The organism is Streptomyces sp. NPDC005262, from assembly GCF_042872425.1.
In the GTDB taxonomy this organism is placed as follows: domain Bacteria; phylum Actinomycetota; class Actinomycetes; order Streptomycetales; family Streptomycetaceae; genus Streptomyces.
Window position 1 is genome coordinate 72734 of the sequence record NZ_JBIAKK010000002.1, and the last position, 400000, is coordinate 472733.

The following is a 400000-nucleotide window of genomic DNA, read 5'->3' on the forward strand; positions in this document are numbered from 1 at the left end:
CCCGGGGGGGGGGGGGGGGGGGGGGGGGGGGGGGGGGGGGCCGCGCGCCCCCCCCCGGGGGGGGGGGGGGGGGTGTGGGTGCTCCCCCCCCCCCCCCCCCCGCTCCCCGCCTCCTTGTTTCTCGCCCGTCCGCCTCTACGCCCCGTCGGCCCCCTCTGGCCCGGTCGCGTCAGTCCTGGGCGCGCCTGCGGGCCACGACCATGGCTCCCGCACCCAGCGCCAGCAGCAGGGCCGCGCCGCCTGCGATGTAGGGCGTCGTGGAGCTGCCGCCGGTCTCCGCGAGACTTGTGTCGACCGCCGCCGGGGCGTGCCCGGTCCCGGTCTGGGGCTTCACATCGGTGCCGCCGTCGCCGTTGTCGCCACCGGTGGTGCCGCCGTCGCTGCCGCCCGCCGGCTTCGTGGGCCTGGGTGCCTTCGGGGTCTCGCAGGTCGCCTCGGCGAGCGTGACCTCCCCCTTGACGTCGGCGACGTTCAGCTTGAGCGGGTTGACCGACACCTCCAGGCGGAGCGCGGTGGCCGCCGCGGTACGCGACGTGGTCCGCGTCTTCGACAGGTCGAGCCTCACCTCGCCCACACCCGGCACGTCGACCCGCGTGGTGCCGCCCGAGGTGAGCGTGACCCGCTTGCCGAGGACCGAGACATGGCCCAGCACATTGGATTCGGCGACGGGCTCGCGGCCCACCTCGCAGACCGCCTTCGAGGTGACCTTCTCGACCTCGATGAGCGAGAGCAGCGGCAGTCCGGGCAGATGCACACGGGCCTTCGCCAGGTTGCTGTAACCCTCCGCCCGATGCTTGTCGACGGTCGCGTTCGCCGTGGCCACGTCGGCGCGCAGCACGCTGAACGGGCGCCCGTGGTTCACGCCGTCGAGCCGCACGCGGAGGGCGGTCTGCTCGGCACTCGCCGGGGCGTGCACCTCGTTCAGCGTGGTCTTCAGCGGCACATCGACGGTCTTGCTCAGGAGCGATACATCGAGTGCGGTACGGAGCACGACCGCGCTCGCCTTCCCGCCACCGGTGGTCGTGGTGGCTCCGGTGGCGTGCGCCGGGGCGGCGACCAGCAGAGCGACGGGAGCGGCGGCGACCGCCAGGGCGGCCAGGCGGAAGGTGTTGCTGTTCAAGATGGTGGAACCCCCACAAGAGACATGGAGCCACCGGCGCCGCCCAATGGGGGACATCGCGGGCGCCGGCGGCCTCGACTCCGTGAATCTTTACGCACAGAGGGTGAACTGACAGACAGGCGTGGCGAGTTCACTCCAAAGGGGGGTTTCCGCCCCTGTATTCGAATATCGAGGTACGTCTGTTCCTTCGGTGTTCCTCACCGTCACCCGATTCGCCGAGCGCCTGTGCGGTGTGAGGCAACCGCACCGGAGCATGACCAGAAGTGCTGCAACGAGCGCGAGGGCGGTTCGGTCACCGGCTGTCAACATGCCGGCTTCTCCACCGGGACACGGTTGCGTCAGCCGATCACGCGCCCGTTCAGCACCACCTGGCGCGGCGCCGCCAGCACCCTTACGTCCGCCCGCGGGTCCTCGTCGTACACCACCAGGTCCGCCGGGGCGCCCTCCTCCAGCCCCGGCCGCCCGAGCCACGCGCGGGCACCCCAGGCGGTCGCCGAGAGCGCCTCGCGCGCCGGGATGCCGGCCTTGACCAGTTCGGCGACCTCCTCCGCCACGAGTCCATGGGCCAGCGAGCCGCCCGCGTCGGTGCCGACGTAGACCGGCACCCCTGCGTCGTACGCCGCGCGCACGGTGTCGTAACGACGGTCGTACAGCTGCCGCATATGTGCCGACCAGCGTGGGAACTTGGCCTCGCCGCCCGCCGCGAGGTCCGGGAACGTGGCGATGTTGACCAGCGTCGGGACGATCGCGACGCCGCGCTCGGCGAAGAGCGGAATGGTGTCCTCGGTCAGGCCCGTCGCATGCTCGATACAGTCGATCCCGGCCTCGACGAGATCGACGAGAGCGGCCTCGGCGAAGCAGTGCGCGGTGACCCGTGCGCCGAGCCGGTGCGCCTCGGCGATGGCCGCCTCGACCTCGCCGCGCGGCCAGCAGGCGGTCAGGTCACCGGCGTCCCGGTCGATCCAGTCGCCGACCAGCTTGACCCAGCCGTCGCCGCGCCGAGCCTCCTGCGCGACGTACGCGACGAGATCGCCGGGTTCGATCTCATGGGCGTAGTTCCGGATGTACCTGCGGGTCCTGGCGATATGACGGCCGGCCCGGACGATCTTGGGAAGGTCCTCGCGGTCGTCGATCCACCGGGTGTCGGAGGGTGATCCGGCGTCCCGGATGAGCAGCGTGCCGGCCTCCCGGTCGGTGAGCGCCTGCTTCTCGCTCGTGGCGGCGTCGACCGGGCCGTGGTGATCGAGCCCCACGTGGCAGTGGGCGTCGACGAGACCCGGCAGCACCCAGCCGGTGACGGTCTCCGCCGCGTCCGCGCCCGGCGGCCGCTCGTACGAGATCCGCCCGCCGACCGCCCACAGCTCGTCCCTGACGTCGTCGGGACCGACGAGCACCCGCCCCTTCACGTGCAGCACCGGCTGCGCCTTGTGATCACTCATGGCAGCACTGTACGAGGCGGTGTCCGGGGGGCCCTGGGTACTCTCGACGGAAGCGCTGTTCGCACGCCGAACCGCAGGCCGACCCGATCCGAAGAGAGCACCACCGTGACGCACCCCTTCCTCGACCTCGCCCCGCTCACCGCCGCGCACTTCGCCGCCATCGAGCAGCGGGTGGCCGGCCTCCTCGCCACCGAGCAGGACGTCGTCATCATGCAGGGCGAGGCGTTGCTTCCCCTCGAAGGCTGCATCCGGGGCGGCGCCCGGCCCGGTTCGACCGCGCTGAACGTGGTCACGGGACCGTACGGGCAGACGTTCGGGAACTGGCTGCGGGACTGCGGTGCCAATGTGATCGACCTGGCGGTGCCGTTCCACACGGCGGTCACCGCCGACCAGGTCGCGCAGGCGCTCGCCGCGCACCCGGAGATCGATTTCGTCTCGCTGGTCCACGCTGAGGCGGCGACCGGCAACACCAACCCGGTCGCCGAGATCGGTGAGGTCGTCCGGGCACACGGGGCGCTCTTCATGCTGGACGCCGTCGCGTCCGTGGGCGCCGAGCCGCTGCTGCCGGACGTGTGGGGTGTCGACCTGTGCGTGATCGGCGCACAGAAGGCGATGGGCGGCCCGGCCGGAGTGTCGGCGGTGTCGGTGAGCGAGCGCGCCTGGGAGCGGATCGCCGCCAATCCCGAGGCCCCGCGCCACTCGTACCTCTCCCTCCTGGACTGGAAGGAGCGCTGGATCGACGGCGGCCGCACGGCGCTCCTGCACGCCCCCGCACAGCTGGAGATGCTGGCGCTCGAGGCATGCCTGGAGCGGATCGAGGCGGAGGGCCCGGAGGCGCTGATGGCCCGGCACGCGGCGGCCGCAGCGGCCACGCGGGCGGGGGCGGTGGCGCTCGGCTGCGGCCTGGCGCCTTATGTGCACGAGGCGAAGGATGCGGCGCCGGTCGCCACGACGCTGCGCGCCCCGGCGGGAGTCGACGCCGCCGGGCTGGTCGCCAAGGCGCTCGCGACCGACCCCTCGCTGCCGCTGATCGCGGGCGGCGGGGCCCTGGCCAAGGAGATGATCCGGGTCAATCACTACGGTGTGGACGCGACACGGGGCGTGGTGCAGTCCTCGATCGCGGCTCTGGGATCGGCGCTGGCCGATGAGGGCCGGCAGGTCGACTTCGAAGCTGCCCGCAAGGCCGTTTCGGAAACCTGGCCGAGCGAATAAGAATTCATCAATACGGGGAGCTGCTTTATCGAGAGCAGCTCCCCGTATTCTTGTGCCCGCTCTCCCGGAGCCTAAACGCCAAAGTTTCGACAACGCCGATCGGCACAATTCGGTTGCGTCTCCGGGGAGTTACAACTCTGTGATCGACTCCACAACGCAGTCGATTTGCGGCATTAATAGGGGCCAAAACGGAATAAATCGACGAAGTTTCGCGCCGGGGCGCGCGCCCGCGTGATAACACAGCGGCTCACTTCACCCAACCCCTTACCTCGATGCAATTTTCGAATTTGCTGGGTAAATTCCATTCGCATGACCGCCGCACCAGCAGATCTTGCACGTGCCCGAAGCGAATTCATCACCATCGACACCCCACGAGTGGAGGACGGGGCCGCGATCTGGCGCATCGCCCGCGACTCCGAGGTCCTGGACCTCAATTCCTCCTACAGCTACCTGCTGTGGTGCCGTGACTTCGCGGCGACCTCCGTGGTCGCCCGCGACGCGACCGGCGAGCCGGTCGCCTTCGTGACGGGATACATCCGGCCCGACCGCCCCGAGACGCTCGTCGTCTGGCAGGTGGCCGTCGACCACGGCCATCGCGGCATCGGACTGGCCGCCGAGCTGCTGGACTCGCTGACCGCGCGGGTCGCCGCGGACCAGGGCCTGGCCCGGGTCGAGACGACCATCACCCCCGACAACACGGCTTCCGACCGGCTGTTCACCTCCTACGCGCTCCGCCACGACGCGGCCGTGGAGCGCGAAGTCCTCTTCGACGGCGGGTTGTTCCCCGAGGGAACGCATCTGCCGGAAGTGCTCTACCGCATCGGTCCGTTCCACGTCTGAGGTGCACCCCGGCCGACACGCCCGAGCCCGGCGTCGGCCGAATCACCTCGTCTCACCGCCGCCCGACACACCCCCACAAGCAGGAGATCCCCTGTGACCATCACCCCGCCCGCCCTGAGTGTCTTCGAGACCCTGGAGTCGGAGGTCCGGAGCTACTGCCGCGGTTGGCCCGCCGTGTTCGACCGTGCGCAGGGCGCCCGGCTGACCGACGAGGACGGCCACTCGTACCTCGACTTCTTCGCCGGCGCAGGATCCCTCAACTACGGCCACAACAACCCGGTGCTGAAACGTGCGCTGATCGACTACATCGAGCGCGACGGCATCACCCACGGTCTGGACATGGCGACCACCGCGAAGCGCGCCTTCCTGGAGACCTTCGACAACGTCGTCCTGCGGCCGCGCGACCTGCCGTACAAGGTGATGTTCCCCGGCCCGACCGGCACCAACGCGGTCGAGGCCGCGCTGAAACTGGCCCGCAAGGTGAAGGGACGCGAGTCGATCGTCTCGTTCACCAACGCCTTCCACGGCATGTCGCTCGGCTCGCTCGCCGTCACCGGCAACGCCTTCAAGCGGGCCGGGGCCGGCATCCCGCTGGTGCACGGCACACCGATGCCGTTCGACAACTACCTCGACGGCCGGGTCCCGGACTTCCTCTGGTTCGAGCGGCTTCTCGAGGACCAGGGTTCGGGTCTCAACCAGCCCGCAGCCGTGATCGTCGAGACGGTACAGGGCGAGGGCGGCATCAATGTGGCGCGGCCCGAGTGGCTGCGGGCGCTGGCCGATCTCTGCCGCCGCCGCGACATGCTCCTGATCGTCGACGACATCCAGATGGGCTGCGGCCGCACCGGTGCGTTCTTCTCGTTCGAGGAGGCCGGCATCACCCCGGACATCGTCACCCTGTCGAAGTCCATCAGCGGCTACGGACTTCCCATGTCGCTCTGCCTGTTCAACCCGGAGCTGGACATCTGGGGCCCGGGCGAGCACAACGGCACCTTCCGCGGCAACAACCCGGCGTTCGTCACCGCCGCCGCCGCGCTCGACGCCTACTGGGCGGACGGCCAGATGGAGAAGCAGACGCTGGCCCGCGGTGAGCAGGTCGAGCAGGCGCTGCTCGCGATCTGTGACGAACACGCCCGGCTCGGCGCGCAGTCCCGCGGCCGCGGCCTGGTCCGGGCGCTCGAGTTCACCGATGTCTCGCGCGCCGCCGCGGTGTGTGCGCGCGCATTCGAGCTGGGGCTGCTGGTGGAGACCTCGGGCCCGCGGAGCGAGGTCGTGAAGCTGCTGCCGCCGCTGACCATCACTCCCGAAGAGCTGGACGAGGGCCTGCTCACGCTGGCCCGCGCGGTGCGCGACACCGCCTGACCGCCCGGCCGAGGAACCACGCGACATCCCGACCGTCTGACCGGGTCCACCCCGGGCAGGCCCGTACAGAAGTACCGCTGCAGAGAGAAAGGCTCCGACTCACCGTGATCGTCCGATCGTTCAGCGACATCGAGAACACCGACCGGCATGTGAAGGCCGCTTCCGGCACCTGGGAGAGCAAGCGCATCGTGCTCGCCCAGGAGAAGGTGGGCTTCTCACTCCACGAGACCACGATGTACGCAGGTACCGAGACGTCGATGTGGTACGCGAACCACATCGAGGCCGTCCTGTGTGTCGAGGGCGAGGCCGAGCTCACCGACGACGAGACCGGCGAGACGCACTGGATCACCCCAGGCACGATGTACCTGCTGGACGGCCATGAGCGCCACACCATGCGGCCCAAGACCGACTTCCGCTGCGTCTGCGTCTTCAACCCTCCCGTCACCGGACGGGAGGAGCACGACGAGAACGGTGTCTATCCGGTACTGACCGAGGAGGGCTGAACCATGACCACCGATGTACGCACCGACCTGTATCCCACCCGGCGCACGGCCGAGATGACCACACCCCGCCAGGACCCGGTCATCTGGTCCGCGCCCGGTGCCCCGGGCCCGATCGCCGTAAAGGATCTGCAGGGTTTCGAGCGGGACGGCTTCCTCACCGTCGACGAGCTGATCACACCGGACGAAGTGGCCGTGTACCACGCCGAACTGGACCGGCTGATCGCCGATCCTGCGGTGCGGGCCGATGAGCGGTCGATCATCGAGCCGAAGTCGCAGGACGTACGGTCCGTCTTCGAGGTCCACCGGATCAGCGAGGTCTTCGCCCGGCTGGTGAACGACGAGCGGGTGGTGGGCCGGGCCCGCCAGATCCTCGGTTCGGACGTGTACGTCCACCAGTCGCGTATCAACGTCAAGCCGGGCTTCGGTGCTTCGGGGTTCTACTGGCACTCGGACTTCGAGACCTGGCACGCCGAGGACGGTCTGCCGCACATGCGGGCCGTGTCCGTGTCGATCGCGCTGACCGAGAACCACGACACCAACGGCGGGCTGATGATCATGCCCGGTTCACACAAGTCCTTCCTCGGCTGTGCGGGCGAGACGCCGAAGGACAACTACAAGCAGTCCCTGAAGATGCAGGACGCCGGCACCCCGTCGGACGAGGCGCTGACCAAGCTGGCCGACCGGCACGGCATCAAGCTCTTCACCGGCCGGGCCGGTTCGTCGACCTGGTTCGACTGCAACTGCATGCACGGCTCGGGGGACAACATCACCCCGTACCCGCGCAGCAATGTCTTCATCGTCTTCAACAGCGTGGAGAACACGGCCGAGGAACCGTTCGCGGCGCCGGTGCGGCGCCCGGAGTTCATCGGGGCACGCGATTTCTCGCCGGTGAGGTGAGGCGCTGACGGGCCGAGCCCGGGGTGACAGGGGCCGGGACGACGTTCGTCGTCCCGGCCCCTGTCGAAAGTTGGTGGACCCCGGCGGCCGGCAACGGCGACAGTTGGTCCCATGACCTCACTTGTACGTCACATGACCTTCGACTGCGCCGACGCCTACAAGCTCGGCAGTTTCTGGGCCGAGGTGCTCGGTTCCCGGCTGTCGGACGACGACAGCCCCGGTGATCCCGAGGCGCTCGTCGAGACCCCCGGTGCCGCGCTGCTGTTCGTTTCGGTGCCCGAGCCCAAGAGCGTCAAGAACCGCGTCCACCTGGACATCCAGCCGCAGGACCGCACCCGGGACGAGGAGGTCGAGCGGCTGCTCGCCCTCGGCGCCACGCTCGTCGGCGACCACCGCAGGCCCGACGGCCGGGGCTGGGCGACGCTCGCCGACCCCGAGGGCAATGAGTTCTGTGTGGAGTGCAGCGCCGTCGAGCGGGCCACGCTGACCGCGACCCGGCTGCCGGTCACCGCGCACGATGTGACCACCGCGGTCCATCTCGCGCTCGCCGCGCTCCGCGAGGTTCCGGAGGACCACTGGCGGGCCCCCGCCGGGTCGCTGGAGTGGGACTCCTGGGAGACCGTGGAGCATCTGAACGACGACCTCTTCGCGTACGCCGCCCAGTTGGGCCCGAGGAAGCCGCCGCTGGACCGCGAGGTCCCGTTCCGCTGGGGAGCCGACCGCAAGGGCGGCCCGGCGAACTCGATCTTCGCGAACCCTGACGCAGGACCGGTCGGGCTGCTCCAGACCCTGGAGGCGAGCGGCGCCCTGCTGACGGCGATGGTGCGGACGACCGCGGCGGACGTCCGCTCCTACCACTCCTACGGGGTGTCCGACCCGGAGGGCTTCGCGGCCATGGGAATCGTGGAGACCCTGGTCCATACGCACGATGTCGTCCAGGGCCTGGACATCTCCTGGGCGCCGCCCGCCGGCCTGTGCGACCGCGTGCTGGCCCGGCTGTTCCCGGACGCCCCGGACGACGCCGACCGGTGGACCGTCCTGCTCTGGTCCACCGGCCGCGCCGAACTCCCCGGGCGGGAGCGCGTCACCTCGTGGAAGTGGCGCAGCGCGCCGCTCGATGCCGCCTGAAGGCCGTCCCGTGCTCCCTGGCGGTGGGAGAACCGGCTCGCTGCCGGGAGCGGCGTCGCGTTGTGATCGAACAACGCCTGGTTCTCCCACGCGTTGCCAAACGCCGGGTCTGCCGGGTGCCGTCCGCCGCCGGTGACGGCGGTCCGCGCGGGCTCCCCGTACACGCCGCCGGGACCGCGACCCTCCGGGACTGCCTCGCCGGCGTTCGTGACGTCCCGCAGGGTTCGCCGCCTGACCGGCCGGTGCGGCGGGGTGACCGGTGACCACCGTTGCGCGGGAATTGCGGGGCTCGGGCGACTCAGCCGTCGAGGCGTACAACCCGGACCGCGCCCGCCGGAACGACGAGGCGGCCCACGGTGTGCTCGCCGGTGAGGAGTTCGGTGCCGGGGCCGTCGACCGGCACCTTCACGTCGTCCCCGGTGTGGTTGATCGCGAAGAGGTACGTGCCGCTGTCGCCGGTGCGGCGTACCACCTCGACGTCGTGCGGGAGGCCGGTGCGCGGTGCGATGCGGGCGTCGTCGCAGGCCCGGTCGAGAACGGCGTCGAGGTGGGATCCGGACAGCCGGGTGGAGATGTACCAGGCGGTGCCCCTGCCCAGGCGGTGCCGGGTGACGGCGGGGCGGCCCGCGGGAATTCCGTCGGCGTAGGACCAGACGGTCTCGGCGCCACGCGGGATCACCACGTCCGACCACAGGTCTCCGGTCAGCTCCGGGCCTTCGGCGGCGCCCTCGGGTGTGATCAGGCGGACCGTCCCGCCCTCGCCGAGTGGTGAGAACTCCTCGATCGTCAGCCCGAGTACGTCCCGCAGGGCGCCCGGGTACGGCCCCGGGTGCACGGCGTCCTGGGTGTCGACGATGCCGGAGAAGTACGAGACGACGAGCGTGCCGCCGTCCTCGACGTAGCTCCGGAGGTTACGGCCGGTCTCCTCGGTGGCGAGGTAGAGGGCCGGGACGACGACCAGCGGGTACCCGGACAGGTCGGCGTCCGGGTGGGCGAAGTCGACGGTGAGGTGGCGGTCGTACATCGAGGCGTAGAAGGTGTCGGCACGCTCGCGGGCGTCGTGGTCCTCGCTCGGGCGCCACTCCAGCTTCTGCGCCCACCAGGACTGCCAGTCCCAGAGCATGGCCGCGTCCGCGACGGTCCGGGTGCCGCGGATGCCGCTCAGCAGGCCGAGGCCGGCACCGAGCCCGGAGACCTCGCGCCACACCCGGGAGTCCGTACCGGCGTGCGGCACCATCGCCGAGTGGAACTTCTCGGCGCCGCTGCGGGACTGCCGCCACTGGAAGAACATGGCGCCGTCGGAGCCGCGCGCGACATGGGCGAGGCTGTTGCGGGCCATCTCGCCCGGGCGCTTGGCGGGGTTGCGAGGCTGCCAGTTGACGCCGCTGGTGGAGTGCTCCAGGAGCAGCCAGGGTGCGCCGCCCGCGACGGAGCGGGTGAGGTCGGCGGCCATCGCGAGATTGACATGGGTGCGGCGGCCGTCGGTGATCAGATAGTGGTCGTTGGTGACGAGGTCGGTCTCGCGGCCCCAGGCCCAGTAGTCGACGGAGTCGCACTGGCTGAGGGCGGTCATGAAGTTGGTGGTGACCGGGATACCGGGAGCGAGGCGGTGCAGGATGTCCCGTTCGCTGCAGAAGTTCTCACGCATGGTGGCGTCGGCGAAGCGGGCGTAGTCCAGGCGCTGCGCCGGGTTGGCGACGGTCGGAGTGGCACGGGGCGGGTCGATCTCGTCGAGACTGCGGTAGCGCTGGCCCCAGAAGGCGGTGCCCCAGGCTTCGTTGACGGCGTCGACGCCGCCGTGGCGGCCGGCCAGCCAGCGACGGAAGTGGGCGGCGCAGTTGTCGCAGTAGCAGGCACTGACCGGAACGCCGTACTCGTTGTGGACGTGCCACATCGCGAGCGCCGGGTGGTCCGCGTACCGGCGGGCGAGCTGTTCGGTGATGTTCGCCGCGGCCGACCGGTAGGCGGGGTTGCTGTGGCAGATCGCGCCGCGTGACCCGAAGGCGTAGCGGACACCCTCGCGGCTGACCGGGAGGGCCTCCGGGTGGGCGCGGTAGAACCAGGCGGGCGGGGCGACGGTGGGGGTGCCGAGGTCGACCCGGATGCCGGTCTCGTGCAGCAGATCGAGGACCCGGTCGAGCCAGCCGAAGTCGTAGCCGCCGGGCTCCGGTTCGAGAAGCGCCCAGGAGAAGATCCCGACGCTGACCATGGTCACGCCGGCTTCCCGCATCAGGGCCACGTCCTCGTGCCAGACCTCTTCCGGCCACTGCTCGGGGTTGTAGTCGCCGCCGAAGGCGAGCCGGCGCAGACCGTGCGGGGCAGGCTCGGGCGCGGTGTGCGGCATGGGTGTCTCCTGGGCTCTTTGGTACAACTTCTGGGAACGTGCACACACATTCTCGGTGGCGCAGATCCAACATAACCGCACAGCAACAACCATTGACAAGCATCGGATTCGTTTCTCTACTGTGAACGCTCACAGCGCACCTCGGCGCTGCACCCTCGCTTCTCGTCAGGGGAGAACTCCATGAAGTACCGCATCGTCGCGGTGTCCACGGCCGCTGCACTCGCCGCCACCGGCCTGCTCTCGGGCTGCGGCTCGTCGGACGACGACAGCGGGGACGGCCCGGCCGCATCCGGTCCCGTCTCACTCACCTACTGGGCCTGGGCGCCCGGCCTGGACAAGGTCGCGGACATCTGGAACGCGGGCGAGGGCAAGAAGACCGGCATCAAGGTCACGGTGAAGAAGCAGGCGTCGGGCGACGACCTGGTCACCAAGATCATCACGGCGGCCAAGGCCCACAAGGCCCCCGACCTGGTGCAGGCGGAGTACCAGGCGCTCCCCACTCTGGTCTCCAACGACGTGCTCGCCGACATATCCAAGGAGGCGGGCGACGCAAAGGGCGAGTTCGCCGAGGGCGTCTGGCAGCAGACGACCCTCGGATCGGATGCCCTGTACGCCGTCCCGCAGGACTCCGGCCCGCTGATGTTCTACTACCGCCAGGACCTGTTCAAGCAGTACGGCCTGTCCGTGCCGACCACCTGGGACGAGTTCGCCGGGACGGCCCGCGCGCTGAAGAAGAAGGCGCCGGGCAAGGACCTCACCACGTTCTCCTCGAACGACTCCGGTCTCTTCGCGGGCCTCGCCCAGCAGGCCGGGGCGAAGTGGTGGACCACCGGCGGCGACAAGTGGAAGGTCGCCATCGACGACGCCGCCACGCGGAAGGTCGCCGACTTCTGGGGCGGCCTGGTCAAGGAGGGCGCCGTCGACAACCAGCCGATGTACACCCCGGCCTGGAACAAGGCGCTCAACACCGGCAAGCAGATCGCCTGGGTCAGCGCGGTCTGGGCGCCCGGCACCCTCACCACGGCGGCGCCGGACACCAAGGGCAAGTGGGCCATGGCCCCGCTCCCCCAGTGGACGGCCGGTCAGAACGTCACCGGCAGCTGGGGCGGCTCCTCCACCGCCGTCACCAACGACTCCAAGAACAAGGCCGCCGCCGCGACGTTCGCGAAGTGGCTGAACACGGACTCCGAGGCGCTGGCCGCGCTGGTCAAGGAGAGCGGCATCTACCCCGCCGCCACGGCCGCCCAGACCGGCGGCGCGCTCGCCCAGGCCCCGGACTACTTCTCCAACCAGCCCGACTTCTACACGAAGGCCGCCGAGATCGCGAAGGGCACCGCCCCCGCCGCCTGGGGCCCGAACGTGAACGTCGCGTACACCGCCTTCAAGGACAACTTCGCCGAAGCCGCCAAGAGCAGGTCCGACTTCGGGCCCGCCCTGACCGCGATGCAGGACGCCACCGTCGCCGACCTCAAGAAGCAGGGCTTCGGGGTCTCCGAGTGACACGCGCACGCCGCAGGAGCGCGTACGGGGTCAAGAGCGCCCCGTACGCCTTCCTGGCCCCCGCCACCGTGCTCTTCCTGCTCTTCTTCGCCCTTCCCATCGGGTACGCGCTCTACCTCAGCTTCCGCAGGACCGAGGTCAAGGGGCTCGGTCTGGGCAGGGGCGCCCGCGAGGAGATCTGGGCCGGCTTCGCCAACTACGCCGGTGCGCTCTCCGACTCGGAACTGCTGCACGGCGCGCTGCGCATCCTCGGCTACGGCGCGATCGTCGTCCCCGTGATGCTCGGCCTCGCCCTGCTGTTCGCCCTGCTCCTGGATACCGACCGGCTCCGGCTGCGGGGCTTCTCCCGGCTCGCGATCTTCCTGCCGTACGCGATCCCGGGCGTCGTCGCCGCACTCATGTGGGGCTTCCTCTATCTCCCGGACGTCAGCCCGTTCTACTACCTCCTCGACAGGGCGGGGCTCCCGCAGCCCGGTCTGCTCGACGGCGGCCCGCTGTATCTCGCCCTCGCCAACATCGCGGTCTGGGGCGGCACCGGCTTCAACATGATCGTGATCTACACCTCGCTGCGGGCGATCCCGGCCGAGGTGTTCGAGGCGGCACGGCTGGACGGCTGCTCGCAGCTGCAGATCGCGCTCCGGATCAAGATCCCGATGGTGGCGCCGTCGCTGGTCCTGACGTTCTTCTTCTCGATCATCGCCACGCTCCAGGTGTTCAGCGAGCCGACGACGCTGAAGCCGCTCACCAACTCGCTCTCCACCACCTGGAGTCCGCTGATGAAGGTCTACCAGGACGCCTTCGTCAACAACGACATCTATGCGGCGGCCGCTCAGGCGGTCATCATCGCCGTCGCCACCCTGATCCTGTCCTTCGGCTTCCTCAGGGCGGCCAACTCCCGTACCCAAAAGGGAGATTCCCGATGACCGTGCCGCACCTCGCATCCGCCCCCGCAGGCCCGCGCCGCTTCGCGCTCGTGCCGACCGCCGCGCTGCTCCTCGGCGCGCTCTACTGCCTGCTGCCCGTCGCCTGGGTGCTGGTCGCCTCGACCAAGTCCGGCAGCGAGCTGTTCTCCACCTTCACGTTCCTGCCGGGCACCGGCTTCCGCCGGAACGTCGCCGAACTGTCGGCGTACCGCGACGGCGTGTACTGGAAGTGGATGGCCAACTCGGCCTTCTACGCCGGAGCCGGCGCCCTGCTGTCCACAGCCGTCTCTGCGGTATCGGGGTACGCCCTGGCCGTGTACCGGTTCCGCGGGCAGGAGAGCATCTTCAACATCCTGCTGGCCGGCGTGCTGATGCCGCCGGTGATCCTCGCCGTACCGCAGTACCTGCTGCTGGCCGAGGCCGACCTGACGGACTCCTACCTCTCGGTCCTGCTGCCGGTGATCCTCTCCCCGTACGGTGTGTATCTCGCCCGGATCTACGCGGCCTCCGCCGTACCGGGCGATGTGATCGAGGCGGGACGCATGGACGGCGGCGGCGAGTGGCGGATCTTCCGCACCATCGCTGTGCCGATGATGCTGCCGGGTCTGGTGACCGTCTTCCTGTTCCAGTTCGTCGCGATCTGGAACAACTTCCTGCTCCCGTACATCATGCTCGGTGACGACGAGAAGTTCCCGGTCACCCTGGGCCTCTACACCCTGCTCCAGCAGGGCTCCACCACCCCGGCCCTCTATACCCTGGTGATTACCGGGGCGCTGCTGGCGATCGTCCCGCTGATCGCGCTGTTCCTCGTCATCCAGCGCTTCTGGAGCCTCGACCTGCTCTCCGGCGCCGTAAAGTCCTGACCGGTCCCCGCCAGGGCTTCCATTGATGAAAGATCATGCACCATGAGCCGCACAGAACAGCCCGGACAGCCAGGACGGCACGGACAGTCCGGCACGGGACGCCGCAGGCCGCCGACCATCCATGACGTGGCACGGGAGGCCGGGGTCTCGCGCGGCACGGTCTCGCGGGTACTCAACGGCGGGCACAACGTCAGCGCGGCCGCGCTAGATGCGGTCAACTCCGCGATCCGCAAGACCGGCTACACGGTGAACCGGCACGCCAGGTCACTGATCACCGGCCGCTCCGACTCGGTGGCGTTCCTGCTCACCGAGCCGCAGGAGCGGTTCTTCGAGGACCCGAACTTCAATGTGCTGCTGCGGGGCTGCACCGCCGCGCTCGCCGCGCACGACATCCCGCTGCTCCTGATGATCGCGGGGACCGAGGCGGAACGCCGCCGGAACATGCGGTACATCGCCGGTCATGTGGACGGGGTACTGCTGGTCTCCAGTCACTCCGGCGACCCGGTCGCCGCCCGGCTGCACGAGGCCGGGGTCCCGCTCGTCGCCTGCGGCAAGCCGCTCGGGCAGGGCTCGAAGGTCAGCTACGTGGCGGCCGACGACCGGGACGGCGCCCGGGACATGGTGCGTTATCTGTACGAGTCGGGGCGCCGCCGGATCGGTACGGTCAGCGGCCCACTGGACACCCCCGGCGGCGTCGAACGACTGGCGGGCTACCGCGAGATGCTCGCCGAGTGCGGGCTGCCCGCCGACGACGCGCTGATCGTCCCGGGCGACTACAGCCGGGCGAGCGGCGAGGCGGCCGCCTCGCTGCTGCTGGAGCGGGCCCCCGACCTCGACGCGGTGTTCGTCGCCTCCGACCTGATGGCGCAGGGCGTGCTGGCCGCACTGGAGAAGGCCGGCCGGCGGGTGCCGGAGGATGTCGCGGTCGGCGGCTTCGACGACTCGCCCGCGGCGCTGGCGTCCCGGCCCGAGCTGACCACGATCCGGCAGCCGTGGGACCGGATCAGCGCCGAGATGGTACGGGTGCTGCTGGCCCGGATCGGCGGGGAGGAGCCGGCCGCGGTGATCCTCCCCACCGAACTGGTGCGTCGGGATTCGGCGTAGGTCTTCAGGCTCCCAGCGCGGGGTAGTCGACGTACCCCTTCGCGTCCCCGCCGAAGAAGGTGGACGGGTCCGGGGTGTTGAACGGGCCGCCGGCCTTCAGCCGGGCGGGCAGGTCCGGGTTGGCGATGAACAGCGCACCGTACGAGATGATGTCGGCGATCCCGTCGTCGATCACCGCGTGGTCGTCCGGTCCGGTCGGTCCGTCCGTGAGCACGTTGATGACGAAGGTGCCGGAGAACTGCTTGCGCAGCGCGAGGGTCAGCTCGCGGATCTCCTTCGCCTCCAGGACGTGCAGATAGGCGAGGCCGAGCGGTTCGATCTCCTGCACCAGCGCGGTGTAGGCGGCGTCCGGCGCGGGCTCGTCGATGTCGTTGTACGCGTTTCCGGGCGAGATGCGCAGCCCGGTGCGCTCCGCGCCGATCTCGGCGGCGACGGCCTTGACCACTTCGACGGCGAACCGGATGCGGGCTTCGTCGGAGCCGCCCCACTCGTCGGTGCGCCGGTTGGTGTTGGGCGCGAGGAACTGGTGGATGAGGTAGCCGTTGGCGCCGTGCAGCTCGACTCCGTCGAAGCCCGCGTCGACGGCGTTGCGGGCGGCGGAGGCGAAGTCGGCCACGGTCTGCCGGATCTCGGCGTCGGTCAGCTCACGCGGCTCGATGAAGTCCTTCGGTCCCACGTGGGTGTAGACCTGACCGGCGGCCTTGACCGGGGAGGCGCTGACCGGGGTCAGTCCGTCCGGCAGCAGGACCGGGTGGCCGATGCGGCCCGCGTGCATGAGCTGGGCGAAGATCCGGCCGCCCGCGGCGTGCACCGCGTCGGTGACCTTGCGCCAGGACGCGACCTGCTCCGGGCTGTGCAGCCCCGGGGTGAAGGGGTAGCCCTGGCCGACGACGGACGGCTGGATGCCCTCGGTGATGATGAGACCGGCCGAGGCGCGCTGGGCGTAGTACTCGACGGTGAGTTCGGTGGCGGTACCGCTGTCACCGGCACGGCTGCGGGTCATCGGGGCCATGGCGATGCGGTTGGCGAGCTGGGTGCCGGACAGGTCGATCGGGTCGAATGCGGTGGTCATGAGTACCCCTGAGGAAATTTACATGGTCGGCCAAGTATTTCGTCCTGCGCCACTGTAACGCATTACTTGGCCGACCAAGGTAAAGTTCGTGGAGAGCGCCGGAACCAGCCCCGGGCCAGGGCCCGATCCGCCGGACAGGCCGCAGCCGGAGCATCGCCCCGAGGAGTCCCCCATGAAGGCCGAATCCGCCGACCCCGTCTGTACCGAGCTGCCCAGTGCCGCCCGCGGCGGCCCGGTCAGCCACGCCGTCTCACGGGTCGCCCGGCTGCACCGGATCGCCGCCGGCAAGGCGCTCAGGTGCGCGGGGCTCTATCCCGGCCAGGAGTTCCTGATGATGTACCTGTGGGACGCGGGCGCGGCGCGTCAGTCGGAGCTGATCAAGGCGGTCGACCTCGATCCGTCGACCGTCACCAAGATGCTCCAGCGGCTCGAACAGGCCGGCCATGTCCGCCGCTGCCCCGACCCGGACGACCGGCGGGCCGTCCTGGTCGAGGCCAGCTCGGACAGCTGCGCCCTGCACTCGGATGTCGAGCGGGCCTGGACGAATCTGGAGGAGCGCACGCTCGCCGGCCTGGACGCGACGGAACGCACCGAACTGGCCCGGCTGCTGGCCAGGGTCGAGGAGAACCTCTCCCGCGAGGCCGGTAGCTGCCCGGAAGGCCGCTGACCGCTCAGCCCGCGAGCACCTCCAGCGCGTGGTCCACATCGGCCTGCGTGTTGTAGAGATGGAAGGCCGCCCGCAGATTTCCGGCCCGGGCCGACACCGCGATGCCGGCCCGGGCCAGCGCCGACTCGCGGCTTCCCAGCCCCGGCACGGCGACCACCGCGGACCGGCCGGGCACCGGCTCATGGCCGATCCCGGCCAGCGCGGTACGGAACCGGGCGGCGAGCGCGGTGTTGTGGGCGTGCACGGTGTCGATGCCGATCTCGGCCATCAGCGCGAGGGAGCGCTCGGCGCCGTGGTACGCGAGGAAGGCCGGTGCCTCGTCGAAGCGGCGCGCGGTGGCGGCGAGACGGCCGACGGGCCCGTACGTGCTGTTCCAGCGGTCCTCGCCGGCCACCCAGCTCGCGTACAGCGGCGACAGGGTCTCCTGCGCCTCCTCGGTGACGGTGAGGAACGACGTACCGCGCGGGCAGAGCAGGAACTTGAAGCCGCCCGTGACCGTGTAGTCGTACGCTCCGGCGTCCAGCGGCAGCCAGCCCGCGGACTGGGTGGCGTCGAGGAGGACCCGGGCACCGTGCGCGGCGGCCGCCGCGCGAACCGCGTCGAGGTCGGCGATCCGGCCGTCGGCGGACTGCACGGAGGAGAGGGCGACCAGTGCGGTCGTGGCCCGCACCGCCTCGGCCATGCCGTCCAGCGGGACGTACCGCATCCGCAGATCCCCACGGACCGAGAGGGGGCCGACGACCGAGCTGAACTCCCCCTCGGGAACCAGCACTTCGGCTCCCGGCTCCAGCGAGGCAGCGATCAGACCGACATGGACGGCGACCGAGCTGCCGGTGGCGACCCGCTCGGGACCGACACCGACGAGCCCGGCGAACCGGGTCCGCGCGGCGTCCACGGCGTCGAAGCTGCCCGCGCCCGCACCGGTGCCCGCGGCGTTCTCGTCGGCGAGCGTCTTCACCGCTTCGACGGTGCGACGGGGCAGCAGCCCGCAACTGGCGGTGTTGAGATACGTGGACTTGGGCGCAAACTCGGCGGCTACGGCCTGGGTGAGCGAGGAGATCTCCATGTCTCCAGCCTGAACGCCCCTCAACTCATCGTCAATCACGAAGAGTTGAGGGGTACACCCAAGCAATGCTCATCCATGCGGATGAGCGGTCGGCTGCGACGGCGCAGGATCAGCCCTGGCTGCCGGACTGCGGAACCTCGCAGGCCCCGTCGGCGTCGCAGGCGGCCCCGTCCGAGCCGATGGCGGTCAGCGGACGGTCCTTCCATGCCTGCTCCAGCGCCTGCGCGAAGACCTCGGCGGGCTGGCCGCCGGAGATCCCGTACCGCCGGTCGAGGACGAAGAACGGCACGGCGTTGGCGCCCAGCTCGGACGCCTCCTGCTCGTCGGCCCGCACCTCGGCCGCGTACGCCCGCGGGTCGGCGAGCACGGCGCGCGCCTCGTCGCCGTCGAGACCGGCCTCGACGGCGAGCTCGACCAGCACGCCGTCGTCGAAGACGGACCGCTCCTCGGCGAAGTTCGCCCGGTAGGCGAGCGTCAGCAGCTCGTCCTGGCGTCCGCGGGCCTTGGCGAGGTGGAGCAGCCGGTGGATGTCGAAGGTGTTTCCGTGATCGCGCCCCTCGGTCCGGTAGCCGAGCCCTTCGGCCTGTGCGTTGGCCGCGACGTTGGCCTCCATCGACCGGGCTTCCTCACGGGTACGCCCGTACTTCTGCGCCAGCATGTCGATCACCTGCGCGGTGTCGCCCTTGGCGCGGCCCGGGTCGAGCTCGAAGGACCGGTGCACGACCTCGACCTCGTCGCGATGGGCGAACCCCGCCAGGCCCTTCTCGAAGCGGGCCTTGCCGATGTAGCACCAGGGGCAGGCGATGTCGCTCCAGATCTCGACGCGCATGACTCTTCTTCTCTCCAGGCCGTTGTGCAGATGGATCGTGCGGCTGACCGGCACAGTTGTGTGAGGGCAGCGCGGAGGCACCCTCCGCTCCACCCGTCAACACGAACCCTGACCATGTCATTCCCGACCGGGCCGGACGACCGTCGGCCGCTAGGGCCTGTCCGGCGGATCAGGTCGGAGCGAAGGTTCGGCATCTGCAAAGCGCAGGTGAGCGGGGGTCTGGCGCGCTCAGCTGCGAGGCGGAGGAGGGCGTCGACGCGGAGCGTCGGCAACCGACGACAACGCCGCAGATGGGCGCGCCAGACCCCGCGTCTCCGACATGATCCGCCGGGCAGGCCCTAATCCTCCAGCTCGACGATAGGGCGGTCGCTGACGAGGGCCACGAGGATCATCGGGGCGTCGCCGTCGCACTGGTTGAGGGAGGCCGCGACCCACACGTCCGCGGCTTCGGGACCGGCGGCCACCGGCCCCCACACCGACAGGTCGCCGAGGAGGTCCTGGTCGCACAGCGCCTGGAAGAGTGGCGGCAGGGGCTCGTTCGCGATCTTCCGGAAGATCGGCACCCGCATGCCCACCTTCCGGTGGGCGCCCCACCGACGGTCCAATTCCGCCACGAGCTCGTCCAGATGCCCGCGGGCTGTTTCCTCCGCGTCGTTCCACTCGGGCGCGTACACACCGACAAGGCTTTCGCTCTCCCAGAGCGGAAGGATCCGGAAGCCCTCGCCCGAGGTTGCGGTCCACTCCCCCGTGGCGGGGTCACCCTCGTCGTCCGTCGGGCCGGCTGCGGGTACGGGCCCGGCCAGCAGCGTCTCGATGTCGGACAGCGCGCGATCGATCTCGAACGCCTCGCCCATCCGGGCCGTCACAGCGCGGCCCGCTCCATCGGGCTCGGCAGCGGCTGCAGTGCACCCGCGTCCCGCAGTTGCAGGTAGGTCCGGAGTACGTCCTTGACGTCGCCGCGCGGAGCGACGTCGAGGAGTACGCCCCCACCGCGCAGTTCCTTGCGGGCGACCGCCATGCCGTCCGGCAGCAGAGCCGCGCGCCCTGGGGAGAGATAGCCGATCCAACCGATGGAAGGCTCACCGACAGCGAAGCCGCCGTCGTCCTCCAGGGCGTCGAGCACGTCGTCATCGGTCACATCACCGAAATCCGGCTCCCACACCTCGGCAACCGCAGTGAGGAGCTCGGCGTCGGGGATCTCGGCGGTGTCCGGCGATTTGATGCCGATCACCATCGACTGGAGGAGGAACTCAGAGGTACCGCCCCCGGTCCCACTGACCTCGATCTTCCAGTCCGGCTCGCCCACGAGGACGAGTTGCAGTCCGGAGCCGATACGGGCCGACCAGCCGTCGGCTTCCCGGGCCGCGTGCAGGGCGGCGAGAATGGACTCCTCGTCCTGCAGGAGATCGGTGGCGGGCCCGCCCGAGTGGATCTGCCGCCACGTCCGCGCTTCACCCGCAGCCGAACCGGAGCCGACGACCGGAAGAAGCCCGGCAAGCTGGTCCAGGGTCAGCTTCCACCGTCGGGCCAGCACCTCGGCCGACTCCACCCGAGGCCCCCAGAAGCCCCGCACCACACGTCGCATGTTGCCTCCATCGTCTGCCGTCCCCTGGTCCGGCCCAAGCAAGCACCCCGTCCACGCTAGTCGAAAGCCCCGGGCTTCCTGGTGCTGTCCCCCGTCTTCTGCGCGGTGTAGACGACCTTGACCCGCAGACCCTTCTCCCGGAACGCCTTGCGGGCGGCCTTGGCCACATCCGGGTTGGAGAAGTGCCACTCGACGGGACGGCCGCCGGACGCGTCGATCTGGCGCTGAGCCTCGTCGACGAACTTCTGCTTGCCGGAATCGGTGAGCGTGCTCTTGTCACTCCTGGAGAGGTAGCTCTCGTAACCGTTCTTGGCCTCCAGGAACGTCTGCCGGCCGGAGTCCCAGCCGTCGTACTCCACCTGCGGCACGCCCTCGTCGGGGTGCGCGACGACGTACTCCTTGCCGCGCTTGATGCCGGTGATCTGTTCCTGGTAGCGCAGCCAGGACTCGTTCTCCCAGTTGGGCGGAGGGTTGCGGTCGCGGCTCGCCCAGTAGCCGTCGCCGAGGTCGGCGGACCCCAGCTCCGGGTCCTTGAGATCCTTGGCCCACTCCGGCGGGTTGTAGTTGCGCGGGTCGGAGGTGTCGTTGCGCTTGGGATCGGGATACGGCTTCTTTTCCGCCAGCGCCTTGGCCGCGCGATCCTTCTCCTCGGCGCGCTTCTTGTCCGTCCAGGCGGCCCGTTCCTGCTCCCGGGCCTCCTTCGCCTTGGCCTCGGCCGCCTTGTCGCAGCCGTCGTCGGCGAGGATCACACGGTCCGGGGGCCCCGCGGCGAGCACCCCGGTTCCGGACCCGGAGATACCGCCGTAGCCGCCGTAGCGCACCCGGGAGCCGAGGGCGATGCTGCATCCTGTCTTGCGCGCCGCATCCTCTGCTTCGTCCGCCGCCTCGTCGGCCTCCTTGGCCGCCTTGCGGACACCGTCGATGTCTCCGACTTCAGCGGCCTTACGGGCGCGGCGCGCGGCGTTGCCGGCGTTCTCGGCGGCTTCGGCCACCTTCGCGGCGACCTTGCCGAGCTTGCCGAGCTTGCTGGCCTTGCCGACGACCTTCGCCACGTCGTAGCCGGGGATGAAGAGGGATCCGATGTTCCAGACGACATCGGTGACGGCCCGCGTCTTCTCACCGTTGTTCCAGCGGTCCCGTACCTCGTCGCCGACGAACATGTCGTCGCCGACCTTCACGACGGTGTTGAGCGAGGCCTTGCCCCAGTCGCCGAGCGCACCGAAGTAGTCGCCCTTGTCCCACTTGCTCCCGGCGTCCTTGGAGTCCTGCATCCACGTGCTGCCCAGCTGCTTGCCGTAATCGGCCAGGCCGGACCAGGTCTCGGGCTTGAAGAGGTCGATGATGCCGGTGACATCACCCCAGACACCGTCGACGGCGAGGCCCTTGACGACCTGGGTGGTGCGATCCCACGCACAGCCGAAGAAGCCCCAGCCGCCGCAGTCCTCCTTCTTGTCCCCGTCGTTCCCGGAGTCGCCGGAGTCGTCGGAGTCCGCGTCCGAGACGGGGGTGTCGTACGTGGCCTCGGGCTCGGTGCTGGTCTCGGGGTAGGTGTCGGTGCCGGGACCGTCGGGTCCGCCGGTGCCGCCGCCGGATCCGGTGGTGGAGCCTCCGTCGGCGCCCCCGTTCGCTGTCCCGGCGGTGGAGCCGCCGGTACCGTTCGCCCCGCCCGCACCGGTACCGTTCGCACCGCCCGCGCCCGTACCGTTCGCACCGCCCGCACCGGTACCGTTCGCACCGCCCGCGCCCGTACCGTTCGCACCGCCCGCACCGGTACCGTTCGCACCGCCCGCGCCGCTGCCGTTCGCCCCGCCCGCGCCCGTACCGTTCGCACCGCCGGCGACGGCGCCGCCGTTGTCGGCGCCGCCCGAATCCGAACCCCCGGCGACCGCGCTGCCACCCGCGTCCGAACCGCCCCCGTCCGTACCGCCCGCGGTCTTACCGGCCCCGACCGTGTCGCTGCCGGTGCCCGTCACCTCGCACGACGTGCCCGTGAGCGAGCAGATCGCCGCCTGGAGGCGGTCCGTGATCTGGCCGCCGACCCCGCTCAGCACCAGCGCGCCGATGAGCGCCACGACGATCAGGACCAGGCCCAGGTACTCCAGAGCCGTCTGCCCCCGGTCCCGCCGCCAGGTGATCATGTGGGAGAGCGAGAACTCGGGCTTGTCCTCCCGGGTCCGCGCCGGCAGCCGGAACCACTCGCGGCTCTGCTTCCGGGTGAGGAGCACCAGGATCAGTACCGGCAGGAACACCTGGGTGAAGCCGTGCACCGACCCGTTCGCAATGTTGGCGAGGCCTCCGAGGATCAGCCACACCTGTACGGCGATCAGGCCGCCCCATACGCCCCTGCCGCCGGTCCAGGCGCGTCGCGAGAGCATCCAGCCCACGACTCCGGGAGCGGCCCCGTACAGCGCGAGGCCGATGACCACGCCGCCCATCGCGTCCGCGGCGAGCGCGGAGCCGAACAGCCCGAGGCCGCCCAGCACGGTCGCTCCGAACAGGACATGCAGCAGGATGCGGGCCGCTCCGAGTGCCCGTGGCAGCTCCCGTCGCCCCTCACCCGGCGCCGGAGCGTCACCTCCGTACGCGGGTATGCCACCGATCGCGGACATGCCTTGTCTCCCCCAACCAGACCTGCCACAAGCAGAGTGATGCCCGTTCAGGCTATGGGCACTGCGGGTCGGAGTCTTGGGCCCCCGGGCCCAACTCCGGTCCCAAGGGCGCGTGGTGAGGCTCCGGCGAGGACGGTGGCCGTCAGCTCACCGTCAGGCGCAGGATCAGATGGGTGCCGGCGCGCGGGTGGTCGGGGTCGGGGGTCCAGCCCCGGTCGGCGTAGAAGGACTGGGCACGGGTGTTGTGCACGAAGACTTCCAGCTGGGTGCTGTCCACTCCGGCCTGCCGCCAGGCGTCGACACAGGCGGTGTGGAGTTCGGTGCCGATTCCCGTACGCCAGTGGGACGGGGAGACATGGAGCTGCGTGAGGTGCATGACGCCGTCGCGTACGGCGAAGGCCGCGACGCCGACGAGGGTCCCGTCCCGTTCGGCACAGAGCACGGTGGCGTCCGGGCGGTCTATGGCCCGGGACCAGCCACCTCGGCTGCGGCCGACCTCGGCGGCGCCCGCGTACTCCTCTTCCGGGAGGTGGCCCCGGTAGTAGGTGGCGCGGGCTTCGGTGTGCAGCTGGACGATGGCGTCGAGATCGGCGGGCGTGGCAATTCTGATCATGAGGGGAGGGACGCGACGGGTCGGCCCGCGGTTGCGACGCCGGTCCGCCCGGCCGACCGTCCGGGAAAACGGCCTCGGTCGTACGCGACGAGCGGGAGTCGCTTCGGCGGCCGGGGTGGCCGCGGCGGCACCGGGCACGGTCGCCGCCACACGCTGTCACCCGGTCCAGCCTCGCGTCCGTGCCCGTCCGCTCGACGGACGGGCACGGACGCGAGGCGGCTCAGCTGCCGTCGCGCAGATCGTCGAGCCCGGTCGGGCGGAAGGCGATCCGGTCGAACGACGCCTCGCAGCCCTCGCCGGTCGGCGACTGGACGAGGAAGCCGATCGACGCCGCTGCCGCCCCCTCCGCGTCGCCGAGGGCGAAGACGCGGACGAAGGTCCACGTCTCGCCGTCCCCCGAGGCATGGAAGGCGAACGCGCTGCCGTTGCGGCTGAGCCGCAGCCAGCAGCTTTCGCCGTCCACGACAAAGGCGTTGGCGTCGTCGGAGCGACCCCGGGTGACGACCGTGCAGACGGTTGGGTCGGCCGGGGAGAGTTCCAGACAGAGCTTCGCCCATTCCCGTTCCCCGACGTGCAGATAGAGCACCCCGGCGTCGAAGGCCGCCGCGAAGCCGACGTTCACCCGGGCGATCAGCTGGAAGTCGCCGTCCGGTGCCACGCCGAGCAGTCGCGGTGCGTCGCTCGCCGGGTCGAGGGCGTCGCCGCCGGGCGGTACGAACCGGTCCTGCCGGACACCTGCCCGTCCGGTCAGTACACCGCCCTCGTACGACCACTGCCCCTCCGGGCCGAACGACCGCAGATCGAAGGGGACTTCGGGAAGGCTCAGCGTCATGCGCGGCGTCCGTCCACCCGGCGCGGCAGGCCCAGCGGGTTGTCCTCGCGTAGTTCCGGGGGCAGCAGGGCCTCCGGTGTCGTCTGGTAGCTGACCGGGCGCAGCCAGCGTTCGATCGCGGTGGCACCGACCGAGGTGGAGGTGGAGGTGGTGGCCGGGTAGGGGCCGCCGTGGTGCTGGGCGGGGGCGACCGCGACTCCGGTCGGCCAGCCGTTGACGAGGACCCGTCCGGCCAGCGGGGTGAGGGCCGTGAGGAGTCCGGGGGCGTCTGCGTCGGCACCCTCCTCGGCGATCTGGAGCGTGGCGGTGAGGTTGCCGGGAAGCCGGGACAGGACGGCGGTGATCTCGTCCTCGGAGGCATACCGGGCCACGACGGTGACCGGGCCGAAGCACTCCTCCAGGAGCGCGTCGTGCGGGCCCTCGGTCGCCAGCAGGTGCGCCGGTACGGTCAGGAAGCCCGCGGAGACGGTGTGGTCACCGCTCGCACCGGGGGTGACGGGGGCTTCCACGTCCGGGAGTTCGGCCCTGGCCCGGACACCTGCGACGAAGGCGTCCCGCATCCGGTGGTCGAGCATGACCGCGGCCTCGCTGTCGCTGACCGCGTCGGTCAGCGACTTCAGCAACCGGTCGCCGGTCTCGCCCGTCGGGGCCAGCACGAAGCCGGGCTTGGTGCAGAACTGGCCCGCGCCCATGGTCATCGAGCCCGCGAGCCCGGCACCGATCTGCTCACCGCGCTCGGCGGCGGCCGCCTCGGTGACGACGACGGGGTTGAGGGAGCCGAGCTCGCCGTGGAACGGGATCGGGGTGGGCCGGGCGGCCGCCGCGTCGAACAGGGCCCGCCCGCCGCGGATCGAGCCGGTGAAGCCGGCGGCGGCCACGAGCGGATGCTTGACCAGCTCGACGCCCGCCTCGAAGCCGTGCACCAGGATCAGTACGTCCTCGGGCAGGCCCACCTTGGCGGCGGCCCGGCGCAGCACGGAGGCGCACAGCTCGGAGGTGGCGGGGTGGTCGGGGTGCGCCTTGACGACGACCGGGCAGCCGGCCGCCAGGGCGCTGGCGGTGTCACCGCCGGGTACGGAGAAGGCGAGCGGGAAGTTGCTGGCCGCGTAGACGGCGACGACGCCGAGCGGGATCTTGTAGCGGCGCAGGTCGGGCCAGGGCGGGGTCCGGGTGGCGTCCGCGTGGTCGATGTGGATGTCGAGGAAGGCGCCCTCGTCGACGACGTCGGCGAAGGCCCGCAACTGGGCTGCGGTGCGGGCGAGCTCGCCGGTGAGCCGCGCCGGGCCGAGTGCGGTCTCCGCGTCGGCGGCCTCGATCACGTGCTCACCGGCCTCGGCGAGCAGATCGGCCGCGGTACGCAGGAAGGCGGCGCGTACGGTGCGGTCGGCCAGCGAGTCCCGTACGGCATGTGCCGCCCTGACGGCACGGTCGACCTCCTCCGCTGTAGCCTCCACCGCAACCTGCTCACGCGGGTTCCCGGTGCGGGGGTCGACGCTCCAGACTGGTGCTGCTGCCACCGTGTTTCCTTCCGCTCCACTGCCACACATCAGAAGTTGTTCGGTATTCTGAACAGAGTTCCTGATCGTGAATATGTAGGGACTCTATTTCCGGGCGTTCCGTGTTGGCAAGAAGTCGCAGGGTTTCGCAAGTGGGCTGGAAGGGGCGTAAGGCGATGTCGGTTGCCGAGTCAGGTGGGGCACAGGTCAAGTCCGCGGTACGGACGGTGGAGCTGCTCGAGTACTTCGCCGGGCGGCCCGGCATGCATTCGCTGGCGGCCGTGCAGGAAGCCGTCGGCTATCCCAAGTCGAGCCTCTACATGCTGCTGCGCACCCTCGTCGAGCTGGGCTGGGTGGAGACCGACGCGACGGGGACGCGGTACGGCATCGGCGTGCGGGCCCTGCTGGTCGGCACCTCGTACATCGACGGCGACGAGGTCGTCGCGGCCGCCAGGCCGACGCTGGACCGGCTCTCCGACGACACCACGGAGACCATCCACCTGGCCCGCCTCGACGGTACGAACGTGGTCTATCTCGCCACCCGGCAGTCCCAGCACTATCTGCGTCCCTTCACCCGTGTCGGCCGCCGGCTGCCCGCCCACTCCACCTCGCTCGGCAAGGCGCTGCTGGCCACCCACAGCGACGAGCAGGTCCGCAAGATGCTGCCGGAGACGCTGCCCGCGCTGACCGAGCACACCCTCACCGACCGCGAGAAGCTCATCGAGGAGCTGCACGTCATCCGCGAGCAGGGATATGCGGTCGACCGCGAGGAGAACACCCTGGGGCTGCGGTGCTTCGGCATCGCGATCCCCTACCGGACTCCGGCGCGCGACGCGATCAGCTGCTCGGTGCCGGTCGCCCGGCTCACCCCCGCGCACGAGCAGATGGTCAAGGACGCGCTCTTCGACGCGCGGGACCGGCTGACGCTGGCCACCCGGAGGCTCTGACCGATGAGCGCGGCCGAGGTGACCCTGCGCGAGGTGCGCGGCAGCGATCTGCCGCTGTTCTACGCGTACATGTGCGATCCGGAGGCCGTCCGCACGGCCGCGTTCACCAGCGAGGACCCCACCGACCGGGCCGCGTTCGACGCCCACTGGAGGCGGCTCCTGGCCGACCGGACGATCGTGATGCGGACGGTGCTCGCCGACGGCGCGGTGGTCGGTAACGCCGGGGTGTACGGGCCCGAGGGCGACCGCCAGGTCACCTACTGGATCGACCGGGGGCGCTGGGGCCGCGGACTCGCGACCGCCGCGCTGCGGGCGCTGCTGGACGCCGTACCGGAACGCCCGCTGCACGCCCGGGCGGCGACGGACAACACCGGTTCACGCCGGGTGCTGGAGAAGTGCGGCTTCACCGTCACGGGCGAGGACCGTGGCTTCGCGCACGCCCGCGGCGAGCTGACCGACGAGCTGCTCATCACGCTGGCACCCACGGCCGGCCGGACGCCGGGCGAAGGCCGCTCCACGCCCCGGTGACGGGTCCGCGCCGTGCGGCCGCGGCCGGTCGGACAGTCTGAAAAATCGGTGAGAAGCGACACGGGCGGGAACGTGCCGGACGGCCCCGCTCGTCCCTCCAGTGGGATGAACAGAACGATCAGGCGTGCTTCGGTCTTCTGCCTGCTGCTGGTCCTCGCCCTGCTGGGGCGGGCGACCTGGGTGCAGGCGTACCAGGCCCGAGCCCTCGCAGACGACGACCACAACCGGCGGAAGACCATCGCGCAGTACGCGCAGCCGCTCGGTGACATCATCGTGGCCGGATCACCGGTCACCGGATCGAAGGGGACCCAGGCCGGCGATCTCGCGTACAAGCGCACATACACGAAGGGCGAGCTCTATGCCGCCGTCACCGGGTACAGCTCGCAGGCGTACGGCGCCACCCAGCTCGAAGGGATCTACAGCCATGTGCTCGACGGCACCGACGACCGGCTGAGGAACCCCCTCGACGTGGCGACCGGCAAGCAGGCGGCGCCCGGCGATGTGCTGACGACGATCGACCCGGACGTGCAGAAGGCGGCGTACGAGGCGCTCGGAGACGACAAGGGCGCGGCCGTCGCGATCGACCCCGGGACCGGACGGATTCTGGGGATGGTCTCCACCCCCTCGTACGACCCGTCGAAGATCAGCGGGACAACGGACGGCGACAGCTGGCAGGAGCTGCTCTCCGATCCGGACAAACCGCTGGTCAACCGAGCGCTGCGGCAACCGCTGGCACCCGGTTCGACGTTCAAACTGGTGGTGGCCTCGGCGGCGCTGGAGAACGGCCTCTACAGCTCGGTCGACGAGCGCACGGACAGCCCGGACCCGTACACACTGCCCGGCACCTCCACGGTCCTGAAGAACGAGAGCGCCTCCGCCCCCTGCGAGAACGCCACCCTGCGCACGGCGCTCCAGTACTCCTGCAACAACGTCTTCGCGAAGGTCGCCGCCGATCTCGGCGAGGACAAGGTGAGGGCGATGGCGGAGAAATTCGGCTTCAACGCGGAGAAGCTGGACGTCCCGGTGCGCGCCTCGAAGAGCGTCTATCCGTCCGGCATGGACAGGTCGTCGACGGCGCTGACCGGCATCGGCCAGTTCGAGGTCACCGCCACCCCGATGCAGATGGCGATGGTCTCCGCCGCCCTCGCCAACGGTGGTGAGCTGGCGGCGCCGCACATGGTGTCCGAGGTGACTGACCCGGACGGCGACGCCCTGCAGAAGTTCGCGGACGGTGACACGAAGCGGGTCGTCTCCGCCTCGACCGCCGAGCAGCTGCGCAGCGCGATGGTCACCGTCGTCGAGCGGGGCACCGGCACCAACGCCCGGATCGACGGGGCGGAGGTCGGTGGCAAGACGGGCACCGCGCAGAACGGGGTGGGCAACAGCAACACCCCGTACGCGTGGTTCACCTCGTACGCGAAGGACAGATCCACCGGCAAGGAGGTCGCGGTCGCCGTGGTCGTCGAGGACTCGGGCTCGGCGCGCTCCGAAGTCAGCGGCAACGGACTGGCGGCTCCGATCGCGCAGAAGATGATGAAGGCGGCGCTCGAGAGGTGAGGATGCGTCCGTCCGGCTCGGGTCCGGGGCTCCGTGCCGGACGGACGACGGGCTGTGCGGGGCGGCACCGGCCGCGTTGCGCGCGTTCGGTCCCGACCGGACGGATCGCCCCGTCACAGTCGCTACTTCACGCCGAGCACCTGCTCGATCGGGTCGATCGCGAAGTACACCGCGAACAGCACCGAGGTGCCCCAGAGCAGCCAGTGCACCTCGCGCGCCTTGCCGAGGACGGTCTTGATGACGACGTACGCGAGGAAGCCCGCACCGATGCCGTTGGTGATCGAGTACGTGAAGGGCATGACGGCGATCGTGAGGAAGGCCGGGATGGCGATCTCGTAGCGCTCCCAGTCGATGTGCCGGACCTGCGCCATCAACAGGAAGCCGACGGCGATCAGGGCAGGTGCGGCGGCCTGGGCCGGGACGACCGTGGCGAGCGGGGTGAGGAAGAGGGCGACCGCGAACAGCGCGCCGGTGACCAGGGAGGCGAAGCCGGTGCGGGCGCCCTCGCCGACGCCGGCCGCGGACTCGATGTAGGAGGTGTTGGAGGAGGCGGAGGCCGCGCCGCCCGCCACGGCCGCGACGCCGTCGATGAGCAGGACCCGGCCGAGGTTCGGGACCTTGCCCTGCTCGTCGAGGAGCCCGGCCTCGTTGGAGACGCCGACGACGGTGCCCATCGTGTCGAAGAAGTCGCTGAGGATCAGGGTGAAGACCAGCAGGACGATGGTCACGACGCCGGCCTGCTGGAACGCCCCGAAGAGACTGAAGGAGCCGAGGAGGCCGAAGTCCGGGGCGGCCACGACGTCGCCGGGGACGGACGGAACCGTCAGGCCCCAGGCGGCCGGGGCGATGTCGGCGATCTCGTTGATGACGATCGCGACGGCGGTCATCACGACGATGCTGATGAGGATGGCGCCCTTCACCCTGCGGGCCAGCAGCGCGACGGTCAGCAGCACACCGAGGCAGAAGACCAGGACCGGCCAGCCGGAGAGCTGCCCGGTGGCGCCGAGCTGTACGGGGACGGAACCGGTGTCGCCGGGGATGCGGGTGGTGAAGCCGGCGTCGATGAAGCCGATGAACGCGATGAACAGCCCGATGCCGACGCTGATCGCCTGCTTGAGGGCGGGCGGGATGGCCCGCATGACGGCCTCGCGCAGCCCGGTGACGACCAGGACGCAGATCAGCAGCCCTTCGAGGACGATCAGGCCCATCGCGTCGGGCCAGCTCATCAGTGGTGCGATCTGGAAGGCGACGACGGCGTTGAGTCCGAGTCCGGCGGCGATGGCGAGCGGCAGATTGCCGCCGAGACCCATGATCGCAGTCATCACGGCGGCCACCAGGGCGGTGGCGGTGACGAGTTGGGGACCGGAGAGATGCGCACCGAACTTGTCCTCGGCCGAGCCGAGGATGATCGGGTTGAGGACCAGGATGTAGGCCATGGTGAAGAAGGTGGCGAAGCCGCCGCGTATCTCGCGTCCGAAGGTCGAGCCGCGATCGCTGATGGCGAAGTAGCGGTCGACGGCGTTGCGTTGCACGTTGCTTTCCGGCATGGGCGCTCCTGGGTGCGTGAAGGTCCCTCGGTGGGTAGCTGGATTGTTCCTTCGGACACTGGGTCTTCAGGTTTTCGCTGTGTTACGCCTTACTGGGGTCACGCACCCGAGTCGAAGCGCTTCCGAGGTGCGTTGGTACGCTCGCGCCCCGCCCGCGCCCCGCGGGCGGTACCGGGGAACGTACCCAGCGGGGCAACGCGCGTACAGGGATCGAGTGCACAGAGAGGTACCCGTGGGCACAGTCGTCGACGATGCCGCTGCCGCCGAGTTCCATGAGTTCTTCGAGGCCCATTACGCCGAACTCGCCCGGCTCGCCCATCTGCTGACCGGTGAGGCCGACGCCGCGGACGATCTGGCGGCGGATGCTCTGCTGGCGCTCTGGCACCGCTGGGACCGGGTCAGGAACGCCGACCATCCCGTCGCGTACGCGCGTGGCGTCGTCGCGAACCTCGCCCGGACCCGGATCCGCAGCGCCGTGCGCGAGCGCCGCAGGATCGCCCTGTTCTCGGCGCCGCGCGGGGGCGAGGACGGGTACACGGTCGACGACCCGGATGTGTCGACGGTCGTCGATGTCCAGGGGGCGCTGCGCAGACTGCCGTTCCGCAAGCGGGCGTGCGTGGTGCTGCGGCACGCCTTCGACCTGTCGGAGCGGGACACCTCGCTGGTGCTGGGCATATCGGTGGGCACGGTGAAGAGCCAGACCTCGCGCGCCGTGGCGGAGCTGCAGCGGCTGCTCGGTCCCGATACGCCCGCCGCGCGGGTACAGGTGGCTGTCGCGGCGCAGCGCGGTGGAGGAAGGCAGTGATGGACGACGAGCTGCGTGAGCGGCTGCGCACGGCTGCCGAGGCGCACCGCCCCGACCGGGAGCGGATGCTGGCCCGGCTCGAACGAGGAATGGCGCAGGCGCCTTCCGCCCGTACGCCGCGCGCACCGCGGGGTCCGCTGCCGTGGTTGCGGGTGGCCGGGGCGACGGCGGCGGTCTGCGGCGTGCTGACCGTCGGGGCGTACGCCGTCACTTCGGCCGGCGGCGGGCAGGCACGGGGCGGGCAGGTGGCCGCTTCCCCGGCCCCGTCCGCCTCGGCCACGACGGCGCCGGGTCGCGTGCCCGAGCTGCGTACCGAGGACGGGCCGCTGCGGGCGGACGGCGCCGTCGACCCGCACAGCAACGCCTACTGGGCGCAGAGCAATGTGACGCTCAGGACGACGCAGCCGCTCTCCTCGCTCACCGTCGAGCTGCGCATCGCTCAGACCGGCGGTGTCGACACCACCGGCTCCTGGCGCTCCCTGCCGGAACAGGACTTCACCGCCTCGGCGCAGGAGAAGGGCGGCTTCCTGGTCTACCGGTGGACGCTGAAGCCGGGGCGTACGGTGCCGGTCGGTACGCACATGTTCGCCGGCCAGTACGACCACGCGGAGGGCGACCGGGGCACGGACGGCGACTACTTCACCGCGAGCGCCGACCGCACCACCGGTCAGCAGGTGTCCGTGGGCGACAACTTCACGTCCGACCACTGACCCGAAAGATCCCGGCACCCGGCCCCCCTTCCTCCGGCTGCGACCGGAGAGGTGACGAGCCGACCGAGACGGGCAGCGGCCCGGGGTACGTACTGCCGCTGCTCCGCCCGGGACGTCAGTTACGACCGGCCCGGCTGCCCGGCCGGTCGCGACGGTCGGTCCGTCACTGGCCCGCCCACCGCTTCACGGCCGCCTCCGCATGCGCCCGGTCGGCAGGCTGCAGCTTGGAGATCAGGGCGCCGTGGTTGCTGCCGGGCGCCTCGAAGACCATCGAGTCGTGCTTGCTCGGCTTGAATCGCTCGGCGCTCCACGGGTCGTTCTGGCCGTAGACGAACATCATCCGCTCGCCACGGGTGGCGCCCCAGCGGCCGACGCCCTTGATGGTGCGGCCGTCGTGACCGAGCCGCATGTCGGCGGGCAGCACCGAGTTGGGCTGGTAGATGTCCGGGTAGTGACGGACGTCCGCCAGATGCTTGAACTTCAGCGGCCCAGCCGAGTTGAGCGGCGGCATGCCGGTAATAGGGGCCGTTGCCCTCGGCGCCGTTGCCCTGGTCGGCGTACGGGCTCAGTCCGTGCCCCAGCGACCAGGTGTACAGCTCGTCGTCCGTGGCGGTCTTCGCGTCGGGGATCGTCGGGCAGTCGGTGTACGTACCGCTCTGCCAGAAGTTCCACACCTGGTCCAGCACGGAGAACTCGTAGGCCCGGTCGGCCGATCCGAGGTACTGGAAGGTGAGGCCCTGCTCCTTGGCGGTGGCCTCGAAGCGCGGCAGCATCTGCTCCCGGCGGACCAGCACTGAGCCTCTGCCGGTCAGCAGCCCTTTCCGGCTCCGGCGCCGTGGTCGACGACGGCCGGGACGGCCCGCGGGTTGTCGATCCTGGTGCGCAGGACCGGGGTCCAGCCGGCGCCCGGGGTGAGCCGCTCCGCGGGAACTCCTGCGTTGTGGACGGCGATCAGGTCGGTCCTGCGGCCGTTGACGTAGTTGTCCTCGGCAGTGATCGGGGACTCCTTCCACTTCTTCAGGATGGTCGCCGGGTCGACCTGCGACGCGAGGGTGAAGGCGTTGTGCTCGGCGACGATCCGGGACTCCATGCCCACGCCGTAGCTGTAGCCGTAGGCGGCACCCGCCGTGGCGACGAAGTGGTTGTTGTACGAGTCGACGGCGCCGAAACGCACGCGTGGTGCGCGTTCCTTGAGATCCTTGAAGAGGTTGTGGTGCAGGGTGACACGGAGCTTTCCGCGGTCGATCGCCGCGGTCGCCGCGCTGTCGCTGTTACCGATGAGCATGGTCTTGTCGTGGTTCTTCAGGACGTTCCAGGAGATGGTGACCAGGTCGGAGCCGCGGACGATGTCGAAGAGTCCGTCGTGCTGCTGGAACAGCTCGCCGTAGTAGCGCGGCTGGTCGGCGTCGGGCCGGTCGCCGTCACCGAAGGTGTTGTGGTCGACCCAGACATGACTGGATCCGGTGACGACGAGGTTGTCGTACTCGGAGTTCCAGGCACCGGTCTCCCCGTCGGTGGGGTCCCACTGTGGGAAGCAGTCGTAGGTGTCCTCGAAGGTGATGTTGCGGACGATGACGTTCGAGACGTTGTCCACCTGGAGGCTGGCGCCGATGACGGTGGCGTCCTCACCGACACCGACGAGCGTGGTGTTGGAGGGAACCCGGACCTCGACCGCGGCCTTCTGCAGGGCGGCGGAGGCGGCGCGGGCATCCTCCAGCGGACCGGACGGGAGCACCTTGCCCCAGGTCGCCGGGTCGTAGGCGGCAAGGTACTTGTCCAGGGTGTAGCCGTCGGTCCGGTAGCCCTCGCAACCGATGGGCGTGCCTTCGACGTCGGAGTTGCCGTGGATGGTCCCGGCGATCCTGACGATCTTCGGTGCGTCGCCCGCGTCCTCGAAGGCCGCGATGAGCTCGGCCCGGTCGGTGACGGTGTAGACGTGGTCGGGGGTCGCCAGGGAGCCGCCCGTGGTGGAGCCGTCCGAGGCGGCCCAGCCGTCGCCGGCCGGGAGCACGGCGCGCTCGATGCCCCGGTGACGAGGGGCGGCCTGGGCGGGGCTGGAGACGGTGAGGGCGAGCGAGGCGCAGCCCATCACCAGGGCAATGGCGCGAGCATGACACGTGCGTACGGGCATGGCGATCCTTCGGTCGTAGGCATAGGGCGAAGGTGGCGCGTGCGGAAGAGAGCGCGTGGCAGAGGTGCCGGACGCGCGAGGAGATGCAGGAAGGCGTGCGGAGAGGAGTGCGGGAGAGAAGGACCGGCGGCGGGGCGCGACCCGGACCGCCGCCGGCCCCGGTCATCGGGGGTGTCGGCCGTGACGTGACGCTCGTCCCGTGTCAGCTCTTGCTCTGTTCCTTCCACTCCGCCTGGGCCTTGTTCAGCTCGTCGGCCATCTTGTCCAGGAAGGCCTGCGCCGTGGTCTTGCCGAGCAGCACCTTCTGGAACTCGGGCTCGTTGTCCGCCTTGCTGATGGTGTTCCAGTCGGGCAGGTAGTACGGGAGCTGGACGATGGTGGTGGAACCGTCGGTGAGGGCCTGGGCCGCGAGCTTGGTCGGCTCGGCCTCGGAGATCCAGGCGTCCTTGGAGGCCTCCGTGTTGGCCGGAATGAGGCCCGCCGTCTCGTTGAACTTCGAGTTCGCTTCGTGGGAGGCGGCGAACTCGATGAACTTCCAGGCGGCCTCCTTGTTCTTGGAGGACTTGAACAGGCCGAGGCCGTCGACCGGGTTGGAGACCTGCACCCGCTTGCCGCCGGGACCGATGGGCTGCGGAATACCGCGGAACTTGTCGGTGCTGAGCGCCTTCACGTGGTCCTGGTAGGAGCCCAGGTTGTGGTTCAGCATGCCGATGCTGCCGGAGTCCCACTGGGCGACCATCTTGATGAAGTCGTTGTTGAGGTCGGCGGACGGGGTGACCTTCTTGAAGAGGCCCGTGTACTTCTCCAGCGCAGCGACGTTCTTCGGGTCGTTGAGCGTGGTCTTGTCACCGCTCGCGTCCCAGAAGGACGTGATGCCGGACTGCCCGTACATCGCGTCCATCGCCTGCGCGATGGAGCCGGCGCCGCCGCGGATGGTGTAGCCGAACTCGTTCTTCTCGGCGGCGGTGAGCTTGTCGGCGGCCGCGTAGAACGTGTCCCAGGTGGTCGGCTCCGCCAGGTTCGCCTTCTTGAACAGATCGGTGCGGTAGTACAGGACACCGTTGTTCGCGGAGATCGGGATGTTGTACATGTGCTTGTCGGATCCGCCGGCTGCCTTGACCGACTCGACCATGCCCTCGTTCAGCTTGCCGGCGAGGGAGGACTTGGCGGCCCGGTCCTCCAGCGGCTCCAGCGCGTTCTGGGCGGCGATCCCCGCGAGCATCGCCGCGCCGACGCCGCCCACGTCCGGCAGACCGCCGCCCTGGATGGCGTTGTCGTACTTGGACTGGGCCTCGGGGGCGGCCACTCCGACGTACTGGACATCGATCGTCGGGTACTTCTTCTCGAAGTCGGCGATGATCTCCTTCCAGATGTCGGTGCGGACACCGCCGTTGTTGTCCCAGAAGACGATCTTGCCCTTGCCGCTGCCTTCGGCACCCGCCGCCCCGCTGCCGTCGTCACCGCAGGCGGTGGCGGTGAGGGCGAGCACCGTCGCGAGGGACATCGCTGCCGCGACACGTCCCCGCTGTGTCTTCGAGATGTTCATGGTCGGCTCTTCTCTCTGGGTTCTGTCGGTTCTGGTGCGGTTCGGTCGGTGATGCGGAAACCGGTGAAGCCGGCCGTCCCGGCCGGCCCCTTCCCGGCCGGTGCGGTGGCGAAGAGGCCGAGCAGTGCCCCGACCCAACGCCATGGAGTCGCGGCGAACGGCTGCCCCGAGGCCCGGAACCCGGTCCCGTCGCCGGTGTCGGCGAAGAATCGGCAGCGGGCGCCCGCGGTGACCTCGATCCGGAGCCGGGCCCGTCCGTCGGGAGCCGGGCGGCTGTGCCCGGCGTCCCGTTCGTGCTCGGCGACCGTCTCGGCGTACCGGTGCACGAGGCGGATCCCGCCGTCCTCGGCGCGTTCGAGACCGATCCAGTCGAAGGCGTCGCCGAGCACGGCCAGCCCCGCCTTGGCCCCGGTCTCGTCGCTGCCGAGGGCGACCTCGACCTCGACGGTGAACGTCTCAGCGGGCAGCCGCTGGACCAGGACGTTGGGCAGGGCCCGCAGGTCGTGCGCGTACGCGGTCCGTACGCAGCTGAGCCGCAGCCCGTCCCCGGCGTGCTCGACGGTCCAGCCGGGACGCTGGTTCGCCATCCACTGCCACTGCCTGCCGTACCGCCCGCCCGGGAACTCGTCGCCGGTCGCCGGGGCTTCGACGGGCTGCTCGGGAGCGACCGGCTTGGCGTGTACGCGGACGGGTTCGCCGTCGTCGCCGAGGACCGGCCAGCCGTCCGCTCCCCAGCGCATCGGCTGGAGGTGGACCACCCGCCCGTACGCCCCGCGCTCCTGGAAGTGCAGGAACCAGTCCTGGCCTGCCGCGGTTCGGATCCAGCCGCCCTGGTGCGGTCCGTTGACGTCGGTGCGTCCCTGGGCGAGGACGACCCGTTCCTCGTACGGTCCGAAGAACTCGCGCGACCGGAACGCCCCCTGCCAGCCGGTGGTCACCCCGCCGGCCGGTGCGAAGATCCAGAACTCGCCGTCGTGCCGGTAGAGCTTGGGGCCTTCGAGGGTGAACCAGCCGGGGATCAGATCGGCGTCGATCAGGGTCTTGCCCTCGTCGAGGAGTTCGCGTCCGTCAGGGCTCATCCGGTGGCCGGTGATCCGGTTCTTGATGCCGGAGCGCGACTTCGCCCAGGCGTGCACGAGGTAGGCCTCGCCGGTCTCCTCGTCCCACAGCGGGCAGGGGTCGATCAGTCCCTTTCCCGCCTTGACGAGATGCGGGGCGCTCCACGGGCCGCGCACCGACTCGGCGTTGATCTGCTGGATGCCGTGGTCGGGGTCGCCCCAGAAGATCCAGAACCGGCCGGCGTGGTGCCTGATGGACGGCGCCCACACCCCGCAGTCGTGGCGCGGTACGGCGAAGTCGGCGGCGGGTTCGAGCCGGTCGAGGGCATGACCGACGAGTGACCAGTTGATCAGGTCGCGGGAGTGCAGCAGCGGCAGTCCGGGGACCCGGCCGAAGCTGGACGCGGTGAGGTAGTAGTCGTCGCCGACCCGGATGACGTCGGGGTCCGACCAGTCGGCGTTCAGGACCGGGTTGCGGTAGGTGCCGTCACCGAGGTCGGCGGTCCAGGGACGGTTCACGCGGTCACCGCCCGGCGGACGTACTCGGCCGCCGTCTCCCGGTCGAGCCGGCCGTCGGCGATGACGGTGATCACACGGCGTACGACGGTGGCACCGGCCGGGACCGGCAGCCGCTCGGCGGCGGCGAGGGAGGAACCGACACCCGGGTACTGGGTGGTCCGGACGAACCACGGGTCGCGCCGGGTCTCGTCGGTCGCGCCCGCGAAGACGAGGGTCCAGCCGTCACCCGTCATGGCCAGCCAGTCGGCGGCCCGCCCGTGGACCGTTTCCTCGCCGTCGCCGATTCCGCTGAACACGGCGGGCGCGGCGGGCTCCTTCGGGGCGCGCCAGAAGAAGCCGCCGTATCCGGCGCCGGGGCGGCCGTTGGTGGCGGGGCTGCCGATGGAGAGGTCGTCGATGCCGCGGTTGGTGAGAGAGAAGGAGAAGTCCAGCGCCCAGGCGGTGCCGGAGAGTTCGGCGACGGCGACGGTGCGGTGCTCGCGCAGCAGCTCGGTGTCGTCCGCCACCCAGCTGAGTTCCTCGACGAAGCCGTCGGAGTCACAGAGTTTCCAGCCGAGGTGGCGCTGGATCCCGTGGTTGTCGAGTGCGGTGGGACCCTGGCCGCGAACGAAGGTGCGTCCGCCCCAGAAGTTGTGCCCGGCGACGTCCGGGACGGCGATCGAGGTGCCCAGGTGGTGGAGGTGGTCGGCCGGGCGCTCCTCGGTGACCGGGACGCCGGCGAGGGTGGTGACGGGGTGGAAGTAGGGACGGCCTTCGTTGGCGGGCAGGTAGGTGTAGCGGCCGACGGGGCGTCCTGCGCAGCTCAGGACTGCGGATGATGCGGTCACGATGAACTCACCTCGGTGGGGAGCGCCCAGGGGACGCCGAGTTCGGAGAAGAGCGTGAGGGTGTCGGCGCCCGCCGCGACCAGCGCGTCGATGCCGCGGACCACCCGGCGCGCCCCGGTGGAGGCCGTCGCGGGTTCGGTGTGCCAGACGTCGGAAGGCAGGGCGACGGGCTCCGGGGCGGTCCGTACGGCTTCGACGACCCGCATGAACGCACCGGTGCGCTGGGGCGGTACGAGGAGTGCGGCGCGGCCCGCGAGGTGGTCGACGAGGTTCTCCAGGAGGTCGGTCCGCCCGTGCACGGCCTCCTCGGGGCCGTGTCCGGCGCGCTGGATCAGGACCCGGTCCTGCTTGTACCAGAAGGTGATCCGGCCACGGTCGCCGTGAACGATGACGTAGGGCTCGCCGGCCTCTTCGGCGCACAGGGTGACGGCGGCGGTGACGGGCAGCCCGCGCGTGGTGGTGATGCGCACGCAGGAGGTGTCGTCGGCCTCGATGTCATGGGCGCGGAACAGCTCGGTCTCGATGGACACCACGTCGTCGGCCGTCCCGCTGCCGGCGAGTTCGAGCGCGGTGGCGACGGCGTGGGCGAGGGGGTTGGTGAGGACGCCGTCGACGACGTCGGTCGTGCCGATCCTGCGCCGCCCGGCCCAGGGCGCCCGGTGGTAGTAGGCGTCGTCGCGGACCCAGGCACCCGCGGCGCCGATGCCGTGTACGGCGCCGATGGCACCGGAGTCCACGAGCGCGCGGATGGCGGGCACGGCGTGCGAGCCGAAGGACTGGAAGCCGACCTGGCAGGCGATGCCGGCCGCCCGCACACCGGCGACCATCCGCTCGAAGTCGGCGAATGTCGCGGCGGGCGGCTTCTCCAGCAGGAGGTGGACGGAGCGCGCCGCGGCGGTCAGGGCCAGTTCGGTGTGGGTCTGGATCGGGGTGCAGATGACGGCGACGCGAGCTCCGGTGGCGTCGAGGAGGTCCCCGAAATCGGCTGACTGGTCCGGGAGTTCACCCGCGAAGGGGGCGAGCTCGGTCTCGGTCAGCGGGGTCAGCTCGCAGATGCCGGCAAGACGGACGAGGCCCTGGTCCTGGAGGCGGCGGATGTTGGCGAGATGCCAGCGTCCGTGGCCGCGTGCGCCGGCGAGGACGACCGGGACGGGCGTCTGGACCGTGCTCATCCGGCCCTCCGTATGCGTCCGGCGGGTGTGGGTGGTGTTGCGGTCATCGTGGAGTCCTCCTCGACCGGGCGACGAGCGGGTGGGTGGGGACAGCGCGTCAGGGGGCGGCTGTCAGCCCTTCACGGCACCGGCGCTGAAGCCGGTGATCAGCCACTTCTGGATGAAGGCGAAGACGATCACCACGGGGATCGCGGCGATCACACCGCCCGCGGCCAGCGCCCCCAGGTCGACGCTGTCCGCACCGATGAGGGTGTTCAGGCCGACCGGGATCGTCTGCTTGTCCTGCTCGCTGAGGAACATCAGGGCGAACAGGAAGTGGTTCCAGCTGTGCACGAAGGCGAAGGAGCCGACGGCGATCAGTCCGGGGCGCAGCAGCGGCAGCACCACCGCGCAGAAGGCCCGGAAGCGCGAACAGCCGTCCACCCAGGCGGCCTCTTCCAGGCTGACCGGCACGTTCTTGATGAAGCCGCTGATCAGGATGATGGAGAGCGGCAGCTGGAACACCGTCTCGGCGATGACGACACTCCCGAGAGAGTTGATCATCTGCAGGTTCTTGAAGATCTCGAAGAGCGGCACGAGCATCAGCGCGCCGGGGATGAACTGCGAGCAGAGCAGCGCGAGCATGAAGCCGTTCTTGATCCGGAAGTCGAACCGGGCGAGGGCGTAGCCACCGGACAGGGCGACGAGAGTCGTGGCGACCAGGGTGCAGACGCCGACGATCATGCTGTTCTGGAAGAAGACGGCGAAGCTCCGCTCGGTCCAGACCTTGGAGAAGTGCTCCCCCGTCATCGGCCACGGCAGGAGCGAGGTGGATCCGGTGGGCCGTACGGCGAAGAGGAACATCCAGTAGAACGGGACGAGAGTGAAGAGCAGATAGATGCCGAGTGGTACGTAGATCTGCCAGCGCGGTACGTCGTCGAAGGCGCGTTCACGCCCGCGGCGGCGGTGCTCGGTGGGCGGCTCGCTGTTGCGTACGGTCTCCGGCACGGTTCCGGTGTGCTTCTCGGCGAGTGCGGCAGTCACTTGTGGTCGCCTCCGAACTTGCTCAGGCGCAGATAGACGATCGAGCAGAAGAGGAGGATCACGAAGGCGACGGTGGTGAGTGCGGAGGCGTAGCCGAAGTCGTGGCCCTCGATGCCGGTGTTGGCGACATAGAGCGGCAGGGTGGTCGTCTCGCCGGCCGGTCCGCCACCGGTGAGGGTGTAGAGCAGGTCGACGTTGTTGAACTCCCAGACGCCGCGCAGCAGCGTGGAGAGGATGATCGCGTCCCGCAGGTGCGGAAGTGTGATGTGGAAGAACTGGCGGAGCCGCCCGGCGCCGTCGACCGCTGCCGCCTCGTACAGCTCCTTGGAGACGGACTGCAGGTCGGCGAGGATGAGGATGGCGAAGAAGGGGACCCCGCGCCAGAGTTCGGCGACGGTCGCGGCCCAGAAGACGGTGCCGGTGTCGGAGAGCACGGAGGTGCCGTAGTCGCCGATCCCGGCGTCCGCGAGGTAGCGGCTGAAGCCGGTCGACGAGTTGTAGAGCAGGATCCAGATGGTGCTGGTCAGTACGCCGGAGACGGCCCAGGGCGAGAAGACCATGGCGCGGGAGATGCCCCGGCCGATGAAGGTCTGATTGACGATCAGGGCCAGCGCGAGGCCGAGGGTCAGCTGGAGCGCGACCTGGGTGACGACCCACTGGGCGCTGAAGCCGAGCGTCGACCAGAACTGGTCGTCCTCGGTGAAGATCCGGGTGAAGTTGTCGAAGCCGGCGAAGCCGTTCCGCCACGGCTTGGTGACGTTGTAGTTCTGCAGGCTGTAGTAGAAGACGCTGATCATCGGGTAGGCGATGAAGCCGAGCATCAGCAGCCCCGCGGGGGCGACCAGCAGATACGGCAGCCGACGGGGGTTCGCGGAGCGGCGCCGGGGCACCTTGGGCGGTGTGGCCACAGCGGCGGCTTGGGCCATGACACGTCTCCGTTCTCTGGGAAGTGCGGGTTTCGGTGATGCGAATGCTGGAGGTGCGAGTGCCTGTGGTGCGTGTACTGCGCAAGCGCTTTCCGCATGCCGTTCGGTCTGCCGAACGCGCGGTGCGCCGGAATTCTCGGTGGGCGATCAGCCCGCGTACGGGTCGGGCACCTCGCCCTGCCGGGCCAGGAAGGCGAAGTCGCAGCCCTGGTCCGCCTGGGTGATCTGGTCGTGGTAGAGCGCGCCGTAACCGCGCTCGTACCGGATGGGCGGCGGCGTCCACGCGGCCCGGCGCCTCGCCAACTCCTCGTCCGGCACATCGAGATGAAGAAGTCGCGCCTCGACGTCCAGGGTGATCAGGTCACCGGTGCGGACGAGGGCGAGCGGACCGCCGACGTACGACTCGGGCGCGATGTGCAGCACGCACGCCCCGTAACTGGTGCCGCTCATCCGGGCGTCGGAGAGCCGCACCATGTCCCGGACACCCTGCTTGAGCAGATAGTCGGGGATCGGCAGCATGCCGTACTCGGGCATCCCTGGACCGCCCTTGGGCCCGGCGTTGCGGAGCACCAGCACATGGTCCGGCGTGAGGGCCAGCGCCGGGTCGTTGATGCTGTGCTGCATCTCCCGGTAGTTCTCGAAGACGACCGCGGGCCCGGTGTGCCGCAGCAGTTCCGGTTCGGCGGCGATGTGCTTGATCACCGCGCCGTCCGGGCAGAGGTTGCCGCGCAGGACCGCCACGCCGCCCTCCTCCGCGAGGGGGTTGTCGCGGTCGCGGATGACGTCGGAGTTGTGCACGAGCGCCCCGTCGAGCTGCTCGCGGAGGGTGTCGTACGAGATGGTGGGCCGGTCCATGTGCAGTACGTCGGTCAGCCCGGCCAGGAACCCGGGCAGCCCGCCGGCGAAGTGGAAGTCCTCCATCAGATACTTCCCGCCGGGGCGGAGATTGGCGAGCACGGGGACGGTGCGGGCGATCCGGTCGAAGTCGTCGAGGGTGAGCTCCACTCCCGAGCGGCCCGCCATCGCGATCAGGTGGATGACGGCGTTGGTGGAGCCGCCGAGCGCCAGAACGGTGGCGACCGCGTCCTCGTACGCCTCCGCGGTGAGGATCGACGACAGCTTCCGCTGCTGCCACACCAGCTCGACTATCCGGAGTCCGGACTGCGCCGCCATCCGGTCGTGCCCGGAGTCCACGGCCGGGATCGACGAGGCTCCCGGCACGGTGACACCGAGCGCCTCGGCGGCGGCCGTCAGGGTGGACGCCGTGCCCATCGTCATGCAGTGGCCGGGCGAGCGAGCGAGCCCGTTCTCCAGCTCACCCATCTCGCAGTCGCCGATGAGCCCGGCCCGCTTGTCGTCCCAGTACTTCCACATGTCGGTGCCGGAGCCGAGCACTTCGTTGCGCCAGTGCCCCGGCAGCATCGGCCCGGCCGGCACGAACACGGTCGGCAGGTCGACCGATGCGGCGCCCATCAGCAGCGCGGGCGTCGACTTGTCGCAGCCGCCCAGCAGCACGGCGCCGTCGACCGGGTAGGAGCGCAGCAGCTCCTCCGTCTCCATCGCCAGCATGTTGCGGTAGAGCATCGGGGTCGGCTTCTGGAACGTCTCGGAGAGGGTGGAGACCGGGAATTCGAGCGGGAAGCCGCCCGCCTGCCAGACGCCCCGCTTGACCGCCTGCGCACGGTCCCGCAGATGGACGTGGCACGGGTTGATGTCGGACCAGGTGTTGAGGATCGCGATGACCGGCTTGCCGAGGTGTTCCTCGGGGAGGTAGCCGAGCTGGCGGGTGCGCGCCCGGTGGCTGAACGACCGCAGCCCGTCCGTTCCGTACCACTGGTGACTGCGCAGCTCCTCGGAACCGATCCTTCCGTCCTCGCGCGTCATATCGACCACCCGGCGACCTCGTCGGCGACCTCGGCACGCCGCTCCTCGGGCAGCACCCGGCTGGGCGGGCGGACGTCGCGCCGGCAGAGGCCGAGCGAGGCGAGGGCCTCCTTGACGACCGTCACGTTGTTGGCGGACTGGCGGTCGGCGCGCAGCTCCTCGAAGCGGCGGATCTGCTCCCAGACCTTCATAGCCGACGGGTGGTCGCCGGCCCGCAGGGCCTCCAGCATGGCGAGCGAGACTCCGGGGGCGACGTTGACGAGTCCGGAGGTGAAGCCGGTGGCCCCGGCGGAGAAGTAGGCGGGGGCGTACAGCTCGGCGAGACCGGCGATCCAGACGAACCGGTCCAGGCCCGCGTCCCGGGCGAAGGCAGCGAACCGCGCGGCGTCCGGGACGGCGTACTTCACACCGATGACATTGGGGCAGCTGTCGGCGAGCGCGGCGAGACGCTCGCCGTCGAGCTGCGGGTTGCGGATGTACGGCACGACGCCGAGTCCGGGGACGGCTTCCGCGATCGTCCGGTGGTAGTCGACCCAGCCGTCCTGAGAGACGTACGGGTGCACGGGCTGATGGACCATCACCATCTCGGCGCCGGCATCGCGTGCGTGCTCGGCCGCGGCCACCGCGGTCGGCACGTCGTGCCCGACCCCGACCAGGACCGTGGCGCGTCCGCCCACCTCGTCGATGGTCAGTTCGGTGACGGTGCGCCGCTCCTCGGGGGTGAGCGCGTAGAACTCCCCGGTGTTGCCGTTCGGGGTGAGGATGCGGACGCCGCCGTCGAGGAGCCGCCGCAGCAGTCCGCGGTGAGCCGCCGTGTCGATGGTCCCGTCCGCGGCGAACGGGGTCACCGGGATCGCCACGACATCTGCGAGGGCCGCCTTCAGCGGTGTGAGGTCCATGCGGACAGGCCTTTCGTCGGTGTGCTGGTGGTTCACGCCCCGCCCTCCTCGGTCTGTGCTCCCTCGGGGAAGGCGCGGCGGACGAACGACGCGATGTGGTCGTGCAGGGCGCCGGCCGCGGCGTCCGCGTCGTCGGCGAGCGCGAGCCGCAGGATCTCCCGGTGCTCGGCCGCCTCCCGCTCCCAGGACGGGATGGTCGCCCAGGCGACCGTCGACACGAGTGCGGCCTGGTCGCGGACCTCGTCGAGCATCCGGGCCAGCAGCGGGTTGCCGCAGGGCAGGTAGAGCGCCCGGTGGAAGTCCCGGTTGGCCAGCGACCGGTCGGCCTTGTCACCGGCCGAGTCGGCACGCTCCAGGGCTTCCTGGGCCGCGTCGAGCGAGGCCCTGCGGGTGATGGAGCGACGCAGCGCCTCCGGCTCCAGGAGCAGCCGCACGTCGTACACCTCACGGGCCATCGCCGCGTCGACCAGCCGCACGGTGACGCCCTTGTACTGGCTCATCACGACGAGCCCGGTACCGGCAAGGGTCTTGAGCGCCTCGCGCACCGGAGTCTTGGAGACCCCGAACTGTGCGGCGAGTTCGGTCTCGACGAGGGCCTGCCCCGGTCTCAGCTGCGCCGTGAGGATCGCGTGCTTGATCGCCTCCAGCACGTACTGGGTGCGGGACGGAATCGGGGTGGGCGCAAAGGTCATGAGTGAAGGGCTCTCGCATCTCGCGTATCGCGTATCGCGTCTCATATATGACGTACGAAGTACGACGCGTTGAAGCTAGAGCCGGTGCAAATGTTTCGTCAACGCTTCTGACGAAAGAACTTTCGGCAACTCGATGTAAGGCATCTGCCCGATGTCCGGATACGTCCTCAGTCGCCAGCATGAGTCCCACAACACACGTGCGGGTCAGCAGGGTTCGGAGAACGCTATGGAAGGGTCGGCGGCAGGCAGGGTGCTGCGGGACCGCAACGCCAGGCTGTATCTGGCGGCGGTCGTCATCACAGGGTTCGGGACGTCCGCGATGTGGCTCACGGCGGGGATCTGGGTCAAGTCCCTGACCGGGTCGGACAGCCTGGCGGCGCTTGCCGTGTTCGCCATGTGGCTGCCCTCGCTGATCGGGCCCGCGCTCGGCACACTCGCCGACCGGGTACACCGCAAACCGCTGCTGATCCGGGCGAACCTCACCATGACGGGGCTGCTCACCGTGCTGCTCGCGGTCGATTCGGCGGAACGGATCTGGATCCTCTTCGTCGTCCTCGTGCTCTACGGGGTGAGCGGCGTCGTGATGGACGCGGCCGAGACGGCGCTCGTCGCTCACACCGTCGACGTCCGGCTGCTCGGCGACTTCAACGGACTCCGGATGATCGCGTCCGAGGGTACGAAGCTCCTCGCGCCGCTGACCGGCGCCGGCTTGTACGCCCGGTTCGGGGGCGGCGCGGTGGCGCTGCTCGACGCGGCGTCGTTCGCGCTGGCCGCGGGGGTCTGCGCGCTGCTGCGGGTGAGCGAACCGGCCCGGCCGGTCCGCACGGACCGGCGCGGCGAACTGGCCGCGGGGGTCCGGCAGGTGTGGCGCTCGCCGGTGCTGCGGCCGCTGGTGCTGGCGGGCTCGGCGACGATGCTCTGTGCCGGGCTCAGCGGGGCGGCGGTCTACGCCCTCGTGGACGACGGGCTCGGGCGCTCCCCCACGTACGCGGGGGTGCTGTACGCGGCGCAGGGCGCAGGGTCCGTCGCGATCGGGCTGCTGGCCGGTCCGTTGCTGCGGCGGCTGCCGGAGCGGGTGTTCAGCGCGGCCGGAATCGCGCTGTTCGCAGCGGCGGTGGGGGTGCGCGCGCTGCCGTACGACGCGACGGCGCTGGTCGCGAGCGCCGCGATCGGGGCAGGGCTGCCGTGTGTGCTGATCGCCGCGATGACCGCGCTGCAGCGGGAGACACCGGACGCCGTGCTGGGCCGTACGACGGCGACCGCCAACTCGCTGATGATGGTGCCGAACGCGGTGGCGCTGGCGCTCGGCGCGGGGCTGGTCGCGGTTCTGGACATCCGGGTGCTGCTGCCGCTGATCGGTGCGGCGGGGCTGCTGACCGCGGCCCTGCTGATCACGGATCGGTGGGGACGGCCGACGGCCGCCACCACCGATCCGATGCCGTCATCGACCGAGGCGTGACAGCGCTTCGGCGACGCTCCTCAGATCCGGGTCGGAAGCCAGCCCGGCGTGATACAGGCGCAGTTGGTTCGCGCCGAGCGAGGCCGCGTGCGCGGCGTCACGCTCCAGCGTGGCGGGGCTGCCGCCCATGCCACCGACCACGGTGAAGTTGGCGGCGACCACCCGGTCGGACCGGCCTGCGAAGGGCCCGAGGACCGTCTCGCGCGCCGCGTCACCCCCGGTGCAGGGCAGCACCACCCCGTCGGCCACGGAGAGGATGTGCTGCGGGTCGACACCCACGTTCGCACCGGAGCGGTACGGGGCGGGGTCGGCGTGCAGCAGCACCTGGAAGCCGTCCGCGGCCGCCGCCCGCACAGCGGCGACCGCGGACTCCTGGAGCGTGCGGGCGACCTGGCCGCGGAACTCCAGGGTGGCGGCGGCGAGATCGGCGCCGAGGAGTTTCTCGACGCCGGACCAGCCGGCCTCCGAGGAACCGGGCCCTGCCCAGACCGGTTCCAGGGCCGCGCACACGGCCCGGCTCAACTCATCCGCGTCCAAGCCGTGTTCGCCGTATCCGGTCCGGCAGTCGGGGCAGAAGCAGAGCGACATCAGGTACTGCGCCGCGTCCCCGAGGCCGACGCCCGCGATCTTGTCGTGGGCGTGCAGATGCGCGAAGCCGTACCAGCCGCAGGACTCCAGCTCAGTGCCGCGCGTGCCGCCGCGCACCGCCGCCTCGCCCGCCAGCTCCACCAGGTACGCGCGGACCGCGGGCTGTGCGATGCAGGGTGCCCACGGGTAGCGGTCGCCGTACGCGTTGACCACCGAGGTGTCCGGATGGTCGGCGCCCAGCCGGGAGTTGTGCGCGAGCACCACCCAGCTGTGCACCTCCAGACCGGCGTCCGTCAGCGCCTGCGCGGCCTCGGCGTACGGATCGTCCGACGCCATCCACGACTGCGGGTACGGGCGCAGTTCGCGCCCCGCCCACCGCTCGGCGTCCGCCGGGTACAGCACCGCGGCGTGTTCGGCGGTGACGATCCTGCGGCCGGGGTGACGCGGGGTCAGCGCCCGGGTCGAGTGGTAGGCGGCGGCGAGCGTCACCTGTCCGACGCCGAGGTCCGCCACACGGGCGGCGGCGTCCGGGTCCCCGACGATGTCCCACGGGTACAGGAAGGCGGAGGCCTTCATGCTGCGGGCTTCCCGGGCGCGGTCCTGGCCTGTCCGTACTTCTCCAGCACGGCGCGGCCGCGCTCGATGATCCCGGCCAGTTCATCGATGTGCGCGGCGGGCGGCTCGGTGAGCGGGGTGCGGACCTCGCCGACCGGGTGGCCCTCCAGCCGGACGGCGGCCTTGACCAGCGAGACGGCGTAGCCGCGGCCCTTGGCGCGGAGCTCGACGAGCGGCCGGTAGAAGTGGTCGAGCAGTTCGTTGGCGAGCTCGTCGTCACCGGAGTCCAGGGCCCGGTGGAAGGCGAGGGCGATGTCCGGCGCGAAGGCGAACACGGCGGAGGAGTAGAGCGTGACGCCGATGCCCCGGTAGGCGAGCCCGGTGAGCTCGGCGGTGGGCAGCCCGTTGAAGTACAGGAAGTCCTGGCCGGGCAGCTCGGTACGGACGGCGCTGACGATGCGCTGCATCAGGTCGAGGTCGCCGTAGCCGTCCTTGAGGCCGATGACCCCGGGCGTCCGGGCCAGGGCGACGACGGTCTCCGGGGTGAAGACGGCGTTGTCACGCTGGTAGACGATCGTCTCCAGAGAGGTGGCCGCGGCCAGCGCCGTGTAGTGGGCGAGCAGCCCTTCCTGGTCGGCGAAGACCAGGTACGGCGGCATGGCGAGGAGCCCGTCCGCGCCCGCTTCCTCGGCGAGCTTCGCGTACCGGATCGCGAGGGCCGTGCCGTACCCGGCACCCGCGACGACGGGCACCTCCCCGGCGGTCTCCTCGACCGCCGCCGCGACGACGAGACGGAACTCCTCCGGCGTCAGCGCGTGGAACTCGCCCGTGCCGCAGCAGGCGAAGACGGCGGCCGCACCGGCATCGATACCGGTGCGCACATGCGCTCGGAAGGCATCGAGATCGACAGCGCCGTCCGGCCCGTAGGCGGTGACGGGGAAGAAGAGCGGCCCGGCGACATGGGTGAGTCGGGCGGCAAGGGGGGCTGAGGTCACGGGCGCTCCCTGAGCGGATTCAGGCGTGCACAATTCTGATCGACGTCCATATTCATGAACGCCCCCAAGTTAAGGCAGCCACGCGGGGCAGGTCAAGACGAGAACCCGCGACACGGGCACGACACGGGCGCGGGGTCGAGGCCGAGCCGGCACTCCCGCACCGAGGGCGCCAACCACTTGACGCGCCACACCCTCACTTCTTAGTTTGTCCATGCATGTGAATGTCGTCCATGGATTTGATGTGTCGCGCGTATGTACCGAGGAGATCAGCGAATGCCCGCTCCCCGCACCGTCCTGCTCACCGGCGCCGCCGGCGGCCTCGGCACCCTGATGCGCGGCCTGCTGCCCGCGTACGGCTACGAGCTCCGCCTCTTCGACGTCACCCCCATCGAGGGCGAGCCGGACGCGATCACGGCCGACCTCGGCGACAAGGAGGCGCTGCGTGAGGCCGTGAGCGGCGTCGACGCGATCATCCACCTTGCGGGCATCTCTCTGGAAGCCTCCTTCGACAAGATCCTGCGGGCCAACATCGAGGGGACGTACAACCTGTACGAGGCCGCGCGCGAGGAGGGCGTCCGGCGCATCGTGTTCGCCTCCTCCAACCACGCCATCGGCTACACCCCGCGCCCGCTCCCCGGCGACCCGCTGATCCCGATCGGCACTCCGCGCCGCCCCGACACCTTCTACGGCCTCTCCAAGTCGTTCGGCGAGGATCTCGCGCAGCTCTACTGGGACAAGCACTCCCTGGAGACCGTCTCCGTGCGCATCGGCTCCTGTTTCATGGAACCGACGTCCGTACGGATGCTCTCGGTCTGGATGAGCCCCGGTGACGGCGCCCGGCTCTTCCACGCGGCGCTCACCGCCGACGAGGTCGGGCACACGGTGATCTACGGCTCCTCCGACAACACCCGCCTGTGGTGGGACCTGACCACGGCCCGGTCACTCGGGTACGAGCCGCAGGACGACTCCGAGCAGTACGCGGAGAAGCTCGTCGCGGAACAGGGCGAACTCGACCCGGACAACCCGGACCACGCCCACCTCGGCGGCCACTTCGTCACCCATCCGCCGATCTGGCCGTACTAGTCCGAAAATCGCGCGACGGCGTCCGGCGCGAGCGGGCACCATACGGCCATGCCGAAGCCTTCCGGATTCCAGTACGAGCAACATGGCGACGCGAGCGTCACGATCGCCCATCACGGCCGCCCGGCGGGCACCCTGCGCGGCGGCCGGGCGGAGAAGTTCCTGGCCGAAGTGGTGTCCGGCGACGCCCAACTCGTCATGGCGCGCTGGACGGGCGCGTACAAGCACGGCAACGAGCGCACCGCCCGCGACCACCCCCGCAACCGGGCACACGGCGGGCGCTGATCCGTACGGAGCAAGCCGGCGAAGGTAAGGGAACGGCAAAGCCGGGTCGTTCGTTACCCCGGGCATGACCGCTATGACCCCCGGCTCGAACATCCCTCTCTCCACCGCCCGCGTGGCGGTGGACGTCGCCGCCCCGGTGCGGCTCGACGTCTCGGGCCTGCTGCTCACCGCCGACGGCAAGGTGCGTTCCGACGACGACTTCATCTTCTACAACCAGCCCACCGGCCCGGGCGTGACCTACCGCTCCGGCGGCGGCACGGCGCCGGACGCGATCGTGGTGGACACCGCCGCGGTGCCGCCCGGCATCGAGAAGATCGTCGTCACGGCGAGCCCGGACGCGGCGGGGCAGACCTTCCAGGGCATCGAGCCCACCGCCACCGTGCGCGACGCGGACAACGGCAGTGTGCTCGCCACCTTCACCCCGCCCCGTCTGGGTGCCGAGACGGCGCTCGTGGTCATCGAGGTCTATCTGCGCAACGGCGCCTGGAAGGCCCGAGCGGTCGGCCAGGGCTACGCCAACGGGCTGGCGGGCATCGCCACGGACTTCGGCGTCTCGGTCGAGGAGCCCGCCGCACCGCCCGCCCCGGTCGCACCCCCGATGCCTGCCGTCGCCCCCGTGGACCCGCGGAGCGCCGCCCCCGCGGCCCCGCCCGTCGCCGCTCCGGCGCCCGCCGGCTCCGGCAAGATCAACCTCGACAAGGGCCGGGTCAACCTCCAGAAGAACCAGACGGTGTCCCTGGTCAAGGGCGGCCGCCCGCTGCTCTCGCAGGTCAAGATGGGTCTGGGCTGGGAACCCGCGTTCCGTGGCAAGGACATCGACCTCGATGCCTCGGTGATCGCCTACGGCCCCAACCGGAACCATCTGGACAGCTGCTACTTCGGCAAGCTCTCCATCCTGAACGGCGCGATCAAGCACTCCGGCGACAACCTCACGGGCGAGGGCGCGGGCGACGACGAGGTGATCGTCGTGGACCTGGGCCGGATCCCCCCGGAGGCGACGGGGCTGGTCTTCACGGTCAACTCGTTCACCGGCCAGAAGTTCACCGAGGTCGCCAAGGCCTACTGCCGGCTGATCGACGCGACGTCCGGCGAGGAGCTGGTCCGCTTCGACCTGACCGGCGCCGAGCCGCAGACCGGCGTGATGATGGCGAAGCTGATCAAGCAGTTCTCCGGCGAGTGGGAGATGACGGCGATGGGTGACTTCGTCAAGTCGCGCACGGTCCGCGGCATGGTCAAGCCCGCCGCCCAGGCGCTGTAGAAGGTCGCTGCGCCCACGCCCGGAGCCCGCCTCCTAAATGGCTTCCGGGGCACCTGCTGGATCTGCAGGTGCCCCGGAAGGGGGTGCGGGACGGACGCCTCGTACGCTCGTCGTCCCTCTCAGAGCTTGGTCAGCTTGGAGTACGGGCTCAGGATCCTCCCCTGTCGCCCCGAGAAGTCGATGAGCACTGCGTCGTTGTCGCCCTCGACAGCGAGGACTCGACCGAGTCCGAACTGGTCATGCGACACCCTGTCGCCCACATCGAAGCATTCGACCGGTGGGGCCGCCTGGGCCGGGCGGTTGAAGGGACTGGAAGGCAGGTGACGCCGGGATCCGGCTGACTGTTTCATTACGTTGAGTATGCGCCTCCGGGACGCCCGACGCCATGCCCGACCGCTCCTGAGGGCCCACTGATGCCGTATTCGTAATCAGCGATTCCAGGGCCAGTGGGCGTCCCGCCCCGCCTCCAGCAGGGGCACCATGCGGAATGCGGCGTCCGAAAGACCCCCGAAGGTGTGGCGGTTCTCGCTTCCGGACGGGGCGTGCCCGACCCGGTATCCGGCCAGATTCCAGGTGTACACCGGCACATTTGCCGGGACGGCCTCGGTGGCGTCCCCGTAGTACGTGAACGACGCCTGCTCGTCCGTGACGATCAGCACCCGGTCGTGGCCGCGGTAGTGCCGGCGGACCGCCTCCGCGGTGTTGGTGCCACCGAGATCACCGAACCGGTCCAGGATCTTCAGCACGGACTCACCCCTGCGAAAAGCCACAGGTGCGCTGTTCGTGCCGAATTCCACCAGATCGGCATCGGCGGCCCGCAGGGCGAGCGCCGCACCGAAGACCGCGGCGGCGTCGGCCCGGTTCAGCTGCGAACGGTCCGAGAGCGGCGACCACATCGAGCCAGAGCGGTCGACCAGGATCAGCGTCCGCCCCCGCAGCGCCGGAACATTCGCGAGGGAGTGGCCGAGCGCCTGCTCCAGCGGGTACGCCCAGCGCAGCGACGGAGCGTGCCGGTACGCCGCGAGGTAGCGGAACGGGAACTGCCGCGATGCGGCGACCACAGCCGGGTCGGAGATCCTCGCCGCCACCTGCGCGGCGACCTCGTCCGAGACGCCTGCCTCGTCGAAGTTCCGCAGATTGCGGACGAGCGCCATCGCCCCCATCGACGGAACGACCGCCTCCCATGCCGCGGCGTCCATCGGTCCCTGCAGCCAGCCCGCGAGGGCCTCCCAGGTCATGCCCGCCGCGGCCAGCCGTTCCGCCCCGTCGGGCGCGATGATCACGGCCCGCCGGTCCTCGACCGGCAGCTCCATCAGCGCCCGGTGGGCGGTGAGGGTGCGGTTCGAGGCGGGCGGCACCGCCGCGTCCGGGTGATGCCGGCGGTCGAGGGCATAGCGGAACAGCTCGCCCTGCCATGCCTTCTCCGGGTCGGGCGCCGCATGCACCAGGTTCAGGATGTCGCCGAAGCGGTAGCCCTTGGACGCGGTGTCGTACTTCAGCAGCGACCTGCCGTCGTAGAGGCGGCGTACGGCGTCGGCGATTCCGCGCTTGACGGGCTTGGGCACGGTTCGGCCGTACTGCGAGGTCCAGTACCCCAGCAGTTCACCGGGCTCGTCGGCGCGCAGCAGGACGGAGTCGACGACCTGCCGGTTGGACGGCCCGTCCTCGGCCCCCGCGTCGAGCCGGGCCTTCACGTACTCGGCGGCACCGACGATCGCCGCGGTCCGCATCCCGCCGTCGCGGCGCAGCCATCCCAGCAGTCCGGCGGTCCAGTCGGGGTCGCCCACCGCAAGGATGCGTACCAGCGTGGCGAACCGACTGTCGCGCTGCTCGGCATTCTCGTAGTAGGTCTGCTGCGAGACGAAATTGGCGACGGAAAGAAGGAAAAGTTCGGAACGGTTGTCCCGGAGATGTCCACGGCCACCCTGGTGGGTGGGTGCGGTGCGCCCGGTCGACTTCACGGGCGATACCGCATTCGCCTTGGTGGTACGGGTGTTGAAGCGTGCCATGCCGAATTCCCCCGAATTCGTTGGGGGAAGACACAGCGCATGGATGCCCGAGATCAGGAGTCGGCGACGGGCTTGTCCGATGCTCTGTCCATTGAGCTACCGGCCGCGACCGGGCGGGACTTGAACCCGCAACCGTCAGATCCGAGAAGTATCCGTCACCTGCGCACGGGGCACCCGATGCTGTGCCTCCCGAGATCAAGGTCGGCGACGGCGGAACTTGTTTCGAAGAAGTAGCCGTCGCCTGCGCACCGGGAGGTGCGTGCAATTTCTTGAAGCTGTACGTGCCCAGAGATCACAGTCGGCGGAACCGACGAAGGTGCTCTACCCCCTGAGCTACACCGGCTCGAAAGCCGGTGGCGGGACTCGAACCCGCGACATCCCCATTAAGAGTGGAAGTAGGTCCTGCCTGCGCACCTGGGCACAGACAGGACCTTAGAAGACCGGCCTCCGGACGCGCGACGGGTTTTCCGCGCGTCCGGACGGTGCGTCAGTGCCGGTTCGGCTGGCGCTTCCACGGGCCGGTGATGGCGAGCATGATGCCGGGCGTCTGGATGTTGGCGAACAGCGTCTTCCCGTCGGGCGAGAAGGTGACGCCGGTGAACTCGCTGTACTCCGGCTCCTCGGCCGTGCCCGCGTTCAGGTCGTTGCGCGCGATCGGGTACGTGCGGCCGCTCTCCGTCGCCCCGAAGAGGTGCTGGACGCCCTCGCCGTCCTCGGCGATGACCAGACCGCCGTACGGCGAGACGGTGATGTTGTCCGGGCCGTCGAAGGCGCCGTCCTTCGACGGGTCGGCGTTCACGCCGAGGAGCACCTTCAGCGTCAGCGTGCGGCGCTTCGGGTCGTAGAACCAGACCTGGCCGTCGTGCTGGACGGGGCTCTCCGCGCGGGCGAACGAGGAGACGATGTAGACGCCGCCGTCACCCCACCACATGCCTTCGAGCTTGCGGGCGCGGGTGACGTCCTGGTCGCCGAACTGCTTGCGCACGGAGACGGTCTTGGCGTCGCGGTCGACGACGTCGACCCAGTCCACGCCGTACACCGTGCCGATCTTCGTGGCGCGGGACAGGTCGTCGACGAACTTGCCGCTCTTGTCGAAGCACTTGGTGGCCTGGAGGACACCGGCGCCGTCGGCGAGCATGCGCAGCTTGCCACGGCCGTGCTTGAAGCCGTGCGGCGGAACCCAGCGGTAGAGCAGCCCGTTCGGGCCGGCCGCGTCCTCGGTCAGGTAGGCGTGGCCGAGCTTGGGGTCGATGACCACAGCTTCGTGGGCGTACCGGCCGAACGCCTTGATCGGACGCGGGTCGCGGTTGGCGCGCTCGTCGTACGGGTCGACCTCGAAGACGTAGCCGTGGTCCTTGAGCAGACCGTTCTTGCCGGCCTTGTCCTCGGTCTCCTCGCAGGTGAGCCAGGTGCCCCACGGGGTGGCGCCACCGGCACAGTTGGTGGACGTGCCGGCGATGCCGACCCACTCGGCGGTGCGACCGTCGCGGCGGGTCTCGACGACGGTGCAGCCACCGGCGGCGATCGGGTCGTAGACGAGGCCCTCGGCGAGCGGGACGGGGTGCTCCCAGCCGGCCCGGGTGCCGCTCAGCTCGTGGTTGTTGACGAGCAGGGTGACGCCACGCGGGCCCTCGAAGGCGGCCGTGCCGTCGTGGTTGGAGGGGGTGTACTCGCCGGATTCCAGCTTGGTGACACCGCTGTGGGTGACGATGCGGTACGAGAATCCGGCGGGCAGCGCGAGTATGCCCTTCGGGTCGGAGACCAGCGGCCCGTAGCCGGGCTCGTCGCTGTGGTCTCCGTGGTCATGACCGTGGTGGTCGTCTTGGCCGTGGCCGGACTCCTGCGCGGCGAGGGCACCAGGCGCGGTGGCCAGAGCGGCGACGGTACCGGTCAGGGCGATACCCGCGCCGGTGAGGGCGGACTGCTTGGTGAATTCCCTGCGCGTGAAGGGCATCACGAACTCCTGGAGCTGCTGGGACGGGTGTTTGCGGCCTCACGCTCCCGCCCCTGCACGAACACCAGTTGAACTGAGGGCGTCTTCGAGCGGCATCCTTTCTGTGAACCTTCACAGAGTCCCTACCGCCGTCCGCCGCTCGACTGCCCGGCCCGCCGGCCGCCACTCGACTGCCCGGCCTGCCGGCCCGGCGCCCGGCCGCCCCGCTCAACCGCCCGAACGCGACCGTGCCTTGAACGCCGCCTTCCGCGCTTCCTTCGCCTTCTTCTTGTCGCTGTGCAGCTGCCCCATCGCCTCCAGGACGTCCGCCGTCGCCGGGTGCGCCACCCGCCACGCCTCGTCGAAGAAACCGCTGTGCTGGCCGGAGAGACCCTCGACCAGCTCCTGGAGCTCGTCCAGATCGCCTTCCGCCTCCAGTTGGGCGGCGATCGTGTCGATGGCGAGCCAGAAGATCATCGACTCCGGCGGCGGGGGTACGTCGGCCGCGCCGCGCTCGGCGAGCCAGACCCGGGCGAGGCCGCCCAGCTCCGCGTCGTCGAGCACCGCACGGACCGCGGGCTCCGCCTCCGCGCCGACCAGGGCGAGCGCCTGCTGACAGTGCAGCCTGCGCAGTGGGGCCTGCTGGTCCGCACCGCGTGCCGCGTCCAGCAGTTCGCCCGCGGCCCCGTCCGCGCCGCGGCGGGCGAGCCACTGCTCGACCTCGCTGCGCGCCGCCGCCTCCGGGTAGTACGCGATGCCGCCGAGGAGCGTGTCCGCGCTCGCGTCCACGAGATCGCCGACAGCCGGGGCGTCGATGCCGGCCTCCCGCATCCGGGCCCGGATGCCGTACAGGCCGAGGGGGGTCAGTCGCACCATGCCGTACCGGCTGACGTCCTCGTCGTCGGCGGGCGGCTGGGCCTCCTCGTCCTCCTCGACGAGCAGCGTCTCGTCCACCGGCCGGTAGGCGACGATCCCGATCGGTTCGAGAAGCCGGAACTGGTCGTCGAGGCGCATCATCGCCTCCGACACCTGTTCCAGGATGTCGTCGGTGGGCTCGCTCATCTCGTCGGGCACGATCATCGACGCGGCGAGCGCGGGCAGCGGTACGGGCGCCTCGCCCTCGCTGCCGTCGCCGACCGTGAGCAGATACAGGTTGCCGAGCACGCCGTCGAGGAACTCGGCTTCCGCCTCCGGGTCCCAGTCCAGGGAGTCGAAGTCGATCGAGCCGTCCTCACCGACGAGATCGGCGAAGTCGTCGAAGACGGGTGCGGTGGCGTCGGCGTGCACGGCTTCCAGGCCGTCGAGCCAGATGGCGAGGACGTCCTGCGGGGAGCCGCCGGTCAGCAGCCCCAGGTTCTCGCCCGCGCTGACGGTCCCCTCGGCATCGTCTCCGGCGTCGTCCCCCTCCGGGTCGTGGACGTCGAGGAGCCCGGTGTCGACCGCGAGCCGCCACGCCTCACTGGCCTCCGCGGCACCGTCCTCGTCCGCCGCCAGCCCGAGGTGCTCGGCCGCGGCGGGCAGCTGCGCCTCGACGAGCTCGCCGCCCGCGCCGACCCGGGTCCCGGGTCCTGCCCAGCGGGCGAGCCGGACGGCCCGGGCGAGCAGCGGCGCGGCGAGCGCGTCCCGTGCCAGCTCCGCCTCGGAGTGCAGCCGTACCGGTGGCAGGGTGGGGCGCTCTGCGGACATCAGGTGGTTCTCCTCGGACGTACGGGGGTGCGGGCTCGGACCGACCCGCAGGGGGCGGTGGTCCCAGGCCGACCAAGCGTAGACGCATTTCGCCCCTGCCACTCGGCCTCCATGAGGGACAGCGACCGCGCACCCGTCCGACCTCGACAACTGCCGTGCACGGTGCGGGAATCGACGCGTTCGGACACCCTCTCGTCCGCCGCCCGTGCTCCCCGGAGCCCGTGCCGCATCCCGCTTCGTCCGCCCGGACCACCGCCGGCCCGCAGGCGCCGCGCTCGCGCTCGTGGTCCCCGGTCCTCGCCTTAACCGGCCGCCCGCAGACTGAGCGCGGGCGAGTAGCGGTGCACACCGCCGCCGCTCACCCCCGGGTACGACTGCACCCGCTCCCACTGCGGTGTCTTCGACCCGACGCCGTCGCCGGGAGCGGCGATCGCGTCGATGTGCGCCTGCGCACTCGCCCATTCCGCGTAGTTGAGTGCGCGGGTCCCGTCGACGCTCACATGGAAGTGCCCGGAGATACCGCCGGGCGCGGGCGCCGGATCCGTACCGAGCGCCTCGAACACGGTGTCCACCCAGTCCCGTTGACGCGCCTTGTCCGGCCCGTCGAACTCGACGTCGACGATCACGACGCATCCGGGCTCACGGGCGTCGCCGTCGCTCGGCGCCGTGGAGCGGTAGAGCTCGTACGTGTGCAGTCCGAGCCGGCGTATCCCGGGCACGGAGGCATCGATGTCGGCGTTGCGCGCGTCCCGTCCGCTCGCGAGGAACTCCTGATATGCGCCCTCACCGCTCCACTGCGAGTAGTGGAACAGCGTCTTCCCGTCGTCCCCGGCGTGCACGGTGTACGAGAGCAGCCCCGGGTGCGGCCAGTCCCGGATGCCCCATGCCTCACGGATGGCCTCGACCGCCTGCCGCTGCCGCGCGCGGGTGCCGACGTCCCAGGTACTGGCCTTGACGAGGCCCACATCGCCCCGGGCGACATCGGGACGGGACTCGAACTGCACGCTCATGACGGCCCTCCTCACCGGGGCACCCCTGCGGTGCTCCGCTGACGACCACCCTGATACGTCAAGCACACTCGAGGTCAACCACCGGTTTCACGGGCGGCGGCCGGCCGTGCGGCCGCACCGTATCCGGCTGCTGAGCGCGCAGGTGCCCGTGCCAGACTCCGAGGCGTGATCCTTCGCACCGCCATCCGCGCCGACCTGCCCGCCGTCCTCGCGCTCCTCATGGACGAGAACCGGGTCGTCGACCCGGCCTCGGTCGTGGTAGACGAGGCGTACGAGAAAGCCTTCGCCGACATCGAGAGCGATCCGCGCAACGAGATGCTTGTGCTGGTGGACGGCGACACCGTGCTGGGCTGCCTGCAGGCCACGTACATACCGGGGCTCGGGAAGCGCGGCGAGGAGCGGGCGCTGATCGAGGCGGTACGGATCAGGGCCGACCGGCGGGGCGGCGGGCTGGGGCGGGAGCTGATGAAGCAGGCCGTCGACCGGGCCCGGCTGCGCGGATGCGCGCTGGTGCAGCTGACCAGCAGCAAGCGGCGCGCCGACGCGCACCGGTTCTACGAGTCGCTGGGCTTCGACCGCAGCCACGAAGGTTTCAAGCTCGCCCTCTGAGCCGCCCGGCGGCGCTACTGGGGTGACGCGGTGCGCCAGGCGGTCATGTTCAGCTCGTCGAGCAGCCGTACGTCGCTCCCCTCCAGCGGGAAGGTGCGCGCCTCCAGCCCCGGGGCCGGTGCGATCTCCAGTGCGTCGCCTTCGATGAGGTCGCCGCCGGTCGCGGTGGAGACCCAGGCGAGCAGCGAGTGCAGAGTCCTCCCCGGCTTCAGCGTGATCTCTTTGGGGCCCGGGTCGGTTCCCATGTACGAGGAGCCCGGGTTCACCTTGACCGGCAGCGGTTCACCTTCGTCGTCCAGGACCCGGACGGACGGGTAGCCGTCGACCCGGTACGGCTTCCCGCCGCAGTTGGTGAGGGTGAGCGCCACGGCCCGGTGACCCAGTGCCGCCTGCACCTCGCCCATGTCCACGACGACGCCGGAGGCCGGGCAGCCGGCCCGGGTGGCAGTGCTCGGCGAAGGGGCGGGGCCGGCCACGTCGCCGGTGAGGGGCGGGGCAGTGGACAGGTCACCCGGCTGCAGCTTCTCCGCGTGCACCCGGCCGGGTGTCTGCGAGACGCTCGGCGCCGGCGCAGGCTCCCCCTCGCCCGCCGGCACGAACAATCCGGCGCATCCTGACAGCGACAGGACCGACGCTCCGGCCATGCACGCGGCCGCGACCGCCCTTCGCGTCCGGTTCCCCGTGTTCGCCGTTCCCCGCATGCTCATGCACCCGCCCCCGTATCGGCCTGCCGCATAGGCGTTCGATCATGCCAGAGTGTGGACCGGGCTCCTATGGCCATTGTTCAGCGTTCCTTCCTCTTCACCCCAAGAAGAACTAAGTGGACCTTTACGGTCCCGCCGTCCGACACTTCGGACATGACAGCTTCCGTAGCTCCCTTCGGCCGCGCCCTCTGCGCCATGATCACTCCGTTCACCGCCGACGGCGACCTGGACCTGGACAGGGCCGGGAAGCATGCCGTCGGCCTCGTCGCCGACGGCTGCGACGGCCTGGTGCTCAGCGGAACCACCGGCGAGTCCCCGACCACCACCGACGCAGAGAAGACCGCACTGCTGCGCGCGGTCCGGGAAGCGGTCGGAGACGGCGTACCGCTCGTCACGGGGGTCGGCAGTGCGGACACCCGGCACACCGTGCAGCTGGCGCAGCAAGCCGAACAGGCCGGCGCGGACGGGCTGTTGGTCGTGACGCCGTACTACAGCAGGCCCCCGCAGGCCGCCGTCGAGGCGCACTTCGCTCGCGTCGCCGACGCGAGCGGCATTCCGCTGATGCTGTACGACATCCCCGGCCGCACCGGCACCCGGATCGGGCCGGCGACCCTGTTGCGGCTGGCCGAGCACCCGCGCATCGTGGCGGTGAAGGACTGCGCGTACGACCTGCTCGGGTCGACAAAGGTGATCGGCGCGACCTCGCTCGCGTACTACTCGGGTTGCGAGGAGCTCAACCTGCCGCTGTACGCGGTGGGCGCGGCGGGCTATGTCAGCACGGTCGCCAATGTGGCCCCTCGGCAACTGCGCGCGGTACTCGACGCGTTCGACGCCGGGGACACCGCGGAGGCCGCCCGGCTCAATCGGCTGACTGTGCCGCTCGCCGAGTTGATGATGGCGTCCGGCCTGCCCGGCACCGTGACGGTCAAGGCGCTGCTCGACGCGGGCCCGGTCCGGGAACCACTGCAGCCCGCCGGGCGCGAGGCGGCCGACGGGCTGCGGAAGGCGTACGAGGAACTGCTCGCCGCTACACGTTAGTTGTGGCTGTGCAGGACCTCGTTGAGGCCGTCCCACACCGCGTTGTTCGGGCGGGCCTCGACGGCGCCGGTGACCGAGTTGCGGCGGAAGAGGATGTTCGAGGCACCGGAGAGCTCTCGCGCCTTGACGATCTGGCCGTCCGGCAGCGTGATCCGCGTACCCGCGGTGATGTACAGACCGGCCTCGACGACGCACTCGTCGCCGAGCGCGATCCCGACGCCCGCCTCGGCGCCGATCAGGCAGCGCTCACCGATGACGATGCGCTCCTTGCCGCCGCCGGAGAGGGTGCCCATCGTGGAGGCGCCGCCGCCGATGTCGGAGCCGTTGCCGACGACGACGCCCGCGGAGATGCGGCCCTCGACCATCGACGTGCCGAGCGTGCCGGCGTTGAAGTTGACGAAGCCCTCGTGCATGACGGTCGTACCGGCGGCGAGGTGCGCCCCGAGCCTGACCCGGTCGGCGTCGGCGATCCGGACGCCCTTCGGCGCGACGTAGTCCGTCATCCGGGGGAACTTGTCGACCGAGGTGACCTGGAGGTGCAGGCCGTCGGCGCGGGCGTTCAGCCGCACCTTCTCCAGGTCGTCGACGGCGACCGGACCGAGCGACGTCCAGGCGACGTTGGTGAGGAGACCGAAAAGACCGTCCAGGTTCTGGCCGTGCGGCTGGACGAGGCGGTGCGAGAGGAGGTGCAGGCGCAGGTACGCGTCGTGCGCATCGAGCGGCTTGTCGTCGAGCGAGGCGATGACCGTACGGACGGCGACGACCTCGACACCGCGGCGGGCGTCCACGCCGATGGCCTTGGCCGCGCCCTCGCCGAGCAGGTTCACGGCGAGGTCGGGGGTGAGCCGCTCGGTTCCGGCCGGGCCGGGCTCGGCGGTGAGCGCGGGGGCGGGGTACCAGGTGTCGAGAACGGAACCGTCGCCGGCGATGGTGGCGAGTCCGGCGGCGACGGCGCCGGTGGTGCGAGAAGTCGTGTCGGTCATGACACGAAACCTAACCGGCGAGGCCCCGCCGGAGCCAACCGGTCTCGCCGGACGGTCACCGCGCGGCCCCCGCCGGCCTCGCACGATCCGGTCACCCGGACTGTGCCTGCCGTACGGGTGGCACCTGCCCGGCAGATGCGTCGCGTACCGGCCCCCGCGTGGTTCCCACGCCAGGCCCTCTCAGCCGCCGTGCCGCCAGCACCGCGAGGCCCGCGCCGCCCGCCAGCAGCGCACAGGCCGGCCAGAGCAGCTCGGGCGCGGTGGCGTAGAGCGCGCCGCCGAGCGGTGGCGCCAGCACCTGTCCGCTGATGGAGGCGCCCGCGTACAGACTCTGGAAGCGGCCCTGCGCATGGACGGGTGCCTGGTCGGCGACGTAGGCCGTGGCGGTGGTCTTGTAGAGGATCTCGCCCGCGGTCACCGACGCCATCATGGTGACGGCGAACAGCACCCCGGTCCCCGGGATCAGTGCCGCGAAGCCCAGCCCCACCAGCAACAGACCGGCACCGACGATGCTCAGCGGCGCCCGTCGGCGCAGCGCGTGCGTCACGGGGAGTTCGAGACAGAGGATGACGCCGCCGTTGATGGCGAGCAGCCAGCCGTAGAACTGGGTGCTGCGGCCGTGATCGGCGAGGAAGACCGGCAGGGTCGAGTACTGCTGCCGGTAGACGAGGTCCACGCAGAGGATCGCGGCGAGCAGCACCGGTACCGCGGGCCTTGCCCGCAGCTCCTGCCTGAGCCCTGGCGCGTCGGGGTCGTGGGCCGGCCGGGTGTGTACGGTGCCGCGTGCCGGGAGCACCTTCGATGCGTACACGGCGAAGAGCAGCGTCCCGAGCCCGTCGACGACGAACAGGCAGTCGTACGAGAAGTGGGCGGCGATCAGCGCGCCGAGCGGTGGGCCGACGGTGAAGCCCGCGTTGCCCCCGGCGCGCATCACGGCGAAGCTCTGGCGGCGGCCGCCCTCGGGCACGGAGACGGCGACGAGTGCGGAGTTGGCGGCGCGCACGACGCCGGCCGCGTACTGCGCGAGCGGCAGCACCCCGTACATCGCCGCGATCGGCAGGACCGGCAGGGTGACGAGCGCCGCGCCGCTCACCAGCGCGCCCGCGAGGAGCATCCTGCGGTGGCCGTAGTGGTCGCCGAACCAACCGCCGGTGAAGTTCCCGGCGACCAGGCCGACCCCGCCGATGCCCGCGATCACTCCGGCCTGCGGGACGGTCAGTTCGCGCGGTCCGGTCAGATAGACGAAGAGATAGACGAAGGTGAAGCTGACGACTCCATTGAGGAAGGCGCCGAAGGCCAACAGCCGCACCGTCCGCGGCACGTTCCGCAGCATCCCCATCCCCATCACCCTCCCCAGTGAGTTCCCCTTGGGAACGGACTATGGCAGCATGCTTTCCGCGGGTCAATCCATGGGGAAGAGAACGGAAGAAGACGAAGCAATGCCGCAGCGCACCAGCCTGGCCGACGCCGACTGCGCGATCGCCCAGGCCCTCGATGTCGTCGGCGACTGGTGGACCCTGCTGATCGTGCGGGACACCGCGCGCGGGGTGCACCGCTTCGACGCGCTCCAGCAGGAGCTGGGCATGTCCCGCAAGGTGCTCACCGAGCGACTGCGCCTCCTGGTGGACGCAGAGGTACTGAGCCGGGAGCCGTACCAGGACCGCCCGGCCCGGTACGAGTACCGGCTCACCCCGCGCGGTCGGGCACTGCTGCCTGTGCTGATCGCGCTCCAGGACTGGGGCGACACCTGGGTGACGGGAGACGGAGAGACGATGGCGACGACCACGGAGGCGTCCCGGGAGGCGGCGCGGGTGCACGCACTCGTGGGCACACGCCTGCCCGAGCTGCAACTCCTCGACAGCTACGGCGTGCTGAGCGACCCGGTCGCCGACGCCCCGTACACCGTCCTGTACTGCTTTCCGGGCGCGTACGCCCGCCGGGACGCCTATCCGCCCGGCTGGGCGGAGATCCCGGGCGCGCGCGGCTGCACGCTCGAGTCCTGCACGTACCGCGACCAGTTGGCCGAGTTCACGGCGGCGGGGGCGATCGTGCACGGAGTCTCCACCCAACGCCCGGACGAGCAGCGGTCGTTCGCGGACGCGGAGGGGCTGCGCTTCCCACTGCTGTCCGACGCGGAGCTGGAGCTGGCGGCAGCGCTGCGCCTGCCGACGTTCCGGGTCGCGGGGGTCAGCCGGCTGAAGCGGCTGACGCTGGTGGTGGACCGGGACCGGACGGTCCGCGAGGCGCTGTATCCGATCACGGACATCGAGGCGAGCGTGCGGGCGGCACTGACGGCGGTCGGCGGCTGACCCGGCCGGTCGCGTTCGGCCTGCCGGCGAGCGATGCGCCGACGCCCACCCGGCCCGGAACCGCTCCGCTCCGGCCTGCCCTGGCCGGCCCGGGTCAGCCGATGATCCGGGCCAGCATCTCCCGCGCGTACGCCGCTTCGTACGTCCCGCCCGTCAGCAGCACCTGCAGACAGATCCCGTCCATCAGCGCTGTCAACGCCCGCGCGGTGGCCGGGTCGGTGCGTCCGGCGAGCAGCTCGGCGGTACCGTCCGTCCACTCGGCCGCGACAGGCCGCAGCGTGGGCCGGCGCAGCGCCGCGAGATACAGCTCGTACTCCAGCTCCAGTCGCCCGCGCCCGCCGGAGAACCACTCCCCCAGCAGCCGGGCCAGCTCCTCGGCGAGGTCCGCGTCCGGCGCGAGGAGCGCCTCGCTCTCCCGCATGACGCGGGCGAAGTTCTCGTTCGACCGGCGCAGCGCGGCGATCAGCAGCTCGTCGAGCGAGGCGAAGTGATACGTCGTCGAACCGAGCGGCACATCGGCCTCGGCGGCGACGGAGCGGTGGCTGAGCCCCGCGATGCCCTTGGCGCCCACCACACGGATCGCCGCGTCGATGATGCGGCCGCGGCGCTCGGGGTCGTAACGGCGGGCCATCAGTGGGCTCCGCCCAGATTGAGCACCACCACACCGGCGATGACCAGGGCGATGCCCGCCAGCTTGACCGGGTTGCCGGACTCGCCCATGAACAGGACGCCGATGGTGGCGACCGCGGCCGTGCCGATCCCGGCCCAGATGGCGTACGCGGTACCCATGGACAGCGTCTTGAGGGTCTGCGCGAGCAGCGAGAAGGCCAGCAGATAGCCGGCGACGGTGATGAGCGAGGGCCACAGCCGGGTGAAGCCCTCGCTGTACTTCATGGCCGTCGTCCCGGCCACCTCCGCCGCGATGGCCGCGGCCAGCAGCCCGTATCCCATGCGGGTGAGTGTACGCATCGTTGCGTACATCTGTACACAACGGTGCCGGACCCGGCTCCCCCCCGGCCCGCGGCGGTCGTTGCCGCCGGCCGGGATCCCCTGCCGGGTCCGGACCGCTACGGTGTCCCGACCGGCACACAGCAACGACGACAGACAACGGAGCAGCAGTGGCGCAGGACGCAGGGTGGGGCGGCGGTGTGCCCGGGGGCGGCACACCGTACGGAGGAGCGCCGTACGGGGGGCCTCCCGGGCCACCGGGATGGGGCGGCGGCTGGATGCCGCCGCCGAAGCCCGGGGTGATACCACTCCGGCCCCTCGGCCTCGGGGACATACTCGGTGGAGCCTTCTCCACGATGGGCCGCTACTGGAAGCAGCTGTTCGGCGTGGGCGCGGCCGTGTACGGCGGGGCACTGGTCGTCGTCGGGGCGGCGGTCGCGATCGCGTACTCCGCGGTCAGCGACCCTCTGCACCGGGTCATGGGGCTCTCCTCGCAGCAGAGCCCGCGCACGGAGGACGTCGTGCCGCTGGTGATCGCCCTCGGCGCCGTCTGGCTGGTGGCCGTCCTGGTGCTGATGACCGCCACGGCGATGATGTACGCGACGGTTCCGGCGGTTCTGCAGGACGCGGTTCTGGGCCGGCCGACCACCTTCGGCATCATCTGGCGCCGGGCCTGGGCGCGGGTCCCGGCCGTGATCGGTACGGTGCTCCTGACCTCCCTGGTCGCGGTGGTCCCGGCGGTGCTCATGATGCTCGCCTTCATCGCCATGACGATCACCTTCATCACCCTGGACAGCGGATCCGGCAGCGGGGTGGCGATCGCGGTGGGCATCCTGGGCGCTCTGGCCACCGCCCCGTTGGCGATCTGGCTCTGGGTGAAGTTCTCGCTGGCCCCCGCGGCCGCGGTCTTCGAGGGGCAGCGCCCGATCGCGGCGCTGCGCCGCTCGTCGCAGCTGGTGCGCGGCGACTGGTGGCGGATCTTCGGCATCTCGCTGCTGGCCATGCTCATGGCGGCCGTGGCGAGCTACATCATCCAGCTGCCGTTCTCGATCCTCGGTATGTTCCCCGGCGTGCTCGGCATGGAAAGCCTGGGCTCCGACCCGAATGCGGCAGCGGTCGTTGTCGCCATGAGCGGCTACCTGGTGGTGACGCTGCTGGGACAGCTGGTCAGCCAGCTCGTCTCGGCGACGTTCCCGCAGCTGGTGACCGGTCTGCTGTACGTCGACCGTCGGATGCGCAACGAGAACCTGGGGCCGGTGCTCGCCGAAGCCGCGGCCGTACCCCCGCAGTTCGGCCCGTGAGAACGGGTCGGGCCCGTACACACGGGCCCGACCCGGTACGGGTGCAGGCGGCTCTCAGTCGATGAGCGAGTTCTTCGGGCTCAGCACACAGAATTCGTTCCCCTCGGGGTCTGCCAGCACCACCCAGCTCGCATCGGCGCTCTGGCCGATGTCCGGCCGGGTGGCCCCGAGGCCGATGATCCGCGCGACCTCCACGGCCTGGTCGTCGGGGGCGAGGTCGATGTGCAGACGGTTCTTCACCGTCTTCCCCTCCGGTACGGGGACGAAGGTGATGCCGGGCACGGCGTCCTTGTCGGCGCCGATGACGATTTCGTCATCGGCTTCGAAGAGCAACTTCCAGTCGAGCACCCGGCACCAGAACCGGGCCTGCGACGGCAGATCGTGGGCGTCGACGACGATGGAGTAAAAGGAAACGGCCATGTCCACCAGTCTGCCCGGTGGACATGGCCGTTCGCCATGACAGAACGCGAAGCCGCGCCCGGTCGTCAGCTGCTGACGGTGAACGAGACGGCACGGGACTTCTTCCACTCGGCGTGGTCGAGGTCCTTCGCCTCCGTACCGTCCCCGTACAGGTCGGCAGAGCCGGCATCCGTGATCAGCTGGGCCCGCGCGCCCGGCACCGTCAGGTCCGGCACGTCGACGACGGCCTCCCAGCCGCCCGGGTCGGCGGTCGGCAGATCGGCCCGCTTGACCGGCGCGTGTCCGGCGACGCCGTCCCACGAGTAGAGGGCGTACGGGTCGGAGTTGTCATCGGCCGCCCAGGAACCGGCCACGATCAGATACTGGTCGGCGGCGTTCTTCCGGATGTCCCGGATGCTGAGCCCGCCGAGGTCCAGCTCGATCGGTGTGCCGATGACCGCCTTCGCCCCGCTCCCGGCCACCTTGTCGAAGTTGGTGACGGGCACGACCAGCGCCTTGCCGCCTTCGCTCGGCGGTACGAGCGGGGCACGGAAGCCGAGGTACGCGGTGGTGGTCGAGCCGGGCGCGAACTCCAGTCCCTCGACGTTGAACCCGTCGATCTGCTTGGGCACCTGACCGCTCGCCGTACCCGCGGCGAAGCCGTACCGGTTGCCGTTCGCCTTGTCCCAGGCGACGAGGTCGTCCCGCAGCTTCTTGTACGAGCCGCCGACCGTCAGCTGGGTGGCGGCACCCGATCCGGTCACCGTCGTGGTGAAGACGGTGTTGCGGGCGGATTTGTACTCGCCGTCCTTGTTGTTGCCGAGCGAACCGGTCCAGTAGATGGTGTTCCCGACCCGGGTCGCGCCCTCGATGTCGATCTCCTTGTCCACGCCGAGCGCCGAGCCGACGTCCCAGCTCTTCACGGGTGCACCGGAAGCCGAACGGCTGTACAGCCGCAGCGTGTTGGACTCGTCGTCGGCCACCACCGCATACCCGCCCCCGACATCGACGGCGGCCGAGGCGTCCGAGGACCCGGTGAGGTAGCGCGTGTCGGCGGAGTTCTGCACGGCGGCGGACGCGGCGTAGTGCAGCGTCTTGGTGGCGGTCTTGCCGCCGAGCCCGGTGACCTTGATCGTGAGGTCCGTGTAGCCGCGCGCGTGCGCGGCGACCGTGAGCTGCCGGGTGGCGCCGGTCCCCGTCACGGTCACATCCCCGGTTCCGGCGACGGACGACTTGGAGCTGGCGGACGCCGCCACACCGAGCGCGGTGACATCTGCGCCGCTCTGCGCGACGGTGACGGTGACCACGGGGTCGCCGGTCGCTGCGACGGCGCCGGAAAGGTAGGCGGCCGACAGAGTGATCGTCGGGGTCCCGTAAGTGGCGGCGTGCGCGGGGGAGTTCAGCCCCAGGGTGGCCAGCACAAGAACGCCGGCCGCGGCGGTGGCCGCCCGGCGGTTCTGGAGCGAAAGCTGATGCAGCACAGCGTGCCTCTCGTCGGCGTGATGTCGAGGAGTAGGGTCCGGTTCCCGCGCCAACGGCGGACACACACCTTGCGTACGGCAGACGAACAACGTCGAACGGCCCCCGGCGGAAGCCGGGGGCCGTTCGACGATGCAGGTGTCTCAGACGTTGAAGCCGAGCGCACGCAGCTGCTCGCGCCCGTCATCCGTGATCTTGTCCGGCCCCCACGGCGGCATCCAGACCCAGTTGATCCGCAGCTCACTGACGATGCCGTCGGTCGCGGACTTCGCCTGGTCCTCGATGACATCGGTCAGCGGGCAGGCCGCGGACGTCAGCGTCATGTCGAGGGTGGCGATGTTGGCGTCGTCGATGTGGATGCCGTAGATCAGGCCCAGGTTGACGACGTCGATGCCCAGTTCGGGGTCGACGACGTCGTACAGGGCCTCGCGGACCTCCTCCTCGGAGGCCGGCTTGGTGGTGAGAGTCTCGTTGTCGCTCATGCCGTCTTCCCTTCGGACAGCGCCTGCGCCGTCGCATCCTTCCACGCCATCCAGCTCAGCAGCGCGCACTTGACCCGGGCCGGGTACTTCGAGACACCGGCGAACGCGACCGCGTCCTCCAGCACCTCCTCCATCGCATCGTCCGGCTCCAGCTGGCCCTTCGACTGCATCAGCTCCAGGAAGGTCTCCTGGATCTTCTGCGCCTCGCCCAGCTCCTTGCCGACCAGCAGCTCGTTCAGCACGGAGGCGGAGGCCTGGCTGATGGAGCAGCCCTGACCCTCGTACGACACGTCGGCGATGGTCTCGCCGTCGTACCTCACCCGGAGCGTGATCTCGTCGCCGCACGTCGGGTTGACGTGGTGCACCTCGGCGTCGCCGTCCCGCAGGCCGCGCCCGTGGGGGTGCTTGTAGTGGTCCAGGATCACTTCCTGGTACATCGAATCAAGCTTCACCAGTCAACCCTCAGCCGAAGAAGTTCCGTACGTGTTCCAGACCGTCCACCAGGGCGTCGACCTCGGCAGGCGTGGAGTACAGATAGAACGACGCTCGCGTCGTCGCAGGAATTCCGTACCGCAGGCAGACCGGCCGTGCGCAGTGGTGTCCGACCCGGACCGCGATGCCCTGCTCGTCGAGGACCTGGCCCACGTCGTGCGGGTGGATGTCGCCGAGCGTGAACGAGATCGTGGCGCCGCGGTCCTCCGCGGTGGCCGGACCGATGATCTTGAGGTCCGGGACCTCCAGGAGACGCTTCACCGCGTACTCGGTGATCGCGTGCTCGTGCTGGAAGATCTTGTCCATGCCGATCGCCGAGAGGTAGTCCACGGCCGCGCCGAGGCCGACGGCCTGCGCGATCGGGGGCGTACCCGCCTCGAACTTGTGCGGTGCAGGGGCGTATGTCGACGAGTGCATCGACACGGTCTCGATCATCTCGCCACCACCGAGGAACGGCGGCAGGTCCTCCAGCAGTTCCTGGCGGCCCCAGAGCACACCGATGCCGGTCGGGCCGACCATCTTGTGACCGGTGAAGGCCACGAAGTCGGCCTGCAGCGCCTGCACGTCGAGCACCATGTGCGGGGCGGCCTGCGAGGCGTCGATGCAGACCAGCGCGCCGACCTGCTGGGCACGACGGATGATCTTCTCGACCGGGTTGATCGTGCCCATGATGTTGGAGACCAGCGTGAAGGAGACGATCTTCGTCTTCTCCGTGATGACCTCGTCGATGTCGGACAGGTCGAGACGGCCGTCGTCGGTGATGCCGAACCACTTCAGCTTCGCGCCGGTGCGCTGCGAGAGCAGCTGCCACGGCACGATGTTGGAGTGGTGCTCCATCTCCGTGGTGACGATCTCGGTCTCGTGATCCACCCGGTAGGGCTCGTCGGCCCAGCCGAGCATGTTCGCCACCAGGTTGAGCGACTCCGAGGCGTTCTTGGTGAAGATCACCTCGTTGCGGCTCGGCGCGTTGATGAACGCGGCGACCTTGTCACGAGCGCCTTCGTACAGCGCCGTGGCCTCCTCCGCGATCGTGTACACACCTCGGTGGACGTTGGCGTTGTGCCGCTCGTAGTACTCACTGAGAGCGTCGAGCACCTGGCGCGGCTTCTGCGAAGTCGCCGCGCTGTCCAGGTAGACGATCTTCTTCCCGTCGTGGACCGTACGATCCAGCAGGGGGAAGTCCTTGCGGATCGCCTCGGTGTCGAGGAGGCCCGGCAGCTGTGTCACGCGGAAGCGCCACCCTTCACATATGCCTCGTAGCCCTCGTTCTCCAGCTTGTCGGCGAGCTCGGCGCCGCCGGACTCGGCGATACGGCCGTTGGCGAAGACGTGCACGAAGTCGGGCTTGATGTAACGGAGGATCCGCGTGTAGTGCGTGATCAGCAGCGTGCCGACCTCGCCGGTCTCGCGGACCCGGTTGACACCCTCGGAGACGACGCGCAGGGCGTCGACGTCCAGGCCGGAGTCGGTCTCGTCGAGGATCGCGACCTTCGGCTTGAGAAGCTCCAGCTGAAGGATCTCGTGGCGCTTCTTCTCACCGCCGGAGAAGCCCTCGTTGACGTTGCGCTCGGCGAACGCCGGGTCCATCTGGAGGTCGGCCATCGTCTCCTTGACCTCCTTCACCCAGGTACGCAGCTTGGGCGCCTCGCCGCGGACGGCGGTGGCGGAGGTACGCAGGAAGTTGGAGACCGAGACACCGGGGATCTCGACCGGGTACTGCATGGCCAGGAAGAGGCCGGCGCGGGCGCGCTCGTCGACGGTCATCGCCAGGACGTCCTCGCCGTCCAGGGTCACCGTGCCGCTGGTGATCGTGTACTTGGGGTGACCCGCGAGGGAGTACGCGAGGGTCGACTTGCCGGACCCGTTGGGGCCCATGATGGCGTGGGTCTCGCCCTGCTTCACGATCAGGTCGACGCCCTTGAGGATCTCCTTCGTGGCGTTGTCGGCCTCGACGGAGACGTGCAGGTCGCGGATTTCAAGCGTTGCCATGGGTGACTCAGGACTCCTGGGTGACGGAGACGAGCACATCGTCCCCTTCGATCTTGACGGGGTATACGGGGACGGGGCGCGTCGCGGGAAGACCGGACGGCTTGCCGGTGCGCAGGTCGAAGCTGGAGCCGTGCAGCCAGCACTCGATCATGCAGTCCTCGACCTCTCCCTCGGACAGTGAGACGTTCGCGTGCGAGCAGATGTCGTTGATCGCGAACACCTCGCCCTCGGTGCGGACCAGGGAGACCGGCGTACCGTCGAGCTCCACCCGCTTCGGGGTGTCCTCCTCCAGCTCGCTCAGCGCACAGACTTTGACGAAGGCCATCAGACGGAAGCCTTCAGCTCGGCCTCGATCTTGTCGAGCAGACGGGCCTCGACGTCCGGCAGACCGATCTGCTGGACGAGCTCGGCGAAGAAACCGCGCACGACGAGCCGTCGGGCCTCCTCGGCCGGGATGCCGCGGGACATCAGGTAGAAGAGCTGCTCGTCGTCGAAGCGGCCGGTGGCGGAGGCGTGACCGGCGCCGACGATCTCGCCGGTCTCGATCTCCAGGTTCGGCACGGAGTCGACCCGCGCACCGTCCGTGAGAACCAGGTTGCGGTTCATCTCGTACGTGTCGGTGCCCTCGGCCTTGGCCTGGATGAGGACGTCACCGATCCAGACGGCGTGCGCGTCCTGGCCCTGCAACGCGCCCTTGTAGACGGCGTTGGACTTGCAGTGCGGGGTGTTGTGGTCGACCAGGAGGCGGTGCTCCTGGTGCTGGCCCTTGTCGGTGAAGTACAGACCGAAGAGCTCGGCCTCGCCACCCGTGCCCGCGTAGGCGACCCGCGGGTGGAGCCGGACCAGGTCGCCGCCGAAGGTGACGACGATCGACTTGAAGGTGGCGTCCCGGCCGATCAGCGCGTTGTGCTGGGCGGCGTGGACGGCGGTGTCGTCCCAGTCCTGGACGGAGACGACGGTGAGCTTCGCGCCGTCACCGAGGACGTACTCGACGTTGCCCGCGACGACCGCGTCACCGGTGTGGTCGATGACGACGACGGCCTCGGCGAAGGCTCCGAGCTCGACGACCTGGTGGGCGTAGGCCACACCGCCCTCGCCGTGCACGGCGATCCGGATCGGCTCGGGAAGCACTGCCTCCTTGGCGACCGTGATGACCGAGGCCCGCTCGAAGGACGAGTACGCCTGGGCGGCGACGCGGTCCACCGGGGTGCCGGCCCGGCCGAGCCGGGCGTCGTCACGGCCGACGGTCTCCACGGTGACGCCCTCGGGGGCCTCCACGGCGACCTTGACGGCACCACCGGTCGCGACGGCGGTGCCGTCGTGCAGCCCGCGCAGCCGCTCCAGCGGCGTGAATCGCCACTCCTCCTCGCGGCCGTGCGGGACCGGGAAGTCCGCTACGTCGAAGGACGGGGGCGCACTCGTGCGCGTGGCGACGGTCGACTCGGCGGCCACCGCGATGGACCCGGTGGTGGTGGACCCCGCCGGAATGTTCTGAGCCTCAGCCATGGCTGTCGTAGTGCTCGCTTTCTCTGTCAAAAGTCGGGGGATTCGGTCGTCAGGCTGTGCTAGCCGACCGAACCCTCCATCTGCAGCTCGATCAGCCGGTTGAGCTCGAGCGCGTACTCCATGGGCAGCTCGCGCGCGATCGGCTCGACGAAGCCGCGCACGATCATGGCCATGGCCTCGAACTCGGTCAGACCACGGCTCATCAGGTAGAAGAGCTGGTCCTCGGAGACCTTGGAGACGGTGGCCTCGTGACCCATGGACACGTCGTCCTCGCGGACGTCCACGTACGGGTACGTGTCGGAGCGGGAGATCGTGTCGACCAGGAGCGCGTCGCACAGCACGTTGGACTTGGAGCCCGCGGCGCCCTCGCCGATCTCGACCAGACCGCGGTACGAGGTACGGCCGCCGCCTCGCGCCACCGACTTGGAGACGATGTTGGAGGAGGTGTTCGGCGCCATGTGGACCATCTTGGATCCGGCGTCCTGGTGCTGGCCCTCGCCCGCGAAGGCGATGGAGAGCGTCTCGCCCTTGGCGTGCTCGCCCATCAGGTAGACGGCCGGGTACTTCATGGTGACCTTGGAGCCGATGTTGCCGTCGACCCACTCCATGGTCGCGCCCTCGTACGCCACGGCGCGCTTGGTGACCAGGTTGTAGACGTTGTTCGACCAGTTCTGGATCGTCGTGTAGCGGCAGCGGCCGCCCTTCTTAACGATGATCTCGACAACGGCGGAGTGCAGCGAGTCCGAGGAGTAGATCGGCGCGGTGCAGCCCTCGACGTAGTGGACGTAGGCGTCCTCGTCGACGATGATCAGCGTCCGCTCGAACTGGCCCATGTTCTCCGTGTTGATACGGAAGTAGGCCTGCAGCGGGATGTCGACGTGGACACCCTTCGGCACGTAGATGAACGAGCCACCGGACCACACGGCCGAGTTCAGCGAGGCGAACTTGTTGTCGCCGACCGGGATGACCGTGCCGAAGTACTCCTTGAAGAGCTCCGGGTGCTCCTTCAGTGCGGTGTCCGTGTCGAGGAAGATGACGCCCTGCTCCTCCAGGTCCTCACGGATCTGGTGGTAGACGACCTCGGACTCGTACTGCGCGGCGACACCGGCGACCAGGCGCTGCTTCTCCGCCTCCGGGATGCCGAGCTTGTCGTACGTGTTCTTGATGTCCTCGGGCAGGTCCTCCCAGGACTCCGCCTGCTTCTCGGTGGACCGCACGAAGTACTTGATGTTGTCGAAGTCGATGCCCGACAGGTCCGAGCCCCAGTTCGGCATGGGCTTCTTGTCGAACAGGCGCAGGCCCTTGAGACGGAGCTTCAGCATCCACTCGGGCTCGTTCTTCTTTGCCGAGATGTCGCGTACGACAGCCTCGGAGAGGCCGCGCTTGGCCGCCGCGCCTGCCGCGTCGGAGTCGGCCCAGCCGAATTCGTACGTACCCAGACCCTCGAGCTCAGGGTGGGCAGTCTCCGTGGGGAGCGTCATGCGGGGTTCCTCCCGGCCGTGCTTGCAGATGCGGATGTGGTGGTCTGTGCGCTTGCGGGTCCGCCGCGCGGTACGAACGTCGTGCACACCCCGTCGCCATGGGCGATGGTGGCCAGACGTTGCACATGGGTCCCGAGCAGGCTGGAGAAGATCTCCGTCTCCGCCTCGCACAGCTGCGGGAACTGCTCGGCGACATGTGCGACCGGGCAGTGGTGCTGGCACAGCTGCTCGCCCTGCTGAGGGCCCGGCGCGCTTCGCGCCGTAGCAGCGTACCCGTCGGTGGACAAGGCCTTGGCCAGCGCCTCCGTGCGCTTCTCGGGGGCCGCCGCGTCGATCGTCTTGCGGTAGGCCGCCGACTGGGCGGCGGCCCTCGCGCGGACGAAGGCGACGACCGCTTCGTCGCCCGCGGTCTCGGCGATCCAGCGAAGAGCGTCGGCGGCAAGCTTGTCGTACGACTGGTCGAAGGCGTCCCGGCCGCAGTCGGTCAGGGCGAACACCTTGGCCGGACGGCCGCGGGTCCGCGCCCCGTACACCCGCTGCTCGCGGGCCTCGACGACACGGTCGGAGACGAGGGCGTCCAGATGGCGGCGGACGGCGGCCTGGGTCAGCCCCAGGCGCTTCGCCAGATCGGCGACGGTGGACGGGCCGTGGTCCAGGATGGAGCGCGCGACCCGGTTGCGCGTCGAGCGCTCTCCGGTCGCGAGTTCCTCCTGCGGAGCCTCGCCCTGGTATTTCACAACGCCATTGTTGCGTAATTCCTCCGGCCCTGACAACCACGGTCCGAAACGATCAATGGTGGAGTTCGTCACTTAGGGTCACCTAATTCGGCCCCGGGGGACTCGCCCGCCGGGCCGCTGCCTAGACTTACCGGCCATGAAGAACGAGCCGGTCGTGCAGATCCGTGGCCTGGTGAAGCGATACGGCACCAAGACCGCCGTGGACGGCCTCGACCTGGGCATACGCACCGGTGCGGTCACTGCCGTCCTCGGCCCCAACGGCGCCGGCAAGACCACCACCATCGAGACCTGCGAGGGCTACCGCCGGCCCGACGCGGGCACCGTCCGCGTCCTCGGCCTCGACCCGGTCACCGACGCGGCCGCGCTCCGCCCCCGGATCGGCGTGATGCTGCAGTCGGGTGGTGTCCACTCCGGAGCACGCGCCGACGAGATGCTCCGCCACATGGCGAAACTCCACGCCCACCCGCTGGACGTCGACACCCTGATCGAGCGCCTCGGCCTCGGCAGCTGCGGCCGTACGACCTACCGGCGGCTCTCCGGCGGCCAGCAGCAACGGCTCGCCCTGGCGATGGCCGTCGTCGGCCGCCCCGAGCTGGTGTTCCTGGACGAGCCGACCGCGGGCCTCGATCCGCAGGCCCGCCGCTCCACCTGGGATCTCGTACGGGAACTGCGCGCCGACGGGGTGTCGGTCGTCCTCACCACCCACTTCATGGACGAGGCCGCGGAGCTCGCCGACGATGTCGCCATCGTCGACGCGGGCCGGGTCATCGCCCAGGGCAGCCCGGAGGCGCTCTGCCGCGGCGGCGCCGAGAACACCCTGCGCTTCACCGGCCGCCCCGGACTCGACCTCGGCTCGCTGCTGAAGGCGCTGCCCGACGGCACGCAGGCGGCCGAGCTCACCACCGGCGGGTACCGCATCAGCGGCCAGGTCGACCCGCAGCTGCTGGCCACCGTCACCTCCTGGTGCGCGCAGCACGGCGTGATGCCGGACGGCATCTCCGTCGAGCGCCACACCCTGGAGGACGTCTTCCTGGAACTGACCGGCAAGGAGCTGCGCGCATGAGCGCCGGTACGTACACCCCGCGGCCCGGTGCCGCCCCGCTGCCCCGCATGATCGGTGCGCAGGCCGCGCTGGAGACGCGGATGCTGCTGCGCAACGGCGAGCAGCTGCTCCTGACGGTGATCATCCCGACGCTGCTGCTGGTGCTGTTCAGCGCGGTCGACATCGTGGACACCGGCGCGGGCAGGTCCGTCGACTTCCTGGCGCCCGGCGTTCTCGCGCTCGCCGTCATGTCCACCGCCTTCACCGGCCAGGCGATCGGCACCGGCTTCGAGCGGCGCTACGGCGTGCTCAAGCGGCTCGGTGCCTCACCGCTGCCCCGCTGGGGTCTGATGACCGCCAAGACCCTCTCCGTGCTGGTCACCGAGGTGCTGCAGGTCGTGCTGCTGACGGCGATCGCGTTCGCGCTCGGCTGGTCGCCGCACGGCAGCCCGTTCGCCGTCCTGCTGCTTCTCGTGCTCGGCACCGCGGCCTTCTCCGGGCTCGGGCTGCTGATGGCCGGGACGCTGAAGGCAGAGGCGACGCTCGCCGCCGCCAATCTGGTCTTCCTGCTGCTGCTGGTCGGCGGCGGGGTCATCGTGCCGCTGGACAAGTTCCCGGACGCGGTGCGGTCGGTGCTCGGGCTGCTGCCGATCGCCGCCCTGTCGGACGGCCTGCGGGACGTGCTCCAGCACGGCGCCTCGATGCCGTGGCGGGATCTCGGGATCCTCGCGGTCTGGGCGGTGCTCGGGCTGGGCGCCGCGGCGAAGTTCTTCCGCTGGGAATGACCACGGACGGAACGCTCCGGCCCGACGGTTCGGGGTAACTCGTCCCCCTCGTGAAAGCTTGCACAAGCCGCCGCTTACGATGGTGCGCGTGCCCAAGCTGACCCGAGCCGAAGTCGCTCAAGCCACGCGGAACCCGCTTCTCTGCATCGCCGAACGCTGGACTCCGTCCCCCCGGACGGTCCGCCGGGCGGCGATGTCGGCCGTCGTGATGGCCGTGCTCATCGTGGTGACCGGCGGCGCTGTCCGGCTCACCGGCTCCGGCCTCGGCTGCCCGACCTGGCCCAAGTGCACCGACGAGTCCCTGACCGCGACCAGCGCGATGGGCTTCCACGGCGCCATCGAGTTCGGCAACCGGATGCTCACGTACGTCCTGTGCGCGGCGGTCGGCTGGACGATCATCGCCGCCCGCTCGGCGAAGCCGTGGCGGCGCAGCCTCACCCGGCTCGGCTGGGCACAGTTCTGGGTGGTCATGGGCAATGCGGTGCTCGGTGGCATCGTGGTGCTCGTCGGCCTCAACCCGTACACCGTCGCGGCGCACTTCCTGCTCTCCACCGCGCTGCTCACGGTCGCCGTGGTGACCTGGCAGCGGGTCCGTGAGGGCGACGCCGAGCCCCGTCCGCTGGTGGGCAAGGCGGTCTCACAGCTGACGTGGCTGCTGACGGGCGCGGCCGGTCTGCTGATCGCGGTCGGCACGGTCGTCACGGGGGCCGGACGGCACGCGGGCGACTCCAGCGACGTCCACCGCATCCCGCTCGACTGGAAGATGATCGCGCAGCTGCACGCCGATCTCGCATGGGTCGTGGTGGCGCTGACGGTGGCGCTCTGGTTCGTGCTGAAGGCCGTCGACGCGCCGGCCGGCCCGCAGCGCCGCACCCGTGATCTCTTCCTGGTGCTGATGGCGCAGGGCGTGATCGGTTACGTCCAGTACTTCACCGACACCCCGGAGGTCCTGGTCGGGCTGCACATGCTCGGCTCGTGCCTGGTGTGGATCGCGGTCCTGCGGGTCCTGCTGTCGCTGCGCGAGCGCCCCTCGGCCGTCGCCTCCGTCCCCGGCCCCGCCGCCGAGCAGCCGGAGCCCGCAGCCGCCGGCTGAGCGCAGGGGCCTCGGGCTGCTGATCGTCCTGATCCCGCTCGGGGCCGCGCGCGCCCGCGCCTCGGTCCGGACCGCGGTGCACGAACGTGACGACGCCGCCCGCTTCGCGGATCGGGTGTACGCGACCGGGGATACAGGGACCGGACCTCGAGCACTGCCAGGGGTGCCGATACCTGCCGCCGCACACGGGCACGGGAGAAGGCCCCCGGTCATTTCGCGACGCCCACCCATGTCCGGTCTCCCGGCCGGGCCGGGAAACAGGGCGCCCGCTTCGCTCCGGCGGCCCCATCCCACGGGAAGGCCCCGCAAGGACAAGCGCTGACGCCCTTCACACCAGCCCGTACACCCTGCGCGCATTGCCGGAGGCGATCATCGCGGCGACCCGCGTGGCATCGGTACGCGACCACGCGCCGTCCGCCACCCAGCCGCCCAGCACCCGGCCGAGCGCCTCGCGGAACAGTCGCGCGCCCACCACATGGAGTTCCGGCAGCCCTTGGGCGCCGCTGGAGAAGAGCAGCTTGCCGAAAGGGGCCAGCTCGAGGATCTCCGCGAGGACGGCCGCGGCGCGCGCCCCCGTCCGGCTGAGGGCCGCGCCCACGTCGGCGTACACATGCGGATGGGCGCTCGCGAGCTGCGCGGCGTGCCGGTGGTACGGGTAGCTGTGCAGCAGCACCAGGTCGCTGCCGAGACCGGCCGTGGCGGCGGCGAAGCCCGCCAGCCGCTGCGGGTCGGTGGAGTGCAGATGGAACTGCAGCGGCCGCCCGCAGGCCACGGCGGTCCACAGCAGATGTCGCAGCAGCACCGGGTCGTCGGGGGTCGCGTACGGCGCACCATGGCCGCCACCGCCGGTGCGTGCCGCTCTGCGTTCCGCCTCCCGCCCGGCGAGCCACCGCCCGGCGGCACCGCGCACCGCGCCCGGCCCGGGCGGCCCCGGGTCGGGTTCCAGGCCGTGACGGGCGGCCGCGACGGAGGTGAAGGCGGTGGCGGAGGCGGCGGAGGTGTGCACGGCTTCGGCCAGGTTGACCAGGAAACTCTCGACGGTGCCCGAGGTGTCGGCGATCTGCTCGGCCAGCGACTCCAGGCGGACGAGCTCGCGGGCCTCGGCCCCGGAGGCGACGGCGATCTCGGCGGGGCCTGTCAGATCGCCGCGGAGGCCGGTGTCGACGAGATAGGTGGAGACGCCGGTGGCCCGCAGCAGCCGTCGGCCGGTCTCCAGCACGCCCAGTTCCCGGCGGCGGGCCAGGTAGCCGGCCGGCGGGCAGTGGGGTTCGAGGCCCAGCAGCGGAGGGCACCAGCGGCGCACGGCGAAGCCGGTCTGCGTGTCGAAGAAGGTGGTGCCGGGGGCGGGCTGCCCGCCTGCCGTGGCGGCCGTCGCCAGCCGGGCCTCGAAGGTGCCGAGGCCCAGCTCGGTCCGGAGCACGCCGTGGCAGTGCTGGTCGACCAGATCCGCCACGGGCAGTATGTCGGTCATCCGGGGCTCCCTGCGACGACGTGTGTGTACACGTCCTAACGGGTGAACCCGGTGTCAGGTGTTGCTCCTGCTCCACCGGGGTGCGCCCCGCACTCCGTCGGGTGCCGCCCGGGCGTCCGGTCAGGCCTTTTTGTTGGACGGGCCGCCGACCTGGATCCCGGCCATCCGCGTCCACTCGTAGGGGCCGGTGCGGACCTTGGCGGCGAACTCGCCGTCGAAGGACTCGTGCATCGTGATCCCGGCCTTCGCGGTGGCACTCTCGGCGACCGCGTACGACGGTGCGACGAGGTCGCCCCAGCCGCCGTCCCCGCCGACCAGGACGATGCGGGTGCCCATCTGCCCGATGTACGCAAGCTGCCCCTCGGCGCCGCCGTGCGCCTTGGCGAAGGCGCCGATCTGCTTGGCGAGCCTGGCTGCCCTGCGCTCCGCGCGGGCGGCCTGCTTGCTGTCGTCTACCTGCTGGGTTTCTGCCGTCTCTGCCATGCAACGGATGCTACCGACGGGTAGATCAACTGGCGACGGGCGGGTGACGTGGCATGGGCCACGTCACCCGCCCGTCGGCAGGAGCAGAAGCGGTGTCACCGCAGGAAGGGATCCACCGCGACGGCGACGAACAACAGCGAAACATAGGTGATCGACCAGTGGAACAGTCGCATCTCCTTGAGCTTGGCACCGGACACGCCGGCCTTGGCCCGGTTCTGCAGGCCGTGTGCCTCCCAGAGCCAGAACCCACCGGTCAGCAGCGCCACCGAGGTGTAGAACCACCCGGTGTAGCCGAGCGGGGTCAGCAGCAGCGAGACGGCCACCATCACCCAGCTGTAGATGACGATCTGGCGGGCGACCACCCGGTTGGAGGCAATGACCGGAAGCATCGGAACGCCGACCCGGGCGTAGTCGTCCTTCACCTTCATCGACAGCGGCCAGTAGTGCGGCGGCGTCCAGAAGAAGATGACGGCGAAGAGGATGACGGCGGCCCACGACAGCGAGTTGGTGACGGCGGACCAGCCGATGAGGACCGGCATGCAGCCCGCGATGCCGCCCCAGACGATGTTCTGCGCGGTGCGGCGCTTCAACAACATCGTGTAGACGACGACGTAGAAGAGCAGGGCACCGAGCGACAGCGCCGCCGACAGCCAGTTGACCAGCAGCCCGAACCAGACCGTCGAGATCACCGCGAGGGCGATACCGAAGGCCAGGCACTCGCGCGGGCTCACCATGCCCGTCACCAGTGGGCGCTGCGACGTACGGTCCATCAACGCGTCGATGTCGCGGTCGATGTACATGTTGAGCGCATTGGCACCGCCCGCGGAAAGATATCCGCCGATGGTGGTGGTGAGAACGAGCCACAGGTCGGGCACACCTTGAGCGGCCAGGAACATCACCGGAACAGTGGTGATAAGCAACAGCTCGATGATCCGCGGCTTGGTCAGCGCCACGAATGCCTTGACACGGGCCCCGAACGGGCGATGGCCCCCTGGGCTCGGAGTCAAGGCGACCCCTGCGGGTCGGGACTCGACGGCCGTCACGCACACCCCTGACAGAGAAATCCCAGCAAGCTCCGGGCATGAAGGCCCAGTGAAGACTTGCGCGAACCAGACCACTGTAGACGTTGGGGACAGGCCGTTCTTCGCGGGGGTGGGGTCGTGTTGGAGTGGCACAGAAGTGCTGTGCAGGAGGCGGTGCGGATGCGCCGCGCAGGAGAGGCGCATAAGTAAGGAGTGACGCTCATCGGAGTAGCGCAGAAGTGGCCGGTCGCGCTCATCGGAGTAGCGCAGAAGTGAGCCCTCCCGCTCATACGGGAGGCGAACTTCGCGGGTCGCCTGCACCCTGGAAAGCACCCGGAAATTGCGGCTTCTGTCGGGGGTAGGCTCGACAATGTCCGGTGCGGTCACAGTCACCGGTTTACAACAGTGGAGAGGAGCCCTGACTCAGGGTGAGCACCAAGCCGACCACCACAGACCTCCAGTGGACCGAATTGGACCAGCGGGCCGTGGACACTGTCCGCGTCCTTGCCGCCGACGCCGTACAGAAGGTCGGAAACGGCCACCCGGGTACGGCTATGAGCCTGGCTCCCGCCGCGTACACCCTTTTCCAGAAGGTGATGCGGCACGACCCCGCCGACGCGGACTGGACGGGCCGCGACCGGTTCGTGCTCTCGGCCGGCCACACCAGCCTGACCCTGTACATCCAGCTCTACCTGGCCGGGTACGGCCTGGAGCTCGATGACCTCAAGGCGTTCCGCACCTGGGGTTCGAAGACCCCCGGGCACCCGGAGTACGGCCACACCACCGGTGTCGAGACGACGACCGGCCCGCTGGGCCAGGGTGTCGCCAACGCCGTGGGCATGGCGATGGCCGCCCGCTACGAGCGCGGTCTGTTCGACCCGGAGGCGGCCCCCGGCACCTCCCCGTTCGACCACATGATCTGGGCCATCGCAGGTGACGGCTGCCTGCAGGAGGGCATCTCCGCGGAGGCGTCCTCGCTGGCCGGACACCAGAAGCTCGGCAACCTGGTCCTGCTCTGGGACGACAACCACATCTCCATCGAGGGCGACACGGAGACCGCGGTCTCCGAGGACACCCTGAAGCGGTACGAGGCGTACGGCTGGCACGTCCAGCGCGTCGCCCAGCTGCCCAACGGCGACCTGGACCCGGTCGGTCTGTACAACGCGCTGCAGGCGGCCAAGGCCGAGACCGGGCGTCCGTCGTTCATCGCGGCCCGCTCGATCATCGCCTGGCCGGCTCCGCACGCCCAGAACACCGAGGCCTCGCACGGCTCGGCGCTCGGCGACGACGAGGTCGCCGCGACCAAGAAGGTCCTGGGCTTCGACCCGGAGAAGTCCTTCGAGGTCTCCGACGAGGTCATCTCGCACACCCGTGAGGCGCTGGACCGCGGCCGCGAGGCCAAGGCCGAGTGGGAGAAGGCGTTCGCCGCGTGGCGCACCGCCAACCCGGAGCGCGCCGCCGAGTTCGACCGGATCTCGGCGGGCGAACTGCCCGCGGGCTGGGAGGACAAGCTTCCGGTCTTCGAGCCGGGCAAGGCGATCGCCACCCGCGCCGCCTCCGGCAAGGTGCTCCAGGCGCTCGGCGAGATCATCCCCGAGCTGTGGGGCGGCTCCGCCGACCTCGCCGGCTCGAACAACACCACGATCGACAAGACGTCGTCGTTCCTCCCGGTGGGCAACCCGCTGCCGGGCGCGGATCCGTACGGCCGAACGATCCACTTCGGTATCCGCGAGCACGCCATGGCCGGGGCCATGAACGGCATCGCGCTGCACGGCAACACCCGCATCTACGGCGGCACCTTCCTGGTGTTCTCCGACTACATGCGCAACGCCGTGCGTCTGTCCGCGCTGATGCACCTGCCGGTGACGTACGTGTGGACGCACGACTCGATCGGTCTCGGCGAGGACGGCCCGACCCACCAGCCGGTGGAGCACCTGGCCTCGCTGCGCGCCATCCCGGGCCTGAACATCGTCCGCCCGGCCGACGCCAACGAGACCTCCATCGTCTGGCGCGAGATCCTGCGCCGCTACACCAAGGTGTTCGGCAAGGGCGCCCCGCACGGTCTGGCGCTGACCCGCCAGGGCGTGCCGACCTACGAGGCGAACGAGGACGCGGCCAAGGGCGGCTACGTGCTCTTCGACTCCGAAGGGACCGACGGGCAGAGCGTGGAGCCGCAGGTCCTCCTGATCGGCACCGGTTCCGAGGTGCACCTCGCCGTCGAGGCGCGCGAGGAGCTGCAGGCAGCCGGCATCCCGACCCGGGTCGTGTCGATGCCGTCCGTCGAGTGGTTCGAGGAGCAGGACCAGGCGTACAAGGACAGCGTTCTGCCGCCGTCCGTGAAGGCCCGTGTCGCCGTCGAGGCGGGCATCGGCCTGACCTGGTACCGGTACGTCGGCGACGCCGGCCGGATCGTGTCGCTGGAGCACTTCGGTGCCTCGGCCGACGCCAAGGTCCTCTTCCGCGAGTTCGGCTTCACCGGCGAGCACGTGGCCGCCGCAGCACGGGAATCTCTCGCCGACGTCACGCGCTGACGCCGTTATACGACTAGTAGGAGATGCAATTCTCATGACAGACGCACTCAAGCGCCTCTCCGACGAGGGCGTGGCGATCTGGCTCGATGACCTGTCGCGCAAGCGGATCACGTCCGGCAACCTCGCCGAACTGATCGACCAGCAGCACGTCGTGGGCGTCACCACCAACCCGTCGATCTTCCAGAAGGCCATCTCGCACGGCGACGGTTACGAGCAGCAGCTCACCGACCTCGCGACCCGCAAGGTCACCGTCGACGAGGCCATCCGCATGATCACGACGGCGGACGTCCGGGACGCAGCCGACATCCTGCGGCCGGTCTTCGACGCCACGGACGGCCAGGACGGCCGGGTCTCCATCGAGGTCGACCCGCGGCTGGCCCACCACACCGACGCCACGATCGCCGAGGCCAAGCAGCTGGCCTGGCTGGTGGACCGGCCGAACACGCTTATCAAGATCCCGGCGACGAAGGCCGGCCTGCCGGCCATCACCGAGGTCATCGGCAAGGGCATCAGTGTCAACGTCACGCTGATCTTCTCGCTGGAGCGCTACCGCGAGGTCATGGACGCCTACCTGGCGGGCCTGGAGAAGGCGAAGGCCTCGGGCCTGGACCTCTCCAAGATCCACTCGGTGGCCTCGTTCTTCGTGTCCCGCGTGGACACCGAGATCGACAAGCGGCTCGACGCGGTGGGCACCGACGAGGCCAAGGCGCTGAAGGGCAAGTCGGCACTCGCCAACGCCCGGCTGGCCTACCAGGCGTACGAGGAGGTCTTCTCCTCCGACCGCTGGGCCGCCCTGGACAAGGTGCAGGCCAACAGGCAGCGTCCGCTGTGGGCCTCCACCGGCGTGAAGGACCCCGCGTACAAGGACACGCTGTACGTCGTCGACCTGGTCGCCCCCGGCACGGTGAACACCATGCCCGAGGCCACCCTGAACGCCACGGCCGACCACGGGGAGGTCACCGGCAACACGATCGCCGGCACCTACGCCCAGGCGCGGGCCGAACTCGACGCCGTCGAGAAGCTCGGGATCTCCTACGACGACGTCGTGCAGCTCCTCGAGGACGAGGGCGTCGAGAAGTTCGAGGCGTCGTGGATCGATCTGCTCAACTCCACCGAGGCGGAGCTCAAGCGCCTCGCCCCTTCGGAGGGCTGACCACTTTGTCTGGTGTTCCCGGAGCCAACCCGCTCCGTGACGCCCAGGACCGCCGGCTCCCGCGTATCGCGGGGCCGTCGGGCCTGGTCATCTTTGGCGTCACGGGCGATTTGTCCCGTAAAAAGCTGATGCCCGCCATCTACGACCTGGCCAACCGCGGCCTGCTGCCGCCGGGCTTCTCGCTCATCGGCTTCGCACGCCGTGAGTGGCACGACGAGGACTTCGCGCAGGAGGTCCACGACGCCGTCAAGCAGCACGCGCGTACGCCGTTCCGGGAGGAGGTCTGGCAGCAGCTCATCCAGGGGATGCGCTTCGTCCAGGGCAACTTCGACGACGACGACGCCTTCGAGACGCTCAAGGCCACCATCCAGGAGCTCGACAAGGAACAGGGCACGGGCGGCAACTTCGCCTTCTACCTGTCCGTGCCGCCGAAGTTCTTCCCCAAGGTCGTCCAGCAGCTCAAGAAGCACGGGCTGGCGGAGCAGAAGGAGGGTTCCTGGCGACGCGCTGTCATCGAGAAGCCCTTCGGCCACGATCTCGCCAGCGCGCAGGAGCTCAACCAGCTCGTGCACGATGTGTTCCCGCCCAACGAGGTCTTCCGGATCGACCACTACCTGGGCAAGGAGACGGTCCAGAACATCCTGGCGCTGCGCTTCGCCAACACGATGTTCGAGCCGATCTGGAACCGGTCGTACGTCGACCATGTCCAGATCACGATGGCCGAGGACATCGGCATCGGCGGCCGGGCCGGCTACTACGACGGCATCGGGGCAGCCCGTGACGTCATCCAGAACCACCTGCTCCAGCTGCTGGCGCTGACGGCGATGGAGGAGCCCGGCTCCTTCCACCCGAAGGCCCTGGTGACCGAGAAGCTCAAGGTGCTCACGGCGGTGGAGCTGCCGGCGGACCTGGGCAAGCACACCGTGCGCGGACAGTACGCGCACGCGTGGCAGGGCGGCGAGGAAGTGCTCGGCTACCTCGAGGAGGACGGTATCGACCCCAAGTCGAAGACCGACACCTATGCCGCGATCAAACTGACGATCAACAACCGCCGCTGGGCGGGCGTGCCGTTCTACCTGCGGACCGGAAAGCGGCTCGGCCGCCGGGTCACCGAGATCGCGGTCGTCTTCAAGCGCGCGCCGTACCTGCCCTTCGAGTCCGGTGCGACGGAGGAGCTGGGCGGCAACGCCCTGGTCATCCGGGTGCAGCCGGACGAGGGCATCACCGTGCGCTTCGGCTCCAAGGTCCCCGGCACCTCGATGGAGGTCCGGGACGTCACGATGGACTTCGCCTACGGCGAGTCCTTCACGGAGTCCAGCCCGGAGGCGTACGAGCGGCTCATTCTCGATGTGCTGCTCGGTGACGCCAACCTCTTCCCCCGCCACCAGGAGGTCGAACTCTCCTGGAACATCCTCGACCCGATCGAGGAGTACTGGGACAAGCACGGCAAGCCCGCGCAGTACGCGGCGGGCACCTGGGGTCCGGCCGAGGCGGACGAGATGCTCGCACGAGACGGACGGAGCTGGCGTCGGCCATGAAGATCGATCTCACGGAAACCACTTCCAGCAAGATCAACCAGGCGCTGGTGTCGGCCCGGCGCGCCGCCGGCTCCCCGGCCGTCGGCATGGTGCTGACCCTGGTGGTCGTCACCGACGAGGAGAACGCGTACGACGCCCTGAAGTCGGCCGGCGACTCCTCGCGCGAGCACCCCTCGCGCATCATCGCGGTGATCAAGCGGGTCAGCCGCTCGCCGCGCAGCCGGCGCGACGCACGGCTCGACGCCGAGGTGCGGGTCGGTTCCGACTCGGGCTCCGGCGAGACCATCGTGCTGCGACTGCACGGTGAACTTGCCAACCACGCCCAGTCGGTGGTCCTGCCACTGCTGCTGCCGGACGCCCCGGTCGTGGTGTGGTGGCCCGAGGGCGCGCCCGAGGACCCGGCCAACGATCCGCTGGGCGCACTCGCCCAGCGCCGGATCACGGACGCGTATTCGGCGGAGCACCCGAGCGCCGAACTGGCAGTGCGCGCCAAGTCGTACACCCCGGGCGACACCGATCTGTCCTGGACCCGCATCACGCCGTGGCGCTCGATGCTCGCGGCCGCACTCGACCAGAAGCCCGCCGAAGTCGTCTCGGCGACGGTCGAGGGCGAGTCCGAGAACCCGAGCTGTGAGCTGCTCGCCATGTGGCTCGCGGACCGGCTGGGCGTGCCGGTGGAGCGCACGCACTCCCAGGGTCCCGGTCTGACGGCCGTACGGATGCAGACCAAGGGCGGCACCATCGTCCTGGACCGGCCCGACGGTTCGCTGGCCACGCTCTGCATGGAGGGTCAGCCTGACCGCGCGGTGGCGCTCAAGCGACGGGACACCGCCGAACTGCTCGCCGAGGAACTGCGGCGTCTCGACCCGGACGTCATCTACGCGTCCGCGGTCAAGTTCGGCGTGGACCGGCTCGGCGGCACGGCGGAGCCGAAGCCCGGCGAGCCGGAGCAGCCCGCCTCGGCCGCCGCACCGGCAGCCGCGAAGAAGACTGCGGCGAAGAAGGCGGCAGCGAAGTGAGTGCCCCTCAGCTTGTCGTGCACCGCGACAAGGAGCTGATGGCGCAGGCCGCCGCGGCCCGGCTGATCACGAAGATCGTGGACGCCCAGGCCGCGCGCGGTCACGCCTCGGTGGTACTCACCGGCGGACGCAACGGCAACGGTCTGCTGGCCGCTCTCGCCGAGGCGCCCGCCCGGGACGCGATCGACTGGTCGCGGCTCGAACTGTGGTGGGGCGACGAGCGGTTCCTGCCGGAGGGCGATCCGGAGCGCAATGTCACGCAGGCCCGCCAGGCTCTGCTGGACTCGGTGCCGCTGGACCCGTCACTGGTCCATGCGATGCCCGCGTCGGACGGCCCCTGGGGCAACGACGCCGACGCCGCCGCGGCCGCGTACGCCGACGAACTGGCCGCCGCGGCCCGTCCGGAGGACCACGGCCCGGTGCCGACGTTCGATGTGCTGATGCTGGGCGTGGGCCCGGACACGCATGTCGCGTCGCTCTTCCCGGAGCTGCCCGCGGTACGGGAGACCGAGCGCACCGTCGTCGGTGTGCACGGCGCTCCCAAGCCGCCGCCCACCCGGGTCTCGCTCACGCTGCCCGCGATCCGGGCGGCGCGCGAGGTGTGGCTGCTCGCGGCCGGCGAGGACAAGGCGGAGGCCGCGGAGATCGCGCTGTCGGGCGCCGGGGAGATCCAGGCACCGGCGGCGGGCGCGTACGGACGCAGCCGCACTCTGTGGCTGCTGGACGCTGCGGCGGCCTCCCGGCTGCCGCGCGCACTGTATCCGCCGGCCTCTCCCTAAGCGGTCGTCAGCACCGCTGTACGTCGGGCCCGGTCCGCTCCCAGGGGCGGACCGGGCCTTCGCCGTGAAAGGCTCCGCCCATGGTGCGTATCGGAACCGTGGTGATGGGTGCGACGGACGTCCGCCGGGCGGCCGACTTCTGGACGGCGGCGCTCGGTCATGTGGAGCGTGAGCCGGCGACGGACGACTGGGTGGTGCTGATGCCGGCCGACGGGCAGGGCGTCGGGCTGGCCCTGGGGCTGAGCGAGACCCCCGTGCAGGAGGTCCCCCGGGTCCATCTGGATCTGTACACCGAGGAGCAGGACGCCGAGGTGCAGCGGCTGCTCACGCTCGGGGCGGCCCGGGTCGACTGGCAGCTGTATCCGCAGGACCCGGACTTCGTGGTGCTCGCGGACACCGAGGGCAACCGCTTCTGCGTCATCGACACGACGCACGGCTGACCTGGTCGGGCGGTCGGCGCGGCGCCGCCTTGGAAAAGGTCTCCAGCAGCCCTGGTAAGGCCTCGCAGGCGAAGCCGGTGCCCCCCTTGGGGGCCGCGGCCGCCGTACGAGCCACCCACGGGGAAGAGGACGGCACACGCCGCGCCCGGGACGGCCACGGTCAGCGGCCTCCCGGCCACCACCGGCCGACGGCGCTCGGGCCCGGCGTGCTGTTCGGCGGCCGGGGCCGCCCGCCCTCTCCCCCGGGGTCGTCCGCCTCAGCGACCCCTGCGCGTGCGGTACACGGCGACCAGCGCGGCGGTCGAACTGTCCAGCTGCTCGCCCCCCGCCGCGGCCGATGCCGCCGTCCCGGTCAGCACCGGTTCGATCTTCTTGGCGAGGACCTTGCCGAGCTCGACACCCCACTGGTCGAACGAGTCGATGTTCCAGACGGCACCCTGGACGAAGACCTTGTGCTCGTACAGCGCGATCAGCTGGCCGAGGACGGACGGCGTCAGCCGGTCGGCCAGGATCGTGGTCGTGGGGTGATTCCCCCGGAACGTCTTGTGCGGCACGAGCTCCTCGGCCACGCCCTCCGCACGGACCTCGTCCGGCGTCTTGCCGAAGGCGAGCGCCTGGGTCTGGGCGAAGAAGTTGGCCATCAGCAGATCGTGCTGGGCAACCAGCCCGGGCAGCAGGTCGGCGACCGGCTCGGCGAAGCCGATGAAGTCGGCCGGGATGATCTTGGTGCCCTGGTGGATCAGCTGGTAGTAGGCGTGCTGCCCGTTGGTGCCGGGCGTGCCCCAGACGACCGGCCCGGTCTGCCACTCGACCGGATGGCCGTCCCGGTCCACGGACTTGCCGTTGGACTCCATGTCCAGCTGCTGCAAGTAGGCGGTGAACTTGGACAGATAGTGGCTGTACGGCAGCACGGCGTGCGACTGGGCATCGAAGAACTCGCCGTACCAGACACCCAACAGGCCGAGCAGCAGCGGGGCGTTGGCCTCCGGCGGAGCGGTGCGGAAGTGTTCGTCGACGAGGTGGAAGCCGTCGAGCATCTCGCGGAACCGGTCCGGGCCGATGGCGATCATCAGCGAGAGGCCGATGGCCGAGTCGTACGAGTAGCGGCCGCCGACCCAGTCCCAGAACTCGAACATGTTGGCGGTGTCGATGCCGAACTCCGCGACCTTCTCGGCGTTCGTCGACAGTGCCACGAAGTGCTTCGCGACGGCGTCCTGGTCGGCGCGCAGTCCGGTCAGCAGCCAGTTGCGGGCGGAGGTGGCGTTGGTGATGGTCTCGATCGTGGTGAACGTCTTCGACGCGATGATGAAGAGCGTCTCTGCCGGGTCGAGGTCACGGACGGCCTCGTGCAGGTCGGCGCCGTCGACGTTGGACACGAAGCGGACGGTGAGCGAGCGGTCCGTGAAGGAGCGCAGCACCTCGTACGCCATGGCGGGACCGAGGTCGGAGCCGCCGATGCCGATGTTGACGACGTTCTTGATCCGCTTGCCCGTGTGACCGGTCCACTCCCCCGACCTGATGCGGTCGGAGAAAGCCGCCATCTTGTCGAGCACGGCGTGCACGGCAGGCACCACGTTCTCGCCGTCGACCTCGATCACCGCGTCGCGCGGGGCGCGCAGCGCGGTGTGCAGGACGGCGCGGTCCTCGGTGGTGTTGATCTTCTCGCCACGGAACATGGCATCCCGCAGCCCGGCGACATCGGTGGCGTCGGCGAGCTCGCGCAGCAGCCGGAGCGTCTCGTCGGTGACCAGGTGCTTGGAGTAGTCGAGATACAGATCGCCGACCCGGAGGGTGTATCCGGTGCCGCGCTCGGGATCATCCGCGAACAGCTGCCGCAGATGGGTCTGGCCGAGCTGCTCACGGTGCTTGCCGAGAGCAGTCCATTCGGGCGTCTGATTGAGCTTGGTTCGGCTTTGTGCGTTCATCCCGGATATCAGCCCACTTCTTCTCGTGCCTGCACATGCCCCGCTGCCCCTCCAACTTAATTGATCAGAGGGGTGGACGAGGCGACAGAGAGCTGCGGCGCCGACAAATGCACTCCGGCCGGGCACCCTGGGGGTGACCGGCCGGTGAACAACTCTTAGATTTCGCCCCGGAGTTTTGCGAGGGCCTCGGCGAGGATGGCCTCGCCGTCCGCATCGCTGCGCCGCTCGCGTACATACGCGAGGTGCGTCTTGTACGGTTCGGTGCGCGGCGGGTCCGGCGGGTTGTCCCGGTCCTGTCCGGCCGGGAAACCGCAGCGCGGGCAGTCCCAAGTCTCCGGTGTCTGCGCGTCACTGGCGAAGCTCGGCTGCGTCTCGTGCCCGTTCGAGCACCAGAAGGAGATGCGGAGGCGCGGCGCGGACTCGCCCCGCTCGGCCTCCCCCATCGGCCCCGCTCCGACCCGGCTTCCCCGGATCGCGTTGCCACTTGCCACGGTCGTAACTCCCTGCGTGATGGTGCTCGAAGATGCCCCAGTCTACGTAAGGCCCAACGCGCGTCCAGTGAAAGGAGTTACACCCTCACCGGGAATCGCGGACGACGGGTCAGTTGTCCAGCTTCATCAGCAGACCAAGCACAATAATGCACGCGAACCATCCCAGACCGACCACCACGGTGATCCGGTCGAGGTTTCGCTCGGCGACCGACGAGCCACCGACGGACGACTGCATACCGCCACCGAACATGTCGGAGAGGCCGCCGCCCTTTCCCTTGTGCATCAGCACCAGCAGCATCAGCAGCAGGCTGAAGACGATCAGGGCGATCGAGAACCCCATAACCACGGCTGGTCCCTACTTTCCGGAATTCCCTTGGACTGCTCTAACGGATCTGACGGACAACGGGGGCCGGGAGGACGCACCTCCTCGGCCCCCGCAAGGGTACGACGGATCCGCGCTACCGCATACTCACTGGTCGCGGAAGCGGACGATCTTGACGAATTCGTCCGCGTCGAGAGCGGCGCCACCGATCAGGGCACCGTCGATGTCGGGCTTCGCCATGATCTCCGCGACATTCCCCGACTTCACCGAGCCGCCGTACTGAATGCGGACCGCGTCGGCCAGCTCCTGGGAGTACAGCTCGGCGAGCCGGCCGCGGATGGCCCCGCAGACCTCCTGGGCGTCGTCGGCGCCGCAGACCTTGCCGGTCCCGATGGCCCAGACCGGCTCGTACGCGATCACGATGGACTCGGCCTGCTCGGCCGGAATCTCCTTGAGCGCGCCGTCGACCTGCGCGAGCGTGTGCTCGACGTGGCGGCCCGCCTCGCGGACCGACTCCTCCTCGCCGACGCACAGGATCGGGGTCAGGCCATTCCTGTACGCGGCCTTGATCTTGGCGTTGACGATCTCGTCGGTCTCGTGGTGGTACTGGCGGCGCTCGGAGTGACCGATGGCCACGTAGGTGCACTTCAGCTTGGCCAGCATGGGACCGGAGATCTCGCCGGTGTACGCGCCGGAGTCGTGCGCCGAGAGGTCCTGGGCGCCGTACTTGATCTTCAGTTTGTCGCCGTCGACCAGCGTCTGCACGGAGCGCAGGGCGGTGAAGGGCGGCAGGACGGCGACCTCGACGGCGTCGTAGTCCTTGTCGGCCAAGGCGAAGGCGAGCTTCTGGACGTGTGCGATGGCCTCGAGGTGGTTGAGGTTCATCTTCCAGTTGCCCGCCATCAGCGGGGTACGGGTGCTCATGAAAGGTCAGTCCTCCAGTGCGGCGAGGCCGGGAAGCGTCTTGCCCTCGAGGTATTCGAGGCTGGCGCCGCCACCGGTCGAGATGTGGCCGAATGCGTTCTCGTCGAAGCCCAGGATGCGGACGGCCGCGGCGGAGTCGCCACCGCCGACGACACTGAAGCCCTCGGAGTCGACGAGGGCCTGGGCGACTGCCCGGGTGCCCTCGGCGTAATCGGGGTGCTCGAAGACGCCCATCGGACCGTTCCAGAAGACGGTGACCGCGTCGGCGAGCTTCGAGGCGTACAGCTTGTTGGTCTCGGGTCCGTTGTCCAGACCCATCACACCGGCCGGGATGGCATCCGCGGGCACGGTGGTGTGCGGGCTCGGCGCCTTGGTCTTGAGGTCGGGGAACTGCTCGGAGACCACGACGTCGACGGGGAGCACGAACTCCACGCCCTTCTCCTCGGCCCGCTTCAGATACTCCAGCACCGCCGGGATCTGGTCCTCCTGCAGGAGGGAGCTGCCGACCTCGTGGCCCTGGGCCTTGAGGAAGGTGTACGCCATGCCGCCGCCGATGAGGATGCGGTCGGCCCGCTCCAGGAGGTGGTCGATGACGCCGAGCTTGTCGGAGACCTTGGAGCCGCCGAGCACGACGGCGTACGGGCGTGCGACGTCCTCGGTGAGCTTCTTCAGGACGCCGACCTCGGTGGCGATCAGGTCGCCCGCTGCGTGCGGCAACCGGGCCGGGAGGTCGAAGACCGAGGCGTGCTTGCGGTGGACGGCTCCGAAGCCGTCGCCCACGTACACATCGGCGAGCTCGGCGAGCTGATCGGCGAACGCGCCGCGCTCGACGTCGTCCTTCGACGTCTCGCCGGGGTTGAAGCGGAGATTCTCGATGACGGCGACCTTGCCGTCGGTGAGCGCGGCGACCGTGGCGCGGGCGGACTCGCCGACCGTGTCGGTCGCGAAGGCCACATCGGCGCCGATCAGCTCGCCGAGCCGGGCGGCGGCGGGGGCCAGGGAGAACGCCGGGTCCGGGGCGCCCTTGGGGCGGCCCAGGTGCGAGGCGACGATGACCCGGGCACCGGCCGCGGCCAGCTTCTCCACGGTCGGCTGGACGGCGCGGATGCGGCCGTCGTCGGTGATGGTGGTGCCGCTCAGCGGCACGTTGAGGTCCGCGCGGACGAATACGCGCTTGCCGGTGACCCCTTCGGCGAGAAGTTCGTCGATCGTCTTCATCTTGCTGGACTCCTTGGAGGGCGTTGAAGCATGCAACGGGGCTCGAACGGCGCTGCGCTGCGCTGTCCGAGCCCCTTGCTCACATCGAGGTGCCTGCCGATTCGACGGTCAGAGCTGGCTGCCGACGAAGACGGTCAGGTCGACGAGGCGGTTGGAGTAGCCCCACTCGTTGTCGTACCAGCCGATGACCTTGACCTGCGTGCCCTCTGCCATGGTGAGCAGGGAGTCGAAGGTGCAGGAAGCCGGGTCCGAGACGATGTCCGAGGACACGATCGGGTCCTGGGTGTAGACGAGCTTGCCCTTGAGCGGGCCTTCCTCGGCGGCCTTCTGGAAGGCCGCGTTGACCTCGTCGCGGGTGACCTCGCGCTCCAGCGTGATGACCAGGTCGGTGACGGAGCCGGTCGGGACCGGGACGCGCATCGCGATGCCGTCGAGCTTGCCCCTGAGCTGCGGGAGCACCAGAGCGGTGGCCTTGGCGGCACCGGTCGTGGTCGGGATGATGTTCTCCGCCGCGGCGCGGGCGCGACGCAGGTCGGAGTGCGGGAAGTCCAGGATGCGCTGGTCGTTCGTGTACGCGTGGACCGTCGTCATGAGGCCCTTGACGATGCCGAAGTTCTCGTCCAGAACCTTGGCCATCGGCGCGACGCAGTTGGTGGTGCAGGAGGCGTTGGAGATGACGTGGTGGTTGGCCGCGTCGTACTTCTCCTCGTTGACGCCCATCACGATGGTGATGTCCTCGTCCTTGGCCGGAGCCGAGATGAGGACCTTCTTGGCGCCGCCCGCGATGTGCTTCTCGGCATCGGCCTTCTTGGTGAAGATGCCGGTCGACTCGATGACGATGTCGACGCCCAGCTCACCCCAGGGGATGTCGGCCGGGTTGCGCTCGGAGAGCACCTTGATGGTGTGGCCGTCGACGGTGATGCTGTCGGCGGTGTGGCTGACCTCTGCCTTCAGACGACCCAGAATGGTGTCGTACTTCAGCAGGTGGGCCGTGGTCGCAGTGTCACCCAGGTCGTTGACAGCCACGATCTCGATGTCCGCACCCTGCTCCAGCAGCGCGCGGAAGTAGTTACGACCGATGCGGCCAAAGCCGTTGATGCCTACGCGGATCGTCACGAACCGATCTCCTCGTTAGGTACGCCGGGTTTCGACGCCGGCGAGTTGTATGGGATGTCCCCGACCGCCTCCGACCCTACCTCTCCGTGGGCCCTGGAGTGACATCGTGCGGGGCCGTAAGCGCCGCAAAGGCCCGTACTCCCCAGTAGGAGTACGGGCCTCCGGTTGCTCGGCCTCGCGTGCAGTGACGATTACGGAGTGTCAACATCCCCAGGGGTGGCGGGCGTTCCGCCTTCGGCCGGGATTCACCTCAGCCCACCAGGCCGTCGGCGAGCTCCTCGCTGAGCGTGGACTCCGTCCCCGGGATACCGAGGTCCTGGGCCCGCTTGTCGGCCATGGCCAGCAGGCGTCGGATCCGGCCGGCGACCGCGTCCTTGGTCAGCGGCGGGTCGGCGAGCGCACCCAGCTCCTCCAGGGAGGCCTGCTTGTGCTCCATGCGCAGACGTCCGGCCGCTGCGAGGTGCTCGGGCACCTCTTCACCCAGGATCTCCAGGGCGCGTCCCACCCGGGCGCCTGCGGCCACCGCGGCCCGTGCCGAGCGGCGCAGGTTGGCGTCGTCGAAGTTGGCGAGCCGGTTGGCGGTGGCCCGGACCTCACGGCGCATCCGCCGCTCCTCCCACGCCAGCACCGACTCATGGGCGCCGAGCCGGGTGAGCAGGGCGCCGATCGCGTCGCCGTCGCGGACCACGACCCGGTCCACGCCGCGTACCTCACGGGCCTTCGCCGCGATGGAGAGCCTGCGGGCCGCGCCGACCAGTGCGAGCGCCGCCTCCGGGCCCGGGCAGGTCACCTCCAGCGAGGAGGAACGACCCGGCTCGGTGAGCGAGCCGTGCGCCAGGAAGGCACCGCGCCAGGCCGCCTCGGCGTCGCAGGTGGCCCCCGAGACCACCTGCGGCGGCAGGCCGCGGATGGGCCGGCCGCGACCGTCCACCAGCCCGGTCTGGCGGGCCAGCTGATCGCCGCCCGCCACCACCCGTACGACATAGCGGGAGCCGCGCCGCAGCCCGCCGGGGGCCATCACGATCAGCTCCGAGCTGTGCCCGAAGATTTCGAGAATGTCCCGCTTCAGCCGACGCGCCGCCATTGCGGTGTCCAGCTCCGCCTCGATCACAATCCGGCCGCTCACCAGGTGCAGCCCGCCCGCGAACCGAAGAATCGCCGAAACCTCTGCCTTCCTGCAGCAGGTCCGGGTCACGGGAAGCCGAGAGATTTCGTCCTTCACCGCTGGCGTCATCGCCATGGGCCGATCCTTCCATGCATCCGAAAAATACGGTCGTACGCGGCAGCCAACAGCTCCGGATCATGGATCGGAACGCCGTCGGGTGAGGCCACCGGCGCCAGCTCGACCGCGGCGCCGAGCCGCTTGGCGGCATCGGCGAGGGACTCGCGATCGGGCACGGCGGCTTCGTCGGCCAGCACCACGTCCAGGGCGAGTTTAGGGGCGTGTCGTCCCAAAACCTCCAAATGACGCTGCGGAGAGAAGCCATCAGTTTCGCCGGGCTGCGGTGCCAGGTTGAGCGAGAGGACCTTACGGGCCTTCGTCACGACGAGCGCGTCGAGCAGTTCCGGGACGAGCAGATGCGGGATCACCGAGGAGAACCAGGATCCCGGGCCGAGCACCACCCAGTCCGCGTCGAGGACCGCCTCGACCGCCTCCGGGACGGCCGGCGGGTCGTTCGGGACGAGGTGCACGGACTGCACCTCACCAGGGGTCAGTGCCACCGTCGCCTGGCCGCGCACCGTGTCCACGGCGTCCGGGCGGGCCGGGTCGTGGCCCCGTACGAGCGCCTGGAGCTCCAGCGGCACGGCGGACATGGGCAGCACGCGGCCGTGCGCACCGAGGAGCTTGCCGACCAGGTCCAGGGCCTGGACATGGTCGCCGAGCTGCTCCCAGAGGGCGACGATCAGCAGATTGCCGACCGCGTGCTCGTGCAGATCACCCTTGGACTGGAAGCGGTGCTGGATGACCTGAGCCCAGGTCTGGCCCCAGTCGTCGTCGCCGCAGAGCGCGGCGAGCGCCTTGCGGAGGTCGCCGGGCGGCAGGACGCCGAGCTCCTCACGGAGCCGGCCGCTGGAGCCGCCGTCGTCGGCGACGGTCACCACGGCGGTGAGATCGCCGGTGATCCGGCGCAGCGCGGCGAGCGACGCGGACAGGCCCATGCCGCCGCCGAGTGCGACGACCTTGGGCTGGGCGCCACGCTTGCGGGCGGAGAGCGCGGAGGTGGCTCTGCGCAGCCGCCGCAGGCGCAGATTGCGGCTGGTCACTCGCGCCCCATGTCCCGGTGGACGAGGACGGTCTCGATGCCTTCGGCGGCGAGCCGGGCCGCCAGCTTCTCGGACATCGCGACGGAGCGGTGCTTGCCGCCCGTGCAGCCGACGGCGATCGTCACATAACGCTTGCCCTCACGGCGGTAGCCCGCGGCAACCAGCTGGAGCAGCTCGGTGTACTGGTTGAGGAACTCCTTGGCGCCAGGCTGGTTGAAGACGTACGCCGAGACCTCCTCGTTGAGTCCGGTGAACGGGCGCAGCTCGGGGACCCAGTGCGGGTTGGGCAGGAAGCGGCAGTCGGCCACCAGGTCCGCGTCGACGGGCAGCCCGTACTTGAAGCCGAACGACATCACCGTGGCGCGCAGCTCCGGCTCCTCGTCACCGGCGAACTGGGCGTCCATCTTGGCGCGCAGCTCGTGCACGTTGAGGCTGGAGGTGTCGATCACCAGGTCCGCGTCGCCGCGCAGCTCCCGCAGCAGGTCGCGCTCGGCGGCGATGCCGTCGACGATGCGGCCGTCACCCTGGAGGGGGTGCGGCCGGCGGACCGACTCGAAGCGGCGGACCAGCGCGTCGTCGGAGGACTCCAGGAAGACGATCCGCCGGGTGACGTGCCTGGCCGCGAGGTCGGCGAGGGACTCCCGCAGGTTGTCGAAGAAGCGGCGGCCGCGCACGTCGACGACGACGGCGATCCGGGCCACATTGCCCTGGGACCGGGCGCCGAGCTCCACCATGGTGGGGATCAGGGCGGGCGGCAGGTTGTCGACGACGAACCAGCCGAGGTCCTCCAGACACTTGGCGGCGGTGGATCGCCCGGCGCCCGACATGCCGGAGATGATCACCAGCTCGGGGATGGCCGCGGCGGCATCGCCCGTCTCGGTCGTGGTGCCCGTACTCACGTGTCCTGCTCCGTCTGCTCGGTCCGTGCCGTCGTGCGCGCGGTCTGTGCCGTCGTGCGCGCTCTCCTGCTCGTGCGCGTGTTCCTGCTCGTGCGCGTGTTCCTGCTCGTGTTCGTGCTCAGTCATGACGTACTGCCCCCGTCGTCCTCTTCAATGATCTCTCCTGTCGCCGTATTCACGGCAGGCGCGGCCGGGGTGGTCGAGGCGAGGGCGACAGCCACTGATTCCGCCGTCCTGCGGCCTATCCCCGGAACCTCGCAGATCTCGTCGATTGTCGCCTGCTTCAGCTTCTTCACGGAGCCGAAATGCTTGATCAACGCCTGTTTCCGGGTCTCGCCGAGGCCGGAGACCGCGTCCAGCGGGCTGGAGCGGATGCGCTTGGCCCGCTTGGCGCGCTGATAAGTGATGGCGAACCGGTGGGCCTCGTCGCGGACGCGCTGCAGGAGGTAGAGGCCCTCGCTGGAGCGGGGCAGGACCACGGGGTCGTCGTCATCGGGCAGCCACACCTCTTCGAGGCGCTTGGCGAGGCCGCAGACGGCGATGTCGTCGATCCCCAGCTCGTCGAGGGCCCGCTTGGCCGCGGCGACCTGCGGCTGGCCGCCGTCGACCACGACGAGCTGCGGCGGGTAGGCGAACCTCTTGGGGCGGCCGTCGTCCTCGCGGGGCTCGTTGTCGAAGGGGTCGCCGTCCCCGGCGGCGGCGTCCGGGGCCGGTACGGCTCCGGAGGGCGCCGGGCTCTCCTCCCACTCCCCCGTCCGCTCCTTCTCCTGGAGGTAGCGCCTGAAGCGGCGGCTGATCACCTCGTGCATCGAGCGGACGTCGTCCTGCCCCTCGAAGCCCTTGATCTGGAAGCGGCGGTACTCGCTCTTGCGGGCCAGACCGTCCTCGAAGACGACCATGGACGCGACCACGTCGTCGCCCTGGAGATGGGAGATGTCGAAGCATTCGATGCGCAGCGGCGCCGTATCGAGGCCGAGCGCCTCGGCGATCTCCTCCAGGGCACGGGACCGGGTCGTCAGATCGGAGGCGCGCTTGGTCTTGTGCAGCCCCAGGGCCTGCTGGGCGTTGCGCTGGACCGTCACCATCAGGTTCTTCTTGTCGCCGCGCTGCGGGATGCGCAGGCTGACCTGGGAACCCCGGCGGCCGGCCAGCCACTGGGAGACCGCTTCGGGGTCCTCCGGAAGGGCCGGGACGAGGACCTCCTTGGGGACGGAGTCGCCCGTCTCCTCCCCGTAAAGCTGCTGCAGGGCGTGCTCGACGAGGCCCGCGGTGTCGACCGCCTCGACCTTGTCGGTGACCCAGCCGCGCTGGCCGCGCACCCGGCCGCCGCGGACGTGGAATATCTGCACGGCGGCCTCGAGCTCGTCCTCGGCGACCGCGATCAGGTCGGCGTCGGTGGCGTCGGCCAGGACGACGGCGCTCTTCTCCATGGCCCGCTTGAGGGCCTCCACATCGTCGCGGAGCCGGGCCGCCCGCTCGTACTCCATATCTTCGGCCGCCGCCATCATGTCCTTCTCCAGCCGGCGGATGTACGTGCCCGTGCGGCCGGCCATGAAGTCGCAGAAGTCCTCCGCCAATTCGCGGTGCTCCTCGGGGGAGACCCGGCCGACGCAGGGCGCCGAGCACTTGCCGATGTAACCGAGGAGGCAGGGGCGGCCGGTCCGCGCTGCGTTCTTGAAGACACCGGCGGAGCACGTACGGACGGGAAAGACCCGGAGCATCAGGTCGACGGTCTCGCGGATCGCCCAGGCGTGCCCGTACGGACCGAAGTAGCGCACGCCCTTCTTCTTGGCGCCGCGCATGACCTGGACCCGCGGGTACTCCTCGTTCAGCGTGACCGCGAGATACGGATAGCTCTTGTCGTCGCGGTACTTGACGTTGAACCGGGGGTCGAACTCCTTGATCCAGGAGTACTCCAGCTGCAGCGCCTCGACCTCGGTGGCGACGACGGTCCACTCGACGGAGGCGGCCGTGGTGACCATCGTGCGGGTGCGCGGGTGGAGACCGGCCAGGTCCTGGAAGTAGTTCGCCAGGCGCTGGCGCAGGCTCTTCGCCTTCCCGACGTAGATCACCCGGCGGTGCTCGTCGCGGAATCTGTAGACCCCCGGGGAGTCGGGGATCTGTCCCGGCTTGGGGCGGTAGCTGGAGGGGTCTGCCATGGTGCCCACCCTACTTGCGGGCGGTGACAGTGCGGTGTCCTCCGGGGTGATGCCGTGCTCCGGGGTGCGGGGTGGGGGAGCGCGCCCCGGAGCACGGGTCAGCGGGCGCCGTCACCGTTCAAGGAGCATCAACCGTTGTCGGGAGCAGGTCAACACGCTTCAATGCGGGGGAACAGCGCGGTGTGAACGGTGTGGCGGCATGCGTGAACGGTCCGCCCCCGGCCACCTGCCGTCCCGCTCCCGCCGGCGCGGTCTTCCCGCCCCGTGCCGTGAATGTTCACTGGAGGCACGTCATGCAGCGCACCGAGGCCGAACTGGCGCAGGTGCTGCACACCGGCCCGTTCCATCTGGCGCTGCGCACCGCCTTCTCGGTGCGTGGGCTGCCGCTCCAGCGGGTGCAGCACCACCTCGCACACCGCGGGGTCAAGGTCGGCGTGACCAGCCTGAGTTACTGGCAGCAGGGGGCCCGGCGCCCGCAGCGCGCCGAGTCCCTGCGGGCGGTGAAGGCGCTGGAGGAGGTGCTGGAACTGCCGGGGAACTCGCTCCTCCGGCTGCTCGGCGCCGGGGACGCCCGCGCGGACGCCGAGCGACCGGCCGGCCGTTCGTACCGCTCCCTGATGGAGGCGTCCGGCGCGGTGGAGCGGTTGCTCGACGCGCTGGAGTCACCGGCCGACGGCGGGCTGCACACGGTGGGGCACCAGGAGCGGGTACGGATCGGGTCCGACCGGGAGCTGCGGTTCCGGGAGTCGCAGCACGTCGTGCGCGCGCACCGCGACGGGATCGACCGCTATCTCGCCGTGTACCGCGGTGATCCGGGCTGCGACCCCGCGCGGGTCGACGTGGCGGCCCGGGAGAACTGCCGGACGGGCCGGGTCCGCTGGGACCGGGAGGCGGGGGTGCTCGTCGCCGAGCTGCTCTTCGACACCCGGCTGCGGGCGGGTGAGACGTACCTCTTCGGCTACGGGTTCGACGACGGTACGGGCGGTCCGTGCGGCGAGTACGTGCGCGGCTTCAGCTTCGGCGGCGGACAGTACGTGCTGCAGGTGCACTTCGACGAGGACGCGCTTCCGGTACGGTGCCGGCGGTTCGCCCAGGCCTCGGTGGGGGCTCCGCGCGGCGGCCGTACGGACCTCACACTCACCGGCCGGCACCGGACCGTGCACCTGGTGGAGCAGGGGGTGCGGCCGGGCCTGGTCGGCATCGACTGGGACTGGGAGTGACGACCGCCGGTCCCCGTGTGCCAGGCGTCAGGCGTCAGGCGTCAGGCGTCAGGCGTCAGGACCGGCTATCAGCTTTCCGCTCTCGACCCTGACCGGGACGGAGGGCAGCGGCACCGTCGCCGGGCCGTGCACCGCCTCGCCGGTCGTCGTGTCGAAGCGGCTGCCGTGGCAGGGGCAGTTCCCCTCGTTCTTCTCGACCTTGTCCAGCAGACAGCCCGCGTGGGTGCACTGGGCGCTGAACGCCTTGTACTGGCCCTTGGCCGGGCAGCTGACGACGACCCGCTGCTCGCGGTAGAGCTTGGATCCGCCGACCGGTACCTCGTCCGCGGCACCGAGCTCGACGGGGGCGGTGGGCGTGGGCGTCTGGGCGTGCCCGAGCTTCGACTCGGTCGAACAGGCGGCCACTCCCAGCCCGGCGACACCGGCGAGAGCGGCACCCTTCAGCACGGTACGGCGGGCGGGCTGGCCGGACATGCGGACTCCACTGGGTGTGAGGGGTAGGGCGAGGGTGTCAGGGAAGCGCCGGGTACCGGGGCACCAGAAGGCTTCGGGGATACCAGGGGCACCACAGGAACCACAGGAACCACAGGAACCACAGGCATCGGTGACAGAAGTGACGATACCGGCGGAGAAGGACAGCCTTGCGGCCGGGCCGGTCCTGGACGATCGCACCTGGTCACAGACCCACGCGAGAGGGCGGCTCCCGTCCGGGAACCGCCCTCTCGACGCCGCGCGGATCAGGCCTTGCGCGTGCGGGTCGCCTTCTTCGCCGCGGGCCTCTTCGCCGCAGCCGCCGTCGCCGAAGCCGTCTTCGCCGTCGCCGTCTTCCTCACCGGGGACGACTTGGCGGCCACCGTCTTCGCCGCCGCCTTCCGTACCGGCTTGCGCGCCGCCGGCACCGCCGCCTCGCTCACCCGGACCGGGTCCAGGACGCCCTGCAGGAACTTGCCGGTGTGGCTCGCCGGGACCATGGCGACCTGCTCCGGCGTGCCTTCGGCAACGACCAGACCACCGCCGTTGCCACCCTCCGGACCCATGTCGATGACCCAGTCCGCGGTCTTGATGACATCGAGGTTGTGCTCGATGACGATCACCGAGTTGCCCTTGTCGACCAGCCCGGACAGCACCTTGATGAGCTTGCTGATGTCCTCGAAGTGCAGTCCGGTGGTCGGCTCGTCCAGGACGTAGACCGTGCGGCCGGTGGAGCGCTTCTGCAGCTCGCTCGCGAGCTTCACGCGCTGCGCCTCACCGCCGGAGAGCGTCGGCGCGGACTGGCCGAGCCTGACGTATCCGAGGCCCACCTCGTGGAGCGTACGGAGGTGGCGGGCGATCGTCGGGACGGCCTCGAAGAACTCCAGGCCCTCCTCGATCGGCATGTCCAGCACCTCGGCGATGGACTTGCCCTTGTAGTGGACCTCCAGGGTCTCCCGGTTGTAGCGCGCTCCGTGGCAGACCTCGCACGGGACGTACACGTCCGGCAGGAAGTTCATCTCGATCTTGATCGTGCCGTCGCCGGAACAGTTCTCGCAGCGGCCTCCCTTGACGTTGAAGGAGAAGCGGCCCGGCAGATAACCGCGCACCTTCGCCTCCATCGTCTCGGCGAACAGCTTGCGGACATGGTCGAAGACGCCGGTGTACGTCGCCGGGTTGGACCGGGGCGTCCGGCCGATCGGCGACTGGTCGACGTGCACCACCTTGTCGACCAGGTCGTCTCCGTCGACCCGGGTGTGCCGGCCGGGGACCGACTTGGCGCCGTTCAGCTCGCGCGCCAGGTGGGTGTAGAGGATGTCGTTGACCAGCGTCGACTTACCCGAGCCCGAGACACCGGTGACCGCCGTGAGTACGCCCAGCGGGAACGAGACGTCGATGTCCTGGAGGTTGTTCTCCCGGGCTCCGCGCACCGTGAGCCGACGGGTCGGGTCGGCCGGGCGCCGGATGTCGGGCATCGGAATGGACTTCTTGCCGACCAGATAGTGGCCGGTGATCGACTCGTCGTTGGCCAGCAGTTCCTTGAGCGATCCGGAGTGGACCACCTTGCCACCGTGCTCACCGGCGCCCGGGCCGATGTCGACGACCCAGTCGGCGACCTTGATGGTGTCCTCGTCGTGCTCGACGACGATGAGCGTGTTGCCCATGTCACGGAGGCGGACCAGGGTCTCGATCAGCCGGTGGTTGTCGCGCTGGTGCAGCCCGATCGACGGCTCGTCCAGCACGTACAGCACGCCGACGAGGCCGGAGCCGATCTGGGTGGCGAGCCGGATGCGCTGCGCCTCACCGCCGGACAGGGTGCCTGCCGCGCGGTTGAGCGAGAGGTAGTCGAGGCCGACGTCGACCAGGAACCTCAGCCGCTCGTTGACCTCCTTCAGGACCCGCTCGGCGATCTTCTTGTCGCGGGCGTTCAGCTTCAGCCGGCCGAGGAATTCGGCGCACTCGCTGATCGACATCGCGGAGACCTGGGCAATGGACTTCTCCATCACCGTCACCGCGAGGACGATCGGCTTCAGCCTCGTGCCCTCACAGGTCGGGCACGGCACCTCGCGCATGTAACCCTCGAAGCGCTCCCGGCTGGAGTCGCTCTCGGCCTCGGAGTGCCGCCGCTTGACGAACTGCACCGCACCCTCGAAGGCCGGGGTGGTGTAGGCGCGCTCGCGCCCGTAGCGGTTGCGGTAGCGGACCTCGGTCTGGATCTTGTGGCCGTACAGCAGGGCCTTCTTGGCGCGCTGCGGCAGTCCGGCCCACGGGATGTCCGTACGGAATCCCAAGGCGTCGGCGAGGGCGCCGATGAGCCGCCCGAAGTACTCCTTGGTGTGACCGTGCGACCAGGGGTGGATCGCGCCCTCGTCGAGTGACTTCTCCTCGTCGGGGACGATCAGCTCCGGGTCGACCTCCATCCGCGTACCGATACCCGTGCAGTCGGGGCAGGCACCGAAGGGCGAGTTGAAGGAGAAGGAGCGCGGCTCCAGCTCCTCGAAGGAGAGGTCGTCATAGGGGCAGTAGAGGTGCTCGGAGTACATCCGCTCACGCTCGGGGTCATCCTCGGGGAGGTCGACGAAGTCGAGCACGACCATGCCGCCGGAGAGACCGAGTGCCGTCTCGACCGAGTCGGTCAGCCGGCGCTTGGCGCTGTCCTTCACCGTGAGGCGGTCGATGACCACCTCGATGGTGTGCTTCTCCTGCTTCTTGAGCTTGGGCGGCTCGGCGAGGTGGATGGTCTCACCGTCGACCCTGGCCCTGCTGTAGCCCTTGGTCTGCAGATCGGAGAAGAGGTCGACGAACTCGCCCTTGCGCTCGCGCACCAGCGGCGACAGCACCTGGAAGCGGCTGCCTTCGGGCAGCGCGAGCACCTTGTCGACGATGGCCTGCGGCGACTGGCGGGAGATCGGCCGGCCGCACTCGGGACAGTGCGGCTTGCCGATCCGGGCGAAGAGCAGCCGGAGGTAGTCGTAGACCTCGGTGATCGTGCCGACCGTCGAGCGCGGGTTGCGCGAGGTCGACTTCTGGTCGATCGAGACGGCGGGCGACAGGCCCTCGATGAAATCGACGTCCGGCTTGTCCATCTGGCCGAGGAACTGCCTGGCGTACGAGGAGAGCGACTCCACGTATCGCCGCTGGCCCTCGGCGAAGATCGTGTCGAACGCCAGCGATGACTTGCCCGACCCGGAGAGCCCGGTGAAGACGATGAGGGAGTCGCGGGGGAGGTCGAGCGAGACGTTCTTGAGGTTGTGCTCGCGAGCGCCACGGACGATGAGACGGTCGACCACGCCGGTCCGCACCTTTCTAGAGAGAAGTGGGGGAACTGAGCCCCCGTCCCAGGGTATGGGGGGCGCCACAGCGATGTACGAAGCTTTCGAGTCCGAGCGTATAGCACGCGCATTCGATTTACGGACGGCCGATATCTCCTTCACCCGAATGAGTGGCGACGCTAGGCTCGACCACATGATTGATCATGCGCACGACCTGGAAGCCGTACGTGAAGCGACCGATCGGCTCCTCAGCGCGACGGGCAAATTGGACAACATCACAGTGGCGGGGCCGTCGCGGCTGCCCGGCTGGAGCCGGGGCCATGTTCTTGCGCACCTCTCTCGTAACGCCGACGCGCTCGTAAATGTTCTCCAGAGCCGCCCGATGTACGCAGACAGCGAAACCCGCGACCGTGACATCGAGCGTTACGCACCCCGGCCGCTCGCCGAACAGCTGGCCGATGTGCGCGAGAGCGCGGCCCGCTTCCTGGCCGCGGCCGCCGAGCCGGCGGACTGGTCGCGCACGGTCACGATGCGCAACGGCGTGACGGACTCGGCGTCCCGTATCCCCTTCCGCCGCTGGATCGAGGTCGAGCTGCACCATGTCGACCTGGGCATCGGCTACGAGCTGGAGGACCTGCCGGACGAGTTCGCGGTCCGCGAGATCGACTTCCTCGCGGAGCGGTTCGGCGGACACCCGGAGGTCGTGTCCACGGGTATGGCTGCCGCCGACGGCAGGTCCTGGACCACAGGCGGCGGCGCGGAGGGCGGGCCCGTCGTGGTCCACGGCACGACGCCGGAGCTGCTGGGCTGGCTCTCAGGGCGCCGCGACGGGTCCGCACTCACCGTGGACGGTGGCCACCTCCCCGTACTGCCCCCGCTATAGGCTGAGGCGTATGACGTACAGCGGAGCGGTCAAGGTCGGCGGACCTGCGGATGTGCACGAGTTGACGGATCTGATGATCTCCAAGGTCGCCGTCGGCCCGATGAACAACAACGCCTATCTGCTGCGCTGCCGGGCCACCGGCGAGCAGCTCCTGATCGACGCGGCCAACGAGGCCGGAACCCTGCTGCGGCTGATCGGTGACGACTCCATCGCGTCCGTCGTCACCACCCATCAGCACGGCGACCACTGGCAGGCGCTGGCCGAGGTGGTGGCGGCCACCGGTGCGCGTACCTACGCCGGGCGGTACGACGCCGAGGGCATCCCGGTCCCGACCGATGTCCTCGTCGACGACAACGGCACGATCCGGGTGGGGCAGGTCACGCTGACCGCTCGCCATCTGGTCGGCCACACCCCGGGCTCCATCGCGCTCGTCTACGACGATCCGCACGGCGCTCCGCACCTGTTCACCGGGGACTGCCTCTTCCCCGGCGGGGTCGGCAATACGCACAAGGACCCCGAGGCGTTCGCGAGCCTGCTCCACGACGTGGAGACCAAGCTCTTCGACCAGCTGCCCGACGAGACCTGGGTCTATCCGGGCCACGGCCACGACACCACGCTCGGTGACGAGCGACCGCAGTTGCCCGAGTGGCGCGCACGCGGCTGGTGAGGGAAAGGCAAGGGCGAGCGGCTCTGCCGCCCGCCCTTGGTTCCCCCGCCCGGATCAGGCGTCGATGCTGGAACTCTTCTCCGCCGCCCGGCCGGCCTCCGCGGCCTCCGCCGCCTCCTGCTTCTTGTTGGCGATGAGGCTGGTGATCGTGGTGATCACCAGTACCGCGCAGATGAAGCCGAGCGAGACGGGGATCGAGATCTCGGGGACATGCACCCCGGACTCGTGCAGGGCGTGCAGCACCAGCTTGACGCCGATGAAGCCGAGGATGACCGAGAGCCCGTAGCTGAGGTGCACCAGCTTCTTCAGCAGACCGCCGATCAGGAAGTACAGCTGTCGCAGTCCCATCAGCGCGAAGGCGTTGGCGGTGAAGACGATGTACGGGTCCTGGGTCAGGCCGAAGATCGCGGGGATCGAGTCCAGCGCGAACAGCACATCGGTGGTGCCGATGGCGAGCATGACGACCATCAGCGGGGTCAGGACGCGCTTGCCGTTGTTCCTGATGAAGAGCTTGGTGCCGTGGTACCTGTCGGCGACACCGAAGCGGCGCTCGATCGACTTGAGGAGACGGTTCTCCTCGAACTCGTCCTCCTCCTCGTCGGCCCGCGCCTCCTGGATGAGCTTCCAGGCGGTGTAGATCAGGAACGCGCCGAAGATGTAGAAGACCCACGAGAAGTTCGCGATGACCGCGGCGCCCGCGGCGATGAAGATCGCCCTCAGCACCAGGGCGATCAGCACACCGACGAGCAGCACGCGCTGCTGGAGGTGGGAGGGCACCGAGAACTTGGCCATGATCAGGACGAACACGAAGAGGTTGTCGACACTGAGCGACTTCTCGGTGATGAAGCCGGCGAAGAACTCTCCCGACGCCTGAGTCTCGCCGAAGACCAGCAGGCCGAGCCCGAAGAGGGCGGCCAGCGCGATCCAGACGATCGTCCAGATTCCGGCTTCCTTCGTCGTCACGTCATGTGGTTTGCGCCCGATGAAGAAGTCGATGGCAATAAGGGCTGAAAGACCAAGAATGGTCAGTACCCAGAGGGTTCCTGAAACGTCCACTGCGCCTCCGGCAGTTCGCTACGGCTACTGATCAGCGTCGTCGCTGCCGGAGGTCTCTTCCACCCGGGCGCACGGGATGCGCACCGCGGGCCGACGCCCCGGGACCGGTCACAGTCCGTACTGACGGGCACGTCGCGTATGGGAGTACTCCCCTCCGTCCAAGGAACAGTACAGGGAATACCAAGAAAAGGTAAAGCCCAGGGTAAAGATCACCCAAAAGCCCAGGTCAGGGAGTGCTAGAGAGGCCTTTGCGCTTAAGGTCGCCGGCCCGTGCGCCGGGCAGCGGCCACCTGGGCGAGGACCTGCTCCAGGACCCGGCTGCCGGCCGGCGTCCTCAACGGCTCGTACGTCCAGGCATGGCCGACCCAGGGATCGGCCAGGTGGTCGTCGGCGACCGGGGTGATCCGCAGCAGCGACCGCCACAGCGGATCGAGCACCGGCCCGTAGGCACTCGCGTCCTCCCGGTCCGCGACCATCAGCAGATGAACGCCGACCGAGGGCCCCTCGTCGGCCAGATAGCGCAACTGGGTGACGGCCCGGTCGTCGAAGCCGTGCGGGAAGTCGTTGACGATCAGCAGTTGCTCGGCTGTGTCCAGGTCAGGCGGGAGCGAGTCGGCGGCGCCGGCCCGGATCGCCATCTGCACCAGATCGACCCGCCGGGTGAGACGGGCGAGGACCGATGCCACTCCCCCGGCACCGGCGGCGGGCGGCCCGGCGAGCACACCGGAGTTCACCAGAGGCGCGAGCGCTGCCGCCGCCGAGCCCGCGGCGTCGATGACATGGACGGAGAACTCGCCCGCGGGGTAGACGGCGAGCAGCCTGGCGGCGTGCGCGACCGCGTTGTCCATGGCGAGGCGGCGGAGCCGGTCCGTATCGATCAGAGCCGCGGCTTCGGATGCCGTACGCCCACTGTCGACCCAGATGCCGCGCTCGAGCGGCAGTCGTACGAGCAAGGGGATGTGCAGGCCGGGGTTCTCGGGCAGATGGAGGTCACCGATCCGCAGGGCCATGGGGATCTCCATGGGGACGCGGTAGGCATGCCACACGGGGTTGTCCCAGGCCGCGAACGCGGCGGGGAGCGCGGGCTCGACGACGGCGGACTCCGCGGCGAGCTGCGCGAGATCACGGTCGAGCGCCTCACGGGCCCGGTCGGTCAGCTGGTCACGCTTGGCGCGGGCCTCCTGGCGGGCCCGGTCGCCCGCCCCGCCGATCCTGTTGCGCGGATCGGACAGCGCCCGGTCGAGCTCCTGGTCCATGCGGGACTCGGCGAAGTCGACGGCGCTGCGGTACGCGGCGGTGGTGCGGGCCAGGTCCTCGAACATGCCCCACACCTGGTTGTAGAGGCGCTCCTCCATGGACCAGCCGGTCGCGTCCCCGGCGACGGGCTGCGCGGGCCGGCCAGGTTCGGCGGGGGGTGCGGTGGGCGGGGGCGGCGGGGGCGCGGTCGCCTGGCGGCGTGGGTGCGCGTAGTTGATGGGCCCCGTGGCGGGACCCGCGCCCGGCCCCGCAGCGGGGCCGCCCGCGGGGGAGTCCGTGGTGGGGCCCGTGGGGGCTGTGGGCCGGGTGGGTGCGGGGCCGGCCGGCGGGTCGACGGACGGGGCCGCGTCGCCGATCGCCGCAGTGTGGCGGACCCGGTCCCCCTCCGGGGTGCGAGGTGGGGGCGGCGCCACCGAGCGGGCCATACCCCGGGCGACCGCCTCGTGGATCGACCGGGCCAGCTCCGCCGCTCCCGACACCCCCTGGTCGGCGAGCATCGCCGCCAGGCCGCCCGCATATCCCTGGCCGACCGCGCGGACCTTCCAGTCACCCTGCCGCCGGTAGAGCTCCACGGCGGCGACCGCTGACTCGGCGTCGAGGCCGGTGAGTGTGAAGGTGGCGATCTCGGTGCCTTCGAGGCCGGTGACGGCGACGAAGGGCGCGGCGACCGCGCCGAATCTGACCGGACCGCCGGCCTCCATGGGCAGGGCCAGCAGCACGGTGACGCGGTGCACCGCGGCAGGCACGGCGTCGAGATCCACGGCCAGCCGGTGGTCGGCGGCGGCCTGCTTGGACACTTCGAGCCCGGGCAGCTGGGGCGAGCCAGGGTGGGCGATCCACTCGATGCCGTGCACGGTGCCCCGCTCGTCGCCGAGCGTGGCACCGGCCACGACGGGCGTACCGGCCGATACCCGGATCTCCAGACGGGTCTGGGGCAAGGTGTGGTTCTGCCCCCGGACCAGCTCGGCCGTCATTGCCCTGTCCCCTCGACGAGTTGATGCTGCGCGATCCGCTGCCGCGATCCGCCGTGCCGCGCGATGCCGTGCATGTGGTGCGGTGCATGTGGTGCAGCTCCCGGCGGCCGATGCCTCCGGGAGCTGCGCGTACCGATTCCGGACCCGGTCGGTCCGGCCGTGCCTACAGGTGCGGCAGGATCGCCGGCATCAGGTCCTGGAACGTACGGCCGTTGGCCGGGTTGCCGAGGGCCGTCATCTGCCACCCCGCGCCGATGCGGTGCACCTTGGCCATGATCTGGGCGGTGTACTGACCGCCGCCGTCGAGCGTGTAGCGGGCAAGCTCCTGGCCGTTGGTCTCGTCGACGATGCGGCAGAAGGCGTTCTGCACCTCCTGGAACGTCTGGCCGGTGAAGGAGTTCACCGTGAAGACGATCTGGTCGATGTGGACCGGCACGCGCTGCAGGTCGACGAGGATCGCCTCGTCGTCGCCGCCCGAACCGGCACCCCCGACCAGGTTGTCGCCGGTGTGCTTGACCGACCCGTCGTCGCTGACGAGGTGGCGGAAGAAGACCACGTCGACCGGCTGCTTGTCGGCGAACAGCACCGCCGACGCGTCCAGGTCGATCTCCCGCGTGCGCGAGCCGAACAGACCGCGGCGCGGCGCCGCCTGCCAGCCGAGTCCCATCCGTACCGCAGTCAGGGTCCCCCCGTCGCTCTTCTGCAAGCTGATGGCCTGACCCTTGGTCATGTTGACCGTCACGCGATGTCCCCTCTCCCCTTGCCCCGCATCCGTCCGTGCGCGGTTTCCCAGCACCCTACGCAGTCACGCCGAAGGCGCAGCAGCCTTGGACCGTTTTTGTGTCGGTCCTGCAACACACGCCGGTACGGCAGGTCAGGCCAGGCCCGCCTCGCGCATCTGACGCAGCTCCTTCTTCAGCTCGCCGACCTCGTCGCGCAGTCGGGCGGCCACTTCGAACTGCAGGTCCGCGGCGGCTGCCCGCATCCGGTCGGTCATCTCCTCGATGATCCCGGCGAGTTCGGTCGCGGGCCGGTCGGTGACCACCGCGCCGGCCTTCTTGGCGCCGGCCGCCCGGCCCGCCTTGCCCGCCTTGCCGGCGAGCGCGGGGACCGGCGCCTTGTCGCCCTTCGCCTGGCGGTAGCCGGTGCCGAGCAGCTCCTCGGTGTCGATCTCCTCGCGGGCGATCGTCGCGACGATGTCGTTGATCTTCTTGCGCAGCGGCTGCGGATCGATGCCGCGCTCGGTGTTGTACGCGATCTGCTTCTCCCGGCGACGGTTGGTCTCGTCGATGGCCTTCTCCATCGCCGGGGTGATCTTGTCGGCGTACATATGGACCTGGCCGGACACATTGCGGGCCGCGCGGCCGATGGTCTGGATGAGAGACGTCCCGGAGCGCAGGAAGCCCTCCTTGTCGGCGTCGAGGATGGCCACCAGGGACACCTCGGGCAGGTCGAGCCCCTCGCGCAGGAGATTGATCCCGACCAGCACGTCGTACTCACCGGCGCGCAGTTCGCGCAGCAGCTCGATGCGGCGCAGCGTGTCGACGTCACTGTGCAGATAACGGACCTGGATGCCCAGCTCCAGGAAGTAGTCCGTGAGGTCCTCGGACATCTTCTTGGTGAGGGTGGTGACCAGGACCCGCTCGTCCTTCTCGGTGCGCTTGCGGATCTCGTGCACCAGGTCGTCGATCTGACCCTCGGTGGGCTTGACGACGACCTCCGGGTCGACGAGGCCGGTGGGGCGGATGATCTGCTCCACGAACCCGTCGCCGCGGGACAGCTCGTACTTGCCCGGGGTGGCGGAGAGATAGACGGTCTGGCCGATCCGCTCCACGAACTCCTCCCACCTCAGGGGACGGTTGTCGAGGGCGGACGGCAGCCGGAAGCCGTGGTCGACGAGGCTGCGCTTGCGGGAGGCGTCACCCTCGTACATCGCGCCGATCTGCGGCACCGTGACATGCGACTCGTCGATGACGAGCAGGAAGTCCTCGGGGAAGTAGTCGAGGAGGGTGTTGGGGGCGGTGCCGGGCTCACGGCCGTCCATGTGCATCGAGTAGTTCTCGATACCGGAGCAGGTACCGATCTGGCGCATCATCTCGATGTCGTACGTGGTGCGCATCCGCAGCCGCTGGGCCTCCAGCAGCTTGCCCTGCTTCTCCAGCTCGGCAAGGCGGAGCTCCAGCTCCTGCTCGATGCCGTTGACGGCCTTCTCCATGCGCTCGGGTCCCGCCACGTAGTGGCTGGCGGGGAAGACGTAGAGCTCGTCGTCCTCGCTGATGACCTCGCCGGTGAGTGGATGGAGGGTGGAGAGCGCCTCGATCTCGTCGCCGAACATCTCGATGCGGACGGCGAGCTCCTCGTAGACCGGGAAGATCTCGATGGTGTCGCCGCGCACCCGGAAGGTGCCCCGGGTGAACGCGATGTCGTTGCGGGTGTACTGGATCTCCACGAAGCGGCGCAGCAGCTGGTCGCGGTCGATCTCGTCGCCCACCTTGAGCGGGACCATGCGGTCCACGTACTCCTGCGGCGTACCGAGACCGTAGATGCAGGAGACCGAGGCGACCACGACCACGTCGCGGCGGGTGAGCAGCGAATTCGTCGCGGAGTGGCGCAACCGCTCGACTTCGTCGTTGATCGACGAATCCTTCTCGATGTACGTGTCCGACTGCGGAATGTACGCCTCGGGCTGGTAGTAGTCGTAGTAGGAGACGAAGTACTCGACGGCGTTGTTGGGGAGCAGTTCGCGGAACTCGTTCGCCAGCTGGGCCGCGAGGGTCTTGTTCGGCGCCATCACGAGGGTCGGGCGCTGGAGCTTCTCGATCATCCAGGCGGTGGTCGCCGATTTCCCGGTGCCGGTCGCGCCGAGCAGCACCACATCCTTCTCACCTGCCCGGATGCGCCGTTCCAGCTCGGCGATGGCCGTGGGCTGGTCGCCGCTGGGCTGGTAGGGACTGACGACCTCGAAAGGCGCCACCGAACGTTCGATCTTCGAAACGGGCCGCATGGAACCACCGTACGACCCCCCACTGACAACCGGGGTCCGGTCACCGGTCCCGCGACGGCGGGGTGTGCTGACGCTGCGACTGGAAGGACGCCGGGTCGGCGTAGGTGCCGAACCGCGGGACCTGCCGCTGGACGGGGATGCCGGGGGCCCGGCCGATGCCGTGGGTGCCCTGTCCCGCCAGGTCGGTGCGGTCCGGCTCGCCCATCACCATCAGGGGATCGAACATCACGACCACGGCGGCGAGCAGGAGGAAGCAGCCGGGGCCGATCAGCAGCGGGATCAGGGGTGCGGTCGGCGGGCGGTCGGCCGCGTTGCCGGTGACGGCGGAGTGCAGATGGACACTGAGTGCGGCCATGCCCGTGTAGTGCATCCCGCTCACCGCCACGCCCATCACCACACTGGCACCGAGGCTGGGCAGGAAGCCGCGGATGGAGACGGCCGCCCAGAGTGCGACCGTCGCGGCGACCACGGCGATGACGACGGAGAGCGCGACGGTGAGCGTGTCGTACTCGAACTGCCCCCGGAGGCGCATTCCTGCCATGCCGAGGTAGTGCATGGTGGCCACGCCGAGGCCGGTGATGGTGCCGCCGGTGACCATGGCCATCCAGGTCACGCCCTGGTACCCGACGATGAAGATGCCGATGCCGACCATGACGATCGCGACGGCCAGGCTGGCGAAGGTGATCGGGACGTCGTACTCGATCGGCACCTCGTCGACGCTGAATCCCATCATCGCGATGAAGTGCATGGTCCAGATGCCGGAGCCTATGGACGTCGCCCCGAGAGCCAGCCAGCCGGCCTTGAAGGAATGCTCGGTCCGCAGCGACCGCGTCGTGCAGCGCAACCCCAGGGCCGCGCCGAGGCACGCCATGAGGAAGGCCGCAGCGGGCGTCACCATCCCATAGCTGAAGCCGTCGATTGTGCCCTGCATGCTCGTACGCCCTTCGAGTGAAGCCCGGGTTCGGGGTGACCCTAAGGCGCAATGCCCGGCAAACAAACAGAAGACCTGCATTTTATCGGCAGCTCAATCGGCCAGAGACCCGGTCTCGGCTCTTCCGTTCATGTCGTGGCCATCCTTCGCCGGTCCGTCGTTCGGGGGCGGCTGTCACTCTCGGCCCGGACGGAACTCTGACGCAAGGAGTACACGTGTACGCACGCACCGCCACCGCCTCCCTCGCCGCCGCCGCCCTGCTGGGCGCCGGCGCGCTGCTGCTGATCCCCCACTCGCAGGCCTCGGATTCCGGAACGGACACGGCTGCGGGTGCGCGCATGGACACGAGCACGGAGAAAGTCATCCGGACCGTCGTGAACACGCGGGCCATTCCGACACCCGGTGCCCCGGTCGTCCTCGCCCACCGGGGTGCATCGGCGTATGCGCCGGAGAACACCCTGGCCGCCGTCGACCGGGCCAACCACCTCGGCTTCGACTGGGTGGAGAACGACGTCCAGCTCACCAAGGACGGAGTGCTGGTCGTCATCCACGACACCGACCTGAAGCGGACCACCGACGTCGAGAAGGTCTTCCCGAAGCGCGCACCGTGGGCGGTCAAGGACTTCACGGCCGCGGAGATCGCCCGACTGGACGCGGGCAGCTGGTTCGGCGCCCGGTACGCCGGGACCCGGATCCCCACGCTCACGCAGTACCTGGACCGGATCGAGCGCAACGACCAGAACCTGCTGCTGGAGATCAAGAGCCCGCAGAGCTACCCGGGCATCGAGAAGGAGACGCTGCGGGTGCTGCGCCAGAAGGGGTGGCTGGACGCCCGTCACGTCAGGTACCGGCTGGTGATCCAGAGCTTCAGCGCCGGCAGCATCAAGAAGGTGCATGAGCAGCGTCCCGACGTCACCACCGGTTTCCTGGGCACCCCCGCGGTTGCCGATCTGAAGACGTACGCGGCGTTCACCGACCAGATCAACCCGTCGTACGGGTCGATCAGCTCCCGCTATGTGGCGGCGGCGCACGCGCTGGAGGGCGCGCACGGCAGGAAGCTCCGGGTCAACACATGGACGGTCGACGACGCGGCCACCGCCAGGAAGGTGGACGGGTTCCACGTCGACGGGATCATCACCAACACCCCTGACGTGGTGCGCAGGGCCACCGACTGACAGCCGGCGGAGCATCTCCTCCTGCGCTGTCGGTGGCCGGCCGTACGGTGGTTTCCATGAACAGCAACGGGGATGCCGGCAACGACACCGGTGGGACCGTCGAGTGGACCGTCGTCGGCAGCGACATCGGCCCGCTGCTCCTCGCCGCGACGGGCGCGGGGCTGGTGAGCGTCGTCTTCCACGCCGTCCCGGCGGTGCGGGACAGGGCGGTCGCGCAGCTGCGGGCCCGACTCGGTGCGGAGCCGGTGGAGACACCTGGCTCCGGCCGCCTCACCGAGCCGGTACGCCAGCTCGCGGAGTACTTCACGGGTTCGTTGCGGGAGTTCTCCCTCCCGCTGGACTGGTCGTTGACGTCCGGCTTCAACCGTCAGGTGCTCCGCGAGCTCGCGGCGGGTGTGCCGTACGGAACGGTCGTCGGGTACGGGGATCTCGCCAGACGTGTCGGACAGCCGGGAGCGGCCCAGGCGGTCGGGGCGGCCATGGGGTCCAACCCGCTGCCGGTGGTGGTTCCGTGCCACCGGGTGGTGGAGAGCGACGGCGGGCTGGGCGGCTTCGGCGGCGGCCTGGAGACCAAGCGGCAGCTGCTGGCGCTGGAGGGGGTCCTGCCGCAGCCGCTGTTCTGAGGCCGCTCGCCACGGCCGCCCCCGGACCCGTTTTCGCACCTGCATGCGAGCTGGCACACTCGGTCGGTGACCAACGCCCTCGACGCACCTGACACCCCCGCCGGGCCCGGCTCTCCCGTCACCGCGGCGGAACTCCCCGCCCTGCGGCGCCGGACGTCGGCGGTGCTCATCGCCAGCCAGATACTCGGCGGGCTCGGCGTGCCCATCGGTATCGCGCTGGCCCCGGTACTGGCGACGGAGGTGAGCGGATCGGAGGCGCTGTCCGGTCTCGCCCCGACGGCGTCGGTGACCGGTACGGCGCTGCTCTCGCTGCCGCTGGCCGCGCTGATGACCTCGCGGGGCCGGCGCCCCGGCCTCGTACTGGCCTATCTGATCGGTGCGCTCGGCGCGGCCCTGGTGGTCCTGGCCACCGTCGTGGGCAGTTTCCCGTTGCTGCTGCTCGGCATGGCCGGGTTCGGTGCCGGTTCGTCGGCCAATCTGCAGGCCCGCTTCGCCGCCGCCGACCTGGCCGAGCCGGACCGTCGAGCACGGGCGATCTCCACCGTCATCTGGGCCACCACGATCGGTTCGGTCCTCGGGCCCAACATCGCGGCTCCGGCGGGCCATGTCTTCCGTGGCACATCCATATCCGAGACGGCCGGACCGTTCCTCATGGCGGCGGCGATCTTCCTGCTCGCCGCGGTGGTGGTCGGGGTGCTGCTGCGGCCCGATCCGCTGCTCACCGCACGGGCGCTGGCGCCGCAGGACGGCCGGTCCGCGGGCGGCCGTTCGCTGCGTGCCGGCCTGGCGGCGGTGCGGGCCTCGCCGATGGCCCGGCTTGCGCTGCTGACGGTTGCCGTTTCGCACACCGCGATGGTGTCGATCATGGTGATGACCCCGGTCCACCTGGGCCACCACGGCGCGGACCTCGAGCTGATCGGCCTGGTCATCAGCGGTCATATCGCGGGCATGTACGCGTTCTCGCCGGTGATGGGCTGGCTCGCCGACAGGTTCGGACGGCTCGCCGTGATCGGACTGGCGGCCGGGCTGCTGTCCTGTGCGGCGCTGCTGGCCGGCACCGCCGGCCCCAGCCACGGCCGGACGGCCGCCGGCCTGTTCGTGCTCGGTCTCGGCTGGTCGGCGGGGCTGGTCGCCGGGTCGGCGCTCCTCACCGACTCCGTACCGCAGCCCGCCCGCGCCGCCGTGCAGGGCCTGTCCGACCTCACCATGAACACGGCGGCGGGCATCGGCGGTGCGGTCGCAGGGGTGATCGTCTCCCAGGCGAGCTACGGCTGGCTGAACGCGGTCGGCGCGTGCCTGTTGCTGCCGATGGCGGCACTGACACTTCGCCGCGCGCTGACCCGGCCCGCCGCCGCCTGACCGGGCGGGATCCGCAGGACCGACATCGCGGGACGGGGGCCGCGAGGCAGGACAGCCCCGTCCCGGCCCGGCCAGGGACAGACCTCGGGACTTCAGAGGCTGATGTGGTACGCCTTGCGCAGCGTCTCGTGCACGGTCCAGGTCGTACGGTCGCCCTCGCGCAGGACGCAGGCGTCACCGGGACCGATCTGCAGTGTCGCGCCGTTCTCGACCGCTACGGTCGCGCGCCCGCTGACGACCACGAACAGTTCGTCTGCCTCGGTGTCGGTGACCACGCCCGGCGTGATCTGCCAGATGCCCCGCACCTGCTTGCCGTCGGCGGACTCCCACAGCACCTTGCCGGTCACCACGGGCTCACCCGAGACGATCTGCCCGGGGTCGAGCGGCTCCGGCTCGAGCTCGGCGTCGGGGATGTGCACGGCGAAGGAGGTGGGAGCTTGATCAAATATGGTCATGGCCGGTCACCCTAGCGACCGCTGCAGGACGTCTCGCGACCAGGACCGGCCGCAGGGGCCGGACCCGCCCGACTCGTGCCGCACGGTCCGACGGCCGTTCGGGTCCCGGGGCACGTTTGAGGGAAGCCCGGCCGCGACAGGGATGTGGACATGTCACTGAATGCGCCGGACAGCGCCCACCCGTACGTACCGGTCCTCTCCGCCGAGGTACAGGAGGCCCTCGCAGCGCACCGCCCCGCCGTGGCCCTGGAGTCGACGATCATCGCGCACGGGCTGCCGCGCCCTCGAAATCGGCGGGTCGCGGAAGAGCTGGAGGGGCTCATGCGATCCGCGGGCGCCGTCCCAGCGACCATCGCCGTACTGGACGGACGAGCCCATATCGGCCTGGACAAGGACCAGTTGGAAAGGGTTGCCGACGATCCGGCGATGCGGAAGCTCGGGCACCGCGACCTGGCACCGGCACTGGCGGCCGGTGCGAGCGGGGCGACGACCGTGTCCGCGACCGCGTTCCTCGCGGCCCGCGCGGGCCTGCGCGTCTTCGCGACCGGCGGCCTCGGCGGCGTACACCGGGACTGGACCGCGACCCAGGACGAGTCCGCGGATCTCCGGCTGCTTGCCGGCACCGACATCACGGTGGTGTGCGCCGGCGTGAAGTCGATCCTGGACGTCCCGGCCACGCTGCAGCGCCTGGAGACGCTCGGGGTCGGCGTGCTCGGCTACGGCACGGAGTACTTCCCCGGTTTCTATCTGAGCAGCTCGGGCGAGCCCGTCGACTGGACGGTGCGTACGCCGGAGGAGGTCGTGGAGGTGATGCGGGCCAGGGAGACCCTGGGCGGTCCCGCCGCGGCGCTGATCGTCGCCAACCCCGTGCCGCAGAAGGATCAGCTGGATCCCGCCCTGCACGACCGGGTGCTGACCCAGGCGCTGGACGCGTGCCGGGAGCGCGGCATCGTGGGGCAGGCCGTCACGCCGTTCCTGCTGGACCACCTGATGCAGCAAACGGGAGGGGCTTCGTTGGAGGCCAACCTGGCGGCCGTACGCGGAAACGTATCCCTTGCTGCGCGGATCGCGGTTGCCCGGTCCGCCGCCGGGCACGGAACAGCCGGGCCGATGGCGGCGGCCGCGCAATGACCGACGGCGGTCTCCTCGTCGTCGGGGACGTGGTCACGGATGTGGTGGCGCGGCACGGGGGGCCTCTCGTGCACGGCACGGACACGGTGGCCCGGATCAGCACGCTGCCGGGTGGGGCCGGTGCCAATGTCGCCTGCTGGGCGGTGCGTTCGGGCTGCCGGGACGTACGACTGCTGGCACGGGTGGGCGCCGACTCCGCCGCCTGGCACGAGGATGTGCTGCGCCGGGCGGGGGTACGTCCGCTGCTGGCCGTGGACGACGAGGCGCCGACCGCCACCGTCGTCGCGCTCGTCGACTCCGCCGCCGAGCGCACCTTCCTCACCGACAGCGGCGCCGTGCTGCGTCTGTCCCCCGACAACTGGTCGCCTTCGATGCTCGACGGCATCGCCCATCTTCATGTCTCCGGCTACCTCCTCTTCGCCGCCACGAGTCGCGCGACGGTCCTGCTCGCCCTGCGGGAGGCCCGGCGGCGTTCCATCCCGGCGAGCGTGGACCCCGCCTCCGCGGGCTTCCTCGCCGAGCTCGGTGTCGGCCCGTTCCTGACGGCCGTGGAGGGGACGGAGCTGCTGCTGCCGAACGCGGACGAGGCCCGGCTTCTCACCGGCCTTCCCGAAACAGCCGATGCCGCGGCCAAGTTGAGCCTTCTGATTCCCAAGGTCGTCGTCACCCTGGGCGAGGAGGGAGCCCTGCTGGCCACCGGAGGGACGGTGACCGGGCGTGTTCCGGCCGTCCCGGTGCGCGGAGCGGTGGACTCGACGGGGGCCGGCGACGCCTTCACCGGAGGGTTCCTTGCGGCACGGCTGGCCGGGGCGGACGACGCCACGGCCACGGCGGCGGGCTGCCGGTCGGGGGCCGAGGCGGTCACGACGGTCGGCGGCCGCCCCGGTACGTGACCTCGAGGCCTTTTCCTGACCGGACAGCCTCTAACTCTCCTGGGGCAGACCGGTCCAGGCCGGATGGAGCGGATCGTCGGCCCGGACGACCACGTCCGCGCGCCCGGCGGGCGCCACCTCGTTCTCGTACCGCGCGAAGGCCGGCAGGGTCCACCGCCCGCTCTCCTCGGTACGCCGCCGCAACGCACCGGGCGAGAGCCGCAGGTGGACGCTGGCGTCGAACGGGAACCAGTGCCCGAGCAGCAACGGCCCATGTACCACCAGCACACCGCCCTCCGGGAGCCGCTGGTACGGACTGCGGGTGGCCCGGTCCGTCGCAGGGTCCCAGAGATCGGGCAGCACGCGCCCGCTGCCGCCCGCCTCCAGCGGTCCGAAGACCTCGCGCCACAGCGCACCCGTGTCCAACCAGCTGTCGAAGTACGAGTCGGGGTCCTCCTTGCCGTACTCGTACCGCAGACTCGCCGGGCGCAGGAACCCCTGGGTGGACACGACGAACACCGCACGGCCGCGGATCCGCAGCGCCTCGGCGACACGCTCCGCCAGCTCCCCGGTGCGGGCGGCCGGAGCGCCGTCGACAGCGACCTTGAGCCACGGCCCGCCGTCGGCCGGCCTCAGCCCGTCGGCGTGCGCGGCAAACGCTTCGGCCAGCCGTTCCCAGGTGATCGGTTCAAGTCGCACCCGTCCATCATCGCTCCCGGCGCCGTGCGCCGGCGGCGAGGGGCTGCCCGCAGTTCCGCTCGGGATCCGCAGGGTGGGCGCCGAGCACGCGCAGCGTCCCCGGAGGCGTACGGGGGACGCGGGACGCTCGCCGGCCGACGGCCGGCGACGGCGGTGGGCGAGCGTCCCCCCTCATGTCACCTCTTCGCGCCGCAGTCCACCGCATCGGCGTCGTCGGAGAGCGCACTGCCCTCGGGCAGGAGATAGGTCACCCAGAGCACGACCGGCTCGGTGCCGAGGTTACGTCCGATGTGGCGGTGGTGGGCGCCGGCCGGCTCGATGAACGACGTGCCCGCGGGCGTCACCTCGACCGAGCAGTCGTCCAGTGTGCGCGTCAGCGTCCCCGATTTGACGACCGCGATCAACTGACCGCTGTGGGTGTGCCAGCCTGTGGAGCCGCCCGGCTCCACAGTGATCGTCCGGAAGGTCACATCCGTACGGCCCTTCGGCGTCTTGACCTTCAACTTCCCGGTCGACGTGCCCTTCGCGACCATGGTGCCGCTCACCCCGCTGCCGGGGGTGGCGACGGCCGCCGACGGTGCGAAGCCAAGTGCGGCCACGCAGCCACCGACGACCAGGGCCTTACCGAGTCGCACCTGCTGCCCGCGCTGATCCTGCCGTTCCCGCCGCTCCTGTTGTCTGCCGATCCTCATGCGAACCCTCTCCGCCTCGACGTCCGGGACATCCCAAATGCCCCGACGCTACCCGGAAGTTGACACGCGGAATCATCCGGACACGACGGTCGTGCGACAGTCACACGATGGTCATTCGCCTCGAAGCTCCGCTGCCAGCGGCCCCTCGCCCACGACCTCGATCCGTCCGTCCTTCACGACCTCGGCGAGCGTGCAGTCGCCCCGCCCGAGCGCGAGGCAGAGCTCGACGTCGAGCGTGATCCGGGCATCGGCGTGAGCGGCGGGCCCATCCCCGTACACCCCCTCACCGTCGGCCGGTCCACCCACCCGCACGTGGAACTCCCCCTCGTCGAGGTGGACTTCGACGACTCCTCGGTGAGTCAGACCCTCCAGCACCCGCAACAGCGGAAGCGCGAACCAGTGGGCCCGCACCGCGTCCGTCGGCCGCCGTTCGCCGATCGCGGGCGCGCCCCACTCGGCGAGCGCGGCGAGGACCGGCAGCAACCCGTGGCCGCGCTCGGTCAGTTCGTACACCGAGGCGGCGGCGGGCGGCGGCAGCCGTCGGCGGGTGGCCAGGCCGCTCTGCTCCATGTCCTTGAGGCGGGAGGCGAGGACGTCCGTACTGACGCCGGGAAGGTCCGCGTGCAGATCGGTGTAGCGGCGTGGTCCGGCCAGCAGTTCACGGACTATCAGCAGGGTCCACCGGTCGCCGACGGAGTCGAGGGCCCGGGCGGTGGCGCAGAACTGGTCGTAACTTCGGCGGCGCGCGGAGCGTGCGGGCGGCTGCTGCTGACGTGGCATGCGACGCAGTCTAGACATGTTGTTGGACTTTCCAAGCCCGAGCTTGGTAAAACCAAGTATCGCAATCAGGTCGGGGAGGCCACCGCATGGAGTTCCGGCAGTCCAGCAAGCTCAACGAGGTCTGTTACGAGATCCGGGGCCCGGTCATCGAGCACGCCAACGCCCTGGAGGAGGCGGGCCACAGCGTCCTCCGCCTCAACACGGGCAACCCCGCGCTCTTCGGTTTCGAGGCGCCGGAGGAGATCGTCCAGGACATGATCCGGATGCTCCCGCAGGCCCACGGCTACAGCGATTCGCGCGGCATCCTCTCCGCCCGTCGCGCGGTGGCGCAGCGCTACCAGGCGATGGGCCTGACCGATGTCGGGGTGGACGACATCTTCCTCGGCAACGGGGTGTCCGAGCTGATCTCCATGTCCGTACAGGCACTGCTGGAGGACGGCGACGAGGTGCTGATCCCCTCGCCCGACTATCCGCTGTGGACCGCGGTGGTCACCCTGGCGGGCGGCAAGGCCGTGCACTACACCTGCGACGAGGCGTCGGACTGGAACCCGGACCTCGCCGACATGGCGTCGAAGATCACCGACCGCACCAAGGCCGTCGTGATCATCAACCCGAACAACCCGACCGGCGCCGTCTATCCGCGCGAGATCCTCGAAGGCATCCTCGACCTGGCGCGCAGGCACGGTCTGCTGGTCCTCGCCGACGAGATCTACGACCAGATCCTGTACGACGACGCCGAGCACCACAGTGTGGCGGTCCTCGCCCCCGACCTGGTCTGCCTCACCTTCAGCGGTCTGTCCAAGACGTACCGGGTGGCGGGGTTCCGCTCCGGCTGGATGGTGGTGTCGGGTCCGCAGCAGCACGCCGGCAACTATCTGGAGGGCCTGACCATGCTCGCCTCCATGCGGCTGTGCCCGAACGCGCCCGCCCAGTACGCCATTCAGGCGGCGCTCGGCGGCCGGCAGTCCATCCGTGAGCTGGTGGCGCCGGGCGGCAGGCTGTACGAGCAGCGCAACCGGGCCTGGGAGAAGCTGAACGAGATCCCAGGGGTGTCGTGCGTGAAGCCGAAGGGTGCGCTGTACGCGTTCCCGCGCATCGATCCGAAGGTGCACAACATCGTCGACGACGAGAAGTTCGTCCTCGATCTGCTGCTGCGCGAGAAGATCCAGGTGGTGCAGGGCACCGGCTTCAACTGGCCGCGTCCCGACCACTTCCGGATCCTGACCCTCCCGTACGCTGACGATCTCGACGCGGCGATCAGCCGCATCGGCCGCTTCCTGAACGGATACCGTCAGTGACCTGCCCCACCTGCCGGCTGCCCGTCCACACGCAGTTCGCCTCGCCCGGACTCGTCGGCGCGATCGTCGAGGGCGGACTCGATCCGGCCGACGACCCGGGCTGGGCGGACTCCGGGGCGGACTCCCCCGCCGAGTACGCGCGCTGGGCAGGTCACCTGTGCGGTGCGACCTGTCTGCGTATGGCGCTCGGCTCCGGCGCCCCGAAGCTGTTCGCCCTGCGTGACGGGGCGCTCAAGTACGGGGCGTACACGGAGGATACGGAGGGGGCGATCCGGGGCCTGGTCTACGCGCCCTTCGCGGAGTACGTGCGCGAGGTGCACGGCCTCGAAGCCACGGTCCACCGCCACCTGTCCACTGACGAGATCGTGGCCCTGCTCGACGAGAGACGGACGGTGATGGCGTCGGTGCACTACGGGATCCGGCATCCGGAGCGGCCTGCTCCGGGCCGGGGCGGGCACCTGGTGCTGGTGACGTCCCGTACCCCGGACGGCAACGGCGTCCACTTCCACAACCCGTCGGGCACGACGGCCACGACTCGGGCCGCGGAACTGCCCCTGATGGACTTCGAGCGCTTCTTCGCCGGACGCGGGGTATCGCTCGCGGGCGACACACGGCAGGGGCCGGAAACGGGAGCGGGCCCGGGGGCGTAGCCGGCCCCCGGGCCCTGAGTGATGCCGCCCATTCGGCACGCCGGCACTTTTAAGAGCCCGGGTCAGTCGTAATGTCGCCGCGTCCTTCCTTTAGACGACCGCAGATCGAAGCTCCGCGGGTTGGAGTCGAACCAACATCTCGACGCGCATGGGCCCGAGCCCGTTTGATCCGGCGATCGGCGGCGAATGCTGAGTCTGGAGCAAGAGTCTGAGATTGATCGCGGTCTGCCTCTGCCATTTGGGCCACCCCGGCCCGTGCGGCCGCACCGACCGAATCGGTGCGGCCCGAATGCCGGGGGGAGGACTCGAACCTCCACCGGAACCGCGTCGTCACGACAAGCTTCAGTTTCAGCTTGCGCTCCTCGCGCACCCCGGCCGTGACGATGTGGCCGGGGAATCCATGGTCGGTCACCCGAAGAGGTAACCGAATACCGCATCACCCACCCGCTGGTCGGTGACCTCCACGCCGTTGGCCTCCTCGCGGGCGAACTTCACGGCCTGCTGGAGCTTCTCCACCCGGTCCAGAAGTTCATTGATACGCCGCGCGGGAAGAGACCCGGAGAACTTCACGGTCGTCCAGTAACCGATCGGCACGTCCTCGTAGTACACCTCGACCTGCGCCGGGTGCTTCTCGGTGGCCTCCGCTTTTACATGGTTGCGGGGCACCTTCTTCGTGCGGAGCGTGCGGACCGGCTCGGTCTTCCAGGAGTCCGTCGACGGGTCCTGCGTCCACGCCTCAGCAGCGTCGAGCACCGGCAGCTTGCGCACGAAAGTGTTGATGTCCGTCAGCTGCTTCTCCAGAAAGAGCAGATACGACACCGGGACATCGGCGACGAGCACCCGGCCGTCGACCTTCACATCCGCGCGGGCCGCACAGTTCGCCCAGTCCTTCGTGGCTGTGACATCGAAGAGCCGGGTCAGCGTCGCCGCGGTGTTCCGCAGCACGTCCTCGGCCTTGATCTGCACCAGTGTCGACTCCGGCGGAAGCTGTTCACCCTCTTCGTCCTTCGGCTGATAGGTCCGGGAGATCCCGGCCAGCAGCCCGGCCTTCTGGAGGCCGTGATGCGCCGCCGTCAGGTCCTGGTGAGCCTTGGACTTGACGCCTTTCTCCACTGCGATGATCTGATTGAGTTTTGCCACGTCGAGGAAGTTAGCATCGCCAATCCGCCCCGTACGAAGGGTTTTTGCGGCGGTACTCCGCTTCCCGCGCACCTGCCTTCACCGGTACGGGTGGTTTCCACCCGATGCCCATGTCCTGCCGCTCTCCGGCGGGGGCCGCTTGCCACAGTGAGCCGCGCGCAGTCCGCGCCGCCCCCTCCGAAAGGCCCCTCCGTTGCCGCTCCTCCCCCGCTCGACCGGCCGCCGGTGCAACGAAAGCGCTGACGGCGGTGACAGCCGGCGCCGCCTGAAGGAGCACACCGCGCTGACCGCGGCGGCCGCCGCCCTCGCCGTACTGGCCGTGGGCACACCCGTCGCCTACGCCACACTGGACAGCGGCTCGCCCACCGCCTCGCGGTCCGCTCCCTCGGGCATCGCCGCCCGTGGCAAGGCCTATATCGAGACCAGGCTGTTCTTCGGTACGGAACGCCCGGACGGCGGACCCGATGTGACCGACCAGCAGTTCCTGGCCTTCGTCGACGAGGAGGTCACCCCGCGCTTCCCGAGAGGCCTGACCATCCAGGACGGCCGCGGTCAGTGGCGGGACTCCCACGGGGCGATCGAGCGGGAGCGCAGTTACGAACTGACCCTGCTCTACCCGGCGACCGAGGCACGCCTGCGCGACGAGCAGATCGAGCGGATCCGCAACGCGTACGAGAACGCGTACGCCCAGGACTCGGTGGCCCGGCTCGAAGAGCGCACGACCGCCGACTTCTGACGGGACCGAAGCCGGCGCCACGGGCCGCCTCCCACCTGCACGCCGACTGCTCTCCGGCGGCGAACAGCCCGCGGGCCACTGCACCGGAGCCAGGCGGTGCCGGTGGTCAGCGGCCGAGCAGCGCCGTGAGTGCGCCCACCGGGTCCACGTCCGGCATGGCGCGGGGCCACCAGTCGTCCTTGCCCTGGTCGGATTCGTAGCCGTACCAGCGGCCGTCGTGGCCGAAGCGGAGCTGGAAGGTGCCGACGGGGTGGGTGAGGTGGTTGCGCCAGGGCTGGAAGCGGGGGAAGTCGGCGGCCGCGAGGGCGGGGCGGGCCCGGTCGAAGGGACCGGCCGGGGGGTCCCACGGTGTCTCCAAAACCTGCAGGCCCTCGGCGCCGCCCTGACGCCAGGCGGCGACGGCACGGGCCAGGTCGGTGGTGGTACGGCCGGTGGCGTAGGCCAGTTCCCGGTAGAGGGCGCGGGTGGTGGCGGTGAGTCCGGCGGTGGGACGGGCCGCGGCGAGCCGGACGGCGTCCTGCCAGGGCGTGAGCCCGGAGAGAGGGTCCTGGCCGGTGGTGAGGAGAGCGTGCGCGCGGGCGGCCGCGTCCGTGGCGAGGTGGTCGAGGGAGAGCGGGTCGCGGGCGCCGGGCAGCTGCGGGTACGAGGGTGGCTGGCCGGGCTGCGACGGTACCGCAAGCGGGGCGGGCAGCGGCGGGAGGAAGCGGTCGGCCAGGGCTTCGCGCGCCGGTACGGAAGGAGTGGTGGGGGCCGTGGGGCGCTCCCGGGCACCGTGGGCCGCGCTGCGCCGGCCCAGCTCCTCGACGAGTTCGCGCTCACCGCGTCCGCGCAGCAGCAGGAGGACGAACGGGTCGGTGTCCAGCAGGCGGGCCATCTGGTAGCAGAGGGCTGCGACGTGCTTGCAGGGCCAGCCGTGGTCGGGACAGGAGCAGCTCGGGTCGAGGTCGTTCGCGGCGGGCAGCAGTCCGGTGCCCGTCTCGGCCGCCGTGTCGACGAGGGTGTGCGGCATCTCCTTGGCGAGCAGCGCGGCGAGATGGTCCGGCCGGGCGGCGACGGCGTCGAGGAAGGTGTCCCAGCCGGTGTCGGTGAGGGGGCGCAGCCGCAGCTCGGCTCGGTACGGACGGGGGCGGCTGCCCTGGACGTAGGCGACGACGCGGCCGGGGGTGACGGTGATCGCGGCGACATGGCCGCTGTCGGCGTAGGTACGGCCGCGGGCTAGCCGGCCCTCGTCCATCGACAGGGACTCCAGCGCCGCCACCCAGGAACGCCCCCACCAGGAGTCCGCGAACGGCTCGTCGCGGTGGGACGTGCGGGGCGGAACCGCCTCGAAGGTGCGCCGCAGGTCGTCGGGGCCCGGACGGGCTCTGACGTACGACGGGGACGAGGGCTGGGAGCGGGGGCTCATGAGGGCCTCCGGAGGGAGACGAGATCGGCGAGGTCGCGGTCGCTGAGTTCGGTCAGCGCGGTCTCTCCGGTGCCGAGGACCGCGTCGGCCAGGGCCTGCTTGGCCGCCAGCATCTCGCCGATCCGGTCCTCGACGGTGCCTTCCGCGATCAGCCGGTGCACCTGGACGGGCTGTGTCTGCCCGATGCGGTACGCACGGTCCGTGGCCTGTTCCTCGACGGCCGGGTTCCACCAGCGGTCGTAGTGGATCACGTGTGCGGCGCGGGTGAGGTTCAGCCCGGTGCCGGCGGCCTTGAGGGAGAGCAGGAAGACGGGCACCTCGCCGGACTGGAAGCGGTCCACCATCCGTTCCCGCTCGGCCACCGGCGTTCCACCGTGCAGAAGCTGGGAGGGGACGGCCCGCGACGCGAGGTGCGCGGAGAGGATGCGGGCCATCGTCACGTACTGGGTGAAGATCAGCACGGAGCCGCCCTCGGCGAGGATCGTGTCGAGCAGCTCGTCGAGCAGGGCGAGCTTGCCGGAGCGGCCGATGAGGCGGGTCGGTTCCTCCTTCAGATACTGCGCCGGGTGGTTGCAGATCTGCTTGAGCGAGGCCAGCAGCTTCATGATCAGACCGCGGCGGGCGATTCCTTCCGAGGCCTCGATGAACGCCATGGTCTCGCGCACCGCCGCCTCGTAGAGCGTGGCCTGTTCGCGGGTGAGGAAGACGGGGTGGTCGGTCTCCGTCTTGGGCGGCAGCTCCGGGGCGATGCCCGGGTCGGACTTCTTCCGGCGCAGGAGGAACGGCCTGACCAGCCGGGAAAGGCGCTCGACCGCGTCGTCGTTACCGAGTCCTGCCGCGGTGCCGGTGTTCTCGACGATCCGGGCGTGCCGGGCGCGGAACGCCTTGAGCGGGCCGAGCAGTCCGGGGGTGGTCCAGTCGAGCAGGGCCCAGAGCTCGGAGAGGTTGTTCTCCACGGGGGTGCCGGTGAGGGCGATCCTGGCCGGCGCCGGGATGGTGCGGAGCGCCTTCGCCGTGGAGGAGTGAGGGTTCTTCACATGCTGCGCCTCGTCGGCGACGACAAGTCCCCAGCTGTGGGCGGCGAGTTCGGTCGCGCTGGAGCGCATCGTGCCGTACGTGGTGAGGACGAAACCGCCGTCGGGGTCGTCGAGCGTGCGGCCGGTGCCGTGGAAGCGGCGCACGGGGACACCGGGGGCGAAGCGGTTGATCTCACGGTGCCAGTTGCCGAGGAGGGAGGCGGGGCAGATCACCAGGGTGGGTGCGGGGTGCGCGCGGTGCAGATGGAGGGCGATGACGGTGATGGTCTTGCCGAGTCCCATGTCGTCGGCGAGACAGCCGCCGAGGCCCAGCGATGTCATGCGGTCCAGCCAGGCCAGGCCGCGCAGTTGGTAGTCGCGGAGCGTGGCGTCGAGCCCGGGCGGCGGCGTGATGGCCGTGTCGTCGGCGAGTATGCGGGTACGGAGCTCGGCGAGTGCACCGGCCGGCACCGCCTCGACCTGCCGGCCGTCCACCTCCGCGCTGCCGGTCAGCGCGACGGCGAGGGCGTCCACCGGATCGAGCAGCCCGAGCTCCCGCTTGCGCGCCTTGCGTACGAGCGCGGGGTCGACGACGACCCACTGGTCCCGCAGGCGCACCACCGGCCGGTGGGCCTCCGCGAGGATGTCCATCTCCCGCTCGGTGAGCTGTTCGTCGCCGAGGGACAACTGCCAGTTGAAGGCAAAGAGCTGCTCGGCGTCGAAGAACGAGGTGCCGTCGGTGGCCGAGCCGGGTGCGGGCCGGACCACGGCGGAGGCGGTCAGGGAACGGACGAGCTCGCGCGGCCAGTGGACGCTCACCCCGGCCTGTGCCAGCCGCGCCCCGGCGTCGCTCAGCAGCTCGTACAGTTCGTCCTCGGTCAGGGCGAGCACATCGGGGGCCGGCTGGTCCAGCAGCCGCTCCAACGGCGCCCAGACGCGGGCGGCACGGCGCAGCGCGAGCACGGCGTCGATCCTGGCCCGGGGACCGAACGGCTCTCCACCGCCGCCGTTCCACAGCGCGGCGGCGTCGATGACGTAGGTCGGGTCCGCCAGGCTGTGCACCTGCGTGATCGCCGCGGCGGCGTGCCGGGCGGCGCCCGGGTGGACGTCCGGGGAGCTACCGGAGGCCTCGGGCCCGTCCTTGCCGGCAGCGGTTTCATCGACCGCCTCCCCGGCTTCGGGGTTCCCGTAGGTGTCGGCCGTGTCGAAGAGCTCGTACGCCGACAGGTCGAGGCGGAGCGACACCCGTACCCCCGCGTCCAGACCGGCCGCGACCTCGACGGCCCAGTCGCGGGCCCGGGGCAGATGCTGGGCCTCGCGGGCCGCGAACGGGGCACCCGTCGCGTATGCCGCGGCGGGCGTCCTGGGCAGGGTGTCGGCGACCGCGTCGAGGAAGGCGCCGATCAGCGACTCGGGGTCGGGGAGCCGGAGCGGTGCGCGGTCCGGGAGCGGGACGGCGTAGGCCTCGGGCGGCATGGCGGCGGCGACCGCCCGCAGATGGGCGACGTCCTCGGCGTCGCGCGGTCCGGCCCGCCAGGCGTCGTGATCGTCGGCCGTCAGACCGGGGACCAGCCTGCCGCGCGCCACCAGGTTGAGCGCATGGAGTGCGGCCGCGCCCCAGCAGCGCGCGGCCGGGTGGGCGGACTGCTGCTGCCGGGCGCGGGCCAGCAGGGGCACGGCATCGGCGATGGGCAGCAGCACGGCGGGTACCGTCCGGCGGCGGACGTCGTCCTGCTGTCCGTGGCGTCGCACCACCGTGATCTCGGTGGTCTCGGCCGCGGTCGCTCCGTGGGCTCCGCCGATCACCGGCAGCGGTCCGCCGTCCGGGTCCCAGAAGGCGACGCGTCCCTCTCTGGGCAGTGGAGCGGGCAGGAAGACAGCTGCACAACGCAGGAGGCGGGCAGTTGCCGCGTCCTGCGTCCGCTGCTGTACGTGGGGTGCCGAGGTCATCGCTCCCCTCCCCTCCCATCCCGCCCTTGATCGTCCGACCCTCTCGATCTCTCTTTCTCTGCGAGTCTAGGCGGGGGGTCCGACAACCGGTCACGCACCGGCATTCGCGCAGGTCAGTGCCTGGCCAGCGGCTTGGATCGAGTGACCCGCGCGGGCCCGGACGGGGTGGGCGCAGGAGCGGGCGCAGGCGTCACGGGCGGCGGCGGCTGCGACTGTTGTTGTTGCGACTGTTGTTGCTGAGGCTGAGCTTGAAGCTGCGCCTGCTGCTCCGTCGGTACGGGCTGCTGCGCCCGCTCCAGGAAGCGGAGCAGCTCCACCGGGAACGGCAGCACCAGCGTGGAGTTCTTCTCCGCGGCGACCGCGACCACGGTCTGCAGCAGTCGTAGCTGGAGCGCGGCCGGCTGGGAGGACATCTCCTTCGCCGCTTCTGCCAGCTTCTTCGATGCCTGGAGCTCGGCGTCCGCGTTGATGACACGCGCGCGCCGCTCCCGGTCGGCCTCTGCCTGGCGCGCCATCGAGCGTTTCATCGTCTCCGGCAGCGATACGTCCTTGATCTCCACCCGGTCGATCTGGACGCCCCATCCCACGGCCGGACTGTCGATCATGAGCTCCAGCCCTTGGTTGAGCTTCTCCCGGTTGGACAGCAGATCATCCAGGTCGCTCTTGCCGATGATGGAGCGCAAGGACGTCTGCGCCATCTGCGACACCGCGAACTGGTAGTCCTCCACCTCCACGACCGCGCTGGCCGCGTCGACCACCTTGAAGTAGATGACCGCGTCCACCCGCACCGTCACGTTGTCCCGTGTGATGCCGTCCTGCGCGGGCACCGGCATCGTCACGATCTGCATGTTGACCTTGTGCAACCGCTCGATACCGGGAAGCACCATGGTGAATCCCGGTCCGCGCACATCGCTGCGCAGCCTGCCGAGCCTCAGCACGACGCCCCGTTCGTACTGCTTGACGATCTTCGCAGCCGCTGCCACGTAGACCACACCCGCGGACGCGGCCGCCACCAGGGCGACCACCAGTTCTTGGACCATGACGGCCCCCTGCCAGCCGGATACGTGCACCTCTTGCCGCTATTACCACGGTATGCCCCATATGAACACCGGGCGAACATGGGTCCGCTCCACGGTCACTCGGCAGGCCGCGCACCGGATGCCGGGGCGGCCGGTAACGGGCAGCGTGAACAGCAGTACAGACGAGCCGGACGAGACAGACGAGGACCCGCCCATGCCTGTGATCGATCACCGACGCCGCCGTTTCGGCATCGCTGCCGGGACCGCGCTCCTGACCGTCACCGTCGCGGGCTGTTCGGGCCTCGGCCGCACCGCGGTCGGGCCGGTCACCTACGTCACCGAACGGGACGCCGTGATCATGGTGAACAGCCCCTCCGTGAAGGGGTGCCACCAGCTCGCTCCGGCGGGCGCCAAGGAAGTGCGGAACGGGACCCTGATCGACATCATCCTGTACCGCACACGCGACTGCACGGGTCCGGGGACGACGTACGTCGCCACGACGCTCGCCGACGTCAATCCTGCGAGCGCTCTCCCCTGGCGCAGCTTCAGCACCGTCCACTGACGGGCGCGGGCCACGGACCCGCCGATGCCCCTAAGGGCTGTCCCGTACTGTCCTGCCAGTCCCGGGCGATCAGGACGACCAGCACGATGAGCAGCGCCGGCATGATCGCGTTCACCGGGTCGAGCAGCGTGAGCTGGACGCTCCGGCCAGCAGCCCGACGAAGGCCGTCGCCGCCACCCCGGACAGCAACGGCACCAGCAGGGCGACGGCGCCCGCCATCTCCAGGGCTCCGATGAGGTACATCGCGCCATGGCTCCAGCCCATCCGGTCGAAGGACTCGATCGCGGACTCATGGGCGATCAGCCTGGCGAACGCACTGAAGGCGAAGAACAGGGCGAGCAGGACCCGCGCGACGGTGAGCGCGACCGCACCCCGGCTGCGTGCCGCTGTCGCCCCGGTGGCGGTGTTCGTCGTGGTCTCGGACATCTGGGTCTCCTCGGGAAGCGTCGCGTGGTGTTGCGTACGCAAGGAAAGACCCCACAGCGGTCCGGGACTCATCGCGTCCCGGACGGCCGATCTTCTCGGTTCCCGTCGCCGGGGCGACTACCTGGGCACGGCGCGTACCCACACCCCGTCGTCCGTCAGATAGCGGTCGACGGCGAGTCCGGCCGCCTCCAGGTGCCCCTCGAACTGTTCCTTCGTCAGCTCCCGCGACAGGAACGTCTGGGTCCATCGCGCATCGTCGAAGATGTACTCGGCGTGCACCGAGTTCACCCCGTCGCCGACGGGGTCCGCCGAGACGATCCGCACGGTGTATCCAGCCGGATCGACCCGCTCCCGGGGCAGATCCGTGTGGTAGTCGGCGCCCTCGCGCTGAAGGAGTACGACGCCGCCGTCCCTGACGTATCTCCGGCAGGTCCGCAGCATGGCGTCGCGTACCGGGTGCTCGCTCGTGTGCACCAGGAACGACGCCAGCATCACCACGTCGAACGTCTCGTCGCCGAGCTCGAGCGACTCGATGGGGCTCCGCACCGTGCGCGCGCCCCGAATGTGTTCCAGCATCTGCGCCGACTCGTCCACGGCTGTGACCTCGAAGCCTCGTGCGACCAGCGGATGGGTCACCCGGCCCGCCCCGCAGCCGAGCTCCAGAATGCTCGCACCGGCGGGCACCGCCGCCTCGATCACGTCCGGTTCGGCCCCGACGGACAGCCGCGCGTACAGATCGACCGCGCAGCCGTCCGGCGTGATCGAGCCGGGCCCCGTCCCCGAATACCCCTCACGCACCACTGATCCGCTCATGTGCAGCCGAACGAACGGCCGTTGGGCACCGTTCCCGGTCCCGGCGGGGGGGTCCTGGGAAAGCCCCGTCAGCACACCGGATAACGCTCCTGCGGCCATTCCACCGCCTGCTCGAACTCCAGACACAGATCGTCGGCCAGCTCGGCGATCACTGCCCGGCCCTCCGTCAGCACCAGCCAGGACGAAGGGAGTTGCACATCTGCGTGGCGGGCGCCGAGCAGATTTCCGCAGACCGAACCGGTGGAGTCGCTGTCGCCCGAGTGGTTGACCGAGAGCAGCAGCGCCCGAGCCACCTGGTCGGCGCCCGGCAGCGCCAGGGCGCAGTACACGGCGATGGCGAGGGCCTCCTCGGCCACCCAGCCCGCGCCCAGTGACTCCACCTTCTCGGCGGTCGGCGCGCCCTGTGCGGCCAGGTCGACGGCCGCGCGCAGCGCCACCGTCGTCTCCTCGTGTCCCGGGTGGCGGGCCAGCAGCTCCATGGACCGGAGCACGGCGCCCGCCATCGAGTCGCCCTCCATCAGATGGGCGATGATCGCGGCGAACGCACCGGCCGCGTACGCACCCGTCAGGTGCCCGTGGGTGATCTGCGCGCACCGGTACGCCAGCCCGAAGCCGGTCTCCGCTCCCTCACCGATCAGCCCGAAGGGCGCGGACCGCATCACGGTGCCGCATCCCTTGGACCCGATGTTGACCGGTCCGGGACGGCCGAGCGGACCCGTGGGGTCGGGGATGTGCTCGGCCGTGAGCCCGGTCAGGCAGGCGTTGCCGGGGGCCCGGCGCGCGTACAGGAAGCGCTGCTCCCGCAGCCACCCGGTCCGTACGGGGTCGTCCCCGCCACGGGCCGGTGGTGCGGGGTGGTTCTGGGTGTCGAGCCAGCGCAGATAGGCGTTCCGCACGAGAGCGGTCTCGGAGCCGCCTATGCCCTTCGACATCGCCCGGGAATGCGCCCTGATCAGCCCTTCGGCGGTGAACAGGGTCATCTGCGTGTCATCGGTGATCCGGCCGACGGCCCCGTCCGCGTCCGCGACGAGTCCCCGGACACCGCCTTCTCCGTACGCCCTGCGGATGCCGGAGAGCGAGAGGAACTCCACCGGGTTGCCCAGTGCGTCCCCGATCGCACCGCCCAGCAGCGACCCGCGGACCCGGGCCCTGCGGGCGGCGCTGTTCCGCCATCGTGTGCCGTTCACGGACGGTCCCCCACAATCTGTCTCGATGTGCCTCAAAACCGCAGTCGTGGGTCCATCCTGGTAGGAGAGGCGATCGCCATGCGTACCGGTAACGAACCGATGACTGCACGCAGCCCCTTGCGACTGCGGCTGTGCCTGAGTCTATGGGGCATGGCCTGGGCCGTTTTCGGCCTGACGGCCTTCTCCCTGGTCGACCGTCCGGGCTGGGCCGTGGCCTGCGGGCTGCTGCTCCTGCTGACACTGGTGGATCTTGCGGTGATCGTCCACCACATCCACCAGGGCCCGCACTACCAGCCGGGCCGCAACATCCCCCCGTACGAGCCGGACCACGGCGGACGCGGCCGGTACGGACACTGATGCCCCGGTTCGCTCCCGGCGCGTGCACCCGTCGGTTCCGGCGCAGGTACGTGCGACGGGCCGAGGCCGTCAGGCGCCGGCGTCGAAGCGGGCCGCCCGCAGGTACTCCGGGTTGGGGTCGAGGGCGGCGGCCAGCCGGAAGTGCCGCACGGCCGCCTCCGAGCGGCCGGAGCGCTGAAAGGTGCGGGCCAGCGCGAAGTGTGCGAACGCGTTGTCCGGCTCGCGCTCCAGGACGAGTTCGAATTCGAGCTCGGCGGGGCGCAGTTGGGCGGCGGCGAAGAAGGCCCGGGCCCGCAGCAGGCGGGCGGCCGTGTTCTCCGGATGGGCTGCGATCACCGAATCCAGGAGCTTGACCGCGCCCCGTGGATCGCGCGCGGCCAGCAGGCGTTCGGCCGCGCGGAAGTCGATGACGTGGGTTTCCGGGGTCCTCTCGGGCACGCTCGCATCCTTCCCTTCGCTTCCGGTTTTCCAACGTCCGGCCGGGTACCGGTATTCCGGTCCGGTGGTCAGCCGGCGGCCGCCCGCCGGGACAGCTCCGCCCAGACCTTGCGGACCTGCGGCTCCAGCGCCCCGAGCGGCCCGTCGTTGTCGATGATCAGATCGGCGACGGCGCGTCGCTGCTCGCGGGTGGCCTGCGCGGCCATCCGGGCGCGGGCCTCGGACTCGGTCATTCCGCGCAGCCGTACGAGCCGGTCGAGCTGGGTCTCCGGGGTGGCGTCCACGACCACGACCAGGTCGTAGAGGGGGGCGAGGCCGTTCTCGGTGAGAAGGGGGACGTCATGGACGACGACGGAGTCAGAGTCTGCGGCCCGCTCCAGTTCTGCCGAGCGGGCACCGACCAGCGGGTGGACGATCGCATTGAGTGCGGCGAGCCGGTCGGCGTCGGAGAAGACGATCGAACCGAGCTTCGGCCGGTCCAGGGTGCCGTCGGCGGTGAGGACACCTGCGCCGAACGCGTCCACGACGGCCGCGAGTCCGGGGGTCCCGGGCTCGACGACCTCACGCGCGATCCTGTCGGCGTCGATCAGCACCGCCCCGTACGAAACCAGCAGCCGTGACACTTCGCTCTTGCCGGCGCCGATGCCGCCGGTCAGGCCCACTTTCAGCATGGTCGGCAGCCTAGTGGGCGCCTCCGGCCGGTCATGGCCCGGTCACAGCCCACCCGTCGGCCGGTCACCGCATCGCACACGCCGGTCCGTCAGGCGTCGCCCTCCCGCTCGGCGAGGAACCGCTCGAATTCGAGGCCGATCTCGTCGGCGGACGGCAACTCGACCGATTCCGCGACCAGGTTGCCGCGCGTCTCGGAGCCGGCGATCGCGTCGTACTGGTGCTCGAGCCCCTCGACGAGCGAGACGAGCTCCTCGTCGCCCTGGTCGATCTGGCGGTCGATCTCGGTCTGTGTGCGGTGCGCCTCCGTGCGCAGCGAGTGGGCGATGCTCGGCAGGACCAGTCCGGTCGCGGCCGTGATCGCCTCCAGCGCGGTCAGCGCGGCGTCCGGGTAGGCGGAGCGGGCGATGTAGTGCGGCACGTGGGCGGCGACACCGAGGACGTCATGTCCTGCCTGCATCAGCCGGTACTCCACCAGGGCCTCGGCGGAGCCGGGGACCTGCGCCTCGTCGAACGGGCTGCGGTGGCCCGGCATCAGGTCCGTGCGATTGCCATGGGGGGTGATGCCGACCGGGCGGGTGTGCGGGACTCCCATCGGGATGCCGTGGAAGTTGACGGCGAGGCGGACACCCAGCCGCTCCACGATCTGCTCGACGGCCGCGGCGAACCTCTCCCACTCCACGTCCGGCTCGGGCCCGGACAGCAGCAGGAAGGGCGCCCCGGTGGCGTCCTGGACCACCCGGACGTCCAGCGTCGGGGTCTCGTACGCCGACCAGCGGTCGCGCTTGAACGTCAGCAGCGGGCGCCGTGCGCGGTAGTCGACGAGCCTGTCGTGGTCGAAGCGGGCCACGACCTGGTGCGGCAGCGATTCGAGCAGGCCGTCCACGATCTGCTCGCCCGTCTCACCCGCGTCGATGTATCCCTCGAAGTGGTAGAGCATGACCAGGCCGGCCGACTCCTGCGCGAGCGCCATGTCGACGACGGCCAGGCCCTTCGGCTCCCATTCGTACAAACTCTGCGGATCAGGCACGGTTACCGCTCCTCCTCGTGTTCGTTGGGAAGAACGCCCGCCGGGGCACAGGCATTCCCTGCCTGTGCCCCTTGACGGGGGTGGTTACGCCAGAACCCGCGCGTGCAGTGCGGTGACCGCCTTCCGTGCGGAGGTGAAGGCGCCGTGCTGCCAGGCATCCGCGTAGCTCAGGTAGTCACCGGCGAAGTAGACGCGTCCGGCGGCCTGGTTGAGCGGTGCGAAGGCCGGCGCATCGGGTCCTCCCGACAGGGAGTGCCAGGAGGCCTCGAGGTACGGGGTCTGCCGCCAGTGGTGGGAGAACGACGTGGCGAGTTCCGTACGGTACTTGTCGCCGTGGATCTTCACGCCCTGGGCGATGGCCCGTGCCTCCCTCTCCCGCGGGGTGAGAGCGGCGTACGCATCGGCGTTGGAGCCGGTGTTGTAGTAGCCGATGATGGTGCCGCGCCGGCCCTGGTGGCCGTAGGACGGGTACCAGATGTGGGAGAGGTCCATGTCGGTCTCGGTGATGCCGCCGTAGATCTGGTGGTCGGTCTCCCACCAGCGGCTCCTGTACTCCAGCCCGATCTTGCCGGCCGACGACGGCTTGCAGGCCTCCAGGGCGCTCTGGACGGCCGGGCCGAGGTTGTGGGCCGTCTTGGCGAGGATGTTGGGCGGCAGGGCGGCGATGCAGTAGTCCGCGTCGACCGTGTGGGTGCGTCCGCCCTGGGCGTACGTGACGGTCACGCCATGGGCCGTGTCGGAGATCTTGCTGACGGCGGCGCCGGTACGGATCCTGCGCTCGCCTATCGCCCGGGTGAGCGCCGCGGGGATCCGGTCCATACCACCGACCGGCTGGAACATCAGCATGGCCTGGTCGTACTCGAACTCGAAGGAGAAGTAGCGTCCGACGCCGCTGGCGAAGACGTCGGAGGCGGACGGCACGGAGCCCAGTTCCTCGCCGGGGGTTCCGGCGGCCGCGGGGTCGATGCGGTAGCCGCGGCGGGGGCTGCCGGTGTAGTCGAGCGTGTCGCCGATGTCGCCGAAGTCCTTGAGGAATTCGAGGAGTCGTTCCTGGTCCTCGGCGGTGATCTGACGGTCGAGGGCGCCCTTGTCGGTGGCCTTGGAGAGGAGTTCGGCGACATAGCCGTACACATCGGCCTTGGCGGTGCGGTAGCGCACCGGGGCCTTCATGCCGGCCTTCTCGTTGAAGATATAGGCGTTGGCGTTCACGTTGGTGAACGTCTCGATGGGGACACCGAGTTCGCGGCAGTAGTCGAGGGTGACCATCCACTGCGGGATCCGGCCGGGGCCGCAGTTCATGTACTGGCCCTCGCTGAACCGTGCGGTCTGCGTGTTGCCGTACAGGTCGGTGGTGGAATCGCCGTTGCGTGCGGTGAAGTTGCGGCCGCCCGTACGACTCCGGGCCTCCAGGACCGTACAGTCGTAGCCGGCCTTGCCCAGTTCGTATGCGGCGGCGAGTCCGGCGATACCGCCGCCGACGACGACGACCTTTGCCGCCCCCTTCCCCTTCAGCGCGAAGTCGCCCTTGCTGGGAGCGCGGAAGGCGGGTTCGCGTTGTGCGGCCTGGGCCGTGGGGGCGAGGCCGAGGGCCCCCATGGTCGCGAACATCGCGCCCGCCCCACCGGTGATCCCGACCTGGCGCAGAAAGCTGCGACGGCTCGCGCCCGTCGCCACGGACGAGTGGTTCGAAGTGTGCGTCATGTCCCGGCTCCCGTTCAGATCTTGACGTTGCCGGGATCCTGACAAGCGCGTGTTACGGCCCGTCAGTTACTCGTGTATCCCGCACGTTTCTCTCTGTTCACCGCGCGACGACAGTCGGCGAACAATGGTCCAGACCTTGACAGGGACACGCCCCCTCCCTATCGTCACCGGGCAACACGTTCAGACATGCGCCCCATATTCATGTACGGGAACGTCTTGCACCTCCTTCGACGGGAAGGCACCCCCATGCGCACCCGCACGCTGTTCCCCGCCCTGCTGGCCACGACGCTCGCGGCCGGATGCCTGGCCCTCGCCTCGGCGGGCGCCGCGGACGCCGCGGACGCCGCCACGGTCATCGACGTGAGCACTGCCGCCCAGCTCAAGACGGCCCTGGCCGCCGTGGTCCCCGGCGACACGATCCGGCTCGCCGACGGTACGTACACCGGCAACTTCAAGGCGACCGTCCCCGGCACCGCCTCCGCCAGGATCACCCTCACCGGCTCGGCCGGGGCGGTCCTCACCGCAGGCGGCGGCTACGGCCTCCACCTCAACGGCGCGTCCTACTGGACCGTCCAGGGAGTGACCGTCACCGGTGGCCAGAAGGGCATCATGGCCGACGCCGCCGACGGGGTGGTCATCGACTCGGTGACCGTGCACGACCTGGACATGGAGGGCGTGCACTTCCGCAAGTCCAGCGCGAACGGCGTCGTCAAGAACTCGCGGATCTACGACACCGGGCACGACGGCCGCGGCATGGGCGAGGGTGTCTACGTCGGCACGGCCGGTGATCTCACCGACCGGAGCGACCAGGTGCAGATCCTGAACAACACGATCGGGCCGGGCGTCGGTGGTGAGAACGTCGACATCAAGGAGGGCACCACCGGAGCGAGGATCATCGGCAACACGTTCGACGGCAGCGGGCTGACCGGGGTGCCAACTACGACGACTCCTGGGTCGACGTGAAGGGCAATGACGTCCTGGTCGAGGGCAACACGGGCACCCGTACGACCAACAACGGCTACGAGACCCACACCCAGCAGAGCGGCTGGGGGTGCGGCACCGTGTTCCGCGACAACGCCTCGGACCTGTCCGGCTCCACGGGCGACAAGCGGATCGCCGTCAACGTCACCAACTACGGCGCGAGCTGCCTGACCACTGTCTACAGCACCAACACGGTCACCGGCGGCAACGGCCTGACCAACATCACGGTCACGCCGTAACCCCTGCCGCCGAAACGAAGTGAGGCCCGCTCCCCGAAGGGAGCGGGCCTCACTTGTCAGCTACTGCAGTCGATGACCGACCGGAGGGTCAGAGCGTCAGCTCTGGCCGCCCGCCAGCTTCTCGCGCAGGGCAGCCAGGGCCTCGTCCGACGCCAGGGCGCCGGCGTTGTCCGCGGACTCCGAGGAGTACGAGCCGCCACCGGTGCCACCGGAGGCAGCCGGGGCACCGCCGGCCGGGGCAGCAGCGCCCTCGGCCGCAGCGGCCTCGTCGGCCTCGCGGGACTTGATGACCTGGGCCTGGTGCTGCTCGAAGCGCTGCTGCGCCTCGGCGTACTGCGTCTCCCACGCCTCGCGCTGGGTCTCGTAGCCCTCGAGCCAGTCGTTGGTCTCGGGGTCGAAGCCCTCGGGGTAGATGTAGTTGCCCTGGTCGTCGTAGGACGCGGCCATGCCGTACAGGGTCGGGTCGAACTCGACCGACGCCGGGTCGGCACCGAAGGACTCGTTGGCCTGCTTCAGCGAGAGGCTGATGCGACGACGCTCGAGGTCGATGTCGATGACCTTGACGAAGATCTCGTCGTTGACCTGGACGACCTGCTCCGGGATCTCCACGTGGCGCTCGGCCAGCTCGGAGATGTGGACCAGACCCTCGATGCCCTCGTCGACGCGCACGAACGCACCGAACGGAACGAGCTTCGTGACCTTACCGGGAACGACCTGCCCGATCTGGTGCGTACGGGCGAACTGCTGCCACGGGTCTTCCTGCGTCGCCTTGAGCGACAGCGAGACGCGCTCGCGGTCCATGTCGACGTCGAGAACCTCGACGGTGACCTCCTGGCCGACCTCGACAACCTCGGAGGGGTGGTCGATGTGCTTCCAGGAGAGCTCGGAGACGTGCACGAGACCGTCGACGCCACCGAGGTCCACGAACGCACCGAAGTTGACGATCGAGGAGACGACGCCGGAGCGGACCTGGCCCTTCTGCAGGGTCGTGAGGAAGGTCTGACGGACCTCGCTCTGGGTCTGCTCGAGCCAGGCGCGGCGGGACAGGACCACGTTGTTGCGGTTCTTGTCCAGCTCGATGATCTTCGCCTCGAGCTCCTTGCCCACGTAGGGCTGAAGGTCGCGGACACGACGCATCTCGACGAGCGACGCCGGGAGGAAGCCACGGAGGCCGATGTCGAGGATGAGACCACCCTTGACGACCTCGATGACGGTACCGGTGACGATGCCGTCTTCTTCCTTGATCTTCTCGATGGTGCCCCAGGCACGCTCGTACTGAGCGCGCTTCTTCGAGAGGATCAGGCGGCCTTCCTTGTCCTCCTTCTGGAGAACCAGGGCCTCGATCTCGTCACCGACCTTGACGACCTCGTTCGGGTCGACGTCGTGCTTGATCGAGAGCTCGCGGCTCGGGATGACGCCTTCGGTCTTGTAACCGATGTCGAGGAGAACCTCGTCCCGGTCAACCTTGACGATGACACCGTCAACGATGTCGCCGTCGTTGAAGTACTTGATCGTCTCGTCGATCGCCGCGAGGAACGCGTCCGCGTCGCCGATGTCGTTGACCGCAACCTGCGGAGTGGTGGCGGTGGTCTCGGTGCTGCTCGTCATGTGGGAAAGGGCTCCGGTACGGACAGTGAGTCGTAGGTACTGCTACGCCGAGAGCCCGTATCGCCTCTGCAGAAGCCGGACAGCCTGGGAAGCACCCGACCCGCGAGCGGGAGGCGCCTCGTGAACCGAGGGGACATGCAACAGACGCAAGCGCGGCCTGCTAGGTCTGAGGCGCGCAGGCTCGCAGCGCAACTTGTAGCATACGGGGGCAGCCGGGCAGGGTCAATGCGCGAAGGCGCACACCCGGGGCATAAGGGCCGAAACCCGACACAATTCTTGTTCTCCGAGGCCACATCGGCCCCGGCCGTGTTGCGTGAGTACGGTTCCGTACGCACAGATGCCCCCAAGGTACGTACCGCGTCCGACGGGGTGAAGGCAAACTACAACGACGGACACGATGAGCCAAGAGATCTACACCGCCGAACCGGAAGCGACACGCCGCAGTGCCGGGGAAGCGGAGAGCAGCCGGGCCAGTCGCGGCTGGTGGGACCGGCACGCCGACGAGTACCAGAGCGACCACGGCGCCTTCCTCGGCGACGATCGTTTCGTCTGGGGTCCGGAGGGTCTCGACGAGGCCGATGCCGGTCTGCTCGGGCCCGCCGAGTCGCTGAGCGGCCTGGCCGTCCTCGAAATCGGTGCGGGCGCGGCGCAGTGCTCGCGCTGGCTGGCGGCCCGCGGTGCCCGCCCCGTCGCCCTCGATCTCTCCCACCGCCAGCTCCAGCACGCACTGCGGATCGGCGGCGGGGTGCCGCTCGTGGAGGCGGACGCCGGGACGCTGCCGTTCCGGGACGGCTCCTTCGACCTGGCCTGTTCCGCCTACGGCGCGGTGCCGTTCGTCGCCGACCCGGTCCAGGTCTTCCGCGAGGTGCACCGGGTGCTGCGCCCGGGGGGCCGCTGGGTTTTCTCGGTGACGCACCCGATCCGCTGGGCGTTCCCCGACGAGCCGGGCCCCGAGGGTCTGTCGGTCGCCGCCTCGTACTTCGACCGCACTCCGTACGTGGAGCAGGACGAGCAGGGCGACGCCGTGTACGTCGAGCACCACCGGACGGTGGGCGACCGGGTGCGGGACGTGGTGGCCGGCGGGTTCCGGCTGGTCGACCTGGTCGAGCCGGAGTGGCCGGCCTGGAACGACCAGGAGTGGGGCGGCTGGTCCCCGCTGCGCGGAAACCTGATCCCGGGCACTGCAATTTTCGTCTGCGTACGCGACTGAGCACTCCTGCCGCACGGCGTACGGGACCGTGCGCCGTGCGGGTCCTACGGGACCGGGCGCCCGCCGTGCGGCACCGCGGGCCGGCCGTACGAGACTGGGGGGCGTGATCCGTACCGACGCCCTCGACCGGCTGCCCGTCCGTACCGCCGTGCCCGCGCTCCGGCAGGCGCTCGACGACCGGGGTGTCGCGGTGCTCTGCGCACCGCCCGGCACCGGCAAGACGACGCTGATCCCGCTGGTGCTCGCGGGCCTGGTCGGCGGCGGCCCCGCACGCCGTGTGGTGGTCGCCGAGCCGCGCCGGATCGCGGCCCGGGCGGCGGCGCGGCGGATGGCGTGGCTCCTCGGGGAGCAGACCGGGCGGCGCGTCGGGTTCACCGTGCGCGGGGAGCGTGTCGTGGGGCGCGACACGGTGGTGGAGGTCGTGACCACCGGCGTGCTCCTGCAACGACTCCAGCGCGACCAGGAGATCGCCGGGGTCGATGCGGTGATCATCGACGAGTGCCACGAACGGCATCTGGACGCGGACACGGTCGCCGCGTTCCTCCTCGATGTGCGGGATGCGATCCGGCCCGATCTGCGGCTGGTCGCCGCGTCGGCGACGACGGACGCGCAGGGCTGGGCCAGGCTGCTCGGCGACGCACCGGTGGTCGAGGCGCAGGGCGTGTCGCACCCGGTGGAGGTGGTGTGGGCCCCGCCGGTGAGGCCGGTCAGGCCGCCGCACGGAATGCGGGTCGACCCGGCGCTGCTGACGCATGTCGCCTCGGTGGTGCGCCGGGCGCTCGCCGAGCGGGACGGCGACGTGCTGTGTTTCCTGCCGGGCGTCGGCGAGATCGGCCGCGTCGCGACACAGCTGGCGGGGGTGCCCGCAGAGGTTCTGCAGGTGCACGGGCGGGCTCCGGCGGCCGTGCAGGACGCTGTGCTGGCGGGTTCGTCGGAGGGCCGCCGGGTGGTGCTCGCGACCTCCGTCGCCGAGTCGTCGCTGACGGTGCCGGGGGTGCGGATCGTCGTCGACTCCGGCCTGGCCAGGGAGCCGCGTACCGATCACGCGCGCGGGCTGAGCGCGCTGACGACCGTACGGGCCTCGCAGGCCGCGGGAAGGCAGCGGGCGGGCCGGGCGGGGCGTGAGGCGCCGGGGTCGGTGTACCGGTGCTGGGAGCAGGGGGAGGACGGGCGGCTGGCCCGTTTCCCGTCGCCGGAGATCAAGGTGGCCGATCTGGCGGCGTTCGCTCTGCAGGCGGCGTGCTGGGGCGATCCGGACGCGTCGGGTCTGGCGCTCCTGGATCCGCCGCCGGCCGGCGCGATGGGCGCGGCCCGCGAGACGCTGACGGCGGTCGGCGCGGTGGACGCGGACGGCCGGGTGACCGACCGGGGTGTACGGATGTCACGGCTGGGTCTGCATCCACGGCTGGCGCGGGCACTCCTGGACGGTGCGGCCGAGGTCGGCGGCCGCCGCGCGGCCGAGGTGGTGGCGCTGCTGAGCGAGGAGCCGCCGCGGGAGTACGGGGACGATCTGGCGGCCGCACTGCGTACCGCACGACGGGGCGCGGACGGCTATGCGGCGCGCTGGCGGCAGGAGGTACGGCGGCTGTCGTCGTCCATCGAAGGCAGCGGCGAGGGCTCCGGCCGGGGTGGTTCGGACGATGCGGCCGTCGGCCTGGTGGCGGCGCTGGCGTTTCCGGAACGGGTGGCGCGGGCCCGCGGCGAAGGGGCCTTCCTGATGGCGTCGGGGACGGGCGCGGACCTGCGGGACGGGTCGCGGCTGCGCAGTGCGCCGTGGCTGGCCGTCGCGGTCGCGGACCGGCCGGCGCACGCGGCGTCCGCCCGGGTGCGGCTCGCCGCCGTCATCGACGAGGGCACGGCGCGGCTGGCCGCCGGGCATCTGCGGTTCGCCGGTGAGGAGGTCCGCTGGGTGGACGGCGACGTGGTGGCACGCTCGGTGGAACGGCTGGGCGCCGTCGAACTGTCGGTGCGTGCGCTGAAGCAGCCGCGGCCCGAGCTGGTGCGGGCGGCGCTGGTGGACGGGCTCGGGCGCGAGGGCCTCGGGCTGCTGCGCTGGACCCGGGAGACCGGACAGCTGCGCGAGCGGCTCGCCTTTCTGCACCGGGAGCTGGGCACCCCGTGGCCGGATGTGTCGGACGGTGCGCTGCTGGCCCGTACCGAGGAGTGGCTGGAGCCCGAACTGACCCGGGCCCGCCGCCGCTCCGACCTGGCCAGGATCGACGCGGGGCAGGCGTTGCGGCGGCTGCTGCCGTGGGCGACCGGCGAGGCGGCCCGGCTGGACGAGCTGGCACCGGAGCGCATCGAGGTGCCGAGCGGGTCGCGGGTCCGGGTGGAGTACGGCGGCGAGCAGCCCGTACTCGCGGTGAAGCTCCAGGAACTGTTCGGTCTCACCGAGACACCGAAGGTGGCCGGGGTGCCCGTCCTCGTCCATCTGCTCTCCCCCGCGGGCCGCCCGGCGGCGGTCACCGCGGATCTGGCGTCGTTCTGGCGGGACGGATACCGGGCGGTGCGGGCGGAGCTGCGCGGCCGCTACCCGAAGCACCCGTGGCCGGAGGACCCGACGACGATGGAGGCGACCCGGCACACGGCGGCGCGGCTCAGGCGGGAGTAGGCGCCGGATCCGGCGTGGGTGCGGCGGCCGGCTCCGGCTGCCGGCCGTCCGGCCGCCGGGACCGCGCCTCCAGCCACAGTGCGAGCGCGAGCAGCCCGGCGGCGAGCACCAGGAAGCCCCACGGCAGGTACGAGGTCAGCAGCAGGATCAGCACCCGCTGGGACTTCACCAGGGCGACGGTGTACTCGATGTAGTCCTCGCGCATCTTCACGTGCCCGGCGAACGCGGTGACCGTGTCCTGGGGCATGCCCATCGCCTTCGCGTTGCGCAGCTCCTCCTTGTGGATCTCTTCGCCGTTGACGGGCGCGCCGGTGACCGGGTCGACCCAGAACATCCGCTTGGTGGTGTACCAGCGGGTCATGCCGGTCTTGGCGACCTGCTCGGCGGTGACACCCTTGATCGGCATCTTCTTCGGCATCGGGACCTCGGTCCAGGGGATGGTCTGCTCGAAGTAGTAGACGTCCATGCCGCGGAACTTCCGGGTGCCCTTGTAATGGATGGGCGAGGTGGTGCGGCTCTGGGCGTCGAAGTACTCGTAGTCGCGCTTCTGGGTGAGGAACGGCCACTTGAACTCGATGCCCTGGCGCTCGACCGGGTCGCCGTCGACCATCTCGCCGGTGGCGTGGACGGGGGCCTGGCTGTGCGCGTCGAAGATGTAGCGCTCGGGGATCTCCGAGACCATCTTGCCGTTCGGGTCGACGACGTAGCTGAGTCCGTCCCAGACGACGACGTCACGCCCTGCGCTGCGCTCGATCTTCTCGGACGCCTCCACATTGCCCTTGAGGGTCTGCACGATGGTGACCTTGGGGACCTGCTTGACCTTCATGCCGTCGTTGTAGTCGAGGAGGGTGGCGGGCTTCGCCTCCAGCACCATCTCCTGGTACTGGCTCGGGGGGATCTTCGCCAGCCTCGGGAAGGCGTACCAGCGCAGCAGGGGTGACAGGGCGGCGAAGAACACGGCGAAGGCCAGGAGTACGAGGCCGGCTCGGCGGCGCATGGCGCCCTCCCTCTACTTCTTGGGGCCGGGGACGGTGGTCAGCAGGGGTTGGGGCGAGGTCTCGCCGGGGGGTGCGCCGATCGCGCTGATGGTGAACACGAGGGCGAGGGCCGCGGCCAGCCCGATGGCGGCGGCGATGACGGCACGCATGCTCGGCCTCCCGGAGAACGCTGATCTGATGGGTCGTCAGGATTGGGGCACCGTAGCAACGCGGGCGCGAGATGAGAACACGTGGAGCAGCCCCCGTGCCGGGTGGTGGCACAGGGGCTGCTCGGTGAACGCGGTGCGGGCGCGTCAGGCGGCGGGAGCCTCGACCGTGAGCTCGATGACGACCGTGGCGCCGCCCTCGGTGGTCAGGCGGAGCTTGTACGTGCCCGCGGTGTCGTCCGCGTAGATCTTCGGGAGCCGCAGCGTGCCGTCGGCGTCGGTCTTCAGCTCCGTCAGGGTGCGGACCGTCTTGCCGTCTGCGTCCTTGAAGTACGGGCCCTTGTCGTTCTCGGCCGGAGTGTCCCCGTCGGTGATCATCGTGGCGGTGACGGCGACGCCGGACGCGATCGCGCCCTTGTAGGTGGCCTTGACCTCGACGGCGTCGGCGAACTCGGCGCCGGGCGCCGCGGCCAGTGCCGTGTCGTCGGTCCTGGCGATGGCGTCGGCCTGCCGGGCGGTGACGGTCGCGGTGTAGGCGACGGCCGGCAGCGAGCGGCCGGTGGCGATGGCCCGGACGGTGAACTCGCCCGTCGTCTCGCCCGCCTGCAGCACCGGTGCGGTCACCGTGCCGTCGGATCCGGTGGGCAGCGTGACCGCACTCTTCCCGCCCTCGAAGCGGGCGTCCGTGTCACCGGCGATGGTGAACGTCACGGACACCTTGGCGAGCGGCCCGCCGAGGCTGTTCTTCGCCCGCACCTTGATGCGTTCGGCGAACGCGTCGCCCGCGGTGGCGGTCAGCGCACCGGTGCCCGCGTTCTCCACACCGGCGAGGGTCTGGGACGGCTTGGGGGGCGGGGTGGACGGGGGCGTGGAGGGCTTCGGGCCGGTCGAACCGCCACCCGGTTTCGACGGCCTCGGGCCCGGCCCGGGGCTCGCGGGCGGGGTCGGGGACGGCGAGCTGCCGGGGCCCGCGCTCGGGCCCGGGCTCGGGTCCGTACCACCGTCGAGGGGCGGCGGGACGACGCCGGTGCCGTCGGGGACCTCGTGCGTGCCGCGCTTGTAGTAGTCGAACCAGGAGCGGACCGTACGCAGGTATTCGTTCGAGTGGTTGTAGCTGAGGACCGCCCGGTCGAGATCGGCCGCGAGCGCCAGATCGCGGGAGCCGGCGCAGAGGTAGTGCCCGGCGGCGAGTGCCGCGTCATAGATGTTGTTGGGGTCCTTGCGGCCGTCGTCGTTGCCGTCCTGGCCCCAGGTCGCCCATGTCGACGGGATGAACTGCATCGGGCCGACCGCACGGTCGTGCGTCGAGTCCCCGTCGTACGCCCCGTTGTCGGTGTCCTTGATCATCGCGAAGCCCTGGCCGTCGAGGACCGGGCCGAGGATCGGGGAGAACGTGGTGCCGTTCGCGTCGACCCGGCCGCCACGGGCCTGGCCGGACTCCACCTTGCCGATCGCGGCGAGGAGTTGCCACGGCAGCCGGCAGGCGGCGTCGCTGCTCGCGATGGACTGCTCTGCCTTCTTGTACGCAGCCAGCACCGAGGCCGGTATGCCGGACTCCGCGCTGCCGGTGATCGGCAGATTTGTCGACGTGCCGGGCTTGTTGGGGGTCACCAGCGGCGGCAGGTCCGTGTAGTACGGAGAGTTGCCGGTTGCCGCGCTGTCGTCGGACGGTGCGGACCCGGCTGTGCGCTGGTCACCGCCGCCACCGTCCGGTGCGAGCACCGCGCCGGGACCCTGTGACGCGGAGAGCGCCGCCACAGCAACTGCGGCCACCGCAGTGGTGGTCGCCCCCCGGCGCAGTCGGCGACCGAATTGCGCTGCCATACGTCTGGTCCCTCCCCATCGACGGCTGCCCGCGCTCCCCAGCGCGAGGACTCAGGCGACCCTACGGCAACTTGCGCCGCCCGAACACAGTGGCCTGACCGATTTTTATTGGTATTTCACGTTCCGGACTGCAAGTTGAACAGCAGGCGTCGGGTGTCCATCGGATCCGCACCACAGTGCTCGCGCATACTTGCGGCCATGCCGTTCACCCTCAGCCACGCCGCTGCCGTACTGCCGGTCGTCCGGCGCAACGGCACCGCTCGCGGCCCGTTCTTCGCTTCGGCGCTCGTCGCCGGTTCGTTCGCCCCCGACATGACGTACTACGCGGATACGGCCGTCCCGGGCGCGATGGAGTTCGGTCAGGTCACGCATGCGGTGTGGGGCGTGTTCACGGTGGACGTCCTGATCACCGCGGCCGTGGTGGCGCTGTGGCTGCTGCTGCGCGAACCGCTGGTGGCGCTGCTGCCGCAAGCGTGGCAGGGGCGCGTGCACACCTTCGTACGCGGAGAGCGGCAGGGCCCGTGGAGGGTGCGGGACGGTGCGTGGTTCGTCGTGTCGGCGGTTGTCGGGGCGGGCACCCACGTGGTGTGGGACGCGTTCACCCATCACGACCGGTGGGGTACCCGGCTGGTGCCGGTCCTCAATGAGAACGTCGGCGGCTTTCCGGTGTTCCAGTGCGTGCAGTACGGCAGTTCGGCAGTGGCACTGACCGTGCTCGCCTGGTTCACCGCGTCCGGGCTGCGGCGGACCGGGGCGCGGCCCGCCCCACCGTCCGTACCGGTCCTCGACCGCCGCGCGCGGTGGTGCGCGGGCGTTCTGCTGAGCGTCTGCGTTCTCCTCGGCATCGTCCACCGGTGCGCCCGCTGGTACGCGTACTTCGGGCACGTCGACACACCGCTGGACATCATCCCGACCGCCTGCTTCGGCGCCGGAGCAGGCCTTGCGGTCGGCCTGGTGGTGTACGGAACATGGATACGGCTCCGGGCCCGGCCCCGGGACGAGCCTCCCACCGCCGGCGCACCACGCGGCAACCGGTCAGACCTCATGACCAGCCCGCCGGACAGCCCCTGAGGGTGTCCGGCCGCTCGGGCCGGACACCTCCGGGAACACCTGCGCCGGTGCGGGCGCCGTCAGTGCGCCGCGGACTCCCAGTCCGCGCCGACACCGACCGAGACGTCCAGCGGGGCACGCAACTGCACCGCCGTCGACATCTCGTGGCGCAAGATCTCCTCGACCTGCTCCCGCTCGCCCTTGGCGATCTCCAGCACGATTTCGTCGTGGACCTGGAGCAGCATCCGCGACGTCAGCTTCGCGTCGGTCAGCGCCCGGTCGACGTGGAGCATGGCGACCTTGACGATGTCCGCCGCCGTGCCCTGGATCGGCGCGTTGAGTGCCATCCGCTCGGCCGTCTCACGGCGCTGCCGGTTGTCACTGTTCAGGTCCGGGAGGTAGCGGCGGCGGCCGAACACCGTCTCCGTGTAGCCGGTGGCCCGGGCCTCCTCCACCACCCGGCGCAGGTAGTCACGGACACCGCCGAACCGCTCGAAGTACGTGTCCATCAGGCCGCGCGCCTCGCCCGCCTCGATGTTCAGCTGCTGCGAGAGACCGAACGCGGAGAGCCCGTACGCCAGTCCGTAACTCATGGCCTTGATCTTCCGGCGCATCTCCGGGTCGACGGCGGACTTGTCGACGCCGAAGACCTGCGACGCGACCGTGGTGTGCAGGTCCTCGCCGGACGTGAACGCCTCGATCAGGCCCGCGTCCTCCGACAGGTGGGCCATCACCCGCAGTTCGATCTGGCTGTAGTCGGCCGTCATCAGGGTCTCGAACCCGTCGCCGACGACGAAGCCGCGCCGGATCGCCCGGCCCTCGTCGGTGCGGACCGGGATGTTCTGCAGATTGGGGTCGGTCGACGAGAGCCGGCCGGTCGCCGCCACCGTCTGGTTGAACGTGGTGTGGATACGGCCGTCCGCCGCGATCGTCTTGACCAGGCCCTCGACCGTGACCCGCAGCTTCGCCTGCTCGCGGTGACGCAGCATGATGACCGGCAGCTCGTGCTCCGTCTGCGCGGCCAGCCACGCGAGCGCGTCCGCGTCCGTCGTGTAACCGGTCTTCGTCTTCTTCGTCCTGGGCAGGCCCAGCTCGCCGAAGAGGACCTCCTGGAGCTGCTTGGGCGAGCCCAGGTTGAACTCGCGGCCCACCGCCGCGTGCGCCTCCTTCACCGCCTGCTGCACGGCGCCGGCGAACTGCTGCTCCATCGATTCGAGGTGCTCGCGGTCGGCCGCGATGCCGTGCCGCTCCAGACGGGCCAGCAGCGCGGACGTCGGCAGCTCCATGTCGTGGAGCAGCTCGGCCGCACCGACCTCCTGCAGCCGGGCGGTGAACGCCTCCCCGAGGTCCAGGACCGCGCGGGCCTGCGCCATCAGCGCGTCGGCCTCCGCCTGGTCGTCCGCACCGAACGCCAGCTGCCCGTCCGCCGCCGCGGGGGCCAGCTCCCGGCCCAGGTACTCCACAGCCAGCGCGTCCAGCGCGAACGAACGGCGGCCGGGCTTGACCAGATAGGCGGCCAGCGCCGTGTCCATCGTGACGCCTTCGACCTGCCAGCCGTGCTCGGGGAACACCCGCATCGCGCTCTTCGCGTTGTGCATGACCTTCGGCTGCCCGGCGTCCGCGATCCACGCGGCGAAGGCCCGCTCGTCCGCCTCGTCGAGCCGCGCCGGGTCGAACCACGCCGCCGCCCCGTCGGCCGCGGCCAGCGCGATCTCCGCAACACTGCCGACGCCCAGCGCCCACGTGTCGACCGTGGCGACACCCAGCGGCTGCCCGCCGTGCTCGGCCAGCCACGGCACGAGTTCGCCCGCAGCCAGCACCGCACCGTCCAGTTCGATGCCCGCAGCAGGTGCCGGAGCCTCGTCCTCCGCAGCCCCCGGATCCACGGCGAGCAGCCGCTCACGCAGGCTCGGATTACGGATCTCCAGCACGTCCAGCACACCCGTGACCGCCGAGCGGTCGTACGGCGCGCGCTCCAGGTCCTGCGGAGCCTTCGCCAGCTCCACGTCACGGACCATCTCGGTCAGCCGACGGTTCAGCTTCACGGACTCCAGATGGTCCCGGAAGTTCTGCCCGGCCTTCCCCTTGACCTCGTCCGCACGCGCGACGAGGTCGTCGAACGAACCGAACTGGTTGATCCACTTCGCCGCCGTCTTCTCCCCGACGCCAGGAATACCCGGCAGGTTGTCCGACGGGTCCCCGCGCAGCGCCGCGAAGTCCGGGTACTGCTGCGGTGTCAGCCCGTACTTCTCCTCGACCTTCTCCGGGGTGAACCGCGTCAGCTCCGAGACGCCCTTCGTCGGGTACAGCACCGTGACGTTGTCCGTGATCAACTGGAACGAATCCCGGTCACCGGTGACGATCAGCACCTCGAACCCGGCCGCCTCCGCCTGCGTCGCCAGCGTGGCGATCACATCGTCCGCCTCGAAGCCATCGACCGCGAAACGGTCGGCGTGCATCGCGTCCAGCAGCTCGCCGATCAGCTCGACCTGCCCCTTGAACTCGTCCGGCGTCTTCGAACGATTCGCCTTGTACTCGGGGAACTCCTGCGACCGCCACGTCCGGCGCGAGACGTCGAACGCCACCGCGAAATGCGTGGGCGCCTCGTCACGCAACGTGTTCGCCAGCATCGACGCGAAGCCGTACACCGCGTTCGTCGGCTGCCCCGCCCCCGTCGTGAAATTCTCCGCAGGCAGCGCAAAGAACGCCCGGTACGCCAGGGAGTGCCCGTCCATCAGGAGCAGGCGCGGTCGGTTGTCTGCCGTCTTCTTCGATGCCGTCTCAGCCACGCCCCCGATCCTGCCACGGACCACTGACAATCCGGACCGCAGACCACTCGCCCGGTACCCGCTCCGCGCCGCGTGACACGATCGACGGCAGGAACAACCACAGGAACACATGCAGCGACACCGCGCAGGTTCGCAGCTGGCTCAAAGGGGAGCACAATGGCCACCAAGCCGCCCACCGGTGACCCGGTCCAGGACGCACCGCACGTCGAACCGGCCCAGCACTCCGCTGCCGGAATTCCCGCCGTCGCCCACAGCCTGCGCATCGCCCAGCAGCAGATGGGCCTCCGCCGCACCGCCCGGACCCTCCTCAAGGTCAACCAGAAGGACGGCTTCGACTGCCCCGGCTGCGCCTGGCCCGAGGGCGACAAACGGCACACCGCCGAATTCTGCGAGAACGGCGCCAAGGCCGTCGCCGAAGAAGCCACCCTGCGCCGCGTCACCCCGGACTTCTTCGCCGCACACCCCGTCGCCGACCTCGCCGGCCGCAGCGGGTACTGGCTCGGCCAGCAGGGCCGCATCACCCAGCCGATGTACCTGCCCGAAGGCGCCGACCGGTACGAAGCGGTGACCTGGGAACACGCCTTCGACGTCATCGCCGAGGAACTGCGCGCCCTCGACTCCCCCGACGAAGCGCTCTTCTACACCTCCGGCCGCACCAGCAACGAGGCCGCGTTCCTGCTCCAGCTGTTCGCCCGCGAGTTCGGCACCAACAACCTGCCGGACTGCTCCAACATGTGCCACGAGTCGTCCGGCTCCGCGCTCATGGAAACCATCGGCGTCGGCAAGGGGAGCGTCTCCCTCGAAGACCTCCACGACGCCGACCTGATCATCGTCGCCGGACAGAACCCCGGCACCAACCACCCCCGGATGCTCTCCGCCCTGGAGAAGGCCAAGGCCGCAGGCGCCAGGATCATCTCGGTGAACCCGCTGCCCGAAGCCGGACTCGAGCGGTTCAAGAACCCCCAGACCCCCCAGGGCATGATCAAGGGCACCGCACTCAACGACCTGTTCCTGCAGATCCGCATCGGCGGCGACCAGGCCCTCTTCCGGCTCCTCAACAAGATGATCCTGGAGACCGAAGGCGCCGTCGACGACGCATTCGTGTCCGAACACACCCACGGCTACGAAGAGTTCGCGGCCGCCGCCCGCGCCGCCGACTGGGACGAGACCCTCACCGCCACCGGCCTCGACCGCAGCGCCATCGAGCAGGCCCTCGCCATGATCCTCGCCTCGAAGCGCACCATCGTGTGCTGGGCCATGGGCCTCACCCAGCACAAACACTCCGTGCCCACCATCCGCGAAGTCGTCAACTTCCTTCTGCTGCGCGGAAATATCGGCCGTCCCGGCGCCGGAGTCTGCCCCGTCCGCGGCCACTCCAACGTCCAGGGCGACCGCACCATGGGCATCTTCGAACGCCCCGCACCCGAATTCCTCGACGCCCTCGACAAGGAGTTCGGCATCACCTCGCCGCGCCACCACGGCTACGACGTCGTCCGCTCCATCCAGGCCCTGCGCGACGGCGACGCAAAGATCTTCTTCGCCATGGGCGGCAACTTCGTCGCGGCGACCCCCGACACCCGCGTCACCGAAGCCGCCATGCGCCGCGCCCGCCTCACCGTCCACGTGTCCACGAAGCTCAACCGCTCGCACGCCGTCACCGGCCGCCGCGCCCTGATCCTGCCCACCCTCGGCCGGACCGACAAGGACATCCAGGCGAGCGGCAAGCAGTTCGTCACCGTCGAGGACTCCATGAGCATGGTCCACGCCTCACGCGGCAACCTCACCCCCGCGAGCCCCCACCTGCTCTCCGAACCCGCCATCGTCGCCCGCCTCGCCCGCGCCGTCCTCGGCCCCGGATCCACCACCGACTGGGAAGAGTTCGAGAAGGACTACGCCACGATCCGCGACCGCATCTCCCGCGTCGTCCCCGGCTTCGAGGATTTCAACGCCCGTGTCGCCCGCCCCGGGGGCTTCACCCTCCCGCACCCACCGCGCGACTCCCGCCGCTTCCCCACCACCACCGGCAAGGCGAACTTCACCGCGGCCCCCGTCGAATACCCCCAACTCCCCGAAGGCCGACTGCTGTTGCAGACCCTGCGCTCCCACGACCAGTACAACACCACGATCTACGGTCTCGACGACCGCTACCGCGGCATCAAGGGCGGCCGCCGCGTCGTCATGGTCAACCCCGACGACGCCCGCGCCCTCGGCCTCACCGACGGCGCCTACACCGACCTCGTCAGCGAATGGAAGGACGGCACCGAACGCCGGGCACCCGGTTTCCGCATCGTCCACTACCCCACCGCCCGCGGCTGCGCCGCCGCCTACTACCCCGAGACCAACGTGCTGGTCCCCCTCGACTCCACCGCCGACACCAGCAACACCCCCGCCAGCAAGTCCGTCGTCGTCCGCTTCGAGAACATCCAGAGCCGGAGCGTCCAGGAGCAGGACATAACGCAAGAATCCGCACCCACCTCCCGCTAAGCGTTCGCTCAGTCGTCTGATAAGAACGATGCACACAGCAATAAAGCTATGAACCACCGCAGACGATCGGAGCCGGACCCCATGGGCGAGCACACCGCACCCAAGTTCCCCCAGGAGATCATCGACGAGTACGCCGCACTCGGCGTCGACCTGCCCGCCCTCTTCTCCGCCGGCCACCTCGGCGAACGCATGGGCGTCCAGATCGTCGAAGCCTCCGCGGACCGCGTCGTCGGCACCATGCCCGTCGAAGGCAACACCCAGCCCTACGGACTCCTGCACGGCGGCGCCTCCGCCGTCCTCGCCGAGACCCTCGGCTCCGTCGGCAGCATGCTCCACGGCGGCGCCACCAAGCTCGCCGTCGGCGTCGACCTGAACTGCACCCATCACCGAGGGGTACGGAGCGGACTCGTCACCGGCGTCGCCACCCCCGTACACCGCGGCCGCTCCACCGCCACGTACGAGATCGTCATCACCGACGAACAGGACAAGCGCGTCTGCACCGCACGCCTCACCTGCATGCTCCGCGACGTCCCCAAGCCCGCCGCCGCCTGACGCACCGGCACCGCACCACACCTCTGCCCGGCCCGGATCACAAACCCGGCCGGGCAGAGCCATATCCACCCACAACCACCCGTCCTGACACGGGAGTTGAGCAACATTCGCACCCAACGCCCTTGACCGTGAGACCCGTTGTATGGCCCACTCAACATTCACACACACCCCACGGACACCACGGGGCGTGGACCACATAGCCCCCCGGCGTAACACTGCGTAACAAGCACGCAATACCCGGGCACCACGGGGCGGCACCCCAACCCCGGCCCCCGGCCGCCGGGCACTTCGTCGCGCCCTCACCACCCCCCGCGACGCGACAGCACCAAGATCGCTTCAAGCCCCTTAGCAGAGCTGCGCGTTCTCAGAATGCGGTCACTTCACCGTCCGGTAAAAAGCCGTACATGTCCCCACAGCCACCTCAAGCCTTCCTCAACGTCATAACAAGACAGTCACATCCTCCGCCGACCCGTCCCCGACCCCGCCACCTGCGCCTAGAGTCACGGCCAGTCACCGCGCCGCCGGGCGCGTCTGCTGCACGGCCCTGTACCAACCCAGTACGGCCCGGCGAACGACACGGCACCTCAAGCAGAGGAGGCCGCGCCAGGGAAAGGACTTTTCGTGCGACACCGTTCTTTGCTCATCCTCACCACAGTGCTCACCACCGGAGCACTGACGCTCACCGCCTGCGGGTCGCGCGACGACAGCAAGAACAGCAGCGGCGGCGGCGACACCCAGACCGTCGTCATCGGCGTCGACGCGCCCCTGACCGGAGACCTCTCCGCGCTCGGCCTCGGCATCAAGAACTCCGCCGACCTCGCCGTCAACCTCGCGAACAAGAACAAGACGGTCCCCGGCGTCACGTTCAAGCTTCAGCCCCTCGACGACCAGGCCCAGCCCTCCGTCGGAGGACAGAACGCCCAGAAGTTCATCGACAACAAGGACGTCCTCGGCGTTGTCGGCCCCCTGAACTCCAGCGTCTCGCAGTCGATGCAGAAGCCGCTCAACGACGCCAGCCTCACCCAGATCTCCCCCGCCAACACGGGCACCGAGCTGACCCAGGGCAACGACTGGAAGACCGGCAAGAAGCAGCGCCCGTTCAAGACCTACTTCCGCACCGCCACCACGGACCAGATCCAGGGTGCCTTCGCTGCGAAGTACCTCTTCAACAACGCCAAGATCAACAAGGTCTACCTGATCGACGACCAGAAGACCTACGGAGCCGGCCTGGCCGCCTCCTTCAAGGCGACGTTCACCGAGCTCGGCGGCAAGATCGTCGGCGCCGACCACGTCAACCCCGACGACCGCGACTTCAACGCCGTCGTCACCAAGGTCAAGAAGTCCGGCGCCAAGGCCGTCTACTACGGCGGTGAGTACCCCGCCGGCGCACCCCTGAGCCAGCAGCTCAAGGACAGCGTCCAGATCCCGCTCATGGGCGGCGACGGCATGTACAGCGCCGACTTCATCAAGCTCAACAAGAAGGCCCAGGGCGACATCGCCACCTCCGTCGGCAAGCCCGTCGAGGAGCTCGACTCCGCCAAGAAGTTCATCGCCGACTACAAGACGGCCGGCTACAAGGACGCCTACGAGGCCTACGGCGGCGGCACCTACGACGCCACGATGGCCATCATCGAGGCCGTCAAGGCCGTCGTCGCCGCCAACGACGGCAAGCTCCCCGAGGACGCCCGCGCCAAGGTCCTCGACGCGGTCGGCAAGGTCAACTTCGACGGCGTCACCGGCCCCGTCTCCTTCGACGAGTACGGCGACACCACCAACACCATGATGACCGCCTACCAGGTCGACGGCGGCAAGTGGGTCTCCAAGCTCAGCGAGGCCTACAAGTAGGACTGACCAGGCCCTCCCGGTCACGCAGCAAAGCAACCAGACCGCGCGGGAGCGCTACCAGCGCTCCCGCGCGGTGCCATATCCGAACCACTCCACGGAGGCCCTGCGGTGAACGAACTGCCGCAACAGCTGGCCAATGGACTCATCCTCGGCGCGATGTACGGTCTCATCGCGATCGGTTACACGATGGTCTACGGAATCATCCAGCTCATCAACTTCGCCCACGGCGAGATCTTCATGATCGGAGGCTTCGGAGCTCTCACCGTGTACCTCTGGATGCCGGCCGGCTCCAACCTCCTCGCAATCGTCCCCCTCATGATCATCGGCGGCGTCATATGCTCCGTCGCCGTCAGCGTCGCCGCCGAACGCTTTGCCTACCGGCCGCTGCGCACCGCCCCCAGACTCGCCCCGCTGATCACCGCGATCGGACTCTCCCTCGCACTCCAGCAGGCCATCTGGAAGTGGTATCCCAACGCCACGAAGGACCACCCCTTCCCCCAGTTCAAGGGCGAAGCCTTCGACCTCTTCGGCGCCAACATCCAGCGCGGTGACCTCTTCGTCCTCATCGCCGCACCCGTCTGCATGATCGCCCTCGGCCTCTTCGTCTCCAAGACCCGCTCCGGACGCGGCATGCAGGCAACCTCGCAGGACCCCGACACCGCCAAACTCATGGGCATCAACACCGACCGCATCATCGTCATGGCCTTCGCCATCGGTGCCGCGTTCGCAGCCGTCGCAGCCGTCGCCTACGGGCTCAAGAACGGCCAGATCGGCTTCCGCATGGGCTTCATCATGGGCCTCAAGGCCTTCACCGCAGCCGTACTCGGCGGCATCGGCAACATCTACGGCGCCATGCTCGGCGGAGTCGTACTCGGCGTCGCCGAATCCCTCGCCACCGGCTACATGAGCGACGTCCCCGGCATGGACCTCTTCGGCGGCGGCGCCTGGAAGGACGTATGGGCCTTCGTCCTCCTCATCGTCGTCCTGCTGCTCCGGCCCCAAGGCCTGCTCGGCGAACGCGTCGCGGATCGGGCGTGATACGGATGACCACCCAGAACACACTCATCCCACTGCCCGCACCGATCGCCCGCCTCGCCACCGCCGCAGGCGCCGCCATCGCCCTCGCCGGCACCTTCCTCGCCTGGACCTGGACCACCGACTTCCCCGGCGACCTCACGGTCACCGGCTACCCCGGCGGCCTCCAGATCCTCACCCTCACCGGCGCGGCCCTCACCCTCCTCTTCGTACTCAGCGGATACGACATCCGAGGACTGCGCTGGCTCACCCCCGGCGGCACCAACAGCCCCGTCCGGCTCCTCGCCCTCGGCACCCTCGGCACCACCGGCTACACCATGGGGGCCATCGCCTACGAGCTCGGCGGCATCGTCAACCTCGAACCCGGCGCATGGGTCAGCGGCATCGGCGCACTCATCGCCACCATCGCCGCACTCGCACTCCCCAGCGACGAACCCCTCTCCCAGCACGAACCCCGGCCGGGCGCCTGGCAGCGCTTCCGCAACAGCCTCGCCGCACCCGCCGCAACCCGCGCCAAAACACTCCCCGCCTGGGCCGAAATCCTCATCATCACAGCAGCCTTCGGCACCATGCTGTACGTCTTCACCTACGGCATCGGCATCCCCACCGAAGACTCCGAACAGTTCATCGGCTTCCTCATCACCGCAGCCTTCGCGTTCACCGCCATCACCCGTGCGGGACTCATCTCCCGCATCACCGCGCTGACCACGAAGCACCGCAACGTCGCCCTCACCGCAGCCCTGGTCGCAGCACTCTGCTTCCCCTTCACCCAGGACACCGCGGAATACACGCTCATCGGCGCGAACATCCTCATCTTCGCGACCGTCGCACTCGGCCTCAACGTCGTCGTCGGCCTCGCCGGCCTCCTCGACCTCGGCTACGTCGCCTTCCTCGGCGTCGGGGCCTACACCGCGGCACTCGTCTCCGGCGCCCCCCTCGCCGCCATCGGCGTCCACTTCCCCTTCTGGGCCGCCGTCCTCACCGGAGCCGCAGTCTCACTCGTCTTCGGCGTCCTCATCGGCGCCCCGACCCTCCGACTGCGCGGCGACTACCTCGCCATCGTCACCCTCGGCTTCGGTGAAATCTTCCGCGTCACCGTCAACAACCTCAACGGCAACAGCGGACCCGACCTCACCAACGGCTCCCAAGGCATCCCCAGCATCCCGGACCTCAACCTCTTCGGGATCGACTTCGGACTCAGCCACGACATCGGCCCGTTCACCCTCAGCAGGCCCGCCAACTACTACCTGCTGATGCTCGTCGTCACCGCCGTCGTCGTCCTCGTCTTCCGCCGCTCCGGAGAATCCCGCATCGGCCGCGCCTGGGTCGCCATCCGCGAAGACGAAACCGCCGCCACCGCCATGGGCATCAACGCCTTCCGGCTCAAGCTGCTCGCCTTCGCCCTCGGCGCCACCCTCGCCGGCCTCGCCGGCACCGTCCAGGCACACGTCAACTACACCGTGACGCCCGAGCAGTACCAGTTCGCCGGCTCCGTACCCCCGAACTCCGCCTTCCTCCTCGCCGCCGTCATCCTCGGCGGCATGGGAACCCTCAGCGGACCCTTCGTCGGCGCCGCACTGCTCTACCTCATCCCGGCCAAACTCCAGTTCATGCAGGACTACCAGCTGTTCCTCTTCGGCATCGCGCTCATCCTCCTGATGCGCTTCCGCCCCGAAGGCCTGGTCGCCGACCGCAGGAAACAGCTCGAATTCCACGAGAACGACACCATCGACGTACCCGAACCACGGCAGTCCGAAGAAACCGGCGCCGGCATCGCCAAGGCGGGGGCGTGACCACCATGACCACCACCACACAAACCGCCACCACCGTCCTCGACGCAAGCGGCGTCACCATGCGCTTCGGCGGCCTCACCGCCGTACGCAACGTCGACCTCACCGTCAACGCAGGTGAAATCGTCGGCCTCATCGGACCCAACGGCGCCGGCAAAACCACCTTCTTCAACTGCCTCACCGGGCTCTACGTCCCCACCGAAGGCACAGTCAGCTACAAGGGCACCGTCCTGCCGCCCAAGCCCCACCTCGTCACCCAGGCAGGCATCGCCCGCACCTTCCAGAACATCCGACTCTTCCCGAACATGACCGTTCTGGAAAACGTCCTCGTCGGACGCCACACCCGCACCAAAGAAGGCCTCTGGTCCGCCCTCCTGCGCCTCCCCGGCTTCACCAAAGCCGAGAACGCCAGCCGCGAACGCGCCATGGAACTCCTCGAGTTCATCGGCCTCCGCACCAAGGCCGACCACCTCGCGCGCAACCTCCCCTACGGAGACCAGCGCAAGCTGGAAATCGCCCGCGCCCTCGCCAGCGACCCCGGACTCCTCCTCCTCGACGAGCCCACCGCCGGCATGAACCCCCAGGAAACCCGAGTCACCGAAGAACTCATCTTCGCCATCCGGGACCAAGGCATCGCCGTCCTCGTCATCGAGCACGACATGCGCTTCATCTTCAACCTCTGCGACCGAGTCGCCGTCCTCGTACAGGGCGAAAAACTCGTCGAAGGCACCTCCGACGTCGTCCAGAGCGACGAACGCGTCGTAGCCGCCTACCTCGGCACCCCCTTCGAAGGCGCCCCCGGCTCCGAAGAAGTCGCCGAAGTCGAAGCCGCAGAAGCCGAAGCACACGCCGAAGCCGCAACCACGGAAGCGGAGCCCGCCGAAACGGCAACCGCCACCGACGACGACACAAGCACCACCCGCACCGAAGAGGAGGACACCCGATGACCGCACTGCTCCAGGTCGAAGACCTCCGCGTCGCCTACGGCAAGATCGAAGCCGTCAAAGGCATCTCCTTCACCGTCGAAGCCGGCCAGGTCGTCACCCTCATCGGCACCAACGGCGCAGGAAAGACGACCACCCTGCGCACCCTCTCCGGCCTCCTCAAGCCCATCGGCGGCCAGATCCTCTTCGAAGGCAAACCACTCACCAACGTCCCCGCCCACAAGATCGTCTCCCTGGGCCTCGCCCACTCCCCCGAGGGACGCCACATCTTCCCCCGGCTGACGATCACCGAGAACCTCCTCCTCGGCGCCTACCTCCGAAACGACAAAGCAGGCATCGAAAAGGACATCCAGCGCGCCTACGACCTCTTCCCCATCCTCGGAGAACGAAGGAAGCAGGCCGCCGGTACCCTCTCGGGCGGCGAACAGCAAATGCTCGCCATGGGCCGCGCCCTCATGTCCCAGCCCAAACTGCTCATGCTCGACGAACCCTCCATGGGCCTCTCCCCGATCATGATGCAGAAGATCATGGAGACCATCGTCGAGCTGAAGGCCCAAGGCACCACCATCCTGCTCGTCGAGCAGAACGCCCAGGCCGCACTCTCCCTCGCCGACCACGGCCACGTCATGGAGGTCGGCAAGATCGTCCTCTCCGGCACCGGCCAGAACCTCCTCCACGACGAATCCGTCCGCAAGGCGTACCTCGGCGAGGACTGACCCACCCCTTCACACGGAAGAGGCCCGCCCCCCGATCGATCCGGGGTGCGGGCCTCTTCCGTACGAACCTACGCGACTACTCGCCGTCCTTCGACGCCCGCCGCTTCTCCTCGGCATCCTCGATCAACGCCTCGGCCAGCTGCTGCATCGACAGCCGACGATCCATCGACGTCTTCTGAATCCACCGGAACGCAGCCGGCTCCGACAGCCCGTAATCCGTCTGCAGAATGCTCTTCGCCCGATCCACCAGCTTCCGCGTCTCCAACCGCTGCGCAAGATCCGCGACCTCGGACTCCAGCGCCTTCAGCTCCGCGAACCGCGACACGGCCATCTCGATGGCCGGCACCACGTCGCTCTTGCTGAACGGCTTCACGAGATACGCCATCGCCCCGGCGTCCCGGGCCCGCTCCACGAGGTCGCGCTGCGAGAACGCGGTGAGCATCAGAACAGGCGCAATGGACTCCTCGGAGATGCGCTCGGCGGCGGAGATACCGTCGAGGATCGGCATCTTCACATCGAGAATCACGAGGTCGGGCCGGTGCTCCCGGGCGAGCTCGACCGCCTGCTCGCCGTCTCCGGCCTCGCCGACGACCGCGTAGCCCTCTTCTTCGAGCATCTCTTTGAGGTCGAGGCGGATGAGAGCCTCGTCCTCGGCGATGACGACGCGGGTCGTCAGCGGCGGGACGTGCGACTTGTCGTCGTCGGCGACGGGCTGGGGCGACTCGGGCGTGGTCACGGGGCTCCTCGTTCAAGACAGGGGTACTGCTGCCAAGAGCCTACCTAGCTGCGGTAAGGTGGACGCTCAGCGGGTCGAGGGAAACCTTCGATTCAGCGAGCCCCGGTAGTCCAATTGGTTAGAGACAATGGATTCAAAACCCATCCAGTGTCGGTTCGAGTCCGACTCGGGGCACTTTTCCTTCGATTCCAAGGTCGCAAGGTAACGGCAGGGCTTCACTTGATCGTGTGATCGCCTCACTAAGCCTGCTCGCGAGCTCCATGATCCGCCAGACTCGACCCTGTGTACGACCTTGATACGCGCAAGCGCGCTCTGGATCTCATCGCCCAGGGTTTCAGTCAGAACTCCGTAAGCAAACAGACCGGCATCTCCCGGGCTGCCATCCGTTCGTGGCAAACACGAATAGAACCCCTCGGCTGGAACCGCGCCGCTGATTGTCCAAGGTGCGACGACCCACCGAGCGATCCCGAAGACCCCGCCGCTTATTCCTATTTGCTCGGCCTCTATCTCGGCGACGGCTGCATCACCCACGCGAGAAGGGGCGTGTACTTCCTGCGTATTGCCTGCGCCGATGCCTGGCCCGGCCTCATCGACGCCTGCGCCGAAGCCATGCAGCTCGTGCGCCCTGGCAACAAAGTGTTCCGGGTTCAGCGTCAGGGCTGCCAGAACGTGACCTGCTACAGCAAGCACTGGCCCTGCCTCTTCCCCCAGCACGGCCCAGGCAGGAAGCACAACCGCGAGATCGCTCTCGAGCCCTGGCAACAGAAGATCGTGGACGCTCACCCGTGGGAACTCATCCGCGGCCTGATTCACTCCGACGGATGTCGCATCACCAACTGGACCACCCGACTCATCGCCGGTGAGCGGAAGCGTTACGAATACCCCCGGTACTTCTTCACCAACAAGTCGGACGACATCCGCAAGCTGTTCAGCGACACCCTCACCGCCGTCGGGGTCGAGTGGACGACCCTCTCACGCGGGGGCAACCCGCTCAACATCTCCGTCGCCCGACGGGCGTCCGTCGCTCTCATGGACGCTCACGTCGGGCCGAAGCACTGACGACCGAGCTACTTGGGGCTGTCGTCCTCGCCGATGTGGTGCACGCGTACCAGGTTCGTCGATCCCGCGACGCCGGGCGGGGAGCCGGCCGTGATGACCACGATGTCGCCCTTCTCGCAGCGGCCGATCCGCAGGAGTTCCTCGTCGACCTGGGCGACCATGGCGTCCGTGGACTCGACGTGCGGGCCGAGGAAGGTCTCGACGCCCCACGTGAGGTTCAGCTGGGAGCGGGTGGCCGGGTCCGGGGTGAAGGCCAGCAGCGGGATGGGTGAGCGGTAGCGGGAGAGTCGCTTGACGGTGTCGCCGCTCTGGGTGAAGGCGACGAGGAACTTCGCGCCGAGGAAGTCGCCCATCTCGGCGGCCGCGCGGGCGACCGCGCCGCCTTGGGTGCGGGGCTTGTTGCGGTCGGTGAGCGGGGGCAGGCCCTTGGCGAGGATGTCTTCCTCGGCGGCTTCGACGATGCGGGACATCGTGCGGACCGTTTCGATGGGGTATTTGCCGACGCTGGTCTCGCCGGAGAGCATGACCGCGTCGGTGCCGTCGATGACGGCGTTGGCGACGTCGGAGGCTTCGGCGCGGGTGGGCCGGGAGTTGTCGATCATCGAGTCGAGCATCTGGGTGGCGACGATGACCGGTTTGGCGTTGCGCTTGGCGAGTTTGATGGCGCGCTTCTGGACGATCGGGACTTGTTCGAGGGGCATTTCGACGCCGAGGTCGCCGCGAGCGACCATGATGCCGTCGAATGCGGCGACGATGTCGTCGATGTTCTCGACGGCCTGGGGTTTTTCGACTTTGGCGATGACGGGTAGGCGACGGCCTTCTTCGTCCATGATGCGGTGGACGTCGTCGATGTCTTGTCCGCTGCGTACGAAGGAGAGGGCGATGATGTCGGCGCCGGTGCGCAGGGCCCAGCGGAGGTCTTCGATGTCCTTGTCGGAGAGTGCGGGGACGGAGACGGCGACGCCGGGGAGGTTGAGGCCTTTGTTGTCGGAGACCATGCCTCCTTCGATGACGGTGGTGTGGACGCGGGGGCCGTCGACGTGGGTGACTTCGAGGGTGACGCGGCCGTCGTCGACGAGGATGCGTTCGCCGGTGGTGACGTCGGTGTGGAGGCCTTCGTAGGTGGTGCCGCAGGTGTTGCGGTCGCCTTCGGTGGGTTCGACGGTGATGGTGAAGGTGTCGCCGCGTTCAAGGAGTACGGGGCCTTCGCGGAAGCGGCCGAGGCGGATCTTCGGGCCTTGAAGGTCGGCGAGGATGCCGACGCTGCGTCCGGTTTCGTCGGAGGCTTTGCGTACGTGGCGGTAGCGCTGTTCGTGTTCGGCGTAGGAGCCGTGGCTGAGGTTGAAGCGGGCGATGTCCATTCCGGCTTCGACGAGTGCCTTGATCTGCTCGTATGTGTCGGTGGCGGGGCCCAGGGTGCAGACGATTTTTGCTCGGCGCATGGTTTGAGCCTAGACCTTACCTACGGGTAGCGATTTGGGTCTGCGTGTCGACTCAACAACCTTTGGGTGAAGGCTTTTTGACAAGGGTTGAATTGTGCACGGGGGCGCTCTGATGAGCATTCTGTTCATAGTTTTTGGGGTGTCGTGGTGAGGCGGGGGTTCACCTCGGCGTGGTGGTGGCGGTGCCGGTATCGGGGGTCGGGTTCGAGGTTCGCCGCGGCCGGCGAGGCGTGGGTGGTCGGGGGTGCCGTAGGGGGCTGGTGTGTGGGTCGTGCGGCAGTTGCGGCATCGGGGGTGTGAGCCGTGTGGTCATCAGATAGAAACCTGCGGGGGGTGTTGCCGGGTGCGGCTGGTGGGTCATTATCTACGCGCGTTGTGTACTGCGAGATCTGATCTGTGGGAGACGAGATGCCGCTGAACCGTAGGACGTTCCTGGGCACATCGGCTGCGGCCGGGGCCGGTGTGGCGATGGCTGGGGGTGTGGCTGTGCCTGCCGAGGCTCACGGTCGTGGTCATGGACGTCCGCCGAAGCGGTATTCGTTCACGGTGATGGGTACGACCGATCTGCACGGGAATGTCTTCAACTGGGACTACTTCACGGACAAGGAGTTCGACGACAAGGCGCACAACGACGTGGGTCTGGCGAAGATCTCGACCCTGGTGGACCAGGTCCGTGCGGAGAAGGGCCGGCACAACACCCTGATGATCGATGCGGGTGACACGATCCAGGGAACTCAGTTGTCGTACTACTACGCGAAGATCGATCCGATCACGGCGAAGCGTGGTCCGGTGCATCCCATGGCGCAGGCGATGAACGCGATCGGGTATGACGCGGCAGCGCTGGGCAACCATGAGTTCAACTACGGCATTCCGGTGCTGCGGAAGTTCGAGGAGCAGTGTGATTTTCCGCTGCTGGGTGCGAATGCGCTGGATGCGAAGACGTTGCGGCCGGCGTTCGCTCCGTATGTGATCAAGCGGATGCGTACGCCGCACGGTCCGGATGTGAGGGTGGCGATTCTGGGTCTGACGAACCCGGGGATCGCGATCTGGGACAAGGTGAATGTCAGCGGCAAGATGGTGTTCCCGGGGCTGGAGGAGCAGGCGGCGAAGTTCGTGCCGCGGCTTCGGTCCATGGGGGCGGATGTCGTGATCGTGTCGGCGCACTCGGGGACCAGCGGGACGTCGTCGTACGGCGATCAGGTTCCGTACGTGGAGAACGCGGCGGCTCTGGTGGCGGAGCAGGTGCCGGGTATCGATGCGATTCTGGTCGGCCATGCCCATCTGGAGATCCCCGAGTACTTCGTGGAGAACAAGGAGACGGGCAAGAAGGTGGTGCTCTCCGAGCCGTTGAAGTGGGGGCAGCGGCTGACGCTGTTCGACTTCGATCTGGTGTGGGAGAAGGGTCGCTGGGTGGTGGAGCGTGCCGGTTCGCAGGTGCTGAACTCCAACACGGTGGCCGAGGACCCGAAGATCACTGGCCTGCTGGCCGATGAGCACAAGAAGGTCGTCGCGTACGTCAATCAGGTCATCGGTACGTCGACGGTGGCGATGACGACGGCGGAGGCGGCGTGGAAGGACGAGCCGATCATTGATCTGATCAATGTGGTTCAGGCGGAGACGGTGAAGGCTGCTCTGGCTGGTGGCGAGTACGCGTCGCTTCCGGTGTTGTCGCAGGCGTCGTGTTTCTCGCGTACGGCGCAGATTCCGGCCGGCGACGTGACGATCAAGGATGCGGCGGGGCTGTATCCGTTCGAGAACACGCTTGAGGCCCGGCTGTTGACGGGTGCGCAGATCAGGGACTATCTGGAGTTCTCGGCGCGGTATTACGTGCAGACGGCGGCTGATGCTCCGGTGGATACGGCGAAGTTGACGAATGCGGACAACACGCCGGATTACAACTACGACGCGGTGTCGGGTCTGACGTACGACATCGATATCGCGAAGCCGAACGGTTCGCGGATTGTGAATCTGTCGTTCGAGGGCAAGGCGATCGATCCGGCGGCTCAGTTCGTGCTGGCCGTGAACAACTATCGGGCGAGCGGTGGCGGTAATTTCCCGCATGTGCCGGGTGCGAAGCAGGTGTGGGCGAATTCGGAGGAGATCCGCAACACGATCATTGCGTGGGTGCAGGCGAAGGGTTCGGTGGACGGTTCTCAGTTCGCTTCGGTGGACTGGCGGCTGACGCGGGACGGTAAGCCGGTGTTCTAGCGGTTCTGTGGTTGAGCGGCCGTCTCCTTTCCGGGAGGCGGCCGCTTTTTTGTGCGCTGTGGGTCAGTTGCCGTGGACGAGGGGGATGAGGCCGGGGTGCTGGTGGGGGATTTTGGGGGTGTTCTGGGGGGTGAGGCCGAAGGTGGTGAAGGCGGTGCGTTGTGGGAGGGGGTAGGCGTTGGTGTCGGTGAGGTTGTTGAGGATGGTGGCGCTGCGCCAGGCGGCGAGTCCGAGGTCGGGGGCGCCGACTCCGTGGGTGTGGCGTTCGGCGTTCTGTACGTAGACGTTTCCGGTGACGGTGGGGTCGAGTTCGAGGCGGAAGTGGTCGTCGATGCGGGGGCGTCCGCCGGTGTCGCGGCGGATGTGGGGGGCGAGGCCGGTGAGGATGCGGTCGAGGGGGCGTTCGCGGTAGCCGGTGGCGAGGACGACTGCGTCGGTGGTGAGGCGGGTGCGGGTGCCTTGTTGGGTGTGTTCGAGGTGGAGTTCGACGCGGGTGTTGGCGAGGCGGCCTGCGGTGCGTACGTGGACGCCGGGGGTGAGGGTGGTGTCGGGCCAGCCGCCGTGGAGCGTGCGTCGGTAGAGCTCGTCGTGGATGGCGGCGATCGTGTCGGCGTCGATGCCTTTGTGGAGTTGCCATTGGTGGGGGACGAGTTCGTCGCGTACGTGTTCGGGGAGTGCGTGGAAGTAGCGGCTGTAGTCGGGGGTGAAGTGTTCGAGGCCGAGTTTGGAGTACTCCATGGGGGCGAAGGCGTGGGTGCGGGCGAGCCAGTGGAGTTTTTCGTGTCCGGCGGGGCGTGCGCGGAGGAGGTCGAGGAAGATTTCGGCGCCTGACTGGCCGGAGCCGATGACGGTGATGTGTTCGGCTTCGAGGAGTTGCCGGCGGTGGTGGAGGTAGTCGGCGGAGTGGATGACGGGGACGGTTTCGGCTTCGGCGAGGGGTTTGAGGGGGTCGGGGATGAAGGGTTCGGTGCCGATGCCGAGGGCGATGTGGCGGGTGTAGGCGCGGCCGAGGGCTTCGGCTTCGCCGTGGGTGTCGAGTTGGGTGAAGTCGACTTCGAAGAGTTGGCGTTCGGGGTTCCAGCGGACGGCGTCGACCTGGTGGCTGAAGTGGAGTCCGGGGAGTTGGTCGGTGACCCAGCGGCAGTAGGCGTCGTATTCGGCTCGTTGGATGTGGAATCGCTCGGCGAAATAGAAGGGGAAGAGGCGGTCGCGGCTGCGTAGGTAGTTGAGGAAGGTCCAGGGGCTTGCGGGGTCGGCGAGGGTGACCAGGTCGGCGAGGAAGGGGACTTGGAGGCTGGCGCCGTCGATGAGGAGGCCGGGGTGCCAGTGGAAGGCGGGGCGTTGTTCGTAGAAGGTCGCCGCGAGGGGGTGGGGGTTGCCGGGGATGCCGTGGGCGAGGGCGGCGAGGGAGAGGTTGAAGGGGCCGATGCCGATGCCGACGAGGTCGTGTGGCTGGTCGGGGTCGGGGCTGGGTCGGTCGGTCATCGGGGTGTGCTGCCTTTCTTGAGGTCGTGGGCGAGGTGGGTGATGTGGTCGAGGAGGGTTTGGAGGTCGTCGGAGGTGGTGTGGGGGTTCAGGAGGGTGGCTTTGAGCCAGAGGCCGTTGTGGGTGTGGGCGCGGCCGAGGACGGCTTGGCCGTTGGTGAGGAGGGTGCGGCGGATGGTGGCGACGGTGTGGTCGTCGGTGTGGGTGGGGCGGAAGAGGACGGTGGTGATGGTGGGGCGGTCGTAGAGGTCGAGGGTGGGGGTGTGGGTGATGAGGTCGGCGAGGTGGTGGGCGGTGTCGATGGTGCGGTCGATGAGGTCGGCGAGTCCGGTGCGGCCGAGGGCTTGGAGGGTGACGGCGATTTTGAGGGCGTCGGGTCGGCGGGTGGTGCGTAGGGAGCGGCCGAGGAGGTCGGGGAGGCCGGCTTCGGTGTCGTCGTGGGCGTTGAGGTAGGGGGCTTGGTGGTGGAGGGCTTCGAGGTGGTGGTGGTCGGGGACGGCGAGGATGCCTGCGGGGGCGGGTTGCCAGCCGAGTTTGTGGAGGTCGAGGGTGACGCTGTGGGCGCGGTGGAGGCCGTGGAGTTTGGTGCGGTGGGTGGGGCTGAAGAGGAGGGGGCCGCCGTAGGCGGCGTCGATGTGGAGTTCGGCGCCATAGGTGGTGCAGAGGTCGGCGATGTCGTTCAGGGGGTCGATCTGGCCGGTGTCGGTGGTGCCTGCGGTGGCGGTGACGAGGAGACGTTGGTGGTGGTGTCGGCTGAGGGTGTTTTCGAGTGCGGTGAGGTCCATGACGCCGGTGGGGGCGGGGATGGTGAGGGGTTCGGGGAGGCCGAGGAGCCAGGTGGCGCGGTTGATGCTGTGGTGGGCGTTGGTGGCGCAGATGGTCTGTACGGGGCCGTGGCGTTCGCGGGCGAGGAGGAGGGCGAGTTGGTTGGCTTCGGTGCCGCCGGTGGTGATGAGGGCGTCGGGGTGGGGGTGGTGGGGGTAGATCTCGTGGGCGAGTGCGGTGGTGGTGGCGGCTTCGAGGGCTGAGGCGGCGGGTGCTTGGTCCCAGGAGTCCATGGAGGGGTTGAGGGCGGAGGCGGCGAGGTCGGCTGCGGTGGCGAGGGCGAGGGGTGGGGTGTGGAGGTGGGCTGTGCAGTGGGGGTGTGCGGGGTCCGCGGAGCCTTGGGTGAGTGCGGTGACGAGGGTGCGCAGGGCGTGGTGGGGGCCGGTGCCCTGGTCGGGGATGACGGGGTGGGTGGCGGCGTGTATGCGGGTGGTGGTGGTCGGGGGTCCGCCGGCGGGGATGGGGCCGTTTCTTCGGTGGGCTCCGTCGTGGAGTGCGGTGAGGACGGTGTCGAGGAGGGGGCGCAGGGCGTCGGGTCCGGTGGTGGATCCGGCGAGGGGTGGGGTGGGCATGGGTGGTGGGGCCCTTCGGGTGCGCGCATGGGTGGACATGCCAGCTTGTCCGGGTTTCTGGTGGCGCGGCCGGTGAGCGTGGTGATCTGAACTCGAAAGGGGGACGGGTGGTGGGGGGTGGGGGGTTGTCGCAGGTGCTGGTGGTATGGGTGTGCCCGGCGACTCCCCTTGGGGTGGCGCCGGGCACGGGTGCTGCGGTGTGTGTGGGTGTGGTGGGTCAGCGGGCGTTGCGTACGGCGAGGGCTCGGCGCAGGTCGTCGATCTGGTCGGTGAGTTTGCGGTGGAGGGCGGGGATGAGGGTGGGGTCGTTCAGGGCTTGTTCGCCGTGGTGCAGGTTGTCGGTGTCGATGGCGTAGTGGGGGAAGGCGTAGCGGCCTGCGGCTTCGGCGATGGCGGGGCCGCGGCGGGCGGCGAGTGCGGTGGCTTCGGGGTAGTAGCGGGGGACGTAGTCGTGGACGAGGTCGGCCTGTTCGGGTTGCCAGAAGCCTTGGGCGGTGGCGCTGAAGAGGTAGTTGGAGAGGGTGTCGTCGTTGAACAGGCTGTGCCAGGCGGTGGCTTTGGCTTCGGGGGTGGGGAGGGCGGCGCGGCAGCGGGCGGCGCCTTCCTGGCCGGTGGCGCTGGGGTCGTGCCGGAGCTCGGTGGCGATGGTGGTTTCGTCGGTGGCGCCGAGCACGGCGAGTCGGGTGAGGATGCGCCAGCGGAGTTCGGGGTCGAGTTCGGGGCCGCCGGGGACGCTGCCGTCGGTGAGCCAGTCCTGGATGGTGTCGGGTTGGGTGGCCGCGTCGATGAGGTGGCGTACGGCGGTGAGGCGGAGGCCGGGGTTGGTGCCGTCCTCGGTGCGGCGGATGAGGTCGCGGCAGAGGTCGGTGAGGGTGGCGTGGGCGGCGGGGCGGTTGTCGGGGGTGGTGTAGCGGCGGGTGATCTGGGTGTCGGCGAAGGTGAGGACGCCTTGGACGAGGGCGAGGTCGGTCTCGTGCGGGAGGTGGGTGCGGGCTGTGCGGAGGTAGGTGTCGGGGTGGAGTTCGCCGTCGCGGACCATGTCGCGGGCGGCATTCCAGATGACGGCTCGGGTGAGGGCGTCGGGGATGCCGGAGAGGGTCTGGAGTGCGGTGTTCCAGGATTCGGGGTCGAGGCGGACTTTGGCGTAGGTGAGGTCGTTGTCGTTGGGGACGACGAGGGCGGGGCGGCGCCCGGTGTGGTTCTTGGCGGTGTTGTTGTGGGGGACGTCCAGTTCGAAGCGGTCGCGCAGGATGAGGCGGTCGGGTCCTGGCTGGGTGTCGACGGCGTGGTCATAGGCGCCGACGGCGATGCGGTGGGGGCGGTGGCCGTGCTGGTCGATGGTGATGGACCAGGCGCCGTCGGATTCTTCGACGTGGGGGGTGAGGGTGTCGACGCCGGTGGTGCGGAGCCATTGTTCGGCCCAGGCGTGGACGTCGCGGTCGGTGGCTGAGGCGAGGTTGTCGATGAAGTCGGCGAGGGTGGCGTTGGCGAATTTGTGTCGGGCGAAGTGGGTGTTGATGCCGCTGAGGAAGTCTTTTTCGCCCAGCCAGGTGACGAGTTGACGCAGGGCCGATGCGCCCTTGGCGTAGGAGATGCCGTCGAAGTTGAGCATGGCGGACGCGGTGTCCGGGACGGCGCCGGGGTCGGGGGCGACGGGGTGGGTGGAGGGGCGTTGGTCGGCGTCGTATCCCCATCCCTTGCGGGCTACGCCGAAGTCGACCCAGGTGTCGGTGAAGCGGGTGGCTTCGGTGAGGGTCTGGTAGCCCATGTATTCGGCGAACGACTCGTTGAGCCAGATGTCGTCCCACCAGGCGAGGGTGACGAGGTCGCCGAACCACATGTGGGCCATTTCGTGGGCGATGACCATGGCGCGGGTCTGGCGTTCGGTGTCGGTGACCGCTGAGCGGTAGATGAATTCGTCGCGGAAGGTGACGAGCCCGGGGTTCTCCATGGCGCCGGCGTTGAATTCGGGGACGAAGGCCTGGTCGTAGGAGTCGAAGGGGTAGGGCTCGTCGAATTTCTCGTGGTAGCGGTCGAAGCAGGCGCGGGTGATGTCGAGGATTTCGTCGGCGTCGGCGTCGAGGTGGGGGGCGAGGGAGCGGCGGCAGTGGATGCCGAAGGGCAGTCCGGCGTGCTGGGTGGCGACGGAGTGCCAGGGGCCGGCGGCGACGGCGACGAGGTAGGTGGAGATCAGTGGTGTCGGGGCGATGGTCCACTGGCCGTTGCCGGTGTGTTCGGCGATGCCGTTGCCGAGGACGGTCCAGTCCTCGGGGGCGGTGACGGTGAGGGCGAAGACGGATTTGAGGTCGGGCTGGTCGAATGCGGCGAAGACGCGTTGGACGTCTTCCATGAAGAGCTGGGTGTAGAGGTACGTTTCGCCGTCGGTGGGGTCGGTGAAGCGGTGCATGCCTTCACCGGTGCGGGAGTAGCGCATGGCGGCGTCGATGCGCAGTTCGTGCGGGCCGGCGGTGAGTGCGGTGAGGGGGTACCGGTTCTCGGTGAGGTCGGCGGGGTCGAGGGGGTGTCCGTCGAGGCTGATGGAGCGCAGGGTGGCGGGCTTGAGTTCGACGAAGGTGTCTCCGGCCGCGAGTGCGGTGAACTGGATGACGGTGCGTGAGTCGAAGGTGTCCTCACCCGTGGTCAGATCGAGGTCGATCGTGTACCGGTGTACGTCGAGGAACTGGGCTCGGGTCTGCGCTTCGTTGCGCGTCAGTACGGACATGGATCCATGCTGCCGCATGGCGTAGGGGGTGCGCAGTGGGGTTCTCGCAGGGCTGAGTGCGCGGTGGGCGGGGTGCGGTGGGGGTGGGCGGCTGCGCGGCTGCCGGTGGCCGTTGAGGGCTAAGATTCTTACCCATTGTGTTCCTGCACGGAGGGTGCCCGGGATGGCGAAGAAGACGGCTTCCGCGACGCGGCAGGATGCGGTGGCGTCGATCGTGGAGGACTGGCGGCGGGAGCGGCCGGAACTGGATACGGCTCCGCTGGAGGTGTTCGGCCGGCTGCATCGGGCGTTCTTGCGGTACAGCGCGGCGATTTCGCGGCCGGTGGAGCGCAAGGGCCTGTCGATGGCGGGTTTCGATGTGCTGACCGCGTTGCGCAGGGCGGGTGCGCCGTTTCGTCGTACGGCGGGTGAGCTGGCGGATTCCGGGCTGATCAGTTCGGCCGGTGTGACGTTGCGGATCGACCGGCTGGAGAAGGACGGGCTGATTCTGCGGGAGCGGGATCCGCAGGACCGTCGGGTGGTGCATTCGCGGTTGACGGATGAGGGGCTGTCGACGATCGACGAGTTGTTCTCGGAGCATCTGGAGAACGAGCGGCGGATGCTGGCGGGGCTCACTCCTGCGGAGTGCCGGCAGTTGGCGCGGTTGTTGGAGAAGTTGGAGCGGTCTGTGCTGGCGGCGGAGGAGGGGGCGGGCGAGGAAGGGTAGGGCCGGGGTCGCCTGGTGGCCGCCTTCTCCTCGACAGCCGGATGTGCTCGATCTGCCGGACGGGTTCGGAGTTGCCCGGCCGGGCCGGTGCGTGAACGTCGATCGCCGGGCGGGCTCGGTGCTCGAGCTCGCCCGGCGATCGGACCGTTCTTTGTCTCGGAGGTGGCTCAGCCGGTGGTGTCCGCTTTGGCCTGGGCCTCTGCTTCCGTGCGGTACATGCGGCGGACGCGGACGACGCCCAGGTCGTGCTGGTACAGGTTCTCGGCCTGGTCGGCGTCGCTGCGGAGTTCTTCGAGCATGATCCGGTCCTGTTCGAGGACGTCCCAGTGGCGGTCCTCAAGCACGGTCTTGTAGAGGAAGCGCCAGGTGTCGCGCTGCCAGTCGGTGACGCGGCGGTAGCGCCAGAAGAACACGGCGCAGCGGTCCTCGTCGATGGGGGTGGCCATGCCGACGATGCCGAACGGGCCGCCGGGGCCGGCGGTGGGCGGGTACGGGATGGTCAGGTCGACCCAGTCGATGCCGGTGCGGCAGAGCTCGACCCAGTCGAAGTTCACGCCGCTCTGGTCGGTCTTCTCGAAGAAGAAGCCGCGTTCGGTCTCGCGGATCCGGAAGCGTGCGGTGGTCTGCCCTTCGGACATGCTGTGCGAGTCGCGGTGCAGGAACGATCCGTGCATGGGGTCGAGGAGGTTCTCGACGGCGTAGCGCCAGTTGACGTTCCACTCCGCGTAGCACAGGAAGGCCGAGACGTCGGGGTCGGTGAGCTGTTCCGGCAGGACGAGGGGGGCCGGTTCGGGGTGCTCGTTGTCGCCGAAGTAGGCGAGGATCGCGCCGCCGGCCTCGATGACGTGGGGTGCGGCGACGAGCTGTTTGCCTTCGAGGTTGCAGCCGGGCAGGCCGGGTACGGCGGCGACGGTGCCGGTGCCGTCGACCTGGACGCCGTGGTACCAGCAGGCGATCCGGTCGCCGAGGTGTTTGCCGAGGGAGAGCCGGGCGCCGCGGTGGGGGCAGCGGTCCTCGAGCATGTGGAGGGTGCCGTCGGCTCGGCGGAAGAGGAGCCATTCCTCACCGAGGAGCGTGACGCGCTTCATGCCGCCGGCGGGGACGGAGCCGGAGGGGCAGACGGCGTACCACTGGTTGCGTATGCCGGTGGTGAAGAGGCGGTCGGCGGTGCGGTTGCCGGGGCGGGCGACTTCGGAGGGCCGGGTGGGCTCGCCGGTGTGTGTTGCGGTGTCGGTGGTCATGGTCGTTTCACGCTCCCAGTCGTCGCATCTCGGTGCGGAAGGTGTCCTCGGTCCACGGGTTGCCGTCGGGGGCGGGCAGGTCGCGGGCGTTGAGTCCGGCGACGAGGCCGGGCAGGTCGTGGGTGCCGCTGCCGAAGACGTCCTCGATCACCGCGGCGAGTTTCTTCTCGTACGGGGTGGGGTCGGCGGTGCGTGCCTGGTGGGGGTTGAGGTACTGCGGGGTGGTCATGTCGGCTCCCTTCGGGGGTGGTTCAGAGGTCGAGGACGAGACGCGGGGTGCAGGCGCGGGAGACGCAGAGCATCATCGAGGCGCCGGCGGCCTTCTCGGTGTCGGAGAGCAGGAAGTCCCGGTGGTCGGGGGTGCCTTCGAGGACTTTGGTCTCGCAGGTGCCGCAGATGCCGTCGCGGCAGGAGGAGGGTACGGAGATTCCGGCGCCTTCGAGTGCGTCCAGGACCGTGGTGTCGGGGCCGACCTGGACGGTGGTTCCGGTGCGGGAGCAGACGACGTCGAAGCCGGTGTCCTCTCCGTCGCGGGGGGCTGCCGTCGGGGCGGCGAAGCGTTCCGTGCGGGCGGTGGGGCAGCGTTCCTCGACGGCGGCGAGGAGGGGTTCCGGTCCGCAGCAGTAGACCTGGGTGTCTGCGGGGAGGTCGCCGAGGAGGGTGTCGAGGTCGATGTGGCCCTGTTCGTCCTGGGGGACGAACTCGACCGATCCGCCGGGAAGTTCGGCGAGTGCGGTGAGTTCGGTACCGAAGGCCATGGACGTGCGGGTGCGGCCGCCGTGGACGAGGCGCCATGGGACGGCGCGGCGGGACGCTTCGCGGGCCATGGCGAGGATCGGGGTGATGCCGATGCCGCCTGCGATGAAGAGGAAGCTGCAGGCGTCGTGGTCGGCGTCGAGTTCGAAGTGGTTGCGGGGGCCTTGGACGCGGAGGGTCTGGCCGGGCCGTAGCTGGGTGTGGATGTGGGCGGAGCCGCCGCGGGATGCGGGCTCCTTGAGGATGCCGATGCGCCAGTGGGTGGGGTCGGCGGGGTCGGAGCACAGCGAGTACTGGCGGATGTGGCCGCCGGTGTGTACGTCGATGTGGGCGCCGGGGGTCCAGGCGGGGAGGGGGGTGCCGTCCGGGTGGGTGAGTTCGATGCCGAGGACGCCGTCGGCTTCCCAGGTCATGCGGTGGACGAGCAGGTCGAGCTGGGGTTCTTGTCCGGTGGTGGTCATCGCGGGTCGCCTCCTTGTCCGGTGGCGGTCGAGGGGAGCTTGACGGGCGGGGTGAATGGCGTGTTCATCGGGCCGAGTGCGGCGAGGTCGATCTCGACGAGGGTGGGGCCGTCGGAGGCGGTGGCTGCCTTGATGACGGGGCCCGCGTCGGCTTCGGTGGCGATCCGGGCGTACGGGAGTCCGACGGCGGCGGCGAGCGCCGCGAAGTCGGGGGTGGTGAGGTCCACTCCGGAGCGGCGGGGGAAGTGGGTGTCCTGCATGTTGCGCAGGACGCCGTAGCCTCCGTCGTTGAAGACGAGGAGGGTGAGGCGGGGCTTCTCCTGGGCGAGGGTGAGGAGTTCGCCGAGGTGGACGGCGAGGCCGCCGTCGCCTGCGATGACGACGGTGGGGGTACCGGGGCGGCCGAGTGCGGCGCCGATGCCCATGGCGAGGCCTTGTCCGATGCCTCCGCCGCGGGGGAAGACGTTGGTCGCCGGGTCGGTGATCTCCAGCAGCCGGTTTCCCCAGGTGGAGGAGGGGATGGTGACGTCGCGGGCGATGACGGATGCGGGCGGGCAGGCGTCGCGGATCGCGTCGTTGACTGCGGCCTGCGGGCCGATCGCGTGCCGCTGGGCGCTGCGGGCGTCGTTACGGGCCTTGCGTACGCGGGCCGGCCAGTCCGTCTCCGTGCCGCTGCTGCTGATGCGTTCCAGGAGGGCCGTGAGGACGGCGGCCGCGTCGCCGTGCAGGGCGCAGGTGGCCGGGTAGACGCGGCCGGGAGCGGCCGGGTCGAGGTCCAGCTGGATGTGTGCCGACGGCAGTTCGAGGCTGTAGTCGGCGGTCTCGTTGGAGCGGAAGTGGGTGCCGATGGAGAGCAGCACGTCGGCTTCGGCGAGAAGGGCGCGTCCGGCGGGGGCGGTGGCGTAGTTGCCGAGGACGCGTTCGTCGGACTCGGGCACGGAGCCGCGGCCGGAGTTGGAGGTGACGAGTCCGGCGTTCAGCGCGTCGAGGAGTGCGGCGAGTTCGGGGCGGGCGCTGTTGGCTCCGCCGCCGGCCCAGACGAGGGGGCGGTGTGCGGCGGCGAGGAGGGCCGCGGCCTCGTCGAGGAGTGCCGGGTCGGGCAGGGCCGGGGGTGAGCTGACCGGTACGGGGGTGCCGGTCAGCTGCTGGGGGGCGAACTGCAGGTCGATGGGCCATTCGACGCTGACGGGGCCGTGCGGGGCGGTGAGGGCGCGGGCGGCGGCGTCGCGGAGGATGTCGCCCGCGTCGGCGGCGTCGGTCACGGTGACGGCGTGGGTGGAGACCGCGCGGAGCATGCCGAGCTGGTCCTTGGTCTCGTGGATGAAGCCGCGTCCGGAGCCGAGGTATTCGCTGTCGATCTGGCCGGTGATGTGGAGGACGGGGGTGCCGGAGCTGAGGGACTCGATGAGGGAGCCGGCTGCGTTGCCCGCCCCGGTGCCGGTGCTGGTGAGGGCGCAGCCGAGGCGTCCGGTGGCGCGGGCGTATCCGTCGGCCGCGTTGACCGCGGCGGCTTCGTGGCGCACGGGGACGAAGCGCAGGTCGCGGTCCACGGCTTCGACGAGCGGCAGGTTGTGCACGCTGACGATGCCGAACACCGTGTCGACGCCGAGTCCGCGCAGCGTCTCGACGAGCAGGTCGCCGCCGTTGGGTTGGGTCATGTCGTTGCGCTCCTGAGGTACGTGAACGGGGGGTGGGGGGTGGGTGTTATGCGATGGATCGGTTGACGCCGCCGCACACGTCGACGGTGGTGCCGGTGATGTACGAGGCCCGGGGTGAGAGCAGGGTGGTGACGGCGTACGCGACTTCGTCGGCGTTGCCGAGGCGACCGAGTGCGATGCCCCGGTCGGCGGCGAGTTCGGCCTGCCAGGCGGCGTAGTCGAGGGGGCTGCCGGATGCCGCGTAGCGGCGTTCCCACTGTCCGGTGTCGACGAGGCCGAGGCAGACGGAGTTGACGCGGATGCCGTCGGGGGCGAGCTCCTTCGACAGGGAGGTCGAGAGGTTGAGGATGCCGGCGCGGGCGGCGCTGGTGGTCATCAGCCGCGTCTCGGGCTGTTTGGCGAGTACGGCGTTGATGTTGACGACGGAGGCGTTGCCGGACTTGCGCAGGTGGGGCAGGGCGGCGTGGAGGGGGTTGAGGACGCCGAAGAATTTGAGTTCGAGTTCGTCGCGCCAGTCGTCGGCGGTGGTCTCGGCGAAGGGTTTCATCCGGGAGGCGCCGGCGTTGTTGACGAGTCCGTCGAGGCCGCCGAAGCGGTCGGCGGCTTCTTCGGTGAACGCTTTGACTGCCGCTTCGTCGCGTACGTCGCAGGGGGCGTGGTGGAGCCTGTCCGGTCCGGCGAGTCCGTCGAGGGCGGTGGCGAGGGCGTCGGCGCGGCGGCCGCAGGTGGCGACGCGGGCGCCTTCGGCGAGCAGCATGCGGACCGTGGCGAGGCCGACGCCGGAGCTGCCGCCGGTGACGAGGATGCTGCGGTCGGCGAGGCCGAGGTCCATCTCGTACTCCTTGGTGTGAGGGGGTGTTCCGGGGCGGTCGCCGCACCGGAGCCCCGTGGGGGGGGTGGTCCGGTGCGGCAGGGTGCCCGCGGGGTCAGTGCATGGTGAAGCCGCCGTTGACGGCGAAGGTCTGGCCGGTGATGTAGCCGGACTCGTCGCCGACGAGGAAGGCGATCAGGCCGACCAGGTCCGCCGGTTGCTGGGGCCGGGAGATCGCCCGGTTCAGCCGGTACAGCTCGTGCCGTTCGGCGGGGATGTCGACGGAGGACTCCCCCTCGGTCAGTCCGGGGGCGACCGCGTTGACGGTGATGCCGACGTCTCCGGTCTCGCGGGCCATGGCCCGGGTCAGGGAGATGACGGCGCCCTTGGAGGCGATGTAGTGGGCGAGGCGGGGTGACCCGTACAGCGCCGCGTCCGAGGCGAGGTTGACGATCCGGCCGCCGCCGCCCGCCTTCATGAGCGGCAGGAGGGCGCGGGCGACGAGCCAGGGACCGCGGGCGTTGACCGTCATGATGCGGTCCCACGCCTCCACGTCGATCTCGTGGAACGGTTTCCCGCCGACCGCGTTGGCCAGACCGGCGTTGTTGACCAGGCCGTGGAGCCTGGTGCCGTCGCCGGCGAGGGTGGCGGCGAGGGCGTCGACGGAGTTCGGGTCGGCGACGTCGAGCGGGTGGAAGTCGGCGGTGATGCCGTCGGCGCGCAGGTCGTCGGCGGCCCGCTTGCCGGTCCGTTCGTCGAGTTCGGCGATGACGACGCGGTAGCCGTCGGAGCCGATCCGGCGGGCCGCGGCCAGTCCGAGGCCGCGGCCGGCGCCGGTGACGACGACCGTACGAGAACCGTCCGCTGTGCGGGGGGTGTCGTCGGCGGCCATCAGTCGCGGGTGATGCCGTGCATCGGGGAGTGCTCGGGGTACGTCGGGACCTGCGGCTTCCGGGTGCCGATGATGACGCAGAACAGGGCGTCGGTGTCGCCCTCGTTCTTCAGCGAGCGGGCCACTCCGGCGGGCACGACGATCATGTCGCGGTAGCCGAGGGTGCGGTACTCGACCTCGTCGGCGCCGCGGTGGATGCCGACCCGGACCTGGCCCTCGAGGACGAAGAAGGCTTCCTCGACGTCGTGGTGGGTGTGCTCGGGGCCCTCGGCGCCGGGCGGCAGCAGCATGTTGGAGAAGGTGAAGCCGCCGGACGGGATGATGCGGTTGTCGTTCTCGTGGTTGCCGGTGGCGCCGGAGCCGACGTAGCGGATCTGGGCGCGCTTGTACTGGTCGCCGGCCTTCGCCTGGAAGGAGAGGGTGTTCCAGTCGGGCTCGCGGGAGTCCTTGGTGGCGATGAGCGAGTCGGTGTACTTCGCGAGGTCGCCGTCGGTCTCGTAGGGGGTGTTGTCGATGGGCACGGGTTGCTCCTCGGTTCGTTGGTGCGGGTGGGGGCGGGCCGTCGTCACGCGGGGGTGCGGGCGACGACGTGGAGGTGGGCGCGGACCCAGGCGTTGAAGGCCTCGGGCCGTTCCTGGTTGGAGAGGTGTCCGGCGCCGGAGAGGGTCACGTACACGGACTTGGTGAGACCGCCCGCGATGGCTTGGGACTCCTCGGTTCCGGTGACGGTGTCCTGCTCGCCGCAGAGGACGAGGGCCGGTGCGTTGACGGCGGGCAGGTCGTCGGTGAGGTCGGCCTCGGCCATCGCGTCGGCGGCGTAGCCGTATCCGGGGGTACGGATGGAGGCGGCCATCGTCGCCACGACGCGTTCGACGAGTTCGGCGGGGGCGTCGGCGGAGACGAGGCGCGGGCCGCGGGCCGCGGCGAAGGCGTCCGGGCCCTCGGCGGCGAGCTGTGCCGCGCGGGCGCGCATGGCGGCCGCCTTGTCCGGGTGGATGCCGGAGCCACGGCTGGAGTCGGCGACTATCAGCGACTCGACGAGGTCGGGGTGGCGGGCTGCAAGGCGCAGGGCGATGACGCCGCCCCAGGAGACGCCGAGGACGTGGGCGCGGCCGCCGCGGTCACGGATCAGCGCGGCCGCGGTGTCGGCGTAGCCGTCGAGGCCGGGGGCCCGGCCGGGGTCGGCGGAGGCCGCGTACCCGGGGGCGTCCCAGGCGACGACCCGTACCTGGTCGGAGAGTCCGGCCAGTTGCGGGGCGAAGGCGGCGGAGGAGGAGCCGATGCCGTGCAGGCAGAGCAGCAGCGGTGCGTCGGGGTCCCCGGCCTCCTGGGTGTGGACGGCCGCGGTGGTGAGGGTGGCGGTCACAGGATCTGTCCTGACCGGCCGACGACGGCTGCGAGGCTGCGCAGCACGGCGTGCGGCACGACCTGGCTGGTGGCGGGGTTCGTGGCGTCGGGCCGGTGGGCGACCTCGAAGCGGTAGGTGCCGTGCGGGCCGTCCGCCTCGATGACGTGCCGGGTGAGGGCGGCGGCCGGGTCGGCGACGACGACGACCTCGACGAGGTCGGGGTCGCCGGTCGCGAGGGCCACGGACGCGGCGACGTTGGTGGACTTGGGGAACTTCACCGGAACGTCGCGGGCGGTGCCGCGCATCACCTCGACCGGTCCGGTGGTGGTCCGCAGCCGTTCGGTGAGTTCGGCGTCCATCCACGGCTGATGGAGGGTGGTGGGCAGTTTGGTGGTGGTCAGGCGTACGGAGGTGAGGTTGCCCAGCCCCGTGACGGCCTGTAGGAGGTCGAGTCCGCCGACGGCGCCGCCGGTGAAGTAGACGCGTCCGGGGCCGGCTGTGCGCAGCCGCTCGACGAGTTCGGGGTCGACGAGCGCTCCGGTGGAGGCGATCAGCAGGTCGGTTCCGCTGTCGAGGACCCGCTCGGCCCACTCCCGTACGACGGCCTGGCCTGCGGCTTCGACGATGAGGTCGCAGACGGCGAGGGCGTCTTCGAAGGACAGCTGGGGTGCGGGGGCGTCGACGAGGGGCCGGTTGTCGATGATGCAGGTCAGTTCGGCGCCGGGGATGTGTCCCTCGGCGAGGGCGGTGCCGACGACACGTCCGATGGCGCCCCAGCCGACGAGTCCGATGCGTCGCGCGGGTCGCGTGGGGTGCGCGGTGCGGTCGACGGAGGTGGGTCGGTCGGTGGTGGTGGTCATGCGGACACCTCGTCGGTGGTGGGGGCCAGTGGCCCGGGATCGGGTTCGCCCGCCATGTGGCAGCGGATCTTCTGGGACGGCGGACCTGCTGTCCCCCACAGGTCGGAGAGGTCGGGGGTGCGCCGCCAGACCTTGGCGATCCAGGCGTCCTCGACGATCTGGGCGACCTCGGAGGTGTATTCGCAGACGAGTCCGGCGGGGTCGGTGAAGTACGAGAAGGTGTTGTTGCCGGGTCCGTGCCGGCCGGGCCCCCACTGGGGGTTGATGCCGTGGTGGCGGAGCCGGCCGAGGCCGCGCATGAAGTGGTCCACCGATGTCATCTCGTACGCCACGTGGTTCAGTGACGCCCACGCGGCCTGGTTGAAGGCAATGCAGTGGTGGTCGGCGTTGCAGCGCAGGAAGGCCATCTGGTGCTCGGACCAGTCGGAGACGCGCAGCCCGAGGACCGAGGTGTAGAAGGCGACGGCGGCGTCGATGTCGGCGGTGTTGAGGACGGTGTGGGTGACGCCGACGGGGACGGCGGCGTCCCGGCCGCGCGGGGTGACGGCGTGCGTCTGGGCGCTGAGCTCGATGAGCCGGCCCTCGGGGTCGGTGAAGCGGAGTCCGTATCCGCCGCCGACCTGGTCGAGGGGGCCGGGACCGGCGACGGGGGCGATGCCCCTGGCGAGGAGGCGGCGGGCGGCCTCGTCGATCTCGGCGGGGGTGGCCACGGCGAAGGTGATGCGGCCGAGGCCGTTGCGTTCGCCGCGGGTGAGGGCGAGGACGTGGTGTTCTTCACCGGCGCCGCGCAGCCAGGCGGCGTCGCGGTCCTGCTCGACGGGTTCCAGACCCCACACCTCGGTGTAGAAGTCCGTGGACTCGGTGAAGGCGGGGGTGTGCAGCTCGACGGAGCGCAGGGCGCGCAGCCGGGCGACGGGTTCGAGCGGGACGGCGGCGGGGCGGGCGTGGAGGTTCTCGTACGCCGTGCGGTTCTCGTCGGTCATGTGGTTCTCCGGCTCCTCGTCTGTCGGCATCAGTTGGCGGCCCAGGGCAGCGGGGCGGTGCCGGTGCCCCAGTAGAGGGACTTCTGCCGCTGGTAGCCGCGGATCAGGTCGCGGCCCTTCTCGGTGCCGATGCCGCTGTCCTTCAGCCCGCCGAACGGGGTGGAGATGCTGAACTGCTTGTACGTGTTGATCCAGACCGTTCCGGCGTCGATACGGCGGGCGACCCGCCAGGCCTTGGCGTGGTCCCGGGTCCACAGTCCGCAGGCGAGGCCGTACACGCTGTCGTTGGCCTGGGCGACGAGGTCGTCCTCGTCGTCGAAGGGCAGGGCGACGAGCACGGGTCCGAAGATCTCTTCCTGGCAGACCCTGGCGGTGTTCGGGAGGCCGTCGAGGACGGTGGGGAGGTAGTAGGCGCCGTCGCGGTAGGAGTCGCCTTCGGGGGCCGCTCCCCCGCACCGGACGGTGGCGCCTTCCTCACGGGCCAGGTCGACGTAGGCGGCGACGCTGTCACGGTGCTTGTGGTGCACGAGAGGGGCGACCTGGGTGTCCGGGTCGGTGCCGGGTCCGACGCGCAGCTTCTCGGTGCGGGCGACGAGTTCACCGACGAATTCCTCGTACCGCGAGCGGGCGACGAAGAGCCGCGATCCTGCGATGCAGCTCTGGCCGCTGGAGGAGAAGACGCCGTACATGACGCCCGCCAGGGCCTGCTCCAGGTCGGCGTCGTCGAAGACGATCGTCGGCGACTTGCCGCCGAGTTCCAGCGACACGGGGATCAGCTTGTCGGCGGCGGCGTGCGCGAGAGTGCGGCCGGTGCTCGTGCCACCGGTGAAGGTGATCTTCCCGACGGCCGGGTGGCGGACGATCGCGTCGCCGATGACGCTGCCGCGGCCGGGCAGCACGGAGAGCAGTGCGGCGGGCAGCGCGGCCTCGGTCAGCGCCTGGTGGACGAGGCGGCCGAGGGCGAGGGCGACGAGCGGGGTCCACTCCGCGGGCTTGAGGAGGACCGCGTTGCCCGCGGCGAGCGCGGGGGCGAGCTTCTGGGCGTCGCTGGCGATGGGCGAGTTCCACGGGGTGATCGCGCCGACGACGCCGATGGGCTCGTGGACGCTCATCGTGACGTACGGGCCGCGGGACGGGGTGATCGCGTCCTCCGCGGTCTCCAGTGCGGCGGCGGTGTAGCGGAAGGTGCCCGCGGCGCTCAGTACGAGGGCGCGGGTCTCGGTACGGCACTTGCCGGTGTCGGCGGTCTGCAGGGCGGAGAGCCGGTCGGCGTCGCGCTCGACGAGGTCGGCGATGCGGTGCAGCAGCCGGGCCCGCAGATGGGCGGGCAGCTCACGCCAGGCGGGGTCGTGGGCCGCGTGGACGGCGGCGGTCACGGCGTCCTCGACGTCGTCGAGGGATACGGCGTGCACGGTGGCGATGACCTGGCCGGTGGCCGGGTCGACGGTCTCGATGGGGGCACCGCGGCCCTGCCGCCACTGCCCTGCGACCAACACTTCGTCGGCAAGCATCAGTTGGCCTCCTGCAGTCGATACGGTTACCTCAGAGCTAAAAATCTAAGCGCTTAAATAATTCACCGCAAGACCCCTTCGTAAAAACTCTTTTGCCCTGGAGGTCTTGACGACCTCCACCCCCGGCCCGATAAAACTTAAGCCCTAAGAAGCTAGGTCCCTTAGAGAGCAGCCGACGGCAGTGGTGGGCGGTCTCACAAGCTCACGAGCCCCGCACCGCCATGCCGTCCCCGTACGCTCAGCTCACTCCCGTACACCCCCGCTCTCCCGCACGCCTGGCTCCCCAACCGCTCCGCCCCCACGCGGAGCAGGAGGAACCCTCGATGACCCGGCCCACCGCCGCCACCCGCGAAGCCGTCACCGCCCGTGACGCCATAGCCGCCCGCTTCGAGCGGCTGCCGGCCTCCCGCTGGCACGTCACCGTCCGCCTCGTCGTCGGCGTCGTCACCTTCTTCGAGGCCTTCGACCAGCTGCTGATCGCGTACGCACTGCCCGAGCTCCGGCAGGAGTGGCACCTGACCGACGGCGATGCCACGTCGGTGCTCACCGTCGGCTCGGTCGGCATGCTCATCGGCGCGCTGCTGTCGGGCCGGCTGGCCGACAGGTTCGGCCGGGTCCGGGTGATCGCGTACTGCGTGGCCGCCTCGGGACTGGCCGGCCTCGCCCTCGTGGCCTGCACGTCGCTCACCCCGTTCCTCGCACTGCGCTTCGTTCAGGGGCTCGCGATCGGCGGTGAGGTGCCGGTGGCCGCCGCGTTCATCAGCGAGATCACCCGGAGCTTCAAGCGGGGCCGCTTCGTCCTGCTGTACGAACTCGTCTTCCCGGCCGGACTGACCGTCGGCGCCCTGGCCGCCGCGTGGCTGGTGCCCGCGGCCGGCTGGCGCGTGATGTTCGCGGTCGCGGCCGTCCCCGGGCTGCTCGCGTTCCTCGTCCAGCGCACCGTTCCCGAATCGCCGCGCTGGCTGGCGGACCGTGGGCGGACGGCGGAGGCCGAGGCGGTCATGGACGAGATCGAGGCGAAGGTGTCGGCCGCCACGGGCGAACCGCTGCCGCCGGTCCGGTACTCCCCCGGACCCCCGGCACATCCCGGGTCCCCGACGGCCAAGGCGGCCACCGCCGCGGAGCGCACCGCCACCGGGCTGCGTTCCCTGTTCACCGGCCGCTACCGCCGCCGCACCCTGGTGGTGGGTGCGATCTGGTTCACCGGCTACTTCGTCAACTACGGCGTGACGTCCTGGCTGCCCAGCATCTACAAGGACGGGTACGGCCTCACGCTCTCCGACGCCCTGCTCTACTCCACGGTCACCTCGGTCGCCGGACTGCTCGGCTGCCTGCTGGTCGCACTCACCGTGGACATCCTCGGCCGCCGCAAGATCTTCGCGATCTTCCTGGGGGGCTCCGCCGCGCTCCTGCTGACCCTGGCCGCACTCGGCGCCCACAGCCCCGCCCAGGTCCTGATCTGGACCTCGCTGTCGGCCGTCGGCTTCTTCGGATCCAACATCTGCCTGTACCTGTACACGCCGGAGCTGTACCCGACCCGGATGCGCGCCCTCGGCTGCAGTGTCGGCGGCGCGGTCAATCGCCTCGGCGTGATCCTGGGACCGATCCTGGTCGGCGCGGTCTACGCCGCCGGGAACAACGTCGCCGCGGTCTTCGTGATGCTCGGTGCGGTGGCGCTGGTCGGCGCGGTGGTGGCAGGCGCCCTGGCCGAGGAGACGGCCGACCGGCCGCTGGAGGAGATCTCCCCCTGACCGCCCCGCGCACCGCGCTCGCGACGTCGTCTGCGGGCCGCCCGGTGCCGTTCGGTGCGATCAGCGCCCGCGCCGCGGCGCCGGCGCGCGGTGTGTCCCCGCAGACGGGAGCCCGCGCGGGGGGTCACCGCGCCGCAGCGGACATCTCCTCGGGACGCCGGTGGTGGAGGAGGACGACCCCGTTGCCGAAGCTCCGGGTCCCGACGAGCCGCAGATCGCTCTTCACGTCCGCCGGACCGAACAGCGGCTTGCCCCGGCCGATGAGGACCGGATGGACGTAGACGCGGTACTCGTCGATCAGATCGTGCTTCCTGAAGGCCGCGGCGAGATCGGCGCCACCGAGGGACAGGTCCCCGCCCGGCTGCGCCTTGAGCGCCATGATCTCCTCGGGGACGACGTCCCGCACCACGGTGGTGTTCCAGTCGGCCCGCTCCAGGGTCCTGGAGAACACGAGCTTGGGCATGTCCCGCCAGATACCGGCGAACTCCGCCATCGGCCCGGCATTCGAGGGGTCGGCGTCCGCCGTCGGCCAGAACCCGGCCATCAGCTCGTGGGTGACACGACCGCTCAGAAAGCCGCCCATCGCTGCGAGTTCCTCGTTGAAATGTCTGTGCAACTCGTCGTCGACCAGGTGCCAGCCGATGTCGCGGTCCGGCCCCTCGATGAATCCGTCGAGGGATACCGACATCATCAGGATGACTTTTCTCATCACGGTCCTCGCCGACCATCGGGGTTCGGGGGTCCAACGGCTCGGGCCGGAGGTACGCCGACCGGGCCCTCTCGATCAGGCAGTCGGCCCCGACGGGAAGGTCCCGCTCGACAGCTCCGCGGCCCGTTCCTTGTCGTACGCGACGAACGCCGTCAGCACAAGCCCCGACGGCACCGCCCAACCTGCCCACCGGGACGACGACAACGCGGAACGCCACCCGGTCGGTGGAGGACGGCGGGGAGCGGACGGACGCGAGGGATTCACCCCTCAGCGGCTGCGCCGCCGGCCGGAGGGTCGCCGGCGATCCGCTCATGGTGCCTGATCACTTCAGCGATGATGAAGTTGAGGAGCTTCTCCGCGAAGGCCGGATCCAGCCTCGCGTTCTCCGCGAGGCGCCGCAGACGGGCGATCTGTTCGGCTTCGCGGTCGGGGTCGGCCGGCGGCAGCTTGTGGTTCGCCTTGAGATGGCCGACCTGCTGGGTGCACTTGAAGCGCTCGGCGAGCATGTGGACAACAGCAGCGTCGATGTTGTCGATGCTTTCGCGGAGCCGGTTCAGTTCCGCGCGTACGGACTCGTCGGTGTCGCTGGTGGTCATGGTCGACGAGCTTAGACGGCCGGGGCCGGGGCCCTGCCGCGGGACAGCCCTCAGGGACTGATCATCGGTGGGTGGTCCGGGTCGGGGATCGTGTCGCTCCAGCCGCCCGGTACGGCGCGGCCCTGCTGTTCACGGAAGCGGACCGGGGCGGTGCCGACGCGGCGGGCGAACAGGCGGGAGAAGTAGGCGGGGTCGTCGTAGCCGACGCGGCGGGCGACCGCGGCGACGGGCAGTTCGGTCGCGGCGAGAAGTTCCTTGGCGCGGCCGAGACGGATGCCCAGGAGGTAGTCCTTGGGGCTGCAGCCGGCGCCGCGTCGTACCGCGGTGCGCAGTTCGGCGGGCGTCATGTTGTGCCGGGCGGCGTGTTCGGCGACCGAGAGCGGCTGGAACGCATCGCGGGCGAGAGCCTTCAGGACCGGGTCGCCGTCGGGGCTGACATCGGCGCGGGCCCGGCGCAGGGCGACGAGGAGTTCATGGACGGCGGCGCCGGTCTCGACCTCCAGCAGCGGGTTGCCGCGTCGGGCCGCGCGGACGATCCGGCTCACCGCGGCGCGCGGGCCCGCCGTGTCGGCGAGGGGGACGAGGGGGCGGTCCGGTTCGATGTAGCCGAGTTCGGTGTACGTGGCGGTGGCGGGGCCGGTGAAGTCGACGAAACTCTCGTCCCAGCCGGTGCCCGGGTCGGCGCCGTAGTGGTGCGGGGTGCCGGGGGTCAGCCAGATCAGGCTGGGGGCGGTGACGGGCAGCCGGCGGCCGTCGGGGCTGCCGAACCAGCCGCTGCCCGAGTGGATCACGACGGCCACGTGGTGGTCCAGGGTGCGGGGGCCGACCGTGGGCAGCGCGCCGTGCTGCAGGCCGACCCCCAGGCAGACGAGGCCCAGCCGGTGGTGGAGCGGGCTGGGCGTGAAGAAGCGCATCCAGGTGTGGTACGTCGACATCGGCTTTCCTTCCCCCGCTCCGCTCGGCCGGGGTCGGGTCGGTGATCTGCGCGTTGTGTCCAAACAGCAGCGATCTTTGTCCATGGACCGGCCGCACGCCAGGGGGCGAGGGTGGCTGCAGCATTCCTCCCGGGTCCGCCCGCTCCGTGGTGCGTACCGTCGTGCGGCCTCGGGGCGCGCGGCTTCGGGGGTGGGACCGGCGCAACAGGAGAGTACGAGCACGATGGCTGACTTCACCGTGGGGGACGACCACTTCCGGCTCGACGGGAACCCCGTACGCCTGCTGTCGGGGGCCCTGCACTATTTCCGGGTGCATGAGGCGCAGTGGGATCACCGGCTTTCGATGCTTCGGGCCATGGGCCTGAACTGTGTCGAGACGTACGTTCCGTGGAACGCCCATGAGCCGGAGCCCGGTGTGTTCCGGGACGTGGCGGCGCTGGGCCGGTTCCTGGACGCGGCGCACCGGGCCGGACTGTGGGCGATCGTCCGCCCGGGTCCGTACATCTGCGCCGAGTGGGAGAACGGCGGGCTGCCGGTCTGGGTGACGGGGCGGTTCGGGCGTCGCGTGCGAAGCCGGGAGGCCGGGTATCTGGGGGTGGTCGAGCGGTGGTTCGCACAGCTGCTGCCGCAGGTGGTGGAGCGGCAGATCGACCGCGGCGGCCCGGTGATCATGGTCCAGGTGGAGAACGAGTACGGCAGCTACGGCACCGACGCGGTCTATCTGCGACGACTCGCGGACATGCTGGGCGAGCAGGGGGTGAGCGTTCCGCTGTTCACGTCCGACGGGCCGGAGGACCACATGCTGACGGGCGGATCCGTGCCCGGTCTGCTCGCCACGGCGAACTTCGGGTCGGGGGCGCGTGAGGCGTTCGAGGTGCTGCGCCGGCATCAGCCGAAGGGTCCGCTGATGTGCATGGAGTTCTGGTGCGGCTGGTTCGGGCACTGGGGTGCTCCGCCGGTCGTAGGGGAACCCGTGCAGGCCGCCGCCGCGCTGCGGGAGATCCTGGAGTGCGGGGCGTCCGTGAACATCTACATGGCGCACGGGGGAACGAACTTCGCGGGCTGGGCGGGGGCCAACCGGTCCGGTCCGCTGCAGGACGAGGACTTCCTGCCGACGGTGACGTCGTACGACTACGGCGCCCCGATCGACGAGTACGGGCGGCCCACGGAGAAGTTCTGGCTGTTCCGGGAGGTCCTCGCCGAGTTCGCGGACGGTCCGCTTCCTGATCTGCCGCCGGAGCCGGCCGGGCTCGCGGCGCCGGTGCGGGCGGAGCTGACCGGGTGGGTGCCGCTGTCCGGCGTGCTGGAGGTGCTGGGCGACCCGGAACCGGCGGAATCCGGCGTTCCGCCGACGTTCGAGGAGCTGGGCGTCGACCGGGGTCTGGTGCGCTATCAGGTGGACGTCCCTGGTCCGCGGCAGCCCTACACGCTGGGGGTGACGGGCCTCCGGGACCGGGCTGTGGTGTACGTGAACGGCGTCCGGGAAGGCGTGCTGGGCGACGGGAGCACCACCCTGGACACGCCCGTGGCCGGGCCCGCGTCCGTCGAGCTGTGGGTGGAGTCGCTGGGCCGGGTCAACTACGGGCCGCGGCTGGGTGAGCCGAAGGGCATCACGGGCGGCGTGCTGCACGAGCGGCAGTACCTGCACGGTGTACGGGCCAGGGCGCTGCGGCTGGCCGCTTTCGACGAGCCGGGCGCGGTGGCCGGGGTGCCGTTCGGGGATGTCGTGGAGGGGCGCACCGGGCTGTACCGGGGGTCGTTCGAGCCGACGGAACCGGGACCCGCGGATCATGCCTGCCTCGAACTTCCGGGCTGGACACGCGGATTCGTCTGGGTGAACGGTTTCTGCCTGGGCCGCTACTGGTCGGCGGGTCCGCAGCAGACGCTGTACGTGCCGGGTCCGGTGCTGCGGGAAGGCGCCAATGAGGTGTGGGTGCTGGAGGTGGAGGGTGCGGGGGCCCCGTACGCGGAGCTCGGCCCGGGTGTGCCCGTCCACATGGGCACACCCGGAAGTGATCGGAGCTGATGCCTCGGCGTCAGAGCGTGGCTGCCGCGGAGGCGATACCGGCTGCGAAGGTCGAGACCTCGCTGTACACACCGGGGTAGCCGGGCTCGGCGCAGCCCTGGCCCCAGCTGACGATGCCCACCTGGATCCAGGCTCCGGCGTTGTCCTTGCGGAACATGGGGCCGCCGGAGTCGCCCTGGCAGGTGTCCACACCGCCGGTGTCGACGTATCCGGCGCAGATCTCGTCGCCGGGGACGAGGTCGCTGCCGTACGCGTCCTGGCAGTCGGCGTCGGAGACGAACGGCACGGTGGCCTTCAGCAGGTAGCGCTGCTGGCCACCGCCCTCGGTGGCGGCACCCCAGCCGGCGATGGTGAAGGTGCCGTTGTTGTACGTGGTGTCGGTGGCGATCTTCAGGGTGGGCAGGTCGATGGGCTTGGCGAGCTTGATCAGCGCCCAGTCCTTGCCCATGCCGTTGTAGCCGGGGGCCTGCAGGACCTTGGTGGACTTGACCTTGACGGCGCCGGCGGACTGCAGGTCGACGACGCCGGCCGTGGCGGTGATGGAGGTGTTCTTGCCCGAGCCGTTCACGCAGTGTGCGGCGGTGAGCACGATGCTCTTGGTGTAGAGGGCGCCGCCACAGCCCATGGAGAGCCGGACCATGAAGGGGAACTCGCCCTGTGCGGCACGGGTTCCGCCTACCACCGGCGTCGGGGCGGCGGACGCTCCGGCGGGCTGCAGGCTGACGGCGGCGAGGACCACCGCGGCTATGACGGAACATCTTTTCAGGGTGCGCAGCAGCTGCTTCAACGAAGTGCCTTCTTTCGTGGGGGGTTCGTGGGGGTGCGTTCGTGGGGGGTGGGTCGACACGCGCCCGGCTTCGACATGTACCCGACAAGGGCGTGAGCCGGATTATCGGGAAGCGCTCACCGACCCCACAAGGTCCACTTTTCGGCCAATGTCACGAACGGCCCTCACTCCCGTCCTCACCACCGACCGGCCCGCATCCCCTTACAGTGGAGGCCGGTTGAGCGTCACGGAGGGGGTGCGGGCGTGACAAGCGACAGTCCGGTGGTACATGGCTTCCCTCATCTCGACACCGTCCGGTCCGCGATCACCGCGCTGTACCGGAGGCTGTCCTACGACGGTGTCCGCAGTTACGCCCCGAGCCTCGTGCCCGCCGACGCGGCCTTCTCCGACCAGGACGATCTGCATCTCGGCGCGCAGCGGGTGGCGCGGGCCATGGTCCAGCACCTGCATCTGCCGGACGCCCGCATGATCGTCGCGTTCCGGGCGATGGAACATGCGGGGAGCGTCGAACTCGCGGCGGGCCCCGAGTACTTCATCGAGCTCAACGACCGCTTCCGCACCCACCGCAGGGACATCGGCGCCGCGCTCTCGCACGAGGTCATGCATGTGCTGCTGCACCGGCTCGGCCTGGAGTTTCCCGGTACACGCGACAACGAGATCCTCACCGACACCGCGGCGGCGTACCTGGGCGCGGGCTGGCTGCTGCTCGACGCGTTCCGGGAGGACGGCACGTCCAGCCAGAAACTCGGCTACCTCACCCCGGAGGAGTTCGGGTACGTCCTGGCCAAGCGGGCGTTCGCCTTCGACGAGGATCCCTCACCGTGGTTCACCAGCCCGCAGGCCTACGAGGCGTTCGCGGCGGGGCGGGCGCGGGCGGAGCAGGACGCCCGGCAGCCACCGCTCACGGCGGCGGGGTGGGCGGGTCGGCGGCGCTACGCGAAGGTCCGCCGGTACGCCCAGGACCACCCGGGCACGGCCGCGGCGCCCGCCCCCGGTGTTCCGTACGCCTTCGAAGGCGGTCCGGACGGGCTGCGGGTCTCGTTCGCGTGCCCGACGTGCCTTCAGCGGATCCGGGTCGCGGTGCGGGGGCGGGTGCGGGTGCGGTGCGCGCTCTGCCGCACGGTGCTGGACTGCGACACGTGAGTTTGGGCGGTGGGGTCGGTGCGCCCGCCCGTGGGCGGTGTCCCCTTCCCCCTCTTCCCGAAGCCGGGGTGCACCGCCCCGGACCCCCGCTCGTGATCCGCCGGAGAAGCTGGTTCTCCCGCATTGCCGGCACCTTCCTCCCGTCACCGCACCCCGTACACCGGCCGCACCGTCCCCGCCTCCGCCAGCAGTTTCCGGGCGGCCTCCCCCGCCTCCGCCGGCGCCCACCGCGCACCCCGGTCCACGGAAGGGCCCGGGCGCCAGCCCTCCATCACCGTGATCCGGCCCGCCTCCGCCTCGAAGACCCGTCCGGTCACCCCGTCGCTCGCGGCCGAGCCCAGCCACACCACCAGCGGTGACACGTTCTCGGGCGCCATCGCGTCGAACGCCCCCGCCCCCTCCCCCGGCGCCGCCATCGTCTCCGCGAAGGTCTGCTCGGTCATCCGGGTACGGGCCGCCGGGGCGATCGCGTTGACCTGGACCCCGTAGCGGCCCATCTCCGCCGCGGCGACCAGTGTCAGGCCGACGATCCCGGCTTTCGCGGCGGAGTAGTTGCCCTGGCCGACGCTGCCGAGCAGCCCCGCACCCGAGCTGGTGTTGATCACCCGGGCGACGGGTGTGCGGCCCGCCTTGGCCTCGGCCCGCCAGTGCGCCGCCGCGTGTTTCTGCGTGAGGAAGTGGCCCTTGAGGTGGACGCGCAGCACCGCGTCCCAGTCGTCCTCGTCGAGGTTGACGAGCATCCGGTCCCGCAGGAAGCCCGCGTTGTTGACCAGAGTGTCCAGCCGCCCGTAGGTGTCCAGCGCGGCCCCGATCAGCGAGGCCGCGCCCGCCCCGGTCGCGATGTCACCGTCGTGGGCCACCGCCTCGCCGCCCGCCGCCTCGATCTCGTCGACCACCTGCCGGGCGGGTCCGGGGGACGACCCGCCGGCCCCGTCGAGTCCGACTCCCAGGTCGTTGACCACGACCTTCGCCCCCTCGGCGGCGAACGCGAGAGCGTGGGCCCGGCCGAGCCCACGCCCGGCCCCCGTCACGATCACCACACGGCCCGCGCAGAGCCCCGCACCGTGTCCGTCGCTGCTTGCGGTCATCTCACATCTCCTTGTTGGCGATGCGGGGGCAGGCTGCTACCTTCCACACCTAACAAATGTTTGGTGGAAAGGTAGCTGATCCGCTCATGGGTGTCTCCACCGCAAGCCCCGTCAAGGGCGTATCCGTCGTCACCGTCGACCACCCGCCCGTCAACGCCTTGCCCGTGCGGGGCTGGTACGACCTCGCGGACGCACTCCGCGCGGCGGGCCGCGACCCCGAGGTCCGCTGTGTCGTCCTGGCCGCCACCGGGCGCGGGTTCAACGCGGGCGTCGACATCAAGGAGATGCAGCGCGACTCCGGGCACGACACCCTGATCGGCGCCAACCGCGGCTGCTTCGAGGCGTTCGCCGCGGTGTACGAGTGCGAGGTGCCGGTCGTCGCCGCAGTGCACGGCTTCTGCCTCGGCGGCGGCATCGGTCTGGCCGGCAACGCCGACGCGATCGTGGCGAGCGACGACGCGACGTTCGGCCTGCCCGAGCTGGACCGGGGCGCACTCGGCGCCGCGACGCATCTCGCCCGGCTCGTCCCGCAGCATCTGATGCGCACGCTGTACTACACCTCGCGCACCGCCACGGCTGCCGAGCTGCACGCCCACGGTTCGGTCTGGAAGGTCGTCCCGCGTGCCGAACTCCAGGACGCGGCACTGGAGCTGGCGGGTGAGATCGCCCGTAAGGACGGGTATCTGATCCGGCTCGCCAAGGCCGCCATCAACGGCATCGACCCGGTGGACGTCCGCCGCAGCTACCGCTTCGAGCAGGGCTACACCTTCGAGGCCAACCTCAGCGGAGCGGCCGACCGAGTCCGTAACACCTTCGGCAAGGAGGCATGACGGTGACCGACAAGACCATGACGGCCGACGAGGTCGTCTCCCGGCTCAGCAGCGGCATGACGATCGGCATCGGCGGCTGGGGTTCGCGCCGCAAGCCGATGGCGCTGGTGCGTGCGCTGCTCCGGTCCCGGATCACCGATCTCACCGTGGTCTCGTACGGCGGCCCCGACGTCGGACTGCTCGCCGCCGCCGGCCGGATCCGCAAACTGGTCGCGGCCTTCGCCACTCTCGACTCGATCCCGCTCGAACCGCATTTCAGAGCGGCCCGCCAGCGCGGCGACCTCCAGCTGACGGAGGTGGACGAGGCGATGTTCATGTGGGGACTGCACGCCGCCGCGAACCGGCTGCCGTTCCTGCCCGTCCGGGCCGGTATCGGATCGGACGTCATGCGGGTCAACCCCGGTCTGCGCACGGTGCGTTCGCCGTACGCGGACGGCGAGGAGTTCGTCGCGATGCCGGCCCTGCGGATGGACGCGGCGCTGGTCCACCTGAACCGCGCCGACCGGTCCGGCAACGGCCAGTACCTCGGACCCGACCCGTACTTCGACGACCTGTTCTGCGAGGCCGCCGACACCGCGTACGTCTCCTGCGAACGGCTCGTCGAGACGGCCGAACTGACCGCGCGGGCCGCCCCGCAGACCCTGCTCGTCAAGCGGCACTCGGTCACCGGTGTCGTCGAGACCCCGAACGGCGCGCACTTCACCTCCTGCGTCCCCGACTACCCGCGCGACGAGGCGTTCCAGAGGGCCTACGCCACCGCGGCCGCCGACCCGGCCGCCTGGGCGGCGTTCACCGCCCGCTTCCTGCCCGCCGACGGCAGCGAGAAGAGCTATCAGTCGGCCGTCCAGACCTGGCACGAGGAGCAGAAGTGACGACCGCTGAGACCACGCCCCCCGGCACCCGGCCCGCCACCCGCGCCGAGTACTGCGTGATCGCCTGCGCCGACGCCTGGCGCGACGACGGCGAGGTGCTCGCCAGCCCGATGGGCCTGATCCCGTCCGTCGGCGCCCGCCTCGCCAAGCGCACCTTCTCGCCCGATCTGCTGCTGACCGACGGCGAGGCGATGATCGTCGGCCTCGACGGCACACCCGAGGGCTGGCTGCCTTACCGTCTGCACCTCGCCATGGTCACCGGCGGCAGGCGCCACGTGATGATGGGTGCCGGCCAGATCGACCGGTTCGGCAACCAGAACATCTCCTGCATCGGCGACTGGGAACAGCCCGCCCGCCAGCTGCTCGGCGTGCGCGGCGCCCCCGTCAACACCCTGAACAACCCGGTCAGTTACTGGATCCCCAAGCATTCCACCCGGGTGTTCGTCGAGCGCGTCGACATGATCAGCGGGGTCGGATACGACAGCGCGGCGGCCGCCGGCCCGTCGGCGACCCGCTACCACCGCATCCCGCGTGTCGTCACCGACCTCGGCGTCCTCGACTTCGCGACCGCGGACCGCTCGATGCGCCTCGCCTCGTTGCACCCGGGTGTCACCGCCGACCAGGTCCGCGAGGCCACCGGTTTCACGCTGACGATCGCGGACGACGTCCCCCGCACCCGCGAGCCGACCGCCGAGGAACTCCGGCTGATCCGCGAGGTCATCGACCCGGAGGGCAGCCGTGACCGCGAGGTCAGGGCCTGATGGATCCGATGCGCACGCCCCTCACCGAGCTGGTCGGCGTCCGGTACCCGATCGTGCAGACCGGCATGGGCTGGGTCGCCGGGCCCCGCCTGGTCTCCGCCACCGCCGAAGCCGGTGCGCTGGGCATTCTGGCTTCCGCCACGATGACCGTGGAGCAGCTGCGTGCGGCGGTACGGGAGGTCAAGTCCCGTACGCAGGAGCCGTTCGGGGTCAATCTGCGCGCCGATGCGGGTGATGCGCGCGAACGCGTTCGGATCGTCGTCGACGAGGGTGTGAAGGTGGCGTCGTTCGCGCTGGCCCCGTCGCAGGAGCTGATCGCCGAGCTGAAGGACGCGGGGGTGGTCGTCGTTCCTTCGGTCGGCGCGCGGCGTCACGCCGAGAAGGTCGCGGCGTGGGGCGCGGACGCGGTGATCGTGCAGGGCGGCGAGGGCGGCGGGCACACGGGCGAGGTGGCCACGACGGTGCTGCTGCCGCAGGTGGTGGACGCGGTGGACATCCCGGTGATCGCGGCGGGCGGCTTCCACGACGGCCGCGGGCTCGTCGCGGCACTGGCGTACGGGGCGGCGGGCATCGCGATGGGTACGAGGTTCCTGCTGACGTCGGACTCGACGGTCCCGGACGCGGTGAAGGCCCGCTATCTGGCGGCGGGTGTCATGGACGTCACGGTCACCACGGCCGTGGACGGGCTGCCGCACCGGATGCTGCGTACGGAGATGGTCGCCGCGCTGGAGCATGCGGGCCGCACCAGGGCCCTGGTCCAGGCGGTGCGCCGGGCGGCGGGCTTCAAGCGGATCTCGGGGCTCAGCTGGTCCCGGATGGTGCGCGACGGTCTCGCGATGAGGCATGGCAAGGATCTGTCCTGGAGCCAGGTGCTGCTGGCGGCCAACACCCCGATGCTGCTGAAGGCATCCATGGTCGACGGCCGGACGGACCTGGGGGTGATGGCGTCGGGCCAGGTGGCGGGCGTCATCGAGGACCTGCCGAGCTGTGCGGAGCTGGTGGGCCGGTTGGTGGAGGAGGCACAGCGGACGTTGGAGGCGTTGGCCTCGATCGCCGGACAGGCGGATACGTCAAGCCTGTCCGGCGATTGAGACCGGCGTCCGGGGTGGCGCGCCGGTGCGGTGACCCGGTCCTCGACCTGTCACCGCACCGCGTACGCGGCTAGGCCGCCCTGCGGCCTCGCGCGGCCGCGCCGCCGTTGCTTCGCCCGGAGCCACCCGCACGCCCCGCACCTGCGCCCGCACCGTTGCCACGGCCCGAGCCGCCGGCCCGAACCGCTCCACCGGCCCGAGCCGCACCGCCCGAGCGCATCTCGCCGCCGCCCTGAGCGGAGCCGGATCCGGTGCCGGCACCGGATCCGCCGCGACGGCCACGGCCCCGGCTGCCCGCGCGGAACGTACCGCCGGTTCCGGCACCCGCACCCCCCGGCCGCGTGCGCGGCTTCGGCTGCGTCGGCTGGGGGACCTCGACCACGACCGCGATGCCGGACGGCTCACGGGCCCCGGTGATCCGGGTGAGTTCCTCGTCGCTGGACTTGATCCGGGTGGTCCGCGGAGCGATGCCCGCGTCAGCCATCAGCCGGGTCATCTCCCGCTTCTCCTCGGGCAGCACCAGCGTGACGACGCTGCCGGACTCCCCGGCACGCGCCGTGCGCCCACCGCGGTGGAGGTAGTCCTTGTGGTCCGTCGGCGGGTCCACGTTCACGACCAGGTCGAGGTCGTCGACGTGGATGCCGCGGGCCGCGACATTGGTCGCCACGAGCGCGGTGACCTGGCCGTTCTTGAACTGGTCGAGCGTCCGGTTGCGCTGCGGCTGGGACCGTCCGCCGTGCAGGGCGGCAGCCCGCACACCGCTGGCCAGCAGCCGCTTGGCGAAGCGGTCGGCAGCCCGCTTGGTGTCCACGAACATGATCACCCGGCCCTCGCGGGCGGCGATCCTGGTGGCGACGGCCTTCTTGTCCGTCTCGTCGGCCACATGCAGCACGTGGTGCTCCATGGTGGTGACGGCGCCCGCGGACGGGTCGACCGAGTGCACGACGGGGTCGGTCAGGAACATCTTGACCAGCCGGTCGATGTTCTTGTCCAGGGTCGCGGAGAACAGCATCCGCTGTCCGTCCGGCTCGACCTGCTTGAGCAGCGCGACGACCTGCGGCATGAAGCCCATGTCGGCCATCTGGTCGGCTTCGTCGAGGACGGTGATGGAGACCTGGTCGAGCCGGCAGTCGCCACGCTCGATGAGGTCCTTCAGCCGGCCGGGCGTGGCGACGAGCACCTCGGCGCCGCGTCGCAGCGTGCCGGACTGCTTGGTGATCGACATGCCGCCGACGACGGTGGCGAGGCGCAGGTTCACGGATGTCGCGTACGGCGTCAGCGCGTCGGTGACCTGCTGGGCGAGCTCGCGGGTCGGGACGAGGACGAGCGCCAGCGGGGCGCGCGGCTCGGAGCGCCGGCCGGCGGTGCGGGCGAGGAGCGCGAGACCGAAAGCCAGGGTCTTGCCGGAGCCGGTGCGGCCGCGGCCGAGGATGTCCCGGCCGGCGAGCGAGTTCGGCAGGGTCGCGCCCTGGATCGGGAAGGGGTCGGTGACGCCCTGCGCGGCAAGGGTCTTCAGCAGGGCGGCGGGCATGTCCAGCTCGGCGAACGCCTCGACGGCGGGCAGTGCGGGGGTCATGGATTCGGGCAGGGCGAATTCGCCCTGCGGCGGCGTGGCCCTGCGACGGGGCGACGCCTTGCCGGATCCCTTGCCGGAACCCTTGGCGGTTGCCTGTGCCGGGGCCGTGCCGCGCCCCCTCGACGGGCGAGTGCGGGCGGTTCGGTCCTGGCGTTCGGAGCGGGTCATACGGAATTGCCCTCCTGGGGATTCCTGGGAACTACTGGGGACTGTCCGGGACTTTCGACGCACCCCCGGGACAGCACAAGCCGGGACCCGCACCTTCACGGTGCGGGCCCCGGCTGCGAGGTACGCGTCGCGGCAATTAGGCCGGGACGATGTTCTCCGCCTGCGGGCCCTTCTGGCCCTGCGTGACGTCGAAGGAGACCTTCTGGCCCTCCTGGAGCTCACGGAAGCCCGAGGTGGCGATGTTGGAGTAGTGGGCGAAGACGTCGGCGCCGCCGCCGTCCTGCTCGATGAAGCCGAAGCCCTTTTCCGAGTTGAACCACTTCACGGTTCCAGTAGCCATGTCATTCTCCTAAAGAGGTGCAGTGCCGGAAATCCGCACTTTACGAATTCCAAGTCGCCGCATTGAGCCCCATCCGGAGAAAGCCGGAAAACAATAATGCGCCTGAGGAAGCATTCCCGTCAGGCGCACATAAAGTTCATGGGTACCAAAACTGCAACTCGGCAACCGTAGCACGTTCTGCGGATCCGCGGTGTGATCCGCCCCACCGCCGCGCGGCGCGGTCACCCGGAAGCCTTGGTACGCCCGGCTCAGAGCCTCTCGATGATCGTCACGTTGGCCTGTCCGCCGCCCTCGCACATGGTCTGCAGGCCGTAGCGACCGCCCGTGCGCTCCAGCTCGTGCAGCAGCGTCGTCATCAGCCGGGTGCCGGTGGCTCCGAGTGGGTGACCGAGCGCGATCGCCCCGCCGTTGACGTTGACCTTGTCCGGGTCGGCGCCGGTCTCCTTCAGCCAGGCCAGCACCACCGGTGCGAACGCCTCGTTGATCTCGACCAGGTCGATGTCGTCGATGGTCATGCCGGCCTTCTTCAGCGCGTACGCGGTGGCCGGGATGGGCGCCGACAGCATCCGTATCGGGTCCTCTCCGCGTACCGAGAGGTGATGGATGCGGGCGCGCGGGGTGAGGCCGTGTTCGGCCACGGCGTGTTCGGAGGCGATGAGCATCGCGGCGGCCCCGTCCGAGACCTGGGACGAGCAGGCGGCGGTGATCGTGCCGCCTTCCAGGACCGGCGGGAGTGCGGCCATCTTCTCCAGGGTGGTGTCACGGCGCGGTCCCTCGTCGACGGTGACGTCCGCGTAGGCGACGGTCTCGCGGGCGAAGCGGCCCTCGTCGACGGCGCGGATCGCCCGCCGGTGGGAGCGGAGCGCGAACTCCTCCATGTCGCGGCGGCTGATGCCCCACTTCTCGGCGATCAGCTGGGCGCCGTGGAACTGGTTGACCGGCTGGTCGCCGTACCGGGCGCGCCAGCCCTCACTGCCGGCGTACGGGCCTTCGGTGAGGCCGAGGGGTTCGGCGGCCTGACGCGAGGCGAAGGCGATGGGGATCTGCGTCATGTTCTGGGTGCCGCCCGCGACGACCAGGTCCTGGGTGCCGGAGAGGACGCCCTGGGCGGCGAAGTGGACGGCCTGCTGCGAGGAGCCGCACTGACGGTCGATGGTGACGCCGGGGACCTCTTCGGGCAGTCCGGCGGCCAGCCAGCAGGTCCGGGCGATGTCGCCGGCCTGCGGTCCGACGGTGTCGAGGCAGCCGAAGACGACGTCCTCGACGGCCGCCGGGTCGATGCCGGTGCGCTCGACGAGGGCCCGCAGGACATGGGCGCCGAGGTCGGCGGGGTGGGCGGCCCCGAGGCCACCCTTGCGGCGGCCGACGGGGGTGCGTACCGCTTCGACGATGTAGGCCTCGGCCATGGCTGCTGCTCCTCAGTGAGCTCGGTGGGGTCAGGAGTCGAGGGCGATGCCGTCCAGGACCATCGAGAGGTACTGGCGGGCGATCTCCTCGGGGCTGTGCTGTCCGCCCGGCCGGTACCAGGAGGCCGCGACCCAGACGGTGTCGCGGACGAACCGGTACGTGAGCCGGATGTCGAGGTCGGCACGGAAGACCTCGGCGGCGACGCCGCGTTCGAGCGTGCCGAGCCAGGCCTTCTCGAACTTCTGCTGGGAGTCGGCGAGATAGGCGAAGCGCGGCTGGGTGGCGAGGTGCTTGGACTCCTTCTGGTAGATGGCGACGGCTGCGCGGTGCCGGTCGATCTCCCGGAAGGACTCGGTGACGAGGGCCTCGATCGTCTCGCGGGGGCCGAGGTCTGCGGCGAGCACCGCGTCGTACCCCTCCCAGAGTTCGGTGAGGAAGGTCGAGAGGATCTCGTCGATCATCGATTCCTTGGAATCGAAGTGGTAGTAGAGGCTGCCCGCGAGCATGCCCGCCTCGTCCGCGATCCTGCGGACGGTGGTGGCGTTGTATCCCTGCGCGGCGAAGACCTCGGCGGCGGTGTCGAGCAGTTCGCGGCGCCGCTCGGGCGAGGGGGTCACCTGGGGCTTCTTCTTGGTAGGCACCCGCCCATTCTCCGCCGGTGCGCCGCCCGCTGCGGACGCCCCGGCGGGTGTCCGGTCAGGCATGCCGGCTGCTGACGGGGACCACTTCGCCCGTCATGTACGAGGAGTAGCCGCTGGCCAGGAAGACGATGACGTTGGCGATCTCCCAGGGTTCGGCATACCGGCCGAAGGCCTCCTTGCGGGTCAGTTCATCGAGGAGTTCGGCGGAGGTGACCTTCACCAGGTGCGGGTGCATGGCGAGGCTGGGGGCGACGGCGTTGACCCGCACGCCGTATGCCGCGGCCTCGACGGCGGCGCACCGGGTGAGCGCCATGACGCCTGCCTTCGCGGCCGCGTAGTGGGCCTGGCCGGCCTGGGCGCGCCAGCCGACGACCGAGGCGTTGTTGACGACGACGCCGCCGCGGCCCGCGGACCTGAGGGAGCGCAGGGCTGCGCGGGTGCAACGGAAGGTGCCGTTCAGAGTGACGTCGAGGACCTTGGACCACTGCTCGTCGGTCATCTCGGTGAGCTCGGCGGTCCCGCCGAGTCCGGCGTTGTTGACGACGATGTCGAGGCGGCCGTGGGTCTGTTCGGCGTGGGCGAAGAGGGCCTGGACCTGGGTCTCGTCGGTGACGTCGCAGGGCAGTGAGGTGACGTTCGCGGCACCGAACTCCTCCGCGAGCGCCTGCTCGGTCTCCTTGAGCCGGCGGGCGTGGGCGTCGCCGATGGCGATGCGGGCGCCCTCCTCCAGGAACTTACGGGCGGTGGCGCCACCGATCCCGGCGCCGGCGGCCGCGGTGATGACGGCGGTGCGGCCGGCCAGCAGCTGGTGTCCCGGTATGTACTGCGGTGCGCTCACGCCCTGACTCCTCGGGTGCCCGGTTCCTCGACGGCCTCGTGCCCGTACGTTAACCTACCAAACACTTGTTAGGGAAGATGGGCCCGATGACGACAGAGAGGGCAGGCGGATGGATCTGACCTTCACCCCCGATCAGGACGCGTTCCGGACCGAGGCCCGGCAGTGGCTCCGGGCCCATGTGCCCGCCGGACCGCTGCCCTCCCTGGAGACCGCGGAAGGTTTCGCCGCGCACCGGGAGTGGGAGGCGCGGCTGTACGCGGACCGCTGGTCGGTCGTCTCCTGGCCGTCCGCGTACGGCGGCCGGGGCGTCGACATCTTCAAGTGGCTGATCTTCGAGGAGGAGTACTACGCGGCGGGCGGCCCAGGCCGGGTCTCGCAGAACGGCATCAACCTGCTCGCCCCGACCCTCTTCGACCACGCGACGGACGAGCAGCGGGCCCGGGTCCTGCCGCCGATGGCCAGTGGTGAGGTGATCTGGGCGCAGGCCTGGTCCGAGCCGGAGTCGGGCTCGGACCTGGCGTCGCTGCGGTCGCGCGCGGTGCGCACGGACGGCGGCTGGCTGCTGTCGGGGCAGAAGACCTGGTCGTCGCGGGCCGCGTTCGCGGACCGGGCGTTCGGGATCTTCCGTACGGACCCCGAGGCCGCCAAGCCGCACCACGGGCTGACCTATCTGATGTTCGACCTGTCGGCGCCGGGGGTCGTCGTCCGGCCGATCGGGCGGCTCGACGGCAAGCCGGCCTTCGCCGAACTCTTCCTGGACGAGGTGTTCGTACCCGACGAGGACGTCATCGGCGAGCCGGGCCAGGGCTGGCGCATCGCCATGTCGGCCACGGGCGACGAGCGCGGGCTGACGCTGCGCTCCCCCGGCCGCTTCCTGGCCGCCGCGGACCGGCTGGCCGAGCTGTGGCGTACCCACGGCGACCCGTCGGACACGGCGATGCGGGACCGGGTCGCGGACGCGGTGATCGGGGCGCGTGCGTACCAGCTGTTCACGTATGCCCATGCGTCGCGCTTCGCGGCGGGCGAAGCGTGTCCCCCCGCTCGGACGGAGCCGAGAGCGGGGGGCAGCGGCGCCGAGTCGAGTCTGAACAAGGTGTTCTGGTCGGAGTACGACATCGCGCTGCACGAGACGGCGCTCGATCTGCTCGGCCCGGACGGCGAACTCGCGGAGGGCGAGTGGGCGCAGGGATACGTCTTCTCCCTCGCGGGCCCGATCTACGCCGGTACGAACGAGATCCAGCGGGACATCATCGCCGAGCGGCTGCTCGGCCTGCCGAAGGGACGGCGCTGATGCGATTCCTCCTCGACGACGGGCAGCGGGACTTCGCACGCTCGCTGGACTCGATGCTGGCGGCCGCGAAGACGCCCGCGGCCGTCCGGGCATGGGGCGCCGGGGACCACGGACCGGGGCGGGCCCTGTGGGCGCGGCTCGCGGAGGCGGGGGTGTTCGCGCTCGCGATACCGGAGGCGTACGAGGGTCTCGGACCGCTCCCGGTGGAACTCGCGGTGGCCTTCCTGGAGCTGGGGCGGCACGCGGTGCCGGGGCCGGTGGTGGAGACGGTGGCGGCGGGGATACTGCTGAGCGGGGTGGGGGGCCCGGTGGCGAAGGAGTGGCTGCCCCGGATCGCGTCGGGGGCGGTGTCGGCGACGCTCCTGCTCGACGACGGGGCGTTCGCGCTGGACGCGGACGCCGTGGACGCGGTGTTCGCGGTGTCGGGGGACGAGCTGCGGCTCGCGCCCGGACACGGTCCGCTCCGCGCTTCGTCGGATCCGGCGCGACGGCTGTTCCGGGTCGAGCCCGGCGGCCAGGTGCTGGCCTCGGGACCGCGGGTGGTGGAGGCGGCCGGCGCGGCCGCGGACTGGGCGGCGTTCGCCACGGCGGCGCAGGCGCTCGGGACGGGCGAGGCACTGCTGCGGGCCACGGTCGCGTACGTGAAGCAGCGGACCCAGTTCGGGGTGGCGATCGGATCGTTCCAGGCGGTCAAGCATCGGCTGGCCGACACGCTGATCGGCCTGGAGTTCGCCCGGCCGCTGCTGTACGGGGCCGCGGCGGCGCTCGCCGAACGGGAGCCGCGCGCGGGAGCGGATGTGGCGGCGGCGAAGGTCGTGGCGGGCGAAGCGGCGTACGCGGCGGCGCGGGCGGCGCTGCAGCTGCATGGGGCGGTGGGGTATACGGAGGAGCTGGATCTCTCGGTGTGGGTGCGGAAGGCGGGGCCGTTGCGGGATGCCTGGGGGGCGCGGGGGGATTGCCGGGAGCGGGTGGTGACCGGGGGCGCCCGGTGGCCGCTTCGCACTTGATCTCCCGCCATGGTCCGAAGTCCCAAGCGCATGGGACCCCCCTCGACGGGGCTTGATCCTCCCGCTCGGCGGACTTGACGTGGTCCGGGCGGGCGGAGCCGCCCGGACCCGCCTGCCCGACCCGGCCCGGTCGATTCAGGTCGCCCGGCGCGGGGCGCTGTCGTCATTTCCGCGGACAAGCGTGCGCAGCGGGGTGCCCGGGCGCCAGGTCTGGACGATCAGTTCCTCGCCCTTCAACCCCGTGCGGACCACCTCCGTCAGTTCCGTGCGGAACAGGTGGAACGGCTCCGGCGGCTTGGCCTCCTCGACGAAGCGGGCCAGGACGTCGGCGTCGGTCTCCTCCACCGCGCGGCCGGAGATCCGGACGTCGGCGTCGGCCATCGTGTCGTCCGGTCCCGGGTTGGCCTGCACCGCGAACCGCGGATCTCGCCGCAGGTCGAGTGCCTTGCGCGAGTTCGGCATCATGCCGAGCCACAGCTCACCGAAGCGGAAGTCCACCTCCAGTCCGGTCACACGCGGCGAGCCGTCCTTGCGCAGGGTGGCCAGGACGTGGTGCTTGTACAGCCCGAAGCGGGCCCGCACGGTCTCGGCGAAATCCGGCTCCGCCGACTGGAACGCTGCCCAGGAAGTCGATGTCATGACTCCATCGAACCCTTGAATCCCGACATCTTCTGTCCGGTTTTCCGGGCAGCCACCCGATCGGATGCCGTCCTGGGTCGATCGTGTTCTGCTGTACGGGGCACATGGCCGTCAGCGTGGCGGCGGAGAGGGACTGATCCCGCGAACCCGAGGTGATTGACGATGGCGATCTTCGTGCATGCCACTCTGTCGGGCGTCACGGCCGACCAGTACGACGCTCTCCACAGGGAACTTCAGGCACTGCCCGAAGACCCGTTCGCCGGCTGCCTGTCGCAGGTCTGCACAGTGACCCATTCGGGCGTGGAGCTCTTCGACCTGTGGGAGTCCCCCGAGGCCGCGGAGAGGTTCGGCGCCGTGATGCTGCCGATCGCCGAGAAACTGGGCCTGCCCATGACGTCCGGACCGCCGAAGATGTCGCAGACACACCGGTACCGGGTTCCCGGTGCGTGATCGGGACTATCCGACGGACAGCGTGACCAGGAGCGCCCAGCCCTGGGTCCGGAGCACTCCGGGCGACGCGCTGTCGGCGACCACCGCGTCGTAGCGGTCGAGTTCGATGTCCCGGCCGTCGAGCACCGCACCGTCCTCCAGCGCGACGGCCAGGACCGTACCGCCCTGCGGCGCCGACAGCCGGAGGGTGCCGCGTACGACAGCGACCTCCGCCGTCGTACGTTCTCTGCGGTACATCACATTGAGGTTCACGACCGGGCCGCCGAGCAGCCGTCCGTCCGTCTCCAGGTCTCCGGGGAAGTCGTGCGGCCAGTACTGCTCGTCGACGATGTGGTGTTCGCCGCCCACCATCAGATCCATCCCGGCGCCCTCGACCACGGTCAGCGTGCGGTCGACGCCCGGGAACGAGGAGAACGGCCCGTCCGCGGACACGTCGGCGAGACTGACCCGCCAGTCGAAGGCGTCCAGCGGTGCGCCCTCGGGGGACGCGGCGATCTCCCGGGTGACTCCCCCGCCGTTCTTCCAGGGCACGGCCGGGCGGTCGGCCGCCCTCAGCACTCGTAGCGTCACTTGACGATCCTCTGCGCTCGGGCCGCGGCCAGCCAGTGCGGGAATTCGGCGACGAGCCGGTCGTACAGATCGGCGTCCGGGACCTGCCGCGGGTCGAGTCCGGCGTGGAAGAAGCCTGCGTTGTCGACGGGACGCTGTGCGGGAACGGCCAGTTCGTCGAGCTTGTGCAGGAAGTCGAACTGCGAACTGCGCTTGTTGCCGAAGCCGATGAACTGCCAGAACATCGGCAGTTTCGCCGCCTTGCAGAGATAGCGCTCGGCCGCCGTCTTGTTGATCGGACCGCCGTCGGTCTGGAAGACGACGAGTGCGGGCGCGGTCGAGCCACTGTCGATGTAATGGTCGATGACCGCGTCCATGGCCAGGTGATAGCTCGTCTTCCCCATGTGCCCGAGGCTTGCCACGATCTCGTCGACGCGCCCGCGGTGGTTGTCCAGGGCTATCTCGGTGACCGCGTCGATGTCGGTGGAGAAGAGGACGACGGGCACGCGGCCGTCGTCGTCGAAATGGGCCGACAGACCGAGCACCCGGTCGGCGAGGGCCTGGACGCTGCCGTCCTTGTAGTACTCCTTCATGGAGCCGGAGTAGTCGAGGACGAGATAGACCGCCGCCCTCTCCCCGCTCAGCCCGTGCTTCTGGAGCGAGACCCCCGCACTCCTGTAGAGGCTGACCAGCGCGGGCGCCGTCTCCTCGACCTTGCGCAGGCTGATGGCTGCCATCCGGCACTCCGTTCCTGGTACGGGGGTTACGAGGTTACGTCACCGTGGCCGGCCTGCCCTTGTCCGCTCGTACCCGACTGCGGTGCTCCTGGCGGTGTTCGCTATCTTGATCGCCGCCGCCCCACCGGCCCCTGTGACCGCCCACCAGTGAAGGAGCCGGCCATGGAGGCCGCCGTCACCACGTGCTACCGCCATCCGTCGTACGAGACGTATGTGCGCTGTACCCGCTGCGACCGCTACATCTGCCCCGACTGCATGCGTGAGGCCGCGGTCGGCCACCACTGCGTGGAGTGCGTGAAGGAGGGACAGCGCTCGGTCCGGCAGGCGCGCACGGTCTTCGGCGGCGCGGTGTCGAGGACGGCGGTGCCCGTCGTGACATACGTACTGATAGGCCTGAACGTACTGGCGTATCTGGGCGAGCTGGTCCGTCCGGAGATCGTCGACCGGTTCGGGATGCTCGGCGCGGGCCTGAGCGGTCCCGACGGCAGTCAGTACGTGTACGAGAGCGGGAACATCCCCGGGTTCGACGCGGTCGGTGTGGTCGCCGGCGAGTGGTACCGGCTGCTGACCGGGGCCTTCCTGCATCTCCCGCCGGGCGGCTCGTCGTTCGGTTCCCTCCCGTTCGGGGTGCTGCACATCCTCTTCAACATGTACGGGCTGTGGAATCTGGGCCGGATCGTCGAGGAGCAGCTCGGCCGGGGGCGGTATCTCGCGCTGTATCTGCTGTCCGCGGTGGGCGGTTCGGTGCTGGTGTATCTGATCGCGCCGGGCGACACCGCGGTGGGCGCGTCGGGGGCGATCTTCGGGCTCGCGGCGGCTTTCTACGTCATCAACCGGCGGCTCGGAAGGGACATGCAGGCGGTCAACCGGTTCCTGGCCGGGTTCCTGATCTGGATGCTGATCTCCGCGGGGTTCACCTCGTGGCAGGGGCATCTGGGCGGCCTGCTCACGGGCGGCATCGTCATGGCCGTGCTCGCCTACGCGCCCGCGAAGCGCCGTAGCGCCGTGCAGATCGCCGGGTGTGCGGTGCTGTTCGTGCTGCTGGTCGCCCTGGTGGCGCTCAAGACATCACAACTGACCGGTGGGGCGGTGGCCTGAGCCGTCCGGCCGGCGGGTACGGGACGTCCCCGGACGCGCCACGGCGCCTGCCGAATCGTCCGGTCGGGGACGGGCAGGCGCCGCGTTCAGTTCCGTACGCCGTTGTACGGGACGTCTGTTGGTGGTGCTGGTGGTGCTCAGACCGTCAGGGAACGGTCCGTCGGGCGGATCGGGGCCGGCAGCGCGCTGGCCCCGGTCAGGAAGCGGTCCACGCCGCGCGCCGCGGAGCGGCCCTCGGCGATGGCCCACACGATGAGGGACTGGCCGCGACCCGCGTCACCGGCGACGAAGACACCTTCGACGTTGGTGGCGTAGTCCGCGTCGCGCGCGACGTTGCCACGCTCGTCGAGCTTCACACCGAACTGCTGGACGAGGCCGTTGGCCTGGTCGGTACCGGTGAAGCCCATGGCGAGCGTGACCAGCTGCGCCGGGATCCGCCGCTCGGTGCCGGGCTTCTGCTCCAGCTTGCCGTCCTTGAACTCCACCTCGACGAGGTGCAGTGCCTGGACGTTGCCGTCCTCGTCGCCCTCGAAGTGGGTGGTCGAGACGGAGTAGACCCGCTCGCCGCCCTCCTCGTGCGCCGAGGTGACCTTGTACAGCATCGGGAAGGTCGGCCAGGGCTGGTTGGTGTTCCGCTCCTCGCCCGGCTTCGGCATGATCTCCAGCTGGGTGACGGAGGCCGCGCCCTGCCGGTGAGCGGTACCGACGCAGTCGGCGCCGGTGTCGCCGCCGCCGATGACGACGACGTGCTTGCCCTCGGCGGAGATCGGGGAGACCGTCAGGTCGCCCTCCTGCACCTTGTTGGCGAGCGGCAGGTACTCCATCGCGAAGTGCACGCCGTTCAGCTCGCGGCCCGGGACGGGCAGGTCGCGGGAGACGGTGGCACCGGCCGCGATGACGACCGCGTCGTACCGGCGGCGGAGCTTGGCGGCATCGAGGTCCTTGCCGATCTCCACCTCCGTACGGAACTTGGTGCCCTCCGCGCGCATCTGCTCGATGCGGCGGTTGATGTGCGACTTCTCCATCTTGAACTCGGGGATGCCGTACCGGAGAAGGCCTCCGATGCGGTCCGCACGCTCGTATACGGCGACCGTGTGACCGGCCCGGGTCAGCTGCTGGGCGGCGGCGAGACCCGCCGGGCCCGAGCCGATGACCGCGACGGTCTTGCCGGACAGCCGCTCGGGCGGCTGCGGGGTGACGTCGCCGCTGTCCCACGCCTTGTCGATGATCGAGACTTCGACGTTCTTGATGGTGACGGCCGGCTGGTTGATGCCGAGCACGCACGCCGACTCGCACGGAGCGGGGCACAGGCGGCCCGTGAACTCCGGGAAGTTGTTCGTCGCGTGCAGGCGCTCGGACGCGGCCGTCCAGTCCTCGCGGTACGCGTAGTCGTTCCACTCGGGGATGAGGTTCCCCAGCGGACAGCCGTTGTGGCAGAACGGGATGCCGCAGTCCATGCAGCGGCCGGCCTGCTTGCTGATGATCGGGAGCAGCGAGCCCGGAACGTAGACCTCGTTCCAGTCCTTGACGCGCTCGCCGACGGGACGGGTCCTGGCGGCCTCGCGCCCGGTGGTCAGGAAGCCCTTGGGGTCAGCCATTGGTCGCCGCCTCCATCATCTTCTCGGTGGTCTCCTGCTCGGAGAGACCGGCGAGCTCAGCGGCGTCCTTGGCGGCGAGCACTGCCTTGTAGGTGGACGGGATGATCTTGCTGAAGCGGGCCACCGCGGTGTCCCACTCGGCAAGCAGCTTCTCGGCGACGGTGGAGCCCGTCTCCTCCTGATGGCGGCGCACGACGTCGTGCAGCCACTGCTTGTCGGTGTCGGAGAGTTCCTCGATCGCACCGAGGTTGCCGACGTTGACATTGTCGCGGTCCAGGTCGACGACGTACGCGACACCGCCCGACATACCGGCGGCGAAGTTGCGTCCTGTCTCGCCGAGGACGACGGCGTGACCACCGGTCATGTACTCGCAGCCGTGGTCACCCACGCCTTCCGAGACGACGGTCGCGCCGGAGTTGCGGACGCAGAACCGCTCACCGGTGCGGCCGCGCAGGAACAGCTCGCCGCCGGTCGCACCGTAGGCGATGGTGTTGCCCGCGATGGTGGAGTACTCGGCGAGGTGATCGGCGCCGCGGTCCGGGCGGACGATGACGCGGCCGCCGGAGAGGCCCTTTCCGACGTAGTCGTTGGCGTCGCCCTCCAGGCGCAGCGTCACACCGCTGGGCACGAACGCGCCGAACGACTGGCCGGCGGAGCCGGTGAAGGTGATGTCGATGGTGTCCTGCGGCAGACCGGCACCGCCGAACTTCTTCGTCACCTCGTGGCCGAGCATGGTGCCGACGGTCCGGTTGATGTTCCGGATCGCGATCTGGGCCCGGACCGGCTGGGCGTCCTCGGCGCTGTCCGCGTTGAGGGCGTCGGCGGCGAGCTTGATCAGCTCGTTGTCGAGCGCCTTGGCGAGACCGTGGTCCTGCTCGATCTGCTGGTGGCGGACCGCACCCTCGGGCAGCTCCGGAACGTAGAACAGGGGCTCCAGGTCGAGACCCTGCGTTTTCCAGTGCGTGACCGCACGGTCGGTGTCCAGCAGCTCGGCGTGGCCGACGGCCTCTTCGATCGTACGGAAGCCGAGCTCGGCGAGGAGCTCGCGCACTTCCTGGGCGATGAACTCGAAGAAGTTGACGACGTACTCGGCCTTGCCGGAGAACCGGTCGCGCAGGACCGGGTTCTGGGTGGCGATGCCGACCGGGCAGGTGTCGAGGTGGCAGACCCGCATCATGACGCAGCCCGAGACGACGAGCGGCGCGGTCGCGAAACCGAACTCCTCGGCGCCCAGCAGCGCGGCGATGACGACGTCGCGGCCGGTCTTCAGCTGCCCGTCGGTCTGCACGACGATGCGGTCGCGCAGGCCGTTGAGCAGCAGGGTCTGCTGGGTCTCGGCGAGGCCGAGCTCCCAGGGGCCGCCCGCGTGCTTCAGCGAGGTGAGCGGCGAGGCGCCCGTTCCGCCGTCGTGGCCGGAGATCAGGACGACGTCCGCGTGCGCCTTGGAGACACCCGCGGCGACCGTGCCGACGCCGACCTCGGAGACCAGCTTCACGTGGATGCGGGCCGCGGGGTTGGCGTTCTTGAGGTCGTGGATCAGCTGAGCCAGGTCCTCGATGGAGTAGATGTCGTGGTGCGGAGGCGGGGAGATCAGACCGACACCCGGGGTGGAGTGCCGGGTCTTGGCGACCCACGGGTAGACCTTGTGGCCGGGCAGCTGGCCACCCTCGCCGGGCTTGGCGCCCTGCGCCATCTTGATCTGGATGTCGTCCGCGTTGACCAGGTACTCGCTGGTCACACCGAAGCGGCCGGAGGCGACCTGCTTGATGGACGAGCGGCGCGCCGGGTCGTAGAGCCGGTCGGCGTCCTCGCCGCCCTCACCGGTGTTGGACTTGCCGCCCAGCTGGTTCATGGCGATGGCGAGGGTCTCGTGCGCCTCGCGGGAGATCGAGCCGTACGACATGGCGCCGGTGGAGAACCGCTTGACGATGTCGGAGACGGACTCGACCTCGTCGACCGGGATCGCCTCGCGGTCCGAATTGAAGCCGAACAGGCCGCGGAGCGTCATCAGGCGCTCGGACTGCTCGTTCACCCGGTCCGTGTACTTCTTGAAGATGTCGTACCGGCGGTTGCGGGTGGCGTGCTGGAGGCGGAAGACCGTCTCCGGGTCGAACAGGTGCGGCTCGCCCTCGCGGCGCCACTGGTACTCGCCGCCGATCTCCAGCGCGCGGTGCGAGGCGGAGATGCCGGAGGCGGGGTAGCCCTTGGCGTGCCGGGCGGCGACCTCCTTGGCGACGACGTCGAGTCCGGCGCCGCCGATCTTGGTCGCGGTGCCGTTGAAGTACTTCGCGACGAAGCCCTCGTCGAGGCCGACGGCCTCGAAGACCTGGGCGCCGCGGTAGGAGGCGACGGTCGAGATGCCCATCTTGGACATGACCTTCAGGACGCCCTTGCCGAGCGCGTAGATCAGGTTGCGGATGGCCTGCTCGGGCTCGATGCCCTCGATGAACGTGCCGGCCCGGACCAGGTCCTCGACGGACTCCATCGCCAGGTACGGGTTGACCGCGGCGGCGCCGTAACCGATCAGCAGCGCGACGTGGTGGACCTCGCGGACGTCCCCGGCCTCGACCAGCAGGCCCACCTGGGTGCGCTGCTTGGTACGGATGAGGTGGTGGTGGACGGCCGAGGTGAGCAGCAGCGACGGGATCGGCGCGTGCTCGGCGTCGGAGTGCCGGTCGGACAGGACGATCAGGCGGGCGCCGTCCTCTATGGCGGCGTCGACCTCGCTGCAGATCTGCTCGATCCGGGCGGCGAGGGCCTCACCGCTGCCGCTGACCCGGTAGAGACCGGAGAGCGTGGCGGCCTTCATGCCCGGCATGTCGCCGTCGGCATTGATGTGTATCAGCTTGGCCAGCTCGTCGTTGTCGATCACCGGGAACGGCAGCGTGACGCTGCGGCACGACGCGGCGGTCGGCTCCAGCAGGTTGCCCTGCGGGCCGAGCGTGGAGCGCAGCGAGGTGACGAGCTCCTCGCGGATGGCGTCCAGCGGCGGGTTGGTGACCTGCGCGAACAGCTGGGTGAAGTAGTCGAAGAGCAGCCGGGGGCGCTCGGACAGGGCCGCGATCGGCGAGTCCGTGCCCATGGAGCCGAGCGGCTCGCCGGCGGTGCGGGCCATCGGCGCGAGGATGACGCGGAGTTCTTCCTCGGTGTAGCCGAAGGTCTGCTGGCGGCGGGTGACGGAGGCGTGCGTGTGCACGATGTGCTCGCGCTCGGGGAGATCCTCCAGCTCGATCTCGCCGGTCTCCAGCCACTCCTGGTACGGCTGCTCGGCGGCGAGGCCGGCCTTGATCTCGTCGTCCTCGATGATGCGACCCTCGGCGGTGTCGACGAGGAACATCTTGCCGGGCTGGAGGCGGCCCTTGCGGACGACCTTCTCGGGGGCGATGTCCAGGACGCCGACCTCGGAGGAGAGGACGACGAGGCCGTCGTCGGTGACCCAGTAACGGCCGGGGCGCAGACCGTTGCGGTCGAGGACCGCGCCGACCTGGGTGCCGTCGGTGAAGGTGACGCAGGCCGGGCCGTCCCAGGGCTCCATCATCGTGGAGTGGAACTGGTAGAAGGCGCGCCGGGCCGGGTCCATCGAGTCGTGGTTCTCCCACGCCTCGGGGACCATCATCAGCACCGAGTGCGGCAGCGAGCGGCCGCCCAGGTGCAGCAGCTCCAGGACCTCGTCGAAGGAGGCGGAGTCGGAGGCGTCCGGGGTGCAGACGGGGAAGATCCGGTCCAGCTGCTCCGTACCGAAGAGGCTCGACGCGAGCTGGGACTCGCGGGCCTTCATCCAGTTGCGGTTGCCCTTGACCGTGTTGATCTCGCCGTTGTGCGCGACGAAGCGGTACGGGTGGGCGAGCGGCCAGCTCGGGAACGTGTTCGTGGAGAAGCGCGAGTGGACCAGCGCGACCGTGGTGGCGAGACGGCGGTCGGAGAGGTCCGGGAAGAACGGCTCCAGCTGCCCGGTGGTGAGCATGCCCTTGTAGACGATCGTGCGGGCGGAGAGCGACGGGAAGTACACCCCGGCCTCACGCTCGGCGCGCTTGCGCAGCACGAAGGCCTTGCGGTCGAGCGCGATGCCGGCGCTCTCACCGTCCGCGACGAAGAGCTGACGGAACTCGGGCATGGTGGCGCGGGCGCCGCTGCCGAGGAGGTCGGGACTGACCGGGACCTCACGCCAGCCGAGGACCTTCAGGCCCTCCTCGGCGGCGATCTTCTCGAGCTTCTGGACGGCCTCCGTGGAGTCGTCCGCGGGCAGGAAGGCGATTCCGACGGCGTAGCCACCGGCCTCCGGGAGGTCGAAGGTGGCCTCGGCGCGGAGGAATGCGTCCGGTACCTGGAGCAGGATTCCGGCGCCGTCGCCCGAGTCGGGCTCGGATCCCGTGGCGCCGCGGTGCTCGAGGTTGCGCAGTACGGTCAGCGCCTGCTCGACCAGCTCATGGCTGGCCACACCGGTAAGAGTGGCCACGAACCCGACACCACAGGCGTCGTGCTCGTTACGGGGGTCGTACATCCCCTGCTGGGCGGGGCGACCGTCCATGGGCGACCAGGCGTCGGAACGCATTGGCTCTCCCGTCGTCGTCGTGGCATATGCAGTGCCGAGGGACGACGTTGGCCCTCTGCGAAATTTCGTGCAGGTTACATGATGGGCTGCTTCTCAAGAAGCGGATAGCCCGTTCCAACATGCGGACACCGCGAGGAGCGGTGGAGCGGGTCGCAGTCGGAGGATCGGCGCCCGGGGGACCACAGAGAGCAGGCGTCGTTGCCTGCGGTGTCTACGGCTCATGCCCAGTGGCAAAGGAAACGAAACCGCCGAGTAACGGCTACTTATGTGGAGCCCTGTATAGAGACTCATTTTACGTCCGTTGGGGTGGTCCCGCCCAGGGGCGGAACCCAAGACGTACGTCACACGGATTGCCGGCAGATTGCCTGCAGGCGGATCGCACGGGGCGGCGCGGTCGCGGTCAGCCGCCGACGGCCACGCCGAACAGGGTGCCCAGGCCGTACGTGATCGCAGCGGCCGCCCCGCCGAGCACCAGCTGCCGCAGCCCGCTGAACCACCAGCTGCGGGCCGTCACCCTCGCCACCACCGCCCCGCAGCCGAAGAGGCCGACCAGCGCGAGCAGCACCGCAGGCCACATGGCGCTCGCACCGAGCAGGTACGGCAGTACCGGCAGCAGCGCGCCCATCGCGAAGGCGCCGAACGACGAGACGGCGGCGACGAGCGGCGACGGCAGATCGCCCGGGTCGATGCCCAGCTCCTCGCGGGCGTGTATCTCCAGGGCCTGCTCGGGGTCACGGGACAGCTGCCGGGCGACCTCGCGGGCGAGCCCGGGCTCGACGCCGCGGGACTCGTAGAGCGCGGCGAGCTCTTCCATCTCGTCCGTCGGGTGCTTACGCAACTCGCGCCGCTCGACGTTGAGTTCGGCCTCGACGAGCTCGCGCTGCGAGGCCACGGAGGTGTATTCGCCGGCCGCCATGGAGAACGCACCGGCCGCCAGACCCGCCAGACCGGTGATCACGAGCGTCTGCTGGGAGACCGAGCCACCCGCGACGCCGGTCATCAGCGCCAGGTTCGAGACCAGTCCGTCCATCGCGCCGAAGACCGCGGGACGCAGCCAGCCGCCGTTCACATCACGGTGGGTGTGGTTGTCGCGGTGCGCCTCGTGCAGTACGGCGTCGGTCTCGATGATGGCCACAGCTCTCCCCTTCTCCGGCAGCGGGTCCGCTCGCCCCGCCCCCGCTCAACACCTCCGAAAGTACGCACGAAAGGCATCCCCCGCCAGCAAGCCAGGCCGTACTTACCTGCCCCCTGACCAGGTAAGTACGGCCTGCCTTACGAAGGGGATCCCGTCATCCGAGTGGCCCTTTTGTTGCGTTAATCGGCCTCTGTCGGTGCTCCGCGTGGCACAGATCGGACAGGTACGAGAACTGGCTCGGTACGAGCGAAGGGTCGACACGATGGAGTTGATTGCAGGCAATCCGGCAGAACCGCGCACGGGTGGGGGCACGGCGGAGGCAGCCCGGAACGACGCGCACCGCCTCGACGCGAGCCACGCCGGCGGTCCCGGCCGCCCCGGCCGGGCCGACCGGGCCAGGGGCGCGCTCCTCGGCCTTGCCGTGGGCGATGCGCTGGGCGCACCCGCGGAGAACCTGCGACCCTCCGAGATCCGCCGCCGCTGGGGCCGGATCGAAGGCTTCGTCAGCGACGACCCGGCCGGTACCGACGACACGGAGTACGCGATCTTCTCCGGGCTGCTGCTCGCCCGGCACGGCTCGGCGCTGACCGTCACCCATGTGGAGCGGGCCTGGCATCTGTGGATCGCCGACCTGGACGAGGGGCCGTTCCGCGGCGCCGGGTTCAGCGAGCGCGGCACCCTGGAGAACCTGCGCCGGGGTCTCGCCGCCCCGATCTCCGCCCAGCACCGGCACGCCTGGAGCGACGGACTGGCGATGCGCGCGGCCCCATTCGGAGTCTTCGCCGCAGGCAGGCCCGCGGAGGCCGCGCGCCTGGTCGCGATCGACGGGCAGGTCAGCCACGACGGGGAGGGCATCTACGGCGGCCAGGCTGTGGCGGCCGGGGTGGCCGCCGCGATGGCGGGAGCGGGGGTCACGTCCGTGATCGCGGCCGCCCTGTCCGTCGTACCGATGGATTCCTGGACCGCGCGCTCGCTGAGGCGGGCGGTGACGGCCGCGCAGCACAGGCACCCGGACCGCCTCACGAGAGAACGCGCGGTGCGCTCCGCCGTGGTGGTGGGCGGCTATCCGTGGACGGACCTGGCACCGGAGGCGGTGGGCCTGGCGTTCGGCGCGTTCGCGGCGGCGCGCGGCGACTTCCGTACGGCGGTGCTGACGGCGGTCAACATGGGCCGCGACGCGGACACCACGGCAGCGGTGGCGGGCGCGCTGGCGGGTGCGCTGGGCGGGGTGGCCGCGATCCCCCGGAACTGGGGGCGGGCGATCGGACCGGTCCGAGGCAGCTGCCTGCCGTCGATGCGGGGGCACCACGTCCTGGACATCGCGGAGTTGCTCACCCCCGACGAGACGGACGAGCCGGACGGCGCGGCGAGCTGCGGGGACGGCCGGGACAACGGGACCGGCAACGACAACGGGTCGGGCACAGCGGGCTCAGCCGGCGGGCCCCGCGAGGCCGGCGGCACCCCCGCCGGCGCCCGGCCCCCGGCCGCCCCGGCCCGGCCCACCGACGGCCCCGCCGCCGGGCCGTCGGGGCCGTCCGCCGCGGCCGGACCCGCGGCGGTGGTGTCATGACTACCGCGCGGAACACCGAGCCCCGCCCGGAGAACCGTTCCACCGCGCCCCTGAACCGGCCTCTGCCGGGACGCCGGGCCCGGATCGAGGGGCTGCTGCTCGGGCTGGCCTCGGGGGATGCCGCCGGGTGGCCCGCGGCGCGTCACCGCGCGGCCCGGATGCCTGAATGGACGCGTCGGCTCACCCGGGAGCTCGACACCTTCGCCGAACAGAACGCCACCACCACCCTCCCCGTGCCCATCGCACTCAACCAGCCGCCCGAGCCACTGCGGCTCGGCCCCTCCGACGACGCCGAGTGGGCCGCGTTCGCCGCCGGGACCGTGCTGGCTTCGACGGCCGGTCCGCTGCACGGACTCTCCCCCGACCGCCGGATGCAGGCCGCCATCGACGTCGCGTGGAACGCACTGGCCGCCGAGGTCGCCGCAGCCGCCGCGCGGGCACCCGAGGTCGAGTCGGCGGTCCTCCCGCTGCGTGCCCGGATCTCGGTCCGGGCCGGGCTCGGCAATCTCGCCGCCGGGCTGCGGCCCCCCGCCACCGGCCACGACAACCCGCACTACTTCGACGACGCGGCCTGCGTACGGGCTGCCGTGCTGGCGGTCGTCCATCCCGGCCGGCCCTGGGCCGCCGCCGAACTCGCCGAGTTCGATGCCCGATACACCCAGGACGGCGACGGTGTGCACGGCGCCCGTGCGATGGCCGCCGCGATCGCCGAGGCGCTGGGCGGAGCCGATGTCGACACCGCGGTGAACGCCGCGCTCGTCCAGCTCCCCGAGGGCACCGAGATCGCCCGCAACGCCGCTCACGCCGTCCGGATCGCCCGCGACTTCGTCGGCGAGGCCGCCGGCGCCTTCGCGCTCGTACCCGTGCTGGAGCATCAGATCGTCGACCATGTCTACAGCTACGGGATCGCCGCGGCCGAGACCGTACCGGTCGCCCTGGCACTGACCACGGCGGCCCGCGGCGAGATCGCCCAGGCCGTTCCCGCAGCGGCCTGCCTGTCACGGGTCGCGGACTCGGCGCCCGCCCTGGCCGGCGCGCTGACCGGTGCGCTCGGCGGCGTCGCCGCCGTCCCGGACGGCTGGCGCGAGGCCTGCCGCACCCTCGCGGGATGCGCGCTGCCCCGTCTCGCGGGCACCGATCTCATCGAACTCGCCGGGCTGCTGACAGACACGGAACCAGCCCCTCCGGGTGGACAATTCCGGCATGACGCCGATTCAGAACAAACCACCCACCGCGCTCGGACTGGATGACCGGATCTCCGGCGCCCTCGTCGGCGCCGCCGTCGGCGACGCGCTCGGCGGGCCGGTCGAGGGCCGGCCCCCCGAGCAGATCGTCGAGCGCCACGGCGGCCGGATCACCGGCATCGTGGGCCCGTGGGACGGCGGGGACTGGCGCACCGCCCGCCCCATCGCCCCGTACCACAAGGGCGACGGTCACGTCACCGACGACACCTTGATGACCCATGCGCTGGTACGGGTGTACGGCACCGTACGGGACCATCTCGACGCGTACTGCGTCGCCGACCATCTCGTACCGGAGCTGATCTCGGCCCCCCGCTGGATCCCGGAGCTGGAGGCCGAGGCGCTGCCGCTGCAGCGGATCTTCCTCGCCGAGAAGTGGATCGTCGCCCGATTGCACTACGGCCATGTCGATCCGCGCGAGGCGGGCTCCGGGAACATCGTGAACTGCGGGGCGGCGATGTACATGGCGCCGGTCGGCCTGGTCAACGCCGCCCATCCGCAGGCCGCGTACGCCGAGGCGCTGGATGTCGCGGGCGCCCACCAGTCGTCGTACGGGAGGGAGGCCGCCGGAGTCTTCGCGGCGGCCGTCGCCGCCGCCTGTGCGCCGGGTGCGACACCCGCCACCGTCGTCGACGCCTGTCTGTCGCTCGCCAAGGACGGGACCCGGGCCGCCATCGAAGCGGTCTGCGAAGTGGCCGTACGGTACCGGGACTTCGAGACGGCACTGACACCGCTGCGTACCGCCGTCGCCCCCTTCGACACCGTCGGGCCCGACTACCGGACACCGTCCCTCGGCGCCCGCCGCCCGTCGCGGCTGCACGCCGTCGAGGAGCTGCCGATCGCCCTCGGGATGCTGCTCGTCGCGGACGGCGACTACCGGCACGCGGTGCTCGGCTCGGTCAACTACGGCCGGGACTGCGACTCGATCGCCACGATGAGCGGTGCGCTCGCCGGCGCGCTGCACGGCGAGGCGGCGATCCCCGCCACCTGGGTGAAAACGGTCGCCGAGGCCAGCCGGCTCGATCTGCACGCACCGGCGCGGACCTTGACGGACGTCGCCCGCGAGGTCTTCGTACGGGACAGCGCCCGGCGGCGTACGCACGAGGCTGCGTTCGCGATGCTGGCGGGTACACCGTGACCGTGCGGGTCACCTGGGTGCAGCCGGAGGATCTGATCGGGCATGAACTGCGCCAGGCGGCCGAGGACGGCCGGGACGTGCGGGACATCGAGCGCCGCTGGTACGCGGCGGGCGGCGCCCCCGCCCCGGAGCGCGCGGGCGCGTCGACGCCCCCCGCGCCGCCCGCACTCCGCGCGCTCGCCGAGCGGCTGCTCGACGAACTCGCGCGGCTCGATTCGGCTTCGGCCGTCGACGAACCGACGGATCTGGCCGCGATCCGGGCGGCCTGCCCGCACTGGCCGGCTCCGCGCGCGGAGCTTCCGACGGTCGGCAAGGCCCGGCTGGAGGCGGCCTGGCTGGGCCGCGCCGCCGGCTGCCTGCTCGGCAAGCCCGTCGAGAAACTGCCTCTCGCGGGGATCCGCGCGCTGGCCCGCGCCAGCGGGAACTGGCCGCTCACCACCTGGTTCACCGCCAGGGGCGTGCCCGCCGAGCTGACCACCGCATACCCCTGGAACCGCCGCTCCGCCGCCACCTCGCTCGCCGAGAACATCGACGGGATGCCGGAGGACGACGATCTCAATTACCCACTTCTCACCCTGCTGTTGATCCAGCGGTACGGACCGTCCTTCGCCACTGCCGATCTCGCCCGGCTCTGGCTCGACGAACTCCCCGCCGGCCGGACCTTCACCGCCGAGCGGGTGGCGTACCGCAATCTGCTCGACGGCATCGAGCCGCCGGACACCGCCCGGCACCGCAATCCGTTCCGGGAGTGGATCGGCGCCCAGATCCGCGCCGACGTGCACGGCTGGACACACCCCGGCGACCCGGCGGCCGCCGCCGAGCAGGCCCACCGGGACGCTGTCCTCACGCACACCGGCAACGGCGTGTACGGGGCGATGTTCACCGCTGCCGCGCTCGCCGAGGCGGCCGGCGGGGAGACCGACGTGCACGGCTGTCTCGCGACCGGGCTGCGCGTCGTACCGCCGCGCTCGCGGTTCGCGCACGCGGTCCGCACCGGGATCGACGCGGCCCGCGGGGAGCCGGACTTCGACGCGGTCGCCGACCGGCTGCACGCCGCGTTCGGCGCCTACCACTGGGTCCATGTGCTGCCCAACGCCGCGCTGCTCGCCGCCGCCCTCACCCACGCCGACGGCGACTTCTCCGGCTCCATCTGCCGCGCGGTCTCCGGCGGTTGGGATACGGACTCGAACGGTGCGACCGCCGGTTCGCTGGCCGGTCTGCTGGCCGGCCGGCCCGACGCGCTGCCCGTCCGGTGGACCACCCCGCTCAAGAACCGTCTCGCCACATCCGTCCCGGGTGTCGACTCGGTCGGCTTCGACGCACTCGCTGAACTGACCTATCAGGAGGCACTCCGCCCATGACCGCCATCGCGGTGCTCGGCAGCACCAATATGGACCTTGTCGCCTACGTCGCACGGGCCCCGGAGCGCGGGGAGACCGTCACCGGAAGGGAGTTCCGCACCATCCCCGGCGGCAAGGGCGCCAACCAGGCCGTCGCAGCCGCCCGCGCGGGCGGCGAGGTGCTGATGATCGGCGCGGTCGGCGACGACGCGTACGGCGCACAGCTCCGGGCCGAACTGGAGCACGCGGGCGTCGAGACCGATCTGCTGCACACCGCCGAGGGCCCCAGCGGCACGGCGCACATCGTCGTCGACGACACGGGCGCCAACGCCATCGTGGTGATCCCCGGCGCCAATGGCACCGTCCACACGCTCGGCCACGGCGAGATGGCCGCCATCGGGGAAGCCGATCTGCTGCTCCTCCAGCTGGAACTGCCCCTGCCGGCCGTGGTCGAAGGGGCCCGGATGGCCCACGCCCAGGGGGTGCGGACGATCCTCACCCCCTCCCCCGTACAACCCCTGCCGGACGAGCTCCTGGCCAACGTCGACCTGCTGGTCCCCAATGAGCACGAGGCAGCCGCGCTCTCCGGGAAGAACGAACCCCACGCGGCGGCCGAGATCCTGCTCCGGCACGTCCCCGAGGTCGTCATCACCCTCGGCTCGAAGGGCTGCCTGTACGCGGCCCGGGGCAGCGAAACGGTCCACTTCTCCGCCCCGGAGGTGACCGCCGTCGACACCACCGGCGCCGGGGACACCTTCGTCGGGGCGCTCGCCGTGGCCCTCGGCGAAGGGCGGGCCGTACCGGAGGCCCTGGCCTGGGCGTCGATCGCGGCGGCGCTCTGCGTGCAGAAGCCCGGCGCCTCGACCTCCATGCCGTACCGCAGTGAGATCGACGCCGCATGACCGCGCCCACGGAAGCACCCCTCTCCGCCCTGCGGGTCCTCGACCTCGCCACCCTCTTCGCGGGCCCTCTCGCGGCCACCATGCTCGGCGACTTCGGCGCCGAGGTGGTCAAGGTCGAGCATCCGCGCAAGCCCGACCCGTCGCGTGGCCACGGCCCGACGAAGGACGGCATCGGCCTGTGGTGGAAGCTGCTCGGCCGCAACAAGCGCAATCTCACCCTCGACCTCTCCACGCCTGGCGGGCGCGACGTCCTCCTCCGGCTGGCCGCCTCCAGCGATGTGATCATCGAGAACTTCCGGCCGGGGACGCTGGAGCGGTGGGGCATCGGCTGGGAGGAGTTGCACACCGTCAACCCGCGGCTGGTGCTGACCCGCGTCACCGGCTTCGGCCAGTTCGGCCCGTACGCGAGCCGCCCCGGCTTCGGCACGCTCGCCGAGGCGATGAGCGGTTTCGCCGCGATCACCGGCGAGCCGGACGGGCCGCCGACCCTGCCGCCCTTCGGTCTCGCCGACTCGATCGCGGCACTCGCCACCGCGTACGCCGTGATGGCGGCGCTGGCCGGGCGGGACCGCACCGGGGAGGGTCAGGTCGTCGACCTGGCGATCATCGAGCCGATCCTCACCGTGCTCGGGCCGCAGCCGCTCTGGTACGACCAGCTCGGCTACGTCCAGGAGCGCACCGGCAACCGCTCGCGCAACAACGCCCCGCGCAACACGTACCGCACGTCCGACGGCCAGTGGGTCGCCGTCTCCACCTCCGCCCAGTCCATCGCCGAACGTGTGATGCGCCTGGTCGGCCGGGCGGAGCTGATCGACGAGCCGTGGTTCGCCTCCGGCACCACCCGCGCCGAACACTCCGACGAACTCGACGAGGCGGTCGGCACCTGGATGGCCCGGCACACCCGTGACGACGCGATCTCCGCGTTCGAGAAGGCGGAGGCGGCCATCGCCCCCATCCATGACATCCGGGACGTGATGGAGGATCCGCAGTACCGGGCCCTGGGCTCCGTCGCCGAGGTCCCCGACCCCGAACTGGGCCCGCTCCGGATGCAGAACGTCCTGTTCCGGCTCTCCGGGACCCCGGGCTCGATCCGCTGGGCGGGCCGTCCGCACGGCGCGGACACCGAGGAGATCCTGACCGGGCTCGGCCTGTCAGGACCGGACATTGCCGCGCTACGGGCGGACGGCGTCCTGTGACCGAGGCCGAAGAGGTGCATCTGACGTGGCTGTACGTTCCCGGGGACCGGCCGGACGTGGTGCGCAAGGCGCGCGACTCGGGCGCGGACGTGGTGATCGTCGACCTGGAGGACGCGGTCGCACCGGACCGTAAGGAGTACGCCCGGTCGGCCACCGCCGAACTCCTCACCGAACCGGCCGCCGACACGGCCGTGCCGGTCCATGTCCGGGTCCACACAGAGGCCGACGTCCTGGCCCTGGCCGGGCTGCCGGGCCTCGCCGAACTGCGCCTGCCGAAGATCACGCATGCCGCGACCGTCCACCACATCGCGGCGCTCGCCCCCGGCGTGGCGCTCTGTCCGCTGCTGGAGTCGGCACTCGGCATCGAGCACGCGTACACGGTCGCGGCCTCCCACCCCCAGGTCCGCTCGATCGCCCTCGGCGAGGCCGATCTCCGGGCCGATCTGGGGGTGCGGGACGACCGGGGGCTGGACTGGTCACGCAGCCGGGTGGTGGTCGCCGCCCGCGCGGCAGGCCTCGCCCCGCCGACCCAGTCGGTGTTCCCGGACGTACGGGACCTGGACGGCCTGCGGCACTCCTGCGCGCACGGCCGCGCGCTGGGGTTCATCGGCCGGGCGGCCATCCACCCCCGGCAGCTACCGGTGATCGAGAGGGCGTTCCGGCCCACTTCGGAGGAGATCGACTCGGCCCAGGAAATCGTGGCGGCAGCCCTCACGGAGGCAGGCGCACTGGCACTGCCGGACGGCCGTTTCGTGGACGCGGCGGTAGTGGCGGCGGCCCACCGGACGCTTGCGCTGGCGGAGCGGGTGAGCTGACGGCGAGGACCCCGGTCCCTGCGGCGACCGGGGCGGGGGAAATTCACTCGATCGAGCCCCTCCGGCGGTTGAGCGGTGGGGGCGGGGGCGGCGGAGTTCCCCGGTGGGGGAACGGCGAGGGGCCCGAACCGTCCGGTTCGGGCCCCTCGTACGAGTGGGTGGCGTCAGCCGTTCTTCGCCGCTTCCGCGGTGCCGTTCTTCCCCGGCGCCCGAGCCTCGTCGTCGCGCTCGGCGCCACTGTCGGCCTGCGAGCCCGAGTCCGCGTCCTGCGCGCCCTCGTCCGCAGCCTCGGCGCCCTCGTCCGCAGCCTCCACGCCCTCGGCGGCCTCCGTGGCCCCCGGCTCGACGATCTCCTCGCGCCCCGGCCGCACCTTCGACGAGATCACGATGTAGGTCACCGCCAGGACGAAGACGATCACCGCGGTCCACACGTTCAGGCGCAGGCCCAGAATGTGGTGGGCCTCGTCGACCCGCATGTACTCGATCCACGCCCGCCCCGTGCAGTACGCCGCGACGTACAGCGCGAACGCCCGCCCGTGTCCGAGCTTGAAGCGGCGGTCCGCCCAGATCACCAGCAGCGCGACGCCCACGCACCACAGCGACTCGTACAGGAACGTGGGGTGGTACGTGCCTGCGACCCGGTTGGGGCCTTCGCTGATCTTCAGGGCCCACGGCAGATCCGTCGACTTGCCGTACAGCTCCTGGTTGAACCAGTTGCCCCAGCGGCCGATCGCCTGGGCGAAGGCGATGCCGGGGGCGAGCGCGTCGGCCCAGGCGGGCAGCGGGATCCCGCGGCGGCGGCAGCCGATCCACGCACCGACCGCACCGAGCGCGATCGCACCCCAGATGCCGAGGCCGCCCTGCCAGATCTTGAAGGCGTCGACCCAGTTCTCGCCGTCGCTGAAGTACAGCTGGTAGTCGGTGATGACGTGGTAGAGCCGGCCTCCGACGAGGCCGAAGGGCACGGCCCAGACGGCGATGTCGGCCACTGTGCCGGTTCTGCCGCCCCGGGCGATCCAGCGCTTGTTGCCGAACCAGACGGCGACAAACACACCGATGATGATGCAGAACGCGTAGCCGCGGAGCGGGATCGGTCCGAGATCGATCACGCCGGTCGACGGGCTGGGAATGTAGGCAAGGTCCATGGCAAGGTCGACGCTACCCTGCCGGGCGGGACGTACGGCAACCCGCCCGACAACGTCTGGGTAACGAGCCGGTCATCGGATCCCCGCCCTGGCAGGCCCCGGTCCGGGTCAGGAACCGGTCGGCGAAGGGGTGACCTTCGCCGGCTGCTTCCCCTTGTTCGCCTCGGTGACCCACTTCCTCAGGTTGGCCACGGTGATCGGTTCGTTCCCCTTCTTCGGGAAGATCGATTCGCCGTTGAGCAGTGCGGTCGGCGTGCCCTGGAAGCCGCCGTTCTGGAACGCGGTGTTGGACTTCTTGACCCAGGTGTCGTGCCTGCCGTCCTCCACGCAGCTGCGGAATGCGGGGGTGTCGAGGCCTTCGACCTTGCCCGCCAGCTCGATCAGCTTGCTGCTCTTGCCGAAGGCGTCGTCGGTCTCCGGCGGCTGGTTGCGGTAGAGGACGTCGTGGTACGCGGAGAACTTGCCGACGTTCTGCGCGCAGGCCGCCGCATTGGCCGCGTCCAGCGAGCCGCTGCCGCCGAGATTGCCGTCGATGATCGTGGCCAGGTGGTACTCGACCTTCAGCTGTCCGCTGCTCTCCAGCTGATGGATCGTGTCCCGGAACGCGTTCTCGAACTGCGCGCAGACCGGGCAGCGGAAGTCCTCCCAGACCGTGAGCGTGGACGGGGCATCGCCCGCACCCACCGGGATGGCCAGGTTGTCCTTGCCGGTCGCACCGGACGGCGCGACGACGGGCCCCGCCCCGGTCGCCTTCTCGCCCTTGCCACCCGAATTCGCGGCGATCACGCCGATGACGGCGGCCAGCGCCAGCACACCCACCACGGCGGTGGAGACGATCAGCGTGCGCCGGCGGCGCTCGCGCGCCTTCTCCCGCTCACGCTGCTGCACGAGCCGGTCGCGCGCGGCCCTTTTTCCTTCTTCGTTCTTCTCGCTCACACCCGCAGCAACGAACCGGGGAGGCACGTACGTGCCTCCCCGGTCCCAGGTCCACCCGTTCGGGCGACGCCCGAACTCAGCGCTTTCGAACACCTTCGGCCAGTTCGCCCGCAAGTGAGCGGACTGCGGCCAGTCCGGACTCCTCGTCGGGGGCGTCCAGCATCCGCTTGACGAAGGCCGAGCCGACGATCACTCCGTCGGCGAAGGCGGCGACCTCGGCGGCCTGCTCGGCGTTGGAGACGCCCAGACCGACGCAGACCGGGATCCCGGTGGTGGCACGGGTGCGCCGCACCAGGTCCTGGGCCTGCTCGCCGACCGATTCACGGGTGCCGGTGACGCCCATCAGTGAGGCCGCGTAGACGAAGCCGGAGCCGGCCGCGGTGATGGTGGCGAGGCGCTCGTCCTTGCTGCTCGGCGCGACGACGAAGACGGTCGCGAGACCGTGCTTGTCGGCGTGCTCGCGCCACACGGACGATTCCTGGACCGGCAGGTCGGGCAGGATGCACCCGGCGCCGCCCGCTTCGGCGAGCTCGGCGGTGAAGCGCTCGATGCCGTACCGGTCGATGGGGTTCCAGTACGTCATGACGAGGATCGGGACGCCGGTCGCCTCGTAGGCCTCGCGAACCGTACGCATCACGTCGGCGATCTTCACGCCGCCCCGCAGGGCGATGTCGTCGGCGGTCTGGATGACCGGTCCGTCGAGCACCGGGTCACTGTGCGGCAGGCCCACCTCGACGACGTCGGCGCCACCGGCGACGACGGCCTTGACCGCCTCGATACCGCCGTCGACCGACGGGAACCCGGCCGGCAGGTAGGCGATCAGCGCGGCCCGGTCCTCCGCCTTGGCGGCGGCCAGGGTGGCGCTCAACAGCTCGATGTTGCCGCTCACTTGACGTCCCCCTCGATCTCGGCGCCGTTGTTGTCCGCGTCCGCCTCGACGGTCGCGTCCGTGTCGTACAGCCCGAAGTAACGGGCTGCCGTGTCCATGTCCTTGTCGCCTCGGCCGGACAGGTTGACCAGGAGCAGCGCGTCCTTGCCGAGCTCCTTGCCGACCTCCAGGGCGCCGGCCAGCGCATGGGCGCTCTCGATGGCCGGGATGATCCCCTCGGTACGGGAGAGCAGGCGCAGCGCCTGCATGGCGGCGGCGTCGGTGACCGCGCGGTACTCGCCGCGGCCGATGTCCTTGAGGTACGCGTGCTCCGGGCCGATGCCCGGGTAGTCGAGACCGGCCGAGATGGAGTACGGCTCGGTGATCTGGCCCTCGTCGTCCTGGAGGACGTAGCTGCGCGAGCCGTGCAGGATGCCGGGCTCGCCGGCGGTCAGGGTCGCCGCGTGCTCGCCGGTCTCCACGCCGTGGCCGGCGGGCTCGCAGCCGATCAGCCGGACGTGCGCGTCCGGGATGAACGCGTGGAACAGTCCGATGGCGTTGGAGCCGCCGCCGACACAGGCGATCGCGGCGTCCGGCAGCCGGCCGGTCCGCTCCAGGATCTGCCGGCGGGCCTCGACCCCGATGACACGGTGGAAGTCACGGACCATCGCCGGGAAGGGGTGCGGGCCCGCGACCGTACCGAAGAGGTAGTGCGTGCGGTCGACGTTGGCGACCCAGTCGCGGAACGCCTCGTTGATGGCGTCCTTGAGTGTGCGGGAGCCGGACTTCACGGCGATGACCTCGGCGCCGAGCATCCGCATCCGCGCCACGTTCAGCGCCTGCCGCTCGGTGTCGATCTCGCCCATGTAGATGGTGCATTCGAGACCGAAGAGGGCACAAGCCGTCGCGGTGGCCACACCGTGCTGGCCGGCACCGGTTTCGGCGATGACCCGGGTCTTGCCCATGCGCTTGGTGAGCAGCGCCTGGCCCAGCACATTGTTGATCTTGTGCGAGCCGGTGTGGTTGAGGTCCTCGCGCTTGAGGAAGATCCGGGCACCGCCCGCGTGCTCGGCGAAGCGCGGCACCTCGGTCAGCGCGCTGGGCCGGCCGGTGTAGTTGACCATGAGCTCGTTGAGCTCGGCGGCGAAGGCCGGGTCGGCCTTGGCCTTGTCGTACTCGACGGCGACCTCGTCCACGGCGGCGACGAGCGCCTCCGGGATGAACTTGCCGCCGAACGCACCGAAGTAGCCCTCGGCGCTGGGGATCAGACCCTCGGGGTCCGGAATGAAGAAGTCAGATGACATCCGACGTGCTCCTCGTCATGGCAACGGGTGGGTTCACCGTATGCGTCGTGAGCGAGACGCCGCCGCGACCGAGGGGGTCGGGCGGTGCGGTCGTACGTACGAGAGATGTGGTGCGGGTACGTGGCCGGGGCTCGCTACAGCGCGGTCCCCGGGCGCCATCGCATGCCGTTGACCTGACCGGGCTCGTCTCCGATCACGTACCGCACACGCCGGCCGTGCACCCGGCGCGCGGGGGCGCGGCAGCCACGGGGGCGGCAGCCGCGCGCCAGCGGCGCGTGCGGGTCCCGGGCAGCCGTCACACCGGCGAGGCGCAGGCCTGGCCGGGTGCGGAACACGGGACGGTCGGCGGACACGGTGCGGGTCAGCTCCGTCCGTGCCGCAGGGCCGGGTGGGCGCCCGCGGCGACCAGGTCGGCGACGGCGGCCCGCGGGTCACGGCCGGTGACCAGGGACTCGCCGACGAGCACGGCGTCGGCGCCGGCGTTGGCGTAGGCGATGAGGTCGTGCGGGCCTCGGACGCCGGACTCGGCGACCTTGACGATGGCCGCCGGGATCTCCGGGGCGACGCGCTCGAACGTCGAGCGGTCGACCTTGAGGTCCTTCAGGTTGCGCGCGTTGACACCGATGATCTTCGCTCCGGCGGCCACGGCACGCTCCGCCTCCTCCTCGTCGTGCGCCTCGACCAGCGGCGTCAGACCGATGGACTCGGCGCGCTCGATCAGCGAGACGAGTGCCTCTTGGTCGAGAGCGGCGACGATCAGCAGCGCGAGGTCGGCGCCGTAGGCGCGTGCCTCCCAGAGCTGGTAGGAGGTGACGATGAAGTCCTTGCGCAGGATCGGGATGTCGACCTTGGCGCGAACGGCTTCCAGGTCGGCGAGCGAACCGCCGAAGCGTCGTTCCTCGGTGAGGACGGAGATGACGGACGCGCCACCGGCCTCGTAGTCCGCGGCGAGCGCGGCCGGGTCGGCGATCGCGGCCAGGGCCCCCTTGGAGGGGCTGGAGCGCTTGACCTCGCAGATGACGGTCACGCCCTCGCCACGCAGGGCGGCGACTCCGTCCTTGGCCGCCGGAGCGCGCGCCGCGCGCTCCTTGAGCTCGTCGAGGCTGACGCGCGCCTGCCGCTCTGCGAGGTCGGCGCGAACGCCGTCGATGATCTCGTCGAGCACACTCACGCGAGCGGCCCCCTTCCGGGACGGTGATGAGGGAACAGGATCAGCCATCTCGATGGTATCCGCAGGAGGGCCCCGGACTCACATCCGGCTGACGGATGTCCCACTACCTGGGCATTCACGGCGCCAACATCGATCCGAACGGCAGATTCCGGACGACGGCGAAGATCAGGAGCACGGCGCCGATCCCCCACCAGTAGACCGCCGGCAGATTGATCCGAAGGGGCAGTCCCCTGCTCGCGCGGACCATCCAGACCAGCCACACGACGGCGAAGATCGCGTAACCGACGACAGCAAGGGCGTTGGAGCCCAAGGCCGCGGCGATATCCCCGTGCGCGACGGCGTGGGCGCTGCGCAGTCCGCCGCAGCCCGGGCAGTACAGGCCGGTGAACCGGAGCAACGGGCAGACCGGGTAGTGGCCCGGCTGGTTGGGGTCGACGGCGCCGACGTAGCCGAACGCCGCGACGACGGCGGTCATCACCCCGAGGGGGGTGGCAAGCCGTCGGACGGCCGACCGGGGCACCGGCGCGGGCGGAAAGACCGGCCCGGACGGGTGACCGTGCGGGCCCGGTGCGGCGGCGGGAGAAGGAGAGGCGTCCACGCGGTGATTGTCCCCGGTCACGCGGAAAGGCGCAGCCCGGTCCGGGCTGCGCCTCGCACGATGGGTCCGACCGGGGTCAGGAGGAGACCTGGGCCTGTCCGGCCCGCGCCCTGGCTGCGGCCATCTCGGCCGACTCCTTCGGCATGCCGAGGCCTGCGGCCTTCATCGCGAGACCGACGAGCCCACCGATGAAGATGACCGCGATACCGGCCCAGAAGCCGAGCGGGTTGGCCGCGACCATGAAGACGCCTGCGATGCAGAAGCCGATGAACGAGATGATGACACCGGTCCAGGCGGCCGGGGTGTGTCCGTGGCTGCTGCCCGCCATGAGTTGCTCCTCGTTGGTGTTGCGCTGTTGGTATCGCTGTACGCAAAGCTGGTGCCGCTGTGATGTGCTGCGCTGCCGCTGTGCAGAAAGCTCACCACCATTGTCCCGTACGTGCGGGTACGACGTGAGCTGGGGGTCATACCTCGTGCGTCGGGTCCTCGCCGCGGTCCAGGGCCTTCCACAGGTCCTCGGGCCGGTCCGGGTCCGGAACGGCGCGGGGGGCCTTGCGGGGCCGCGGGGTGCCGTCGCGTTCGTACCGTCCCGACATGGTCGGCCACAGCTTCCCGTACCGCAGGGCGAGCAGCCCGGCGAGGAGTATCAGCAGGCCGCCGACGGCGGTGACGTACGGCCACGCGGTGTGGCTGAGGGCATCGATGGTGGCGGAGGCGTCGCCGGTGGTCTGCGCCGCCTTCTCGTCGAGGGCCGAGCTGTCGGAGGCGCCGAGGTAGGCGCTGACACCGGCCCCGAGACCGCTGAGGGCGAGCAGCCCGGCAACGAGCAGCCGGCCTGCGCTGCGGACGGCGAAGACGGCGACGAGGGCGGCCAGGCCGACGATGGCGAGGGCCGCCGGGAGACCGGTGACGTCCTGGCCGTCGGCGGTCAGCGGAAGGGAGCCGCCGCCGACGGCGGCCTTGCCCTCCGCCCAGGTCTGACCGGAGGCGAGGAGCACGACGGTGGCGCCGACCGCCCCGAGAAGCAGGCCGGCGGCCAGGCTGCGGCGGCTTCCCGTGGCGTCGGGCGCGGTGGCGGCTTGGGCACGGGGCTGGGGTACGGGGACAGCACTCACGTACTCCACTATCCCTTACCTCGTCAGCGTTCGTGGAGGCGGTTGGCGGTATGGACGGCGCGCAGGACCGCGGCGGCCTTGTTGCGGCACTCGGTGTCCTCGGCGACCGGGTCGGAGTCGGCGACGATTCCCGCCCCGGCCTGGACGTATGCCGTGCCGTCCCGCAGCAGCGCCGTACGGATGGCGATGGCGGTGTCCGAGTCCCCGGCGAAGTCCAGGTAGCCGACGCAGCCGCCGTACAGTCCGCGGCGGGTGGGTTCGAGCTCCTCGATGATCTGCATGGCGCGGGGCTTGGGGGCGCCGGAGAGGGTGCCGGCCGGGAAGCAGGCGGTGAGGACGTCGAAGGCGGTACGGCCTTCGGCGACGCGGCCGGTGACGGTGGAGACGATGTGCATGACGTGCGAGTACCGCTCGATCGACATGAAGTCGACGACCTCGACGCTGCCGGGCACACAGACCCGGCCCAGGTCGTTGCGGCCGAGGTCGACGAGCATCAGGTGCTCGGCGCGTTCCTTCGGGTCGGCGAGGAGCTCGTCGGCGAGGGCCTGGTCCTCCTGCGGGGTGAGGCCGCGGGGCCGGGTTCCGGCGATCGGGTGGACCATGGCGCGCCCGTCCTCGACCTTGACGAGGGCTTCCGGGCTGGAGCCCACGACGTCGAAGCCGTCGAACCGGAAGAGGTACATGTACGGCGACGGATTGGTGGCGCGCAGCACCCGGTAGACGTCCAACGCACCGGCCGTGCACGGGGTCTCGAAGCGCTGGGAAGGGACGACCTGGAACGCTTCGCCGGCCCTGATCCGCTCCTTCACGTCCTCGACGGCGTCCTGGAAGGCCTGGCCGCCCCAGAGTGCGCTGTACGGCGGGAGTTCGGACGGCGGGAGGGTGGCGGGGGCGCTCTCGACCGGGCGGGAGAGATCGGCCTCCATCGCGTCGAGGCGGGCGACGGCGTCGGCGTACGCCTCGTCGACGCCGGTCTCCAGATCGTTGTGGTTGATCGCGTTGGCGATCAACAGGACGCTGCCGTCCCAGTGGTCGAGGACGGCGAGGTCCGAGGTGAGCAGCATGGTCAGCTCGGGGAGCTTCAGGTCGTCGCCACCGTGCTCGCCGATCCTCTCCAGCCTGCGCACGATGTCGTAACCCAGATAGCCGACCATGCCGCCGGTGAAGGGCGGCATTCCGGAGTGCAGGTCGCGCGGGGTGTGCAGGGCGTCGATGGTGGCGCGCAGAGCCACCAGCGGGTCGCCGTCGACGGGGACGCCGACGGGCGGGGTGCCGAGCCAGTGGGCCCGGCCGTCGCGGGTGGTGAGGGTGGCGGCGCTGCGTACCCCGATGAAGGAGTAGCGGGACCAGGTGCGGCCGTTCTCCGCGGATTCGAGGAGGAACGTGCCGGTGCGCTCGCCCGCGAGCTTGCGGTAGAGCGCGACCGGGGTGTCGCTGTCCGCGAGGAGCCGGCGGCTGACGGGGATGACACGCCGGTCGGCGGCCAGCTTGCGGAAGGTCTCGAGATCCATGGCGGCTGACCCTACTGCCCGAGCGGGAGTACGTCGGCGTCGAAGCAGGTGCGGTCACCGGTGTGACAGGCGGCACCCGTCTGGTCGACCTTGACGAGGACGGTGTCCGCGTCGCAGTCGAGGGCGACGGACTTGACCAGCTGGATGTGGCCGGAGGTGTCGCCCTTGACCCAGTACTCCTGACGGCTGCGGGACCAGTAGGTGCAGCGGCCGGTCGTCAGGGTGCGGTGCAGCGCCTCGTCGTCCATCCAGCCGAGCATCAGCACCTCACCGGTGTCGTACTGCTGGGCGATGGCCGGAACCAGACCGTCGGCGCCGCGCTTGAGGCGGGCGGCGACGGCGGGGTCCAGGCTGCTGGCGGGCGGGGTACTGGGCGCGGGCGTGCTGGTCATGTGCCCATTGTGCCGTGGCCCCGGAAGCCGTCCGGCAGGACGTCCACTGGGCGGACCGCGGACGCCGGTCGTACCCTGGCCAGCATGTCGACCCATGCAAAGCGTGAACGACTTCTGCTCGCCGACCTGTTGGAGGCGGCGGGCCCCGAAGCCCCGACCCTGTGCCAGGGCTGGACGACCCGCGACCTCGCCGCCCATGTGGTGGTACGCGAGCGCAGGCCCGACGCGGCGGCCGGGGTGGTGCTGAGCCCGCTGAAGAGCCGGCTCGACCGAGTGCAGTCCGAATTCGCCGAGAAGCCGTACGAGGAGCTGATCCAGCTCATCCGTACGGGACCGCCCCGGATGTCACCGTTCGGGCTGAAGCAGCTGGACGAGGCGGCCAACACCGTGGAGTTCTACATCCACGCGGAGGACGTGCGCCGGGCACAGCCCGACTGGTCGCAGCGGGACCTGGACCCGGTCTTCGCCGACGCCCTGTGGTCACGCATGGAGAAGGCCGCGCGGCTGATGGGGCGCAAGGCGCCGGTGGGGCTAGTGCTGCGTCGCCCGGACGGACAGACGGCCGTGGCGCACAAGGGCACTCCGGTGGTGACGGTGACCGGGGAGCCGGGCGAGCTGCTGCTCTTCGCGTCGGGGCGGCAGGATGCGGCGCGGGTGGAAGTGGAGGGCGACAAGGAGGCGGTGGCCCGGGTGAGCACGGCCGAGCTGGGCATGTAGGGCCCCGCGGGGCCGGGTCAGCGCGGGAGTTCCGCGCGGCGCAGCCGGGTGACGATCAGACCGGTCACGGCCCCTGCCCCGCCCAGCGCCGCGCCGGCGGCGAAGACCGGCGCGGTCCCCCAGGTGGCGACGGCCGCGCCGGTCACCGGGTAGCTGAGTGGTGCGATCGCATGGGTGAAGAGCGTCGAGACCGAGGTGACCCGCCCCAGATAGCCGGGATCGGTGGCGGATTGCATCAGCGCCCCGCACAGCGCCCCGCCCAGTCCGGCGAAGAGCCCGACCGCGGCGCCGGTCGCGGCTGCCAGCGGCAACGACGGGACGTACGCGAGGGCCCCGGCGGCGACCGCCCCGACGAGCACGGTCAGGCACATGATCAGCCCGGCGCGGGGCAGCCGCCCGCGGACCGCGAGCAGCAGGGCCGCGGCGCCGGCGCCGATACCGAAGGCGGCTACGATCCAGCCCATGCCGGAGGCGCCCCAGCCGCGTTCTTTCGCGAGCAGGATCAGCCCGAGGTTGAGCGGGCCCGCGAAACCCAGCTCGCTGACGGCGAGGACGAGCACGAGCGGCCCGAGCAGTGGATGGCGCCGGATGTGACGCACCCCGTCGGCCAGTTCGCGCCACGCGGTGCCGGGAGATTCGGCACCCTCCTGGTCGGGCAGGGGCGCGATCCGTACGAGGACGAGCAGAGGCAGTGAGACGGCGAAGAGCACCCCGGCCGCGGCGAATGCGAGCACGGGCCCGCCGAGGGCCACCGCGACCCCGCCCAGCGGTGCGCCGACCACATTGGCGGTACGGGTGGCGAGTCCGCGCAGCCCCTGGATCCGGGCCAGCTGTCCGGCGGTCGTGATCCTGGGCGGCAGAGCTCCCACGGCGGGCAGGAAGAGCGCGTCGACCGCGCCGAAGACGAGCGCGACAGCGATCAGCATCCACAGGCCGGGCGAGGTGAACATCAGCGTGCCGGCCAGGCCCAGGACGACCAGGCAGCGCGCGGCGTCGCTGCCTATGACGAGACGCCGGGGCCCGAACCGGTCTGCCAGGACTCCCCCGCCGAGCATCAGCACGGCCCGGGGCACGGATCCGGCGGCGAGGACGAATCCGGCCTGCGAAGCGGTGCCGGTGCGGGTGGCCGCCCAGGCGAGCGCCATGTAGTAGACGCTGTCGCCGACCATCGACGCGGTGTACGCGCCGAGCCAGCGCAGGACGTTGCCGTCGCGGTGGGCGGGGCGCTCGGGAGCTCTCGTGGCCGTGACGGTGACACTCATGAGGGTCGTCCTCTCGGGTGGCCGGCTCAGGTGCGGAACGGGAATGCGTACAGGTGCATGGCGACGTTCTCGCGCCCTTCGGTGTCCCCCGCCTCGTCGCGGGCCCGGCCGGCCTCCTCGTACCGGTCGATCACCTGGTGCACCTCTCGGTTGAGCGCGGCCAGTTCGTCGGCGGTGAGCCGGGCCAGGTACTCGGAGCTGGAGGCGGCGCTGCGCCATTGCGGCGACCAGCTCTGGGCCGAGTCGAGGTAACGCCGGTACAGCTCGATGTGCTGGTCGAAGGAGAGCCTGCCGACGGCGGCATGCGTGGCGACCTTCTCGGGCGCGTCGCTGAAGTCTTCGTCGTGGAAGTTCAGCCCCTTCGACGCGGGCTGCCACCAGCGCTCGCGGCCGTCCTTGCCCTGCTGCTCGGCCTCCTCGATCAGGCCGTGGTCGGCGAGCTTGCGCAGGTGGTAGCTGACCAGTGAGACCGCTTCGTCGACCAGCTCGGCGAGCTGGGAGGCGGTGGCGGTCCGGGAGATGTAGAGCGCTCGGTACAGCTTCATCCGCAGGGGGTGCCCGAACGCCTTCAAGGTCTCCAGATCCGAGACCCGGCGCGGTTCATTGCTTGCCATGCCCACACCGTAGACAGGAAAGAAAACTTGCACAATATTTATTGCGCAATAAAAGTTGCGCGGTTTCCCGCATGACTGCCGCGATCGGACAGGTGACGGACCGCAGAACGCCGATCGCCGGACGGAACCGCGTATCGGGTCCGTCCGGCGATCGATGACTCCGCGGTCAGCGGACCGGGTGCCCGGCCTCCCGCAGTGCGCCCTTGACCTCGGAGATCCTCAGATCACCGAAGTGGAAGACGGACGCGGCCAGCACCGCGTCGGCGCCCGCCGCGATGGCCGGCGCGAAGTCCGCGAGACGGCCCGCGCCACCGGAGGCGATGACCGGGACGGTCACATGCTCCCGGACCGCCGCGATCATCTCGGTGTCGTAACCGTCCTTCGTGCCGTCCGCGTCCATCGAGTTGAGCAGGATCTCGCCCGCACCCAGCTCGGCGGCGCGGTGCGCCCACTCGACGGCGTCGATGCCGGTGCCCCTGCGGCCGCCGTGCGTGGTGACCTCGAAGGTGCCTTCAGGGGTGCGGCGCGCGTCCACCGACAGCACGAGGACCTGTCGGCCGAACCGCTCGGCGATCTCCCGGATGAGGTCCGGGCGGGCGATGGCCGCGGTGTTCACGCCGACCTTGTCGGCGCCGGCCCGAAGCAACTTGTCGACATCGTCGGCGGTGCGGACGCCGCCGCCCACGGTGAGCGGGATGAAGACCTGCTCGGCGGTGCGGCGCACCACGTCGTAGGTCGTCTCCCGGTCGCCGCTGGACGCGGTGATGTCGAGGAAGGTCAGCTCGTCGGCGCCCTCGGCGTCGTACAGCTTCGCCATCTCGACGGGGTCACCCGCGTCGCGCAGGTTCTGGAAGTTGACGCCCTTGACGACCCGGCCGTTGTCGACGTCCAGACACGGGATGACTCGTACCGCGAGACTCATTGCGCACCTGCCCGGTAGGCCTCGATCTCGACCTCGACGACCAGGCTGGGGTCGACGAAGCCGGACACGATGATCATGGAAGCGGCGGGGCGGACGTCGTCGAACAGCTCCTTGTGGGCGCGGCCGACCTCGTCCACGTCCCGGGCGTGCGTGATGTACATCCGGGTACGGACGACGTCCTCACGGCCGAGTCCCACCTGCTTCAGCGCGTCGAAGGCGACGTTGAAGGAGGCGACGGCCTGCTCGTACGGGCCGCCCGCGGAGATCTGCCCCTTGACCACGGATGTGCAACCGGCCACCAGGACGAGCCCGTTGGACAGCTCCACCGCTCGGGAGTAGCCGAACTTCTCCTCCCAGGGGGCCCCGGAGGAGACACGGCGGACGGAGTCGGTCATGCGGAGACCACCTGCAGCGCCTCCTCCAGGGTGAACGCCTTCGCGTACAGCGCCTTGCCCACGATCGCACCCTCGACCCCGTCGGGCACGAGCGAGGCGATCGCCCGCAGGTCGTCCAGCGAGGAGACACCGCCGGAGGCGACGACGGGCTTGTCGGTGGCGGCGCAGACGTTCTTCAGAAGCTCCAGGTTGGGGCCCTGGAGCGTGCCGTCCTTGGCGATGTCGGTGACGACGTAGCGGGCGCAGCCCTCGGAGTCGAGGCGGGCGAGCGTCTCGTAGAGGTCGCCGCCGTCGCGGGTCCAGCCGCGGCCGCGGAGCGTCGTGCCCCGGACGTCGAGGCCGACGGCGATCTTGTCGCCGTACTCGGCGATGACCTTCGCGACCCACTCCGGGGTCTCCAGTGCGGCGGTGCCGAGGTTGACCCGGGTGCAGCCGGTGGCGAGGGCCGCGGCCAGCGAGGCGTCGTCACGGATGCCACCGGACAGCTCGACCTTGATGTCCATGGAGCGGGCGACCTCGGCGATCTGCGCCCGGTTGTCACCGGTGCCGAACGCGGCGTCCAGGTCGACGAGATGCAGCCATTCGGCGCCGGCCTGCTGCCAGGCGAGGGCGGCCTGCAGGGGGTCGCCGTACGAGGTCTCGGAGCCGGACTCGCCGTGCACGAGGCGGACGGCCTGCCCGTCGCGGACGTCGACGGCGGGGAGGAGCTCAAGCTTGGTGGACATCAGAGTGTTCCGATCCAGTTGGTCAGCAGCTGGGCGCCGGCATCGCCGGACTTCTCGGGGTGGAACTGGGTGGCCCACAGGGCGCCGTTCTCCACTGCGGCGACGAATGGCTCGCCGTGGGTGGCCCAGGTGACCCGCGGAGCCCGGATCCTGGCGTTGGTGACTTCGAGGCTCCAGTCGTGCACGGCGTAGGAGTGCACGAAATAGAACCGTGCCTCGGGGTCGAGACCGGCGAAGAGTTCGGAGTCCTCAGGGGACCGCACGGTGTTCCAGCCCATGTGCGGGACGATCGGGGCCTGCAGCGGGGCGACGGTACCGGGCCACTCGTCGAGGCCCTCCGTCTCCACGCCGTGCTCGATCCCGCGCTCGAAGAGGATCTGCATGCCGACACAGATGCCCATCACGGGCCGGCCACCGGAGAGCCTGCGGCCGATGATCCATTCGCCGCGGGCCTTCTTCAGCCCCTCCATGCAGGCGGAGAACGCGCCGACACCGGGCACCAGCAGCCCGTCGGCATTCATCGCCTTCTCGTAGTCGCGGGTGATCTCGACGTCCGCGCCGACGTGGGCGAGGGCGCGCTCGGCGGAACGGACGTTGCCGAAGCCGTAGTCGAAGACGACGACCTTCTTCTGGTCACTCACAGGTCGCTCCCTCAGTCCCAGAGTCCCTGGATCCGCATGACGCCTGCGACCAGGCACATCACGGAGGCGATCCCGAGCAGCACGATGAGGCCCTTGGGCATCTTCTGCTTCGAGAAGGAGTAGACGCCGCCGGCCAGGAAGAGGCCGACGACGATCAGCACGGTGTTGAGGCCGGTCACAGCGCGCCCTTCGTGGAGGGGAGGATTCCGGCAGCGCGCGGGTCATGCTCACAGGCGTACCGCAGGGCGCGGGCGAGCGCCTTGAACTGGCACTCCACGATGTGGTGGGCGTTGCGGCCGTACGGGACGTGGACGTGCAAGGCGATCTGCGCCTGGGCGACGAACGACTCCAGGATGTGCCGGGTCATCGTCGTGTCGTAGGAGCCGATCATCGGCGCGATGTTCTCCGGCTCGGTGTGCACCAGGTAGGGGCGGCCGGAGAGGTCGACGGTGACCTGGGCGAGCGACTCGTCCAGCGGGACGGTGCAGTTGCCGAAGCGGTAGATGCCGACCTTGTCGCCGAGAGCCTGCTTGAAGGCGGCGCCGAGGGCAAGGGCGGTGTCCTCGATGGTGTGGTGCGTGTCGATGTGCAGGTCGCCTTCGGTCTTCACCGTGAGGTCGAAGAGGCCGTGGCGGCCGAGCTGGTCGAGCATGTGGTCGTAGAAGCCGACCCCGGTCGACACGTCGACCTTGCCGGTGCCGTCGAGGTTGACCTCGACGACTACGGACGTCTCCTTGGTGGTGCGTTCCACGCGGCCTACGCGGGGGCTCATGCGTCGTGCTCCTTCTTGAGTTCGCGTACCGCATCGAGGAACGCGTCGTTCTCTGCCGGGGTTCCTGCGGAGACCCGCAGCCATCCCGGTACGCCGTTGTCCCGGACCAGGACGCCCCGGTCGAGGATCTGCTGCCAGGCGGTGTGGCTGTCGGCGAAGCGGCCGAACTGGACGAAGTTGGCGTCCGAGTCCGTCACGTCGAAGCCGAGGGCGCGCAGTTCGGTGACGATCCGGTCGCGCTCGCTCTTCAGCTGGGCGACGTACCCGAGGAGCGTATCGGTGTGCTCCAGGGCGGCGAGCGCGGTGGCCTGGGTGACGGAGGACAGGTGGTACGGCAGCCGCACCAGCTGCACGGCGTCCACGACCGCCGGGTCGGCGGCGAGGTAGCCGAGCCGCAGTCCGGCGGCACCGAACGCCTTCGACATGGTGCGCGAGAGCACCATGTTGGGCCGGCCCTCGATCAGCGGCAGCAGCGAGGGGTGGTGACTGAATTCGCCGTACGCCTCGTCGACCACGACCATCGAGGGCCTCGCCGCCTGGGCTGCGTCGTACAGCGTGCGCACGGTCTCGGCGTCGACGGCGGTACCGGTGGGGTTGTTGGGCGAGGTGATGAAGACGATGTCGGGGCGTTGCTCGGCGATGGCCTCACAGGCCGCCGCGACATCGATGGTGAAGTCGTCCTTGCGCGGTCCGGAGATCCACCCGGTGCCGGTCCCCCGGGCGATGAGGGCGTGCATCGAATACGAGGGCTCGAAGCCGATCGCGGTGCGTCCGGGGCCGCCGAAGGTCTGCAGCAGCTGCTGCAGCACCTCGTTGGAGCCGTTCGCCGCCCAGACGTTGCCGAGGGCCACTTCGTACCCGGCGGTGCGGGTGAGATAGCGGGCCAGCTCGGTACGGAGCTCGACGGCGTCGCGGTCGGGGTAGCGGTTGAGGTCGCGGGCGGCCTCACGGACGCGCTCGGCGATCCGGTCGACGAGCGCCTCGGGGAGCGGGTAGGGGTTCTCGTTGGTGTTCAGCCGTACCGCAACGTCGAGCTGCGGGGCGCCGTACGGGGACTGGCCGCGGAGCTCGTCCCGGACCGGAAGATCGTCGATCCGGATCGACTTGCTGTTGGTCACTGCTGCGGAACCTTCCGGCCACTGTTCTCGTCCAGCTCGCCTTCGGCGAAACGGGCCTTGATTGCGGCGCCGTGGGCGGGGAGGTCCTCCGCCTCGGCGAGGGTCACGACGTGGTGGGCGACCTCGGCGAGCGCGTCGCGCGTGTAGTCGACGATGTGGATGCCACGCAGGAAGGACTGCACGGACAGGCCCGAGGAGTGGCAGGCGCAGCCACCGGTCGGCAGGACGTGGTTGGAGCCCGCGCAGTAGTCGCCGAGCGAGACCGGGGCCCACGGGCCGACGAAGACCGCTCCGGCGTTACGGACGCGGTCGGCGACGGCGGCGGCGTCGGTGGTCTGGATCTCCAGGTGCTCCGCGGCGTACGCGTTGACGACCTTGAGACCGTCCTCGAGATCGTTGACCAGGACGATCGCGGACTGGCGGCCGGCCAGCGCGGGTTCGATCCGGTCGGTGACGTGCCGGGTCGCGGCGACCTGCGGCTTCAGCTCGGCCTCGGTGGCGGCGGCCAGCTCCTCGGAGTCGGTGACGAGGACCGCGGCGGCCATCGGGTCGTGCTCGGCCTGGCTGATCAGGTCGGCGGCGATGTGCACCGGGTCGGCGGTGGAGTCGGCGAGGATCGCGATCTCGGTGGGCCCGGCCTCGGCGTCGATGCCGATACGGCCCTTGAGGAGGCGCTTGGCGGCGGCGACATAGATGTTGCCCGGGCCGGTGACGAGGTTCACCGGAAGACATTCGGCCGTTCCGTACGCAAACATCGCGATGGCCTGTGCGCCGCCGGCCGCGTACACCTCGTCGACACCGAGCAGGGCACAGGCGGCGAGGATGGTGGGGTGCGGCAGACCGCCGAACTCCTTCTGCGGCGGGGAGGCGACGGCGATGCCCTCGACCCCCGCCTCCTGGGCCGGTACGACGTTCATGACCACGGACGACGGGTAGACGGAGCGCCCGCCCGGCACATACAGACCGACGCGCTCGACGGGCACCCACTTCTCGGTGACCGTGCCGCCGGGGACGACCTGGGTGGTGTGCGTGGTGCGGCGCTGCTCGTGGTGGACGAGGCGGGCGCGGCGGATCGACTCCTCGAGGGCGGCCCGTACGGCGGGATCCAGCCGCTCCAGCGCATCGGCGATCGCCGGGGCCGGGACCCGGACCGAGTCGATCCGTACGCCGTCGAATTTCTCCCCCCACTCGATCACTGCCGCTGAGCCACGATGGCGTACGTCCTCGCAGATGGGGCGCACCGTCTCCAGTGCGGCCTCCACGTCGAACTCGGCTCGGGGCAGCAGGTCGCGCAGGTCGCCGCCCTCGGGGAGGGCACCGCCGCGCAGATCGATTCGAGAGATCACACCGCAATTCTCTCAGACCGCCATCGGCGGCAGTTCGCCCGTATCACTGACTGATACATGTCCCGGCGGTCACAGCCGACTACTCCCGGCCACTGCTGACCACCGGCGTTCACGGCGTCACACAGAGGGAACAGAGAGGGGATAACAACTGCAAGCAGAGGGGGCCCCGGTGGCCGAACCGCAGAACGGCGACATTCCGGACACTCTCACCGCGGCCGAGCTGGGCATGTGGCAGGCCTTCCGAAGCGGCAGCACCTACGATCTGCGCGCCCGCGATCCGCTCCGGGACGATCCGTTCGCGCCGACGGTCTGGGGCGCGGAACGCAGTGTGGACGCACGGGTCGTCGCCCGGCTGCTGCTGAGCGGTCCGCGGGCCCGGCCCGGGCGTGTCGCCGCACTGAAGCTCCGGGGCGTACGGATCACCGGGACGCTGGATCTCGCGGGCGGGCGCGTCGCGCCGTACGTGGAGCTGACGGGCTGCCGTCTGGAGAACGAGGTGGTGCTGCCCGAGTGCCATTTCACGACGTTACGGATGGTCGGCTGCGCGGCGCCCCGGCTGGAGGCGGCCCGGCTGCACACCGAGGGCGATCTGCATCTGCCGCGCTGCCGGATCGAGCGCGGGATCCGGCTCACCGACGCCCACATAGGCACGGATCTGCTGCTCAACCAGATCGAGCTGGGCACCGACCGGCAGGGCCGCGCCCTGGCCGGCGACGGGCTCACGGTCGCACAGGACCTGCAGGCCGAGATGGTGGAGGCACGCGGTGAGCTGAGTCTGCGCGGGGCGAAGGTCGGCGGTTCGATGAGCCTGCGCGGCAGCCGGCTGCGGGCCGGGCGCGGCGGGCGGCGCGCACTGAACGCCCCGCAGCTGACCGTGGAGCGCACGCTGTACATGACCGAGGCCTGGGTGAGCGTCGACACGGGGAACCAGGGCACCACTCCCCCGTACGGCACCGTCATGGCCCCGACCCCGGCGCACGGCACCCGTTCGCAGATCTTCGAGTGCCGCGGCGGGGTGCGGCTGGACGACGGACGGTTCGGTGACGCGGTCGATCTGCACAAGGCGCGGTTCGTGCTGGCGCCCCACGAGGAGCTGTCGCTGCGCCGGATCGTGGCTCCGGAGCTGCGGTTCAACGCGGAGCGGCCGGAGGAGGGCCGGGTCGTGCTGAACGGCGCGAAGGTCGTCACGCTGATCGACGTGTCGACCAGCTGGCCGGGGCCCGGCGGGCTCGCGATGGGCGGCTTCGTGTACGAGAACCTCGTCCCGTACGGGCACTTCCCGCTCTCCCGGCGCCTGGAGTGGGTGGCGGCGGCGACCCCCGAGTACGTTCCGGAGCCTTACGAGCGGCTGGCCGCCGTGCTCCGCAACTGCGGCGAGGACGCGGACGCCCGCGAGGTGCTGCTCGCCAAGCAGCGGCGGCGGCGCGAGACGCTGCCGCCCGCCGCGAAGCTGTGGGGGATCCTGCAGGACTGGACGGTGGCGTACGGCTACCGGCCGGGACGGGCGGCGGTGTGGATGGCGGTGCTCTGGGCGGCGGGGGCGGTGGCCTTCTCGCAGTACGACCCGGCGCCGATCAAGCGGGACGAGCACCCGGAGTGGAACGCGGCGCTGTACGCACTGGATCTGCTGGTACCCGTGATCAACCTCGGGCAGGACGGGTACTGGCGGATGGAGGACGGCTGGCAGTGGGCGTCGGCAGCCCTGGTGCTGCTCGGTTGGATCCTGGCCACCACTGTGGCGGCGGGCGCGTCCCGGCTGCTTCGCCGGGGCTGACCGGCCTCGCCGGATCCGGGCGGCACACCCGCTCCGCCCTGCCGGCCCCGACCCCTTCCGCCGCCCGGCCGGCGCACGTCCCGGCAGCCTTCGCCGGGACGCTCGAACGACCGGCCGACCGACGGCCGAAAAGACGGACACCCACCGCCGGAACAACAGGATCAAGCCAGATTCCATGAATTCCTTTACTTTTTCTTGACCGCCTTCGGGGCAACCCCTGTACTCGGCACCAAAGCTTCACAGCGCCCCTCTGGCGCTGCCCCGACCAGCGCTTTTCAATGGTCTGCACCATGTCATTCCTTCGCGCTCTGCTCCGTACCGCGCGCATGATCCGGCACTCGCCGCGGCTGTCCACGGGACTGCCGGCGGACGATGCGGTGCTGCTCGACGCGCCGGACGAAAGGCTCTCCCCGGCCCTCGTAGCCGCGGCCCTCGGCGAGTACGAGCCGGCCGCCAAACTCCTCGCCACCACACGGGAAGCGGCCGAGTGGGAGAACCGGGACCGCTACCTCAGCCGGCTCGTCACCTTCGCCCGCAACCGTGACGGCTGGCTGAACGACTGGCTCGCCGCCGCTCCGCACGACCCGGACGCCCTGCTCGTCAAGGCCGAGCTGGCGGTCCGCCGGGCCTGGGAGTCGCCCGCCCGCGCGGAGCGGCTGCGCGACGTGGGCCCGCTGATCACCGCGGCGGCGGAGAGCGATCCGCGCGACCCGGTGCCCTGGCGGCTCGCCCTGGACCACGCGCGCGGCACGCATGCCTCGCACACCACCTTCGAGGCGCTGTGGGAGCAGGCGATCCGGCGCTCCTCGCACCACTACGGCTGCCATGTCGCGGCGCTGCAGTACCTCTCCGCCGCCTGGTACGGCTCGCACCGCGAATGCTTCGACTTCGCGGAACGGGCCGCCGAGGACTCGCTGCCCAGCTCGCTGGTGCAGGCGCTGCCGGTGCGGGCCGCGTTCGCGCTGCTGATCGCCGGTCCGGACGTGAAGACGACATCGGTGCTGGAGGAGCGGATCGACACGGCCGCCGATCTGGCGATCACGCTCTCCGCCGCGTTCGAGCCGGGCGATCCCTGGCCGGCCGAGGTCCGCAATCTGCTCGCGTACGTACTGGTCGTGCGGGGCCGGTGGGACGAGGCACTGGAACAATTCCGGCTGATCGGACCCCATGCGACGTCGTTCCCGTGGTCGTCGGTGTCCGACGATCCGCTCGGCCAGTTCCTCGATGCGCGGGACGGGGCGCGGCTCCAGGTGGCCTCCGCGACGCCCTTGTGGAACCGGGCCGGACACAGCCGGTCGCACGGCCATTACGCTTGACCGTTGTGACCACCGCTCGTCTGCCCCTCTTCCCGCTGAACGCAGTGCTGTTCCCCGGCCTTGTGCTGCCGCTCAACGTCTTCGAGGAGCGCTATCGCGCCATGATGCGTGAGCTGCTGAAGACCGATGAGGACGAACCGCGCCGCTTCGCCGTGGTCGCCATCCGCGACGGCCGCGAGACCGCCCCGACAGCCGTCGGCATGCCGGACACCGCCATGGCGCCCGCCGCCACCGAGCGCGGCCCCTCGGACGGCTTCGGCCCCGACCCGGTGCAGACCTTCCACCGGGTCGGCTGTATCGCCGACGCGGCGAAGATCCGGGAGCGGACAGACGGCAGCTTCGAGGTCCTGGCGACCGGCACGACCCGGGTCAAGCTGCTCTCGGTCGACGCGAGCGGCCCGTATCTGACGGCCGAACTCGAAGAGCTCGACGAAGACCCCGGCGAGGAGGCCGGTGCGCTCGCCGAGGGCGTGCTGCGGGCGTTCCGCAGCTACCAGAAGCGGCTGGCCGGAGCGAGCGAACGCTCGCTGACGACGGGCGCGGACCTGCCTGACGATCCGTCGGTCGTCTCCTATCTGGTGGCCGCCGCGGCCGTCCTGGACATCCCCACCAAGCAGCGGCTGCTGCAGGCACCGGACACGGCGACACGGCTACGTGAAGAGCTGACGCTGCTGCGTTCCGAGACGGCGGTCATCCGCCATCTGCCGTCGCTGCCCGCGGTGGACCTGACCAGGGCCCCCACCCACCCCAACTGACCTCCACCACCCGAGGACCCTGCCCCGTGGCGAAGAAGTCGAAGAAGCAGCAGTCCGGCTCCGGCGGTACCCCGGCGACGGTCGCGCTGACCGCGGCGGGCACGCCGTTCACCACCCATGCGTACGACCACGACCCGGCCTCCCCCTCCTACGGCGAGGAGGCCGCCGAGGCGCTCGGTGTGTCCCCGGACCGCGTGTTCAAGACGCTGGTGGCCGACGTTGACGGCAACCTCACCGTGGCGGTCGTCCCGGTGGCCGGCTCCCTGGACCTGAAGGCCCTCGCCTCGGCGGTCGGCGGCAAGCGGGCAGCGATGGCGGACCCGGCGGCGGCGGAACGTACGACGGGCTACGTTCGGGGCGGTATCTCACCCCTGGGCCAGCGCAAGCCGCTGCCCACGGTGCTGGACGCGTCGGCACGGACCCACGAGACGATCTGCGTATCGGCCGGCCGCCGCGGCCTGGAGGTCGAACTGTCCCCGGCCGATCTGGCATCGCTGACGGGGGCGCTGTTCGCGCCGATCGGCCGGTCGTAGGCGCCCTTACGAGCCCGCCCGGCACCGTCGGGCCGGGCGGGAGAAGGCTGCGCGCAGGCGGCCCCTACGGCTTCGTGGGAGGCCCCGGCGTCGCGTTCGTGGGAGGCCCCGGCGTAGCGCCGGGCGTCTGCGCCCCCCAGCTCCCCCACTCCGGCTCCGGATCCCGCGGCCCGAACAACGCCGTCAGCGCCAGGTGCACGACCATCGCCGCCAGCGCCCAGGCCAGCAGCGCCCCCTTCGCATGGAGCTCGAGCGGCGCGTCGAACACCACGCCCTTGCCGACCTCCCGCGCGTGCGCGACCACATCCCGCCCGGGCCCGAACCAGACGCCGACCCCCCAGGCGACCAGCGACCCGAGCAGCCCGCCCAGGGCGAGGCCGGCCACGGGCGCGATCCCGCCCCGCCGGAAGAACCAGAAGACGAGCGCCGCGGCCACCGCACCGAAAGCGAGCGCAAGCAGCACGAACGTGCCGTCGGCCCCGATCGCCTGCTCGCCCTCGCTGTCGCTGAGGAAGACCGCCTGGTTGTCGGAGACCAGCGGGACACGCGGCGCCAGCCACAGCCACAGCAGTCCGAGCGCGACGCCGGCCACCGTCATCAGGACGGTGATCAGGGCTGCCCGCCGCAGGTCCCCCCGAAGGTCGTGCTCCTCCTGCGACTCGAGGAGCATCCCGGGGTGGGAGCCACCGCCCTTCGGCGGAATCTGCCAGGGGTCGTTGGGCGAGGGCCGGTGGGGCGGCGTCAGAGGTGCGGTCACCTTGCCATCGTGCCAGGCGTCCCTGTGTCGTGCCTCACCGGACTGCTGCCCTGCGGTACGCCCAGGTCGCCACGGCCAGCGAGAGAACGCCGACGACCGCGCAGACGCCGAGATCGAGGGCGATGACCGGCCAGTCGGGATGGACGCCGAACGACCGGGACAGGGCCTCCACCCCGTACGTCGAAGGCAGCAGATCGCGGGCCCAGCCGATCGGCGCGGGCATCCGGCCGGCGGGCAGCACCCCGAGCAGCAGCGCCGCCGACATGCCCAGCTGCCCGAGCAGCGTGGCCAGCTCCTGCCGGGGTGCGAGCAGTCCGAGTGCGGCACCGAGCCCGGAGAGCGCGGCCCCGGAGAGCGGGATGACGGCGACCAGCACCCACAGGTGGGTCATCGGCAACTGGAAGAGCACGCTCCCGGTGACCGCGGTGACGATCGTGCCGGGCACGGTGAAGGAGGCGTACGCCCCGGCCGCACCGAGCACCACCGCGGCGGGCGGCACCGGCAGGGTGGCGTAGTGGTCGAGCCCGCCGCTGGCCCGCAGCTGCCCGAAGTACTGGGCGAGCAGGTTGAGCGCGACGAAGGCGACGACGAGGACGCTGGATCCGGCGACCACGGCCCGTGCCTCCGAACCGCCGTCGACGACCCCGCGCATCAGGATCATGATCCCGATGGACTGGAAGGTCGCCACGAAGAGCAGCGGTATCCGGGCGACCCTGGCCCGGGACAGCTGGGCGCGGTAGACGGCGGCGAGGGAGGGGAACAGCTTGGCGCGCGGTGCGAGCCGCGCGACAACGGCGCCCGCGCCGACCCCGGCAGGGGAAACCCCTCCGGTCACCGGCTCGGCACCGGCCACCTCCGCGGGAACGATGCTCGTCACCTGGCGCTGCTCCTGTTCGGTCCTTGCCCGGCCCTGTATCCGTCGCCGATCACGCCGGTCACGCCTTCACCAGCCCCTGTGTCGTGTTCCCGCCGAGCGCCAGATAGACATCTTCCAGGCTCGGCGTCGCCAGCGTGAAGTCGTCCAGTGCGGCGAACGCCGCCCCGCCCGTCACCGCCGCGACCGCCGCCCGCGCCTCGTCCGGCCCGAGCCGCAGCACCCAGCGGCGCCCGGACTCCTGGGCCAGGGCGCGCAGAGCGGCCACTTCGGGTACGTCCAGGGGCGCGCGTTCACGCCAGACGAGCTCGACCCGGACCTCGCCGGCGACGCGCTCCTTGAGCCCGGTCGGGGTGTCGCAGGCGATGACCTTGCCGCGCTCGATGACGGCGACCCGGTCGAGGACGGTCTCCGCCTCGATCACGTTGTGCGTGACCAGCAGCACCGTCACACCGCGCTCGGCGCGCCGCCGGTCGACGGCGGCCCAGACCGCGCGCCGGGCGACGGGGTCCATCCCGGTCGTCGGCTCGTCGAGGACGAGCACCGGGCGCTCCCCGACCAGCGCCGCCGCAAAGCAGGCGAGCCGCCGCTGACCGCCGGAGAGCTTCTTCAGGGGGCGCGTGGCGATGTCGGTGAGGCCGAGTTCGTCGAGCACGGCGTCGCGTGCGGCGCGGGCGTCACGTACCGCGAGTCCGCGCAGCCGGCCGGTGGTCTCGGCGGCGAGCGAGACGGTCAGCTCGTCGAGTGCGGTGGACTCCTGCCCGAGGTAGCCGACCAGCCGGGAGGCCCGCTCGGGGTGGCGTACGAGGTCGTGGCCGAGCATCTCGACGCTGCCGGAATCGGGCCGCATCAGCCCGGTGAGCTGACGGACGAGAGTGGACTTCCCGGCTCCGTTGGGCCCGAGCAGTCCGAAGATCTCGCCGCGCCGGACGTCGAGGCTGATCCCGTCGGTGGCGCGCACCTCAGGGGTGGCGGGTGCGCCGCGGCGGCCGCGGGCGGCGGGATAGGTCTTGACCAGATCACGCACCGCGCACACGGTCCCGGTCGCCGGCTGCGCCTGTGCTGTGCCCGTACTCACGAGGTATGAGGGTACGGGGTCGGATGCCCCGTATTGCGCCCGGGGCTGCCGGACTACTCCGCCGCGGGGGCGTGTTCGGCCGCCGCGCGCACGTCGATCTCGCGCCAGAAACCGGCCCGGATCGCGTACCGGTCGTGTTCGTCGATCTGGTCGTCCTTGTGCGCGAGCAGCCCGAACCGTGCCGCGTACCGCAGCAGCTCGCCGTCGATGCGGTGCGGGATACGTGGGTACATGGTCGACAGTTTCTGCAGATGGACGGTCTCGGGCAGCCGTTCCATCCAGCGCCGGGCAAAGACCTGGCCCACCTCGAAGGGGTCGCCGCCGACGGTGGTGATGTCCTCCTCGCGGTCCGCCCAGCGCTGCTCGGCGGAAGTGAGCTGGGCGAGGGTGGGCAGCGACGCGGTCTCGGCGGGTTCGCCGAGCTGGCCACCGCGCTCCATCCAGCCCTTTTCGGAAGACCAGCGCAGGGTGGCACTCGCCGGGGGCGGGGCGGCGTGGCCCGGCAGGGCGCCGGGGCCGCGGAGGCTGCCCGCCAGGTCCTTCGGGGTGGGGACGCCCCTGCCGCCATGCGCGGCCGGGGCGTGCGCGGCGTCGTTGACGACCGGCTCCGCCGCGCCGTTGCGGGCGGCGGCCGCCTGGGCCTCCGAGGCCCGCTCGGCGGAGGCTGCGAGGGCCGCCTCGGGCAGCGGCGCGGAGAGGATCGCGGCGATCTCGGGACGGGGGGCGGGCGGTGGGGCGCAGCTGCCGCCGTTATCCTTCGCCCGTACGGCCTGGGTGATCCAGGCCCGGTCGAGCACCCGGCGTTCGTCGGCTTCGGCGACCAGGTCCTCGGACTGGTTGTAGTCGCCGTCGGCGGCCTGGACGGCCCACAGATGGACGGCGACGCCGTGTTCCTTGGCGGACATGAGGCCGGGCAGCAGATCGCCGTCGCCGGTCACCAGGACCACATCGGAGCAAGCGCGGTTTCTGGCCAGTTCGGTGAGTTCGGCGTGCATCGCGGCGTCGACGCCCTTCTGCGCCCACCTTCCGTCACTGCGGGTGAGCGCCCCCAGCCTCACGGTCACCCGGGGCATGACCCGCAGCCTGCGATGTTCGGGCTGCGGTACGCGGTCGGGGGCGCCGTCGAACCAGTAGATCCGCAGCAGCGGCTGCGCCGTATCGGCCTCGGCTCGCTCACGCAGGCCCTGGATCAGCGCCGCGTGGTCGACGGTGATGCGGGAACGGGCGGGCTCTCCGGCCAGCAGACTCGCGGCTGCTCCCAGCAGATAGCCGGCGTCCACCAGGACGACGCAACGGTCCACGCGTTCCACCCTCTTCCAGAAATCGGGAACGGGTTCTGCTCAGGGTTTCCTTCGAGTCTGCCCGACGGCAAGAGGCTTGACGGCCGGAACTCGATCATCGGCGTGGCGGATCGGTAAATCCGCGCATGATACCCCCTTTACTACGCACGGTAATGATCCAACATGCGGGCTATATCCTGATATGTGAGTCTGACAGCGGTCCTGGCCCCGAGATTCCGCACAGGAGGAACACCATGGCCAAGAACAAGAACCGCAAGCAGAGCAGCCAGCAGGACCGCGCGTCCGCCGCGGAGCGCGGTGCGGAGGAGGCGAAGTCGACGGCTTACGAGTCGCAGATGAAGCCTCAGTCGCAGGCCCAGGGCAGCCCTGCTGATGTTGCCCGTAAGCACCAGCGGCGATTCGGCCACAACTGACCTGTTTTCTCCCGGCCCGGCCTGCAGCCGGTAACCGGAGAGGGGCGCTCCCGCTCTCGCGGGGCGCCCCTCCTGTGTGTGCAGTGCGTGTGCGGTGGTCGCTCAGCCGGCCAGACAGGACGGGCCGAGCAGCACCTTCAGGTCGCCGAAGAGCGCCGGGTCCGGCTGGACCCGGTGCCGGTCGAGCCGGAGGACGGTGGTCTTCCGGGGGCCCTGGAGCTTGATCCGCACCTCGGTGTTGCCGCGGTGGTTGCTGAGCACCTCGCCGAGGCGGGCGACCATCGGCGGCGTGATCTTGACCGTCGGGATGGTGAGCACCACCGGTGCGTTGGTCCCCGCGGACGAGAGGTCGGGGACCTGCATCTCCATCGCGACCAGCCGCGGGATGTCCTCGCGCTTGTCGAGCCGCCCCTTGACGAAGACGACGGTGTCCTCGACGAGTTGGGTGGAGACCAGCTGGTACGTGGCGGGGAAGAACATGCACTCGATGGAACCGGCGAGGTCCTCGACGGTGGCGATGGCCCAGGCGTTGCCCTGCTTGGTCATCTTGCGCTGCAGCCCGGAGATGATGCCGCCGATGGTGACGATCGCGCCGTCGCCGTGCTCGCCGCCGGTCAGCTGGGAGATCGCCGCGTCGGACTTGTCGGACAGGACGTGCTCGATGCCGAAGAGGGGGTGGTCGGAGACGTACAGCCCGAGCATCTCGCGCTCCTGGGCCAGCAGATACGACTTCTCCCACTCGACGTCGGAGAACTCGACGTCGAGCCCGAAGCCCGGCTCGTCGCTGTCCTCGTCGCCGCCACCGAAGAGGTCGAACTGTCCCTCGGCCTCCTTGCGCTTGACCTGCACCACGTTGTCGATCATCGGCTCGTGGTGGGCGACGAGGCCCTTGCGCGTGTGGCCCATCTCGTCGAAGGCGCCGGCCTTGATCAGTGATTCGACGGTCCGCTTGTTGCAGACGACCGCTTCGACCTTGTCGAGGAAGTCGGGGAAGGTGCTGTACTTCCCCTTCGCCTTGCGGCACCGGATGATCGAGTCGACGACGTTCTGCCCGACGTTACGGATGGCCGTCAGCCCGAAGAGGATGACGTCGTCGCCCTGTGCGGCGAAGTTCGACTCGGACTCGTTGACGTTCGGCGGGAGCACCTTGATGCCCATCCGGCGGCACTCGTTGAGGTAGACCGCGGACTTGTCCTTGTCGTCCTTGACCGAGGTCAGCAGCGCCGCCATGTACTCGGCGGGATAGTTCGCCTTGAGGTACGCCGTCCAGTAGGTGACCAGGCCGTACGCGGAGGAGTGCGCCTTGTTGAACGCGTACCCGGCGAACGGGACCAGCACGTCCCACAGGGCCTGGATCGCCGCGTCGGAGAAGCCGTTCTTCTTCGCGCCCGCCTGGAAGAGCACGAAGTTCTTCGCCAGCTCGTCGGCCTTCTTCTTGCCCATCACGCGGCGCAGGATGTCGGCCTCGCCGAGCGAGTACCCGGCGACGATCTGGGCGGCCTTCTGCACCTGCTCCTGGTAGACGATCAGGCCGTAGGTCAGGCCGAGCGTCTCCTTGAGCGGCTCCTCCAGCTCCGGGTGGATCGGGGTGATCTCCTGGCGGCCGTTCTTGCGCTCGGCGTAGTTCGTGTGCGAGTTCATGCCCATCGGGCCCGGCCGGTACAGGGCCGAGACGGCGGAGATGTCCTCGAAGTTGTCGGGCTGCATCTGGCGCAGCAGGGAGCGCATCGGACCGCCGTCGAACTGGAAGACGCCGAGCGTGTCACCGCGGCACAGCAGCTCGTAGGTCTTGGGGTCGTCCAGCGGGACGGAGAGCAACTCCAGCTTGATGCCCTTGTTGGCCTCCACCATCTTGACGGCGTCATCCATGATGGTGAGGTTGCGCAGGCCGAGGAAGTCCATCTTCAGCAGGCCGAGCGACTCGCACTGCGGGTAGTCCCACTGCGTGATGGTGACGCCGTCGGTGTGCCGCACCCAGACCGGGGCGTGGTCGACGATGGGCTCGCTGGACATGATGACGCCTGCGGCGTGCACGCCCATCTGCCGGACCAGTCCCTCGACGCCCTTCGCGGTGTCGATGACCTTCTTGACGTCCGGCTCGCTCTCGTACATCCCCCGGATCTCGCCCGCCTCGCTGTAGCGAGGGTGCTTGGGGTCGGTGATCCCGGAGAGGTCGATGCCCTTGCCGAGGACGTCGGCGGGCATGGCCTTGGTGAGCCTGTCACCCATCGCGTACGGGTAGCCGAGGACCCGGGCGGAGTCCTTGATCGCGTTCTTGGCCTTGATCTTGCCGTACGTGCCGATCATGGCGACCTTGTCGGCGCCGTACTTCTCCGTCACGTACCTGATCACTTCGACGCGCCGGCGCTCGTCGAAGTCGATGTCGACATCGGGCATGGAGACACGCTCGGGGTTGAGGAACCGCTCGAAGATCAGCCCGTGCTCGATCGGGTCGAGGTCGGTGATCCCCATCGCGTACGCGACGATCGAGCCGGCCGCGGAGCCACGGCCGGGGCCCACCGCGATGCCGTTGTTCTTGGCCCACATGATGAAGTCGGCGACGACGAGGAAGTACCCCGGGAACCCCATCTGGATGATGACGTCCATCTCGTACTCGGCCTGCTTCTGCCGGTCCTCGGGGACACCGCCGGGGTAGCGGCGGTTCATGCCGACCCGGACCTCTTCCTGGAACCAGGTGATCTCGGTGAAGCCGTCCGGGATGTCGAACTTCGGCATCAGGTCGCGCTTCTCGAACATCCCGGTGGTGTCGATCTGCTCGGCGACCAGCAGGGTGTTCGCGCACCCCTGCTGCCAGGCGTCGGAGGAGTCGACGGCGTACATCTCGTCCGTCGTCTTCAGGTAGTAGCCCGTGCCGTCGAACCGGAAGCGGTCCGGGTCGGAGAGGTTCTTGCCGGTCTGGATGCAGAGCAGCGCGTCGTGCGCGGAGGCCTCGCTGGCGTACGTGTAGTGCGAGTCGTTCGTCACGAGCGGCGGGATGTTCAGCTTCTTGCCGATTTCGAGGAGTCCGTCACGGACCCGGCGCTCGATCTCGATGCCGTGGTCCATGAGCTCCAGGAAGTACTTGCCCTCGCCGAAGATGTCCTTGTAGTCGGAGGCCGCCTGGACCGCCTCGTCGAACTGGCCGAGCCGCAGCCGCGTCTGCACCTCGCCGGACGGGCAGCCGGTGGACGCGATCAGGCCCTCGGACCACTGGGAGATGGTCTCCTTGTCCATCCGCGGCCACTTCTGCAGCCAGCCCTCGGCGTACGCGTCCGAGGAGAGCCGGAAGAGATTGTGCAGACCCGTCCTGTTCGACGCCCAGATCGTCTTGTGGGTGTAACCACCGGAACCCGAGACGTCGTCGCGCTTCTGGTGCGGCTGGCCCCACTGGATCTTCCGCTTGTGCTTGCGCGACTCCGGGGCGACGTACGCCTCGATGCCGATGATCGGCGTCACCTCGGCCTTCTTCGCCTGATGGAAGAAGTCGTACGCCCCGTGCAGGTTGCCGTGGTCCGTCATCGCGATGTGCGACATGCCCATTTCGTTGCAGGCAGCGAACATGTCCTTGAGCCGCGCGGCACCGTCCAGCAGCGAGTACTGGGTGTGGACGTGGAGGTGCGTAAAAGGCGGCTTGGTCACGGCGTCGGGCCTCCGGGGAAACAAGCAATGACGGACTGGGGGGACAGCGTGGAAGTCTACGTCTCCGGACTGACAGCCGAGGGGCACTCCCGAGTACCGTCACGCGTTGAGAGGACGGAGACGACCGTCCCATTTGTCATGAACGCCAGGTACCAGGAGGCACCCAGAAATGTCGGAAGCGCAGACCGGCGCAGCGCAGCGCGGGGAGCAGATTCTCGAGGTTTTCGACACCGCTTTCGGCCAGCTCCTGGCCGCGGACCCGGCGGCCTTCCGGGTCAAGTTCCGCAAGATGGCGGGCTCGGCGTTCGCCTTCTACCGGGGCACGGCGTGCCTGTTCTACAACGACCTGGAGCGGGAGCGGCACGGCGGCCCGTACCTGGACGACCGGACCGGCCGGGTGTGGATCCACGGTGATCTGCACGCCGAGAACTTCGGCACGTACATGGATGCCAACGGCCGGCTGATCTTCAACGTGAACGACTTCGACGAGGCGTACGTCGGCCCGTTCACCTGGGACCTCAAGCGGTTCGCCGCCTCCGTCGCCCTGATCGGGTACGCGAAGGCGCTGGGCGACGACCAGATCAGCGAGCTCGTCCGGGTCTACGCGGCGGCCTACCGCGAGCGGATCCACGCGCTCGCAACAGGCGCGAAGAACGACGAGGTACCCCCGTTCACGCTGGACACCGCCGAGGGCCCGCTGCTGGGCGCGCTGCGCGACGCCCGGTCGCTGACCCGGTTCTCGCTGCTCGACTCGATGACGGAGATCCGGGACTTCGAGCGCCGGTTCGCGGCGGGCGGCGGCGCGATCGATCTGGACGCGGCGACGCGCTACAAGGTGCTGGCCGCGTTCGACGGCTATCTGGAGACGCTGCCCGAGTCCAGCCTGACCCGGCCCGACTCGTACCGGGTGAAGGACGTCGTCGGCCGTCGCGGCATCGGAATCGGCTCGGCCGGCCTGCCCTCGTACAACATCCTTCTGGAGGGCAACAGCGACGCCCTGGAGAACGATGTGGTGATCTACATCAAGCAGGCGCAGACGCCGGCGGTCTCCCGGCACATCACCGACGCGGCCGTGCGCGACTACTTCCAGCACGAAGGGCACCGCACGGTCATCTCGCAGCGTGCCCTGCAGGCCCACGCCGACCCGTGGCTCGGCTGGACCGAGCTGGACGGCTCCGGGCAACTGGTCGCCGAGGTCTCGCCGTACGCGGTCGATCTGGACTGGTCCGACATCGACGAGCCGGAGGAGATCGCGGCGGTCATCGCCGACCTCGGCCGGGCGACGGCGACGATGCACTCCGCGGCGGACGACGAGAGCGGCCACTCGCTGGTGCCGTTCTCCACGGAGCGGGCGATCGACGCGGCGATCGCGGCGGACGAGGACGGCTTCGCCGCGCTGCTGGTGGACTTCGCGCACAGCTACGGGGCCCGGGCTCGCGCCGACCACCAGATCTTCGTGGACCTCTTCCGCAACGGCCGCATCCCGGGGCTGTGAGCCTCCTCACCGAGCGGCGCCCCCTTTAGGGGTCGCTTACAGGTTCACATGGCACACTCTCGGGCGATGGACATATCAGGGACGCAGCTCAGAGTCGTTCGCGCGGCGCTTTTCACAGCGCTCGTCGTGACGCTCTCCACTGCGTCCCATGTGCTGCTCTCCCAGGTCCCGCTGCCTCTGACGGTCGTCGGCGCACTGGCCGGCCTGGTCTTCGCCGTGGCGTACGCGCTGGCCGGCCGGGAGCGCGGCTTCGGTGCGATCGCCGGACTGCTGGTGCCGCTGGAGCTGACCGCCGACACCGTCTTCACCACCGGCCAGCACCTCTGTTATGGCGCGGCGGGCGGCCCGATCGCAGGCCCGTTGCGTTCGGTCGGCGTGGACGTCCTGTGCGGTGGCGGCGATGTCGGTACCGGGTCCGCGCAGCTCGGCCGCGTCGGCGCGGTGGGCACCCCGCTGGCCTCGGTGACCGGACCCGGGCACGGGGCGGCCGCCCTGCTGGCCTCCCCGGGTCCCGCCGTGCCGTGGCTTCTGCTGGCCGCCCATGTGACGGTCGGTCTGCTGGCCGCGGCCTGGCTGAGGCGCGGCGAGTCCGCGCTCGCGGGTCTGCTGCGGGCGGTCGCCGCCACGGCGTTCCGTCCGCTGCTGATCGCCGTCGCCGTGGTCGGCACGGCCCGCCGCTCCGTGCGCCGCGCGGCTCGGCCGGCGCCGTACGGCCCGCACCTCCTCGCGCACGCCCGTCTCCTCGTGCACTCCGTGGGACGGAGGGGACCGCCGCGCTCGGCCTACGCCATCGCCTGAGCACGCGAGTCCCTGACGACGTACGCCCCACACACCACGGAGAGAACAACCATGAGCAAGCGCAACAGCCAGGCCAACAAGGCAGCCGCCCGTGAGCGGCTGCGCGCCGAGCGCGAGCGCCAGGCCAAGAAGGACAAGGTCCGCAAGCAGGTCGTCGTCGGCCTCTCGGTCGTCGCCGTGCTGGCGGTGGCCGGCGGCGTCGGCTACGGCGTGATGCAGCTGAACAAGCCCTCCCACTGGGAGGCGGCCAAGGACGCGAAGAACGTCACCGCGCCGAAGAACACGTCGGGTACCGACGGCACGACCGTCGTCGTCGGCAAGTCGACGGCGAAGAAGACCCTCGAACTGTACGAGGACTCCCGCTGCCCGATCTGCGCCCAGTTCGAGCAGACCGTCGGTGAGACGGTCCACAAGGACGTCGACGCCGGCAAGTACAAGATCAAGTACATCGGTGCGACGTTCATCGACAACAGCGACAACGGTGAAGGTTCGAAGAACGCGCTCAGCGCGCTGGGTGCGGCCCTCGACATCAGCCCTCAGGCGTTCCTCGACTACAAGTACGCGCTCTACTCCGCGAAGTACCACCCGGAGGAGGCCGACGACAAGTTCGCCAAGGACTCGTACCTCATCGAGGTCGCGAACACCGTGCCCGAGCTGAAGGACAACAAGGCGTTCCAGAAGGACGTCAACGACGGTACGTACGACAACTGGGCGATGAAGATGTCCCAGACGTTCGACAAGAGCGGCGTCCAGGGCACCCCGACGCTGAAGATGGACGGCAAGACGCTCACCGGCGAGGGCACCAAGAACGCCCCCATGACCGTCGCCGACTTCAACACCGCGATCACCGGCGCCCTGAAGGGCTGAGACCGACCCCCCATGTGCCCGGAGGTCCAACTCCGGGCAGCGGGACCCCGACGGGCAGGCGAACTTCCTTTGTTCGCCTGCCCGTTCGGCGTACTCGTGAGTAGGGTTCTGCTCCGTGACCAGTCGACACCTTTCTTCGTCCCTCTCCGCTCCCAGCCGCCGCACGCTCGTGAAGGCCGCTGCCGCCACCGCCGTCGTCGCCCCCGTGCTCGGCGCCGCCACCAGCGCCCGCGCCGCCGACGGGCCCGCCTTCCTGCACGGCGTCGCCTCCGGCGACCCGCTGCCCGACGGCATCCTCCTGTGGACCCGCGTCACCCCCACCCCCGACGCCGTGCCCGGCTCCGGCCGCGGCGCCGACACGGCGGTGCGGTGGGAGGTCGCCGAGGACAAGGAGTTCACCCGGATCGTCGCGCAGGGCTCCACCCTCGCGAGGGCCGCGTCCGACCACACCGTCAAGGCCGACGTCCGGGGCCTGGCCCCGGCATCCACGTACTGGTTCCGCTTCTCGGCGGGCGACGGCGGGGCTGTACGGTCCCCGGCCGGCCGCACCCGTACGGCTCCGGCGCCCGGAGCGGCCACCCCGGGAGTGCGCTTCGGGGTGGTGTCGTGCGCCAACTGGGAGTCCGGCTACTTCTCCCCGTACCGCCATCTCGCCGCCCGCGCCGATCTCGACGCCGTCCTCCATCTCGGCGACTACATATACGAGTACGCGTCGGGCAGTTACCCGGAAGCGAAGTACGTCGTACGGCCGCACGAGCCGAGGAACGAGATCCTCACCCTCGCCGACTACCGGACCCGGCACGGCCACTACAAGACGGACGCCGATCTGCAGACCCTGCATGCCACGCATCCGGTGATCGCGATCTGGGACGACCACGAGTTCGCCAACGACGCCTGGTCGGGCGGGGCCGAGAACCACACGCCGGGGACGGAGGGCTCCTGGGCCGACCGGGCGGCCGGCGCCAAGCAGGCGTACTTCGAGTGGATGCCGGTCCGCGCATCCACCGAGGGCACCGTCTACCGGCGGCTGCGCTTCGGCAACCTGGCCGATCTCCACCTCCTGGATCTGCGCACCTTCCGCTCCCAGCAGTCGACGATCGGCAACGGTTCGGTCGACGACCCGGAACGCACGATCACCGGCCGGGCGCAACTGGACTGGCTGAAGTCGGGCCTGGCCGGTTCGGACGCCACCTGGAAGCTGGTCGGCACATCGGTGATGATCTCGCCGGTCGCGTTCGGCTCCGTACCCGCGCACCTGCTGGAGCCGCTGGCGGGGTTGCTGGGTCTGCCCAAGGAGGGGCTCGCGGTCAACGTCGATCAGTGGGACGGATACACGGACGACCGCAAGGAGCTGATCACGCATCTGCGGGACCGGTCGATCACCAACACGGTCTTCCTGACCGGCGACATCCACATGGCGTGGGCCAACGACGTACCGGTGAAGGCCGCGACGTACCCGCTCTCGGCGTCGGCCGCCACGGAGTTCGTGGTGACGTCGGTGACCTCGGACAACCTCGACGACATCCTGCATGTCGCACCGCAGACGGTCTCCGTGCTCGCCGCGGCCGCGGTCAGGGCCGCCAACCGCCATGTGAAGTGGGTGGACATGGACTCGCACGGCTACGGCGTCCTCGATGTGACCGCCGAGCGCTCGCAGATGGACTACTACGTGGTCTCCGACAAGACGAGGCAGGACGCGACCGCGGCCTGGACGCGTTCGTACCGGACGCTCAGCGGCACCCAGAAGGTCGAGCGGGTGGACCGCCCGGTGCGCTGAACGTCCATTTCCAGCCATGCCGGACCATGTTGACGGCGCATTACATCGCTACGGCGGGTGGCGCGTTCCCTTGCTTCAATGGGGACACACCACCCGCCGGGGTAACACGCGACGTTACGTCCACATCTCAAACTCTGGAACGCACAGAAATATTTCTTCCCCTATCCCCGGTTTGCCCCACGATTGATTGGGCCTGATCGATCCTCCTCCACATGTGACATGCGCACGTAATCTCCCGTCGGCGGGTGAGGAAAATCCTCCCCCACACATCCGCGAGGAGTTTCTGTGCGCACTCTTGCCCGTATATCGCCGCGTATACGTAACCGTGCGATCGGCACCGTCGTCCTGGCCGGAACCCTGGCCCTGGCACCGCTCTCCGCGCCCACCGGCTCAGCCGCCGCCAAGGTGTCCTCCGCCTCCGCCGAGAAGTGCGCCGGCACCGACGCCACCGCGCGCCAGGCCCGCCCCTCGGGCACCAAGCACGCCGCGGACCCCAACGAACTCACCGCGACCCAGGCCAAGGCCATGGACACGCAGTTGAAGGAGAGACTCGCGGACCGCCGGGTCAGCGGAACCACGCTGGCCGCCGGAGCGACCATCCCGGTCTACTTCCACGTCATCCACTCCGGCACCACCGGCAAGCTCACCGCCGGCGACATCAGCAGCCAGATGAACGTGCTGAACGCGGCCTACAGCGGCCAGGGCACCGGGAACACCGACACCGGTTTCCAGTTCTCGCTGGCCGGCACCGACTACACGGACAACGCCGCCTGGTACAACCTCTCCTCGGGCTCGTCCGCCGAGAGGGCGATGAAGACGGCGCTGCGCAAGGGCGGCAAGAACGCGCTCAACGTCTACACCGCCAACCTCGGTGGCGGGCTGCTCGGCTGGGCCACCTTCCCCAGCTCGTACAACTCCAGCCCGAGCATGGACGGCGTGGTGATCCTCGACGCCTCGCTGCCGGGCGGCTCGGCCGCCAACTACGACGAGGGTGACACCGCCACCCACGAGGTCGGCCACTGGATGGGTCTGTACCACACCTTCCAGGGCGGCTGTAACGGCAACGGCGACTACGTCTCCGACACGCCCGCGGAGAAGAGCGCCGCGTTCGAGTGCCCGACCGGACGCGACACCTGCGCCAACAAGACCGGGGTCGACCCGATCCACAACTTCATGGACTACACCTACGACTCCTGCATGTACCAGTTCACCCCGGGCCAGGTGCAGCGGATGAGCGACAGCTGGGCCGCGTACCGAGCCTGATCCACGGTCGAGGCCACCGGCGCCCCGCACACCGTCACGGTGGCGGGGCCCCGGGTCCCTCTACAGGGTGGCGAGGAAGCCGAGCGCGACCTTCCAGGTCAGCTCGGCCGCCGCCGCGTCGTAGTCCGGCAGATCCGGGTCCGTGAAGAGGTGGCCGGCCCCGGGGTAGCGGTAGACCTCGACATCGGCGCCGGTCCGCTGCATCTGCAGGTACCAGGAGTTCAGCCAGTCGTGCGTCTCGAACGGGTCCGGGTCGGCGACATGCAGCTGTACGGGCAGCTCGTCGACCGACGCGTTCTCGGCGATGTCCGACGTTCCGTGGAGCAACAGCAGTCCGCGCGCCTTCTCGTCACCGAGCGCCAGGGTCTGGGCGGTTGACGCGCCGAAGGAGAAGCCCGCGTAGACCAGGCCACGCTCGGAGTAGGGCGCGGCAGCCAGCACCGCGCGCCGGAGCAGTTCGTCCTTGCCCACCTCGTCCTTGAAGGCCATGCCCTCCTCGACGGTTTCGAACGTGCGCCCGTCGAAGAGGTCGGGCACGTACACCTCGTGCCCGGCTGCGCGAAGCCGGGCGGCGGCCGCGTGCACCGCGGGGCGCAGACCGTACGTCGAGTGGAAAAGCATGATGTTCATGGGAGCAATGGTGCCAGTCGCGGCCGACAGTACGGTGAACGACAACACCGCGGCCGACGGTCCCGGCACGCCGGGCGGCACTGCCGTCAGCGCAGGCTCCGAACGTCCAGCTGACGCAGCACCCGGTCGACCACCTCCGGATCCGTCCCCGTCTCGCTGCGCGCCGACAGCACCGCATGGCGGGCCGCGGACATCATCTCGCGCTGGATCCGGCTGACCGCCCGGAGCCGCTCGGCACGCTGCGCATACGCCTCACGCCGGTCCTCGTCGACCATCTCGGGGCTGATCCGCGCCCCCACGTCGTACGCCACCCGCAGCAGCCGCTCCACGACCTCCTGCGGGAACTCCTCGACCTCCTGGATCTCCCTGAGCCGCTGCCGCGCGGCCTTCGCGGCGCGGATCGCCAGATCCCGTTCCAGTGCCGCCTCGGCATCTGTATCCGCGCGGACGCCGAGCCTGCGCACCAGCCACGGCAGGGTGAGCCCCTGGAAGACCAGGGTCGCCATGATCACGGCGAAGGCGATGAAGACGATCTCGTCGCGACCGGGGAAGGGCTTCCCGTCGTCCGTCTTCAGCGGGATCGCGAGGGCGAGCGCCACCGTGGCCACGCCGCGCATCCCGGCCCACCACATGACGACGGTCTCGCGCCAGCTGGCGGGGAGCTCCTCGCTGTAGTCGCGGCGGGTGTGCAGCCGCTTGGCGAGCCAGGTGGCGGGCAGCAGCCAGAACAGCCGTACGCCGACGACGACCGCGACGATCACCAGACCCCAGCCGGTCATCTGCCAGGCGCGGCCGGCCGACGTGCCGAAGACGTTGCGCAGTTCGAGGCCGATCAGGCCGAACGCGACCCCGGTGACAAGGGTGTCGACGATCTCCCAGAAGGTGCGGCCGGTGAGCCGGCCCAGCACGTCGTCCGCGTCGGCGGCGCGTTCGGCGAGGAAGAGCGCGGTGGTGAGTACGGCGAGCACGCCCGACCCCTGCAGCTCCTCCGCGAGCACGTAACTCACGAACGGCACCAGCAGCGTCAGCCCCACCTGGAGAGTCGCATCACCGAGCAGGCCCATGAGTTTGATGGTCAGCCAGCCGAGTGCGAGACCGACCACCACGGCGACCACCGCGGACAGGACCAGCAGCCCGAAGGCGTGCGGCAGCGAGAAGGTGCCGCTGACCGCTGCGGCGATCGCCACGTGGTAGAGCACGATCGCGGTCACGTCGTTGAACAGCCCCTCGCCCTCCAGGACGGAGACGAGCCGGCGCGGCAGCCCGAGCGATCCCGCGACGGCGGTCGCGGCGACCGGGTCGGGCGGGGCGACGAGCGCGCCTAGCGCCACCGCCGCGGCGATGGGCAGCCCGGGGACGATCGCGTTGGCCACGGCGGCGACGGCGGCCGTCGTCACGAAGACCAGGGCCACGGCCAGCAGAAAGATCGGGCGCCTGTTGGCGGCGAACTGCCGCCAGGAGGTGCGTTGTGCGGAGGCGTAGAGCAGCGGCGGCAGCAAGGCCGGAAGAATGACCTCCGGCGGGATGTCCACGTCCGGCACGAAACCGATGAACGCCATGGCCACTCCGGCGAGCGTCATCAGCACCGGCGCCGGCAGTCCGAGACGCTCCCCCAGCGGCACCGTGACCACGGCTCCGAGCAACAGCAGCAGGAGCAGTGCCATCTGGTCCACGATGTGCCTTCCGGAGCGTTCCTGGTGGACGCGGACCGCGCTGGGGTCTGCCGGGGTGACGCGGACGTGTGCCGGGATGCCGTGCCGCTCCGGTCCGTACGACCGGAGCGGGGCCCGCTGTCAGAGAGTGCGGCGCATCGCCCGGTGGGCGATCCCCGCGTCCGCGAACTCCGGGCCGTACGTCACATAGCCGAGCCGCTCGTAGAAGCCGAGCGCGTGGGTCTGGGCGTGCAGGTCCACGGCGACGAGACCGAGCCCGCGGGCCGCGTCCTCGATGGCCCCGACCAGCGCCACGCCGACCCCGAGGCCGCGGGCCCGCTTGGCCACCGCGAGCCGGCCGAGCGAGCCGACGGTGAGGTCGCCACCCGTCTTGGCGGCCACTCCCGCACCGTGCAGCAGCCGTCCCGTACCGAGCACCGAACCATCCGCCGCGACGGCGACGACATGCACCGCGTCCGCGTCGTACGCGTCGTACTCGATCTCCTCGGGCACGTTCTGCTCGCCGACGAAGACCTCCTTGCGGACCTGGAAGCAGGCCGCGAGGTCGCTCTCGTCGACGGCTATGCGGGTGGTGTACGGGGCCGGGGTGCCGGTGGTCATTCGCTCTCCGCCGCGATCTTGTCCAACGCGTTCTGCAGGTCGTCCGGGTAGCTGCTGGCGAACTCCACCCAGCTGCCGTCCGCCGGGTGCTCGAAGCCGAGCCGGACCGCGTGCAGCCACTGCCGCGTCAGCCCGAGGCGCTTGGCCATCGTCGGGTCGGCGCCGTAGGTCAGGTCGCCGACACAGGGGTGACGGTGGGCGGACATGTGTACGCGGATCTGGTGGGTCCGGCCGGTCTCCAGCTTGATGTCGAGGAGGCTGGCCGCCCGGTACGCCTCGATGAGGTCGTAGTGCGTCACGGAGGGCTTGCCCTCGGCCGTGACCGCCCACTTGTAGTCGAGGTTGGGGTGCCGCCCGATGGGGGCGTCGATGGTGCCGCTCATCGGGTCCGGGTGTCCCTGGACCAGCGCGTGGTACTTCTTCTCGACGACCCGGTCGCGGAACTGGCCCTTCAGCACCGTGTAGGCCCGCTCGGACTTGGCGACGACCATCAGGCCGGAGGTGCCGACGTCGAGACGGTGCACGATGCCCTGGCGCTCGGCGGCGCCGGACGTCGAGATCCGGTAGCCGGCCGCGGCGAGGCCGCCGATCACGGTGGTGCCGGTCCAGCCGGGGCTCGGGTGCGCGGCCACCCCGACGGGTTTCATGATCACGACTATGTCGTCGTCGTCGTGCACGATCTCCATGCCCTCGACGGGCTCGGCGACGATCTGCACCGGAGCGGGCGCCTGCGGCATCTCGACTTCCAGCCAGGCGCCGCCCTGCACGCGCTCGGACTTCCCGACCACCGCTCCGTCCACCTGCACCTTCCCGGCAGCGGCCAGCTCGGCGGCCTTGGTGCGGGAAAAGCCGAACATCCGGGAAATGGCGGCGTCGACACGCTCGCCTTCCAGACCGTCGGGTACGGGCAGGGTGCGGACCTCGGGATACGTACTCACCTGTCGAGTATGCCTTGCCCCCGCTAGTCCTTGTGCACGGTGCCGTCTGGGTCCAGGCCCTTGAAGGAAAGGATCACGATCAGGATGCCGCCGCAGACGATGGCGGAGTCCGCGAGGTTGAAGACGGCGAAATGCGCCGGGGCGATGAAGTCCACCACCGCGCCCTTGAAGACGCCGGGCGAGCGGAAGATCCGGTCGGTGAGGTTGCCGAGCGCTCCGCCGAGCAGCAGACCGAGGGCGACGGCCCACGGCAGGCTGTAGAGCTTGCGGGCGAGCCTGGCGATGACCACGATCACCGTCGCCGCGATGACGGTGAAGATCACCGTGAATGCCTCGCCGATGCCGAACGCGGCGCCGGCGTTCCGGATCGCGTCGAACCGCAGCCAGTCGCCGAGGACCTCGACGGGCTCGTGGTGCTCCAGCTTCGCGACCACGATCATCTTGCTGACCAGGTCGAGCAGATAGGCGAAGACGGCCACGGCGAAGAGCACCATGATCTTCCGTTTGCCCTTGCTCGGGACCTCGCCCTGGACCTTGTCCCCGGCGCCCTCGGTCCCTTCAGCTCCAGGGATGTCCGGCGTACCGATGATGCGCTCCGCCTCTGCCACGTGAGTCCCTCAACCTAGGTTCCTGACCGAAGACGAGAGTACGACACGCCGCCCGCGGATCAGCTGCGGCGCTCCTGCTTCTGTTTGTCCTCGACACAGAGAGTCGCCCGGGGGAACGCCTGCATCCGCGCCTTGCCGATCGGCTTGCCGCAGAGCTCGCACAGTCCGTACGTCCCCGCGTCCAGCCGGGCGAGCGCCCGCTCGGTCTGCTCCAGCATCTCCGTGGCATTGGCGGCGAGCGCCATTTCGTGCTCACGGGTGATGTTCTTCGTGCCGGTGTCCGCCTCGTCGTCACCGGCCCCGTTGCCGGAGTCCCTCATCAACCCGGCGAGCGCGACCCCGGAGGCCTCCAGTTCGCTGCGCAGCCGCATGATCTCGCTGGTCAGCTCGGCCCGCGCCTCCGAGACCTCCTCCGGCGTCCAGGGGTCCTCACCCGGCCGTACGGCCAGCTCCCCGGGTTCTGTCGCGGCGGCCCGGGCGGGCGGTACGGGCGCCGCACCCTTGCCGGCCGCGCGGGTCCGGGCTGCGCTCTTCTTGGCTACCACCGTGTGGGCTCCCGTCTCCTCGGCGGCCTCGGCCGCCCCCGTGTCCGCCGCAGCGGTCTTCTTCGAAGCCTTCTTGACCGCGCTCTTCTTCGCAGTGGCCTTCTTGGCCGGAGCCTTCTTCGCCACGGCCTTCTTCGCTGCCGCCTTCTTGGTCGCCGCGCTCTTCGCCGCGGCCTTCCTCGCACTCGCATCCGCAGCGGTCTGCGAGCCCGCCTCCTCGGTCGTCGCCTCGGCCGCCGCGTCCGTGGATCTCGCTGACGCCGACTTCTGTTCGGCGGTCTTCTTCGCCACCATGGCCGCGGCCCCTTCACATATTGTGATCTTGCACGCGAATCGTGCTGGGACGATAAATCGACCCCAGCCCCGCGGCAACGGGGCACGCCGCCGGATCGCCCCTCCTCGTGCCGGATCACCGCGCGCCTGAAACCGTTGTGCCCAGCTCCCCGCCCGGTAATCCGGCTCCCGGCCCCCGCCAGGACTCCGCACGGCCCGTCGCGCCATTCGGGTCACGGTCACGACCCCTGGATAAACCGGTCGGCCGTCGCCCGTACGGGCCCGTACACTGGCCCCAGCGAGAGGCATGGATGGGACGAGTAGCGTCGTAGGCAGCCAGGAGCGACCCGGGGACGGTGGGAGCCCGGGGGCGAGCGCGTCGTGAAAATCACCCGGAGCCGTCGGAAGAACGCCGCAAGGCAAGTAGAACCGGCATCGCGACCCCAATGAGGGGGCCACGGGCGCACACCCGGGGCCAAGGAGGGTGGTACCGCGGGAGCCGGCACGGTTCTCGTCCCTCCGACGGAAGTGGAAAACGTCCGCCGGAGGAATCTCGCCCATGACATCGCCGCAGTACCGCCAGGTACCCGCCCAGGTCGACCTTCCCGCGCTGGAGCACGCCGTGCTCGACTTCTGGCGCGAGAGCAAGGTCTTCGCCAAGAGCCTCGAACAGTCCGAGGGCCGCCCCGAGTGGGTCTTCTACGAGGGCCCGCCGACCGCCAACGGCATGCCCGGCGCCCACCACATCGAGGCCCGCGTCTTCAAGGACGTCTTCCCCCGCTTCCGCACCATGCAGGGCTACCACGTGGGCCGCAAGGCCGGCTGGGACTGCCACGGACTGCCGGTCGAGCTCGCGGTGGAGAAGGAGCTGGGCTTCAACGGCAAGAAGGACATCGAGGCGTACGGCATCGCCGAGTTCAACGCCAGGTGCCGCGAGTCCGTGACCCGCCACACCGACGCGTTCAGCGAGCTCACGACCCGAATGGGCTACTGGGTCGACCTGGACGACGCGTACCGGACGATGGACCCGTCGTACATCGACTCCGTCTGGTGGTCCCTGAAGGAGATCTTCAACAAGGACCTGCTCGTCCAGGACCACCGCGTCGCCCCGTGGTGCCCGCGCTGCGGCACCGGTCTCTCGGACCACGAGCTGGCGCAGGGTTACGAGACGGTCGTCGATCCCTCGGTCTTCGTACGCTTCCCGCTCACCTCCGGCCCGTTGGCCGGCGAGGCCGCGCTGCTGGTCTGGACGACCACTCCGTGGACGCTGGTCTCCAACACCGCGGTCGCCGCACACCCCGACGTCACCTATGTCGTCGCGACCGACGGCGAGGAGAAGCTCGTCGTCGCCCAGCCCCTCGTGGAGAAGGCACTCGGCGAGGGCTGGGAGCTCACCGGCGAGTCGTTCACCGGCCGCGAGATGGAGCGCTGGACGTACGAGCGCCCGTTCGCCCTCGTGGACTTCCCGAGCGACAGCGAGGGCAGCCCGGTCCCGGCGCACTACGTCGTCAACGCCGAGTACGTGACGACCGAGGACGGTACGGGTCTGGTCCACCAGTCCCCCGCGTTCGGTGAGGACGACCTCAAGGTCTGCCGCGCGTACGGTCTGCCGGTCGTGAACCCGGTCCGCCCCGACGGCACCTTCGAGGAGAACCTGCCGCTGGTCGGCGGCATCTTCTTCAAGAAGGCCGACGAGGCGCTCACCGAGGACCTGGCCGCCCGCGGCAAACTCTTCCGCCACGTCCCGTACGAGCACAGCTACCCGCACTGCTGGCGCTGCCATACCGCGCTGCTCTACTACGCGCAGCCGTCCTGGTACATCCGTACGACCGCCATCAAGGACCGGCTGCTCGCAGAGAACGAGAAGACCAACTGGTTCCCGGACTCGGTCAAGAACGGCCGCTTCGGCGACTGGCTGAACAACAACGTCGACTGGGCCCTGTCCCGCAACCGCTACTGGGGCACCCCGCTGCCCATCTGGCGCTGCGAGGACAACCACCTCACCTGCGTCGGCTCCCGCGCCGAGCTCACCGATCTCACCGGCGCCGACCAGTCGGACCTGGACCCGCACCGTCCGTTCATCGACGCGATCACGTTCACCTGCACGCACGAGAACTGCCAGCTGGAGGCGTACCGCGTCCCGGAGGTCATCGACGCCTGGTACGACTCGGGTTCGATGCCGTTCGCGCAGTGGGGCTACCCGTACAAGAACAAGGAGCTCTTCGAGAGCCGATACCCGGCGCAGTTCATCTCCGAGGCCATCGACCAGACCCGCGGCTGGTTCTACACGCTGATGGCCGTCGGCACGCTGGTCTTCGACAAGTCGTCGTACGAGAACGTGGTCTGCCTGGGCCACATCCTCGCCGAGGACGGCCGGAAGATGTCCAAGCACCTGGGCAACATCCTCCAGCCGATCCCGCTGATGGACCAGCACGGCGCGGACGCGGTCCGTTGGTTCATGGCAGCGGGCGGCTCCCCCTGGGCGGCCCGCCGCGTGGGCCACGGCACGATCCAGGAGGTCGTGCGCAAGACCCTCCTCACGTACTGGAACACGGTTGCCTTCCAGGCCCTGTACGCCCGTACGTCGAACTGGGCGCCTTCCGCGGCCGACCCGGCCCCGGCGGACCGCACGGTCCTGGACCGCTGGCTGCTCAGCGAGCTGAACGCACTGGTGGACCAGGTCACGCAGGCACTGGAGGGCTACGACACCCAGCGTGCCGGCAAGCTCCTCTCCGCGTTCGTGGACGACCTGTCCAACTGGTACGTACGCCGCTCCCGCCGCCGCTTCTGGCAGGGCGACAAGGCGGCGCTGCGCACCCTGCACGAGGTCGTCGAGACGGTCACCCGGCTGATGGCCCCGCTGACCCCGTTCCTCACCGAGCGGGTCTGGCAGGACCTGGTCGTCCCGGTCACCGTGGACGCCCCCGAGTCGGTCCACCTCTCCAGCTGGCCGAAGGCGGACCTCTCGGCGATCGACCCGGCCCTCTCCACCCAGATGGCGCTGGTACGCCGCCTGGTCGAGCTCGGCCGGGCCACCCGTGCGGAGTCGGGCGTCAAGACCCGCCAGCCGCTCTCCCGGGCACTGGTCGCGGCGTCGGGCTTCGACGCGCTCTCCCCCGACCTGCACGCCCAGATCACCGAGGAGCTGAACGTCTCCTCGCTGGCCTCCCTCTCGGAGGTCGGCGGCTCGCTGGTCGACACGACGGCGAAGGCGAACTTCCGGGCGCTGGGCAAGCGGTTCGGCAAGGGCGTCCAGGCGGTCGCAAAGGCCGTGGCGAACGCCGACGCGGCCGCGCTCTCGCTGGCCCTGCGCGAGGGCACGGCGTCGGTCGAGGTGGACGGCGAGCAGGTCACCCTCTCCTCCGACGAGGTGATCATCACCGAGACGCCGCGCGAGGGCTGGTCGGTGGCGTCCGACTCGGGCGCGACGGTCGCTCTGGACCTGGAGATCACCCCGGAGCTGCGGCGCGCGGGGCTGGCCCGTGACGCGATCCGGCTGATCCAGGAGGCCCGCAAGAACAGCGGCCTGGACGTCGCGGACCGCATCGCCGTCCGCTGGGCGTCCACGTCGCCGGCGACGGTGGAGGCACTGACCGAGCATGCACCGCTGATCGCGGACGAGGTACTGGCGCTGGACTACGCGGAGGGCGAGGCGGACGAGGCGTACGGCACCCCGTTCGAGGACGAGGGCCTGTCCCTCACGTTCCGCCTCCGCAAGACCGAGCAGTAACCCGCACCGAAGCAGCAGAAGGCCCGGCCGGAACGATTCCGGCCGGGCCTTCTGCTGCTCGCAGTCACGGGGCCGGCCTTCCGCCTCGTCGGGGACTGGGACGCGGGCTCCGGGGCGGAGTCCCGGTCCGGGAAGAGGGCGACCAGGGCACAGGGACCGCCACGGGCGCCCCCAGCCGATGCACACGGCAAAAGGGCCGGGCCCCGGGGAAAACCCCGGGGCCCGGCCCTCAGCCTGCCGACGGCTACGCGCTCAGCGCGCGCAACCCGCTCAGTTGTCGTCCTCGTCGATCAGGAACCCACGCATCGGCGACGGCGCCTGCTGCATCGGCTGCGGCGCCTGCGGCCGCACCGGTGCCATCGGCTGCGTCATGGCCGGCGACATCTGCTGCTGGCCGCCGTAGGACGGACCGGCACCCATGGACGGGTTGCCGCCCATCTGCGGGCCGCCGTGACCACCGTGGTTGCCACCCATGGTGTGTCCCATGGCACCCGCACCGGCCGGAGCCAGCGAGGGCGACGGCGGCAGCGAAGCGGCAGCCGGGGTCCGCGGCGGGGCCAGCGAGTCGTCGGCCTGGGTCTCCAGCTGACGCAGCTGGCTCTCCAGGTAGGACTTCAGCCTGGTCCGGTACTCGCGCTCGAAGCCACGCAGGTCCTCGACCTTGCGCTCCAGCGTCGCGCGGGCCGACTCCAGCGAGCCCATCGCCACGCGGTGCTTCTCCTGCGCGTCCCGCTCCAGCGCGTCCGCCTTGGCACGCGCGTCGCGCTCCAGGCCCTCGGCACGGCTCCGCGCCTCGCCGACGATCTTGTTGGCCTCGGAACGGGCCTCCGCGATCGCCTGGTCGGCGGTCTGCTGTGCGAGCGAGAGGACGCGGGCGGCGCTGTCGCCACCGGGGCCCTGACCGGGCTGCTGCATCTGCGGCGGCTGCATCTGCTGCATCTGCTGCATCTGCTGCGGCGCGTGACCCATGGGGCCGCCCATGGGGCCGCCCTGCATCGGGCCGGGGCCGTGCTGACCCTGAGGGCCGGGGCCGTGCTGACCCTGAGGGCCGGGGCCGTGCTGACCCTGAGGGCCGGGGCCGTGCTGACCCGGGCCGTGACCGCTGGGACCGGCGGGCAGCTGCGGAGCACCACCGGGCAGCTGGGGGGGACCCATCTGCGGGGGCTGCTGCTGGACCGGCGGACCCGATATGGCGGCGGGCACAGGTGCCCCGGGCCGGTCCTGCGGCTCCGGCTTCCGCATGCCCTGCTGCTGGTTCTGCGCGGCGGCACGCGTGGCGGCGGCCAGCTTGGCGCGCAGGTCCTCGTTCTCACGGAGCAGGCGGGTCAGCTCGGACTCGACCTCGTCCAGGAAGGCATCGACCTCGTCCTCGTCATAGCCTTCTCGGAGACGGACGGTCGTGAACTGCTTGTTCCGCACGTCCTCGGGGGTCAGCGGCATCTCTTCTTCACCTCTACGTAGTCGTCGGCAGTCGGCAAGACCGTATCGTTCACAGCCTGGTCACAATCGCGATCAGGATGTAGACGATGATCATCAGAACGAAGAAGGACAGGTCGAGTGCCACGCCCCCGAGACGCAGCGGCGGAATGAACCGCCGCAGAAGCTTGAGCGGTGGATCGGTGACAGTGTAGGTGGCCTCAAGAAGCACCACCATCGGCTTGCCGGGCTGCCATGAACGTGCGAACTGGAAGACGTAGTCCATGACCAGCCGGAAGATCAGCACGATGAGGAAACACATCAGCGCGATATAGACAACTTGCAGTGCGACGCCCATTTCGCGCTTCCCTCTCCCCTGGCTCTCGTAGCTCCGGCCTCTCGGCCGGGGTCGTTCCCGGTGTCGTGTTCTCAGCTCTGGTTGAAGAATCCGCCCTCAGCGATGCGGGCCTTGTCCTCCGCCGTGACATCGACGTTAGCAGGCGACAACAGGAACACCTTCTGCGTCACCCGTTCAATGCTGCCATGGAGACCGAAGACGAGTCCTGCCGCAAAGTCGACAAGTCGCTTCGCGTCCGTATCGTCCATCTCCGTGAGATTCATGATCACCGGAGTGCCCTCACGGAAGTGTTCCCCGATGGTACGGGCCTCGTTGTAGGTCCGGGGGTGCAGTGTGGTGATCCGGTAGGGCTCCCGCTCGGACACGACCTTGGGCATGATCACCGGTGCGTTCTTCTCCATGTTGGGGCGTTCAGGTGTGATGGATGCCACGGGCGCGATTCGGGCGGGTCGCACGCTCTCCGCCGGGATCTGGACGGGCTCCCGCTGCGCGGGCGGCTGCACCACTCGTACCGGTTCGTCCCGCTCACGGTCCCGCTCCACCTGATGCGCGGGCTGGTGCCGCCGCCGGTCACGCTCCGGCTCCGGCTCGGGTTCGAATTCGTCGTCGGGGTCGAACCCCGGACCGTCGTACCCATCGTCCTCCACGAGGCCGAGGTAGACCGCCATCTTGCGCATCGCGCCGGCCATGCTCTGAGTCCTCCGCTCTGTGGTGGATCGGAACCTGTCACCAAGTGCCCGCGATCCACTCAGGCCTGCCCGCCAAAGGCGGGAATGACCATATTTTCTGCTGTGGTCCGACTTGCTTGGCGACGTTACCCGAGCCCGGGTCGGACTCCGAGTACCGCAGTACCGACGCGCACATGTGTCGCTCCGGCCGCAACCGCTTCCTCGAGGTCCGCGCTCATCCCTGCAGAGACCATGTTCGCAGCCGGATGGTTCCCGCGCAGGCGGGATGAGAATTCCATCAGCCGGTCGAACGCCGCGCGTTGGCGCCCGGCGTACGGTCCGGCGAGCGGGGCCACGGTCATCAGACCGCCGAGCCGGAGCCCCGGAGCGGCGGCCACCGCGTCGGCCAACTCCTCGATCCCGTCCGGCGCGACGCCGCCCCGGTCACCGCGCTCGCCACTCTCCGCGTCGAGGGCGACCTGGATGAGACAGCCGAGTTCGCGCCCACCTCGCACGGCGGCGGCCGAGAGCGCCGTGACCAACTTGGTCCGGTCGACCGACTGCACGACATCGGCATAACTCGCCACAGAACGAACCTTGTTGGTCTGCAGTTGTCCGACAAAGTGCCATGTGAGCGACAGATCCGCACAAGCGCCCGCCTTGGGCGCCGCATCCTGGTCACGATTCTCCGCGACATGACGCACACCGAGTTCATGCAGGATTCGCACATCGCTCGCGGGATAGGTCTTCGTGACCACAATGAGGGTCACTTCTTCCCTTTTGCGACCCGCGGCGGCACAGGCCGAAGCAATACGTTGCTCCACCTGTGCCAGATTTGCGGCGAGTTGAGTCTTACGGTCCGTCATGCCCTATCAGTCCAACCAGACATATCCGGCGAGCCGCCCGGTGGTGCGGTCGCGGCGGTACGAGAAGTGGTCGCCCGATTCCAGGGTGCAGGAGGGCGACTTGTGCCGGTCCCGCACCCCGAGGGCTTCGAGTTGGGCATGGACCCCGGCGGTGACATCCACGGCCGGCGTCCCCCAGCTGGTCTCGGACCACGATCCGGGAACTGCCTCGGCGACCTCGGACCGCATTTCCGCCGGGACTTCGTAACACCGCCCACAGACGGCCGGGCCGGTGTGCGCGGTGATCCGGGAAGGCTCCGCACCGAGCGTCACCATGGCCTCGACCACGGCGGGGACGACTCCGGCGACCAGACCGGGGCGGCCGGCGTGTGCCGCCGCCGCGATCCCGGCGACCGGGTCGGCGAGGAGTACGGGGGTGCAGTCGGCGGTGAGCACGGCGAGCGGGAGTCCGCGTCGCGCGGTCACCACCGCGTCCACCGCGGGAATCTCGGAACCGGCCGGCCAGGGCCCGTCGACCACCGCCACGTCCCGCCCGTGCACCTGGTTCATCCAGACGACCTGCGCCGGGTCGAGACCGAGGCTGCGGGCGGCGCGCTCGCGATTGGCGAGAACGGCGGCGGAGTCGTCCCCGACCGCGCCGCCGAGGTTGAGCTCCCCGTACGGAGCGGCGCTCACCCCGCCCCACCTGTCGGTGAAGGCGAAGTGAGCGCCACCCCCCGAAGACACGGAGGACACTGCGGTCACTGCGTGGTGCCGGCCTATCACTTCAAGAAGTCCGGAACATCCAGCTCTTCGGCCTGGGTGTCCTGGTAGGAGGGACGGGCCGGCGGGACGTGCGGCTGGGTGACCGGCGACATCGAGGTCTCTTTCGCCACCGGTACGGACTCGGCCGGGGCCGGGGTCTCCTCGCGTACGGGCACGGAACCGAGCCCGCCGGACTGGCGCACCGGCTCGGCGGACCGGCTCGGCGGAGCCTGCTCCTCGCGCTTGCCGGCGCCCGCGCCGAGGACGTTCTCGCGACGGGCCGGCGGCTGTCCGCCGTCGAAGCCCGCGGCGATCACGGTGACCCGCACCTCGTCGCCCAGTGCGTCATCGATGACCGCACCGAAGATGATGTTCGCCTCCGGGTGGGCCGCCTCACTCACCAGCTGGGCGGCCTCGTTGATCTCGAAGAGACCGAGGTCGCTGCCGCCGGAGATGGAGAGCAGGACACCACGGGCGCCGTCGATGGACGCCTCCAGCAGCGGCGAGGAGATCGCCATCTCGGCCGCAGCCACCGCGCGGTCATCGCCGCGGGCCGAGCCGATGCCCATGAGCGCCGATCCGGCCTCGGACATGACCGACTTGACGTCGGCGAAGTCGAGGTTGATCAGACCCGGGGTGGTGATGAGGTCGGTGATGCCCTGGACACCCGAGAGCAGTACCTGGTCGGCCGACTTGAACGCGTCGAGCACGCTGACCTGGCGGTCCGAGATGGACAGCAGTCGGTCGTTGGGAATGACGATGAGGGTGTCGACCTCTTCGCGGAGCTCGGCGATGCCGTCCTCCGCCTGGTTCGCGCGGCGCCGGCCCTCGAAGGTGAACGGGCGGGTGACCACACCGATCGTGAGGGCGCCGAGCGAGCGCGCGATGTTGGCCACGACGGGTGCGCCGCCGGTGCCGGTGCCGCCGCCCTCTCCGGCGGTGACGAAGACCATGTCGGCCCCCTTGAGGACCTCCTCGATCTCCTCACGGTGGTCCTCTGCCGCCTTACGACCGACGGCCGGGTTGGCCCCGGCGCCGAGGCCGCGGGTGAGTTCACGGCCGACGTCGAGCTTGACGTCGGCGTCGCTCATCAACAGGGCTTGCGCATCAGTGTTGATCGCGATGAACTCGACACCCTTGAGACCGACCTCGATCATTCGGTTGATGGCATTGACACCACCGCCGCCGACACCGATGACCTTGATGACTGCGAGGTAGTTCTGCGGTGCTGCCACGTCGAAGGCCTCTCGCCTCGAGTTACGTGTCGTCGCTTCGCGGATCTCCCGCGGCGACGACTGATGCCGATTGGGGCGGTCCGAACGCCGACCCAAACCCTAACGTTGAAGTTTAGGGTTACCAGTGTGTCTGCTTCTTGGACTCTTCCGAACAGGACACTAAGTCGACAAGTGGCGCACGTTCAACGAACACGCCGAACCTCCCGTTTTTCTTTTCACCCTATGTGATCACCCGTAGCGCTGACCAACCAGGGTGCTGGCCAGGTCAAATGCCCGTCAATTGCCCGACACCGCAGGAGCGGTGGGTGCACTCACGTCGAAGTGTCCCGCTTTGGGAGCCGCTTTCATGAGAGCGGTGAGGACTCTTGCCTTCACCGGCCCCTCTTCGCCGCTGCCCCAGACCACCGTGCGGTGACCGGTCAGCTCCAGGGAGATCGAATCGTACGAGGTGACCCGCACGACCCGGGTGTCCTCCGCGACTGCCCGGGGGAGTTCACCCGCGACCCGGACCGCTTCCCGCACCAGCCGGCCGCTGCCGAAGCGGCGCAGACTCGCCGACTGATCGGGGGTCAGTTCCAGCAGCGGTACGCGCTTCGGTGCCCTGTTCACCGTGGTGAAACGGACACCTTTCACGTCCACTTCAATGAACTTTGTGTCCTTTTTCATCAACAGAACCGGTTTGCGTTCGGTCACTTTAAGTCCGATGCCGTGCGGCCATGCCCGTACGACATCCACCGAGTCGATACGAGGCAACTTCTGGCGCAACCGGTCCGCGATGGCGTCCGTGTCCACGGAGACCATCGGGGCCCCGATCGGCACCGCAGCGGCGGCCTCCACCTCGGCCGGGGTCAGGACGTCGACACCGGTGGTCGTGACCTGTTCGGCCCGGAACCAGGACGAGCCGTAGAGCGCCCAGACGGAGCCCGAGGCGAGCAGCAGGACGCCGACAGCGATCACGATCAGCAGCCTGCGGTTGGGCACTCTGCGCCTGGTGGGGCGCGGCGGGCGGGCCGGGTCGTCCTGCTGCTGCCCTGCACCGCGCCGGGCGGTCGTCGGTCCGGCCACGCTCGCTCCTTATGCCGGGTCCAGGGGCATCGCCCCCGGACCCGCCCGCCTCACGCGTTGCGGCGTGCGGCAATCGCCTCGTACACCATGCCGACGAGCAGGTCGTCGGCATCCCTGCGGCCGAACTCGGCGGCAGCGCGGGACATCTCATACAAACGGTGCGGATCCGCAAGCACCGGGAGGACACTGCTCTGCACCCACTCGGGGGTGAGCGCCGCGTCGTCCACCAGCAGACCGCCGCCGGCGTTGACCACCGGCTGGGCGTTGAGCCGCTGTTCGCCGTTGCCGATCGGCAGCGGGACGTAGGCCGCGGGAAGCCCGACGGCGGAGAGTTCGGCGACGGTCATCGCGCCCGCGCGGCAGAGCATCATGTCGGCCGCGGCGTACGCGAGATCCATCCGGTCCACGTACGGTACCGGGACGTAGGGCGGCATCCCGGGCATGTTGTCGATGCGCGGCAGTTCGTTCTTCGGGCCGACCACGTGCAGGATCTGGATCCCGGAGCGCTGCAGCAGCGGGGCGACCCGCTGGATCACCTCGTTGAGGTGGCGGGCGCCCTGCGAACCGCCGGAGACCAGCAGCGTCGGCAGGTTGGGGTCGAGGCCGAACGCGTCGCGTGCCTCCGGGCGGACCCGGGCCCGGTCCAGGGTGGCGATGGTGCGGCGCAGCGGGATGCCGATGTAGCGGGCACCGCGCAGCTTGCTGTCCGGGGTGGACACGGCGACCCCGTGCGCGTAGCGGGAACCGATCTTGTTGGCCAGGCCCGGCCGGGCGTTTGCCTCATGGACGACGATCGGCACCCCGACCCGCTTGGCGGCCAGGTAGCCGGGCAGGGCGACATAGCCGCCGAAGCCGACCACACAGTCCGCCTTGGTGCGCTCCAGGATCTGCTCGGCGGCCTTGATGGTGCCGCGCAGCCGCCCCGGGACAGTGATCAGTTCGGGGGTGGGCTTGCGCGGCAGCGGGACCGCCGGGATCAGCGCCAGTTCGTACCCCCGCTCGGGTACGAGCCTGGTCTCGAGTCCGCGCTCCGTGCCCAGGGCAGTGATTCCCACGCTCGGGTCCTGCCTGCGCAGGGCATCCGCGAGGGCAAGCGCGGGCTCGATGTGGCCGGCGGTCCCCCCACCGGCGAGTACGACATGCACCGAAATTCACCGCTCTCCGGACGGACGCTTCTTGACGCGCCGTCTCATCGTCTTCCATCTCACCCCGGGCCTCCGCATGGCCAGGGCCGCCTTCGCGGCGGGTTCCTCTCGCGCGAACGCGATCAGCAGCCCGACAGCGAACATGGTCGGCAGCAGGGCCGATCCTCCGTAGGAGAACAGCGGGAGCGGGACCCCGGCGATCGGCAGCAGGCCGAGCACCGCACCGATATTGATCACGGCCTGGACCGTGATCCAGGTGGTCACACCTCCCGCGGCGTACCTCACGAAGGGGTCCTCCGTGCGTCCGGCCACGCGGATACCCGCATAGCCTAGAGCCGCGAAGAGGGCGAGCACCGACAGCGTCCCCGCCAACCCCAGTTCCTCCCCGGTGATGGCGAAGATGAAGTCGGTGTGCGGTTCGGGTAGTTGGCCCCATTTTTCCACACTTGCACCCAACCCGGATCCGAACCATCCGCCGGACGCCAGAGCATAGATGCCGTGCACGGCCTGCCAGCACGAACCGTCGGGGCCGGGTTCGCTGACCCCCATGCAGCTGAGGCGTGACATCCGGTTCGGGCTGGTCTTGATCAGCAGGAAGGCAAGGACTCCCGCGACGGCGAGCACCCCGGCGAAGAGGCGGGTGGGCGCCCCGGCCAGCCAGAGCAGGCCGAAGAGGATCGCGGTGAGAATGATCGCAGTTCCCATGTCGCCGCCGAGCATGATCAGCCCGAGGAGCATGAAGGCGACCGGGACGAGCGGCACCAGCATGTGCTTCCACTGCGTCAGGAGCCGCTTGTCCTGTTTACGGGCGAGCAGATCGGCGCTCCAGAGGATCAGGGCCAGCTTGCCGAACTCGCTGGGCTGGAGCTGGAAGGGGCCGCCCAGATACAGCCAGTTCTGGTTGCCGTTGACCGACATCCCTATCCCCGGCACCTGGACCAGCACCATCAGGAAGACCGTGCCCATGAGCAGCGGGTAGGCGAGCGCCCGGTGGAGCTTGACGGGCATGCGGGAGGCGATCACCAGCAGCGTGGAGCCGATGACGGCGGCGAGGAACTGCTTACGGAAGAAGTACGTGCCGGGCTTGTCCAGCTCCAGCGCCTTGATCATCGAGGCGGAGTAGACCATCACCAGGCCCAGCGCGGTGATCAGCAGGCCGGCGCCGAGGATCAGGTAGTACGCGGTCAGCGGACGGTCCCAGGCCCGGCGTGCCTGCTCGTACATCCGCCGCACACCGCTGCTGCGGGGGGTGCGCGGGCCGGAGCCGTCGTGGCCCCTGGAGCGTGGCACCGCGGGCCGCCGCCCGGTACCCGCCGCCAGCCTGCCGCGCAGAGCGAGGCCGGCGGGCGCCGGGGGCCCTGCCAGGCGGGCGGAGGCCGGGAGGGGTGGGGCGAGTGCCCGGCTGATCGCCGCGGTCGCCTGTGAGCGGCCTGTGCCGCGCGCGGCGGAGCTCTCGTCGGCCGGCATTGTCGCTGTCCCCTCCACTGCTCGTGCCCGGGGCTGCTGCCGAGGGCCGGGGGCACGCGGCGGAGCCGCCCGTACCCGGTTCTCCGGGACAGTACGGCGCGGCGGCCGGGCCCGTCAGGCGCTCTCGTCGGCGAGTGCGCGGACCGCGTCCGCGAATGCCTCGCCCCGCTTGTTGTAATTGGCGAACATGTCCATCGAGGCACAGGCCGGGGCCATCAGTACGGTGTCTCCCGGCCGGGCGAGCCGTGCCGCTTCGCGGACCGCCTCGGACATCGCCCCAGTGTCGGTCCGGTCGAGGTCGACGACCGGGACCTCGGGGGCGTGTCGCGTGAGGGCTTCGCGGATCAGTGCCCGGTCGCGGCCCATCAGCACGACACCGCGCAGCCGCTTCGCCGCCCCGCTCACCAGCTCGTCGAAGGTGGCGCCCTTGGCGAGGCCGCCGGCGATCCAGACGATCGGGTCGTACGCCGCGAGGGAGGCCTCCGCGGCATGGGTGTTGGTGGCCTTGGAGTCGTCGATGTACGCGACCTCGGCGACGTCCGCGACATGCTCGATGCGGTGCGCGTCGGGGCGGAAGGCCCGCAACCCGTCCCGTACCGCCCTGGGCTCGACGCCGAACGCGCGGGCCAGCGCCGCGGCCGCCAGTGCGTTGGCGATGTTGTGCGGGGCGGGCGGGTTGACGTCCCCGACCTCGGCGAGCTCCTGTGCCTGCTTCTGCCGGTTGGTCACGAAGGCCCGGTCGACGAGGATGCCGTCGACGACGCCCAGCTGGGACGGTCCGGGGGTCCCGAGGGTGAAGCCGATGGCGCGGCAGCCCTCCTCGACGTCCGCCTGCCGGACCAGGTCCTCGGTGGCCTTGTCGGCCGCGTTGTAGACACAGGCGATCCGGTTGCCCTCGTAGATCCGGCCCTTGTCCGCGACGTACGCCTCCATGGAGCCGTGCCAGTCGAGATGGTCGGGCGCCAGGTTGAGGACGACCGCGGAGTGCGCGCGCAGCGACGGCGCCCAGTGCAGCTGGTAGCTGGAGAGCTCGACGGCGAGGACGTCGTATGTCTCGTCGCCGAGCACCGCGTCCAGCAGGGAGACCCCGATGTTGCCGACGGCCGCCGTGCGCAGCCCGGCCGCCTCCAGGATCGAGGCGAGCATCCGTACGGTCGTGGTCTTGCCGTTGGTGCCGGTGACCGCGAGCCAGGGGGCCGGTTCCCTGCCGTCGTGGCCGCGCAGCCGCCAGGCGAGCTCGACGTCGCCCCAGACCGGGACACCCGCCTCGGCGGCTGCTGCGAAGAGCGGTTTGTCCGGCTTCCAGCCAGGGGTGGTGACGATGAGCTCGGTGGACTCGGGCAGGGTCGCCCCGTCGCCGAGGCGCACGGTGATTCCCTGCGCCTCCAGCTCGGCGGCCTGTGCACGGGAACGCTCGTCGTCCCCGTCGTTGACCACGGTGACGACGGCGCCGAGGCCGTTCAGGACACGGGCGGCGGGGATACCGCTGACACCGAGCCCGGCGACGGTGACGTGCTTGCCCTGCCAGTCCTGGTTGCTCACTTGGCGGCTGCCCACCCTGCGTAGAAGAGACCGAGTCCGACGATCACGCACATGCCCTGGATGATCCAGAAACGGACCACGACAAGGACTTCGGACCAGCCCTTGAGCTCGAAGTGGTGCTGGAGCGGCGCCATCCGGAAGACCCGCTTGCCGGTCATCTTGAAGGAGCCGACCTGGATGACCACGGACATGGTGATCATCACGAAGAGGCCGCCGAGGATGGCCATCAGGAACTCGGTGCGGGAGCAGATCGCGAGGCCCGCGAGCGCGCCGCCGAGTGCCAGCGAGCCGGTGTCACCCATGAAGATCTTCGCGGGCGAGGTGTTCCACCACAGGAAGCCGAAGCAGGCACCCATCAGCGCGGAGGCGACGACCGCGAGGTCGAGTGGGTCGCGGACCTCGAAGCAGGCGTTGGGGTTGGTCAGGGAGACCGCGTTGGCGCAGGACTCCTGGAACTGCCACAGCCCGATGAAGGTGTACGCGCCGAAGACCATCACGGAGGCGCCGGTGGCCAGACCGTCCAGACCGTCCGTCAGGTTCACGCCGTTGGACATGGCGAGGATCATGAACAGCGCCCAGACGACGAACAGCACCGGGCCGATCGACCAGCCGAAGTCCGCGACGAACGACAGCTTGGTGGAGGCCGGGGTGTTGCCGCGGCCGTCGGCGAACTGGAGCGACAGCACCGCGAAGGCGATGCCGACGATCAGCTGGCCGGCCATCTTCGCCTTGGCCCGCAGCCCGAGCGAACGCTGCTTGACGATCTTGATGTAGTCGTCGAGGAACCCGACAAGTCCCATGCCGGTCATCAGGAACAGGACCAGCACACCGGAGAAGCGCATCTGCTCGCCGGTGATCACCTTCGCCAGGACGTACGCCATCAGCGTGGCCAGGATGAAGGCGATGCCGCCCATGGTGGGCGTGCCCTTCTTGCTGCCGTGGCTGCGCGGGCCGTCGTCGCGGATGAACTGCCCGTATCCCTTGCGGGCCAGGAGCTTGATCAGCAGCGGGGTACCGACCAGGGTCAGGAAGAGCCCGATGGCCCCTGCGAAGAGGATCTGCCTCATCGGCCGGTGACCTCGCCCTCGGTCGAGTTCTCCAGCAGTGCCTGGACGACCATTTCCAGGCCGGCCGACCGGGACGCCTTCACCAGCACGACGTCTCCCGCGCGCAGTTCACTGCGCAACAGGTCGACGGCAGCCTGTGCGTCGGACACGTGCACCGACTCCTCACCCCACGAACCCTCGTTGTATGCGCCCAGTTGCAGCCAGGAGGCTTCTCTGCCCCCGACCGCGACGAGCTTGCTGACGTTGAGCCGGACGGCGAGCCGTCCGACCGCGTCGTGCTCGGCGAGCGAGGCGTCGCCGAGCTCGGCCATGGGGCCGAGCACCGCCCACGTACGCCGGCCCTTCCCCATGGCGACCAGCGCGCGCAGCGCTGCTCGCATGGATTCGGGGTTCGCGTTGTAGGCGTCATTGACGAACGTCACGCCGTCCGGACGCTCGGTGACCTCCATGCGCCAGCGGGAGAGGGTGCCCGCCTCGGAGAGCGCATCGGCGATCTCGTCTGCGGACAGGCCCAACTCATGGGCGACGGCGGCCGCGGCGAGCGCGTTCGACACGTGGTGCTCACCGTACAGGCGCATGGTCACATCGCTGCACCCGGTGGGTGTGTGGAGCGTGAATGCGGGGCGGCCGTCGTCGGTGAGACGGACCTTCTCTCCCCGTACGTCCGCATCCGCGGCTTCACCGAAGAGCAGCACCCGGGCTTTCGTACGGGAGGACATGGCGCGCACGAGCGGGTCGTCGGCGTTGAGGACGGCGACTCCGTCCTCGGGGAGCGACTCGACCATCTCGCCCTTGGCGATGGCGATCTGCTCGCGGCCGCCGAACTCGCCGATGTGCGCGGTGCCGACGTTGAGGACGAGGCCGATCCGCGGCGGGACCAGGCCGGTGAGGTAGCGGATGTCGCCGATGTAGCGCGCACCCATCTCGAGGACGAGGTGCTCGGTGCTCTCGGTGGCGCGCAGGGCGGTGAGCGGCAGTCCGATCTCGTTGTTGAGGTTGCCCGCGGGGAAGACGGTGGGGCCCTTGCGCTCCAGAAGCTGGGCGATCAGGTCCTTGGTGGAGGTCTTGCCCGCGGAGCCGGTGAGAGCGACGACGGCGGTGCCGAGCCGTTCGACGACTGCCCGGGCGAGGGCGCCGAGCGCGGCGATGACGTCGTCGACGACGATCGCCGGGACGCCGACGGGGCGGGCGGCCAGTACGGCTGCCGCGCCCGCCTCGACGGCGCGCTGCGCATAGTCGTGGCCGTCGACCCGCTCGCCGGCGAAGGCGACGAACAGGCTGCCTTGCTCCACCGCTCGGGAGTCGATGACGACAGGCCCACTGACGGTCGCTGCCGGATCCGGTATGTCGTACGACTGCCCGCCGACGATATCGGCGATCTCGGCGAGGGTAAGGGCGATCACTTGGTCATCCCTGACTGTTGTTCTCGTGGGTGTGGGCGAGGTCCGTGGCGTCCTCGGAGGAGTCGTCGGCGCTCTCTTGCCCCAGGGACCGGGCGATGGCCGCGCGCAGCACCGTACGGTCGTCGAAGGGGCGTACCACTCCGTGGATGTCCTGGCCCTGTTCGTGGCCCTTGCCGGCGATCAGCACGGTGTCGCCGGGCCGGGCGCGGGCGACCGCGGCGGCGATGGCGGCGGCCCGGTCGGCGTCGACCAGGACCTCGCCACGCTCGTGGACGGGCACCTCCGCGGCGCCCGAGAGCATCGCGGCGAGGATGGCCAGGGGGTCCTCGGAGCGGGGGTTGTCGGAGGTCAGCACTGCGGTGTCGGCGAGTCGGGCGGCTGCCGCCCCCATCGGTCCGCGTTTCGTCGTGTCCCGGTCGCCGCCGCAGCCGAGCACGATGTGCAGTTTGCCCTCGGTGACCTTGCGCAGGGAGCGCAGGACGGAATCGACGGCGTCGGTCTTGTGCGCGTAGTCGACGAGCGCGAGGTACGGCTGTCCGGCGTCGACGCGTTCCAGCCGGCCGGGGACTCCGGGGACCGCGGCGACCCCGTCGGCCGCGGTCTGGGGGTCGACGCCCGCGACGGCCAGGGTGACGATCGCGGCGAGGGTGTTGGCGACGTTGAACGGGCCGGGCAGCGGCGCCCTGGCGGTGATCCGCTCGCCCTTGGGGCCGACCACGGTCAAGGTGGAGCCCAGCGGGCCGACTTCGACGTCCTCGGCGCGCCAGTCGGCGTCCAGGTGGCCCTCGGCGGAGAAGGTGACGACCGGAACGGACGCCTCGGTGATCAGCCTGCGGCCGTACTCGTCGTCGAAGTTGACGACGCCTCGCCGGCTGCGCTCCGGGGTGAACAGCTGCGCCTTGGCAGCGAAGTAGTCCTCCATGCCGGAGTGGAACTCCATGTGCTCCGGGCTGAGGTTGTTGAAGACGGCGACGTCGAAGACACAGCCGTCGACCCGGCCGAGCACCAGCGCGTGGCTGGAGACCTCCATGGCGACCGCGTCGACGCCGCGCTCGCGCATGACGGCGAACAGGGCCTGGAGGTCGGTCGCTTCGGGAGTGGTGCGCTCGGACTTGATGCGCTCGTCACCGATCCGAGTCTCGACGGTGCCGATCAGCCCGGTGCTGCGCCCGGCGCCCCGGAAGCCGCCCTCGATGAGATACGCGGTGGTGGTCTTCCCGGACGTTCCGGTGATGCCGATCTGCAGAAGGTCTGCGCCGGGCCGCCCGTAGATCTCCGCGGCGAGTTCGCCCATCCGGCCGCGCGGGTTCTCGGTGACCAGCACCGGCAGTCCGGTGGCAGCGGCGCGCTCGGCGCCCGCCGGGTCGGTGAGGACCGCCGCCGCGCCGAGGCCGGCCGCCTGGGCGACGAAGTCGGCGCCGTGGAGGCGGGCGCCGGGCAGCGCCGCGTACACATCGCCTGGCCGTACCGCCCGCGAGTCATGGGTGATGCCGGTGACCTCGCCGGATCCGGGCGATCCGACTCCCAGCCGGGCTGCCAGCTCGCCGAGGGTGGTCGGCCGTAGCCGATCCGGGCGGGGCGCTCCCGGGTAGTTCACAGGGGCGTCCTTCTGGATGGTTTGGGACTGTTCAGCGTGGGGCACGGCGGTGAGCGTACCGGGCACACCCTGTCTCTCGCGAAGTGAGGGGGCCGCTCCCGGGTGGTTCCCGTTGCGGTTCCCGGGATCGGGGGTGATGGTTGTCACTGGCTGATTACCCCGAGTTCACTCGCCGGGCTGGAAGGACACCGGCAGGCGGGCGGACCTGCTGCCGGACGGTGCGGTCTGGAGCGTCTTCAGCGCGAACTCCATGACCTGTTTGTAGATGGGACCGCAGATCTGGCCGCCGAAGTAGCTGCCCTTCGTCGGGTTCTGGATCGCGCAGTAGACGGTGATCTGCGGGTTGTCGGCGGGCGCGAAGCCCGCGAAGGACGCGGTGTAGCCGTGGTATCCGCCGCGGACCGGGTCGACCCGGTTGGCCGTGCCGGTCTTGCCCGCGACCCGGTAGCCGGGGATACGGGCCTTGGTACCGGTGCCCTCCTCGTCACCGACCACCGACTCCAGCATGCCCGCGAGTGATTTCGCGGTCTTCTTGCTGATCACCCTGGTCTGTTCGGGGGTGCTCGCGGAGGTGAAGCGGCCGTCGGCGCCCTTGGTGCCGCGGACCAGGGTGGGCTGGACCCGGACTCCGCCGTTGGCGATCGTCGAGTAGACCGAGGCGGCCTGCATCGCGTTGAGCGAGAGTCCCTGGCCGAACGGGATCGTGTACTGCTGCGATGTCGACCAGTCCTGCGGCTTGGCGAGGATGCCGGGCGTCTCACCCGGGTAGTCCAGTCCGGTCGGGCTGCCGATGCCGAATTTGCGCAGGTACGAGTAGAGGACCTTGTTGGCCTGTGCCTGCGTCTTGCCGAGCTGTCCGGTGGCCAGGATGGTGCCGATGTTGCTGGACTTGGCGAGTACGCCGTTGAGGGTCAGGTACCACGTGGCGTGGTCGATGTCGTCCTTGAAGAGCCGGTCGCCGCGGTGGAGCCGGTTGGGGACGGTGACATGGGTACCAGGAGTCGCCGCCCCTTCCTCCAGGACGGCGGCCATGGACATGACCTTGCTGGTGGATCCGGGTTCGTACACGTCCTGCACGGCCGCGTTTCCCAGCGACGCCGAGTCGGCCTGCGAGAGGTCGTTGGGGTCGAAGCCCGGGGCGTTGGCCATGGCGAGGACCTCGCCGGTCCTGGTGTTCTGCACGATCACATAGCCGCGGTCCGCCTTGGACTTCTTCACCTGGTCCGAGATGGCCTTCTGGGCGGCCCACTGGATGTCCCTGTCGATGGTCAGCTCGATGTCGGAACCGGCGACGGCCGGGACCTCCTTGGTGCCCGCGGTGGGCACCCGGCGGCCGCCGGACTGGGCGTACTTGATCTTGCCGTCCTCACCCGCGAGCTCCTTGTCCAGCTGCGATTCGAGGCCGCCCGCGCCCTTGCCCTCGGCGTTGACGTAGCCCAGTATCCCGGCGGCCAGCCCACCGTTGGGGTAGACCCGTTTGGTGGTCGACTCCTGGAAGACTCCGGCCAGCACATTGGCTCCGGGGCCGCCGTTCGCCCTGTCCTTCTGGGCCTTCTCGGCGAAGACGGACTTGAGGTCCTTGATCTGCTTCCAGACCTGTGGGGTCTGGCGGCGCGCCAGGACGGCGTACCGGCTCTTCGGCTTCGACAGCTTCTTCGTCAGCTCCTCGGCGTCGACGCCGAGGATGGGGGCGAGGAGGGCCGCGGCCTGCTGCGGTGCGTCCGGGGACTTGCTGTCCTCGGGCGTGAACATCTTGGGGTCGGCGGTGATGTCGTACGCGTCGACGCTGATGGCCAGGGCGATGCCGCTGCGGTCGGTGATCTCGCCGCGCTCGGCGGAGATCGTGTACTCGAGGTAGCGGTTCTCCTCGGCCTTGGCCGCGTAAGCGCTGGCGTCGACGGCCTGGACCTGGAGGAGCCGGACGACGAACGCCAGCATGACGAGCGTCAGTCCCAGGCTGACCAGGCGGAGCCGGGGGCGCGGGCTGCCGAGGCGCAGCGGGCGCGACGGCGGCCTCTGCGGGGCGCGGCCGCGCGGGATCTGCGACGACGGGCGGCGGGCGGCGGGCCGGGGGCGGCCCGAGCCGGCTGCGGCGCTGCGGGGGCGCGCGGGGCCGGGGACCCGGCGGCGCGGCGGTTCCTTCGAGGGCACTGCGTCACCTGCCGGGACTGGTCGAGGACTGGTGTGCCGGGGTGGTCGGTTGCGCCGGCGGAGCTGCCGAGGTGCTGGGCTTCGTGGCGGGCAGGGCCGGGGTGGAAGGTTGCGCGGGCGGAGCTGCCGAGGTGCTCGGCTTCGTGGCGGCGAGCGCCGGGGACGTGGCGGAAGCGGACGGCGAGGCCGGGGGCGGTACGGATTTCGACGGCGAGGCGCCGGCAGGCGGCGCGGCCGCGGGCGCCGAGGTCCGCTGGGCGACGGCCTCGGAGGGGACGCCACGGACCGTTCCGTCCGGGTTGAGGAAGGCGGGACCGCCGCCGGGGACCATGCCGAGCTCGCGGGCGCGCCGCTCCAGTGCGTCCGGCTCGGAGCGGCCGTCGACGTCGCGCTGGAGGGCCTGCTCCTCGTCGGTGAGATCGGTGGTCCGCTTCCTCAGTTCGCTCAGCCTGAACGATCCCTCGTTGAGCGCGGAGTTCAGCAGCAGCAGGGTGATCAGGCCGCCGCCGAGGAGCAGCACGACCAGCAGGACGAAGGGCGTACGGGCCGCGCTGCTGGACCCGGAGGGCATCAGCCGCGCGAGCCGTGCGGCCCGCCCCCTGAGCTGTCCGGCCGGTCCGCTCATCGCGTCACCTCGGCCTTTCCCGGTGCCGTACCGGCCGGGCCGACTGCGCTCATCGCTCCTCCTCGCGGATCCGCTGGGCGCCGCGCAGCCGGGCGGGCGCGGCACGCCGGTTCTCGGCGACCTCCTCCTCCGTGGGCAGCTCCGCACCGCGGGTCAGGAGCTTCAGCCTCGGCTGATAGCGCTCGGGGACGACGGGCAGTCCGGGCGGCGCCGTATTGGCCGCGCCTGCCGCGAAGACCTGCTTGACCAGCCGGTCCTCCAGCGAGTGGTACGAGAGGACGGCGATCCGGCCGCCCACGGCGAGGGCCTCCACGGCGGCCGGGATCGCCCGCTCCAGGACGGAGAGCTCGCCGTTCACCTCGATGCGCAGCGCCTGGAAGGTCCGTTTGGCGGGATTGCCGCCGGTGCGCTTGGCCGCCTGCGGCAGTGAGTCACGGATCAGCTCGACCAGCCGGGCGCTGTTGCTGAACGGTTCCTTCTCGCGCTCGCGCACGATCGCGGAGACGATCCGCTTGGCCTGCTTCTCCTCGCCGTACGCACGCAGGATCCGGACGAGCTCGCCCGGCGGGTACGTGTTGAGGACCTCGGCCGCGCTGATGCCGATCGTCTGGTCCATCCGCATGTCGAGCGGGGCGTCCTGGGCGTACGCGAATCCGCGGTCGGCCTCGTCCAGCTGCATGGAGGAGACACCGAGGTCGAACAGGATGCCCTGGACCTTGGGGACGCCGAGCCGGGCGAGCACCTCGGGCAGTTCGTCGTAGACGGCGTGCACCAGCGTGGCCCGGTCACCGTACGGGGCGAGCCGCTGGCCGGAGAGCCGCAGCGCCTCCTTGTCCCGGTCCAGCGCGATCAGCCGGGCGGACGGGAAGGCGGCGAGGAGGGCCTCGCTGTGGCCACCGAGACCGAGGGTGCAGTCGACGACCACGGGCTCTTGCGGACTCGGCACCTCCAGAGCCGGGGCCAACAGGTCCAGGCATCGCTGGAGCATCACCGGGACGTGTCGGGTCTGGCTCATGCGCCCTCTCAGGCTCAGGTCCCGTGTGGCTGCACGTACGGCCTGGTCCCCGCCCGCTCGGAAGGGGAGGTCCGCCGGCGCCGGGGAAGTGGCGTCGGCCGACCGGCGAGCGGGAGAGGGCCGGGCCGTACGTACGCCGCGCACACAGGGGAAATCTTCGGAATGTGCAAGGTGTCGGTAACTTCCCGTCACTTTAGTCCACCCTGCCATTCGATCGATTCCCGATCAATCAGCCCGGCAGCGCGTCGCCCCCGCCCTCTGTTCACTCGGTCGCGTGACCTGGTCAAAGGCTTGTGGGTTACCTCACAACAAGCCTCGTTGACGTTCTTTGTCCCTTCTCACAGCACGCCAAGGCGATCCGTGGCAGCTAACGTCATATCCATGTCGACTACCGCGCAGTCCCCTGCTGAGTACCCCGCACCCGCTGCCGGCCAGGCCCGCACCGGCGATACGGTCACCGACCACCTGGTCGAGGCGAACATCCGTTACGCGGCCGAGTTCAACGATCCCGGTATGGACGCGAGGCCGGTGCTGCAGGTCGCCGTGGTCGCCTGCATGGACGCCCGGCTCGACCTCCACGACGCGCTCGGCCTCGCGCTCGGCGACTGCCACACCATCCGCAACGCGGGCGGCGTGGTCACCGACGATGTGATCCGCTCCCTGACCATCAGCCAGCGGGCGCTCGGCACCCGCAGCGTCATACTGATCCACCACACCAACTGCGGCCTCGAGTCGATCACCGAGGAGTTCCGCCAGGAGCTGGAGGCGGAGGTCGGCCAGCGGCCGGTCTGGGCGGTGGAGGCGTACAAGGACGCGGATCAGGACGTACGGCAGTCGATGCAGCGCGTCCGCACCTCGCCGTTCCTTCTCCACACCGATGACGTCCGCGGCTTCGTCTTCGACGTGACCAGCGGCTTGCTGCGCGAGATCCACCCCGTCACCTGACGCTCGCGGAATTTTTCCGGGCACCTAAAATGCCCCCGACCCTGACATTTCGCACCCACTTATCCACAGGCGAGTGACACGAAGCGGTAACGGCAACAAGAATGCGGGTGTGACATCCCACCGGACCGTTCCGGCGGGGGTCCGTTTTTCGGGGTGGCCGGGCCAACTACCAGCGCATCGGCCCGTGGATGGGGTATCCCCTGCTCCTTGAGAGCGTGGGGCAGGGCCGAGGAGGGCCGGGTGACGACCTATGACGATCGAGCGAGCCTCACAGATCTGACGACCACAGCGGAGCGGGTGCGCAGGTCGGTGGAGGCTGTGATCGAGGGCAAGCCTGAGGTCGTTCGGCTTTCGCTGACCGTGCTGCTCGCAGAGGGGCATCTCCTCATCGAGGATGTCCCCGGGGTGGGTAAGACCATGCTGGCCAAGGCGCTCGCGCGGTCGATCGACTGCTCCGTGCGGCGCATCCAGTTCACGCCGGACCTGCTGCCTTCCGACATCACCGGTGTGTCCATCTTCGACCAGCAGCGGCGCGACTTCGAATTCAAACCGGGCGCGATCTTCGCCCAGATCGTGATCGGCGACGAGATCAACCGCGCCTCGCCCAAGACCCAGTCCGCGCTGCTGGAGTCGATGGAGGAGCGCCAGGTCACCATCGACGGGCACAGTTACGAACTGCCGGACCCGTTCATGGTGGTGGCCACCCAGAACCCGGTGGAGATGGAGGGCACGTATCCGCTGCCCGAGGCCCAGCGCGACCGGTTCATGGCCCGGGTGTCGATCGGCTATCCCAGCGCGGAGGCCGAGCTGCAGATGCTCGATGTGCACGGCGGGGTCTCGCCGCTCGACGACCTGCAGCCGGTGGCGCACGCCCACGACATCGTGAAGCTGATCGAGGCGGTACGGACGGTCCATGTGGCCGAATCCGTGCGGCGGTACGCGGTGGAGCTGGTCGGGGCCACCCGGACCCATCCGGATCTCAGGCTCGGCGCCTCGCCTCGCGCCACGCTGCATCTGCTCCGCGCGGCAAAGGCGTCGGCGGCGCTGAGCGGGCGGGACTACTGCCTGCCCGACGATGTGCAGGCGCTGGCGGTCGCGGTGCTCGCGCACCGGCTGCTGCCCACCGCCCAGGCCCAGTTGAACCGTCGTACCGCGGAGCAGGTCGTGCTGGAGATCCTGCAGCAGACGCCGGTACCGACCGCGGGTGGCGGTGCGACCGTCCCGGCACCGCCGCAGCACCAGCCGGGCCCCGCGATGTACGGCCGGCAGCAGCCGCCCGGCATGCGGCGGGTGTGATGGCAGCAGGGGGGCCGGCCGCGATGAACGACGGCGACGACAAGGGCGGTCTGCGGGCCGCGCTGGGCGGGCTCACCACACGCGGGCGGTCCTTCCTCGCGGCCGGGATCGCGGCTGCGGTCTGCGCGTACGTGCTGGGCCAGGGCGACCTGCTGCGGGTCGGGCTGCTGCTCGCCACGCTGCCTCTGGTCTGCGTGGTGGTGCTGTTCCGCACCCGTTACCGCGTCGCGGCCACCCGGCGGCTCTCCCCGTCCCGGGTGCCCGCGGGCACCGAGGCGCGGGTGCACCTGCGCATGGAGAACGTCTCGCGGCTGCCTACCGGGCTGCTCATGCTGCAGGACCGGGTGCCCTATGTGCTCGGGCCGCGGCCCCGGTTCGTCCTGGACCGGGTGGAAGCGGGCGGCCGCCGTGAGGTGTCGTACCGGGTGCGGTCGGATCTGCGCGGGCGGTATCCGCTCGGACCGCTGCAGCTGCAGCTGAGCGATCCGTTCGGGATGTGCGAGCTGACCCGCTCGTTCAGCGCGTACGACACCCTGGTCGTCATCCCGCGGACCGAGCCGCTGCCGCCGGTCCGGCTGGCGGGGGAGGCCTCCGGGTACGGCGAGGGGCGACAGCGCGCGCTGGCACTGGCCGGTGAGGACGACGTGATTCCGCGCGGCTACCGGCACGGCGACGATCTGCGCCGGGTCCACTGGCGCTCCACCGCGCGCTACGGCGAGCTGATGGTGCGCCGCGAGGAGCAGCCCCAGCGGGCCAGATGCACGGTGCTGCTGGACACCCGGCGGATCGCCTACCAGGGGACCGGGCCCGACTCGGCCTTCGAATGGGCGGTGTCGGGGGCGGCATCCGCGCTGGTGCACATGCTGGAGCGGGGCTTCGCGGTGCGGCTGCTGACCGACGACGGCAGTTCGGTGCCGGCCGAGGGCGGGGGCGGCTTCGCCGGCTCGACGCACGAATCCGCCGACTCGGCGGGACTGATGATGGACACGCTCGCGGTCGTCGACTACTCCGACGGGGGCGGTCTTTCGCGTGCGTACGACGTGCTGCGCGGCGGCAACCAAGGGCTGCTGGTCGCCTTCTTCGGTGATCTGGACGAGGAGCAGGCGGCGGTGGCGGCCCGGATGCGGCAGCGCAGCGGCGGCGCCGTCGCGTTCGTGCTGGACAGCGACACCTGGGTGCAGGGAGAGTCGCACGGCGCCGCACTCGCGGGGACGGAGGAGCGGCTGCGGCTGCTGCGCGAATCGGGCTGGACAGCGGTCATGGTGAAGCCCGGGACCGATCTCGCCGAGCTGTGGCAGCTCGCAGGACAGCAGAGCACCGTGACACAGTCCGCCCTGTCGGGCGGCGCCACGGGTGGTACAGGTTTCACCGGGGGATGGTCATGAGGGGACGGGCATGAGCGGTCGTGGTCGGCTGGCGCTGTGCGCCTTTGCGGCGACGCTGTTGGCAGCGGGTTCGATGCTGCCCTTGGTCGACCCGGCCTCCTGGATCGTGCAGGCCGCGTTCCTGCTGGCGATCCAGAGCGGGGTGGGCGCACTCGCCCGCCGGGTGCCGTTGCCGCGGCTGCTGGTCGTCACGGTGCAGTTCCTGGTCACTCTGATGATGCTGACCGTGGTGTTCGCCCGGGGGCAGGCCCTGGTCGGTTTCCTGCCCGGTCCCGAGGCCGTCCAGCGGCTCGCTGACCTGCTCACCGCGGGTGCGGACGATGTCGGGAGGTACGCCATCCCGGCGCCCGCGACGGACGGCATCCGGCTGATGCTGGTCGGCGGTGTGCTGCTGATCGGACTTGCCGTGGACACCCTCGCGGTGACGTTGCGCAGCGCGGCTCCGGCCGGCCTGCCGCTCCTCGCGCTCTACTCGGTCGCCGCGGGACTGTCGGGTGGTGCGGGCCGGCTGTGGTTCCTGCTGGCGGCCTCCGGCTATCTGCTCCTGCTGCTGGCCGAGGGCCGGGACCGGATCTCCCAGTGGGGGCGGGTCTTCGGTGGCACGGGCCGGTCACCGAACGGTCTGGCGGCCGGTCTCGACATGTCGGGCGGCCGGCCGCTCGCACCGGTCCGCACCGGGCGGCGGATCGGTGCGCTGGCGCTGGGTATGGCCCTGGTCGTACCGACGTCCGCGCTCAGCGGAGGTTGGCTGGCCGGTTCGGGGAGCGGGTCCGGCAAGGGCGGAGGCGGCGGCACGATCTCCGCGGTGAACCCGCTGGTCTCGCTGCAGAACGATCTGAACCAGCCGGAGAACCGGGAGGTGATTTCGTACCGCACCAATTCCGGCAGCCCCCAGGACTTCTACCTGCGGATCCTGGCCCTGGACCAGTTCACCGGGAGCGAGTGGCGGCCCTCGCGGCGCAGCCTGCAGGACGTGCCGAAGCGGCTCCCCAACCCGGACGGCCTGGCCGCGGACGTCGCCGTCACGGAGATCAGGTCGAACATCTCCGCGTCCCGTTCGTACCAGCAGACCTACCTGCCGCTCCCCTACCCCGCGACCGAGATCAAGATCGGCGGGCACTGGCGGTACGAGCGCGCGGGACGCACCCTCGTCGGAGACCGCGGCCAGACGACCCGCGGGGCGCAGTACGAGGTCTCCAGCCTGGTGGTGCAGCCGACCGCGGATCAGCTCGCCGCGGCGGGCCCGGCGTCGGCCGCGATGCGGCGGGAGTACACCCAGGTACCCGGCTCGCTGCCGAAGGTCGTCGAGGAGACGGCGGACCAGGTGACGAAGGGTGCCACCAACAACTACGAGCGAGCGGTGAAGCTGCAGAACTTCTTCGCCTTGGACGGCCGCTTCACCTACGACACCTCGGTGACCTCCGGCACCGGCTCGGCCGCGATCGGCCGGTTCCTGAAGGCCAAGCGGGGCTTCTGCGTCCACTTCTCGTTCACGATGGCCGCGATGGCGCGGACGCTGGGCATTCCGGCCCGGGTCGCGGTGGGCTTCACGCCCGGGACCGGGCAGTCGGACGGTGCGATGTCGGTGGGGCTGCGCGATGCGCATGCCTGGCCGGAGCTGTACTTCGAGGGCATCGGATGGACCCGTTTCGAGCCGACACCGACGCGGGGCAGCGCGCCTGAGTACACCCTGCCGGACGCCCCTGCGGGCGGCTCGGCCAACCCGAGCCGTCCGCAGGCGAGTGTCTCGGCCGCTCCGTCGGCCGCTCCGTCGGCCTCGGACAGCTGCCCGCCGCAGCTTCGCAGGCAGGGCGAGTGCGGCTCGTCGACGGCACCGGGCGCCGCGGTTCCGAAGGACCCGGGGGCTCCGATCGGCACCTTCCTCTTGGTGGGTCTGGGGGTCCTGCTGCTGCTCGCGCTGCTCCTCCTGCCGTTGTTGTGGCGGCTTCGGGTGCGCACGCGCAGGCTGAACTCGTCCGGGGGGCGTACGCCGGCGGATGCGACGGCCAGAACGCTGGCGGCCTGGCGGGAGATCACCGATACGGCGTGGGACCACGGCATCGGCCCGGACGACTCGCTGACCCCACGCAAGGCGGCAGCGCGGATGGTACGGCTGGGGCGACTGGACCCCGACGAGGCCGCGGCCGTGCACCGGGTGGCAGGGGCCGTGGAGCAGGTTCTCTACGCCCCGCAGCCCCGGGCGGCCACCGGGCTCGCGGAGGACGTGGAGACGGTGCGGGACGGGGTGCGGGCCTCCGCCGACCGCTTCGCCCGGATCCGCGCGGTGGTGGCACCACGTTCGGCCGTTCGGGTGATCTGGGCAGCGTCCGAAAGCTGGTCCGCACTCATCGGCCGGTGGGCGGCGCGGTGGCACGGGCTGCCGCGGTGGCCGTCCCGCCAGCAGGGCTGAGCAGAGGGGGCGCGGCCACCGGGCCGCACCCCCTCGCCGCCGGACGGACGGGCTCGATTTTCGGCCCGCCCAGGAGTCGGAGCAAACGCCCGGAGCGGCAGGGGTCACTGCCCGATGGGAGAGCCTTCGCCCACCCCTGGGATCTCGGGGAAATCCAAGGACGGTGCCCCCGGGCGGCGCAGGCGGTGCGCAGACATGGGTGAGGGGCGGCCGCGATGATGCGGCCGCCCCTCACCAGCACACGTTCAGAAGCGTTTACTGACCCTGTTCATCACGGCGGCGCTGCCACCGCTGCTCGATCCGGTTCATCACGGTTCGGCGTTGTTTGGGGTGTCGGCGCTCGCCCTTGCCCCCGGACGCCTGCTGCTCGCCGGGCTTGGGAGCCTTGCGCCAACCGGTGACCGCAAGGACCGCGCAGCCCAGCATGACGAGGAATCCCACCACGCTGATCCAGATCTGCTGGGCGACCATTCCGGCCATGAGGAGCGCGATACCCACCAGGAAGCCTGCGACCGCCTGGTAAACCCGTCGCCGGGTGTACGTACGCAGCCCGCTTCCCTCGAGCGCTGTCGCGAACTTGGGATCTTCGGCGTACAGCGCTCGCTCCATCTGCTCGAGCATTCGCTGCTCGTGCTCCGAGAGCGGCACGGAGTCCTCCTCGTCGTCGGCCGCGGGGGGCGGCCGGTATGCGGCCCTTCCAGGATAGGCAGGGATTCGCCCCCGTGAAACCCGCCCTGTTCGCCAATCAGCCAGTCCGGGCCGCCACAACGGCTCAGCTGCTGAGGCGTAGATTCCCCAACCTCCGATCCGTCATGCCGGATGGTGTCCCCCGATCATACGGTGACTACGCCCCGATCGGGGGGCCTGTGGCGTACTCCATCTGCAGCTGCGTCGCTGATCAGCCGCGCTGCCACCGCACTTCGGCCCGGCCTTGCACTGCGGGCACCGGGCCCCGGCCGCGACTCAGGCGCGCTTCGTGCCCAGAACGTGCAGCTGGGTCGCGACCGAGCGGAACGCCGGGAGTTCCGCAACCGCGGTCTCCAGCTTCAGCAGTGCCTCCATCGCGCCGGGCTCCGTGTCCACCAGGACACCCGGTACGAGGTCGGCGAAGACCCTTACGCCGTGGACCGCACCGACCTCGACGTCGGCCGCGGAGACCAGCTCGGTGAGCTGCTCCGCGGTGTACCGCCGGGGCATCGGGTCGCCTGCGCCCCAGCGGCCCGCCGGGTCGCTGAGCGCCTGCCGTGCCTCGGTGAAGTGGCCCGCGAGCGCCCGGGCCAGGACGGCGCCGCCGAGTCCGGCGGCGAGCAGGCTGAGCTCACCGGACGGGCGGAGCGCGTCGACAGCGTTGCGTACGCCCTCGGCGGGGTCGTCGACGTACTCCAGGACGCCGTGGCACAGCACCGCGTCGTAACCGCCGCGCTCGACCACCTCGAACAGGCCGAGGATGTCGCCCTGGACGCCTCGGACGCGGTCGGCGACCCCGGCCTCGGCGGCGCGGCGCTCCAGTGCGAAGAGCGCGTTGGGGCTGGGGTCGACGACGGTGACCCGGTGGCCGAGGCGGGCGACCGGCACCGCGAAGTTTCCGGTGCCGCCGCCGGTGTCCAGGACGTCCAGGGCGTCCCTGCCGGTCGCCTTGACCTGACGGTCGAGAGCGTCCTTCAGGACCTCCCAGACCACGGCGGTACGGAGGGAGGCGCGGGGGCGCAGCTGATCCGACACGGCAGTTGACTCCTCGGCACGGTGCCGCCGCTGACGGCGGAGCGTGAACGGTGCAGGTGGTACAGGTGCTGTCCACCCTATTGCCTCGGGCCACCGCAGCCGTCATCCCGCGTCGGGCCGCTCCTGCCGGGCCTGAGGGAGCGTCGGCTGGAGCACCAGGAGCCGCTCCACCAGGCGCAGGAACATGGCCGCGTCGCGCAGCAGATCATCGGCGTCGCGACTGCTGGCCGCCCCCGGTATGCCCGCTTCCGCCCGGGCCCTGCGGCGGGCCCCCGAAGCGAACAGGGCGCTCCATTCGGTGAGCTCCGGGGCGATCTCCGGGAGGACTTCCCAGGCGCTGCGGATCCTCTCCCTGCGTCGCCTGGTCGTTTCGGGCCGGCCGCGGGCGGCGAGCACGGCGGCAGCGGTGCGCAGCGCGGCGAGATGGGCGGTGGCATAGCGCTCGTTCGGCACGGCGAGCACGGCGGCCTCTTCGAGGCCCCCGCGGGCCTGGGCCAGCAGATCGAGGGCGGCGGGCGGTGCGGTGGCGCGGCGCAGCACCGGGTGGACGTCGTTCGCCGGACCGCTGGATGACGGGGCGGGGCCGGTCGGTGAGGGGGCAGGGCCGCCTGCGCGGCGCCGAGAGGCGGCAGCTGCGGACGAGTTGGCCATGACGAACCTCCTGTCGTCGTGTGACGGCTCCGTGGCCGTATGTATCCATCGTGGGGCCCACCACTGACAATCCACCTAGATCAGCGCCTGACCTGGTCTTTTGCCTCGTTCGCGAGTTCGAGCTATCTTTTTGTACTGACCAGTCAGTTTAAAAGGGGAGGGTCTGTGGACAGCCCGCACGGGGCAGCTGTCACCGCCGAGGACTTCGGGCTCATGGGACCGCGCGGCTGGGCCTTCCGGGGCGTACGGCTCGACGCCCCACCCGGCGCCCTGGTCGCGATCGAGGGCCCGTCCGGCTCCGGCCGCACCTGCCTGCTGCTCGCCCTGACGGGCCGGATGCGCCCCTCCGAGGGCCGTGCCGAGGCGGGCGGTCTGCGCCTGCCACGCCAGATGACCGCCGTACGCAGGATCAGCGGGCTGGGCCCGGTGCCGGGGGTCAGCGAACTCGACCCGGCCTTCACGGTCGCCGAGCACCTGCGTGAGCGCGCCCTGCTGCAGCGCCGGTACGACGGTTCGCTGCGCGCCCTGCTCAGCCCACGCGCCGAGCGCGCCGCCGCGGCCCGCAACCGGATCGACACGGCACTGGACGCCGCCGGACTCGACCTGGCGACCCTGCCCAAGGCCGAGCGGACCTCCGTACGCGATCTGGAGCGGCTGGAGGCGCTGCGGCTTTCCGTCGCCCTCGCGCTGATCGGCCGGCCGCGGCTGCTCGCCGTGGACGACACCGATCTCAAGCTCTCCGATGCCGAGCGCGCCGCGGCCTGGCAGCTGCTGCGTTCCGTCGCCGACGGCGGAACGACCGTGCTCGCCGTCTGCAGCCAGGCGCCCGGGCGCGCCATCACCGTCCGCACGGACGCCACGGCCACCACAGACATCGCAGCGGCGGACGCCGCAGACGCCTCCGAGCCCGCAGAGGCCCCCGGGGCGACGACCGAGAAGACCACTGCCGAGAAGACCACTGATGAGGGGACGGCCGATGCGTTCGCCGAAACTGGCCGCGCTTGAGCTGAAGCGTTTCGGCAGGGGCAGGCTTCCCCGCGCCGCACTTGTCGCGCTGCTGCTCCTGCCGCTGCTCTACGGCGCCCTGTACCTGTGGTCCTTCTGGGACCCGTACAGCCGCCTCGACAAGATCCCTGTCGCCCTGGTCAACAACGACAGGGGCGCCACCGCCGCCGGAAAGCGCATCGAGGCCGGGGACGAGATCACCGGCGAGCTGCTCGACTCCAGGATCTTCGAGTGGCACGAGGTCAGCTCCGCCCAGGCCGACCGGGGCGTCGAGGACGGTACGTACTACCTCTCGCTGACCATGCCGGCGGACTTCAGCAAGCGGATCGCGTCCAGTTCGGGTGACTCCCCCGAGACCGGTGCGCTCCAGGTGCGGACGAACGACGCCAACAACTACATCGTCGGGCAGATCTCCCGGACGGTGTTCTCCGAGGTCCGCACCGCAGCCTCGGTCAATGCCTCGCGCGGCTTCCTCGACCGGATCTTCATCTCCTTCTCCGACCTCCACGATGCGACGGCGAAAGCCGCCCAGGGCGCCGACGACCTCAAGGGCGGGATCGGCAAGGCGAAGAAGGGCTCGAAGGATCTCGCGGACGGGCTCAAGGACGCCAAGTCCCGCAGCGGCCGGCTGGACAGCGGGATAGCCAGGCTGAACAAGGGAGCCGGCGACCTCGAAACCGGGTCCCGGCAGGTCGCCGACGGCACCCAGCTGCTCGCCGACAAGGTCAACGGGGTGGCGGCCGACGTCCGCCCGTTCCTGAAGGACAACGGCAGGACGATCGGCGACACCGCCCGGCTGGTCGCCGATTCCTCGCAGGCCGTACGGGACAACCTCGACCTGCTGGTGAAGGCGGCGCCGACCGCCGCGACCGCCGCCCACGAGGCCTCCGACGATCTGGCCGACGTCTACCGCACCCGCTGCACGGAACAGCTGCTCCCCGACCCCACCGTCTGTCCCCCGCTGAAGCGGGCCACGACCGCCGCGGCCGATGTCGCGAAGGTCGCCGACGATGTGAACGTACTGGTCAAGGACCAGAACGGGGATCTGAAGAAGCTGCGCGGACAGCTGGCGGCCCTGCAGAAGCAGGCCGACGCCCTCGCCGAGCGCTCCCCGCACCTGGACGAGGACCTGAAGTCCGCAGTCGCGAAGGTCAACGCGCTCAACACCGGTGCCCACAAGGTCGCCGAGGGCGCGGACGAACTGCACACCGGCCTGGCCACCGCGAGGGCCGGATCCGTCGACCTGAACACCGGCGTCGGCGAACTCAAGAAGGGTGCGACCAGCCTGGACGGCGGGCTGATCCGGCTCGGCGACGGTTCGGCCTCGCTCGCCCAGGGGCTGAACGACGGAGTCGACAAGATCCCCGACTACGACAAGCAGGACCGCGACCGGCGCACCGATGTGATGGCCGACCCGGTGAAGCTCGCTTCCCAGTCGCTGCACAAGGCCCCCAACTACGGCACCGGGTTCGCCCCGTACTTCATCCCGCTCTCCCTCTGGGTGGGCGCGATGGTGGCGTACATGCTGATCCAGCCGCTCAACCGGCGGGCGCTCGCTGCCGGGGCCTCCGCCTGGCGGATCGCCCTCGCGGGCTGGCTGCCGGTGGCCGCGATCGGTCTGCTGCAGGTCGCCGCGCTGATGTCCGTGCTGCACTGGGGGCTGGGACTGCGGATGATCCACGCCGCCGGAACGATCGGCTTCCTCGCACTTGTGACCTGCTGTTTCGGCGCGATCGTGCAGTGGCTGAATGCACGGTTCGGCGCGGCGGGACGGATTCTCGTCCTCGCCGTGCTGATGCTCCAGCTGACCTCGGCCGGAGGTACATATCCCGTCCAGACCAGCCCCGGCTTCTTCGGTGCGATCCACCCGTATCTGCCGATGAGCTACATCGTCGAGGGGCTGCGCCGGCTGATCACGGGCGGCGGGCTCGGTCCGGTCTGGCAGGGCTGTGCGGTGCTCCTGGCGTTCACGGCGGGGGCGCTGGCCCTGACCGCGGTCGCCGCGCGCCGCAAGCAGGTGTGGACGCTGGACCGGCTGCATCCGGAGCTGAGCCTGTGAGCGCGCCGGGACCTGTGAGAATCGACCGCATGGAAAGCAGTAGCACCACGCGTCGCCAGGCCACCCGGCAGAAGCTCTACGAGGCGGCCGTCACGCTCATCGCGGAGAAGGGCTTCTCGGCGACCACGGTCGACGAGATCGCCGAGCGCGCCGGGGTCGCCAAGGGCACGGTCTACTACAACTTCAAGAGCAAGACCGAGCTCTTCGAGGAACTGCTGCGGCACGGTGTCGGACTGCTCACCGCGTCACTGCGGTCCGCGGCCGAGCAGACCGAGGAGCGCGGCGGCACCCGGGTCGAGGCCCTGGACGCGATGATCAGGGCCGGCCTCGCCTTCATCGACCGCTATCCGGCCTTCACCCAGCTGTACGTCGCCGAGCTGTGGCGCACCAACCGTGCCTGGCAGGCGACCCTCCTGGTGGTGCGTCAGGAGGCCGTCGCCGTGGTCGAGGACGTGCTCCGGGAGGGCGTCGCGAACGGCGAGCTCAGCCAGGAGATCGACATCCCGCTGACGGCGGCCGCGCTGGTCGGCATGGTGCTGGTGGCTGCGCTGGACTGGCAGGCGTTCCAGCCCGAGCGGTCCATCGACGATGTGCACTCGGCGCTGTCCCTGCTGCTGCACGGCCGGGTCAGCGGACGCTGACCCGCACTGCTCCCCGAGGGCGTGCGCACACACAGAAGCGCCGGTCGCAACGAGGCTCGATCCCCCCGAGCCCCGTCCGACCGGCGCTTCCCGTGCTGCCGGAGGGCCTTCCCCGTGACCCCGTGTTCCCCCGTGGTCCCCGGGCCCTCCGTGGTGCACCCCCGTTCCGGAAGAAGTGCGGTGCCTGTGTTCCGCCGCCCCGTGCCGGCGGTCCCGGCGCTACGCCCCTTCCGTGGTCTCCACTCTTCCGTCCGCGCAGGTGGCGGCCCATCCGCGCATCTACTCATCTCGCTCACTAGGTACGGATACTCAGAGCTGCGCACCCGACCCCACCCGCAGCGCCGCACCACCTGGTTACGATCACGTCCGTGTCCGTACTCCCCCTGGTGTTCACAAGTGGCTGGGCGAGCGGGATCAACGCCTACGCGGTGGTCCTGCTGCTCGGCGTCTTCGGTGCGACCGGCATCAGCGACGAGGTGCCCGCCTCGCTGCAGCGCACCGACGTCCTCGTGGTGGCCGGCGTGCTGTTCCTGTGCGAGGCGGTGGCGGACAAGATCCCTTACGTGGACTCGCTCTGGGACTCGGCGCACACCGTCATCAGGCCGATAGCCGGGGCCGTCGTGGCGGCGCTGCTGGCCGGTGAGAGCGGTTCGCTGCCGGAGCTCGCCGCCGGGGCCGTCGGCGGTTCCACCGCGCTGATGAGTCATCTGGTGAAGGCGGGCACCAGGATGGCTGTGAACACCTCACCCGAGCCGTTCAGCAATATCGCGGTGAGCACCGCCGAGGACCTGGGCGTCGCCGGAATCATCACGTTCGCGATATTCCATCCGCTGGCGGCCGCGGTCATCGCCGCGACGCTGCTGGTGCTGGGCTTCGTGATACTGGCCTTCCTGGCCTCCCGGATCCGCCGGTTCCTGCGCCGCAGGGCCCAGCGGCGTGAGGAGAGACGCCTGGCCGGGACGGGTTCGCACCGGCCTCCCGGCTGACTTGTCAGCGGTGGCCGTTAAGGTCACTGACATGGCACGTATTGCGGTGATCGGCGCCGGGATGGGCGCAATGGCGGCGGCTGCCCGGCTGGCCGTGGCAGGGCACCGGGTGACGGTGTACGAGCGGTCCGGGACGTACGGCGGCTCGGTCGGCCGGTATGCCCGGCACGGCTTCGCGTTCGACACGGGTCCCTCGCTGCTGCATCTGCCCGCCGTCTACCGCGATCTGTTCGTCAAGACCGGCAAGGAGCCGCTGGAGCGGTGCGTCACGATGACGCAGGTCGATCCCGCGAGCCGCCATCTCTTCGCCGACGGCACCGCGGTCTCGCTGCCGAACGCCTCCCGGGCCGGGGTGGTCGCCGCCTTGGACGGCGCGCTGGGGGCCGGTGCGGGCAGCAGCTGGGGCGAGTTCCTCGACCGGGCCCGGGATGCGTGGGACCGGTCCCGGCGGCCGCTGCTGGAGGAGCCGTTGCGCGCCGACTGGCAGGTGCTGGGCCGCGATCCGTATCCGGCGCTCCGGCAGCGCCGGATACTGCGGGCTGCCCGGCAGGCGGGCACGGTGGCGGAGGTCGGTGCCTGGGAGCTGACGGACCCCCGGCTGACCGCGCTGCTCGACGGATACGCGCTGTCGTACGGCCTCGATCCGCAGCGCGCGCCGGCGAGCGCGGCCCTGCTCCCGTACATGGAGGAGACGTTCGGCAGCTGGTACGTGACCGGCGGGATCCGGGCGCTGGCGCAGGCGGTGTACGAGCGGTGCCTGGCGCGGAAGGTGGACTTCGCGTTCGGCGCCGAGGTGGCCCGGGTGGTGGAGAAGGACGGCCGTGCGGCGGGGGTCGAGCTGGCGACGGGGACGGTCGCCGAGGCCGATCACGTGGTGCTCGGGGCCTGGCCGCGCCCGGGACTGGTGCCGGGTCAGGAGCTCTGGCAGGACGGCGATGTGACGGCTCAGCCGCGGCCGGCGGACCGGGCGACGGTGCCGGGCCGGTTCCAGGTCCTGCTGTCGCTGAGTGGCGGCCGCCCCGCGGGGACGGTGCACCGGACCGTGGTGCACGGCGCGGACGGCGTGGCGGAACGAGAGGCGGTGTTCGGTGGCCGGCTCGCCGAGCGTCCCACGGTGACGGTGATCCGCCCGGACGATCCGTCGACCCGCCCCGACGACGCGCACGAGGCCGTGACGGTGACGGCGACGGTCGCCCCGCACGGCGCGGTGGACTGGACGGACACGGCTCTGCTCGAGCGGTACGCGGACACGTTGATCGATGCGGCCGGCGCTGCCGTCCCGGGCATACGTGAGCGGCTGCTCCACGCCGAAGTGCGGACGCCTGCCCGGACGGCGGCGGACACCGGCGCCGAAGGCGGCTCGGTGCCCGCACCGGCGCTGGCCGGGGCCGGGGGCGCGTATCTGCATCCGGGGAACCGGACGCGGCTGCCTGGTCTCTATCTCGCGGGCGGCTGGTCCCACCCGGGCGGCGGGCTCGCGCACGCCGGGATGTCGGGGACGCTCGTCGCCGGGCTCATCGTGGAGGGGGACGGCTTCCGCGGCTCCCAGTGAGCCGCGCCGCATCGAGCAGGCAGGAGTGCGGGCCGAGGGCCGGGCGCGTCGATGCCGCCTCGCCCTCGGTCTCCCCCATGACATCGAGGACTTGTGGGGGCAGGACCGGATCCCGGGCGTGCTCCGTCAGTAGCGGTACTGCTGTTCGTTGTAGCCGCCGTCGTAGGCGTTCGGGTACTGGGCGGGCTGTGCGGGCTGCTGCTCCGGCGGGTACTGCTCGCCCTCACGCTGCTGCGGCACCCAGACCCCGCCCGGCGGGGTCTCGGAGGCGTACTGCTGGGCGTAGGGGTCCGCCGGGTACTGCTGCTGGTTGCCGTAGCCGTCGTAGCTCGCGTAGGTGTCGTGCGCGCCGTACTGCGAGGGGCCGCCGGTGGTGCCGATGTACGGGTCGGAGTACGCGGCGTACTGCTGCTGGCCGGTGCCGTAGTCGTACTGGCCGGCATAGCTGTCCTGCCCGGCGTAAGTCCCCTGCCCGGCATAACCGTCCTGAGCGGCGTACGCGTTCTGGTCGGCGTACACGTCCTGCCCGCCGTAGCTCTCCTGGCCGGGCACGCCGCTGTACGTGGAGTAGTCGGTGTACGGGTCGTACGCGCCGTACTGGGGCTGCCCCTGAGTCTGGTGGGACTCCTGCTGCGGGACGGGATCGGTGTAGATGCCGTACTGCCCGGTGTCGTCCGGCAGCGGTTCCGGCTCGTAGACGGCGGCTGCGGGTGCGGGTGCGGGTGCGGTCCTGTCCGCCTCGTCCTCGCCCGCCCGGTCGTACTCCACTTCCAGGTCGGACACCTCGAGCGTCGGCTCCCGGCGGGCGTTCCGGTCACCGCTGCTTCGACGGCGACGGCTCTCGCCCGGGCTGCCCCCTATGGCCCAGCCGGTCGAGAAGCCGCGCCGGAAGGAGAGCGTGACGTACGTCTGGCCGACGGCGAACGCGATCGCGCCGACGGCGATGACGGGAACGGACGGCATCAGCACGCCGACGACCACGCCTGCGAAGCCGGTGAAGGCGAGCAGGCGCCAGCGCAGCCGTGCCTTGTACTGCAGGAGCACCTCGCCGAGCAGCCACAGCGCCACGATGCCGAACGCGATGTAGAGGACCGTCCAGCCCATGCCCGCCCCCATTTCTACGGCCGCCGCCCGGGATCATGGCGGGTACGACCGGTCACGACTGCTTGTGCAGTCCGAGATTCTCGTAGATTTCGAGCGTTGCCGTCGAGTTGTTGAGCGTAATGAAGTGCAGCCCGGGCACACCCTCGGAGCGCAGCCTCGCGCAGAACTCCGTCGCGAACTCGATGCCAATGGAGCGTACAGCGGCTGCGTCGTCCTTGACGGCGAGGATGCGGTCTTTCAGGGACGAAGGCAGCGTCGCGTTGCTGAGCTGCGGAAACCGCTCCAACTGCTTGACGCTGGTGAGCGGCATGACCTCAGGGATGACGGGCGTGTCGCAACCCGCAGCGACCACGCGGTCACGCATCCGCAAATAGTCGTCCGGATTGAAGAACATCTGCGTGATCGCATAGTCGGCACCCGCGCGGCACTTGTCCACGAAATGCCGGATGTCGCCGTCCCAGTCGGTCGAGCGCGGATGCATCTCGGGAAATGCCGCGACCCCGACGCAGAAATCGCCGGATTCCTTGATGAGCCGGACGAGGTCGGCCGCGTACCGCACACCCTCCGGGTGCTCGACCCACTCGCCCATCGGGTCGCCCGGCGGATCGCCGCGCACGGCGAGGATGTTCCTGATCCCGGCATCGGCGTACTGCCCGATCATGTTGCGCAGTTCGGCGACCGAGTGGTTGACGGCCGTGAGGTGCGCGACCGGGGTGAGCGTGGAATCGGCAGCGATCTGCTGGGTGGCTCTGACCGTCCCGGCCCGGGTGGAACCACCGGCCCCGTACGTCACGGAGACGAAGCTCGGGCCCACCGCCTCGACCCGGCGCAGCGCATTCCAGAGGTTGCGCTCGCCCTTCTCGGTCTTGGGCGCCCAGAACTCGAACGAATACGAAGTCTTGCCGGTCGCCAGCAGCTCACGCACGGTGCGTGCGTGATCCGTCCTGGTAGAGGGAGTGCCAAGGGCCATACTGCAGGTTAACCAGGGCGCGACGGTCCCCCAACCGGACCAGCGGCAATTGCCCGAATTGACTGATGGTTTGTCCACCCTTCGGACAGTCCTCCGGCGTTCTCCGGATGATCTGTGATTTCCGTGACGCGCATGTCAGCCGTCGGCGCGTGCCCTGATCCGCTTCGCCAGCTCCGCGGTCGCCGCAGCCGGGTCGTCGGCCTCTGTGATCGCCCGTACGACGACGACCCTGCGCGCTCCCGCGTCCAGCACCTCGTCGAGGTTGCCCGCGTCGATCCCGCCGATGGCGAACCAGGGGCGCGGCTGGGCGAGCGAGGCGGCGTACCGCACGAGGTCGAGGCCGGGGGCGTACCGGCCGGGCTTGGTCGGGGTCGGCCAGCAGGGGCCGGTGCAGAAGTAGTCCACGCCGGGCTCGGCGACGGCGGCGTCGACCTCGGGCTCCGCGTGCGTGGAGCGGCCGATCACCACGTCCTCGCCGATGATGGCGCGGGCGGCGAGGACCGGCAGGTCCCCCTGACCGAGGTGGAGCACGTCGGACCCGATGGCGTGGGCGACATCGGCCCGGTCGTTCACGGCGAGGAGCTTGCCGTGGCGCCGGCAGGCGTCGGCGAGGACCGCCAGGTGTTCGAGTTCCTCGGCCGCCTCCATGCCCTTGTCGCGCAACTGGACGATGTCCACCCCGGAGGGGAGCACGGCGTCGAGGAAGGCGGGCAGGTCGCCCTGGCGCCTGCGGGCATCCGTGCACAGATAGAGACGGGCGTCGGACAGCAGCTCGCGAGGCGTGGGCATGACGAGGTTCCCCCTTGATACAGCTGTACGGAATTCAGCGGCACGACACGGTCGGGCCGGTACAGCGGTGCGGCATGATGCGGGGGTACGGGCCGGTCCGGTCGGAACGGACCGTGCCCCCGCGTGCGGTTGTCCCGGTCAGACGGCGAGCGCCTGGGCGCGGCGCTTCACCTCCGTGCCGCGATTCTCGCTCAGCGCCTGCGCGGGGCTACCCGGCAGGGTCGGGTCGGGGGTGAAGAGCCACTCCAGCATCTCTTCGTCGGTGTAGCCGTCGTCCTTCAGGAGCGTCAGGGTGCCGGAGAGGCCCTTGACCACCTTGTTGCCGTCGATGAAGGCAGCAGGCACCTGGAGCGTCCGGTTCTCACCACGTCGTACGGCGATGAGCTGGCCCTCCTTGACCAGCTGCCGCACGCGCGTCACCTCGACATCGAGCATTTCGGCGATGTCGGGAAGGTGGAGCCAGGCGGGGACGAGAGCATCAATCTTTGCGTCAATCTCGGTCACGGATACAAGCGTGCCATCCCGGACCGACAGTCGGTACCCGGACCCGACCGGACGGGGGCCGGCCCAGTGCCCGCAAGGCTTCCGGAACCCCTCCGGGCGTGCCGCTACGGGGCATCGGCCCTGGCCGACTTCAGCGGCACGGCGGGGTCCGCCGCCCGCACCGGATCCAGCCGTGCCCCCGCCTCGATGAGTTTGCGCCCCTGGGTGAGATCACGCGGCCGGCCGACGGCCAGGACGGCGACCAGTGCGCCGTCCCGCAGCCAGCACACGGACCAGGCGGGATCGGCCGGGTCGCCGCGCCAGAGCAGCGTGTCCGCGCCCCCGTGACGGCCCGCGTACTGCACGAACCGGTCGAACTGCTCGGACCAGAAGTACGGCACGGGGTCGTATGCCAAGGGCTGCGGCGCCTCGTCCGCACCGGCACCGATGATGTTGGCGGCGGCGGTCCGCGGCCCTTGGACGGCGTTGTCCCAGTGGTGGACGAGGAGCCGCGTGCCGTACCGCGCGGAGGGGAAGGACGCGCAGTCCCCGACCGCGTACACATCGGGCAGCGAGGTGCGCAGCGCGGCGTCGGCGGTCACCGATCCGTCCGGACCGAGGGCGATGCCGGAGCCGGCCAGCCAGCCGGTGGCGGGCCGGGCACCGATCCCGACGACCACCGCTCCGGCGGCAAGCGTGCGGCCGTCCGCGAGGACCACACTGCCGGGCTCGATCCGGGCCACCGGGGCGCCGGTGAGGAGTTCGGCACCGCTCTGCGCGTACCAGCGGGCCATCGGGGCGGCGACCTCGGCGGGCAGGACGCCCGCGAGCGGCCGGTCGGCGGCCTCGACGACGGTGACCTCGCAGCCCGCGGCACGGGCTACGGTGGCGAATTCGGCGCCGATCCAGCCCGCGCCGACGACCACGACGGTGTGCTGCTGGTCGAGGACCGGCCGCAGCCGTGCGGCGTCGTCGAGGGTGCGCAGCAGATGGACGCCGGGCACCCCCTCGGAGCCCGGCAGCACCACCGGTTCGGCGCCGGAGGCGATGACCAGGACGTCGTACGGTACGGGGCCCGCCAGGGTGTCCAGTTCGTGCGCGTCGGCCCGTACGCCGGTCACGTCACGGCCCAGTTGCAGCTCGATGTCCAGCTCTTCGAAGTCGATGTCGAGGGCGGAGCCTTCGGCCGTGCCGAGCAGTACCGCCTTGGACAGCGGGGGCCGGTCGTACGGCTGGTGGGGTTCGGCACCGATCAGGACGACCGGGCCGGTGAAGCCCTGTTCCCGCAGCGCCACCGCGGTCTGCGCGCCGGCCATGCCCGCACCGACGATGACGACGCGGCGCTCTGTCCGCCGGCCCGGCTGCTCTGTCTGCTGCTCGCTCACTTGTCCACCTTAAGCATCTGACGAACCATCAGGTTGTGAGTTCCTCGACCACGCTGGTCCCGCTGCCCTCCTGCGACTCCCATTCCCAGTGCTCCTCCAGCCGCACCCGGCCGTCCGCAAGGACGACGACGATGGAGACGCAGTGTCCGGAGGAGGTCGTTCCGTCGTGCTTCAACTGGACGTAGCGGAAGTCGAGTCGATCGCCGGTGCGGGTGCCGACGAGATGGCCCCGGACCACGTCCCCGCCCGCGTAGTCGGCCCAGATCACCCACTTCTCCTCGTGGTACGTGAAGCGAGTCCGGGTGCCGACCTGACCCGGCGCCTGGTCGGCGACCGGCGAGAGGACAAGTCCGTCGAGTGAACGGGCCACGGTGGCTGCTCCCTTACTCGGGCCGGGTGACGGGGTTTAGGGTGGCCACCGTAAGACACTCGCGGGAGCCCGGACGCACCGGGCTGAGAGGGAGGCTGGACGGCCTCCGACCGTACGAACCTGATCCGGGTCATGCCGGCGAAGGGAGGGGCTGGACGCCCATGCGATCCACCGGGAGCACATCCGCAGACGGATCCGGCGTAGCCGGATCCGACGTCCTCGTCATCGGGGGCGGGATCATCGGTCTGGTGACCGCCTGGCGGGCGGCGCAGTGCGGCCTGCGCACCGCGGTCGTCGACCCCGACCCGGGCGGTGGTGCCGCCCGCGTCGCAGCCGGAATGCTCGCCGCCGTCACCGAACTCCACTACGGCGAGCAGATGCTGCTCGGTCTCAATGTCGCCTCCGCGGCGCGGTATCCGGCCTTCGCGGCCGAGCTGGAGACGGCGAGCGGCCAGGACATCGGCTTCCGGGCCTGCGGCACCCTCGCGGTCGCCCTGGATTCCGACGACCGCGCCCATCTGCGGGAACTGCACGCGCTCCAGCACCGTTCGGGGCTGCAGTCGGAGTGGCTCACCGGCCGCGAGTGCCGCCGCCTGGAACCGATGCTGGCGCCAGGTGTACGCGGCGGTCTGCGGGTCGACGGCGACCACCAGGTCGACCCCCGCCGGCTGGCCGCCGCCCTGCTGACCGCCTGCGAACGGGCCGGGGTGGTCTTCCACCGCGACCGGGCGGAACGCCTGTTGGTGGTGCGCGACCGGGCCGCCGGAGCCGTACTGGCAGCCGGCACGGAGCTCGAAGCCGACCAGATCGTGCTCGCCGCGGGCAGCCTCAGCGGGCGGCTCGCGGGCCTGCCGGCCGAGGTGGTGCCGCCCGTCCGGCCGGTCAAGGGACAGGTGCTGCGGCTGACCGTGCCCGCCGCGTACGCGCCGTTCCTCACCCGGACCGTACGGGCCGTGGTCCGCGGCAGCCATGTCTATCTCGTCCCGCGCGCGAACGGCGAGCTGGTCGTCGGCGCCACCAGCGAGGAGATGGGCTGGGACACCACGGTCACGGCGGGCGGGGTGTACGAGCTGCTGCGCGACGCCCATGAGCTGGTGCCCGGCATCACCGAACTGCCGCTCACCGAGACCCGGGCCGGCCTGCGCCCCGCCTCCCCCGACAACGCCCCGCTGCTCGGCCCCACCGTCCTGCCCAGCCTGCATCTCGCCACCGGCCACCACCGCAACGGGGTGCTGCTCACCCCCGTCACCGGTGACGCCATGGCCGAGCTGCTGACCACCGGCGAGCTGCCCGCAGTGGCCCGCCCGTTCACCCCCGGACGGTTCGCGTCCGCCGCCGTACCACCGCCCGCCGCGGCCGCCGCGCCCCCCGCGACCGCCTCCGCACGTCAGGAGCAGCCCGCATGACCGACTCCGTCGCGCTCTCCGTGTCCGTGAACGGTGATCCCCGCTCGATCGCCGCCGGCACCACCCTGGAAGCCCTCGTCGCCACCCTCACCGCGGCGCCCTCCGGCGTCGCCGCCGCTGTCAACGAGACCGTCGTCCCGCGCAGCCGGTGGTCCACCGCGGCGCTCGCCGACGGCGACCGGATCGAAGTGCTCACCGCGGTCCAGGGAGGCTGACCATGTCCGACGATCTCTTCACCCTCGGCGACACGACGTTCGGCTCCCGGCTGATCATGGGGACGGGTGGCGCGCCCAGCCTCGACGTGCTGGAACGCTCGCTGACCGCGTCCGGCACCGAGCTGACCACCGTCGCGATGCGCCGCCTCGATCCGACCGTGCAGGGTTCGGTGCTCTCCGTGCTGGAACGGCTGTCGATCCGCGTCCTGCCGAACACGGCCGGCTGCTTCACCGCGGGCGAGGCCGTACTGACCGCGCGACTGGCCCGCGAGGCGCTGGGCACCGACTGGATCAAGCTGGAGGTGGTGGCCGACGAGCGGACCCTGCTGCCTGACCCGATCGAGCTGCTGGACGCCGCGGAGACGCTGGTGGACGACGGTTTCACCGTCCTCCCGTACACGAATGACGACCCGGTGCTGGCCCGGAAGCTGGAGGACGTGGGATGTGCGGCGATCATGCCGCTCGGCTCCCCGATCGGCTCCGGCCTCGGCATCCGCAACCCGCACAACTTCCAGCTGATCGTCGAGCACGCCGGGGTTCCGGTGATTCTCGACGCCGGCGCCGGGACCGCATCGGACGCGGCGCTCGCGATGGAGCTGGGGTGCGCGGCGGTGATGCTGGCGTCGGCGGTGACCCGGGCGCAGGAACCCGAGCTGATGGCGGCGGCGATGCGGCACGCGGTGGACGGCGGACGGCTGGCCTACCGCGCGGGCCGGATCCCCCGGCGCCACTTCGCCGAGGCCTCGTCACCGATGGAGGGGCGGGCCGCGCTGGACCCGGAGCGGCCCGCGTTCTGAGCACCCGTACGCACGCGGAGCGCATGGCACCGCAATCGTGTGACGCGCATGTCCCTGTCACGGCTCGGCTGCAGTAAGGCCCCGGGATCGCCCGGCCCGTCAGCCATGTCCTCGGTGGCTCGTAGACTCGCTCGTGTGGATACGACCCTCCAGGACCCTTCCCCAGCCTTCGGCCGGGGAGACCCCATCGTCGGGCAGCTGCTCGACGGCCGCTACCGCGTCGATGCCCGCATCGCCGTGGGCGGGATGGCCACGGTCTACCGAGCCATGGACACCCGGCTCGACCGGGTGCTCGCCCTCAAGGTGATGCACCCGGCCCTCGCGACCGACGCCTCGTTCGTCGAGCGTTTCATCCGCGAGGCCAAGTCCGTGGCCCGGCTCGCGCACCCCAATGTGGTCGCTGTCTTCGACCAGGGCGCTCAGGGGGCGTACGTCTACCTGGCCATGGAGTACGTGGCGGGCTGCACGCTGCGCGACGTCCTGCGTGAGCGCGGCGCCCTGCAGCCGAGAGCCGCGCTGGACATCCTGGAGCCGGTCCTCGCGGCGCTCGGCGCCGCACACCGGGCAGGCTTCGTGCACCGCGACATGAAGCCGGAGAACGTCCTCATAGGGGACGACGGCCGGGTGAAGGTCGCGGACTTCGGTCTCGTACGGGCCGTGGGTTCCGACACCAACACCACCGGAACGGTCCTCGGCACCGTCTCCTATCTCGCCCCCGAGCAGATCGAGCACGGCACGGCGGACACCCGCACCGATGTCTACGCCTGCGGCGTCGTGCTGTACGAGATGCTGACGGGTGCCAAGCCGCACACCGGCGGCACCCCCGCCCAGGTCATCTACCAGCATCTCAACGAGGACGTGCCGATGCCGTCGGCCGTCGTCCCTGGGCTCGCGACCGAGCTGGACGAACTGGTCGCGAGCGCCACCGCCCGCAACCCCGGGGCCCGTCCGTCCGACGCCGTGGCCCTGCTCGCCGAGTCCCGCACCGCGCGGGCCGCGCTCACCGACAGCCAGCTCGACGCCGTACCGCCGCAGGCCATCGCCGAGGCACACGACGACGCCGAGGACCTGACGAGCGTGATCCCCCGGGTGCTCCCGGTCGGCCAGGGCACCGCCCATCACACCAGCCGGCTGGAGATGCCCCCTCCGCTGCCGCCCGAGCCGGTGAGGAGCGGGCCGCGGCACGGGGGGCCACGGCGCGGGACGCTCGCGGCGATCGTCGCCGTGCTGCTGGTGCTGGGGGTCGGCGCCGGTGTCTGGTACATCAATTCGGGACAGTTCACCCGGGTCCCCTCGCTGCTCGGCCAGACCGAGAAGGCCGCCCGCCAGCGGCTCTCGGACTCCGGCCTCGAGCTGAAGGGCGTCGGGCGGGCGTACAGCGACGACGTCGACCGCGGCAAGGTCATCAGCAGCGCCCCGAAGTCGGGAGCCCGCATCCGGGGCAACGGATCGGTGAGGATCGTCGTGTCGCGCGGCCCCGAGATCGTGAAGGTCCCCGACGTCAGGGGCACCGGGCTCGCCGAGGCCGGGCGCGCGCTGAAGAAGGTGGGCCTGGTGCCCGGCATGGTCACCAAGGAGTTCAGCGAGGAGATCGGGCAGGGCGAGGTGATCCGTACGGATCCCGGAGCGGGCGCGGGGCGCCACCCCGACTCCGCGGTCGCCCTGGTCGTCAGCAAGGGCAGCCCGGTCGATGTCCCCGACCTGACCGGGCTGTCGGTCCAGGAGGCCACCGACGCGCTGGACGAGGAAGGCCTGAAGGCCGAGGTGCTGCCGGGCCGGGTCAATTCGCCCGAGGCAGCGGGCGACATCGCTCGCCAGTCACCGGGCGGGGGCACCCGGGCAGCCGAAGGCGACACCGTCACGCTCACCGTCTCCAAGGGCCCGCGGATGATCGATGTCCCGGATGTCACCGGCAAGGACGTCGACGAGGCCACGCGCCTGCTGAAGGCCGCGGGCTTCGAGGTCAAGGTCGACCGCCCGTTCCTCTCCTTCAGCGACACGATCGCGAGCCAGTCCGTCGACGGCGGCGACCGTGCCCCCGAGGGCAGCACCATCACCATCAAGACCAAGGGACTCTAGATCCGTATGCGCAACCCAGTCGGCGGCCATGTCCCGGTGGCCGGCGGCCTCGCCAAGGTCGGCCTGCCCTACGCCCGCGAGATGGGGGCGGAGGCCGTCCAGGTCTTCGTCGCCAATCCACGCGGCTGGGCGACACCGGCCGGGAACCCGGCGCAGGACGAACAGTTCCGCGCCGAGTGCGCTGCCGAGTCGATACCGGCGTACGTCCACGCTCCGTATCTGATCAACTTCGGCTCGCACACCGAGGCCACCGTCGAGAGGTCCGTGGAGTCGCTGCGCCACTCCCTGCGCCGGGCCCGCGAGATCGGCGCCCTGGGCCTCGTGGTGCACACGGGCTCCGCGACCGGCGGCCGGCCGCGCGCGGAGGCCCTGGCCCAGGTGCGTAAGCACATGCGGCCGCTCCTCGACGAGCTGACCCACGACGACGACCCGTTTCTGCTGCTGGAGTCGACCGCCGGACAGGGATTCTCACTCTGCTCACGGACCTGGGACTTCGGCCCGTACTTCGAGGCGCTGGACGCCCACCCCAAGCTCGGTATCTGCCTCGACACCTGCCACATCTACGCGGCGGGCCACGACCTGGCGGGCCCGGCGGGCATGAAGCAGACCCTGGATCTGCTGGTGGGGTCGGTCGGTGAGGGCCGGCTGAAACTGATCCACGCGAATGATTCCAAGGACGTCGTGGGCGCCCAGAAGGACCGGCACGAGAACATCGGCGCCGGGCACATCGGCGAGGAGCCGTTCCAGGAGCTGTTCTCGCACCCGGCGACGGCCGGGGTGCCGCTGGTCATCGAGACGCCGGGGGGCAAGGAAGGCCACGCGGCGGATGTGGCACGGCTCAAGGAGCTGCGCGACCGGGGCTGAATTCCCGAAAGCATGCGGAATACCCCCAGGGGGTATACGGTTCCCGTGATGGAAGGGAACCGTTACCGGCATTGGGGGATCGCCATGCAGCACGACACGCGCGACGAACAGCACGAGCGGCAGGGCCGGCACGAGCACCAGGGCCACGACAGCCGGCACGCAGACCACGCAGACCGTTCAGCTCACGCTGGCCACACGGCGGACGCCCCCGGCAAGGCCGACTGGTCCATGGCGGCCCGCGCCACGCTGCACTGCCTCACCGGATGCGCCATCGGCGAGATCCTCGGCATGGTGATCGGCACGGCGCTGGGCTGGGGCAACGCCGAGACGATGGTCCTCGCGGTCATCCTGGCCTTCGCATTCGGCTACACGCTGACGCTGCGTTCCGTCCTCAAGGCCGGCGTCGACTTCCGTACGGCGTTCCGGGTGGCCCTCGCCGCCGACACCCTCTCCATCGCGGTGATGGAGCTGATCGACAACGGCGTGATCGCGCTGTGGCCGGGCGCCATGGACGCGCAGCTCGCCGACGCGCTGTTCTGGGGAGCCCTCGCACTGTCGCTGGCCGTCGCCTTCGCCGTCACCACACCGGTCAACAAGTGGATGATCGGCCGGGGCAAGGGGCACGCGGTGGTACACCGGTACCACTGAGGGCGGGGCCGCGCAGGACCGGGCCCGACAGGTCAGAGCTCGGGGCCGTCCCCGGGCTCCTCCTGGTAGGAATAGCGCTGTTCCTTCCAGGGGTCGCCGATGTTGTGATAGCCGCGCTCCTCCCAGAAGCCCCGGCGATCGGCGGTCATGTACTCGATGCCCCGGACCCACTTGGGCCCCTTCCAGGCGTACAGATGCGGTACGACGAGACGCAGCGGGAAGCCGTGCTCGGCGGTGAGGAGCTCACCGCCCTGGTGAGTGGCGAAAAGCGTGCGGTCCGAGGCGAAGTCGGCGAGCCGCAGGTTCGAGCTGAATCCGTACTCGGCCCAGACCATCACATGGGTGACCTGGGGCGCGGGCGGCGCGAGTTCGAGGATCGTACGGGCGAGAACCCCGCCCCATTCGGCGCCGAGCATGCTGAATTTGGTGACACAGTGCAGATCGGCGACGACCGAGGAGAACGGCAGGGCCGAGAACTCCTCATGGTTCCAGCAGTGCTTCTCGCCGTCCGCCGTGGCTCCGAAGACCCGGAACTCCCAGCGGTCGGGCTTGAACTTGGGAACGGGCCCGTAGTGGGTAACCGGCCAGCCGCGCTGCAGTCGCTGTCCCGGCGGAAGCTCGGACTGCTCTGATTCGCGGTATTCCCGGCTTTCCGGCTGACCCATGACTCCATGGTGACAGACAGGCAGGGGTGGTCATGACCAGGGCAGAGGCGATTCAGGGCAACCCATACTAAGCGTGTACTTACTGGACGGTCGCTGGGTGCGGTGCGAGGATGCGGCCAACTTGCCCGGTTCACGGTTGGAAGGAGCCTCTGCCATGCAGGGCGACCCCGAGGTCCTCGAGTTCCTGAACGAACAGCTGACCGCCGAATTGACTGCCATCAACCAGTACTTCCTGCATGCAAAGATGCAGGAGAACTTCGGCTGGACGAAGCTGGCGAAGTACACACGCTCCGAGTCGTTCGACGAGATGAAGCACGCCGAGATGCTGACGGACCGCATTCTCCTTCTCGACGGACTACCCAACTACCAGCGGCTCTTCCATGTGCGGGTCGGCCAGACCGTCACGGAGATGTTCCAGGCCGACCGCCAGATCGAGGTGGAGGCGATCGACCGGCTGAAGCGCGGCGTCGAGTTGATGCGCGGGAAGGCCGACATCACGTCCGCAAATGTCTTTGAGTCGATCCTTGAGGACGAGGAGCACCACATCGACTACCTCGACACCCAGCTGGAGCTGATCGAGAAACTCGGCGAGCCGCACTACCTCGCGCAGCAGATCGAACAGCCGGACAGCTGAGGCCCCGAGCCTCCCCAGCCCTGGGTTCAGGCCGCGTCGGGGAGCCGGATGCCCGGGACTCTGCCGGGAGCGATGCCCGGGGCCCCGCCGGGGACGATGCCCGGTGCCCTGCCCGGGCCGGCATCGGAGGCCGCGCCGGGCTCCAGCACCTGCTCGGTGACGCCACCGGGGGTCAGCTTCTGCTCGACCAGCTCGCGACGAGCGCACGCGCCGCGGCCCAGCATCGCCTGGATCCTGCGGACACAGCCACCGCAGTCCGTGCCCGCCTTGCAGGCGGAGGCTATCTGACGGGGGGTGCACGCCCCGGCGTCCGCATGCTCCTTGACCTGCTGCTCCGTAATGCCGAAGCACGAGCAGACGTACATGCGGTTCACCTCCCGACGGGATCGATCGTTGGCGCCGTCCCGACTCATCGGTGAGGCTAACCTAACCTTACCCGGCCCTCCTCTCCCGTAAAGCCCCGGTACGACTGTGGGGCACGGATCACATCGATCCGTGCCCCACAGTCGTACGTGCGGTACCTGCCGTGACTGCCCTACTGGTCCCGGTACATCTCGGCGACCAGGAAGGCCAGGTCCAGCGACTGGCTGCGGTTGAGGCGCGGGTCGCAGGCCGTCTCGTAACGCTGGTGCAGGTCGTCCACGAAGATCTCGTGGCCGCCGCCGACGCACTCGGTGACGTCGTCACCGGTGAGCTCGACGTGGATGCCGCCCGGGTGCGTGCCGAGACCCTTGTGCACCTCGAAGAAGCCCTTGACCTCGTCCAGGACGTCGTCGAAGCGACGGGTCTTGTGGCCGGAGGCCGCCTCGAAGGTGTTGCCGTGCATCGGGTCGGTGACCCAGGCGACGACCGCCCCGGAGGCGGTGACCTTCTCGACGAGCGCGGGGAGCTTGTCGCGGACCTTGTCGGCGCCCATGCGGACGATGAAGGTCAGCCTGCCGGGCTCACGGTCCGGGTCGAGGCGTTCGACGTAGCCGAGCGCCTCGTCGACGGTGGTCGTCGGGCCGAGCTTGATGCCGATGGGGTTACGGATCTTCGACGCGAACTCGATGTGCGCGCCGTCCATCTGACGGGTGCGCTCACCGATCCAGACCATGTGGCCGGAGGTGTCGTACAGCCGGCCGGTGCGCGAGTCGGTGCGGGTCAGCGCCGACTCGTAGTCCAGCAGGAGTCCCTCGTGCGACGAGTAGAACTCGACCGCCTTGAACTCGGCCGGGTCCGTGCCGCACGCCTTCATGAAGTTCAGCGCGTTGTCGATCTCGCGGGCCAGCGCCTCGTAGCGCTGACCGGACGGGGACGACTTCACGAAGTCCTGGTTCCAGGCGTGCACCTGGCGGAGGTCGGCGTATCCCCCGGTGGTGAAGGCGCGGACCAGGTTCAGCGTGGAAGCGGATGCGTGGTACATCTGCTTCAGCCGCTCAGGGTCCGGGATCCGGGCTTCCTCGGTGAAGGCGAAGCCGTTGACGGAGTCGCCACGGTAGGTCGGCAGGGTGACGCCGTCGCGGGTCTCGGTCGACTTGGAGCGCGGCTTGGAGTACTGGCCGGCGATCCGGCCCACCTTGACGACGGGCACGGAGGCCGCGTAGGTCAGGACGGCACTCATCTGGAGCAGCGTCTTCAGCTTGGCCCGGATGTGGTCGGCGGACACGGCGTCGAAGGCCTCGGCACAGTCGCCGCCCTGCAGCAGGAACGCCTCGCCCTTGGCGACGGCTCCCATGCGGGCGCGCAGCTGGTCGCACTCGCCCGCGAAGACGAGCGGCGGATACGACGCGAGGTCCGCGAGTGCATCGCGCAGAGCCTCGGCATCGGGGTACTCGGGCTGCTGCGCCGCGGGAAGGTCTCGCCAGGTGTTGCCACCGGCGACGGAGGTATTGGCGTTCACGGTCACATCCACAACATTACGGGGTCCTGTGGGGCGCTCTTCCGTAGGCTCAACAGATGAGACGCGCATCTGAACCCGTGGACGTCCGGTAAGGTGCGGAACATGTTCGCGCAGACGCATCAGAACTGGTGGTGGACCGCTCATCCGGCGGCCCACTGATTCATCGCGCGACAGACCACGCGAAGGCCGCCCGAGGGGCGGCCTTCTCTGCGTTTCGGGAGCCGTTCCTCCATCCGGAAGGAACACCTCATGCCCGACCCCACCGAGCTCGTCGTCCAGCGGCTCCTGACGGACGACTGCCCGCCGTTCGCGCTGCTGCGCAGACGCACCCCCGGCCGTGATCACGACACCGTCGAGGTGCTGATCGGCCGGGTGCGGGAGGTGGACCGGCTCGCCGGTCTGCCCGTCGGTCCGCAGCCGTCGCTCGCCCTGGTGCCGTTCCGGCAGATCGCCGAGCGCGGTTTCGACGTGCGCGACGACGGGACACCGCTGTCCGTGCTGGTCGCGGACGAGACGTACGAACTGCCGCTCGCCGCCGTGCTCGACGTGCTGCCCGCCCATGACGTGCGGGTCGAGGGCGGGGCCTTCGACGTGCCCGACGAGGAGTACGCAGGAATCGTCCGGCGGGTCATCGAGGACGAGATCGGACAGGGCGAGGGCGCGAACTTCGTCATCCGGCGGACGTTCCAGGGCGGGATCCCCGGCTTCGGGCGGGCCGACGCACTGGCGCTCTTCCGGCGGCTGCTGGCCGGTGAGCGGGGCGCGTACTGGACGTTCGTCGTACACACCGGCGACAGGACGCTGGTCGGCGCCAGTCCCGAGGTGCATGTGCGGATGTCCGGCGGGACGGTCGTGATGAACCCGATCAGCGGGACGTACCGCTACCCCGCCGAGGGGCCGACCGCCGAGAGTCTGCTGGCCTTTCTCGGGGACCGAAAGGAGACCGAGGAACTCTCCATGGTGGTCGACGAGGAACTGAAGATGATGTGCACCGTAGGCGACATGGGCGGGGTGGTGATCGGGCCACGGCTCAAGGAGATGGCCCATCTCGCGCACACCGAGTACGAGCTGCGCGGGCGCTCCTCGCTGGACGTGCGGGAGGTGCTCAAGGAGACCATGTTCGCGGCGACGGTCACCGGTTCGCCCGTGCAGAACGCCTGCCGTGTCATCGAGCGGTACGAGCCCGACGGGCGCGGCTACTACGCCGGTGCGCTGGCCCTGCTGCGGCAGGAGCCGGGCGGGGCGCAGACCCTCGACTCCCCGATCCTCATCCGCACCGCCGACATCGCGGCCGACGGGCGGCTGCGGGTGCCGGTCGGGGCGACGCTCGTACGCCACTCCGATCCCGCGAGCGAGGTCGCCGAGACCCATGCCAAGGCGGCCGGGGTGCTGGCGGCACTGGGGGTGCGGCCCGGGCGGCCACGAGGCGAGAGGACACGTCCGCGGCTGGCCGGCGATCCGCGGGTGCGGGCCGCGCTGGACGCCCGGCGGGACGGGCTCGCACCGTTCTGGCTGCGGATGCAGGAGCGTACGCAGGAGCTGTCCGGCCATGCGCTGGTGATCGACGGCGAGGACACCTTCACCGCCATGCTGGCGCATCTGCTGCGCGCGTCCGGCCTGGAGGTGTCGGTGCGGCGCTACGACGAGCCGGGGCTTCGTGAGGCCGTCCGGGCACACCTGGGCCCGGTCGTGCTGGGCCCAGGTCCCGGGAATCCGGCCGACACCCGCGATCCGAAGATGCGGCTGCTGCGCGAGTTCGCGGCGGAGCTGGTCCGGGACCACCGGCACGGGCTGCTCGGGGTCTGCCTGGGCCATGAGCTGATCGCGGCGGAGCTGGGCCTGGAGATCGTCCGCAAGACCGTGCCGTACCAGGGCGCGCAGACCCGGATCGAACTGTTCGGGCGCCCGGAGACGGTCGGCTTCTACAACAGCTTCACCGCTCGCTGCGACGACGAGACGGTCACCGAGCTGGCTGCGCACTCCATCGAGGTGAGCCGGGACGCGGCCACCGGGGAGCTGCACGCGTTGCGCGGGGGCGGTTTCGCATCGGTGCAGTTCCACCCGGAGTCGGTGCTGACGCTGCGCGGGGCGTCGATCGTCGCCGAACTGCTGGCGGGCCTGCCCGTGCACAGCTGACGGCGGACGGGGCGGGGCTCCGGAGGAGATCCGGGGCTCAGTCCTCGCGGAGCGCGGGAACGAGGACGTTGTCGCTGCGCCGGCGGGCCAGGTAGTCGGCGACGTTCTGCACGGTGGCTTCGATGATCTGTGCCACGGCGTCCTCGGTGTAGTACGCCTGGTGCGAGGTGACGACGACGTTCGGGAAGGTGACGAGCCGGGCCAGGGTGTCGTCGTCGATGCCCTCCAGGGACTTGTCGAGGAAGAAGAGCCCGGCCTCCGCCTCGTACACATCGAGTCCGACGCCGGTGAAGCGGCCCGCCCGCAGTTCGGCGACCAGAGCCGCGCTGTCGATCAGTCCGCCGCGACTGGAGTTGATCAGGATCGCGTCGTCCTTCATCAGGGACAGGGCGTCCTTGCCGATGATGCGACGGGTGGCGGGCAGCAGCGGGACATGGAGGCTGATCAGATCGGACTCGGTGAAGAGCTGTTCCTTCTCGACGTACGTCATACCGAGTTCGACGCAAGCCGGGTTCTCGGCCACGTCCCAGCCGAGCAGCTTCATCCCGAAGCCATGAGCGATACGGGTGAAGGCCTCGCCGATCTTGCCCGTCCCGACCACGCCGACCGTACGGCCGTGCATGTCCCGGCCGAGGAGTCCGTCGAGGCGGAAGTCGAAGTCGCGGGTGCGGCTCGCGGCTCGGATGATCCGTCGGTTGACCGCCATGGCGAGCGTCCAGGCGAATTCGGCGACCGCGTACGGCGAGTAGAAGGAGACCCGGGAGATCCGCAGCGCAAGGCGTTCGGCGACGTCCAGGTCGATGTTGTTGAAGCCGGTGGAGCGCTGGGCGATCATCTGCGTGCCGCCCGCGGCGAGGGTCTGCAGCACGCTGCTGCCCAGATCGGCGTTGACACTGGTGGAGATGATCTCGTAGCCCGCCGCGATGGGCGCGGTGTCCTTGTTGAGGAAGACGTCCAGGCAACGGACCTCGTGCTGTCCCGCGAAGGCCTTCTCGATCAGCGGCTTCTCGTCGGACTGCACGCCGAATGCCAGGATTTCCACGATTTCTCCCAATAGGCAAGGTACGAGCCGGATAGCCGCGAATATACGGCTCGTACACCTGCCGTGCTCAGCCGAAGAAGACGCCGACCTCCGCGTAGAGCGCCGGGTCGACCGTCTTGAGCCGGGCGGTCGCCTCCGCGATCGGCACCCGCACGATGTCCGTGCCACGCAGGGCGACCATCACACCGAAGTCGCCGTCCCGGACGGCTTCGATGGCGTGCAGCCCGAAGCGGGTGGCGAGCCAGCGGTCGAAGGCGCTGGGGGTGCCGCCGCGCTGGACATGGCCGAGCACCGTGGTCCTGGCCTCCTTACCGGTGCGCCGCTCGATCTCCTTGGCCAGCCATTCGCCGACGCCGGACAGCCGGACGTGGCCGAAGGAGTCGTGGGATTCGTCCTTGAGGATCATCTCCCCCTCGGCGGGCATGGCGCCCTCGGCGACGACGACGATCGGGGCGTAGCTCGCCCGGAAGCGGGAGGTCACCCAGGCGCAGACCTGTTCGATGTCGAAGCGCTGCTCGGGGATGAGAATGACGTTCGCGCCGCCTGCCAGCCCGGAGTGGAGCGCGATCCAGCCCGCGTGGCGGCCCATCACCTCGACGACGAGGACCCGCATATGGGACTCGGCGGTGGTGTGCAGACGGTCGATGGCCTCGGTCGCGATGCCGACCGCCGTGTCGAATCCGAAGGTGTAGTCGGTGGCCGAGAGGTCGTTGTCGATGGTCTTGGGAACGCCGACGCACGGGATGCCGTACTCGTCGGACAGGGTCGCTGCCACGCCGAGCGTGTCCTCGCCGCCGATGGTGACGAGCGCGTCGACCTCGTACTTGGCGAGGTTGTCCCTGATCCGGCGGACGCCGTGCTCCGCATTGAGGGGGTTGGTGCGCGAGGAACCGAGGATGGTGCCGCCGCGCGGCAGGATGCCGCGCACCGCCGGGATGGAGAGCGGGACGGTCTCCCCCTCCAGCGGGCCGCGCCAGCCGTCCCGGAAGCCGATGAAGTCGTAGCCGTATTCCTGCACGCCTTTGCGGACGATGGCGCGGATGACCGCGTTGAGCCCGGGGCAGTCGCCGCCCCCGGTCAGTACTCCGACCCGCATGGAAGCATCCCTTCGCCGAAGTGAGCTCGCTACGACCACGCTAATGGTGATCCAGGTCACTCAGGGATGGGTCGGAAGGTCAATTCCCACGCAATAAACCGGAGTTGCTCACAGGCCTCGCCGAAGGGCAGTCGATCCCGGCGTTCCTGGTCTCAGGCGTCGTCGAGGCCGCGTTCGATCGCGTACCGCACGAGCTCCACCCGGTTGTGCAGCTGGAGCTTGCCCAGGGTGTTCTGGACGTGGTTCTGGACGGTGCGGTGCGAGATGACGAGCCGTTCGGCGATCTGCTTGTACGAGAGCCCCTTGGCGACGAGCCGGAGCACCTCGGTCTCCCGGTCGGTCAGCTGCGGCGCCTTCGGCTCGTCGGACGCGACGGGCGCCGGCTCGGAGGCCAGTCTGCGGTACTCACCGAGCACCAGTCCGGCGAGGCCCGGGGTGAATACCGGGTCGCCGACCGCGGTTCTCCGCACGGCCTCGGTAAGCTCCTGCGTACTGGCCGATTTGAGCAGATAGCCGGTGGCGCCGGACTTCACCGCCTCCAGTACGTCGGCGTGCTCGCCGCTCGCGGAGAGCACCAGGACCCGCAGGCCCGGGTGGGAGCCGACGAGCTCCTTGCAGACCTGGACACCGGGCATACCCGGCAGATTGAGGTCGAGCACCAGGACGTCAGGGGTGACGGCCCTCGCCCGGCGCACGGCCTGCGGGCCGTCACCGGCGGTCGCCACCACGTCGAAGCCCGACTCGGCGAGATCGCGGGCGACGGCGTCGCGCCACATCGGGTGGTCGTCGACCACCATCACCCTGATCGCCCGTTGCGTGGCGCCCTGCCCGTCCGCCGCGCTCGTCGCGCCGGTCGCGTTCGTCACGTTGTCCGCGCTCATCGGCCGGAACCTGCCTTCCCCCGTGAATCGTTCGGAGCTCTCGAAACCTTTGGAACCTTCAACTCGACCTCGGTGCCCTGGCCGGGCACCGAGATCAGCTCTGCCGTACCGCCCAGATCACGCAGCCGCCCCCGGATCGACAGGGCGACCCCCATCCGTCCCTCCCTCTCCGCCTGCGCCAGCCGCCCCTCCGCGATGCCCGGGCCGTCGTCCCGGACCGTCACGATCACCTCGTCCGGCCAGTCCTCGACGAGGATCCAGGCCTGGGCGTCCTGCCCCGCGTGCACCCGCACATTGTCCAGGGCGGCACTGACAGCGGCCGCGAGTTCCTTCGCCGCCGCCGGAGCGAGCAGTACCGGCGCGCCGGGCTCCGCGAAGCTCACCCGGGAGCCGGCGTGCGGGGCGAGCAGGGAGCGCAGATCGCATACGGACCCGCCGGCCGGGCCGTCCTCCTCGTCGTCGACCTCGACGGTACGGACCACCGCGCCCTCGGCGGCGTCCTCGGAGACCCGGGTGGTGGGCACCAGTCCGCTGGAGACCAGGGTGCGCAGGGCGACCTCCTGTTCTCCGGCCATCCGGCCCAGCTCGGCCGCATCGCCGCCCAGCGCCGTGCCACGGCGCTGCACCATCGCGAGGACCTGGAGCACGCTGTCGTGGATGCCGCGGGCCAGCCGCTCCCGTTCCCGGGTGGCCGCCTCGATCTCCAGGGCGCGGGCCAGGGTGCGCTCACTGGCCCTGGCCACCTCGACGACGTAACCGATGGCGATCGCGGCGACCCAGACGAGCAGCACGTTGTGGAAGGTGTCGCGGCTGGGTTCGCCGCGCTCGACGATGTTGGCCACGGCGACGAAGGTGGAGGCGAAGGCCGCCCACCGCCAGCCGCCCTTGATCGCGAACGCCAGGACGGAACCCGCGGTCCAGATGGACGGAAGGGTCGAGCCGTCCATGTGCTGGGCGTCGAAGTCGGCGAGCGGGGTCAGCAGAATGCCGACCAGAGCAAGCACGAGGTCGGCGCCGAGGAAGCGCTTGGTGCAGCTCACCGCGCCCGCCACCTTGGGGAGCGTGGCGAGGGTCCAGGCGGCCATGACGACCAGGTAGGCGAAGGCCACCCATGGCCGCTCGTACTCGCCCCGGCCGAAGACGGCGAGCAGACTCGCATAGAGCATCGTCAGAATCCGGTACGCGGTCAGCGCACGCCACAGCGGCTGCTCGACCGACATGCGTACGACCCGCTCGCGCCTGGCCATGCCCCCCACCCCCCGATGGATGCCGGCGCGGTGACGCGCCGGACCGATTCGTCACCCCTGCGTTCCGGGCTTTCCGCCCGCGTGCTTCTCCTCCTCCGCCCGGCGCTTCGCCTCGTCCGCGATCTGCCGCTTTGCCGCGGTCGCGTAGATGTCGACGTACTCCTGGCCGGAGAGTTTCATGATCTCGTACATCACCTCGTCGGTGACCGAGCGCAGAATGAAGCGGTCGCCCTCCATGCCGTGGTACCGGCTGAAGTCGAGCGGCTTGCCGATCCTTATGCCGGGGCGCATCAACTTGGGCATCAGCTGACCGGGCGGCTGGATCTTCTCCGTGTCGATCATCGCAACGGGGATGACGGGCGCTCCGGTGGCGAGGGCCACACGGGCCAGTCCGCCGGGCTTGCCGCGGTAGAGCCGTCCGTCGGGCGACCGGGTGCCCTCGGGGTAGATGCCGAAGAGTCCACCGCTCTCGATGACCTCTATGCCCGCCTTGATGGCCGCCTCACCGGCACCACGGGCACCGGAGCGGTCCACCGGGAGCTGGCCGACGCCCTTGAAGAAGGCAGCGGTGAGCCTGCCCTTCACGCCCGGTGCGGTGAAGTACTCGGACTTGGCGATGAAGGTGACCTTACGGTCCAGGACCGCCGGCAGGAAGAACGAGTCGGAGAACGAGAGGTGGTTGCTCGCTAGGATCGCCGGCCCCTGAGCAGGGATGTTCTCCAGGCCCTCCACCCACGGCCTGAAGGCGAGCTTCAATGACCCGCCGATGGAGAACTTCATTGCGCCGTAGATCAACTCGGGTGCCTCCTGTGTGCTGTCGCACTGACCTTAACCCGTCGCCCAGGTGCCGTTCCTGCCCGGCACGGGGCCGAAGCACGGCTGTGACCGGTGACGACCCTGGTCGGTGTCAGTCCGGTCGCGTACGGTGAAGTAATCCTCTTGCACTCCCCCCTTTCGCTCCCCTTCGAGCCTCACGAACAGGAGACCCCGGTGCCGGTCCTTCCTGGAGCCGAGCCGTTCCGCCACGAGGGCGGAGAGGTCGGCGTCCTTCTCTGTCACGGATTCACCGGTTCACCGCAGTCGCTGCGTCCCTGGGCCGACCATCTGGCGGAGCGCGGATTCACGGTCTCGCTCCCGCTGCTGCCCGGGCACGGCACACGCTGGCAGGACATGCAGGTCACGGGCTGGCAGGACTGGTACGCGGAAGTGGACCGGGAGCTGCGGGCCCTCTCGGAACGGTGCAGTCAGGTCTTCGTCTTCGGGCTGTCGATGGGCGGCGCGCTGGCGCTGCGGCTGGCGGCGAAGCACGGGGACGCGGTCAGCGGTCTGGTACTCGTCAATCCGGGGAACAAGGTGCACGGCCTGGCGGCGTACGCACTGCCGGTCGTCCGTCATCTGGTGCCGTCGACGAAGGGCGTGGCCAACGACATCGCTCGGGACGGCTCCGTGGAGATCGGCTACGACCGGGTGCCGCTGCACGCGGCGCATTCGCTGCGGAATTTCTTCCGGCTGGTCGACACCGATCTGCCGCAGGTCACCCAGCCGCTCCTGCTGCTGCACAGCCCGCAGGACCACGTGGTGCCGCCGGCCGACTCGGCGCGGATCCTCAGCCGGGTGTCGTCGACGGACGTCGAGGAGATCCTGCTGGAACAGAGCTACCACGTGGCGACGTTGGACCACGATGCGGAGCGGATCTTCGACGAGAGCTTTTCGTTCATCGGCCGCCTCGCTCCGAGCTTGGGAAAGAAGGGGAGCACATCCGGTGGCTGAGCACGACGCGGAGCGCGCGGGCAGCGAGGAGGAGCGCGAACCGCGCCCCACCGAGGGAGCGTCCGTGCCCGACGGGGGCGCGGGTGCGCAGGATGCCCCCGCCAGGCCCAGGGGCGAGGGCGACCCGATCGACGAGGCGGCCGCCTGGGAGGCGATCGTCGCCGGGTACGGCGAGGAGCCGCCGGACCCGCCGGGTGCCAAGCCGTTCAAGTCGATCGATGACCTCGCGCAGCTGGAGGACGGTCAGCTCAATGTCCTGGACCCCGACAAGGGTGCCGGGAAGCAGGGGCCCCCGAAGCCGCCGGAGAAGCCGCTCGGCAGCTCGGTCGTCTTCGCGCCCGGTGTCAACGGTCCGCGTGACTACGAGGTGACGGAGCAGGCCGACGGGGACGACGCGGACGACCACGACGAGGGGCATTTCGTCCCGCCGGAGCCGCCGCCGCTGCCGGAGGCCGATGTACCGGCGAAGTTCGCCTGGCTCGCGGTCGTCGGCGGGCCGGTGCTGCTGCTGATCGCGGTGCTGCTGCAGTGGGACATGACGTGGTGGCTGACCACGCTCTGCGTAGGTGGCTTCCTGGGCGGCTTCGTCGCCCTCGTCGCGCGGATGCAGGACGCCGACGAGGACGACGACGATCCGGGGCGTGGCGCGGTCGTCTGACCCTGCTCCCGGCAGAGTGCAGCGAGCCGCCCCCGGGATCAGGCCGGTTCGGCGAGCGAGGCAAGGCCGGGCACCCGGAGTGCTGCCAGTACCGGCAGATGGTCCGTAGCCGCCCGCAGGTCCGGCTCGGTGATGCCGGACAGCCCCGACGGGACCCCGCAGCCGAGGACCTCGATGCCGGCGGTCGCGAAGATCGCGTCGATGCGCAGGCGCGGATCGTGCGCCGGGAAGGTCCGGTCGGCGCCCCACGGCCGGACCGAGCGGCAGTCCTGGAGCCGCCCGGCCAGTAGCCGGAAGGCCTTCCCCTCCGGGCCGTCGTTGAGGTCGCCGGCCGCGATGGCGTGCTCGACCTGCATGGCGTCCAGCCGGTCGAGCAGCAGATCCGCCTGGGCCAGGCGTTCGTCGTGCCGCAGGCTGAGATGGCAGCTCAGCAGACCGATCCGGGTGCCCGCGATCCGTACCACCGCCGTGGCGAACCCCCTGCGGTGCAGTCCAGGGGTGCGGGGCAGCAGCAGATCCTCTGTTCGTTCCACGGTGGCGCGTAGCGAACAGAGCAGCAGGGGCCCGGCCGCGGTGGCGCCGCCGGAGAGCAGCACCAGGTCGGTGTGGGCCGCCAGCCAGGCGGCGCGCTTGCGCCAGCGGAAGAAGCGCGGGGCTTCCTGGATGAAGACCAGATCGGGTGCGCAGGCGCGGATGACGCGGGCCAGGGCCTCACGGTCGTCCCGCATCGACCGGATGTTGTAGCTGAGCACTCTGATGACGGCCGAACCATCCGGCTCGGTACGGGAGTCGGGCAGCGGCGTCAGGACCATACCGCTCACGATACGACGGACGCCCGCCGCTCCCACAGGGGCGCGACGGGCGTCCGGTGATGTCCGTGACCGGGTGGTTCAGCCCTGCCGGGCCAGGTCCGCCGCGCCCACCAGTCCGGCCTTGCCGCCCAGTTGGGCCGCGAGCACCTGGGCGTGCGGGCGCCATTCGCCGCCGATCAGCCAGCGCCTGAACGACTTGCGGATCGGGCCGAGCACGAGCTCGCCCTCGTCGGAGACGCCACCGCCGACGATGAACGCGGACGGGTCGAACAGCGAGGCGAGGTCGGCGAGTCCGGCGCCTGCCCAGCGGGCCAGCTCGCGGAACGAGTCGATCGCCACCGGGTCGCCCTGCCGGGCGGCCTGGCTGATGTGCTTGCCCTCGATGCCGTCCGCCGTGCCGTCGCCGAGGTTGAGCAGGATCGTGGCGTTCTCCGGCGTAGCGTTCGCGCGCTGCTTCGCGTAACGGACGAGCGCACGCCCGGAGGCGTACTGCTCCCAGCATCCCTGGCTGCCGCAGCCGCAGAGCAGCCCGTCCGGGACGACCCGGATGTGGCCGAATTCGGCGGCCACACCGAAGCGTCCGCGGCGCAGCTTGTTGCCGATGATGATGCCGCCGCCCAGGCCGGTGCCGAGCGTGATGCAGATGACGTCGTCGTGGCCCTGGCCGGCGCCGAAGCGGTACTCGCCCCAGGCCGCGGCGTTGGCGTCGTTCTCGACGACGACCGGGAGGCCGACGCGCTGCTCGACCTTGTCCTTCAGCGGCTCGTGCCGCCAGTTGATGTTCGGCGCGAACAGCACCGTGGCGCGCTTGTCGTCGACGTATCCGGCAGCGCCGATGCCGACTGCTTCGACCTGGTGTCCCTCGCTCGCGCCGGCTACCGCCGCCGCGATCGCGTCCACGATGCCTTCAGCCGTCGGCGGGGTGGGCACCTTGAACATCGAGAGGATCCGGCCCTCTTCGTCGACCACTCCAGCCGCGATCTTCGTGCCGCCGATATCGACGCCGATGGTGAGTCCCATGAATCCCTCAGTTTCGGTCGAACCCCGCTATGGGCAACCGTACCCGAGCGCCGGTCCCCGCCCTATCGGTGCCGGTCAGTCCAGGTCGATGTGTTCGCCCGCGCCGGTGCCGCCGTCGCGCGGGTCGGTGGGGTCGTCGGCCTTCTTCGAGGGGCCGCCGGGGTCGGAGGCGCCCTGGGTCCAGCGACGTTCCTGGCTCTCGACGGCGGAGCGGTAGGCGGCGAGGAGTTCGCTGCCGGCCGCGGCGATGTGGTCGAAGACATCGGGGTTGCGTTCGATGACGGGCTCGACGACGGATTTCGCCTGCTTGATCACCTGCTGTACGGCGCCCTGGGCGGCCACGCCGAACAGCGGGGACTGGAGGGCGGCGACCTTGTCGGCCACGGCGTCGACCAGTTTGCGCAGTTCTTCGGCGGCGGAGCCGGGCGGCGGGCCGTGCTGGGCACGGCGGCGGGCCTTCTCCGCTTCGAGGTCCTCGGCGCAGGCCTTCGCCCACGCGTCGTCGTCGACGGGACGATCGGTGGCTTCGCTCATGGCGGACTCCTGCGACATGGTTGCGGACGGTGACGTGTGCGGGACACGTACGGAGGTGCATAAGGGACACGCACTACCGACGTTACCCGAACGGTGGTACGCCGTTCACGAGGTCCGCGGCCACAGGCCCGGGTCCGGGGTGAAGCGGACACGCAGCACACCGTCGGTGAGCGACGCGCCGGAGACGGTGCAGCGGCGCAGCCCGGACTCCAGCTCCACGATCCGGCGGAACGGGCCGACGGTCAGGAGCAATTCGTCGCCCCGCCGCACCAGCTGGAGTTCCTCCTTGACGGCGCCGGGCAGCGGCAGGCACCAGACCACGACCCCATCGGGACCGTCCGGGGCGCTCGGGCCCTCGATCCACCAGGGGTCGTCGGCGCGCCCGCCCGGCCGGTCGGCCGGTTCGACGGCGAGCCCGTCGCCCTCGAAGGTGCCTCCGCCGGTGGCCGCCGCCTCGAAGGCGGTGCGGTTCGCCCCGGTGTGGAGAAGGGTGAGGTCGTCGAGCCCCTGCGGGTCCCGGCCGAGGTGGGGCACCTCGCACAGGGAGGTGGCCGGCGCCCACTCCTCGTACCAGTGGTCGACGCACTTCTCCTGCTGTGCGGCGAGCGCGGCGAACCACGGGTCGGACGAGTGACGCGGCAGCACCCGGTTGACGGTGAGGGTGTCGACGCGCAGCCCGTGCAGGGCGAGTGCGGTGCGGGCGGTACGCAGGGCGTCCTCGGCGGCGGGTCCGGGTTCGGCGACGAGGCGGACCGTGGTGCCCCGGTCCTCGATCAGCGTCTGGACGGCGGCCAGCTCGACGTCGCGGCGGGCGGCGGTCTCGTACAGCCACTGGGCGGGCATCGGAACGCCGGCGAGCTGGGCGAGCATCGGGCGCAGGGCGCGGGCGGCCTGGCGTTCCGGAGGCAGCAGGCGGCGCAGATAGCGGCGCAGCTGCTCGGGCAGGGCGAGGACGGCGAGGGCTTCGCGCAGCGGTGGCAGATCGACGACGAGAAGCTCGTGGCCGTCGTGCGACCAGTCGCCCTCGGCGGCGCGGCGCAGGGTGTGCAGCAGGGCGAGTTGGCCACTGCCGGGGAGCTCGGTCAGCTCCTCGGCGTCGAGCCGGTTGCCGCCGAGCAGGTCGAGTACCGGGGACGCCTGGTCCTGGAGGGCGAGGAGTTCGGTGCGGAAGTGCTCGCCGGAGTCGACGCGGGCGAACCGGAGCCCCTCGGTGACCTCGGTGGGTTCTGTGGCGTCGGGGAAGCCGGGTATGGCGTCGGCGGACAGCAGCAGCGTGCGGCGGCCGCGGCGGGCGGCGGCCAGTGCGGTCGCCGCCGCGACGGTGGTACGGCCGGCGCCGCCGGGGCCGGTGACGAGGACCGTACGCACCGGGTCAGCCCTGCGGGACGGACTCGACGCGCTTCTTCAGACCGGCCAGTGCGCGGTCGATGATGACCTTCTCGGCCTTGCGCTTGATCATGCCGAGCATCGGGATCTTGACGTCGACGGTCAGCCGGTAGGTGACCTCGGTGCGGCTGCCGTCACCGATCGGGGCCAGCGCGTAGGAGCCGTCGATGGCACGCAGCATCTGGGACTTGACCAGGGTCCAGCTGACCTCGTGGTCGCCGGTCCAGGTGTACGCGAGGGTGTGGTCGTCCTTGATCGCGCCGGCGTCGAGGACGAGGCGGACCTTCTCTGCGCGGCCGTTGTCGTCCTTGGCGAGGATTTCGGCCTCCTTGACCTCGCCGGTCCATTCCGGGTACCGGTCGAAGTCGGCGATCACGCCCATGACGTCGGCCGGTGCCGCCTCGATCGTGATGCTCGAGCTGGTGTGTTCAGCCATCGCTGTGGCTCCTCCAGTGCGGGGTACCGGTCGGTCGGCAGAGGCCTGCCGCCAGAAGGCTATCGCGTGCGCGGGACGCATCGTCCCAGGGTCCGGTCGGCACGGCCCACCGGTCCCGGTCGCCGGTCCTGGTCACCACTCCAGGGCCCATGGCAGGCCGGTCGCCGCGAAGTGCCCGACGTTCACACATTCGGTGGCACCGATCCGCATCCGGCGGACCAGCGGCTGATGCACATGGCCGAAAACTGCGTACCGGGGGCGGGTCCGGCGGATCGCGTCGAGCAGGGCCCGGCTGCCGCGCTCGAAGCGGCGCGCCACGGTGTCGTACGTCAGTTCCGGGACGTCGGGCGGGATGTGGGTGCACAGGACGTCCACCTCGCCGATCGCCTCGACCTTGGCGGCGTACGCCTCGTCGCTGATCTCGTACGGGGTGCGCATCGGGGTCTGCAGTCCGCCGCCGACGAACCCGAAGACCCGGCCCCCGATCTCGACGCGTTCACCGTCCAGGACGGTGGTGCCGGGGCGGGCGTACTGGGGCCAGAGATCGGGGATGTCGACATTGCCGTAGGTGGCGTACGTGGGGGTGGGGAGCGCATCGAACAACTCGGCGTACTGCTTGCGCACCGCGCCGACGATGGCGGCATTGCGGTCCAGGCCCGCCCAGAGACCGCGACCGAAGTCCCGGGCCTCCTCGAAGCGGCGGGCGGTGCGCAGTTCGACGATCCGGTCGGCGTTCTCGACACCGAAGAGATCGGGGAAAATCCCGCGCGAGTGGTCGGCGTAATCGAGGAAGAGCACCAGGTCACCGAGACAGATGAGCGCGTCCGCACCGTCCCCGGCACGGGCCAGCGCTTCGGTGTTCCCGTGCACGTCACTGACCACATGGATGCGGGTGCGGCGTGCGGTGGCGGCATCACGGCTGTTCGGTCCGGCTCGCATGACGATCACCCTAGGACGACGCCCGCGGCATGGGTAGAGCCGCCGGACCTGCGGTTACTTCCTGGTCGTGACCCGAGTGCACTACTGTGCGCGCAAGGACCACCAATATGTGTGACGCATAAAACATCTGGCCGGAACCCCCTATCCGGAACCGAGTACTGATGGGTAACGTCCGGGCAGTCCAGTCGTGCTCACCCCACTGAGTACCCGCCAATCTTGGACCGCATCCGGTGCGTCACACAGTGCCGTGGCACCGGAGCCCGATGAGGAGCAGCAGTCTTGCGCGAGTTCAGCCTTCCGGCCCTGTACGAGGTCCCTTCGGACGGCAACCTGACGGATCTCATCCGCCGCAATGCCGCGCAGCATCCCGACGTCGCGGTGATGAGCCGCAAAGTGGCAGGCGTCTGGACCGATGTGACCGCCACCCAGTTCCTGGCCGAGGTCAGAGCCGCCGCCAAAGGCCTGATCGCCGCGGGCATCGAGCCCGGCGACCGGGTCGCACTCATGTCCCGTACCCGTTTCGAGTGGGTCCTGCTCGACTTCGCGATCTGGACCGCCGGGGCGGTCACCGTCCCGGTGTACGAGACCAGTTCCGCCGAGCAGGTCCAGTGGATCCTCGGCGACTCGGGCGCGGTCGCGGCCCTCGTCGAGAGCGACGCGCACGCCGAGTCCGTCACCTCCGTGCGCGACCGGCTGCCCGGCCTGCGCAACGTCTGGCAGATCGACAGGGGCGCGGTCGACGAGCTGACCGCGGCCGGCGCCCAGGTCTCGGAGGAGACCGTCGACCTGCGCAGCACGAGCGCCAGGGCCGACGACCCGGCGACCATCGTCTACACCTCGGGCACCACCGGCCGCCCCAAGGGCTGTGTGCTCACGCACCGCAGCTTCTTCGCGGAGTGCGGCAACGTGGTGGAGCGGCTCAGGCCGCTCTTCCGCACCGGCGAGTGCTCCGTTCTGCTCTTCCTGCCCGCGGCCCATGTCTTCGGGCGGCTGGTCGAGGTGGCGTCGGTGATGGCGCCCATCAAGCTCGGCTGCGTCCCGGACATCAAGAACCTCACCGATGAGCTGGCCTCGTTCCGGCCGACGCTGATCCTCGGTGTGCCGCGGGTCTTCGAGAAGGTCTACAACTCGGCGCGCGCCAAGGCGCAGGCCGACGGCAAGGGCAAGATCTTCGACAAGGCCGCGAACACGGCGATCGCGTACAGCCGCGCTCTCGGCACCCCCGAGGGCCCGTCCATCGGCCTGAAGTTCAAGCACAAGGTGTTCGACCGGCTGGTCTTCAGCAAGCTGCGGGCTGTGCTCGGCGGCCGCGGCGAGTACGCGATCTCCGGCGGCGCGCCCCTGGGCGAGCGGCTCGGACACTTCTACCGCGGCATCGGTTTCACGGTGCTGGAGGGCTACGGCCTCACCGAGACGTGCGCGGCCACCGCCTTCAACCCGTGGGACCGGCAGAAGATCGGTACGGTCGGCCAGCCGCTCCCCGGATCGGTCGTCCGGATCGCCGACGACGGCGAGGTGCTGCTGCACGGCGAGCACCTGTTCGCGGGCTACTGGAACAACGAGGCGGCGACGGCCGAGGCGCTGGCCGACGGCTGGTTCCACACGGGCGACATCGGCACCCTCGACGAGGACGGCTACCTCGCGATCACCGGCCGCAAGAAGGAGATCATCGTCACGGCGGGCGGCAAGAACGTCGCACCCGCGGTGATCGAGGACCGGATCCGCAGCCACGCCCTGGTCGCCGAGTGCATGGTGGTCGGCGACGGGCGGCCGTTCGTCGGTGCGCTGATCACCCTGGACGAGGAGTTCCTCGGCCACTGGGCCGAGGAGCACGGCAAGCCGGCCGGCTCGACGGCGGTGTCGCTGCGCGAGGACCCGGAGCTGCTGGCCGAGGTGCAGCGGGCGGTGGACGACGGCAACGCGGCGGTGTCCAAGGCGGAGTCCGTGCGGAAGTTCCGCATCCTTGCCTCGCAGTTCACCGAGGAGGCCGGCCACATCACGCCGTCGCTGAAGCTGAAGCGGAACGTGGTGGCGAAGGACTTCGCGGACGAGGTCGAGTCCATCTACCAGCGCTGACCGGGTCGTTGGCCGAAAAGCTGGCCTTGTCCCCCGTGCGGCGGCGGTGCAAGGGTCGGGATCACTCGAACTGATCCGCTTCCCCAGGGAGACCCCTGTGCGTGCTGCCTTCCAGCGGGCCGGTCTGGTCGTGGCCGTGGCAGCCTCCGCCTTCATGGCGGTGCCTGCCACGGCTGATGCGGCAGTGGCCGCGGCCAGTCCGACCGCGGTCTGCGGGGCCGACGGTCACAGCTACTCCGTCGTCGCCTCGTCCCCCGTGAAGTTCAGCGGCGGCACGGTCGCCGGCACCGTCTACCTGCTGTACAGCAGCGGGAACGGCAAGAACTGTGTCGTGACGGTCAAGACCTCGTACACGGGCACGGCCACCTTCACCACGGCCCAGCTCATCATCCAGAACGGCAACACGTACGTCGACCAAGGCAACTACACCAGCTACGCCGGGCCGGTCCGGGGCAGCGCCGCGGGCAAGTGCGTGAAGTACTGGGGCTCGATCAACACCGGGCCGGACGGACAGGCCGGGGCCAACGCCAGCGGCGGTCGCATGAGCTGGGGCAACTGCGGCTGAAAGCACGGCGATGCCCGGCGCGTCCTGCGCCGGGCATCGCCGTGTGTCTCACAGCAGCGTTCTGAGCCGCTCAGCCAGCAGGTCCCAGCGCCACTTCTCCTCGACCCAGGCCCGCCCCCGCTCCCCCATCCGCTGCCGCAGCTCCGGGTCGCCGAGCAGGGTGGCGATCCGGTCGGCGGACTCCTCCACGGAGCCGCCCCGCACCACCCAGCCGGTCTCGCCGTCCAGTACGGCGTCGGGGGCGCCGCCCGAGTCGCCCGCCACCACCGGCAGTCCGGTCGCGGACGCCTCCAGGTAGACGATGCCGAGGCCCTCGACGTCGAGGCCGCCGCGGCGGGTGCGGCACGGCATGGCGAAGACGTCGCCCGCGCCGTAGTGGGCGGGCAGCTCCTCCCAGGGCACGGGTCCGGTGAACCGTACGGAGTCGCTGACGCCCGTCTCCTCGGCGAGCTTCTTCAGCTCCTTGGCGTACGGTCCGCCGCCGACGATCAGCAGTACGGCATCCGGCTCGCGGGCCAGGATCGCGGGCATCGCGAGGATCAGGGTGTCCTGACCCTTGCGGGGCACCAGCCGCGACACGCAGACGACGACGGGCCGGTCCGTGAGCCCGAGCCGGGCCCGGACCCGGTCCCCGCCGGAGTCCGGGTGGAAGGTCTTCTCGTCGACGCCGGGCGGCAGTTGGACCATGCGGCCCGCGGCCTCGGGGGTGAGCGCGGCCGCGATCCGGGAGCGGGTGTACTCGCCGAGGTACGTGATGGTGTCCGTGCCCTCACCGATCCGGCGCAACAGCTGCCGGGACGCGGGCAGTTGGGCCCAGCCCGCCTCGTGTCCGTGGGCTGTCGCGACCAGGCGCCGGGCACCGGCCCTGCGCAGCGCAGGTGCCATCAGCCCCAGGGGGGCGGCGGCGCCGAACCAGACGGATGTGCAGTCGTGCTCGCGCAGCAGCTCGACCGCGCGCCGGGTCACCCGCGGGGTCGGCAGCAGCATCGTCGTACGGTCACGGACGACGGTGAACGGCTGTTCGGCGTCGAACGCGGCGGTGGCCGCGAGGCCCTCGGGGCTCCGCTTCCAGGTGGAGGCGTAGACGACAATTTGTCCGGGGTCCAGGCGCAGCGCCATATTGTGCAGAAATGCCTGGATGCCGCCGGGTCGGGGCGGGAAGTCATTGGTCACGATCAGCGTCTTGTCCATCGCCGCTGACAGTACCGAACAGCTGGGCCTGATGGCTCCCGCACAGAGACGCCGTGCATCATGGCTCATCGAGCCACCGGCGAAGGGAATGAGTGCGGCCATGACGGCAGCAGGCGGCACCGGCAGATTTCTCGCACCCGTGGCGGTATGGGCCCTCACCAGGGCCGTGTTGCTGCTCTGCGTCCTGAAGGTCATCACACTGCCGGGCCCGGACGTGACGAGTGACGTCTCGATGATCTACCACGGCTGGTCCGAGGTGCTGAAGAGCGGTACGTACCCGCAGTCCGACGTCACCTGGCAGTACCCGCCCGTCGCGGCGCTCGCCATCCTCTCCCCCGCGCTGCTCCCGTTCCTGGACTACACCTCGGCGTTCTTCGTCCTCGTGTGCCTGTGCGACGCGCTGGTGCTGGGCCTGCTGCTGTACGCGGGCCGGCAGGCCGGCAGGCGGACGGCGGGCAGCTGGGTCTGGGTGGCGGGGGTGCCGCTGCTCGGCACGACCGCGTACGCCCGCTACGACGTGATGGTGACCGCGGTCGCGGTGGCGGCGCTGCTGGCGGGGGCGCGGCATCCGCGGGTGCTGGGGGCGCTGGCCGCCTTCGGTGCGCTGCTGAAGGTGTGGCCGGTGCTGCTACTCATCGGCACGGCGCGCGGGGAGCACACCCGCCGCTCGTGGACGGCGGCCGCGGTGACGGCGGCCGGTCTGCTGGTGGCGAGTGCGGCGGCGATGCCGGGTGCGCTGGCCTTTCTCGGCTTCCAGCGTGACCGGGGCACCGAGGTCGAGTCGCTGGGCGCCCTGGTATTCCATGTGGCGCGGCAGTTCGGCTGGCAGGGCCGGGTGGAGCTGCACTACGGATCGCTGGAGTTCCTCGGTCCGCATGTACCGCTGGTGAGCACGCTGGCGCTCGGTCTCAGCCTGATCGCCTGCGGCTGGCTGCTGGTGTGGCGGCTGCGGGCCCGCACGTCCGGGGCGAGCACCACGGCCGAAGCGGCGTTCACCGCGGTCCTGCTGTTCACGACGACGAGCCGGGTGATCAGCCCCCAGTACATGCTGTGGCTGGTCGGTCTCGCGGCGGTCTGCCTGGTCTTCCGGTCCGGCCGGATGGGATTGCCGGCCGGACTGGTACTGGCCGCGACGGGCGTCACGCAACTGGAGTTCCCGCTCGGGTTCATCCACGTGGTGACCAGCGACGCAACGGGCGTGACGCTGATGTTCGTACGCAACGGCCTGCTGGTCGCGGCGACCCTGGTCGCGGCGAGGCGGCTGTGGCTGCGGACGGTGACCGAGCCGGGGAGGCCCGAGCAGCCGGTGCCGGTCCGGCCGGTCCGCTACCGCGGGTCCGGGCCGGCCGAGGACGTCACCCGAGACGGGACCGCAGATACTCCCGCCAGCGCGCCGTGAAGTCCTGCTCGGTCGTGCCGAGCACCTCGTGCAGGGCCTGCTCCACCGCTCCGTCCCGCCCTGAGTGCCCCCCGACGGACCGGTAGAGGGCGAACAGCTTCTTCTCGCCCCAGTGGTCGGCAATCAGCGCGCAGGCCAGCCAGCCGCCCTCGTACGCCCTTGCGAGGCGCCCCGAGTCGCCACCGAAGCGGAAGTCCTCGTCCGTGGGGAGTGCGGCGGGCAGCTCGCCGCTCCGGACGGCTTCCGCCAGTTCCGGCGCGGCCTGTGCGGGGGTCCGGTCCTCGGCACCGTAGGCCGCCCAGTCGGCGAAGCCCTCCGAGAGCCAGGTCGGGGTGGCGGCGGAAGTACGGGCGCGGGAGGCGACATGGGCGGTCTCGTGGGTGAGGACCACCCGCTGTCCGAACGTGGCGAGCATCGCGTACGCCTGCGGGTTGACGATCACCCGGTCCGCGAGCGTCCGGCCCGGGCCGCCGGTCTTCCCGGTGGTGACGGCCGCGATGCCCCGGTAGTTGGCCACCGGTGCCCCGAGCAGCCCGGCCATGTCGTCGACCGTCTTCGGCACGACCACCACCACACGGGCAGCCCAGCGCTCCGGCCAGGCGGCGGAGACGGCGGGCACCGCGCGGTCCTCGGTGTCCGCGATCCGCCGCAGCTCCTCCCGCGTGCGGCCGACGCCGAGGACAAGGCTGTGCGTGCCGCGTACGACCCGCACGTCGCCCTGCTGCCACAGCTGCCGGCCGCCGTCCTTCCCGGCCCGGTCGGCGGCGATGTACCAGCGGCCGTCCGCCCCGTGCCGCTCCAGGTCGAGGACCCGGCCGGTGGTGACCGGGGCGCTGTCGTAGCCCGCGATCCGGTACCGCAGTTCGACGTCGGCGGTGGCCCTGGCGGCGCCGTGCTCGCGCACGTCGGTCACTTCGTACGTCCACGAGCTCAACGGCACGTCGGCGAGGTTGGCCAGTTCGCGGCGCTGGGCCGTCCGCAGCCCGGTGGCACGGGGGACGACCGTGGCCGCATAGGCGTCCGGGTCGTGGTCCAGGACGGCGGCGGCCCGGCGGTCCAGGGTGGCGCGGACGTCGCGGACCGTCGTGTCGGGGGACGTGGCGGCGGGGGCCGTGCAGGCGGACGCGAGCAGCAGAGCGGCGAATGCCGCGCCCGCCGCGCGCCACCGTCCGTCACGTCCCCGCCCTGCCGTACGCCCCTGATCAGCCACCCGGTCGAGGGTACGGGTCAGATACGGGTGACCGACGAGACGGGCATCATGCCGACCGGGTCGTAGCGGACCGGGGCGCCCGGGTACGGGGCGTGGATCACCTGGCCGTCGCCGACGTACATCCCGATGTGACTGGCGTCGGCCCGGTACGCGACCAGGTCGCCTGGGCGGGCCATGGAGAGCGGCACCATGTGTCCGGCGTACCGCTGGGCCTGGGAGGTCCGCGGCAGGCTGACACCGGCCTGGGCGTACGCCCACTGCATCAGCCCGGAGCAGTCGAACCCCGCAGGCCCGTTGGCACCCCAGATGTACGGGCGTCCGACGGCATGCCGGGCCGCCGTCACGGCGGCAGCCGCCCGGGACGAACCCGGCGGCAGATCGGTCATGCCCGGGAAGACGTCGTCGCGGCCGCTGCGCGAGGCCCGGCCGAAGGCCGCCCGGTCCGCGCCCGGCAGCGAGCTCAGCAGCTGCCGGGCCCGCTCGAGCTTCTGCTCGACGGTCCGTTTGTGGCGGACGGCGGCGGCCCGGGTGCGCTCCAGACCGGCCAGCGAGCGGGCGGCCTCCGCACGGGCCTGTGCGAGCCCGCGCCGGGCGCGCTGGAGCTTCTGCAGAGTGCTCGCCCGACGGGCGTTCAGCCGGTCGAGCGTGGCCGCCCGGTCGAGGTAGCTGTCCGGGTCCGAAGAGAGCAGCAGGGCGAGCGAGGGATCGACGGAGCCTGCGCGGTACTGCGCGGCGGCGGCGGAACCGACGGCGGTGCGGAGCCGGTTGATCTGTTCCTGGTCGCGGGCCGCCCGCTCCTGGGCCCGGATCACCTCGCCGCGCAGCCGCTCGGCGTCCTCCCCGGCCTTGTTGAACTGCTCGGTGGCGCGCTCGGCCTCGCCGTACAGCCGGTCGACCTCGGCCTTCGCGGTCCGGGGCGTGTCCTGCGGTTCGGCGTTCGCGGTCGCCGCCCCCAGTGCGCCGGCAGCGGTAGCCGCCGACAGGACTGTGATCCGGACGCGCCGGTTGACGCCGGGCTGTGTGGAACGGCGATGGGACACCACAGGACGCCGCACTCCCTTCCGCTCTACGCAGAGGTGCGCAACCCCCTGCCGCCCGGGGCGGGCGGACCGACGGACGGGAGCTGCACAGCAGCCAGACAGTAGTCGCGCGACTACGGAGCGCCCAACGTCCTCGGCGGCCGGGTGAGGGGTGCGAAAGCCGCCGCCCCGCCGGTGACCTGTGGTCTCCGGCGGGGCGGGCAGTCGGCAGGGGCGTGGGAATTCGCCCGTTCGGGCGTCGTCAGATGCGCACGCCGACCTGGAAGCTGCCGATGGTGTTCATCGACTCGTAGCGGACCACCGCGCCGGGCTTCGGGGCGTGCAGGACGGTGTTGTTGCCGGCGTACAGACCCACGTGCGCCGTGTTGTTGAAGAAGACCAGGTCGCCCGGCTTGAGGGCGCTGCGGCCTATCTGGGTGCCCTGGTTGATCTGGGTGTACGTGGTGCGGGTGATCTGGGCACCGGCCTGGGCGTAGGCCCACTGGGTGAGGCCCGAGCAGTCGTAGGAGCTGGGCCCGGTACCGCCGGAGACGTACGGCTTGTTCAGCTGGGTGGCAGCGGCCTGGAGCGCGGCGGCACCCAGGGCGGAGGCGGGGACCTCGTTGCCCAGATCGACCCGGTCGCCGGCGGCGCGGCTCGCACGCAGGTCGTCCTGGCGCATCTTCTCGCGCTCGGCTGCGGTCAGGGTGTTGAGCAGGCTCCGTGCCTCGGCGAGCTTGCCCTGGAACTTCTTCTTGTTCTCACCCAGCGCCTTGCGGACGTCCGCGAGGTCGGCCAGCTTGTCCTGGGCCTCCTTGCGCTGCTGCGCGAGGGCCCGCTGCTTCTCCTGGATCTTCTCCAGGGACTCGGTCTGCTTGGCCGTCAACTGGTCGAGGGCCGAGGCCTCGTCGAGGAAGTTGTCCGGGTCGGAGGCGAGGAAGAGCTGCACGGACGGGTCGATGCCACCGGAACGGTACTGAGCGGCGGCGAGCGAACCGAGGCCGCTGCGGAGCGTGTTGAGCTCCTCCTGGCCGCGGGCCACCTTGTCCTGCAGCGCGCCGATCTGCTTCTCGAGCTTCTCCTGCTGCTCCTTGGCCCCGCTGTACTTCTCGGTGGCCGTCTCCGCCTCGTGGTAGAGCTTGTCGACCTTCGCCTTGACCTCGCTCTTGGTCGGCTTGGGGTCGGCGTGGGCGGCCTGGGAGGTCAGGGCAACGGCCGCGGCGGCGGTCGCGGTGAGCACGGTCACGCGGGTGCGGCTCGGCTGCTTGGGACGACGGTGGGACGCCACGAAGGCGAGCTCCTTCTTCCTCGAGCCGCCTACCGGGCTGTGGGGGATCGGATCCCCGGCTCCGTGCACGTCACGGACTCGGCGGTTCCTTCGCTGCCACCCCGGATGGGTGATCAACCGTGCGAAGGTTCGAGGCCCGACCTTAGTGACCATCCTGTGATCAGTTCAAATCCTCACAAGAAAAATCTCGCCCCAGCAGTCACTTCTTTACTCACATCACACCGCGTGTAGCGGCAGCTTGACGGTCCGTTCCATAAATTCCGGCAAGTCGCCACAACTGGTATCAGACGCGCGAAAGCCGCTTCAGGAGCAAGACGGACGCAACGGGTCTGGCCCCCGCCTTCGCGACGCCGTCCGCCACCTCGCGGTCGGTGGAGACCACGACGACGGGCCTGCCCGGCGGTTCGGCGCGGGCCAGTTGACGGATGAGCTCGTCGGCGGTGACACCCGGCTTGCTGAAGAGCACCCGCACCCCGCGCGGCGGTGCGAGCAGCACCGGAGCGGCCAGTTCGGCCCCGTCGAAGACGCAGGTCATCTCGGCGCCGGACTGCGCCGCGAGCACCGCGAGGCCGCCCAGCAGCCGCAGCCGCTGCTTCTCCAGCGGCAGTTGCGGATAGCCGGTCTTGGTGACGTTGTAGCCGTCCACGATCAGATGTGCCTGCGGCAGTGCGAGCAGCTGGTCGAGCAGGGCCGGATCGGTGTCCGAAAGCGCCCTGGCGGCAATGTCCTTGGGCGACATCGCACCGGGCTCGACCGCGTCGACACTGTCCGCGGGACGGATCGACGAGGGCGGCAGGGCCAGTTCGCGGCGCAGCCCGCGGGCCGCGTCGAGCATGGTGTCGAGCAGCAGCCGCAGCCGCATGTCCTCGACCGAGCGGCCCTCCCTGGCCGCCCTGCGGCTCGCCTCGACGGACGCCTCCGCCTCTCCGAGCCGGGCCCGCAGCCGCCGGGTCTCGCTCTCGGCCGCGGAGATCCGGGCGGCCGCCTCGGTCCGTACGGTCTCGGTCTCGGCCTTGCCCCGGCGCACCGCGGCCTCACCGCGCTTGACCTCGTTCAGGGCGGAGCGCAGTTTGCGCTGCAGCGCGTCGGCTTCCTTGCGGGCCGCGTCCAGCTCACCGCGGAGCCGTTCGGTCTCGCTCCTGGTCTGGGTCCGGGCCTGGGCGAGTTCCTCGCGCAGCCGTTCCAGTTCGCGCCGGCTCTCCTCGTCGGCCCGTTCGGCGTCGGCCCGCTGGACCTCCTCACCGGATGCGGCGACCAGCTTCACCCAGCCGACGGGGCGCAGCACATAGGCTGCGGCGGCCACGTCGACGGGGTCGGCGGCAGCGGGCGGCGACCCTGCCTCCACAGCCGTGGTCAGCTCGGGCTGGGACTCCCGGAGCCGTTCTCCGATGCGCTGACGGAACAGTGTGTCGCTCTCCAGGGCGGCCGCCATCGCGTTCCCGGCGAACTTGGCGCGCCGGGTCGGGGTGAAGCGGGCGTACTGCCTCAGCTGGGCCGGGAGTTCGGTGACCGTGAGGCCACCGAACGCGTCCGAGACCAGCGCGACGACCCGCCGCCGTACGCCTTCGGGCAGCGGGCGGTCGAGCGCCTCGACGGCGTCGCCGGCTCCATCTGCCGGTTCGGCGCCGCTAGCGGGCTGCTCCACGATCCGTCACCCCAAATGTCTGTCCGCACGGCCCCGTCAGGAGTCGGCACCCGGCCTGTCGACTAGTTCGATCTGGTCCAGCGCGTTGCACCAACGGCACCGGACCGACTCGATGGTCTCACTGACCACCTCGCGCTCTTCGACGGTCGCCTCTCCCGCGAGGTCCAGATGCACGTATTCGACGACCTTGGACGAACGCGTCACGTCGAAGCGCGTGAGATTCCCGCAGAGCGTGCAGCGCCAGCGGGTCCCGTCGGTCGGCTGGGGAACCGTCGTCATCGTTGCGTCCTCTTTCGTCGAGCGTCGTGCTGCTGCCTGCCAAGGATCTCGCGGTGCGCCGTCGAACTGCGGATGTCCTGCTGTAACCCTACGGCCTCGTGCATACCCATCGGCACGGCGAGGCGGTCTGCCCCGTTCCATCACCTTGCGTCATGCTCTGTTCATGATCGAACGGCGGGTTGTGAAGGATGGACTGACCGGCAGGCTCCTGCGCGCCGCCACCGCGGGCGGTGCCCCGGTGACGTACGCCCTCATCGGCCTGTGCTGCGCCATCTTCCTGATCAGCCCGCTCTCCGGGTTCAACCCCACGTACGGCAGCGCCGACACCCTGCTCGCGGCCCAGGCCGGGTACTTCGAGCGCTGGGGGGTGATCCCCACCGAGCTGTGGGGCGGCTCGGCACACGCCCTGCTCACCCCGCTGACCGCACTCTTCGTGCACGGCAGCTGGCTGCATCTGCTCGGCAACATGCTCTTCCTGTACGTCTTCGGGGCGATGGCCGAGGAGCGGATGGGCCGTGCCGAGTTCGCCTTCTTCTATCTCGGCTGCGGCTACCTCGCCCTGCTCGCGTACGCGGTGGCGCACGCCGACTCCGACCAGACCCTCGTCGGCGCCTCGGGGGCCATCTCCGCGGTGCTCGGGGCGTTCCTGTACCTGTTCCCCCGGGCCCGGGTCACCAGCCTCTTCCCGTTCCTGCTCTTCCTGCCCCTGCGCTTTCCCGCTTGGATCGTGCTGATCTTCTGGTTCGCCCTGCAGTGGATGGCGGCGCAGGGTGCGGGCAGCGGGCCGGGGGTGGCCTATCTCGCCCACGTGGTCGGCTTCGCCACCGGCTTCCTCTACGCCTGGGGGCGCTACCGCGGTGGGGCTAGAGTGAAGACTCCAGCCACGGCCACCGAGGGAGAAAGCCAGCCGTGATCACCGCGATCGTGCTCATCAAAACCAGCGTGGACCGGATTCCCGAGATCGCCGAGTCCATCGCGGCGCTGGACAGCGTCAGCGAGGTCTTCTCGGTCACCGGTACGTACGACCTGATCGCCATGGTCCGGGTGGCCAAGCACGACGATCTGGCGGACGTCATCCCCGGTCGGATCAGCAAGATCCCGGGCGTCGAGGGCACCGACACGCATGTCGCGTTCCGTACGTACTCGCAGCACGACCTGGAAGCCGCCTTCGCCATCGGCCTCGACGCCTAAGGGCTGTCCCGCAATCCCTGGCGGGCGCACGACGACAGCTACGACACCTCGCCGCGTTGTCGGAACGCCTGAAACCGACCGGTATGGGGACGCCCCTCCGCCTCGCGATGCGCCGCATCCGACGCCGCCGCTGATCCACCAGGGATTGCGGGACAGCCCTTAGGTACACCACATCACGGCGTAATACTTCGGCCGGGGACGGGCAGCTGCCCGTCCCCGGCCGAAGTATTACGACCCCGGCTCCCGGCCGTCAGACCTGAGTCGTGCCCCGGTCCGGGACGCAGCGGCCGTCCTCGGTGCGGTACTTCCACCGGGCACCCTCGCTCACCAGCTCCTTGACCGCACGGACGAAGCGCTCGATGTGCTCGTCCGGCGTGCCGGCGCCGAAGCTGACCCGGATCGCGTTCAGCGAGCGCTCGCCGGGCTCGGCCTCCGGCGCGCCGCACTCGCCCGGGTCCTGCGGGTCGCTGCCGAGCAGGGTGCGCACCAGCGGGTGGGCGCAGAACAGTCCGTCGCGTACCCCGATGCCGTACTCGGCGGAGAGCGCCGCGGCGAAGTGCGAGCTGTTCCAGCCCTCCACCACGAAGGAGATGACGCCGACCCGGGGTGCGTCGTCGCCGAACAGCGACAGCACCTTGACCTGGGGAACCTCGGCGAGGCCCTCGCGGACCCGGGTGACGAGCTGCTGCTCGCGGGCGACGAGGCGGTCGAAGCCGGCCTCGGTGAGCGCCTTGCAGGCGGAGGCGATGGAGTAGACGCCGATGACGTTGGGCGAACCGGCCTCGTGCCGGGCGGCGGTGGAGTGCCACTCCACGTCCACACCGCCGTCGGTGCGCCGGGCGACCTTCCGGGAGGCGCCGCCACCGGCCAGGTACGGCTCGGCGTCCTGCAGCCAGTCGGCGCGGCCCGCGAGGACACCGGAGCCGAACGGCGCGTACAGCTTGTGCCCGGAGAAGGCCACCCAGTCGACGTCCAGCTCGGTGATGTCGACCGGGTGGTGCGGCGCGAGCTGTGCGGCGTCCAGCACGATCCGGGCACCGTGGGCGTGGGCGGCTGCGGCCAGCTCCTTCACCGGCCACAGCTCACCGGTGACGTTCGAGGCGCCGGTGACGCAGACCAGCGCGGGGCCGTAGGGGTCACGGCCGGCGAGCGCCCGCTCCAGCGTCTCGACCGCCTGGGCCGGGGTGCGGGGAGCGTTGAGGTAGGTGACACGGGCGTCGCGCCAGGGCAGCAGCGAGGCATGGTGCTCGGTCTCGTACACGAAGACCTGACAGTCGGCGGGGACCGCCGCGGCCAGCAGGTTCAGCGAGTCCGTCGTCGACCGGGTGAAGATCACCTGGTCCTCGGGGCGGCAGCCGAGGAACTCCGCAACCGCCTTGCGGCTGTTCTCGAAGAGGTCCGTGGAGAGCTGCGAGAGGTAGCCGGCGCCGCGGTGGACGCTGCCGTAGTACGGGGCGTACGCAGCGACGTCGTCCCACACCCGCTGCAGCGCCGGGGCGCTGGCCGCGTAGTCCAGAGCGGCATAGGTGACCTCTCCGCCGGTAACCAGCGGAACAGTCACGTCCTTGCCCAGAACGGGCAGCGGGGAACAAATGGAGCGGTCGACGGCAGCGGTGACAACAGACATGGCGAACTCCCGTATGGGGCAGGCGAATTCACTGCGCCGGCGGGTACGCGGCAGCGCAGGAGGAAGAAAAGGGGTGCGGAGAGGGGCCGGAACGGGCCCTATCGCATTCGCTTGCTCACAAGAGGCTCCTTGAGGACCAGGACCCCAGGGATATGACATTCACAGATGTCGAGGGGTCCGCGCTTGCCGCAGACCTCGCTGCCTACGGCCTGGTCTTCACCCGGGGCACCCCGCCACGGACGGAGGGTTGCCGGACAGCGGGCCGGGGCCGTAGTCGCTGTCACTCATGACCTGTCCAGCATCCTGCCATACGTGTGTCGACGCGCAAGGCGCAGTCCAAGATCTGGACTGCGCCCCGGCTCGTATTTCCCGTTCGGTCAGGCGTTGCTGACCGTCACCCAGCGCTCCAGCGCCGCCCGGGCCGCACCCGAGTCGATGGACTCGGCGGCTTTGGCGATCCCGGCGGCCAGCTGCTCGTTCAACGTGCCCTCACCCGGGTCCAGCGCCACCAGCGCCGCCGCCGAGTTGAGCAGCACCGCTTCGCGTACCGGACCGGTCTCACCGGCCAGCAGCCGGCGGGCCACATCGGCGTTGTACGAGGCGTCGGCGCCGCGCAGCGCCTCGACGGGGACCAGCTGGAGGCCGACGTCGCGCGGGTCGAAGGCCTCCTCTCGCACCTCGCCGTCCCGGACCACCCAGATCCGGGAGGTCGCCGTGGTCGTCAGCTCGTCCAGACCGTCGTCGCCGCGGAAGACCAGCGCCGAGTTGCCGCGCGCAGCGAGCACGCCCGCGACGATGGGGGCCATCTTCAGGTCGGCGACACCGATGGCCTGGGAGCGCACCTGGGCCGGGTTGGTGAGCGGACCGAGGATGTTGAACGTGGTCTGCGCGCCGAGCTCCTTGCGGGCCCGCGCGGCGTACCGCAGGGCGGGGTGGAACTTCACCGCGAAGCAGAAGGTGATACCCGCCTCCTCCGCCACCTCGACGACCCGCTGCGGGGCCAGCTCCAGATTGACCCCGAGCTTCTCCAGGACGTCGGAGGCGCCACTGGCCGAGGAGGAGGCGCGGTTGCCGTGCTTGACGACCTTGGCTCCGGTGCCCGCGACGACGATCGCGGACATCGTGGAGATGTTGACCGTTTTGGCGAGGTCGCCGCCGGTTCCGACGATGTCGACCGTGCGGCCCGGCACCTGGATCGTGGTCGCGTGCTCGTACATGGCGCGGACGAGTCCGGTGACCTCGTCGACCGTCTCGCCCTTGGCGCGCAGGGCGACGGCGAAACCGGCGATCTGCACGTCGGTCGCCTCGCCGCTCATGATGTTGTCCATCGCCCAGGCGGTGTCGTCGGCGGTCAGGTCCTGGCCGCGCAGCAGAGCGTTCAGTACGCCGGGCCAGGAACGAGCCGCCACGCTGTCGCCGCCGACCGGGGTCACAACGTTCATGGTCCGCTCCTGGGGGTCCACAGCCGAAAAGGGTATGGACCCACCCTATCGAGCGCCCGGGACAGCAAAGAGCCCCGTCCATCGAATGGACGGGGCTCCCGCTGTGGCGATCAGTTGAGGCGATCAGTGGTGGCCGTGGCCGCTGGTGATCTCCTTGTACTCCTCGACAGTGGGCTTTTCGATCTGGTTGTGCTCGCCGAAGTAACCCTTACTGAGCTTGGCCCGCAGCTTCTGCATCGCGGGCACCTTGCGCTCGACACCGTTCTCGTCGACCGTCGGGCCGATCTCGACCGGCTTGTACTGCTCGTGCGCGGTGAGCGTGTGCAGCTGCGCGGGGTTGAGCGGCTCGTGGATCTCGACGAACTCACCGTGCGGCAGGCGCTTGATGATGCCGGACTCGCGTCCGTGCAGCACCTTCTCCTTGTCGCGGCGCTGAAGCCCGAGGCAGATCCGCTTCGTGACGAGGAACGCCAGGACCGGTCCCACGAAGATGAAGATCCGGACGAACCACGAGATGGAGTTCAGCGAGAGATCGAAGTGCGTGGCCCAGAGGTCGTTACCACCGCCGATGAAGACGATGATGTACTCCGTGATCCAGGCGACGCCGAAGGCCGTCCGGGTCGGGGCGTTGCGCGGGCGGTCCAGGATGTGGTGCTCGCGCTTGTCCCCGGTGATCCAGGACTCGACGAACGGGTAGACCGCGATCACTGCCAGCACCAGGCCGAAGGCCATCAGCGGGATGAACACACCCAGGACGAGCGTGTGACCCCAGAGGTTGATCTCCCAGCCCGGCATCACTCGGATCAGACCCTCGGCGAAGCCCATGTACCAGTCGGGCTGGGCGCCGGTGGACACCTGGTCCGGACGGTACGGACCGATGGCCCAGATCGGGTTGATCGAGGCGATCGCCGCGATGACCGCGATGACACCGAAGACCAGGAAGAAGAAGCCTCCGGCCTTGGCCATGTAGATCGGCAGCAGCGGCATACCGACGACGTTCTTGTTGGTGCGGCCGGGACCCGCGAACTGCGTGTGCTTGTGGAAGAACACCAGGATCAGGTGGGCGACCACGAGGCCGAGCATGATGCCCGGCAGCAGCAGGATGTGGATCGAGTAGAACCGGGCGACGAAGTCGCCGCCGGGGAACTCTCCGCCGAACAGGAACATCGAGATGTACGTGCCGACGATCGGCATGGACAGGATCGCGCCCTGGGTGAAGCGGACACCCGTACCCGAGAGCAGGTCGTCCGGGAGCGAGTAGCCCGTGAAGCCGGTGAACATACCCAGCACGAACAGCAGGAAGCCGAACAGCCAGTTGATCTCACGCGGCTTGCGGAACGCACCCGTGAAGAAGACGCGCATCATGTGCACGAACATGGCGGCGAGGAAGATCAGCGCGGCCCAGTGGTGGATCTGGCGGACCAGCAGACCACCGCGGATGTCGAAGCTGATGTCCAGCGTCGAGGCGTAGGCCTCGGACATCCGGATGCCCTGCATCGGCTCGTACGAGCCGTGATACACGACCTCGTTCATGCTCGGGTGGAAGAACAGCGTCAGATACACACCCGTGAGGATGATGATGATGAAGCTGTAGAGGGCGACTTCACCGAGCATGAAGGACCAGTGGTCCGGGAAGATCTTGCGCATGTTGGCCTTGGCCAGGGAGTAGATCCCGAGCCGGCCGTCCGCCCAGTCGGCCACCCGCTCGCCGGCGGGCGCCTTGCGCTTCGTGTCGGTCGCAGTACTCATCCGCGCTCCCAGAATGCAGGACCGACGGGCTCTTCGAAGTCACCGAGCGCCTCGAGGTTGCCCTCGCTGTTCACACCGATCCGCAGCTGCGGAAGGGAGTGACCGGCCGGACCGAAGATGACGCGGGCGCCGTCGGAGAGGTCGAAGGTGGACTGGTGGCACGGGCAGAGCACGTGGTGCGTCTGCTGCTCGTACAGGCTGATCGGGCAGCCGACGTGGGTGCAGATCTTCGAGAAGGCCACGATGCCCTCGTGGGCCCACTCGCGCTCACGCTTGTCCTTGATGTTCTCCGGCTGGATACGGATGATCATCAGCGCAGCCTTGGCGATCTGCGTCTGGAAGTCGTGAGCGTCCTCCGTCAGGCCCTCGGGCATGGCGAAGGTCAGCGAACCGACGGCGACGTCCTCGGGACGCAGGGGCTCCATCGTGTTCATGTTGATGAGCTGCTTGCCCTTGGACCACAGGGTCTGACGGAGCTTCTTCTCCGGCAGCGGGCCGAGGTCGCGCAACAGCATCACGCCGGAGAGCGGCACCAGGGCCAGCGCACCGAACAGGGTGTTGCGGATCAGCTTGCGCCGGCCGAACGCGGACTCCTCGGCACCGGCCGCGAAGTCGGCGAGAACCTTCGCCTTGACCTCGGGCTCCGCCTCGATGGCGTGCCGGTCGTCGGCGACTTCCTCGTCGGACATCAGGGTGCGCGCCCAGTGGACGGCGCCCGCGCCGATCGTGAAGAGAGCCACGCCCAGGGTCAGCCCGAGGGAGAAGTTGAGCGCGCTCACATGGCCGAACGGCCAGATGAACACGATCTTGTCCACCGGGAAGATGACGTACGAGGCGATGAAGCCGACGGTCGCCAGCATGGACAGCACGAACAGGAACGCGACCGTGCGCTCGGAGCGCTTCGCGGCCCGTTCGTCGATGTCCTGGATGCGCGGCCGGTGGGCCGGCAGCCCCGGGTCGGCGAACGGGTCGTCCGCGCCCTCTACCGCGCCGTGCGCGGTCTCCTGCTCAGCGGGCAGGTTCTCTTCTGGAATCTTCTCTTGGCTACTCATGACTTCTTGGCCTTAGCGGTGTGGGCCGCGACCCAAACGGCAACTGCGACGAGTGCGCCCAGACCGAAGATCCAGGCGAACAGACCCTCGCTGACCGGACCGAGCCCGCCCAGCTTGAGGCCACCAGGGGTCTCGGACTCGGCGCTGTTCACGGTCTTGACGTACGCGATGATGTCCCGCTTCTGCTGCTCGGGCATCGTCGAGTCGGGGAAGGACGGCATGCTCTGCGGGCCGGTCTGCATGGCCTCGTAGATGTGCTTCGGGTCCACGCCCTCAAGGCTGGGCGCGTACTTGCCCTTCGTCAGGGCACCGCCCTCGCCGGTGAAGTTGTGGCACTGCGCGCAGTTGGTACGGAACAGGTCGCCACCCTTGGCGATGTCCGCACCGTCAGGGCTGACCTGGTCCTCGGTCGGCACGATCGGGCCGGCGCCGAGCGACGCGACGTACGCCGCGAGCTGGTCGATCTCGGCCTGGGTGTAGATGACCTTCTTCTTCGGTACCTGGGCACCCGGCTGCTGGGCCGGCATGCGGCCCGTGCCGACCTGGAAGTCGACGGCGGCGGAGCCCACGCCGACCAGGCTCGGCCCGTCGGACGAGCCCTGACCGCCGGCTCCGTGGCAGCTGGCGCAACCGACGGAGTACAGCTTCTTGCCCTCATCGATGGCGAGGGACTGGGCGGTGTCGTCGGCCTGCGCCTTGCTCGCGGGCGCAAACGCGGCGTACAGCCCCCCGGTAGCCGCCAGCGCGAGGAGTAGTACGACGACCGCCGCCAACGGATGGCGTCGTCGTGCGGAGAGCTTTTTCACGGATTACCCCGGTGTCAGGATCTTCTGCGTCGATGCTGGATGTGGTTCGGGTTCGAGCCCGGTTACTTGATCATGTAGATCGTGGCGAAGAGGCCGATCCACACGACATCGACGAAGTGCCAGTAATAGGACACGACGATGGCAGCGGTCGCCTGTTCATGGGTGAATCTCTTGGCTGCGTATGTCCTGCCCAGTACGAGCAGGAAGGCGATGAGACCGCCTGTCACATGCAGACCGTGGAAGCCGGTGGTCAGGTAGAACACCGAGCCGTACGGGTCGGAGGACAGCGAGAGGCCGTCCTTCTTCACCAGCTCGGTGTACTCGAAGACCTGGCCTCCGATGAAGATCGCACCCATCACGAACGTGATCACGAACCAGGCACGGAGCTTCTTCACATCGCCCCGCTCCGCGGCGAAGACGCCGAGCTGGCAGGTGAGGGAGGAGAGCACCAGGATCGTGGTGTTCGTCGCCGAGAACGGGAAGTTCAGGGCGGAAGCCATTTCCTTCCAGTGGTCGGGTCCCATCACCGATCGGAGGGTGAAGTACATCGCGAAGAGGGCCGCGAAGAACATCAGCTCGGAACTCAACCAGATGATGGTTCCGACGCTGGTGAGGTTCGGTCGATTGACCGACGGGTGCGCGTGCCCGGTTTCTACTGTCGTTGCTGTCGCCACGACCGACATTATGTCGGTCGCTTATCCCGCCCTCACTCCGGGGGGTGCCGTTCGGTGTGTCAGCAGGGTGTGTCCTGCCCGAACGGCCCATCGAATCGGTGTCATTACCGGTGCTGACAGGCTGTCGGTCGGAGTACGATCCGCGCATCGGTTCATGCCCCGAGAGCCCCGAAGACACAGATGTCACGGAGGAACAATGCAGCCGACCGCCACGGTCCTGGTCTACAGCGACGATGCCAACACCCGTGAGCAGGTGAGGCTGGCCGCCGGTCGCAGGCCTGCGGCGGACGTGCCACCGGTGGAGTTCGTGGAGTGCGCCACCCTGCCCGCCGTCCTGACCGCGCTGGAGAACGGCGGCATCGACGTGTGCGTGCTGGACGGCGAGACGGCCCCGGCGGGCGGCATGGGCGTCTGCCGGCAGATCAAGGACGAGATCTTCCACTGCCCGCCGGTGCTGCTGCTGATCGGGCGTCCGCAGGACGCCTGGCTGGCCACGTGGAGCCGCGCGGACGCCGCGGTGACCCTTCCGGTCGAGCCGGTCGAGTTCGCGGACGCGCTGGCCGCTCTGCTGCGCAGCAGGCTCTGCGTACAGTCCTGAGTCCTGCTGCGGCCCGGCCCCCGGTTCCCCCGCGGGGCGGGCCGCGGCTGCTTCATGTCCCCTGGAGGGGCAGCGCACTCCGCGGCGCACCCCTGGCCGGTCAGACCTCGGGGCGCAGGCGCGCCGCCTGCACCGTCGACCCGTCCGGGGCGGCCTTGTTCTGCAGGGCGCTGCCCTGCTGCCACTTGGCCCAGGACAGGTTCCAGTCGCCGTAGCCGTTGTCGAACGGCGTCATCGTGGCGCCCTGGCTGCCGACGACCGAGACGAGGTCGCCCTCGCGCACGGTGTTGAAGAACCACTGGGCCTGGGCGTTGCTCATGCCCGTACAGCCGTGGCTGACGTTCGCGTACCCCTGCGAGCCGGTGGACCAGGGGGCCGCGTGCACGTACTCACCGCTCCAGGTGACGCGGGTCGCGTAGTAGACCATCAGGTCGTACCCGTCGCTGGAATTCTCCGAGATGCCGATGGTCTCCCCGCGCATGCGTACGGAGTACTCCTTGCTCAGCACGACCTTGACACCGTTGCGGGTGTCGAAGCCGGGCCTTCCGGTGGTCACCGGAATGGTGTTGATCACTTGCCCGTTGCGCTTGACCGTCATGGAATGCGCGGCAGCGTCGGTGATGGCCTCGATACGGTCGCCGGTAGTGATCTTCAACGCCTTCGTGGGGGCTCCGTACAGCCCCTTGGTGACCCTGATGCCGGCCATGTTGCTGCTGACCTCGATCGTGGCCCGGGCCGGCCAGTACTCCTGCGGGCGGTAATGCAGGATCTTGTCGTCGACCCAGTACCAGGAGCCCGTCACGGCGGGCGTGGAGCGGACCTTCAGCGCGCGCTCCACGGTGGCCCTGGCGGCCTTGCCCTTGACCGGAGCGCTGAGTTCCGCCGTAATGGGCTGTCCGACGCCGTAGGTGCCCGCGTGCGGGCCGAAGGTGATGTTCAGGAGCTTCTTCGCCGGGGCCGTCTCGAAGGAGAGCGTACGGCTGCCCGGAGCGCCGTCGTCGTCCTCGACGCTGACCTTGACGGTGTAGCGGGTGCCGGCCGCGAGCGGGACGGTGGAGTGCCATCGCAGCCCGTCGGCCGAGAGTTCGCCCGCGAGATGGCGCCCGGCGGTGTCCACCGCGGCCACGTCCGTGATCCGGCCGTCGTCACCGGTGGCGGTGACTTCGAGGGGCTTGTCGGGATCGGCCTTCTTGCCGCCCGCCGGGGCGTTGGAGGTGATCTCGTCCGCCGCGTCGTACGGCTGTTCGGCGAGTGGATGACCATGTGGCCCGCCACAGGCGGTCGCCCCTGCAACCAGGGTCATGACCAGCAGCGTGCAGCTCACTACGGGACGAATGCGCGGCGTGTTCATGGTCACCACGCTAAGAAGATTCATCAGTTTCAGCGCGCCGGGTGACTGCAAACGGGGGACCCGCACCTCTCACATGAGAAGTGCGGGCCCCCGTCAGGTGGAGCGGTGTCACTGGGTGCGGTTCTCACCGCGGTAGTACTCGAAGACCCAGCCGAACAGGCCGATCAGGATGACCGGGGCCGAGAAGTAGAGCAGCCACCATCCGAAGATGACCCCCATGAACGCGAGGGCGCCGCCGACGGCCAGCGAGAGCGGCTGCCAGCTGTGCGGGGAGAAGAACCCCACCTCGCCGGCCTCGTCCGCGACATCGGCTTCCTTGTTGTCCTGAGCCATCGCGTCGACCCGCTGCGCCGTGAAGGCCAGGTAGAAGCCGATCATGACGCTCAGGCCGAAGGCCAGGACGAGCGCGGTGGTACCGGCCGGCTCCTTCGACCACACGCCGTAGGTCACTGCGATGGCGAGGATGAAGACGCTCAGCCAGAGGAACATCTTGCCCTGGATCTTCACTTGCCGGCCTCCTTGCCACCCGCGAGGGCCTTGTCAGCCTCGGAGTGATGCTCCAGCTGCTCGAGCGCCGAGATCTCCGGGTGGTGCAGGTCGAACGCCGGGGATTCGGAACGGATCCGCGGCAGGCTGAGGAAGTTGTGCCGCGGCGGCGGGCAGGACGTCGCCCACTCCAGCGAACGGCCGTACCCCCACGGGTCGTCGACCTCGACCTTCTTGCCGTACTTGGCGGTCTTCCACACGTTGTAGAAGAACGGCAGCATCGACAGGCCGAGCAGGAACGAGGAGATCGTCGAGATCGTGTTCAGCGCGGTGAAGCCGTCGGCGGCGAGGTAGTCCGCGTAGCGGCGCGGCATGCCCTCGGCACCGAGCCAGTGCTGCACCAGGAACGTGCCGTGGAAGCCCACGAACAGCGTCCAGAACGTCATCTTGCCGAGCCGCTCGTCCAGCATCTTGCCGGTGAACTTCGGCCACCAGAAGTGGAATCCGGAGAACATCGCGAAGACCACGGTGCCGAAGATGACGTAGTGGAAGTGCGCGACGACGAAGTACGAGTCCGAGACGTGGAAGTCCAGCGGGGGCGAGGCCAGGATGACGCCGGTCAGACCACCGAAGGTGAAGGTGATCAGGAAGCCGACGGCCCACAGCATCGGTGTCTCGAAGGACAGCGATCCCTTCCACATCGTCCCGATCCAGTTGAAGAACTTCACACCGGTCGGTACCGCGATGAGGAACGTCATGAACGAGAAGAACGGCAGCAGCACACCGCCGGTGACGTACATGTGGTGCGCCCACACGGTCACGGACAGGCCCGCGATGGCGATCGTCGCGCTGATCAGGCCGATGTAACCGAACATCGGCTTCCGGCTGAACACCGGGATCACTTCGGAGATGATTCCGAAGAATGGCAACGCGATGATGTACACCTCTGGATGGCCGAAGAACCAGAAGAGGTGTTGCCAGAGCAACGCGCCGCCGTTGGCCGCGTCGAATACATGCGCCCCGAACTTGCGGTCCGCCTCCAGCGCGAAGAGCGCGGCGGCGAGCACCGGGAAGGCCAGCAGGACCAGCACACCGGTCAGCAGGACGTTCCACACGAAGATCGGCATGCGGAACATCGTCATACCGGGTGCGCGCATACAGATGATCGTGGTGATGAAGTTGACCGAACCGAGGATCGTGCCGAAGCCGGAGAAGGCCAGACCCATGATCCACATGTCGGCGCCGACACCCGGCGAACGGACCGCGTCCGAGAGCGGGGAGTAGGCGAACCAGCCGAAGTCGGCCGCACCCTGCGGGGTGAGGAAGCCGGCCACCGCGATGATCGAGCCGAAGAGGTACAGCCAGTACGCGAACATGTTCAGCCGCGGGAACGCCACGTCGGGCGCGCCGATCTGCAGCGGCATGATCCAGTTCGCGAACCCGGCGAACAGCGGCGTCGCGAACATCAGCAGCATGATCGTGCCGTGCATCGTGAACGCCTGGTTGAACTGCTCGTTCGACATGATCTGCGTGCCGGGACGGGCCAGCTCGGCGCGCATGAAGAGCGCCAGCAGACCGCCGATGCAGAAGAACGCGAACGACGTGACCAGGTACATCGTGCCGATCGTCTTGTGGTCAGTGGTGGTCAGCCACTTGATGACGACATTTCCCGGCTGCTTGCGCCGGACCGGCAGCTCGTCCTCGTACGAGTCGTCTGCTGCCGCGGCACCCTGAGATTCGTTGAGAATGCTCACAGTTTGTTCGTCTCCGCATTCCTGGCCGGGTTCGTCTGCTCGATACCGGCCGGCACGTAGCCCGTCTGGCCCTTCTTGGCCAGCTCCTTGAGGTGCGCCTGGTAGCGCTCCGGGGAGACGACCTTGACGTTGAAGAGCATCCGGGAGTGGTCGACGCCGCAGAGCTCGGCGCACTTGCCCATGAAGGTGCCCTCCTGGTTGGGAGTCACCTCGAAGGAGTTGGTGTGGCCCGGAATGACGTCCTGCTTCATGAGGAACGGCACCACCCAGAAGGAGTGGATGACGTCACGCGAAGTCAGAATGAAGCGGACCTTCTCGCCCTTCGGCAGCCACAGGGTCGGGCCCGGGTTGCCGTTCTGCGGGTTCCGGGTGCCCGGGACGCCGACGTCGTAGACGCCGTCCGCACCCGGGGGGAACTGCTTACGGAACCGGTTGGGAATGGCATCGAGCTCCTTGGGGATCTCGTTGCCCGTGGCGGTCGAGCCGTCCACGTTCTCGATGTAGTTGAAGCCCCAGCTCCACTGGTAGCCGACCACGTTGATGGTGTGGGCGGGCTTCGCCGAGAGTGAGAGGAGCTTCGTTTCATCGCGCGCGGTGAAGTAGAACAGCACCGAGACGATGATGAGAGGGACCACGGTGTACAGCGCCTCGATGGGCATGTTGTACCGGGTCTGCGGAGGAACCTCCACCTTGGTGCGGCTGCGCCGGTGGAAGATGACGCTCCACAGGATCAGGCCCCAGACCAGCACACCCGTGGCGAGCGCTGCCGCCCACGAGCCCTGCCAGAGGGAAAGGATCCGTGGTGCCTCTTCCGTTACCGGCGTGGGCATACCAAGGCGGGGAAAGTCCTTGTATGTGCAACCGGTGGCGGTCGCCAGGATCAGGCCCGCAGTCAGCACCTGCGGCAGCTTCCGCCGCATCGGGCGCCGCGACGAGCGGTCGGAGCCGTTGGGACTCACGTAGCGCCTTCCCGAGAGTCTCGCCCGCGCGTTCGGCGCGGCCGTCTCGCTGGTCGGTCGCCGCCCTGACGCGGGCAGGGGTTTGGATGTTTATGCGGACCAAACCCTACTGGACGCTATTTGGGGTCGCGCGGGGAGGGTGCCCAACGCGCCGCCCGACTCCCCGAAGGGGTGGAATCCGGGCCTCCGGCCGCCATCTGACGGGGCCTCTCCTGGCTGCGCGACCGGCCCCTCCCGACATGGTGGCAGGCGCGAGCTAGCGTGGAGGTGTGCCCTACTTCGACGCCGCCTCCTCCGCCCCCCTGCACCCCGTCGCCCGCCAGGCGCTGCTTGCCGCCCTGGACGAGGGATGGGCCGACCCTGCCCGGCTGTACCGGGAGGGGCGGCGGGCGCGACTGCTGCTGGACGCGGCCCGGGAGGCCGCCGCGGAGGCCGTGGGGTGCCGTCCCGACGAGCTCACCTTCACCTCTTCGGGGACCCGGGCGGTGCACTCCGGGATCTCCGGAGCACTCGCCGGGCGTCGGCGTGTCGGCCGCCACCTGGTGGTCTCGGCGGTCGAGCACTCGTCGGTCCTCCATGCGGCTGCCACCCATGAGGCACACGGCGGGACGTTCGCCGAGGTGCTGGTGGACCGGGCGGGGGCGGTGAGTGCGGCGGCGTACGGGGAGGCCCTGCGCGAGGACACCGCACTGGCCTGCCTGCAGTCCGCCAACCACGAGGTCGGTACGGAGCAGCCGGTGGCCGAGGTCGCGGAACTCTGCCGGGCGTCGGGCGTACCCCTGCTGGTGGATGCCGCACAGTCGCTGGGCTGGAGTCCGGTGCCGGCGGGCTGGTCGCTGCTGGCGGCGAGCGCCCACAAGTGGGGCGGGCCTTCAGGGGTGGGGCTGCTCGCCGTGCGCAAGGGTGTCCGGTTCGCCCCTCAAGGCCCGGCGGACGAGCGGGAGTCGGGACGGGCCGCCGGGTTCGAGAACATTCCCGCGGTTGTGGCGGCGGCGGCGTCGCTGCGCGCGGTCCGTGCGGAGGCGGCGGCGGAGTCGGTACGGCTGCGGGCACTGGTGGACCTGATCCGGGCCCGGGTGCCGGAGCTGGTGCCCGAGGTGGAGGTGGTCGGTGATCCGGTGCGGCGACTGCCGCATCTGGTGACCTTCTCCTGTCTCTATGTCGACGGGGAGACCCTGCTCCACGAACTGGACCGGGCGGAGTTCTCCGTATCGTCCGGTTCGTCCTGCACCAGCAGCACGCTGACGCCGAGCCATGTGCTGAGGGCGATGGGGGTGCTGTCGGAGGGGAACGTCCGGGTGTCCCTGCCGGCCGGCACCACGGCCGAGGACGTCGACCGCTTCCTCCGGGTGCTGCCCGGGGTGGTGTCAGAGGTACGGGAGAAGCTGGGCGCGCCCGTTTCGGTGGCCCCCTCCCCCGCCGCCGCCACGTCCCTGGTCGTCGACTCCCTGGGCAAGAGGTGCCCGATCCCGGTGATCGAACTCGCAAAGGTGATCGGAGAGGTACCGGTGGGCGGGACGGTGACCGTGCTCTCCGACGACGAGGCCGCGCGGCTGGACATCCCGGCGTGGTGCGTGATGCGTGAGCAGGAGTACGTGGGAGAGGAGCCGGCGGACCGCGGCTCGGCCTATGTGGTCCGCCGGCTGTCCTGACTACGCGAGGTGGGCGCGGACCTCGGCGGCGGCGTCGTGGCCGTACGCCTTGGTGAAGCGGTCCATGAAGTGGGTGCGGCGCAGGGTGTACTCCTGCGTGCCGACCGTCTCGATGACCAGTGTGGCGAGCATGCAGCCGACCTGGGCGGCCCGCTCCAGGCCGACGCCCCAGGCGAGGCCGGAGAGGAATCCGGCACGGAACGCGTCGCCGACGCCGGTCGGGTCGGCCTTCGTCTCCTCCTCCGGGCAGCCGACCTCGATGGTCTCCTGGCCGGCCCGCTCGATCCGGACGCCGCGGGCGCCGAGCGTGGTGACGCGGTGGCCGACCTTGGCGAGGATCTCCTCGTCCGTCCAGCCGGTCTTGGATTCGATGAGCCCCTTCTCGTACTCGTTGGAGAAGAGGTACGTGGCGCCGTCGAGGAGGATCCGGATCTCTTCGCCGTCCATCCGGGCGATCTGCTGCGAGAAGTCGGCGGCGAACGCGATGCCGCGCGAACGGCACTCCTCGGTGTGGCGGAGCATCGCCTCGGGGTCGTCGGCGCCGATCGAGACGAGGTCGAGCCCGCCCACGCGGTCGGCGACGGCCTTCAGCTCGATCAGCCGGGCCTCGCTCATCGCGCCCGTGTAGAAGGAGCCGATCTGGTTGTGGTCGGCGTCCGTCGTGCAGACGAAACGGGCGGTGTGCAGGACCTCGGAGATCCGGACCGATCCGGTGTCCACACCGTGCCGGTCGAGCCAGGCGCGGTACTCGTCGAAGTCGGAGCCCGCGGCACCGACCAGGATCGGGCCGGTGCCGAGGAGGCCCATGCCGAAGCAGATGTTGGCAGCCACACCGCCCCGGCGTACATCGAGGTTGTCGACCAGGAAGGACAGCGAGACCGTGTGCAGCTGGTCGGCGACCAGCTGGTCGGCGAAACGGCCCGGGAAGGTCATGAGGTGATCGGTGGCGATGGAGCCGGTGACTGCGATGCGCACGGGGAGACTGCTCCTGCGGAGGTCGAGGGGAACGGGTGACTGCGCTCCCGGGACGGCGTGACAGTCCACGCTACCCGTTCGCCGCACTCACCTTGAAGGGGGAAAAACTACCCGATAGTAGGGCTTTTATCCTGAGGCTCGCGGTGCCTACGGTGCGGACATGTCGAAGAACATCGCCCCGCGCGAGTCCGAGATCAGCCTGGCCGAGCTGCGCGGTGACTGCGCACGGATGGCCCCGCACTGGGTGGTACCCGCCACGGTCACTCCCACCCCTGTGCCGCCGGCCCTGATTCACGGCGTGACCGTGCCGGCCGCGTCCGCACGGCTGATCGACTCGATGGCCGAGTACGGCGACTGAGGGCGGCGGCCGCTCGCACCGGACATCACCCGGATGCCCCATGGGGGAACCGAGTGCTCCCGTGCTCCGTCCCACCGTTGTCCCCGACTCGCGGGACACGCGATGACCGTGCGACGGTCACGGTGACGGCAACGCAGTCGAAGGAGCGATCCGGTGAGCACCGAGCGACCCGACAACGACGTGATCCGCCCCCGGCGGCGGTCCCGGCTGGCCGTCTCCTCGGTGGCGGCAGCGGTCCTGCTGGCCGGGGGCGGCGGCGCGTACTGGGCCGCCACCGCGGCGGACGACGGGGGCAGCCGGTCGGGCAGCAGTGACGACGCTGCTCCCTTGCTCGCGCTCGACGAGACGCCGGGCGGCCCGGACGGCCCGACGGCGCCCCCCGAGGGCATTGCTGTCGGCGAGCCCGATCCGGGTGGCGGCGGTGTGGTCTACCACGCGGCCGGCAAGCTGCCCGACGGGCCGGACACGGCCGCTGTCCACCGCGCGAAGGGCACGGTATCGGCGGCGGAGGTGGCACGGCTCGCGAAGGCGCTGGGCGTGGCGGGTACACCGCGGGCCGAGGGCGCGGCCTGGAAGGTGGGTTCCGACGGGGACGGCTCAGGTCCGCTGCTCCGGGTGAACAAGCAGGCGCCGGGCACCTGGACGTTCGCCAGGTACGGCTCCGGCGGGACGGACAACTGTCAGAGCACCACGGTGTGTTCGAGCAAGGACATGGCGCCGGGCGACACGGGGTCGCCGGTGAGCGAGAAGGCGGCCAAGGCCGCCGCGGCGCCCGTGCTGAAGGCGGCCGGTCAGGACGACGCAGCTCTCGACGCGCGCCAACTGATGGGCTCGGTACGGGTGGTGAACGCGAACCCGGTGGTCGACGGGCTGCCCACCTATGGCTGGGCGACCGGGATCCAGGTGGGCCCCAACGGTGAAGTGACGGGTGGCAGCGGGCAGTTGAAGGGTCTGGAGAAGGGCGCCGAGTATCCGGTGATCAGCGCGGGCGACGCGTTGAACCAGTTGAACAGGGCGGGCCGTGCGGACGCTTCGCGCAGCGGCATCGGAGGGTGCGCCACCCCCGTACCGCTGGAGAAAGGCACCCTGAAGTCGCCGGGGAACAGTTGCGGGACGCGGACCGGGGCGGAGCGCGGAACGACGACCGTGACGGTCGACAAGGCGGTGTTCGGTCTCGCGATGCGGTACGTGGAGGGCGAGCAGACACTCGTACCGTCATGGCTGTTCTCGGTGCACCCGGCCGCGGGCGGAACGGGCAACACGGTCACGCAGGTCGCGGTGGACCCGGACTCGCTGGCGAAGCCCTCGAAGGCCCCGGCGCCCCGGAGGACTGCGGGCCCCGGCCCGGGGGACGACGCACGGTCCCAGCGGCCGCTCATCTCGTACAGCGCCGACGGGCGGACACTCGAGGTGGCGTTCTGGGGCGGGGTGTGCAGTACGTACGCGGCGAGCGCGACCGAGAGCGCGGACGCGGTACGGGTGACGATCACCGAGTCGAACCCCGACCCGAAGAAGGTCTGCATCATGATCGCCAAGAAGCTGACGCGAACGGTGACGCTGGATGCGCCGCTGGGTGACCGAAAGGTGCTCGACACGACGGGCGGCGTGGTGCCGCGCGGCTGAAGGCTGTCCCAGTAATCCCTGGCGGGCGCCGACGACAGCTGCGGCTGTCCCGTGATCCCTGGTGGATCGGCGCGCGGCGTCGGATGCGGTGCATCGCAAGGCGGAGGGGCGTCCTCATGCCGGTCGTGCGCGGGCGTACCGACAACGCAGCGAGGAGCCCTCAGGGTCTTTCGTTTGGATCAGGCTGGGCTCGCGCGGTCCGGCAGGCACGGCAGAAGGCGAGGGCCCCCGGGATTCCGGGGGCCATCGCCTTCTGCGGGTACCGCTTGCCCGCTGTCGCCTTCGCGCCTCAGCTGAAGGAGTCGCCGCAGGCGCAGGAGCCCGTGGCGTTGGGGTTGTCGATCGTGAAGCCCTGCTTCTCGATGGTGTCGACGAAGTCGATGGAGGCGCCGCCCAGGTACGGAGCGCTCATCCGGTCGGTGACGACCTTGACGCCGTCGAAGTCCTTCACGACATCGCCGTCGAGCGAACGCTCGTCGAAGAAGAGCTGGTAGCGCAGGCCCGAGCAACCGCCGGGCTGGACGGCGACGCGCAGCGCCAGGTCGTCACGGCCTTCCTGCTCCAGCAGGCCCTTGACCTTGGCTGCGGCGGCGTCGGACAGGAGGATGCCGTCGCTCACGGTGGTGGTCTCGTCCGATACGGACATCTGCTTCTCTCCCGGGTTGTACGGACTGCTTGCCGACGTTGCAACCGTCGGGACCTCGGATTCATTCCGGGCCGAGCGCTTGCCTGTTCCTTTCATGCTCGCACACCGGTCCGGAAAGAGTCCGCGAGCGGGGACATCGCGCACCCGGGACGGGATGCGTCACATCGACGCGATCGGTGTCGTCAAACTGACATGAAGCAGATATGATAGATAGCGTCAAATAGACGAAAAGACTTCCCGGTGCAAGCCCCGGCTCCGCCGGAGCGGCTTCACCGCTGACCGCAGAACAGAAAGGGTGCGTGACGTGACCACCGCCCAACCACTGGATGTCCAGCCGACGCCCCTCGCCCTGCTGCTCCTCGGCCGCGATGCCGACCCCAGGAGCGAGCGCGGCGTCGAGTGTCCTGGCGATCTGCCCTCCCCGTCCGACCCGGACCTGGTGGAGCGCGCCCGCGCGGCCAAGGAGAAGCTCGGGGACAAGGTCTTCGTCCTCGGCCACCACTACCAGCGCGACGAGGTCATCCAGTTCGCGGACGTCACCGGCGACTCGTTCAAGCTCGCCCGCGACGCGGCCGCCCGGCCCGAAGCCGAGTACATCGTCTTCTGCGGCGTGCACTTCATGGCCGAGTCCGCGGACATCCTGACCACCGATGACCAGAAGGTCGTGCTGCCGGACCTGGCCGCGGGCTGCTCGATGGCCGACATGGCCACTGCCGAGCAGGTCGCCGAGTGCTGGGACGTGCTGACCGAGGCCGGGATCGCCGAGCAGGTCGTCCCCGTCTCCTACATGAACTCCTCCGCCGACATCAAGGCCTTCACCGGCCGGAACGGCGGCACGATCTGCACCTCGTCCAATGCGAAGCGGGCCCTGGAGTGGGCCTTCGAGCAGGGCGAGAAGGTGCTCTTCCTTCCCGACCAGCACCTGGGCCGGAACACCGCGGTCCGGGACATGGGGATGACTCTGGAGGACTGCGTCCTCTACAACCCGCACAAGCCGAACGGCGGCCTCACCGCCGAGGAGCTGCGGAACGCGAAGATGATCCTGTGGCGCGGGCACTGCTCGGTGCACGGGCGCTTCTCGGTGGAGTCCGTCAACGATGTGCGCGAGCGCATCCCGGGCGTCAATGTGCTGGTGCACCCCGAGTGCAAGCACGAGGTCGTGGCGGCGGCGGACTACGTCGGCTCGACGGAGTACATCATCAAGGCCCTGGAGGCGGCGCCGGCCGGCTCGAAGTGGGCGATCGGCACCGAACTGAACCTGGTGCGGCGCCTGGCCGACCGGTTCGCGGCGGAGGACAAGGAGATCGTCTTCCTCGACAAGACGGTCTGCTTCTGCTCGACGATGAACCGGATCGATCTGCCGCACCTGGTGTGGACTCTGGAGTCGCTGGCCGAGGGCAACCTGGTCAACCGGATCGAGGTCGACCCGGAGACGGAGAAGTACGCGAAGCTGGCGCTGGAGCGGATGCTGGCGCTGCCGTAGGCGTTACGGCCTCCCTTGGCGGGGATTCCGCCTCCGGGCCCCGGCCCTCGGACGCCGGACGGGCCGGGACCGCCGGAGGCGCGCAAAGGCCCCGGCACCGTTGAAACGGTGCCGGGGCCTTTGCGCGCCCTGCGTTACGCCTTCGCGGGCTGCGGCTCCTCGGAGGTGGTCTCCTCCGGCTGGGCCGGGGCCGACAGGCCCGCCTTCCTGGCCCGCTTGATCGCCTTCTTCTTCGCGCGGCGCTCCTTGCGGAGCTCGACCATCGCGTAGAGCGTCGGCACCAGAAGCAGCGTCAGCAGCGTCGACGTGACCAGACCGCCGATCACCACGACCGCGAGGGGCTGCGAGATGAACCCGCCCTCGCCGGTGACGCCGAGCGCCATCGGGAGCAGGGCGAAGATCGTCGCGAGTGCGGTCATCAGGATCGGGCGGAGACGGTGGCGGCCGCCCTCGATGACTGCTTCGACGATGCCCATCCCCTGCGACCGGTACTGGTTGATCAGGTCGATCAGCACGATCGCGTTGGTCACCACGATGCCGATCAGCATCAGCATGCCGATCATTGCCGGTACGCCCATCGGGGTGCCGGTGACGACCAGGAGGCCGATGGCGCCGGTCGCCGCGAACGGGATGGAGACCAGCAGGATCAGCGGCTGGACGAGCGAGCGGAACGTCGCGACGAGCAGCATGAAGACGATCGCGATCGCGGCCAGCATGGCCAGACCGAGCTTCATGAAGGCGTCGTTCTGGTCCTCGGAGACACCGCCGATGGTGGCGGTGGCGCCGTCCGGCAGGTCCAGGGCGTTGATCTTCGACTGGAGCGAGGCGCTCACCGCGCCGGTGTTGTCACCGGTGGGGCGGGCGGTGATCGTGGCGGCGCGCTGGCCGTCGATCCTCGTCATCGAGACCGGGCCGGGAACCAGCTTCACCTCGGCGATCTGGCCGAGCTTGACCCGGCCGAGCGAGAGGTTCTTCAGCTCGTCCATCGTGGTGGCCGGGTGGGCGGACTTGATGACGACGTCGCGCTCGGTGTCGTCCATGATCGCCTTGCCGGACGGGGTGCCGCGCACCGCTCCGGCGACAGCCGCACCGAGCGTGGTCTGGTCGAAGCCGGCGGCCGCGGCCTTGGCGTTGGCCTTGACCGAGATGCGCGGGACCGACTGTGCCAGGTCGCTCTGGACGTCGGTGACGTCCTTGAGCTCGGCCACCTGCGCCCGCACCTCTTCGGAGGCCTTCTTCAGGGTGTCCGCGTCGGCGGACTTCACCACGACGCTCAGGTCCTGGCTACCGAAGCCGTCGCCCGCGGCGATGGTGGTGTCACCGATGCCGTCGAGCTTGCCGAGGCCCTCGTCGATGCGCTTCTGGGTGGCGTCGAAGTCGGCCGAGTCCTTCAGAGTGACCTGGTACGAGGCCTGGTTGGATCCCGTACCGCCGCCGAAGGCCGCCATGAAGCCGGAGGAGCCGACGGTGACCTGGTAGTCCTTGACGCCCTTGTCGCCGTCGAGGAGCGTCTCGACCTTCTTTGCCGCCTCGTCGGCGGCCGCCAGGCTGGTGCCGGGGGTCAGCTCCTGCTTGATGGAGAGGACTTCCTGCTCGCCCTGGTCGAAGAAGTTGGTCTTCAGCAGCGGGGCCATGCCGAAGGTGCCGAAGAGCACGGCGACGGCGATGGCGATGCTGGTGATACGGCGCCGGGTCGCGAAGCGCAGCACCGGGACGTACAGCCGCTGGAGCCGGCTGCGGGCCTCCTTCTCCTCGGCCTTGCGACGGGCCTCGTCCGGGTTCTCCGTGCTGCCCTTGGGGGCGCGCAGGAACCAGAACGACAGGACCGGGACCACGGTCAGCGAGACCAGCAGCGAGGCGAGCAGGGCCGCGGTGACGGTCAGGGAGAACGACCCGAACAGCTCGCCGACCATGCCGCCGACCAGACCGATCGGCAGGAAGACCGCGACCGTGGTGAGGGTCGAGGAAGTGACCGCGCCGGCCACTTCCTTCACCGCGGTGATGATCGCGGACTGGCGCTCCTCGCCGTAGCCGAGGTGACGCTTGATGTTCTCCAGGACGACGATCGAGTCGTCGACGACGCGGCCGATCGCGATGGTCAGCGCGCCGAGCGTGAGCATGTTGAGCGACAGGTCGCGGGTCCAGAGCACGATCAGGGCGAGGACCACGGAGAGCGGGATGGAGACCGCGGTGACCAGCGTCGAGCGGAGCGACGCGAGGAAGACCAGGATCACGATGACCGCGAAGAGCAGGCCGAGCGCGCCCTCGGTGGTCAGACCGGAGATCGCCTTGGAGACGGCGGGGCCCTGGTCGGAGACGACGGTCAGTTCGGCGCCTGCGCCGAGGTCCTTGCGGAGGTCCGGGAGCTTGTCCTTGACGGCGTCCGAGATGGCGACGGCGCTGCCGTCCTTGTCCATCGTCGCCATCACGGCGAGGCTCGGCTTGCCGTTCGTGCGGGTGATGGAGACCGCCGTGGCCGGCTCCTGCTTCACCGTGGCGATGTCACCGACGCGGACCGGCTTTCCGGGCTTGTCGGCGGCCGGGTTCTGACCGGCGACCCGCAGGTCCTCGATCTGCTTCAGCGAGGTGAAGGCTCCGCCGACCTGGACGGTACGGCTCTTGCCCTGCTCGGAGAAGGAACCGGCCGGGACCGTGGCGCCGGCCGCCTGCAGGGCCTGGGCGAGGGATCCGGCGTTCAGTCCGGCGGCCGCGAGCTTCTTGTCGTCGGGGGTGATGGAGACCTGGAGATCCTGGACACCGTTGACGGTGACCTGGCCGACACCGTCGATGTCCTCCAGGGCCGGGACGACGGTGCGGTCCAGCTGGTCGGCGAGCGCCTGCTGGTCCTTGTCGGACGTGACGGCGAGGACGACGGTCGGGATGTCGTCCGTCGAACCGGCGATGACCTGCGGGTCGACGTCGTCGGGCAGCTGGACGCGGGCGCGGTTGACCGCCTGCTGGATGTCGGCGACCAGCTGCTTCGTGCCCTCGTCGCCGAAGTCGAAGGACGCCATGATGACGGCGTTGCCCTCGCTGGCGGTCGAGGTGACGCCCGTGACTCCGTCGACGGACTTGATGGTGTTCTCGAGCGGTTCGACGACCTGCTTCTCGACCACATCGGGAGACGCACCCTGGTAGGGGGCGAGCACCGACACCATCGGGAGCTCGATGGTGGGCAGCAACTGCTGCTTGAGCTGCGGGATCGCGATCGCTCCGAAGACGAGCGCGACGATCGAGATCAGCCCGATCAGGGCCCTTTGCGCGAGGCTGAATCTGGACAGCCAGGACATGGGTGGGTCTCTCTTCTGTGGCTTACGCGGCAGGTGGGCGGGTGACTCGGGGACAGACCCGGCCCAGCTATACGATCGCTCATCCGCCGGGGCGAAAGCGTCGGCCCCAGGGTCGCATTCTTATGCGGCGCATACCGCAGGTGGAGTACGCCACTGCTCCACCTGCTACTCCACCCGGGGACGCACCAGGCCCGATTCATACGCAATTACCACTAATTGGGCCCGGTCGCGGGCACCCAGCTTCGCCATCGCCCGGTTCACATGGGTCTTGACGGTGAGTGGGCTCACGGCCAGACGTTCGGCGATCTCGTCGTTGGAGAGCCCGCCCGCGACGAGGACCAGCACCTCACGTTCGCGACCCGTGAGCGCGCCGAGCCGCTCGGAGTACTCGGCGGCGCTCGGCCCCGAGCCGTCCGAACTGCCCCCCTGGGCAAGGAAGGTGGCGATCAGCCCCTTGGTCGCGGCCGGGGAGAGCAGCGCCTCGCCGCCCGCGGCGATACGGATGGCATTGAGCAGTTCATCCGGTTCCGCCCCTTTGCCGAGGAAGCCGGACGCACCGGCCCGCAGCGACTGCACCACGTACTCGTCGACCTCGAAGGTGGTGAGCATGACGATCCGCACACCTGCCAGCTCCGGGTCGGCGCTGATCATCCGGGTCGCGGCGAGGCCGTCCGTACCGGGCATCCGGATGTCCATCAGCACCACGTCGGCGCGCGTCGAGCGGGCGAGCGCCACGGCTTCGGCACCGTCCGCCGCCTCGCCGACCACCTGCATGTCGGGCTCGGAGTCGACCAGCACCCGGAACGCGCTGCGCAGCAGCGCCTGGTCGTCGACGAGCAGCACCCTGATGGGCGGTGTCATGGGCGTTCCCCCGTCCGTCCCGCCGCGCCCGGCAACTCCGGCTCTCCCGTGCGGGCCTTGACCGGCAGGATCGCATGAACCCTGAATCCGCCGCCGTACCGGGGCCCGGCGGTGAGGGTGCCGCCGAGGGCGGTGACGCGTTCGCGCATGCCGAGCAGTCCGTGGCCGCCGCCGGCGACATTGCCCGCGCCTTCGGTCCGGCCCGTGCCGTTGTCGAGGACCGTCACCTCGGCCGTCTCCCCGACCCGTATGACACTCACCTCGGCCTTCGCCCCGGGGCCCGCGTGCTTCTGCACGTTGGTCAGCGCCTCCTGGATCACCCGGTACGCGGCGAGATCGACGGCTGCCGGCAGCGGGCTCAGCCGGTCGGCGCACGCCACCTCGACCGGAAGGCCGGCTCGTCGGACCTTGTCCACCAGTTCGCCGAGGACCGCGAGGCCGGGGGCCGGCTCGGTCGGCGCCTCCGGGTCGCCGGACTGGCGCAGCAGCCCGACGGTGGCACGGAGTTCGCCCAGTGCGGAGCGACTGGCCTCCCGGACGTGGGCGAGCGCCTCCTTGGCCTGGTCGGGGCGCTTGTCCATGACGTGGGCGGCGACCCCGGCCTGCACATTGACCAGAGCGATGTGGTGGGCGACGACGTCGTGCAGATCGCGGGCGATCCGCAGTCGTTCCTCGGCGACCCGGCGGCGGGCCTCCTCCTCACGGGTGCGCTCGGCCCGTTCGGCCCGTTCCCTGATCGCGTCGACGAACGCCCGCCGTGAGCGGACGGCGTCCCCGGCCGCACCGGCCATGCCGGTCCAGGCGAAGACCCCGAGGTTCTCCTGGCTGTACCAGGGGGAAGCCCCGAAGAGCATCGCGCACGCCGCCAGAACGCTCATGGTCAGCAGGCCGACCCGCCAGGTGGTGGGCCGGTCGGTGGCCGCGGCGACCGTGTACAGCGCGATGACCGCGCTCATCACCACCGGGGCGGGCGGGTCCACCACCACGAACTCGACGATCGTCAGCGCGCCGGTGGCGGCGAGCACCGCCATGGGGTTGCGCCGCCGCAGGACGAGCACGGCAGCGCCCAGCACCATCAGGACCACGCTGGCCGGCTCGGGCGTGCGGGTGCCGAAGCTGGGCCCGTTCGGCGCGTTCGGGTCGGTGAACGACCCGGCGATCATCGCGGCGAGCACGGCCACGGCAAGCGCGCCGTCGAAAGCGAGGGGATGGTCGCGCAGCCAGCGCCGCACGCGCGCGAACCCGGTTCCGAGGGTGGTCACGTCAAGCAACGGTACGGCGTGTCGCGCACGGATCCGGCCCATCCGCCTCCGGCCCCGGACGCAGAACGTACCGATCCGGACGAACCGGTCCGGCAGCACGACGTACCGGTCAGAAAAGCACTCCGCCCCGCGGCCGGCGGACCGGACACGGGGCGGAGCACTTGCGTGCGGGTGCTGGAGCGGCTGACGTCAGCCTGGGATCAGACCGTCGTCGCTGAGCATGTCGCGTACCTCTTCGAGGGTGGCGTCGGGCGACGGCAGGATCAGTTCGGACGGCTCCAGGGAGTCGTCCGGCAAGGACGTGCCGAGCTCGCGCACCCTGGCGAGGAGCGCGTGGAGAGTGGTGCGGAAGCCTGGGCCGTCGCCGCTCTCCACCTCGGCGAGCAGTTCGTCGTCGAGCTTGTTCAGCTCGGCGAGATGACTGTCGGCCAGCGTCAGCTGACCCTCCCCCATGATCCGAACGATCATGACGTCTGCCTCACTGCTTGTCGAACTTGTGCGGGGACTGCGACGACTGCTGCTGGGCGGCGTCCTGCGAGCCGCCCTCGATCGCCTGCTGCGGAGCGGAGCCGCCGGCCAGTTCGGCCTTCATGCGCTGCAGCTCCAGCTCCACATCCGTACCACCGGAGATCCGGTCGAGCTCGGCGGCGATGTCGTCCTTCGCCGTCCCCGTCGGGTCGTCGAGCGCACCGGAGGCGAGCAGCTCGTCGATCGCACCGGCACGCGCCTGCAGCTGCTGGGTCTTGTCCTCGGCCCGCTGGATCGCCAGGCCGACGTCGCCCATCTCCTCGGAGATCCCGGAGAACGCCTCGCCGATCCGGGTCTGCGCCTGGGCGGCCGTGTAGGTGGCCTTGATCGTCTCCTTCTTGGTGCGGAAGGCGTCGACCTTGGCCTGCAGCCGCTGGGCCGCGAGAGTGAGCTTCTCCTCCTCGCCCTGCAACGTCGAGTGCTGCGACTCCAGGTCGGTGACCTGCTGCTGGAGGGCCGCCCGCCGCGACAGCGCCTCGCGGGCCAGGTCCTCACGACCGAGCGCGAGCGCCTTGCGGCCCTGGTCCTCCAGCTTGGACGTCTGGCCCTGCAGCTGGTTCAGCTGCAGCTCCAGGCGCTTGCGCGAGGTCGCCACATCGGCGACACCGCGGCGCACCTTCTGAAGCAGCTCCAGCTGCTTCTGGTACGAGTAATCGAGGGTCTCGCGCGGATCCTCGGCCCGGTCAAGGGCCTTGTTTGCCTTCGCGCGGAAGATCATCCCCATACGCTTCATGACACCGCTCATGGGCTTCGCGCGCCCCCTTCTGACGGACTGGGCTCCAGCACTCCAACAGAACCCACAGTACGGGCCCTGTCTCTATTACCGCACTGTTCGAGCAAGGATGTGGTCCTCCCCAAGGACGACTGCTCCCGGTCACAGCTCCGGCCCAGGGAGTAGGTGGCCGTCAGGGAAACCGGCGGCAACGTCCGTTCTGCCCCCCTCAGGACACATGTGAGGACGCAGGCCGTTGCCGGATCGTTCCCGACCGGGCTGGGGTCGCCGCCGCCGACCCCGTACCCTTGGGCTTTGTGTTCCGTAGCCGTTCGAAGGAAGAGAAGGCGCCCACCTCCAAGGTGACGGCGGACCTCTCCACGCAGCCCCGCGACCCGCAGGCACCCAAGGGTCGCCCCACCCCCAAGCGCAGCGATGCCCAGTCGCAGCGCCGTCGTGCCTCCAGTGGTGCGCCGCTCGACCGCAAGGAGGCCATGAAGCGCCAGCGCGAAGCGCGCCGCGTGGACATGGCCAAGCAGCGGGAGGCTCTCGCGAGTGGCGACGAGCGCTACCTGCCGGCCCGTGACAAGGGTCCGGTGCGACGCTTCGTCCGCGACTTCGTGGACTCGCGCTTCTGCATCGCGGAGTTCTTCCTGCCGCTGGCAGTGGTCATTCTGATTCTCAGCGTGATCCAGGTGCAGAACATCCAGAACATCTCACTGCTGCTCTGGCTCGGCGTGATCGTACTGATCGTCATCGACTCGATCGGTCTCGCGTTCCGGCTGAAGAAGCAGCTGAACGCGCGCTTCCCCGATACGCCGAAGCGCGGCGCGGTCGCCTACGGACTGATGCGTACGCTTCAGATGCGCAGGCTCCGTCTGCCGAAGCCGCAGGTCAAGCGCGGAGAGCGGCCCTGAGTACGGAGGTCTCCGGCTCAGTCGCCGGTCCGTCCGTCGGCCCGCCTCGCCGCGGCACGTCCCCGCTCTCCGGGGCCTCTTCCACCTGGCTCAAAGGGGCCGGTGGGCTGCGCAACACCGTCCGCCAGGAGCTGGTCGCCCGGCAGCTCGACGAGCAGATCGCCGCGCGCTTCCCGGTCGGGCAGCGGCTGCGGGTCCTCGATGTGGGCATGGGGCAGGGCACCCAGGCACTGCGGCTGGCCCGGGCCGGCCACACGGTGACCGGCCTGGAGTCCGACGCCGAGATGCTGCGGGTGGCCCGCGAGGCACTCGCCGACGAGCCCGCGGGCATCCGGGAGCGGGTCCGGCTGATCGAGGGCGACGGCCTGGAGACCGGGGTGCACTTCCTGCCGGGCAGCTTCGATGTGGTGCTCTGCCACGGCGTGCTGATGTACGTCCAGGAGCCGGACGCGATGCTGGCGGGCCTGGCCCGGATGCTGGCGCCCGGCGGGCTGCTGTCCCTGCTCGTGCGGAACGGGGACGCGCTGGCGATGCGGCCCGGCACCGCCGGGGACTGGGACACCACGCTGGCCGCGTTCGACACGGACGTGTACACCAACCGGCTGGGACTGACGGTCCGGGCCGACCGGCTGGACGACCTCACCGCCACACTCGCCGGGATCGCAGCGCCGCTGCACGCCTGGTACGGGGTGCGGATCTTCACGGACCACATGAGCAATGACGTGGAACTGCCGGCCGCGGCGGAACTGGACCGGGTGCTGGCCGCGGAGGACCGGGCCGGGCGGACGGACCCGTACCGCAGGGTGGCGGCACTGCTCCATCTGTGCGGCGTGCGGGGCTGAGCGCCGCCCCGTGATACCGGGCGTCCCGCCCGATCGGCTGCACCCAACAGGCCGCCAATGGGTTTAAAAGTAATAATCCGGACATGGATGCTTCCCACTCACGTACCCGTGCCCGCAGGTTGCTGCTGCCGCTGACGGCAGGCCTCTGCGCCCTCGCCCTGGTGAGCGGCTGCTCCGGATCGACGTCGAACGCGTCGCAGGCCGGCGCCACCCCGTCGGGCGCGAAGCAGCAGGCTTCGACCACCCCGTCCGCCGACGAGCTGCAGACCGATTTCCAGACCGTCATCAAGAACGTCCTGCCGTCGGTCGTACAGATCGACGCCTCCAACAGTCTCGGCTCAGGCATCGTCTACGACGACAAGGGCCATATCGTCACCAATGCTCATGTGGTGGGCGAGGAGAAGACCTTCAAGGTCACCGCCGCCACCGGCGAGAAGGTGCTGAGCGCCTCGCTGGTCGCCGCGTATCCGGAACAGGACCTGGCCGTCATCAAGCTCGACGACGTGCCGAGCGGGCTGCAGCCTGCGACGTTCGGTGACTCGGAGAAGGTCGAGGTCGGTCAGATCGTGCTGGCGATGGGCTCGCCGCTCGGACTGTCCAGCAGCGTCACCCAGGGCATCGTGTCGGCGGTCGGCCGGACCGTGACCGAGAGCCGCGCGGGCGGGGGCACCGGGGCGACCATCGCGAACATGGTGCAGACCTCGGCGGCGATCAACCCGGGCAACAGCGGCGGCGCACTGGTCAATCTGGACAGCCAGGTGATCGGCATCCCGACCCTGGGAGCGGTGGACCCGGCCATGGGTGACAGTGCCGCGCCGGGCATCGGGTTCGCGATCCCCGCCTCGATGGTCAGGACGGTGGCCGACCAGATCATCAAGAACGGCAAGGTCACCGACTCGGGCCGGGCGGCACTGAACATCACCGGCCGCACGGTCGTCGACGACAACTACCAGCCGGCCGGGGTGGCGCTGGTCAGCGTCACGAAGGGCGGCGCCGCCGACAAGGCGGGGCTGCGGGCCGGCGACATCGTCACGAAGATCGGCGACACGCAGGTCACGACGATCACCTCGCTGTCGGAGGCACTGGCCGTCGACAAGCCGGGCCAGAAGGTCACGGTGACGTATCTGCGCGACAACGTGCAGAGCACCGCGGACGTCACGCTGGGCGAGATCTGACCGTCTGCGGGCTGGCACCCGCTCGGGCCCCGGGTACCGACGAACGGCACCCGGGGCCCGTGCATGCCGGTGGAACGGGTCAGCCCTGGTCGGCCTGGAGACTCATGGGGCCGTAGATCTTCGTCGCGTCCTCGAACAGCGTCACCTGGTCCGCGCCGCCGTCGAGGAGTTCCTTCCAGAACTCCCCGATCCAGGACTCCGCGTCGCCCTGGGTCGTGAATTCCTCCGGCTGCAGGGCCGGCTCCGTCTCCGTACCGTCGGACTTCTCGAACCGCCACGTCCACGCCATGTCCGCCTCCTGGGTCACGTTGCTGCCCGCAGCCTAGTGGCTGGACGCGCAGGGTTGGTCGCGCAGTCGGTGCGGGGACGCGGGAGGATCAGGAGCGTGGAACTGACTCTGCTCGGCACCGGAGCCCCCGACGGGCTGCCCCGCCCCGAATGTCCGTGCGCCGCCTGCGCCACCGCCCGCGGGCCACGGGCGCGAGCCGCGACCGCGTTGCTGGTCGACGATGCGCTGCTGCTCGATCTCACTCCGGGGGCCGTGTTCGCGGCCGCCCGTGCGGGGCATTCGCTGACCGGCGTACGGCAGGTCCTGCTCACCCATCCGCACGACGGGCCCGCCATGGAGCTGCCCGCCGGGCTGCCCCCGGCCGCCCGGGTGCCGGACGGCCAGGAGCTGACGCTGATCAGCGGGCACCGCATCCGGGCGGTACCGATGGACGCGCCGGGGACCGGATACGAGGTGACCGCCCCGGAGGGCGAGCGGCTGCTGTACATGCCCCCGGGCGCCGCCCCCGCCGGTCTCGCGGACCGGGTGGCGCAGCCTTACGAGATGGTCGTCGGCGATGTGACCGGGCGGCCGGACGCGGTGGCCCGGCTACGGGCCGTCGAGGCGATCGGTCCGGCCACCGAGATCATCGCCGTCCATATCGACCACGACGCACCGCCCGGCCCCGAGCTGGACCGGCGGCTCGCGGCGTCCGGGGCGCGGACCGTGCCGGACGGGACGACGCTGGTGGTGGGTGACTACCAGGCCGTACCGGATGTCCCGCGGCGCACGCTGGTGACAGGCGGTGCGCGGTCCGGGAAGTCGGTGGAGGCCGAGCGGCGTCTGGAGACGTTCCCCGAGGTGGTGTACGTGGCGACGGGCGGCGGCCGGGACGGCGACACGGAGTGGGCTGCCCGGATCGGTCTGCACCGGGAGCGCAGGCCGGCCGCCTGGCGCACCGAGGAGACCTGTGAACTGGCGGAGCTGCTGGAGTCGGACGGGCCGCCGCTGCTGATCGACTGCCTGTCGCTGTGGCTGACGGACGCGATGGACCGGGTGGACGCCTGGTCCGACGCGGCATGGGCGAACGGCGGCGAGACCGCGCTGCGGGAGCGGATCGCCGAACTGGTCGGCGCGGTGCGCGGGACGCGGCGTACCGTCGTCGCCGTCACCAACGAGGTCGGCTCCGGCGTGGTTCCCGCGACGGCCTCCGGGCGGCGGTTCCGGGACGAGTTGGGCCGGCTGAACGCGGCGTTCGCCGACGAGTGCGAGCACGTACTGCTGGTGGTGGCCGGGCAGGCAGTGACACTGCGCGGCTGAGCGGACGGAACGGCAGAGCGGGAAAGGAGCGGACATGACACGTGTACGGCCGATGCTGAACGGGGTCCCGGAGACCCTGTTGTGGACGCTCTACAACCGGGCGTACGAGGCGGGGCAGCCTTATCCCGTCATCGACGATCCGATGGCGCTGCAGCTGGTGGCGGACCTCGACTACCCCTTCGAGGAGCGGTTCGGGCGGCCGAACGCGTTCCACTCGCAGGCGCAGGCGCTGCGTTCGCGCTGCTTCGACCTGACGGTGGAGGGTTACCTGCGTGCCCATCCGCAGGCCACCGTGGTCGGGCTCGGCGACGGTCTGGAGACCGGCTTCTGGCGGGTCGACAACGGCCGGCTCAACTGGCTGAGCGTGGAGTTGCCGGAGGTCGCCGCGCTGCGCCGTACTCTGCTGCCCTCGTCGGACCGGCTGCGGACGCTGTCCCGTTCGGCGACCGACCTCTCCTGGCTGGACGAGATCGAGGACCCGGTCGGCCGGGGTGTGGCCGTCACGACGCAGGGGCTGCTGATGTATCTGGAACCTGCCGAGGTGCGGAAGATCCTCGCGGGCTGCGCCGAACGGCTGCCCGGCGGCGTCCTCGTCCTGGACTCGATGGCGCGCTGGCTGGCGCGAGGGACAGTGGCCGGTACGTCGAAGGTCGGCGCCATGACCATCCCGCCGATGCGCTGGGCGATGAACCCTCGCGAGCGGAAGAAGCTGGGCAGTGCGCATCCGAACATCACCGAGGTGCACGCCCTGGGGCTGCCACGCGGACGGGGTGCGATGGGCGAGCTGATCCGGCTCCAGCACCTGACGCCGGGTCTGCGGACGCTGACCCCCGCGATGACGCTGCTGCGGTTCGGGGCCTGATCCACCGCCCGCCGCACCGATGGGGCGTCAGAAACGCGGCAGGTACTGTTCCGCAATGAGCCCGGCGGCGGGCTCACCGGCCCACACCACGTAACGACCCGCGAGGCAGACCCCCGTGAATCTGGACGACTTCTCCGACCTGATCGAACGCCCCGACGGCGGCGTACGGCGCGACGCCGAGGAACGCCGGGAGCGGCTGATCGTGCCCCCGGGTGCCCTCGGCCGCCTCGACGAGCTGGGCGAATGGCTCTCGGCCGCGCAGCAGGCCGTACCGGTCAAGCCGATCGAGCAGCCGCGCGTGGTGCTCTTCGCCGGTGATCACGGGGTGGCCGAACTGGGTGTCTCGGGCCGTGCGTCCGGAACCGCGCACGAGCTGGTGCGGGCCACGCTGGACGGTGCGACGCCGCTCGCCGTGCTGGCCCGCCGCTTCTCCGTACCGGTGCGGATCGTCGACGCCGGCCTGGACTGCGATCCGCAACTGCTGCCCGAGCCGGTCGTACGTCACCGGGTGCGGCGCGGCAGCGGCCGGATCGACATCGAGGACGCGATGACGGCCGAGGAGGCCGAGCAGGCCGTGCGGCTCGGGATCGCGATCGCCGACGAGGAGGCCGACTCGGGCACCGATCTGGTGGTGCTCGGCGATCTGAGCGTCGGCGGCACCACTGCGGCGTCCACGCTGATCGCGGCGCTGTGCGGCACGGACGCCTCGGTGGTCACCGGGCGCGGCGGTGCGGGCATCGACGATCTCGCCTGGATGCGCAAGTGTGCGGCGATCCGGGACGCGTTGCGACGGGCCCGGCCGGTCCTCGGTGACCAGCTGGAGCTGCTGGCCACGGTCGGCGGCGCCGACCTGGCGGCGATGACCGGATTCCTCCTGCAGTGCGCGGTGCGCAGGCTGCCGGTGATCCTGGACGGCGTGGTCTCCTCGGCGTGTGCGCTGGTCGCCCAGCGGGCCGCCTTCCGGGCGCCGGACTGGTGGCTGGCGGGCCAGGTGAGCGGCGAGCCGGCGCAGACGAAGGCGCTGGACCGGATGGCGCTCAACCCGCTGCTCGACCAGGGCGTCGTCGTGGGCGAGGGGAGCGGGGCCCTGCTGGCGCTTCCGCTCGTGCAGGCCGCGGCCGCGCTGGCGGCGGAGCTGCCCGAGCGCGCACCCGCGGACACCGGCGAGGACGGCGAGAAGGACGACGAGAAGGACGGCGACGAGGCCGGCGCGAACGGCAGCACGGCCGTCGACTGACAGACCCTGCCGGGCTGCGGCCGCCGGTCACGGACACCGGCCGCAGCGCAGCCCCTTGCGAAGCGATATGCCCCATATGATCGCTTTTCATGGGAGAGGTCCGATTGTCCGGTGGGGGTGTCCGGCGGAGCACCGTCCGCTCACGACGCAGCGCGGCATTCGCCATCTGGTATCTGCGCGCCGTGTCGTTCATCAATTTCCTGAGCGCTGTCTGGGTCACGCTCGGCCAAGACCTCCGCCGGCACAACACCGAGAACTACTTCACGCCCTATCTGCTCACCGCGGGCTTCTCCTCCGGGGTGGTAGCACTCTTCCTGGCGGTCACCATGCGCCGCCGCAAGCGGGCCGCGTGGATCGTCAACATGGTGCTGAGCGGTCTGCTGCTCCTGCTCTTCGCCTTTGTGATCCCCTTCCCGGAGATCCGGCAGTACCCGCAGAACTGGATCTCCCTGGCACTGACCGCCGCGTTCGTCCTGGCGCTCCTCCTCGGCCGGCGCGAGTTCTACGCCAAGGGCGACAGATCCAACCCGAAGCTGGCGGCCGTGGTCGCCGTCGGCGGCCTGCTGATCACCTCGCTGATCGCGACCCTGCTCGTCACCGTCACCAACACGGCGCACGACGCGTCCCGCTCGACCTTCCTCGACCGCTGGCGCTACGGCGCGCTTCGGCTGATCTCGGTCGCCTCCGACAACCGCCGCTTCCCCGGCATCACCGTGCCCGGCTGGGTCGATGTCGTCATCAACATCCTGTCCACCCTGCTGCTGATCGCCGTCGTGTACGCGGCCTTCCGCTCCCGCCGGGCCGTCGACCCGATCACCCCGCAGGACGAGGACCGGCTCCGCGTCCTGCTCGACAGGAACGGCGACCGCGACTCGCTCGGCTACTTCGCGCTGCGCCGGGAGAAGAGCGTCGTCTGGTCGCCGACCGGGAAGGCCGCCGTCGCCTACCGGGTGGTCGGCGGGGTCTCGCTCGCCTCCGGTGACCCGATCGGCGACCCGGAGGCCTGGCCCGGCGCGATCGAGCCGTGGCTCGCCGAGGCCCGCGAGCACGGCTGGATCCCCGCGGTGATGGGGGTGAGCGAGGAGGGCGGCACGGTCTATGCCCGGCACGGCCTCGACGCGCTGGAACTCGGCGACGAAGCGATCGTGGAGACGGCCGAGTTCACCCTCGACGGACGGGCGATGCGGACCGTCCGCCAGGCCTACAACCGGGTCAGGCGCGCCGGGTACGAGGTGACCGTCCGCCGCCACGCGGACATCCCCGACGACGAGATGGCCGAACTGCTGCGCCGCGCCGACGACTGGCGCGACGGGGAGACCGAGCGCGGCTTCTCGATGGCGCTGGGACGGCTCGGCGATCCGGCGGACGGGCAGTGCGTGATGCTGGCGTGCCGGGACAGCGGGGACGCTCCCGGACAGGGCGAGTTGCGGGCCGTACTGAGCTTCGTCCCCTGGGGTCCGAACGGTCTCTCGCTGGACCTGATGCGCCGTGACCGGAACTCCGAGAACGGCCTGATGGAGTTCATGGTCATCGAACTCCTGCAGCGCGCGCCGAAGATCGGGATCACCCAGGTGTCGCTCAACTTCGCGATGTTCCGGTCCGTCTTCGAGAGGGGATCACGGCTCGGCGCCGGACCGGTGCTGAGACTGTGGCGCTCGCTGCTCAGCTTCTTCTCGCGCTGGTGGCAGATCGAGTCGCTCTACCGCGCCAACGCCAAGTACCGACCGATCTGGGAACCGCGCTTCATGCTCTTCGAGAAGAGCTCCGACCTGCTGCGCATCGGCATCGCAGCAGCCCGCGCCGAAGGGTTCCTGGAGGCCCCCGGCCTGCCCAGGTGGATGCACCGCGCGCATCTGGGGACCCGTAGATGAGACCGGTGACCGCGCTGCGCACGGCCGCCCGCCGCGAGTGGGGGCCGCTGCTGTCCGCCGTACGCTGCGCGCTCACCGGCTCCCGGCTGCGGGCCGTGCCGATGACGCTGGGGGCGGTCTGCCTGACGGCCCTGCTCCAGGCGGCGCAGAACCAGTCCTGGGGCCGGCGGCCGGTGCACGTACTCGGCTCGGTGCGGGCCGAGGACCCGCTGTGGCTCGCCCTGCTGCGTACCCCGCTGTCGCTGTTCGTACCCGCGCCGGATCTGCCGGTGTGGGGTGCGCTGGCGCAGGTGCTGGTGGTGTTCGGGATCGCCGAGATCCGTCCGGGCCGGGGGCGCACCCTGCTGATCGCGTACGTCGCGACACTGGCCGGGACGCTGTACGCACGGGTGGGCGTCGCGGCCGGCCCCGACGGGCTGCTCGGACTGCCCGCGTCGGACGCACAGGTCGTCGACACCGGTCCGTCGGCGGCGGTGGTGGGGATCGCGGTGTATCTGTGCCACGTCTACCGCGCCTGGGTCACCGGTGCGGTGGTGATCGCGGCGATGGTCGTCGAGGTGGTCCTCAAGAACAACCTGGCGGGCAAGGAGCATCTCGCGGCGATCGTCGCGGTGCTGATCCTGTGCGGTTTCACGGTCCGTCACGACCGGAGCCGCCATCTGCGCGCCCGCCGCGGTCAGGACCTGCGCACTGGGGCCGGGGTCCGGTCCGGTGCGCCGCCGATCAGATCCTCGAATCTGCGGCGCGGCCCCACCCAGCGCCGGTCGTGGTGGTACGCGCGCAGCACCGCTCTGGAGCGGGCGCGGTGGCGGTTGCGGTAGAAGCGCTTCGCCCACTTCGAGGTCGGCCGGGCCAGCCGGATCGCGCCGAACAGGGCGACGAACGGCACCAGGGTGCCGATCACCGCCATCCGGGCCTTTCCCTTGAAGAGCGCGATCAGCACGAAGCAGAAGTTGATCAACAGGGTCAGGAGGATGCCGAGCCGTCCCTGCTCCTGATCGCTGGTCAGTTCGTTCACCCCGAGCGGCGAGAAGCCGCCGAGGAGGAGCAGGACGAGCGCCGCGGTGAGGACCACGACCTCCACGCTCTGCCGGCCCTCTTCCGTCCAGTACACGTCGTCGAGATGGAGGATCAGGGCGAACTCGTCCAGCACCAGCCCCGCGCCCATCCCGAAGATCACCGCGCAGATGCCCGCCGTGAGACCGTGCCGCCCGCTGGAGACCGCACCGAAGCCGCCGATCACCGTCAGCACCACACCGGGCACCACATGGTGGACGTGCAGGCCGCCGGGTGTGATGTTGCGGAACGGCCCCTTCCCGGCCCTGATCAGCCGAGTGATGAGACGAGTGATGGCGAAGGTCAGCACGAAGGCGGCCAGCGCGAGGAGCAGGGGCAGTTTCCCCGGCTCGACGAAGTTCTGATCGAACCAGTGACCCATGCCACCCTCTCCCGATGAACCACTTTTGTGGCGTTCTGCAGCGTTTCGGCCAATCTATCGACCCGGAGGAGCGATTAGCCTGCGCGCCGTGACCTCCCCGAACAGCCACGGCATACGTTTCGCCTTCGGCACCCTGACCGTCCTCCCCGTCCGCGTCACCCGCTGGGACCGTGAAGCGGCCCGCGCCGGGATGCTGTGCGCCCCGCTCGCCGGTCTGACGGTGGGGCTGTCGGCGGCGGCGCCCGGTGCGCTGTTGCTGCTGTTCGGCTCGGGGCCACTGCTCGCCGCGGTCGCCTCGGCCGCGGTGCCCGCGGTCCTCACGAGGGGACTGCATCTCGACGGCCTCGCGGACACCGCGGACGGGCTCGGCAGCGGCAAACCCGCTCAGGACGCGCTGCGCATCATGAAGCAGTCGGACATTGGGCCGTTCGGTGTGATCACCCTGCTGTTCGTGCTGCTGGCCCAGGTCGCCGTCCTCCACCAGCTGTACGGGCAGGGCTGGGCGTACGGCGCGATGGCGGCGGCCGTCGCCGGGGTCACCGCCCGGCTGGCGCTCACGCTGGCATCCCGTCAGGGCGTACCGCCGGCCCGGCCGGAGGGGCTGGGTGCGGCGGTGGCGGGAACGGTTCCGCTGCGGGCGGCGGCCGGTGCGGCCGCGGTGGTGGTGGCCGCGTGCGCGGGGGCGGGGGCGGTGTTCGGCGGGTATGCGCCGTTGCACCAGGGACTTGCCGTGGTGGGCGGGCTGGCCGCTGCGCAGGTGTTGCTGCGGCACTGCGTACGGAGGTTCGGCGGGGTCACGGGGGATGTGTTCGGTGCGGTCGCGGAGGTGGCGGCGACGGGGGCGCTGGTGGGGCTGGCCATGGGCTGAGAGAGCGCGAGGCGGTCGGATTGCCGATATGTCGTCAATTTCCGGACGGGCTCGACGTACAGCTCCGGCGCCAGACTCCCAGTTCGTACCTCTTGCGCAGTGAGCTCAGGCGCAGCTTCTTCGACTGCGGGCAGAACCGCGCCACCGGCACCTCGTACTCCACGTGGAACACCGCCTTGTCCGCCTCGATGAACGGTGTGAGGGCGGCGCACTCGTCGTGCTGCGCGCACTGTTCGTTGACCGCGAAGTCGAAGTCCGGCTCCAGCTGCGGAATCTGGTCCAGGTCGTTCTTCAGGCCGACGGCCAGCCCGTGACGGTGGGCGATGCGGGCGACGAGCCGGTTGTAGCGCAGCTGGTCGGCAGAGGTCAGCGGGAAACCCGTCCGGTTGCGGTAGCCGTCCATGTTGTCGGGCTCCACCGCGTCGAAGCCCTTCCTCGCACACATCTCGATCCGGGCCTCCATCAGCGGTTCCAGCACGTCCGTGCGGCGGATGTCGAGCCAGCGCTCCCCCGGCCAGCCGTTGCCCCTCCCCCGCACCGAGGCGGGAAACCTCTCGGCGTCCGGGCGGAAGTCCTCCCAGGCCCCCGTGGAGACGTAGCAGATGACCTTGCGGCCCCGGCGGTGCAGATCGGCGACCGCCGACGCGTCGTGCTCGAAGCCGTCGATGTCGTACACCGGGACGTCCACGGTGGGGTCGAGGCGGCCGGAGAGCTGCCACTGCCAGTCGGCACCGGGCCTCGGCCCCCAGCGCTCAGCGGGGGCGGATTCCGGCGCCGCGGTGCAGCCGACCAGGACCGTCAACACAATCAGTACGGCGGTCAGTGCCGGCCCCGGTCCCGACATGCGTGCAGCCCACTGAGCGCGCATCCCTCTCCCCCGTTCGCTCCGGCACTCCCAACCGACCCTACTGGCAGGGGCGTTCACGTCTCCTCGGCCCCGGCCGGGCCGGCCGGGGCCGAGGCCGTACCGCCGGAACGGGTCGCCGACGGCCCGCCGACGTGATCCGACAGCAAAGGCGCGCGTACGCTCATTACCGGCACATTGCGGCGGCGTCTACGATGCGCCGGGCACGGTCGGCCCACCCCTCGACCGACAAATGAACTCAACGGAAGCGAGATTTCACCACCGTGACTGCTCTCACTCTCAGCACTGCCGGTGCGGCGACGCTGCGCGCCGACGCACTCGTCGTCGGCGTCGCCAAGGGCGCCAAGGGTCCGGTCGTCGCACCGGGCGCCGAGGCCGTGGACAAGGCGTTCGACGGAAAGCTCGCCACCGTCCTGGAGACCCTGGGCGCCTCCGGTGCCGAGGGCGAAGTCACCAAGCTCCCCGCGCCGGACGGCCTCAAGGTCCCCGTCGTCATCGCGGTCGGGCTCGGTTCGGTCCCGGCCAAGGACGCGGCGTTCGACGCGGAGGCCCTGCGCCGCGCCGCGGGCTCCGCCGCGCGTGCGCTGGCCGGTTCGAAGAAGGCCGGCTTCGCACTGCCGGTCGTGTCGGTCGAGGACGCCGAGGCCGTCGCCGAGGGCGCGCTCCTCGGTGCATACGCCTTCACCGCGTACCAGGGCGGCGAGAACAAGCTCGCCGCGAAGGACCAGAAGAACGGCAACGGCCCGAAGCTGCCGCTCGCCGAGGTCGCCCTGCTCGGCGCCAAGCCGCGCGACAAGGCCTTCAAGGCGGCCGCCGAGCGCGCCGTCGCGGTCGTCGAGGAGATCAACCGCGCCCGCGACCTGATCAACACCCCGCCGAACGACCTGTACCCCGAGTCCTTCGCCGCCGTGGCCACGGCCGCCGGCAAGGAGCACGGCATCAAGGTGCAGGTCCTCGACGAGAAGGCGCTCGTCAAGGGCGGCTTCGGCGGCCTGCTGGGCGTCGGCCAGGGCTCGACCCACGGCCCCCGCCTGGTGAAGCTCGCCTACACGCACCCCAAGGCGGAGAAGACTCTGGCCCTGGTCGGCAAGGGCATCACCTACGACTCGGGCGGCATCTCGCTGAAGCCGGCCGGTCACAACGAGACGATGAAGTGCGACATGAGCGGCGCCGCCGCCGTGTTCGCGACCGTCGTCGCGGCCGCCCGTCTGGGGCTCCAGGTCAACGTCACCGGCTGGCTGGCGCTCGCCGAGAACATGCCGTCCGGCAACGCGACCCGCCCGGGTGACGTGCTGCGCATGTACAGCGGCAAGACCGTCGAGGTCCTCAACACGGACGCCGAGGGCCGGCTCGTCCTCGCCGACGCGCTGACCCGTGCCTGCGAGGAGAAGCCGGACGCGATCGTCGACGTGGCGACCCTGACCGGCGCGATGGTGCTGGCACTGGGCCACCGCACCTTCGGCATCATGGCGAACGACGACGCCTTCCGTACCTCCATCCACGAGATCGCCGAGGAGGTCGGCGAGGCCTCCTGGCCGATGCCGCTCCCCGCCGACCTGCGCAAGGGCATGGACTCCCCGACCGCCGACATCGCCAACATGGGCGAGCGGATGGGCGGCGGCCTGGTGGCCGGCCTGTTCCTGAAGGAGTTCGTGGGCGAGGGCATCGCCTGGGCGCACCTGGACATCGCGGGCCCGGCCTTCCACGAGGGCGCACCGTACGGTTACACGCCGAAGGGCGGCACCGGTTCCGCGGTCCGCACGCTGGTGAAGCTGGCGGAGCGCACCGCGGCCGGCGACCTCGGCTGAGGCAGTTGTGTGTGCGTGCGGCCCCGGGCATACGTCCGGGGCCGCACGTGTTCCCCCCTTGACGCCGCTGCGCCGCGTCACGCAGGTTTCGCTCTCGACGAAATCCGTATGTCTCTACGCAGCGGTAACCCTCTGGAACGGACCATCAGCCGTCCCAGACCAGGGCCCCGCGTCCCGCCCACCGTCAACAAGTGCGAAGATGGGTTCTCGGCAGGACAGGGCCCCCACCACAGGGCCGAAAGACAAAAGCGGCCGAACACCAGCCGACCGGCCGGTCACACCCCAGCGACGGGGCCCGGCGTACGGCGCACATGCATGGAGGACGTGACGTGGCGAACGACGCCAGCACCGTTTTCGACCTAGTGATCCTCGGCGGTGGTAGCGGCGGTTATGCCGCGGCCCTGCGCGGAGCGCAGCTGGGCCTGGACGTCGCTCTGATCGAGAAGGGCAAGGTCGGCGGCACCTGCCTGCACAACGGCTGCATCCCCACGAAGGCGCTGCTGCACGCCGGTGAGATCGCCGACCAGGCACGCGAAGCCGGCCAGTTCGGCGTCAAGGCCACCTTCGAGGGCATCGACATCGAGGCCGTCCACAAGTACAAGGACGAGGTGATCACCGGCCTGTACAAGGGCCTGCAGGGTCTGATCGCCTCGCGCAAGGTGACGTACATCGAGGGCGAGGGACGGCTCTCCTCCCCCACCTCCGTGGACGTGAACGGCCAGCGCATCCAGGGCCGCCACGTGCTCCTGGCGACCGGCTCCGTGCCGAAGTCGCTGCCGGGCCTGGAGATCGACGGCAACCGCATCATCTCCTCGGACCACGCGCTGAAGCTGGACCGCGTCCCGCAGTCCGCGATCGTGCTGGGCGGCGGCGTCATCGGCGTCGAGTTCGCCTCGGCGTGGAAGTCCTTCGGCACCGACGTCACCATCGTCGAGGGCCTGAAGCACCTCGTCCCGGTCGAGGACGAGAACAGCTCGAAGCTTCTTGAGCGCGCTTTCCGCAAGCGCGGCATCAAGTTCAACCTCGGCACCTTCTTCCAGAAGGCCGAGTACACCGAGAACGGTGTGCGGGTCACCCTCGCCGACGGCAAGACCTTCGAGGCGGAGGTGCTGCTGGTCGCGATCGGCCGCGGTCCGGTCTCGCAGGGCCTGGGTTACGAGGAGGCCGGCGTCGCGATGGACCGCGGCTATGTCCTCGTCGACGAGTACATGCAGACCAACGTCCCGACCGTCTCGGCCGTGGGCGACCTGGCCCCGACCCTCCAGCTCGCGCACGTCGGCTTCGCCGAGGGCATGCTGGTCGCGGAGCGGCTGGCCGGTCTGAAGGTCGTTCCGATCGACTACGACGGTGTCCCCCGGGTGACGTACTGCCACCCCGAGGTCGCCTCCGTGGGCATCACCGAGGCCAAGGCCAAGGAGCTCTACGGCGCGGACAAGGTCGTCGCTCTGAAGTACAACCTCGCGGGCAACGGCAAGAGCAAGATCCTGAAGACCGCGGGCGAGATCAAGCTCGTCCAGGTCAAGGACGGTGCCGTGGTCGGCGTCCACATGGTCGGTGACCGTATGGGCGAGCAGGTCGGCGAAGCCCAGCTGATCTACAACTGGGAGGCGCTGCCGGCCGAGGTCGCGCAGCTCGTCCACGCCCACCCGACGCAGAACGAGGCGCTCGGCGAGGCCCACCTGGCCCTGGCCGGCAAGCCCCTGCACTCGCACGACTGATCCGGTCAGGGCGCGACGACCGACACTTCCGCACTTCCCCGAGCTCGCGGTCCCGCTCGCGAGCCGGGGAGACCACATCCTTAGGAGCAACTGAAACCATGTCGGTTTCCGTAACCCTTCCGGCGCTCGGCGAGAGCGTCACCGAGGGAACTGTCACCCGCTGGCTGAAGGCCGAGGGCGAGCGCGTCGAGGTCGACGAGCCGCTGCTCGAGGTGTCGACCGACAAGGTCGACACCGAGATCCCGGCCCCCTCCGCCGGCATCCTCGCCTCCATCAAGGTCGCCGAGGACGAGACCGTCGAGGTCGGCGCCGAGCTGGCCATCATCGACGACGGCACGGGCGCACCCGCCCCGGCCGCGGCTCCGGCCGCCGAGCCCGCGGCCGCGCCTGCCGCTGCCGCACCCGCCCCGGTCGCCGAGGCCCCCGCCGCTGCCCCGGCCCCTGCGGCCGCCGCACCGGCCGGTGGCGCCACCGGTACCGACGTCACCCTTCCGGCGCTCGGCGAGAGCGTCACCGAGGGCACCGTCACCCGCTGGCTGAAGGAGGTCGGCGAGGAGGTCACGGAGGACGAGCCGCTGCTCGAGGTCTCCACGGACAAGGTCGACACCGAGATCCCCGCCCCCGTCTCCGGCGTGCTGCTGGAGATCGTGGTCGCCGAGGACGAGACCGCCGAGGTCGGCGCCAAGCTCGCCGTCATCGGTGCCGCGGGCGCCGCTCCGGCCGCTGCCCCGGCCCCCGCCGCTCCGGCTCCCGTGGCCGCTCCGGCTCCCGTGGCCGCTCCGGCTCCCGTGGCCGCTCCGGCTCCCGTGGCCGCCCCGGCCCCCGCCTCCGCCGCCGCTGCCCCGGCCGCTCCGGCTGCCCCCGCTCCGGCCCCGGCCCCGGTGGCGCCCGCCGCTCCGGCGCCCGTGGCCGCCCCGGCCGCCCCGGCTGCTCCGGTCGCCGCCCCGGCTCCGGTCGCCCCGCCCGCTCCGGCCGCGGTCTCCGGTGACGAAGGCGCGTACGTCACGCCGCTGGTCCGCAAGCTCGCCGCCGAGAACGGTGTCGACCTCGCCGCGGTCAAGGGCACCGGTGTCGGTGGCCGTATCCGCAAGCAGGACGTCGTCGCCGCCGCGGAGGCCGCCAAGGCCGCCGCCGCTGCTCCGGCCCCCGTCGCGGCTGCCCCGGCGGCCGCGAAGGCGCCGAAGCTCGAGGTCTCCCCGCTGCGCGGTCAGACGGTCAAGATGACCCGCATGCGCAAGGTCATCGGCGACAACATGATGAAGGCGCTGCACTCGCAGGCCCAGCTGACCTCGGTCCTCGAGGTCGACATCACGAAGCTGATGAAGCTGCGCAACCAGGCGAAGGCCGCGTTCGCCGCCCGTGAGGGCGTCAAGCTGTCCCCGATGCCGTTCTTCGTGAAGGCGGCGGCCCAGGCGCTGAAGGCCCACCCGGTCATCAACGCCCGGATCAACGAGGACGAGGGCACCATCACGTACTTCGACTCGGAGAACATCGGCATCGCCGTGGACGCCGAGAAGGGTCTGATGACCCCGGTCATCAAGGGTGCGGGCGACCTGAACATCGCCGGTATCTCGAAGAAGACCGCCGAGCTGGCCGGCAAGGCCCGCGGTGGCGGTCTGACCCCGGACGACATGTCCGGTGCCACCTTCACCATCAGCAACACCGGTTCGCGCGGTGCGCTGTTCGACACCGTCATCGTGCCGCCGAACCAGGCCGCCATCCTGGGCATCGGTGCCACGGTCCGCCGCCCGGTGGTCATCGACCACCCGGACCTCGGCGAGACGATCGCGGTGCGCGACATGACGTACCTCTCGCTCTCCTACGACCACCGTCTGGTGGACGGCGCGGACGCCGCCCGCTACCTGACCGCGGTCAAGGCGATCCTGGAGGCCGGCGAGTTCGAGGTCGAGCTCGGCCTGTAAGGCGGGTACGGCTCGTTGTAACCAGCCTCACCAGCGGCGCCCCCGTCCGGACCACTTCCGGGCGGGGGCGCCGCCGTATTGTCTAGACACCACCGGTCGCCGCTTCGGCGCAGACCGGTCGGCAGCGTCGGTTTTTCCGAAGGAGCCCCTCATGACCCCGCCCGTCGTCCACTCGCTGCGCGAACAGATCCGCGAGCACATCGTGGACGGGATCGTCAGCGGGCGCTGGAAGCCGGGCGAGCGGATCGTGGAGCGACGGATCGCCACCGAGCTGGAGGTCAGTCAGACGCCCGTACGCGAGGCGCTGCGGGAGCTGGAGACCCTCCGGCTGATCGAGTCGGCGCCCAACAAGGGCGTACGGGTACGGAATCTGACAGCGGCCGACCTGGAGGAGTCCTACCCGGTACGGGCCGGTCTCGAGCAGATCGCCGCGGAGCTGGCGGCTCCGACGCTCGGCGAGGACTGCTCGCGGCTGTCGCCGCATGTGGCGGCGTTGTACGAAGCCGACCGGCTGGCCGACGGCGAGGCGCAGGTACGGCACACGGTGGCGTTCCACCGGGAGATGGTGCGGGCCGCCGGGAACGCCGTGCTGCTGCACACCTGGGAGGGGCTGGGCATCGAGGTGTTCACGGCGCTCTCGATCCGCTGGCTGGGGACGGTGCAGAAGTCGTACGCGGAAGAGCACGAGGCGCTCATCGACGCGTTCCTCCGCAAGGACCCGGACATCGGTGTGCTGGTGAAGGCGCATGTCCTGGGGTGCGCGCCGCGCGCCTGAGGCCCGTGCGCAGATGGGGGCGAGGGCGCTCGACCGTGCAGTCACGCGCCCGGTTTATGACTATTTGGAGCGTCACTCCGTGCCGCGAAACAGGGCACCGGATGCCAATTTCTCTATATCGAGAAGTTTTGCCTTTCATCCTTTGATCGATCATCGATCAGCGATTTAGAGTTCATTTCGCGGGCCCACCGGCCCCATCGCCCTGTCCTGCCAGTCAGGGCCTTTCTCCACCCCCCTCCTCTCCGGAAGGCGGCGATCATGACCGACCCCGTAGGAAAGCTTCCGAGCGAGCTCGACCAGCTCCCGGACCGTGACCCGGAGGAGACCGCCGAATGGGCGGCCTCCCTCGATGCCGTCACCAAGGCTGCGGGCCCGCACCGGGCCGCATACCTGATGCGCCGCTCGCTCCAGCACGCCGAGGGTGCCGGTCTCGCGCTGCCCAAGCTGCTGGAGACCGATTACGTCAACTCCATCCCGACCGCCGCCGAACCCGCGTTCGACGGCGACCTGGAGATGGAGTCCCGGATCACCGCCTGGAACCGCTGGAACGCGGCCGCGATGGTCACCCGTGGCGCCCGGCACGGCGTCGGCGGCCACATCGCCACTTTCGCCTCGGCGGCCTGGCTGTACGAGACCGGCTTCAACCACTTCTTCCGCGGCAAGGAGGGGGACGGCTCCGGCGACCAGCTCTACATCCAGGGCCACGCCTCCCCCGGCATCTACGCCCGTGCCTTCCTCGACGGCCGGCTCGGCGAGCAGCAGCTCGACAACTTCCGCCAGGAGGCGGGCGGCGACGGTCTGCCGTCCTACCCGCACCCACGGCGGCTGCCCTGGCTGTGGGAGTTCCCCACCGTGTCGATGGGCCTCGGCCCGCTCGCGGCCATCTACCAGGCGCGCTTCAACCGCTATCTGACCAACCGCAACATCAAGGACACGTCGAACTCGCACGTCTGGGCCTTCCTGGGCGACGGCGAGATGGACGAGCCCGAGTCGACCGCGGCCCTCGCCCTCGCGGCGCGTGAGCAGCTCGACAACCTGACCTTCGTCATCAACTGCAACCTGCAGCGTCTGGACGGCCCGGTCCGCGCCAACTTCCGGGTGGTCCAGGAGCTTGAGGGTGCGTTCCGCGGAGCCGGCTGGAACGTCATCAAGACGCTCTGGGGCAACGCCTGGGACGAACTGTTCCAGCTGGACACCACGGGCGCGCTGGTCCGTCGGCTCCGGGAGGTCCCGGACGCCCAGTTCCAGACGTACGCCACCCGCGACGTCGCGTACATCCGCGAGCACTTCTTCGGCGCCGAGCCGGCGCTCGCCGAGCTGGCGAAGCTGCTCACCGACGCGAAAATCGCCGAGTGCTTCTACACCTCCCGCGGCGGCCACGAGGCCCGCAAGGTGTACGCGGCGTACAAGGCGGCCGTCGAGCACAAGGGCGCGCCGACCGTGATCCTCGCCCAGACGGTGAAGGGCTACACGCTCGGCAAGGGCTTCGAGTCCAAGAACGCCAACCACCAGATGAAGAAGCTGACGATCGACGAGTTCAAGGGCATGCGCGAGCTGCTCGGACTCCCGATCCCGGACAGCGCCTTCGACGACGGCCTGGTGCCCTACGGCCACCCGGGCGCGGACTCTCCTGAGGTCCGCTACCTCCAGGAGCGCCGCGCCGCCCTCGGCGGCCCCGCCCCGGCCCGCCGGGTGCACGCGGTGGCGCTGCCCGAGCCGGAGGAGCGGGCGTTCGCCGCGCTGAAGAAGGGGTCCGGCAAGCAGGAGATGGCCACCACCATGGCCTTCGTCCGCCTGGCCAAGGATCTGATGCGGGACAAGGAGACCGGCAAGCGCTGGGTTCCGATCGTCCCCGACGAGGCCCGTACCTTCGGCATGGAGTCACTGTTCCCGTCGGCCGGTATCTACTCGCCGCTGGGCCAGACGTACGACCCGGTCGACCGCGACCAGTTGATGTACTACAAGGAGGCCAAGGACGGCCAGATCCTCAACGAGGGGATCACCGAGGCCGGCGCCATGGCCGACTTCATCGCCGCCGCCACGTCGTACGCGACGCACGGCGAGACGATGATCCCCTTCTACATCTTCTACTCGATGTTCGGCTGGCAGCGGACCGGCGACCAGATGTGGCAGCTCGCCGACCAGCTCGGCAAGGGCTTCATCGTCGGCGCCACGGCGGGCCGCACGACGCTGACCGGTGAGGGCCTGCAGCACGCGGACGGCCACTCGCACCTGATCGCGGCCACGAACCCGGCGTCGCTCAACTACGACCCGGCGTTCGCGTACGAGATCGCGGTGATCGTCAAGGACGGTCTGCGGAGGATGTACGGCCCCGAGGCCGAGAACGTCTTCTACTACCTGACGGTCTACAACGAGCCGAAGCCGCAGCCCGCGATGCCGGAAGGCGTCGAGGACGGCATCGTCAAGGGTCTGTACCGCTTCAAGGAGGGCACGCCCGCCTCGGCGGACGCGCCGCGCCTGCAGCTGCTGGCCTCCGGCACGGCGATCCACTGGGCCCTGGAGGCCCAGGAGCTGCTCGCCGCGGACTGGGGTGTCACGGCCGACGTCTGGTCCGCCACGTCCTGGGGCGAGCTGCGCCGCGAGGCGCTGGAGTGCGACGAGGCGCTGCTCCGCGGTGAGCAGCGGCTGCCGTACGTGACGCAGGCCCTGTCCGGTGCGCCGGGTCCGGTCCTCGCGGTCAGCGACTGGATGCGTCAGGTCCCGGACCAGATCAGCCAGTGGGTGGAGCAGGACTGGTCCTCGCTCGGCACGGACGGCTTCGGTCTGTCCGACACCCGTGACGCCGCCCGCCGCCACTTCGGCGTCGACGCCCCGTCGATCGCGGTCGCGGCGCTGGCCCAGCTGGCGCGGCGCGGCGAGGTGCCCGCGTCGGCGGTGAAGGAGGCCCGGGAGAAGTACGGGCTGTGAGGTGAGGCGGCCGGGTGCGCCCGGCCGCCGTTCCGCCCTCGATCGCCGGGCGGGCACGTTTCCCGTGCCCGCCCGGCGGTCGAGGGCTTCTCTGCGAGCCCGCCCGGCGATCGAGGCAAGGCACACTTGCCCCATGCGCGCTGCCCGGCTCATCAAGATGGTGCTGCTCCTCCAGTCCCGGCCCGAGATGACCGCCGCCGAGCTCGCCCGGGAGCTGGAGGTCTCCGAGCGGACCATCACCCGCGACGCCCAGGCGCTCTCCGAGGCGGGTGTTCCGGTGTACGCGGACCGGGGCCGGGCAGGCGGGTACCGGCTGGTCGGCGGGTACCGCACCCGGCTCACCGGCCTGGCCCGGAACGAGGCCGAGGCGCTCTTCCTGTCCGGCCTGCCGTCCGCGCTGCGTGAGATGGGGCTGGAGGATGCCGCGTCGGCCGCCCGGCTCAAGGTGTCCGCCGCTCTGCTGCCCTCGCTCCGGGACGCCTCGGACGCCGCCGCCCAGCGGTTCCATCTGGATGCGCCCGGCTGGTACCAGGAGCCCGTCACACCCGAGCTGCTGCCCGCCGTCGCGGAGGCCGTCTGGGACGACCGGATGGTCAAGGCCCGTTACCGGCGCGGCGGGCCGGGCAGCGAGGTCGAGCGGGAGCTGGCACCGTACGGGCTCGTTCTCAAGGCCGGGGTCTGGTACGTCTGCGCCCGGGCCGGGACCGACTTCCGGGTGTACCGGCTCGACCGCTTCGCGGCGGTGGCCGTGACGGACGAACGGTTCGCCCGGGACGAGGACTTCGACCTGCCGGCGTTCTGGGACGAGCGGGCCGCACAGTTCGCCCGGTCGATCCTGCGGACCGAGGTGACGGTACGGGTGTCGGAGGCGGGCGTAGGCCGACTGCCTCATCTCGTTGACCGCTCGGCCGCCCTCGATGCGCTGGACGCGGCCGCCCCGCCCGACGCCGACGGGTGGCGTACGGTCGTCCTGCCGGTCGAGTCGCTGGATGTCGCGTACAGCCAGCTGCTCTCCCTGGGGCCGGAGTTGGAGGTACTCGAACCGGCCGCTCTGCGGACCCGGTTCGGCGCTGCCGCCGAACGGCTGAGCGATCTCTATCGCTGAAGGCTTCTTTTCGGCGTCTCCGCGTGCATCGCCTGCCGCCAAGGCCGATGCTTGTCCCGTGATGGACGAGACGGAATTCTGGGAGATCATCGACAGCACCCGCGAGGCCGCCGAGGGCGACCCCGAGGAACATGCCGACCTGCTCGTCGAACGGCTGTTGCAGCTCGATCCGGAATCCGTGCTGGACTTCGCCCGGCACTTCGAGGCCCGCTTCAACCGCGCATACCGCTGGGACGTGTGGGGCGCCGCCGCCGTGCTGCTCGGCGGCGCGAGCGACGACGCGTTCGACTTCTTCCGCTGCTGGCTGATCGGCCAGGGCCGGGAGATCTTCGAGGCGGCGGTGCACGATCCGGACAGTCTCGCCGAACTCCTCGACGACTTCGACGACGAGATCGACGGGGACGCCGAGGACCTCGGCTACGCCGCCGACGAGGCGTACGAGCAGCTCACCGGCATCGTCACACCGGATCTCGGCCTTCCGCCGCAGTCGGCCGAGCCGGAGGGCATCCCGTTCGGCTTCGAGGACGACGCGGCCCTGGCCGCGCGCTACCCGCTGCTCTGGGAGCGGTTCGGCGCCGGCTGACCGGTCCCCTTCCGCCCCGCGCTGCGCGCCGTCCGGTACCGGGTCGGTCGGGACTCCTCAGGGGGTGAGCGGACGGCCCATCAGGACGTCGTCCACGTAACGCCCGGCCAGGAAGAACTCGCCGGGCAGCACGCCCTCGACGACGAACCCCTCCGACTCGTACAACGCACGCGCGGGCGCATTGTGCCCGAGCACCCGCAGCGTCATCCGGCTCGCGCCGTCGCCCCGTGCCGCCGCGAGCGCGGCCCGCAACAACCCCCTGGCGACACCGCGGCCGCGCGCCCAGTCGGCCACCGCCAGGCCCTGTATCTGGCGCACATGCGTGTGGCAGGCCAGCGCGGTCGGCGGAACGACCCTGATGTAGCCGGCGATGCGTGCCTCACCCGCCGCGTCCTCCGCCTCGGCGACGAGCAGGTGTTCGGGCCGGCTGCGGTCGCTGAAGAACGGCTCGTACGGCGGCTGCGACCGCGATTGAACCGAGTGCAGGGTCGACCAGGTGGCCCGGTCGAGCTCCGCGAGTTCGGTGTCGTCGCCGAGATCTGCGGGGCGTACGTGGCTCATGTGGATTTCAGACATCCGCGCACTGTGCCACGGCGCGCCCGATCGCGTCATCGCATATCCGCCGGGCGCCCGGCCGCCGCTCGGACGCGCCCGGGCGGCACGGGCGAGGCGCCGCGTCCTCCCCTGCGGCAGGATGGATCCATGGTGAACTCCCGTATTGCTGTCACCGGATCCACCGGACTCATCGGAACGGCGCTGGTGCGCTCGTTGCGGGTTGACGGACACGACGTCGTACGCCTGGTCCGGCGCCCGGCGCGGGCCGGGGACGAGGTCGAGTGGGACCCGAAACGGGGTTACGTCGACGGGGCGGGCCTGGTCGGCTGCGACGCCGTCGTCCATCTCGCCGGTGCCGGGGTCGGCGACCACCGCTGGACCGAGGCGTACAAGCAGGAGATCCGGGACAGCCGGGTGCTGGGGACGGAAGCGATCGCGCAGGCGGTGGCCTCCCTCGACGTACCGCCGAAGGTCCTGCTGTCCGGGTCGGCGATCGGCTACTACGGCGACACCGGGGACCGTGCGGTCGACGAGAGCTCGCCGCACGGCGAGGGATTCCTGCCGTCCGTGTGCGTGGAATGGGAGGCGGCCGCGGCCCCGGCGGAGGACGCGGGCGTACGGACGGTGTTCGCGCGCACGGGTCTGGTCGTCGGCCGGGAAGGCGGGGCCTGGGGCCGGCTGTTCCCGTTGTTCCGGGCGGGTCTCGGCGGGCGGCTCGGCAACGGGCACCAGTACTGGAGCTTCATCGCGCTGCACGACCACATCGCCGCCCTGCGGTACATCCTCGATACGCCGTCGCTGTCGGGACCGGTCAATCTGACCGGGCCGGACCCCGTGACCAATGGTGAGGTGACGGCCGCGATGGGGCGCGTGCTGCGCCGCCCGACGCTGTTCGCCGTTCCGGCGCCCGCCCTTCGGATCGCCCTGGGGGACTTCGCGGAGGACGTGCTGGGCAGTCAGCGGGTGCTGCCGAGACGGCTGCTGGAGTCGGGATTCTCGTTCGCCTTTCCCGGCATCGACGCCTCGATCCGCGCGGCGCTGCGCTGACCACCGACGGGCGAATCACACGGATGTGCGACCCCGTGCAACGGTGCCCCGGGCCGCGCGCGACTGTGCCCGCACCGGTCCCCTCCTAGCCTCTTCGCGAACTCGGGCATTCCGGGGGCCTGTTGGGGGCAAGACCCTCCCAGCAGTCGCGCCGACTCGGGGAGGGGCACGTGCTCAGCACGGCACACCACGCGGACGTCGTCATCATCGGGGCCGGGATCGCCGGCCTGTCAGCAGCGCATCAATTGACCAGTGCAGGGGTAAGCGTCAGCGTCCTGGAGGCCGGTCCACGGGCCGGCGGCCGGATGGCCACCGAGGAAGTGGACGGATTCCGGCTCGACCACCTCGGCCCGCTTCTCAGCACCTCGTATCCGGAACTGCGCACGACGCCCGGGCTCGAAGGGCTCGTGCTGCGGAACTTCGCGCCGGGGGTGCTCGTCCACAGCGAGGGCCGTCAGTACCGGACCGGCGACGTGCGGCACACACGGAGCGCAAGGGGCGCACTCAAGGCGGCGCGCGCCCTGGCGAGCGCCCCCCGGCCGCCGATGGGCGGGCCGATCGACCAGGCCCGGCTCGGCGCCGCCCTGGCCAGGCTCGCCACCACCCCGGCATCCCGCATCCTGGCCCGGCCCGAACAGACCGCGCTCGCCGCCCTGTCCAGCCGCGGCCTGCCGTCCCGTACGGTCAACGGCTTTCTGCGCCCGCTGCTCACCGCGCTGCTCAGCGACCCCGGGCTCACCACATCGAGCCGCTGCGCCGATCTCGTCCTGCGCGGCTACGCACGCGGCCGGCTGTGCGTACCGTCCGGTGGTTCGGCCACGCTGCCCGATCTGCTGGCGGCGGCGCTGCCGCCCGGCACCGTACGCACCGGTGTGCACGTCACCGCCGCCGACATCACCTCGGTCCGCACCAAGGAGCACGGCGAACTGGGCTGCCGATCCCTGCTGTTGGCCACCGGCGCGGGCGCTGCCGCCGAGCTGCTGCCCGGTCTGCGGGTGCCGTCCTTCCACCCGGTGACGGTCCTGCACCACACGGCTCCCGCTCCCCCGCCGACCGGCGCCGCGCTGCTGCTGGACGCCGACCGCTCGGGCCCGGTCGCGCACACCTGTGTGATGAGCGAGGTCGACCCGTCGCGCGCCCCGAACGGCCGGACCCTGATCACTTCGACGGTGCTCGGCACCCCGCCGCCCGATCTCGACCGCTCGGCCCGTACCCATCTCGCCGCGCTGTACGGCACCTCCACGGACGACTGGGAGCTCCTGGCCGCCCACCACGATCCGGAGGCGGTCCCGGCGATGCCGCCCCCGCACGATCTGCGCCGCCCGGTGCGACTGCTCGCCGGGCTGTACGTGTGCGGCGACCACCGGGACACCAGCACGGTCCAGGGCGCCTTGTTCTCGGGCCGCCGCGCCGCACACGCCATCCTCGGCGATCTGGGCATCCGGTCCGGGAACGATGTGGAGGCCGGGTTGCGCGAAGCGGCCTGATTCCGCCCGCCTCCCGATACACGGAAGGGGTCAGCCGAAGGCCGCGACCCGCTCGCGGTAGCCGCGTACCGCCGCCGCGTCCCGGTACGGCTCAAGACGACGCTCGAACTCCCTCACGTACTCCGTCGCACGCACCGACCGCATCTCCGCCGCCTGTTGGGCCGCCTCCGCGCCGAGCAGGCACGCCTGGTCGAGCTCGCCGAGCCCGAGCCGGGCCGACGCCAGCACCACCCGGCAGAACAACCTGCTCCGGGCGTACACCGGGGCGCGCAGCTGGAGCGAGCGCTCCGCATGCTGCGCGGCGGCCCGGTACTGCTGCAGATCGCGGTGACAGTGCCCGAACTCGTCGGCGAGCTGCGCCTCGTCGAAGTAGCGCCCCCAGTGCGGTACGTCGTCACCGGGCCTGGCGGCCTCCAGCGCGTGTTCCGCCCGCGCCAGCGAGGCCGCACAGGTCCTGGCCTCACCGAGCACCCCGTGCCCGCGCGCCTCGACCGCGTGCAGCAGGGCCATGACGGCGGGCGGCGCCGAGGAGCCGACGCCCTGCTGGGCCACCCGCGCCAGCTGGACGGCTTCCCTGCCGTGCCCGAGATACACCGCCTGCCGGCTCATGGTGATCAGGACATAGCTGCCGTACACCCGGTCCCCCGCTGCCTGTGCCAGCCGCAGCGCCTGGACGAAATAGCGCTGGGCGAGGCCGTGTGCCGCGATGTCGTACGAGGTCCAGCCCGCCAGCCGGGTCAGATCGGCGGCCGCCGAGAAGAGCCGCCGCCCGATCGCCTCCCCGTACGTCCCGCGGAGCATCGGCTCCGCCTCGTGCTCCAGATAGCGGACGAGGGCCTGGCGGGCGTGGCCACCGCCATAGGTGTGGTCGAGGGTGCGGAAGAGCTCCCCGACGGAACGCAGGGCGGCGACGTCGCCGCTGTTGACCTTCTGGCCGGGGCCGCGGTCGATCTGGCGCTGCCGGGGGACGCTAGGTGCGCCTGGTGCCGGGGATGCCAGGTGCGCCAGAGGTGCGGAAGACGGTGCGGGTGAGGAGGGCGGTCCGGAGGAGGGCCTGACCGGTGCGGGCCCACGGGCGCCTGACCTGCCGCCGGGCCCCGCGGAGCCGTTCTGCCCGTTCGCTCCATGTAATCCATGCCCACCATGCGTGCCGTGGGCACCGCGGGCCCCGTTGAGCCCTGCCGCCCCGCGGGCCCCGCCGACCACGGCCCCCGGCGTCCCGCGCGCAGCACCGGTCCCGCCGGTGGACGCAGCGGCCTCCCCGTTCCCCCGGGCCACCCACTCGTCGGCCCGTCCGATCAGCCAGTCCCGGCTGGGCACCACGAGCCCGGCCGGGGTGAAGGCGATCTTCCGCAGCTCCGCATGACTGCCCGAGTCCTTCCGCCAGAGCCCGCTGACGATGTCCACAGCCTCGCTGGGCGTGGCGGCGAACTCCAGACCGGCATAGACGGGCGCGCACGCGTCGAGGCCCAGGTCCTGCGCCGAGAGCCGGCGTCCGAGCCGCCGGGTGAAGACCTCGGCGATCAGGGCAGGGGTGGTCCCGCGCGGCTGCTGGCCCCGCAGCCAGCGAGTCACGGACGTCTTGTCGTACCGCAGATCGAGACCGTGTTCGAGGCCGAGCTGGTCCACCCGGCGGGCGAGACCGGCGTTCGAGAATCCGGCTTCCGTGATGAGCGAGGCGAGCTGGCGGTTGGGGGTGCGCTGCGGAGGTCGTTCCGACATCAGCTGTACGGTCTCCTGCCTTCCGGGCCGGGCGGGCAGCCCTTATGGAACGGCGCGAATTTAGCGGGGCCCGCGACGGCCGAAGGCTCCTTCGCTTCACATTCATCCGATCGTGTGAGGATTGGGGGTGGCGCTGACGGGAAAGACCTGCCGGGCCGCCGCTCCCGGGGCGGTCGTACAGTGGCCCGGGGCGCGAATCACTGCATGGTGACGTGGCGCCGGGGACACCCTCCGGCTCCCGGCGCCGCAAGTAGGAAGGCATCTGTCGTGAGTGAGCTTCGGTTCGTCCGGCTGGGATTCGGCGAGTCGGCCGTCGACTACCAGGAGGCATGGCAGAAGCAGCGCGAGGTGCACGCGGCCCGGTTCGAGGACACGATTCCCGACACCTGTCTGCTGCTGGAGCACCCGCCCGTCTACACGGCCGGACGGCGTACCACCGACAGTGAGCGCCCCCTGGACGGCACTCCGGTCGTCGATGTGGACCGCGGCGGCAAGATCACCTGGCACGGGCCCGGCCAGCTCGTCGGCTATCCGATCCAGAAGCTGCCGCGACCGGTGGATGTCGTGGCGCACGTCCGCCGGCTGGAGGACGCGCTGATCCGCACGGCCGCCGAGTTCGGTCTGGAGACCACCCGGGTCGAGGGCCGCAGCGGGGTCTGGGTGCTGGGCGACCCGGTCGAGGAGCGTCCGGCGTTCGGCGGCCTGTCGCTCGACTTCGATCCGCGACTGCACGACGAGGAGTTCGACCCGCGGCTGAACGGCCCCGAGTACGCCCCTTCCAACGCCGGCCAGCGCCGCGAGGACCGCAAGCTGGCGGCTATCGGCATCCGGGTCGCCAAGGGTGTGACCATGCACGGCTTCGCACTGAATGTGAACCCGGACAACACCTGGTTCGACCGGATCGTGCCGTGCGGCATCCGTGACGCGGGCGTCACCTCGCTCGCGTACGAGCTGGGGCGCGACATCACGATCGCCGAGGTGCTCCCGGTCGCCGAGAAGCACCTGAAGGACGTTCTGGAGAACGCGGAACTCGCTCCACGCGCGATCGACCGCGCCTCGGCCTGACCCGCGGAACCCGGCCCTGCGGCGTTCGAGGAGCGGGGCGCGGGGCCGGTGCCCACTGCCCGACCCCACGGACCCGGCCGCTCCGGGAATGGCCCGGCCCGCCCCCTGGTTGCCCAGGGGTGAGGGCCACACCCCGACCGTACAAATAGCGGGCGTACCCTGGTGTTCGCCGAAGAATCGAAGTCGTAGGGAGCCGGACGTGTCCGCTGTCGCACCCGACGGGCGCAAGATGTTGCGCCTGGAGGTCCGGAACAGCCAGACCCCCATCGAGCGCAAGCCCGAGTGGATCAAAACCCGGGCGAAGATGGGCCCCGAGTACAACCAGCTGCAGAAGCTCGTGAAGAGCGAGGGTCTGCACACGGTGTGCCAGGAGGCCGGCTGCCCCAACATCTTCGAGTGCTGGGAGGACCGGGAGGCCACATTCCTCATCGGTGGCGACCAGTGCACCCGCCGCTGTGACTTCTGTCAGATCGACACGGGCAAGCCGCAGGCGCTGGACCGGGACGAACCCCGCCGCGTCGGCGAGTCGGTCGTCACGATGGACCTGAACTACGCCACCATCACCGGCGTCGCGCGCGACGACCTGGAGGACGGCGGCGCCTGGCTGTACGCGGAGACGGTGCGCCAGATCCACGCTCTGACGGCGGAGCGCGAGGCCGGCGCCACCAAGGTCGAGCTGCTGATCCCCGACTTCAACGCGGAGCCCGAGCAGCTCGCCGAGGTCTTCTCCTCGCGCCCCGAGGTGCTCGCCCACAACGTCGAGACGGTGCCGCGGATCTTCAAGCGGATCCGCCCCGGTTTCCGTTACGAGCGCTCGCTAGAAGTCATCACGCGGGCCCGCGAGGCAGGTCTGGTGACCAAGTCCAACCTCATCCTCGGCATGGGCGAGACCCGCGAGGAAGTGAGTGAGGCGCTCCAGGACCTGTACGACGCCGGGTGCGAGCTCATCACGATCACGCAGTACCTGCGGCCCTCCGTGCGCCACCACCCGGTCGAGCGGTGGGTGAAGCCGCACGAGTTCGTGGAGCTCAAGGAGGAGGCGGACGAGATCGGCTACTCCGGTGTGATGTCCGGGCCGCTGGTCCGTTCCTCGTACCGCGCGGGCCGGCTTTTCCAGCAGGCGATCGAGGCCCGTGGCGCCGCCACCCCGGCGTCCGCGGTGTGACCCGGACTGTGTGAAACCGAGCACAAGAAGCTACCGATCGGTAGTGGCTGATACGACGCGGCCCATACGCTCCCCGCAGGTCGGGGACGCGTATGGGCCGCCTCGACGTGCGCGACGCCCATATCAAGGTTTCATTGGTGTTTGACCGACAGGTCATGCGCTGGTAACACCGAGCAGTGACCCTGGATTCACGCAGCGCAGTGGCTTTCACAGCTGCCGCCGTCGCTGCTCCCCGTGTCCAGCCGCGCAATCCACTTCCGTAACAGACTCACTTCGCGCATCCGTTCCGAGGGGATTTCCACGATGCAGGCCGTGCCGGTACGCGCAACCGCCATCCCGTCCGTCACCGACGCTCTCCGCGCCGTCGAGTCGCTGCTGCTGAGCAGCGGCCAGCGCACAGCCCGGCGAAACGCCTGGACGGCGGTCCTCGAGGACCGCCGCCGGGCCAAGGACCGGGTCGAGACCGCATACGTACTGGAGGCCGTGGCCGACCATCGCTCCTGAGCCACGTAAACTTCAATACATGGCGAGGAAGGCAAACACTGACGGCGCGGACAGCGCCGAGAACGCGGGGCGGCTCAAGCAGATCGCCCTGACCTACAAGATGACCCGGCGGACCGACTCCAAGATCGGTCTTGTCGTCGCGGGTGTGGGAATCGTCACCTTCGGTGTCCTCCTCGCTGTCGGCTTCTTGATCAATCACCCGGTCTACCTGGGCATCCTGGGCTTCGTGCTGGCTCTCCTCGCGATGGCGATCGTCTTCGGACGGCGTGCCGAGCGAGCGGCTTTCGGGCAGATGGAGGGACAGCCGGGCGCTGCGGCGGCGGTGCTGGACCGCGTGGGCCGTGGCTGGACCACGACGCCCGCGGTCGCGATGAACCGCAGCCAGGACGTCGTCCACCGGGCCGTCGGCAAGGCGGGCATCGTGCTGGTCGGAGAGGGCAACCCGAACCGGGTCAAGGTCCTGCTGGCGGCCGAGAAGAAGAAGATGGCCCGCATCGTCGTGGACGTACCGGTGCACGACATCATCGTCGGCAACGGCGAGGGCCAGGTGCCGCTGAAGAAGGTCCGCACCAAGATGCTGAAGCTGCCGCGGGTCCTGACCGGCCCGCAGGTGACGGCGGCCAACGACCGGCTCCGGGCCATGGGCGACCTGATGAGCAACATGCCGCTGCCGAAGGGCCCGATGCCGAAGGGTATGCGGATGCCGCGCGGCGGCAAGATGCGCTGACACGGCCACCGCACAGGACACGACAAGAGGGCGGGTCCCGAACCACTCCGGTTCAGGGACCCGCCCTCTTCCGCTCTGTCACGTCCGCTCGGTCACATCACGCTCAGATCCGCACCTGGACGGCCCGGGCGAGCCGGTCGTGCAGCCCCCGGCCGTCACGGTCCCAGACCAGAGCCGGGATCGCCAGGCACAGCAGCACGCTCCGCAGGACCACCCGCCCGAGTCCGAGCCGGCCACCGCCCTCGGCGACGACCCGGATGCCCAGGATGCGCTTGCCCGGCGTACAGCCGACGGTTCCGACGGTGAGCACACTCAGCACGAGGAAGATGCCGAGCGCCCAGTTTCCGGCCGCCTGCTGGTCACCGCGAGCGAAGAGCCCGTATGCGATCAGCATGCAGAGCGCCCAGTCGATGAGGAGGGCGCCGAAGCGCCGGCCGAGCGGGGCCACGGAACCCGGGCCTTCCTCGGGCAGACCGAGCCGCTTGCCCCGGTACCCGAAGTCGACGCCCATTTCCTCGGCTGCCGCGCGCGGCCCGGAGAGCCACGATCCGATTGCTTGCCTGTTGTCCACCCGACCACGGTACTGCGCTCGCCTCCGCGCCCTGCCGCCCGGGGCCCGTGGCCGCCCCGCACCCCGGTCGTCGCCATCGCCCCGACCGGACCGCTACCTGACCCGGGTACGACTCCGGGATGCCACCCGCACCCGGCTCGGTTAACTTCGGCGAAACAAATGGGTCATGCTTGAGAAATCCGGTCTGCCTATGGTCGGGTCCAGCGTGTGCCACCGCACTGGCCGCACAACGAGCTACAACCCCGCCCCTCCGGGACGGGAGTAGGAGGAGTTGGATGTTCCAGAACGCCGACGACGTGAAGAAGTACATCGCCGACGAAGACGTCAAGTTCATCGATGTCCGGTTCTGTGACCTGCCCGGTGTGATGCAGCACTTCACCATCCCGGCAGCGGCCTTCGACCCGACCGAGGAACTGGCCTTCGACGGCTCGTCGATCCGCGGCTTCCAGGCCATCCACGAGTCCGACATGGCGCTCCGCGCGGACCTGTCGACCGCCCGTGTCGACCCCTTCCGCCGCGACAAGACCGTCAACATCAACTTCTTCATCCACGACCCGATCACCGGCGAGCAGTACAGCCGTGACCCGCGCAACGTGGCCAAGAAGGCCGAGGCGTACCTCGCCTCCACCGGCATCGCTGACACCGCGTACTTCGGTCCCGAGGCGGAGTTCTACGTCTTCGACAACGTCCGCTTCCAGACGTCGGCGAACGAGAGCTTCTACCACATCGACTCCGAGGCCGGCGCCTGGAACACCGGTTCCGAAGAGAACAACCGTGGTTACAAGGTCCGCTACAAGGGCGGCTACTTCCCGACCCCGCCGGTCGACCACTTCGCCGACCTGCGCGCCGAGATCTCCCTGGAGCTGGACAAGAACGGCCTCCAGGTCGAGCGCCAGCACCACGAGGTCGGCACCGCCGGCCAGGCCGAGATCAACTACAAGTTCAACACGCTGCTCGCCGCGGCCGACGACCTGATGCTCTTCAAGTACATCGTGAAGAACGTCGCCTGGCGCAACAACAAGACCGCGACCTTCATGCCGAAGCCGATCTTCGGCGACAACGGCTCGGGCATGCACGTGCACCAGTCCCTGTGGGCCGGCGGCGACCCGCTGTTCTACGACGAGCAGGGCTACGCGGGCCTCTCGGACATCGCCCGCTACTACATCGGCGGCATCCTCAAGCACGCCCCCTCGCTCCTGGCCTTCACGAACCCGACGGTGAACTCCTACCACCGTCTGGTCCCCGGCTTCGAGGCCCCGGTCAACATGGTCTACTCGCAGCGCAACCGCTCGGCCGCGATGCGTATCCCGATCACGGGCTCGAACCCGAAGGCCAAGCGCGTCGAGTTCCGCGCTCCGGACCCGTCGTCCAACCCGTACCTGGCCTTCTCGGCGCTGCTGATGGCCGGCCTCGACGGTGTGAAGAACAAGATCGAGCCGGCCGAGCCGATCGACAAGGACCTCTACGAGCTGGCTCCCGAGGAGCACGCGAACGTCCAGCAGGTCCCGACCTCGCTCCCGGCCGTCCTGGACGCGCTGGAGGCGGACCACGAGTACCTGCTCGCCGGCGGTGTCTTCACGTCCGACCTGATCGAGACGTGGATCGACTACAAGCGGACGCACGAGATCGCCCCGATCCAGCTGCGCCCGCACCCGCACGAGTTCGAGCTGTACTTCGACATCTAAGAACGCCGCAGGTCGGAGCGGGTTTCCGCTCTCCTGGACCGTCTCTGGGCCGTCGGCCGTGTTCTTCCGCTCCCGGAAGGCACGGCCGACGGCCTTTTCTGCGGGGTCGTTGCAGGCCGGCGGGGGTGATGTGCTCCCCGAGCGCGTACGACACGGAGTCGGCCAGGGCACGTCCCGCAGTCTGCCTGCCTTGGGCGGGGCGAACACGAGATCAGGGCCGACCAACTCACCTGCCGTACGACATGCACGACTCCTCCGAGGAAGTTCACCGCATCGACGGCGAGCCCGAAGATCTCGCCCTGGCGCAGGCCACATCCGGCGGCGACGTTCACGGTCGTGCCGTACTGCTGCGGGAGTGCGGCGCGCGCCGCGAGCACGCGGTCACAGGTGGTCGGTGCTCATCGAGCTCCGGCCCCAACTCGCCCTGTCCGACTCCTGAAGCCCGTGCCAACCGCCCTGCCCCCTGGGAGCTGCTGCGGGTCCATGGCCGCCGGCCGGACGGGCCGGCAGTCTCATCGACATTCTCGTTCGCTGCCGTTCAACGCTGCTGCAGCCAGTCCATGGACCCGGCCGCGGACGACTGGCGCTACGCGAGTTCGAGATCGGATGACTCGTGAACAGAGCCACGCCGTCCCCACTGCCGCAGTCACCGAGATGCGTCTTGACCTGCACGGGACAGGACAGGACCATACGTTCTGCCTGCTTGATCACTTCAGGACGGCGTCCAACGATGGCCGTGGGGGGCATCACATGCACTGGTACGTAGACGTGTTCAACAAGTACGCGGTGTTCAGCGGGCGCGCGCGTCGCACCGAATACTGGGTGTTCAATCTGTTCAACGTCGCGGTCAGCATCGTGCTGTTCGTGGTCGGACGCGCAATCGACTTCACTCTGCTTCAGGGGCTCTACGCGCTAGCGATGCTCCTCCCCTCGCTCGCCGTGGGCGTCCGCCGCCTGCATGATGGCGGGCGCTCCGGCCTGTGGCTCCTGATCGGACTGATCCCGCTGGTAGGCGGCATCGTCCTGCTCTTCCTCCTCTGCAGCGACAGCCAGCCCGGAGACAACAAGTACGGGTCGGTTCCGAAGTACATCGGCGCGCACATCTGACCTTCCGGCGGCACTGAGGCCTCGATACCGATGAGGTACCGGGGGGTCGTCTTCCCCGAACACGCGGCATAGCGGCACGGACGCCGAGGGGCCGTCGAGATCACGCCCGTACTGCGCCCCCCGACGATCGCCCGCACGTACTCGACGTCGCCGGTGACGAGCGTCTTCTCGTTTCCCACCTCGTCGGTGACGACGACGTCGGGTACGGGATCGAGGCCGACGGCCGGGCAGAAGCAGCGGCAGTTCGCAGGTCGCCGAGGTCGGCATGGTCGAGCCCCCACCGCTCGGGCAGGGGCGGGGCCAGCTGCGGTGAATCCTTCGACAGGTCATCGCTCTTCACATGGAGTGCGGGTCGCGAGGTAGTCCAACTCGGTCTTCACATACCGCGGTTGGACTCCCCCTCCTGACCCGCGCGTCACCCTCGCACATCTTCTGGACCGGCCTGGGGCCGCCGGGTCCCGCAATTGCCGACGCCATCCGTCGACCAGGGCTGACACGATGTCTGCCATGGACAGAGCGGTGACGGTAAAGGAAGACCTCGCGTCCCGCCGCCGGTATGCGGCTCTCCACCGGGAGTCCTTCGACGGTGGTGATCTCCTATCGGTGCGCCTGCAGCAATTGTGGTTCACGCAGTGCTCGTTTCGCGGAGCCGATCTGCGTCACGCCACCCTTGACGGCTGCCGCTTCAAGCTGTGCGATCTTCGCGGGGCCAACCTCAGCGGCGCCTCCCTGCGCGGAGTCTCCCTGGCCGGCTGCGATCTGACCGGCGCCGACCTCCGAGCGGCGGACCTGACCGGCGCGCGATTCGGTCAGGTCCTCACGGGCACCCCACCTCATGGGCTGACCAACGCCACCGGCATCAAGTTGGACAACGCCGTCCTCCGCGACCTGCAGCTCGACCAGGTCATCGGCTGGCCCATCACCAGGTGATCGACCGATGCCCGAGGAAGCTCTACTGCGACTGACGTCCGCGGCGACTACATGAAGTCCGGGATGACGCTGTGGGTGCCGAAGAACCGCTCACCATGACCGGCACCAGGGGCATGGGACTCCTTGACCTGG

361 protein-coding genes, 1 tRNA gene, 5 pseudogenes and 2 riboswitches are annotated in these 400000 nt (G+C 70.3%); of the genes and pseudogenes, 146 read left to right on the forward strand and 221 right to left on the reverse strand.

Annotation, left to right across the window (positions count from 1 at the left end; translation table 11 throughout):
• Positions 1-169: 169 nt before the first annotated feature.
• Together ACFYP5_RS05500 and ACFYP5_RS05505 are read right to left on the reverse strand one after the other, a co-directional pair.
• On the reverse strand, positions 170-1120 hold the full coding sequence (locus tag ACFYP5_RS05500) for an SCO1860 family LAETG-anchored protein (RefSeq protein WP_389030967.1): 951 nt from the start codon (positions 1118-1120) through the stop codon (positions 170-172).
• 338 nt (positions 1121-1458) lie between these two features.
• Positions 1459-2559, reverse strand: coding sequence for an amidohydrolase family protein (locus ACFYP5_RS05505; protein ID WP_389030970.1), 1101 nt, complete (start codon positions 2557-2559; stop codon positions 1459-1461).
• A gap of 105 nt (positions 2560-2664) precedes the next feature.
• Between ACFYP5_RS05505 and ACFYP5_RS05510 the strand changes: the two genes are divergently transcribed.
• The 6 genes from ACFYP5_RS05510 (at position 2665) to ACFYP5_RS05535 (ending at position 8501) form a co-directional block, all read left to right on the forward strand.
• Complete coding sequence (locus ACFYP5_RS05510) at positions 2665-3771, forward strand: pyridoxal-phosphate-dependent aminotransferase family protein (RefSeq protein ID WP_389030972.1); 1107 nt, start codon at positions 2665-2667, stop codon at positions 3769-3771.
• Positions 3772-4080: 309 nt separating this feature from the next.
• Positions 4081-4611 (forward strand): diaminobutyrate acetyltransferase, encoded by a 531-nt coding sequence (gene ectA / locus ACFYP5_RS05515; RefSeq protein WP_389030975.1) that lies wholly within the window; start codon positions 4081-4083, stop codon positions 4609-4611.
• A gap of 93 nt (positions 4612-4704) precedes the next feature.
• Complete coding sequence (gene ectB, locus ACFYP5_RS05520; RefSeq protein WP_389030977.1) at positions 4705-5973, forward strand: diaminobutyrate--2-oxoglutarate transaminase; 1269 nt, start codon at positions 4705-4707, stop codon at positions 5971-5973.
• Positions 5974-6077: 104 nt separating this feature from the next.
• The gene (locus tag ACFYP5_RS05525) at positions 6078-6476 is read left to right on the forward strand and encodes an ectoine synthase (protein WP_030920010.1); all 399 of its coding nucleotides are present in this window, start codon (positions 6078-6080) and stop codon (positions 6474-6476) included.
• A 3-nt stretch (positions 6477-6479) separates the two neighbouring features.
• Positions 6480-7373, forward strand: a complete 894-nt coding sequence (gene thpD, locus ACFYP5_RS05530; protein WP_389030980.1) for an ectoine hydroxylase — start codon at positions 6480-6482, stop codon at positions 7371-7373.
• Positions 7374-7484: 111 nt separating this feature from the next.
• Positions 7485-8501 (forward strand): VOC family protein, encoded by a 1017-nt coding sequence (locus tag ACFYP5_RS05535; protein WP_389030983.1) that lies wholly within the window; start codon positions 7485-7487, stop codon positions 8499-8501.
• A gap of 95 nt (positions 8502-8596) precedes the next feature.
• Here the strand turns inward: ACFYP5_RS05535 and ACFYP5_RS05540 are convergent.
• Positions 8597-8803: pseudogene (locus ACFYP5_RS05540) on the reverse strand (hypothetical protein); the annotation flags it as partial.
• Complete coding sequence (locus tag ACFYP5_RS05545; RefSeq protein WP_389030986.1) at positions 8800-10845, reverse strand: beta-galactosidase; 2046 nt, start codon at positions 10843-10845, stop codon at positions 8800-8802. The pseudogene ACFYP5_RS05540 and the gene ACFYP5_RS05545, both read right to left, overlap by 4 nt.
• Positions 10846-11025: 180 nt before the next feature.
• On the opposite strand from ACFYP5_RS05545, the gene ACFYP5_RS05550 reads away from it, so the two are divergent.
• From ACFYP5_RS05550 to ACFYP5_RS05565, 4 genes are read left to right on the forward strand one after another with little or no spacing between them, the layout of a single operon-like run.
• Positions 11026-12345, forward strand: a complete 1320-nt coding sequence (locus ACFYP5_RS05550; RefSeq protein ID WP_389030989.1) for an ABC transporter substrate-binding protein — start codon at positions 11026-11028, stop codon at positions 12343-12345.
• Positions 12342-13268, forward strand: coding sequence for a carbohydrate ABC transporter permease (locus ACFYP5_RS05555; protein ID WP_389030992.1), 927 nt, complete (start codon positions 12342-12344; stop codon positions 13266-13268). The genes ACFYP5_RS05550 and ACFYP5_RS05555 overlap by 4 nt, the downstream gene beginning before the upstream one ends.
• Positions 13265-14131 carry a carbohydrate ABC transporter permease gene (locus ACFYP5_RS05560; RefSeq protein ID WP_389030995.1) on the forward strand — a complete coding sequence of 289 codons (867 nt, stop codon included), beginning with the start codon at positions 13265-13267 and terminating at the stop codon, positions 14129-14131. The genes ACFYP5_RS05555 and ACFYP5_RS05560 overlap by 4 nt, the downstream gene beginning before the upstream one ends.
• A 42-nt stretch (positions 14132-14173) precedes the next feature.
• On the forward strand, positions 14174-15235 hold the full coding sequence (locus tag ACFYP5_RS05565; RefSeq protein ID WP_389030997.1) for a LacI family DNA-binding transcriptional regulator: 1062 nt from the start codon (positions 14174-14176) through the stop codon (positions 15233-15235).
• A gap of 4 nt (positions 15236-15239) precedes the next feature.
• On the opposite strand, the gene ACFYP5_RS05570 is transcribed toward ACFYP5_RS05565, so the two are convergent.
• Entirely contained in the window at positions 15240-16307 is a 1068-nt protein-coding gene (locus tag ACFYP5_RS05570; RefSeq protein ID WP_389031000.1) for an alkene reductase, read from the reverse strand.
• Between the two features lie 172 nt (positions 16308-16479).
• Here ACFYP5_RS05570 and ACFYP5_RS05575 point away from each other — a divergent pair, with 172 nt between their 5' ends.
• A complete protein-coding gene (locus tag ACFYP5_RS05575; RefSeq protein ID WP_389031003.1) occupies positions 16480-16974 on the forward strand; it encodes a MarR family winged helix-turn-helix transcriptional regulator in 495 nt (164 codons plus the stop codon).
• 4 nt (positions 16975-16978) lie between these two features.
• Here ACFYP5_RS05575 and ACFYP5_RS05580 read toward each other — a convergent pair whose 3' ends face one another.
• The 8 genes from ACFYP5_RS05580 to ACFYP5_RS05615 all read right to left on the reverse strand — a co-directional run bounded on the left by ACFYP5_RS05580 (position 16979) and on the right by ACFYP5_RS05615 (position 26025).
• On the reverse strand, positions 16979-18040 hold the full coding sequence (locus ACFYP5_RS05580; protein WP_389031006.1) for an aminotransferase class V-fold PLP-dependent enzyme: 1062 nt from the start codon (positions 18038-18040) through the stop codon (positions 16979-16981).
• Positions 18041-18149: 109 nt separating this feature from the next.
• The gene (locus tag ACFYP5_RS05585; protein ID WP_389031008.1) at positions 18150-18869 is read right to left on the reverse strand and encodes a DsbA family oxidoreductase; all 720 of its coding nucleotides are present in this window, start codon (positions 18867-18869) and stop codon (positions 18150-18152) included.
• 338 nt (positions 18870-19207) lie between these two features.
• On the reverse strand, positions 19208-19735 hold the full coding sequence (locus ACFYP5_RS05590; protein WP_389031011.1) for a hypothetical protein: 528 nt from the start codon (positions 19733-19735) through the stop codon (positions 19208-19210).
• Positions 19732-20454 carry an Imm52 family immunity protein gene (locus ACFYP5_RS05595; protein ID WP_389031014.1) on the reverse strand — a complete coding sequence of 241 codons (723 nt, stop codon included), beginning with the start codon at positions 20452-20454 and terminating at the stop codon, positions 19732-19734. Before ACFYP5_RS05595 ends, ACFYP5_RS05590 begins: the two co-directional genes overlap by 4 nt.
• Positions 20455-20510: 56 nt before the next feature.
• Complete coding sequence (locus ACFYP5_RS05600) at positions 20511-23063, reverse strand: Tox-REase-5 domain-containing protein (protein WP_389031017.1); 2553 nt, start codon at positions 23061-23063, stop codon at positions 20511-20513.
• 142 nt (positions 23064-23205) lie between these two features.
• Positions 23206-23826: a GNAT family N-acetyltransferase gene (locus ACFYP5_RS05605; protein WP_389031020.1), complete on the reverse strand. Its 621-nt coding sequence runs from the start codon at positions 23824-23826 to the stop codon at positions 23206-23208.
• Positions 23827-23896: 70 nt separating this feature from the next.
• Positions 23897-24508: a DUF1349 domain-containing protein gene (locus tag ACFYP5_RS05610; protein WP_389031023.1), complete on the reverse strand. Its 612-nt coding sequence runs from the start codon at positions 24506-24508 to the stop codon at positions 23897-23899.
• Positions 24505-26025, reverse strand: a complete 1521-nt coding sequence (locus ACFYP5_RS05615; RefSeq protein ID WP_389031026.1) for an aldehyde dehydrogenase (NADP(+)) — start codon at positions 26023-26025, stop codon at positions 24505-24507. The genes ACFYP5_RS05610 and ACFYP5_RS05615 overlap by 4 nt, the downstream gene beginning before the upstream one ends.
• Positions 26026-26180: 155 nt before the next feature.
• On the opposite strand from ACFYP5_RS05615, the gene ACFYP5_RS05620 reads away from it, so the two are divergent.
• The 3 genes from ACFYP5_RS05620 (at position 26181) to ACFYP5_RS05630 (ending at position 29036) form a co-directional block, all read left to right on the forward strand.
• Positions 26181-26951, forward strand: a complete 771-nt coding sequence (locus ACFYP5_RS05620) for an IclR family transcriptional regulator (protein WP_030919961.1) — start codon at positions 26181-26183, stop codon at positions 26949-26951.
• 3 nt (positions 26952-26954) lie between these two features.
• Entirely contained in the window at positions 26955-27479 is a 525-nt protein-coding gene (locus tag ACFYP5_RS05625; RefSeq protein WP_389031029.1) for a GNAT family N-acetyltransferase, read from the forward strand.
• Between the two features lie 105 nt (positions 27480-27584).
• Positions 27585-29036 carry a peptidoglycan D,D-transpeptidase FtsI family protein gene (locus ACFYP5_RS05630; RefSeq protein ID WP_389031032.1) on the forward strand — a complete coding sequence of 484 codons (1452 nt, stop codon included), beginning with the start codon at positions 27585-27587 and terminating at the stop codon, positions 29034-29036.
• A gap of 122 nt (positions 29037-29158) precedes the next feature.
• On the opposite strand, the gene ACFYP5_RS05635 is transcribed toward ACFYP5_RS05630, so the two are convergent.
• Positions 29159-30583 carry an NCS2 family permease gene (locus ACFYP5_RS05635; RefSeq protein WP_389031035.1) on the reverse strand — a complete coding sequence of 475 codons (1425 nt, stop codon included), beginning with the start codon at positions 30581-30583 and terminating at the stop codon, positions 29159-29161.
• 232 nt (positions 30584-30815) lie between these two features.
• Here ACFYP5_RS05635 and ACFYP5_RS05640 point away from each other — a divergent pair, with 232 nt between their 5' ends.
• Together ACFYP5_RS05640 and ACFYP5_RS05645 are read left to right on the forward strand one after the other, a co-directional pair.
• On the forward strand, positions 30816-31388 hold the full coding sequence (locus ACFYP5_RS05640) for a SigE family RNA polymerase sigma factor (protein ID WP_389031038.1): 573 nt from the start codon (positions 30816-30818) through the stop codon (positions 31386-31388).
• Entirely contained in the window at positions 31388-32098 is a 711-nt protein-coding gene (locus tag ACFYP5_RS05645) for a hypothetical protein (protein ID WP_389031041.1), read from the forward strand. The genes ACFYP5_RS05640 and ACFYP5_RS05645 overlap by 1 nt, the downstream gene beginning before the upstream one ends.
• Positions 32099-32261: 163 nt before the next feature.
• Here ACFYP5_RS05645 and ACFYP5_RS05650 read toward each other — a convergent pair whose 3' ends face one another.
• The 12 genes and pseudogenes from ACFYP5_RS05650 to ACFYP5_RS05705 all read right to left on the reverse strand — a co-directional run bounded on the left by ACFYP5_RS05650 (position 32262) and on the right by ACFYP5_RS05705 (position 44775).
• Entirely contained in the window at positions 32262-32609 is a 348-nt protein-coding gene (locus tag ACFYP5_RS05650) for a hypothetical protein (RefSeq protein ID WP_389031044.1), read from the reverse strand.
• A gap of 37 nt (positions 32610-32646) precedes the next feature.
• Positions 32647-32871, reverse strand: a pseudogene (locus ACFYP5_RS05655) (aminopeptidase); the annotation flags it as partial.
• A gap of 35 nt (positions 32872-32906) precedes the next feature.
• Entirely contained in the window at positions 32907-34229 is a 1323-nt protein-coding gene (locus ACFYP5_RS05660; protein WP_389031046.1) for a polysaccharide lyase family 1 protein, read from the reverse strand.
• Between the two features lie 202 nt (positions 34230-34431).
• Positions 34432-35775, reverse strand: coding sequence for an ABC transporter substrate-binding protein (locus ACFYP5_RS05665; RefSeq protein WP_389031049.1), 1344 nt, complete (start codon positions 35773-35775; stop codon positions 34432-34434).
• Positions 35772-37352 carry a family 43 glycosylhydrolase gene (locus tag ACFYP5_RS05670; protein WP_389031052.1) on the reverse strand — a complete coding sequence of 527 codons (1581 nt, stop codon included), beginning with the start codon at positions 37350-37352 and terminating at the stop codon, positions 35772-35774. The genes ACFYP5_RS05665 and ACFYP5_RS05670 overlap by 4 nt, the downstream gene beginning before the upstream one ends.
• Complete coding sequence (locus ACFYP5_RS05675; RefSeq protein WP_389031055.1) at positions 37349-38179, reverse strand: PmoA family protein; 831 nt, start codon at positions 38177-38179, stop codon at positions 37349-37351. The genes ACFYP5_RS05670 and ACFYP5_RS05675 overlap by 4 nt, the downstream gene beginning before the upstream one ends.
• Positions 38176-39351: a Gfo/Idh/MocA family protein gene (locus ACFYP5_RS05680; RefSeq protein WP_389031058.1), complete on the reverse strand. Its 1176-nt coding sequence runs from the start codon at positions 39349-39351 to the stop codon at positions 38176-38178. The genes ACFYP5_RS05675 and ACFYP5_RS05680 overlap by 4 nt, the downstream gene beginning before the upstream one ends.
• A 111-nt stretch (positions 39352-39462) precedes the next feature.
• A complete protein-coding gene (locus tag ACFYP5_RS05685; RefSeq protein WP_389031061.1) occupies positions 39463-40374 on the reverse strand; it encodes a carbohydrate ABC transporter permease in 912 nt (303 codons plus the stop codon).
• Positions 40371-41300, reverse strand: a complete 930-nt coding sequence (locus tag ACFYP5_RS05690) for a carbohydrate ABC transporter permease (protein WP_267005802.1) — start codon at positions 41298-41300, stop codon at positions 40371-40373. The genes ACFYP5_RS05685 and ACFYP5_RS05690 overlap by 4 nt, the downstream gene beginning before the upstream one ends.
• A 147-nt stretch (positions 41301-41447) precedes the next feature.
• On the reverse strand, positions 41448-43184 hold the full coding sequence (gene araD / locus ACFYP5_RS05695) for an L-arabinonate dehydratase (protein ID WP_389031065.1): 1737 nt from the start codon (positions 43182-43184) through the stop codon (positions 41448-41450).
• Positions 43181-44083, reverse strand: a complete 903-nt coding sequence (locus ACFYP5_RS05700) for a dihydrodipicolinate synthase family protein (RefSeq protein ID WP_030974628.1) — start codon at positions 44081-44083, stop codon at positions 43181-43183. The genes araD and ACFYP5_RS05700 overlap by 4 nt, the downstream gene beginning before the upstream one ends.
• 32 nt (positions 44084-44115) lie before the next feature.
• Positions 44116-44775 (reverse strand): GntR family transcriptional regulator, encoded by a 660-nt coding sequence (locus tag ACFYP5_RS05705; protein WP_030974630.1) that lies wholly within the window; start codon positions 44773-44775, stop codon positions 44116-44118.
• 226 nt (positions 44776-45001) lie between these two features.
• Between ACFYP5_RS05705 and ACFYP5_RS05710 the strand changes: the two genes are divergently transcribed.
• Positions 45002-46234 carry an MFS transporter gene (locus tag ACFYP5_RS05710; protein WP_389031068.1) on the forward strand — a complete coding sequence of 411 codons (1233 nt, stop codon included), beginning with the start codon at positions 45002-45004 and terminating at the stop codon, positions 46232-46234.
• On the opposite strand, the gene ACFYP5_RS05715 is transcribed toward ACFYP5_RS05710, so the two are convergent.
• Positions 46217-47398: a hypothetical protein gene (locus ACFYP5_RS05715; protein WP_389031070.1), complete on the reverse strand. Its 1182-nt coding sequence runs from the start codon at positions 47396-47398 to the stop codon at positions 46217-46219. The genes ACFYP5_RS05710 and ACFYP5_RS05715 overlap by 18 nt on opposite strands.
• Positions 47395-48372: a 5-dehydro-4-deoxyglucarate dehydratase gene (locus tag ACFYP5_RS05720; RefSeq protein ID WP_389031073.1), complete on the reverse strand. Its 978-nt coding sequence runs from the start codon at positions 48370-48372 to the stop codon at positions 47395-47397. Before ACFYP5_RS05720 ends, ACFYP5_RS05715 begins: the two co-directional genes overlap by 4 nt.
• Before the next feature lie 273 nt (positions 48373-48645).
• On the opposite strand from ACFYP5_RS05720, the gene ACFYP5_RS05725 reads away from it, so the two are divergent.
• The 3 genes from ACFYP5_RS05725 to ACFYP5_RS05735 all read left to right on the forward strand — a co-directional run bounded on the left by ACFYP5_RS05725 (position 48646) and on the right by ACFYP5_RS05735 (position 50995).
• Positions 48646-49455 (forward strand): NAD-dependent epimerase/dehydratase family protein, encoded by an 810-nt coding sequence (locus tag ACFYP5_RS05725; protein WP_389031076.1) that lies wholly within the window; start codon positions 48646-48648, stop codon positions 49453-49455.
• A 48-nt stretch (positions 49456-49503) separates the two neighbouring features.
• The gene (locus ACFYP5_RS05730; protein WP_389031079.1) at positions 49504-49737 is read left to right on the forward strand and encodes a hypothetical protein; all 234 of its coding nucleotides are present in this window, start codon (positions 49504-49506) and stop codon (positions 49735-49737) included.
• Positions 49738-49801: 64 nt separating this feature from the next.
• Positions 49802-50995, forward strand: a complete 1194-nt coding sequence (locus ACFYP5_RS05735) for a TerD family protein (protein ID WP_389031082.1) — start codon at positions 49802-49804, stop codon at positions 50993-50995.
• A 119-nt stretch (positions 50996-51114) separates the two neighbouring features.
• Here the strand turns inward: ACFYP5_RS05735 and ACFYP5_RS05740 are convergent, their stop codons facing one another.
• The 5 genes from ACFYP5_RS05740 to ACFYP5_RS05760 form a co-directional block, all read right to left on the reverse strand.
• On the reverse strand, positions 51115-51345 hold the full coding sequence (locus ACFYP5_RS05740; RefSeq protein ID WP_014156926.1) for a hypothetical protein: 231 nt from the start codon (positions 51343-51345) through the stop codon (positions 51115-51117).
• A gap of 78 nt (positions 51346-51423) precedes the next feature.
• Positions 51424-53004 (reverse strand): TROVE domain-containing protein, encoded by a 1581-nt coding sequence (locus tag ACFYP5_RS05745; protein WP_389031085.1) that lies wholly within the window; start codon positions 53002-53004, stop codon positions 51424-51426.
• A 487-nt stretch (positions 53005-53491) separates the two neighbouring features.
• Positions 53492-54958 (reverse strand): alkaline phosphatase PhoX, encoded by a 1467-nt coding sequence (locus ACFYP5_RS05750; RefSeq protein WP_389031088.1) that lies wholly within the window; start codon positions 54956-54958, stop codon positions 53492-53494.
• Between the two features lie 207 nt (positions 54959-55165).
• Complete coding sequence (locus ACFYP5_RS05755; protein ID WP_389031091.1) at positions 55166-56623, reverse strand: hypothetical protein; 1458 nt, start codon at positions 56621-56623, stop codon at positions 55166-55168.
• A 302-nt stretch (positions 56624-56925) separates the two neighbouring features.
• Positions 56926-57633 carry an antibiotic biosynthesis monooxygenase gene (locus tag ACFYP5_RS05760; protein ID WP_389031093.1) on the reverse strand — a complete coding sequence of 236 codons (708 nt, stop codon included), beginning with the start codon at positions 57631-57633 and terminating at the stop codon, positions 56926-56928.
• 165 nt (positions 57634-57798) lie between these two features.
• Between ACFYP5_RS05760 and ACFYP5_RS05765 the strand changes: the two genes are divergently transcribed.
• Positions 57799-58242 carry a GNAT family N-acetyltransferase gene (locus tag ACFYP5_RS05765; protein ID WP_389031096.1) on the forward strand — a complete coding sequence of 148 codons (444 nt, stop codon included), beginning with the start codon at positions 57799-57801 and terminating at the stop codon, positions 58240-58242.
• Positions 58243-58256: 14 nt separating this feature from the next.
• Here ACFYP5_RS05765 and ACFYP5_RS05770 read toward each other — a convergent pair whose 3' ends face one another.
• On the reverse strand, positions 58257-58886 hold the full coding sequence (locus tag ACFYP5_RS05770; RefSeq protein ID WP_389031099.1) for a DUF4232 domain-containing protein: 630 nt from the start codon (positions 58884-58886) through the stop codon (positions 58257-58259).
• 213 nt (positions 58887-59099) lie between these two features.
• Between ACFYP5_RS05770 and dapA the strand changes: the two genes are divergently transcribed.
• Positions 59100-59984: a 4-hydroxy-tetrahydrodipicolinate synthase gene (dapA, locus tag ACFYP5_RS05775; RefSeq protein ID WP_389031102.1), complete on the forward strand. Its 885-nt coding sequence runs from the start codon at positions 59100-59102 to the stop codon at positions 59982-59984.
• Here dapA and dapD read toward each other — a convergent pair.
• Both dapD and ACFYP5_RS05785 read right to left on the reverse strand, forming a co-directional pair.
• Positions 59981-60967: a 2,3,4,5-tetrahydropyridine-2,6-dicarboxylate N-succinyltransferase gene (gene dapD, locus ACFYP5_RS05780; protein WP_389031105.1), complete on the reverse strand. Its 987-nt coding sequence runs from the start codon at positions 60965-60967 to the stop codon at positions 59981-59983. The two genes, dapA and dapD, sit on opposite strands and share 4 nt — an antisense overlap.
• A gap of 91 nt (positions 60968-61058) precedes the next feature.
• The gene (locus tag ACFYP5_RS05785) at positions 61059-62306 is read right to left on the reverse strand and encodes an MFS transporter (protein WP_389031108.1); all 1248 of its coding nucleotides are present in this window, start codon (positions 62304-62306) and stop codon (positions 61059-61061) included.
• 100 nt (positions 62307-62406) lie between these two features.
• Here ACFYP5_RS05785 and ACFYP5_RS05790 point away from each other — a divergent pair, with 100 nt between their 5' ends.
• Complete coding sequence (locus ACFYP5_RS05790; protein WP_389031111.1) at positions 62407-63276, forward strand: winged helix-turn-helix transcriptional regulator; 870 nt, start codon at positions 62407-62409, stop codon at positions 63274-63276.
• A 94-nt stretch (positions 63277-63370) separates the two neighbouring features.
• Here the strand turns inward: ACFYP5_RS05790 and ACFYP5_RS05795 are convergent, their stop codons facing one another.
• Both ACFYP5_RS05795 and ACFYP5_RS05800 read right to left on the reverse strand, forming a co-directional pair.
• Positions 63371-63907, reverse strand: a complete 537-nt coding sequence (locus ACFYP5_RS05795) for a TetR/AcrR family transcriptional regulator (RefSeq protein ID WP_389031113.1) — start codon at positions 63905-63907, stop codon at positions 63371-63373.
• Positions 63907-64227: a DMT family transporter gene (locus ACFYP5_RS05800; RefSeq protein ID WP_389031116.1), complete on the reverse strand. Its 321-nt coding sequence runs from the start codon at positions 64225-64227 to the stop codon at positions 63907-63909. Before ACFYP5_RS05800 ends, ACFYP5_RS05795 begins: the two co-directional genes overlap by 1 nt.
• A gap of 275 nt (positions 64228-64502) precedes the next feature.
• Between ACFYP5_RS05800 and ACFYP5_RS05805 the strand changes: the two genes are divergently transcribed.
• Complete coding sequence (locus tag ACFYP5_RS05805) at positions 64503-65525, forward strand: hypothetical protein (RefSeq protein ID WP_389031118.1); 1023 nt, start codon at positions 64503-64505, stop codon at positions 65523-65525.
• A 54-nt stretch (positions 65526-65579) separates the two neighbouring features.
• On the opposite strand, the gene ACFYP5_RS05810 is transcribed toward ACFYP5_RS05805, so the two are convergent.
• The 10 genes from ACFYP5_RS05810 to ACFYP5_RS05855 all read right to left on the reverse strand — a co-directional run bounded on the left by ACFYP5_RS05810 (position 65580) and on the right by ACFYP5_RS05855 (position 74089).
• Complete coding sequence (locus tag ACFYP5_RS05810) at positions 65580-65945, reverse strand: VOC family protein (protein ID WP_389031121.1); 366 nt, start codon at positions 65943-65945, stop codon at positions 65580-65582.
• A gap of 65 nt (positions 65946-66010) precedes the next feature.
• On the reverse strand, positions 66011-67405 hold the full coding sequence (locus tag ACFYP5_RS05815; RefSeq protein ID WP_389031123.1) for a DUF3616 domain-containing protein: 1395 nt from the start codon (positions 67403-67405) through the stop codon (positions 66011-66013).
• Between the two features lie 141 nt (positions 67406-67546).
• Positions 67547-67885, reverse strand: a complete 339-nt coding sequence (locus tag ACFYP5_RS05820; protein WP_030974666.1) for a metal-sulfur cluster assembly factor — start codon at positions 67883-67885, stop codon at positions 67547-67549.
• Positions 67882-68337 carry a Fe-S cluster assembly sulfur transfer protein SufU gene (gene sufU, locus ACFYP5_RS05825; RefSeq protein ID WP_037822147.1) on the reverse strand — a complete coding sequence of 152 codons (456 nt, stop codon included), beginning with the start codon at positions 68335-68337 and terminating at the stop codon, positions 67882-67884. Before sufU ends, ACFYP5_RS05820 begins: the two co-directional genes overlap by 4 nt.
• A 10-nt stretch (positions 68338-68347) precedes the next feature.
• On the reverse strand, positions 68348-69604 hold the full coding sequence (locus ACFYP5_RS05830) for a cysteine desulfurase (RefSeq protein WP_389031125.1): 1257 nt from the start codon (positions 69602-69604) through the stop codon (positions 68348-68350).
• Entirely contained in the window at positions 69601-70365 is a 765-nt protein-coding gene (sufC, locus tag ACFYP5_RS05835) for a Fe-S cluster assembly ATPase SufC (protein WP_030919835.1), read from the reverse strand. Before sufC ends, ACFYP5_RS05830 begins: the two co-directional genes overlap by 4 nt.
• Before the next feature lie 7 nt (positions 70366-70372).
• Positions 70373-70690: a bifunctional 3-phenylpropionate/cinnamic acid dioxygenase ferredoxin subunit gene (locus ACFYP5_RS05840; protein ID WP_030919832.1), complete on the reverse strand. Its 318-nt coding sequence runs from the start codon at positions 70688-70690 to the stop codon at positions 70373-70375.
• Positions 70690-71871 (reverse strand): Fe-S cluster assembly protein SufD, encoded by a 1182-nt coding sequence (gene sufD, locus ACFYP5_RS05845; RefSeq protein WP_389031128.1) that lies wholly within the window; start codon positions 71869-71871, stop codon positions 70690-70692. The genes ACFYP5_RS05840 and sufD overlap by 1 nt, the downstream gene beginning before the upstream one ends.
• Positions 71872-71930: 59 nt before the next feature.
• The gene (gene sufB / locus ACFYP5_RS05850; RefSeq protein WP_266986958.1) at positions 71931-73352 is read right to left on the reverse strand and encodes a Fe-S cluster assembly protein SufB; all 1422 of its coding nucleotides are present in this window, start codon (positions 73350-73352) and stop codon (positions 71931-71933) included.
• Positions 73349-74089 carry a helix-turn-helix transcriptional regulator gene (locus ACFYP5_RS05855; RefSeq protein WP_389031131.1) on the reverse strand — a complete coding sequence of 247 codons (741 nt, stop codon included), beginning with the start codon at positions 74087-74089 and terminating at the stop codon, positions 73349-73351. Before ACFYP5_RS05855 ends, sufB begins: the two co-directional genes overlap by 4 nt.
• A 136-nt stretch (positions 74090-74225) precedes the next feature.
• Here ACFYP5_RS05855 and ACFYP5_RS05860 point away from each other — a divergent pair, with 136 nt between their 5' ends.
• The 3 genes from ACFYP5_RS05860 to ACFYP5_RS05870 all read left to right on the forward strand — a co-directional run bounded on the left by ACFYP5_RS05860 (position 74226) and on the right by ACFYP5_RS05870 (position 77009).
• A complete protein-coding gene (locus ACFYP5_RS05860) occupies positions 74226-75152 on the forward strand; it encodes an ABC transporter ATP-binding protein (protein WP_389031134.1) in 927 nt (308 codons plus the stop codon).
• On the forward strand, positions 75149-75916 hold the full coding sequence (locus ACFYP5_RS05865) for an ABC transporter permease (protein WP_389031137.1): 768 nt from the start codon (positions 75149-75151) through the stop codon (positions 75914-75916). Before ACFYP5_RS05860 ends, ACFYP5_RS05865 begins: the two co-directional genes overlap by 4 nt.
• Positions 75917-75995: 79 nt before the next feature.
• Positions 75996-77009: a heme A synthase gene (locus tag ACFYP5_RS05870; protein WP_389031139.1), complete on the forward strand. Its 1014-nt coding sequence runs from the start codon at positions 75996-75998 to the stop codon at positions 77007-77009.
• Between the two features lie 328 nt (positions 77010-77337).
• Here ACFYP5_RS05870 and ACFYP5_RS05875 read toward each other — a convergent pair whose 3' ends face one another.
• The 3 genes from ACFYP5_RS05875 to ACFYP5_RS05885 form a co-directional block, all read right to left on the reverse strand.
• A complete protein-coding gene (locus ACFYP5_RS05875; RefSeq protein WP_389031141.1) occupies positions 77338-78480 on the reverse strand; it encodes an amidohydrolase in 1143 nt (380 codons plus the stop codon).
• 120 nt (positions 78481-78600) lie between these two features.
• The gene (locus tag ACFYP5_RS05880) at positions 78601-78963 is read right to left on the reverse strand and encodes a hypothetical protein (RefSeq protein WP_389031144.1); all 363 of its coding nucleotides are present in this window, start codon (positions 78961-78963) and stop codon (positions 78601-78603) included.
• A 95-nt stretch (positions 78964-79058) separates the two neighbouring features.
• Positions 79059-80012: a heme o synthase gene (locus tag ACFYP5_RS05885; protein ID WP_389031147.1), complete on the reverse strand. Its 954-nt coding sequence runs from the start codon at positions 80010-80012 to the stop codon at positions 79059-79061.
• Between the two features lie 401 nt (positions 80013-80413).
• On the opposite strand from ACFYP5_RS05885, the gene tkt reads away from it, so the two are divergent.
• From tkt to ACFYP5_RS05915, 6 genes are all read left to right on the forward strand, one after another.
• Positions 80414-82516, forward strand: coding sequence for a transketolase (gene tkt, locus ACFYP5_RS05890; protein ID WP_389031150.1), 2103 nt, complete (start codon positions 80414-80416; stop codon positions 82514-82516).
• A gap of 34 nt (positions 82517-82550) precedes the next feature.
• On the forward strand, positions 82551-83669 hold the full coding sequence (gene tal, locus ACFYP5_RS05895; protein WP_389031153.1) for a transaldolase: 1119 nt from the start codon (positions 82551-82553) through the stop codon (positions 83667-83669).
• A gap of 5 nt (positions 83670-83674) precedes the next feature.
• Entirely contained in the window at positions 83675-85207 is a 1533-nt protein-coding gene (gene zwf, locus ACFYP5_RS05900) for a glucose-6-phosphate dehydrogenase (RefSeq protein WP_389031156.1), read from the forward strand.
• Positions 85204-86226 (forward strand): glucose-6-phosphate dehydrogenase assembly protein OpcA, encoded by a 1023-nt coding sequence (gene opcA / locus ACFYP5_RS05905; RefSeq protein ID WP_389031159.1) that lies wholly within the window; start codon positions 85204-85206, stop codon positions 86224-86226. The genes zwf and opcA overlap by 4 nt, the downstream gene beginning before the upstream one ends.
• Positions 86223-87005 carry a 6-phosphogluconolactonase gene (pgl, locus tag ACFYP5_RS05910; RefSeq protein ID WP_389031162.1) on the forward strand — a complete coding sequence of 261 codons (783 nt, stop codon included), beginning with the start codon at positions 86223-86225 and terminating at the stop codon, positions 87003-87005. Before opcA ends, pgl begins: the two co-directional genes overlap by 4 nt.
• Before the next feature lie 80 nt (positions 87006-87085).
• On the forward strand, positions 87086-87445 hold the full coding sequence (locus tag ACFYP5_RS05915) for a VOC family protein (RefSeq protein WP_389031165.1): 360 nt from the start codon (positions 87086-87088) through the stop codon (positions 87443-87445).
• A 257-nt stretch (positions 87446-87702) separates the two neighbouring features.
• Here the strand turns inward: ACFYP5_RS05915 and pgi are convergent, their stop codons facing one another.
• The 10 genes from pgi to uvrC all read right to left on the reverse strand — a co-directional run bounded on the left by pgi (position 87703) and on the right by uvrC (position 98764).
• Entirely contained in the window at positions 87703-89370 is a 1668-nt protein-coding gene (gene pgi / locus ACFYP5_RS05920; protein ID WP_389031167.1) for a glucose-6-phosphate isomerase, read from the reverse strand.
• A gap of 155 nt (positions 89371-89525) precedes the next feature.
• On the reverse strand, positions 89526-89861 hold the full coding sequence (locus ACFYP5_RS05925; protein WP_078852825.1) for an RNA polymerase-binding protein RbpA: 336 nt from the start codon (positions 89859-89861) through the stop codon (positions 89526-89528).
• Positions 89862-89970: 109 nt separating this feature from the next.
• Positions 89971-90201, reverse strand: coding sequence for a preprotein translocase subunit SecG (secG, locus tag ACFYP5_RS05930; RefSeq protein ID WP_030919783.1), 231 nt, complete (start codon positions 90199-90201; stop codon positions 89971-89973).
• Positions 90202-90330: 129 nt separating this feature from the next.
• Entirely contained in the window at positions 90331-91107 is a 777-nt protein-coding gene (gene tpiA / locus ACFYP5_RS05935) for a triose-phosphate isomerase (protein ID WP_389031170.1), read from the reverse strand.
• A gap of 6 nt (positions 91108-91113) precedes the next feature.
• Positions 91114-92325 (reverse strand): phosphoglycerate kinase, encoded by a 1212-nt coding sequence (locus tag ACFYP5_RS05940; RefSeq protein ID WP_389031173.1) that lies wholly within the window; start codon positions 92323-92325, stop codon positions 91114-91116.
• A 108-nt stretch (positions 92326-92433) separates the two neighbouring features.
• On the reverse strand, positions 92434-93441 hold the full coding sequence (gap, locus tag ACFYP5_RS05945; RefSeq protein ID WP_030919775.1) for a type I glyceraldehyde-3-phosphate dehydrogenase: 1008 nt from the start codon (positions 93439-93441) through the stop codon (positions 92434-92436).
• A gap of 250 nt (positions 93442-93691) precedes the next feature.
• A complete protein-coding gene (whiA, locus tag ACFYP5_RS05950; RefSeq protein WP_030919772.1) occupies positions 93692-94681 on the reverse strand; it encodes a DNA-binding protein WhiA in 990 nt (329 codons plus the stop codon).
• Complete coding sequence (gene yvcK / locus ACFYP5_RS05955; protein ID WP_326631163.1) at positions 94672-95706, reverse strand: uridine diphosphate-N-acetylglucosamine-binding protein YvcK; 1035 nt, start codon at positions 95704-95706, stop codon at positions 94672-94674. Before yvcK ends, whiA begins: the two co-directional genes overlap by 10 nt.
• Positions 95703-96731: an RNase adapter RapZ gene (gene rapZ / locus ACFYP5_RS05960; RefSeq protein WP_389031175.1), complete on the reverse strand. Its 1029-nt coding sequence runs from the start codon at positions 96729-96731 to the stop codon at positions 95703-95705. The genes yvcK and rapZ overlap by 4 nt, the downstream gene beginning before the upstream one ends.
• Positions 96728-98764, reverse strand: coding sequence for an excinuclease ABC subunit UvrC (uvrC, locus tag ACFYP5_RS05965; RefSeq protein WP_389031178.1), 2037 nt, complete (start codon positions 98762-98764; stop codon positions 96728-96730). Before uvrC ends, rapZ begins: the two co-directional genes overlap by 4 nt.
• A gap of 293 nt (positions 98765-99057) precedes the next feature.
• Here uvrC and ACFYP5_RS05970 point away from each other — a divergent pair, with 293 nt between their 5' ends.
• Positions 99058-99984 (forward strand): hypothetical protein, encoded by a 927-nt coding sequence (locus ACFYP5_RS05970; protein ID WP_389031180.1) that lies wholly within the window; start codon positions 99058-99060, stop codon positions 99982-99984.
• A 48-nt stretch (positions 99985-100032) separates the two neighbouring features.
• Here ACFYP5_RS05970 and ACFYP5_RS05975 read toward each other — a convergent pair whose 3' ends face one another.
• Together ACFYP5_RS05975 and uvrA are read right to left on the reverse strand one after the other, a co-directional pair.
• Entirely contained in the window at positions 100033-100458 is a 426-nt protein-coding gene (locus tag ACFYP5_RS05975; protein ID WP_389031183.1) for a Rieske 2Fe-2S domain-containing protein, read from the reverse strand.
• 263 nt (positions 100459-100721) lie between these two features.
• Positions 100722-103745, reverse strand: coding sequence for an excinuclease ABC subunit UvrA (gene uvrA, locus ACFYP5_RS05980; protein ID WP_389031186.1), 3024 nt, complete (start codon positions 103743-103745; stop codon positions 100722-100724).
• A gap of 175 nt (positions 103746-103920) precedes the next feature.
• On the opposite strand from uvrA, the gene ACFYP5_RS05985 reads away from it, so the two are divergent.
• Together ACFYP5_RS05985 and ACFYP5_RS05990 are read left to right on the forward strand one after the other, a co-directional pair.
• On the forward strand, positions 103921-104610 hold the full coding sequence (locus ACFYP5_RS05985) for a maleylpyruvate isomerase family mycothiol-dependent enzyme (protein ID WP_389031189.1): 690 nt from the start codon (positions 103921-103923) through the stop codon (positions 104608-104610).
• 10 nt (positions 104611-104620) lie between these two features.
• Complete coding sequence (locus ACFYP5_RS05990; protein ID WP_389031191.1) at positions 104621-105277, forward strand: MBL fold metallo-hydrolase; 657 nt, start codon at positions 104621-104623, stop codon at positions 105275-105277.
• 54 nt (positions 105278-105331) lie between these two features.
• Here the strand turns inward: ACFYP5_RS05990 and ACFYP5_RS05995 are convergent, their stop codons facing one another.
• The 5 genes from ACFYP5_RS05995 to ACFYP5_RS06015 all read right to left on the reverse strand — a co-directional run bounded on the left by ACFYP5_RS05995 (position 105332) and on the right by ACFYP5_RS06015 (position 112499).
• Positions 105332-106333 (reverse strand): TerC family protein, encoded by a 1002-nt coding sequence (locus ACFYP5_RS05995; RefSeq protein ID WP_389031193.1) that lies wholly within the window; start codon positions 106331-106333, stop codon positions 105332-105334.
• 254 nt (positions 106334-106587) lie between these two features.
• Positions 106588-108564 carry a TerD family protein gene (locus ACFYP5_RS06000; protein WP_389031195.1) on the reverse strand — a complete coding sequence of 659 codons (1977 nt, stop codon included), beginning with the start codon at positions 108562-108564 and terminating at the stop codon, positions 106588-106590.
• Positions 108565-108727: 163 nt separating this feature from the next.
• Entirely contained in the window at positions 108728-109306 is a 579-nt protein-coding gene (locus ACFYP5_RS06005) for a TerD family protein (RefSeq protein WP_327124342.1), read from the reverse strand.
• 132 nt (positions 109307-109438) lie between these two features.
• On the reverse strand, positions 109439-111568 hold the full coding sequence (gene uvrB / locus ACFYP5_RS06010) for an excinuclease ABC subunit UvrB (protein WP_389031197.1): 2130 nt from the start codon (positions 111566-111568) through the stop codon (positions 109439-109441).
• 40 nt (positions 111569-111608) lie between these two features.
• Positions 111609-112499 carry an MHYT domain-containing protein gene (locus ACFYP5_RS06015; protein ID WP_389031200.1) on the reverse strand — a complete coding sequence of 297 codons (891 nt, stop codon included), beginning with the start codon at positions 112497-112499 and terminating at the stop codon, positions 111609-111611.
• A gap of 215 nt (positions 112500-112714) precedes the next feature.
• Here ACFYP5_RS06015 and ACFYP5_RS06020 point away from each other — a divergent pair, with 215 nt between their 5' ends.
• The 3 genes from ACFYP5_RS06020 to ACFYP5_RS06030 all read left to right on the forward strand — a co-directional run bounded on the left by ACFYP5_RS06020 (position 112715) and on the right by ACFYP5_RS06030 (position 115656).
• The gene (locus ACFYP5_RS06020; protein WP_389031202.1) at positions 112715-113674 is read left to right on the forward strand and encodes a glycerophosphodiester phosphodiesterase; all 960 of its coding nucleotides are present in this window, start codon (positions 112715-112717) and stop codon (positions 113672-113674) included.
• 56 nt (positions 113675-113730) lie between these two features.
• Positions 113731-114297, forward strand: coding sequence for a methylated-DNA--[protein]-cysteine S-methyltransferase (locus tag ACFYP5_RS06025; protein WP_389031204.1), 567 nt, complete (start codon positions 113731-113733; stop codon positions 114295-114297).
• A gap of 66 nt (positions 114298-114363) precedes the next feature.
• Positions 114364-115656 (forward strand): MFS transporter, encoded by a 1293-nt coding sequence (locus ACFYP5_RS06030; RefSeq protein WP_389031207.1) that lies wholly within the window; start codon positions 114364-114366, stop codon positions 115654-115656.
• Between the two features lie 92 nt (positions 115657-115748).
• On the opposite strand, the gene ACFYP5_RS06035 is transcribed toward ACFYP5_RS06030, so the two are convergent.
• Positions 115749-116111 (reverse strand): cupin domain-containing protein, encoded by a 363-nt coding sequence (locus ACFYP5_RS06035; protein ID WP_389031209.1) that lies wholly within the window; start codon positions 116109-116111, stop codon positions 115749-115751.
• Positions 116112-116261: 150 nt separating this feature from the next.
• Between ACFYP5_RS06035 and ACFYP5_RS06040 the strand changes: the two genes are divergently transcribed.
• The gene (locus tag ACFYP5_RS06040) at positions 116262-117242 is read left to right on the forward strand and encodes a pseudouridine-5'-phosphate glycosidase (RefSeq protein ID WP_389031212.1); all 981 of its coding nucleotides are present in this window, start codon (positions 116262-116264) and stop codon (positions 117240-117242) included.
• Entirely contained in the window at positions 117239-118135 is an 897-nt protein-coding gene (locus ACFYP5_RS06045; protein WP_389031215.1) for a carbohydrate kinase family protein, read from the forward strand. Before ACFYP5_RS06040 ends, ACFYP5_RS06045 begins: the two co-directional genes overlap by 4 nt.
• 30 nt (positions 118136-118165) lie before the next feature.
• On the opposite strand, the gene ACFYP5_RS06050 is transcribed toward ACFYP5_RS06045, so the two are convergent.
• The 3 genes from ACFYP5_RS06050 to ACFYP5_RS06060 all read right to left on the reverse strand — a co-directional run bounded on the left by ACFYP5_RS06050 (position 118166) and on the right by ACFYP5_RS06060 (position 120285).
• On the reverse strand, positions 118166-118813 hold the full coding sequence (locus ACFYP5_RS06050; protein ID WP_389031218.1) for a uridine kinase: 648 nt from the start codon (positions 118811-118813) through the stop codon (positions 118166-118168).
• A gap of 176 nt (positions 118814-118989) precedes the next feature.
• Positions 118990-119505, reverse strand: coding sequence for a cupin domain-containing protein (locus ACFYP5_RS06055; RefSeq protein WP_389031221.1), 516 nt, complete (start codon positions 119503-119505; stop codon positions 118990-118992).
• A 111-nt stretch (positions 119506-119616) separates the two neighbouring features.
• On the reverse strand, positions 119617-120285 hold the full coding sequence (locus ACFYP5_RS06060; protein WP_389031224.1) for a winged helix-turn-helix transcriptional regulator: 669 nt from the start codon (positions 120283-120285) through the stop codon (positions 119617-119619).
• 86 nt (positions 120286-120371) lie between these two features.
• On the opposite strand from ACFYP5_RS06060, the gene ACFYP5_RS06065 reads away from it, so the two are divergent.
• Both ACFYP5_RS06065 and ACFYP5_RS06070 read left to right on the forward strand, forming a co-directional pair.
• Entirely contained in the window at positions 120372-121583 is a 1212-nt protein-coding gene (locus ACFYP5_RS06065) for a pyridoxal phosphate-dependent aminotransferase (protein WP_313936747.1), read from the forward strand.
• Positions 121580-122233, forward strand: coding sequence for a peptidase (locus tag ACFYP5_RS06070; RefSeq protein ID WP_389031226.1), 654 nt, complete (start codon positions 121580-121582; stop codon positions 122231-122233). The genes ACFYP5_RS06065 and ACFYP5_RS06070 overlap by 4 nt, the downstream gene beginning before the upstream one ends.
• 290 nt (positions 122234-122523) lie before the next feature.
• On the opposite strand, the pseudogene ACFYP5_RS06075 reads toward ACFYP5_RS06070, so the two are convergent.
• Positions 122524-122609: pseudogene (locus tag ACFYP5_RS06075) on the reverse strand.
• Between the two features lie 32 nt (positions 122610-122641).
• Entirely contained in the window at positions 122642-123373 is a 732-nt protein-coding gene (locus ACFYP5_RS06080; RefSeq protein WP_389031229.1) for a hypothetical protein, read from the reverse strand.
• Positions 123374-123566: 193 nt separating this feature from the next.
• Here ACFYP5_RS06080 and ACFYP5_RS06085 point away from each other — a divergent pair, with 193 nt between their 5' ends.
• Positions 123567-124109 (forward strand): DUF3574 domain-containing protein, encoded by a 543-nt coding sequence (locus tag ACFYP5_RS06085; RefSeq protein WP_389031231.1) that lies wholly within the window; start codon positions 123567-123569, stop codon positions 124107-124109.
• A gap of 106 nt (positions 124110-124215) precedes the next feature.
• Here the strand turns inward: ACFYP5_RS06085 and ACFYP5_RS06090 are convergent, their stop codons facing one another.
• The 3 genes from ACFYP5_RS06090 to ACFYP5_RS06100 all read right to left on the reverse strand — a co-directional run bounded on the left by ACFYP5_RS06090 (position 124216) and on the right by ACFYP5_RS06100 (position 129520).
• The gene (locus ACFYP5_RS06090) at positions 124216-125514 is read right to left on the reverse strand and encodes an SWIM zinc finger family protein (RefSeq protein WP_389031234.1); all 1299 of its coding nucleotides are present in this window, start codon (positions 125512-125514) and stop codon (positions 124216-124218) included.
• Positions 125511-128480, reverse strand: coding sequence for an SNF2-related protein (locus ACFYP5_RS06095; protein ID WP_389031237.1), 2970 nt, complete (start codon positions 128478-128480; stop codon positions 125511-125513). Before ACFYP5_RS06095 ends, ACFYP5_RS06090 begins: the two co-directional genes overlap by 4 nt.
• A 113-nt stretch (positions 128481-128593) precedes the next feature.
• The gene (locus ACFYP5_RS06100) at positions 128594-129520 is read right to left on the reverse strand and encodes a slipin family protein (protein WP_389031240.1); all 927 of its coding nucleotides are present in this window, start codon (positions 129518-129520) and stop codon (positions 128594-128596) included.
• A gap of 193 nt (positions 129521-129713) precedes the next feature.
• Here ACFYP5_RS06100 and ACFYP5_RS06105 point away from each other — a divergent pair, with 193 nt between their 5' ends.
• Positions 129714-130061, forward strand: coding sequence for a hypothetical protein (locus ACFYP5_RS06105; RefSeq protein WP_389031242.1), 348 nt, complete (start codon positions 129714-129716; stop codon positions 130059-130061).
• Between the two features lie 111 nt (positions 130062-130172).
• On the opposite strand, the gene ACFYP5_RS06110 is transcribed toward ACFYP5_RS06105, so the two are convergent.
• The 3 genes from ACFYP5_RS06110 to ACFYP5_RS06120 form a co-directional block, all read right to left on the reverse strand.
• Entirely contained in the window at positions 130173-130487 is a 315-nt protein-coding gene (locus tag ACFYP5_RS06110) for a DoxX family protein (protein ID WP_389031245.1), read from the reverse strand.
• Positions 130488-130604: 117 nt separating this feature from the next.
• Entirely contained in the window at positions 130605-131300 is a 696-nt protein-coding gene (locus ACFYP5_RS06115; RefSeq protein ID WP_389031247.1) for a class I SAM-dependent methyltransferase, read from the reverse strand.
• A gap of 68 nt (positions 131301-131368) precedes the next feature.
• Positions 131369-132487: an ADP-ribosylglycohydrolase family protein gene (locus tag ACFYP5_RS06120; RefSeq protein WP_389031250.1), complete on the reverse strand. Its 1119-nt coding sequence runs from the start codon at positions 132485-132487 to the stop codon at positions 131369-131371.
• A gap of 78 nt (positions 132488-132565) precedes the next feature.
• On the opposite strand from ACFYP5_RS06120, the gene ACFYP5_RS06125 reads away from it, so the two are divergent.
• The gene (locus ACFYP5_RS06125; RefSeq protein ID WP_389031253.1) at positions 132566-132844 is read left to right on the forward strand and encodes a DUF6343 family protein; all 279 of its coding nucleotides are present in this window, start codon (positions 132566-132568) and stop codon (positions 132842-132844) included.
• Positions 132845-132913: 69 nt separating this feature from the next.
• On the opposite strand, the gene ACFYP5_RS06130 is transcribed toward ACFYP5_RS06125, so the two are convergent.
• From ACFYP5_RS06130 to ACFYP5_RS06145, 4 genes are all read right to left on the reverse strand, one after another.
• Positions 132914-133282 carry a tetratricopeptide repeat protein gene (locus tag ACFYP5_RS06130; protein WP_267005728.1) on the reverse strand — a complete coding sequence of 123 codons (369 nt, stop codon included), beginning with the start codon at positions 133280-133282 and terminating at the stop codon, positions 132914-132916.
• 68 nt (positions 133283-133350) lie between these two features.
• Entirely contained in the window at positions 133351-133953 is a 603-nt protein-coding gene (gene coaE, locus ACFYP5_RS06135) for a dephospho-CoA kinase (protein ID WP_389031256.1), read from the reverse strand.
• 89 nt (positions 133954-134042) lie between these two features.
• Positions 134043-134981 carry a PAC2 family protein gene (locus ACFYP5_RS06140; RefSeq protein ID WP_389031259.1) on the reverse strand — a complete coding sequence of 313 codons (939 nt, stop codon included), beginning with the start codon at positions 134979-134981 and terminating at the stop codon, positions 134043-134045.
• Between the two features lie 84 nt (positions 134982-135065).
• Entirely contained in the window at positions 135066-136589 is a 1524-nt protein-coding gene (locus tag ACFYP5_RS06145; protein WP_389032907.1) for a flavin monoamine oxidase family protein, read from the reverse strand.
• Between the two features lie 339 nt (positions 136590-136928).
• On the opposite strand from ACFYP5_RS06145, the pseudogene ACFYP5_RS06150 reads away from it, so the two are divergent.
• Positions 136929-137902 (forward strand): annotated as a pseudogene (locus ACFYP5_RS06150) (right-handed parallel beta-helix repeat-containing protein).
• 96 nt (positions 137903-137998) lie between these two features.
• Here ACFYP5_RS06150 and rpsA read toward each other — a convergent pair.
• Positions 137999-139510 (reverse strand): 30S ribosomal protein S1, encoded by a 1512-nt coding sequence (gene rpsA, locus ACFYP5_RS06155; RefSeq protein WP_389031262.1) that lies wholly within the window; start codon positions 139508-139510, stop codon positions 137999-138001.
• A 397-nt stretch (positions 139511-139907) separates the two neighbouring features.
• On the opposite strand from rpsA, the gene ACFYP5_RS06160 reads away from it, so the two are divergent.
• Both ACFYP5_RS06160 and hrpB read left to right on the forward strand, forming a co-directional pair.
• Positions 139908-140720 carry a class I SAM-dependent methyltransferase gene (locus tag ACFYP5_RS06160; RefSeq protein ID WP_389031264.1) on the forward strand — a complete coding sequence of 271 codons (813 nt, stop codon included), beginning with the start codon at positions 139908-139910 and terminating at the stop codon, positions 140718-140720.
• Positions 140721-140823: 103 nt separating this feature from the next.
• A complete protein-coding gene (hrpB, locus tag ACFYP5_RS06165; RefSeq protein ID WP_389031267.1) occupies positions 140824-143331 on the forward strand; it encodes an ATP-dependent helicase HrpB in 2508 nt (835 codons plus the stop codon).
• Here hrpB and ACFYP5_RS06170 read toward each other — a convergent pair.
• The 3 genes from ACFYP5_RS06170 to ACFYP5_RS06180 form a co-directional block, all read right to left on the reverse strand.
• Positions 143318-144328, reverse strand: coding sequence for a DUF3068 domain-containing protein (locus ACFYP5_RS06170; protein ID WP_389031269.1), 1011 nt, complete (start codon positions 144326-144328; stop codon positions 143318-143320). The genes hrpB and ACFYP5_RS06170 overlap by 14 nt on opposite strands.
• A gap of 12 nt (positions 144329-144340) precedes the next feature.
• Positions 144341-144478: an SPW_0924 family protein gene (locus tag ACFYP5_RS06175; protein ID WP_107055348.1), complete on the reverse strand. Its 138-nt coding sequence runs from the start codon at positions 144476-144478 to the stop codon at positions 144341-144343.
• Between the two features lie 144 nt (positions 144479-144622).
• On the reverse strand, positions 144623-146299 hold the full coding sequence (locus ACFYP5_RS06180) for a lytic transglycosylase domain-containing protein (protein WP_389031272.1): 1677 nt from the start codon (positions 146297-146299) through the stop codon (positions 144623-144625).
• A gap of 198 nt (positions 146300-146497) precedes the next feature.
• On the opposite strand from ACFYP5_RS06180, the gene ACFYP5_RS06185 reads away from it, so the two are divergent.
• Entirely contained in the window at positions 146498-147370 is an 873-nt protein-coding gene (locus ACFYP5_RS06185) for a DUF4184 family protein (protein ID WP_389031275.1), read from the forward strand.
• Between the two features lie 59 nt (positions 147371-147429).
• Here ACFYP5_RS06185 and polA read toward each other — a convergent pair whose 3' ends face one another.
• The gene (gene polA, locus ACFYP5_RS06190; RefSeq protein WP_389031278.1) at positions 147430-150138 is read right to left on the reverse strand and encodes a DNA polymerase I; all 2709 of its coding nucleotides are present in this window, start codon (positions 150136-150138) and stop codon (positions 147430-147432) included.
• Positions 150139-150294: 156 nt separating this feature from the next.
• Between polA and ACFYP5_RS06195 the strand changes: the two genes are divergently transcribed.
• The 7 genes from ACFYP5_RS06195 (at position 150295) to ACFYP5_RS06225 (ending at position 159504) form a co-directional block, all read left to right on the forward strand.
• A complete protein-coding gene (locus ACFYP5_RS06195; RefSeq protein WP_389031281.1) occupies positions 150295-152622 on the forward strand; it encodes an FdhF/YdeP family oxidoreductase in 2328 nt (775 codons plus the stop codon).
• Positions 152623-152703: 81 nt separating this feature from the next.
• Positions 152704-153174, forward strand: coding sequence for a hotdog fold thioesterase (locus tag ACFYP5_RS06200; RefSeq protein ID WP_326744136.1), 471 nt, complete (start codon positions 152704-152706; stop codon positions 153172-153174).
• Between the two features lie 636 nt (positions 153175-153810).
• Positions 153811-155019, forward strand: coding sequence for a branched-chain amino acid ABC transporter substrate-binding protein (locus ACFYP5_RS06205; RefSeq protein ID WP_389032910.1), 1209 nt, complete (start codon positions 153811-153813; stop codon positions 155017-155019).
• 108 nt (positions 155020-155127) lie between these two features.
• The gene (locus ACFYP5_RS06210) at positions 155128-156057 is read left to right on the forward strand and encodes a branched-chain amino acid ABC transporter permease (protein ID WP_030919619.1); all 930 of its coding nucleotides are present in this window, start codon (positions 155128-155130) and stop codon (positions 156055-156057) included.
• A 5-nt stretch (positions 156058-156062) separates the two neighbouring features.
• A complete protein-coding gene (locus ACFYP5_RS06215) occupies positions 156063-157847 on the forward strand; it encodes a branched-chain amino acid ABC transporter permease (protein ID WP_389031284.1) in 1785 nt (594 codons plus the stop codon).
• A 5-nt stretch (positions 157848-157852) separates the two neighbouring features.
• Entirely contained in the window at positions 157853-158791 is a 939-nt protein-coding gene (locus tag ACFYP5_RS06220; RefSeq protein ID WP_389032913.1) for an ABC transporter ATP-binding protein, read from the forward strand.
• Positions 158788-159504: an ABC transporter ATP-binding protein gene (locus tag ACFYP5_RS06225; protein WP_030919612.1), complete on the forward strand. Its 717-nt coding sequence runs from the start codon at positions 158788-158790 to the stop codon at positions 159502-159504. Before ACFYP5_RS06220 ends, ACFYP5_RS06225 begins: the two co-directional genes overlap by 4 nt.
• 76 nt (positions 159505-159580) lie before the next feature.
• Here the strand turns inward: ACFYP5_RS06225 and ACFYP5_RS06230 are convergent, their stop codons facing one another.
• Complete coding sequence (locus ACFYP5_RS06230; protein ID WP_389031287.1) at positions 159581-160240, reverse strand: ANTAR domain-containing response regulator; 660 nt, start codon at positions 160238-160240, stop codon at positions 159581-159583.
• 99 nt (positions 160241-160339) lie between these two features.
• On the opposite strand from ACFYP5_RS06230, the gene ACFYP5_RS06235 reads away from it, so the two are divergent.
• Positions 160340-160414, forward strand: a tRNA-Leu gene (locus ACFYP5_RS06235).
• 108 nt (positions 160415-160522) lie between these two features.
• Positions 160523-161299, forward strand: a complete 777-nt coding sequence (locus ACFYP5_RS06240; protein ID WP_389031290.1) for a transcriptional regulator — start codon at positions 160523-160525, stop codon at positions 161297-161299.
• A gap of 8 nt (positions 161300-161307) precedes the next feature.
• Here ACFYP5_RS06240 and pyk read toward each other — a convergent pair whose 3' ends face one another.
• Positions 161308-162741 carry a pyruvate kinase gene (gene pyk, locus ACFYP5_RS06245; RefSeq protein ID WP_389031292.1) on the reverse strand — a complete coding sequence of 478 codons (1434 nt, stop codon included), beginning with the start codon at positions 162739-162741 and terminating at the stop codon, positions 161308-161310.
• A gap of 408 nt (positions 162742-163149) precedes the next feature.
• Between pyk and ACFYP5_RS06250 the strand changes: the two genes are divergently transcribed.
• Positions 163150-164949 (forward strand): bifunctional metallophosphatase/5'-nucleotidase, encoded by a 1800-nt coding sequence (locus tag ACFYP5_RS06250; RefSeq protein ID WP_389031294.1) that lies wholly within the window; start codon positions 163150-163152, stop codon positions 164947-164949.
• 63 nt (positions 164950-165012) lie between these two features.
• Here the strand turns inward: ACFYP5_RS06250 and ACFYP5_RS06255 are convergent, their stop codons facing one another.
• The 3 genes from ACFYP5_RS06255 to pepN form a co-directional block, all read right to left on the reverse strand.
• Positions 165013-166434, reverse strand: coding sequence for a lysine N(6)-hydroxylase/L-ornithine N(5)-oxygenase family protein (locus ACFYP5_RS06255; RefSeq protein WP_389031297.1), 1422 nt, complete (start codon positions 166432-166434; stop codon positions 165013-165015).
• Positions 166431-167831 carry a pyridoxal phosphate-dependent decarboxylase family protein gene (locus tag ACFYP5_RS06260; RefSeq protein ID WP_389031300.1) on the reverse strand — a complete coding sequence of 467 codons (1401 nt, stop codon included), beginning with the start codon at positions 167829-167831 and terminating at the stop codon, positions 166431-166433. The genes ACFYP5_RS06255 and ACFYP5_RS06260 overlap by 4 nt, the downstream gene beginning before the upstream one ends.
• A gap of 217 nt (positions 167832-168048) precedes the next feature.
• The gene (pepN, locus tag ACFYP5_RS06265) at positions 168049-170553 is read right to left on the reverse strand and encodes an aminopeptidase N (protein ID WP_389031303.1); all 2505 of its coding nucleotides are present in this window, start codon (positions 170551-170553) and stop codon (positions 168049-168051) included.
• A gap of 163 nt (positions 170554-170716) precedes the next feature.
• Here pepN and ACFYP5_RS06270 point away from each other — a divergent pair, with 163 nt between their 5' ends.
• Positions 170717-171259, forward strand: coding sequence for a MarR family winged helix-turn-helix transcriptional regulator (locus ACFYP5_RS06270; protein WP_389031305.1), 543 nt, complete (start codon positions 170717-170719; stop codon positions 171257-171259).
• 167 nt (positions 171260-171426) lie between these two features.
• Here the strand turns inward: ACFYP5_RS06270 and ACFYP5_RS06275 are convergent, their stop codons facing one another.
• From ACFYP5_RS06275 to ACFYP5_RS06325, 11 genes are all read right to left on the reverse strand, one after another.
• Positions 171427-172500, reverse strand: coding sequence for a Rieske 2Fe-2S domain-containing protein (locus ACFYP5_RS06275; RefSeq protein WP_389031308.1), 1074 nt, complete (start codon positions 172498-172500; stop codon positions 171427-171429).
• A gap of 7 nt (positions 172501-172507) precedes the next feature.
• Positions 172508-172729, reverse strand: a complete 222-nt coding sequence (locus tag ACFYP5_RS06280; protein WP_313936782.1) for a recombinase-like helix-turn-helix domain-containing protein — start codon at positions 172727-172729, stop codon at positions 172508-172510.
• Positions 172730-172751: 22 nt separating this feature from the next.
• Entirely contained in the window at positions 172752-173717 is a 966-nt protein-coding gene (locus tag ACFYP5_RS06285) for a PDR/VanB family oxidoreductase (RefSeq protein ID WP_389031311.1), read from the reverse strand.
• Entirely contained in the window at positions 173714-175375 is a 1662-nt protein-coding gene (locus tag ACFYP5_RS06290; protein ID WP_389031314.1) for a thiamine pyrophosphate-binding protein, read from the reverse strand. Before ACFYP5_RS06290 ends, ACFYP5_RS06285 begins: the two co-directional genes overlap by 4 nt.
• Positions 175376-175421: 46 nt before the next feature.
• Positions 175422-176207 carry an SDR family oxidoreductase gene (locus tag ACFYP5_RS06295; protein WP_389031317.1) on the reverse strand — a complete coding sequence of 262 codons (786 nt, stop codon included), beginning with the start codon at positions 176205-176207 and terminating at the stop codon, positions 175422-175424.
• 94 nt (positions 176208-176301) lie between these two features.
• Positions 176302-177078: an SDR family NAD(P)-dependent oxidoreductase gene (locus ACFYP5_RS06300; protein WP_389031320.1), complete on the reverse strand. Its 777-nt coding sequence runs from the start codon at positions 177076-177078 to the stop codon at positions 176302-176304.
• The gene (locus ACFYP5_RS06305) at positions 177078-177599 is read right to left on the reverse strand and encodes a cupin domain-containing protein (protein ID WP_382572805.1); all 522 of its coding nucleotides are present in this window, start codon (positions 177597-177599) and stop codon (positions 177078-177080) included. Before ACFYP5_RS06305 ends, ACFYP5_RS06300 begins: the two co-directional genes overlap by 1 nt.
• Before the next feature lie 44 nt (positions 177600-177643).
• On the reverse strand, positions 177644-178444 hold the full coding sequence (locus ACFYP5_RS06310) for an alpha/beta fold hydrolase (RefSeq protein ID WP_389031323.1): 801 nt from the start codon (positions 178442-178444) through the stop codon (positions 177644-177646).
• Positions 178441-179286, reverse strand: a complete 846-nt coding sequence (locus ACFYP5_RS06315) for an aspartate dehydrogenase domain-containing protein (protein ID WP_389031325.1) — start codon at positions 179284-179286, stop codon at positions 178441-178443. Before ACFYP5_RS06315 ends, ACFYP5_RS06310 begins: the two co-directional genes overlap by 4 nt.
• The gene (locus ACFYP5_RS06320) at positions 179283-180269 is read right to left on the reverse strand and encodes a VOC family protein (protein ID WP_389031328.1); all 987 of its coding nucleotides are present in this window, start codon (positions 180267-180269) and stop codon (positions 179283-179285) included. The genes ACFYP5_RS06315 and ACFYP5_RS06320 overlap by 4 nt, the downstream gene beginning before the upstream one ends.
• A gap of 29 nt (positions 180270-180298) precedes the next feature.
• Positions 180299-181780 carry an aldehyde dehydrogenase gene (locus ACFYP5_RS06325; protein ID WP_389031331.1) on the reverse strand — a complete coding sequence of 494 codons (1482 nt, stop codon included), beginning with the start codon at positions 181778-181780 and terminating at the stop codon, positions 180299-180301.
• Between the two features lie 323 nt (positions 181781-182103).
• On the opposite strand from ACFYP5_RS06325, the gene ACFYP5_RS06330 reads away from it, so the two are divergent.
• Positions 182104-183531, forward strand: a complete 1428-nt coding sequence (locus tag ACFYP5_RS06330; protein ID WP_389031334.1) for an MFS transporter — start codon at positions 182104-182106, stop codon at positions 183529-183531.
• A gap of 124 nt (positions 183532-183655) precedes the next feature.
• Here ACFYP5_RS06330 and ACFYP5_RS06335 read toward each other — a convergent pair whose 3' ends face one another.
• The 3 genes from ACFYP5_RS06335 to ACFYP5_RS06345 all read right to left on the reverse strand — a co-directional run bounded on the left by ACFYP5_RS06335 (position 183656) and on the right by ACFYP5_RS06345 (position 185771).
• Positions 183656-184240 carry a dihydrofolate reductase family protein gene (locus ACFYP5_RS06335; RefSeq protein ID WP_389031337.1) on the reverse strand — a complete coding sequence of 195 codons (585 nt, stop codon included), beginning with the start codon at positions 184238-184240 and terminating at the stop codon, positions 183656-183658.
• A gap of 260 nt (positions 184241-184500) precedes the next feature.
• Positions 184501-184836: a chorismate mutase gene (locus ACFYP5_RS06340; protein WP_389031340.1), complete on the reverse strand. Its 336-nt coding sequence runs from the start codon at positions 184834-184836 to the stop codon at positions 184501-184503.
• A 50-nt stretch (positions 184837-184886) separates the two neighbouring features.
• Positions 184887-185771 carry a helix-turn-helix domain-containing protein gene (locus ACFYP5_RS06345; RefSeq protein ID WP_384110545.1) on the reverse strand — a complete coding sequence of 295 codons (885 nt, stop codon included), beginning with the start codon at positions 185769-185771 and terminating at the stop codon, positions 184887-184889.
• A gap of 223 nt (positions 185772-185994) precedes the next feature.
• Between ACFYP5_RS06345 and ACFYP5_RS06350 the strand changes: the two genes are divergently transcribed.
• Positions 185995-187797, forward strand: coding sequence for a beta-galactosidase family protein (locus ACFYP5_RS06350; RefSeq protein WP_389031343.1), 1803 nt, complete (start codon positions 185995-185997; stop codon positions 187795-187797).
• 10 nt (positions 187798-187807) lie between these two features.
• On the opposite strand, the gene ACFYP5_RS06355 is transcribed toward ACFYP5_RS06350, so the two are convergent.
• Positions 187808-188584, reverse strand: coding sequence for a S1 family peptidase (locus ACFYP5_RS06355; protein WP_389031345.1), 777 nt, complete (start codon positions 188582-188584; stop codon positions 187808-187810).
• Between the two features lie 243 nt (positions 188585-188827).
• On the opposite strand from ACFYP5_RS06355, the gene ACFYP5_RS06360 reads away from it, so the two are divergent.
• A complete protein-coding gene (locus tag ACFYP5_RS06360) occupies positions 188828-189727 on the forward strand; it encodes a hypothetical protein (RefSeq protein WP_389031348.1) in 900 nt (299 codons plus the stop codon).
• Positions 189728-189870: 143 nt separating this feature from the next.
• On the opposite strand, the gene ACFYP5_RS06365 is transcribed toward ACFYP5_RS06360, so the two are convergent.
• A complete protein-coding gene (locus ACFYP5_RS06365) occupies positions 189871-190815 on the reverse strand; it encodes an SDR family oxidoreductase (protein ID WP_389031350.1) in 945 nt (314 codons plus the stop codon).
• An 86-nt stretch (positions 190816-190901) separates the two neighbouring features.
• Here ACFYP5_RS06365 and ACFYP5_RS06370 point away from each other — a divergent pair, with 86 nt between their 5' ends.
• The 4 genes from ACFYP5_RS06370 to ACFYP5_RS06385 are packed head-to-tail and all read left to right on the forward strand — an operon-like array spanning position 190902 to position 194369.
• Positions 190902-191645, forward strand: a complete 744-nt coding sequence (locus tag ACFYP5_RS06370) for an enoyl-CoA hydratase family protein (RefSeq protein ID WP_389031352.1) — start codon at positions 190902-190904, stop codon at positions 191643-191645.
• A complete protein-coding gene (locus ACFYP5_RS06375) occupies positions 191642-192517 on the forward strand; it encodes a CoA transferase subunit A (RefSeq protein WP_389031355.1) in 876 nt (291 codons plus the stop codon). The genes ACFYP5_RS06370 and ACFYP5_RS06375 overlap by 4 nt, the downstream gene beginning before the upstream one ends.
• Entirely contained in the window at positions 192514-193278 is a 765-nt protein-coding gene (locus tag ACFYP5_RS06380; RefSeq protein WP_389031358.1) for a CoA-transferase subunit beta, read from the forward strand. Before ACFYP5_RS06375 ends, ACFYP5_RS06380 begins: the two co-directional genes overlap by 4 nt.
• 8 nt (positions 193279-193286) lie before the next feature.
• Positions 193287-194369 carry an NAD(P)H-dependent flavin oxidoreductase gene (locus tag ACFYP5_RS06385; RefSeq protein ID WP_389031361.1) on the forward strand — a complete coding sequence of 361 codons (1083 nt, stop codon included), beginning with the start codon at positions 193287-193289 and terminating at the stop codon, positions 194367-194369.
• Between the two features lie 70 nt (positions 194370-194439).
• Here ACFYP5_RS06385 and ACFYP5_RS06390 read toward each other — a convergent pair whose 3' ends face one another.
• From ACFYP5_RS06390 to ACFYP5_RS06410, 5 genes are all read right to left on the reverse strand, one after another.
• A complete protein-coding gene (locus ACFYP5_RS06390) occupies positions 194440-196113 on the reverse strand; it encodes a DEAD/DEAH box helicase (RefSeq protein WP_389031364.1) in 1674 nt (557 codons plus the stop codon).
• Between the two features lie 136 nt (positions 196114-196249).
• On the reverse strand, positions 196250-196453 hold the full coding sequence (locus ACFYP5_RS06395) for a cold-shock protein (RefSeq protein ID WP_003969786.1): 204 nt from the start codon (positions 196451-196453) through the stop codon (positions 196250-196252).
• 248 nt (positions 196454-196701) lie between these two features.
• A complete protein-coding gene (locus ACFYP5_RS06400) occupies positions 196702-197859 on the reverse strand; it encodes an acetyl-CoA C-acetyltransferase (RefSeq protein WP_389031367.1) in 1158 nt (385 codons plus the stop codon).
• Between the two features lie 30 nt (positions 197860-197889).
• On the reverse strand, positions 197890-198501 hold the full coding sequence (locus ACFYP5_RS06405; RefSeq protein WP_389031370.1) for a TetR/AcrR family transcriptional regulator: 612 nt from the start codon (positions 198499-198501) through the stop codon (positions 197890-197892).
• 55 nt (positions 198502-198556) lie between these two features.
• Positions 198557-199339: an SDR family oxidoreductase gene (locus ACFYP5_RS06410; protein WP_389031373.1), complete on the reverse strand. Its 783-nt coding sequence runs from the start codon at positions 199337-199339 to the stop codon at positions 198557-198559.
• A gap of 109 nt (positions 199340-199448) precedes the next feature.
• Here ACFYP5_RS06410 and ACFYP5_RS06415 point away from each other — a divergent pair, with 109 nt between their 5' ends.
• Both ACFYP5_RS06415 and ACFYP5_RS06420 read left to right on the forward strand, forming a co-directional pair.
• On the forward strand, positions 199449-200630 hold the full coding sequence (locus tag ACFYP5_RS06415) for an acyl-CoA dehydrogenase family protein (RefSeq protein WP_389031375.1): 1182 nt from the start codon (positions 199449-199451) through the stop codon (positions 200628-200630).
• Positions 200630-201637 carry an acyl-CoA dehydrogenase family protein gene (locus ACFYP5_RS06420; protein WP_389031377.1) on the forward strand — a complete coding sequence of 336 codons (1008 nt, stop codon included), beginning with the start codon at positions 200630-200632 and terminating at the stop codon, positions 201635-201637. The genes ACFYP5_RS06415 and ACFYP5_RS06420 overlap by 1 nt, the downstream gene beginning before the upstream one ends.
• 135 nt (positions 201638-201772) lie before the next feature.
• Here ACFYP5_RS06420 and ACFYP5_RS06425 read toward each other — a convergent pair whose 3' ends face one another.
• A complete protein-coding gene (locus ACFYP5_RS06425) occupies positions 201773-202276 on the reverse strand; it encodes a pyridoxamine 5'-phosphate oxidase family protein (RefSeq protein WP_389031380.1) in 504 nt (167 codons plus the stop codon).
• A 162-nt stretch (positions 202277-202438) separates the two neighbouring features.
• Between ACFYP5_RS06425 and ACFYP5_RS06430 the strand changes: the two genes are divergently transcribed.
• Positions 202439-202726 carry a hypothetical protein gene (locus ACFYP5_RS06430; protein ID WP_093771695.1) on the forward strand — a complete coding sequence of 96 codons (288 nt, stop codon included), beginning with the start codon at positions 202439-202441 and terminating at the stop codon, positions 202724-202726.
• A 6-nt stretch (positions 202727-202732) separates the two neighbouring features.
• Here the strand turns inward: ACFYP5_RS06430 and ACFYP5_RS06435 are convergent, their stop codons facing one another.
• Both ACFYP5_RS06435 and ACFYP5_RS06440 read right to left on the reverse strand, forming a co-directional pair.
• Complete coding sequence (locus ACFYP5_RS06435) at positions 202733-203296, reverse strand: HutD family protein (protein ID WP_389031383.1); 564 nt, start codon at positions 203294-203296, stop codon at positions 202733-202735.
• Complete coding sequence (locus ACFYP5_RS06440) at positions 203293-204012, reverse strand: VWA domain-containing protein (RefSeq protein ID WP_389031386.1); 720 nt, start codon at positions 204010-204012, stop codon at positions 203293-203295. Before ACFYP5_RS06440 ends, ACFYP5_RS06435 begins: the two co-directional genes overlap by 4 nt.
• A gap of 162 nt (positions 204013-204174) precedes the next feature.
• Here ACFYP5_RS06440 and ACFYP5_RS06445 point away from each other — a divergent pair, with 162 nt between their 5' ends.
• Positions 204175-205110, forward strand: coding sequence for a rhomboid family intramembrane serine protease (locus tag ACFYP5_RS06445; protein WP_389031388.1), 936 nt, complete (start codon positions 204175-204177; stop codon positions 205108-205110).
• Positions 205111-205247: 137 nt separating this feature from the next.
• On the opposite strand, the gene ACFYP5_RS06450 is transcribed toward ACFYP5_RS06445, so the two are convergent.
• From ACFYP5_RS06450 to ACFYP5_RS06460, 3 genes are all read right to left on the reverse strand, one after another.
• The gene (locus ACFYP5_RS06450; protein ID WP_389031391.1) at positions 205248-206708 is read right to left on the reverse strand and encodes a glutamate synthase subunit beta; all 1461 of its coding nucleotides are present in this window, start codon (positions 206706-206708) and stop codon (positions 205248-205250) included.
• A complete protein-coding gene (gltB, locus tag ACFYP5_RS06455) occupies positions 206701-211260 on the reverse strand; it encodes a glutamate synthase large subunit (RefSeq protein ID WP_389031394.1) in 4560 nt (1519 codons plus the stop codon). Before gltB ends, ACFYP5_RS06450 begins: the two co-directional genes overlap by 8 nt.
• A 400-nt stretch (positions 211261-211660) precedes the next feature.
• Entirely contained in the window at positions 211661-212395 is a 735-nt protein-coding gene (locus ACFYP5_RS06460) for a VIT1/CCC1 transporter family protein (protein ID WP_389031397.1), read from the reverse strand.
• A 262-nt stretch (positions 212396-212657) separates the two neighbouring features.
• On the opposite strand from ACFYP5_RS06460, the gene ACFYP5_RS06465 reads away from it, so the two are divergent.
• From ACFYP5_RS06465 to ACFYP5_RS06495, 7 genes are read left to right on the forward strand one after another with little or no spacing between them, the layout of a single operon-like run.
• Entirely contained in the window at positions 212658-213965 is a 1308-nt protein-coding gene (locus ACFYP5_RS06465) for an ADP-ribosylglycohydrolase family protein (protein ID WP_389031400.1), read from the forward strand.
• Positions 213962-215215, forward strand: a complete 1254-nt coding sequence (locus tag ACFYP5_RS06470) for an ADP-ribosylglycohydrolase family protein (RefSeq protein WP_389031403.1) — start codon at positions 213962-213964, stop codon at positions 215213-215215. The genes ACFYP5_RS06465 and ACFYP5_RS06470 overlap by 4 nt, the downstream gene beginning before the upstream one ends.
• Positions 215169-216344, forward strand: a complete 1176-nt coding sequence (locus ACFYP5_RS06475; RefSeq protein WP_389031406.1) for an ADP-ribosylglycohydrolase family protein — start codon at positions 215169-215171, stop codon at positions 216342-216344. Before ACFYP5_RS06470 ends, ACFYP5_RS06475 begins: the two co-directional genes overlap by 47 nt.
• Positions 216341-217705, forward strand: a complete 1365-nt coding sequence (locus ACFYP5_RS06480; protein ID WP_389031409.1) for an ADP-ribosylglycohydrolase family protein — start codon at positions 216341-216343, stop codon at positions 217703-217705. The genes ACFYP5_RS06475 and ACFYP5_RS06480 overlap by 4 nt, the downstream gene beginning before the upstream one ends.
• Positions 217702-218586, forward strand: a complete 885-nt coding sequence (gene rbsK / locus ACFYP5_RS06485) for a ribokinase (protein WP_389031412.1) — start codon at positions 217702-217704, stop codon at positions 218584-218586. The genes ACFYP5_RS06480 and rbsK overlap by 4 nt, the downstream gene beginning before the upstream one ends.
• Complete coding sequence (locus ACFYP5_RS06490; protein ID WP_389031417.1) at positions 218583-219782, forward strand: CaiB/BaiF CoA transferase family protein; 1200 nt, start codon at positions 218583-218585, stop codon at positions 219780-219782. The genes rbsK and ACFYP5_RS06490 overlap by 4 nt, the downstream gene beginning before the upstream one ends.
• Positions 219779-220597 (forward strand): HpcH/HpaI aldolase/citrate lyase family protein, encoded by an 819-nt coding sequence (locus tag ACFYP5_RS06495; protein ID WP_389031419.1) that lies wholly within the window; start codon positions 219779-219781, stop codon positions 220595-220597. The genes ACFYP5_RS06490 and ACFYP5_RS06495 overlap by 4 nt, the downstream gene beginning before the upstream one ends.
• A 164-nt stretch (positions 220598-220761) precedes the next feature.
• On the opposite strand, the gene lgt is transcribed toward ACFYP5_RS06495, so the two are convergent.
• The 11 genes from lgt to hisI all read right to left on the reverse strand — a co-directional run bounded on the left by lgt (position 220762) and on the right by hisI (position 229637).
• Complete coding sequence (lgt, locus tag ACFYP5_RS06500) at positions 220762-221742, reverse strand: prolipoprotein diacylglyceryl transferase (RefSeq protein ID WP_389031422.1); 981 nt, start codon at positions 221740-221742, stop codon at positions 220762-220764.
• A 108-nt stretch (positions 221743-221850) separates the two neighbouring features.
• Entirely contained in the window at positions 221851-222678 is an 828-nt protein-coding gene (locus tag ACFYP5_RS06505) for a DsbA family protein (protein ID WP_389031425.1), read from the reverse strand.
• A gap of 76 nt (positions 222679-222754) precedes the next feature.
• Complete coding sequence (gene trpA, locus ACFYP5_RS06510) at positions 222755-223567, reverse strand: tryptophan synthase subunit alpha (protein WP_389031428.1); 813 nt, start codon at positions 223565-223567, stop codon at positions 222755-222757.
• Positions 223564-224850: a tryptophan synthase subunit beta gene (gene trpB, locus ACFYP5_RS06515; RefSeq protein WP_389031430.1), complete on the reverse strand. Its 1287-nt coding sequence runs from the start codon at positions 224848-224850 to the stop codon at positions 223564-223566. Before trpB ends, trpA begins: the two co-directional genes overlap by 4 nt.
• A 134-nt stretch (positions 224851-224984) precedes the next feature.
• A complete protein-coding gene (gene trpM / locus ACFYP5_RS06520) occupies positions 224985-225185 on the reverse strand; it encodes a tryptophan biosynthesis modulator TrpM (protein ID WP_267008130.1) in 201 nt (66 codons plus the stop codon).
• Between the two features lie 26 nt (positions 225186-225211).
• Positions 225212-226021 carry an indole-3-glycerol phosphate synthase TrpC gene (gene trpC / locus ACFYP5_RS06525; protein ID WP_389031432.1) on the reverse strand — a complete coding sequence of 270 codons (810 nt, stop codon included), beginning with the start codon at positions 226019-226021 and terminating at the stop codon, positions 225212-225214.
• A gap of 115 nt (positions 226022-226136) precedes the next feature.
• A complete protein-coding gene (locus ACFYP5_RS06530; protein ID WP_389031434.1) occupies positions 226137-226619 on the reverse strand; it encodes a DUF2752 domain-containing protein in 483 nt (160 codons plus the stop codon).
• 76 nt (positions 226620-226695) lie between these two features.
• Entirely contained in the window at positions 226696-226947 is a 252-nt protein-coding gene (locus tag ACFYP5_RS06535; RefSeq protein WP_030972817.1) for an HGxxPAAW family protein, read from the reverse strand.
• A gap of 136 nt (positions 226948-227083) precedes the next feature.
• Positions 227084-227743 carry a TIGR02234 family membrane protein gene (locus ACFYP5_RS06540; protein ID WP_389031437.1) on the reverse strand — a complete coding sequence of 220 codons (660 nt, stop codon included), beginning with the start codon at positions 227741-227743 and terminating at the stop codon, positions 227084-227086.
• Between the two features lie 14 nt (positions 227744-227757).
• On the reverse strand, positions 227758-229245 hold the full coding sequence (locus ACFYP5_RS06545; RefSeq protein WP_389031440.1) for an anthranilate synthase component I: 1488 nt from the start codon (positions 229243-229245) through the stop codon (positions 227758-227760).
• 11 nt (positions 229246-229256) lie between these two features.
• The gene (gene hisI / locus ACFYP5_RS06550; protein ID WP_030919455.1) at positions 229257-229637 is read right to left on the reverse strand and encodes a phosphoribosyl-AMP cyclohydrolase; all 381 of its coding nucleotides are present in this window, start codon (positions 229635-229637) and stop codon (positions 229257-229259) included.
• A gap of 84 nt (positions 229638-229721) precedes the next feature.
• On the opposite strand from hisI, the gene ACFYP5_RS06555 reads away from it, so the two are divergent.
• Positions 229722-230354, forward strand: a complete 633-nt coding sequence (locus ACFYP5_RS06555) for a TIGR03085 family metal-binding protein (protein ID WP_389031443.1) — start codon at positions 229722-229724, stop codon at positions 230352-230354.
• Between the two features lie 17 nt (positions 230355-230371).
• Here the strand turns inward: ACFYP5_RS06555 and ACFYP5_RS06560 are convergent, their stop codons facing one another.
• From ACFYP5_RS06560 to hisD, 10 genes are all read right to left on the reverse strand, one after another.
• Complete coding sequence (locus tag ACFYP5_RS06560; protein WP_389031446.1) at positions 230372-231616, reverse strand: MFS transporter; 1245 nt, start codon at positions 231614-231616, stop codon at positions 230372-230374.
• A gap of 26 nt (positions 231617-231642) precedes the next feature.
• The gene (locus tag ACFYP5_RS06565; protein ID WP_389031449.1) at positions 231643-232230 is read right to left on the reverse strand and encodes an ArsR/SmtB family transcription factor; all 588 of its coding nucleotides are present in this window, start codon (positions 232228-232230) and stop codon (positions 231643-231645) included.
• Between the two features lie 166 nt (positions 232231-232396).
• Complete coding sequence (gene hisF, locus ACFYP5_RS06570) at positions 232397-233152, reverse strand: imidazole glycerol phosphate synthase subunit HisF (RefSeq protein ID WP_383958887.1); 756 nt, start codon at positions 233150-233152, stop codon at positions 232397-232399.
• Positions 233149-233547: a RidA family protein gene (locus tag ACFYP5_RS06575; RefSeq protein ID WP_030919442.1), complete on the reverse strand. Its 399-nt coding sequence runs from the start codon at positions 233545-233547 to the stop codon at positions 233149-233151. Before ACFYP5_RS06575 ends, hisF begins: the two co-directional genes overlap by 4 nt.
• Positions 233544-234272: a bifunctional 1-(5-phosphoribosyl)-5-((5-phosphoribosylamino)methylideneamino)imidazole-4-carboxamide isomerase/phosphoribosylanthranilate isomerase PriA gene (gene priA / locus ACFYP5_RS06580; protein WP_326631047.1), complete on the reverse strand. Its 729-nt coding sequence runs from the start codon at positions 234270-234272 to the stop codon at positions 233544-233546. Before priA ends, ACFYP5_RS06575 begins: the two co-directional genes overlap by 4 nt.
• Positions 234272-234913: an imidazole glycerol phosphate synthase subunit HisH gene (gene hisH, locus ACFYP5_RS06585; protein WP_389031453.1), complete on the reverse strand. Its 642-nt coding sequence runs from the start codon at positions 234911-234913 to the stop codon at positions 234272-234274. Before hisH ends, priA begins: the two co-directional genes overlap by 1 nt.
• A gap of 11 nt (positions 234914-234924) precedes the next feature.
• Positions 234925-235092, reverse strand: coding sequence for a hypothetical protein (locus ACFYP5_RS06590; RefSeq protein ID WP_267005650.1), 168 nt, complete (start codon positions 235090-235092; stop codon positions 234925-234927).
• On the reverse strand, positions 235089-235685 hold the full coding sequence (gene hisB, locus ACFYP5_RS06595; RefSeq protein WP_389031456.1) for an imidazoleglycerol-phosphate dehydratase HisB: 597 nt from the start codon (positions 235683-235685) through the stop codon (positions 235089-235091). Before hisB ends, ACFYP5_RS06590 begins: the two co-directional genes overlap by 4 nt.
• Positions 235682-236803, reverse strand: coding sequence for a histidinol-phosphate transaminase (locus tag ACFYP5_RS06600; RefSeq protein WP_389031458.1), 1122 nt, complete (start codon positions 236801-236803; stop codon positions 235682-235684). Before ACFYP5_RS06600 ends, hisB begins: the two co-directional genes overlap by 4 nt.
• The gene (gene hisD, locus ACFYP5_RS06605; protein WP_389031460.1) at positions 236800-238149 is read right to left on the reverse strand and encodes a histidinol dehydrogenase; all 1350 of its coding nucleotides are present in this window, start codon (positions 238147-238149) and stop codon (positions 236800-236802) included. The genes ACFYP5_RS06600 and hisD overlap by 4 nt, the downstream gene beginning before the upstream one ends.
• 169 nt (positions 238150-238318) lie before the next feature.
• Between hisD and ACFYP5_RS06610 the strand changes: the two genes are divergently transcribed.
• From ACFYP5_RS06610 to ybaK, 4 genes are all read left to right on the forward strand, one after another.
• Complete coding sequence (locus ACFYP5_RS06610; RefSeq protein ID WP_389031463.1) at positions 238319-239923, forward strand: oxidoreductase; 1605 nt, start codon at positions 238319-238321, stop codon at positions 239921-239923.
• A gap of 278 nt (positions 239924-240201) precedes the next feature.
• Positions 240202-241239, forward strand: coding sequence for a hypothetical protein (locus ACFYP5_RS06615; RefSeq protein ID WP_389031466.1), 1038 nt, complete (start codon positions 240202-240204; stop codon positions 241237-241239).
• A 5-nt stretch (positions 241240-241244) separates the two neighbouring features.
• Positions 241245-241994 carry an LON peptidase substrate-binding domain-containing protein gene (locus ACFYP5_RS06620; protein WP_389031469.1) on the forward strand — a complete coding sequence of 250 codons (750 nt, stop codon included), beginning with the start codon at positions 241245-241247 and terminating at the stop codon, positions 241992-241994.
• A gap of 26 nt (positions 241995-242020) precedes the next feature.
• The gene (ybaK, locus tag ACFYP5_RS06625; RefSeq protein WP_389031472.1) at positions 242021-242527 is read left to right on the forward strand and encodes a Cys-tRNA(Pro) deacylase; all 507 of its coding nucleotides are present in this window, start codon (positions 242021-242023) and stop codon (positions 242525-242527) included.
• 64 nt (positions 242528-242591) lie between these two features.
• On the opposite strand, the gene ACFYP5_RS06630 is transcribed toward ybaK, so the two are convergent.
• From ACFYP5_RS06630 to ACFYP5_RS06645, 4 genes are all read right to left on the reverse strand, one after another.
• Positions 242592-243284: an ABC transporter permease gene (locus ACFYP5_RS06630; protein WP_389031475.1), complete on the reverse strand. Its 693-nt coding sequence runs from the start codon at positions 243282-243284 to the stop codon at positions 242592-242594.
• A 34-nt stretch (positions 243285-243318) separates the two neighbouring features.
• The gene (locus ACFYP5_RS06635) at positions 243319-244161 is read right to left on the reverse strand and encodes an ABC transporter permease (RefSeq protein ID WP_389031478.1); all 843 of its coding nucleotides are present in this window, start codon (positions 244159-244161) and stop codon (positions 243319-243321) included.
• Positions 244162-244219: 58 nt separating this feature from the next.
• Positions 244220-245194 carry an ABC transporter ATP-binding protein gene (locus tag ACFYP5_RS06640; protein ID WP_389032916.1) on the reverse strand — a complete coding sequence of 325 codons (975 nt, stop codon included), beginning with the start codon at positions 245192-245194 and terminating at the stop codon, positions 244220-244222.
• A gap of 95 nt (positions 245195-245289) precedes the next feature.
• Positions 245290-246546, reverse strand: a complete 1257-nt coding sequence (locus tag ACFYP5_RS06645; protein WP_389031481.1) for an NYN domain-containing protein — start codon at positions 246544-246546, stop codon at positions 245290-245292.
• A 224-nt stretch (positions 246547-246770) separates the two neighbouring features.
• On the opposite strand from ACFYP5_RS06645, the gene ACFYP5_RS06650 reads away from it, so the two are divergent.
• Positions 246771-246950 (forward strand): hypothetical protein, encoded by a 180-nt coding sequence (locus tag ACFYP5_RS06650; RefSeq protein WP_356642667.1) that lies wholly within the window; start codon positions 246771-246773, stop codon positions 246948-246950.
• Positions 246951-247052: 102 nt separating this feature from the next.
• Here ACFYP5_RS06650 and dnaE read toward each other — a convergent pair whose 3' ends face one another.
• Complete coding sequence (gene dnaE / locus ACFYP5_RS06655) at positions 247053-250589, reverse strand: DNA polymerase III subunit alpha (protein ID WP_389031484.1); 3537 nt, start codon at positions 250587-250589, stop codon at positions 247053-247055.
• 169 nt (positions 250590-250758) lie between these two features.
• Here dnaE and ACFYP5_RS06660 point away from each other — a divergent pair, with 169 nt between their 5' ends.
• From ACFYP5_RS06660 to ACFYP5_RS06680, 5 genes are all read left to right on the forward strand, one after another.
• Positions 250759-252084 carry a DUF2252 domain-containing protein gene (locus ACFYP5_RS06660; RefSeq protein WP_389031487.1) on the forward strand — a complete coding sequence of 442 codons (1326 nt, stop codon included), beginning with the start codon at positions 250759-250761 and terminating at the stop codon, positions 252082-252084.
• Between the two features lie 66 nt (positions 252085-252150).
• Positions 252151-252882: a hypothetical protein gene (locus tag ACFYP5_RS06665; RefSeq protein WP_389031490.1), complete on the forward strand. Its 732-nt coding sequence runs from the start codon at positions 252151-252153 to the stop codon at positions 252880-252882.
• 51 nt (positions 252883-252933) lie between these two features.
• On the forward strand, positions 252934-253749 hold the full coding sequence (locus tag ACFYP5_RS06670) for a DsbA family protein (protein WP_389031493.1): 816 nt from the start codon (positions 252934-252936) through the stop codon (positions 253747-253749).
• Positions 253750-253864: 115 nt separating this feature from the next.
• A complete protein-coding gene (locus ACFYP5_RS06675) occupies positions 253865-255526 on the forward strand; it encodes an alkaline phosphatase D family protein (protein WP_389031496.1) in 1662 nt (553 codons plus the stop codon).
• A gap of 285 nt (positions 255527-255811) precedes the next feature.
• Positions 255812-256789: a zinc metalloprotease gene (locus ACFYP5_RS06680; protein ID WP_389031498.1), complete on the forward strand. Its 978-nt coding sequence runs from the start codon at positions 255812-255814 to the stop codon at positions 256787-256789.
• Positions 256790-256849: 60 nt separating this feature from the next.
• On the opposite strand, the gene ACFYP5_RS06685 is transcribed toward ACFYP5_RS06680, so the two are convergent.
• The 6 genes from ACFYP5_RS06685 to ACFYP5_RS06710 all read right to left on the reverse strand — a co-directional run bounded on the left by ACFYP5_RS06685 (position 256850) and on the right by ACFYP5_RS06710 (position 262077).
• Positions 256850-257419, reverse strand: coding sequence for a dienelactone hydrolase family protein (locus ACFYP5_RS06685; RefSeq protein WP_313936851.1), 570 nt, complete (start codon positions 257417-257419; stop codon positions 256850-256852).
• 86 nt (positions 257420-257505) lie between these two features.
• Complete coding sequence (locus ACFYP5_RS06690; RefSeq protein ID WP_389031501.1) at positions 257506-259092, reverse strand: Na+/H+ antiporter; 1587 nt, start codon at positions 259090-259092, stop codon at positions 257506-257508.
• Between the two features lie 120 nt (positions 259093-259212).
• Complete coding sequence (locus tag ACFYP5_RS06695) at positions 259213-259692, reverse strand: GNAT family N-acetyltransferase (RefSeq protein ID WP_389031504.1); 480 nt, start codon at positions 259690-259692, stop codon at positions 259213-259215.
• Positions 259689-260630, reverse strand: a complete 942-nt coding sequence (locus tag ACFYP5_RS06700) for an RluA family pseudouridine synthase (protein ID WP_313936854.1) — start codon at positions 260628-260630, stop codon at positions 259689-259691. The genes ACFYP5_RS06695 and ACFYP5_RS06700 overlap by 4 nt, the downstream gene beginning before the upstream one ends.
• Before the next feature lie 23 nt (positions 260631-260653).
• Positions 260654-261238: a signal peptidase II gene (gene lspA, locus ACFYP5_RS06705; RefSeq protein ID WP_389031507.1), complete on the reverse strand. Its 585-nt coding sequence runs from the start codon at positions 261236-261238 to the stop codon at positions 260654-260656.
• 59 nt (positions 261239-261297) lie between these two features.
• Positions 261298-262077 carry a TraR/DksA family transcriptional regulator gene (locus tag ACFYP5_RS06710; RefSeq protein ID WP_389031510.1) on the reverse strand — a complete coding sequence of 260 codons (780 nt, stop codon included), beginning with the start codon at positions 262075-262077 and terminating at the stop codon, positions 261298-261300.
• Between the two features lie 538 nt (positions 262078-262615).
• Between ACFYP5_RS06710 and ileS the strand changes: the two genes are divergently transcribed.
• Entirely contained in the window at positions 262616-265786 is a 3171-nt protein-coding gene (gene ileS / locus ACFYP5_RS06715) for an isoleucine--tRNA ligase (protein WP_389031513.1), read from the forward strand.
• A 270-nt stretch (positions 265787-266056) separates the two neighbouring features.
• Here the strand turns inward: ileS and ACFYP5_RS06720 are convergent, their stop codons facing one another.
• The 16 genes from ACFYP5_RS06720 to rsmH form a co-directional block, all read right to left on the reverse strand.
• Entirely contained in the window at positions 266057-267226 is a 1170-nt protein-coding gene (locus ACFYP5_RS06720) for a DivIVA domain-containing protein (RefSeq protein WP_389031516.1), read from the reverse strand.
• A 49-nt stretch (positions 267227-267275) separates the two neighbouring features.
• Positions 267276-267560 carry a YggT family protein gene (locus ACFYP5_RS06725; protein ID WP_030919359.1) on the reverse strand — a complete coding sequence of 95 codons (285 nt, stop codon included), beginning with the start codon at positions 267558-267560 and terminating at the stop codon, positions 267276-267278.
• Between the two features lie 71 nt (positions 267561-267631).
• On the reverse strand, positions 267632-268249 hold the full coding sequence (locus ACFYP5_RS06730) for a cell division protein SepF (RefSeq protein ID WP_030972886.1): 618 nt from the start codon (positions 268247-268249) through the stop codon (positions 267632-267634).
• Positions 268250-268374: 125 nt separating this feature from the next.
• Positions 268375-269094: a YggS family pyridoxal phosphate-dependent enzyme gene (locus tag ACFYP5_RS06735; protein ID WP_389031519.1), complete on the reverse strand. Its 720-nt coding sequence runs from the start codon at positions 269092-269094 to the stop codon at positions 268375-268377.
• A 6-nt stretch (positions 269095-269100) separates the two neighbouring features.
• Positions 269101-269859 (reverse strand): peptidoglycan editing factor PgeF, encoded by a 759-nt coding sequence (pgeF, locus tag ACFYP5_RS06740; RefSeq protein ID WP_389031522.1) that lies wholly within the window; start codon positions 269857-269859, stop codon positions 269101-269103.
• A complete protein-coding gene (gene ftsZ / locus ACFYP5_RS06745) occupies positions 269856-271073 on the reverse strand; it encodes a cell division protein FtsZ (protein WP_389031525.1) in 1218 nt (405 codons plus the stop codon). The genes pgeF and ftsZ overlap by 4 nt, the downstream gene beginning before the upstream one ends.
• 276 nt (positions 271074-271349) lie before the next feature.
• Entirely contained in the window at positions 271350-272138 is a 789-nt protein-coding gene (locus ACFYP5_RS06750; RefSeq protein WP_389031528.1) for a cell division protein FtsQ/DivIB, read from the reverse strand.
• A 50-nt stretch (positions 272139-272188) separates the two neighbouring features.
• Positions 272189-273283, reverse strand: coding sequence for an undecaprenyldiphospho-muramoylpentapeptide beta-N-acetylglucosaminyltransferase (murG, locus tag ACFYP5_RS06755; protein WP_327124476.1), 1095 nt, complete (start codon positions 273281-273283; stop codon positions 272189-272191).
• Positions 273284-273289: 6 nt separating this feature from the next.
• A complete protein-coding gene (ftsW, locus tag ACFYP5_RS06760) occupies positions 273290-274750 on the reverse strand; it encodes a putative lipid II flippase FtsW (RefSeq protein WP_389031531.1) in 1461 nt (486 codons plus the stop codon).
• A 114-nt stretch (positions 274751-274864) separates the two neighbouring features.
• On the reverse strand, positions 274865-276292 hold the full coding sequence (gene murD, locus ACFYP5_RS06765; protein WP_389031534.1) for a UDP-N-acetylmuramoyl-L-alanine--D-glutamate ligase: 1428 nt from the start codon (positions 276290-276292) through the stop codon (positions 274865-274867).
• Positions 276289-277359 (reverse strand): phospho-N-acetylmuramoyl-pentapeptide-transferase, encoded by a 1071-nt coding sequence (gene mraY, locus ACFYP5_RS06770; RefSeq protein WP_389031536.1) that lies wholly within the window; start codon positions 277357-277359, stop codon positions 276289-276291. The genes murD and mraY overlap by 4 nt, the downstream gene beginning before the upstream one ends.
• Positions 277356-278762, reverse strand: a complete 1407-nt coding sequence (gene murF / locus ACFYP5_RS06775) for a UDP-N-acetylmuramoyl-tripeptide--D-alanyl-D-alanine ligase (protein WP_389031539.1) — start codon at positions 278760-278762, stop codon at positions 277356-277358. The genes mraY and murF overlap by 4 nt, the downstream gene beginning before the upstream one ends.
• Positions 278763-278766: 4 nt before the next feature.
• Positions 278767-280506, reverse strand: coding sequence for a UDP-N-acetylmuramoyl-L-alanyl-D-glutamate--2,6-diaminopimelate ligase (locus ACFYP5_RS06780; protein ID WP_389031542.1), 1740 nt, complete (start codon positions 280504-280506; stop codon positions 278767-278769).
• Between the two features lie 18 nt (positions 280507-280524).
• Positions 280525-282510 (reverse strand): penicillin-binding transpeptidase domain-containing protein, encoded by a 1986-nt coding sequence (locus ACFYP5_RS06785; protein WP_389031545.1) that lies wholly within the window; start codon positions 282508-282510, stop codon positions 280525-280527.
• Positions 282511-282514: 4 nt separating this feature from the next.
• On the reverse strand, positions 282515-283135 hold the full coding sequence (locus tag ACFYP5_RS06790) for a septum formation initiator family protein (protein ID WP_389031547.1): 621 nt from the start codon (positions 283133-283135) through the stop codon (positions 282515-282517).
• Positions 283136-283184: 49 nt separating this feature from the next.
• Positions 283185-284150 (reverse strand): 16S rRNA (cytosine(1402)-N(4))-methyltransferase RsmH, encoded by a 966-nt coding sequence (gene rsmH / locus ACFYP5_RS06795; RefSeq protein WP_389031550.1) that lies wholly within the window; start codon positions 284148-284150, stop codon positions 283185-283187.
• Between the two features lie 381 nt (positions 284151-284531).
• On the opposite strand from rsmH, the gene ACFYP5_RS06800 reads away from it, so the two are divergent.
• The 4 genes from ACFYP5_RS06800 to ACFYP5_RS06815 all read left to right on the forward strand — a co-directional run bounded on the left by ACFYP5_RS06800 (position 284532) and on the right by ACFYP5_RS06815 (position 290186).
• Positions 284532-285095 carry a beta-class carbonic anhydrase gene (locus ACFYP5_RS06800; RefSeq protein ID WP_389031553.1) on the forward strand — a complete coding sequence of 188 codons (564 nt, stop codon included), beginning with the start codon at positions 284532-284534 and terminating at the stop codon, positions 285093-285095.
• Positions 285096-285335: 240 nt separating this feature from the next.
• A complete protein-coding gene (locus tag ACFYP5_RS06805; RefSeq protein WP_389031555.1) occupies positions 285336-286391 on the forward strand; it encodes an AAA family ATPase in 1056 nt (351 codons plus the stop codon).
• Positions 286391-287776 carry a DUF58 domain-containing protein gene (locus tag ACFYP5_RS06810; protein WP_389031558.1) on the forward strand — a complete coding sequence of 462 codons (1386 nt, stop codon included), beginning with the start codon at positions 286391-286393 and terminating at the stop codon, positions 287774-287776. The genes ACFYP5_RS06805 and ACFYP5_RS06810 overlap by 1 nt, the downstream gene beginning before the upstream one ends.
• 10 nt (positions 287777-287786) lie before the next feature.
• Positions 287787-290186, forward strand: coding sequence for a DUF3488 and DUF4129 domain-containing transglutaminase family protein (locus ACFYP5_RS06815; RefSeq protein ID WP_389031561.1), 2400 nt, complete (start codon positions 287787-287789; stop codon positions 290184-290186).
• Between the two features lie 255 nt (positions 290187-290441).
• Here ACFYP5_RS06815 and ACFYP5_RS06820 read toward each other — a convergent pair whose 3' ends face one another.
• From ACFYP5_RS06820 to ACFYP5_RS06830, 3 genes are all read right to left on the reverse strand, one after another.
• Positions 290442-290834: a DUF3040 domain-containing protein gene (locus ACFYP5_RS06820; RefSeq protein ID WP_030919300.1), complete on the reverse strand. Its 393-nt coding sequence runs from the start codon at positions 290832-290834 to the stop codon at positions 290442-290444.
• Between the two features lie 315 nt (positions 290835-291149).
• A complete protein-coding gene (locus ACFYP5_RS06825) occupies positions 291150-291908 on the reverse strand; it encodes a class I SAM-dependent methyltransferase (RefSeq protein WP_389031564.1) in 759 nt (252 codons plus the stop codon).
• A 102-nt stretch (positions 291909-292010) separates the two neighbouring features.
• Positions 292011-292559 (reverse strand): SAV_6107 family HEPN domain-containing protein, encoded by a 549-nt coding sequence (locus tag ACFYP5_RS06830; RefSeq protein ID WP_389031567.1) that lies wholly within the window; start codon positions 292557-292559, stop codon positions 292011-292013.
• 165 nt (positions 292560-292724) lie between these two features.
• On the opposite strand from ACFYP5_RS06830, the gene ACFYP5_RS06835 reads away from it, so the two are divergent.
• The 5 genes from ACFYP5_RS06835 to ACFYP5_RS06855 all read left to right on the forward strand — a co-directional run bounded on the left by ACFYP5_RS06835 (position 292725) and on the right by ACFYP5_RS06855 (position 298802).
• Complete coding sequence (locus ACFYP5_RS06835) at positions 292725-293564, forward strand: ATP-binding cassette domain-containing protein (protein ID WP_389031570.1); 840 nt, start codon at positions 292725-292727, stop codon at positions 293562-293564.
• Positions 293536-295623 (forward strand): YhgE/Pip family protein, encoded by a 2088-nt coding sequence (locus ACFYP5_RS06840; RefSeq protein WP_389031573.1) that lies wholly within the window; start codon positions 293536-293538, stop codon positions 295621-295623. The genes ACFYP5_RS06835 and ACFYP5_RS06840 overlap by 29 nt, the downstream gene beginning before the upstream one ends.
• A 29-nt stretch (positions 295624-295652) precedes the next feature.
• Positions 295653-296264 (forward strand): TetR/AcrR family transcriptional regulator, encoded by a 612-nt coding sequence (locus tag ACFYP5_RS06845; protein ID WP_389031575.1) that lies wholly within the window; start codon positions 295653-295655, stop codon positions 296262-296264.
• Positions 296265-296632: 368 nt separating this feature from the next.
• Positions 296633-297250, forward strand: coding sequence for a DUF4126 domain-containing protein (locus tag ACFYP5_RS06850; protein ID WP_389031578.1), 618 nt, complete (start codon positions 296633-296635; stop codon positions 297248-297250).
• 31 nt (positions 297251-297281) lie between these two features.
• Complete coding sequence (locus ACFYP5_RS06855; protein WP_389031580.1) at positions 297282-298802, forward strand: phytoene desaturase family protein; 1521 nt, start codon at positions 297282-297284, stop codon at positions 298800-298802.
• A 126-nt stretch (positions 298803-298928) separates the two neighbouring features.
• Here the strand turns inward: ACFYP5_RS06855 and ACFYP5_RS06860 are convergent, their stop codons facing one another.
• From ACFYP5_RS06860 to ACFYP5_RS06885, 6 genes are all read right to left on the reverse strand, one after another.
• The gene (locus tag ACFYP5_RS06860) at positions 298929-299906 is read right to left on the reverse strand and encodes a hypothetical protein (protein WP_389031583.1); all 978 of its coding nucleotides are present in this window, start codon (positions 299904-299906) and stop codon (positions 298929-298931) included.
• Between the two features lie 52 nt (positions 299907-299958).
• Positions 299959-300876: a methylenetetrahydrofolate reductase [NAD(P)H] gene (gene metF, locus ACFYP5_RS06865; protein WP_389032919.1), complete on the reverse strand. Its 918-nt coding sequence runs from the start codon at positions 300874-300876 to the stop codon at positions 299959-299961.
• A 135-nt stretch (positions 300877-301011) separates the two neighbouring features.
• On the reverse strand, positions 301012-301665 hold the full coding sequence (thiE, locus tag ACFYP5_RS06870; protein WP_389031585.1) for a thiamine phosphate synthase: 654 nt from the start codon (positions 301663-301665) through the stop codon (positions 301012-301014).
• A 138-nt stretch (positions 301666-301803) separates the two neighbouring features.
• Complete coding sequence (locus ACFYP5_RS06875; RefSeq protein ID WP_389031588.1) at positions 301804-302169, reverse strand: Rv2175c family DNA-binding protein; 366 nt, start codon at positions 302167-302169, stop codon at positions 301804-301806.
• Positions 302170-302273: 104 nt separating this feature from the next.
• Complete coding sequence (locus ACFYP5_RS06880; protein ID WP_389032921.1) at positions 302274-303464, reverse strand: NAD(P)/FAD-dependent oxidoreductase; 1191 nt, start codon at positions 303462-303464, stop codon at positions 302274-302276.
• 97 nt (positions 303465-303561) lie between these two features.
• Complete coding sequence (locus ACFYP5_RS06885) at positions 303562-303903, reverse strand: hypothetical protein (protein WP_389031590.1); 342 nt, start codon at positions 303901-303903, stop codon at positions 303562-303564.
• A 51-nt stretch (positions 303904-303954) separates the two neighbouring features.
• A riboswitch (TPP riboswitch) is annotated at positions 303955-304067 on the forward strand.
• Here ACFYP5_RS06885 and thiO point away from each other — a divergent pair.
• From thiO to ACFYP5_RS06915, 6 genes are all read left to right on the forward strand, one after another.
• Entirely contained in the window at positions 304065-305309 is a 1245-nt protein-coding gene (thiO, locus tag ACFYP5_RS06890) for a glycine oxidase ThiO (RefSeq protein WP_389031593.1), read from the forward strand. It overlaps the preceding riboswitch by 3 nt.
• Positions 305306-305524: a sulfur carrier protein ThiS gene (gene thiS / locus ACFYP5_RS06895; RefSeq protein ID WP_389031596.1), complete on the forward strand. Its 219-nt coding sequence runs from the start codon at positions 305306-305308 to the stop codon at positions 305522-305524. Before thiO ends, thiS begins: the two co-directional genes overlap by 4 nt.
• A 2-nt stretch (positions 305525-305526) precedes the next feature.
• Positions 305527-306321 carry a thiazole synthase gene (locus tag ACFYP5_RS06900; protein ID WP_389031599.1) on the forward strand — a complete coding sequence of 265 codons (795 nt, stop codon included), beginning with the start codon at positions 305527-305529 and terminating at the stop codon, positions 306319-306321.
• Positions 306322-306456: 135 nt separating this feature from the next.
• Positions 306457-308400, forward strand: a complete 1944-nt coding sequence (pknB, locus tag ACFYP5_RS06905; protein ID WP_389031602.1) for a Stk1 family PASTA domain-containing Ser/Thr kinase — start codon at positions 306457-306459, stop codon at positions 308398-308400.
• Between the two features lie 6 nt (positions 308401-308406).
• Positions 308407-309264, forward strand: a complete 858-nt coding sequence (locus tag ACFYP5_RS06910; RefSeq protein WP_389031605.1) for a deoxyribonuclease IV — start codon at positions 308407-308409, stop codon at positions 309262-309264.
• Between the two features lie 84 nt (positions 309265-309348).
• On the forward strand, positions 309349-309912 hold the full coding sequence (locus ACFYP5_RS06915) for a DUF4396 domain-containing protein (protein ID WP_389032924.1): 564 nt from the start codon (positions 309349-309351) through the stop codon (positions 309910-309912).
• 32 nt (positions 309913-309944) lie between these two features.
• Here the strand turns inward: ACFYP5_RS06915 and ACFYP5_RS06920 are convergent, their stop codons facing one another.
• Positions 309945-310577: a sulfite oxidase-like oxidoreductase gene (locus ACFYP5_RS06920; RefSeq protein ID WP_389031608.1), complete on the reverse strand. Its 633-nt coding sequence runs from the start codon at positions 310575-310577 to the stop codon at positions 309945-309947.
• Between the two features lie 154 nt (positions 310578-310731).
• Here ACFYP5_RS06920 and bfr point away from each other — a divergent pair, with 154 nt between their 5' ends.
• The gene (gene bfr, locus ACFYP5_RS06925; protein WP_389031611.1) at positions 310732-311211 is read left to right on the forward strand and encodes a bacterioferritin; all 480 of its coding nucleotides are present in this window, start codon (positions 310732-310734) and stop codon (positions 311209-311211) included.
• 26 nt (positions 311212-311237) lie between these two features.
• Here bfr and ACFYP5_RS06930 read toward each other — a convergent pair whose 3' ends face one another.
• Together ACFYP5_RS06930 and ACFYP5_RS06935 are read right to left on the reverse strand one after the other, a co-directional pair.
• Positions 311238-311576 carry a bacterioferritin-associated ferredoxin gene (locus ACFYP5_RS06930; RefSeq protein ID WP_389031614.1) on the reverse strand — a complete coding sequence of 113 codons (339 nt, stop codon included), beginning with the start codon at positions 311574-311576 and terminating at the stop codon, positions 311238-311240.
• Positions 311577-311746: 170 nt separating this feature from the next.
• Complete coding sequence (locus ACFYP5_RS06935; protein ID WP_389031618.1) at positions 311747-313093, reverse strand: class II 3-deoxy-7-phosphoheptulonate synthase; 1347 nt, start codon at positions 313091-313093, stop codon at positions 311747-311749.
• Positions 313094-313195: 102 nt separating this feature from the next.
• On the opposite strand from ACFYP5_RS06935, the gene ACFYP5_RS06940 reads away from it, so the two are divergent.
• Positions 313196-313252, forward strand: coding sequence for a trp operon leader peptide (locus ACFYP5_RS06940; RefSeq protein WP_107063558.1), 57 nt, complete (start codon positions 313196-313198; stop codon positions 313250-313252).
• Positions 313253-313342: 90 nt separating this feature from the next.
• A complete protein-coding gene (locus ACFYP5_RS06945) occupies positions 313343-315229 on the forward strand; it encodes an anthranilate synthase family protein (protein WP_389031621.1) in 1887 nt (628 codons plus the stop codon).
• Between the two features lie 37 nt (positions 315230-315266).
• Here the strand turns inward: ACFYP5_RS06945 and ACFYP5_RS06950 are convergent, their stop codons facing one another.
• The 5 genes from ACFYP5_RS06950 to ACFYP5_RS06970 all read right to left on the reverse strand — a co-directional run bounded on the left by ACFYP5_RS06950 (position 315267) and on the right by ACFYP5_RS06970 (position 320275).
• On the reverse strand, positions 315267-316271 hold the full coding sequence (locus ACFYP5_RS06950) for a 2-hydroxyacid dehydrogenase (protein WP_389031624.1): 1005 nt from the start codon (positions 316269-316271) through the stop codon (positions 315267-315269).
• A 67-nt stretch (positions 316272-316338) separates the two neighbouring features.
• Positions 316339-317367 carry a 6-phosphofructokinase gene (locus tag ACFYP5_RS06955; RefSeq protein ID WP_389031627.1) on the reverse strand — a complete coding sequence of 343 codons (1029 nt, stop codon included), beginning with the start codon at positions 317365-317367 and terminating at the stop codon, positions 316339-316341.
• 152 nt (positions 317368-317519) lie between these two features.
• A complete protein-coding gene (locus ACFYP5_RS06960; protein WP_389032927.1) occupies positions 317520-318164 on the reverse strand; it encodes a response regulator in 645 nt (214 codons plus the stop codon).
• 80 nt (positions 318165-318244) lie between these two features.
• Positions 318245-319495 (reverse strand): MacS family sensor histidine kinase, encoded by a 1251-nt coding sequence (macS, locus tag ACFYP5_RS06965; protein WP_389031630.1) that lies wholly within the window; start codon positions 319493-319495, stop codon positions 318245-318247.
• A gap of 51 nt (positions 319496-319546) precedes the next feature.
• Positions 319547-320275, reverse strand: a complete 729-nt coding sequence (locus ACFYP5_RS06970) for a lysophospholipid acyltransferase family protein (RefSeq protein WP_389032929.1) — start codon at positions 320273-320275, stop codon at positions 319547-319549.
• A gap of 210 nt (positions 320276-320485) precedes the next feature.
• On the opposite strand from ACFYP5_RS06970, the gene ACFYP5_RS06975 reads away from it, so the two are divergent.
• Positions 320486-321265: an alpha/beta hydrolase gene (locus ACFYP5_RS06975; protein WP_389031633.1), complete on the forward strand. Its 780-nt coding sequence runs from the start codon at positions 320486-320488 to the stop codon at positions 321263-321265.
• Positions 321258-321923, forward strand: a complete 666-nt coding sequence (locus tag ACFYP5_RS06980) for a hypothetical protein (RefSeq protein ID WP_389031636.1) — start codon at positions 321258-321260, stop codon at positions 321921-321923. Before ACFYP5_RS06975 ends, ACFYP5_RS06980 begins: the two co-directional genes overlap by 8 nt.
• A 38-nt stretch (positions 321924-321961) precedes the next feature.
• Here ACFYP5_RS06980 and ACFYP5_RS06985 read toward each other — a convergent pair whose 3' ends face one another.
• From ACFYP5_RS06985 to ACFYP5_RS07010, 6 genes are all read right to left on the reverse strand, one after another.
• Positions 321962-322735 (reverse strand): endonuclease/exonuclease/phosphatase family protein, encoded by a 774-nt coding sequence (locus tag ACFYP5_RS06985; protein ID WP_389031639.1) that lies wholly within the window; start codon positions 322733-322735, stop codon positions 321962-321964.
• Between the two features lie 78 nt (positions 322736-322813).
• Positions 322814-323755, reverse strand: coding sequence for an ROK family glucokinase (locus ACFYP5_RS06990; RefSeq protein ID WP_389031643.1), 942 nt, complete (start codon positions 323753-323755; stop codon positions 322814-322816).
• A gap of 75 nt (positions 323756-323830) precedes the next feature.
• The gene (locus ACFYP5_RS06995; RefSeq protein WP_327124518.1) at positions 323831-324289 is read right to left on the reverse strand and encodes a DUF5304 domain-containing protein; all 459 of its coding nucleotides are present in this window, start codon (positions 324287-324289) and stop codon (positions 323831-323833) included.
• A gap of 105 nt (positions 324290-324394) precedes the next feature.
• The gene (locus ACFYP5_RS07000; protein WP_389031646.1) at positions 324395-325657 is read right to left on the reverse strand and encodes an ArsA family ATPase; all 1263 of its coding nucleotides are present in this window, start codon (positions 325655-325657) and stop codon (positions 324395-324397) included.
• Positions 325658-325661: 4 nt separating this feature from the next.
• Positions 325662-326111, reverse strand: coding sequence for an SRPBCC family protein (locus ACFYP5_RS07005; protein ID WP_030972988.1), 450 nt, complete (start codon positions 326109-326111; stop codon positions 325662-325664).
• Between the two features lie 132 nt (positions 326112-326243).
• Complete coding sequence (locus ACFYP5_RS07010; protein ID WP_389031649.1) at positions 326244-327050, reverse strand: metallophosphoesterase; 807 nt, start codon at positions 327048-327050, stop codon at positions 326244-326246.
• Positions 327051-327329: 279 nt separating this feature from the next.
• Here ACFYP5_RS07010 and ACFYP5_RS07015 point away from each other — a divergent pair, with 279 nt between their 5' ends.
• Entirely contained in the window at positions 327330-329126 is a 1797-nt protein-coding gene (locus tag ACFYP5_RS07015) for an AMP-dependent synthetase/ligase (protein WP_389031652.1), read from the forward strand.
• 97 nt (positions 329127-329223) lie between these two features.
• On the forward strand, positions 329224-329691 hold the full coding sequence (locus ACFYP5_RS07020; RefSeq protein ID WP_389031655.1) for a spore-associated protein: 468 nt from the start codon (positions 329224-329226) through the stop codon (positions 329689-329691).
• 48 nt (positions 329692-329739) lie between these two features.
• Here ACFYP5_RS07020 and ACFYP5_RS07025 read toward each other — a convergent pair whose 3' ends face one another.
• Positions 329740-330882 (reverse strand): glycosyltransferase family 4 protein, encoded by a 1143-nt coding sequence (locus ACFYP5_RS07025; RefSeq protein ID WP_389031658.1) that lies wholly within the window; start codon positions 330880-330882, stop codon positions 329740-329742.
• A gap of 100 nt (positions 330883-330982) precedes the next feature.
• On the opposite strand from ACFYP5_RS07025, the gene ACFYP5_RS07030 reads away from it, so the two are divergent.
• Complete coding sequence (locus ACFYP5_RS07030; RefSeq protein WP_389031661.1) at positions 330983-332281, forward strand: glycosyltransferase 87 family protein; 1299 nt, start codon at positions 330983-330985, stop codon at positions 332279-332281.
• Here the strand turns inward: ACFYP5_RS07030 and ACFYP5_RS07035 are convergent.
• The 5 genes from ACFYP5_RS07035 to ACFYP5_RS07055 all read right to left on the reverse strand — a co-directional run bounded on the left by ACFYP5_RS07035 (position 332238) and on the right by ACFYP5_RS07055 (position 337722).
• The gene (locus ACFYP5_RS07035) at positions 332238-333491 is read right to left on the reverse strand and encodes a hypothetical protein (protein ID WP_389031664.1); all 1254 of its coding nucleotides are present in this window, start codon (positions 333489-333491) and stop codon (positions 332238-332240) included. The genes ACFYP5_RS07030 and ACFYP5_RS07035 overlap by 44 nt on opposite strands.
• 17 nt (positions 333492-333508) lie before the next feature.
• Positions 333509-334534, reverse strand: a complete 1026-nt coding sequence (locus ACFYP5_RS07040) for an NlpC/P60 family protein (protein ID WP_389031667.1) — start codon at positions 334532-334534, stop codon at positions 333509-333511.
• Between the two features lie 238 nt (positions 334535-334772).
• Positions 334773-335798 (reverse strand): NlpC/P60 family protein, encoded by a 1026-nt coding sequence (locus ACFYP5_RS07045; RefSeq protein WP_389031670.1) that lies wholly within the window; start codon positions 335796-335798, stop codon positions 334773-334775.
• A gap of 283 nt (positions 335799-336081) precedes the next feature.
• Positions 336082-337443 carry an NYN domain-containing protein gene (locus ACFYP5_RS07050; protein ID WP_389031673.1) on the reverse strand — a complete coding sequence of 454 codons (1362 nt, stop codon included), beginning with the start codon at positions 337441-337443 and terminating at the stop codon, positions 336082-336084.
• 36 nt (positions 337444-337479) lie between these two features.
• Entirely contained in the window at positions 337480-337722 is a 243-nt protein-coding gene (locus tag ACFYP5_RS07055; RefSeq protein WP_389031675.1) for a hypothetical protein, read from the reverse strand.
• 163 nt (positions 337723-337885) lie between these two features.
• Between ACFYP5_RS07055 and ACFYP5_RS07060 the strand changes: the two genes are divergently transcribed.
• The gene (locus ACFYP5_RS07060) at positions 337886-338635 is read left to right on the forward strand and encodes a rhomboid family intramembrane serine protease (protein WP_389031678.1); all 750 of its coding nucleotides are present in this window, start codon (positions 337886-337888) and stop codon (positions 338633-338635) included.
• A complete protein-coding gene (locus tag ACFYP5_RS07065; protein ID WP_005318592.1) occupies positions 338632-338913 on the forward strand; it encodes an Lrp/AsnC family transcriptional regulator in 282 nt (93 codons plus the stop codon). The genes ACFYP5_RS07060 and ACFYP5_RS07065 overlap by 4 nt, the downstream gene beginning before the upstream one ends.
• Positions 338914-339163: 250 nt before the next feature.
• Here the strand turns inward: ACFYP5_RS07065 and ACFYP5_RS07070 are convergent, their stop codons facing one another.
• The 6 genes from ACFYP5_RS07070 to ACFYP5_RS07095 all read right to left on the reverse strand — a co-directional run bounded on the left by ACFYP5_RS07070 (position 339164) and on the right by ACFYP5_RS07095 (position 346272).
• Positions 339164-340540 carry an aminotransferase class V-fold PLP-dependent enzyme gene (locus ACFYP5_RS07070; protein ID WP_389031680.1) on the reverse strand — a complete coding sequence of 459 codons (1377 nt, stop codon included), beginning with the start codon at positions 340538-340540 and terminating at the stop codon, positions 339164-339166.
• A 174-nt stretch (positions 340541-340714) separates the two neighbouring features.
• Positions 340715-340832, reverse strand: a riboswitch (SAM riboswitch).
• 85 nt (positions 340833-340917) lie between these two features.
• Positions 340918-341982, reverse strand: coding sequence for an anthranilate phosphoribosyltransferase (gene trpD / locus ACFYP5_RS07075; protein WP_313936917.1), 1065 nt, complete (start codon positions 341980-341982; stop codon positions 340918-340920).
• 123 nt (positions 341983-342105) lie between these two features.
• The gene (locus ACFYP5_RS07080; RefSeq protein WP_389031683.1) at positions 342106-343731 is read right to left on the reverse strand and encodes a cytochrome bc complex cytochrome b subunit; all 1626 of its coding nucleotides are present in this window, start codon (positions 343729-343731) and stop codon (positions 342106-342108) included.
• A complete protein-coding gene (locus ACFYP5_RS07085; protein WP_389031686.1) occupies positions 343728-344783 on the reverse strand; it encodes a Rieske 2Fe-2S domain-containing protein in 1056 nt (351 codons plus the stop codon). The genes ACFYP5_RS07080 and ACFYP5_RS07085 overlap by 4 nt, the downstream gene beginning before the upstream one ends.
• Positions 344780-345589 carry a c-type cytochrome gene (locus tag ACFYP5_RS07090; protein WP_313936919.1) on the reverse strand — a complete coding sequence of 270 codons (810 nt, stop codon included), beginning with the start codon at positions 345587-345589 and terminating at the stop codon, positions 344780-344782. Before ACFYP5_RS07090 ends, ACFYP5_RS07085 begins: the two co-directional genes overlap by 4 nt.
• A gap of 62 nt (positions 345590-345651) precedes the next feature.
• Positions 345652-346272: a heme-copper oxidase subunit III gene (locus ACFYP5_RS07095; RefSeq protein WP_030933584.1), complete on the reverse strand. Its 621-nt coding sequence runs from the start codon at positions 346270-346272 to the stop codon at positions 345652-345654.
• A 187-nt stretch (positions 346273-346459) separates the two neighbouring features.
• On the opposite strand from ACFYP5_RS07095, the gene ACFYP5_RS07100 reads away from it, so the two are divergent.
• Positions 346460-346861, forward strand: coding sequence for a hypothetical protein (locus ACFYP5_RS07100; RefSeq protein ID WP_388742882.1), 402 nt, complete (start codon positions 346460-346462; stop codon positions 346859-346861).
• A gap of 100 nt (positions 346862-346961) precedes the next feature.
• Here ACFYP5_RS07100 and ACFYP5_RS07105 read toward each other — a convergent pair whose 3' ends face one another.
• The 4 genes from ACFYP5_RS07105 to coxB form a co-directional block, all read right to left on the reverse strand.
• Positions 346962-348236, reverse strand: a complete 1275-nt coding sequence (locus tag ACFYP5_RS07105) for an Ig-like domain-containing protein (protein ID WP_389031689.1) — start codon at positions 348234-348236, stop codon at positions 346962-346964.
• Positions 348237-348320: 84 nt separating this feature from the next.
• Positions 348321-348719: a cytochrome c oxidase subunit 4 gene (locus ACFYP5_RS07110; protein WP_389031692.1), complete on the reverse strand. Its 399-nt coding sequence runs from the start codon at positions 348717-348719 to the stop codon at positions 348321-348323.
• On the reverse strand, positions 348716-350452 hold the full coding sequence (gene ctaD, locus ACFYP5_RS07115; RefSeq protein WP_389031695.1) for a cytochrome c oxidase subunit I: 1737 nt from the start codon (positions 350450-350452) through the stop codon (positions 348716-348718). The genes ACFYP5_RS07110 and ctaD overlap by 4 nt, the downstream gene beginning before the upstream one ends.
• Positions 350449-351411 carry a cytochrome c oxidase subunit II gene (gene coxB / locus ACFYP5_RS07120; RefSeq protein ID WP_389031698.1) on the reverse strand — a complete coding sequence of 321 codons (963 nt, stop codon included), beginning with the start codon at positions 351409-351411 and terminating at the stop codon, positions 350449-350451. The genes ctaD and coxB overlap by 4 nt, the downstream gene beginning before the upstream one ends.
• A gap of 269 nt (positions 351412-351680) precedes the next feature.
• Here coxB and ACFYP5_RS07125 point away from each other — a divergent pair, with 269 nt between their 5' ends.
• Entirely contained in the window at positions 351681-353063 is a 1383-nt protein-coding gene (locus ACFYP5_RS07125) for a cysteine desulfurase/sulfurtransferase TusA family protein (protein WP_389031701.1), read from the forward strand.
• On the opposite strand, the gene ACFYP5_RS07130 is transcribed toward ACFYP5_RS07125, so the two are convergent.
• Positions 353064-354038, reverse strand: a complete 975-nt coding sequence (locus ACFYP5_RS07130) for a carbohydrate kinase family protein (protein WP_030933597.1) — start codon at positions 354036-354038, stop codon at positions 353064-353066. It abuts the gene before it with no gap.
• A 160-nt stretch (positions 354039-354198) separates the two neighbouring features.
• On the opposite strand from ACFYP5_RS07130, the gene ACFYP5_RS07135 reads away from it, so the two are divergent.
• Positions 354199-354396, forward strand: coding sequence for a hypothetical protein (locus ACFYP5_RS07135; RefSeq protein WP_389031703.1), 198 nt, complete (start codon positions 354199-354201; stop codon positions 354394-354396).
• 153 nt (positions 354397-354549) lie between these two features.
• Positions 354550-356019, forward strand: coding sequence for a hypothetical protein (locus ACFYP5_RS07140; protein WP_389031706.1), 1470 nt, complete (start codon positions 354550-354552; stop codon positions 356017-356019).
• 289 nt (positions 356020-356308) lie between these two features.
• Here ACFYP5_RS07140 and ACFYP5_RS07145 read toward each other — a convergent pair whose 3' ends face one another.
• Positions 356309-356665, reverse strand: a complete 357-nt coding sequence (locus tag ACFYP5_RS07145; protein WP_030933606.1) for an iron-sulfur cluster assembly accessory protein — start codon at positions 356663-356665, stop codon at positions 356309-356311.
• A 295-nt stretch (positions 356666-356960) separates the two neighbouring features.
• On the opposite strand from ACFYP5_RS07145, the gene nadA reads away from it, so the two are divergent.
• Positions 356961-358148, forward strand: a complete 1188-nt coding sequence (gene nadA, locus ACFYP5_RS07150) for a quinolinate synthase NadA (protein ID WP_389031708.1) — start codon at positions 356961-356963, stop codon at positions 358146-358148.
• Between the two features lie 134 nt (positions 358149-358282).
• Here nadA and ACFYP5_RS07155 read toward each other — a convergent pair whose 3' ends face one another.
• The 5 genes from ACFYP5_RS07155 to ACFYP5_RS07175 all read right to left on the reverse strand — a co-directional run bounded on the left by ACFYP5_RS07155 (position 358283) and on the right by ACFYP5_RS07175 (position 364822).
• On the reverse strand, positions 358283-361438 hold the full coding sequence (locus ACFYP5_RS07155) for an efflux RND transporter permease subunit (protein WP_389031711.1): 3156 nt from the start codon (positions 361436-361438) through the stop codon (positions 358283-358285).
• Positions 361439-361603: 165 nt separating this feature from the next.
• Positions 361604-362299, reverse strand: a complete 696-nt coding sequence (locus ACFYP5_RS07160) for a response regulator (protein WP_389031713.1) — start codon at positions 362297-362299, stop codon at positions 361604-361606.
• Positions 362296-363561: a sensor histidine kinase gene (locus ACFYP5_RS07165; RefSeq protein ID WP_389031716.1), complete on the reverse strand. Its 1266-nt coding sequence runs from the start codon at positions 363559-363561 to the stop codon at positions 362296-362298. The genes ACFYP5_RS07160 and ACFYP5_RS07165 overlap by 4 nt, the downstream gene beginning before the upstream one ends.
• A gap of 189 nt (positions 363562-363750) precedes the next feature.
• Entirely contained in the window at positions 363751-364029 is a 279-nt protein-coding gene (locus ACFYP5_RS07170) for a hypothetical protein (protein ID WP_030933621.1), read from the reverse strand.
• Positions 364030-364039: 10 nt separating this feature from the next.
• Entirely contained in the window at positions 364040-364822 is a 783-nt protein-coding gene (locus tag ACFYP5_RS07175; RefSeq protein WP_389031720.1) for a PspA/IM30 family protein, read from the reverse strand.
• Positions 364823-365118: 296 nt separating this feature from the next.
• Here ACFYP5_RS07175 and ACFYP5_RS07180 point away from each other — a divergent pair, with 296 nt between their 5' ends.
• The 3 genes from ACFYP5_RS07180 to ACFYP5_RS07190 all read left to right on the forward strand — a co-directional run bounded on the left by ACFYP5_RS07180 (position 365119) and on the right by ACFYP5_RS07190 (position 367735).
• A complete protein-coding gene (locus tag ACFYP5_RS07180; protein WP_389031722.1) occupies positions 365119-365718 on the forward strand; it encodes a DUF3043 domain-containing protein in 600 nt (199 codons plus the stop codon).
• A gap of 107 nt (positions 365719-365825) precedes the next feature.
• Positions 365826-366560, forward strand: coding sequence for a class I SAM-dependent methyltransferase (locus tag ACFYP5_RS07185; RefSeq protein ID WP_389032932.1), 735 nt, complete (start codon positions 365826-365828; stop codon positions 366558-366560).
• 83 nt (positions 366561-366643) lie between these two features.
• On the forward strand, positions 366644-367735 hold the full coding sequence (locus ACFYP5_RS07190; RefSeq protein ID WP_389031725.1) for a S1C family serine protease: 1092 nt from the start codon (positions 366644-366646) through the stop codon (positions 367733-367735).
• Positions 367736-367814: 79 nt separating this feature from the next.
• Here ACFYP5_RS07190 and ACFYP5_RS07195 read toward each other — a convergent pair whose 3' ends face one another.
• Positions 367815-368024 (reverse strand): hypothetical protein, encoded by a 210-nt coding sequence (locus ACFYP5_RS07195; protein ID WP_030933634.1) that lies wholly within the window; start codon positions 368022-368024, stop codon positions 367815-367817.
• 96 nt (positions 368025-368120) lie between these two features.
• Between ACFYP5_RS07195 and ACFYP5_RS07200 the strand changes: the two genes are divergently transcribed.
• The 5 genes and pseudogenes from ACFYP5_RS07200 to ACFYP5_RS07220 all read left to right on the forward strand — a co-directional run.
• Entirely contained in the window at positions 368121-369323 is a 1203-nt protein-coding gene (locus ACFYP5_RS07200; protein WP_389031728.1) for a bifunctional adenosylcobinamide kinase/adenosylcobinamide-phosphate guanylyltransferase, read from the forward strand.
• Between the two features lie 34 nt (positions 369324-369357).
• Positions 369358-370185: a class I SAM-dependent methyltransferase gene (locus ACFYP5_RS07205; RefSeq protein ID WP_389031731.1), complete on the forward strand. Its 828-nt coding sequence runs from the start codon at positions 369358-369360 to the stop codon at positions 370183-370185.
• Between the two features lie 115 nt (positions 370186-370300).
• Positions 370301-371422: a nicotinate-nucleotide--dimethylbenzimidazole phosphoribosyltransferase gene (gene cobT / locus ACFYP5_RS07210; RefSeq protein WP_389031734.1), complete on the forward strand. Its 1122-nt coding sequence runs from the start codon at positions 370301-370303 to the stop codon at positions 371420-371422.
• Between the two features lie 89 nt (positions 371423-371511).
• Entirely contained in the window at positions 371512-373293 is a 1782-nt protein-coding gene (locus ACFYP5_RS07215) for a phosphatidylglycerol lysyltransferase domain-containing protein (protein WP_389031736.1), read from the forward strand.
• A pseudogene (locus ACFYP5_RS07220) lies at positions 373290-374024 on the forward strand (hypothetical protein); the annotation flags it as partial. The gene ACFYP5_RS07215 and the pseudogene ACFYP5_RS07220, both read left to right, overlap by 4 nt.
• Here ACFYP5_RS07220 and ACFYP5_RS07225 read toward each other — a convergent pair.
• Complete coding sequence (locus ACFYP5_RS07225; RefSeq protein ID WP_389031738.1) at positions 373970-374731, reverse strand: hypothetical protein; 762 nt, start codon at positions 374729-374731, stop codon at positions 373970-373972. The pseudogene ACFYP5_RS07220 and the gene ACFYP5_RS07225 sit on opposite strands and share 55 nt — an antisense overlap.
• Before the next feature lie 88 nt (positions 374732-374819).
• On the opposite strand from ACFYP5_RS07225, the gene ACFYP5_RS07230 reads away from it, so the two are divergent.
• Positions 374820-375599 (forward strand): adenosylcobinamide-GDP ribazoletransferase, encoded by a 780-nt coding sequence (locus tag ACFYP5_RS07230; protein WP_389031740.1) that lies wholly within the window; start codon positions 374820-374822, stop codon positions 375597-375599.
• Between the two features lie 34 nt (positions 375600-375633).
• Here the strand turns inward: ACFYP5_RS07230 and ACFYP5_RS07235 are convergent, their stop codons facing one another.
• Complete coding sequence (locus ACFYP5_RS07235; RefSeq protein WP_389031742.1) at positions 375634-376443, reverse strand: endo alpha-1,4 polygalactosaminidase; 810 nt, start codon at positions 376441-376443, stop codon at positions 375634-375636.
• Between the two features lie 284 nt (positions 376444-376727).
• Here ACFYP5_RS07235 and ACFYP5_RS07240 point away from each other — a divergent pair, with 284 nt between their 5' ends.
• From ACFYP5_RS07240 to ACFYP5_RS07270, 7 genes are all read left to right on the forward strand, one after another.
• A complete protein-coding gene (locus ACFYP5_RS07240) occupies positions 376728-378272 on the forward strand; it encodes a leucyl aminopeptidase (RefSeq protein WP_389031744.1) in 1545 nt (514 codons plus the stop codon).
• Between the two features lie 329 nt (positions 378273-378601).
• Positions 378602-379990 carry a dihydrolipoyl dehydrogenase gene (gene lpdA / locus ACFYP5_RS07245; protein ID WP_030970745.1) on the forward strand — a complete coding sequence of 463 codons (1389 nt, stop codon included), beginning with the start codon at positions 378602-378604 and terminating at the stop codon, positions 379988-379990.
• Between the two features lie 98 nt (positions 379991-380088).
• Positions 380089-381912: a 2-oxoglutarate dehydrogenase, E2 component, dihydrolipoamide succinyltransferase gene (gene sucB / locus ACFYP5_RS07250; RefSeq protein WP_389031746.1), complete on the forward strand. Its 1824-nt coding sequence runs from the start codon at positions 380089-380091 to the stop codon at positions 381910-381912.
• 151 nt (positions 381913-382063) lie between these two features.
• Positions 382064-382687 (forward strand): GntR family transcriptional regulator, encoded by a 624-nt coding sequence (locus tag ACFYP5_RS07255; RefSeq protein WP_267005536.1) that lies wholly within the window; start codon positions 382064-382066, stop codon positions 382685-382687.
• Between the two features lie 258 nt (positions 382688-382945).
• Entirely contained in the window at positions 382946-385615 is a 2670-nt protein-coding gene (gene aceE, locus ACFYP5_RS07260) for a pyruvate dehydrogenase (acetyl-transferring), homodimeric type (RefSeq protein ID WP_389031748.1), read from the forward strand.
• Positions 385616-385748: 133 nt separating this feature from the next.
• Complete coding sequence (locus tag ACFYP5_RS07265; protein WP_389031750.1) at positions 385749-386720, forward strand: helix-turn-helix transcriptional regulator; 972 nt, start codon at positions 385749-385751, stop codon at positions 386718-386720.
• 61 nt (positions 386721-386781) lie between these two features.
• Positions 386782-387303, forward strand: a complete 522-nt coding sequence (locus ACFYP5_RS07270; RefSeq protein WP_389032935.1) for a DUF4240 domain-containing protein — start codon at positions 386782-386784, stop codon at positions 387301-387303.
• A 57-nt stretch (positions 387304-387360) separates the two neighbouring features.
• Here ACFYP5_RS07270 and ACFYP5_RS07275 read toward each other — a convergent pair whose 3' ends face one another.
• Positions 387361-387879 (reverse strand): GNAT family N-acetyltransferase, encoded by a 519-nt coding sequence (locus ACFYP5_RS07275; RefSeq protein WP_389031752.1) that lies wholly within the window; start codon positions 387877-387879, stop codon positions 387361-387363.
• A 126-nt stretch (positions 387880-388005) separates the two neighbouring features.
• On the opposite strand from ACFYP5_RS07275, the gene ACFYP5_RS07280 reads away from it, so the two are divergent.
• Together ACFYP5_RS07280 and ACFYP5_RS07285 are read left to right on the forward strand one after the other, a co-directional pair.
• Entirely contained in the window at positions 388006-388905 is a 900-nt protein-coding gene (locus ACFYP5_RS07280) for a TIGR01777 family oxidoreductase (RefSeq protein ID WP_389031754.1), read from the forward strand.
• Positions 388906-389075: 170 nt separating this feature from the next.
• Positions 389076-390392 carry an NAD(P)/FAD-dependent oxidoreductase gene (locus tag ACFYP5_RS07285; protein ID WP_389031756.1) on the forward strand — a complete coding sequence of 439 codons (1317 nt, stop codon included), beginning with the start codon at positions 389076-389078 and terminating at the stop codon, positions 390390-390392.
• A gap of 30 nt (positions 390393-390422) precedes the next feature.
• Here ACFYP5_RS07285 and ACFYP5_RS07290 read toward each other — a convergent pair whose 3' ends face one another.
• The gene (locus tag ACFYP5_RS07290) at positions 390423-392114 is read right to left on the reverse strand and encodes a regulator (RefSeq protein ID WP_389031758.1); all 1692 of its coding nucleotides are present in this window, start codon (positions 392112-392114) and stop codon (positions 390423-390425) included.
• A gap of 267 nt (positions 392115-392381) precedes the next feature.
• Here ACFYP5_RS07290 and lipB point away from each other — a divergent pair, with 267 nt between their 5' ends.
• The 4 genes from lipB to ACFYP5_RS07310 all read left to right on the forward strand — a co-directional run bounded on the left by lipB (position 392382) and on the right by ACFYP5_RS07310 (position 395575).
• Complete coding sequence (gene lipB, locus ACFYP5_RS07295) at positions 392382-393179, forward strand: lipoyl(octanoyl) transferase LipB (RefSeq protein WP_389031760.1); 798 nt, start codon at positions 392382-392384, stop codon at positions 393177-393179.
• 199 nt (positions 393180-393378) lie between these two features.
• Positions 393379-394344: a lipoyl synthase gene (lipA, locus tag ACFYP5_RS07300; RefSeq protein ID WP_389031763.1), complete on the forward strand. Its 966-nt coding sequence runs from the start codon at positions 393379-393381 to the stop codon at positions 394342-394344.
• A 303-nt stretch (positions 394345-394647) separates the two neighbouring features.
• Positions 394648-394848 (forward strand): hypothetical protein, encoded by a 201-nt coding sequence (locus tag ACFYP5_RS07305; protein ID WP_030970723.1) that lies wholly within the window; start codon positions 394648-394650, stop codon positions 394846-394848.
• Positions 394849-394867: 19 nt separating this feature from the next.
• On the forward strand, positions 394868-395575 hold the full coding sequence (locus ACFYP5_RS07310) for a DUF4191 domain-containing protein (RefSeq protein ID WP_389031765.1): 708 nt from the start codon (positions 394868-394870) through the stop codon (positions 395573-395575).
• Positions 395576-395678: 103 nt separating this feature from the next.
• Here the strand turns inward: ACFYP5_RS07310 and ACFYP5_RS07315 are convergent, their stop codons facing one another.
• The gene (locus ACFYP5_RS07315; RefSeq protein ID WP_389031768.1) at positions 395679-396146 is read right to left on the reverse strand and encodes an RDD family protein; all 468 of its coding nucleotides are present in this window, start codon (positions 396144-396146) and stop codon (positions 395679-395681) included.
• 275 nt (positions 396147-396421) lie between these two features.
• Between ACFYP5_RS07315 and glnA the strand changes: the two genes are divergently transcribed.
• The 3 genes from glnA to ACFYP5_RS07330 all read left to right on the forward strand — a co-directional run bounded on the left by glnA (position 396422) and on the right by ACFYP5_RS07330 (position 399868).
• Positions 396422-397831 (forward strand): type I glutamate--ammonia ligase, encoded by a 1410-nt coding sequence (gene glnA, locus ACFYP5_RS07320; RefSeq protein WP_030933685.1) that lies wholly within the window; start codon positions 396422-396424, stop codon positions 397829-397831.
• A gap of 750 nt (positions 397832-398581) precedes the next feature.
• Entirely contained in the window at positions 398582-398938 is a 357-nt protein-coding gene (locus ACFYP5_RS07325) for a DUF805 domain-containing protein (RefSeq protein WP_389032938.1), read from the forward strand.
• 519 nt (positions 398939-399457) lie between these two features.
• Entirely contained in the window at positions 399458-399868 is a 411-nt protein-coding gene (locus ACFYP5_RS07330) for a pentapeptide repeat-containing protein (protein ID WP_389031771.1), read from the forward strand.
• Positions 399869-400000 lie beyond the last annotated feature (132 nt).

Coding starts and splice junctions, on each gene's coding strand:
- ACFYP5_RS05505 (WP_389030970.1), bottom strand. CDS start 2,559: ATGAGTGATCACAAGGCGCAGCCGGTGCTGCACGTGAAGGGGCGGGTG.
- ectA (WP_389030975.1), top strand. CDS start 4,081: ATGACCGCCGCACCAGCAGATCTTGCACGTGCCCGAAGCGAATTCATC.
- thpD (WP_389030980.1), top strand. CDS start 6,480: ATGACCACCGATGTACGCACCGACCTGTATCCCACCCGGCGCACGGCC.
- ACFYP5_RS05535 (WP_389030983.1), top strand. CDS start 7,485: ATGACCTCACTTGTACGTCACATGACCTTCGACTGCGCCGACGCCTAC.
- ACFYP5_RS05545 (WP_389030986.1), bottom strand. CDS start 10,845: ATGCCGCACACCGCGCCCGAGCCTGCCCCGCACGGTCTGCGCCGGCTC.
- ACFYP5_RS05550 (WP_389030989.1), top strand. CDS start 11,026: ATGAAGTACCGCATCGTCGCGGTGTCCACGGCCGCTGCACTCGCCGCC.
- ACFYP5_RS05560 (WP_389030995.1), top strand. CDS start 13,265: ATGACCGTGCCGCACCTCGCATCCGCCCCCGCAGGCCCGCGCCGCTTC.
- ACFYP5_RS05565 (WP_389030997.1), top strand. CDS start 14,174: ATGAGCCGCACAGAACAGCCCGGACAGCCAGGACGGCACGGACAGTCC.
- ACFYP5_RS05570 (WP_389031000.1), bottom strand. CDS start 16,307: ATGACCACCGCATTCGACCCGATCGACCTGTCCGGCACCCAGCTCGCC.
- ACFYP5_RS05575 (WP_389031003.1), top strand. CDS start 16,480: ATGAAGGCCGAATCCGCCGACCCCGTCTGTACCGAGCTGCCCAGTGCC.
- ACFYP5_RS05580 (WP_389031006.1), bottom strand. CDS start 18,040: ATGGAGATCTCCTCGCTCACCCAGGCCGTAGCCGCCGAGTTTGCGCCC.
- ACFYP5_RS05585 (WP_389031008.1), bottom strand. CDS start 18,869: ATGCGCGTCGAGATCTGGAGCGACATCGCCTGCCCCTGGTGCTACATC.
- ACFYP5_RS05595 (WP_389031014.1), bottom strand. CDS start 20,454: ATGCGACGTGTGGTGCGGGGCTTCTGGGGGCCTCGGGTGGAGTCGGCC.
- ACFYP5_RS05600 (WP_389031017.1), bottom strand. CDS start 23,063: ATGTCCGCGATCGGTGGCATACCCGCGTACGGAGGTGACGCTCCGGCG.
- ACFYP5_RS05610 (WP_389031023.1), bottom strand. CDS start 24,508: ATGACGCTGAGCCTTCCCGAAGTCCCCTTCGATCTGCGGTCGTTCGGC.
- ACFYP5_RS05620 (WP_030919961.1), top strand. CDS start 26,181: ATGTCGGTTGCCGAGTCAGGTGGGGCACAGGTCAAGTCCGCGGTACGG.
- ACFYP5_RS05625 (WP_389031029.1), top strand. CDS start 26,955: ATGAGCGCGGCCGAGGTGACCCTGCGCGAGGTGCGCGGCAGCGATCTG.
- ACFYP5_RS05630 (WP_389031032.1), top strand. CDS start 27,585: ATGAACAGAACGATCAGGCGTGCTTCGGTCTTCTGCCTGCTGCTGGTC.
- ACFYP5_RS05635 (WP_389031035.1), bottom strand. CDS start 30,583: ATGCCGGAAAGCAACGTGCAACGCAACGCCGTCGACCGCTACTTCGCC.
- ACFYP5_RS05645 (WP_389031041.1), top strand. CDS start 31,388: ATGGACGACGAGCTGCGTGAGCGGCTGCGCACGGCTGCCGAGGCGCAC.
- ACFYP5_RS05650 (WP_389031044.1), bottom strand. CDS start 32,609: ATGCCGCCGCTCAACTCGGCTGGGCCGCTGAAGTTCAAGCATCTGGCG.
- ACFYP5_RS05660 (WP_389031046.1), bottom strand. CDS start 34,229: ATGCCCGTACGCACGTGTCATGCTCGCGCCATTGCCCTGGTGATGGGC.
- ACFYP5_RS05665 (WP_389031049.1), bottom strand. CDS start 35,775: ATGAACATCTCGAAGACACAGCGGGGACGTGTCGCGGCAGCGATGTCC.
- ACFYP5_RS05680 (WP_389031058.1), bottom strand. CDS start 39,351: ATGAGCACGGTCCAGACGCCCGTCCCGGTCGTCCTCGCCGGCGCACGC.
- ACFYP5_RS05690 (WP_267005802.1), bottom strand. CDS start 41,300: ATGGCCCAAGCCGCCGCTGTGGCCACACCGCCCAAGGTGCCCCGGCGC.
- araD (WP_389031065.1), bottom strand. CDS start 43,184: ATGACGCGCGAGGACGGAAGGATCGGTTCCGAGGAGCTGCGCAGTCAC.
- ACFYP5_RS05700 (WP_030974628.1), bottom strand. CDS start 44,083: ATGGACCTCACACCGCTGAAGGCGGCCCTCGCAGATGTCGTGGCGATC.
- ACFYP5_RS05705 (WP_030974630.1), bottom strand. CDS start 44,775: ATGACCTTTGCGCCCACCCCGATTCCGTCCCGCACCCAGTACGTGCTG.
- ACFYP5_RS05710 (WP_389031068.1), top strand. CDS start 45,002: ATGGAAGGGTCGGCGGCAGGCAGGGTGCTGCGGGACCGCAACGCCAGG.
- ACFYP5_RS05715 (WP_389031070.1), bottom strand. CDS start 47,398: ATGAAGGCCTCCGCCTTCCTGTACCCGTGGGACATCGTCGGGGACCCG.
- ACFYP5_RS05725 (WP_389031076.1), top strand. CDS start 48,646: ATGCCCGCTCCCCGCACCGTCCTGCTCACCGGCGCCGCCGGCGGCCTC.
- ACFYP5_RS05730 (WP_389031079.1), top strand. CDS start 49,504: ATGCCGAAGCCTTCCGGATTCCAGTACGAGCAACATGGCGACGCGAGC.
- ACFYP5_RS05735 (WP_389031082.1), top strand. CDS start 49,802: ATGACCGCTATGACCCCCGGCTCGAACATCCCTCTCTCCACCGCCCGC.
- ACFYP5_RS05740 (WP_014156926.1), bottom strand. CDS start 51,345: ATGAAACAGTCAGCCGGATCCCGGCGTCACCTGCCTTCCAGTCCCTTC.
- ACFYP5_RS05745 (WP_389031085.1), bottom strand. CDS start 53,004: ATGGCACGCTTCAACACCCGTACCACCAAGGCGAATGCGGTATCGCCC.
- ACFYP5_RS05750 (WP_389031088.1), bottom strand. CDS start 54,958: ATGCCCTTCACGCGCAGGGAATTCACCAAGCAGTCCGCCCTCACCGGC.
- ACFYP5_RS05755 (WP_389031091.1), bottom strand. CDS start 56,623: ATGTCCGCAGAGCGCCCCACCCTGCCACCGGTACGGCTGCACTCCGAG.
- ACFYP5_RS05760 (WP_389031093.1), bottom strand. CDS start 57,633: ATGAGCGTGCAGTTCGAGTCCCGTCCCGATGTCGCCCGGGGCGATGTG.
- ACFYP5_RS05770 (WP_389031099.1), bottom strand. CDS start 58,886: ATGGCCGGAGCGTCGGTCCTGTCGCTGTCAGGATGCGCCGGATTGTTC.
- dapA (WP_389031102.1), top strand. CDS start 59,100: ATGACAGCTTCCGTAGCTCCCTTCGGCCGCGCCCTCTGCGCCATGATC.
- dapD (WP_389031105.1), bottom strand. CDS start 60,967: ATGACCGACACGACTTCTCGCACCACCGGCGCCGTCGCCGCCGGACTC.
- ACFYP5_RS05785 (WP_389031108.1), bottom strand. CDS start 62,306: ATGGGGATGCTGCGGAACGTGCCGCGGACGGTGCGGCTGTTGGCCTTC.
- ACFYP5_RS05790 (WP_389031111.1), top strand. CDS start 62,407: ATGCCGCAGCGCACCAGCCTGGCCGACGCCGACTGCGCGATCGCCCAG.
- ACFYP5_RS05795 (WP_389031113.1), bottom strand. CDS start 63,907: ATGGCCCGCCGTTACGACCCCGAGCGCCGCGGCCGCATCATCGACGCG.
- ACFYP5_RS05800 (WP_389031116.1), bottom strand. CDS start 64,227: ATGGGATACGGGCTGCTGGCCGCGGCCATCGCGGCGGAGGTGGCCGGG.
- ACFYP5_RS05805 (WP_389031118.1), top strand. CDS start 64,503: ATGCCGCCGCCGAAGCCCGGGGTGATACCACTCCGGCCCCTCGGCCTC.
- ACFYP5_RS05810 (WP_389031121.1), bottom strand. CDS start 65,945: ATGGCCGTTTCCTTTTACTCCATCGTCGTCGACGCCCACGATCTGCCG.
- ACFYP5_RS05820 (WP_030974666.1), bottom strand. CDS start 67,885: ATGAGCGACAACGAGACTCTCACCACCAAGCCGGCCTCCGAGGAGGAG.
- sufC (WP_030919835.1), bottom strand. CDS start 70,365: ATGGCAACGCTTGAAATCCGCGACCTGCACGTCTCCGTCGAGGCCGAC.
- ACFYP5_RS05840 (WP_030919832.1), bottom strand. CDS start 70,690: ATGGCCTTCGTCAAAGTCTGTGCGCTGAGCGAGCTGGAGGAGGACACC.
- sufD (WP_389031128.1), bottom strand. CDS start 71,871: ATGGCTGAGGCTCAGAACATTCCGGCGGGGTCCACCACCACCGGGTCC.
- sufB (WP_266986958.1), bottom strand. CDS start 73,352: ATGACGCTCCCCACGGAGACTGCCCACCCTGAGCTCGAGGGTCTGGGT.
- ACFYP5_RS05860 (WP_389031134.1), top strand. CDS start 74,226: ATGAAGAACGAGCCGGTCGTGCAGATCCGTGGCCTGGTGAAGCGATAC.
- ACFYP5_RS05865 (WP_389031137.1), top strand. CDS start 75,149: ATGAGCGCCGGTACGTACACCCCGCGGCCCGGTGCCGCCCCGCTGCCC.
- ACFYP5_RS05870 (WP_389031139.1), top strand. CDS start 75,996: ATGGTGCGCGTGCCCAAGCTGACCCGAGCCGAAGTCGCTCAAGCCACG.
- ACFYP5_RS05875 (WP_389031141.1), bottom strand. CDS start 78,480: ATGACCGACATACTGCCCGTGGCGGATCTGGTCGACCAGCACTGCCAC.
- ACFYP5_RS05880 (WP_389031144.1), bottom strand. CDS start 78,963: ATGGCAGAGACGGCAGAAACCCAGCAGGTAGACGACAGCAAGCAGGCC.
- tal (WP_389031153.1), top strand. CDS start 82,551: ATGACAGACGCACTCAAGCGCCTCTCCGACGAGGGCGTGGCGATCTGG.
- opcA (WP_389031159.1), top strand. CDS start 85,204: ATGAAGATCGATCTCACGGAAACCACTTCCAGCAAGATCAACCAGGCG.
- ACFYP5_RS05915 (WP_389031165.1), top strand. CDS start 87,086: ATGGTGCGTATCGGAACCGTGGTGATGGGTGCGACGGACGTCCGCCGG.
- pgi (WP_389031167.1), bottom strand. CDS start 89,370: ATGAACGCACAAAGCCGAACCAAGCTCAATCAGACGCCCGAATGGACT.
- secG (WP_030919783.1), bottom strand. CDS start 90,201: ATGGGGTTCTCGATCGCCCTGATCGTCTTCAGCCTGCTGCTGATGCTG.
- tpiA (WP_389031170.1), bottom strand. CDS start 91,107: ATGAGCACCCGTACCCCGCTGATGGCGGGCAACTGGAAGATGAACCTC.
- ACFYP5_RS05940 (WP_389031173.1), bottom strand. CDS start 92,325: ATGAAGACGATCGACGAACTTCTCGCCGAAGGGGTCACCGGCAAGCGC.
- whiA (WP_030919772.1), bottom strand. CDS start 94,681: ATGGCGATGACGCCAGCGGTGAAGGACGAAATCTCTCGGCTTCCCGTG.
- rapZ (WP_389031175.1), bottom strand. CDS start 96,731: ATGACTGAGCACGAACACGAGCAGGAACACGCGCACGAGCAGGAACAC.
- uvrC (WP_389031178.1), bottom strand. CDS start 98,764: ATGGCAGACCCCTCCAGCTACCGCCCCAAGCCGGGACAGATCCCCGAC.
- ACFYP5_RS05970 (WP_389031180.1), top strand. CDS start 99,058: ATGCAGCGCACCGAGGCCGAACTGGCGCAGGTGCTGCACACCGGCCCG.
- ACFYP5_RS05975 (WP_389031183.1), bottom strand. CDS start 100,458: ATGTCCGGCCAGCCCGCCCGCCGTACCGTGCTGAAGGGTGCCGCTCTC.
- ACFYP5_RS05985 (WP_389031189.1), top strand. CDS start 103,921: ATGATTGATCATGCGCACGACCTGGAAGCCGTACGTGAAGCGACCGAT.
- ACFYP5_RS05990 (WP_389031191.1), top strand. CDS start 104,621: ATGACGTACAGCGGAGCGGTCAAGGTCGGCGGACCTGCGGATGTGCAC.
- ACFYP5_RS06000 (WP_389031195.1), bottom strand. CDS start 108,564: ATGACGGCCGAGCTGGTCCGGGGGCAGAACCACACCTTGCCCCAGACC.
- uvrB (WP_389031197.1), bottom strand. CDS start 111,568: ATGCGGCCCGTTTCGAAGATCGAACGTTCGGTGGCGCCTTTCGAGGTC.
- ACFYP5_RS06015 (WP_389031200.1), bottom strand. CDS start 112,499: ATGCAGGGCACAATCGACGGCTTCAGCTATGGGATGGTGACGCCCGCT.
- ACFYP5_RS06025 (WP_389031204.1), top strand. CDS start 113,731: ATGAACAGCAACGGGGATGCCGGCAACGACACCGGTGGGACCGTCGAG.
- ACFYP5_RS06035 (WP_389031209.1), bottom strand. CDS start 116,111: ATGACCATATTTGATCAAGCTCCCACCTCCTTCGCCGTGCACATCCCC.
- ACFYP5_RS06040 (WP_389031212.1), top strand. CDS start 116,262: ATGTCACTGAATGCGCCGGACAGCGCCCACCCGTACGTACCGGTCCTC.
- ACFYP5_RS06045 (WP_389031215.1), top strand. CDS start 117,239: ATGACCGACGGCGGTCTCCTCGTCGTCGGGGACGTGGTCACGGATGTG.
- ACFYP5_RS06055 (WP_389031221.1), bottom strand. CDS start 119,505: ATGAGGATCGGCAGACAACAGGAGCGGCGGGAACGGCAGGATCAGCGC.
- ACFYP5_RS06060 (WP_389031224.1), bottom strand. CDS start 120,285: ATGCCACGTCAGCAGCAGCCGCCCGCACGCTCCGCGCGCCGCCGAAGT.
- ACFYP5_RS06065 (WP_313936747.1), top strand. CDS start 120,372: ATGGAGTTCCGGCAGTCCAGCAAGCTCAACGAGGTCTGTTACGAGATC.
- ACFYP5_RS06090 (WP_389031234.1), bottom strand. CDS start 125,514: ATGAGCCCCCGCTCCCAGCCCTCGTCCCCGTCGTACGTCAGAGCCCGT.
- ACFYP5_RS06095 (WP_389031237.1), bottom strand. CDS start 128,480: ATGACCTCGGCACCCCACGTACAGCAGCGGACGCAGGACGCGGCAACT.
- ACFYP5_RS06100 (WP_389031240.1), bottom strand. CDS start 129,520: ATGGTCCAAGAACTGGTGGTCGCCCTGGTGGCGGCCGCGTCCGCGGGT.
- ACFYP5_RS06105 (WP_389031242.1), top strand. CDS start 129,714: ATGCCTGTGATCGATCACCGACGCCGCCGTTTCGGCATCGCTGCCGGG.
- ACFYP5_RS06110 (WP_389031245.1), bottom strand. CDS start 130,487: ATGTCCGAGACCACGACGAACACCGCCACCGGGGCGACAGCGGCACGC.
- ACFYP5_RS06115 (WP_389031247.1), bottom strand. CDS start 131,300: ATGAGCGGATCAGTGGTGCGTGAGGGGTATTCGGGGACGGGGCCCGGC.
- ACFYP5_RS06125 (WP_389031253.1), top strand. CDS start 132,566: ATGCGTACCGGTAACGAACCGATGACTGCACGCAGCCCCTTGCGACTG.
- coaE (WP_389031256.1), bottom strand. CDS start 133,953: ATGCTGAAAGTGGGCCTGACCGGCGGCATCGGCGCCGGCAAGAGCGAA.
- ACFYP5_RS06145 (WP_389032907.1), bottom strand. CDS start 136,589: ATGTTCGCGACCATGGGGGCCCTCGGCCTCGCCCCCACGGCCCAGGCC.
- rpsA (WP_389031262.1), bottom strand. CDS start 139,510: ATGACGAGCAGCACCGAGACCACCGCCACCACTCCGCAGGTTGCGGTC.
- ACFYP5_RS06160 (WP_389031264.1), top strand. CDS start 139,908: ATGAGCCAAGAGATCTACACCGCCGAACCGGAAGCGACACGCCGCAGT.
- ACFYP5_RS06170 (WP_389031269.1), bottom strand. CDS start 144,328: ATGCGCCGCCGAGCCGGCCTCGTACTCCTGGCCTTCGCCGTGTTCTTC.
- ACFYP5_RS06175 (WP_107055348.1), bottom strand. CDS start 144,478: ATGCGTGCCGTCATCGCCGCCGCCATCGGGCTGGCCGCGGCCCTCGCC.
- ACFYP5_RS06180 (WP_389031272.1), bottom strand. CDS start 146,299: ATGGCAGCGCAATTCGGTCGCCGACTGCGCCGGGGGGCGACCACCACT.
- ACFYP5_RS06185 (WP_389031275.1), top strand. CDS start 146,498: ATGCCGTTCACCCTCAGCCACGCCGCTGCCGTACTGCCGGTCGTCCGG.
- ACFYP5_RS06195 (WP_389031281.1), top strand. CDS start 150,295: ATGGCCACCAAGCCGCCCACCGGTGACCCGGTCCAGGACGCACCGCAC.
- ACFYP5_RS06200 (WP_326744136.1), top strand. CDS start 152,704: ATGGGCGAGCACACCGCACCCAAGTTCCCCCAGGAGATCATCGACGAG.
- ACFYP5_RS06215 (WP_389031284.1), top strand. CDS start 156,063: ATGACCACCCAGAACACACTCATCCCACTGCCCGCACCGATCGCCCGC.
- ACFYP5_RS06220 (WP_389032913.1), top strand. CDS start 157,853: ATGACCACCACCACACAAACCGCCACCACCGTCCTCGACGCAAGCGGC.
- ACFYP5_RS06225 (WP_030919612.1), top strand. CDS start 158,788: ATGACCGCACTGCTCCAGGTCGAAGACCTCCGCGTCGCCTACGGCAAG.
- pyk (WP_389031292.1), bottom strand. CDS start 162,741: ATGCGCCGAGCAAAAATCGTCTGCACCCTGGGCCCCGCCACCGACACA.
- ACFYP5_RS06250 (WP_389031294.1), top strand. CDS start 163,150: ATGCCGCTGAACCGTAGGACGTTCCTGGGCACATCGGCTGCGGCCGGG.
- ACFYP5_RS06255 (WP_389031297.1), bottom strand. CDS start 166,434: ATGACCGACCGACCCAGCCCCGACCCCGACCAGCCACACGACCTCGTC.
- ACFYP5_RS06260 (WP_389031300.1), bottom strand. CDS start 167,831: ATGCCCACCCCACCCCTCGCCGGATCCACCACCGGACCCGACGCCCTG.
- pepN (WP_389031303.1), bottom strand. CDS start 170,553: ATGTCCGTACTGACGCGCAACGAAGCGCAGACCCGAGCCCAGTTCCTC.
- ACFYP5_RS06270 (WP_389031305.1), top strand. CDS start 170,717: ATGGCGAAGAAGACGGCTTCCGCGACGCGGCAGGATGCGGTGGCGTCG.
- ACFYP5_RS06275 (WP_389031308.1), bottom strand. CDS start 172,500: ATGACCACCGACACCGCAACACACACCGGCGAGCCCACCCGGCCCTCC.
- ACFYP5_RS06280 (WP_313936782.1), bottom strand. CDS start 172,729: ATGACCACCCCGCAGTACCTCAACCCCCACCAGGCACGCACCGCCGAC.
- ACFYP5_RS06285 (WP_389031311.1), bottom strand. CDS start 173,717: ATGACCACCACCGGACAAGAACCCCAGCTCGACCTGCTCGTCCACCGC.
- ACFYP5_RS06290 (WP_389031314.1), bottom strand. CDS start 175,375: ATGACCCAACCCAACGGCGGCGACCTGCTCGTCGAGACGCTGCGCGGA.
- ACFYP5_RS06295 (WP_389031317.1), bottom strand. CDS start 176,207: ATGGACCTCGGCCTCGCCGACCGCAGCATCCTCGTCACCGGCGGCAGC.
- ACFYP5_RS06300 (WP_389031320.1), bottom strand. CDS start 177,078: ATGGCCGCCGACGACACCCCCCGCACAGCGGACGGTTCTCGTACGGTC.
- ACFYP5_RS06315 (WP_389031325.1), bottom strand. CDS start 179,286: ATGACCACCACCACCGACCGACCCACCTCCGTCGACCGCACCGCGCAC.
- ACFYP5_RS06320 (WP_389031328.1), bottom strand. CDS start 180,269: ATGACCGACGAGAACCGCACGGCGTACGAGAACCTCCACGCCCGCCCC.
- ACFYP5_RS06325 (WP_389031331.1), bottom strand. CDS start 181,780: ATGCTTGCCGACGAAGTGTTGGTCGCAGGGCAGTGGCGGCAGGGCCGC.
- ACFYP5_RS06330 (WP_389031334.1), top strand. CDS start 182,104: ATGACCCGGCCCACCGCCGCCACCCGCGAAGCCGTCACCGCCCGTGAC.
- ACFYP5_RS06335 (WP_389031337.1), bottom strand. CDS start 184,240: ATGAGAAAAGTCATCCTGATGATGTCGGTATCCCTCGACGGATTCATC.
- ACFYP5_RS06340 (WP_389031340.1), bottom strand. CDS start 184,836: ATGACCACCAGCGACACCGACGAGTCCGTACGCGCGGAACTGAACCGG.
- ACFYP5_RS06345 (WP_384110545.1), bottom strand. CDS start 185,771: ATGTCGACGTACCACACCTGGATGCGCTTCTTCACGCCCAGCCCGCTC.
- ACFYP5_RS06350 (WP_389031343.1), top strand. CDS start 185,995: ATGGCTGACTTCACCGTGGGGGACGACCACTTCCGGCTCGACGGGAAC.
- ACFYP5_RS06365 (WP_389031350.1), bottom strand. CDS start 190,815: ATGACCGCAAGCAGCGACGGACACGGTGCGGGGCTCTGCGCGGGCCGT.
- ACFYP5_RS06370 (WP_389031352.1), top strand. CDS start 190,902: ATGGGTGTCTCCACCGCAAGCCCCGTCAAGGGCGTATCCGTCGTCACC.
- ACFYP5_RS06375 (WP_389031355.1), top strand. CDS start 191,642: ATGACGGTGACCGACAAGACCATGACGGCCGACGAGGTCGTCTCCCGG.
- ACFYP5_RS06385 (WP_389031361.1), top strand. CDS start 193,287: ATGCGCACGCCCCTCACCGAGCTGGTCGGCGTCCGGTACCCGATCGTG.
- ACFYP5_RS06390 (WP_389031364.1), bottom strand. CDS start 196,113: ATGACCCGCTCCGAACGCCAGGACCGAACCGCCCGCACTCGCCCGTCG.
- ACFYP5_RS06395 (WP_003969786.1), bottom strand. CDS start 196,453: ATGGCTACTGGAACCGTGAAGTGGTTCAACTCGGAAAAGGGCTTCGGC.
- ACFYP5_RS06400 (WP_389031367.1), bottom strand. CDS start 197,859: ATGGCCGAGGCCTACATCGTCGAAGCGGTACGCACCCCCGTCGGCCGC.
- ACFYP5_RS06415 (WP_389031375.1), top strand. CDS start 199,449: ATGGATCTGACCTTCACCCCCGATCAGGACGCGTTCCGGACCGAGGCC.
- ACFYP5_RS06420 (WP_389031377.1), top strand. CDS start 200,630: ATGCGATTCCTCCTCGACGACGGGCAGCGGGACTTCGCACGCTCGCTG.
- ACFYP5_RS06425 (WP_389031380.1), bottom strand. CDS start 202,276: ATGACATCGACTTCCTGGGCAGCGTTCCAGTCGGCGGAGCCGGATTTC.
- ACFYP5_RS06430 (WP_093771695.1), top strand. CDS start 202,439: ATGGCGATCTTCGTGCATGCCACTCTGTCGGGCGTCACGGCCGACCAG.
- ACFYP5_RS06440 (WP_389031386.1), bottom strand. CDS start 204,012: ATGGCAGCCATCAGCCTGCGCAAGGTCGAGGAGACGGCGCCCGCGCTG.
- ACFYP5_RS06445 (WP_389031388.1), top strand. CDS start 204,175: ATGGAGGCCGCCGTCACCACGTGCTACCGCCATCCGTCGTACGAGACG.
- ACFYP5_RS06450 (WP_389031391.1), bottom strand. CDS start 206,708: ATGGCTGACCCCAAGGGCTTCCTGACCACCGGGCGCGAGGCCGCCAGG.
- gltB (WP_389031394.1), bottom strand. CDS start 211,260: ATGCGTTCCGACGCCTGGTCGCCCATGGACGGTCGCCCCGCCCAGCAG.
- ACFYP5_RS06465 (WP_389031400.1), top strand. CDS start 212,658: ATGGAGTTGATTGCAGGCAATCCGGCAGAACCGCGCACGGGTGGGGGC.
- ACFYP5_RS06470 (WP_389031403.1), top strand. CDS start 213,962: ATGACTACCGCGCGGAACACCGAGCCCCGCCCGGAGAACCGTTCCACC.
- ACFYP5_RS06475 (WP_389031406.1), top strand. CDS start 215,169: ATGACGCCGATTCAGAACAAACCACCCACCGCGCTCGGACTGGATGAC.
- rbsK (WP_389031412.1), top strand. CDS start 217,702: ATGACCGCCATCGCGGTGCTCGGCAGCACCAATATGGACCTTGTCGCC.
- ACFYP5_RS06490 (WP_389031417.1), top strand. CDS start 218,583: ATGACCGCGCCCACGGAAGCACCCCTCTCCGCCCTGCGGGTCCTCGAC.
- lgt (WP_389031422.1), bottom strand. CDS start 221,742: ATGGACCTTGCCTACATTCCCAGCCCGTCGACCGGCGTGATCGATCTC.
- trpB (WP_389031430.1), bottom strand. CDS start 224,850: ATGTCATCTGACTTCTTCATTCCGGACCCCGAGGGTCTGATCCCCAGC.
- ACFYP5_RS06535 (WP_030972817.1), bottom strand. CDS start 226,947: ATGGCGGGCAGCAGCCACGGACACACCCCGGCCGCCTGGACCGGTGTC.
- ACFYP5_RS06545 (WP_389031440.1), bottom strand. CDS start 229,245: ATGGATCTCGAGACCTTCCGCAAGCTGGCCGCCGACCGGCGTGTCATC.
- hisI (WP_030919455.1), bottom strand. CDS start 229,637: ATGACCAGCACGCCCGCGCCCAGTACCCCGCCCGCCAGCAGCCTGGAC.
- ACFYP5_RS06555 (WP_389031443.1), top strand. CDS start 229,722: ATGTCGACCCATGCAAAGCGTGAACGACTTCTGCTCGCCGACCTGTTG.
- ACFYP5_RS06560 (WP_389031446.1), bottom strand. CDS start 231,616: ATGAGTGTCACCGTCACGGCCACGAGAGCTCCCGAGCGCCCCGCCCAC.
- ACFYP5_RS06565 (WP_389031449.1), bottom strand. CDS start 232,230: ATGGCAAGCAATGAACCGCGCCGGGTCTCGGATCTGGAGACCTTGAAG.
- hisF (WP_383958887.1), bottom strand. CDS start 233,152: ATGAGTCTCGCGGTACGAGTCATCCCGTGTCTGGACGTCGACAACGGC.
- ACFYP5_RS06575 (WP_030919442.1), bottom strand. CDS start 233,547: ATGACCGACTCCGTCCGCCGTGTCTCCTCCGGGGCCCCCTGGGAGGAG.
- priA (WP_326631047.1), bottom strand. CDS start 234,272: ATGTCCACCAAGCTTGAGCTCCTCCCCGCCGTCGACGTCCGCGACGGG.
- hisB (WP_389031456.1), bottom strand. CDS start 235,685: ATGAGCCCCCGCGTAGGCCGCGTGGAACGCACCACCAAGGAGACGTCC.
- ACFYP5_RS06615 (WP_389031466.1), top strand. CDS start 240,202: ATGGTCTGCACCATGTCATTCCTTCGCGCTCTGCTCCGTACCGCGCGC.
- ACFYP5_RS06650 (WP_356642667.1), top strand. CDS start 246,771: ATGGCCAAGAACAAGAACCGCAAGCAGAGCAGCCAGCAGGACCGCGCG.
- ACFYP5_RS06660 (WP_389031487.1), top strand. CDS start 250,759: ATGTCGGAAGCGCAGACCGGCGCAGCGCAGCGCGGGGAGCAGATTCTC.
- ACFYP5_RS06665 (WP_389031490.1), top strand. CDS start 252,151: ATGGACATATCAGGGACGCAGCTCAGAGTCGTTCGCGCGGCGCTTTTC.
- ACFYP5_RS06670 (WP_389031493.1), top strand. CDS start 252,934: ATGAGCAAGCGCAACAGCCAGGCCAACAAGGCAGCCGCCCGTGAGCGG.
- ACFYP5_RS06685 (WP_313936851.1), bottom strand. CDS start 257,419: ATGAACATCATGCTTTTCCACTCGACGTACGGTCTGCGCCCCGCGGTG.
- ACFYP5_RS06695 (WP_389031504.1), bottom strand. CDS start 259,692: ATGACCACCGGCACCCCGGCCCCGTACACCACCCGCATAGCCGTCGAC.
- ACFYP5_RS06710 (WP_389031510.1), bottom strand. CDS start 262,077: ATGGTGGCGAAGAAGACCGCCGAACAGAAGTCGGCGTCAGCGAGATCC.
- ileS (WP_389031513.1), top strand. CDS start 262,616: ATGACATCGCCGCAGTACCGCCAGGTACCCGCCCAGGTCGACCTTCCC.
- ACFYP5_RS06720 (WP_389031516.1), bottom strand. CDS start 267,226: ATGCCGCTGACCCCCGAGGACGTGCGGAACAAGCAGTTCACGACCGTC.
- ACFYP5_RS06725 (WP_030919359.1), bottom strand. CDS start 267,560: ATGGGCGTCGCACTGCAAGTTGTCTATATCGCGCTGATGTGTTTCCTC.
- ACFYP5_RS06730 (WP_030972886.1), bottom strand. CDS start 268,249: ATGGCCGGCGCGATGCGCAAGATGGCGGTCTACCTCGGCCTCGTGGAG.
- ACFYP5_RS06735 (WP_389031519.1), bottom strand. CDS start 269,094: ATGACGGACCGTAAGACTCAACTCGCCGCAAATCTGGCACAGGTGGAG.
- ftsW (WP_389031531.1), bottom strand. CDS start 274,750: ATGCCGGCCGACGAGAGCTCCGCCGCGCGCGGCACAGGCCGCTCACAG.
- mraY (WP_389031536.1), bottom strand. CDS start 277,359: ATGAGGCAGATCCTCTTCGCAGGGGCCATCGGGCTCTTCCTGACCCTG.
- ACFYP5_RS06790 (WP_389031547.1), bottom strand. CDS start 283,135: ATGAGCGGACCGGCCGGACAGCTCAGGGGGCGGGCCGCACGGCTCGCG.
- rsmH (WP_389031550.1), bottom strand. CDS start 284,150: ATGAGCCAGACCCGACACGTCCCGGTGATGCTCCAGCGATGCCTGGAC.
- ACFYP5_RS06800 (WP_389031553.1), top strand. CDS start 284,532: ATGTCGACTACCGCGCAGTCCCCTGCTGAGTACCCCGCACCCGCTGCC.
- ACFYP5_RS06810 (WP_389031558.1), top strand. CDS start 286,391: ATGGCAGCAGGGGGGCCGGCCGCGATGAACGACGGCGACGACAAGGGC.
- ACFYP5_RS06815 (WP_389031561.1), top strand. CDS start 287,787: ATGAGCGGTCGTGGTCGGCTGGCGCTGTGCGCCTTTGCGGCGACGCTG.
- ACFYP5_RS06830 (WP_389031567.1), bottom strand. CDS start 292,559: ATGGCCAACTCGTCCGCAGCTGCCGCCTCTCGGCGCCGCGCAGGCGGC.
- ACFYP5_RS06840 (WP_389031573.1), top strand. CDS start 293,536: ATGCGTTCGCCGAAACTGGCCGCGCTTGAGCTGAAGCGTTTCGGCAGG.
- ACFYP5_RS06845 (WP_389031575.1), top strand. CDS start 295,653: ATGGAAAGCAGTAGCACCACGCGTCGCCAGGCCACCCGGCAGAAGCTC.
- ACFYP5_RS06855 (WP_389031580.1), top strand. CDS start 297,282: ATGGCACGTATTGCGGTGATCGGCGCCGGGATGGGCGCAATGGCGGCG.
- ACFYP5_RS06860 (WP_389031583.1), bottom strand. CDS start 299,906: ATGGGCTGGACGGTCCTCTACATCGCGTTCGGCATCGTGGCGCTGTGG.
- metF (WP_389032919.1), bottom strand. CDS start 300,876: ATGGCCCTTGGCACTCCCTCTACCAGGACGGATCACGCACGCACCGTG.
- thiE (WP_389031585.1), bottom strand. CDS start 301,665: ATGCCCACGCCTCGCGAGCTGCTGTCCGACGCCCGTCTCTATCTGTGC.
- ACFYP5_RS06880 (WP_389032921.1), bottom strand. CDS start 303,464: ATGGCCGGCGCGCAGACCGCGGTGGCGCTGCGGGAACAGGGCTTCACC.
- thiO (WP_389031593.1), top strand. CDS start 304,065: ATGCGATCCACCGGGAGCACATCCGCAGACGGATCCGGCGTAGCCGGA.
- thiS (WP_389031596.1), top strand. CDS start 305,306: ATGACCGACTCCGTCGCGCTCTCCGTGTCCGTGAACGGTGATCCCCGC.
- ACFYP5_RS06900 (WP_389031599.1), top strand. CDS start 305,527: ATGTCCGACGATCTCTTCACCCTCGGCGACACGACGTTCGGCTCCCGG.
- ACFYP5_RS06910 (WP_389031605.1), top strand. CDS start 308,407: ATGCGCAACCCAGTCGGCGGCCATGTCCCGGTGGCCGGCGGCCTCGCC.
- ACFYP5_RS06915 (WP_389032924.1), top strand. CDS start 309,349: ATGCAGCACGACACGCGCGACGAACAGCACGAGCGGCAGGGCCGGCAC.
- ACFYP5_RS06920 (WP_389031608.1), bottom strand. CDS start 310,577: ATGGGTCAGCCGGAAAGCCGGGAATACCGCGAATCAGAGCAGTCCGAG.
- bfr (WP_389031611.1), top strand. CDS start 310,732: ATGCAGGGCGACCCCGAGGTCCTCGAGTTCCTGAACGAACAGCTGACC.
- ACFYP5_RS06930 (WP_389031614.1), bottom strand. CDS start 311,576: ATGTACGTCTGCTCGTGCTTCGGCATTACGGAGCAGCAGGTCAAGGAG.
- ACFYP5_RS06945 (WP_389031621.1), top strand. CDS start 313,343: ATGCCCGACCCCACCGAGCTCGTCGTCCAGCGGCTCCTGACGGACGAC.
- ACFYP5_RS06955 (WP_389031627.1), bottom strand. CDS start 317,367: ATGCGGGTCGGAGTACTGACCGGGGGCGGCGACTGCCCCGGGCTCAAC.
- ACFYP5_RS06960 (WP_389032927.1), bottom strand. CDS start 318,164: ATGGTGGTCGACGACCACCCGATGTGGCGCGACGCCGTCGCCCGCGAT.
- macS (WP_389031630.1), bottom strand. CDS start 319,495: ATGGCCAGGCGCGAGCGGGTCGTACGCATGTCGGTCGAGCAGCCGCTG.
- ACFYP5_RS06970 (WP_389032929.1), bottom strand. CDS start 320,275: ATGAAGTTCTCCATCGGCGGGTCATTGAAGCTCGCCTTCAGGCCGTGG.
- ACFYP5_RS06985 (WP_389031639.1), bottom strand. CDS start 322,735: ATGGTCCTGACGCCGCTGCCCGACTCCCGTACCGAGCCGGATGGTTCG.
- ACFYP5_RS06990 (WP_389031643.1), bottom strand. CDS start 323,755: ATGGGACTCACCATCGGCGTCGATATCGGCGGCACGAAGATCGCGGCT.
- ACFYP5_RS06995 (WP_327124518.1), bottom strand. CDS start 324,289: ATGAGCGAAGCCACCGATCGTCCCGTCGACGACGACGCGTGGGCGAAG.
- ACFYP5_RS07005 (WP_030972988.1), bottom strand. CDS start 326,111: ATGGCTGAACACACCAGCTCGAGCATCACGATCGAGGCGGCACCGGCC.
- ACFYP5_RS07010 (WP_389031649.1), bottom strand. CDS start 327,050: ATGCGAGCCGGACCGAACAGCCGTGATGCCGCCACCGCACGCCGCACC.
- ACFYP5_RS07025 (WP_389031658.1), bottom strand. CDS start 330,882: ATGGACAAGACGCTGATCGTGACCAATGACTTCCCGCCCCGACCCGGC.
- ACFYP5_RS07030 (WP_389031661.1), top strand. CDS start 330,983: ATGACGGCAGCAGGCGGCACCGGCAGATTTCTCGCACCCGTGGCGGTA.
- ACFYP5_RS07055 (WP_389031675.1), bottom strand. CDS start 337,722: ATGACGACGGTTCCCCAGCCGACCGACGGGACCCGCTGGCGCTGCACG.
- ACFYP5_RS07060 (WP_389031678.1), top strand. CDS start 337,886: ATGATCGAACGGCGGGTTGTGAAGGATGGACTGACCGGCAGGCTCCTG.
- ACFYP5_RS07070 (WP_389031680.1), bottom strand. CDS start 340,540: ATGTCTGTTGTCACCGCTGCCGTCGACCGCTCCATTTGTTCCCCGCTG.
- trpD (WP_313936917.1), bottom strand. CDS start 341,982: ATGAACGTTGTGACCCCGGTCGGCGGCGACAGCGTGGCGGCTCGTTCC.
- ACFYP5_RS07080 (WP_389031683.1), bottom strand. CDS start 343,731: ATGAGTACTGCGACCGACACGAAGCGCAAGGCGCCCGCCGGCGAGCGG.
- ACFYP5_RS07085 (WP_389031686.1), bottom strand. CDS start 344,783: ATGAGTAGCCAAGAGAAGATTCCAGAAGAGAACCTGCCCGCTGAGCAG.
- ACFYP5_RS07095 (WP_030933584.1), bottom strand. CDS start 346,272: ATGTCGGTCGTGGCGACAGCAACGACAGTAGAAACCGGGCACGCGCAC.
- ACFYP5_RS07100 (WP_388742882.1), top strand. CDS start 346,460: ATGCAGCCGACCGCCACGGTCCTGGTCTACAGCGACGATGCCAACACC.
- ACFYP5_RS07105 (WP_389031689.1), bottom strand. CDS start 348,236: ATGAATCTTCTTAGCGTGGTGACCATGAACACGCCGCGCATTCGTCCC.
- ACFYP5_RS07135 (WP_389031703.1), top strand. CDS start 354,199: ATGTCGAAGAACATCGCCCCGCGCGAGTCCGAGATCAGCCTGGCCGAG.
- ACFYP5_RS07145 (WP_030933606.1), bottom strand. CDS start 356,665: ATGTCCGTATCGGACGAGACCACCACCGTGAGCGACGGCATCCTCCTG.
- ACFYP5_RS07155 (WP_389031711.1), bottom strand. CDS start 361,438: ATGTCCTGGCTGTCCAGATTCAGCCTCGCGCAAAGGGCCCTGATCGGG.
- ACFYP5_RS07160 (WP_389031713.1), bottom strand. CDS start 362,299: ATGACACCGCCCATCAGGGTGCTGCTCGTCGACGACCAGGCGCTGCTG.
- ACFYP5_RS07170 (WP_030933621.1), bottom strand. CDS start 364,029: ATGATCGTTCGGATCATGGGGGAGGGTCAGCTGACGCTGGCCGACAGT.
- ACFYP5_RS07175 (WP_389031720.1), bottom strand. CDS start 364,822: ATGAAGCGTATGGGGATGATCTTCCGCGCGAAGGCAAACAAGGCCCTT.
- ACFYP5_RS07190 (WP_389031725.1), top strand. CDS start 366,644: ATGGATGCTTCCCACTCACGTACCCGTGCCCGCAGGTTGCTGCTGCCG.
- ACFYP5_RS07195 (WP_030933634.1), bottom strand. CDS start 368,024: ATGGCGTGGACGTGGCGGTTCGAGAAGTCCGACGGTACGGAGACGGAG.
- ACFYP5_RS07205 (WP_389031731.1), top strand. CDS start 369,358: ATGACACGTGTACGGCCGATGCTGAACGGGGTCCCGGAGACCCTGTTG.
- ACFYP5_RS07215 (WP_389031736.1), top strand. CDS start 371,512: ATGGGAGAGGTCCGATTGTCCGGTGGGGGTGTCCGGCGGAGCACCGTC.
- ACFYP5_RS07225 (WP_389031738.1), bottom strand. CDS start 374,731: ATGGGTCACTGGTTCGATCAGAACTTCGTCGAGCCGGGGAAACTGCCC.
- ACFYP5_RS07235 (WP_389031742.1), bottom strand. CDS start 376,443: ATGTCGGGACCGGGGCCGGCACTGACCGCCGTACTGATTGTGTTGACG.
- sucB (WP_389031746.1), top strand. CDS start 380,089: ATGTCGGTTTCCGTAACCCTTCCGGCGCTCGGCGAGAGCGTCACCGAG.
- ACFYP5_RS07255 (WP_267005536.1), top strand. CDS start 382,064: ATGACCCCGCCCGTCGTCCACTCGCTGCGCGAACAGATCCGCGAGCAC.
- aceE (WP_389031748.1), top strand. CDS start 382,946: ATGACCGACCCCGTAGGAAAGCTTCCGAGCGAGCTCGACCAGCTCCCG.
- ACFYP5_RS07265 (WP_389031750.1), top strand. CDS start 385,749: ATGCGCGCTGCCCGGCTCATCAAGATGGTGCTGCTCCTCCAGTCCCGG.
- ACFYP5_RS07270 (WP_389032935.1), top strand. CDS start 386,782: ATGGACGAGACGGAATTCTGGGAGATCATCGACAGCACCCGCGAGGCC.
- ACFYP5_RS07275 (WP_389031752.1), bottom strand. CDS start 387,879: ATGTCTGAAATCCACATGAGCCACGTACGCCCCGCAGATCTCGGCGAC.
- ACFYP5_RS07280 (WP_389031754.1), top strand. CDS start 388,006: ATGGTGAACTCCCGTATTGCTGTCACCGGATCCACCGGACTCATCGGA.
- ACFYP5_RS07290 (WP_389031758.1), bottom strand. CDS start 392,114: ATGTCGGAACGACCTCCGCAGCGCACCCCCAACCGCCAGCTCGCCTCG.
- ACFYP5_RS07305 (WP_030970723.1), top strand. CDS start 394,648: ATGCAGGCCGTGCCGGTACGCGCAACCGCCATCCCGTCCGTCACCGAC.
- ACFYP5_RS07310 (WP_389031765.1), top strand. CDS start 394,868: ATGGCGAGGAAGGCAAACACTGACGGCGCGGACAGCGCCGAGAACGCG.
- glnA (WP_030933685.1), top strand. CDS start 396,422: ATGTTCCAGAACGCCGACGACGTGAAGAAGTACATCGCCGACGAAGAC.
- ACFYP5_RS07325 (WP_389032938.1), top strand. CDS start 398,582: ATGCACTGGTACGTAGACGTGTTCAACAAGTACGCGGTGTTCAGCGGG.